We start from the raw sequence: 451,117 nt of genomic DNA, 5'->3' as shown, positions 1-451,117 counted from the left end.
TGGACGAACTGCGCGAGCGCGCCGCCGCCCGCGTCGAGACGCTGCACGAGATCGGCGTGGACGACGCGCGCCTGTACGGGGACGATCCGGACGACGGCGTCGGCGGCGACGGCGCGTTCTTCTTGCTCCTGGACGAGCCCGAGGTCTACGGCCTGCCACCGGACCCCGTCGTCACGACCCGCGACCTGCCCGCGATGTGGCGGCACGCCGGGGTCGCCGCCGCCGCGCTGCTCGGCGGGCTCGCGGCCGTCTTCGCCGCGCACGGCCGGACGGGAGGCCGCCGGTGAGCACGTCCGACGTCACCAAGCAGGGCATCCGGGGCGAACGTCCGGGCCGGGACGCGCGGGTTGGCGCGGGCCTGCGACGCCGCAAGCGCCGGGGCGAGCGGCCGATGGTCCCGGACGCCGAGTTCACCTCGTACTACGGCAAACCGATCATCAACCGTCCCACCTGGGAGGCCCGGGACATCGCGGGCTACTTCTTCCTCGGCGGCCTCGCCGGCGCCGGGTCCGTGCTCGCCGCCGGAGCGCATTTCACCGGACGGCCCGCCGCCGCCCGCGCGCTGAAGATCTCCTCGACCGTCGCCGTCGCCGGATCGGCCGCCGCGCTGATCCACGACCTCGGCCGTCCGGAACGCTTCTACAACATGCTCCGCGTCCTGCGCCCGACCTCACCGATGAGCGTCGGTTCCTGGCTGCTCGGTGCGTACGGGCCTGCGGCGGGCGCGGCGGCCGTCCTGGACGTCACCGGCCTGTTCCCGCGCCTCGGCCGGTCCGCGACCGTCGGGGCGGCGCTGCTCGGCCCGGCCCTCGCGACGTACACGGCCGTCCTCGCTGCCAACACCGCCGTCCCGGCCTGGCACGACGGGTACCGCGAGATGCCGTTCGTGTTCGCCGGATCGGCGCTGGTGGCCGCGTCCGGGCTCGCGCTCGCCGCCGCGCCGCCCGCCGAGACCGCGCCGGTCCGGACGGCCGCGCTGCTCGGCACGGCGGTCGAGACGGCCGCGATGACGCTGATGGAACGCCGTCTCGGCATGGTCGCCGAGCCGTACAAGAAGGGCCGGGCGGGCCGTCTCCTGCGGGCCGCGAAGGTGTTGTCGGTCGCCGGAGCCGTCGGCGGCGCGGCGCTCGGCGGACGGAGCCGGACCGCGGCCGTCGCCAGCGGCGCCGCCCTGCTCGCCGCGTCCGCCTGCACCCGGTTCGGCGTGTTCTACGCGGGCCTGGCGTCGGCGGACGACCCGAAGTACACGGTCGTCCCGCAGCGGGAGCGGATGTTTTCCCGCCGTGCGCCGGGTAGTGGCGAAGAAGGCGACTGAAAGGAGCGCACCGATGCCCATGACGACGCGCGACGGCAAGGTCAAGAAGAGCGAGCTGCCCTCGACCATCCAGCGGTCCGACGACAAGGCGCAGCGGACGTTCGCCAAGGCGCACGACTCGGCCGTTTCCGAGTACGGCGAGGGCCAGCGCGCCAACCGTGTCGCGTACGGGGCGTTGAAGCACACGCACGAGAAGGTCGGCGACCATTGGCAGCCGAAGGCCGGGGGCGCGAAGGGCCCGTCCGATCCCCAGTCGGCGGGCGGCCGGACGACGCGGCGCGATGACGCGCAGGGCGTCGACATGAACGCCTCCAAGGAGCACCTGTACGACATCGCGAAGAAGCTGGACGTGCCCGGACGGTCGTCCATGAGCAAGCAGGAACTGGTCAGGGCGATCGAGAAGGCCAACCGGCGGCAGACCGCCAAGGCCCGCTCGAAGTGATCCGCGGAACGGCCCGGTGCGTTCTTCGCACCGGGCCGTCGCCTTGTTATTTGGCGCGCCCCTGGATGATGTCCCGAATGCGGTCGATCATCGCCGTCGGCGGACCCAGGAGCAGGTTCTTCTTGGCGCTCTCGACCCCGGGGTGCGGGTGCGTCGGCGCGGTCGCCTCGGCCATCGCGACCGCCGACGCCAGCGAGCGGCGCTGCTCGGGGGTGAATTCGGCGCCCAGCCGGTCGAACTCGTAACGCTCCTCGGCGCGGGCGTGGGTCAGGACGGCGATCCGCAGCTCGTCCAGTTTCGGGAGGAAGGACGGGTCGCCGACGTCCATGCCGTCCAGGTCGGCGAGCATTTCCTTGGCCGCGCGCTCCTCGGCCAGCCGGTCGTCCACGATGCCGTCGCCGCCGCGCAGCGACCGCCGGGCCAGCGGATGGACGATCTCCTCCTCGGCCGTCTCATGGACGGCGAGCAGCCGGACCAGCCGCTCGAACGCGGCTTTGCGCTCGTCCCCCTCCCGCTCCGCCACCTGCGTGAAAAGGTCCCGGATCTGCCCGTGCTGCTGCTTCAGCAGGTCGATGACGTCGCCGGTCTCCGGCGCTTCCGTTGCGGTGGATTTCATGCCCGCCGCCTACCCCGCACGAAGGTTCGCATTCGGGCGCCCGGGTAGGCGCGGCCGACGCGACCGAAAGGACGACCATGAGCTTCAATCCGCTCGAACACCGCGGCATCCCGCTCGACCGCCAGGTGCGGAACTGGTCGGAGCTGGACGTCCGGCCCGTCGACCCCGACACGACCGATCCGTACACCAAGTGCCGGATCATCACGATGAACGGGATCGAGGTCGAGGCCGTCCTGTTCAGCCACCAGCTCTCCCGGTTCTGCCCGGACATGGACGTCAAGCGGAAGCTCGCCGAAGTGCGGTACGTCGAGCAACAGCAGCAGAAGGCGGTCAACTGGCTGCTGCCGGGCCAGGCGTCGGTGCTGGAGACGACGATCTCCTATGAGCAGGTCGCGGTGGACCTCACCGCCTGGATCGCGCGGATGGAGCCCGACCCCTATCTCAGGCAGGCGTACGAATTCGGCGTGCTGGAGGACTTCGACCACCTGTACCGGTACTCCAACCTGTACGAAATGATCGAGCACCGGCGGGCGGAGAAGATTCTCGGCGGGCTCACCGAGGTCATGCCCGGACGTCCCGCGCTGGTCGAGCACCGGCACCCCGCCGACAACGTCCGCGACCCGTACGACCGGAACACCGCCGAGTTCGTGTCGAAACTGCACGCGCTGACGCTGGTCGCGTCCGAACAGCAGACGATGAACTTCTACATGAACACCGGCCCCCTCTACATGGAGCCGATCGCGCGGCAGCTCTACCAGGAGATCGCGATGATCGAGGAGGAGCACGTCACGCATTACGGCTCGCTCATCGACCCCGGCGAGACGTGGTGGGAACGGCTCGTCAACCACGAGTACAACGAGTGCTACCTGTACCACTCGTTCATGGAGACCGAGACCGATCCCCGGGTGAAGGCGCTCTGGGAACTGCACCTCGACATGGAACTGGCGCACCTGCACATCGCGTGCGACCTCATGCGGCAGTACGACGGACGCGACCCCGAAAGCGTCGTCGCCCTGGAGATGCCGAAGCCGGTGACGTTCGAGCCGAACAAGGACTACCTCCGGCACCTGCTCGCCACGCAGGTCGACCTCACCACGATCGGTGCGGGCTACGTCCAGGAGGCGCACGAACGGTTCGAGCGGATGCAGGACGCCGTCATGGGCGGACGCAAGCCGCCGAGCGAACGCGTCATCGACGAGCACCGCGAGGAGTTCGGCGGCGAGTACCGCGACCTGACCGAAGGACCGCACCCCGTCGAGGAGCTGCGCGAACCGATCCCGCTCTGACCGATCAGCGGCCCGTCCGGCGGGACTCGATGGCCTGCTCCACCTCGCCGAGCGCGGTCGCGAACCGGGTGGCGGGGGCGGTGCGGGCGACGGCGCGGGCGTCGTCCATGCGGTCCACATCGCGCAGCGCGGGCAGGTCCGCGACCGTCAGGCCGAGCGCGGTGAGGCGGCGGCGCTGCGACAGGAGCGTGGACGCGCGGCTCATCGGCACGCCCGCGCACACGCCGGGGACGTGCCGCCGCAGCCCGATCGCCCAGTAGCCGCCGTCGTCGGCCGGGCCGAGCACCGCGTCGGCCGTCGCGAGCGCGGCGAGGGACGCGCCGAGCAGCGCCGGGGTGACCTGCGGCGTGTCGCAGACGATGAGCAGCGCGGGCGTCCCGGCGTCGGCGAACGCGCCCTCCAGCCGCTCGCCGAGCCCGCCGCCGCGCTGCGGGACGACGTCCATCCCGGCGGGCAGCCACGGGCCGGGCGGACCGTCCAGCACCAGGCACGCCCACGCGGGCCTTGCCGCCCGCGCCGCGCGCAGCGTGTCGACCAGCATCGCCTCGGCGAGCGCGGACGCCTCGGCCGGGGTGCAGGGCGGGCAGAGCAGGGTCTTGACGCGTCCGGGCTGCGGGCTCTTGGCGAGGATCAGCAGGCCCGCCGCGTCGCCGCGCAGCCGGGACGGACGGCGCCGCCCGGCGCGCTCGGCGCGGGCCGCCGACTCGCCGCGCGGGCGCGGGATCCGCCACGTCCGGCGGGAGTGCTCGATCACCAGACCGCCCCCCGCGCGAGCCGGCCGAGGACGGCCGGGTCCGGGCAGGCCAGGGCCAGGGCGTCGCGGACGGCGCGGGACGGGTCGCCGGCCAGCGTCCGGCGCGTCGCGGCGGGCGTGCGCGGATGCCGGGCGACGGCCTCGCGGACGCGGTCGTCGTCGTTCTCGGCGAGGTCGGCGAGCAGCGCGGCGGGGCAGGCCGGGTTCCACGCGACGGCCCGGCGCCGGCCGCGCCGGGCGAGGGCGCGCAGCAGGCCGGCGGGCGCGCCGGGGTTGCGGGCCGCCGCCGCGACGACCGCTTCGTCCGGATCGTCGGCGAGGGCCGTCAGCGCGGGCGCGGGCGTGCGGGGATGGCCCGCGGCGGCGGTGCGGACGGACGCGTCGGCGTCCACGGCGAACAGCGCGAGCAGCCGCGGCTGGCAGGCCGGGTTGCGGGCGATGGCGACGCGCCGGTCGCGGTCGGCGCCCGCCGCGAACCGCGCGCGCCGCGCCGCCGGGAAGGCCGGGTTGCGCAGCGCCGTCGCGGCGGCCTCGGGGTCCCCGGCGAGCAGCGCGAGGACGGGCCCGGCGGTCGCGGGGTTGCGGGCGACGGCCGTGCGGACCTCGGCGGCGGGGTCGTCGGCCAGCGCGGCGCGGACCAGGGACGGCGTCGCCGGATGGGCCGCGACAGCGACCCTTGTCCACAGGTCGTCGTCCGGACTTGCGGTGAGCCGTCCGGGCGGGCAGTCGGGGTGCTGCAACGCGGCGTCGCGGACGGCGCGGTCGTGATCGTCCAGCAGGTCGAGGCAGAGCACGGGGTTGACGGCCGCCGCCGCGCGGACCGCCGCCACGGGATCCTCGGCGAGGCGCGCGTGCCCCGGCGGGATCCGCCGCGCGACGGCGGCGCGGACCTGCGGATCGGTGTCCGCGGCGAGCGCGCGGAGCGTGGCGTGGTCGCAGGCGCGGTTGCCCGCGACGGCCGCCCGGACACCGGGATCGGGATCGAGGGCGAGGCCGCGCAGCCATGGGACGGCCCGGGGATGCGCCGCCGCGGCCGTCCGCGACCGCGGCCCGCCGTGCGCGGCCTTGGCGAGCAGCCCGGCCGGGCAGGCGGGGTTGGCGAGCAGGAGCCCGAGATCGGTGGTCATGGGCTGATCCGTCCCGCGATGCTTACGCGCTCGTGGGGCAGGTCCGCGTCGAGCGTGCGCAGGAAGTCCGCCAGCCGCCGCTCGGCGCGCTCGCGCCCGTAGTGCGCGGCGAGCCAGGCCGCCGGGGCGACGTCCTGCCCGAGCAGCCGCGCCGCCGTGTCACCGACGTCGCCGTCGTCGGTGAAGAACGCGCCGGTGGCCGGGGCGACGTACTTCCAGCCGCCGAGCAGGTCGTCCCGGACGAGGACGGGAACGTCCAGCGCCAGCGCCTCCGGCAGCGCGCGCGGCGACGCGTCGAGCCGGTGCGGGATCAGCACCATCCGCGACCGCGCGACCAGCCCGAGGTAGTCCGCCCACGCGACCGCGTCCTTCACCTCGAGTCCCGGCAGGTCGGGCGCGTCGAAACGCCCCACGACGAGGACGCGCAGCCCCAGCTCGGCGCACAGCCTGCGCAGGCACGCCCTGGCCAGGTCCCAGTCCTTGGCGAGGGCGGCGCGGCGGCCGGGCCGGCAGACGTAGAGGACGTCCCAGCGCTTGCCCGGCGGCCCGTCCGGCAGCCCCGCCGCGCGGACGCGGTCGACATCGGTGAAGTCGGAATTGCTGAACAGCAATCGCGGACGATCCGGCGGAAGAAACCGCCCGGGCTCCCGGAAACAGTGACACCACGCCGCGCAGACCGCGACGAAATCGCTGCGCCACCCGTCCTCCGGAGCACTGCGCGCGCCGCCCCAGATATCCCGAAACCCCTCATGATAAAGCGGAAAGGGACCACAACTACAGAGCCCGATCATACGATGCCGAGCGGCGAGCGCCCGGTACACGGTGCGGTGCTCAGCGCGCACGGGCTCCCGGACGAAGGCGAAGCCCGTGTCGCGTCCGCGCTCGTCCACGATGTGCCGCAGCGAGGCCGGGAGATCCGGAACGTCCGAGGTCAGCGGCCTGTCCCCTCACCTCGGCAGGGCCGGACGACCCCACCCGCCGACCCGCCGAACCGACCCGCACCGCGGACGACGGCCGCCCCCATGACCAACCTCCCCTTCCAGCACACCGCCGGACATCCCCACCCGCCGCGCCCATTCCCCGCGCCGGACGTCCGCCCACGCTAAGCCCGCCCCACGAAACTGTAAAGAGCCAAAAACAACCACCGAAAAAGGGACACGAACGAAAAACCCACCTCCAGCCCGACCGATAACACACCCCCAACAAAACCCATCACCCCAAACCCCCAGAACCCCCGCCCACGACCCCGAACCCCCGCCCCCACCCCCCACGAGCCCCCCGACCCCCACAAGCACCCCGACCCGCCTGGTACCCTGGAACAGCCGACAGGCCGGTCACAGACCCCCTCGGCATGCGCCGTTAGCTCAATTGGCAGAGCAGCGGACTCTTAATCCGCGGGTTCGGGGTTCAAGTCCCTGACGGCGCACCGCATCTGACCTGGGCAAACGCAGCATAGCCGCGCTTGCCCGTCGTCGCATCTGCACCGGTTTGCCCCCCACGTTCGCTCCATGTTCGCTCGCCGCCCCCTGGCCGGGTAGGGCCATGTCTTGCATGTGTCCTTATCCAACCCACCCGCATCCGACCCACCCGCGCGTGTTGTCCGCCCCGTTCTGGCACCGTTCGTCATGGGGCCTCGCACGCCCTAAGGCTCACAGCCATGTTGCGTATCCGCTGCTACCAGCCTGAGCACTATGTGGTCAGTTCGAGCGCGGGGGCACCTGTGCTGCGGCGGCGATGCCGTCGAAGTAATGCTGGAGCGCGGTCATCTTTTCCAAGTAGCGAGCAGCCATCTGTAGGTGGGTGTAAGCGGTGTCTTCGTCCACTTCGCGGCCAGTCGGGTGACCAGCATCGTTGCGGGTCACGCGCAACAGGTCGCCCACCGCGTCCAAAGTGAGGCTGTCGCCGAGGTCGTCGGGGAGTTGGGCGCGCATCGGTTCCAGGCGCTTGCGCAACTCCAGGAACCGGGTGTGCTGAGAGTGCTTGGGATTGTCCAGCGCGGTCTTGAGCTTGTCAGCCGACGAGCCCAGGGCAGCTACCACACTGTTGGCCAAGCCAGTGAACACGCGCTCGGAGGCAACCCCCAGCATGACCGAGCTAGCCAGGTAACAGCGCGCATTGAACGCCCTCAATGCCTCCTTTACATAACGCACCGCCGCCGGGTCCAGATCTGGGATGCGGTGCTTCAAACGCCGCAGGTACCCTTCGGTGTCGCGCGGTTCCCACGACCCGCCCTCAATGGCTTGCATCCCGGCTTCGGTGAGCTTCCATCGCCAGTTGTCGGTACTGGGCTGCTGGGACGGATCGAGATAGGCCAACCCTTCCGCCACCAAGCCCCACAGAGCCTCCCATACCTGATGCGGCCTACACCCGGTCCTGGTACGGATGGTTGACGGCAAGTATGGGTCTGCGAAGCGGGGGTCCACGCCCGGCGTGCCCAACAGATTCAGTGCCTCACTGCGGATATCCACACCAACAGCCTAGGACCCGTGGCCCAAGTTCGCCGACTGATCTATCATCGCTTCCTGTGGCTGACGATCGCATCATCGGCAGCTCGCCTGGCCCCGGACTCCCGCAAGCTTGTGGACACAGAACGCTACGATCCAGAAGCAGTCAGCCAACCAAACTAATCAGTGTGCCAGCTATAAAAATTTTTGATCCGGATAAGGGCAAGGTGACGTGGCGAACGAAAGAGGTGGTCATTGAGCAGGACAGCGCCGAGAGAGCCGGACGGAGATAAGCCGGGTAAGACCCGCGACCACACAGTACCTCAAATGTATCTCCGCCGCTTCGCCGAAAATACAGACCCTAACAAATACGGACTTCAAGTACGTCGAATTAGCAATATCGACAAAGTCATCCCCACCCGACCAAACAAGGTCTTCGTCGAATGCGGGTTCTACTGGGGGACAACCTTGGAGAACGTGCCGCACCATTCGGTCGAAGACCTCTTTTCCCAGATCGAAGGAGACGCGGCCACCGCTTTCCAAGCCATTCTGGATGATCCAGACTACGCATTCCCCGTGTCCTGGCCTCTCGATCCCGCCCACCGGAAGGCTTTGGCATGGTGGATGGCGGCACAGATTCTGCGTACCACCCGCCAGCGGAAGCGACTCGCCCGCCTGGGGCAGGCTGCCAACGCCGTAGAAGTACCTGTTGGCGTCGCCGCGCTCGCGGCAAATAACCCCCACCTAGACTTCATCATCGAAAACTTGATTGGTCTAGCTTCCATCCTCTACACACGACCGTGGGGCTTGGCTTTCAGTGCTGCGTGCCTGCTGACCAGCGACGTCCCAGTTGTTCTCTTCAACGACCACGACGCCGACAACCAGCTCGCGGCAGCTTCTTACTGCGACATAGCCCTATCCCTAGACCCTCACCGGCTACTTTTGCTACCCGGCAGCTATTTGCAAATGGAAGATCCCAACAAACGCATTGATCATCGCATGGTCTTTCAGGGTGCAATGGGGTTGGCGCTGGTCCAGATCGTCTACGATGCAGCCGACGCTTTGATCGCACATCACCCGCTGCACGATCCATGGCGTCATTGGAAACCTACCGGTCCCCGTTTGCCAGCCCCATGGGAGGGCGAGCATCACCCCAGCCCTGAATACGCCATCGAATACAACACTCTGCCACCTAACGAAACCGTCGAGAAACGTTGGACCACCCAGCACCCTGCTTAAATATCCCCTAGGCGCGGCAATCGGATGTGGATGGTGCGTTGAGGATGACGTTGGCGGCGTCTTCGGCGGATTGGCGGGCGAGTTGGGGTAGGAGGCTGGTGTAGGTGTCGGCGGCGATGGTGATCGAGGACAGCCGCAGGGTCTCTTGGACGACTTTCATGTCGTATCCGGCGGCGAGGAGGAAGCTGGCCGCGCCGTGACGTAGGTCGTGCAGGCGGACGGGCGGGAGTCCGGCTTCCATGGACAGCAGCTCGAATTGTTCGGTGACCTGGGCTGGGTGGACTGGCTGCCCGATGCTGGTGGTGAAGACGTGTCCGGTGCCGGTCCAGGCGGTTCCAGCGGCCAGGCGTTCGGTGTTCTGCCGTCGCCGGTGTGCCCGCAGTTCAGCGACGGTGGCGGTGTCGAGGCTGATGGTGGCTTCGCCGGCGTCGGACTTGGGTTTGCCCTCCTGGGTGGCGGAGCCGAGCTGGGTGATCTGCCACCGGATCGTCACCGTCTGGTTCTCCAGGTCCAAGTCGCTCCACCGCAGGCCGCACGCTTCTCCGCGCCGAAGCCCGCGGAAGGCGATGAGGTGGTACAGGGCGTAGAGGCGGTGGCCGCGTGCCCGGTCGAGGAACCGTCGGGTCAGTGCGGGTGTCCACACCATTACCTTCGACGGGCGCGGCGTTCCAATGTAGGCGTCCAGCCTGGTCAGGCGCCCGTGTTTCCCGGTGGGGTCGAGTTCGGCCAGGCGCTTGCGGGCCTGGTCGGCGTTGTGGACGTGGTCGGCGTGGTCGGTGTGCCATTGGGTGATGCGCTCGTCGGTCCACACCAGCGCTTTGGGTGCCTTTCCCGACGGCAACTCGACCAGGGCGGCGACGTTGAGATCGATCCGCCGTTCCTTGATCGCCTTGTTCAACGCCGCCCGCAAGGTCGCGCGGATCCGCTGCTTGGTGGCCGGGCCGACGACCCGGCGGCCCTTCACCAGCGCCCGGAGCGCGGGATCGGCGGAGGCGCGGGCTTCACGGATGATGTCGTTGAGGTCGTCGATCTCCTCGAACACCCGGTCGACATCGGTCACTCGCAGCCGGTCCAGCGGAATCGATCCGAGGTTCGGGGTGAGGTAGAGGCGGATGTGGCCAGCGTAGCTGCGCACGGTGGCCGCCCGCAGGTTCTTGCGTCCGGCAAGCCACTGCTCCAGGTACCCCCCGATGGTCAGCGCCTGGGACAGATCTTGGCCGGTGCGGACCTTGCGCCGCACCTCTTCGGGCACCGGAGGTTTCTTGGTGGCGCGGACGGTGGCGACGATCAGGTCGGCGATCTCGACCCTGGCCGCGTCGTCGTCGGCGATGGCCAGGAGTTCTTTGACGTCGTTCATCTCCGACTCGGCCGCGTCCTGGCTTCCGAACCCGCCGCGCCGCAGCGGCCCCCTGCGCGTCCGGTCGGCGTGGGGCGGGAGTTCGAGCTGGTAATTCCAGGTCCCGTGGGTGTGGCTCCAGCGGCCGTCGCGGCGCCGCAACTTCGGACACCGTTTGCGCAGCAGCTTCCCGTCCTCATCGCGGCATCCGCACGCTTTGAACGTGCTTCCCGTAGCGGTCATGTCAGGTGTCCCCCCGCGAAGGTGAGGGCTGCCCGTGTGGTGTCGGCTGGCAGGGTTCCGTCCCGACAGGGGCGAGGCCGAGGAGCGTGAGCAGGTCGGCGGTCGCGACCCGGTACCCGCCCCCGACCCGTAGCACCTGGCACGGAAACCGTCCGGTGCGAGCCAGCTGGTACGCCGTGGTCCGGCCGACACCCAGCACCCGCCCCGCCGTCACCAGATCGACGCACACAGGCAGCGAACGAACCTCCGCCAACGTCAAACCCCGAGCCACACACCACCCCCGGCACGCACCACAGCGCCCGCCAACCCGCACCCCGGACAGCGGTCCGGGCGGCGATTGACGATGCGGTGCGGATGACGGCCGCAGGGCCGTTCAGCGGCCCGACAGGGACTGTGCGGGTACTGGGTGGCATGGGGTCCGATCGGCGGTTGGATGATGCCCCGCACCCCCGCACGGCCCGTTACCGGGCCGCCCGGGGCGGGGCCGCCATATCGACCCGCGCCTCCGGCACCAGCCTCAAGCAGGCCGGGCGCCGGGCGCGGCGAGTCCGACAGGACATGCACCGACCTCGACCAGGCCATCGCCCAGATCACGGACGCTCCTCCCTTCCACTCGGCACGACACCGCAGAACCTGTTCGTCCCTGAACCGACGACCTCACCCGCCGCATGGGACACCGCGCGCCACGAATCCCACCTTCCAAACGGCGGTCCCGGCTCAGAGGCCCTCATTCAGTAAGAGACCGACACCCCAAATTCCTGGACACCCGCCTGCACAGCCCCACGGACACGGGACGGCCCCGGATGGCGCTTCCGCCGACCCGGGGCCGCGTAATGGTGGTGCTGGTGGTTGGGCCTGCTGCGGGTCCGCCCCGCCGCGCTGTCAGGCGGTGCCGGTGACGCCGGTCGTTGTCGTGGCGACGTCCGCCATGTCGGTGGCGTTGATGTCGGGGGTGGGGTTGGCGGCGCGGTAGCGGCGGGGCTTGTCGCACGTCAGGATGGTGACGCCGTGACCGGTCAGGGTGTCCAGGGCATTGGCGACCGCGCCCGGCGAACGCCCCAACACCCGCGCGACCTCACCCGGGGTGAAGTCCTTGCCCGCATAGGCGCGCAGGTGCGCCTCCACCAACGGCCTCAACGGCGACGGCGCGGCCCGATCACCCGCATCCATCCCACCAGCCGCCGGGCCGATGCGGGCGGTGCCGGTCGAGGCCGTGCGGGACGCGCGCCGCACCACCCCCGCATACTCGGCGATCTTCTCCAACCCGCCGCTCATCGCGTCCTGGTCGTCGGCGGCGACCGCCGACAGCGTGGTCGTCACCACAACCAGGAGATCGGCCAGCATCGCCCGCGCCGCCTCCCGCCGCCGCGCCCTATCCAGCTCAGCGTCCACCCGCGCCCGCCGCGCAACCTCCTCAGCCTGCGCGCGCGCCAGCGCCTCGGCCGCCGCCGCCCGCCGACCCCCCTCATCCGACAGCAACCGCACCGCCGCCGCCAACGCCTCCGACGACACCCCACCCGCCGCGCCGTTGCCCACCGTGCCGTCAAAGCCGTCGATGACGGCGCTGCCAGCGTCACCGGCCGTCCCCGCCGCCTCGTCGGTCGGGTCGTCAGTCGGGTCGTCAGTCGGGTCGTCGATGGTCGGTGCAGCCGGTGCCCACAGGGCCGGGGCGGTCCCGGTGCCGGGGGTCCGGACCGCGCGCCCGGCGTCGGCGAACCCGTTCAGCGCCTTGGACACCGACGCGCGACTCACCCCCGCCACCGACGCCAGCCCGGTCACCGTCGCACCGCCCGGCGCGGCCTTCAGCGCATCCCACACCGCACCCGCCGCCCCTGCCGGACGCGCACCCTCACCCGCCTGGGCGGTCGCCGCCGCGTCCACATCAGCCGCATCGGTGACCGTGTTCGCCGTGATGATGTCCGCCATTGTTCTCGTCCTTCCAAAAGGGCGGACCGGTGCGGGACTTTCCCGCTCGGCGCCATCCGCCATGACGACCATTTCTCGATCCGCGACCCGACACAACACGGAGCGCCGACGAATTCACTGACGGAAACGAATGGAGAGGCTTACCTCACTAAAACCGAATCCACCAACAGCCGTGCGGTGCGACGCCCACCGCATCATCGGCGGGAAAATGAGAAGCGGGGAACACACCGACGAACGAAGCGCGCGCGGCCCTCACCGCGGCCTTCAAAGAGCGAGCAGCACACGCGTTCATCCGACCGCAGACCAACCACACCGAGAGAGAAACCAAGGCTCACGGCCCACCGTGACATGCCGTCCGCCCGGACCCACCCGTGTCCATGCCCCATATCAGGGGCATCCGGGGGCGGCACCACCCCCGGATGCCCTCGCCCCACCTGCACCGAAGACCCGCGCGCAGGGGGCGTTTATAAACGCATCTCTGAAAAGCTCCCTCAACGCACCCCTGAACCTCCCGCGATCACCCAACGCCAAGAACCGCAGTCGACCGTGTCGTGATCGCAGGCCGCGCCGCAACCCGCGCTCACCGTCGGGCGCGGTTCCGGCTTCGCCGCACCGACAGGCACGCGACCCGCCCGCGCCCATCTCGGCAAGGCGCAAGCGGCCGTGTCGCCGCCTGGTCCCGGCGCATCGCCGAAGACGAGCCGCCGCGTCTTCGGACACAGCCTCCTCGCAGCCCATGCTTTGAGAACGTCGGAACAAGGATGGAGGGACTGCGTAACTGGCCATGCCAACAGTCCAAACCTCCGGGCCTCCACCGCCGCCCCCTCCTGCATACCCCTTTTACTGGGGTATCCGGGCGTACCACCGGAACCCCTCACACCCCGTCCCACATGTGCGAAGACATCCACGCAGGGGGACCACTCATAGACGGAGCCCCGATTGGAACCCCGATGGGACCCCCGGCAGGAACCCCGGTTGGCGCGCAGCAAGAAGCCTCGCCCGCGCCTTGGAGAAGGCGCGGGCGAGGCCGCTCGGGTGCCCGTATCGTGGCCCTCGGGGACCAGCCCGTTATGGTCGGGCTGGTCCCCGCCTCACACCGCCCTCATCGATGGAGAGACCGGTCACGGGATCATCGGCGGAGCGCCGTCCAGCTCCGCCCACACTAGATGACCGACCAACGGGTTGCCGTAAACCCCAAGGGTGCCGGCGAGGCGAGACACCGCCAGCAGGCCACGACCACGGCTGAGCCGGGTGTTGAGCGGGTCGTTGCGCACCGCCGGAATACCCCGGCCGCCCAAGTCCCGAACCCCGACCAGGGCCAGACCGTCGCGCACCATCAGATGCAGCGTGAAAACACCTCCTTCCTCACCCGAGGTCGAGTGACGGATTGCGTTGGCCGCCAGTTCCCCGGCCACCAGCTCGACCTCGTCCACCACCGGCGAATCCGCGAACAGCACGGCCGCGAACCTGCGCGCCGCCTTCGCCTGATCCAACCGGCCTGGGAACGTCCGGCTCCACGCCAACGCCCCACCCGTTGCGCCGTCAGCCACCGCGAACGGCGACAGAAAACTACATCCCCACATCGTTGCGTCGTCCCTTTCCAGGCACCAGCCCGCCACCCCGCATAACGCGGGGTTAATGGGTACGGGCGGACCTGGACCCATCTATGAACAACTCGAAATGCAATGTCAAGCCACAGCGGGAATTCGCCATGCCACCGACGCTCGCCACAGGATCACAGGCAGCCGCCCCGTAGAATGGTGATCGCCTGCATGATTGAATACAAAACTCGACTTGATGTCGTTATGAAGAACCGGCATATGCGCTCCAGCACCGCCCAGTGCGGGGCTTCGACCGAAAACAGGCGGGCTCACGGGCCGTTCTCGGCATCGGCTCGAATGATGAGACCGGCGTCTTGAGATCGTGGCCCAGTACTCCGCGGACGGCGGCAGGGATCGGCGTGCCGGGCGGCGGATTCGCCGTGACGGCTGGTGCCGGTTCCGTGCCGCCGTTTCGCATGTCCGGGGCCGATCCGTTCCCGGATGGACTCGACAGGGTGGCCCGGCTGGGAAACGGCGAACGGGGACGCGCGCCGCAAGGCGCGCGTCCCCGCCTTGGCGTATCAGGGAAAGTCCTCACACCCGTCCGTCCGGCTGATCGCCGGGGCGGTTACTTGAGGTCGGTGCGGAGGGTCTTGATGGCGGCGATGGCATCGCCGTTGAAGTAAGTCCGGACGACGCTGTGCAGGACGGCGCGGGCGCGCGGGCTCGGCTCGGGCTCCGGGTCGGGCACGTCGGCGTGGGCGTCGCCGGCCTGGAGGAGCTTGTGGATCTCCTCGGCGTGGTACCGGCGGTGCCCGGACGGCAGCGTGATCGGGTGCAGCGTCCCGGTCCTGGCCCAGCGGGTGACGGTCTTGGGATCGACGCGAAAGAACATCGCGACTTCCGCCGGCGTGTACAGGGTCGGCTGCTGCGGCTCTTCGGGCTGCTTCTTGGTCATGGTCGTCGTTCCGGTTTCTCGGTGTGGATTGATGGGACGGGCCTCCGGGCCGATCGCGGGGCGGCGCGAAGGAGGACGGACCAGCTACTGAACGAGTTGGTTCAGCCGCCGCGATCGGGTGGCTGGCCAAGCCGCCCGTATATGTGAGCTTGTGAGCGTCGTCCGGCGAGCCGTTGGTCGCCGCGTGCGAACTCCCGCCCCGGGAAACGCCCGAGATCACTCGGGCAGGTGCGTGCGCCCCGGACGGGTCGGCGATCGGGCCTAAACCCGCGCTCGCCATCGGCTCCGGCCAAGTACAAGGCGGCCCAGAACGCCCTGTCCAGGTCCGCCGCCTGCGGCGAATCCACCACCGGAATCAGCTCGATCGTGGAGCAACCAGCCGACACGGTCGCTTCGGGGCCGCGCCCGAGCCGAGTGCTAGCCGCACCCCCTAGGCCAGTGCGTTCAGGAGGCGGCGGTTTCGCATCCCAAGTTCCGTCCCGACTCCTGGACGCGTCCCGCGAGAACTGCGGACGGACGAAGGGGCCGGCCATCGCCTCGTTCCGCCGTTCGGCCTGCCGGATCTCGACCGTCAGTTCTTCAACGGTCGGCGCCTCGACCCAAACCGCGTCAGACAGATGCGCCGCCCATGCGGTGAACGTCCGGTGGTACGGGCTCCACAGCACCACCCAGCCGGGAGCATTCGCCTCTGCCCATCGCGCCACGTCTTCGGGACCCGACATCGGATCACACCTCCGGGGACAGGACGCGTGCCACTGCGGACGCCGCCTCGACCGGATCGTCAGCCGGGCTGATCACATCGCCCCACGACCACACGAAGACGAGCTTCGTGTCACCGGGCTCGGCCGGACGGCACCGCACGTCCTCCGCCAACTGGCCGCACACCGGATTCACCACCCGCAGGAACGCCCCGGGAGATCCACCCGGCTCGACCAGACGACATCTCAAGCTGCGGTACCGCTCCACGATCACCGACCGCAAAGCATTCAAACCATCAATTTCGGACGCGCCGGGCTCGACGAGAGGTGCCATCATTTGACACTCGACCTCCAGGAAAACGCTTGCGTTGAAAATCTGCGCCGAACGCTCCGTACCGAGGAGCACCCGCCCGGCTGCCCGCCCTCTCCAGCCCTGCCAGATCGCCGAACTGGTTCAAAGTTCGCGAACCGTACGGGGGCGGACGGAAGGTCGCCGTGCCCCTAGCCAAGCCGCCGCCCGGCGATTGCGGCAGTGTTCACAACGGGTGCATTGGCCGTTAGGCGGGTCCGAAGAGAGCGCGTGTTGAGGCAACTGAGCTGTGAATCGCCGCCAGAAGTCGAGCAGCCAACCGCAAGGGCCGACAACGGAGCGCAGCGACTGGAACACTGGTGTTCGGGGAGACAACAGGTCTCCGAGGGAAGTTGGCGGGTTCGTCAGGTGGGGGGTTGGTTCGTGACGCTGGAGAACTCGCCGGCGCCGTTCACGGCCGAGTCGGCGCAGGCGGTGGCGGTCGCCGTGTGCCGCGCGGCCGGGATGGATCCAGCCGGGGCGACGTTGATGGGACCGGTTGCCGACAACGCCGTCTTCCGGATTCCGGCGGAGCGGATCGTTGTACGGGTCGCCTCCTCCATGCGCGCCATGCCTAGGGTCGCGCGAGAGCTGGCCGTGGCCCGGTGGCTAGCAGAGCAGGACTTCCCGGCTGTCCGTCCGGTGGATGCTGTGACTCAGCCAGTAGCCGAACAGAACCGGCTGGTCACCTTCTGGGAGGAGATTCAGAACCCGCGCCAGGCATCGACAGCAGAAATGGGAACGCTGCTGCGTCGGCTTCACGCTCTGCCCGATCCACCCTCCGGGCTGGTCGGCCCTATGGAGCCTTTCGTCCGGCAACGCGCCCATATAGCAGAAGCCACGGGGATCGACGCCGATGATCGAGACTTTCTGATGAGCTTGCTGACTCAACTGAAAGAAGCCTACGACGAAGTGAAGTTCACACTTCCAGCAGGCGTGATTCACGGCGACCCGCATCGCAAGAATATTCTTGTCGACGATAAAGACCGCCCTATCTTGTTGGATCTGGAAAGGTTCAGCCTTGGGCCGCGCGAGTGGGATTTGACGGTCCCGGCGGTCTATCTACGAGTCGGCTGGTACGACGACGCCACGTACACGGCGTTCTCCAGTGCCTATGGATTCGACGTAACGGCCTGGGACGGATTCGCAACGCTGGCCGCGATCCGGGAGCTGCGCATGACGACGTGGCTGGCCGCTCGGACCGGGCGGGAGCCCCGGCTGATCGGTGAGGCACGACGGCGCATCGCCTCCTTGCGCGACACGTCCGCTCCGCGGCACTGGACGCCCGGCACCTGAGCCGCGCGTTGACACGACCCGTTCAGGACGCGACCAGGACCTCCGCGAGCCGTTCCCGGAAGGCGGACACCGCAGCGGTGTCAGCGTAGGTGTCCAGATGCCGATTGAACGTTCGGATATAGCTGCGGACCCGCACCGACTTGAGTTGGTCCACCAACGGGAGTGCCTCGGTTGCGACGGCGACCGCCTGATCCACATCACGGTCTCGGGAGCGTGAGGCGCTCACGTGGGACGTCGCGAGGGTGAAGCGGCAGAACGTCCGGCTGCGAGGGTAGGAGTCACCCGACGCGGCGAGTGAAAGAGTCGCGTGCCGGACGGCTTGCGAGGTGTGGCCGAGTGCTTGGAAGCAATGCCCGAATTCATCATGGAACTCGGCCGCATCGAAATAGCCGATCCAGTCGGGTTCATCACCGGGGTATCGCTTCGCGAATGCGGCCTCGGCTTCGCTCAGAGCACGCAGGCAGCCGCGGGCATCACCGAGGCTGGCGAGCGCTCGGGCCTCCATCGCGCAGTACATGGCCTGGACGGTCGGCGTAGCGTGCCCGGCCCCGCCGAGCTTCGCCGCCCGGGCAAGGTCCACGGCCTCGGTGAACTCGCCCAGGAAGTTCGCCTGATGACTCATCAACGCGAGGACCTTGCCGCCCAGCGCCCGGTCCCCTGATGTGTGCGCGAGGTTCAGCGCCTGGACGAAGTACCGCCGGGCCAGCCCATGATTGCCGGTGTCGTAGGCCATCGCGCCGGTCTTGTAGGTGAACTGAGCGGCGACGCGGAACAGGTCCCGGCCGACTGCCTCGGTGTAGTTACCGTGAAGCAGCGGCGTCACTTGGCTGTGCAGGTATTGCGCCGCCGCAGTGCGGGCATGGCCGCCGCCGAACTGGTGGTCGAGGTTCTCGAACATATGCACAGTGGTCCGCACCGCCTCGACATCGCCGCGGCCCACCGTGATCGTGCGGCCGGTTCGATGCGGTGGATCAGCCGGCGGAGCGATCAGCCAACGCGCCATCGGCGTCGTGAGCATTGCTGCGGTAACTGTGCCGTGTCTCAGGAACTCCGCTCGATTCAGATCTTCACTCCACAGACGACGAGTCGTTCGCAGGACGGTCGGAGCTTCGGCGGCGAAATCAAGGCCCAAGGTCAACGGCGGACCGCCCGGCGAGGCCATCCCGATATCTGCGAGCGTGAGCGAACGACCCAGACAACGACCGAGCGCCAGGGCGATCAATTCGGGCTTCGCACCTCTCGGGATCATCCCGTTCCGCCAACGGTTGACGTCCACATGGGTGCAGCGGATGTCCTGGCCGCGCAGTCGGCCAAGGTCACGCACCGCCTTGGCCAACGCCTTGTTCGATATCCCGGCCTCTTCGATCACAGCGACCAAGTCGTGATTCGGGTTCATCGTCATCGCGGTTCGGTTCCCATCACCGGCACACCTCGACTGTGGTGCCGAGCGTAACCAGTCGGCCACATAGAACGAAGGGTGTACGGCGACCTGACAGCGGAAAAATGCTCCCCTTCTGCACCCACCCGTCAGGGAGTGCACCCCTTCTGCACACTGCCCGCCGTAGCGGCTGGCGGTTTTGCTATGGGATATGACGACCTCGCTGCCCGGGCGGTGTCCTCCCCACCACGCCGACCGATCCGTCCACCGTGACTCCACCCCTGAACCGACCATCACTCCGTTGAAGGCCGCCCTCATGTACGCGCGGTGGAACTGGCCGGTCATGGCGGGGACCGCCGCGACGCTTGGCGACGGCGGATCTTCCGGGATCGACGAGGTGGTGACTCCGACCGTCGACCCTGACCGCGTCCATCGGTGGTGGGGTTCGCGGCCGGACGCGAACATCGTCGTCCCGACCGGCGCCATGTTCGACGTGATCAGCATGCCGTCCCCGATCGGCCGCGCCGTCCTGGACGTGCTCGCCGACCGCGGAGCGTGGCTCGCACCGGTGATGTCGGACGGCGACGCCCTCAGCTTGCTGGTCCGCCCGCGTCAGGGCAGCCCGTGGACCGAGCTGGCACGAACGGACGGGCTCACTTATCTCGGTCCGGGCCACCTGATCACGCTTCCGTCGGGCGGAACTCCGTTCGACGGCCAGGCCAGATGGGTGATACCTCCGACCGACGCCAACGTTCTCCGCTTGCCCCAGTTCGCCGAGTTGGCACCGGTCCTACGGTCGCTGCCTCGATCGTCTCCACGTCCGGGCCTGCAGCACGCCGACCACCCATCCCGCTCCAACCAGTCAGAGGAACTGCCATGACGATGCTCGGAATGCCCGCCATCCCCGACCGTCCGACGCCCGAACCGACCGGCCCGATTCGCTTCATGCGCGGTCACCATTTCGCCCTGGGCGCGGACCTGGACCCCCGTCAACTCGCCGCCGAGACGACGGCTCCACTGTCGGTGATCATTCAGGTCACCAAGTGCTGCGACTTCGAGTGCAGCTTTTGCAGCAAGACGTTGTGGGATCAGCTCGGGTCGGCGCCAGGGCCAGCGAACCATTCGCCGAAATCCAGGCTGGAGGGACGACGGCCAGTTCAACGGAGCCGGTGGTTGCGCCGTGCGCGTCGAGCCCCGCCGCTGGCCAGTACACCGTCAGAGGGCCGTGAACACCGGGGTCGATGAAGAGCGGCACAGTTTCAAGCGGGATGCGGGTCCTGGCGCGCAGGTCGATAGGGCCGAAGGTGATGCGCAGCCGGCGCCGACCTGGTCGGTGATTACCTGGTGCCGCTGTCGCGCGTCCCCGCGCTGGCCATCCCGTCATAAATTCCCATTGGACGCAATCAGAACCAATCCTCCAAACGTGCGAAGCGGGAGCGCAGCAGCACACCGGTCGACCTCATCGATAGTGCCTACACGCGACGAGGTTTTCGGACCTTAACTCCATCCGAAGGCCACCAATCGGAGCACCGGCGGGCGGGATGCGCTCGCTAGGTAGCAGCGCTACCTCCCGGTTCTTGCAGCCACGCCCCGATAATCATCGCCGCTTCGTGTTCGTCAACCGCAGACTGTTCCGCGTTCTCTTCCCAGACGACAGTGCGGAACAATTCTCTCTCACGCCACTCCTCCAGACGTTCATCCAAATCCTCACTATTGGCTTCTGCGTCAACCATTTCACTGACGCTGTAGCGCAGGCGCAGTTCACCATCGACCAGGTGGTAGCGATCCTTTGTGGGGAAGAGACATTGCATAGGCATGGTCCGGTCGAGTTCCACTGATCCGAGGTAAGCGGCTGCTTCTTTCCGCATCGCTTCGTCGATATCCGCGGCTTGATCTCGGGTGACACCGGCGACAACAGCGACGGCGAGGTTACGCGAACCGATCAGCGTTGCTAGTCCAGGTATCGTAAAGGTTTTCCATAGAGCAGGCTCTCGTGCGAGAAGATGCGCGGCAACGTCACGGGCTCCGACGCCGCTCGGAGGGTAGAAGCTCGCCACAGCCACGCCCAGATCGCGCCGATACTCAGGAACCACCCGCACTACCTGACGCAACACCTCCCAGTCAATGTCGCCAGGCATGACCTGGTCCTCGGCGAAGAACAGTACAACACCCAGGCGTTCCATAGTTTCCTTCCTCTGTGAAACGTCGACGCACAGCGGCATCTGTCCTTCCGAGGACAGTTCGTTACGAAAGTCAGCGACCTTGAGTTCGTGCGGTACCGGAAGCGTCGCAGACGTCGCGTATTCGAACATAGCCTGAACATCGGATTGCGGCTGTCCGAAGACAAGGGCCGAGACTCGAATCCGGCCGTCCCACACGGCGGCCACGTACCCCAGTCCAGCGAAGACCTGTGGGTCCTGGGCGGCATCATGGAGCGTCGTTACTGCAGTCGTCGTGGTGAGCCACTGCGGGTCGAAGCTGACCACCAGCCCATGGTCGCCGACCTGGCAGACGAGGTGGGGGCCGTCGGCGAAGTCACCTGAGGGGGGCTCCGCAGGTACCTTCGGAGGGTTGACGCATTGCATGGAGGCTTCAAATGACACCAACGTACCGCGGCTCACCCGGCCTATGGTGCGGTCGTCGATCACTACCGCCTCTTGGTCCCAGGTCTCGAATAGAGGTCTGGCCATTTCCACAAAGTAGCCAGGTGCCAGTCCTTGCCCGTGGAACGGCTTCGCTGTATCGATCCCTGCTCTTTTCGCCAGCTGCATCAACGGGGTTCCGGCGAGCATCGCAGCCCGAGGAAAGTTGACCAAGTCGACGTTAGCCAACCTCACCCGCCAGGCATGGGCCGACCGTCGCATGTCTTCGGATAGCGCCTGCGGGTTGGGATCCGTCTCCGGGGAGCTGACTATTCCAGGGATGTTCACGTTTCCGTGAATTACTCCTACTTGAAACACCGACCCTGCGACCAGTCCCGAGAGTTCGTTCCGAGAAGTTGACTCTCCCGGAAAATTCGCTTGGCTGCGATCCTCATGCCCCATAGGATATCCACCCGTTCGGTGCCGTTCTCCCAGTTTTAGGTCAGACGCTACACCGCTGGAGCCACACCATGCGGCATGGATCGGGCATCCCCTGATGAAGGTTTGACGCGTCGGCTGGCTTGACACCCCTCCGACGCGACTACACCCGCGGTGTGGCGGTGCTGTCGTCCCTACCCACCGCCAGGCGGCACGGATCGCCCATCAGGGATGCTTGCGGGCATATGCGATAGGTTGCGGTCGTCCTATTGACGTGAACCTATGTGGCATGGTGCCGGGATTGGCGGCGGCCGGGTTCGCTCGTTGTTCGCTCGGCGCCCCCGACCCGTACCGGGACGGGTCAACATCGTTTGGCACGCGGAATGGTATCGACATGGACGGAACGGTCTGTTTCGGCACAGTGCGGGACCGTTCGGGGCGGGTGGAGGCGTCTCTTAATCCGCGGGTTCGGGGTTCAAGTCCCTGACGGCGCACCGCCCCTTGCGAAAACTCATGTGCGAAGCCTTCAGGCCCCACCCGCCGGTGGGGCCTGTGCGCGTTCTCGGCGGGTCCGCTCAGTCGAGCGGGACGGTGACGACGGGCGCTCCGGTCGGCTGGGACGATCCGCGCGCGGGCTCGACGGTGACGCCGAGTCGCCGGGCGTCCCGCAGACCGGCCGCGAGGACGGGTCCGCGACCGGCGGCGGGCAGGAACCCGGCGGGGCGCGGCCGGGCGGAGCCGAGGAACCAGAGCTGGTAGGTCCGCGCGGCGGGCAGCGGCCGTAGGCCCGAGGCGGTGACGAGGACGGTGTCGCCGGAGCGGGACGCCACGAGCGTGAGCGTGCCGCCGCCGGCGTCCGCGGCGGCCCGGACGGTGGCGACGCGCGCGTCGGGCGCGGCCAGGACGGCGGTGATGCGGCGGTTGAGCTCCTGCGCGTCGCGAGCGTCCCCGCGCCAGTGCGCCGCCGCGCCGGCGCTTACCAGGGTGAGCATGACGCATGCGGCGGCGGCGAGCCGCCCGGGAACACGGCGGACGCGGCCGAGCGACCGCCGGGGCGAGCGCAGCGGCGGCGGCGCCTGGCGGATGCCGTCGATCTGTGTCATGACACGTTCGTGCAGGGTGTCCGGTGGCGGAACGGCGGCGGCCAGGGCCAGGCGGGCGGCGGTCTCGCGGAGACCGGCGACCTGCTCGGCGCAGGTCGCGCAGCCCGGCAGATGGCGTTCGAAGCGGTGGCGTTCCCCGGCGCCGAGGGCGTCCAGGGCGTACGGCCCGGCGAGGGTGTGCGCGTCGTGGCTCATGCTTGCACTCCGAGGCAGTCGCGCAGCCGGATGAGCCCGTCGCGCATCCGGGTCTTGACGGCGGCCAGGCCGACGTTCAGGAGTTCGGCCACCTCGCGGTAGGTGTAGCCGCCGTAGTACGCCAGCGTGATCGACTCGCGCTGGGTCTCGGTGAGCCCCCGCAGGCAGCGCCGGACCTGCTGGTGGTCCAGGTGCGTGTGGACCGTCTCGGTGACCTGGTCGTAGTCCCGGTCGGGCACGGCGGCGCGCTGGTCGCGCACGCGGGTCGCCTGGGCCGAGCGGACCCGGTCCACGGCGCGACGGTGCGCGACGGTCAGCGCCCACGCGGTGGCGCTGCCCCGGTCCGGGCGGTAGTGCGACGCCTTCCGCCACACCTCGACCAGGACCTCCTGGGCGATCTCCTCGGCCTGCGCCGGATCGCGGACGACGCGCAGCGCCACTCCGTAGACCGGCGCGGCGAGGCGCCGGTAGACCTGCTCGAACGCGTCCCGGTCACCGCGGGCGACCTGGGCGAGCAGGGCGGCGAGGTCCGCCCGGTCGTCGTGCGGCGCGGGCCGGGCGCGGGCCGCGCGGGATTCGGAATCGGTGCTGTCCACGCCCCTGGTTCGATGCGACGGGGCGCGCGGATGGGTCGCGTCCCCGAGCGAAATCGGCGCCCATCCCCTCGGCGGCGGGTCCCGAACACCGGGTGTGAAGGACATCCGAAAGATCCGGCGCCCGGGGTGGGCGGGCGCGGCGGCGCGGGGGCTGACGGCCGCCGCAGTCGGCATGGGCGCCGCCGAACTCGCGGCCGGGGCGCTCGGACGTCCGGGCTCCGCGCCGGTCCTCGCGGTCGGCGCGGGCTTCGTCGACCTGACTCCGGTGTGGCTCAAGGACGTCGCGATCCGCCGGTTCGGCAGCGACGACAAGACGGTGCTGCTGCTCGGCCTCGCCGCGGGGATCGCGGTCATCGCGGCGGCGATCGGATCGCTCAGCCGGTTCCGCGCACGCCGGGGACTGGCCGGGCTCGCCGTTCTCGGAGCGGTCGGCGTCCTCGCCGCGCTGACCCGTCCCACCGCCGAACCTTGGGACGCGCTGCCGTCCGTCGTCGGGACCGCCGCCGGCATGGCCGCGCTGGTCCTGCTGACGCGGACGGCGAACCCGGCGACCGGTCCGGACGCCGCCGCACGCCGTCGGGTGCTGCTGACCGGCGCGGGCCTCACGGTCGCGGCGGTCGCCGCGGGCGCGGCGGGACGGCTGCTGGCACGCCGCGGCGACGTGGCCGGCGTCCGCGCGGGACTCCGCCTGCCCCCGCCGCGCGGCTCCGCCCGTCCGGTCCCGGACGGGGCGCAGGTGCGAGCGCCCGGGATGCCGTCGTTCACCACGTCCAACGCGGACTTCTACCGGGTGGACACCGCGCTCACCCTCCCGCAGGTCGACCCGCGCGACTGGACGCTGCGGATCCACGGCCTGGTCGCGCGCCCGGTCGAACTGTCCTTCGCCGACCTGCTCGGCCTCCCGCTGGTCGAGCGCGACATCACGCTGGCGTGCGTGTCCAACCAGGTCGGCGGCGACCTGGCGGGGAACGCCCGGTGGCTCGGCGCCCCGCTGGCCGGGCTGCTGCGCCGCGCGGGCGTGCGCGCCGGCGCCGACCAGATCCTGTCGCGCGGCGCCGACGGCATGACGCTGTCCACCCCGCTCGCGGCGGTGCTGGACGGCCGGGACGCCCTGGTGGCCGTCGGGATGAACGGCGAACCGCTGCCCGTCGCGCACGGGTTCCCCGCCCGGCTGGTGGTGCCGGGCCTGTACGGGTACGTGTCGGCGACCAAGTGGGTGGTCGACCTCAAGGTCACCCGGTTCGCGACGGACCGCGCCTACTGGACGCGGCGCGGCTACGCCGAGCGGGCGCCCGTCAAGACCTTCTCCCGGATCGACGTCCCCCGGCCGTTCGCCCGGGTGCGCGCCGGCCGGGTCGTCGTCGCCGGGACGGCGTGGGCGCAGCATCGCGGCGTCGTCGCCGTGGAGTGGCAGGTGGACGACGGTCCCTGGCGCGCGGCCCAGCTCGCTCCGGTCCCGGGTCCGGACACCTGGCGGCAGTGGGCCGCCGAATGGGACGCCGCGCCCGGCTCGCACACGCTGCGCGTCCGGGCCGCCGACGGCACCGGGCGCACGCAGCCCGCGCACCGCGCGCCGCCGTTCCCCGACGGCGCCACCGGCCGGCATTCGGTGGTGGTCACCGTGGTCTGATCCCGCCCTTCCTCGCCCGTCTCACCCTTCGACCAAGGAGAACTTCCATGAACCGCATCCGCGTCACCGCCGGCGTCCTCGCCCTCTCGGCCCTGGTCCTCGGGGCCGCCGCCTGTTCCGGGGACGAGAAGGACGACGCCTCCGGCACGCCCGCGCCGAGCACGGCGGCGCCGGTGTCCGGCAAGCCGTTCGGGCCGGGCTGCTCGGCCGTCCCGGCGTCCGGGAAGGGGAGCTTCGCGGGGATGTCGGCCGATCCGGTCGCCACCGCCGCGTCCAACAACCCGGCGCTGTCCACGCTGGTCGCGGCCGTCAAGAAGGCCGGGCTGGTGGACACCCTCAACTCGGCCGAGAACATCACCGTGTTCGCGCCGACCAACGACGCCTTCGGGAAGATCCCCAAGGCCACGCTGGACAAGGTCCTGGCCGACAAGAAGACCCTCACGAGCATCCTGACCTACCACGTCGTCGGCCGGCGGATCGCCCCCGGCGGCCTGGCGTCCGGGGACTTCACGACGCTCCAGGGCAAGCCGCTCACCACCAGCGGCTCGGGCGGCTCGTACGAGGTCGGCGGCGACGCCAACGTGGTCTGCGGCGACGTCCAGACCGCCAACGCCACCGTCTACATCATCGATTCCGTCCTCATGCCGCCCAAGTAGCCCGGTTCGGCGGACGGCCGCGAACGACCGGCCGTCCGCCCCGCAGGCGCGTCGAGCGAAACCGGTTCGGCGGTGTCAGGCCGGTGGGCCCTCCTGGTTGAGGAACGCGCTGGTGTCGCCGCGGAGCAGGCGGGAGCGCAGGTCGATCAGGTGCAGGTATCGGTTCAGGTCTTCGGCGCTGACCGGGGCGTCCGGTTCCTCCCAGCGCCTTCGGTCCTTCATGTGGATGAGGTGGGTGCTCGTCTGGCCGGCCAGGCGTTCCCAGGAGGCGTGGAGGATGTCGCTCTTCTGCTGGCGGTCGACGGGTGACAGGGAGGTGGCCGCGCCGGTCAGGCCCGCGGCCACGAGCGCGATGAATCCCGCGGGAACTCGGCCCGTTGTCAAGGCCAGTCCCGTTACGCCGGATGCTGCTGCCAGGACCGCGGATGGGACGCCTAGTGAGTAGTACATGCGCTGCCAGCGTTTGCTCGACCGCAGTTGCTCGTCCGCGCTGAGTTTGCACGACTGGTAGAGGCGTTCGAAGGCCTCGAACATGTCATCGGGCACGTGGCCGATCCGCTCGTCCAGAAAGGCCTGGAGGCGGCGTGCGTCGCTATGAGATGAGCGGGATCCGAACAGCCGGAATCTCATGGTGTTCCCCTGCCGGGAGGAAAGGCTCCACCGCCGTGGAGGTCCGCGATTCGGTAGTCGGACGCCCTTGCCGACGGGCCGGTTCCGTCCCCCTGGGCGCGGACGGCCAGGCTGTTGGAGCCCGGCCGTCCGGCTGTCAGGAGCGCTGGTATTCCTCCCAGGTCAGTTTTTGGACGGACGGGCCGTCGTCGGGGGCTCGGTCGGCGAGGCCGTTCAGGCCCAGGTAGTAGTCGCCCGCCTGGTGCTGGGCCTGGGGGGACTGGTCGGTGTCGGAGATCGCCACCGCGTGGATGTGGTAGCCCCAGTCGCCCTGGGACGGGGTGCGGAGCCAGGCTGCGAAGCCGACCTCGCGCAGCGTCCGCACCACTGTGGTGCGTGTTGCCGTGGTCATGCCGGAGACGGAGAGGTCCACGACGCCGCCGCCGTCGTGCGTGCCGGCCGAGGACGGGTCGCCGCCCGGGTTGTAGGAGCCCTGGGTGATGACGAACTCGCGGTTCAGGAGGCGTTCGGCTTCGGCCAGCATCGACTTCGTGCGGGTGTTGACTGTGGCTCCGCGGTACGTGGTCCTGGAGCCCGGGGTCAGTTCGCGGACGACCGTGAACCGGCCCTCGCCCAGCGTCCGCAGCGATGTGCGGCCCGGCAGGCCAGACGCGTCCAGGCCCGTGTAGCCGAGGGAGCGCTGGTAGGCGGCGTAGGCGTCGATGGTCTTCGTGCCGAAGTAGCCGTCCACGTAGGCCGGGTCCAGGAAGTTCCGGGCGTCCAGGGCCTGTTCGACCAGCAGCACGCTGGCCTTCGCGCCGGGTGTCAGGGTGTTGTCGGCGCGGCGGGGGTCGATTTGGGCCGCTTTGACGACCGCCTCCATGTCCACCGACGGCAGGGCCGCTGATGCGGGGGACGCTGCGGCCAGCCCTAGGAAGATGGTCAGTACGACGCCTGCCAGACGTTTCAGCATGGCGTCCTTCTCAGCCGCAGTGCTCGAACGGGCTGGTGTACGACGACGAGCCGACCGATCCGCCCCACTTCACGCACAGGCCTCCGGCCGCACGTGACACCGGGCCTGCGTAGTAGGCGAAGTTGCCCGAATCGGTGACCGTCGTTCCGCCCTCCACCTGGAGGTGCGCCGACACCGCGGACGGGGTGCCGACGTTGGTCGACTTGAGCGTCACCACGCAGTTCCGTGCCGTGGACGACGCGTACAGCAGGTAGACCCGTCCGCCGGTCAGGCCGTAGGAGTCGATGACCGCGTAGCCGGAGCCGCACACTTCGGCGGCGGTGTACGGGTTGCCGCCGCACTTGTTGTGGCTGGTGAAGTCGGTGTGGCCGTAGTAGGGGACGGCCACGCCGTCCAGGACGGCCTTCTGCGTCGTCCCGTTGAGCCGCTGCTCGTAGTGCAGGTGCGGGCCGGTCACGTTGCCGGTCGCGCCCGCCTTGCCGATCTGCTGCCCGAGGGACACCTGTTGCCCCACCGACACCTGCTGCGCGGACAGGTGCGCGTACCGGGTCCGGTAGCCGCCGCCGTGGTCGAGTTCGATCCACTTGCCGTAGCTGGTAGAGCCCTCGTCGGCGACGCGGGTCACGGTGCCGCCGGCCGAGGCCAGCACCGGCATTCCCGTGATGCCGTCCTTCTGGAAGTCGACGGAATAGGGCGGGTTGTGGCCGGAGAACGTCGCCGCCGTGACGACCGTTCCGCAGGCGAACGGGACCTGGAAGTCGGGTGCCGCGACCGCCGGGGCCGCGAGGCCGGCGGACGCCAGGACTCCGGCCGCGAGGACGGCGAAGGCCCGGATGACTCGTCGCATTTCTGTACCTCCGCAAGGGGGGACGCGCGGACAGCCATTGATCGGCCCAACTATCACATGACCGGCCCGCCCAGATCAGCGCCGGACGCATTAATAAACCCGTAACGACAGGTATTAAGGACGGCCGGTCACCGCCGCTGAGCTGGCCGGACGAGAATGTTCCACAAAACGCGCCGCGCAACGCGGGCAAGAGCGCCTATGCCGTGCCGAAGCGCTCGAAAAGGCCGTCGGTGTAGGCGCGCATGACGCCGAGGTAGTCGACGTTCTCCGGGTCCATCAGCCACTGGATCTCCAGGCCCATCATCATGGAGATCACTTCGTGGGCGACCTGCCGGGCGTCGACGTCGTCCCGGATCTTCCCCACCTGCTTGTCCGTCTCGACGGCCGTCACGATCCGCTGCCGCGCCCGTTCGTACCGGCGCACGAAGAAATTGTGCAGGCTGTCGTCCGGGTCGAGGCTCTCGGCGGCGAGCACGACGTACAGCCGCGTGAACAGCGCGTTCTGCATGATGAGTTCGGCGGCTTCGGGGAGTTCGGCGAGGCTGACCATCGCGTGCGCCTCGTAGAACCAGCTTTCGCGCCTTTCCCGTTCCTCCACCGCCTCGCCGAGCAGGCGGTCCTTGCTGCCGAAGTAGTAGATCAGGTTGGAGTGCTTGAGGCCGAGGCCGTCCGCCAGCTCGGTGAGCCGCAGCCCGCGCTGGCCCTTGCGGGCGAGCGCCTCGATGGCGGCGTCGAGGATCTCCTGCCGGCGGGCCTCGCCGCGCGGCTGGCGTTTCGCGCCGTCCGCCGGGGCGGTCTTGCGCTGCGCGGCCGGAACCGTCCGCTCGGTCGCACCGTCGGCCACCGGTCCTCCTCTCGCCGCGATTTCTTGACGGAACCGTACAGGGCCGTCGGGACCCGGGAGTCATCGTGCCAGGCAGCGGCCGTTTTTGACAGCCTTGAAAATTTTTGGGGCGCGTGCCAGGGTGCCAGCATGCGTTGGCCTGAGAACTTCATGTGGGGAACGGCGGCTTCGGCGACCCAGGCGGAGGGCGCCGCGCCCGCCTCGGACTGGTGGGACTGGGAGCGGCAGGGACGCGCCCCCCGCTCCGGCGACGGCAACGGCTTCGCGACCGCGTACGCCGACGATTTCGCCCGCTATGCCGGGCTCGGACTCCGCCACCACCGGATGTCCGTCGACTGGGCGCGGCTCGAACCCGAGCCGGGGCGGCACGACCGCTCCGCCGTCGCGCGCTACCGCGACATCCTCGGCGCCGCCGCCGACGCGGGCCTCACCCCGTGGCTCTGCCTGCACCATTTCACGCTCCCCCGATGGTTCGCCGAGCCCGGCGGATTCACCCGCGACGACCATTGGCGCGAGCACTGGCCGCGGCACGTCGAATTCGTCGCCGAAACGTTCGGCGACCTCGTCGCGGGATGGCAGCCCGTCAACGAGCCCAACTACTACCCGTGGATCACCTACGGCGGCGGTCCCTTTCCTCCGGCCCGTCCGGACGCCGAACTGTTCGGACGCGCGTCCGAGGGAATCCACCTCGCCACCGCCGAGGCCGCCCGGATCCTGCGCGGCACCGGAAAGCCCGTGGCCTCGATCTACGGCCTTTCCGTCCCCGTCGCGCTCGACGATTCGCAGAAGACGGCCGAGCGCGTGAAGAACCATCTCGCCGACCACTGGGACGCGTGGATCGGGCTCGTCCGGGACGGCGTCCTGCGCGTCCGCGACCGTCCCCCGATCGACGCGCCGCATCTGGCGGGCGTCTTCGACCTGATCGGTTTCTCGTACTACCGGATCACGGGAATCCGCGACGGAGAGTCCGTCCCGTACCCGCCCGAGGCGCCGCTGTCGGACATGGGCTACGCGGTCTCCGCCGACGGCCTCCGTCTCGTCCTGGAGAAACTGCACGCCGAGCTGAACGGCACTCCCCTGCTGGTCGCCGAATACGGCGTCGGCACCGACGATGACGATCTGCGCGCGCACTACCTCCGCGACGGCCTCGCCCTCGTCAACGAGGCCATCGTGAACGGCGTGGACGTCCGGGGCTTCTTCCACTGGACGGGCGTCGACAACTACGAATGGCTGCGCGGCTACGACGTGTCCTTCGGCATCATCGGCCGGGACCGCGTGATTCGCCCCAGCGCCCACGTCCTCAAGAAGGAAGCCCTCGGCTGACGCCGGGCGGCGCTCGCCTCGCGTACTAGGCGAGCGCCGCCCGGACGGCCCGCATGAGGTGCAGCGCGCGGGCATCGCAGCGCGGCGGGAGCACGATGCGTTTCACCGTGTAACCGAACGACAGGTCGTAGTACGGGTCGCGGACGCCCACGCAGCCGCCGAGACCGTCGTGGCCGAACGCCTGGAAGCTGCCGTAGGCGAGCCGGGGTTCCACCGGGCGCTGGAAGACGATCCCGTAGCGGAACGGCAGGCCGGACAAAAGGTCGTCGCCCGCCACCTGGAGCTGGGACACCTGCGCGACGACGTCGGGCGACGCGAGCGCCGGGCCGTCCAGCGCGTGACCGAGCGCCGCGTACATCCGGGCGAGGCCGCGCGCCGTCGCGAGGCCGGCGAGCGCGGCCGGGCCCGCGCGACGTGCCGCGACGCCGTTGACCCACGTCCACACCGGCCCGGCGTCCGACGGCGCGACCAGGGCGTCGAGCGAGTCCGGCGCGCTCATCGGGACGGACGCCAGGCCCGCCGTCAGCTCCGCGTCGGTGGGCAGGTCGACCGGCACGACGCGCGCGTCGAGGGACTCCGGGACGCCGAGATGCACGTCGATGCCGCGCGGGGCGGCGATGTCGTCGCGGAAGACCTCGGCGAGCGTGCGTCCCGTCGTGCGGCGGACCAGCTCGTCCGCGAGCACCCCGACCGTCACGCCGTGGTAGGCGAACGCGGCGCCGGGCCGCCAGAACGGCCGCTGCGCGGCGAGGCGTTCCGCCAGCGCGTCGTGGTCGAGCAGTTCGGCCGTGGTGTACCCGCCGTCCACGGTCGGCAGCCCGGCCTGGTGCGAGAGCAGTTGCCGGACGGTGACGGCCTCCTTGCCCGCGGCGGCGAAGACGGGCCAGTAGTCGGCGACACGCGCGTCCAGATCGAGTTTCCCCTGCTCGACGAGGTGAGCCACCGTGACGCCGATGGCCCCCTTGCCGCAGGAGAAGACGGGCAGCAGCGCGTCCTCGGCCCACGGCCCGCACGTCAGATCGACAACCGGAACATTGTTTCGGTAGGCGGTGAACTGGGCGCAGTAGGTCGGGTCCGCGTCGGCCAGGACCGCGAACGCGTCCCGCACCGTCGCGTAGCCGGACGCGACGTGCCCGCGCACCCCGGCGCTCACGCCGCCGCGCCCGGACGGCCGGGCGCGCGCCGGCCCGAAATCTCTCGCATACCGGCACGATCGCATGGCCCGAAAAATTTTTCAAGGCTGACAAGAATCTATTGACACAGCCCCCTGCCTGGGCAGATAGTCGGACACCACCCCCCTCGTGAGCTGCGTCACACGCCGCCGAGCCCGGGGTGACCCACCCGGAGAAGGGGAACCACAGTGCAGCAATCCCTCACCACCCGGCGGCTCCGCGCCCGCTGGACGGCCGGCGTGGCCGCCGCGGCGGCGCTGGCGGCCTGCGCGGCCGGCTGCGGCGCGTCCGACGGCGCCGCGAAGGGCGCGACCGGCCGCAGCCTCAAGATCATCTACGTGCGGGACGTCCCCCAGCCGACCCCGTTCGACGCGCCGATCGTCAAGGGCTACAAGGACGCGGGCAAGCGGCTCGGCGACAACGCGATCTTCCAGGGCGCCCCGGCCAACACCAAGGCGAGCGACCCCGCCCAGGAGAAGCGGATGCTCCAGAACGCGGTCGCGGAGAAGCCCGACTGCCTGATCGTCACGTTCGACACCCCGTCTGCGCAGGGCCCCGAGGTGCAGAAGGCCCAGAAGGCGGGCATCCCGGTCGTGTTCGCCAACGCCGGCTACCAGCAGGCCGAGAAGTACGGCGCGCTGACCTACATCGGCTCGGACGAGACGCTGCAGGGCAAAATGGGCGGCCAGGAACTCGCCAAGCGCGGCATCAAACACCCGCTGGTCGTTACGTTGACGCCCGGTTCGCTACCGCTCACCGACCAGCGCAACGCCGGATTCAAGTCCGGCTACACCGGCAACACAACGTGGCTGTACATGTCGCTCAAGGAGGCGGCGGGGACGGCCGCGTCCATCGCCGGGTCCATCGAGGCGAAACTGGCGCGCGACCCGTCCATCGACGCCGTCTTCACCACCGGCGTCGTCTTCACCCCCGCGCAGCTCGCCGCCCGCACGGCCACCGGAGCCCGCGCGGCGAAGACGACCTGGGCGACCATCGACACCAACGCGCAGATCCTCGGCGCGGTGAAGGACGGCGAGCTGGCGTTCGCGCTCGACCAGCAGCAGTACCTCCAGGGCTACTGGGCCGCGCTCGTCTGCGACCAGTACGTCCGGTACGGGCTGCGGCCGGTCGACCCGGTGATGGCCACGGGACCGATCGTCGTGACCCGGACGAACCTCGCGGACTACCTCAAGGCCGCCGCGGAAGGGATCCACTAGCCATGGCCGTCCGGCACCTGACCGCCGACCATCGGCGCGCACCCGACCGCAACCGCGTCCAGCGCGCGTTCCTGCGCCCCGAGCTGACCGCCGTCGCCAGCACGGTCGTCGTCTTCGCGATCTTCGCGCTGGCGGGCGGCGACGAGGGGTTCCTGTCCTCGCTCGGCATCCGCAACGTGCTGCAGGTCTCGGCGACGATCGGGATCGTCGCGGCCCCGATGACGCTGCTGATGGTGGCCGGCGAGTTCGACCTGTCGGTCGGGTCGATGGTCGGCGCGGCCGAGATCATGTTCGGGTACCCGGTCGTCCACGGCTGGCCGCTGTGGGCAGCGCTGCTGCTGGCGCTCGGCGGATGCGGGCTGATCGGGCTGGTCAATGGGATTCTGTCCGTCCGGACACCCATCCCGTCCTTCCTGGTCACCCTCGCGACCATGTTCATCGTCGCCGGCGGCGCCGCCGCGATCGCGAACGGCGGCCTCGGCGGGACGACCGTCGCGGGCGTCAACGAGGCGCTGTCCGGGGACCCGCTGCTGCGGCTGTTCTCCGGCGACCTCGGCGCGTGGATCCCCGTCTCGGCCGTGTGGTGGATCGCGCTGAGCGTCCTCGCCGCGTGGCTGCTGATCGGCACCCGCTTCGGCAACTGGATCTCGGTGACGGGCGGCGCCCGCGAGTCCGCCCAGCGCGCCGGGATCCCGATCGCGCGGGTGAAGGTGCTGATGTTCGTCCTCACCGCGCTCGGCGCGGCGCTGGCGGGCGTCCTCGCCGCGCTCGGCTCCAACACCGCCAACGCGGCGGACGGGAGCAACCTCCAGTTCGAGGTGATCGTCGCGGCCGTCATCGGTGGAACGTTCCTGTTCGGCGGGCTCGGCACGCCGGTCGGGACGGTCTTCGGCGCCCTGTTCTTCGGGCTCGTCTATCAGGGCTTCTATTTCACGAACATCGACACCAACTGGTTCCAGGCCCTGCTCGGCGCGCTGCTGCTGGTCGCCGTCCTGGCCAACAACACGGCCCGGGAGTTCACGATGCGGCGGTTGCGCGATGACCGGTGAGAACGGCGGTCCCGTCTTCGAGGCGCGGGACGTGAGCAAGTCCTACGGGACGGTCCGGGCGCTGGACGGCGTGAGCCTCCGCGTTTGTCCCGGCCAGGTCACGTGCTTGCTCGGCGACAACGGCGCGGGAAAGTCCTCGCTCATCAAACTGCTGTCGGGCGTCACGCCGCCCGACACCGGGACGCTCGCCGTGGACGGCGTCCCGGTCGCCTTCTCCAGCCCGAAGGACGCCCTCGCGAAAGGCATCGCGACCGTTTTCCAGGACCTCGCGATGGTGCCCGTGCTGCCCGTCTACCGGAATTTCTTCATGGGCCGCGAACGGTGCGCGGCCGGGGTCCGTTCGCCCGGTTCGACAAGCGGACGGCACGGAGCGTGACCCGCGAGCAGCTGGAGTCGATCGGCATCCGGCTGGCCGATCCCGAGCGTCCCATCTCGACGCTCTCCGGCGGTGAGCGGCAGTCCGTGGCGGTCGCGCGGGCCGTGTACTTCGGCGCGCGGGTCCTGCTGCTGGACGAGCCGACGTCCGCGCTCGGCGTCCGCCAGGCCGAAACGGTCCTGCGTTATGCGGTGCGCGCCAAGAAGCAGGGCGTCGGCGTCGTGCTCATCACGCACAACGCGCAGCACGCGTGGGCCGTCGGCGACCGGTTCGTCGTCCTGAAACGCGGCGAGGTCGCCGTGGACGCCGACGCCGGGCGGATCACGCTGGACGAACTCGTCCGGCAGATGGCGGGCGGCGCGGACGTCGCCCGCATGCAACGCGACCTGCGCGATCTGCGCGAAGATCACGGTGGGTGACCGGCCGGGCGGAAAAGCGGCGCACGGCCCGCCATTTCCGTGACGGAACGTGCGGGATTGTTACCGCCAGGTGAAGCGGCTGGGCAAATGACTCAATGAAGCATGATGCCTTCTCGGGACGGGTCGGGGACGATGGCGGACGATTCGCCGCCCTCTCCCAGCAGCGAAGGAGTTTCACCGTGCCCCCCGCCCAGCCCGATTCGCCGTTCCTGCCCGCTCCCGTCGCCCCGCCCGTTGAACCGGTCCAACCCGTCGCGGCACCGAAGATCAGGGCCGTTCCGGATCCGCCGCCGTCCCCCCGCTCGCGGATCCGGACGGCCCCCCACACCAGCGCCCAGGTCCTCGCCGTCGGCCCGCCGGGGCCCCGGCTGGACCGGGTGTGCGAGGCGCTGCTCGAAGGCGGCCACCACGTCCAGCACGCCGTGCCCGGCGACGTCCGCCGCCAGGTCCAGATGGCCGCGCCGGACGCCGTCGTGGCGCTCGCGGGCGACGAGGGCGGCGACGAACTCGTCCGGGAGGTCCGCCGGGTCCCGGCCGGGCGCGCCGCGCCGCTCGTCGTCGTCACGCCGGTGCCCGGCCCCGAGGGCGTCGTCGCCGAGCTGCGCAGCGGCGCCGACGACTGCGTCCACGACACGTCCGACCCGGACGAACTGCTCGCCCGCGTCGAGGCCAAGCTGCGCCGGGTGCCGGTCCCGGTCGAGCACCTGCCGATGGACCTCGGCACCGGCCTGTACTCCCGCCAGCACTTCCTGGACGAGGTCGACCGCGAGCTGCAGCGGCCGGAACCGGGGCCGCGCGGCGGCGTCGTCGCGGTCGTCCGGGTCGCCGAGATGGAGGCGCTGGAGGCGCGGCTCGGGTCGCGGGCGCGCCGCGAGGTCGCCGAGCGGATGGCGGGCGTCGCCGAACGGCTCGGCCGCGCCAGCGACCGGTTCGGCTGGCACGAGGGCGGGCAGCTGCTCATGCTGCTGCCCGGCGTCGACGCGCACACCGCCGAGCACGACCTGCGCGAGTTCGCCGACGCGGTCGCCGGGACGCGGTTCGTCGTCGCGAACGAGAACGTCCTGCTCACGCCGCTGATCGGCTGGGTCCCGCTGGCCGGGAACGGCGACCACGCCACCATCTTGGAGCGGGCGGCGAACGCCGCGACGGAGGCGGCGCGCCACCGCGACCTGCAGCCCGTCCGGTACGAGCCGTGGATGCGCGGCGACCAGGAGCGGCGAAGACCGCTCCAGGCGCTCGCGCGGGCGCTGATGCCCGTGCTGTCGCCGGTGCTGATGCTGCTGCTCGGCGTCGGCGTGCCGCTCGCGGGCTACGTCCTGCTGGAGCAGATCGGATGGGACGCCGGGCCGCTCATGTACTGGGTCGTGTCCGGCGCGCTCGTCCTCTCGGCGGGCCTCGTCGTGCTGGAGTGCCTGTACGCGCTGGACTCGGTGCCGCGTCCGGCCGCGCCCGCCGCGCCGTACCCGCCGGCGAGCGCGATCATCTGCGCGTACCTGCCGAACGAGGCCGCGACGATCGTGGACACGGTCGAGTCGTTCCTGCGGGTGGACTATCCGGGCCAGCTGGACATCGTGCTCGCCTACAACACGCCGCGTCCACTGCCCGTCGAGGACGCGCTGCGCGAGATCGCCCGCCGCGACCCCCGGCTCGTGCTGCTGCCGGTGCAGGGCAGCACGTCCAAGGCGCAGAACCTCAACGCCGCGATCACGCAGGTGCGGGGCGAGTTCGTCGGGATCTTCGACGCCGACCACCACCCGCACCCGGCCGCGTTCCGGCTGGCGTGGAACTGGCTGTCCAACGGCTACGACATCGTCCAGGGGCACTGCGCGCCGCGCAACGGCGCCAGCTCGTGGGTGGCGCGGATGGTCGCCGTCGAGTTCGAGGCGATCTACGCGGTGAGCCACCCGGGCCGCGCGCGGATGTTCCAGTTCGGGCTGTTCGGCGGCTCGAACGGCTTCTGGCGGACGGAGCTGCTCGCGTCCACCCGCATGCACGGCGCGATGCTCACCGAGGACATCGACTCCACGATGCGGGCGCTGCAGGGCGGCGCCAAGATCGCCTCGGACCGCGAGCTGGTCTCCCGCGAACTCGCTCCGACGACGCTGCGCGCGCTGTGGCACCAGCGGTCGCGGTGGGCGCAGGGGTGGTCGCAGGTATCCCGCAAATACCTGCGCTCGCTGCTGTTCTCCCGCTCGTTCACCTCGCGCCAGCGGTTCGGGTTCTTCATGCTGCTCGGCTGGCGCGAGGTGCAGCCGTGGCTGACGCTCCAGATGCTGCCGATCCTGATCTACTCGGTGTGGCGGGTCGGCGGCGTCGACCGTCTCAACTGGGCCGTGCCGCTGTTCCTGCTGGCCACGCTGTTCACCGTCGCGACCGGACCGATCCAGGCGGCGTTCGCGTACCGCCTCGCCGCGCCCGTCGTGAAGAAGCGAAAGTCCTGGTTCTTCCTGTACCTGGTCATGTCGGCGCTGTTCTACGGCCACTTCAAGAACCAGGTCGCGCGCAACGCCCATCTGAAGGAACTGCTGGGCGTCCGGCAGTGGCGGGTGACGCCGCGGACCGCGCGGGGCGACGGCTGATGGCGGCGTTGAACGGCGTCGCGCGTCCGGTGCCCTCGGCGCGCGTGCCCGAACTGCCCAAGCACCCGCCGGAGGGCGCGCCGCGCGGCGGACGGGTCCGGGAGCTGGAGGGCTACCGGGGGCTGGCCGCGATCAGCACGATCCTGTTCCACGTCTGGCAGCACTACACCCGGTACGGGCCGGACGGCGCCCGTCCGCCCGTGGAGAACCGCCTGCTGGCCGCGATGCTGTCGTTCGAGGTGGTCGATCTCTTCTTCGTCCTGTCGGCGTTCCTGCTGACGCTGTCGTACGCCCGCGCCGCGATCGACCGGACGAACGCCCAGCCCGCGAAGTCGTTCCTGTTCCGGCGGGCCGTCCGGATCCTGCCGCTGTACTGGTGCGCGATCCTGTTCGTCTGGGCGACGCGGAACCCGCGCCTGCCCGGCGACTGGCGCGACCTGCTGGAACACCTGACGTTCACCCAGGTCTTCGACCAGAAGCGGATCTTCTACACGATCGGCCCGTCCTGGTCGATGTCGCTGGAGATCATGTTCTATGGCGCGCTCGTCCTGCTCGGCCCGCTGGCCGCGCGGGCGTGCGCGCGGGTCGAGGACCGCTCGCGGCGGATCCTGATCTGCGCCGCCGGCTGCCTGGCGCTGTACGTCGTGCCCGTGCTCTGGCTCGCCGTCGCGCGGTACGGCCTGCACATTCCCGTCACCGAATGGCCCGCGTACTTCGGTCCGCAGGCGCGCTTCCACGCGTTCGGCGCGGGGATGCTCCTGGCCGTCGTGATGGTCGGGCTCGGCGACCGGGGACGGCTCGAACCGGCCGCCGCGCGGCTGGTGCGGCTGGCCGTCCCGGTCGCGCTGGTGCTGCTGACGTTCCTGGCCGACACGCCGGAAGGCCCGTTCGCGATCTTCTACCACCCGATCTGCGCGGTGCTGTGGACGGCGCTGATCTACGCGACCGTCCACGCGTCGGGCGACAACGCGTGGCACCGGCTGCTGCGCTCGCGCGTCCTCACCGCGATCGGGCTCGTCAGCTACAGCGTGTACATGTGGCACGAGCCGATCATGATCACGCTGGACCGGGCCGGGCTGATCCCGACGAGCCAGTCCGCGTTCCCGCTGGCGTTCGTCGTCATGCTCGCCGCCGTGCTGCCCGCCGCGACGCTCAGTTACTGGCTCATCGAATATCCGTCCGCGCTGCTCCGCCGTCTCCGCCATCCCACCCGGGGAAGCCGCGATTTCTACGCGGCCATCAACCAGCCCGCCCGCTACGACCGCTGAACGCCTTTCACGGAATGGCCGCGTCCGGTCATGGTGCCGGATGCGCGCCGCTTCCGGTCTACCGTGAGCCCGACGTCCGCACCGCGCCCGCGCGCCGGACGTTTCCACGGTTCGGCGAAAGGACGGCTCGTGGTCGCGAACCCCTTCCGGATCAAGGTCGTGAGCGGCGGCTGGAACCCGCCGCCGGACGGCGCCGTCGGCAGCTGGCCGTGGCCCGTGAAGATGATCAGAGCCGTCTTCCAGGACCCGAACGGCTGGAGCGTCGGCGATTACTGGCGGCGCGCGAGTTTCGGGATCCTGAATCCCGAATTCGACCTCTCGGAGGTCGGCGCGCTCCCGATGAGCCTCGCCGACCTGGACGCCAACTGGCTCTCCCACCACCGCGGCGACGCCATCGAGGCCGTCCTCGCCCGGGCCAGGAGCGAGGACCTGCACGTGGACGGATACGACGGTTTCATCGCGCTCGTGAATCCGCCGCCGTCGGACGCGGGCGCCTGGGGACGCAACGCGCTGCTCGACCAGAACGGTTACCTGGAGTTCTTCCAGCACGAGATCGGGCACGTTCTCGGACTCGACCACGCCTTCGGCTGGAGCACCGGTTCCGGATCGGCGCCCGTCCCCTATGCCGACGACTACTGCGTCATGGGATACACCGGCCCGCAGAGTTTCACGGTGCCCACTCCCCCGGTGGCTTCGAGCGTCGTCACGCCGCTGCCGGGCAACTTCTGGCAGAGCGGGCGCCGCGTTTCCGCCGCGAATCTCTACCGCTCTTTCCCGAACGAGATGAGCCCGTGGGTCACGCGGTTCACCACCCGCGAGAAGGCGATCGTCGGGGCGGCCAGCGCGGTCGCCGAGATCGGGACGCCGGTGCCCGCGCGTCCGCTCGCGGTGATCTCGCTGAGCGGCACCGGCGTCCCCGGCCCGCCCGATCCGGAGCTGGCGATCGAGTACCGCGTCCCGACGGTGGACGACCGGGGCGTCACGCCCGCCGTCGTCGTCCACTCCATCGGGCTGCGCGGGCTCGGGCCGGGCGTCGGCGAGGTGCGGCCGGTCGTCCTGGAGGGGACGCTGCAGCCCGTCGTCGGCCAGTCGCTCCAGGTGCAGCGGTCGACCGTCACGGTGACGTCGAACGAGTTCCCCGGGACGGGCCTCGGCCGCAAGCCGCCCGTCGTCGTGGTGTCGGTCTCCTCCTACTGACGCGCGGGCTGGGCCGAGCCGAGTTCGGCGTGGACGCCGTCCCAGAACGCCAGGTCGGCGTCGTCGGCGAGGTGCGAGACGCGGTTCCAGAACTCGCGGTCCTCGGCCTCGGCGGCGACCGCGGCCGTCACGGCGGGCATGACCGCCGTCGCGGACTCGGCGAAGTCCAGGTCGGCCGGGGTGACATCGGCCGGGAGCGCCACGCGGTGGTGCCGGCCGCGCCGGCGTCCGACCAGGCCCAGCGGACGCGCCGGACGGTGGTGCTTGCCCCGTTTGCGCCGCTTCGACGGTTCCTCGACCACGGCGGCCAAGACCGCGGTCTCGGCCTCGGCGGCGTCCAGGTCGGCCGGGGTGACGTCCAGCGGCAGCGCCACGCGGTGGTGCTTGCCGCGCCGGCGCACCCGGATCGGCGCCTCGGCCGGGACGCGCGCCGCGAGCGCGCGGCCCGCCGCCAGCGCGACCGTCCCGCACACCGCGACCGCGAGCAGCCCGCCGAGCAGGCCGTCCTGGCCGATCAGCGGCTCGTCGTGCTTCGGAACGGTCCGCTGCACGGTCGCGACCGGCGCGGGCGCGGGCTCCGGACGGGAGTGCCGCGCGACGTACGCGCCGTCCTTCACCTTCGCCGGGTACCCGTACCCGACGACGTCGCTGAAATCGCGGGTCTTGCGCTTGAGGTAGATGCCGTCGGTGTTGCCCTCGACCGTATGGAGCGTGCGTCCCTTCACGCTCTCCACGATCCCCACATGGCTGATCCCGTCGATCTTCTTGGACCCGCTGAAGGAGTAGAACACGATCGCGCCGGGCTCCGGCCGCGTCCCCCACGCGCCCTGCTGCTTGAACCAGGTCGCGTGCTCGATCGTGGACGCGAACTGGCCGACCCGGTCCACGACCCCGGCCTCGTGCGCCGCCCACGCGATGAACATGTCGCACCAGGGCGCGGTGCTGAAGTAGTCGTCCCCACCGCCGACATTGCTTCCGTACCAGTCTCCGTACTTGGTGTAGCCGCCGGACTTCTCGTGGTACCCGAGTTCCTTCGTGGCGACCTTGAGCAGTTTCTCGCCTATGTGATCGGTCATCGGCTCTCCTCGGCGCCGCCTACCGGGTTAGCTGACGGGTTCGGACCAGGAGCAGGCCCTACCGCGCGCGGCGGATTCACCCCGGGAACAGGTGGTTCCCCGGCTCCCGGCGGACGTGGGGGGCGGCGCCCGGCCGGGACTCGGCGGTCGGCCCGCGCTCCCCCGGGAGAGGAGCGTGTCACGGGCCGTAATGGAGCAAGGTAGAGGACGTTCCCGCTGATCGCAATGCCCGCGGCCGTGTTCCCGCAGCTCAGCGCCGCGCTTGCCGCCTTCGCGGGGCTCTAGGTCGGCTTTAGCGGACCCGCCGATGATCGGTGACGAACGGGACCGGCACACCGAAAGGACCGGTATGAGCGTCACCGAACTGCACCGGGCGGGACGGCTCGCCGCCGAGTACCCGGCCGTCCGCGGCCTCCTTGACGGAGCCGACCCCGACACGCTGCGCCGCGCCGGACAGGTGCTGGCGCGGCTCGACCCCGCCGCCGTGCTGGCCGAGCATCCGGACGTCCCGGTGCTGTCGGTCGCCGTCACCGGGCACGGGACGCTCGGGCCGCTCGTCCCGGCCGTCGCCGTCGAACTGGCCCGGCACGGGCTGCTCGGCCGGTTCACCACGGGCGATTTCGATGGGTACGTCTTTGAGCTGTCCGACCCGGAGAGCCCGATCTACGCGGCGGACCCGGACGTCGTCCTGTGCCTGCTGGACCCCGAGGTCGTGTTCGACGAGCTGCCGTCGCCGTGGACGGCCGCCGACGTCGAGGACGCCCTGCGCGCCAAGGTCCGCCTGATCGAGTCGCTGGCGCAGCGGTTCACCGAGACCACGCGCGCGACGCTCGTGCTGAACACGCTGCCGCTGCCGTCGCGGTTCACGTCCCAGCTCGTCGACTACCGGTCGCGCGCCCGGCTCGGCATCGCGTGGCGGACGGCCTGCTCGGAGCTGCTGCGCCTCGCCCAGACGCACGACCGCGTGGTCACCATCGACCTGGACCCGCTGCTCGCCGAGGGGATCGCGGCCGACGACGCGCGGCTCGGCGTCTACACGGGCCTGCACCTGTCGCCCGACCTGCTCGCCCGCTACGCCCGCGAGGTCGGCCACCTCGCCCGCAACCTGACCGGACGCACCAAGAAGGCCCTGGTCGTGGACCTGGACGGGACGCTGTGGGGCGGCGTGCTCGGCGACGACGGCATCGAGGGCATCGAGGTCGCGGGCGGCTACCGGGGCAAGGCGTTCCAGGCGTTCCAGCACGCGGTGAAGCAGATCGCCGGGCAGGGCGTGCTGCTCGCGGCGGTCAGCAAGAACGACGCGGAGACCGTCCGGGAGGTGCTGCGCGACCATCCGGAGATGGCGCTGCGCGAGGACGATTTCGTGCGCGTCGTGGCCAACTGGCGTCCGAAGCATGACAATCTCGCCGAGCTGGCCAAGGATCTGAACCTCAGCACGGACGCGTTCGTGTTCGTGGACGACAGCTCGTTCGAGTGCGGGCTCGTCCGGCACGCGCTGCCGGGCGTCGCGGTCGTCGCGCTGGACACCGAGCCCGCGCTGCACCTCGGACGGCTGCTCGCCGACGGCTGGTTCGACGTGCGGGAGCTGACGGCCGAGGACCGGCAGCGCTCGGACCGCTATCGGGAGGACCTGGCCCGCAAGGACTTCCTCGACACGTTCGACTCTCTTCAGGCTTATCTGGATGAACTGGACGTCCAGGTGCGGCTGGAACCGGCCGACGACGCCGGCGTCCCGCGCCTCTCGCAGATCACGCTGCGCACCAACCAGTTCAACCTGACCACCGAGCGGCTGCAGCCCGCCGACGTCCGGGCCCGGCTGGAGGACCCGGACGCGCGCGTGCTGTCCGTCCGGTCCGAGGATCGCTTCGGCTCCAACGGCGTGGTCGGAGCGATCTTCCTTCGCTGGGACGGGCCGGTGCTGTCGGTCGAGAACTTCCTGCTGAGCTGCCGGGTGTTCTCGCGGGGCATCGAGCAGGCGTGCCTGTCGGCGGTGCTGCGCTACGCCGCCGCCGCGGGGGCGGAACGGGTGCGCGGGACGTACCGGCCGTCGCCGAAGAACACGCGGGTGCGGGACTTCTACCAGCGCAACGGGTTCGCGCCCGCCGGGGAGGAGGACGGCGCCTCGGTGTTCGTCCACGACCTCGCGGAGATCGCCGACACGCCGTCCCACCTGCGGCTGGACGACCTGCTCGCGGCGACCGGCCGCTAACCGCCGGCCGCGCCCCGCCGCACCGCGCGCAGGAACGCGCGCGCGGCGGGGCCGGGCCGGTCGTGCGCCGCCAGGTGCAGCGTGCGGGGGGCCGTCGGCGCGAGCGGGACTTTCGCTATTCCGTCCGGCCTTTCGGGGAGCGCGAGGGAAGGCACCAGGGAAACGCCGATGTCCTCGCGGACGAGGGCCAGCAGCGTCGCCATTTCCCGTACCCGGTGGACGGGCCGGTAAGGCACGTCGCGCTCGCGGTGCAGGCGGCAGATCTGCGCCTCGCATCCGCCGTCGGAAATCAGGAACGGGTCGTCCGCCAGGTCGTCCAGGCTTATTTTCGCCTCTTCCGCCAGCGGATGCGCGGAATGCAGGACGGCGACGAAAACGTCCTCGGCCAGCGGCACGGCGACCGCGCCGGCCGGCGTGGTCACGACGCCGAGGTCGACGACGCCGGCGGCCAGCCAGGCGCCCACCTCGTCGTCGGTGCCCTCCAGCAGGATGGTCTCGACGTCCGGATGCAGGTCGCCGAAGGCGCGGACGAGCGGGGCCAGGACGCGGGCGGCGCTCGGGAGGGTGCCGATGCGGAGCCGTCCGCGCACCGCGCCGGACGCCGCCGCGGTCTCCTCCGCCAGCCGCGCGACGTGCCGCAACGCCGCCGCCGCGTGCGGCAGGGCGCGGCGGCCCGCGTCGGTCAGGCGGCAGCCGGCGCGGTCGCGGACGACGAGGCGGATGCCGAGTTCGGTCTCCAGCGAGGTCAGGGCGTGGCTGACCGCCGACTGCGTGACGCCGAGCAGGTCGGCGGCGCCGGTGACGCTGCCCGCCTCGTCCACGGCGCGCAACGCGCGCAACTGCGCCAGGTTCATGAGCCGGCCTCATGGAATGAATGAAGCGTTTTTGTTTGCCTCATGCTTTCAGAGTGCCTTATCACCGGGTGCATGAGCGGTGTTCTGATGCTTTTCGTGGCGGCGGCTTGGGGTGCGTCGTTCCTTTTCATGCGGCAGGCGGCGCCGGTGCTCGGGCCGGTCGGGATGATCGAGGCGCGTGTTCTGCTCGCGGGTCTCGCGCTGGCGCTCGTGTGCGCGGCGCTGCGGCGGCTGCCGCGTCCTTCGTGGGAATTCCTGCTGCTCGGCGCGCTGACGGCGGCCGTGCCGTTCACGCTGATCGGCGCGGCCGAACTGCGGCTCACCGCCTCGCTCGCGGCCCTGCTCAACGCGACGACGCCGCTGTTCTCGGTGCTCGTGACGGCCGCGCGGGAGCGGCGGGCGCCGTCCGTGCGCGAGGGGGCGGGGATCGCGCTCGGGATCGCGGGCGTCGCCGTGCTGGTCGGGCTCGGGCCGCAGCGGGTGGACGCGGGGTTCCTCCTGGCCGTCGCGGCGAGCCTGCTCGCTTCCCTGGCGTACGCGCTCGGCGGCGCGTACGCGCAGACACGGTTCCGGAACAAGGATCCGCTTAGCACGGCGGCCGGCCAGCAGCTCGGCGCGGCACTCTGCCTGGCCCCGCTGGCAGTCGCCCTCCCGCCCTCGCACCTGCCGGGACCGGACGTCGCGGCCTCGGTGGCCGCGCTCGGGCTCGTCTGCACGGCCCTCGGATTCGTCGCGTTCTTCCGGCTCGTCGAGCGGATCGGCGCGACGGGCGCGCTGAGCGTCACGTTCCTCGTGCCGTTCTTCGGGCTGCTCTGGGGGACGGTTTTCCTGGGCGAACCGATCGGGCGGGGCACGCCGGTCGGTTTGGCGCTCGTGCTCGCCGCCGTCGTCGCCGTGTCCCGCCGCCCGGACGCGCGCGGCGCAATTTCGGACGGACGGGAAACCGCCCGAACAAGCAACTGACTCGTCCGTTTACGGTCACTTTCCCGAATCCGCCGACCCTTCCCCGGATGACCTTGAAAAATCGAGAGGATTCGCCTTCCCCCTGGAGGTTCCCTCGGTGTCAGCGCCCTCCCGCCCCGGCCGGTCCACCGCAGCGTTCGCGTCGATCTGGACGGGCGCGGGACTCGTCACGGCGTTCGGCGTCTTCCTCGCCGTCACCAACTGGCAGCTTTTCCTCACGATCCTCATAGCGGCGGCGATCGCCGGCCTGGGCGGCGGTTCCCTCGTCCTCATCCGCCGCCGGGAAGCACGCCTGCGACGCGAACGGCTCCGCGAAATCGCCCACCTGGACCGGGTGGACGTCATGAGCGGCACCGACTTCGAGTTCCTCACCGCCGACCTGCTGCGCCGCGACGGATTCAAATCCGTGGAGGTCGTCGGCCGCGCGGGCGACCGGGGCGTGGACGTCCTCGCCACCGCCCCGGACGGACGGCGCATCGCCGTCCAGTGCAAACGCCAGCAGAAAAAGGTCGGCTCCGACCGCGTCCGCAATCTGATCGGCGCGATCCACGGCACCTACGCTGGACGCGTCGGCGTCCTCGTGACGAACGCCGGCTTCACCGCGCCCGCCGTCGACGAGGCCGCCGGACGCGTCATCCTGCTGGACCGCGCCGCGCTGGCCCGCTGGATGAACGGCCGCCCGTTCACCCTGTGAGATGCCGAAACCGCAGCGCATTCTCCACAGCCGCACCGCCGGGGTCGTTGTTGAAATACACGAAGACGTCCTGCTCGTCACCCCAGTGCTCACCGATCCGCGCGGCCCAACCCCGGCGTCCGCTCCCGCCACGTCTCGAACGTCTCCCGCCGAGGCAACCGATAGAACGCGCCATTGTTCTCGACCGCGGAGAACACCGCGGCATAGGTCTCCAGCCAAACCCGCTGCGGCACCCCGGCGGGATACAGAACCCCCCGCCAGTCCGCGTACTGCCACCCCGAAGTCCCGACGATCACCGCCACTCCAGTCCCCTACCCACAGCAGACTCCGCACGCCCCGGAAGGGGGAGGCGGGGGTGTGGGGCGCTAGCGTTGGGGCAGAGCGACGAGCGAGCAGGGGTGAACAGTGGAGCTGGTCCACTCGGGCAAGGTCCGGGACGTGTACGCGGACGGCGATGATCTGATTCTGGTCGCGTCCGACCGGGTGAGCGTCTACGACGTGGTGCTGCCCACTGCTATCCCCGAGAAGGGCAAGATCCTCACGCAGCTCTCGCTGTGGTGGTTCGACCAGCTCGCCGACGTGATCCCCAACCATGTGATCTCCGCGACGGACGTTCCGGACGAGTGGGAAGGGCGCGCGATCCGCTGCCGGCGGCTGGAGATGCTGCCCGTCGAGTGGATCGCCCGCGGCTATCTCGCCGGTCTCGGGCTGCAGGAGTACGAGAAGACCGGGACGGTGTCGGGCGTCCGGCTCCCGTCCGGGCTGGTCGAGGCGTCGCGGCTGCCCGAGCCGATCTTCACCCCGACCACCAAGGCGACCGTCGGGCACGACGAGTTCATCACCTACGCCGACGTGGTCGAGGAGATCGGCGCCGAGACCGCCGAACGGCTCCGCGAGGTCACGTTGGACGTCTACCGGCGCGGCGCGGCCATCGCGGCGGAGCGCGGGATCGTCATCGCCGACACCAAGCTGGAGTTCGGCCGCGCCCCCGACGGCACGCTCGTCCTGGCCGACGAGGTGCTGACGCCCGACTCGTCCCGGTTCTGGCCGGCGGACGCCTGGCAGCCCGGACGCGCGCAGCACTCGCTGGACAAGCAGTTCGTCCGCGACTGGTCGTCCACCGTCACCGGCTGGGACCGCACGCCGCCCGGCCCGGAGATCCCCGCGGACGTCGTCGCCGCCACCCGCGCCCGCTACGTCGAGGTGTTCGAGACCCTGACCGGACGGCGCTGGGACTCCTGAGTCAGTCGAACGCCGTCGCCCGCGCCACCGGCTCCCACGCGCGCAGTTCGGCGCGGACGGCGTCGGCGTGGGCGACCAGCGCGTCCACCGCGTCGTCGCCGAGCGGGAGGCGCAGCGGCGTGTCGCCGTCGAGCGCGGTGAGGATCGCGGCGGCGGCCTTGGCGGGGTCGCCCGGCTGCGTCCCGTCGGACGTGGCGGCCATCTCGCGCGTCTTCCCGACCGTGTCCGCGTACTCCGGCATCGGCTCCGACAGGTAGAGGCGTCCGCCGAACAACGCCGTCCGGAACGCACCGGGCTCCACGATCAGCACCTTGATCCCGTGCGGCGCGACCTCTTCCGCGAGTGCCTCCGAGAAGCCTTCCAGAGCGCACTTCGTCGCCGAGTACGCGCCGAACCCGGCGAACGAGAGCTGCCCGCCCATGCTGCTCATCTGCACGATCGCGCCGCTCCCCCGCGCCCGCATGTGCGGCAGGACGGCCCGCACGAGCGCCGCCGGGCCGAAGAAGTGCAGCTCCATGAGGGCGCGCAGCTCCGCGTCGGTGGTCTCCTCGACCGCCCCGATCTGGCTGCGGCCCGCGTTGTTGACGAGCACGTCGATCCGTCCGTGCCGCGCCACGACCTCGGCGACGGCGGCCTCGACGGCGGCCGGATCGGTGACGTCCAGCCGGACGGTCTCCAGGTCGTCCAGCGCCGCCGGGTCCCGGACCGCACCGACGACCGTGTCCCCCGCCGCCTGCGCGGCGCGCGCGATCGCGCGGCCGAACCCCGACGACGCCCCCGTGATGAGCCATACGCGGTTTCCCATGCCGTCCGTTATGCCAGGCCCGCCGGTGCCGCGTCCAAGACCGTTTTCCGGTCGTTCCATCAACGCCGTTTATGATCCACGGGATGGAGCTGCGCCCGCTTCGCTACCTGATCGCCATCGCGGACGAGGGCAACCTCGGCCGCGCCGCCGCGACCCTGTTCGTCAGCCAGCCCGCGCTGTCGTACGCGCTGCGGAAGCTGGAGGACGAACTCGGCGTCCGGCTGTTCGACCGGCACGCGGGCGGCGTCACGCCCACCGCCGCGGGCCGCGACGTCATCGCCGAGGCGCGCCGCACCGTCCGCCAGGCCGAGCGGGTCACGGCCGCCGCCGAACGGCACCGCGCCGGCCGGACGGGCGTCCTGCGGCTGGGCTTCGAGGCGACCGGCGCGGGCGAGCTGACCACCCGCGCCCGCGCCGAGTTCGCGCGGCTGCACCCGGACGTGCGGGTGCGCCCCAAGCGCTTCGACTGGTCCGGCGAGGCGGACGCGCTGCGCGAGGGCCGGGTGGACGTCGCGTTCGTCTGGCTGCCCGCCGACCTCACCGGGCTGCACGCAGAGATCGTCCACACCGAACCCCGCGTCGTCGGCTGCGCCGCGACCCACCGCCTCGCCGGCCGGGAGGGCGTGTCGGTCGCCGAACTCGGCGACGAGCCCCTGATGTGGACCGAGCGCGCCCCGCGCGCCTGGGTGGACTGGTGGGCGATCAACCCCCGTCCCGACGGCCGCGCGCCCCGCTGGGGCCCGACCAACGACAACGTCGAGGAGATGCTCGAACAGGTCGCGGACGGCGCGGCGATCTGCTTCGCCCCGGCGAGCATGGCCCACTACTACACGCGCCCGGACCTGACCTGGATCCCGCTCGTGGACGCTGACCCGCTGCAGGTGGCGCTCGCCTGGCCCGAGGACGCCGCCACTCCCCTCGTCCGGGCGTTCGCCGAGGTCGTCCGCTCCCTGGTCCCCTGACCCGCTCAGAGCGCGGTGGCGGTTCCTTCGTCCAGGACGCGGACGTCCGTGGTGTCCGGGCCGAGGTTGCGAAAGAGCTGGTAGTGCAGCTGCCGGTGGACCTCGGCGAGCCCGCCCTGGTGGATCGGGACGGCGATCTCCGGGGCGACGGCGCGCAGGTAGTCGATGCCCTCGGCGACCTTCATCCACGGGGCGCCGGTCGGCAGCAGCAGCACGCGGGCCGGGGCGGGCGGCGGCGCGAAGGCGTCACCCGGGTGGTACAGGGCGCCGTCGATGAGGTAGCCGTTGTTGTGCGGGCAGGGCAGGTCCGGGTGGATGACGGCGTGGTCCCCGCCGACGACCTGCACGGTGGCGTCCGCGACGGACACCGTGTCGCCGTCGGTCACCGTCTCGTGGTCGACGGCCGCCTCGTCCAGGCGCGCGCTCGTCCCCGGGTCGGCGAGCACGCGGGCGCCGGGGTTGGCCTTGAGCAGCGCCGGCAGGCGGCCGAGGTCCAGGTGGTCGGGGTGCTCGTGCGTGAACAGGACGGCGTCGAGCCCGGTGACGTCCTCGAATCCGCCGGAGTAGGTGCCGGGGTCGAGGAGCAGGCGGCCTCCGCCGTCCAGCTCCACCAGCACACAGGCATGTCCGAAATGGGTGATGTTCACGGGTCCTCCTCAGAGCCAGGCGGGCAGGTCCGGCAGCGGGTCCGGGCCGAGGTCGGCGCCGGTCGTCCGGCCGGTCAGCCAGCCGAGCAGCGCGGCGGTCGTGCCGGCCGCCTCGGCCGCGTCGGCGACGTCCGGCCGGGTGACGAGCGCCGTCCCCGTGCCGGGACGCAGGATCAGCGCCGGGCAGTCGGGATGCGCGGCGAGCCGGGAGACGACGTCGTCCAGCAGCGTCGTCGCGAGGTCGCCGGGGAGGTCGGCGAACGTCGCGCCCGTGTTCAGGTCGATCGCGTGGATCCACACTTCCCGGACGCGCAGCCACGGGATCACCGCGGCGGGCATCGCGTCGCCCTGCGCGGTGCGGACGGTGCGCGCCCACGCCTCGTCCGGCAGCGCGTCCAGCCGGGCGGACAGCCGGACGGCCGAGTCGGCGAAGTCCGCCAGGATCGCGCGCGGCTCGCGGCGCACGCCGCTCTCGATGTCGGCGGCGCGCTGCGCGGGGCCGCCCGGGTACATGGGCGTCTCCACGCCGGTCGTCGCCCATTCGACCAGGTTGCCGAGGGCGTCGGCGTTGCGCGCGAGGTGGGTCAGGAGGTGCGCCGCCGTCCAGCCGGGCAGCGCGATGAGGCCGTCGAACCGGTCTTCGGGGATCTTGGCGACGTGCGCGGACAGATGGTCGGTGCCCGCGCGGAGCCACGCCAGGGACCGGGACGGCGGTACGGGTTCGGGTGCCATGCGTTCTCCTGCGCGGTGGACGAACCGGTCCCGCCAAGGTAGCGGGCACGTCCGACGCCGCACGCCGGGACCCCTCCGGGGAGCGCTCAGGCCGCGAGGGACGCGCGGGCGTGCGGTTCGTCCCAGTCGGCCCGGTGGGGTTCCACCTCGATCCGGGTGACGGCCGGGTCGAGGAACGGCGGGCCGAGATGGGAGAAGGCGGACAGGTCGGTCGTCTCGCGGAAGGCGGGGCGCTGGTAGAGGTCGCGGGCGTAGGCCCACAGGTGCGGGAAGTCCGGCAGGCGGCGTTCGCTGATCTTGGCGAACGGGTTGTAGGTCAGGTCGAAGCGGGCGAGCGTCACCCACAGCCGGACGTCGGACTCGGTGATCGTGGCGCCGTGCAGGAAGCGGCGCGCGGCCAGCCGCTCGTCCAGGCGCTCCAGGGCGGAGATCACGCGCCGGCGCAGGTCCGCGTAGGCCGCGTCCGAGGCGGCGCCCGCGACGCGGTAGGTGCCGTCGTTGACGTTCGCGTAGATGTCGGCGTTGAGCGCGTCGATCTCCGGACGCAGCTCCTCCGGGTAGAGCCGGACCGCCGGGTCGGCCCACCGGCCGAACTGCGTCGCCAGGTCGAGCGTGATGTCGGGGAAGTTGTTGCTCACGATGCGCCGGGTCGTCCGGTCCCAGAGCACGGGGACGGACACGTGGCCGTCGAAGCCGGGCTCGGTCGCCTCGTACGCCTCGCGCAGGTAGCGGAACCCGTTGACGGGGTCGGGGCCGCGGCTTTCGCGGAACGCCCAGCCCAGGCCGTCGCGTTCGTCGTCGACGTAGGAGAGCGACACGACGTCCTGGAGCCCCGTGAGGATCCGGACGATGGCGGTCCGGTGAGCCCACGGGCAGCGGTGGGCGACGTAGAGGTGGTAGCGGCCGGGCTCGGCCGGGTAGCCGCTCGAACCGTCCGCCGTGATGCGGCCTTGGAACGGATAGCGGGGACGGTTCCAGCCCCCGTTCTTCACGCTGAGCGCCGTCGCCCCGTAGACCCCGTGCTTCTCCAGGTCCACCGGGTCGGCGTAACGCGCGTCTGCCGTGGCCATCTGATCGCCTCCAGCCGGACATCGGTCGGCGCGGAGCGCCGCATACTCGATCAAATCTACCGGTTAGCCATGGATTTGGTTCAGGCCAGTTCGGTTCCGCATGTCGGCATCTGCAACATGGCCTCGGCGGCGGCCCTGTCCGCGTCCTGCGCGCGGACGGCGTCGAGCAGGCGCGCGTGGTCCTGGTACGCCTCCGGACGCAGGCCCGTCTCGAAGTGATCGCGCAGCGAGTCGCGGACCACCGCCGCGAGGTCCGCGTACAGCTCCACCAGCACCTCGTTGTGCGAGGCCGCCACCACCGCCCGGTGGAACGCGGCGTCGGCGCCGACGAAGGCGTCGCGGTCGCCGGACGACCAGGCCGCCTCGCGCAGGGCCAGCAGCTCGTCCAGGCGCGCCAGGTCGTCCGCGGTCCGGCGATGGGCGGCGGACCGGGCCGCCGCCGCCTCCAGGGCGCGCCGCACCTCCACGACGTGCCCCTGGTCGGCGGACGCGAACCGGCGCCGCATGACGCCCGCCAGCTCGCTGGTCGCGACGACGTACGTCCCCGAGCCCTGGCGGATGTCCAGCAGCCCGTTGTGGGCGAGCGCCCGCACCGCCTCCCGGACGGTGTTGCGCGCCACCCCGAGCCGCCGGACGAGTTCGGGCTCGGTGGGGATCCGCGACCCGACCGGCCAGGCGCCGGACACGATCTCCCGCCGCAGCCGGGCCGCGACCTCCTCGAACAGCCCGGACGGACGCGGCACCGGACCAAGATTCATCCCATGATTATACGATTGCCGCGTGGCGCACGAGAAAGCCCGGGCCGAGCCCGTCCCCCGGCGCGCGTCCGGGCACGCCCGGCCGCGCCCGGTCGCGGTCGCGGCCCTGCTGCTGACCGCGCTGAACCTCCGTCCCGCGGTGACGAGCCTCGGCCCGGTGCTCCAGGAGGTCCGCCGCGACCTCGGCATGAGCGCCACCGTCGCCGGGCTGCTGACCTCGATGCCGGTGCTGTGCTTCGCGGTCGTCGGCTTCACCGCGTCCCGGCTCGCGGCCCGGCACGGCTCCGACCGCGTCGTCCTGGCCGGGATGGCGGCGGTCGCGGCCGGGCTGCTCCTGCGCCTGTTCGCCGGGGGCGGCGCGCTGTTCCTGGCGGCGAGCGCGCTGGCGCTGGCCGGGATCGCCGTCGCGAACGTCCTGCTCCCGGCCGTCGTCAAGGAGCGCTTCCCGACGCGCGTCGGCGCGATGACCGGGCTCTACTCGATGGCGCTCAACCTCGGCGCCTCGTCCGCCGCCGCCGCGACGGTGCCGCTCGCGCGGACGCTGCACGGCGACTGGCGCGCCGCGCTCGGCTGCTGGGCGCTGCTCGCGGCCGTCGCGGTGCCGCCGTGGCTGGCGCTGCGCGGCGACCGGGCCCGGCCCGTCGCGCCGGGGACGCGCGACGCCCGCCGGCTCGCGCGCGACCCGGTCGCCTGGGCGCTCGCCGGCTACTTCGCGCTGCAGGCCACCGCCGCGTACGTCGTCATCGGCTGGCTGCCGCAGATCTTCCGCGACGCGGGGCTGTCCGCCGAGACCGCCGGGCTGCTGTTCTCGGTGACGTCCGTCCTCGGCGTACCGCTCTCGTTCGCCCTCGCGGCGGCGGCCGGGCGGCTGCGCGGGCAGAGCGCGCTCGCCGCCGTCCTCGGCGCGTTCGGCCTCGCCGGCTACGCGGGCCTCTGGGCGGCCCCGGCCGCCCTCCCATGGCTGTGGGCGATCCTGCTCGGCGTCGCGAACTGCTCGTTCCCGCTCGCCCTCACGATGATCGGCCTGCGCGGGCGGGACGGCCCGACCGTCGCGCGGCTGTCCACCTTCGCCCAGAGCGTCGGCTATCTGCTCGCCGTCCCCGGCCCGATCGCCGTCGGCGCGCTCTACCAGCACACCGGCGGCTGGGGGGCGCCGCTGGCCTTCCTGGCCGTGCTGATGCTCCCGCAGATCGCGACGGGCGTCCTGGCGGGCCGCGACCGCGAGATCGCCTGAACCCTAGGGACGGGTGGCCGGCTGGGGCTCTTTGCGGAGGCGGGACGGGAGGCGTTCGATCGCGCCGGACGGCGAGCAGGTCGGGGACGCCGCGGGTTCTATGCGCAGGCCCTGTTCGACCAGGTGCTCCAGGAAGAGGCGGGTCTGCAGCCGGGCCAGGGGGGCGCCGAGGCAGGCGTGGGTGCCCCAGCCGAAGCCCAGGTGGTCGTTCGGCGTGCGGTCGCCGACGAAGCGGTCGGGGTCGGCGAAGACGGTCTCGTCGCGGTTGCCGGAGCAGAACCACAGGACGACCTGCTGACCTGCGCGGATGCGGCGGCCGTGCAGTTCCACGTCGCACGTCGCCGTGCGGCCCGTCGACAGCACCGGGGACGTCCAGCGGACCATCTCCTCGACCATGGCGGGGATGCGGGACGGGTCCCGGACGACGGCCGTCCACTCGTCCGGATGGCGGTGCAGCGCGACCATGCCGCCCGCGAGCAGGTGGCGCGTCGTCTCGTTTCCGGCGACGAGCAGGCGCGGGTAGTAGCCGTCCAGCTCGTCCCGGGACAACGGGAGGCCGTCGATCTCCGCCCTGGTCAGCGCGGTGACGATGTCCTCGCGCGGTGACCGGCGGCGCTCGTCCTCCAGGTCGCGGAAGTAGTCGCGGAGCGCGGCGCGGGCGCGGGCGGCGGGCTCGGGCGCGGCGTCCTCGGCGGCGAGCGCGTTCGTCCAGGCGAGCAGGTCCTCGCAGTCCTCGGCGGGCGCGCCGACCAGGCGGCCGAGCACCAGCAGCGGCAGCCGGGCGGCGAGGGCGGACACGAAGTCGAACGGCTCACCGTCCGGCAGGACGTCGATCAGGGCGTCGATCATCCCGCGCGTCTCGGCGGCCAGTTCCGCCACCTCGAACGGCCGGAAGTGCGGGAGGACGAGGCGCCGCACCCCCTCGGGCCCGCCGCCCGCGAGCGAGGCGAACGTGGCGCGGTCGGCGGCCACCGCGCGGATGTCGGCGTGGCGGGTGATCGACCAGGCGCCGGTCCCGGGGTTCCAGTGGACGGGATCGGTCCGGCGCAGCCGGCGGAAATGCTCGTGGTCCGTCAGATCGACGTTCGGCTGGTCGGACACCGACGCTCCCTCATGCGGATTGACCGAATGGCTGGGTCTGACTAACACCCAGGATGTCAGTGAAGACGCATGTTGAGTACCCCTCGTCCACATCGTGGACTGTCCAACTGCACGACTGCGCAGAATTCGGCGATCAGAGGCGATCACCGAACGATATTTGGCAGTCGAGCCAAAACAACGGCCGTGGCCGAACGGAATTCATCGTCCGTCGCATTATCGCCGGGCCTTTCCTAGGGTCGCGGACATGAGACGACCCGTCCCCCGGCCGAACGGCGCCGCATTCGTCCTGGCCGCCGCCGTCCTGTGGGGCACCGTGGGTCCCGCGCAGGTCTGGGCGGACACCGGGGACGACCCCGTCGCGCTCGGCGCCGCGCGGATCCTGATCGGCGGCCTGGTCCTCGCCGTCGTCGCCGCCCGGTCGCGCGCCGGACTGAGGCCGCTCGCCCGCCGCGACGTCTGGCCGTGGCTGCTGCTCGCCGCGCTCGCCACCGCCGCCTACCAGGCCGGATTCATGTTCTCGGTGAGCCGGACGGGCGCCGCGCTCGCCACGGCGGTCGCGCTCGGCATGGCTCCGGTGGCGACGGGCGCGTTCGCCCGGCTGCTCGGCGGCGACCGGCCGGGCCCGGGCTGGACGGCGGGCACGCTCGGCGCGGTCGCGGGCTGCGCGCTGCTGCTCGCGCCGGGCGCCGGACGCGTCGACACCGCGGGGATCGTCCTCGGGATCGTCTCCGGCGCCTGCTACGGCCTCTACACGGTGGCGGCCAAGCGCCTCACCGAGCGGCGCGTCCCGATGTCCGCCGCCGTCAGCGCGACGCTGCTGGCGGGCGGGCTGGCGATCAGCCCGGCGCTCGTACGTCGTCCGCCCGCGCCGGACGGCCCGGGCCTGGCGCTGCTGGCCTGGCTCGGCGTGGCCGCGACGGCGGCGGCCTACCTGCTGTTCGTCGCGGGCCTGGAGCGGGTCCTGGCGAGCACGGCGGGGACGCTGAGCCTGGCCGAGCCGCTGGTCGCCGCCGTCCTCGGCCTGGCCGTGCTGGGCGAGCGGGTGACGGCCGCCTCCGGCGCGGGGCTGGCGCTGCTGGTCGGCGGGCTCGCGGTCGTCAGCACCGGCGGGAAGGGCCGACGAGACGGCCCGGTACGCTCACGCGTTGACGTCTCGTTCGACGAGAGGCCCCGAACATGAAAGTGGATGCGACCGATCGCCGACTTCTGCGCGCTCTGCAGCGGGACGCGCGGGCGAAGAACCGGGACCTCGCGGCGGTGGCGGGCGTGTCGCCGTCGACCGCGCTGGAACGCGTCCGCGCGCTGCGCGAGCGGGGCGTCATTCGCGGCTATCGCGCCGAACTCGATCTGGCGGCGATCGGACGGCCCGTCCAGGCGCTGATCGCGGTGCGGATCCGGCCGCCGTCCCGACCGGTCATCGAGGGTTTCCGGGAATGGGCGGCGGCGCTTCCCGAGACGATCGGGCTGTTCGTCACCAGCGGTTCCAGCGATTTCCTCGTCCATGTCGCGGTGCCCGATCCCGACGGCCTGTACGCGTTCGTCATCGACCGGCTCACCGAGCGCCGTGAGGTCGCGGACGTCCAGACCTCGATGGTCTACGAGCACGTCCGCACCCCGCACATCGACCCCGCGCCGGACCGCCCGTGACGGCCTACGTCGCACTCGGCAGTTCGTTCGCCGCCGGGCCGGGGATCCGCCCGCTGGCGCATCGCGGCGCGCTGCGCTCGGCGCGCAACTACCCGCACCTGGTGGCGCAGGCGCTCGCGCTGCCGCTCGTGGACGCCACCGCGTCGGGCGCGACGACCGATCACCTGCTGACCGATCCGCAGCGGACGGTCGCCGGGACGCTCCCCGCCCAGATCGGCGCCGTCACCGCCGCCGCCCGGCTCGTGACGATCACGGCGGGCGGCAACGACGCGGGGTACCTCGGCGCGCTGACCAAGCGCGCCCTGGCGAACGCCGCGCTGCGCCGCTGCCCGGGCCTCCCGAGGCGGCGGCTGCGCGAACGGATCCCGCCGATTCCGACGGCGGAGCGGTGCGGCGCGGTGGCCGGGGCGCTGGCGCGCGTCGTGACCGCCGTGCGGGAACACGCGCCCGAGGCGCGGATCGTGCTGGTCGACTACCTGCCGATCCTCGCCGCGCACGACGTCGGCCTGCCGCTGGACGCCGACGAGACGCGCCGGTTCCGCGCCGCCGCCACGGCCCTGGCGGCGGCGTTCGCCGAGGCCGCGACGGCGACCGGCGCGGACCTCGTCCGGGCGTCGGCGGCGGGCGAGGGCCATGAGGTCGGCACGTCCGAACCGTGGGTCACCGGAATGTCCCTCGGCGTTCCGTTCACCGGCGGACCGATCCCCTTCCATCCCAACGCGGACGGAATGGCGGCCGTGGCCCGTCTCGTCGTGGACCACGTCAGCCGACGCTCTGCCGCTCCGGCTCGATGAGGGCGACGACGCGTTCCTCGTCCCTGGCGTAGGGGCGGCCGATGTACTTCATCGCGATGCGGTCGACGATCTCCCAGCCCGCGTCGCCGTCCAGCCATTCGACGACCCGGCCCCGGACGATCACCGGCCGGAACGGGTCGTCGGGCGGCGTGAGGGACAGCGCGACGCGGGGGTCGCGGCGCAGGTTGCGCGCCTTCTGCGACTGCGGGCCGGTGAGAATGACGATGTGGTCGCCGTGCGTCCCGATCCAGAGCGGGATGCTGTGCGGCGCGCCGTCCGGCAGGACGGTGGCGAGGTGGGCCAGCGCGGTGCCGTCGAGAATGCGGCGGACGTCGGGGTTCAGCATGGTTCCTTCTCCTTAGTTCTCTACGGCGTAGTGCAGGTGGGTGACGCCGGGCGCCGGGACGGCCTCGATCAGCCGCAGGCGGACGTGCGCGGGCAGTTCCCGGAAGAACGGGCGGCCTCCGCCGAGCAGGACGGGCACCTGGTGCAGGACGACCTCGTCCACCAGCCCTTCCGCCAGCGCCTCGGTCGCGACGACGCCGCCCATCAGGCCGACGTCCTTGCCCCCGGCGAGCTTGCGGGCGACGGCGATCGCGTCCCGGATGCCGGTCGTGACGAGCGTCTGACGCTCGGACACGCCGGGCACCGGTTCGTGGCTGAGCACGACCAGCTCCGCGCCCGGATGGGGACTTCCGCCGCCGAACCCGTCGGAGTCCTCGTAGGTGGCGCGGCCCGCGACGACCGCGCCGACGCGTCCGGCGAGGGCGTCGAAGACCCGCGCGCTCGGCGCGCTCAGCCGGAAGCCGTCGAACACGCCGCTGGCGGCGTCGCCGTCGAAGTACCAGTCGAACAGCGTCCCGGCGTCGCCGAGCCCGCGGCCCGGACCGGCGTCGCGGCCGGTGATGTAGCCGTCGACCGAGACCGCGTGCGCGGCCATGACCTTGCTCATCCCGTCCTCCTTTGAGTTCCTTGAAGAGACTCCGTGACCGTAGCAGAGATGAGTTCCCTAAGGGAACCCCAAGGGTTAGGCTGGTTCCATGCAACGCACGAACTTCGGGGCGATGGCCTGCTCCATCGCGCGGACGCTCGACGTGATCGGCGAGCCGTGGTCGCCGCTGATCCTGCGCGACGTCTGGGTCGGGATGAACCGGTTCGACCAGCTCCAGGCCGATCTCGGGATCTCCCGCAAGGTGCTGACCGAACGGCTCGCGCACCTCGTCGGCCAGGGCGTGCTGGAACGCCGTCCGTACGACGCGCGCCCGCGCTACGAGTACCACCTGACGGAGAAGGGCACCGAGCTGGTCGACCTGCTCATGGTGATGACGCGGTGGGGTGACAGATGGCTGGCGGGCGAGGCGGGGCCGCCCGTGCTCTACCGGCACCGCGCGTGCGGCGAGATCACTGCCGTGGACCTGCGCTGCCCGCACTGCGGGGCGCCGATGCACGCGGGCGACGTCGACCTGCTGCCCGGCCCCGGCGCGGCGGGCTAGCCCGCGTAGGTGAAGTCCCCGGCCATCGACCACCGGCCGGAGGGCTGCTTCTCGAACCGGTAGGCCGCGCCCGTCAGGCCGGTCCCGGCGCGCTCGTGCGCGTCGGCCAGCCGGCAGGCGGCCTCCAGCAGCTCGTCGGACGGCAGCATGAGCGGCCGGGTGCCGGACGTCACGGTGACGCACGGCAGCCCGGACCGCCCGATCTCGATCGTCAGGTGCGCGACGCCGTCGTCCTCGCTCAGCTCGCGGAGGACGAGCCCGCCGAGCGCGACGTCCAGGGCCTTCTGCTCATCAAGGTCGACCGACGGCATACGCCCCATCATGCCGTCCCGTCACGGGCGCAGGAGGGACTTGACGGCGCGGCGCTCGTCCATCGCCCGGTACGCCTCGGCGGCGTCCTCCAGCGGCAGGGCGAGGTCGAACACCCTGCCCGGGTCGATCCGCCGGTTCCAGATCAGGTCGATCAGCTCCGGCAGGAAGCGGCGGACGGGCGCGGGGCCGCCGTGCAGGTGGACGGCCGAGAAGAACAGCTCGTTCCCCGGGATCTCCACGTCGTGCGCCACCCCGACATACCCGACATGCCCGCCGGGCCGCGTCGCGCGGATCGCCTGCATCATCGACTCCTGCGTGCCGACCGCCTCGATCACGCCGTGCGCGCCGAGCCCGCCGAGCAGGTCCTTGAGCGCGGCGACGCCGGCGTCGCCGCGGTCGGCGATGACGTCGGTCGCGCCGAACTCGACGGCCAGCCTGCGCCGGTCGGCATGGCGGCTGAACACCACGATCCGTTCCGCGCCCAGCTCCCGCGCGGCGAGGACGCCGAGCAGCCCGACCGCGCCGTCCCCGACGACCGCGACCGTCCGGCCGGGTCCCGCGGCGGCGGCGACGGCGGCGAACCAGCCGGTGCCGAGCACGTCGGACGCGGTCAGCAGCGACGGCACGAGGTCCGCGTCCGGCGGCCCGGGCGTGGCGACCAGCGTCCCGTCGGCCAGCGGGATCCGCGCATATTCCGCCTGCGTACCGATCGCCCCGATCGGCACGGCGTGGACGCAGCGGGACTGGTAGCCGGCCCGGCAGATCTCGCAGGTGTTGTCCGACGCGAAGAACGAGCCGACGACGAAGTCCCCGGGCTTCACGGTCCGCACGTCCGCGCCGGTCTCCTCGACCACGCCGACGTACTCGTGGCCCATCGGCGCCGGGCCCGCGCTCTTGTCGACACCCCGGTACGGCCACAGGTCCGAGCCGCACACGCACGCCGCCGTGACGCGGAGGATCGCGTCGGTCGGCTCGACGATCTCCGGGTCCGGGCGCTCCTCGACGCGGACGTCGCCGGGTCCGGTCAGCACTACTCCACGCATGGGTCTCCTTCCGTACGGGACGCGGTCCATGCAACCCGTGCGGCCCGGCCCCGGGGAGAGTCCGCCGTTCCAGGGGTTGACAGCACCCCCCTCGCCCGGCGCGCCGCCTCGTAGCCTGGACGACATGGATAACCGGGACGACATCCGCGAGTTCCTGACCTCCCGCCGGGCCAGGATCACCCCGCAGCAGGCCGGGCTGCCCGTCTACGGGACGAACCGGCGCGTCCCCGGCCTGCGCCGCGAGGAGGTCGCGCTGCTCGCCGGGGTGTCGATCGACTACTACACGCAGCTGGAGCGGGGCAGGCTGGCGGGCGCGTCCGAGTCCGTCCTGGACGCCGTCGCCCGCGCCCTGCACCTGGACGACGCCGAGCGCTCACACCTGTTCGACCTCGCCCGCACCGCGAACACCCCGGCCCGTCCGCGCCGCAAGCCCGCGCCGAAGGTCCGTCCCGGCCTCCAGCGGCTGATCGACGCGTTGGTCGACGCCCCGGCGATGATCCGCAACGGCCGCATGGACCTCCTGGCCGCCAACCGCCTGGGCCGCGCGATGTACGCGCCCATCTTCCAGAGCGCCGGCACGCCGAACGTCGCCCGCTTCCAGTTCCTGGACCCGGCCGCCGCCGATTTCTACACCGACTGGGAAACCGCGGCCGACATCACCGTCGCGCTCCTGCGCACCGAAGCCGGACGCGACCCCTACGACCGCAACCTCACCGACCTCATCGGCGAACTGTCCACGCGCAGCGACGCGTTCCGCACGCGGTGGGCGCAGCACAACGTCCGCATCCATCACACGGGCACCAAGTCGTTCCACCACCCGGCCGTCGGCGACCTGACCCTCGACTACGAATCCATCGCGCTATCGAACGACCACGGCCTCAACCTCACCGTCTACACCGCGACGCCCGGCTCCTCCAGCGCCGACGCCCTCCACCTCCTGGCGAGCTGGGCCGCTCCGGCTCCCGCCGAGGGCTAGTCCGTCACCGGCGGCGCGAGTTCGGCCGCGACCTGGACGGCGATCTCGACGGCGTGGGCGGCGAGCGGGGATCGGGTGCGGCCGGCGGGCCAGTGCAGGTAGATCTCCCGAGGCGGCGGGGACGGCCGTAGTTCGTGGACGCGCAGCCTGTCGTCGGAGGCCACGTCGGCGCCGCGGATCGCGAGCCAGGGCAGCACGGCCGATCCGAGGCCCGCGCGCACCATCGACAGCAGCGTGTCGTTGATCGCCGAGCGGAACACGACCTGCGGCCGGGCGCCGCCCCGGGCGAGCGCCTGTTCCATCTCGGGCTGGTCGCACGTCAGCGGCCACGCCACCATCGGGACGCCGTCGAGGCGGGACAGCGTTACCGGGCCGTCGGGGAACGTTCCTTTGGCCGCCACCAGGAGGTACGGGTCGTCCAGGAGCTTGCGGGACTCGACGTCGCCGTCGATAGGGCCGTCGTAGAACAGAAGGTCCAGGTCACCGATCTGCGGCTGTTCGGGTTCCTCTTCGGACAGCCTGATGTCGCAGCCGGGGTGCTCGGCGCGCAGGCGGCGCACGATCGACGGGAGGATGACGGTCGACACGCTCTGGAACGTGCCGATGTCGATCCGGCCGTCGCCTGCCCGGAAGCGCTCCACGGCGCGGGCCAGTGCGTCCGCGTCCGCCAGCAGGGTACGGCCCCGGTCGAGGACCACCGAGCCGAGCGGCGTGAGCCGCACCGGGCGCGGACCGCCCGGCCGGTCGAACACCGGGCCGCCGAGGGCGCGTTCCAGTGCGGCGATCTGCTGGCTGACCGTCGACTGGGTGTAGCCGAGGCGGACGGCCGCGCGTCCGAACGAGCCCTCTTCGGCGATCGCGACCATCGCGGCGAGGTGGCGCAGCTCGACGTCCTTCACGCGCCTCAGCCTAGTGATCGTTGTTGGCGATCGAGGTGATCGCAAATCATCGCTGTTCACGATGGACTCGCCGCCCCTAGCGTGAGCCGGGACCACGACCGATGGAGAGTTGTATGCAGATCGCCGTCGACGGCGCCGAACTATGCGTCGAGACGTTCGGGGAGCGGACGGACCCGGCAGTCCTGCTCGTCGCCGGATCGTCCGCCTCGATGCTGTGGTGGGACGCCCGGTTGTGCGAACGCATCGCGGCGGGTGGACGGTACGTCGTCCGCTACGACCACCGCGATACCGGCCGCTCGACCGCCTATCCGCCGAGCGCGCCCAAGTACTCGTTCACCGACCTGGCGCTCGACACGCTCGGCATCCAGGACGCGCTGGGCATCGAACGCGCTCATCTGGTGTGCCAGTCGATGTTCGGCGGGATCGGGCTCATCCTCGGCGTGGACCATCCCGACCGGGTCGCGTCGTTGACGTTCGTGTCGGCCTCGACCGGCGCGGACGACCTTCCACCGCCGTCCGGCGACCTGAAGATGCCGGACGAGCCGGACCTTTCCGACGCGTCCGCCGTGATCGAATACGTCGTCGCAGGCGCCGAGGCGTACGCAGGCGGCTCCCCGCACTTCGACGCGGCGGCGACGCGGGACCTGGCCGAACGCGACGTGGCGCGAGCGCGGAACTACGCGTCCACGCTGGTCAACCACTACGCCATCGACGTCGAAGGCCCGTCGCGCGGCGGCTTCGGCGACATCGCGGCGCCGACGCTCGTCGTCCACGGCGACCGCGACCCGTTCCTGCCGCTGCCGCACGGCGAGGCGCTGCGCGACGCGATCCCCAGCGCGGAGCTGCTGGTGCTGGAAGGCGCGGGACACGACGTCCCCGAACCGGTGTGGGACGCCTTCGTACCGGCCCTGCTGCGCCACACGCGAGAGAACGTGCGCCGTGTTCGACTATGACGCCGAACTCGTCCACTACCACGCGCGCCTCCAGGACGCACTGCACGTCCAACCCGGCGACCATGTCCTCGACATCGGCTGCGGCACCGGCCTGACCACCCGCGACGCGGCCCGCGCGGCGTCACCGGGCACCGCGCTCGGCGTAGACGTCTCCGCGCCGATGCTGGCTCAGGCACGTCACCTTGCCGAAGGTCTCGACAACGTCGCCTTCGTGCAGGCCGACGCGCAGACCCACGCCTTCAAGCCCGGACATTTCACCCTGGCCGTCAGCCGGTTCGGCACGATGTTCTTCCGCGACCCGGTCGCCGCGTTCACCAACATCGGACGCGCATTGCGTCCGAACGCACGTTTCGTACAACTGGTCTGGCAGCCTGGCGACCGCCAAGAATGGCACACGGCCCTGTTCGGCGGACGACCGTCACCCGCCTTCTCTCTAGCCGACCCGAACGTCGCAACAGGCGTCCTCAACGCGGCGGGCTTCGACACACTGGACGTCGCCGACCTGCACGAACCCGTCTGCTACGGCCCCGACGCCGAGCGCGCGCAAGCCGCCGTCCGCCACCTGTGGGCGGCGCAGGACCTGGACGAACGCGCCCACGACCGACTCCGCGCGACCCTCAAGGCACACGACACCGGCGACGGCGTCTGGTTCGATTCCCGCGCCTGGCTGATCACCGCCCGCCGCCGCCCAGACGCCGCTCCCCACTGACCGGACACCGACACGGACGAGCCGCAGGCCGCCGGGCGGCGAAGCCAGACAGCGGACTCCAGCAGGCCAAAGACCCGGTCGGCGTCAACGGCGATGACACAGGTGATCTCGCTCGTCGGGACGCAGGGTCTGCGTTCGTTGTCGGCAGATGCGGGACTTTGTGGCCGGGTGCGGCAAAGGGGCGATGGGTTGCGGAGTGCCGCGGGACGATTGGTGTAAGGCGGGTGCGCCGCCGGTCTTCTGCGTTGCGGGGAGGCGTGATGGGCGGTCGGCGGGGGCAGGCGTGGGCGGCTGCGGCGGGGGTCGGCGTCGGCGCGGTGGTGAATGTGGCCACGGGGATGCTGACGCAGCGGTGGGGGTTGGCGTGGCTGGCGGCGTCGGTGGCGTTCGTGGTGGTGGGTGGTGGTCTGCTGGGCTGGCTGACCTACCGGGCCACACCGGAGCCGGAGCCGGCTCGCCCGGTCGGGCGGGTGGTGGCGTCCGGCGACGGTGCGATCAGTGCGGGCGGCTCGGTGACCGGGTCTTCGACCAGGGTGACACACCCGCCCTCAGACAGCCCGCAAGCGGCCCCGCGACCGGGTCCGGGGGTCTACGCGTCGGGGCCGGGGGCGATCGCGGCCGGTGGTGATGTGGCCGATTCGCGCACCGAAGTCACCCGGGACGACCCGGCGGCGCCGTGATCTGGCGCAGGAACCGCCGTCCCCCCGACCGGGAGGCTGCCAGCGAGGACGCAGGGCTGCCGAGCTGGCGGGTGGAGGCGGCCGGTGCCGGGGCGATCGCCGCCGGAGGAGATGTGATCGGCTCGCCCACGCACGTGGGCGATGTGTATCAGGCGGTTCCGCTGCCCCGCGCCGAAGAGGTCGACCCACCGCCGTGGGCGCCGCCGCAGCTTTCCTCGTATACGGGGCTGTTCGTAAGGCGGGGCGGGAAGCTGGCCGAGCTGGATTCGGCGTTGCGGGGTCCGGGCGGTGCGGTGGTGCAGGCGGTGCACGGGTTGGGCGGGGTGGGCAAGAGCACGCTGGCCGCGCACTGGGCGCACCGCCATGCCGCCGAGCACACCCTTACCTGGTGGATCACCGCCGACACCCCGGCGAACCTCACCGAGGGCCTGGCCGGACTGGCGGGAATGCTGGTCCCGGACATGACCCGCACCACCCCCGTGGCAGTCCCGGTGGAAGACCGGGCGGCGTGGGCGCGGCGCTGGCTGGCCACCCACACGGGCTGGCTGGTGGTGCTGGACAACGTCGCCCACCCCGCCGACGTGGCCGGGCTGGTGACCGGCGCCCCGCGCGGACGGTTCCTGATCACCAGCCGCCTACGCGAAGGCTGGCACGACCTGGGTGCGGCGCTCATCGAACTGGATGTGCTGAGGCCACCCGAAGCACACGAACTCCTGACCGAAATCGTCACCACCGACCGGGCCGACGCCGACCTCACCGGGACCGCCGCGCTGTGCGCCGAACTGGGGTACCTGCCACTGGCGGTCAAACAGGCCGGCGCCTTCATCCGCCAGACGCGGCTGTCCCCAGACGACTACCTGGAACTGCTGCGCGCCGACCCGGCGCTGATCTACGACCAGGCCGCGCGCGGCAGCGACGCCGAACAGACCATCGCCCGGATCTGGCGCCTCACCCTCGACAACCTCACCCCACTGGCGCGAGAACTACTGCGCGTCCTTGCATGGTGGGCACCACAAGACATCCCCCGAACCCTGCTCACCCCGCTCGCCGACCCCGCGACGCTGGCTGCGGCGCTGGGCGACCTGGCCGCCTACAGCATGATCACCCTCAACACCGAAACGATCACCGTCCACCGCCTGGTCCAAGCCATCGCCCGCACCCCCGACCCCCGCACGCCCGAACAAAACGGCGACCCCCACCGCCGACCCGCCGACATCCACACCGCCTGCCACGCGGCCACCGACCTGCTCAGCCGGGCGCGCCCCACCAACCCCTACGACCTGGCCGGATGGCCCACCTGGCGCACACTGCTCCCACACGTAGACGCCCTCACACAGCGCACCACACCCGACAGCGACACGCCCACCACCAGCCGACTTCTCGACCACGCCGCCATTTTCCTGCAAGTCCAAGGCGCGCTGGCACGCGCCATCAGCTACTTCGAACGCGCCTTCATCAGCGATCAGCGCCTGCATGGCCTCGACCACCCGGACACGCTGATCTCCGGCAACAACCTCGCCCTCGCCTACCAGGAGGCGGGAGAGCTGGACCGGGCGATTCCGCTGCACGAAACGACTCTGGCCGACCGTGAACGAGTGCTGGGCAGCGACCACCCCGACACTCTCATCGCCCGCAACAACCTCGCGAACGCGTACCAGGACGCGGGAGACCTGGACCGGGCGATCGCGCTGCACGAAACGACTCTGGCCGACCGTGAACGAGTGCTGGGCGACGACCACCGCCACACCCTGCTCTCCCGCAACAACCTCGCGAACGCGTACCAGGACGCGGGAGATCTGCGCAGGGCGATCGCGCTACACGAGGCCACCCTGGCAGATTATGAGCGGGTGCTGGGAGGTAACTACGCCGAAACTTTGACCTCCCGTAACAACCTCGCCCGCGCCTACCAGGAAGCAGGGGACCTGCGCCGGGCGACCACGCTGCACGAGGCGAACTTGGCCGACTGCGAGCGGGTACTGGGCGGCGACCACCCTTGCACCCTGCTCTCCCGCAACAACCTCGCCGCCGCCTACCGGATGGCGGGGGACTCGGGACGGGCGATCTCGCTGTGCGAGGCCGCCCTGAACGACTGCGAGCGGGCGCTGGGCAGCGACCATCCGCTCACCAAACTCGTGCGGGCGAATCTAGAAGGGGTCCGCCGGTAGGAGCCCGGTCTTGGAGGAGCGGATGCGGTTCACCGGGCAGACGGCGGGGCGGCCTTGCTTCCGCGAATTGCGTCGGTCAGGAGCTCTCTTCGGCGGCGGTCTCGGCTTGGGCGCGGGCTTCGATCATGGCCTGTTCGGCCTTGGCGTGGGCGTCTACGACGATCTGGACGGCTTCCTCGGGGGTGTCGGTGAGGTGCAGGAGTTTAGGGTCGTCCACCGAGACCAGGCCGCGGGTCAGGAGGGTTCCGTTGATCCAGTCGACCAGGGGCTGCCAGAACTCGCGGCCGACCAGGACGATCGGGAAGCGCGTGATCTTGCCCGTCTGGACGAGCGTGACGGCCTCGAAGAGTTCGTCCAGGGTGCCGAAGCCGCCGGGCAGCACGATGAACGCCTGCGAGTACTTGACGAACATCGTCTTCCGCACGAAGAAGTAGCGGAACTCCAGGCCCACGTCGATGTGGTCGTTGAGCTTCTGCTCGAACGGCAGCTCGATCCCGAGCCCGACCGACAGCCCGCCGTCCTCGTCGCAGCCCTTGTTCGCGGCCTCCATGATCCCCGGGCCGCCGCCGGTGATCACGGCGTAGCCCGCGCGGTGCAGCCGCGCGCCGATCTCGACGGCGAGGTCGTACTCCGGCGAACCGGGACGGATCCGGGCGCTGCCGAACACGCTGACCGCCTTCGGCAGCTCGGCGAGGAGCCCGAAGCCCTCCACGAACTCGGCCTGGATGCGCAGCACGCGCCACGGGTCGGCGTGCAGCCAGTCCGAGGGGCCGCGGCTGTCCAGGAGCCGCTGGTCGGTGGTGGTCTGCGGGACGGCGCGGCCCCGCAGCGTCGCGGGTCCCTGCCGGCGCGTCCCGGGCTCGGTCTCAGATGCCATGAGATCACCGTAGCCGGACCGGACGGGGCGTAACGGTGAATCCGCCGTCACGCCAGCCAGGCGAGCAGGCGACGTTCGCATTCCCCGATCAGCGGGATCTCGACGGATTCCTCGCGCGTGTGGGCGAGCGTCGGTTCGCCGGGCCCGTAGTTCACGGCGGGGACGCCCAGGGACGCGAAGCGCGCGACGTCCGTCCAGCCGAGCTTGGCGCGGACCTCCGCGCCGCTGGCGGCGACGAACGCGGCGGCGGCCGGGTGGGTGAGGCCGGGACGGGCGGCGGGCGCGGCGTCCACGACCGTCACGGCGTACCCGGCGAAGACGGACCGCAGATGCGCCTCGGCGTCCGCCACGGACTTGTCGGGCGCGAACCGGTAGTTCACGGTGACGACGCATTCGTCCGGAATGACGTTGCCCGCGACGCCGCCGCGCACGAACACCGCGTTCAGGCCCTCGCGGTACTCCAGCCCGTCCACCACGGGACGCGACGGCGAGTACGCGCGCAGCACGTCCAGGATCCCGCCCGCCGCGTGGATCGCGTTGGACCCCATCCAGGCGCGGGCGCTGTGCGCGCGGGCGCCGGTCGCGGCGACCTCGACGCGCATCGTCCCCTGGCAGCCGCCCTCGATGAGCCCGCCGGTCGGCTCCAGCAGGACGGCGAAGTCCCCGGCGAGCAGGTCGGGACGCCGCGCGGCGAGCCGCAGCAGCCCGTTGCGCTCCGCCTCGACCTCTTCGCACTCGTAGAACACGTACGTGAGGTCGCGCGACGGCGCGGTCAGCTCCGCCGCCAGCCGGAGCTGGACGGCGACGCCGCTCTTCATGTCCGACGTCCCGCACCCGTACAGCCGGGTGCCCTCGACGCGGGACGGCAGGTTCGCGTTCACCGGCACGGTGTCCAGGTGCCCGGCGAGGACGATCCGCTCCGCGCGGCCGAGGGACGTCCGGGCGACGATCGTGTCGCCGTCCCGGTCCACGGTGAGGTGCGGCAGCGCGCGCAGCGCCGTCTCCACCAGGTCGGCGAGGTGCCCTTCGGCGCCGCTGACGGATTCGACGTCCACGAGCGCGGCCGTCAGGGCGGCGGCGTCCGAGCTGAGATCGAGGCCCATGGACGGCAAGGGTAACGGGACGGGGCCGCGCCGCCCCGTCCCGCCAGGTCAGGTGTCGAGACCGTGGTCGCGCAGGATCCCGTTCAGCGCGGCCTTGTCGTGCCGCTGCCCCGGGTCGAGGCGCTTGAGGACGAGCACGGCGGGCAGCCCGAACGACCCGCCCGCGAACTCCTTGATGCGGGTGCCGCCGACGGCGACGCACCAGTCCGGGACGCGGCCCCGGCTGATCTCCTCGCCCGTCTCGACGTCGATGACGGGCATGGACGCCGACAGGTTCGTCCCCGAGCCGATCACCGCGCCGACCCCGACCCGCGCGCCCTCGACGATCATCGAGCGGCTGCCGATCATGGCCTCGTCCCCGATGACGACGGGCTTGGCGTTCGGGGGCTCCAGCACGCCGCCGATCCCCACACCACCGGAAAGGTGGACGTTCTTCCCAATCTGCGCGCACGACCCGACCGTGGCCCAGGTGTCCACCATCGTCCCGGAGTCGACATAGGCCCCGATGTTGGTGAACGACGGCATCAGCACGACGCCGGGCGCGAGGTAGGAGCCCCAGCGGGCGATGGCGCCGGGCACCACGCGGACGCCGTCCAGCCGCGTCTTCAGCGGGATGCGGTCGTGGTAGCGGAAGTCGCCGACCTGCGCCTGCACCATCCCGAGCACCTTGAAGCTCAGCAGGATCGCGCGCTTGGCCCGCTCGTCCACGACGACCTCGTCGGACGCGTCGACGTGGGCGACCCGCGCCTCCCCGCTGTCGATCTGGTCGACGGCGACGACCACGGCGGCGCGCGCGTCGGCGTCGTCGGGCGTGAGGCCGGCGCGCTTCTCCCACAGCTCGTCGATGACGGACGCGATCGGGCTGGTGAACGTTTCGGTCATGACCCCTGAGCTTAGTGGTGGCCCGATCCCGGTACGGTCGTCGCGTGGCTGCATCGGAGGGGCGGTTCCGGCGCTGGCGGTGGCCCGCCGTGGGTCTCGCCGTCGTGCTCGTGCTCGGCGTCGGCGCGTACGTGGGTTTCCAGCGGTTGCGGCCGTACCTGCACGGGACGAGCTGCGAGGTCCACACGTCCCTCGGCAACCAGACGCTGGACGTCGACCAGGCCGCGAACGCCGCGACGATCGCGGGCGTCGCGTTCCGCAAGCAGCTCCCCGAGCGCGCCGCGGTGATCGCGTACGCGACGGCGTACCAGGAGTCGCGGCTGACGAACCTCGCGGGCGGCGACCGCGACTCGGTGGGCATGTTCCAGCAGCGTCCGTCGCAGGGGTGGGGCAGCCCGGAGAAGCTGCGCGACCCCGTCCAGTCCACGAGCAAGTTCTTCGACGCGCTCGTGAAGGTGAAGGACTACCTCGACCTGGACCTGCACGACGCGGCGCAGGAGGTGCAGCGCAGCGCGGACGGCACCGCCTACGCCCAGCACGAGGACCTGGGCAAACTGCTCGCGGCGGGCTTCACCGGACGCGAGCTGGCCGCCGTCCGGTGCTGGTACCCGCCGAACCGGGAGGTCCCCGAGCGGCGCGCGGACGCGATCCGCGAGCTGCGCCGCACGTTCGGCAGCCGGCTGCGGGTGCTGACGGCCGCGCAGGGCTCGCCCGCCCCGGCGGCGGACGCGGTGAAGGTCGGGACGCGCCGCTCCGGCTGGGCGGTCGCGGCGTGGGCGGTGACGCACGCCAAGGCGTTCGGGCTGCGCGAGGTGCGGTTCGACGGACGGCGCTGGACGTCGCACGCGGGCCACGACGGCTGGACGCAGGACGACGGCGCCAAGGCCGACCGGGTGGTCATCCGCTGATCAGGGGTGGACGATCAGCCAGGTCGCGACGGCGGTCGCCGTGGCGGACCGGTTCCCGATCAGGTGCGGACGGTCGCACGGGAACGTGATCGAGTCGCCGGGGCCGAGCGCGACGAACTCCGTCTCGAACTCGATGGTCAGTTCGCCCGCGGTGACCGTCCCGACCTCGTAGCCCTCGTGCCGCAGCAGCTCGCCGTGGACGTTCGCCCGCGCGCCCGGCGGATAGGTCGACTCGAAGAACTCGACGCCCGGCGTCGGGACGGGCGACAGCCGCCGGAACGTCACGCCGCCCGCGAGGCGCAGCGGGGCGACCTCGAAGGAGCGGCGGACCGCGAACCGGTGCGGCGGCGCGGCGGCGGGCGGGGCCACCGGGTCGAAGACCTCCGCGAGCGGGACGCCGAGCACCGTGACGTAGCTGATGAGGCGGCCGACGGACGGGCGCATCGTGCCGCGCTCGATCTGCGACACCGCGCTCGGCGAGATCCCGAGGTCGCGCGCCACCGAGCGCAGTGAGCGGCCGGAACGCTCGCGCAGTTCGCGCAGGCGCGCGCCGAGCGCCGCCGCGTCCAGCGCGGTCAGATCCGGTTCAGCGGTCATGCGGGGGTTCCGGGCTCCGTCACACGGGTTTTACATCGCCGAAATTTCGGGCCGCCTGTGCAGGCATAGGTTCACCCTATCCGTTAAGCGATCACTTAACGGCACCGGCTCGCACGCAAGGAATCGCCATGCCCGACAGCGCATCGGCCACCGAGGCCGTCCGGCCGCCGGAACCCGTCTACGACCCGCGGCTGACCAACGAGGATCTCGCTCCACTGCGCGAGCAGAACTGGTCCGCCTACAACATCTTCGCCTTCTGGATGTCCGACGTGCACAGCGTCGGCGGCTACGTCACCGCGGGCAGCCTGTTCGCGCTCGGTCTCGCGAGCTGGCAGGTGCTCGTCGCGCTGCTCGCGGGCATCGTCATCGTGCAGTTCTTCTGCAATCTGGTCGCGAAGCCGAGCCAGGTCGCCGGGGTGCCGTTCCCCGTCATCAACCGGGCCGTTTTCGGGGTGCGCGGCGCGAACGTCCCGGCGGTGATCCGGGGGCTCATCGCGATCGCGTGGTACGGCGTCCAGACCTATCTGGCGTCGCAGTCGCTCATCATCATCTTCCTGAAGTTCTGGCCGTCCACGGCGAGCTGGAACGAGCACACGTTCCTCGGGCTTCCCGCGCTCGGCTATATCGCCTACGCCGTTCTGTGGGTGGCGCAGGCGGCGGTCTTCTGGAAGGGCATGGAGGCCATCAAACGGTTCATCGACTGGGCCGGGCCCGCCGTCTACCTGGTGATGATCGTGCTCGCCGTCTACCTCGTGTCCAAGGCGGGCTGGGGGAACATCAGCTTCAACCTGTCGCAGGGCAAGCACCTGGACGTCACGCACTCGATCACGACGATGCTCAGCGCGGTCGCGCTGGTCGTCTCCTATTTCTCGGGGCCGATGCTCAATTTCGGCGACTTCTCGCGGTACGGGAAGTCGTTCGACGCGGTGAAGCGCGGGAACCTGCTCGGCCTGCCGGTGAACTTCCTGTTCTTCTCGATTCTGACGGTCGTCACGGCGTCCGCGACCGTGCCGGTGTTCGGGGAGCTGATCACCGACCCGATCCAGACGGTCGAGAAGATCGACACGACGTTCGCGATCCTGCTCGGCGGGCTCACGTTCGTCATCGCGACCGTCGGCATCAACATCGTCGCGAACTTCATCTCGCCGGCGTTCGACTTCTCCAACGTCAGCCCGCAGAAGATCTCCTGGCGGACCGGCGGAATGATCGCGGCGGTCGGCTCGGTGCTGCTCACGCCGTGGAACTGGTATTCCAACCCGACCGCGATCCATTACACGCTGGATCTGCTCGGCGCGCTCATCGGCCCGCTGTTCGGCGCACTTATCGCGGGCTATTACGTCGCGGGACGGCAGCAGGTCGTCGTGGACGACATGTTCACGCTGGAACCGTCCGGGCGGTACTGGTTCCGCAACGGCTACAACCCGAACGCGGTATGGGCGCTGATCGCGGGCGGAGTTCCGGCGATCGTCGCGGTGCTCGTCCCGAAGGCGCTGCTCGACCTGGACGTCACGACGTTCGACGTCACCTGGATCTCCGACTACTCCTGGTTCATCGGCTGCGGCCTCGGGTTCGTCGCGCTGGCCGTGCTGGAGCGGCGGCGGCCGATGATCGGCGCATGATCCGGATCACGCTGGTCAACCCGAACACCACGCGGGCGATGACCGAGGCCGCCGGGCGCGCGGCGCGGGCGGTCGCGGCGCCCGGGACGGTGGTCACGGCCGTCGAACCCGCGACGGGACCGGCGGCGGTGGAGAGCCACCACGACGCGGCGCTCGCCGTCCCGGGTGTGCTGGCGGAGGTCGCGGCGGCGCCGGACGCGGACGGGTTCGTTCTCGCGTGCTTCGGCGACCCCGGGCTGGACGCGGCGCGCGAGGTCGCGTCCGGCCCGGTCGTCGGGATCGCCGAGGCCGCGCTGCACACCGCGACGCTGCTCGGCCGCGGGTTCAGCGTGGTGACGACGCTCCCCCGCATGATCGGCCGGACGGAGGAATTGGTGCGGCGGTACGGGTGCGCGGACGCGTGCCGAGGCGTCCGCGCGTGCGACGTGCCGGTGCTGGACGTGTCCGGCTCGTACGACGCCGTCCTGGACGCGTGCGCGGCGGCGCTGGCGGCGGACGGCTCGGACGTCCTCGTCCTCGGCTGCGCGGGCATGGCGGAACTCGCGGCGGCGGTGTCGGCCGAACTCGGCGTCCCGGTGGTGGACGGGGTCGCCGCCGCGACCAAGCTCGTGGAGGGGCTGGTCGCGCAGGGCCTGCGGACGAGCCGCCGGAGCGAGTACGCGCCGGTGCCGGGCCTCGTACGGGCGCTTTCGAAGGAACATTGATGTCTGTTAATCTCGCGGCGCTGACTTCCAGGGAGCCGCGACATGCGCAGCAGACTCGCCGTCCTCATCGCCGCCGTCCTCCTGCTCGCCACCGCCGGCCCGGCGCCCGCCCGCGCCGCCGCGCCGGGCGAGTACGGGATCAGCGTGCGGCGCAACCTGACGATCAGGCTGCACGACGGGACGACCCTGCGCGCCGACGTCCACTCCCCCGCCGACCCGGCCACCGGCAAGCCCGTCGCCGGACGGTTCCCGGTGATCATCGGGTTCACGCCGTACGGGAAGACGCCGTCCGCGCTGGCGGGCGGCGCGGGCACGGGCGGGTTCAACCCGGACCTCGTCAAGCACGGCTACATCGCGGCGGTCGTGGACGTCCCCGGCACCGGCGGGTCCGAGGGCAAGTTCGATTTGTTCAGCCCGGCGGAGGCCAGGGCGGGCGCGCAGGTCGTCCGGTGGGCGGCGCGGCTGCCCGGCAGCGACGGCAAGGTGGGGATGCTCGGGCTGTCCTACGTGGCGATCGACCAGCTTTTCACCGCCGCCGAGGTCGGGCCGAACTCGCCGCTCAAGGCGATCTTCCCGATGGCCGCGACCGCCGACCCGTACCGCGACCTGTTCACGAGCGGCGGCGCGCTGAACGTCTTGTCGCCGCTCGGCCTGGTGTTCGGGTACGGGGTGACGCGCACGCTGACGCCGTTCCTGGAGCTGCCGCTCGACCCCGCGACCGCGCTGACGCTCGCCTACCAGCACCTCGTGCAGGCCGGGCCGTTCGAGCTGACGATGGCGCGGGACATGCTCACCAACGGGTCCCGGCGCTACTTCGACGCGTGGTGGAAGGAACGCGCGCCCGATCGTCTGCTGTCGCGGATCGTGGCGAACGGCGTCGCGGTCTACCTCGTGGGCGGTCTGTACGACGTGTTCCAGCGCGGGGAGCCGCAGCTGTACAGCGGGCTGCAGAACGCGGCGGCGGGACGTCCGGTGACGGCGCCGATGAAGCCCGGCCAGCCGGTGTCGTCCAAGTACCAGCTCCTCACCGGGCCGTGGACGCACGGCGGGATGGGCGGCGGTTACGACCTGTCCGCGCTGCAGCTCCAGTGGTTCGACCACTGGCTCAAGGGACGCGACAACGGCATCACCGACACCCGCACGCCCCTGCACGTCGTCGAGCCGGACGGCACCAAGTACTCCACCGCCGCCTACCCGCTCTCCAACGCCCGCCTCCAGCGCCTGTCCCTCCAGCCCGGCGGACGCCTGACGTCGAACGCCCCCGGCTCCGGCCCACGCGACACGATCAAGTACACCCCGCTGTCGGACCCCTGCACGCGCTCCACCGACCAGTTCGCGGCGGGCCTGCTCTCCCAGCTCCTCGAAGGAATCGGGATGCCCGGCGTCTGCACCGGCCCGCAACGCAAACCCACCGCGGGCGACGGCGAACGCACCTACAGCACCGACCCGCTAACCCGTCCCCTGAAGCTGGCCGGCCCGATCGGCGTGACGCTGCGGGCGTCGTCCACCCGTCCCGAAGCCTTGTTCGCCCTGACCCTGGAAGACGTGGCCCCCGACGGCCGCTCCACCGACCTCTCCGGCGGCGCGCAACTGGGCTCTCTGCGCGCCCTGGACCGCACGCGCTCCTGGCCGTCCGGCGATGGCGACTGGCTCAGCCCCTACCACGTGCTGACCAAGGCCTCCCGCCGTCCCGTGAACCCCGGCGAGATGACCCGCTACGACATCGAGGTGCGCCCGACGTTCGCGACCGTCCCCGCAGGCCACCGCCTGCGCCTCCGCGTCGCGACCGCCGACTTCCCGCACCTGGTCCCGCTGGCCGACCTCCCGAACCTCCTCGGCGGCACGTACACCCTCGGCCCGTCCACCCTGACCCTCTCCACCCGCCCCTGAACCCTCAGCCCACGCGTCCCGGACGGAGGCGAGCCTCGGGGCGCATCGTCGGGTGGGTTCAGCGGCGGCGGGTGGGGGCGGGGGGTGAGGTGAACCAGTCGGGGTCGGTGTCGGGGGTGGCGGCGTCGAGCCAGGCGCGCAGGACGATCAGGAACTCCAGGTGCAGGTCGGGGTCGTGGTAGGAGCCCTGGAAGAGTTCGTCCAGGCGGCGCAGGCGGGTGCGGATCGTCTGCGGGTGGACGTGCAGGCGTTCGGCGGCGGCCTGGGCGTTGAAGCTGTGCTCCATCATCGCCTGGAGCGTCTCGGCGTAGGCGTGGCGCTTGCCGGGGCGCAGTTCGTGCAGCGGGGCCAGGCGGCGGGCCGCGATGTGCGTGACCAGCTCGGGGTCCTGGAGGATCACCAGGGCGGGCATGTGGTCGGTCGCGCGGACCAGGCCGGCGCCGGGGAGCCGGCCCTCGCCCGCGAGCGCGAGGGTGCGGCGCGCCCAGGCCAGCGAGCGGGCCGCCCGGGTGACCGTCACGGTCGGGCCGACGGCGGCGGCGCGGCCCGCCAGGGCGGAGGCGAGCTGCGCGGCGCGGCCGGGGCCGTCGGGGTCCGGGACGATCAGGCACGGCTCGGTCAGGTACAGGCCCTCCAGCACGTCGGGCGCGAGGCCCCACGGACGGCGCTGGTCCTCGTCGTCGCCGGACAGCACCACGACCGCGACCGTGCGGGGCAGGTGCCACTGCGCCTGCCGGGCGAGCCGGGCCAGGTCGTCGGCGGCGGGCTCGGTGTCGCCGAGCAGGACGCCGACCAGCGCGCGGCGCGCGCGGTCCAGGTCGTCGGCCTCGTCGCCGCCGCGCGCCTCCGCACGGCCCTGCGCCGCCGCGGCCATGATGCGGTTGACGAACGGGAAGACCTCCTCGATCACCCGTCCGTACGACGCGGTGGAGATCAGGTCCCAGGGCGCGAGGACGCGGGTCAGGTGCCGGACGAGCACCCGCGCGGCGATGTTCACGGCGCTCTGGAGCGTCAGCAGGCTCCGTCCGGCGCGGGTCTCGTCGGCGCCGACGCGGGTGAAGAACCCGAGGACGGCTTCGTCGTCCAGGCCGGGACGGGTGAGGGAGTCGACGAAGTGGCCGATGCCGATGGCGATCGCCAGTTCGAGCCCGTGCTCGAGGTCCTCGGACGCGTACACCGACAGCTCACGGCGGATCGCCTCGGCGGCCTCCCGGCTGATCACCGGCGCCACCTCGGCGAGCAGCGTCGCCGGGCCGTCGCCGGGCGCGCCGGCCCCGGAGACGGCATGGTCGGCGGACCGGACGCCCTCCAGCTCCTGAGTTCCGATCACCACGCAGCACCGCCAATCTATGTTCCATAGATTTATGGACCATACAGTGAAACCACGGACGGGGGCTTGTCAAGAGCCCCCATGAGTGAACCACTCACTCAGTGAGTGCTTCCGTCTCACAGTCTCCGATAGTAAGCCGACGAAACGCCATATTCTCACTGAACGAAGTTCAACTGAGACGCAGCGTTCACATCGCGTGCCGCAGGGCCACGTCCCGCGGAGCCCACGGCACGGCCACCACGTGGGCCGTCGGAACATGAACCGGATTCTCATGTGCCACAGATCGACGGCACGGTCCAAAAACGAGGGTGTAACGCTCCCCGGCGACATGCCGATGAGGGCGTGAAGGGTCCACCGACGCACCGACCGCCAAGGGAGCTCCCGTGACCGGCACCGCCACCGCCGCCCCGCGAACGAAGGGCGGCTCCCCCGGCACCTGCTGACGCGCGGCGCCCCCGGGTCGGGACGACTGCGTCAGGACGACCCGGGATCCTTCGGAGTCAACGGGACCTCCTTGGGCAGAAGGTCGAGGAACATCTCGATCCGGTCGCTGAACGCCGCCTGGATCCGCGCGTGCAGCTCCTGGGCGAGCATCCCCTGGATGGCCTCCATCCCGAGCGGCCGGAGCCGGGCGATGAGCCTGGCGATCTCCGGCAGGTCCTCGCGGGCGGCGAGCTGCGACGGGTCCTCCAGGTCGGCCTGTTTGACGGCGAGGGCGACGAACCGGTCCGCGATCGTGGCGCAGTCCGCGCGCAGGTCCTCGGCGATGTCGTAGATGCTCGTCAGCGAGACGCCGGCGGCGTGCAGTTCCACCCCGACGCGGAACAGCCGCGGGCTCGGCACCTCGAAGCGGTCGCCCGCCCAGCGGATGAAGCCGAGTTCCTCGGCGCGGGCGAGCATCGGGAAGAACTCGGGCGACTTGCCCGCGAAGTCCTCCTCCACGAGGCCGGGCATGAAGATCTCGACGACCTCGGAGATGCTCAGGTACTCCGGCTCCTCCCCCGACCAGGGCTCGGTCAGCACGCGCTCGACGCCCAGCACGTCCGCGAGGTTGTGGCCGCTCTCCCAGGCCGACAGCATCTCCCCGATGCTCGCGAGCGTGAAGCCCCGCTCCTGGAGGTTCCCGATGACGCGGATGCGCGCGAGGTGCGAGTCGTCGTAGTAGCCCGTGCGGCCCTTCATGCGCGGCGGGGGGAGCAGGCCGCGCTCCTGGAACGCGCGCACGTTCCGGACGGTCGTGTCGGCCATGCGCGCGAGATCGTCGATTCGGTAGCTGTCCATACCCGCTTCTGATCTAGGTCGGCGTCGCCGTTGACGACACTCATCCTAGGCACATCGGCGGCCATACCCCACCTGTGCGTGGGCCATGGATGCATGGAAGATACGGGGTGTCCGCCCTGTTCGGCGGGTCCGACGGGCCCGTCCGCACCCGGCGGCGGACGGACCCGGGCACCCGGCCGATCAGATGTTGAACCAGCCGGGGAGCTTGGCGCCCCACATCATGTCGCCGGCCAGCTTGATCTTGCCGCTCATCACGGCCTGGACGCCGGAGAGCTTGCCCGCGCACAGTCGCAGCAGGTCGGCGGCGGTGAGGGTGAGCGTGACGCGCGGCTTGTCGGCCGGGCCGCTGTGCCGCGTGGCCGTGCCGTTCTCCACGACCACGTGGTAGACGTGCTCGGTCCCGTCGACGCGCACGTTCCACTGCACGACGCCGCTCTCGTTGCCCGCGCGCGCCGCGACGAAGTGCCCGGCCATGAGGTCGAACACGCGGTCCAGGAGCCGCTCGGCGCCGATGACGCCGACGAACCCGTTGATCGTGCCCTCATCCGCGCCGGGAGCGTCCAGGATGCCGCGCAGCTCGGCGGGCGACGCGATCTCGTCGAAGAGGGCGTTGACGGCGGCGGTGTCGTTGAGGTCGATCGCGATCTCGGTCATGGGGCTCCTCGTGCAGGCCGGACGGTCGTCCGGGGCCGGGACCGGCGGGACGGCCCCGGTTTCGGGTTCACGGGCGGGCCGGCCGGGCTCCACCCGCGACATGTATATCCCTCCGTTTGACGGCACAAAATGCGATGGCACATAAATTCGCGTCCTGAAACGCTCACCCAACACAAGGCAGCACGTCCGAGCTTCCCCACCGGAAGCGCACGGTGTGCGGCCGGTGTCACATCCGTCGTCGTGGACCGGTGCGGCCGGATCGTGTCACCGGGCGGATCGCCCCTTCCGCCGACGGCGGTCCGCGTGCCTACGCTGAGGCCTCCTGCGCGCCCGTCACTCGGTGCGCACTCCCCCCAGGAGTCGTCGATGCCGCTCGCGACCGCCACCGCGCCTCCGATCGAGGCCCACCACCTACTGGTCTTCCTCCTTCAGGTCGGCGTCCTGCTGACCCTGGCGATCGCCCTCGGGCGCCTCGCCGTACGCTTCCGCCTCCCCCCGGTCGTCGGGGAACTGACCGCCGGGATCCTCGTCGGCCCGACCCTGTTCGGCCGCGTCGCCCCGGACGCCGCGCACTGGCTCTTCCCGGCCGACCCGAGCCAGGCCCATCTGCTGGACGCCGTCGGGCAGATCGGCGTCCTCCTGCTGGTCGGCCTCACCGGGATCGAGATGGACCTCGGGCTCATCCGGCGCCGCGGCGTCACGGCCGTGCGGATCAGCGTCGCCGGGCTCGTGATCCCGTTCGTCGCCGGGGTCGGGCTCGGGTACGTCCTGCCGGACCTGCTCGGCGGCATCCGCGCCGGGGCCGACACCGACGTGTTCGCGCTGTTCCTCGGCGTGGCGATGTGCGTCAGCGCGCTGCCGGTCATCGCCAAGACGCTGATGGACATGAACCTGCTGCACCGCAACATCGGGCAGCTCACCCTCACCGCCGGCACCGTGGACGACGCGTTCGGCTGGGTCATGCTGTCGGTGGTGTCCGCGATGGCGGCGGGCAGCTCGGCCGGGCACGACGCGGTGCTCGCGGTGAGCCGGCTCCTGCTCGTGCTCCTCATCGCCGTGCTCGTCGGGCGTCCGCTGGCCCGGCTCGTCCTGCGGACCGCCGGCGACTCCCCCGAGCGCACGATCGCGGTCGCCGCCGCCATGATCCTGCTCGCCGGCGCCGCGACGCAGGCGCTCAAGCTGGAGGCCGTGTTCGGCGCGTTCCTGTGCGGCCTGCTCATCGCGGGCACCGGCCGGTTCGCGCGGGCGCGCACCGCGTCCCTGCGGACGGTCGTCCTCGGCTGCCTCGCGCCGATCTTCTTCGCGACGGCCGGGCTCCGCATCGACCTCGGCGCGCTGCGCCACCCGAAGATCGCGCTGGCCGGGGCGCTGATCCTCGTCGTCGCGATCGTCGGCAAGTTCGCCGGGGCCTACCTCGGCGCCCGGCTCAGCCGCCTCAACCGCTGGGAGGCCCTGGCGCTCGGCGCGGGCATGAACGCGCGCGGCGTGATCGAGGTGATCGTCGCGAGCGTCGGCCTGCGCCTCGGCGTCCTCGACACCGCGACCTACACCATCATCGTCCTCGTCGCCGTGGTCACCTCGGTGATGGCCCCGCCGCTCCTGCGGACGGCGATGAACCGGGTGGAGCAGACCGCGGAAGAACAGCTCCGCCTGGAGAACCGGGTGGCCGAACCCGCGACCGAGTAGCACGCCGTGGCCCACCCATCCCCGTGGGTGGGCCACACCCGGTCACGCCGTCGTGAGGGCGACGGTCGGGGAGAGCCGCGCCGCCCGGACCGCCGGGTAGAGGCCCGCGATCGTCCCGATGACGAGCGTCGCGCCCACCGCGCCCGCGAAGGACCACACCGGGACGACCGGCGGCCAGCCCCGGTAGGACGCGAACGCCACCGTCGCCACGCCGCCGAGCACCGCGCCCGCCATGCCGCCGAGCGCCGACAGCAGCAGCGATTCGGTGAGGAACTGCGTGCGCACCTGGCCGCGCGTCGCGCCGAGGGAGCGGCGCAGGCCGATCTCGCGGCGCCGTTCCAGCACCGAGATCACCATCGTGTTCGCCACGCCCACTCCCCCCACCAGCAGCGCGACCGCGCCGAGGCCGAGCAGCAGGTTCGTGAACGCGCTGCCCGCCGCCGCCTTTGCCGCCAGCGCGTCGGACGGGCGGCTCACGTTCACCTCCTCGGGGTTGCGCGGGTTCACCGTGCGCGCGAGGACGTCCCGGACGGCCTCCACCGACGCGTCGGTGGACCGCTCGTAGAGCTTGGTGGGGTGGGCGTCGAAGTCGAGGTAGTGGCGCGCCGCGTCCCAGCCGACCAGGACGGACCGGTCGATCTCGGGCGCGAGCGGCAGCGGGTTCAGCACTCCGACGACCGTGAACCACCGGCCGCCGATCCACACCTGCGCGCCGACGCTGTCGACGCCGAGCCGCTTGACCGCCTCGGAACCGAGGACGACCGCCGGGTACCGCGCGGTGGCGGCGTTGAGCCACGTCCCGGACTTGACGGACCCGTCCAACGTCCCGAGCAGCTCCGGCGACGTCGCCTGGACGGCGAGCCCCCCGGTCGACTCGGCGTCGATGAGCGGGCTGCGGCGGACGGTCGCGTCCACGCTCCCGGTCGCCGACACCGTCAGCACCGGCCCGATCCGGCGGGTCATCTCCACCGACTTCAGCGGCAGCTTCGCCGAGTCGCCGAACATCGTCTGGCCCGGCTCGACCGTTAGCATGTTCGTGCCGAGCCGGTCGAGCTGGTCCAGCAGCTGCTCCCGGCTGGACGAGGAGATGCCGATGACCGCGACCATCGTCGCGATGCCGATCGCGATGCCGAGCGCCGACAGCACGACCCGCGTCGGCCGCGACCGCAGGCCCGACATCCCGGTCCGCACGACGTCGCGCGGCGCGAGCCGGGCCGGGGACAGTTTCGCCAGGGCCGTCACTGCGGCACCCCCGCGCCGGTGAACGCGCCGACCGTGCGGCCCGTGCCGGGGCCGCCGTCCCCGACGATCCGGCCGTCGCGGACGCGGACCTGGCGCGGCGCCCACTGCGCGATCTCCAGATCGTGCGTGATGATCGCGATGGTCGTCCCGGACGCGTGCAGCTCGCGCAGGACGCCGAGCACCTCCGCCCCCGCCGCGCTGTCGAGGTTGCCGGTCGGCTCGTCGGCGAGCAGCAGCGACGGGGAGCCCGCGACGGCCCGCGCCACCGCGACCCGCTGCCGCTCGCCGCCCGACAGCTCGTTCGGACGGTGCTCGACGCGGTGCCCGAGCCCGACCCGTTCCAGCGCCGCCCGGGCCAGCTCCCGCCGACGGCGCAGGGTGACGCCGCCGTACAGCAGGCCGTCGGCGACGTTGTCCAGCGCGGACACGCCGTCGGCGAGATGGAACGACTGGAACACGAACCCGATGTGCCGAGCGCGCAGCGCCGACAACTCCCGGTCCGACAGTGCGGCGACGTCATAGCCTGCGATCTTGACCGTCCCGCCGGACGGGCGGTCCAGCGTCCCGACGAGGTGCAGCAGCGTCGACTTCCCCGACCCCGACGGCCCGACGATCGCCGTCAGCTCGCCCTCCTCCACCACGAGGTCCACGCCGCGCAGCGCCTCGACCCCGCCCGGGTACACCTTCGTCACCCCGGACAGCTCCACGATGTTCACGAGCGCGGCACCTCGACCTTCATGCCCTCGCGCAGGCCCTCGCCCGTGATCTCCACGCGTCCGCCGCCGTACGTGCCGGTCTCGACCGGGACGATCCGCTTGGCCGCGCCGTCGACCACCTCGACGCCGAAGCCGCCCTCGCGGAGCCCGAGCAGCGCCTCGACCGGCACCGACAGGACGCCGGACGCGCGGTCGCTCTCCAGCTCGACGCTGACGGGCGCCTGGTCGAGCCCGCCCGTCGCCGCGCCGGTCAGCGTCACGTAGACGTCGATGGTCGGGTTGCTGTCCCGCTCGCTCCCCGCCTTCGCGACCTTCCCGACGGACGAGATCCGGCCCGGGACCCGCTTGCCGCCGGGCATCTCGACCGTCACCCGCGCGCCCTTGCGCGCCAGATCCTGCTTGGACGTGTCCAGCGGGATGTGGACGATCGGCCGCGTCCCGGTGATCGTCATGGCCTTCCCGCCGGGCGCCACCCGTTCGCCCTTCTCGGCCTGGACGTCGCCGACCCGGACGGCGCCGGGCTGGAACACGATCTGCCCGGCCTCCACCTCGCCGGTCTCGGGCAGGCCGAGGTCGTCCTGCCACTCCTTGACCGCCTCGGCCGTGGCCGACGTGAACTCCTTGTCCACGGTCATGCCGGAGCCGTAGCCGAGCGCCTGGAGGTTGCTCTCGAGCTGGTAGACGTCCTTGCCGTCGTCCACGCCCTCGCGCAGCGTCCGGTAGGACGGCATCGACCCGTACAGCAGGATCAGCGGCTTGTTGTCCACCCGCAGCAGCGTGTGCCCCCGCGTGACGACCGAGCCCTCGCTCGGCGCCCAGGTGACGGTGCCCTGGCCGGGCGCGGGGATGTCGCGCGATCCGCTGTAGGTCAGGTTCCCGTCCACCGACTCGGTGTCGATCACGTCGCCGCGCGTGATCGGCGCGGTCGTGACCGGGCTCGTGTTCGCCGTGGCCGGGGTGCCGCCGTCCCGCGTCGCGAGCACGACGGCCGCGCCGCCCGCGACGAGCGCGATCACGGCCGCCGACGCGACGTAGGGGCCGCGTCCGCGCCGCCGCCGCTGCGCCCGGCCCGGCGGCGGCGCCCCGCTGCCCGTCGGCGGCGCGTCGCTCACCGACGCGCTCACTGGCGGATTTCCGGGTACTTCTGCTGGCACTCCTTCTGCGCCTGCTCGACCTTCTTCGGGTCCATGCCCTCCTTGACGCTCATGCGCATGCCGCCGTCCGGACCGGGGTCCTTCGCGTCGAGGCCGTGCTCGCGCAGGCACTGCGCCATCTTGACCATCTGGTCGAGTTCCTTGGCGGTGGGCTTGCGCTTGCCCATTCCGCCGGCCTGGAGGTACTGCTGGCAATTCTTCTGCGCCTCGTCCATCTTGGCGCCGCTGCCCTTGTCGCCCTTGACGGTGATCTTCCCGGGGTTGTTCGGGTCGGGGTCGCTCACCTGGACGCCGTACTTGCGCATGCACTGCGCGAATTTGAGCTGCGCCTCCTCCTGGCTCAGGGTCGCCTTGGCGGAGGCCGTGCCGGACGCCTTGCCGCCGTTCACGCTGGCGACGCCGTCGTTCTTCGCGTCGTTCCCGCACGCGGCGAGAGTGAGCACGGCCGGAAGCAACGCGGCTGCGAAAAGCGTTCTCGTTCTCATGGGGTCCTCGTTTTCTGGCCGCGGCGCCGTGCCGTGGCGAGGACCATGCAATCGCCCGGGGGATTAAAACAAGATTAGGCCGTCCAACCGCTCTGCCGGAGCGGTTGGACGGCCCGAAAACCGTTACAAACCGCGCCAGACCGGTTCGCGTTTCTCGGCGAACGCGCGCGGGCCCTCGTCGGCGTCCAGGCTGCGGCGGCGCCGTTCCTCCCACACGTAGGACGCGGTGAACGCGTCCTCCAGCGGCAGGTCCAGCGACGTCAGGACGGCCTCCTTGATCGCCCGCACCGACAGCGGCGCCGCGCGGATGAGGTCGCCCGTCCACTCGGCGACGGCGTCGTCCAGCCGCTCGGCCGGGACGACCTCGTTGACCAGACCGAACCGGAGCGCGGTCGCGGCCGACAGCCGGCGGCCGGTCAGCAGGTGGCCCATCGCGAGCTTCAGCGGCAGTTGCCGGGGCAGCCGGAACGCGCCGCCCGCGCCCGGCACCAGGCCCAGCCGGACCTCCGGCAGCCCGAACACCGCCCGGTCCGACGCGACGATCAGGTCGCACGCCAGCGCCAGCTCGAAGCCGCCGCCGAGCGCGTACCCGTCCACCCGGGCGAGGACCGGCTTGGACAGGGTGAACCGCTCGGTGAGCCGGGGCCAGCCGGGCTGGCCGCGGCTGCCGAACGTCGTCGGCGGGGCGCCGTCGCCGCTCAGCCGCGCCCGCTCCTTGAGGTCCTGCCCGACCGAGAACGCCCGGTCCCCGGCGCCGGTGAGGACGGCGACGCGGACCTCGTCGTCGGCCTCGACGTCGTCCCAGACCGCCGCCAGCTCCTCGTGCGTGCGCAGGTCCATCGCGTTGAGGACCTCGGGACGGTCGAGGGTCACGTACGCGACATGGTCCTTCTTCTCGTACCGGACGCGGGGGCCGCCGTTCACGACGCCCCCTTCCCGGCGAAACGTCCCGCCTTGGTGATGACGTCCTCCTCGTACAGGCGCAGCGCCTGCTGCAGGGCGAACTCGGCCATGTAGGCGCGGAACGCGTCCGGCGGCTCCTCGGCGAGGTTGATCATCCGCCGGTTGGCGAGCACCGCCGGGGCGGACAGGTCGGCGACGGCTCGTTCTGCCGCCCCGTCCAGGGCGTCCGGCTCGCACACCTCGTCGATGACGCAGCGCGCGTCCGGCTCGGTCGCGTGCAGGCGCCGGCCGTGCAGGATGACCTGGCGCGCCAGCCGCGGGCCGCCGCACCGGCCGAGCCGGAGGTTGCCCGCGCCCGGGATGATGCCCTCCTTCGCCGCCGGGAGGCTGACGTAGGAGTCGGACGCGGCGATCACGCGGTCGAACACGGAGAGGAGCTGCGCGCCGCCGCCGATCGCGAACCCGTCCACGACCGCGACCCATGGCTTCTCGACCGTCGGCGTGTGCCAGGCGCCCGGACGGTCGGTCAGCACCCCGCGGACGATCTTGCTGATGTAGCCGAGTTCGCGCCGCAGCAGGAACCCGACCAGCGGGATGTCGCCCGAGCGCAGCATCTTCAGGTTGATGCCCGCGCTGAACACGCGCCGCCCCCGGTAGCGAGGATGGGACATTTCGCCGCCGCGCAGCACGCCGACCCGGACGCCGGTGTCGAGCAGCGCCAGGTCCACGGCCGTCTCCATGTCCTCGACCTGCCGCTCGTCCTCGGCGTTGAGACGGTCGTCGCGGCACATCGTCAGGTGCGCCGCGCCCGCCCGACGCTCCAGCACGACCGCCTCCATCGCGACACGGCCCGTCCGGCGGAACTCCGGCAGCAGGTCCAGCGCGCGCGGGGTCGGACGCAGCATCGCGTCCAGCAGATGCGGACCCGCCGCCGGAGACCGCAGCACCGCGCGCAGGAAGATGCCCTGGTCGATCTCGTGGCCCTCCTTGGCGGCCTGCTCCCGCCCGCGCTCCTCCTTGAGCCGGGCGGCGTCGGGGACGAGGCCCGGAAAGGCCGCCGCAGCACCCTCCACCAGCTCCTCGATCCGCAAATACCGCGCACGGTCCGCCGTCAACTCGGCATAAACGTCGTCGACGTGCGCGGCGAGGAACCGCGCCCGCAACGCCCGCGCCTCCTCATGCGCGGCGGCGACAGCGGCGCGCTGCTCGGCCGAACGACGACCGGGCTCGGGCAGCCCCGCGAGCAACTCGTCCACCCGCCGCCCCACCGCCGCGACCGCCCCCCGCCCCACCGCGAACGCCCCACGCTGTGTTTCCCGCTCGCCTGCGGCGCGCTCTGAGCCGCGCGCTTCCGGCTCGCTCATGACGCCCCCCGCTCGCCTGCGGCGCGCCCGATGCCGGCCGCTTCCCGTTCGGTGGTGCGGCGGAGGGTGCGTTCGCAGGCGGCCAGGTGCTGGCCGAGCGCGTCGTCGAAGGTCATGGACGCGGCGTCGGCGAGCAGGCGGCGGCGGATCGCCAGTTCCGTCCCGGCCAGGCCGGACGCGGCGGACGCGAGGGCCGCCACCGCCTCGACCGTGTTCTCGGCGATCTCGTCCAGCAGGCCGAGCGCGCGGGCGTCGGCCGTCTCGATCGGCACGCCGAGCAGGGCCGCGCGGCGGACGGCGCCGAGGTCGCGGCGGGCCAGCCGGAACAGGGTCATGCCGGGCCAGGTCGCGTCGCCGTCCACCGGGACGAGCAGCCGGGTGCCCGGGGCGGCCACCCGGAAGTCGGCGGTGAGCAGGGCGTCCAGCGCGATCCCGCCGACGTCGCCGCGCGCGACCGCGACGACCGGGGCGGGCAGCCGCTCCAGCCGCCGCAGCGCGCGCTCCCACTTGCTGACCTGCGCGACGCCGAGCCCCGCGACGCGGCCCGCGCCGGGCGCGCCCGACACGTGGACGATCACGACGCCCGTGCCGCCCGCGTCCTCGACCCGGTCGCAGAGCGCGCCGACCTCCTTGACGGGCGCGGTCGCGAGCGGCGCGGCGCCGTCCACCTCGAGGACGAAGTCGTCGTCGCTCACCACTGGACCAGCGCCGTCTCGATCGTGGAGCCCGGGCCCATCGTCATCAGCACGCCGTACTCGCCCGGCGCGGTCACGCCCTCGCGGAGCAGCCGCTCGTAGGAGAAGAGGAACGAGGCGCTCGACACGTTGCCGTGGTCGCGCAGGACGCCCGTCGTGTGCCGGACGTCGTGCCGGCTCAGCCCGAGGTTCACCACGACCGCGTCGATGACCTTCTTGCCGCCGGAGTGGACGAGCCAGTGCCGGACGTCGCTGCGCCGCAGGCCCGTCCCGGCGAGCAGCCGGTCGACGACCAGTTCGGCGTGCGCACCGACGACGTAAGGAATGTGGGGGTCGAGATAGAAGCTGAAGCGGCCCTGGTCGCGGTCCCAGTCGTAGCGCATCGCGTCGATGGCGTCCGGAATGAGGCAGCTCGCGAACTTCAGGACGCGCGGGCCCGCGGAGCCGCCCGTCTCGCCGGGGGCCGGGGCGCGGACGGCGAGCGCGGCGGCGCCGTCGCCGAACAGGCTGTTCACGACGGCGGTGCGCATCGTGCCGTCCATCGTGTACGCGGCCGAGCACGCCTCGGCGCAGACCACGACGGCCAGTTCGCCCGGGTGCGCGGCGGCCCAGCCCGCGACGACGTTCAGCGCGTTCAGCCCGGCGTTGCAGCCCATCCCGACGATGTCGGAGCGGCTCGTGTGCCGGTCCAGGCCGAACGCGCGGATGATCAGCGCGGAGAGGCCGGGGGTGAGGAAGCCGGTGGAGGTGACGCAGCACAGGTGACGGACGTCGGACACGTCCGCGCCGATGCTCGCGAGGCAGTCCAGCAGCGCGGCGCCGCCCATCTCGACGGCCATCGCCCGGTGCTTGTCGAGGAGGTCGCCCTGCGGCTCGGACGCGCGGACGCCGTCCGGTCCGGGCGCGGGCAGGACCAGGTTGCGGCGCTCGATCGCGCTGTTGAGGAACACCGACCGGACCTTCGGGTCGGTGACGGCGAAGGCGTCCAGCACTTCGCGCTGCGTGAACGACGTGGCGGACGCGGCGGTCGCGACGCCGAGCAGGCGCGGCTCGGGGGCGGGCCGCGGGACGTCCGGGACGGGCAGGACGTCCAACGCGAGAAGATCGGCGGTCAACGGTTCCGCGGATAAGACGCGGTCGGCGACGGTTTCGATTTCGACGGTCATCGGAACGTCCATCCCCACATTCTCGGCTTGCTGCGCAACCGCTGCGCCCTGCTGCTCCGGGACAACGCGCTCACCCTTTCCGGGAAAGGTCGGGAACTGCTCGGAATGAGAACGCCGTCATCATGCGCGACGCCGCGCCGGGCGGGCCAGCGTCCAGTGGCGGGCCACGGACGGCGCGCTGAACCCGCTGGTCGCGCCGGGACGCCGCGACCGGCGGCCCGCCACGGCACGTCGCCGGTAATCGACCGTTCCACCGGGTGCCCGGTGCTAGAGTGACGGCGATTCGGCCCGGAAACGACCACCAGGCGGCGACGACGCGAGGCCGGCCGGGCGCACACTGCGTTGATGTGGATGGTCCCTGTGGTGCTGTCGGGAAGAGTTCTGCGTTTTGACGAGGTCCGCGGTTACGGGTTCATCGCGCCCGACGAGGGCGGCCCGGACGTCTTCGTCCACGCCAACGAACTCGCCGACGACGACAAGTCCGAGCTGATGCCCGGCACGATCGTCGAGTTCGAGGTCATGGAGGGCGAGCGGGGGCCGAAGGCGTTCGCGGTGCGCGTGGTCGGGCCCCCGCCGGGCCGCCGGGACGCGTTCCCCGAGGTCACACCCCGTGCGACGGGTCCGACGGCGGGGCCGAACGGCGACGACGTCCTGTGCGACGTCCTCGCGCCGTCGGAGTTCCGCGAGGAGGTCACCGAGCTGTTCCTGCGCGGCGTCCCCGACCTCACCGGCGCTCAGATCGTCCGGCTGCGCGACACGCTGCTGCCGCTCGCGCAGAAGCACGGCTGGGTGGACGAGTAGCCGTCAGCGCACGCTCTCGGCTTCCACGAACCGCGCGAGCCGCGCGGTGCCCTCGGCGATCTCCGCGTCGCTGAGGTAGCTGGTGGACAGCCGGAGCTGGTCGTGGCCGCCGCCCTCGGGACGGAAGTAGGACATCGGCGTCCAGATCACGCCGAACTCCCGGGCCGAGCGGGTGAGCGCCGCCTCGTCCGCGCGGAACGGCACCCGCATCGCCAGGAAGAACCCGCCCTCGGGCCGGTTCCAGGAGACGCCGAGCGCGTCGCGGCGCGCGGCGGGCAGGGCGCGGTCGAGGTGGTCCAGGACGGTGCGCATCGCGTCGCCGTAGTAGGCGGCGGGCCCGGCGTTCAGCTCGGAGATCTTGCCGCCCGCCGCGAGCAGCGCGCCCGCGACGGCCGCCTGGCTGAGCGACGACGTGTTCACCGTGACCATGCTCTTGATCTTGGCGAGTTCGTCGGCGAGCAGGACGGTGCCGCCCGTTCCGTCCGCGACGCGCTGGTCGGCGACGACGTACCCGACGCGCGCGCCCGGGAAGACGGTCTTGGAGAACGACCCGAGCTGCACGACCGTGCGGTTCCGGTCGAGGGACTTCAGCGACGGCAGCCGCTCGCCGGGGCTGACCATCCGGTATGGGCTGTCCTCCAGGATCAGCACGCCGTGCCGGTGCGCGACGTCCAGCAGCGCCTCGCGGGCGGCGCGCGCGACCGTGTTCCCGGACGGGTTGGAGTGGTCCGGGACGACGTAGAACGCGCGCGGCCTGCGGCCCCTGGCCTTCTCGGCGACGATCGCGGCCTCGACGTCGGCGGCGTCCAGGCCGTCCGCGCGTTCGGGCACCGCCGTGACCGGGACGTCCAGGATGCACGCCGCGCCGGTGATCCCGACGTAGCAGGGGCTCGCGGTGAGCAGGACGTCGTCCGGGCCGGCCGTCAGCGCGCGCAGCGCCAGCAGCATCCCCTCCTGCGCGCCGACCGTCACCACGATCGACGCCGGGTCCACGTCGGTGCCCTCGTCCACGCGCAGCGACTCGGCGATCAGCTCGCGGATCTGCCCGGCGGTCGGGCCGTACTGGTAGATCGCGGTGCGGACCTGCTGCGGCGTGCGGCCCTGCTCCTCCAGGTGGGCGAGGAAGCGGCGCAGGTGGGCGATGACGTCCTCGGTGTCGAAGAACCCGTCGTAGGGACGGCCCGGCGCGAACGACACCGCGTCCGGGTAGCGCGTCGTGATCTCGTTGAGGAAGTTCATCGTGTCGAGCACGGGCGCGGAGAGGCTGGCGTGCAGCTCGTCGCGGCGCAGGTCGGCGCCGTCCGCCGGAGTGCGGTCCACGGGAACCCCCAGGTGATCGTGGCCTGTCGTCGGCCCAGAATCACACGCGCCCGCCACCCGGACAACGCCGTCCGCTGGACGGTGCTCACCCCGACCAACCGACCCCGACCGACCTCCCGGGCTCACCCCGACCAACCGACCCCGACCGACCTCCCGGGCCGCTCAGTTGACGCGTTCGCGCGGGGGCGGCGGCTCGGTGAAGACGGACGCCAGGTCCGGACGGCCGCGGACCTTGAGCTTGCGGTAGATCTTCGTCAGGTGCTGCTCGACCGTGCTGACCGTGATGTAGAGCTTCGCGGCGATCTGCCGGTTGGTCCAGCCGTCGGCCGCGAGCGCCGCGACGCGCTGCTCGGCGGCCGTCAGCTCCGCCTCGGGACCGTCCGGGCCGGACGACGCGGCGTCGGACAGCGCGGGCGTCCAGAGCGGCCCCATCCGCGCGCGGCCGTGCTCGTCCAGCGCCGACCGCGCGGTGCGCAGATCCGCCTCGGCGCGGCCCAGCTCGCGCCGGTCACCGCTGGCGCGCAGCGCGTCCACCGCCTCCTCCAGCAGCGTGACGCGCTCCTTCAGCCCGCCGGTCGCCGCGAGCAGCCGCAGCGCGACCCCGCGCGGCCGGGACGGGACGCCCGCCGACAGCGCGATCTGCTCCTCGGCGAGCACCCGCGCCTCCTCCGCCCGGCCGAGCGCGAGCAGCGCCTCGGCGGCGTCGTTGCGCCAGTCGATGAGCCCGGCCGCGTCCAGGCCCCAGTCCGTCAGCATGACCCCGCACGCACGGAAGTTCTCCAGCGCGGCCTGCGGCCGTCCCATCACGAGCTGGTGGCGGCCGAAGGCGGCCAGATACGGCAGGGAGAACGGGGTGTCGAACATCGCCTCCGGCACCTGGAGGTTGAGGTAGGAGCCGACGGCGCCCGCGTCGCCGAGGTCGGTCGCCGCCCGGACGGCCACCGCGAGCGGCACCCCGACCACCACGCCCCACGCCGCCGGGGAGATCGCGGTCAGCGCGGCGCGGGCGTGCTCGGCGGCCTCGGCGGCGTCGCCGCGGCGCAGCGCCGCCGACGCGCGCAGCGTCGCGAACAGCGCCCGGCGCAGCGGGACGTTGCGGATCCACGGCTCGGCGAGCAGCCGGTCGGCCCACCAGACGGCCTCGTCCACCTGGTCGGTGTGGATCAGCGACATGAGCGCGACGAGGGTGAGCGCGAGGGGGCCGTCCGCGCGGGTGCTGCGCAGGATCTGCTCGGTGGCGCGGAAGGTGCCGTCCTCGCCGTCGCGGCCGGTCATCTGGGAGAGGAACGTCAGCGCGGCGGTCGGGCCGCCCCACACGGTCGGGACGCCGGCGCCGTCGGGGGACGCGCCGTCGGGCAGCCCGGCGAGCCCGGGAAAGCAGAAGTGCAGCCACAGCCGCGTCAGCGACAGGTCCGAGGAGATCGGCAGGTTCGGCGGGAGGCCGGGGTGGTCGTCCTCGCGGGACTCCACGAGGCTCAGCAGGTCGCGGGCCTGCGGGTAGTCGCCGCGCCACAGCAGGTGGTTGACCGGGATCATCGCCTCGCGGCCGGTGAGCGTCCCGGCGCGGATCGCGTCGGCGAGGCCGGGCAGGTGCCGGGACGCGGTGGCCGGGTCGAGGTGCCAGGCGGCGTCGGCGAGCGCGGCGGTGATGCGGGCCTGCAAGGCGGGGTCGGCGCACAGCCCGGACGCGTGCCGCAGGTAGCCGACCGCCTCGGCCGCGTCGCCGAGCGCCAGCGCCTCCCCCGCCGCCTCGCGCAGGATCTCGATCTGCCACGGCGCGCCGCCCACGTCGTCGGCGGCGACCAGACGGCGCGCGACCCGGACCGCGCCCGCGCCGGTCTCGTGCAGCAGCCCGGCGGCGCGGCCGTGCATGGCGCGCAGGTCGTCCGGGGGGACGTCGCCGAGGACGGCCTGCCGCGCCTCCTCGTGCCGGAACCGCAGGTCGGCGAGCACCCCGGCGGCGGTCAGGTCGGCCAGGCCGCGCCGGACGGTCGTGGCGTCCGCGCCGAGGTGGTCGGCGACCAGGCCCGGCACGACGGGGTCGCCGAGGACCGCGACGGCGCGCGCGACGGCCAGCGCGGACGGATCGGATCGGTACAGGCAGCGCAGCACCGCGTTCCGGTAGGACTCGCCGGGGACGAGCGCGGCGGGCGCGCAGGCGGCCTGGTGGTCGTCCACGAGCGACTGCGTGAGCAGCGGGTTCCCGCCGCCAGCCGCCGCGCACGCCGCCGCGACGTGCCGCGCGGCGTCCGGGCCGAGGCGCTGCTCGACATGCGCGGCGACGGCGTCGTCCGACAGCCGGCCGAGGCGGATGCGGTGGGCGTACGGCAGGTTCAGCGTCTCGGCGTGCAGGGTAGCGAGGCGGCGTTCGTACGAGGAGCACTCGTTGAACACGATCATGATCGCGGACGACTCGATGCGGCGGGTGATGTAGCGCAGGCACTGCAGCGACGGCTCGTCGGCGAAGTGGACGTCGTCCACGCCGATGACCAGCGGCCGGTCGGTCCAGCGTTCGGCGACGGCGGCGTGGACGCCCTGCAGCACGTCGATCGGCGTCTGCCGGCCGCTGAGGATCGCGCGGCCGAGGTCGCCGGACTCGTCGGCGCGCGCCCGCGCGTCGCCGTCCCGTCCCCCGATCGTGTTGAGCAGGTGGTCGATGAGGCCGAAGGGATCCATCCGTTCGCTGCCCGACGCCGTCACCGCGAAGAAGCGCCCGCCCCGCCGGGCGACGCGGTCGGCGAAGGCGTGCAGCAGGGCGGTCTTCCCCGAGCCCGCCGGTCCCCCGGCGAGCACGACCGCTCCCCTGCCGCCGACGCATCCGGTGTAGAGACGGTCGAGCAGGCGGAACTCGTCATCCCTTTCAATGAGCTTCACAAAGTTCCCCGTCGCTGGTCACAGCCCGCGGTGCCGCCGGGCGGAGGACCGCTCACCGGCGCCGCGTCCTTCGTGATCGTTTGTGCGCGTGCCGCCGGTGCACGGGGAGGTACGAAGGGAGCCGCTCTCCGTGACCGTTCCATTACCAGAAGAGTCTTACACGCTGCAAGAACGGCCGCAATGACCGTTTCGCGATCACGCGCTGCCGACGTCTGGGGATCGTACGTTGACCTGCGTGATCCGGACGGGCCGCGCCTCTTCCGGCCACTATCCGCTTCACTTCGCGCACCGGGGCGTGTGAGCCGAACGACCGGGCGAACAGGCATGAATTGCGCATTTTCGGAGCGAAAAAAGCCCCACGGGGGCGATGGACGCATGTGACGATAGGGAGATAACCACCTATGTGACCCTTCGGTCACCGGTGAGCCGATCCTGGCGCCGAGGACACCGGTTCCTTCCGCAAGAGTTCCGTCGCGCCCGCCATTCGCCGCACCGGCACCGCCTCCCAGACCTGGGTCGACTTTACCTTCATTTTGCCATCGAGTCGGAGGGTCACGCCAGGACGGCACCGGCGGGCGGACGTTCCCGATCCGTGATCTGACCGTCCACCGCACCCCGGCGACCGCCGCCGCCCCGCGTTTCGCCTACGGCCGCACCGGATCGGGTGCCCGGCGCGCGTCCGGCACGGCCTTTTTCGCGTGGATCGCCGTACTGGACGCCACCTCCACCGCCGCGTCCCACCCCGCGTCCCGCAACCCCGCCACCAACCCGGCCGCCACCGGCGCAGACACAACGAACCGCACATCCAACCCCGTCACCCCACCCCCACCCGCCACACCCCCGCCGCGCTGACACGCGACGTCCCCGCCCAGCTCACGCGCGACGTCCCCGCCGAGCCCGCGCACCGCGTCCCCGCCCAGATCATGCGCGGCGTCCGCGCTGAGATCACGCGCGGCATTTCCGTTCAGACCACGCGGAGTTCTCGTGTTGCCGTTGCGCGCCGCGTCTGCGGCCCTGGCGGGGCTCAGCTCGGTGCCGAGGTCGCCCGGTGTGCGGGCGGGGAGGTCGGCGGCCGTGACGGCGGCGTTGTCGGTGGTGCCGCCGAAGGGCGCCGCCGCCGCGAGCAGTCGCGCCAGCTCGCCGGGACGGCCCGCGCAGCGCACCCGCACCGGGACGGTGTCCGCCGGGCCGTCCACGCGCGGCGCGGCGACTTCGCCGAGGCCGGCCACGCCGCGTTCCAGCAGGTCAGTAAGGGCGGTGAGGCCCGCGGCGGCGGCCGGGCCGTCGGGGTCGGCGAGCGCGTCGAACGCCGCGACCAGCGCGGTGACGTCGGCGCTCAGCGCGCGCAGCACGGCCGCGACGGCGGCGGCGTTCCCGCGCAGGATGTCGGCCCACAGCCGCGCGCTGCCGCCCGCGATGCGCGTCGTGTCGCGCAGGCCCTGCCCGGCGAGCAGCGGCGTCCCGGCGGGCCCGTCCAGCAGCCGCGCGGCCGTCAGGCTCGCCGCCAGGTGCGGGACGTGCGAGGTCAGCGCCACCGTCTCGTCGTGCTCGCGCGCCGACAGCACCACCGGCGCCGCCCCGCACAGCGCGACGAGGTCCAGCGCGAGGTCGAACGCGTCCGGCGCGGTGCCGGCGTGCGGGACCAGCGCCCACGGACGGCCGTGGAACAACTCCGCCGTGGCCGCGAGTGGCCCTGACCGCTCCCGGCCGCCGAGCGGGTGCCCGCCGACGAACTGGGACGGATCGGGCGCCGTCGCGAGCACCGCGCACTCCGGCGCGGACTTCACGCTGGCCACGTCCGTGTACGCCCGCGCGAGGCCGTCCGCCTGCCGCTCGGCGAGCACCGCCGCGACCCGGCTCGGCGGGACGGCCAGCACCGCTAAATCCACCGGCCCGGGCGGCGGTTCCGCACGGCCCGCGCCGAGCGCCGCCGCCGTCCGCGCGGCCACCGGATCGCGGTCGGACAGGTAAACCGCGACGCCCCGGCGCCGCGCCGCGAGCGCGACCGACGTGCCGATCAGGCCGGTTCCGACGACGCACATGCTGCGAATCACGAGACATCACCCGTTCATGGGCCGCGGTGCGGCCGGAATACGGCGCGACCGGCGCCCGATTCGTCGTCGCGGCGGCCTCGGCCGCGAAACCATAAAGGCGCGACCCAGCGTAGGCGCGGCGCCGCGCGACGGCCAGGCGCGCGGCTCTGGACGGTAACCCGCAATTGCACACCGAAGGTGAACCGCATATGACCGAGGGGGACAGGTAAACGGATCCGGGTGGCTGCGCGTCCACCGTTCGTACGGACTGGAGACGCCCACCGGGCCACCGTAGGATCGTCCCGTCCCCGTGGCCCAAAGGCAGAGGCGGACCCCTTAAAAGGGTCTAGTTGTCGGTTCGAGTCCGACCGGGGATACCAGTTTCGACCCGCGCAGCTTCCCACCACCGCTTTCCGTGGCCAGATCGGCGATCCCGCTTCTACAGTTTCAGCAAAACTGTTCCTGTTCGAGCGGAGAACTCCATGAACGTTTCGCGTGCCGCCGGCCGCGGTCCCGATCTGTCGATCGACCATGTCGAGATCTACGTCGCCGACCTGGAGGCGGCGGCGTTCGGATGGGTGGACCGGTACGCCTTCACCGTCGTCGGCTCGGGCGGGTCCCGCGACCACCGGTCCGTGGCGCTGCGGCACGGGGACGTCACCCTCGTCCTCACGCAGGCCACGTCCGACGACCATCCCGCGTCCGCGTACGTCTCCGCGCACGGCGACGGCGTCGCCGACATCGCGTTACGCACGACCGACGCGACCGCCGTGTTCGACGCGGCGGTGGCGGCGGGCGCGACCCCGCTGCGGCGGCCGTCCCGGCACGCGGGCGACGGCCCGGCCGTCACCGCCGTGCTCGCCGGGTTCGGGGACGTCGTGCACACGCTCGTGGAACGTCCCGCCGGCGACGGTCCCGGGCTGCCGGTCGGGCTCGTCCCGTCGCTGCCGAGACGCCCCGAGCGGCCCCGCGACGTCGGCATCACCGGGCTCGACCACGTCGCGGTGTGCGTGGACGGCGGCGCGCTCGAAGCGACCGCCGACTTCTACGTCCGCGCGCTCGGCTTCACCGAGATCTTCCAGGAGCGGATCGTCGTCGGCGCGCAGGCGATGGAGTCGACCGTCGTGCAGAGCCCGTCCGGCGCGGTGACGCTCACGCTCCTCGAACCCGACCTCGACGCCGCGCCCGGCCAGGTGGACGAGTTCCTCAAGAGCCACCAGGGCCCCGGCGTGCAGCACCTGGCGTTCTCGACCGGCGACGCGGTGCGCGCCGTCCGGGCGCTGTCGGCGCGCGGCGTCGGGTTCCTGCGCACCCCGGACGCCTACTACGACCTGCTCGGCGAGCGCATCGCCCTGGACGCGGACCGGATCGCCGCGCTGCGCGCCACCCACGTCGTCGCCGACGAGGACCACGCGGGGCGGCTGTTCCAGATCTTCACCGCGTCCGACCACCCCCGGCACACGCTCTACTTCGAGATCATCGAGCGGCAGGACGCCGCCGAGTTCGGCAGCGCGAACATCAAGGCGCTGTACGAGGCCGTCGAGCTGGAGAGGACGGGCCAGCGTGCGTTCCAGCGGTGACCTCGGCCTGCACAGCCTCGACGACGCCGAGCGGGCCGCCGCCGCGGCGCTGCCGCCCGAGGTCCGCGACTTCGTGGCGGGCGGCAGCGGCCGGGAGACGACCCTCGACGCCAACCGCGCCGCGTTCGACGCGCTGTTCGTCGTCCCGCGCGTCCTGCGGGACGTGTCGGGCTGCACGACGGCGACGACGCTGCTCGGCCGTCCGGCGGCGCTGCCGGTGGCCGCCGCGCCCGTCGCCTACCAGCGGCTCGTGCATCCCGACGGCGAGCTGGCGGCGGCGCGCGCGGCGGCGGCGGCCGGGGTGCCGTTCACGGCGAGCACGCTGAGCAGCGTCCCGCTCGACGCGCTCACGGCGGTGGGCGGGACGGTCTGGTTCCAGCTCTACTGGCTGCGCGACGAGCGCCGGACGGTCGAGCTGGTGCGGCGCGCCGAGGACACCGGGTGCACCGCGCTGATGCTGACCGTGGACGTGCCGTGGATGGCGCGGCGGCTGCGCGACGTCCGCAACGGGTTCGCGCTGCCCGACGGTGTCCGCGCCGCCGAGGTCGACACCGGCGGCGCGGCGCACCACCGCGCGGCGGGCGCGTCGTCGGTCGCAATCCACACCGGGCAGGCGTTCTCGTCCGGGCTGACGTGGGCGTCGGTGGAGCGGCTGCGGTCGCTGACAGGGCTGCCGCTCGTCCTGAAGGGCGTGCTGGCACCGGAGGACGCGCGCCGCGCCGCCGAGTTCGGCGTGGACGCGCTGGTCGTCTCCAACCACGGCGGACGGCAGCTCGACGGCGCGGTGCCGAGCATCGAGGCGCTCCCCGCGGTGGCGGACGCGGCGGGCGGGGGTTGCGAGGTACTGCTCGACAGCGGCGTCCGAAGCGGAACGGACGTGCTGCGGGCGCTGGCGCTCGGCGCGTCCGGGGTCCTGGTCGGACGGCCGCTGGTCTGGGGCCTCGCGGCGGGCGGCGCCGACGGCGTGCGCCGCGTCCTGGACCTGCTCGCCGCAGAACTGCGCGACGCCCTGGGCCTGGCGGGCTGCCGCGACCCCCGCGACGCGCGCGGCCTGCGGACCGTCCAACGCCAGCAACCGCACCGCCCCGCCCACGAACGCGGCCTGAGCAACGCGACCGCCTGACCCGAACGCCCGGGGGAAACACATCCCCCGGGCGTCTTTCCCTGCGCGCTCCCGAACGCCCTCGCGGATGTTGTCGCGTGCGTCCTGATAGGTGTTCTCGCGGACGTGCTGGTGGGCGTTAGCGCAGACGAGCGATGCGGGCATCCTCGCGGGCGTTAACGGGGGCAACCTCGCGAGCGTTAGCGGGAGCGTGCTCGCGGACGTGCGTGCGGGCACGCCCGCAGGTGCTCGTGCGGACACGCCCGCGGACGCTCGTGAGGGCGAGCGGGCTCGCGGGGGTTCTTGCGGGCGCACTCCTGGGCGTTCGTGCGAGCGTCCTCGCCGGCGCTCGTACGGGCACGCCCGCAGACGTGCGTGCTTGCGAACGCTTGTGCGGGCACGCTCGCGGGCATTGACGCGAGCGTCCTCGCGAACGCCCGTGCAGGCGTTCTCGCAAACGCTCGTGTGGGCGTCCTCACAAGCGCTCATATGGGCGTTCTTGCAAGCGCTCGTGCAGGCACGCTCGCGGGCGCTCGTGCAGGCGTCCTTGTGGACGTTCGCGCGGGCATCCCCGCAGGCGTTCGCGCGGCACGCTCGCGGACGTTCGCGCGGGAATCCTCGCGGACGCTCGCACGGGCGTCCTCGCGGACGCTCGTGCGGAGTGCTCTCGGCGTTCGTGCGGGCAGGCTCGCGGACGTTCGTGCGGGCGTCCTCGCAAACGCTCGTGCGGGCAGGTTCGCGGAGGCTCTTGCGGACACGCTCGCGGACGCTTGTGCGGGCACGCCCGCAGTTGTTCGTGCAGCCATGCTCGCGGACGCTCGTACGGGCACGCTCGCGGACGCTCGTACGGGCACGCTCGCGGACGCTCGTACGGGCACGCTCGCGGACGCTCGTGCGGGGCACGGTCGCGGGTGTTCGTGCGGGCATGCTTGCGGGCGCTCGTGCGGGCGGGCGTGCTCGCGGGGGTCTTGCGGGTGGAGCGCGGCCCGCCGCCGGCGGGGAGGGCGGCGGGTCGCGTCCGGGTGTCCAACCGTTCGGATGCGGCGCTTGGACAGTTAGCTGATCTTCGCGATGTCGGCTTCGACGCGGACGGCGAAGTCGTTCCAGATCCCGGCGAACTGCCGGGCCAGGTCCGCGACGATCGCGCTGCAGTGCGGGGGAACGTTGCCGCTGAGCGCCTCCCACTCCTCGGCCGGGAGGGCGTGGACGGTCAGCAGCCGCAGCAGGTTGCGGCCGGTCTCGGTGAACCGCAGCGCCGGGTCGGCCTTGAGCCGGGCGACCAGCGCGGCGCGGTCCGGCGCGGGGCCGCGCCGCCCGCGCCCGGCGGCCCGGTTGAGCCCGATCGCCGGGACGGCCTGCGCGCCCTCGGCGTCGGCCGTCCGGTTCTGCGCGGCCCGGTCGCGACGCCGCTGCGGGACGGGGTCGAGCCCGAGCGCCAGCCGGTTGCGGACGTCCCGCACGGTCTCCGGGGAGATCCCGGCGACGCGCGCGACCTGCCGCAGCGACAGGGCGGGGTTCTCGGTCAGCAGGTCGCCGGCGACCCGGCGGCCCGCGGACCCGTCGATCGGACGGACCCGGCCGTCCTGCCCGATCCTGATGCCCTCCGGTCCGGCGCCACCCGCGAGCCTGCGCCGGATCTCCGCGACGGTGCGCGGTGCGATGCCGGTGACGGACGCGACCCTGCGGTCCGACCACTCGGCGTGCCAGACGATGATGCGCTCGGCCGCCCGCTTGCGGTCGGCGAGCGAGAGCGGGAGCCCGTGGGTGACGTTCGAGCGGACGGCGAGGACGAAGGCGTCGGCCTCCCCGCCGTCGAAGAACCGGACCGCGATCGTCTCCTGCCCCCGCAGGCGCGCCGCCCGCAGCCGGTGGAAGCCGTCCACCACCCGCATCGTCCCGCGGTGGACGATGATCGGCGGCAGTTCCTCCTCCGACGCCGCCAGCGTCTCGACGTGTTCCGGATCCTCCCCCGCAAGCCGCGGCGATCCCGCCACGGTCAGCGCGTCGACCGGCACCCGCACGACGGGTCCGCGGTCGATCTCGGCCTGATCAAGCTGCATTGCCAGCTCCTTGTGATCTGATCCGGCCGTGCGCGAGCGGCCTCGCGACGACCGGTCCCCACCTGGCGCGCGATGCCCCGGCCGCCCGCCGGTGACCGCACGCGAGACACGGTCGGGCCGCCTCCGGTCGGAGGACGGACAGACCGATCGGTCAGGCGTCGATCCAGCGCGGGCCCGTTCCGACGGCACCAGTAGCAAAGGCTCCAAATCGCGGCATTTCACCAAAATTGGTGTCGCCCACCCTTGCGACGGCCTCACCCTCCTCGGCCTTGGCGGTCGGGGCGGGTCAACGGCTGGAATTGCGGCGTCCTCCGATGCTTTGACGGTAATAGGGCCTGTTCAGGGCATGAACCCCTAGGCAACCCCTATCGGCACCCCTAGGCCGCGACCCCTAGGGGTGCCGCGTCCAGCACCGCCTTGCCAATCAACACCGACTATTCATCCCATAGTTGTTATTTCAACATTTGGAACGAATGTCCCGATTCAAACGATCGTGGCGGCGGCCGGCGACGGCATCGTCAGCGTCCGGCCCATGAGCGGCGCGAGCACCGCGGCCGTGTCGGCGATCTCCGCGATGTCGGTGCCCGACAGCGCCTGCGGGCCGTCGCACAGCGCCTCCTCCGGACGCGGATGGACGTCCACGATCACCCCGTCCGCGCCCACGGCGATCGCCGCCCGCGTCAGCGGCAGCACCAGCTCGCGGCGCCCGCCCGAGTGCGACGGGTCCACGATGATCGGCAGGTGCGACAGCCGCTGCGCGACCGGGACGGCGGAGATGTCGAGGGTGTTGCGGGTCGCCTTCTCGAACGTCCGGATGCCGCGCTCGCACAGCACGATGTCCAGGTTGCCGCGCTGGGCGATGTACTCGGCCGCCATCAGCCATTCCTCGATCGTCGAGCTGAACCCGCGCTTGAGCAGCACCGGCAGGCCCGCGTCCCCGGCCGCCTGGAGCAGCGCGAAGTTCTGCGCGTTGCGCGTCCCGATCTGGAGCATGTCGACGTAGGACGCGACCAGCTCGACCGCGCCCGGCTCGATGACCTCGGTGACGATCGGCAGGCCCGTCTCGGCGCGCACGTCGGCGAGGATGCGCAGGCCCTCGACCCCGAGGCCCTGGAAGGCGTACGGCGAGGTGCGGGGCTTGTACGCGCCGCCGCGCAGCAGCGACGCGCCCGCCGCGCGCGCCATCAGCGCCGCGTCCAGCGTCTGCTCGGGCGTCTCCACCGCGCACGGCCCGGCGATCACCGTCAGCGTGTCCGGGCCGATCGGCACGCCGCCGACGCGGATCACCGACCGCTGCGGATGGTGCTCGCGGCTGACCAGCTTGTACGGGGCGGAGATCCGGACGACCTCCAGCACGCCGCGCCGCCCGCCGAGGTTCAGCCGCTCGAAGTCGGGGACGTCGCCGATCAGGCCGATGATCGTCCGCGACACCCCCCGGCTCACGAACGCGTCGCCGCCCGCCCCGCGGACGAGCGCGACGACCGCGTCGACGTCCTCCTGCGTGGCCCCGGGGGCCATCACCACCACCATGATCTTCTCCTCCTCGGTCGCGCGCCCGAGGGTGAGGGGTGTCCGGACGCGGGGGAAACGCTGAAAAGAGTCGTACGAGAACGGTCAGGCGAGCGCCACGGCCGCCGCCCGACCGGCCGCGGGCCCACCGAGCGCGGGCCCACCGGCCGCAGGCCGGGTCGCCGGGCCACGCGGGTCACCGGGCCACGCGGGTCACCGGGCCGCTTGGCCGCCTGGCCGCCTGGCCGCCTGGCCGCCTGGCCGCCTGGGGCATCGGGCCACCAGGGCGCCGGATCGCCGGACGACTAGGGGCCTGGTCACCAGGTCACCCCGGGCCAACGGGCCACCTGGCCACCGGGTGGCCAGGGCGCTGGGTGGCCAGGGCGCCGGACCACCAGGTCACCCCAGGCCACCAGGCCACCGGGACGCCGGGACGCCGGGACGCCGGGACGCCGGGCCACCATGTCACCGGGACGCCGGGTCGGCGGGTCGGCGGGTCGGCGGGTCGGCGGGTCGGCGGGTCGGCGGGTCGGCGGGTCGGCGGGTCGGCGGGCCGGCGGGCCGGCGGGCCGGCGGGCCGGCGGGCCGGCGGGTCGGCGGGTCGGCGGGTCGGCGGCGTAGCCGAGCACGCGGTAGGGGTGCCGGGTCCCCGCGCGAGCCGCAGGGACGTCCGGAAGCCGGACGTCGCCGTCGCGCAGCTCGATCGGCCGCGGCGACCTCCGCCGCGAGCGCGCCGGAACCAGACGCGCGGCGCCGTCGGCTCCGCCCGGCCGCGCGGCGGCCGGGCGCCCGGAGCGGACGGGTCAGCCGGCGGCCTCGTACTGCTTCATCTCCTCGACGAGGCTCTTGGGCCGCATGTCGGTCCAGTTCTCCTCGATGTAGGCCAGGCACGCGGCGCGCCCGTCCTCGCCGTGCGCGACCGTCCAGCCCGCCGGGACGTCCGCGAAGGCCGGCCAGAGCGAATACTGGCCTTCGTCGTTGATCAGCACGTAATAGGAGGCGTTCTCGTCCTCAAAGGGGTTCGTCATGATCGGCCTCTCTGGTCATCCCGAAACGAGCAGGGAGAACTTCGGTGGTCCTGCCGAAAAACGTAACCGACCCGTCGAGAAATGGGCAAGAGCTGCATCGCGCCGTCCAAATCAGCGCAGCAATTCCGAGAAATCGGGCGAATCGGAACAGTCGGGGCCGCCGTCACGCGGCCGGAACCGCCCCAGCCGGTCTGATACCGGAACGAAACCGTGCGTCTCGTACGGTCGAGCCGACACGATCCGCCGACGGACGGAGACGGTCGACGACGAGCGGCGGACGCCGCGTCGGGTCACGGCGGCATTCACGGCGGCATGGCGCCCCCGCGACCGGCGGCCCGCCCGACGGAGCGCCCGGAGCGGCCCGGCCTGTCCCGCAGGCCGGCGGGCGCGCCCGTCCTCGACCGTCCCGGACCGGTGCGCCGGCTCTCCGCCCCTCCACGGCGAGCCGGTGCGTCGGCTCCCCGACCCTCCCCGGGGAGCCGACGCACCGCACAACGGCGGATCGTGGTCGGCCCGCCCGCTCCACCCGGCCGTACGGGGTGGAGCGGGCGCGGTCCCGCGCTCAGCTCCGGGCGAGGTCGGGACGCAGCAGCCGCGCCCCGCCCAGGTACACGTGCCGGACGGACGAGCGCGGCCGATCCGCCTCGGCGTGCGCCAGCAGCCGCACGATCCGGGGCGCGGCGCCGGGCACGTCGATCTCGGCCGCGCACATCAGCGGCACCCCGGTCAGGCCGCCGAGCCGCGCGGCCAGCGCCGGGAACTCGGCGGTCAGATCGGGGGTCGCGGTGAACAGCACGCTGACCAGGTCGGCGGCGCCGAGCGCGTTGCGCTCCAGCACGGCCCCGACCAGCTCACCGGTCGCCGCGAGGATGGCGTCCCGTGTGTCGCGCTCGACCTGGACGGCGCCGCGGATCGCGAGCAGGGTCATCGGACGGCTCCCGTCAGCTCTGGGCGGGCTCCTGCCAGAGCATTCCGTCGTCGGACGTCACGAGCCCGCCCGGGAACATCGGCGTGTCCGGCCCCAGCTCGGCGCCGAGCAGCGCGCGGCCCTGCACCTGCCCGCTCTCCTGCATCGCCTGCCGGACGACCGTCGACTTGAACAACGGGACCATGTTCTCGCCCTCGGCGGCGATCGCGTCCACCGCCCCGGCGAACTCCGCCGACGCCTCCTTGAACCGCAGCGCGGCGGACTCGGCGTCGTGCAGCCCGAACTCGTCCGAGGACACGCCCGCGACCAGGTCCACGAACGACTCCAGCTCGCCGTACTGGTTCTGGGTGACCTTCTTGGCCGACCAGAAGTAGGAGTCCTCGTCGACGTGCATGTCGTAGAACGACATCAGGAACTCGTAGAAGACGCTGTACTCGCGCACGTAGCGGGCCTCGAACTCCGCGAACGCCCGGTCCTGGCCGACCGTCCCGGCCAGGACGCCGTTGATGGAGCGGGCCGCAAGCAGCGCGCCGTAGGTGGCGAGGTGGACGCCGGAGGAGAACACCGGGTCCACGAAGCACGCCGCGTCGCCGACGAGCACCAGGCCCGGCCGCCAGAACTTCGTCTGCCGGTAGGAGTAGTCCTTGCGGACGCGGATCTCGCCGTATTGGCCGGTCGTCACGCGCGTCGCGTCGGACAGGAAGTCCTTGATCATCGGGCATTCGGCGATGAGCGCGTTCAGCGCCTTCTCCGGGTCGCCCTGGACCTTCTCCGCCATGTCGTGCCGGACGACGGCGCCGACGCTGGTCAGCGTGTCGCTGAGCGGGATGTACCAGAACCAGCCGCTGTCGAACGCGACGCACAGGATGTTCCCGGCGGTCGGCGGGGCCATCCGCCTGCCGTTCTCGAAGTACCCGAACAGCGCGAGGCTGCGGAAGAAGTCGGAGTACTCGCGCTTGCCGCCGACCGCCTTGTGGATCCCGCTGCGGTTCCCGGACGCGTCCACGACCCACTTCGCGCGGACCTCGTGCCGCTCGCCGGACGCGTCGGCGTAGACGACGCCGACGACCCGTCCGTCCTCCTCCACGACGTTCTGCACCGACGCCCGTTGCCGGACCTCGACGCCCTTCTCGGCGGCGTTGTCGAGCAGGATCTTGTCGAACCTGGACCGCTCGACCTGGAACGCCGTGGACGTCGGGCCGGCGGTGCGCGGCGACACCGAGAACGAGAACGTCCACGGCTCGGGGTTGGCGCCCCAGCGGAACGTGCCGCCGTGCTTGAGGGTGAAGCCCGCGTCGACGATCTTGTCGGTGACGCCCGTCATCCGGCACACGCCGTGGACGGTGGACGGTAGCAGCGACTCCCCGATCTGGTACCGGGGAAAGGTCTCCTTCTCTAATAACAGGACGCGGTGGCCCTGCATCGCCACCAGCGTCCCCAGTGTCGATCCGCCGGGGCCGCCGCCGACCACCACGACGTCGAACTCCTCTTGACCCTCGGTTCCCATGTGCCGTCGCCCTTCCTCGTGGCTGTTGCGAAGACGTCGAAGCCCGACGTCACGGCTGCGCTCCGGTCATGGTGCGCGGCGCACGGCACCGTCCACCAGCCGGGCCGCGCGGTCAGCGGCCCGTCGCCGACTGCCGCTCGACGGCCTCGTAGAGCGCCTTGATGTTGTTGCTGCCGAAGGTGCGGGCGCCGCGCCGGTCGATGACCTCGTCGAAGTAGGTGCGGCGGGGGTGGGCCGATTCGGTGAAGATCTGGAGCATGACGCCGCCGTGGTCGCGGTCGGCGAGGATGTTCAGCTCGCGCAGCGTCTCGGTCGGGACGCCGACCTGGCCGAGCCGTGCGGGCAGCTCGTCGTAGTAGGCGTCCGGGGTGGTGAGGAAGCGGACGCCGCGCGACGCGATCGTCGCGACGGCGCGCGCGATGTCGTCCGTCAGGTACGCGACGTGCTGGATCCCGGGGCCGCGGTGCCCGGCGACGAACGCGTCGATCTGGCCCGGCGAGCGGGACGTGTCGGGCTCCAGGATCGTGAACGTCAGCCCGCGCGACCTGCTCTGGATCACCTTGGAGCGCATCGCCTGGTTGCCCACGACGATCTGCTCCTCGAACGTGACCTCCATGCCGAAGACCTCGCCGTAGCGGCGGATCATCGGGTCCAGGTCGCCCGCCGGGACGCACACCGCGAAGTGGTCGATGTCGGTCAGCAGGCCCTCGCCCGCCGGGTCGCCGGTCTCGGCGAACGCGCCCGGGGCGAACGGGCCGCCGGGCCGCTCGCGGGAGACGAAGCGGTGCTCGACGTCGCCGAAACCGGCCACGGACGCGAACGTGACGCGTCCGCCGTCCGGGCCGAGCGTCTCGGGCGGCGCGACGGGCTCGGCGCCGCGCTCCACGGCCGCGGCGAACGCGGCGTGCGCGTCGTCCACCACCAGGCCGATGACGGCCACGCCGTCGCCGTGCCGTTCGACGTACTCGGCGGCGCGGTGGCGGGCGCCGGTCGCGGCGGTCAGCAGCACGGTGATGTCGCGCTGGCGCAGCAGGACGGACGTGTAGCCCGCGTCCCCCGCGCCCCACGGCGTGCTGCGCCCGGTGATCGCGAACCCGTAGGCGTCCGCGAGCCGGGCCGCCGCCTGGTCCGCGTCCGCGACGAATAACTCGATGTGGTCGACCGATCGGATGTCCACGGAAACTCCTCCGTCGGGGCGCGCCGGACAGGCGTGCCCGGTCGTCCGGCCCGTTCGCCGGCCGGGAGTCCCGACGTCCAACCGCGCGTTCGGCGGCACTTGGACGGTCTCCCGCCGGCGGACGGAACGCCGGGATCACCGGCGCCGCGCCCTCGTGCGGCACCGCGCGTTTCGTCACCGAAACACGCGGCCGATCCCCGCGTCAATGCTGGACGACACCGTCCGCAGGACACCGCGGACCGTCATTGCGGCACTGAATCGCGGGCCGCTTTCGCGGCCTGGTACGGGTGCCCTTCCGGGTAGATTCCCGAGCCCGATCCGATGACGAGTCCGCCGTCTACCGTGGGGTCCGGGAAATTATGCACGCCGTGCTCGCGCATGCAGTTCGCATATTTCCGCGCGGTCGTCCGTGCGGCTTTCGACGCCGGCGGCCCGGACCCGGCCTGAAGGAGCGGCGCGCACGCCCTCCGCGCCGCGCGGAACGCCGCCGAGCGGACGTCGCTCCGGTCGGTCGCGCACACAGCGATGGGCGCGTCGCCCGTCGGTTCAGGGCAGGTCGGCACGCCGTTGCGCGGCCTGCACCAGGCGAACGCCGCCCGCTGCCGCGCATCGCGGCCGGTCCCGCGCACCGCCGCCCGCTGCCGCCCGTCGCGACCGCTGCCGCCCGCTGCCACGCGTCGCCGGCCGGTGTCTCTCGCTGCCGCGCGTCGCCAGCCGGTCCGGCGCCGCTGGGGCGCCCGGGGCGCCGGGCGTCGCGGTGGCGTCCCGGCGCGGCGGATCGCCGCTGCAGGTCGCCGCCGCGACGGCGACGCAGAAAAGGACGATCAGTCCGAGGGCGCGCCCGTTGCGGGCGGTTCCCCGGCGCGTTGCCGAGCATTCCGCAGATCCCGTTTTCTTCGTCCGGGACTTTTTAGGGGAGGAACGTCTCAGCGTGTTCTGCCGCAGGGTTCAGGCGACGTCCCCTATTCTGCGCTCCACGCGTTCCGCGAAGGCGTTCCAGACCCGTCCGCATTCCAGTGCGAGATCGGCGACGATGTCGCCGCAGTGCGGCGGGAGCGTCTGTTTCATCCGCTCCCACTCGCCCGCGTCGACGGCGTGGGAGTTCAGCAGCCGCAGCAGCGCGCGCCCGGCCTCGCTCTGGAGCAGGTCGCCGCGCAGCCGGTCGGCCGTGCCGTCGTCGTCGGGGCCGTCCGGGACCGGACGGGCGCGGCGCTCGGGCACCGGGTCCTCGCCCCGGCTCGTGCGGCGCCGCACGTCCCGGACGGTCTCCGGCGAGATCCCGGCCTCCCGCGCGATGCGGCGCAGCGACCAGTCGGGGTGCGCGGCGGCCAGCGCGGCGGCGCGGCGGCGTCCGGCGGCGCCGCTCGCGGGCCGGACCCGCCCGTCCCGGCCGACGCGGGCGGCGGCGGTCACCTCCCGGGCGGCGCGCAGCCGCGCCACCGTCCGCGCCGACATCCCGACGATCCCGGCGACCATCCGGTCGGACGCCGCGGGATGCGACGCGAAGATCCGCAGCGCCGCCGCCCGCCGGTCCGCCGCCGTCAGCGGCAGCCCGTGCACGGCGTTGGCCCGCACGGCGAGGACGAACGCGTCCCGTTCGGCTCCGGTGAACAGCCGGACGGCGATCCGCTCGTCCCCGCGTAACCGCGCGGCGGCGAGCCTGTGCAGCCCGTCGATGACGCGCAGCGTCCGCGCGTGCGCGAGGACGGGCGGGAACGGCGCGCCGGACGCGGCCAGCCGGCGCACGTGCTCGGGGTCGACGGGCGTGCGGCGCGGCGAGTCGCCCGTCGTGAGGGAGGCCACCGGCAGCAGCACCGGCGGGTCCTGCGGGAGCGCCGGCGCGGCGGGCTCCTCGTACGGTTCGGCGGTCAGGTCGGCGGTCATGGCGCTACCCCAAACGGATCCGTTCTCCGCGTCGGCCGGACGGGGGCAGCACGGAACGCCCCGCCCTCCGACGGGGTACGCGCGCGGCCCCACTCCGCGCCCTTTCCGAAGGTTCCCGCCCGGCGCCCGCCGCGGCGACGGACGGCAGGCCGGACGTCCTCCGCGCCCCCATTCTGCGCCAGACCGGCGGCCCGCACGACGCCCCGAACTGGCCGCATCGGGCCGCCCACCCACGTCACCCCCCACCACGCCGCCCACCTCCACCACCAGCACCGAACCCCCACCCGACCCACCCCACGTCAACCCTCAGACCCACCCCGAGGTCCCAGACAACGTCCACCCGCACCCGAACCGCGCGCCCGCAACAGCCCTCTCGCGCCGGGCACCGTCGCGGGCAACCCGAACAGGCGCCGGAACCGCGCGGGCGCGTCAACCTCTGGCGTTGCGAGCAAGGCCGTCCACGACACCGCAGCCACGCCTGTACCGCTCATCCGCGTCAACCTCAGCGCCGCGCCCGCGGTGGCGAGTGAGACACCGCAGCCGCGCGCGAACCGCACGTGCGCGTCACCTCGCGAGTCGCGCGGTCGCGGGCGACACCGAACCCGCGCCCGAGCCGACCTCCCGCGTCAACCCTCAGCACCGCGCCCGGCGCCCCGGGCGACGCCACAACCGCGCCGGATCCGCGCGGGCGCGCGACCTCCGGCGCTGCGAGCGAGACTGTCCGCGACACCGCAATCGCGCGTGAACCGCCCTCCCTTGTCGCCCTCAGCACCGCGCCCGGGATCGCAGGGCGACGCCGAACCCGCGCATGCGCGCCAGCCTCCGGCGTTGGGAGCGAGGCCGTCGCGACGCCGCAGGTGCGCCCGAGTTGCCCTCCCGCGTCAGCTCTCAGCGCTGCGCCTGGGGTCGCGGCGGGCGCCGCAGGCGCGCTGGATCCGCGTGTGCGCGTCGGTCTTCGGTGTGTGAGCTAGGCCGGCCGCGATGCCGCAGGGGCGACCGGGGTGCTCGTCTGCGTTGCTCTCGGGGGCGCGCCTCATGCTGCGCTGGGGTTGGGAACGGTGTGGGGTCAGTCTTCGGGGGTGTTTCCGGGGTCGTGGGGGGCGCCGAAGCCGCGTTGGATCTGTGCGGCGAACTCGACCCACATGCGGGCGCGTTCGCGGGCGAGTTGGGCGATCAGGCCGCTGGAGTGCGCGGGGATCTCCTCGATGATCCGGTCCCATTCCTCTTCGCGGATCATCTGGATGTGGAGCAGGCGGAGGAGTTCTCGGCCCGTCTCGCTGAAACGTAGTGCGGGGTCGGCTGCTAGGCGGCGCAGTACCGCTACGGGGTCGCGGCCTGCCAGGCGTGCTAGTGGGACGTCCATGCGTGGTTCGGGTGACGCGTCAGGTGACGGGTCGGGGGCGGGGTCTCGGCGGGACGGCTCGTGGCGCGTATCTGGGCGTGTGGGGGGTTCGTCTGGGCCGAACATCCGGTTGCGCACTGCGCGGACCGTCTCTGGTGAGACGCCCGCCGCCAGGGCGATCCGCCGCAGGGACAGGTCGGGGTTCTCGCGCAGGAGGTCGGCTACGGCGCGGCGGCGTTCCGCGCCGTCCAGCGGGCGGACCCGGCCGTCGCGGCCTACTCGTGAGCTTTCGCCTGTGACGGCCGGGGGCATCCGGCGGCGCACGGCGGCTACCGTGCTCGGCGACAGGCCCGCCGTGGCCGCGACCCGCCGGTTCGACCAGCGCGGATGCCAGGCGATGATGCGTTCGGCGGCGTGTTTGCGCTCGCTCAGTGACAGCGGCAGCCCGTGTTCGGCGTTCGCCCGGACGGCCAGCACGAACGCCTCGGCCTCGGTTCCCTCGAAGAACACCGCGGCGATCGTTTCGGCGCCCCGGCGGCGGGCGGCGGCGAGCCGGTGCGCGCCGTCGATCACCCGCATGGTCGCGCGGTGGACGATGATCGGCGGCAGGTCGTCCGGCGTCTCCGCCAGCACCTCCACGTGCGCGGGGTCGGTGCCGGACAGTCGCGGCGAGCCGCCGGGGGCGAGCACGGCGACCGCGACCCGCACGACGGGCGACAGGGGCATCCCCTCAGCTTCCACGTCCGGTTCCTCCGGTGCGGCGATCCTGGACACGTCAGACCGTCCGCAGCGCTTCGGTCGGCTGCATGCGCGCCGCGCGCAGCGCCGGGAGCAGGCCCGCGACGGCGCCGATCGCGACCGACGCCCCGAACCCGCCGCCCCACGCCAGCACCGGCACGACCGTGGACCAGCCCTTGAGCTGCGCGTAGACGAACGTCGCGACCGAGCCCAGCGCGACCCCGATGACGCCGCCGAGCGCGGCCAGCAGGATCGCCTCCGACAGGAACTGGACGCGGATGTTCCCCTTCGTCGCGCCGAGCGAGCGCCGCAAACCGATCTCCGACCTTCGTTCCAGCACCGAGATCACCATCGTGTTCGCGACGCCGATCCCGCCGACGAGCAGCGCGACCGCGCCGAGCCCGAGGAACAGCCCGTTCAGCGCCGACTGCGCGGCGGCGCGGGCCTCCAGCGCGGCCGACGGCTGGCTGACCGTCACCTCGCTGGCATCAGCGGGGTTCGCGGTGGCAGCGAGGACGTTGTGGACGTCCTCGACCTGCTCGGTCTCGGTCCGGACGTAGATCGTGGACGGGTGCCCGTCGAACCCGAGGTACTTCTGCGCCGCCGGATAGCCGACCAGCACCGAGGTGTCGATCTCCGGCGTGAGAACGACCGGGTTGAGGATCCCCGCGACGTAGAACCACTGCCCGCCCACCCAGATCCGCAGGTTCGGCGTGATGCGGTCGATGCCGAGCCGCTTGGCGGCCGTCGCGCCGAGCACGGCGACGGGCTGCTGCGCGGTCGCGGCGTTCAGGTACCGTCCGCGCGCCACGGTCGCGCGCAGCGCCTTCGGCAGGTCCAGGCTGGACGCGTCGACCGACAGCGCGTTGGTGTTGATCGCCGGGATGAGCGGGCTGCGGTACGCGCTCGCCTTGGTCGTCCCCGTGCTCTGCACCTGCTGCACCGGCCCGATGCGCCCGATCATGCCGGGCGCCTCCGTGGGCAGTTCGGCATCGTCGCCGGTCAGCGTCTTGCCCGCGGTGACGGTCAGCAGGTTGGTGCCGAGCCTGTCGATCTGCGCGAGCAGGCCCGCCTGCGACGACGCCGACAGCCCGAGCACCGCGACCATCGCCGCCACGCCGATCGCGATGCCGAGCGCGGACAGCGCCGCGCGCGTCCGCCGGGTGCGCAGCCCCTCGCCCGCGACCCGGGCGAGGTCGGACGGCGCCAGCCGCCCGGGGGTCGTGGTCATCATGGCAGCTGCCTCCCGTTCGCGTCCGTGTCGGCGACGATGCGGCCGTCCAGGACCTCGATGCGGCGCGGCAGCCGGGCCGCCATGTCGCGGTCGTGGGTGATGACGACGAGCGTCGTCCCCTCGGCGTTCAGCTCGGTGAGCAGCGAGAACACCGTGTTCCCCGAGACGCTGTCGAGGTTGCCGGTCGGCTCGTCGGCGAGCACGATCGCGGGGTTGCCGACCAGCGCGCGGGCGATCGCGACGCGCTGGCGCTCACCGCCGGAGAGCTGCGACGGTCGATGCCCGGCGCGCTGGGCGAGCCCGACCCGGCCGAGCGCCTCGCGCGCCGCCGCCAGCCGGTCCCGGTACCGGACGCCCGCGTACAGCAGCCCGGTCGCGACGTTCTCCACGGCCGTCGCGTAGTCGGACAGGAAGAACTGCTGGAAGACGAAGCCGATGCGGGTGGCGCGCAGCCGGGCGAGGTCGCGGTCGCTCATCCGGGCGACGTCCGCGCCGACGATGCGGACGGTCCCGGACGTCGGCCGGTCCAGCGTGCCCATGACCTGCAGCAGCGTGGACTTGCCCGACCCGGACGGCCCCACGATGCCGACCAGCTCGCCCCGGCCGATCGTGAACGTCGCGTCGTCCAGGGCCGTGACCGGGGCGTCCCCGCCGTAGATCTTGGTGACGCCGTCGAGCCGCAGGACGGGTTCGCCCGGCGTAAGTGTCCGCGGTGGCCCCGGCAGGGCGTGGATCCCGGTCATGACGCCGGCACCACGACGTTCTGCCCGGCGGCAAGGCCGTCGCCGCCGACCTCGACGCGTCCGGCGCTGTCGTCGAACAGTCCCGTCTCGACCGGGACGAGCTTGCGAACGCCGTCAGCCCCGGCGACCTCGACGGCGTACCCGCCGCTGACCAGCGCGAGCAGCGCGTTCACCGGCACCGAAAGCACATTCTTGGCCGTATCGGTCACGATCGAAACCTGGACGGGCGCCTGGTCGAGCCGTCCGGTGGCCTTCTGGTCCGTCGGCCGGATGTTCACCGTGATCTTCGCGGACCCGCCGCCCGAGTCCTTCTTCGCGACCTTGCCGACCGACCGCACCACGCCGTTCGTCGTCCGTCCGGTGGGCAGCGTGATCGTGACCTTGTCGCCCTCCTTCACCTGCGTCTGCCGACTGGCGTTCAGCGACACCGTGACCTGCCGGTCGGTGGACGACGCTGTGATCACCGTGCTCTTGGGCGCGATCGGCCCGCCGCGCACACCGGTGACGGTCAGGACGCGGATCTGCCTGGCGGGCATGAACACCGCTTGGCCGAGCGGCAGTTCGCCGGTCTCGTCCAGTCCCAGGTCGTCCTGCAGCCGCTCCAGCGCGTACGCGGTCGAGGAACCGAAGTAAGGCGACGTGGAGCTGAGCCCGGTCCCCGAGGCGTAGCCGAGGTCGACGAGCGCGGCGTTGAGCTGCCGGACGTCGACGCCCTTCATGCCCTCTTTCAGCGCCCGGTAGACCGGCACGGACGCGCCGTACAGCAGGACGACCGGCTTGCCGTTCACCCGGTACAGCGCCTGCCCCTGCCGGTAGATCCCGCCGACCGCGGGCAGCCTGGTGATCGTGCCGCCGGCCTGGTTGATGACGTCGTAGTCGCCGGCGTAGCCGAGCGTGCCGTTCTCCTGCGTCCGGGCTTCCAGCGTGCCCCGGGCGACCTTCGCGAGGGCGGTCGGGGCGTCGCTGTCCACCGCGGGCGCCGTGCCCGGGCCGCCGAACGGGTCGGCGACGACGACCGCCGCGCCCGCGCCGGCGAGGACGATGACGGCGACCGCGACGATCCGTCCGCGCCGTCCGCGCCGTCCGCGCCGGGGACGCCGCCGCCCCGGGCCGTCCGCAGGGCCGGTGCCGGGGTCGGCCGAGACCTGCGTCGCGCTCATGATCCGTTCTCCTGGTGCCGCCGGTCCCGGGCCGCGCTCGGGCCGGGGATTCGGCTGGTGCTGCCCTTCACGGCGTGCCTCCGCTACCTGTCTGATTACTGGTGCGGCCTCTTTCTACGGGAGGGCTGGTTTCTGCAAGGTTTCAGCCGGGACGGGCCGGGTGAGCCTTTTTCGGAAAGCGCCGGAGGGGAAATGCGTCCGCAAGGCCCGCGGGGTCGCGGGCCTTGCGGATCGCTCAGAACGGGCCGGGACCGCCGCCCGGCGGCGGGCCCATGAGCCGCGGACCGCCCGGGCCGGGCATGCCGGGCATCGGACCGCCCGGGCCGGGCATCGGGCCGGGCATCGGGCCGGGACGGCCGACGGGCTCGGGCACCGGACGCGAGCCGTTGCCGCGTCCCTGCGTCGCGAACTGCGTCCGGTACAGCTCGGCGTACAGGCCGTCCAGTTCGATCAGCTCGTCGTGGGTGCCGCGCTCGCGGATCTGTCCCCGGTCCAGGACGAGGATCTGGTCGGCGTCGCGGACGGTGGACAGCCGGTGCGCGATGACCAGCGACGTCCGCCCGGCCAGCGCCGTCTTCAGTGCCCGCTGGATCGCCGCCTCGGACTCGGAGTCCAGGTGCGCGGTGGCCTCGTCCAGCACCACGACCGGCGGCGCCTTCAGCAGCAGCCGCGCCATCGCCAGCCGCTGCTTCTCACCGCCGGAGAAGCGGTAGCCGCGCTCGCCCACGACCGTGTCCAGGCCCTCGGGCAGGGCCTTGATGAGGTCCCAGATCTGGGCGGCCCTGCACGCCTCGATGATGTCGTCCTCGGTGGCGTCGGGCCGTGCGTACAGCAGGTTGGAGCGCAGCGTCTCGTGGAAGAGGTGCGCGTCCTGGGTGACCATGCCGACGGTGTCGCGCAGGGACGCGGTGGTGAGGTCGCGGACGTCGCGTCCGCCGATCCGGACCGTCCCCTCCCCCGGGTCGTACAGGCGCGGGACGAGGTGGGTGATCGTCGTCTTGCCCGCGCCGGACGGCCCGACGAGCGCGGTGAGCTTGCCCGCCGGGGCGGTGAAGCTGATCTCGCGCAGCGTCCAGGCGTTCTCGGCGCGCTCGGGCATCGGCAGCGCGATCGACTCCAGCGACGCCAGCGACACGTCCGCCGCCGCCGGGTACCGGAACGAGACGTGGTCGAACTCGATCTCCGGCGCGGTGCCGTCGTCGGCGCGGGGCAGCGCGACGGCGTCGGACCGCTCGGCGACCAGCGGCTTCAGGTCCAGGATCTCGAACAGCCGGTCGAAGCTGACGAGCGCGCTCAGGATGTTCGCCTGCGCGTTGGACAGCATGTTGATCGGGCCGAACAGCCGGGTGAGCAGCGTCGCGAGCGCGACCAGCGTCCCGATCTCGAACGACCCGTGGATGACGAGGCCGCCGCCGACGCCGTACACGACGGCCGTCGCGAGCGAGCTGAGCAGCGCGACCGACAGGAACAGCACGCGGCCCTGGACGAACGTCACGACGCCGATGTCGCGGACGCGTCCGGCGAGCCGCGAGAACAGGCCCGCCTCCTGGTCCGGACGGCCGTACAGCTTGGCCAGCATCGCGCCCGTCACGTTGAAACGCTCGTTCATGAGCGAGCCCATCTCCGCGTTGAGCTGCATCGACTCGCGCATGAGGCGCTGGAGGCGCTTGCCGACGAGCTTGCCAGGGAGAACGAACAGCGGCAGAACGACCAGCGAGATCAGGGTGATGGACCACGACAGCCAGAACATGGTGGCGAGCACCAGCGCGAGCGTCAGGACGCTGGACACCACGGTGGACAGGAGTTGGCTGAGCGCCTGCTGCGCGGACACCACATCGGTGTTCAGTCGGCTCACCAGCGACCCGGTCTGCGCGCGGGTGAAGAACGCGAGCGGCTGCCGCTGGACGTGGTCGAACACCTTCGTCCGGAGTTCGTAGACGAGGCCCTCGCTGATCCGCGCGGAGAAGAAGCTCTCCGCGTATCCGACGAGCGCGGCCAGCACCGCGAGGGCGGCCGTCGCGACCGAGATCCAGACCACCATCGACGTGTCGCGCTTCGCGATGCCGTCGTCGATCAGGTATTTGAACAGCAGCGGCGTGACGACGGTGATCGTCGCGCTCGTCGCCGTCATCAATAACAGAAAGGCGATGCTCGTCCGGTAGGGCCTCGCGTACGGGAGGACCCGCCGTGTCGTCCCCGGCTTGATCTGCTGCCGGGTCGCGGGGTCGCCTGGACCCATCCCGCGTATCATCACCGGCCCCGGGCCACCGATCATGCAGGGTCACCTCCTGAATTCGGGTCTCGAAAGCACAGCGTTCCGTTTTTGCGACGGTCTGGCCACCGTCCAACCGGATAGGCCCTGCACTTGGACGGACCCGGTCGCCGAAACCGCGGTGAAACCGCTGGTGGCGCATCATCAGAAGCCGATCTTGCAATTCTGTCGGCGGCCTACGGTCGGCGGACGCGGAGGGGGTGGGGCGCGGTGCGGGTCCTGGTGATCGAGGACGACGAGGAGATGGCCGGCGCGGTGGCGGTCGGCCTGCGGCGGGCGCAGATGGCGGTGGACGTCGCGGTCGACGGCCCGGGCGGATACGAGCGCGCCCGCGCCAACGACTACGACGTCATCGTGCTCGACCGCGACCTGCCCGGGATGCACGGCGACCGGGTGTGCGCGGAGCTGATCGCGGGCGGCTGCCGGGCGCGGATCCTCATGCTCACGGCGGCGGGCACCAGCGCGGACCTGGTGGACGGCCTCGGTCTCGGCGCGGACGACTACCTTGCCAAACCGTTCGACTTCCCTGTCCTGGTCGCCCGGATCGGGGCGCTCGCGCGGCGCGCCCACCCGGCCGTCCCGCCGGTGGTCCGCCGCCACGACCTCGTGGTGGACACCGCGCGGCGGAGCGCGTGGCGCGCCGACCGTCCGCTCGGGCTGACCCCGAAGGAGTTCGGCGTGCTGGAGCTGCTGGTGACGTCCGGCGGCCGGACCGTGTCGGCGGAGGAACTGCTGGAACGCGTGTGGGACGAGGCCGCCGACCCGTTCACCAACGCCGTGAAGATCACGGTGAGCCGGCTGCGCGCCAAGCTCGGCGATCCGCCGATCATCGAGACCGTGTCCAAGAGCGGTTACCGGATCTGAGGCCCGTGATGTCGTTGAACGATCGTCTCGTCCGGCGCGCCGGGGGGTTGGGGCTGCCCCGCCGGACCGTCCGGCTGCGCCTCACCCTGGTCTACGGGGCGCTGTTCCTGCTGTCCAGTCTGGCGCTGCTCGCGGTGACGTACGTGCTCGTCGCGCAGGCCACGAAGAACGGGGTGGCGTCCGGGCACGTCGGGCAGCCCGCGCCGCCCACGATGGCGCACCCGCCCCTGCCGTCTCCGCCGCCGCCGCTGCCGAAGCCGTCCGCGGGCGACCGGGGCGGCGGCGACTTCGTGCTGATGGGCGAGGTGGCGAAGGCGCAGCGGAAGGCGATCCTGCACCAGTTGCTCGTCCAGTCGGGCGTCGCGCTGGCGCTGATGACGGTGCTCTCGATCCTGCTCGGCTGGATCATCGCGGGCCGCATCCTGCACCGGCTGCGGACGATCACCACGACCGTCCGGCACATCTCGGCGAACAACCTGCACGAACGCCTGGGCTTCACCGGCCCGGCGGACGAGCTGAAGACGCTCGGCGACACCTTCGACGGCCTGCTGGCCCGCCTGGAGAGCGCCTTCCACGCCCAGCGGCAGTTCGTGGCGAACGCGTCCCACGAACTGCGCACGCCGCTGGCGCGCCAACGCACCCTGGGCCAGCTCGCCCTGTCCGACCCGAACCCGTCGCTGGAGAGCCTGCGCGAGGCCCACGAACGGATCCTCGCCGCCGGCGCCCACCAGGAACGCCTGATCGAAGCGCTGCTGACGCTCGCCCGGGGCCAGACCGGCATTGACGCCCGCCGCCCCCTCGACCTTTCCGCGATCGCCGCGCACGTCCTGTCCACCCGGGCGGACGAGGCCCGCCGCCGCCACGTCACCGTCCACGCCGACCTGAACCACGCCCCCACCTCGGGCAACGCGGGCCTGACCGAACGCCTGATCACGAACCTCGTGGACAACGCGCTGCGCCACAACATCCCCGACGGCCGCCTGCAGATGACAACGGGCACCGACCCATCGGGCAACGCGCACGTCACCGTGACCAACACCGGCCCCGACGTCCCGCCGGACGAGGTGGAACGCCTCTTCCAGCCCTTCCAGCGCCTCGACGACACCCGCACGGCCCGCCGCGACGGCCTGGGCCTGGGCCTCTCGATCGTCCAGGCGATCGCCGAGGCCCACGACGCGACCATCACGGCCGCCCCCGCCCCGGCCGGCGGCCTGACGATCACGGTGACCTTCCCGCGCGTCCCCCACCGAACCCCGACCCCCGCCGCCACCTGACCCGTCGGCTCGGGCGCTGATCACCGACTCGCGGTGTCCTCGTGAACACGCGGGGCGGGACTCGCCGGACGTGCCGGTTCCGTGCTCCTGATCAGCCACAGGCCGGTGAACACGGCCGTGGCCAGGGTGACGAGGCCGGCCACGACGAAGGCGCTGTCGAGTCCCTCCTCGAAGGAGGCGCCACCGGACTGCCGGGTGCGGACGACGGCGCCGAGCACCGCCACACCGAGGACCGCGCCGATCTGCCGGGTGGTGCTGCTGACGCCCGAGGCCAGGCCGCCCTCCTGCGGGCTGACCGACTGGATGGCGGCGCCGGTCAGCGGGGACATGGCCAGGGCGAAACCGATGCCGACCACGGCCAGCCGCCACCACACGTCGGCGTAGCCGGTGTCGGCGTGCACGAAGCCCAGGGCCAGCAGGCCCAGCCCGGCCAGTGCCAGGCCGATGGTGACCATGATCCGGAGGCCGTACCGGGCGGCGGACCGGCCCGCGAACGGGCTGACGACGACCATCGCGAGCGTGGCGGGCAGGGTCTGGATCCCGGCGCGCAGGATCGAGCTGCCCTGGACGTAGACGAAGAACTGGGAGAAGAAGAACGACGAGCCCATGAGCGCGAAACCGACCACGATCATCGCCGTGTTGGACACCGCGAACAGCCGTTGCCGGAAGAGGCGCAAGGGCAGCATCGGTGCCGCGACTCGCCCTTCGACGACGACGAAGACGGCGAGGGCCACGGCTCCGGCGGCGAAACCGCCGAGGATCAGCGGTGAGGTCCAGCCGCGGGAGCCGCCCTCGATCAGCGCGTAGGTGAGCGCCCCCACGGCCAGGACGGACAGGACCGTTCCCGGCACGTCGATCGCCGGCGCGCCCGGGTTGCGGGACTCGCCCAGCACGCGCAGGCCGACGACCAGCAGGACCGCGCCGACGGGCAGGTTGACGAGGAAGATGGCGGGCCAGCCGAAGGCCTCCGCCAGGACGCCGCCGGCCACGGGCCCGGCGGCCAGCCCGATCCCGCTGAGTCCGGCCCACAGCCCGATCGCCCTGACCCGCTCCTGCGGAACCGGGTACGCGGCGGCGAGCAGGGCCAGCGAGGCGGGGCTCAGCGCCGCGGCCCCGACGCCCTGCAGCACCCGGCCCGCGATCAGCCAGCCGATCGAGGGCGCGGCGGAGCACACGACGGACGCCGCGGTGAACACGACGACGCCGGCCAGGAACATCCGCTTGCGCCCGAAGCGGTCGGCGAAGACGCCGCCGGACAGCAACAGCATGGCGACCAGCAGCACGTACGCGTCGACGATCCATTGCAGTCCGGTCAGCCGGGTGTGCAGCCGCTCCTGCATGTCGGGCAGCGCCGCGCCGACGATCGTGTTGTCGAGCAGCACCATGAACTGCCCCAGGCAGGTCACCGTGAGCAACGCCGCCCGGTTCGGCAGGGCCACCGGCGATGCAGGCTTCATCGTTCCCCCTAAAGCAGCTCGTTACTGCTTTAGGGAAGCTAGCCGATCGGGCGTCTTAACGCAACTGTCGACTGCGATAATGTGGCGCCATGGGAGAGCGAGAACCGGTCCGGCGGCCCGGCGGACGGAGCGCACGCGTCCGCGCGGCGGTGCACCGGGCCGTCACGGACCTGGTCGGCGAGCGCGGCTACGGCGAGTTCACGGTCGGCGACGTCGCGGCCCGCGCGGGCGTGGCCGACACCAGCGTCTACCGCCGGTGGGGCACGCTGGAGGCCCTGCTCACCGACGTGGCGCTGACGCGACTGCAAGCCCAGTCGCCGATGCCCGACACCGGGACCCTGGCCGGCGACCTGCACGCCTACGCGGCCCAGGTGGCGCGCGAGATCACGGGACCCGACGGCCTGGCGGTGCTGCGCCTGGTCGTCGCCCTGTCCAACCGGGGCGAACGGGGTCTGCGGGCGCGTGACGACTTTCTCGCCGAACGCGCCCGGCTCGTCCAGGGCATGCTCGACCGCGCGCGTGAGCGCGGCGAGCAGCCGCCCGACGCGCTGGGCGTCCTCGACCACGTCATGGCCCCGATGTACATCCGCGTCCTGTTCGGCGCGGGCCCGCTCACTCCGGACTACATCGCCGGGCTCGTCGACCGGCTGCTGGCGCGGCCCTGACCTCCGGGCGAAGGCGGGCGCGGGTGAGACGTTCCCGAAACCGCTCCTCCCCTAGCTTCGCCGATGAGGAAGTCGGACTGCGGAGGAAGAACATGGAAGAGAGCCGTGGCTCCACCGGCGAGAAGAAAGCGCCGCGGTGGCGCGGGCCCGCTTTCCTGGCCATCGGATGCGTGGCCGTCGCCCTGTTCGCGAGCGCGTGCGGCGGGGACGAGTCAGGCAAGGGGGTGGCCGGATCCACAACGTCGACCAACCCCGCCGAGAAGGCCGACCCGATCGCCTTCTCGAAATGCATGCGCGAGCACGGCGTCACCGGATTCCCCGACCTGGACGCCGACGGCAACTCGGTCGGCACGCCCGGCCCCGACGCGGTCGACGGAAAGTCGCCCGTTTTCCAGGCCGCCGAAAAAGCGTGCGCGCCGCTGAAACCCGTCCGGAAGTCGCATCCGAACATGAGCAAGTACCGCGACGACCAGATCAAGTACTCCAAGTGCATGCGCGACAAGGGCATTGCGAACTTCCCGGACCCGAACGCGAAGGGCGACCTCGAACTGGACCCGGCGAAGTCCGGCATCGATCCCGAGTCCGAGCAGTTCACGACCGCCGAGAAGGCGTGCCGTCCGCTCCTGGTCGTGCCGCCCGGCGCCCGGGCCCCCAGCGCCCGATCCTGAGATCAGGCGAGCGCCCGGACCGCGAGCCCGAACACCGCGGGCAGCGCGTGCGCGGCGGGCACGATGAGGCGGCCCGACACCGGACGGCGCCGCGCCCGCAGCAGCGCGCCGGTCAGCAGCCGGTGCCGTCGCGACAGCGCCCGCCACTCCCCCTCGTACGCCTCGGGGCGCCCCGCCGCCAGGCACGCGGCGAGTGCGGCGGCCGACCGCAGCGCCAGCGACACGCCCTCGCCGGTGAGCGCGTCGGTGTACCCGGCCGCGTCGCCGACGAGCAGGACCCGTCCGGCGACCCGGCGCCGCGCCCGCCGCCGCAGCGGCCCCGCGCCCCGCACGTCCGTCGCGGCCGGGCCGGTGAGCCGTTCCCGCAGCGCCGGGAAGTCCGTGAGCCGGTCGTCGTAGGGCCGCCCCGACGGGCCGAGCACCGCCACGCCGACCAGGTCGTCCGCGACGGGCGTCACGTACGCCTCGCCGTCCCCGGCCCAGTGGACCTCGACGACGTCCGTCCACGGCGCGACGCGGAAGTGGCGGCGCAGGCCGTAGCGGCGCGGGGCGCGGACGGGCGCGTCCAGCCCGAGCGCGGCGCGCAGCGGGGAGTGCAGGCCGTCGGCGGCGACGAGCCAGCGGGCGCGGCGGCCGGCGGCGGTGACCGCGGCGTCGTCCTGCCGGACGTCGAGGACGCGTCCCGGCTCGACCACGACGCCCGCGTCCAACGCGCACCGCAGCAGCGCGGCGTGCAGTTCGGTCCGCCGGACGCCGCGTCCGACGCCGTCGTGGAAGCGGGCCTCGGCGGCGCGGCGGCCGTCCAGGTACCGGATGCCGTGCAGCGGACGGCCGCCGGGCGCGGCGCCGAGGTCGCGCAGCGCGGCGACGCCGCCCGGCATCAGCCCCTCGCCGCACGCCTTGTCCACCGGCCCCGGCCGGGGCTCGACCACGACCGTCTCCAGCCCCGCCCGCGCCGCGCAGATCGCGGTGGCGAGCCCGGCGGGGCCGCCGCCCGCCACGAGGACGTCGATCACGGGCCGAGGGCGGTCAGCGCGGCGTCCTCGCAGCGGATCCGGACGGCGAGCACGACCGCGTTCGCCGCCGTGAACGTCAGCGCGGTGATCCACGCGCTGTGGACGAGGGGCAGCGCCGCACCTTCCACCACGACCGCCACATAGTTGGGATGGCTGAACAAGCGGTAGGGGCCGCGCGTCACGCGTCCGAGCCCCGGAACGACGACGACGCGGGTGTTCCACTGCCGTCCGAGCACCGCGATGCACCACCACCGCAGCGCCTGCGCCGCGACGACCAGCGCGACCATCGTCCAGCCGAGCGCGGGGACGAACGGGCGCGCCGCGAGGTCGGTCTCCAGCAGGCAGCCCGCCAGCAGCCCGGTGTGCAGGACGACCATCGCCGGAAGCTGCCCCGAGTCCCGGACGGACCCGCCGCGCGCGAGGCTCCACCGCAGGTTGGCGCGGGCGACGGCCGTCTCGGCGAGCCGTTCGGCGGCGACGGCGAGGACGAGCGCCACGTACCAGGGCGACATGTCCCGGCCTACCAGCGCAGCAGGACGAGTTCGGAGCAGAACCCCGGGCCGAGCGCCAGCAGCAGGCCGGGCGCGCCGGGTTCGGGCCGCCGCTCGACGGTGTCGCGCAGCACGTGCAGCACCGAGGACGACGACAGGTTGCCCTGCGCGGCCAGCGACTCCCAGGTGACGTCCAGCGCCCCGTCCGGCAGGTCGAGCGATTCGGCGACCGCCTCCAGCACTTTCGGCCCGCCCGGATGGCACACCCACGCGGCGACGTCCTTGCGGGTCAGACCGTGGTCGGCGAGGAACCCGTCCACGTCGGCGGCGAGGTAGGTGCGGACGACGTCCGGGACGCCCGCGTCGAGCACGATCCGGAACCCGTCGCCGGACACCTGCCAGCCCATGACGTGCTGCGAGTCGGGATACAGGTGGCTGCGGCTCGCGACGACGGTCGGGCCGCCGTGCTCGGCCCCGCGCCGAGCGCCGCACGCGACGACGGCGGCGGCGCCGTCCCCGAACAGCGCGGCGGCGACGAGGTTGGCGATCGAGTCGTCGTCGCGCTGGACGGTCAGCGAGCACAGCTCGACCGACAGCAGCAGCCCCACCGCGTCCGGCCAGCCGCGCAGGTGGTCGTGCAGCCGCGCGAGGCCCGCCGCGCCGCCGACGCAGCCGAGCCCGAAGATCGGGACGCGCTTGACGTCGGGCCGCAGCCCGAGCCGCGCCGCCAGCCGCGCGTCCAGCGAGGGCGCGGCGATGCCGGTGACGGACACGAGCATGACGACGTCCACGTCGGCCGGGGTGAGGCCCGCCGCGTCGAGCGCCCGGCCGGCCGCCTCGACCGCGAGGTCGGCGGCGTGCTCGATGTAGAGGTCGTTGGCCGCGCCGAAGCCGTCGATGCGCGCGTACTCGTCCAGCGGGACGGCCAGATGGCGGTACTGGACGCCCGCCGACGTCCGCACGCGCTCCAGCAGGCCGCGCCGGGTGCCGCCGAGCGCGCAGACGTCGGCGAACGTGTCGGTGATCTTCGTCTGCGGGTAGCGGTGGACGGGCAGCGCGCCGCGGACGGACGCAATCGTGGTCATGGGCACCTCGGATGGCCGGGTGGACGGGCGGAGCCGCCCGCACACCGGGGTCCATCCCCGGACGTTTCACCGCACCCGCCTATGCCTCGGACAAAATCCATGAAAGAAAAGCCCGCCGGATGAACCGGACGCCTAGGGTCGCGACCATGGCCACTCCACGGGCGTCGCGGCGGCTCGTCCGCGCGCTGGCGCGGTCCTGCCACCCGGTTCCGTCCCTGGCGGTCACCGCGCTGACCACGGCGTACGCCGCCGCGTCCGGCCACTCCCACAGGCAGCGCTGCCTGGTGGCGGGCGCGGTGCTGGCGGGCCAGGCGTCGGTGGGCTGGTGCAACGACGCGCTGGACGCGAAGCGCGACCGGGCGTCCGGACGCGGCGGCAAGCCCGTCGCGGACGGCGCGGTGCCCCCGGGCGCGGTGTGGGGCGCGGCGGCCGGGGCGCTCGCGGCGTGCGTCCCGCTGTCGCTGGCGGCCGGACGGCGGGCCGGGGCCGCCCACCTCACCGGTGTCGCCGCCGCATGGGCCTACGACCTCGGCCTCAAGGGAACGGCGCTGTCCTGGCTGCCCTACGCGGCGGGCTTCGCCTCCCTCCCCGCCTTCGTGGGCCTCGCGCGCCCGCGAGACGGCGCGGACTGGACGGTGGTGGCGGCGTCGGCCGTCCTCGGCTGCGGAGCGCATCTGGCCGACGCGCTGCCCGACCTGGACATGGATCGCTCCAACGGCGTCCACGGCTGGCCGCACCGCCTCGGCGCGTCCCGCGCCCGCGCCCTGACGCCCGTCCCCCCGATCGCCGCGACCGCGCTGCTCGCCGCCGCCCGTCCGGCCCGCGCGACCCTCGCCGCCCTGGCGGCGGCCTGCGCCCTGACGCTCACCGCCCGCGCCCTCGCCGACCGCTCCCCGCACGCCCCCTTCGCCGCCGCCGTCGCCGTGACGGCCCTCGACCTCGCCCTCCTCGCCCGGGACCGCGACGTGCCGGATTAAATTCGCTTAGCGAAGTCCTAGGGCTGCTCTCCTTGTTCCGGATAAATGCCGGAACTACTGTCCCGAACATCGGCCAGGCCGCCGCAAAGGGGACAGCAATGGACGGAAATTCGGTTGCGCACGTCCGGCGGGGAGCGCTCTGCTCCGCGAAGAAATGCAGGTCCGGCGACACGCCGGGCCCGGTGGCCGGGGGCGCGCGCCTGTGCCGCCCGTGCCGGGACGGCGTCGCGACGGCGCTGCGCGGGCTGCCCGCGCTGTACGCCGAGACCGGCCGCCGCCTGGACGGGACGGGCCGGCGCGGCGACCGGACGACCGGCGGGGGCCTGCCCGGACTGCCGTTCAACGCGGGCGCGGCCGAGATCCGGTCCGCGATCGTCGCGCTGCTCGCGTCCTGGAGCGACCTGGTCGCCGACCAGCGCCGGGTCGGGCTGCCGAGGCGCGAGGTGACCGCGATGGCCGCGTTCCTGGAACGCCATCTGGACTGGCTGGCCGGGCACGAGGCCGCCGCCGACTTCGGCGCCGAGATCGGGCGGCTGACGCGCGCCGCCCGCAGGATCGCCTACCCCGACCGGGCCCGCCGGGTGCCGGTCGGGCCGTGCGTGGAGGACGACTGCCCGGGCAGCCTCGTCGCCGAGACCCGCGACCGCGCGGTGATCGTCTGCGACACCGACCCCGCGCACCGCTGGACCGACGACCAGTGGGTCGCGCTCAGCGGGCGGATCGGCCGGACCGGGGAACTGTGGCTGAGCACCGGCGACATCGCGCGGCTGTGGAACGCCGCCCCGGGCAGCATCTACCGGATGGCGAGCGAGCAGCGGTGGCGGCGGCGCTCGGAGAACGGACGCACGCGTTATCACGCCGAGGACGTCGACCGCGCATTCGCCGGACGCGCCGCGCACCGCTGAAACGGCTTGACTTGAACCTTGGTTCAACGTGCAGCCTTCGGTTGACACGCCGCATTTCCCATGAGGACGGTCAACGTGCTGATCCGGCTCGTGCGCAGATATGCGCACCGCTACCGCAAACCCCTGTACATGGTCGTCCTCCTGCAATCGGTGCAGGCGCTGGCCACGCTTTACCTGCCGACGCTGAACGGCCAGATCATCGACAACGGTGTGCTGCGCGGCGACACGTCCTACATTCTCCGCTCCGGCGGGATCATGATCGCCGCCTCGCTGGTGCAGGTGGCCGCGAGCCTCGGCGCGCTGTACTTCGGCACGCGGATCGCGCTCGGCCTCGGCCGTGACCTGCGCGAGGCGGTGTTCACGCAGGTCCACCGGTTCTCGGCCGAGGAGATGGGACGGCTCGGCACCCCGTCGCTGATCACGCGGACCACCAACGACGTCCTCCAGGTGCAGTCGCTGGCCGTGATGACGCTGATCACCGTCGTGGCGGCGCCCCTCACCGCCGTCGGCGGCGTGCTGCTGGCCCTGAACCAGGACGTCGGGCTGTCGGCCCTGCTGCTGGTCATCGTGCCGGTCCTGGGCGTGACGATCGGGGCGATCATCGTCCGGCTGCGTCCGCTGTTCCGCGTGATGCAGGACCGGGTGGACGGGCTCAACCGCATCATCCGCGAGCAGATCGGCGGCGTCCGGGTGGTCCGCGCCTTCGTCCGGGAGGACGACGAGCGGGACCGCTTTGCGGCGGCCAACGCCCGGGTGCGGGACGTGTCGCTCGGCGTCGGCTACCTCACGGCGCTGATGTTCCCCGCCGTGATGCTCGTCTTCAACCTGTCCAGCGTCACCGTCCTGTGGTTCGGCGGGCACCGCGTGGACGGGGGCGACCTGCGGATCGGCGCGCTGACCGCGTTCCTCAGCTACCTGATGCAGATCCTGATGTCGGTGATGACGGCGACCTTCATGTTCATGATGGCGCCGCGCGCCGAGGTCTCCGCCGAGCGGATCGAGGAGGTGCTCGGCACCGAGCCGTCCGGCCGGCCGCCGGCGGACGCGGTGACCGCGCTGCCCGAGCCGGGGGTGCTGGAGTTCCGCGACGTCGGGTTCAGCTATCCGGGCGCGGCGCAGCCGGTGCTGCACGGGATCGACCTCGTCGCGCGCCCCGGCGAGGTGACCGCCGTGATCGGCAGCACCGGCAGCGGCAAGTCCACGCTGCTCGCGCTCGTCCCCCGGCTGCTCGACGCGAGCGCCGGGACGGTGCTGGTCGGCGGCGTGGACGTCCGCAAGATCGACCCGGCCCTGCTGGCGCGGGAGGTCGGCTACGTCCCGCAGCGCCCGTTCCTGTTCTCCGGCACGGTGGCGTCCAACCTGCGCTACGGCCGTCCGGACGCGAGCGACGACGAGCTGTGGCACGCGCTGCGCGTCGCCCAGGCCGAGGACTTCGTCGCGGCCCTCCCGGACGGCCTGGAGGCGCGGATCGAGCAGAACGGCGGCAACCTGTCCGGGGGCCAGCGGCAGCGCCTCGCCATCGCCCGCGCGCTCGTCCCGCGCCCGAAGATCTACCTGTTCGACGACTCGTTCTCCGCGCTCGACTACGCCACCGACGCCGCGCTGCGCGCCGCGCTGGCCGACGAGACGGCCGAGGCGACCGTCGTGATCGTCGCGCAGCGGGTCAACACCGTCCGCGACGCCGACCGGATCGTCGTGCTCGACCACGGCGAGATCACCGGCACCGGCACCCACCGGCGGCTCATGGCCGATTCCCCGACCTACCGGGAGATCGTTCTCTCCCAGCTCACGGAGCAGGAGGCCGCCTGATGGGCGTTCCCGTCCCCCCGCCGCGTCCCGTCGACGAGAAGTCGCTCGCGTTCGGCCCGACGACGCGCAGGCTGCGCGCCCTGCTGCGGCCCGAACGGCCGCTCATCGCCGTCGGCGTCGTGCTCGGGATCGCCTCGGTCGCGCTCACCGTCATCGGACCGAAGATCCTCGCCAAGGCCACCAACCTCGTCCTCGCCGGGGTGCTCGGCCGCGGCCTCCCGGCGGGCGTCAGCACGTCCGAGGCGGCCGAGCGGCTGCGCCAGGAGGGCCACGGCGACCGGGCCGACCTGCTCGGATCGGTGCCGGTGCGCCCCGGGCACGGCGTGGACTTCACCGCGCTCGGCCACGTCCTGCTGGCGGTGCTCGCGATCTACGCCGTGGCCGCCGGGCTCGGCATCCTCCAGGGACGCATCACCGCCGCCGCCGTCCAGCGGGCCATGTTCCGGCTCCGCGCGCAGGCCGAGGACAAGCTGAACCGGCTGCCGCTCGCCTACTTCGACACGCAGCCGCGCGGCGAGGTGCTCAGCCGGATCACCAACGACGTCGACAACGTCGCGCAGGTCCTCCAGCAGACGCTCAGCCAGCTGCTCACCTCGATCCTGACCGTGGTCGGCGTGCTGGCGATCATGCTGGTGATCTCGCCGCTGCTGGCGCTGATCGCGCTGGTCACCGTGCCGCTGTCGATGTACGTCACGGCGCGGCTCGGCAAGCGGTCGCAGCCCCAGTTCCTCGAACAGTGGGCCGCGACCGGACGGCTCAACGCGCAGGTGGACGAGACCTACACCGGCCACTCCGTCGTCAAGGCGTTCGGCCGCCGGGACGCGGCGGTCGCCGAGTTCCGCGAGCGCAACGACGAGCTGTACCGGTCGAGCCTGCGCGCGCAGTTCCTGTCCGGGATCATCCAGCCCGCGACGATGTTCGTCGGCAACCTCAGCTTCGTCCTCATCGCGGTCGTCGGCGGGCTCAAGGTCGCGTCCGGGTCGCTGAGCCTCGGCGACGTCCAGGCGTTCATCCAGTACTCCCGGCAGTTCTCGCAGCCGATCACGCAGGTCGCGAGCGTGTCCAACCTGATCCAGTCCGGCTACGCCTCGGCGGCCCGGATCTTCGACCTGCTGGACGCCCCGGACCAGTCGCCCGACCCGTTCCGGCCGAAGACCCCCGCGGCGAACGAGGGACGGGTCGAGTTCCACGACGTCTCGTTCCGCTACACGCCGGACAAGCCGCTGATCGAGAACCTGTCGCTGTCGGTGCGGCCGGGCGAGACCGTCGCCATCGTCGGCCCGACCGGCGCGGGCAAGACGACGCTCGTGAACCTGCTCATGCGGTTCTACGAGGTGACGGGCGGGCGCATCACCCTCGACGGCGTGGACGTCACCGAGATGACCCGGCGCGACCTGCGCTCCCGGACCGGCATGGTCCTCCAGGACACCTGGCTGTTCCACGGGACGATCGCCGAGAACATCGCGTTCGGCGCGGCCGGCGCGAGCCGCGACGCCGTGGAGGAGGCCGCGCGCGCCACCTACGTCGACCCGTTCGTGCGGACGCTGCCCGACGGCTACGACACCGTCCTCGACGACGAGGGCACGACCGTCAGCGCGGGCGAGCGGCAGCTCATCACCATCGCCCGCGCGCTGCTGGCCGACCCGTCCGTGCTCATCCTGGACGAGGCCACGAGCGCGGTCGACACGCGCACCGAGCTGCTGATCCAGCGGGCCATGACCGCGCTGCGCAGCAACCGGACGAGCTTCGTCATCGCGCACCGCCTGTCCACGATCCGCGACGCCGACCTGATCCTCGTCATGGAGGACGGCCGGATCGTCGAACGCGGCCGGCACGACGAACTGCTGGCCGCCGACGGCCCCTACACCCGGCTCCACAACGCGCAGTTCGCGGCGGGCGCGGCCGACCGGGCGGCCACTTAGTCAAAACCTAGCGGTGCCGGGATTGACCCCCTTCCGGCAATTCCCGGAAAATTGGCGGAAGAAATGTCCCCGGCCCGAGGAGCCCGGAAAATAATGACACCACCACTGCGGATAGGCGTCATTGGCTGCGCGGACATCGCCGTGCGGCGGCTCCTCCCGGCGATGGCCGCGGCACCGGGCGTCGTCCCGGTCGCCGTGGCCAGCAGGAGCGCCGAGCGTGCGGCCGAGACGGCGCGCGCGTTCGGCTGCCGCCCGGTCCACGGCTATGCGGGCCTGCTGGCGGCGGACGACGTCGACGCCGTCTACGTCCCGCTGCCCGCAGCCCTGCACGCGGAATGGGTCGAACGGGCCCTTCTCGCGGGAAAGCACGTGCTCGCGGAGAAACCGCTCACGCTTTCGTCCGAGCGCACGGCGGAACTTTTCGCGCTGGCCCGGTCGCGGGGGCTCGTGCTGATGGAGAACGTCATGTTCGTCCATCACGGCCAGCACGCCGCGGTGCGCGCGCTCGTCTCCGGCGGCGCGATCGGCGAACTCCGGGCCTTCCACGCCGCGTTCACCATCCCGCGCCTGGCCCCCGGCGACATCCGCTACGACGCCGACCTCGGCGGCGGCGCGCTGTGGGACGTCGGCGTCTACCCGGTGCGCGCGGCCCTGCACTTCCTCGGCCCGGACCTGACGGTCGTCGGCTCGATGCTGTCCAGCGGGCGGGTGACCGGCGTGGACACGCTCGGCGCGGCCCTGCTGCGGACGCCGGACGGAGTCGCCGCGCACCTGACGTTCGGCCTCGAACACGCCTACGTCTCGACCTACACCCTGCACGGCGGCGAGGGACGGATCACCGTCGACCGCGCCTTCACCCCGCCCGCCGACCACCGGCCGCGGGTGCGCGTCGAACGGCGGTCCGGGGTGGAGGAGCCGCCGCTCGACGCCGAGGACCAGGTGGTCGCCACGGTCACCGCCTTCGCCCGCGCCGTGGCCGCCGGAACCTGCGACGGCGCGGCGAGCCTGCGGCAGGCCGAACTCCTGGACGAGCTGCGCGACGCCGCCGCCCTCACGACGCGAAGGAGCTGACAGTGGCCCCGAGCCATGACACGACGACCCACGAGCCGGACCAGAGGTCGGCCGACGAGCTGGCCGCGCTGCACCGCGAGGTCCGCGCCCTCACCGACCGCGCCGCGATCTCCGCGCTGGTCGACCAGTACATGATCGCCCTCGACACCGCCGACGAGCGCGGCCTGGACGACGCCTGGTACGGGTCGATCTTCACCGACGACGTCCTGCTCGACTTCCCCATCGGCGGGTACGCCGGGCTGTCCGGCCTCGCCGAGCACCAGGTGAAGGCCAAGCGGAAGTGGGCGCGCACGCACCACCTCAGCGGCAACCACATCATCGCGCTGGACGGCGACCGCGCCACCGTCCGCGCGCAGATCGTGGCGACGCACGTCAACCACGGCGCCGCCCGGCCCGAGTCGCTGTTCGACATCGGCGGCCACTACGAGGCCGACGCCGTCCGGACGGACGCGGGCTGGCGACTGTGCCGGCTCGCGTTCCACCTCGGCTGGAGCGCCGGCGAGCTGCCCGCGACGATCGAGGACCGGCGGTGACCGCGCTCGCGCGGCACGCGGGCCGCCAGTGCAGCGTCATGCTCAACTCGCTGCACTCCACGATCTACTTCTCCCCCGACTTCGACAAGGCGCTGGCCGACCACGGGTTCGACGACCCGATGGCCTGCTACGTCGCCGGACGCGCCGCCGCGCTCGGCCCGGTCGGGCCCGGACCCGTCAGCGCGGCGTTCTACAGCTTCAGCCACGCCATGCTCGCGTCCCACCTGCCCCGGATCTGGACGCTCGCCGACCCCGGCCGCGTCCAGGAGCTGCGCCGCGCCGCCGCCGACGCGATCCTGCGCCGGTGCCTCGGCGCGGAGGTCGTCGGCGCGCCGGAGATGGCCGAGGCCGCCGAGCTGGCGCTGCGCGCGGCCGAGGCCGGGCTGCGCCCCGGACGGGCGCTCTACGCCGCCCACGCCGACCTGCCCGTGCCCGACGAGCCGCACCTCGCGCTGTGGCACGCGGCCACCCTGCTGCGCGAGCACCGCGGCGACGGCCACCTCGCGCTGCTGGCGGAGGCCGAGCTGTACGGGCTGGACGCGCTCGTCCTCGACTGCTCCCGCGAGGGCGGCCTGACGAAGGACATGGTGATGCTCAAGCGCGGCTGGACCGAGGACGACTGGGCCGCCGCGCAGGCGCGACTGCGGGACCGGGACCTGCTGGACGAGGACGGACGGCTCACCGAAGAGGGCGCGCAGTTCCGCGACGACCTCGAAGAGGAGACCGACCGGCTCGACCTCGCGCCCTACGAGCACCTCGGACCGGCGGGCACGGCCCGGCTGACCGACCTCGCCACCCGGTTCACCGGCGCGGCGGCGGCCGGCGGCGCGTTCCCGCCCCCGCTGCTCGCGATGTTCGCCGCCGGGTCGGACGGATAGCGTACGCGGATGCCGGACGAACGGCCGGAACTCAGCTGGACCGCCAAGGAGATGACGATCAGCGAGCTGGGCGCGCGCAGCGGCGTGCCCACCTCCACGTTGCGCTACTACGAGCGCGCGGGCCTGATCTCCAGCCGGCGGACCAGCGGCAACCAGCGCAGGTACGCCCGTGACACGCTGCGCCGCGTGGCGTTCGTCCGCGTGTCGCAGCGCGTCGGGATCCCGCTCGCGACGATCCGGGAGGCGCTGTCCCTGCTGCCCGACGAGCGCACGCCCACCCGGGAGGACTGGGAGGTCCTGTCCCGCCGCTGGCACGACCAGCTCGACGCGCGGATCGAGCGGCTGACGCGGCTCCGCGACAACCTGACCGGGTGCATCGGCTGCGGCTGCCTGTCCATCGACCTCTGCTCGCTGGCCAACCCGCACGACAGCCTGGGCCGCGAGGGCCCCGGGCCGCGGCTGCTGGACCCGCCGGAGGACAAGGACGGCGCGGACTGATCCACAGGCCCGAAGCGCTGGAGAAACGACGAAACCGCCCTCCGGCCGGAGCCGGAGGGCGGTTTCGCGGGTGCGGGCGCCGCGGGGTTCAGGCCGCGAGGGCGGCCGACAGATCGCCCTCCCCGACGGCGCCCGTGAGGGTGGGGCCGCCGGCGAACGCGAACATCGGGACGCCGCGCACGCCTTCGTCCCGCACCTTGTCCAGGGCCGCCCGCAGCTCGCCGGTCCCGGCGGCGCCGTCCCAGACGACGCCGACCTCGGCGGCCAGGCGGGCGAGCGTGTCCGGGTCGCCCACGTGCAGCCCGTCGGTGAAGTGCGCCCGGAACAGGCGCTCGACCATGTCCTCGCCGAGGCCCTGCGCGTCGGCCTGGGCGATCAGCCGGTGCGCGTCGAAGGTGCCGGTGGCGATCCCCTTCTCGTAGTTCAGCACGAGTCCCTCGGCGGCGGCGATCGGGATGACCCGTGCCGTCGCCTCGACGCCGTGGTCGCCGAACGCGAACCGGATGGCGTCCAGGAGCGGCACCCCGTCGGTCGGCGCGCCGGGCGCGAGCTCGAAGGGGCGGAACCGCGTGGTGACGTCCCGTCCCTCCGCCCGCGCCCGGTCCGCCGCCCGCCGGAACCGCGTGAAACCCACGTACGACCAGGAACAGATGACGTCCAGTGTGATCTCTACGTCCATGGCTTCAGGCTCCGGGTTGAACCGAGGTTCATGTCAAGCGGCTCCGGTGTCCGAAAGCGCCAGCCACCAAGGGTTCTCGCGCGCCCACGCGACCGTCCGGCGCAGGCCCTCCTCCAGCGGCACTTGGCAGCTCCAGCCGAGCACGTCCCGCGCCTTCGTGCTGTCGGGGACGCGGCGCGACAGGTCCTCGTAGGACGGCCCGAGCGCCTCGCGCGTGTCGGTGTCGCGCGCCGGCCCGCCGAAGCCGGCCAGCTCGTTCACCACCTCGATGACCTCCTTGACGGTGGTCTCGGTCATGCTGCCGATGTTGAACGTCTCGCCCGCGCCGGCCGCCGCGCGGGCGGCGCGCACGGTGCCCTCGACGGCGTCCTCGATGAAGGTGAAGCACCGGGTCTGGATGCCGTTGTCGTAGACGACGGGCGGCAGGCCGTTCAGCGCGCGGTGGACGCTGCGGCTGACGACGTACGCGGGCCGCTGCCCGGGCCCGTAGACGTTGAAGTAGCGGATCACCGTCGCGGCGGTGCCGTGCTGCCGGGCGAACGCGTACGTCAGGTGCTCGGTGAGGGCCTTGCTGGACGAGTAGGTCCAGCGGTCGGCGGACGTCGGGCCGAGCACCCGGTCGCCGTCCTCCCGCCACGGCACGGCGGGGTTCTTGCCGAAGACCTCGCTGGTGCTGGCCATGAGGACCCGGGCGCCGGCCCGCGTCGCCGCGTCCAGCACCGTGCGCGAGCCGGAGAAGTTGATGTCGATGACGTCCAGCGGCCGGGCCAGGTACTGGTCCACGCCGACGACCGCCGCCAGGTGGTACACGGTGTCGGTCCGGTCGTCGATCGCCGCGCCGACGGCCTCGGGGTCGCGGATGTCGCCCGCGACGTACCGGACGCCGTCGGGCACCGGCCGCCGGTCCCCGGGCGGGGCCGCGTCGAAGACGGTCACCTCGTCGCCGTCGGCGACCAGCCGCTCCACCAGATGGCCGCCGATGAAGCCGCAGCCGCCCGTCACTACGACACGAGACATGTCGTCACCGTCCGATTCCGCGATAGACGAACCCCTGCGCGCGGAGTTCGGCGATTTTGGCCTTGGGGTAGTACGCCCGGCCGTCCACGACCAGGCAGGAGTCCGCGACCGGCAGCGCGCCGAAGTCCACGTCCTCGAACTCGCGGTGGAGGGCGAGCACCGCGATGGCGTCGGCGCCCTCGCACGCCTCTTGCACCGAGCCCGTCGGACGGACGCCGGTCAGCCGCTCGGCGTGGTCGGCGTCCACCAGCGGGTCGTGGGTGCGGACGCGCACGCCCGCCGCCCGCAGCGCCTCGACCGCGCCCTGGACGGGCGTCGCGCGCAGGTCGCCGGTGTTGTTCTTGAACGCGAGCCCGAGCACCGCGACGGTCGCGTCCGCCGGGTCCTTGCCGGCCGCCGCGAGCCCGTCCAGGATCACCTGCGCGGTGTAGCCGGGCATCGCGGCGTTGACCTCGCGGCCGACCGGCGCGGTGCGGATGTCCAGCCCGCGCCGCAGCGCCGACTGCCACACCATCAGCGGGTCCTTGGTCAGGCAGGAGCCGCCGACCCCGACGCTCGGGAGCAGGATGTTGACGTTCCCGCGCCCTTTCGGGATGGTGTTGGCGGCGGCGATGACGTCCAGGACGTCCACGTCGTAGAGCGCGCAGAACTTCGCCAGCTCGTTGGCGAGCGCGATGTTGAGGTCGATCCACCAGTTGTCGGCGAGCTTGACGATCTCCGCCGCCTCCAGCGACTCCATCGGGATCGTCGGGACGCCGAGCGCCCGCTGCCAGAAGTCCGTCGCGCCCGCGAGGCTCGGCGCGTCCAGCCCGCCGATCGCGATCGGGAACGTGCGCAGCTCCTTGAGCGCGGTGCCCTCGGCCAGCCGCTCGGGCGTGAACGCGAGCCCGAAGTCCTCGCCCGCGCGCAGCCCGCTCCGCTCCAGGATCGGCAGCACGAGGTCGCGGGTCGTGCCGGGCGGGACGGTGCTCTTGAGCACGAGGAGCTGGCCCGGCCGGATGACGCCCGCGATGCCCTCGCAGGCGCTGCGCAGCTGCTCCTCGGCGAGCGAGCCGTCCGCGCGGACGGGGGTGCCGACCGCAATCAGCACCACGTCGGCCGCCGACACCGCCGACAGCTCGGTGGTGACCTTCAGCGCGCCGACCTCCATCCCCTTGGCGAGCAGGCCCGCCAGTTCCTCTTCCTGGAAGCGGCAGTGGCCGCGGTTGAGTTCGTCGATCAGCGTGACGTCGGTGTCGACGCCGATGGTGTCGAGTCCCTGGCTGCCGAGCACGGCCGCGACGCAGGACCCGACGTAGCCGAGTCCGATGACCGCGACGGTCGGGTCGCCGGTGACGACCGGGAAGGCGGATGGTCCCATCTCAGGTCTCCTCCATCGAGTTCAGGGCGGTGAGGAGCGTGCGCGCCTGGACGTTGAGGTAATGACCGTGCTGGACGAACGCGCGGAGCTGGTCGCGCGTCACCCAGCAGTAGTCGTCGGGCGGGTCGTACGGCAGGTCGTCGATCTCGATGACCTGGTAGCGCAGGACGGCGTCGAGGAACCGTCCGCCCTCCTCCGACTGGCGGGCGTCGAAACGGATCCGCGCCGGGTCGGCGGAGAGCACGAGGTCGAGGTAGGGCGGCCGGTCGGCGGCGGGCAGGTGGGCGTAGTCCTCGGGCTGGCACAGCACGGTCGGGCCGAGTTCGACCGTGTCCACGAACCCGCCCTCGACGCGCGCCCGCGCGAGGTAGTGCGGCACCCCGTCGAAGGTCCGGGTGAGGAAGCAGGCGACGCCCTCGGAGCACGGGCGCAGCAGCGGCTGGGTCCACGCGGTGATCTCGCGGGTGTCCGCCTCGACCTCGACGGCGACGATGCTGAAGTGCCGGCCGTCCTCGTGGTCGATGGAGTCCGGCCCGCGCTTCCAGTGCGGCACCTCGGCCAGCGGGATCCGCTCGGCGCGCAGGTCGTAGAACGTGCGCATCCCGGTGAACCAGGACAGCACGTCGGTGTCGGCGTGCAGGGCCGCGTCCGCGCCCGAGGTGAACGGGACGATCGACAGCGCGGACCGCGCGTCCATGTTGATGACGTTGTCCTGCCGCAGCAGGCTGCCGATCTGGCCGAGGGTCAGCCAGCAGAAGTCGGGGTGCTCGGGGACGTCCCCGTCCACCTCGACGACGATGTTGCGGTTCGTCTTGCGGTCGAACCAGGTGCCCTGCTCGGACTGGAGCGAGTCGGCCAGCACCCGGCCGCGGCGGGGGCCGAGGAAGTACTCCAGGTAGCGGACGTCCCCGCCCTTGTGGACCTTGGTGTAGTTGCTCCAGGTGGCCTGCACCGTCGGCGAGAGCTGGACGAGGTTGCAGTTCCCCGGCTCCATCTTCGCCTGCATGAGGACGTGCAGGACGCCGTCGAACGTCTTGGTCAGCAGCCCGAGGATGGCGTGCTCGGGCTGGTTCAGGATCGGCTGGCGCCACTCGCGCTCGACGCCCCGCCCGATCGTGACGTGGTAGCCCTCGACGGTGTAGAAGCGTCCGCTGTCGTGGCCGAGGTTCCCGGTGGACGGGTCGAAGGACCAGCCCCGCATCGCCTCGAAGGGGATCCGCTCCACGCGGAACCGGTTCGCCCGCCGCCGTTCGTCGATCCAGCCGAGGACCTCCTCCGTCCGGATCAGCGTGCCCCGCCGTTCGGCCGCGGACCGGGCCAGCCGTTCGGGCAGCGCGTCGTCCCGGCGCGGGACGAGCAGTGGTGGCATCAGGTCGCTCCCGTGATGTCCGCCTCGACGTAGCCGTCGAGGACCTTCCGGTAGTAGTCCGGGCCGAAGCCCATCGCCGCGACGTCCGGGACGAGCGCCTTGAGCCGCTCGATCGACACGACGTAGTGGCTGCCCGCCGCGACGTCCTCGCGCTCGGGCGCGAGGCCCAGGCGGTCCGCGAGGTGGTCGACCAGCCGGGGGACGGGGATCGCCGTTCCGGACGCGACGTTGACGGTGGCGCCGGTGAGGCCGAGGCCGAGCAGGCGGTCCACGATCGTCACGGTGTCGGCGACGTCGATGAGGTCCCGGGAGGCGTTGCCGAAGACCCGCACCCGGCCCTCCCGGATCTGCCGGACGAGCGTCGGCAGGAGCTGGTGCGGGGGCTGGCCGCCGCCGACGACGTGCCCGAGCCGCAGCACGAGATGGTCGGCGCCCGACGCGCGGACCCGCTCCTCCAGGGCGATCTTGTGCGCGCCGTAGGGCGAGCCGGGGGTGACGGCGTCGTCCTCCCGTCCGGGGCCGTCCGGGCCGTAGATCCCGGACGTCGCCGTCGAGAAGAACACCACCCGGTGGCCGCGCTCCTTGCAGGTGCGGGCCACCTCGTCCACCAGCGCCGTCTCGCGCGCGAAGTCCCGTTCGGACGTGCACGCCGCCCACGAGACGCCGGCCGCGATGACCACCGTCCGCGGGTGGCTTTCGGCGATCCGGCCGAGGTGCCCGGCGAGGAAGCCGCGTCCCACGATCTCCATCGCGGGCGCCCCTACGCCGCGGTCTCGACGCGGCTGTGGTCGCCGAGCACGAGCCGCCGCGTGCCGCCCTCGGACGGGCCGCCGACCGAGGCGTGCCGTCCGATGAGCGAGGCGCGCAGCCCGCCGGTCCGGGTCAGCGTGGCGCCGTCCAGCACGATGGAGTAGTCGATGGCGACCTCGTCGAGCACGCAGCCGTCCCCGATCGACGTGTGCGGGCCGACCCGGCAGTCCACCACGGTGCTGCCCGCCCCGACGATCGCCGGGCCCTCGATGCGCGACCGCACGACGCGCGCGCCGGCCTCGACCACGACCGAGCCGATCAGCTCGCTGTCCTCCACGGCCCCGGAGATCTTCGGCCGCAGGTTCTCCAGCACCTTGCGGTTGCACTCCAGGACGTCCTCGACGCGCCCGGTGTCGCGGTAGTAGCCGCCGAACTGGCTGGCGCGCACCCGCGCGCCCGCCGACACGAGCCACTGGATCGCGTCGGTGATCTCCAGTTCGCCGCGCGCGCTCGGCTCGATCGCGTCGATGGCCGCGTGGACGGCCGCAGTGAAGAAGTAGACGCCGGTGAGCGCGAGGTCGCTGCGCGGCCGTTCGGGCTTCTCCTCCAGCCGGACGACCGCGCCGTCGCGGTCCAGCTCGACGACCCCGAAGGCGCGCGGGTCGGCGACCTTGCCGACGACGACGTGCGCGTCCGGCCGCGTCCGCTGGAACTCGGCGGAGATCTCGGCCAGGTCGCCGTCGCCGAGCATCGAGTCGCCGAGGTACATGACGAAGTCGTCGTCGCCGAGGAACTCCCGGGCGACGATCACGGTGTGCGCGAGGCCCCGGGGGCCGTCCTGGGGCAGGTAGGTGACGTCGATCCCGAGCGCCGAACCGTCGCCGATCCGGCTCCTGATCTCCGGCGCCCACCGGTTGACGATGATGCCGACCTCGGTCGCGCCCATCGCCCGGACGTTGTCCAGGACGTGTTCGAGCACGGGTTTGTTACCGACGGGCATGAGCTGTTTGGGCATGGAGTGGCTGAAGGGACGCAGGCGGGTGCCGGTCCCCCCGGACAACACGAGGGCTTTCACAGGGCTGTCTCCTTGAGCGTTGCGGCGGGCTCACGCGGCCAGCGCCTCGATGCGGCCGGCCACCTCCGCGGGGAGCGGAAGGGCGTGGAGTTCCTCGGCCAGCGCCCCGGCCCGGTCCCGGAAGGACGGGGTGGACAGGACGCGGTCGCACGCGTCCGCGACCGCCTCGGGGCCGGTGTCGCCGAGCGTCACCGCCGCGCCGTAGGCGGCGAGCCGTTCGGCGGCGGGCACCAGCACCGTCCCCTGCGGCATCACGACCTGCGGGACGCCGGCGTTCATCGCGGTGAGGCTGGTGACGCCGCCGCCGTGGTGGACGATGAGGTCGCAGGTCGGGGCGACGACGTCGAGCGGGATCCAGCCGGCGCGCACGCCGTCCAGTTCGGCGCGCACCTCGGCGGCGACCGGCTCGGGCGCGGCGACGAGCATCTCGGCGTCGAGCGCGTCCACGGTGGCGACGAGGTCCCGCAGGAACGCGTACGCGCCGCTGAGGTAGGAGTGGTCGGGGTCGGGCGCGACCCGGCTGCCCGCCGTGACGAGCACGCGGCGGCGCTCGCCCCGGGCGTACATCCAGGGCTCCAGCAGGCGCTGCCCGCCGCCGGGGACGAGCCGCATCCGCTGGCCGCCGGGCGCCGCTCCGGGCGGGAGCAGGCTCGGCGGGCACAGGTCGACGAACAGGTCGGGCGCGGGGACCGCCGTCAGCCCGAGGGCCGCCAGCTCCGGCTTCAGCTCCTCGTCGGCGCCCGGGTCGATGGCGGTGGCCTCGATGGCGTCCCACGCGTGCCGGACGTGCGGGATGCCGAGTTCCGCGCCGAGCAGCGGGACGGCGTAGCACATCGTGCCGCCCACGAGGACGTCCGGACGCCAGTCCGCGGCCAGCGCGCGCAGGGCGGGCAGGCTCGCGGCGGCCATCCGGCCGAACCACCGCCCGGTGAACAGCGCCTGCCCGGCCGGGTCGGTGGGGATCTCGACCGGCGCGCCGGAGCGGTCGGTGGAGATGAAGTGGCTGATCGGCAGCGGGGTCAGCGAGACGGCGGGCAGGCCCGCCGCCGCGATGACCGGGACCATGGGCTCGTTCGCCGCCATGAAGACCTCGTGGCCCTCCAGGCGGAGCGCGTGGGCCAGCGGCGCGAGGGCGAACACGGTGGCCGCGCTGCCGCCCGTCACGAACAGGAACCTCACGATTCCTCCGGGGCGAGCAGCTCGACGAGGTGCTCGGCGATCGCGGTGACGGTCGGCCGCTCCCAGAAGACGGTCGCCGCGAGCCTTGTGCCGAACCGCTTCTCCAGCCGGCGCCGGATCGCCACGGTCATGACCGAGTCGAGGCCCTGGTCCAGCAGCGGGCGCCGGTGGTTCAGGTCGGCGAGGGCGAGGCCCATCTCGGTCGCGATCTGCCCGGCGACCTCCTCCAGGACGAGGGCGCGCAGTTCCTCCGGCGGGATCCCGGCGAAGGAGCGCTGCTGCTCCTCGCCGGACTCGACGGCGGTCTCCTCCGGCGGGTCGATGACCGGGTAGCGGAGCCCGGACAGCCGCGCGACGACGACGCCGTCCGCGTCGGCGACGAGCGCGTTGACGGTGTCCTCGGCCGTGTCGTCCAGCGCCACTTCGACCGTGAACGTCTCCGGCGGCTCGCCCGTGACGACGATGTCGTCGATGTGGACGACCATGCGCAGTTCCGGGGCGCCGGAGAACGCGGCGGGCGCGATGGACATGACGGCGTCCATCGCCGCCGCCCACGTCCCGGTCTGCGTCGAGTGGACGGTCGCCTGCGCCATGCCGACGCCGTAGAGCAGGTCGGTGGCCGTCCAGTCGAACCCGGTCGAGGGGACGCCGACCTCGGCCAGCCGCCGGTGGATCAGCGCGGGGTCGGCCGGCAGGAGGCGGTGCTCGCCCGGGTCGGCGAGTCGGTCGGCGAGTTCGGCCGGGCCGGCGTCCGCCGTCGCCGTGGCGTGGATCAGCCACGGGGGCTCGTCCTCGCCGGGGCCGGTGACGGGCCGGGACGCGAGCCGCAGCTCGGTCCCGTCCAGCACCACCTGGACCTCGCGCGGGCTGGCCGTCAGCAGCGGCTGGCGCATCTCGACGTCCACGAGGACGCCGCCGCCCGTGACCTCCCGGAACGTCTCGGTAAGCACGGCCGCCGGGACGATCTCCACCCCGTTGAGCGCGTGGCTGCCCGGGTAGGGACGGTTGTCGTCGTTGAGGACCGTCCGCCACACCTGGACCGCGCTGCCCGCGATGCTCTCGCGCGCGCCGAGCACGGTGTGCCGGTCGACGTCGTGCCCGCCGCCGACGCCGCGCGCGGGCACCGACCGCTGGTACCAGTGGACGGTCTCCTGCCACGGGTAGCCGGGCAGGCCGACGAGTCCGCCGTCCGATTGCAGGACGGTCCAGTCCACCTCGATCCCCCGGCAGTGCAGGGCGGCCAGGGCGTTCTGGAGGGTGGCCTGCTCGGGGCGGTTGCGGCGCAGCGTCGTCCCGACGAACGCGTCGTCGAGGTCCAGCTCGCCGAGCGTCTCGTTGATCGAGTGGGCCACGACCGGGTGCGGCGACACCTCCAGGAACTCGAGGTGGCCGTCCTCGGCGGCGGCCGTGACGGCGTCCACGAGCCGGACGGGGTTGCGCAGGTTCCCGGCCCAGTACGCGCCGCCGGTCGCGGGCGTGGCGCGCGGGTCGGGCAGCGACGTGCTGTACATCGGCACCGTCGTCGGCCGGTGCTCCAGCCCCGCGGCGGCGGACGTGAGGCGGTCCAGCAGCGGGTCCATGTGCGGGCTGTGGAACGCCACGTCCGAGGCGACCTCCAGGACGCGCAGCCCCTCGGCCGTCCACTCCTCGCGCAGCGCCCGGACCGCGTCGGCGTCGCCCGCGACGACCGTCGAGGCGGGCGAGGCCGCGATCGCCGCCGCGACGTCGGTGCGTCCGGCGAGCCGTTCCTCGGTCGCGGCGAAGGACAGCGGCACCATGACCATGCCGCCCTTGCCCGCGACCTCGCGCAGCAGCCGGGACCGGCGGCAGATCAGCCGGCCGCCGTCGGCCAGGGACAGCGCCCCGGCGGCCACCGCCGCGCCGATCTCGCCGACCGAGTGCCCGATCACCGCGTCCGGGACCACGCCGACCGTGCGCCAGAGCGCGGCGAGGCCCGTCTGCATCGCGAAGATCATCGTCTGGACGCGGTCCACCTCGCCGAGGTCGCCGTCCAGCAGGACCTGGCGGGGCGAGAAGCCGATCTCCTCCCGGTAGATCGGGTCCAGCTCGTCGATGACCTGTGCGAACGCGGGTTCGTCCAGCATTTCGCGGCCCATCCCGACCCACTGCGAGCCGTGGCCGGAGAAGACCCAGACGAGGCCCCGGCCCCGGTGCGGCGCGCGGCGGCCGGTGACCACGCCGCCCTCGGGCGTGCCGTCGGCGAGCGCGCGCAGCCGCGCGACCAGTTCCGTCCGGCCGTCGGCGGCGACGACCGCGCGCTCGGCGAGGTGCTCGCGGCGCAGCGCGAGCGTGTGGCCGAGCGAGGCGAGCGGCGGCGGGTCCGCGGCGTCCAGCCGGTCGGCGAGCGCCGCCGCCGCCGTGCGCAGCGACTCCGCCGAGGCCGCCGACAGCGGGTAGAGCCGGCGGCCCGCCGGGTCCGCCGGGACGGTCGCGGCCGGACGCGGCGGCGCCTGCTCCAGGACGATGTGGGCGACCGTCCCGCCGTAGCCGAAGCCCGAGACCCCGGCGCGGCGCGGGTGGTCGCGCTCGGGCCACGGCGTCGTCTCGGTGACGAGGTCGAGGCCCGACCCGTCCCACGCGATCGCGGGGTTCGGCGGCCCTTCGAGGCGGGTGCCGGGCACCTCGGCGCGGTCCAGGGCGAGGACGGCCTTGATCACCCCGGCGATCCCGGCCGCGCCCTCCAGGTGCCCGATGTTGGCCTTCACCGACCCGACCAGGCACGGTTCGTCGGCCGGACGGTCCGCGCCGTAGACGGCGGCCAGCGCCGCGGCCTCCATCGGGTCGCCGACCGGCGTGCCGGTGCCGTGCGCCTCGACGTAGTCCACCGTCGCCGGGTCCAGCCCGGCGCTCGCGCAGGCGCGGACCATGACGTGCTCCTGCGCGGTCCCGCAGGGCGCCATGATCCCGTTGGTGCGGCCGTCCTGGTTGACGGCGCTGCCCCGGACGACGGCGAGGATCGGGTCGCCGTCCCGCTCGGCGTCGGCCAGCAGCTTGAGCAGCACGACGCCGCAGCCCTCGCCCCGACCGTAGCCGTCGGCGGCGGCGGAGAAGGACTTGCTGCGCCCGTCGGGGGAGAGCGCGCCCGCCGCGCCGAGCGTGAGGGTCTGGCCGGGCGACACGAGCACGTTGACGCCGCCCGCGAACGCGATGCTGCTCTCCCCGAGGCGCAGGCTCTGGCACGCGAGGTGAACGGCCACGAGCGACGCCGAGCACGCCGTGTCGATCGCGATGCTCGGGCCGCGCAGGTCGAGCACGTGGGAGAGCCGGTTGGCGACCGCGCAGGTCGCCGCGCCGATCCCGGTCAGCGCCTCGATGCTCGGCAGGTCCTCCAGGATCTGGCCGCCGTAGTCGGCGGTGCAGACGCCGACGAAGACGCCGGCGTCGGTGCCGGCGAGCGAGCCCGCCGGGACGCCCGCGTGCTCCAGCGCCTCCCACGCGACCTCCAGCACCAGGCGGTGCTGCGGGTCCATCGTCGCGGCCTCGCGGGGCGGGATCCCGAAGAACGCGGCGTCGAACCGGTCGATGTGCGGCAGGAAGTTGCCCTTCGTGACCGCCTGGCGCAGGGCCGTCCGGTACTCGGGGCCGAGGTCGGCGTAGTCGCTCCACCGCTCGCCGGGGACCTCGCCGGAGGCGTCCGCGCCGCCGGTCATGAGCGTCCAGTAGTCGGCGGGCGAGGTCACGTCGCCCGGCAGGCGGCAGCCGATCCCGATCACCGCGACCGGCGCCGCGCCGGTTGTTCCGACCGTCATGGGGCTTTCCCTTCGTTCAGCCACGCGGGGATCTCCAGCACCTTGATCACGGCGGCGGAGAGGACGACGCCGGGGGCCATGCCGACGAGCAGCATGTGGTCCCCGGGCAGCAGCTCGCCCGTGGCGAGCAGGTGGTGGAAGGCGAGGAACTGGTCGCTGGCGCCGCAGTGCCCGATCGTCCGGCCGTACTCCCAGACGGACTTGGACAGCGGCAGCCCGAGCAGGGCCATGCAGCGCTGCTCGACGATCTCCCGGGAGTGGTTCACGTAGCCGACCCGCGTGACCTGGTCGATGCCGACGCCGGCCTCGTCCAGGACCTGGAAGGCCAGCTTGGTGATCCGGTCGGGCAGCTCCTTCAGCGCCGCGCTCCCCGCCGGGCGCTTGGCGTTGTAGTGCTCGGCCCGCGCCCCGAAGTCCTGCGTGCGGCCCACGGTCGCGCCCGGCGGGAACACCGGCTCGCCGCTGCGGTGCATCTCCTCGCCCTCGGGGATCGTCGTGGACCCGACGGACAGGACCTGCGCGAAGCCCGGCCGCTTGGTGAGGACGACCGCCGTGGCGGCGTCCCCGAGCGCGAGGCCGAGGCCGGGCCGCCACCGGTCGAGCAGCGGGGTCCCGTAGTTGTCGGCGGCGACGAGCAGCGCGCTCCCCCGCTCCGGGACGGCGTGCAGGTAGGACGCGGCGACGTCCAGCCCGGCGAACATGCCGTTGCAGCCCTGCCGGATCTCCAGCCCGGGGACGTCGCCGCCGACCAGGTAGCGCTGGAGGTAGGAGTGCGGCAGCCAGCCGTCCGGTCCCTGGTGCCAGGTGCACGCGTAGAGCAGCAGGTCGAACTCGGTCGGGGCGAGGCCGGAGCGCTCGACCGCCTCCTGCGCTCCCCGCAGGCCCATCTCCGGCGCGGGCACCGGGCCCGCCACCGCGCAGCCCGCGTACTCGTGCAGGTCGACGTTCTCGGCCGGGTAGAGACCCTGCCGGACGGCGGTCTCCACGGTCACCGTCTCGGGAAGGAAGCTCCCGAGGCCGGCGATGTAGGTGTCGGGCAGTCGCATATCGCTACCAGCTCCTGTTCGGCTCGGTGGACGCGCGCCAGCTCGTCGGCGGGCAGAAGACGCCCCGGTCCGGCCGCCGCCGGCGCGGGACGGCGGCGACCGGGGGGACCCGGCGGGCGCGGCTCAGCAGCACGGCGACGAGCGCCGCGAGTTCGTCGGCGTCGGGCGCGCCCCGCACGACGCGCAGGACCGGGGCGCTCACTGCGGCGGGTTGCCGTGCTTGCGCGCCGGCTGGTCGGAGTGCTTGGCGGCGAGCATCCGCAGCGCCCGGACGAGGACGCGGCGGGTGTCGGCCGGGTCGATCACGTCGTCGACCAGCCCGCGCTCGGCGGCGTGGTACGGGTGCGTCAGCGTGCTGCGGTACTCCTCGATCGCCGCCGCCCGCACCGCCTCGGGGTCGGCGGCGGCGGCGATCTCCCGGCGGAAGATGACGTTCGCCGCGCCCTCGGCGCCCATGACGGCGATCTCGTTGGTGGGCCAGGCGTAGGCGAGGTCCGCGCCGACGGAACGGGAGTCCATGACGATGTACGCCCCGCCGTAGGCCTTGCGGAGGATCACCGAGACGCGCGGGACGGTCGCGTTGCAGTAGGCGTAGAGGAGCTTGGCCCCGCGCCGGATGATCCCGCCGTGCTCCTGGTCCACGCCGGGCAGGAAGCCCGGCACGTCCAGCAGCGTGACCAGCGGGATGTTGAACGCATCGCACATCTGGACGAACCGGGCGCCCTTCTCGGACGCCTCGATGTCCAGCACCCCGGCGAGCGCGAGCGGCTGGCTGGCCACGACGCCGACGACCCGCCCGTCGAGCCGGGCGAGCGCGCAGACGAGGTTCGTCGCCCAGCGCTCGTGGACCTCCAGGAACTCGCCGTCGTCGACCAGCTCCCCGATGACGGCGCGCACGTCGTACGGACGGGTCGTGTCGGTCGGGACGAGGTCGAGCAGCGCCTCCGCCGTCCGGTCCGGGTCGTCGGCCGTGGGCGCCTCGGGCGGCAGCTCGCGGTTGTTCTGCGGCAGCAGCGACAGCAGGTAGCGGACCTCGGCGAGGCACGTCTCCTCGTCGTCGTAGGCGAAGTGGCAGACACCGGACGTCTCGGCGTGGACGTCCGCGCCGCCGAGCCCGTTCTGCGTGATCTCCTCGCCGGTCACCGCGCGGATCACGTCCGGCCCGGTGATGAACATCTGCGACGTCTCGCGGACCATGAACACGAAGTCGGTCAGCGCGGGCGAGTAGGCCGCGCCCCCGGCGCAGGGGCCGAGCATCACGCTGATCTGCGGGATCACCCCGGAGGCCCGGGTGTTGCGCTGGAAGATGCCCCCGTAGCCGGCCAGCGCGGTGACGCCCTCCTGGATCCGCGCCCCGGCGCCGTCGTTCAGCGAGACCAGCGGCGCGCCCGCCGCCAGCGCCAGGTCCATGATCTTGTGGATCTTCTGGGCGTGGGCCTCGCCGAGCGCCCCGCCGAAGACGCGGAAGTCGTGCGCGTACACGAACACGGGACGGCCGTGGACCGTCCCCCAGCCGGTGACCACGCCGTCGGAGTACGGGCGCCGGTCCTCCAGGCCGAACCCGACCGCGCGGTGCCGGCGGAACGTCTCGACCTCGGTGAACGAACCCTCGTCCAGCAGCAGCGCGATGCGCTCGTGCGCGGTCAGCTTGCCCTTGGCGTGCTGCGCGCGCGTCGCCGCCTCGCCCGGTCCCGCGAACGCCACGTCCCGGCGCGCGGCCAGTTCGGCGACGAGGTCGCGCAGCGGCGCCGGCCCGGCGGGCTCGGTCTCCGGAAGCGCGAGGGTCTCCTCGGTGACGGACATGAACTCCTCCCCGTTCTCACCCGGAAATGCGAAAGAGGCACGAGTGGTCTCGTGCCTCTTTCGCCGGTCGGTCTGGTCGGGTCAGCCGGGATAGGGCTGACTCTGCTTCGCGTCCTTCAGCGCCCGCGCCCACCAGGCGAGCTGGACGAGCATCACCTTCGCGGCGGCGTTCGCGCGCTCGGGGTCCTTCGGCCAGTTGCCCTGCGTGTCCCAGTGGGACCACGCGTCGTGGAAGCTGACGGTCTCCCGGATCGTCGTCGCGTGGACCTCGGCGAACACCTGGCGCAGGTGCTCGACGGCGCGCAGGCCGCCCGAGATCCCGCCGTAGGAGACGAACGCGACCGGCTTGGCCTGCCACTCCTTGAGGAACCAGTCGATCGCGCTCTTCAGCCCGGCCGGGGCGCCGTGGTTGTACTCGGGCGTGACGACGACGAAGGCGTCGGCCGCGTCCAGCCGCTCCCCGAGCGCGTCCCGCCGGGCCGCGACCGCGGGCTCGGGGTCGGCCCCGAAGTCCGGGGTCACCACGGGCAGGTCCGCCTCCCGGAGGTCGATGACGTCCAGGTCGAACTCGCCGTCCCGCTCGGCCTCCGCGGCGATCCACCGGGCGACGGTCGGCCCGAGCCGCCCGTCGCGCATGCTGCCGACGATGATGCCCAGGCGCAGTCGATCCGCTGACATTGCACTCCGCTCTTTCCGTGGGAATTACGGTTGCTCAGGAGCGTAAAAGTTGAACCGGACTTCAAGTCAAGGCGTCTTCGCGGGAGAACGAGGAAACCGTGTTCCGGCCGTCGCGGCGAGAAAACCGGCGACCGCGACCGCGACGACGAACAGGGCCGCCGCGTCCCGTCCGCCCGCCGCGAGGACGGCCGTCCCGGTGAGGACGAGACAGCCGCCGACCTGGACGGCCGTCTGGTACAGCCCGGACGCCGCCCGCTGGTCGCCGGGCGCCACGCCGCCGGTCGCCTGGACGTGCAGGGCCGCGAAGGCGAGCACGAAACTCAGGCCCACGAGGACCAGCGCGGGCAACATTCCGAAAACATAGGAATGCTCCGTTCCCCAGCGCCAATAAATGACGTATCCGAGCGGGGCGACGGCAGTTCCGCAGGCGATCGCGTTCGCCGTCCCGAGGCGTTCCAGCAGCCGCGCCGAGAACGGCGCGGCGAGCATCGGCGGAACGCTCGCGGGCAGCAGCGCGGCGGCCGTCGCGAAGGGCGGCCACGGCGACGCGAGGACGCACAGCAGGAGGAACCCCCAGTACGCCCCGTTCAGCGCCGCCGCCGCCAGCGCCGAGCGCACGAGCGGCCCGTGCGCGAGCAGCCCCGCCCGGACGAGCGGGTCGACGGCCGACCGCTCGCGCCGCCAGAACACCCCGGCGAGCACTGCGGCCGACGCCAACCCGGCGAGCGGCAGCGGATCCGACCAGCCGGCCGCGGGCGCGGCCGACAGCGCGCCCACGGCCAGCAGCAGCGCGGTGAACAGCGTCGCCGCGCCCGCCGCGTCGAGCCGTCCGCGCGGGGCGTCGTCCGGCGGGACGTAGCGGCGCGCCAGCGCCCAGAGCACGAGCGCCGCCGGAGCCGGGGCCGCGAACATCCACCGCCAGTCCAGTTCGGTCAGCGCGCCCGACAGCAGCAGGCCGACGGTGAAGCCGCTCGCGCCGAACAACGCGTAGACCGACAGCGCCCGGGTGCGCTCGCCGCCCTCCGGGAACTCCGCGGCGATGATGGCGAGGCCCGTGGGCGCGGTCAGCGCGGCGCAGAAGCCCTTCACCACGCGGGTCGCGACGAGCACCGCGAGCGTCCCCGCGAACCCCGCCGCCAGCGACGCCCCGGCGAAGACCACGAGCGCGGCCAGGTAGACCGGACGGCGCCCGAGCCGGTTCACGATCTGCCCGGCGAACAGCAGCAGCCCGCCGAAGCCGAGCGCGAACCCGGTCATCACCAGGTGCAGCGCGGTGACCGGGACGCCGAACTCGCGGCCGATCGCGGGCAGCGCGACGACGGCCGAGGAGACCTCCAGCGCGTCGAGCAGCATGTTGCCCGACAGGACCGCGAGCAGGCCCGTCCGGTCAGCCCGCGCCGAGCGTCCCGATCTCGGCGGCCACCGCCGCCGGGCCGGGGAGGGCGGCGATCTCCGCGGCGATCGCGGCGGCGTTCCGCCCGAAGGCGGGGTCGGAGAGGATCTCCTTGCAGGCCGTGGTGATGACATCGGAGGTGTCCTCGCCGAGTCGGACGGTCAGGCCCGCGCCGAGGTCCGCGATCCGCCGCGCGGGCACGGCGGAGTACGCGGAGTCGGGCAGGATGAGCTGCGGCACCCCGGCGTGCATCGCGGTCATGCTGGTGACGCCGCCGCCGTGGTGGACGATCAGGTCGCAGGTCCGCGCGACGACGTCCAGCGGCACCCAGCCCGCGCGCACGCCGGTCACGTCGCGCAGCCGCTCGGCCGCCTGGTCGGGCGCGGCCACCACGACCTCCACGTCGAGCGCGCCGACCGCGGCGGCCAGTTCCGCGAGGAAGTCGACGTTGTGCGTCAGCAGGACGCGGCTGCCCATCGTCACGCAGACGCGCTTGCGCTCGCCCCGCGTGTACATCCAGGGCTCCAGCAGGCTCTGCCGGTTGCCGGGCGTCCAGCGCATCGGCCGGGCGGCCGGGGCGCCGGGCGGACGCAGGCTCGGCGGGCAGATGTCCACGAGCAGGTCCGGATCGGGCAGCCCGGACAGGCCGAGGTCGGCCAGCTCGGGCGCCAGCTCCGCCGCCGCGCCCGGGTCGATCCCGGTCGTCTCGGTCGTGTCGATCGTCTGCCGCACGTACGGGACGCCGAGCGACGCGGCGAGCAGGCCCGCGACGTACGACATCGACCCGCCGACCACGACGTCCGGGCGCCAGTGCCGGGACAGCTCGCGCAGCGGCTCCAGGCTCTCGGCCGCCAGCCGCCCGAACCAGCGGCCGACGAACTGCAGTTCCTCGGTCGGGTCCTGCGGCCGGGGCACGGGGTCGCCCGCCCGGTCCTTGGTGACGAAGTCCTTGAGCGGACGCGACGTCACCGAGATCGCGGGCAGTCCGACGCCGGTGATGGCCGGGACCATGTCCGCGTTGGCCGACACGAAGACCTCGTGGCCTGCGTTGCGGACGGCCGTCGCGAGGGGCGCGATGGCGAAGACCGTCGCCGGGCTGCCCGCCGAGCTGAACAGGATCTTCATGACCGCAGCGCCTCGGCGTACCGCTTGGCGTGGCCGAGCGTGGCGAGGCTGTTGCCGCCGAGCGCGGCCCGGACGAAGTCCTTGGCGTCCGCGACCGTCGCGTCCGGGCCGAGGATCCGCTCGATGTTGTCCGGGTTGATCACGACGGTGTGCCGGGACGTGGCGAGCGTGCCGTCGCCGTCCTCGGTGAACGTCCACCGCCCGGTGTGCAGCGTCATCAGCGCCGGGGTCTCGATCTGCTTGTAGACGATCGAGCTGTCGGGGAAGCAGACCCGGACCGACTTCGTGGTGTGGCTGCCGCCGTCCTTGGTGATGGTCTCCATCGCCAGGATCTGCAGGCCCGGGCTGACCTCTTCGAGGTCGACGCTCTTGACGTGGGGCAGCCGGTCCCGCCACTCCCCCGCCTGGTCGATGAAGTCGTACACGTCCTTGGCGCGGCCGTCGATCCGCAGCTCGTCCGTGAAGTCGAGCAGCAGCTCGGCCGCGCCGGTCGCCAGCTCGACGTTCGCCTTCAGCGCGCCGAGTTCGGACTTGGAGTTGCGGTCCACCGCCGCGTCGATCCAGGCCAGGTTGTCGGGGTCGTCGTCGACCGCCCGGTAGTCGTGCAGCAGGCGGACGCGACACGCGCCGTCGCCCGCCGGCTCCAGCAGCCACGTCCCGCCCATCGCGGCGACCGGCGGCGCCGGGACCTCCGCGCGGAAGCGGATGCGCAGCGCGCCCGGGTCCAGCTCGCGGCGCGACGTCCAGTTCCGCGCCGACCCGTTGACGGTCGCCCAGATCTGGATGCGTTCGGTGCGCTCGCCGCGCTCGGCGTACTCGACGTGGACGGTGGGCGGGAAGATGAGCGGCCAGTTCTCCACCTCGGCGATGAAGCGGTACACCTCGGCGGGCGGCGCGAGCACGGTGATCTCGTGCTCGACCTCGCGAACGGTCATGTCTGCTCCTTGGCTGTCGGAGGCCCGGGGGTCAGAAGTTGCCGAGACCGCCGCAGACGTTGATGGCCTGCGCGGTGATGGGGGCGGCGGCGTCGGAGGCGAGGTAGCCGACGAGCCCGGCCACCTCCTCGGGGGTCGAGTAGCGGCCGAGCGGGATCTTGGCCGTGAACTTCTCCAGGATCGCCTGGTCGGTGGTCTTGTGGAACGCGGCGTACCGGCCCCGGATGGCCTGCGCCATCGGCGTCTCGACGTACCCCGGGCAGACCGCGTTGACGGTGATGCCGGTGGGCCCGAGCTCGTTGCCGAGCGCCTTGGTGAACCCGACGACGCCGTGCTTGGATGCCGAGTACGGCGCCCCGTACACCACGCCCTGCTTGCCCGCGGTCGAGGCGATGTTGATGACCCGCCCCCACGCGCGGTCGCGCATCCCGCCCGCGTTGAGCACCTCGCGGGTCAGCAGGAACACGCTGTGCAGGTTGGTGGCGATGACGTCGAACCAGAGGTCGTCGTCGATGTCGGCGGTGATCCCGCCGCCGCTGCGCCCCGCGTTGTTGACGAGCACGTCGACGGGCCCGAAGTGCTCGACGGCGGCGGCGACGAGCGCGGTGATCTCCTCGTGCGACCGGACGTCGCAGGTGGTGCCCGCCACGTCCAGGTTCTCGTCCCGCAGCTCCTTGACGGTCAGCTCCACCGCGTCGGCGCCGCGCGCGCAGAAGAACACCCGGTGCCCCTGCTCGGCGAGCGTCTGGACGACGGCCCGGCCGATCCCGCTCGTCCCGCCGGTGACCAGCGCCGTCCGCGCGTGTCCTTGCGACATGTCCCCTCCTTGATGTTCGTTCGGTGGGTGTTCGGTGGGTGTTCGGTCGGTCAGGCCGCGCGGGCCGCGAGGTGGGCGTTGACGACCTCGATGACGGCGCGCGGGGTGCGGGCGTCGACGAGGACGCCGTCGTCCAGCGTGATGCCGTACTCCCGCTCGATCCGGCTGCCGGTTTCGAGGATCGCCAGCGAGTCGTAGCCGAGCTGCTCCAGCTCGGCGTCGACGATCCCCTCGTCGAAGGCGGCGCCCTCGACCGCCCCGGCCGCGTCCAGCAGGATCCGGGCCAGGTCGGCGAGGGTGAACTCCTGTTGCTCCATGGGGTGCTCCTGATTGCTACGCGACGGCACGGACGACCATCGCGGAGTTGAACCCGCGGTGACCCCGGGCCAGGACCAGGGCCGCGCCGACGCGGGCGGGCCGGGCCTGCGCCACGACCAGGTCGAGTTCGTAGCGGGACTCGGGCGAGACGTTGGTGGTGGGCGGGATCAGCCCGTCCCGGATGGCGAGCAGCGCCGCCGCGACGTCGAGCGGCGCGGCCCCGCACTGGAGCCGGCCGGTCATCGTCTTCGGGGCCGTCACCGGGACGCCCCGGGGGCCGAAGACCGCGTTGATCGCCGCGGCCTCCCGGCCGTCCAGCTCCAGGTCGGCGGCGGCGTCGGCGAAGACGACGTCGACGTCGCCGGGGGTCAGCGCCGCGTCGGCGAGGGCCAGCTCGATCGCCCGCCGCAGCCCCGGCTCGCGGCCGGTGCCCGGCTTCGGGTCGAAGGTCGCGGCGTACCCGGCGAGTTCGCCGTACACCCGCGCGCCGCGCGCCCGGGCGGCGTCCGCCGGCTCCACGACGAGCAGCGCCCCGCCCTCGCCCGGCACGTACCCGCCGGCCCGGGCGTCGAAGGGCAGGTAGGCGCGGTCGACGTCGTCGGCGCCGCTCGTCAGCCCGTGCGCGGACTGCGAGACGAGGCCCCACGGCCACACCGAGGCGTCCACGCCTCCGGTGACCATGACGGCGCCGCCCCGGCGGATGTTGCGGCGCGCCTGGGCGAGCGCGTCCAGGCCGCCCGCCTCGTCGGCGACGATGACGCCGCTCGGCCCGCGCAGGCCGTGCCGGATGGAGATCTGGCCGGTGTTCGCCGCGTAGAACCAGGCGAACGAGTGGTAGGCGCTGACGTGGTTCCCGCCCCGCACCATCAGCTTGGTCAGCTCGTTCTGGCCGAACTCGGTGCCGCCGGACGAGCTGGCCGTGACGGCGCCGACCGCGAACTCCGGCTGCGCGGCCGGGTCCACGCCGGAGTCGGCGAGGGCCTGCTCGGCGGCGACCAGGGCGAGCTGGGTCATCCGGTCGGTCTGCGGGATCAGCCGGCTCGGCAGGTGCTCGGTCGCCGCGAAGCCGGGGATCTCCCCCGCGACGCGGATCGGGTACGCGGACGCGTCGAACCGGGTGATCGCGCGCAGGCCGCCGCGTCCGCGGGTCGTGGCGTCCCAGTAGTCGTCGGCGCCGAGCCCGTTCGGGGCGACCACCCCGATGCCCGTGACGACCGCCGCCGCCGTCATCGCGTCCGGCCGGGGTCGGCGAGCACCATCGCGCTCTGGAAGCCGCCGAACCCGCTGCCGACGGTGAGGACGGCGTCGGTGCGCCAGTCCCGCGCCGTCAGCGGCACGTAGTCCAGGTCGCAGCGCGGGTCGGGGGTGCGCAGGTTCGCGGTCGGCGGGACGACGTCGTTCTCCATCGCCAGCACCGACGCCGCGATCTCGATCGAGCCGATCGCCCCGAGCGAGTGGCCGACCATCGACTTGATCGAGCTGACCGGCACCCGGTAGGCGTGCGCGCCGAGCGTGCTCTTGAACGCGGTGGTCTCGTGCAGGTCGTTCTGCTTGGTGCCCGAGCCGTGCGCGTTGACGTAGTCGATGTCGGACGGGTCGACGCGGGCCTGGTCCATCGCGGCCCGGATCGCCGCGGCCATCTCCCGGCCGTCGGGGCGCAGCCCGGTCATGTGGTAGGCGTTGCACCGCGAGGCGTAGCCCGCGATCTCCGCGTAGATGTGGGCGCCGCGCAGCCGCGCCGCCTCCAGCTCCTCCAGCACAAAGATCGCCGCGCCCTCGCCGAGGACGAAGCCGTCCCGGGTCCCGTCGAACGGGCGGGACGCGTGCTCGGGGTCGTCGTTGCGCGGCGACGTCGCCTTGATCGCGTCGAAGCACGCGACCGTGATCGGCGAGATCGGGGCGTCCGCCGCGCCGGCGATCATCACGTCGGCCGAGCCCTCGCGGATCAGCTCGCAGGCGTGGCCGACGGCGTCCAGCCCCGACGTGCAGCCGGTGGAGACGACCGCCGCCGGCCCCTCCGCCCCGGCCAGCCACGCCACCTCGGCCGCGAACGCGCTCGGCACGAAGTAGTCGTAGATGTGCGGGACGGCGTAGGCGTGGTCGAGCACGCCGAGCCGTCCGCCGTCGCTCACCACGCGGAACTCGCGCTCCATCGACGTGGTCGCGCCGACCGCGCTGCCGACGGTCACGCCGGTGCGCAGCGGGTCGAACTCGTCCGCCTCCAGGCCGGAGTCGGCCAGCGCCTCCCGCGCGCTCACGACGGCGAGCTGCGCCGCCCGGTCCATCCGGCGGATCTCCTGCGGGGTGAGGCCGTGCGCCTCGGGCTCGAAGTCGATCTCGGCGGCGATCCGGGAGCGGAACTGCGCGGCGTCGAAGAAGCTGATCGCCCGCGTCGCGGTCCGGCCCTCGCTGAGCAGGTTCCAGAACTGCTTGGCCCCGACGCCGCCCGGCGCGACCACGCCGACCCCGGTGATCACCACCCGGCGTCCGCCGGACTCGTGACCGCTCATGAGGACGGCGTCCAGTGGTAGAACCGCGTGGCCATCGCGTCGGCCGGCGTCTTCCAGTTGGGGTCGTAGGGGTCGATGAACGGCCGGAGGTCGGTGCTGATCCGCTGGAACCTCGGGTCCGTCTTCGCCTCTTCGATCGCGTCGCCGCCGTCCGGGGCGTCGAAGTCCTGAAGGTGGAAGTAGAGCCCCCGGTAGAAGAACAGCTCGCGCCGCCGCGTGCCCATCAGGTGCGGCATTTCGGTGGCGTCGAAGTCACCGAATATCTTGGCGACGTCCGCGTTCGACGCGTCCGCCATCCGGGCCACGATCAAAGTGCTGTACACGAATCCTCCAGACACTGCGGGGGACGATGACATAATTCTTCTTCGGCCCCTGCGGAATGGTCAACACCGGGGCCGCTAGGCACGGGTGAAGTTTCACTAGGAAAGCGTTAACCGGTGCTCAGCCGAGCAGCGTCCCGCCGGTCGCGTCGATGAACGCGCCGGTGACCCAGCGCGCGCCGTCCGAGGCCAGGAAGGCGACGACGTCCGCGATGTCCTGCGGCTCGCCGACCCGGCCGAACGCCGAGAGCTGCGCCATCTGCTCGACGGCCTCCGGCACGTCGAACACCGGATTCCCGTTGCGCGTGATTCCGGGCGCCACGCTGTTGATCGTGATCCCGCGCGGCGCGAGATACTTGGCGAAATGCAGCGTGAGCTGCTCCACGGCGCCCTTGGTCATCGCGTACGCGATTTCGTCGGGATTGGCGAACCTGGTGAGCCCGGACGAGATGTTGACGATCCGGCCGCCCGCGACGAGATTGGTCAGGGCGCGCTGGACGATGAAGTACGGCGCCCGCGCGTTGACCGCGAACAGCTCGTCGAACCGCTCGGTCGTCATGTCCTCGGGGGCCACGCCGCCCATGACCCCGGCGTTGTTCACGAGAATGTTCAGCTCGGTCGATCCGGTCCGTTCCTTGAGCCCGCGTTCGAGGTCGAGGAACAGCCGGTGGACGTCCCCGGGCTCGCCGAGCCTGGCCGCCACCGTGAAGGCCCGTCCGCCCTCGCCCTCGATCGCCGCCACGGTCTCCTCGGCGTCGTCGCGTCCGGTCGCGTAGTGGACCGCGACGAGCGCGCCGTCGCGCGCGAGCCGCTGCGCGATGCCGCGGCCGATGCCCCGGCTCGCGCCGGTGACCAGCGCCGTCTTGTTCTCCAGCGCGTCCATGCCGTGTCTCCTCCTCGTTGTGGCCTTGCGGGCGGCGCCCGGGGCGGGCGCGTCCGTCACGGCGGTGCCCGGAACGGGCGCGCCGGTGTGCGAAGGGGTTCCGAACCAGTCGCCGAGCGCGGCGGCCAACGCCTGCTCGCCCAGCGCCTCCGTCCAGACGACGTGGCCGTCCGGCCGCGCGAGGACGGCCGGGCCCGCCGCGTCCGGGACGGCGTCCACCCGGTCGGCGTAGGACGCCGGGACGGCGCGGCCGAGCAGCAGGCCCCGGCCCGCGCGGACGGCGCCCCGCTCGGGGGCGAGCCGGGCGCCGAGTTCGGCCGGCCCGCCGGCGGGCCCGACGTCGTAGCGGACGTCGAGCCCGCAGATCGTCGCCGCCAGCCGCCGCCGCACCGGCTCGTGGACGACCAGCTCGCGGAACACCGTCCGCAGGGCCTCCACGCCCGGGCCGTCGCCGAGCAGCAGCGTCGCCTGCGCCCGGATGCCGCCGAGCACGGCCGCGCCGACCGCGTGCCGCTCGGCGTGGTAGGTGTCGAGCAGCGTCTCGTCCGCGCCGCCGGTGACGTGCAGCGCCAGCTTCCAGCCGAGGTTCACCGCGTCCTGGAGGCCGAGGTTCAGCGCCTGGCCGCCGACCGGGAGCTGCTGGTGCGCGGCGTCCCCGGCGAACAGCACCCGTCCGGCGCGGTAGCACGGCACCTGCCGCGCGGCGTCGTCGAACGCGTTGACCCACAGCGGCTCGCCGTGGCCGATGTCCTCGCCGGTGACGCGCCGCCAGACCTCCACGAGGTCGGCGAACCCGGCGGACCCGGACGGGCCGCGACCGTACTCGTGGACCATCACCCGCGTGATCTTCGCGCCGATGCGGCCCGCGATGGCGAGGCCCCGGGGCAGCCGCTGGAAGCGCCGGGCCGGGATGTCGATGCCGTCGACGTCCGCGCGGATCAGCTCCCGGCCCGCCGCCGCGCCCTCCGGCTCGACGCCGGTGAGCCGCCGCACCGTGCTGTCCCCGCCGTCGCAGGCGACGACGTACCGGCCGGTGACCCGGGTCTTCCCTTCGGGGCCGCGCACGTCGGCCACCACACGGTCCGGGTGCAGCGCGAGCCCGGTCAGCTCGTGGCCCCGGCGCAGGTCGGCGCCGAGCGCGCCGGCCCAGTCCGCGAGGACGGCCTCCGTCCGCGTCTGCGGCGCCTTCCACTGGCCGGGGTAGGGGCCGGGCAGCGTGAGATCCAGTGGGATGCCGCCGAAGTGCCCCATCGGCTCGTTCGGCAGCGGCCCGAAGGCGTCGAGCAGCCCCCGGCTCGCGAAGATCTCCATCGTGCGGGCGTGCAGCGTCGACGCGCGGGACTCGGCGGCGGGCTCGGCGCGCCTCTCCAGCACGACGACGTCCGCGCCGCCGAGGCGCAGCTCGCCCGCGAGCATGAGGCCGACCGGTCCCGCCCCCACGACGACGACCTGCGTCTCGTCGTGTCCGGCGGGCACTACCGCGCCTCTCCGAACCAGCGGCGCAGCGCCGTCGGGAGGTCGTCGTGGCTGCCGGGCGCGGCCCACGCGACGTGCCCGTCCGGCCGCACCAGCACCGCGCGGTTGCCGCCGAGCCCCGCCGCGGTCGCGGTCACGATGTCCACCCGGTCCGACCAGCCCGCCGCCCGGCGGCGCAGGACGGCGTTGTCGGCGAGGTCGAACAGCACGCCCCGGCCGCCGCGCAGCGCCTGGGTCGTGTCGGCGACGAGCCGGTCGCCCGTCAGCTCCCGTTTCGGCATCCGCGCGCCGAGCAGCGCGTTGGTGCCGCCGCCGACGTCGTACCGGATCTGGAGGCCGCTGACCATCCCGGCGAGATGCCGCGCCACGACGTCGTACCCGACCAGGTCGGCCATCACCGCGCGCAGCGGCTGCATCTCCGGGCCGCTGAGGAACAGCAGGCCCTGCGCCCGCGTGTTGATCATCAGCTGCTCGCCGACCGCGTGCCGCTCGACGTGGTAGGTGTCCAGCAGCGCCTCGGGCATCCGGCCGCCCGCGACGGCGGCGAGCTTCCAGCCGAGGTTCACCGCGTCCTGGATGCCGGTGTTCATGCCCTGGCCGCCGGCGGGCAGATGGACGTGCGCGGCGTCCCCGGCGAGCAGCACGCGGCCCCGCCGGTACTCGGTGACGAGCCGGGTCGCGTCGCCGAACGAGCTGAGCCAGACCGGCTCGCCGTGCGAGATGTCGTCGCCGGTGAGCCGCTTCCACGCGGCGACGATCTCGTCGTACTCCGGGGGCGCGGTGCGGCGCTGCGGCGGGGCGCCGCGCTCGCAGACGATGAGCCGGGTGATGCCGTCCGGCAGGTTCCCCGACATCACCATGCCGCCCGGGACGGTCTCCCCGATCATCCGGGGCCGCAGGTCGAGTCCCCGGACGTCGGCGAGGAACATCTCCATCGTCGCCGGGGTGCCGGGGAAGTCGAACCCGGCCGCCTTGCGGACCCGGCTGCGTCCGCCGTCGGAGCCGACGAGGTAGGCGGCGGTCAGCGTGTACGGGCCGTCGGGGCCCACCGCCTCGACGGTCACGCCGTCGGCGGTCTCGGTGTAGGACGCGAACTCGTGGCCGCGGCGGATGTCGGCGCCGAGGTCGACGGCCCACTCCTCCAGCACCGCCTCGGTGTGGGACTGCGGGACGGTCTTGGCCGCCTGGTGCGCCCCGTCGAGCAGCCCGAAGTCGACCGGGATGCCGCCGAAATGGCCGAGGTCGCTGAATTCGATTTCGCCGAACCGCGGCAGCAGGCCGCGCTGGTCGAACACTTCCATCGTGCGGGCCGTGAAGCCGAGACCGCGCGACTCCCCGGTCCGCTGCGGCAACTTCTCGAGAACGATCACTTCGGCTCCGGCGAGCCGCAGTTCCCCGGCGAGCATCATTCCGGTCGGCCCGGCGCCGACGATGGCGACTTCCGCGTCCACGTTTCCTCCTCGCTGGCGAAACGTCCCGGCGGAGACAATTCATGGGACGGTACTCAAATGATTCTTCGGCGCCCGCTGAAGGACAAGACAAGAATCACTAAGTTGCTGCGAAGAGGATTAGAAGTTCCTAGTCCGGCGCGGCGGGCGCGGACGGGAACCGGCAGCGGGCGTCCACGCCCCGGCCGCCCGGCCCGGCGTCCAGCGTCAGGGTGCCGCCGTTGGAGACCATGAGCATGTTGGCGATGGCGAGGCCGAGTCCCCGGCCCTCACCGGACTCCCCGTGGCCGCGCCAGCGGCGGATCGTCGCCTGCTCCCGCTCCTCCGGCGTCATGCTCGGGCCCTCGTCCAGGACCCGGACGACCGTGTGGCCGCCGGACGGGAGGATTTCCACGCGCACCACGCCGGCCCGCGGCGAGTGCTTCAGCGAGTTGTCGAGCAGGATGTCCAGGATCTGTTCGAGCACGCCGTTGCGCGTGAAGATCCGGCATTCTCCGCTCGTCCGGGAGCTGATCGTCAGCCCGCGCATCTCGGCCGCATCGTTCCACGCCCGCACGCGGCCCCGGACGATTTCCGCCGCGTCCAGCTCCATCGGCGGGCGCCCCTCCACGAGTTGCGCGAATTCGAGCTGCTCGGTGAGCGTCCTGTGCAGCCGGTCGATGTCCGCGAGCGCGCGTTCGTAGCATTCCACGCCGTATTCGGAGACGTGCACGCCCAGCCGGTCCAGCCGGATCCGCAGGAGCTGGAGATCGGTCCGGAGCTGGTGGGCGACGTCGGCGAGGAAGAACGCGTTCGCCTGCCGCGCGCCGGCCAGCTCCACCAGGCAGTCGATGAGCCGGCGCAGCCCGGCCGGCCCGCGGTGCGCGGCGAGGCGCTCCACCTCGGCCGGGTCGAGGTGCATGATCGCTTCGAGCAGCCGCTGCCCGGGCCGCAGCCCCCACAGCGTGAGCGGGACCGCCAGGACGGCCACGGCCGCCACCCCGGCGAGCCCGTCGAGCCACGGCCACCGTCCGCTCGGCTCGAACAGGCAGAGGGCCACCGCGAGGGCGGCGAGGACGAGGTGCGTCAGATAGGCACGGAACCACATGACGACTCCAGGAGACGGAAACCGACTCCGCGTACAGTCTCGATCTTGTCCGGGACGCCCAGCTTCCGGCGCAGGCCCACCATGTGGACGCCGAGCGTCCGGGTGTCGCCGATGCTGTCGTAGCCCCAGACCTCCCGCATGATCTGGTCCCGGGTGAACGTCCGGCCGGGCTCGGAGGCGAGCAGCGCCAGCAGGTCGAACTCCTTGCGGGTGAGCGTCACCTCGGCCCCGTTGACCGTGACCCGCCGGCGCCGGAAGTCGAGCTGGAGCTCGCCGAGGTCCTTGACCATGGCGTTGCGGCCGAGCGGGTTCCAGGAGTTCTTCGCCCGCCGGACGACCGCGTCGATCCGGGCCGCCAGCTCGCGCAGGTAGCACGGCTTCACCACGTAGTCGTCGGCGCCCATCCGCAGGCTCAGCACGCGGTCGAACTCGTCGGTGCGCCCGCTCACGATGATGACGGGGACGCTGGAGTTCGTACGGATCAGCCGGCACACCTCGAAGCCGTCCACGTCCGGCAGGTTCAGGTCGAGGAGGACCACGTCCACCGCGTCGCAATGGTCCAGGGCCTCCCGCCCCCGGTCGACGGCCATGCTCTCCATCCCCTGGTCGGCCAGCCCCCGGATCAGTTCGTCGCGGTAGTCAGAGTCGTCGTCTACGAGCAGTACACGCATGTTTCTCCCCGTACGAAACCCACGGTGCGCCGGCGTCCGCCAAAGGGGGCGCCGCCGCATCGAATACTCAAGGCAAACCCATGGCGCGGCCCCGAAGCGGCCTGCCGGATGCCGGAAACCGCCCTTCACCCGCCGACTTTAATTGGACTTTAGATCGCCATAAGGTCGACGTCTTCCGCACTTTTTACACTAGTCCAGCGCGTTGTCCGCGTCCATGTTCCGACCTCAATCGGACACAATTCAACCCAGTGACTCATGTCACATTCGGGCCGGATGCGAAGCCGGATCAATTGATCGCGCAGATCGAACATGAAACATCATCTACGAAAATCGTCGGATACCGTCGTGGGCGGCGGCACCGGCTGCGCTGGAGTCCCACGACCGACGTTAGCCGCAGCAGGACGGTCGACGGCAAATTATTCGTCTTAGGCAAGAATGCGGCCACGAACGTCCTGACCAGGGACTTTGCGCGAGGCAGAGAGTGCTGTGACCGAATCGGCGCACCCATGTCCGCGACGCTCCGAGAAAGCCGGATTCCAGGCTGTCACCCGGACGCGCCCGGTTGTCTGCACGATGCATACGGAACTCATCGGTAGGGATTTCCCACCGTGCCGCGCCGCCCGCCGCCCCGGGACGGCACGGCCCGGACCCCGAAAAATGGAGGTGTGACGGAAGTCCGGGTCCGTGCGCTATTCATGGGCGTCGTTCGCCCCGTGGGCCGGGACGATTCCGGCGGCGCCGTCCGCCTTTCTCAGGCCGCGCGCGCAGCGGGATCGGACGGCGCGCCGAGGGCGCAGATGACCGTCCCGCTGGACACCGTCTGCCCGAGTTCGACGGACAGGCCCGCCACAGTACCGTCCTTGTGGGCGACGAGCGGCTGCTCCATCTTCATCGCCTCCAGGACCACGACCGTGTCGCCCTGCCGGACGGTCGTGCCGTTCGGCGCCGCGATCTTCACGATCGTCCCCTGCATCGGGCTGACCAGCGCGTCGCCCGCCGCGGCCCCCGCGTCGCGGCGGGCGGCCGACGGACGCCGCGCACCGGCCCGGGCCCGGGCCTGCGCCGCGCCCGCGCCGATCTCGGCGGGCAGGACGACCTCCACGCGCCGGCCCGCCACCTCCACGGTGATCCGCTCGCGCGCGGGCTCGTCCGCCGCCGCCGCGCCCTCGTGGACGGGCAGGACCCCGGTGAACTCCTCCTCGATCCACCGGGTGTGGACGGCGAACGGCTCGTCCGGGTCGTCCGGGACGAAGGCGGGATCGGTGAGCACGGCCGTGAAGAACGGCAGCGGCGTCGGCAGGCCCTCGACGACGAACTCGGCGAGCGCGCGGCGCGCCCGCAGCACCGCCCGCCGCCGGTCCGGCCCGGTGACGATCAGCTTGGCGACCAGCGAGTCGAACGCCTGCGGCACCGTCTGCCCCTGCTCGTACCCCGCGTCGAGCCGGACGCCCGGCCCGGTCGGCGGCGACCACGTCCGCAGCGTCCCGGCGGCGGGCAGGAAGCCCCGGCCGGGGTCCTCGGCGTTGATCCGGAACTCGATCGAGTGCCCCCGGGCCGGCGGGTCGTCGTAGCCGATCGGCTCGCCCTCGGCGATCCGGAACATCTCCTGGACGAGGTCGATCCCGGTGATCTCCTCGGTCACCGGATGCTCCACCTGGAGGCGGGTGTTCACTTCCAGAAAGGAGATCGCGCCGTCCTGCCCGACCAGGAACTCGCAGGTTCCGGCCCCGACATAGCCCGCCGCCCGGAGAATCTTCTTCGAGGCGTCCGAAAGCCGCCGCCGCTGGTCGGGCGTCAGAAAGGGCGCGGGCGCCTCCTCGACGAGTTTCTGGTGCCGCCGCTGCAACGAGCAGTCGCGGGTCGACACGACGACGACGGCGCCGTGCGCGTCGGCGAGGCACTGCGTCTCGACGTGCCGGGGCCGGTCCAGGTAGCGCTCCACGAAGCAGTCCCCGGAGCCGAAGGCGGCGGTCGCCTCGCGCGTCGCCGACTCCAGCAGCTCGGGGATCTCCGCGAGCGTGCGGATGACCTTCAGGCCCCGGCCCCCGCCGCCCGCCGCCGCCTTCACGACCACGGGCAGCCCGTGCTCGACGGCGAACGCGCGCACCTCGTCCGGCCCGGCGACCGGCTCGGCGGTGCCCGCGACGAGCGGCGCGCCCACGCTCCGCGCGATGCGCCGGGCCGCGACCTTGTCGCCGAGCGCCCGGATGGCCTCGGGCGGCGGACCGATCCAGGTCAGGCCCGCCGCCCGGACGGCCGCCGCGAACTCGGCGTTCTCGGCGAGGAAGCCGCAGCCGGGGTGGACGGCGTCCGCGCCGGCGCGGGCCGCGATCGCGAGCAGCTTGGCCATGTCGAGGTAGGTTTCCGCCGCCGTGGCGCCGTCCAGGGCGTACGCCTGGTCGGCGAGCCTGACGTGCGGGGCGTCGCGGTCCGGATCGGCGTACACCGCGACGCTGGCGAGCCCCGCGTCCCGGCAGGCGCGGACGATCCGGACGGCGATCTCACCACGGTTGGCGACCAGAACGGTGCGCACGAGACCCTCCTGATTGAGTTAGTCCCAGAGGCCGAAGAATGACGGTCAATGCCGATCTTCTTGTCATTTTGAGGCTAATTCAAGGAGAGATTCTCTAAGCTTCCGCTAAGCCGGTGGCGCGGCAGATCCGAAACTAACTCAGTTTGCGTCGACGGATTCGGGAAGCGCCGTGCGGCCGGGCTCGTGCGCGACCTTGGGCAGTATTCTCCCCAGCGCTTCGGGCAGCCACCAGTTCCGGTCGCCGAGCAGTTCCATGAGCGCCGGGACGAGAACGAGCCGAATGACGGTCGCGTCGATGAGCACGGCGACCGCGAGCCCGAGGCCGAACTGCTTGACGGCGGCGTCCGCGCCCAGCAGGACGGTCAGGAACACCACGACCATGATGGCCGCCGCCGCCGTGATCACCCGCGCCGTCCGGGCCAGGCCCCGCCGGACGGCCTCGCGCGTGTCGCCCGACGCCTCGTACTCCTCCCGCATCCGCCCGACGAGGAACACCTCGTAGTCGGTCGAGAGCCCGAACAGGATCGGGAACATGAGCAGCGGCACCCAGGCGGTGATGGGCATCGACGACTGGAAGCCGAGCGGCGCCGACAGCCAGCCCCACTGCGCGACGGCCGTCAGCACGCCGTAGGCCGCGCCGGCCGACAGCAGCGTCATCACGGCCGCCGACACCGAGATCACGAGGGACCGGACGAGCACGACGAGCAGGATCAGCGACAGCACGATGACCACGGCGATGAGCCACGGCATCCGCACGCCGACCTGGTGGGCGAAGTCGATCGTCCAGGCGTTCGGGCCGCCGAGGTGGGCGACGACGCCCGTGCCCTTCAGCTCGCGCGGGAAGACGTCGTGCCGGAGCTTGTTCACGAGCTTCGGCGTCGCGGCGTCCTCGTGCGCGGTCGTCGGGTACGCGACGAACTGGGCGCCGCGCCGGTCGCCGCTGTAGGTCACCGGCGTCACCGACGCGATGCCCGGGGTGCCCCGGACGGCCGTCACGAGCGGCTGGAGGTCCGCGCCCCCGGGCGGAAGTTCGGCGAACACGAACAGCGGCGCGTCGTATCCGGGCCCGAAGCCCCGGGCGAGGATCTGGTGGGCGGTGTGCCCGCTCGTGCCCTTCGGCAGGTTGCTGGAGTCCTCGAAGCTGAGCCGCATCGACAGCGCGGGGACCGACAGGACGAGCAGCACGACGCTCGCGGCCACGACGGCGAGCCCCGCGCGCTTCTGGACGACCCCCGCCCACCGCTCGGCGAGCGGGCTCGCGGTCCGGGTGCGCCCGAGCAACGGCAGCCGCAGCCGGTTGATCCGCTCCCGGGTGAAGCCGAACAGGGCGGGCAGCAGGGTGACGGCCGCGGCCATCGTCATGAACACCGTCACCGACGCGGCGACGGCGGTGGAGCTGAGCAGCCGCTGGTTCATGACGAGGAGCCCGAGCAGCGCGACGACGACGGTCGTCCCGGCGAACAGCACCGAGCGGCCCGCCGTCGCGATCGCCGTCACCGTCGCGTCGTGCGGCGAGTCCCCGTGCTCCAGACCCTCCCGGTACCGGGTGACGATGAACAGCGCGTAGTCGATGCCGACGCCGAGCCCGATCAGCCCGGCGACGAGCGGGCTGAACGTCGGGGCCGGGAAGACGTACCCGACGATGCCGATCAGCGCGAGCCCCGGGATGATCCCGAACAGCGCCGTCAGGATCGGCAGCCCCATCGCCACCAGCGAGCCGAACGAGATCAGCAGGATGACGACGGCGGCGAGCAGCCCGATGCCCTCGGAGGAGCCGCCGCTCGGCGTCTCGGCGGTGAGGACGGCCTGGCCGTCGAGCGCGAACTCGACCCCGCCGCCCGAGGCGTTCCGCACGGTGTCGACCAGGCGCAGGACGTCGGCCTTGGCGACGTCGGACCCCGACTCCTTCAGCGTGACGCGGGCGAACGCGGTGCGGCCGTCGGCGGAGACCTGCTGCGGCGCGCGCGTCGGCGGCAGCACCGACCGGACCTGCGGGTCTGCCGCGACCTTGGCCGCCAGGCCGTCGATCTTGGCGCGGGTCCCGGCGTCGGTCACGCCCCGGTCGGCGCGGATCGCCAGCGTGAGCGAGTCGCCGTCCTGCGGGAAGTACTTCTTCGCCAGGTCGCCGGCGAGCGCGGAGTCGGTGTGCCCGCCGCTGAAGTCGTCGTCGGACGCCGCCCCGAACCCGAAGCCGAGCACGGCGATGGCCAGCGCGCCGACGATCCACGCCAGCAGGACCGTCCGCCTGCGCCGGTAGCAGAACGACCCGACGGTGGCGAGGACACCACCGGGCAGGGGCGTGGTCATGGGTCTCCTCGCATCGCGCCGACGTCTTCGTACGATCCTGCGCGGATCCCGCCGCCGCGTCAGTCCCCCACGGAGGACACTTGCCGGCCCGGACCACAACCCGGGGGGACATCCCGCCGGTAGACGGTCAACCGCGGCCGGGAACGACCACGCCGCTCTCGTACGCCACGACGACGAGCTGCGCCCGTCCGGGCACGGCGAGCTTCGTCATGATCCTGCTGACGTACGTCTTCACCGTCGCCGGGCTGAGCACCAGCCGGTCGGCGATCTCCTCGTTGGACAGCCCGATCCCGACGAGCCGCACCACCTCGCGCTCGCGCGCGGTCAGCGTCGCGATCAGCACGTGCCGCGGCTCCGGCGCGGGCGGCGGCGCGGCGGGCGCGCCGGGTCCGGCGTGGGCGGCCACGAACGCGTCGATCACCGTCCGCGTGACGGACGGCGCCAGCAGCGCCTCCCCGCCGTGGACGGCGCGGATCGAGCGGAGCAGTTCGGCCGGGTCGACGTCCTTCAGCAGGAATCCGCTCGCCCCGGCCCGCAGCGCCCGCAGGACGCTCGCGTCGTCGGCGTACGCGGTCAGCATGACGACCTTCGTCCCGCCGAGCAGCGGGTCGGCGAGGATCCGCCCGGTGGCGGTGAGGCCGTCCACGTCGGGCATCTGGACGTCCATGAGGACGACGTCCGGCGTCGTCCTGCGGGCCAGCGCGACCGCCTCCCCGCCGTTGCCCGCCTCGCCGACGACCTCGATGTCGGGCGCCGAGTCCAGCGGGATCCGGAAGCCCGCGCGGACGAGCGGGTGGTCGTCGGCGATCGCCACGCGGATCGGGCCGGTCACCGGGCCGCTCCCGTCGGCAGCAGGGCGCGCACCTCGAAGCCCCCGCCCGGCCGGGGGCCCGCCGTGCAGGCGCCGCCGACCGCCTCCGCCCGCTCCCGCATCCCGGCGAGCCCGAGGCCCTTGCCCTCGCCGAGCCCGGCCGGGACCTCGGCCCCGTCGTCGGTCACCTCGATCGCGAGGCGCGCCAGGTCGTAGCAGATCCGGATGCGCGCGCTGGCCTGCGGTCCCGCGTGCCGCAGGACGTTGGTCAGCGACTCCTGGAGGATCCGGTACGCGCAGTGGTCGACGGTCGGATCGAGCCGCAACGGCGGGCCCGACACCTCCACCTCGACGGGGAGCCCGGCGGCCCGCACGGCGTCCAACAGGGCCGGCAGCCGCGCGAGGCCGGCCCGGTCGCGGTCCTCGCCGCCGTCCCCCTCGCGCAGCCCGCTCAGCGTCGTCCGCAGTTCCTGCATCGTGTCCTTGCTCGTCTCGCGGATCGCGGTCAGCGCGGAGTGGACGACCTCGGACCGGCGCTCGCCGAGCGCGTACAGGGCGCTGCCCGCCTGCACGCTGATCGTCGCGATGCTGTGGGACAGCGCGTCGTGCAGTTCCCGCGCGATCCGCAGCCGTTCCGCGACGACGTCCTCGGCCTCGTCCCGGTCGTGTCCGGCCGCCGCCCGGTTCGGCCGCTCCTGGACGCGGTACCTGCGCACCATCTCCGCCACGAGGATCGTCGCGCCGACGAGCGCGAGTTCGGGCAGCGTGCCGCGGATCCGGGCGAGCAGGGACAGGTCGTCCTGCCGTCCACCGGGGTCGACGATGGCCAGCAGGTAGAAGCAGCCGACCACCGCGCTCGCCCAGGCCCGCCGTCCCGTCAGGACGACGCCGTAGAGCGGGACGGCGAAGACCAGGCTCGGCGGGATGCCCGCGGCGTTCACCGTGTAGTAGGCGACGATCAGCGCGAACGCGCTGATCAGGCACGCGCGCGGCCAGCGCCGCCAGCCGAGCGTCGGCAGGGCGAGGGCGGCGCCCATGACGTAGGCGGAGGCGCCGGCGGGGTGCACGGAGGACGCCACTTCCAGCGCGACGACGGCGACCACGAGGGCGGCCATCCCCAGATCTGCGACCGACTTCCGGTCCACGGCGTCCCCACCCTCTCCCCGGGCGCGCGTACGCTGTTCATCCTCAGATACACAGTATCCCTGTGTGTACACCGTATCCGTCAATGTGAAATGAGGGCAGCTCGGTGAACACGGACGAACGGCGCGCCTCGATCTGGGAGCGGATGGAACAGCCCGCCCCCGAGCCCCGGGTCGTGCTGACCCACGCGTCGATCGCCGCGGCGGCGATCGAGATCGCCGACACCGAGGGCCTGGAGAGCATGTCGATCCGCCGGCTCGCGCGGCGGATGAACCTGGCCCCGATGGGCCTGTACCGCTACGTGGCCAGCAAGGAGGAGATCCTCGAGCTGATGTTCAACGCCGCCCTGGAGGGCGGGCCCGCGACGCCGGACGCCGACGCGGACTGGCGGGACGTCCTGCGCGCGACCGCCTACCACACCCGGGAGGTCATGCTCGCCCATCCCTGGCTGGGGAAGGTCGTGACGATGATCCTCACCGGGCTCGCGCCGAACCGGCTGGCGTGCTTCGAGCAGGCCCTGACCGCGCTCGACGGCCTCGGCCTCGACGCCGACACCTCGATGGCCGTCGTCGACTCGGTCATGGACTACACGATGGGCGCAACGTCGCGGGACCTCACCGTCCTCGACATGATGCGGCGCGAGGGGTGGGAGTCGATGGACGAGATGCGCGACGCGTACGCCGACGAGATGTCCTGGCACATGAGCACCGGCCGTTATCCCGCGTTCGAGCGCTGGGTGCGGGAGGGGCGGCGCAAGGACGACATGGCCTGGCGCTTCGACTACGGCCTGGACTGCATCCTCGACGGCATCGAGACCCGCCTCGGCCCGCACGCCCGCCGGTGCCGGTGAGACGGTCGTGGACCGGCCGCGGGCGGCGTCACGTCGCCGCGGCCTCCGGACGGGACGCGACGAGGTCCAGCGCGCGGCGGACGTGCAGGGCCGTCGAGTCGAACAGCGGCAGCGGCGACGCGTCCTCGTGCCCGGCGAACAGCAGGGTGATCTCGGTGCAGCCGAGCACGACCCCTTCGGCGCCCCGCGCGGCCAGTTCCCCGACGACCTCGACGTACCGATCCCGCGACGCGTCCTCGACGCGCCCCTGCGTCAGTTCGTCGTAGATGACGTCGTGGACGTCGCGGCGGCCCTTCTCGTCCGGGACGACGACCTCGATCCCGAAGTCGCGCGCCAGCTTCTCCCGGTAGAACGCGGCGTTCATCGTGTACTTCGTGCCGAGCAGCCCGACCCGCCGCACCCCCGCCGCCCGCACCCCCGCCCCGACCGCGTCGAGAATGTGCAGGAACGGCACCGACACAGCCGCCTGAATCTGCTCGGCGACGATGTGCATGGTGTTGGTGCAGAGCAGGATCACATCGGCGCCGCCCGCTTCGAGCCGCCGCGCCGCGTCCGCGAGCAGCCGCCCGGCGGCGTCCCAGTCGTCCGCCCGCTGCATGGCCTCGATCTCGGCGAAATCCACGGTCAGCATCAGACTGCGCGCACAGTGATACCCGCCGAACCGCCGCCGCGTCTCCACATTGAGCAACCGGTAATACTCCGCCGACGACTCCCAGCTCATCCCGCCGATGAGCCCGATCGTCCCCGCCCCAGAACTCCCCATGCCCCGCAGCGTAGCCGTCACGTCTTCCTCAGGAAGCGGGCGATGGCTTCCGCGAGAAGGACGGGCCGGTCTTCGGGAATGCCCGCGTAGCTGTCGGGGACCCTGATGTGGCGGGCGCCGGGGAGAAGGCGGCGGCGCGGCGCGGGGAGCAGCGGGTCGTCGGCGGCCCAGACGACGAGGGCGGGGCCGGTGAATTCGGGAAGGCGCCGGACGGTCCGCTGCGTCCAGCCGGGATCCAGGGACAGCAGCCATTTCCGGATGTCGCGGCGGATCGCCCGGGATCGTCGCGCGGGGGCCAGATACGAGCGCATCGCCGCGGGCTCGATCGGTCGCTTGGTGTAGTTGCCGAAGGTGATCGGTAGACGCGTCGCGCCGGGGATCCGGAGGGCCTGCATTCCCAGCCAAACTGCTCCGGGCAGCTTCACCGCGGTTCTGAGCAGGCGGAAGGGCGGTGGCGGATAGGAGTCGAGCGCTTCGTACGGCGTCAGAACGATCCGTTCGATCCGCTCCGGGTGCAGGACGGCGGCGCACTGCACGAGCGCGATGGCCGAGTCGTTGCCGATCAGCGTCACGCGTTCGAGGCTCAGTGCGTCCAGGAAATCGGCGAGCAGGCGCACCAGCCCGGACGGCGACAGATCGGCGGACGGATCCAACGGCACGGAATGGGCGCCCATCGGCCAGTCCGGGGTGATGCATCGGTACGTCCGCGCCAATTCCGGCACGACGTTCCGCCATGTGTCGCCGTTGAGCAGGAACGCGTGAGTGAACACGAGCACCTGCCCTTCGGCGGGGCCGTGCTCGCGATACCGGACGATCCCCTGCGGCAGCCGCACTTCTGCCATTTCTGACCTCCGTACACCATGCATGTCACATACGGCCTGAATGTCGTAGGCGTGCCGCATGCCTCGCGTCAAGGTGCGAGGGCCGGCTAGCCGGGCGGGCGGACGGCGATTCCTTCGAGCATGGCGCGCACGAGCCGTCCGGCCCGGGCGCGCGCGGCGGCGGGGTCGGCGGCGTCCGCGATGCGCAGCGAGATCTCGGTCAGGCTGCCGTAGACGGCGGCGGCGAGCAGGTCGGCCGGATGGTCCTGGAGGAGCCCGGCGTCGATGAGCGCCTGGAGCCCGACGGTCAGCGGTTCGCCCAGATGCCGCTGGTCGATCTCGCGCCACCGCTCCCACCCGAGCGCGATCGGTCCCTGGAGCAGGACGATCTCCCGGTATTCGCGCTCTGCGCACACGTCCAGGAACGCCTCGACGCCGGCGACGGCCTGCTCCCACGGGTCGTCCGCGCCCGCCATCGCGGCGGCGACGCGGCGCGCGGCCCGTTCTTCCTGCTCCTCGAAGACCTCGCGGAACAGGCCTTCCTTGCCGTCGAAGTGGTGGTAGAGCGCGCCCCGGCTCAGGCCCGTGCCGCGCACGAGGTCTTCGGCGGAGACGGCGAGATAGCCGCGCTCCAGGAATCTCTGGCGGCCGGTTTCGACCAGCGTGCGCCGGGTGGCCTCGGCGTACAGCTCGCGGCGGGGCTTGACGGCGTCCATACGACAGGGATATCACATTCAACGTGTATGTGAGATTCGACCTGTAGGAGGTGGCCGGTGGACGTCGTGATCGTGGGCGCGGGGGTCGCGGGCCTCGTGGCCGCGCGCGTCCTCGCGCGGGCGGGGCGGGACGTCGTCGTCCTCGAAGCCCGCCCCCGGGTCGGCGGCCGTCTCTTCAACGCCGAACTCCCGGACGGCCAACCGATCGAGGTCGGCGGCCAGTGGGTCGGGCCTACGCAACGACAGGTCCACGCCCTGCTCCGGGAACTCGGCCTGACGACCCACCCGACGCATATGGACGGCAGTCACATCGTCGAGTTCGCAGGCCGCCGCGCCACCTACACGGGCCGCGTACCGAGGCTGAGCCCACCGGCCCTGGCCGACATCGCGCAGGCGCAGTTCCGCCTCGACCGGCTCGCCGCGACCGTCCCGACCGGCGCGCCCTGGGCCGCCCGCCGCGCGCGGCGCCTGGACGAGCAGACGTTCGCCACCTGGATGCGCCGCAACACCGCGACCCGCTCCGCGCGGGCGTTCCTGACGCTGGTCGTCCAGTCCGTGTTCGCCGCCGAGCCGGCGGACCTGTCCGCGCTCTGGGCCTGCCACTACCTCGCCGCCGCCGGCGGGCTGGACGCCCTGATCGAGACGCGCGGCGGCGCCCAGCAGGACCGGATCGTCGGCGGGTCGCAGCGCATCGCCGACGCGCTGGCCGCCGAGCTGGGCGACCGCGTCCGGCTCGGCCGCCCGGTCACCGAGATCGCCTGGACGGACGACGCCGTGCGCGTGGACGGCGTCGCGGCCCGCCGGGCGGTCATCGCCGTCCCGCCTCCGCTCGCCGGGCGCATCCGCTACGCGCCCGGCCTGCCCGGCGACCGCGACCAGCTCACGCAGCGGATGCCGATGGGCCGCGTCGTCAAGGTCAACGTGGTCTACGCCGAGCCGTTCTGGCGCGGCGACGGGCTCAGCGGCCAGGCGAACGGCGACCGCCGCGCCGTCGGGACGGTCTTCGACAACTCGCCGCCCGGCGGGACGCCCGGCGTGCTCGTGGCCTTCCTGGAGGGACGGCACGCCGACACCGCGTCCCGGCTGTCCCCGCGGGACCGACGCCGGCTCGTCCTCGCCGACCTCGCCGCCTACTTCGGCCCCCGCGCGGCCGATCCCGTCGCGTTCATCGAGCACGACTGGGCGGACGAGGAATACTCGCGGGGCTGCTACGGCGCGTTCACCGCCCCGTCCACGCTGACGCGCTTCGGCCCGGCCCTGCGCGCCCCGATCGGCCCGCTGCACTGGGCGGGCACCGAGACCGCGACCCGCTGGACCGGCTACATCGACGGCGCCGTCGAGTCCGGACGGCGCGCCGCGCACGAGATCCTGCGGGAAGAGAGCGCATGAACGACGACGGCGCCCTGAACCTCGCCGCGAGCGCCCGGTTCTCGGCGGGCACCCTGCGCGTCCAGGCCGGTGACCTGCTCACCCGGTTCCGCCGCCCGCCGCGCGCGGACCTCGCCGCGCCGGCCGAGCCGCCCGACAGCAGGCTCGCCCGCGACATCCTCGCCCTGGCCACGGAGGCGTACTCCCCCGCCCTGCTCGGCCACTGCCAACGGTGCTGGTACTGGGCGGACACGTTCGCGCGTATCGACGGCGTCCGCTACGACCCCGAACTGCTGTACGCCGCGTGCCTGCTCCACGACATCGCCCTCGGCGGACCGGACGTCCCCGCTTCCTGCTTCGCCGTCCACGGCGCCCACCTCGCGCAACAACGCCTGCACGACTGGGGTCTGCCGGACGACTTCGCAGCAACCGTCGCCGAAGCGATCACCCTGCACATGAATCCACGAGTGTCATTGCGCGAGGGTCCCGAAGCGCACCTGCTGCACGCCGCCGCGCACCTGGACGTCGCGGGCACCCGCGCCGTCCAGATCCCGCGGACGCGCCTGCGCGAGGTCATCGCCCGCCATCCGCGCGACGGCTTCGCGGACGACTTCGGACGCCGCTTCCGCCACGAGGCCGCCGTCCGTCCGCGCTCGCGCGCGGCGGTGGCGTGGCGACTCGGGATGCGCGTGCCGTTGCGGCTCAACCCGCTGAACCGCCGGACCGGCCCGGCCGACCAGATCATCCCCTGGCTCGAAAAGCTCCGATGAACGTCCAGACCAGCCACCCGATCATCGAGACCGTCCTGGACGCGCACCGCGCCGTCCTCGGCCCGAACTATCCGACGCTGCGCAACCATGTCTACCGAAGCATGAACTACCAGCGGCGCCTGCTCGGCGCCGAGACGCTGCCGGGCGCGGCGGCGCGAGCTGACCTCGCTGATGTTCGACTGACCCCCGTACGCGCCGGCTAGATGCCGAGGCCGCGGCCGATGATCTCCTTCATGATCTCGGTCGTGCCGCCGAAGATGGTCTGGATGCGGACGTCCTGGTAGGCGCGGGCGATCGGGTACTCGGTCATGTAGCCGTAGCCGCCGTGGAGCTGGAGGCAGCGGTCCACGACGTTCTTGACGAGTTCGGTGCTCCAGTACTTCAGCATCGCGGCCTCTTCGATGGAGAGTTCGCCGCGCCCTTCCTTGGTGACGCACTGGTCGGTGAAGGCGCGGGTGACCGTGATCTCGGTCTTCATCTCCGCGAGCGTGAAACGGTTGTGCTGGAACTTGCCGATCGGACGGCCGAACGCCTCGCGCGTCCTGCAGTATTCGAGGGTCTGCTCGAAGGCGGCCTCGGCGGCGGCCTGGGCGGTCACGCCGATGGACAGGCGCTCGCGGGCCAGGTTCTGCATGAGGTAGACGAAGCCCTGGCCCTCTTCGCCGAGCAGGTTGTTCGCCGGGACGCGGACGTTGTCGAAGAACAGTTCGGCGGTGTCCTGGGCGTGCATGCCGATCTTGTCGAGGTTGCGTCCGCGCGTGAAGCCGTCCATTCCGCGCTCGACCACGAGAAGGCTCACGCCGTGCGCGCCGGCGGACGGGTCGGTCTTCGCGACGACGATGACGAGGTCGGCCAGAATGCCGTTGGAGATGAACGTCTTGGAGCCGTTCAGAACATAGTGGTCGCCGTCCCGGATCGCCGTCGACTTGATGCCCTGGAGGTCCGAACCGGCGGACGGCTCGGTCATCGCAATGCCGGTGATGATTTCGCCGGAGCAGTAGCCGGGCAGCCAGCGCGCCTTCTGCTCGTCCGTCGCGAGCGAGCGCAGGTAACCGCCGTTGATGTCGTTGTGGACGGAGAATCCCGGCCCGTGGATCCCGGCCTTGGCCAGTTCCTCGTTCAGCACCACGTAATACCGGTAGTCGGTGTTCCCGCCGCCCCCGTACTCCTCGGGCATGTCGATGCCGAGAAGCCCCTGCCGGCCGGCCGCGCGCCACACGTCGCGGGAAACGATCCCGTCCTTCTCCCACTGCCCGTGGTAAGGGGCGATCTCCTTCTCGATGAAGGACCGCACCACGTCGCGGAAGGCCTCGTGCTCGGCGGTGAAGATCTCGCGTGCCATCGCGGCGCCCCTCCCAGGGTGTAAGCATGCGCTGATACAGAATGAATGTAACACTAGGACTGTCACATAGACGAGCCCCGGGGAGCGACATGGCCGATCTCACGATCGACGAGCTGGCGTCCCGCGCCGGGGTCAGCGTCCGGACCGTCCGGTTCTACGCGGGCCGGGGCCTGCTGCCGCCGCCGAAGCTGCGCGGACGCACCGGGCTCTACGGCCCCGAGCACCTCGCGCGGCTCGAACTCGTCCGGGAACTGCAGGCGCTCGGGCTGACGCTCGCGGCGATCGAGAAGCACGTCGCGCGGATCCCCGCCGACGCGCCGCCCGAGGACGTCGCGCTGCAGCGCGCGCTGCTGTCCCCCTGGGCGCCCGAGCGGCCCGAGGAGATGGACCGCCACGAGCTGGACCGCCGCGCCGGGCGCCATCTGGACGACGACGCGCTGCGCAGGCTCGCCGCGCTCGGCGTCGTCGACGCGCCGGACGGCGACCGGGTCCGCGTCGCGAACCCCGCCCTGCTCGGCGTCGGCGCGGAGCTGGCGGACCTGCCGATGCCGCTGGACACGCTCGTCGCGGCCCACCGCGTCCTGGAGCGCTACACGGCCGCGCTGGCGGACGAACTGCAGGGCGTCTTTCAGGAGACCGTCGTTCGCCCGTACCGGGAGCGGGGTCGTCCCCCTGAGGAACGGGAGCGGCTGCTGGAACTGTCGGCGCGGCTCAAACCGCTGTTGATCCAGTCACTGGTGACGTCGTTCCAGCGGGCGGTGGACGACGCGATCCGGCGCACCGTCCCGAACGACTAGGCGTTCTTCCACTCCTGGTCCTCGTAGCCGACGAGGCGGGGGTGGTCGAGCGTGTTGATCTCGACGTCGCGGCGCCGGACGTCCTTGCCGAACACCGTCGCCGCCGCGAGCACCGAGCCGTCCAGGTAGCGCAGGCCGGACGCGACGCGCGGGTCCAGCCGCAGCGCCGGCGGCTCCGTCCCGGGCGCGGCGAGGACGTAGCCCCAGTCGCCGAACGACGGGACGTCCACGTGGTACGGCGTCGTCGCGAACCCCGCCGCCGCGATCGTCTTCTGGATGCTCCAGAACGACTTCGGCGCGAAGTACGGGCTGCCCGACTGGACGACCATCCGCGCGCCCGGCGCGAGCGTCCGCCGGACGAGGCCGTAGAACTCCAGCGAGTAGAGCTTGGCGGTCGCCACCTCGTCCGGGTCCGGCATGTCCACGATGACGGTGTCGAACTGCTGCCGGAGGCCGCGCAGCCACGAGAACGCGTCGGCCGTCACCAGATGCACACGCGGATCGGCGAATGCATGGTGGTTCAATGCGACCAGATCCGGATACGTGCGGGCCAGGCGCAGCATCTCCGGGTCCAGTTCGACGAGCGTCGCCGACCGGACGTCCGGGTACTTCAGCACCTCGCGCATCGCCAGCCCGTCCCCGCCGCCGAGGATGAGCACGCGCCCGCGCGGCCCGGCGAGCGCTGGATGGACGAGCGCCTCGTGGTACCGGTACTCGTCCACCGAGGAGAACTGCAGGTCGCCGTTCAGGAACAGCCGGACGTCCGGACGTCCCGCCAGCGACAGCGCCCGCGTGATGGTGATCTCCTGGTACGGCGTCTGCCGGTCGAACGCGATCGGCGCGTCGTAGAGGGCCTGCCGGGACGACTCCTCGAACCGTCCGGCCAGCGCGTACGTCGCGCCGAGGACGGCGAGGACGAGCGCCATCCCCGCCCACAGCCCGGCGCGCGCCGCCCGTGCGACCTGGCCCCGGAACAGCCACAGCACGACCGCGATCCCGGCGACCGCGTTCACCCCGCCGACGAGCAGCGCGCCCTTGATGTGCCCGAAGTGCGGAAGCAACAGGAACGGGAAGGCGAGCCCGCCGACGAGCGCGCCCACATAGTCGGCGGCGAACAGGTCCGCGACGGCGCTGCCCGCGTCCTGCCGCCGGATGCGCTGCAGCAGCGTCATGAGCAGCGGGATCTCCGCGCCGATCAGCGCCCCGACCGCGAACGCGATGAGGACAAGCACCGGCACGTACACGTCCAGCCACGAGAACGCGGCGTAGAGCATGAGCACCGACAGCCCACCGACGAGTGCGAGCGCGCCTTCGACGACTGCAAATGCAACGACCGGGTGCTTCTGGAGCGGCTTGGCGGTCAGCGACCCGATCCCCATCGCGAACACCATCACCGACAGGACGATCGACGCCTGCGTGACCGAGTTCCCGACCAGATAGCTCCCGAGCGCGACGAGCGCCAGCTCATAGACGAGCCCGCACGCCGCGCACGCGAAAACGGCCGCGAGGACGAGCGTCCGCGCGACGCGAGCAGGCACCCGCAACCCCGCACGGTCGCCGCTCACGTCGCGCACCGCACCACCCGAGGCGTCGCCTCCCGCACGGTCCACCGCACCGCCCGAAGCGTCGCCTCCCGCACCGCCCGAGGCGTCGCCTCCGGCTCGGTCCGCCGGGCCGGCACCCGCACCGCCCGCCGGGCCTGCGCCCGCACCGCTCGCCGGGCCGCGCTCTGCGCCGTCCGTCGCAGCCGTCGCGGGGGTCTCCACTAGGAGATCGCGGCGGCGACGATTCCCGCCGTGGCGAGGTCGGCCGCCGCCACGACCCAGCAGGCCGGGTGCAGGACGTCCGACGCGACGATCGTCGCGCCGAGCTTGCCGGGCGTCAGCAGGTCGAGCAGGTAGAACGCGACGACCGTCAGGACGATGCCGAGGACGCCGAACACGCTCGTGTCGAGCAGCCCCTGCGCGAGCCCGTCGTCGCTGGTGACGATGGCGGTCGCGACGATCGTCCCGACGCCGAGGAGCTTGGCCGCGAGGATCAGCGCGGCGCCCCGGTTGCGCTCCAGCCAGATCTGGTCGCCCAGTCTGCCCGGCGTGGTGACCTCCACGACGAGATAACCGAGCGCCATCAGCGCGATGCCGACGGCTCCGTAGGCGAGGGCCGCCCCGCTCTCGTGGACGACGCTGTTCATGTGGCGTTCCTCCTGCTCCGGAAGGCTGCGACGACGATCCAGGTGAGACCGGCGACGGCGAGGATGACCCCGAGGACGACGGGGACGTACCGTCCGGCGTCGCTCGCGTCGGAGATGTGGTCCCCGGTGGGCGTGCCGCCCGTGCCGGAGGCCGGCGGGACGGCGGGCGCGAGGCCGGCCTGCGCCGTCAGCAGCGGCGCCGAGGTGACGACGTCGGCGAGCCGCGCGATGCCGTCCGGCGCGACCAGGTCCTTGCCGGTGAGGCCGAGGTCGGCGAGGACGCCGTTCGGGAGCGTCTGCGCCAGCCCGATGTTGTCGACGGCGCGCACCGACACCGACGTCCACTCCTCGTCGTAGGACGTGTAGTCGTACTCGGCGACGATGACCACCCAGCGCGGGCACTGCTCGGGCACGGTCCGCGGGTCGGTGCGGTCGCCGAGGCCGGACGCGTACTGGACGTCCTGGTTCGCCATGTCCTCCTGGCTCAGCCCGCGCGGGTCGGTGAGGCCGGTGCCCCAGCTGCCGTGCAGGTCGGAGTCGACGACGTAGCCGTAGCAGACGCCCTGCGCCTGCTGCGCGGCGGACAGGCGGCCGATCAGGCGCGTCGTGTCGGCGGGCTGGAAGACCTGCGCGGTCGGTTCCAGGCCGTCGTCCCCGCCGAACGCGCCGGGCAGGACGGAGAACCCGATGATCACGGCGATGACCGCGACGATCCAGAAGCCGGGACTGCGGAACAGTTTCACTTGCCGCTCCCCGGGCCGCCGCCGCGGAAGGTCGAGATGTGGCCGTGGTAGCCGCCCCACCGTCCGCCGACGTACGAGTGGTAGTGCCGGTATCCGCGATCGGGGTCCTCGACGGTGATGCGGCTGCCGCGTCCGTCCGGCAGGATCCCGACGATCTCCGACCGGTACCGCAGGAAGATCCCGCTCGGGTCGTACGCGCGGTCGTACGGCCTCTTCTTCTTGACGATCTGCCGCGCGACCACGGCCGGCGGGTACGGCGATCGGTACGTGCCGACACCGATCCGGCTGTAGTGGCTCTTGATGTACGACTGCGCCGACGATCCGCCGGCGAGCAGCGCGATGAGCGTGACGGCCACGCCGAGTCCGGCGATGAGCGAACCGCCGATGAGCGCGCGTCTCATGGGGTCACCGCCAGGCGGCTGCGGGTCATGACGATCTCCCTGGTCTGGGGGTAGGCGTGCCAGGTGCGCCAGCCGAGCCCGGACGGCTCGGCCAGCAGGGCGGTCACGGCGTGCGGGGAGCCGGGGAAGGCGCCGGTCAGCGCGTCGCGGCGGCCGTCGAGGTCCGCGCGGACGGCGGCGACGGCCCGCGCGAACGCCGCGTCGTCGGCGTGCCGTTCGGTACGGGCGGTGAACGCGTAGGACGCGGTGTCGTACCGTCCGGGAAGCGGTGCGCCGGTGTCCGGCAGGCAGGCGACGGTCTCGCTGATGTCCCCGCAGATCACTTGGTGGGACGCACCGAGCAGCCGCAGTTCGACCGTCCGCGCCCCGAACGGCACGGCGAGGACGGCCAGCGCGTCCAGCGGCGGGAGCCCGAGCGCGAACCGCAGCGCGTCGGCGCGCGTGTCGGCGTAGGGGGTGTCGAGGGGGGCGAGCATCTCAGCCGCCGGGGTAGATCGTGAGCGAACCGTTGGGGACGCGCTCGCCGAGCCCCGCCTCCCATGACCCGTCGCCGTATCTTTCGAACGACAGATAGCGTCCGCCGGGGCCTTCGTAGTCGACGTACTCGACCCGTCCCCGCGCCGGAACGCCGGTCGTGCCCTCGGTGGTGTAGTCGGCGGTGCCGTGCTCGTCGCGCCGGTACTCGACGCCGTCGACGGTCAGCGTCCGCTCGCTGGGCGTGAGCCCTTCGGCGTCGTGCTCGGTCCACCAGACGACCTCAAGATCCGGGTCCTCCTCGACGGAGAGCCAGACCTTGCCGCCGGCGGCGGTGTCGGCGTCCAGCAGGTGCTCGGACCAGGTGAAGCCGCCCTCTTTCAGCCGCAGCGACCCGCGCACGAAGTACCGGACGCCGAGGTACTCCACCATGTCCCCGGCCTTCAGCGCCCGCGGATCCCCGCCCGCCTGGTCCTCGGCCGCGAACGGGTCACGCGGCGGCGCGATCGACGCCGGTGCCGAAGGAGCGCGGCGGCGCAACACCACGATCAGCACGACGAGCGCCGCGAGAACGAGCACGAGCAACACCGCGACGACCGCACCGAGCACCTGGAACCTCCGGAAAGCAACGACCCGTCACCCGAGAACCCGCGAATCGTATCGAAACAGCGGTATCCCGAGCTGATGGGACGCAGCACCCATCCGTCCGGTTCCGGACGTGACCAGCACGAATTCCCGTCCGCCCAAACCGTCAGAGGCGGGCGACGCCGGCTTCCACGCGCTCGTCGGTCGCCGTGAAGGCGATGCGGACGTGCTCGGCGCCCGCCGGACCGTAGAAGTCCCCCGGGCCGACGACGATGCCGAGGTCGGCCAGGTGCGCGACCGTGTCCCAGCAGGACTCCCCGCGCGTCGCCCACAGGTACAGCGACGCCTCGGAGTGGTCCACGCGGAACCCGTGCCGCTCGAACGCCCCGCGCAGGAGCGCCCGGCGGCGAGCGTAGCGTTCGCGCTGCTCGGCGACGTGCGTCTCGTCGGAGAAGGCGGCGACCATCGCGGCCTGCACCGGCGCGGGGACGATCATCCCGGCGTGCTTGCGGACCTCCAGCAGCCGCTTGACCAGCGCCGGGTCGCCGGTGACGAATCCGGCGCGGTACCCGGCGAGGTTGGAGCGCTTGGACAGGGAGTTGACGGCGAGCAGCCCCTCGTGCGTCCCGCCGCACACGTCCGGGTGCAGGATCGAGACGGGCGGGCGCTCCGGGTCCCACCCGAAGTCGAGGTAGCACTCGTCGCTGACGACGATCGTCCCCCGCTCGCGCGCCCACGACACGACCTTCCGCAGGTGCGAGGCGGGCAGCACCTTCCCGGTCGGGTTGGACGGCGAGTTCACCCACACGAGCGCGGGACGCGTCGGCCCGAGGGACAGCAGCCCGTCCGTCGCGAGCGGCGTCGCCCCGGCGAGGCGCGCCCCCACGTCGTACGTCGGGTACGCCAGCTCGGGGAACACGACCGTGTCGTCCGCGCCGAAGCCGAGGATCGTCGGCAGCCAGGCGACGAGTTCCTTGGTGCCGATCACCGGCAGGACGGCGTCCGGATCGGCCCCGCTCACCCCGTGCGTCCCGCGCAGCCACGCCGCGACCGCCTCGCGCAGCCGGGGCGTCCCGTAGGTCTGCGGGTAGCCGGGCGCGTCGGCCGCCGCGGCGAGCGCGGCGCGCACCGGTTCGGGCGTGGGGTCCACGGGCGTGCCGACCGACAGGTCCACGACGCCGCTGGGATGCGCGGCGGCCCGTTCCCGGTAGGGCAGCAGGCGGTCCCAGGGGAAGTCCGGCAGCGCGAGCACTTACCTCACCTCGATAAAAGAGTGGCCCCCCGGCGAGCGGGGGGCCACTGGAACAGACGGCGTCAGTCTTCCTGGCTCTGCGGAGGGAGCGCGGCGACGAGCGGGTGGTCCTTGTCGATCTTGCCCACCTTGGACGCGCCGCCGGGCGACCCGAGGTCGTCGAAGAACTCCACGTTGACCTTGTAGAAGTCCTTCCACTGCTCCGGGACGTCGTCCTCGTAGTAGATGGCCTCCACCGGGCACACCGGCTCGCACGCACCGCAGTCGACGCACTCGTCGGGGTGGATGTAGAGCTGTCGGTTGCCCTCGTAGATGCAGTCGACCGGGCACTCCTCGATACATGCCTTGTCGAGCAGGTCAACGCAGGGCTGCGCAATGACGTAGGTCACCTCAGTGACTCCTCTCCCGGTTCACCGCATGGCACGCGTGGCCTCCGCTCCCGCAGGGGCCGGAGCGGCGTCCGCGGGCTGGCTGGAGCGCTCCCCGCGACGCCACCGCACCCTGCGGCGGTTGTTCAGGTGCATAGTATGGCCGTCGCCGCGCAGTCGATCGGACCTGGGGGTCACATGTCCGGCCATCTCGCCGCACGGCTGGTGGTCTCCATCAGTGAGGCCGACGTGGGCCAGCGGATCTCGCTGCGCCGCCGTCTGCCTACGGGAGAGTACAGCGACGTGGTCGGCGTCCTCGAATCCTGGTCCGGCGGTACGCTGCGCGTCCGCCGGCGCACCGGCGAACTGGCCGAGGTGGACGCGTCGACGATGGTGGCGGCGAAGGTCGTCCCGCCCGCGCCGCCGCGCCGCCGGACGTCCTGACCGTCAGCGGCGCGGTTCGGCCGCGCGCTCGGGCGCGGACGGCGTCGGGACGGGCGGAACCCGCTCCCCGTAGGCCACCCCCGCCTGCATGGGCTTGTCGGTGGAGAACAGCTCCGACACGGTGACGGGCGTCAGCCCCTTCTTCTTGAGCCCCGCGAGGACGGTCGGGACGGCCGCCACCGTCGTCTTGTGGATGTCGTGCATCAGCACGATGCTCCCCCGGTGCGCCTGCCCGAGCGCCGCCCGCTCGACGCGCCGCGTGTCGCGGATCTTCCAGTCCAGCGTGTCGACGCTCCACAGCACCTCGGGCATCGCGATGTCCCCGCTGACCCGCTTGTCGACGGCCCCGTACGGCGGACGCATCAGCTTCGGCGTCACCCCGCCCGACGCCTGCTCGATCGCGCGCTGCGTCCGCTGCACCTGCGCCCGGACGGACGCGCTCGGCAGCCCCGTGAGCTGCGGATGCGACCAGCTGTGGTTGCCGATCTCGTGGCCCGCCAGCGCCGCGCGCCGCACCGCGTGCGGGAACGACGCGACGTTCTCGCCGAGCATGAAGAACGTCGCGCGGGCGCCCGCCGCCTGCAGATCGTTCAGCAGCGTCTCGGTGTACGGTCCCGGGCCGTCGTCGAAGGTCAGCGCGACGCACGCCGTCCTGGCGCAGTCGATCGCGCGGGGCGGCGGCGGCGCCTGCGGCGCGGACCGGGCGCGCGGCGCCCCGGCGAGCGCGTGTCCGTGGGTGGCGGCCTGCCGCCCCCCGGCGCCGCCGCACCCGGCCGCGACCGTCACCGTCAGCAGCGCCGCCGCCGCGCTCGCCCTCGTCCTCACCGCGAACCTCCGCACTCCGTCGAACCTCTCGGTGTTCGCATCCCCGCCCGCCGGGCCGGTTGAGATCGCGAAGGAGTACGGAAAGCGCAAAACCCCCGAAAATCGCCCGCTCGGGACTAGCGGACGGGCCAGTCCGGGACGTCCGCGGGCAGATCGGCGCTGACCCGCAGCGGGAACGACGGCGGGCGCTTCTCCAGGAAGGACGTCACGCCCTCGGCGGCGTCGGCGGCCGAGCCGAGCGCGGCCATGAGGCGCGAGTCGGCGGCGTGCGCGTCCCACGGCGACGGCGCCGACAGGCCCGACCACATCAGCCGCCGGATCGCCGCGACGGACACCGCCGAGGTGTTGTCGGCGATCTCCCGGGCGAGTTCGTAGGCGGCGGGCAGCAGCTCGTCCGGCGGCAGGACGCGCGAGACGAGCCCGCCGCGCAGCGCCTCGTCCGCGCCGAACACGCGGCCCGTCGCGGCCCACTCCATCGCCTGGGAGATCCCGACGAGCCGGGGCAGGAACCACGACGACGCCGCCTCGGTGACGATCCCGCGCCGCGCGAACACGAACCCGAACTTGGCCTTCTCGGCGGCGAACCGGACGTCCATCGGCAGCGTCATCGTCACCCCGACCCCGACCGCCGCGCCGTTGAACGCGCCGATGACGGGCTTGAGGCAGCGGGCGATGCGCAGCGCGACCGTGCCGCCGCCGTCGCGGGGCGTGCCGTCGTCCAAGACGTCGTCGCCCGCGAACATGTCCCGCGAGCGCTCCTGGTTGAACGTGTCGCCGCCGGCCTCCAGGTCGGCGCCCGCGCAGAACGCCCGGCCCGCGCCGGTCACGACGACGGCCCGGACGGCGTCGTCGGCGTCGATCCGGTCGAACGCGTCCAGCAGCTCGGCCCGCATCGTGCTGGTGTAGGCGTTCATCCGGTCCGGACGGTTCAGCGTGACCGTCGCGATCCCGTCCCGCACCTCGTGGACGATCTCGGTGTACGACACCCGGCGACCCCTCTCTCGAATACTGGAACCAGATTCTAGGAGGCGGCCTCCGGGAACAGCCGGGCGACGACGTCCCGGCGCCACTGCGCCACGTCCGGCGGCTGCGGGGGCGGCGGGACGACCGCGAGCGTGCCGTCCTTCTCCGGGACGAGCCGCAGCTCGACCCCGTCCGCCATCTCCACCAGCACCGGCAGCACCGGACCGGCGGCGGCGACCCGCGCCGCGACCGCCCCGAGCACCCGCGCCCAGCCCTGCCCGAGATAGGGCGGCAGGCCCGTGACCCGCACCTCCGGCAGCCCGCGCGCGGCGAGCCCGGCCGTGCGCAGCTCCAGTCCACCGGGCCGTTCGGCCCCGACGACGCGTACCTCGCCCCGCACCGTTCTCCTCCCCCGACCGGCGTCAGAACACGCGGTCGTGCGCGTCGCCGCATCGGCACGGCGTCCCGCCAGATAAATTACGACAGTGCATTGGGCCGTGACGACGTACGATTCCGCCTTCGGATACGTCTCCGCGCACGGCGCGCCCCTGGTCGACCTGCTCGACCCCCAGCCCGGCGAGAAGATCATCGACCTGGGCTGCGGCACCGGCGCGTTCAGCGCGGAGATCGCCGAGCGCGGCGCGGAGGTCCTCGGCCTGGACGGGTCCGCCGAGATGATCGCCCAGGCCGCCGCGCGCCATCCCGGGCTGTCGTTCTCCGTCGCGGACGCCCACGACTTCACCACCAGCGAGTCGTTCGACGCCGTCGCGTCCAACGCCGCCCTCCACTGGATGACCCGCGACCCGGACGCCGTGATCGCCCGCGTCCACGAGGCGCTGCGGCCCGGCGGACGGTTCGTCGCCGAGCTGGGCGGCGCGGGCAACTGCGCGGAGCTGATCGTCGCGATGCAGACGGCGTGGCGCGTCTTCGGCCTGCCCGAGCCCGACCTGCCGTGGTACTTCCCGAGCCCCGCCGAGTACGCGACCAAGCTGGAGGACGGCGGGTTCACGCTGCGCCTGCTCGAACACGCCGACCGTCCGAGCCGGATGGTCGAGGGCCCCGACGGCGCCGCCGACTGGGTCCGCGCCTACGCGCCGGGCGCGCTCGCCGAGGTGCCGCCCGAGCTGGTCGAACCGCTGCTGGCCCGCGTCAACGAACTGGCCGCGCCCGCGCTGCGCCGCGAGTCGGGCTGGGTGGCCGACTACGTGCGGCTGCGGTTCGCGGCGATCCGCAAGCCGGACGGCGCCACGCCCATGCCGGACGGACCGCTCTGATGCTCCTTCTGCGCGACGCCGCCGGGGAACTCACCGGCCTGCCCGGCGGGGCGGTCCTGCGGATCCGCGCGGACGCCGGGGCGCGCGGCGCCGTCGTCGCGGACGTGCTGCGCCGGGCGGCCGAGCGCGGCGGACGGCGCGTCCTGCTCGCCTTCTCCGGGGACTTCACCGCGCTCGGCGTCGCGCCGTCCCAGGATTTCGACGGCGCGCCCGATCTCGTGGCCGGGCCGGGCGGCCGGCCGGACGTGCCGCCCGCGTCCGGGCCGTTCGACGGGCCGGGCGCGCGGCTCGCCGTCCTGGAGACGCCCTACCGCGCGCCGCTCGACCTCACTCCGGCGCGTCTTTCGGCCGCCGCCGCCCGGCTGGACGCGTGGCGGACCTCGGTGGCGGCGTGGGCGCGCGAACCGGGCCGTCCGCCGGACCGCGCGTCGGTGCGCGCCGCCGAGACCGCCCTGGCCGACGACCTCGACGTCCCGGCGGCGCTCGCCGTGCTGGACCGGGTGGCCGCGAGCGACCTGGCGCCCGGCGCGAAGCTGGAGACGTTCATCGCTCTGGACCTGCTGCTCGGCCTGAACCTCGTGGCCCTGATCGGCCGCTAGGACTCGCGGGCGAGCGCGCCCTCGGCGACCAGGGCGTCCAGGGACGCGGCGAAGACGTACGCGGTGCCGCCGCCGGGCTGGTCGAACCACGGGACGGCCGTGCCCGACAGCGTCCACAGCGGGCGCAGCAGCCGGTACGCGCGGTACGGCCGCCGCTCCCACTCGGCGGGCAGCGAACGCTCGGGGAACGGGGTGTCCCGGGCGTAGACGACGTTGCCGTCCGGTTCGCCGTAGCGGTCCACGATCGTCCCGGCGGGCAGGCGCAGCGGCTTCGGGTCGCGGAACAGCGTCAGCGGCGGCTCGCCGGGCAGCGGCGCGATCGCCGGGACAGGCCCGGCGTCGTCGCGCGGCGGGATCAGCAGCAGTCGGCCGAGCAGGTGCGCCGCCGCGTCGTCGGCCGCGTCGAACCGGACCTCCTTCAGCCGGTCCCCGCCGACCTGCTTGAACACCGACCAGCCGTCGCCCTCGGGGATCAGGCACCACGCGTCGTCCTCGGCCGTCCCGATCCGGTACGCGGACGGGACGACGCCGAGATCGTCCAGCCGCCGTGCCACCCGTTCCAGCCACTTCGCCGGGTTCGGCCGCGGTGGCTCGGCCACGACGCGCTCCGGTGGCTTCTCGCCGGTGACGGCCGCGGTCGCCGCGTCCATCGCCTCGTCCGCGACCTGCGGCACCCGGAACCCGCGCGCGCGGACGTGCGCGACGAGGTCCGGCTCCGGCGGCACGCCGTGCTCGGCCAGGTAGTAGCCGACCGCGCCGGACCAGACCCACGTCCCGTCGGTGTGGAACGTCAGCGGGACGCGCTCGGGCCGCGCCGGGTCCAGCAGGTCGGGCGCGAACGACCGCGCCGCGAGCACGACCGGGCAGCGCCGCAGGTAGTCGGCCAGCGGGCCGCGCTCGGCGGGGTCGACGGGCGGACGCGACACGCTCGGGTTCTCGCCGTCCGGGCCGATGCCGTCGAACACCCGCGCCCGCCGCACCCCCGCGACGGGCTCGTCCGGCGGCGGCTCGGCGTCCGCCGCCGCGTCGCCCGCCAGCCGCAGCATCCACTCGGGGATCTGGTCGGTCGGGAAGCGCTCCAGCTCGCGCCGGATCTCCCGCGCGGGCGGCAGCGTGTTCCACGCGGGCTCGCGGTCGGACGTGAACGACGCCCGGCACCGGACGCTCGTCTCGTCGTACAGCACCTCGAAGTCGATGCGGAACCACGTCGAGCCCCGGAACGCGTGCGTCCCGGCGCGGAGCCGGTCCAGCAGGACGGCGGCGGCGGGCGGCGGCGTCCAGTCCGCGCGGGTGCCGTCGGCGCGCATGACCATGAGCGGCGGAAACTCCTCGTGCCCGCCCGTCGCCTGGTAGTACCCGAACACCTTGTGCCACAGCGGCGGGGCCTGGTCGGCGATCAGCGTCGTGAACCGGTTGGACAGCAGGTCCATCTGCTCCGCCTGGTTCAGCGGCGGGACGGCCGTGTCCCGGTCGTGCCCCGGCTCGCGCCCCTCGATGCGGTCGCGCAGCCAGCCGGGCATCTTCGCGCCGTCGCGCGGCAGGACGACCTGGTCGCGGCGCCACGCGTCGGCCGGGAGCGGCGGGTCCCAGCCCGGGTCCTCGTCGTAGTTGTAGAGGGGGCTCGCGGCGTCCGGCTCGACGAAGAACGTCATCGAGAACCAGGTGCCCTGCTCGGACAGGTAGTGGACGCGACGCAGCTCGGCCAGGGCGTCGCGCAGCGCGTCGGTCGGCTCGACGGTCTCCGGGCGTCCGTCGGCCGTGAGCACGGTCAGCGTGATCTGCTGCTCGGCGATCGTCGCGCGGCAGCCGAGGTCCAGGCGCCGCCAGCCGATCGGAGCCGTCTCCCGCGCCAGGTCCGCCGCGCGGCGTTCGAGTTCCGTGATCTGCTCGCTCCGCCCCACCGCGCCAGGTTATCGGCATGGACCCGGCGGGCGGGGACGGCGTACCGTCGCCTGCTGTGCGCAAGACGGTCGTGATCGTTCCCCTCGTCGTTCTGCTGGTCGCGTGCGTCTCGGTGGTCGCGATCGGGTGGTATTTCTCGTCTTTGGCGACCGCGGTGGAGCATGGGCGCTCTTATCGGTTCACCATTCGTGGGGTTTCCGGTGACACGGTGACGTTGCCGCGTGACTCCACGACGTCCCGTCCAGGGGTGTGGGGGCTGATCTGGCCCGGTGGACGCGCGGTGCTCGGGCCGATCGTCGGCGGGGACGCGCGGACGGTGCAGCGCCGTTTCTCGGTGGTCTTCGGCCGTCCGGCGCCGGGGGTGCGGGCCGTCATCGACCACTGGGTTTATGGGCGTGATCCGCGTCAGGATCTCGGGCTGGAATTCCGGGACGTGACCTATCCGTCGTCGCTCGGGCCCATGCCCGCGTGGTTCATGCCCGGGCGGTCGTCGGTGTGGGCGATCGCGGTGCACGGCCGGAACGCGTCGCGGTTCGAGACCTTTCGCGCGCTGAAGGCCGTCCATGCCGCGGGACTGCCGGTTCTCTCGATCTCCTATCGCAATGACGAGGGCGCGCCCCGGTCTCCCGACCATCGGAATCTGATGGGGTACACCGAGTGGCGGGACGTCGCCTCGGCCATCGCCTATGCGCGGGGGCAGGGGGCTTCGGGGGTCGTCCTGTACGGGTATTCGATGGGCGGCGGGATGGTGGTGAACGCCGTGCGGCACGACGCCTCGTTCGTCCGGGGGCTGGTGCTGGACTCGCCCGTCCTCGACTGGAACGCGACACTCGACAAGCAGGCGGGCCAACGATCCCTGCCGTCGTTCGTGACGGCCGTCGCGAAACGGATTCTGTCGTGGCGGACGGGGATCGACCTTTCGTCCCTGGACGCCCGGACCTATGCGCCGCATCTTCGGACGCCGACGCTTCTGTTCACCACCGACGAGGACGCGCTCGTGGACAACGGGCCGTCCTACTCGTTCGCCCGTCTCGCACCGCGCGGGATGGTGACGCACATTTCCGCGCACGCCGATCACACGGATGCGTGGAACGTCGATCCCGCCCGATACGAGAAGGCGTTGTCCGGGTTCCTCACGCCCCTGCTCAGCGCACGTCCAGAAGAGTCTTTCCCGTAGTCGCGCGGGCCTCGATGGCGCGGTGCGCGTCAGCGGCCCTTTCCAACGGGAACCGCTGTCCGATGACGGGCCGCAGGACGCCGGCCGCGCCCGCCGTCAACGCGCTGAGCGTGGCCTGCCGGAGCATCGCCGGGTCGGGCCTGGTGCTGACGAGCACGACGTGCCTCTCGTCGGCCTGCTCCTGCGTGATGCCCGCCCATTCGCCGCCGGCGAGGCCGTAACTGGCCATCCGGCCTTCGCTTCTGAGCGTGGTGAAGGCTTTCCTTCCGATGTCGCCGCCGACGCCGTCGAAGACGATGTCGACGTCCCCCACCGCCTTCTCCCAACCCTCTTCGCGATAGAGGACGACCTCGTCCGCGCCGAGTTCCCGCGCGAGCCGCGCCTTTCCCGCATCGCCCACGGCCGCGACGACGGTGAGCCCGGCGTTCTTGGCGAGCTGGACGAGCAACGACCCGACACCACCCGCCGCCGCCTCAACGAGCACCCGTTCGCCCTCTTGAGGCTCGGCGGCCTGGAACTGGAGCGTGGCCGTACGTCCGTCGGCGAGAAGGGCGACGGCGTGGTCGAGCGGAAGCCCGTCCGGCACCGCGTGAACGGCCAGGCGATCGGCGACCGCCACCTCCGCGTACCCGCCCGCGCCGCCGGTGGACGCGACGACGCGCCGTCCTTTGTCGTCCACCCCGCCGACACCGTTCCCGGGAATGAGCGGCGGCACGACCCGAAACGGCCCCCTCATTCCTCCGCGCATCTGCGTCTCGACGAACGTGACATTCGCGTACTCGACCTCAATGCGCACCTGCCCGTCGCCGGGAACCGGCTCCTCGGCCTCGCCCGGTACAAGCACTTCGGGTCCGCCGAACGCGGTGAGCCACACGGCACGCATGCTGGTTCCTCCTGAGGGGTCGGATCTCATGCGTCCACGCTGCAACCTCAACCGAACTGGAGGTCAAGCGCGGCCTAGGCTCGGCACCATGACCACCGTGCGCTCCCTGCTCCTCTTCGCCCTGGCCGCCGTAGCCGAGATCGGCGGCGCATGGCTGGTGTGGCAGGGCGTCCGCGAACACCGCGGCGCGGCATGGATCACCGCAGGCGTGGCAGCACTGGGCATCTACGGCTTCGTGGCGACCTTGCAGCCCTCAACGACGTTCGGCCGCATCCTCGCGGCCTACGGCGGAGTGTTCGTGGCGGGCTCCCTGGCATGGGCGATGGCCCTGGACGGCTACCGCCCCGACCGCTTCGACGTCCTAGGCGCCACGCTCTGCCTCTTGGGCGTAGCCGTGATCATGTACAGCCCTCGCACCTGACGTGCCCGTTTTCCACGATCTTGACCTTCGGCAACGAACGGCCTTTCTCACCGGCCCCGCCCTCTGTAAGCTTTCGCGCACGACGCCTCTGCTGTTGGACTGAGCGACTCGGGATGGCGATGCACGTCCGGCCGGTACGTTCCACCCCCGACGGCGGCCCCCGGCCACACCGCCGCGCGAGGACCGCCGCCGCACTCCTGCTCCCCCTGACCCTGACGGCGTCCGCCTGCGGCTCCACCACCCCCCGAGCCGGCACCTTCGCCCCCACCGGCGAAACAGCCACCCCCACCCCCCTCAACACCCCCACAGCAACCTCCGAGGACCCCGCCACCCTCCCCCCGGCCGAGATCGACAAAATCGTCCTGGCCCGCTACCGCGCCTACCAGTCCGCCTACCAACACGCCTACGAAACCAACGACCCCACAGCCCTCCCCACCGTCGCCATGGACCCCGTCCTCTCCCGCGTGACAACCGACATAGAACGAACCAAAGCCAAAAACGAAATCTGGCGCTTCACCAACATCTCCAACCCCCGCATCTACGCCCGCAGCAAAGACGGCCAGACTGTCTATGTGGCCGACTGTCTCCGCACCGTGGTCAGCTACAAGTACTCGGCCGTTACCGGGAAGCGGCTCGGCGGAGGAAAAGGGGGAGGTCTGGTGCACAGAACGGCCGTGCATTTCTCCGCCGGACTGTGGAAGGTCGCCGACGCCATCGACGACGAGCGAAAATGTTGAATCCAAGCCGAAGCGAAACCACCCGCGCACGGCGATCGACGGAAGAAGTCACTCTCGTGTCCAATCGCATTGCCTCGCATTCCGGGAGACGAGCGTTCTGGACGCTGTCAACCGTCGTCGCGTGCGCGTCCTCGGTCCTGGTGCCCGCGGTCCAGGCCCGAGCGAACGGCTGCGTACTCGGGCCCGACAACGTGCTTCATTGCAGTGACGGCAACTCCGGTGGCGGAGGAGGGGGCGGCGGCGGAGGGGGCGGCGGCTCGAACGGAGGCGGCGGTCCCTACCAGATTCCGGAGCTCGGGACGGACCACAACGACTTCGGATTGCACGGCGGGACCGGTGGCGGAGGAGGGGGCGCGCAAACGATGCCCACGGCCGACTGGGCACGGGTCCTTCGAGCCGAGACCCCACTTCCGGTGCCGGTCGTTCATACGGCACCGAAAAACCGGAGTTTCGTAGAGCTGCGTACCGCACTTTGGGTCGACGGCTTCCGAACCGTGCACACAAGGCCGCTCAACCTGCCCAATCGGCGCATTCAGGCGACGGGAACGCCGGTCTCCGTCCGATGGCAGCTGGGAGAAACAGAGATCACGTGCACGGGGCCGGGGACGCGAGACGGGAAATCGTGCGGCTATACCTACCGCAGAGCGTCGACCGGCCAGCCGGGCGGACATTACAAGATCACGGCGACCATCATCTGGGACTTCCACTGGACCTGTGTCGGCTCCGCGTGCGGAACGACCTACGGCGACCTTGACCAGGGCCAGATGACGTCCCAGCCCGTCGGCCTCGTGGTCGACGAGATCCAGAGCAAAGACAAGCAGTGAGCGGTAGCCGAATGTTCACCCGAACCCTCGTCCGCTGCCTTTCTCTTACCGCTGTATCCGTCGTCACACTTTCGGGATGCGGCGGTGATCCTTCGCCGAAGAAATCGGGAGCGCGCTCACCGAGCGCGTCGCCATCGCCCACGACGGCACCGCCGACGTTCAGCGCCGCCGCACTGCGCACCAAACTCGTGACGCCGGCCGAGATCGGCTCCGGCGTGAAAGCCACGTCTACCGTCGCCGATTTCTACCGCAACGGCCAGATCCCTGTCTGCTCCCTCGAGAGCATGAGCCCCGGCGGGACCTTCGACGCGCTGATCAAACAGTACGAGAACGGCAAGAAAGGGAAGCGGGAGGTCAGATACGCGCAGCTCGTGGCGACCTTTCCTTCTGTGCCGGACGCAACGGCGGCCTTCGGCCGTATAGAGAAGAAGCTCAAGTCCTGTCGGCCCAAGAATTTTGTGCCCACCAAGAAGATCAGTCAGCACGAGATTCGATTCTCGCACAATGACGTTTGGCAGCTGACCGAGCCGGCGTCCACTGGCTGGCGCCATCTGCGCGGTATCGAAACCCAGAAGTACGCACGCTCGATCAGCAAGGGCAACTGGCTTCGGATCACCTACGACTACGCCATCCGCGGCAACGTGCTTCTCGCCACCGTCTACTTGGGCAGAACCGACCCGGACGAGCAGGCCACGTCGATCGAGCAGCACGCCGCCCAGCTCTTCGACACACAAATCCGCAAGATCGGATGACGGCGCCAGGATGGCGGCTCACGGATTACGAGGAACTGGCTCAACTGGGGTCCGGGAGCCAGGGACAGGTCGTACTCGCCCGCCATAAGACGTCGTACCAGGTCGTCGCGATCAAGTATCTCGCCGCAGACCTGCTGAACGACGTACGCGCCCGCACCATCTTCCGCGACGAAGCGCGTCTCATCGCGCGGATATCCGATCCCCACGTCGCCCGTCTCTACGGGTATGTCGAAACGGGCCGTGGCGCTGCGATCGTCATGGAAGCGATCAGGGGCGCACCGCTGCGTCAGGTCATCGACGCTCGCGGAGCCCCCCTTACGCCGGAGGCTGCACTCGCCATCCTCAAGGGTTCGCTCATGGGGCTGCACGCGGCCCACAGTGTTGGAGTCGTTCACCGTGACTACAAGCCCGGCAACGTCCTCGTTCAAGAAGACGGACAGAGCAAACTCATCGACTTCGGCGTCGCCGTCTTAGCCGGGCAGGGCGGCGGAAGCGGCACTCCCGCCTACATGGCGCCTGAGCAGTGGCTGGGGCAGCCCGCCTCTGCGGCCACGGACATCTACGCGGCGACCTGCGTTCTCGTCGAGTGCGTGACCGGGGCAAAGCCGTATCAGGCGGCGACCCTCGACGATCTCCGCATGCTGCATCTGCGGGCCCAGGTCCCCGTCCTGCAACTTCCCGAGCCGCTTCAGCCGATCGCGGCCTGGGGACTGGCCAAAGATCCGGCTCAACGGCTGGCGAACGCCGCTGAGTTCATCGTCCATCTGGAGACCGCCGCAAGCCGCGCGTACGGCACCGACTGGGAGAAGCGCGGCCTCGCGGTCCTCGGTTCCATCACCGCGGGGCTGGGGCTCGCGGTACCGCTCGTCGCGGTCGGCGGCGCCCTGCTGGGTTCGGGCAGCGGCGCCACGTCCTCCGGAGCCGCGTGGGCCGGTGGCCAGGGAGCCGGGCACGCCGCGGCGGCGGGACACAGCGTCGGCGGCACGGCCGGAAAGGGCGTGCTCGCCAAGGTCGGCGGCGCCAAGGGAGCTGCGGCGATCGGGTTCACAGCCGCTGCGGCCGGCACTGCCGCCGTCATCATGTGGCCGTCCGGCCCCTCCATCGGAGGGACGTCGCGGGGGGACGTGCGTGCTTTCTTCACCCGGCCGGACATCTTCCTTCGGCAGCCGTATATGCCGGCGTCCGAGACGCCGTACATCGACTACCAGATGACCGTCCATCCATCTACCGTGCGTGCAGGCACCAAGGTCCGGATGACCGCAAAGTTCCATGCCCGCCTCCCCATCGGGGCGAAGTACGGGCCGGGCGGCACACGAACCTGCTTCGGCGAGAAGTCGAAGCGCACCGATGTGACGAACAACTATGGCTTCGGAATGGGAACGGGAAAGGATGACTCAAGCCCCCACGGCATGCATTTCTATCCCATGCCGCCGGTACGGGCGAACGAGTTTCCGGACAACCCCTGGTTCCTTGTTAAGGCTACCGAGAAAAATATCGACAACCATCAACCCTACGTCCCATCACTGTGCGCCTACGACAGTAAGTGGACGGACATCTTCGACTTCACGGTACCGCCGAAACGGGACCTGCCACCGGGCCGGTACCTCGTCGCTCCGCAGCACCCGATGAAGCTCGAGAACATTCGGCGCAGTGATGGCGACACCCCGACCCCCGTCCCGGCAGCCGAGGTAGGCGGAACGACAAGCGGACACCTACCGATCGTCCGGGTTGTCGACTAGAGCGGCCAGGAATTAGGGGATCCGGGCTAGGGCGCCTAGGAGGCCGGCTTTTTGTAGGGCTGGGGTGAAGGGTGGCGTGGTGGGGGTCCAGGATTCTACGGGGACCAGGCCGGGTGGGTGGAGGTTCGTGTTCTCGAAGAAGGTTGCTATTTCTTCGGGGGTGCGGGGGACGATGTCGCCGGCGGAGGTTTTTTCGTAGGCGTGGCGGGCTTCTTGTTCTGTTTCTCGGGAGACTTCGCCTGCGTGGACGTGGGAGATCGCCAGGTAGCTGCCGGGGGTCAGGCGGGCTTTGAGGGTTCGCACGATCGTGTAGGGGTCCGCCTCGTCGGGGAGGAAGTGGAGGACCGCCAGGAGGAGGATCGCCGTTGGCTGGTCGAAGTCGATCTTCGTTGTCAGTTCTGGGTGGGTGAGGATTGCCTTGGGGTCGCGGAGGTCTGCTTGGATCACTGTGGTGTGGGGCGAGTTCGTCAGGAGTGCGCGGGCGTGGCTCAGGACGACCGGGTCGTGGTCGATGTAGACCACTCGGGCGTCGGGGGCCGTTCGCTGGGCCACCTCATGGGTGTTCTCCTGGCTTGGTAGGCCGGAGCCTATGTCGATGAACTGGCGGATTCCCTGTTCTGCCAGGTGGGTCACCACCCGGGTCAGGAAGCGGCGGTTGGATCGTGCGAAGTCCGACGCGTAGGGGATCGCCTGGAGGACGCGTTCGGCTGCGGCGCGGTCTGCGGCGAAATTGTCCTTTCCCCCGAGGTAGTAGTCGTACATTCGCGCGATGTTCGGCGTGTCCGGGTCGACGACCCAATCAGGACGGCTCTCTTCGCTGGCCACTCGGCGTCCTCCCCGTTTCGGATGCCTGCTGCCCCGTCGATCTTAAACCTTCATGTCCCGTTCGGGGGGTTCGGGTTTCTGTTTTTCGGTTTGGTTTGCCGATCGCTGTTCCGGGCGGTGCTGGGCGAGCTATACGGGCGCTGTTGGCTGGATTGGCGTTCGGATCAGTGGTCCGGGCTGCTGCGGACAGGCCGACACTGCGCGGGTGGGAGTCGAATTTGTGTTCGGCTCATCTACTGGATCGCTTCGGTAGTAAAAGTGCGGTCGGTCCCGGCCGGGCGGTGGCCGGTGAGGCGGTGGAAATCTTTCGGGCTCGTGCCGGTCACGGCCGGGAAACGGCGTTGCAACTGGCGGAGGCCCGGGGACTGGGTTGAGCGGACGCTGGGCGGGTGCGCATATCAGGGGCGTTTTGGACCGTTTCGGGTGAGCGCGTGTCCGTCCGGGTTTTGGATGTCGGCGGCTGCGATGGGGACGTCCGCGAGTTCTGTCAGCGGGCGGTCGGTGAACGCGGCGAGGTGCCCGCGCGGAGCCGGGCCGCTGCGAGCGGCTGGCCGTTGGCGGTCAGGGGTGTTTCGGGGCGCCGCACATCGGGTGATCTTGTTAGATTGTGGCGCACACTGGACGGGGTACTTCGCATGGATGCGTGAGGAGACCGTGCGCGGTCCGGTCCTGGCGGCGTTTGGCTGCGGCTCGGTGTCCGGGCAGGCGGCGGCTCCTGGTGCGGGATCGGCTGGGCGTTGCGGTCGAGGGCGGCCGGGGCGCCGTGCTGGGGGTGTTGGCCGGCGGGAGGCTTGGGACGGGCGTTTGGGCGTCGGTGTGCAGTTCGGCGCCGGGGCGGTCGTCGTGGGAACGTCAGCGAACCGCCGGAAGGTGACCTGGGGGAACCTGGACGGGGAGGAGTGGCGCACCGGACATGGTCGACTGGGGATGGCGCGTCCGCGTCGGCGACGCCGCGGGTTCGGGGTTCCTCGTCACGTCGGACCGGGTCCTGACGGCGGCGCATGTCGTCGCGGGGCTGGACGAGACGTCCGTCGACTTTCCGGACGGTCCGGGCAAGCTGCTCGCGCGCGTCCTGCGGCCTACCGGTTGGGAACGGCCTGGGGAGCCGGGGGATGTCGTGGTGCTTGCGCTGGACGAGCCGGTGGACGTCGCTCCTGCGCGGTTCGCCGATCCCGGTGCCCCGCCCGGGCGGCGGTTCGGCACGTACGGGTTTCCCCGGCGGCGGGATGAGACGATCCGGTTCGCTTCGGTGTTGAGCGAACCCGACTGGGGTGTGGCGGGCGGCGAGCGGTGGGCGCTCAAGACTTTCGACGGTGACCGGATCGAGCCCGGGTTCAGTGGTGCCGCCGTCTACGACACCGCGACCGGTGAGGTCCACGGCATGATCACCGACGCGGTGGGCGACGGTGCCCGCGCGCTGATGATGCCGCTCACCGCGTTGCGTCGCCATGTCGAAGAACTGGACGACGTGCTCCCGCTGGACTGGCTCGATGCCGCGGCGCGCCGGGAGTTGCGGACGCTGCTCGCCGGACATGCGATGACCGAGGCCTTGCACGCCGAGTTCGCCGCGATCGTCGGACGTCGCCTGACCGGGGACCTCCCGTCGGTGTGGGCGGCGGTTCGGGAGGTCGCGGAGGGCTGGCCGGGCGAGGACCGTCTCGGCCGCTGGGTCGCGGCGCTCGGCCGGCGGCTGGACGGGTCGGCGCGGCAGGGGGTGGCCGCGTGGCGGCGGCGGCATCTGGGCGCCGCGCCGGCCGAGCGGGAGGCCGGTACCGCGTCGGTGATCGTTCGGCTGGAGCGTGTGACGCATGGGAACTCCTATGAGCTGACGGTGCACACCTGGCTCGACGGACGCGAGGAGCTGCCCGCGGAGACCGTCCAGGTGAGTGAGCACGAGGTGCGGCGGGCCATCGAGGAGCGGGTGCAGCGGGCGGCGGGCGCGCTCGTCGGGCATGACTGGATGATCGAGTTCGCGGTGCCGGAGAGCTGGCTGCACAAGCCGTTCGAGGAGTGGCACATCGACCGCGTCCACAAGATCAAGATGCGGAAGTATCCGGTGGTGGTGCGGGACGTGGAGCGGCTGCGTCCCGGCTCGATACGTCGTGACCTGGCCTTTCGTCGGTGGCGGCGGCTGGGTGAGCGCGGGCGCAGCGACCCCCAGCCCGTCGGCTGCGCGGCGCGGGCGCGCGGGGAGTTCGAGCGCTGGCTGGAGGTGAACGACGACCACTGCGTCCTCGTGTACGGGAGCCGTCCGGCCAAGGGGGCGCTGACGGCCGCGCTGAACACCGGCGTGCCGGTGATGCTGTGGCCGCGCGTTCCGTGCGGCGGTCCGGCGCACGAGAGCTGCGCGGGCCGGGAGCGGCTGGCAGCGCTGCTGCCGCGCGTCGAGGCCGAGCATCCGAACGACCTCCCGTCGCTCGCGCAGCGGCTGCGGCTGGAGGAGCTGCCCGCGCGCGGGCACGAGCTGACCCTGCTGTGGGACGATCCGTCCCGCCTGCCCGACCCCCCGCTCGGCATGGAGGCGTGACATGCCCGATGAGATGGCCGACTGGCTGCTGTACACCGGCCGCCGCGAACCGCACGACGGCATCGACCGGCTGCCCGAGCCGCCGCGCTGGCGGCGTTTCGACGGCGGGCCGCCGCTGCCGCCGGTGACCGGGGATTCGGGGAGCGAGCACCGGGCGACGACGTATCTGCCGTCCGAGGACGCGGTCCAGCAGGTGAACGCGGCGCTCTACCTGCGGCGTCCGCTGCTGGTGACCGGGCCGCCGGGGACGGGCAAGTCGACGCTGGCGTACGCGGTGGCGCACGAGCTGAAGCTCGGGCCGGTGCTGCACTGGCCGATCACGAGCCGGGTGACGCTGCGGGACGGGCTCTACCAGTACGACCCGCTGACCCGCCTGTACGCGGCGGGCCGGGAGCCGGAGCAGGACGACGACATCGGGCGCTATGTCCGGCTCGGTCCGCTCGGGACCGCGCTGCTCCCCTACGCGCGGCCCCGCGTCCTGCTCATCGACGAGATCGACAAGAGCGACATCGACCTGCCCAACGACCTCCTCACGATCTTCGAGAAGGGCGAGTACGAGATCCCCGAGCTGGCGCGGCGCGCGGATCCCATCGCGTCGGTGCTCAGCGCGGACGGTCCGCGCGTGACCGTGAACGGCGCGGCGGTGCGGTGCGCGGCGTTCCCGTTCGTCGTCATGACCAGCAACGGCGAACGCGAGTTCCCGCCCGCGTTCCTGCGCCGCTGCATCACGCTGGAGCTGCGGCAGCCGACCGGCGTGGACGAGCTTTCCGCGATCGTCCGCGAACATCTCGGCGACCTGGCGGACGAGAGCGAGGACCTGGTCCGCCGGTTCCTGGACCGGTCGGCGACGCACACGCTCGCGACCGACCAGCTCCTCAACGCCGTCTACCTGTGCCGCCACGCGGACGTGCCGGACCGGGCCGCGCTCGCCGACCGGATCATGCCGCATCTGGGCGGCGGCGCCGATGACGATTGACCGGTTCCGCGCCGTCCTCGGGGAGGCCGGAGTGGAGCCGGACGCGGTCGAGCTGAGCGAGATGCTCTGGCTGGCCGCCCATCTTCCCGTGTCGCCCGCGTCGCCGGCGCGGCGCGAGCGCGCACCGGACGCGGCGGCGGAACCGGCGCCGCCGCCCACCGCGCCGCCGCGCCCGCCCCCGGAGCCGCCGACGGCGCTGCATCCGCGCGGCGCGCCGACGGAGACCGCCGGGGACGCGCTGTCGGTGCTGGTGCCGACCGCGCCGATGCTGCCCGATCCGCTGGCGGTGCAGCGGGCGCTGCGGCCGTTGAAGCGGCGGATCCCGTCGCGGACGGCCCGGGAACTGGACGAGGAGGCCACGGCCGCCCGCATCGCCGACACCGGCCGGTGGTCGCCGGTGATGGTCCCCGCGCCCGAACGCTGGCTGACCCTCACCCTCGTGGTGGACACCGGGCCGACGATGGGGCTGTGGCGTCCGCTCGCGCGGGAGCTGGCCGAGACGCTGGTGCGGCAGGGCGCGTTCCGCGATGTTCGGGTCGTGTTCCTGGCGCGGTCGGGGCGCGTCCTGTCCGGTGGTCGCGCGCTGGACCCGTCCACGCTGCTCGACCCGACGGGACGGCACGCGATCCTCGTCCTCAGCGACTGCTCCGGGCCGCACTGGTGGGACGGCCGCGCGCGGCGGACCGTCCGGCGCCTCGCCTCCACCGGGCCGGTCGCGATCCTCCAGCCGCTGCCCGAACGCCTCTGGCGGCGGACGGCGGCGCCGACGCTGCCGGGGCTCGCGGCGCTGCCCCGGCCGGCCGCGCCGAACCGGGACCTGCGGTTCGCCCCGTACGACGGGGAGGCGCCGGACGGCCTGCCCGTCCCGGTGCTGCACGCCGCGCCGCGCTGGTTCGCGGGCTGGGCGCGGCTGCTGGCCGGGGGCGGGCCGGAGGCAACGGCCGTGGCCGTGTTCCCGGCGAACCCGCCGGCCGCCTCGCCCGTGCGGCGCGAGCGGGAGCTGCCGATCGGGGACCGGGTGCGGCGGTTCCTGACATCGGCGTCGCCGGAGGCGGCGGAGCTGGCGGCGCATGTGGCGGTGTCGGAGCCGTCCCTGCCGGTGATGCGGCTGATCCAGCGGCGGATCCTCGGCGCGTCCGGGCCGGCGCAGCTCGCGGAGGTGCTGCTGAGCGGGCTGCTACGGCCCGTCGCCGGGGAGGACGGACGGTACACCTTCGTGCCCGGCGCCCGCGACGCCCTGCTCGCGACGCTGCCGCGTCCGGCGGAACAGCACACGCGGTACGTGCTGCGGGCGATCTCGGACGAGATCAAGCGCCGCGCCGGGACGGCCGTCGAGCGCTTCCCCGCCCTGCTCCACTCCCCCGGCGGCACCCACACGATCACGACGGACGACCACGAGTTCGCCCACGTCGGCCCGGGGACGCGCGCCCACCTCCAGCCCGGCGCGCCCCGCGCCGAGACCCCGGCACCGTTCCGCTGCGCCGTGGCGGTCGAGCTCCTCCCGCCCGCCGCCCGCACCGGCACGGCGCCGTTCAGGAGGCTCGTCGCCGAAAGCATCCTCCTGGTAGCCAGCACCATGGTCGGGCTGCCGAGACCGGCCCTCCTCCACGACGACGAGAACAAAGTCGTGGCCGCGTACTCGGCGGACGTTCGGCCTCGCCAGATCATGGACGATCTCCTTCCTGCTCTGCGTGCGTCCGTGGACGCGCACAACGAGCACGCCACGGAACCGGTCCGGCTGCGCGTCGCGCTTCACGCCGACGCACTGCCCCTCTCCTCGGTAAACGTTCGAGCCCCCGCTTTCGTGAGATTGGATCTTCTGCTCCGGACGCTCGCTCATCGCGAGAGCCTGATCCGAGAGGGCGCAGACGTCGCGGTACTCGCCTCGGACGAGCTGGTCAGCGCGATCCGCGCCGAGGCCCCGGACGCCGATCCCGCCGCGCCGTTCACGCGAGTGTCCGTCGCCGACGGTGTCACCGCGTGGTTCGGGTCGTGGGGCGGCGGGGAAAACACCGCGCGGACGGTCATCTTCACCGATGTGGCCGGTTTTTCATCCCCGCACCGCACCGAGGATGACCGCTACCGAATCCTCCAGGTGATGTCCAACCTGCTGCGCGACGCCTTCAACGCGGCGAACGTCCCCTGGAACGACTGCCACATCGAAAATCGTGGCGACGGCTTCCTTATCGTCGCGCCACCCGGCGTGCTGGCCGACGTCCTGCTGGCCCCCATGTTGCCGTCCCTTGCCGAGTCGTTGCGGCGTCACAACGAGCGGTCGGCCGCACCGGAGAGCTTCCAAATGCGTGTGGCACTGAGCACCGGCGTTGTCGTGCCCGACGAAATCTCTCTGGTCGGTAGGGCCATCATCGAGGCGGCCCGGATGCTGGACGCGCCGGCGTTCAAACGACGAATGGCCGATTCCCGAGCCGACCTTGCCTTCATCACGACCGAAGCCGTGTTCGAGGTGCTCATCGAAGGTAGCGGGCGTCCACTCATCCCGTCGCGTTTCACCCAGGTGCCCGTTGACGTGAAAGACGAGCATTTCGCCGCTTGGATGCGGCTCTGGGGCGGCACTGATGATGAGCGCCCCGCGCCCGTCGCAGCTCCCGTGACGCTCGGCCGGGACGACGCCGGGGAACCGGTCGTCCTTGACCCGCTCGCGGACCGGCCGCACGGCCTGGTCCTCGGCGGGATGGACGAGCGCGGCCCCGTACTGCGCGCGATCGTGGCGGCCCTGCCGCCCGAGGTGGACGTGGTCGGGCTCGCGCTCGGCGAGAGTCCGTTCGCCGAGCGGGAGAACGGGCTGCTGCGATCGGCGTCCGAATTGCTCGGTGACGAAGTTCGCAGGAACACTTTGATCGCGCTGATGGCCGGTGAGCTGGACGGGCGGCAGGGAGACGTCCGTTCCACTCCGCGCCTGGTCATCATCGTCGACCTTTCATTGACGCTCCCGCCGCATCTTCCCGAGTTGATCCGCCTGCTGCGCCAGGTCGCGTCCGGCGGCGCGGCGGTCGGCGTTCACCTGATCCTCGCCGCGACGGAACTGGAGAACTCGTCGCAGTGGAACTCGCTGCTGCCCCTGCTGAGCTGGCGTCTCGCCGTCGGGCCCATCACTCCCCGCGATTCCACGAAACTCTTTTCCCGGGCCGTCCGCCTCACCCCCGGCACGGCCTATTTCTTTCGCGCCAACGAACCCAGCCGCACCCTGCGCCTGGCCGTGTCGGATACCGACGAAACGACTCCGCCTTCCGAGCCTGCGCAGGCCGAACAGGACACGCTGCGGGCCCACGTCGATTCCATACGCGTCCTCATGGACGAAGGCGACCGCGAGCAGGCGCGCCGCGAGACGCTTGCGGCTCTCGACATCTCGCAGCGGCTGAGGAACGGACCTCCTGACGTCCTGGACCTGCGGGAGCAGCTCGCCGCCTTGGTCGTCTGGCTCACACCGGACCACGCGTTCGCCACCCATCAGGAGTTGGTGGCGGACTCCGAACGGGTCCTCGGTGAAGGGCACGAGGACACCCGGCGGCGACGAAGCGCACTCCGGTTCGTCCTCATCCAGAAAGGGAAATGGGCCGAAGCCCGTACGGTCAACGAGAAGCAGATCGAGACGCTCCGCCGTGGCGCGCAGGAGGATGAAGAACTCATCCCGGCGCTCGCCCTTGAACTCGACCAGCACTCGCCGCTGCTTCTCGCGCTCGGCGAGGCGGACGGTTCGCTGGCCGCGATCGACGAAGCCGTGGAACTCTGGCGACGGTTTCTCGATGGACGGCCGGATCACGATCCGTCCGGCCTCGCCCAGTCGCTGGGAAACCTGTCGTTGGCGCTGGCGCGAGATGATCGTCACGCGGAGGCACTGGCCGCTGTCGACGAGGCGGTCACCATCCTCCGGGCGCGCGCCGACGCCGACCCGGAATCGGTGCCTTCCCTCGTGTGGCATCTTCAGAATTTGTCCGACCGTCATGAGGAGTCCGGGCATCTGGACGAGGCCGTCGCGGTGATGGCGGAGGCCGTCGACTATCAGCGGCGGCTGGGTGAGGACGATGCGGAGAACCGGGCGATGCTCGCGTCCCTGCTCGTCACCTACGCCCAACGCCTCGATGCGGCGGGCAACGCACGCCAGGCCCTGGACACGCTGACCGAAGCGCTCACGAGCCAGAAGGGCGTCGCACCGCTTCTGATCAGCGGCCGGTTGAGCGGTACGGCGCTGAGCATCGCGAGTCGGCTTTCGGCGGACGGCGATGACGCGCCGATCGAGGCGCTTCGCGCGTTGGTCCGGCCCTTGCGGGAACTGTTCGCGGAACGTCCGGACGACTTCGGCAGGCCGCTCGCCGACCTGCTGGAGGACCTCGGGGGACGCCTGGTCGATGCCCGCCGATGGGCGGAGACGCTGCCCGTGGTCGAAGAGGCCGTGCGCATTCGTCGTGAGCAGCATGGGGAGTCCCCGGAAGATGCCTCCGCCCGGCTCGCTTCGGATCTCGTTCTGCTCGGACGCGTCCTGATTCATGTCGGCCGGGTGGAGGATGCCGTCGATGTCTCCAGGGAGGCCGTCCGGCTTTTCCGGGACCTGGACGACGGGTCGGGGCAGGCGCGGGCGGTGAGCGGACTCGGTGTCGCCTTGCGTGCTCTCGGACGATTGGAAGAGGCCCGCGAGCACTTCCGGACGGCCGCTTCCATCGCGCGGGACGCCGACGACCTCGACGCCCGGATCGCCGCGCTCACCGACGAAGCCCGCACGTTCGCGATGGAGCAGCGCGAGGACGATGCCGTGAGCGTCCTCCGTGAGGCCGCCGACGTGTGCCGGGAGGCCGAGGAGCCCGGCCGGGAGAGCGCTCTTCTCAATGAACTCGGACGCATGGAACGCGTGCTGCACAACCCCGAACGGGCCGTCACCGCGCACCGCGAGGCGTTCTATCTCGCCCAGCGCATCGGCGACCGGGAACGGGAGGCGGAGTTCGCGTCCGAACTCGTCCGGAGCCTGATCGAGAACGAAGGCCTCACGGAGGCGGCGGACGTTCAGCGGCACGCCATTGATGTGCATCGAACGCTCGGGAACCTTGCCGGTGAGGCGGACGGCTGGCGGCAGCTCGGCAGGATCGAGAGCGACGCCGGGCACCTCGTGGCGGCCGTCTCCGCCTATGCCAAAGCCGCCGCCTGTTTCCGGACGGCGGGGAACCACGAGGCCGCCGGGGAAGCGCTCAACCGGCTCGCCGAGGTGCGATTCGCGCGGGGCGACGTCGAAGGCTCGCTCGATGCCGCGAAGGACGCGGTCAACGTCTTCCGTGAGCTTTCCGCAGTGGATCCGGTCCGCCACGGCAATGGCCTGGCGCGTTCCCTGTTGTGGCTAGCGCGGGTCCTGCGCGAATTGGGACGGACGAGCGAAGCCACCGCGGCCACCGCCGAGGCGAGGGCGATCGGCGCGCGTCTCGGCGGAGAAGCGGGCTCCGCAGGCCCATGAGAACCCGCCGCCGGACGCGGGCTAGGGAAGGGTGCCGAGTTCTTCTTTGGCGGCGGTGCGGAGGCGGCGGAGGGCGGTGGCCAGGGACGCGCGTTCTTCGGAGGTCAGCGGGCCGGCGAAATGGCGGCGCAACGTCTCGGCGTGGACGAACAGGGCTTCGGCCAGTTTGGTCTCGCCGGCCTCGGTGATCGCGACGTTCTGGCGGCGGCGATCGCCTTCGGCCGTCGTCCGGACGACCAGGCCCTGCGCCTCCATCCGGTCGATCAGGCGGGTCATGCCGCCGCTGGTGAAGGTGAGCTGGCCGGCGAGCGTGCCCATCGTCGCGCGGCACGCGTCACCGGTCGGGGAAAGCCGCAGCAGCACCTCGAACATCGCGTACTTGATGCCGCAGCGGCGTTCCAGTTCGCGGTTCGCGATGCGTTCCAGCAGCGTCGCCGCGCCGAGCAGCGATCCGAACTCCCGGACCACGTCCGGGATCACGGCGTCGTCCGCGATCTCCATCCCAAGCCTCCCCGTTGCCCCCGACACGTACAGTCCCCGACGTTCCCGGCTTATTCCTGCCCCGACGGCGAGCGCCCCGCGCGGCGTAGGGCCGGGCGGGGCGCTGCGGCGCCGGACGCCGGTCAGTTCTTCTTCGTCGGGGACGTGCTGGGGTTCGCCGTGGGGAGCGTCGAGCCGTTCTGGTTCTGGGCCTGCGTCTGGTCGTTCTCGCCGGACGCGTACTGCTTCGTCACCTTCCACCCGCCGTCGATCTTCGCGAGCGCGAGGCGGATGAGGTTCGCGGGGGCCTCGGTGGCGCCCTGCGGCGTGCGGCCCTCGATGTCGACCTGGACGACGGCCGTCGCGAACTTGTCGTTGACGTCCCCGACGAACACGGCCACCGACCGGGACGTCAGCGACGCCGTCGTCTCCCCGGCCTTGAACGTGTTGATGATCCCCGGCGCCGTCTGGTTCTTGTACCGGTCGAGCAGGTCGCCGCCCATGAGCTTCTCGGCGGCGGCGATCTGCTCCCGGTAGTTGGACGCGTTGTAGTTCGCCGCGACGTCCCCGTACTGGCGGGCGATCTTCGCGACGGCGGCGCGCTCGGACGCCTCGGACGCCTTGCCGCTCGCCGACCGCCACTGCCAGAGCGCGAGCGACGCGAGCACGGCCACGACGACGATCAGCGCGACGGCCTGCGCCAGCGGGAGCCCGAGCAGCACCGGACGGGCGGGAGCGGGAGCCTCCGGCTCGTCCTTCTCCGCGGCCTTCTCAAGCTTGGGCGCGGCCTTGGGAGCGGCCTTCGGAGCGGCCTTGGCCTCGGGCTCGCCGTCCTCCGCGTCGATGCGGGCGAGGACGTCGTCCAGCTCCTCGTCGTCCTCGATCACCTCGATGACGCGGACGCGGCGCTTGCGCCGACCCGACCCGGACGCCTCGGACGCCTCGGACGATTCGGGCGAGGACGCGGCGGGGGACTCCTCCTCGGCCGCGACCTCGGCGGTCTCGGCGACGTCGTCGGCGTCGCCGGTGTCCCGGTTGGTCTTGGCTGTCACTGCGCGCACTCCTCGGTTTCGGGGGTCAGTTCTTCCGGCGTCGCGGGCGCCGAAGCGGCACGCGGAGGCGGGTCAGGCGCGCCACGGCGGGCACATGACCCGCGACGACCCGGATCAGCACCAGCAGGGCGAGGACCGGAGGAACGTACATTAGCCAACCCGGCACTCCGGTAGAAGGGCCGTCACTGTCGGTGTTCGCGACGTTGGCGGCGTTCACCGGACGATCCAGCGCCGGGTCGTGGGTGGGGATGGTCGCGCCGGGGTCCTTGGCCTTGTAGGGGGCCTGGGCGCCGACGTGCGGAGTGCTGCCGTCCGGGCACGTGATCGGGGCGTTCACGCCGGGCTGCGGCAGCGGGTACTTGTACTCCAGCGTCGCCGTCGTCCGCAGAGTGATCATGAAGACGACGTTCAGAACAGGCTTCCCGCCCGCCGTCCCGATCACGTTATGCAGAACGGTGTTCAGAGTGGGCGCCGCAGCAAGAACCGACGACAGGTCATGCAGATAATCACGGTTGTACCGAGTGATCCCCAACGTCCCGAGCGAGTCCACCGAGCACTCGAAGTTCTTCCCGGTCCGGTCCAGCAGCCCGTTCACGGTGGAGAGCAGGCCGGGCCCGCGATCGCGCAGCTCGGCGAGCTGCCCCCGGACCTGCGCGAGCGCGGCCGTCACGGCGGCGAGGTTGTCGATCCCCGCCCCGAGGCTCCCCCGGTTGGCGTTGAGGACGTCCCCGATCCGCCCGAACTCGCGCGTGAGCCGGTCCAGCAGCTCGCTGTTGGCGGCGAACGTCGCCGAGAGCTGGTCGCCGCCGTCGATGATCTGCCGCAACGAGTCCTCGCGTCCCGCGAACCCGGCCGACAGCTCGTGCGTGAGGATCTTCGCGTCCGAAGGGTTGATCGCCTTCAGAGAATCGATGACGGCGGCGAACAGGTCCCCGTACTTGGGCGGAACGGACGTCCGGCTCACCGGAATCACGGATCCGGGCTTCAGAGCGGGCGCGTTCGCCCCGGACGGACCGGGCGTCAGCTCCACGACCGGCTCCCCCACCGCCGACTTGCGCGCGGCGGCGGCCCGGACGCCCTCGGGCACCTTCACGCCCCGGTCGATGTCCAGCTTGACCACGACCCGGTCCTTCTCCAGCCGCACCGAGTCGATCTTCCCGATGCGCAGCCCGAGGTAGTCGACCTCGAAGTCGGGATGCAGCCCGGGCGACGACTCGAACTCCACGACCAGCCGGTACGGACGGTCGATGAAGTCGAAATGCACCACGTTCCGGAACGCCCACACCACCATGACGGCGGCGAGCGTCGCGAACACCGCGAGGTTGATCGTCAGCCGCCGCGTCATCGCTGCCCCTCCAGCCACTTGGCGAGGTCCGGGAACGCCTTGCGCAGCTCCGGCGGCAACTGGAATCCGGGATCCTTCTTCGGCGCGGGCGACTTCGTGGGCGAAGGCGTCGCCTTGGGCGCGGCCTTGGGCGCCGCGTTGGGCTGGTCCGGAATCAGCGGGTCGCCGTTCGGCCAGGTGATCCGCAGGATCGGGTACAGCAGGATCTGCCCGTCCCAGGTGGCCTTCGGCAGCTTCTCGTCGAACTCGACCAGCCCGTTCACCAGCGCGGTCAACCGCCGCCGGTTGTTCCCGAGCTGCGCCAGGACGGGGTCGAGATCCGACAGCAGCGTCCGGAACCGCGCGACGCGCCCTTCGAGCACCTTGTCGTTCAGCTCGCGGGCCATCATCGTCAGCTTCTCGACCGCGTTGATGATCTTGCCCTTGTCGTCGTTGAGCACCTGCGACGCCCTGGCCAGCTCGCCCGGCGCCCGACCCAGAGCGTCCTTGCCCTGGGCCAGCGACCGCCCGAGCCGCGCGAAGTTGTCCACGGCCTCGCCGAGCGCGCGACGCTGGTCGGCGAACATCTGCAACAGTTCGGCGGACTTGCGGATCGTGCTGTTGAGCCGCGGCCCGTTGCCGTCCAGCGCCGTCGCGCCCGCGTTGACGACCGTCGCGACGTCGTTCCCGGCGAGCGCCTGCAACAACGGCCCGGCCTGCCCGACGACCTGCTCGAACGACGGCTGGACGCTCGTGTCGGTGATCGCGGCGTGGTTCGCCAGGAACGGCCCGGTGTCGAGTCGGCCGCCGGGCGGCAGCACGAGGTCGACATAGTTCTCACCGAGCAGCGAGGTCACCTTCACCTCGGCGCGGGTCCCGACCGGCAGCCGGACCCCGTCCTTGATCGACATCGTGACCCGCGCGCGGTAGCCGGAGACGAGCCGGACGCCGGTGACGCTGCCGACCGTCACGTCCGACAGCTTGACGCTGTGCCCGGCGACGAGCCCCTGCGCGTCGGTGAACGTCGCGGTCAGCGAGAGCCGCCCGTGCGGGGCTCCGGCCGTCCGCAGCGAGCAGCCCGACAGCGCGGCGAGGACGAGCACGAGCGCGAGGACGCGTCTCATCGCCCACCTCCGTTCATCGTGAACGGGCAGTTGGAGTTGGGCTTGGGCAGCGGGCACCCGACCTCGTCGGTGTTCAGCAGCCCCTTCAGCCAGGTGCGCAGGAACGCGTCGGTGGCGAAACGAAGCTGCAGCGACTTGTTCTTGGGGTTGTAGCCGCCGATGAACGCCGAGCTGATGCCCGGCAGCACGTCGATGAGCTGCGCGAGCTGCTTGGCGTTCCCCTTGAGGACGAGCGCGACCTTCGTGAGCACCATGAGGTCGTAGGGCAGCTGCCCCTTGTACTTGTCGACGAGCTTCCCGCCGCTCTTGGCGAGGTCGAGCACGCCGGAGATGAGCTGCTGGAGTTCGCCGCGCTCGGCGCTGAGCACCTGGCTGGCCTGCCCGAAGTCGCGGATGACGGTGCCGAGGACCTGCTCGCGTCCGCGCACGACCCCGGCCATCCGGTCGAGGTTGCGCGCGACCTCGATGAGCTGCCGGTCCTGTCCGGCGACGTTCTCGACCAGCCGCGCGCTCTGCTCCAGCGTCGCGTTGAAGTCGCCGCCGTTGCCGTTGACGGACGTCGCCGCGCCGTGCAGGGCCGTGTTGACCTTCGTCGGGTCCAGGGCCTTGGCGAGGTCGGTGAACGAGCTGAGCGCGTCGTCCACCTCGACCGGGACGTGGGTGCGCTCGATCGGGATCCGGTCCCCGGTCTCCTTCGGCTCGCCGGGCCGCCACGCCGGGTGCAGGACGAGGTTGCGCTCCCCCACCAGGTTCAGCGGGACGATCGACGCCTGCACCCCGCGCGGCAGCGGCACCTTCTTGTCGATGTGGAAGACGACCTCGATGTGGTCGCCCCGGTTCTCGACCTTGTCGACCAGCCCGACGTCCGCGCCCATCACCTTGACCTTGGACTGCGGGTAGAACGACCGGGCCTTCGGGAGGTCGACGGTCATCGTCCGGGTGTCGCCGGACGGGCCGATCGCGCAGCCGCCCGCCGAGGCGGCGAGCACGAGCGCGGCCAGCGCGCCGAGGAACCGTCGCATCAGTTGCCTCCCCGCCGGGTGGACACGGGGCCCTGCGGCTGCAGCGGGCCGAGGCCGGTGAGCAGGCCCTCGATCCACGCGCCGTTGCCCTTAAGGTTCGCGATCTGCTGGAACGTCGGCCCGAGCAGCGAGAAGTCGGTGTTCAGGGCGTCCATGTTCGGCGCGAGCCGGGTCGTCAGCAGGTGCAGGTTGTCGAGGAGCTGGTCGAGCTGCCTGCGGTTGCGGTCGATGACGGCCGACAGCGTCCGGACGGTCCGGCTGCCGGACCCGATCGCGGCGGCCAGCTCGTCCCGCCGCTGGACGAGCGTGTCCAACAGCGTTTGGCTCGCGTCCAGGATCTGCCGGAGCTCGGCGTCCTTGGCGGCGAGCGTGCCCGTGATCTGCCGACTGTTCTCGATGAGCTTCTCGACCTGCGGCGTCGCGTCGTTGAGCGTCCGCGACACGTCCTGGACGTTCAGGAGCACGCGCCGGAGCTGCTCGGCGCTCGGCGTCCGGATCTTCCCGACGGACGTGAGGAGCCGGTCGATGCTGCGCTCGTCCAGCTTCCCGACGATGTTCTGGGCGCTCTCCAGCGCGTCCGGGACGGTGAACGGCACCGACGTCCGCTCCAGCGGGATCCGCCGCCGCCCCTCCGGCAGGTCCGCGAGATACGGTTCGCTGACCGGCCCGGACAGGCGAAGGTAACGCCCACCGAGCAGCGTCGTCGTCTCGATCGCGGCGCGGGTGCCGGTGCCGAGGTCGATGCCGCGGTCGACGTGCCAGCTGATGATGACCCGGCCGTGCTTGAAGTCGGGCCGGACGGACGTGATCCGTCCCGCCTTCACCCCCGCGACCCGGACGTCCTGGCCCTTCTTCATCCCGGCCGTGTCGGCGAACTCGCCGCTCATCGTGTAGCCGCGGTCGAGCAGGTGGAACTGCCCGAGCGCGAACGCGAACGCGCAGACCGCGCCGAGGACGCCGAGCGTGAGGACGGCGATGACCTTCTGGTTCGCGTCCCGCAGGGACTTCAGCGGGCTCATTTCCCGGCCCCTCCCGTCAGCATCGCCTTGAGCTTGGCGAGGTCGGCCGGGGCCGGCGCGCCGCCCGGCTGCTGCCCGGGACGGGGCGGCAGGCTCATCGGGAACGGGCACGGACCGGGGACGATGTTCAGGCAGAGCGCGTCCGTGCGCAGGTAGTGGCCGCCGTTCGCGGCGGAGAACAGCTGCCGGAGCGTCAGCGGCAGCCCCCGGACCATCCGTTCGAGCTGGTCGACGTTGATGCGGAAGGTGCCGCTGAACTTGGCGAGGTTGTCCACGATGCGGGCCAGCTCGGCGTCGTTGCCGCCGAGGATCCGGTCCAGGTTCGTCGTGACGCCGCCGACCTGGACGATCGCGCTCTCCAGCAGTTTGCGGTTGTCGGCGAACACCTTCGCCAGCTCGGCGAGGTTGTCGACGCTCGCGGCGATCTGCCGGTCGCGGGCGGCGACGGCGGCGCTGACGGTCTCGTAGTCGTCGATCATCCCGCTGATCGTGGCGCGGCGGGCGGCGAAGGTCTGGAGCAGGCCGTCCAGGCTGTCGGTGAGCAGCGAGACGTTCTGCTCGTTGCCGTCCAGCGCCTGCGCGAACGCGAAGAGGATCTTGTTGAGCTGGTTCGGGTCGAGGTTGCGGGTCAGCGGGCCGAGGCTGTTGACGACGTCGCCGAGGTCCACGACCGACCGCGTGTGCGGGACGCGGGAGCCGTCGTGCAGCATCGTCGCGCTGCGTCCCGGTTCGAGGTAGACGACGCGCTGGCCCATCACGTTGCGCCAGCGGATCGCGGCGGTGGAGTCGTCCGGCAGCCGGACCTCCTTGTCCACGGCCAGCGCCACGACGGCCTTGCCGCGCACCACCTTGATCGACTTCACCTGGCCCGCCGGGGTGCCCGCGACCTTGACCGTGTCGCCGGCCACCAGGCCGGTGACGTCGTCGAACACGGCCGTGACGCGGTAGCGGTCGCGGAAGCTCGTGCCGAGGATCTGCTGGCCGATGAAGAACGTCAGCAGGCCGGTGGCGACGACGAAGACGGCGAACTTCGCCAGCACGGAGTACGCGGGGCCGCGCCTCATCGGCTCGCCTCCTTCGGGCAGACGTCCACGAGCACCTGGCACAGGTCGAGCGGGAGCGTGTTGCTGACCTGGCCGACCAGCGTCCCGTTCGGGCCCGGCAGCCGGATGATCTTGCCGAGCAGGTCGAAGAAGCCGTTCAGGCCCGAGATGAGCGTCGGGATGTTGTTCCGGCGCGCGTTGAGCGTCCCGGCGACCCCGGCGGTCCCGTCGAGGACGCGGGCGAGGTTGGCGCCGTGCCCGTCGAGCGTGGTGCCGACCGTCCCGGCGACGCGTCCGGCCTCGTCCAGCAGCCGCGCGACGTTGTCCGGACGGTCGTAGACGACGGGCGCGAGCCGGTTCGCGCTGTTCACGGCGGCGACGAGCGACGGGCCGTGGTCGGCGAGCGTGCCCGACAGGCCGGTGAGGTCGGCGATCAGGGAGCGCAGGACGTCCTTGTTGGCGTACGTGCCGTCCACGACCGTCGACACGTTGCCGAGCGCGCGGTTCAGCGTCGGGCCGCGTCCGTCCAGGCCCGCCGCGAACGTGTGCAGCAGCGTCGCGACCTCGTCCGGGTCGATCGCGCGGGTGAGCCGGTAGGCGGGCCAGGCGGTGTCGGAGATCTCCTGCGGGTCGCGGGTGCGGGCGATCCGGTCGCCGTCGGCGAGGTACGGGCCGGTCAGCTCGCCCGCGCCGAGGTCCAGGTCGACGTCCTTCGGCCCGAACACCGACACCGGCTCGATCGCGGCGGTCGCGGTGCGCGCGACGCGGACGCCCTTGTCGATCCGCAGCCGCACGGCGACGCGCCCGTCGCCCTGGAGCCGGACGGACGCGACCGTCCCGACCGTGATGCCGCGCACCTTCACGTCCGACTTGCCGGGGTCGAGGCCCTGCCCGGCGCGCGTGAACGACGCGATAACCGTCGTGGACCCGGCGTGCGACGGCGTGGCCTTGACGACGACCCCGGCCGCAGCGGCGGCGATCGTCCCGGCCCCGAGGAGCGCGAACAGCGTCCGGGAGCGGGCGGAGAGGTTGGTGTCGTTCATCCGGTCAGCCTCACCGTTCCGCCGTGGCCCCAGAAGATGTACGACAGGACGAGGTTGACGAGGATCATGAGGATCGTGGACTCGCGGATCGCCCGTCCGGCGGCGACGCCCACGCCCACGGGCCCGCCCGCCGCGTTGTAGCCGCGGTAGCAGTGGATGAACATGATGATGAACGCGAACACCGCGACCTTCACCGCGCTGTAGAACACGTCGATCGGCGGCAGGTAGAGGTGGAAGTAGTAGTCGTAGATCCCGGGCGACAGGCCGTAGTACTGGATCGAGATGAACCGCGTCGCGAAGAACGCCATGAACAGCGACACCAGGTACAGCGGGACGAGCGCGATCACGCCCGCCGCGACGCGCGTCGCGACGAGGTAGGCGAGCGAGTTGACGCCCATGACCTCCAGCGCGTCGATCTCCTCGGAGATCCGCATCGCGCCGATCTCGGCGGTGAAGGCCGTCCCGACCTGCGCGACGAGCGCGACCCCGGCGATGATCGGGGTGACCTCGCGGACGTTGGAGTAGCTCGCGACGAGCCCGGTGAACGCCTCGGCGCCGATCCGCTCCAGCCCGGGGAACGCCTGGAGCCCGACCATCGCGCCGGTCGCGAGCGCCATCGTGGCGATCACGAAGATCATGCCGCCGCCGATGACGAGCGCGCCGACGCCGATCGTGATGTCGCTGACCTGCTTCGCCAGCGTCTTTCCGTACTTGCGCCGGATGATGATGTCGACGACCAGGTGGTACAGCACCCGGCCGAGGAAGACCGGCAGGCTCGCCGAGTCGGCCAGGCCCGCGGACCGGCCGCGGACGGCCCGGCCCAGCCGGCGCACGGAGGGGAGGGCGACCATCAGAACCTCGGGGGGAAGAGGACCTGGTAGATCATCGTGAGCACGTAGTTGAACGCGAACACGACGATCGACGTCACCACCACCGCCCGGTTCACCGCGCGTCCGACGCCGACCGGACCGTAGTCGCAGTTCATGCCCATGTGGCAGGCGACCGCGGCGGCGACGAAGCCGAAGATCCACGCCTTGAACAGGGTGATGACGAGGTCCGGGAACTGGAGCAGGGTCGTCGCGCCGTCGAAGAACGCGCCCGGGCTGACGCCCTGCTCGATGACGTTGAAGTAGTAGCCGCCGAGCACGCCCGCGAGGATCACCACCGAGCACAGCAGCGCCGAGACGGTGCTGGCCGCCCACAACCGCGGCGTGACGAGCCGGTGGACGGGGTTGATGCCCATGACCTCCATCGCGGCCAGTTCGTCGCGGATGTTGCGCGCGCCCATGTCGGACGTGATGGCCGAGCCGCCGACGCCCGACACCAGCAGCGCGGCGGCGAGCGGCGCGACCTGCTGGATCATCGCGGCGACGAGCAGCGCGCCGGTCTGCGACTGCGCGCCGAGCTGCCGGGCGATGTCGCCGACCTGCAGCGAGATCGTCGCGCCGAGCGGGACGGCGATCAGCATGACCGGGACGCTCGTGACGCGGGCGAGGAACCAGCACTGCTCGATGAACTCGCCCCACCACTGCCGGACGTCCCACGTGCGCCGGAGTCCTTCCAGGAACGTGACGCACAGCGATCCGGTGTCGTCGAGGACGCGTTCGACGCGCCGCAGGGCTAGGTCGGGAGCTCTCCCCAGGCCCACGGCCATCAGACGGCGACCTCCCGCGCTATCGCGGGATTTGAGGACATTTCTGCCTCCTTGTCGGACGTCGGCGCTCATCCGTGACCACACGACGGGCCGGTCCGCCCAGGTGACACACCGGTGACGTGTGTGATCTGGAGCACTCTATTGGAAACTCGTCTAAGAAGCGATAGCCACGTCACCTTTTCCGGTGCCACGGCCGACCTGCCGGACACCTATCTTTGACGTCCGCGCCGGGTTCGGAGTACCCGATCGGCGCGGGATACGGCACTCTTGCTTCCATGCCACAGAGCCACGGCACGCGCGGCCGGTCGTCCTCGCGCGTTCGCGGCGGGACCCGGCGGCGCGGGACGGACCGGCCGCCCCGGGGACCCGCGCCCCACGAGCCGGCGGACGCGCCCCCGCCGCCCGGACCGCACGACGGCGAACCGCCGTCCGGACCCTACGACGGCTACGACGGGGAGCCGCGCCGGCCGCTGGCCGTCCGGATCCTGACGCACAACGCGACGATCGCGGGCGGCTGCCTCGCCCTCGTCGCGACCGTCACGCTCGTGTTCGATCCGAGCACGTTCACCGGCCACCGGGCGCAGCCGCCCGCGAGCGTGCGCGGGCTGTCGGCGAACGAGATGCTGGACCGCTGGAAGGCGTCCGACATGGACCCGCTCGCGGCGAACATCGTCGCGAACGCCAAGGAGCGCGCCTACAAGGAGCAGCAGGCCGAGCTGGCGCGGCTGCGGGCCAAGGCCAAGCGGGACGCGGCGGCGCGCGCGAAGCTGGAGGCGATCCGCAAGCGCGAGGAGGAGCGCAAACGGCTCGCGCGGATGAACCCGTCGGCGGCGCAGAACAAGGCGTTCGGGCAGAAGATGAACGCCGCGCGCGGCTGGGGACGGTGCTGGCCGTCGCTGCTGACGCTGTGGAACCACGAGAGCGGCTGGAACGAGCGCGCGATGAACCCGGGCAGCGGCGCGTACGGGATCCCGCAGGCGCTGCCGGGGTCGAAGCTGGCGAGCGCCGGGCCGGACTGGCGGACCAGCTCGCCCACGCAGATCGCGTGGGGCCTCGGCTACATCAAGGCGCGCTACCACGACCCGTGCGGGGCGTGGGCGTGGTGGTCGTCGCACCACTGGTACTGATGCGCCGGGCCGTCCGGGTACTGGTGCTGGTGCTGGTCCTGGCGCTGGCCGGGTGCGGGACGCAGCACGCCGGGGCGCCGCCGCCACCGTCGTCGTCGCCGCCGGGCGGTGCGAGCCCGTACGTCGAGCCGGGCGTCGTGGACGGCGCCCCGCACGAGGGCGAGAACGGCGCGCCGCGCCGGGCGCGGGCGATGTCCGACGCGGACGCGCGGGCGGCGCGGCGGGCCGTCGCGCGGGTGCGGCCCGTCCTGGACCGGCTGCGGCGGGACGGGCGGATCGCGCCGGACGACGTCCGCGCCGCGCTGCTCGGCCTCTTCCCGGCCGCCGCCGTGACGGTCGGACCGGCGCAGCGGCGGTCCGCGCCGACGCCGCCGCCGGGCGCGGAGTACGGCGTCCGGATCGGGACGACCGGGTGCGTGACCGGCGCCGTCGCCGCGTCACGCGTGTGGGCCGACGCGAACGGGCTCTATCCGGAGACGGGCTGCCTGCCGCCCGCGTTCGCGCACTGACCGGTCCGCCGCACGGCACGATGGGGGGCATGGCGACGTCCAGCGACAAGGCGACCGGGCGCCGGTGGTCCCGCGCCGACGCGACCCGGCGGGCGCTGCTCGACGCGGCCCTGCACGTCTTCGCCGACCGCGGGTACGCCGACGCGGGCATCGCGGAGATCGTCGAGCGGTCCGGCGTGAGCGTCGGCAGCCTCTACCACCACTACGGCGGCAAGGCGGGCCTGTACCTCGCGCTCGCCGAGGACCTGTGGCGCGAGCAGGAGGACGCGGCGGCGCACGCCGTCGCGGCGGCCCGGACCGACGGCGCCGACGACCCGATCGCGCTGTTCCTCGCGGGCGCCCGCGCCTACCTCGGCGCGTGCTGGGAGCGGCGCGACGCGGCGCGGCTGTTCCAGGGCGGCGAGGGCCCGTCGGGGTTCGCGCTGCTGCGCCGCAAACGCGCGCAGCACTGGGTCGGGCAGAACACCAAACTGCTCGCCGGCCACGGCGACGGCCGCGCGCCCCAGGTGCTCAGCCTCGTCCTGACGACCGTGATCGGCGAGGCGGGCCGGGAGATCGCGCTCGCCGAGAACGCCGCCGCGGCCGAGGAGGTCCGCGAAGAAGTCCTGCACATCCTCGCCCGCCTCGCCGACTGACCGCTCAGCGGGCCGGGAAGTAGCCGGTGTCGGACGGGCGGCGCCGCCGCGCGGCCAGCGCGCCGAGCGCGGCGGCGGCGACGGCCTCGGCCGCCGCGACGAGCCCGCCCGCGAGCGCGTCCGACCCCGCGCCCGCGAGGACGCTCACGACCGCCACGACGGCCGGGACGCCGAACACCGCCAGCGCGTGCGCCGGGCCCGTCCCGCGATGGACGGCGCTCGCCACGACGACCGCGAGACCGAGCGTCACCGCCCACGGGACGTGGACGAGCGCGACGGTCGCGACCGACGACGGCCACTGCGTGACGCGCGCGCCGGCGAGCAGGACCAGGACGGCGTCCAGGACGAGCCCGGCGACCACCACGCCCGCCGCGGCGGCGAGCGCCAGCAGGAGCCGCATCAGTCCCCCTTCAGCGCGACGGACTTCACGATCGCCTCGACGTCGGCGGCGGACACCTTCCCCGGGACGGCGGTGACGCGCACGACGTAGACGTTCCGGTCGCGCACCGCGACGACGTCCGTGCCCTCGGTCGGGTGGCGCGGCTCGTCGTCGGAGACGTAGGAGTACGACAGGCGGCTGCCGCTGTCGGCGTTCTCGATCCGCACCGGACGCACCGCGCCGCGCTTGTAGTCGTGCCCGATGAGGCGGCCCGCCTGCAGCGCCGCGACGGCGAGCGTCGCCGTCGTCGCCCGGACGGGACGTTCGAGCACGGTGAGCTGCGCGACGGGACGTCCGCCCTCGATCCGCGCGACCGTGAACGCGCCGCCCTTCGCCTGTCGCTGCCAGCCCTTCGGGTAGCCGAACCTCACGTGCGCGGTCTGCGCGTCCACCAACCCGTCATCTTCGCCGCCGCAGCCCGCCGCCGCGCACGCCACGGCCAGGAGCGCGGCGATCCGTCCGGCCCGCATCTCAGCCCACGCAGCTGGTGTAGGGGACGAAACCGCGTTCGCCGTTGCGGGGGGCGCCGAGGTACTGCGCGTCGGTCGTCGTGTTCGTCGCGCTCGACTGCGCGTACTCGACGCCGAGGACCAGCCCGAGCTTGGCCTCCGCGCCGACCTCGAAGCCGTCGCTGCTGTTCGCGCTGGTCTGCTTCAGGACCGTCCCCTTCTGGTAGAGCAGCCGGTCGAAGACGTTCGCGTTCGGCCCGGGGTCCCTGCGGATCACGTTGTCGTCACCGCCCATGTAGCTGAGGAGGCTGAGTGGCATGTGGTACGGGTTCTGCTGCAACCACCGCGCCATCGCGGCACGGTCGGCGTCGTTGTCCAGCGGGACGGTCTGGGTGACGGTCTCGACGGTCTTGTCACCGCCCTTGCCCTTCCCACTGCCCTTGGCGTCCTGGTAGTTCCCGCCGATCTTCCCGTTGGCCTTGCCGCCCTTCTCGAACGTCGTCTGGAACGTCACGGCGACCAGCTTGCCGTCCTTGTCGAACACCAGCCGTTCGCCGCCCGTCCATTTCAGCTCGCCCTCGCCGCCCGCGCCCAGCACTTCGCCCGACCCGGTGAGCGTGCCGGACGTGCTGATGAAGTAGGACGTCTTGGGGTCCTTCGGGTCGGTGTCGTCCTGTGTCACGGCCACGTCCGCGCCGTACTCGACCTTGCCCTTCACACCTGTGTTGATATTGAAGTTCCAGTCGTCGGAGCCGTCGCCCTTCGGGCCGATCTGCGGGAGGTACAGGCCCAGCGAGCCCTCGACGGACTCCTTGTAGCTGACCGTCGTCGTGGTGATCTCGGGGTCCTTGATGTCGGGACGGCCGGTGAGATCGTCCACCTTGTCCACCACCCAGCCCGTGAGCGGGTTGTTCATGCCCGGAACGACGTTCTTCACAACGCTCTTGGCGGTGTCGCGGGTGGCCAGTTCCTTGACGTCGCCCTGGAACTTGTCGGCCTCCTCGTCGTCCTTGAAGATGTAGGTGTCGCCGACGCCGACCTTGATGCTGCCGCCGACGGTGATGTCCGCGCCGAGCTTGAGGTTCTTCCCCAGGTTGAGCTTGCCGCCCGCGCCGACCTCCAGGCCGACGGTGTCGCCGTTCGGGACGACGGTGAGGCGCACCGACCCGTCCGCCATCTCCTGGCGCAGGAACGACCACTCCTTGCCGATCTTCACGATCGCGATCTTGACCGTGCCGCCGTACTTCTGCTCCGACGACGACTTCTCGCACACCTTCGGCTTGAAGTCGGTGTCCGTGACCTTCGGCGGCGTCTCGCAGCTCCCGCCGAAGATCCGGCACAGCGCGGGCGGGAGGACGCGGCTGATCTCGTCGGGGATCGCGAGCGTGAGCAGCACCCCGAACACGGTCGCGCAGATCATCAGGAGCGTGGCCCACTCCAGCGCGCTCGCGCCGAGGTCGGACCGCCCCCGCCGCTTCGGCCCCATCGCGATCGCTCCTCAGCGCCGAGCATCCGTCGTGCGCTCGACCGTAGGACGCCCGATCCACTCCCACGAGGGCCCTGAGACCCAACCCCAGACCCAACGAGGTCAGCCCCGCGGCCCGGCCACCAGGTCGCTATCCGGTAGCCGACCGTCCATTCGCCACGACCCCCCGCCCCGGAAGGGACTTCGCGCTCGCGGCGGGACCGCACCTGGCAGGCATTGTGGATCGACCTTCGATGAGGAAAGTGCGCCCGTCAGTCGTCGCCCTCGGGGGCATAACAACTGGGATCCTGGTCGAATCCGTCCCAGAAAACCCAGAGACGACCGCAGACCGGACACTTGAACTGCGATCTGGCGGCCAGGTAAATTTCCTCGGCGTCGACCACTCCGGCGAACCCATCGAACTGCACGTCCGAAATAATCTTCCATTCCAGCGGATTCGGTATTTCACCGCTGACCGTGATCTTCCACCCGCATCTACAGCGAATGGCCGCCATCAGGGGATCACCTTGATCGATCCGATCCGGGCGCCGGTCCCGGCGATCCTGGCCTCGATGTTCGCCAACTGTTCCGGCGTCACGCTCGTACGGGACAGGTCGATGATGACGCCTCCTCCCTGAACTTGGCTCCCCTTGGAGGCCACGGCGCTGATGATCCTGTTCACGTTTCCGGTCGTCGGCGTGTAAACGTCCCACGGCACACCGTCGACGAGCAGATCGCTCGTGAGGCCCCCGGCCCGCGTTCCCACCGGGTCTCTGAGTTCCACCCGCTTCCCGAGGCCCGCCATGAAGGCCGCCGCTTTGATCTCCGAAGGCGATGGATTCGCGGCGGTAATGGTCAGGAACCCCGGACCCGGCACGTCCACGGTGCAGTTGTGCACCAGGACCGGAGTACTTCCCGCCATTACATGGTAGGTGTGGAGGCCCTCGACCGTGAAGTTGTAGGCGGCGACGGCGCGGCGGGACGTGCGCACCGACAGGACACGGGGGCTCGGGCCGCGGACCGTCGTGAGAAGATCACCGGCCGCGAGGCCTCCGGCATCGGTCCAGGTTCCCTTTTCCGGCGACCAGTACGGGTGACTCACCCAGAACGGATGACGCGCGGTCACGGTGAGCGTGGCCGTCCGGCCGCCGGGCAGGCCGTTCTCGTCCACCGTCAGGGAGACGAGTCGTTCGGGGCCGCGATGCCGGATCAGGGCGGTGACGGCTCGCGGTTCGGTCGCGCCCGTCCGCACGTCGGCGGCCAGGACCCGGTCGCCGACGCGGACGTCCTCGATCGGCTTGCGGCGGCCGTCCGCCATCAGGACGCCCGTGCCCGCCGTGAAGCTGTTCGGTTTCCGGAGGCAGGCTTCGGCCGCCTTTTTTGCGGCTTCCTGGGCCGCCTTCTTCTTGGCCAGGGCGCGTTCGGCTTCTTTCAGGGCCGCGTCGGCGGCGGCCTTCTCCTTGCGGGCGGCGGCGACCGCGTTCCAGAGTTCTTTCAGGCGCTTGCCGAGTTTGACGGCCGCCGGGATCTTTTTGAGGATCTTGAACGCCTTGCCCCACGGCACCACGCCCACCAGCGTCCACAGGCACGCCTTGATGTCGCCGTGAATGCACTTGAGCGCGTCGTCGATGCCGACCAGTTCGCTGAGGAACTTCAGCAGTTCGTCGCCGACCTCTTTGACCTTCGCGCCGAGGTCGTCGTTGTTCTTGTTCGCCAGGTCGGCGCGTTGCTTGGCGTTGTTGTAGGCCGTCTGCTCCGGGGATCCGGGGACGGCGTTCGTGTTCGGGTCGGTGCCGGGCGAGCCGCCCGGGCTCGGCGGTCCGGCCGAGGGCGGGGGTTTGTCGCCGTCGCAGTTCTTTCCCGTGAAGATCTGGCACAGCGCGGCGCGCGTCGCCGTCTGCGCCCGGTCCGGAATCGCGATGATCGTCACCGCCGCGACAAGGGCGCCGACCAGCACGAGCGCCGCCGCGTACTCCAACGCGGACGCGCCCCGGTCCCCTTTCCCTCCGAAGCGACGCACAGATCTTCCCCCGTGTCACGTCAGCCCGTAAGGAGTCGAGAGAACCACGGAGACGCCGCCGGAAACAGGGCCCGGGGACCTCATCGTCTGGGCCCGTTCCCGGGTTAGTGTGGACGGTCATGAAACGCCGCGCAGCAACGCTTCTCGCCGTGGCGCTGGTGACCGTCGCGGGATGCTCGGACGGGAAGAAAGAGGCCTCAACCTCTCCGCGGGCGACGCCGTCCGCACCGGCGAGCGTCAGTGTCGCGAACGTGCCGCTTCCGGGCGACGCCGCCGGGCTCGTCGCGACCGTCGGCCGTCAGGTCAGGGCCGCGCGCACCTTCCACGTCGAGCTGGTGTCCGTCGGCGAGGACGGCAGCCGACTGACGGCGGGCGGCGACGCGCGGACCGACACCCCGGCGCCCGCCGCCCAGCTCACGATCACCGACGAGGGCACCACCTACGCGGTCCTGCTGGACGGCGCGGCGTACGTGCGCGACCAGAACGCGGAGGTCGAGCCTGGCCGGCCGTGGGCGCGGCTCGCGCGCTCGGACCTGACGGCCGTCGCCCCGAGCGGGACGCCCGACCCGCGGGCCGGCGCGCAGGCCGCCGACCTGCGCCGGATGCTGAGCACCCTGCTGGACGGCGTCGACCGCGCCTTCCGTCAGATCACCGCCGACACCGGCCTCGCGATCGTGCGCGCCGGATCGGTCTCCGGCAAGCCCGCCGACGAGCGGGTCGACGGCCGGACGGCGCACCGTTTCACCGGCGAGACCGCGACGAACGCCGTCCCCGGCGACGACGAGATCGCCGCGCTCGGCAGGGCGGGCGTCGCAAAACTGCCGTGGAAGCTGTGGGTGGACGACCGGGGTCTGCCGCTGCGGTTCACCGTTTCACTCGGCCGGCGCGGATCCCTGACGACGACGTACACCCGGTGGGGCGCTCCGGTGACCATTCAAGCCCCGCCCGCCAACCAGGTGGCCTCGATCGGCTGACCCGCTACGACGCGCCGAAGGCGGACGGCGGACCGTCGTTCGGCCGCGGGTCCTCGGCGGGCGGCGCGGGCATCGGGAGCGGCGCGCCCGGCGGACGAGGCCAGACCGGCTCGTCGCGCAGCGGCTCGGCCAGCGGATCCGGCGCGTTGGGCGTCTGCAGCCAGGGCGCCTGCTCGGGCGGGACGGTCTGCCCGTAGAAACCCTCCCAGCCCTTCTCCAGCTCGCCCGGCGGAAGGTCCTCGGACGCGTCCCGCGCGAGCCCGCGCGCCATCGCGAGCCCCACCGCGACGCCGAACAGCGCCTCGATGACGTGCAGCACCACGCCGAACGCCGAGAACGTCCGCGGCACGCCCGCCGCCACGCCCGCGACCGTCGCGGCGGCGGGCACCGCGAGGACGAGCAGGATCCGCGCCGCGACCCCGACCTGGCGACGCAGGTACGCGCCCGACGCCCAGGCGGCGAGGAAGTTCGCCGCGATCCACGGCACGTGCACGCGGAGGATCTGGTCCAGGTCGTCGCCGGTGTCGGCCGGGCCGAGGACGAGCAGCGCGCCGAACCCCAGGGCGAACACCAGGGCCGCCGCCGTCCATCCGCTCAGCACCGCTCGCATGGACGTCAACGTACGCGTCCGTCCCGGTTCGCCCAAGGGCCCGGGGACCCAGCGCCGTCAGCCGTCGAAGCGCATGGCGAACTGGGCCTGACGGTAGGTCGACACCATCACGAGCGTCCCGGTCTGCTGCGCCTCGACCATCTTCCCGCCGCCCGCGTAGATGGCGACGTGATGGGTCGGCAGTCCGCCGTAGAAGACGAGGTCGCCGGCCCGGAGCGCGGACACCGACGGAGTGATCCGCCGGCCGCGCGGATCCTGGACCTGGCTGCCGGTGAAGTGCCCCAGCGCGATCCGCCCGTGCGACGCCTGGTAGACCGCGTACATCGACAGGCCGCTGCAGTCGAACCCGACGGTGTTCGCGCCGCTGTAGCCGCCCGGCGAGCAGCAGATGCCGCGCGACGGCCCGCTGTAGGTGCCGCCACCCCACGAGTACCAGACCTTGCCGACCCAGCACTGCGCCCACGCCACCACGCGCTCGCCGAACGGAAGGTCGTCCGCAGGCTTCTTGCCGGACGTGGCGCACTCGGAGACCACCTGGTCGCCGGGGACGCCGCCGAGCCCGTCGGGCATCCCGGTGTAGAGCGTCGGGTCCTGGTGGTCCACCAGCCGGAGCTTGAAGAGTCGTTCGACCTGGCTGCGGTTCCCGAACGGATAGGTCTGCACGCCCGCGCAGATCAGCTTGGCGCTGGCCGGACCGCCCGTGCCGGGGTTGTCCGGCATCGGGTCGTATTCGTAGTGGCAGATCGGCGAGTACAGCTTCGCGATGGCCCGGGCCGTCCCAAAACGTCCGATTCCCTGTTTGCCGGACGTGTCGGTACAGAGGTTCCTTCGGTTTCTGAGGTCGTCCTTCTCCTTGTCGGTCATTTCCGACTTTTTCTTGAGCTGGCAGTCGGCCGTCCGGACGTCGACCATCGCCGTGTCGCCCGCCATCCCGCTGAGCGTCACCGACCCGTCGAGCCGGACGCCGTTGCGCTCCGCGTACGCCGCGGCGTGCTCCTCCTTCGAGCCGAGCACCATCCAGTAGCCCGCGCCCGCGGGGTCGATCCCCTGGAGCGCCATCCCGACCGCCTGGTCGCGCAGCGGCGCGAGCGCGGCCAGCGCGGCGGCGTCCGCGCCCGTCTGCGCGCGGGTGCGCAGGTCGTCGGCGTGGGCGATGCGGCTGAACAGCAGCAGCCCCGCGACGAGCAGCAGCGCGACGCCCACGACGGAGATCGTCGTGGCCGCGCCGAGATCGTCCGGCCCCCGACGGGACCTGAGCCGCTGCAGCATCACGTCTTCCCCATGGCGTCGATCATGACCGTCCCCGCTGGACGATAAACCGCACGGACAAGCGCGCGACAGGGCCCAGGGGCCTACCACGGCGCCTTTTCCCGATCCTTGCGGCGGTGCCGCGCGGTGGCTACGGTCGGCGCCATGTCCTCGGTGAACATGGACGAACCGCGCCCGCTCGGCGAACGGCTCGGCCGGTACCGGCTGAAACGCCTCCTCGGGTCGGGCGGAATGGGCGCGGTGTATCTCGCCGAGGACGGGAACGGCCACCGCGTCGCCATAAAGGTCATTCACTCGCGCCTTTCCGGGCAGGACGAATTCCGGGAGCGTTTTCGGCGGGAGGTGACGGCCGCGCGACGCGTCCGTCCGTTCTGCACCGCGCCCGTCCTGGACGCCGACACCGGCGGCGACCCGCTGTACCTCGTCACCGAGTTCGTCCCCGGCCCGACGCTGGAGGACGTCGTCGTCCGGAACGGCCCCCTGCGCGGCGCGGACCTGGACGGGCTCGCGGTCGGCGTCGCGACGGCGCTGTCGGCGATCCACGCGGCGGGCGTCGTCCACCGCGACCTGAAACCGGCGAACATCCTTCTCTCGCCGTACGGCCCGCGTGTCATCGACTTCGGCATCGCGCGGACGCTCGCCACCGACGGCGCGATGACGAAGACCGGCCAGTCGATGGGGACGCCGAGCTTCATGGCCCCCGAAGGCCTCACCGGCCGGCCGATCACCGAGGCCGCCGACGTGTTCACGTGGGGGTGCGTCGTCGCGTGGGCGGGGACGGGCGCGCTGCCGTTCCCCGGCCGCAACGTCGGCGAGATCCTGTACCGGACGGTGCACGGCGAGCCGCGGCTGGACGGTCTGGCCGAGCCGATGCGCGGCCTCGTCGCGCGCGCCCTCGCCAAGGAGCCGCACCTACGGCCCACCGCGCCCGACCTGCTCCGGGAGCTGACCGGCGACCCGAACCCGGCGCGGTCGGCGCGGACCACCGCCCCGTCGGGGCCGCAGCGCCCGAGCTTCGCCTCCGACGGCCGCACCCGCCTGCTCACCCGGGGACGCCGCCGCCTCGTCCCGCCCCTCGTCGTCCTCGCCGCGACCGCCGTCGTCGCCGGAACCGCGTACTCCCTCTGGCCGGACGGCGACGGCTCGGCGCCCGGACTGTCCACGACCCTTTTCCGCGATGATTTCAGCGACCGCACGTCCGGCTGGAAAGAGGGCGGGTTCGACGACTACTACCACCGGTACGAGAAGTCCGGCTATGTCGTCTCGGTCGATTCGACGCTCCCGTTCGACACGGCGGAAGCGCCCGTCCCCACCAGCACGGGAAACCTCGCCATCGAGGCCGCGGTACGGGTCGACTCGACGAATCCGGACGACGAAGGCGGGTTGTACTGCGAAGGTGCCGGCCACCAGCGCGTCGACGTGATGCTCGCCAGAAACGGGTTCATCACCATCCGTCGTGCCTCGCTCACGGACATGCGGGATCTCATTCGTTCGTCCACCCCGGCCGCCCGTCCCGCAACCACCGTGAGACTCCGCGTGGACTGCCGGAAGGACGGCGGCGGCACGAGTGTCCGGGCCTGGGTCAACGGACGTTCCACCGTCTCCACCGTGGTGACGGACATCGGGGAGACGGAGGAGACCGGTCTCGTGGCGGGACGCCCCGGACGCCCGTACGCCCCGCCCGCGACCGTCGCCTTCTTCGACGACGTCGTCGTCGGCCGGCCGTGACCACCGTCCGAACGAGCCGGCCGGTGGCCACCGGCTCGGTCAGGAGATCGTGAGGTTCTTCAGCGTCACGGCGCTGGAGTACCACGGCAGTTCGACGTTCACCGTCCTCACCTCGGGGGGCGCGAAGAAGACGTCGCTCAAGGTGACGCCCTGATGGGGCTCCAGGTCGCTGTGGAAGCCGCTGACCGTCTGGGTGCAGAGGCAGACGTCCGCGCTGTCCTGCATGGGCCAGTACCGCAACTGCCCGGCCGAGTCGAACAAGCGGGCTCCCGTCGCCCCGGGCGCGGAATAACTCAAGGTTCCTTCCTTCGCCAAACCGGCTTCGGCCTTCTTCGTCGCGTCCGTCTCGTTGGTGATCGTCCAGGTCAGGACGACCAGCCCGCCCGCTTCGCGGCGCAGCGCGTTGACCGCGAAGGAGAAGTTGTTGCCGTCCGCCGTCACCCCGGTGAAGTGCGGACGCGTCGAGGCGATGACCGGGAGCTTGCCGTCGGTCGCGGTCGGAGCGGGCGACGAGGCCGGGGGCGCCGCCAGCGGCGGCCGGGGGAAGGAGACCGTTACGCGACGGTTCTTGCGCCGTCCCTCGTCCGTGCCGTTGTCGGCGATCGGGTCCGCCGAGCCGTGCCCGGCCGACTGGAACGTCACACCCTGCCGGTTGACCAGGCTCTTGAGCCGGTTCTGCACGGCATCGGCCCGGCGTCGCGACAGCGGATTGTTGATCGCGTCGTTGCCGGAGTTGTCGGTGTACCCGTCGATCTTGACGACGGCGCCGCGCGACGCGTCGATCTTCGCGGCGACCTTCCGCAGAGCGTCGTCCGCCTTGGCCGTCAGGTCCGCCTTGTTCAGGGCGAACAGCACGTCGGTGGACAGGCGGACCCGCGTGTCGCCGCCGTCCTCGTCGACCGACTCGGTCACTCCCTCCGAGGTCCCCTTCAGCGACCGGATCACCGGGGCCGCGAGGGAGGCCGACTGCGGCGAGAGCGTCTGGCCGGGCGCGGGCGGGGCCGACCCGCTCGGGATCGCCACCTCGGTGAACGGCGGCGCCAAGGGCACCCAGACCGTCACCTTTCGCGACTGGGGCGCCGGATACACCGCGTACACCTCGCGGCTCTGCCCACTCGGGAGCCTGTCCGTCTCGCTGCACAGGCAGTGGCCGTCCTGTGTGCTCAGCGGGTAGTACATCTTCATGTTCGCGCCGTCGACGAGCGCGATCCCGCCCATCCCGAGCACTCCCCCGACCTGCTTGTCCCGGGACAGGTCGGCCAGCGGTCCACGGAGGTCGAGGTCGTCCCCGCCCTCGTTGACGATGCGAAGGCGGGCGGTGACGGTGTTCTTCGCGGACGGTGTCAGCGACAGCAGTTCGGCGCGCGCGGGCCCGCCCTCGGCGGCGAGCGGCCGTGACGCGAGCGCCGGGGCCGGCCTCCCCGCCGCCGGGGAGGACGGCGCGGACGACGTGCCGCCCTTCCCGCCCTTTCCGTCACCGCCGCCGCATCCGGCCAGGACGAGGGCGAGAGCCGTACCTCCGATCCAGAGTCGGCCGACGCCTTTCCACCGGCTGCTGATGCCCATCATCGCTCGTGGACGCTCCTTCCGGATTTGCGACTTGTTCCCTCGTTGACCCGCGTGACGACACGCGAAAACGGCGAGAGAACACCGCTGTGAAGCGGGAGTTCTCTCGCCTTTCCGCAAAGCTCCCAGAGGCCGGGGACCCCCCGCGAAGGGGGAGCCGTCACGTCGGCTTGCCCTTGAAGATGTCGTCGAGCGCCTTGCTGACCGCGTCGCTGAGCCGCTTGATGATGCCCGCCTTGTAGAGGGCGCCGACGATCGCGGCCACCAGGACGAGAAGGGCCGCGTACTCGATCAGGCTGGCGCCCCGGTCGCCGTTCCTGCGCGCACGCCCGGCGTTCTCCGCGAGGCGCTCGACCCGGTCGAGAACGAAAGTATGGAGCGTCACGTAGAGAGGGATGAGGTTCATTTCCTGGCTCCCTGTTTTCTGGTCCCGCCGCGTTGTCGGAGCCAACGTTAGGGATTCGGGAGCCTTTCCCCCAGGGTCCGGCGGCCCAATGACGCGCCCGCCGAGGACCCAAAGTTCTCTGGGTCCGCGAACCCACCGCCGCCGTCGTCACCACCGCTCCTGTTCCTCCGCCGTGCCGAGCCAGCGCGCGATGGCCGACGCCCGGGACGTGACGCCGAGCTTGGCGTAGATCCGGTTCACATGGTTCTTGACCGTCTTCTCCGCGACGAACAACCGGCTCGCGATCTCGCCGTTGGAGTGCCCCTGGACGATCAGCCGCATCACCTCGGCCTCCCGGGCCGAGAGTCCGAAGGCGTCCGGGTCGGGGGGCGCGGGGCCGGACGCGGACGGCACGGCCGCCGGCTCGTCGGCCGGCGGCCGGGACGGCAGGCCGACCAGCCGCGACAGCGCGGCGGGCGACAGCGCGTGCACGCCGCTGATCGCGCCCCGCACGGCGGCGGTCAGCTCCTCGGCGGAGAACGTCCCGTGGACGAGATAGCCCATCGCCCCGCCCTCCAGCGCCCGTCGGATCACCTGCCGGTCGTCGGTGTACGTCAGCATGATCACACGGGTGAGCGCGCTGAGGGCCCGGACCGCCTGAACGCCGTCCATCAGCGGCATCTGCACGTCGAGCAGCACCAGGTCGGGACGCAGCCGTTCGGCCAGCTCCAGCGCGGTGCGGCCGTCGCCCGCCTCGCCGGCGATCTCGAATCCCGACGACTCCAGCAGCGAGACCAGGCCCGAGCGCACGACGAGATTGTCGTCGACGACGAGGATCCTCGGAACGTCCATTCAGTTCACCTCGGCCGGGTGTTGTTCGATGGGTTCTTCCAGGGGCAGCCGGACGGTCACGGTCGTCCCCGCGCCGGGCACGGACCGCACCGTGGCCGCGCCGCCGACCCGCGCGGCGCGTTCGTGCAGGCCGACGACGCCGTAGTGGCCCGCGCGGGCCAGCGTGGGGAGGTCGGGCAGCGCGCAGCCCCGGCCGTCGTCGTGGACCTCCAGGACGACGCCGTCGTCCTCGTCCACGAAGGACCGGACGTGGACGGCGTGCGCGCCGGCGTGCCGCGCGACGTTGGCCAGGGCCTCGGACAGGATGGCGACCGCCTCGTACCGGGAGCGGGACGGCAGGTCGCCGTCCGCGGACAGGTCCAGGACGACGGGCACGCCGCTCTCGCGCGACCATGTCCCCGCGACCTCGGCGACGGCCTCGGGCAGCGACCGCTGCACGGCCTGTTCGCGCAGGTCGGTGAGCAGATGCCGGGCCTCGCGGGACGCGATCTCGGTGGCGGCGGCGATCCGCGCGGCCTCCTCGATCCCCCGCCGCGGGTCCCGCTCGACCCAGCCGGGCAGCGCCGCCGCCGCCAGCGCGATGCCGCGCAGCGTCTTGGCGAGCGAGTCGTGCATCTCGCGGGCGAGCCTGGCCCGTTCTTCGGCCGCCGCGGCGGCGACCTCGGCGCGGCGGCGCGCGACCGCCATGCGCTCCTGGTCGTCGAACATCCGGCGCAGCGCCGTGCCCGCGAACCCGGCCAGCGGATAGAAGCACGGCTGCCCGACGAGCGTCTGGAAGGTGTCGGACACCGGCTCCGCCGAGACGAACAGCGTGGTGTAGTACAGGGCGATCTGGATGGCGCTCGCGCCCACCGCTCCCGGCCAGCGGTAGAGCAGCCCGGCGACCGCGCCGGTGATCACGGTGGAGAGGAAGAACGGCCCGGACGCGCCGCCGATCCCGAGCACCGCGAACGACACGCAGATCTCCAGCGCCAGCAGGATCGGATAGCGCAGGAGCCACGGCACGAGCAGGTCGCCGCGATAGGCGGCGAGCCAGGACAGCGCCACCACGCAGGCGACGAGGACGAACGTCTGCGGGACGAGCTCGTCGCCCGGGATCAGCAGGAGGGTGATCGCGGCGATGAGCATCCGGCCCTGCATGAACAACTGGAACGCCGCGCCGACCCGCTCCGGCAGGCCCTCCCGCGCGCGCCCGCGCCGTTCAGTTCCCGAAGAATCCACCGAGGTCCGCCCCCGATCCGAAGAACATCCCGCCGAGAACGAGCAGCATGACCGCGGGCAGGGTCAGGGCGGTCGTGACCGCCGTGATCTGCGGCGTGGTGCGCTGCGCCTTCCGTTTCGCCCACTGCGCCGACTCGCGGCGCATGTCGGCGCTGATGTCCATCAACGCGGTCTGCAGCGGAGCGCCCAGCTCCTCGGCCTGGAGCAGCGCCGTGACGAACGAGGCGAGCGCCTCGGAGCTGTTGCGGTTGCGCAGGTCCTCGAACGCCTCCCGCCGCGGCGTCCCGAGTTCCATCTGCCGGAGCGCGATCAGGAACTCGTCCGCCAGCGCGCCCGGCATGCTGTCGGACACGCGCGTCAGCGCGACGCGGAAGCTGAGACCGGCCGAGACGGTCACCGCGAGCACGTCCAGGAAGTCGGGGAGGCTGCGCTGGATGTCGTTCTGCCGGGCGTTCATCCGGCCGCGCAGGAGGCCTTCGTTCTGGAGGGCGCCGAGCAGGCACAGCAGTCCGAGCGTGTACTGGCTCATCGCGGCCATCAGCAGCGCGACCGTCGCGAAGATGACGACGTACCCGGCGGTGGTGCGGGCGTAGCTCTCCACCGTCATGCCGCCGGGCCGCCCGGCGGCGTCGATGCGCTTGCGGATCCCCGCCCGCCACGGGGCGAGCAGTTCCATGGCGAGGCCGGTGAACGGTCGTCCGACGACGTCGGCGATGGCGTTGAGGATGAAGACGTCGTTCTTCTTGGCGGTCTTTGGCGTCGCCACCACGGCCGACTCGGCGACGCGCTCGCCCGAGACGATCATCGAGTAGCCCCACACCAGCAGCGCGAGGCAGCCCGCCGCCGCCAGCCCGAATCCGAGAACGATCATGGGTGTCCTACACGTCGATCCGCGTGATGCGGCGGATGATGAAGAGGCTGAGAACGAAGAACAGCGCCGAGATGCCGAGAATGATCTGGCCGACGATGCTGGAGCTCATCGCGCGCAGCGCGTCCGGCTGGATGAGCTTGACCATGACGACCGCGCCGATCCCCATCACGCCGATGGCCCAGTTGCTGACGACCGCCTCGCCCATGATCGTCTTGACCTCGCGGCGGATCTCCTTGCGCTCCTCCAGCGTCGCGGCGATCGTGCGGAGCGCGGTGACGAGCGAGCCGCCCGCGCGCGACGACACCACCAGCGTGCTGACGAGCACGCCGAGTTCGCGCGACGGCAGCCGCTGCCCGAGGTCGCGCAGCGCCTCCTCCAGCGACTGCCCGAGCCGGAGGGCCTCGGCCGTGCGTCCGAGCTCGGTGCGCGCCGGGTCGTCCAGCTCGTCGGCCGCCATCTCGATCGCGGTGCGCAGCGCCAGACCCGCGTTGGTCGCGTTGGACAGCACCCGCGCGAGGTCGGGAAGCTGCGCGATGAACGCCTCTTTGCGCCGGTCCTCGCGACGGCGCAGGAACGCGAAGAAGACCCAGGCGACGCCGACGGCCGCCGCGACGCCGAACGGCGCGGCCATCCACTCGCCGATCAGGATGATCGCCAGGACGGAGCTGCCGACGAGCAGGAACAGGAACGTCGACACGCGCAGCTTCAGCCCGGACGCGGCGATGCGCAGCGCCAGCGCCCGGCCGAGGTCGGTCCGGCGCAACCGGGCGTCCATCCGGTCGAACAGGCCACTGATCTGGTCCTGTTCGCCGATGATCGCGCGGGCGGCGAGACGGCGGCGCTGTTCCAGCCCGGCCGCGAGGTCCCCCAGCGACCACACGGCGACGGCGAGCGTCGCGGCGAGGACCAGCAGGATGACCGACAGCGGGACGCTCATCGGACCTCCCGGACCTGGTCGGGGTCGTCGCCGACGCCGAAGGCCGGCGGGACGGACTCGCCCGCGTGGAACAACCGGGTCGCGATCCGCTCGGGCAGGCGGTGGCACACGAACGCGCCGCGCACCGTCCGGTCCGGCCCGATCGGTTCGGACGCGAAGTGCATGACGCGGCGCAGCGCGACCGACTCCCGGTTGCGCGACACCACCACCGCGACCTCGGTGACGCGACGGCTGCCGTCCGGGCCCCTGCTGAGCTGCACGACGGCGTCGACCGCACTGTTGATCTGGTCCTTCACCGCCTCGAACGGCAGCTTCACGTCGCTCATGCTCGCCAGCGTCTGCAACCGGTAGATCGTGTCCTCGGTGGAGTTGGCGTGGACGGTGACCAGCGACCCGTCGTGGCCGGTGTTCATCGCCTGGAGCATGTCCAGCGTCTCGCCGCCGCGGACCTCGCCGACGATGATGCGGTCGGGCCGCATCCGCAGCGCGTTGCGGACCAGGTCGCGGATCGTGATCTGGCCCTTGCCCTCGATGTTGGGCGGACGCGACTCCAGCGGGATCACGTGCTCCTGCTTGAGCTGGAGTTCCGCCGAGTCCTCGATGGTGACGATGCGCTCCCAGTCGGGGACGAACGCCGACAGCGCGTTCAGCATCGTCGTCTTCCCCGTGCCGGTGCCCCCGGAGATCACCAGGTTCAGCCGGGCCCGGACGAACGACGCCAGCAGCATCCCCGTCGCCTGGTCCATCGAGCCGAGCGCGGTCAGCTCCTCGATCGTGTAGGCGCGGGGGAAGCGCCGGATCGTCAGCACCGGGCCGACCAGCGACAGCGGCGGGATGATGACGTTGACGCGCTCACCGGTCGGGAGCCGGGCGTCCACCATCGGGCTGGACTCGTCCACGCGCCGGTTCACCTGCGCGACGATCCGGTCGATCGTCTGGTAGAGCTGGTCCTCGCTGGCGAAGCCGTTCTCCAGCCGCTGCACGCGGCCGGCGCGCTCGATGAACACCGCGTCCGGTCCGTTCACCATGATCTCGGTGACGGTCGGGTCGGCGAGCAGCGGTTCCAGCACGCCGAGCCCGAGCGCCTCGTCCACCACCCGGCGGATCAGGTTCGCGCGTTCGCCCGCCCCGAGGACGGGCCCCTCCCGGGCGATGAGCACGCCCGTGACCTTCTCCAGCCGGGCGCGGCGCTGCGCCGGGCTCAGCGCCGCCAGCTCCTCGAGGTTGATCTCCTCCAGCAGCCGCGCGCGCCACTGCCCGACGGTGTTCGGGCTGGTCCGGTCGGCGGCCGACCGGTCGTCGTCGAGTCGATCTCTCAGTGCCATCGGTCATCCCAGGGGCATCGTGACGGTGCGGGTGACCCCGAAGTCCAGGGGGACCCCCTTCCACAGCAGCGGGATCTTCGCGCGGACCGTGCAGGACACGGCGTCGGTCCCGTCGTGCGTCGTCGCCGCTCCGCTGACGGCGTAGTCGTTGAGCCAGTGCGGCATCGAGCTCGTCGCCGATCCTTCGCACCGTCCCGGGTCCATGGCCTTGCTCGCCTCCCGGGCCCCGGTCCGCGCGGCGTTCTCGACCCGTTCGACGGTCGTCGACGCCAGGTACGCCTGGAACGCGATCAGGATGACGACCAGCGCCAGCGGGAACACGGCGGCGAACTCGACGGCGGCGGCCCCTCGGTCCCGTGTGTCCATGCGTTCACCTCACGCGCTCGTCGACGACCTTGGCGGAGGTCGTGATGCCGAACGGCGTCCGCAGACCCGGCAGGACGGCCGGAGTGTCGATGGTGACCCGGACGTACCCGTCGACGACCTCGATGTGCAGGTGCTTCTCGTCCTTCCAGGGGCCCGAGATGCGGGCCGCCGCCCGGTCGCGGACCTGCGCGCGGCTCCCCGGTTCGTCGTAGCCGAGGACCGCGACGGCGCGCGCCGCCTCGTTCGCGGCGTGGCTGGAGTACATCGAGGTGAGGCCGACGAGAACCGTCTGCCACACCAGCAGGATGATCGCGCCGATCAGCGGGATGATCGCGCTGAACTCCACCAGCGCCGCCCCCTGGTCGCCGCGCCGCGGCGCGGTGCCCGCGGCGGGCGCGTCGAGCAGCCCCGCCTCCGCGGCGACCCGCCCGATCGCCCTGCGGAAGTCGTTGTTCTTCACCAGCGTCGGCGAGCCGGTGTTCGCGGCCTCCTCCAGCGCGCGGAAGCTCGCCGGGATCGTCGCCTTCATCAGCGGCGCGCCGACCATCTTGCGCGCCAGGTCCGGCTGGATCTCGTTCCGCCGGTCCTGGCGGGTCAGCAGGACGAGGACGTCCTCCTCGCGGCGGATCTGGAGGCGGGTCCACAGTTGCGTCATCCGCTTGGCGCCGCGCATCGACGGCACGTCCGGCGTCGCGGTGATGATCACCTGGTCGGCCAGTTCCACGGCCATCGCGTTCGCGTCCGTGACCTGGCTGCCCGAGTCGACGATGACCAGGTCGTACCGGGTCCGCAGGGCGGTGAGGATCTGCCGGATCGCCCGCGCCGAAATTTCCTCGGAGTCCTCGCCGTGCGGCGGGGCGAGCAGCAGGTGCGGACCGGCCGGATGCACGAACAACGCCTCGGCGACCACGGCGCCGTCGAGGCCGTCGACGGCCGCCGCGAGGTCGGCGACGTTGTGCCGGTGCTGGACGTCGAGATAACCGGGGATGTCGCCGGTCTGCAGGTCGAGGTCCACCAGGCACACCGTCCGGCCGGACGCCGCGAGCGCGATCGCCAGATGGATCGCGAGCGTCGTGGTCCCGGTGCCGCCCTTCGCCCCGCACAGCGTCAGCAGCGTGCCGAGCCGTCCGGACGCGGGCGCGTCCTGCGAGCCCTGGAAGTGCCGCCGCATCGTCGCCGACCACTCCGCGGCCTGCTCGACCCGGCTCTGCAGCTCCGACAGGGTCGGTTCGTCGGTGATGACGCCGCGCGCCCCCGACCCCATCGCCGCCGCGAAGATGTCCGCGGTCGCCTCCCGCGCGACCAGGATCACGGCGAGCTGCGGATGCCGCACGACCAGTTCGCGGATCAGGTCCAGCGCGGGCAGCGGGCCGATGTCCTCGTCGACGAGGACGACGTCCACGTCGGGAGCCGCGCCGACCGCGCCGATGACCTCGCCGGACGTGGCCTCCACCGAGACGATCTCGATGTCGGGCAGCTCCTGGAACTGCCCGCCCAGTCCGCTCGCGACCGTCCGGTCCCCGATGCCGAGAATGATGCGCCGCGTCATCGCCGTCACCGCGCCGGAACCGTCTGGCAGACCGGGGCGAGCCGGACGTCGTCCGGGGCGAGACCCGAACCGCCGATCAGCGCGAGCCGGATCTTGTCGGCGAAGCTCTCCTCGCGGGTCAGCTTGAGGCTGTCGGACGCGCTCAGCGCGAACGTGATCGGCACGACGCTGTCGGTCTGCTGCGCGTTCTTGTCGTCCCGCTGGGTCGTGACGCCGCCGATGTGGATGACCTTGGCCGACTTCACGATCCGCGCGGCGCAGGACGTCTGCTTCGCTCCGTCGGTGGTCTGGTAGGTCGCGTAGATGTCCACGAGCATGCCCTCCTGGACCTTGCCCGCCACCCCGGTCTCCGCGTCGATCATGATGGCGATCTCGCGCTGGCCGGGCTGCAGGTCGGGGGCGGGGACGAGCATCCCCTGCTGGAGATAGGAGCCCGCCGGGAGGTCGGCCGCAGCGACCTTCCCCTTGAGCTGGGCGGGGTCGCCGACCATCGTCCGCGGCGTCCACTTGCGCGGCACCCGCACCCGTTGCAGCATCTCGGGCCGCACCTCGGTGTAGGCGGGCACCGCCTGCCTGAGCTGCAGCACCTCGGTCTTCACGCCGACCTCGGCGCGGACGTCGCCGACGTATCCCACGACGCTCACGAAGACCACGATCGAGCCGATCCCGGCGAGGATCATCAGCAGCACACCGCGTCGCTGGCGGGGGTTCATGGGACTCCGTTTCTCATCCGGCGGAAGGCTTCATCGCTTCGGCGGGGAGCGGAACACGACGGTGCCGGCGCGTCCGGGGCCGCCGTCGAACTCGTCCTCGTCCGGGTCGTGCGCCGGCGCGGGGTTCGTCGTGGTGGCCGTGGGCGGCGGCGGGGCGTCCGGGACCGGCGCCGGGACGGGGACCGGCTCGTCCCGCCGCTCGGGCTCCCGGACGGGCGGGGGCCCGTGCCGCGCCGCGGCCGGCAGGTCCGGACGGGTCGGCGGGTCGAGGTCCAGGTCGAGGTTCGCGCGGGAGTCGTCCGGGCCGGCGCGGCGGACGTGCCCGTTGACCGGGCCGGGCGGCGGCGCCGGATCGGGCGGCGTCGGCGCGGGCGGCGTCGGCTGGGGTGGCGGCCGGACGTCGACGGCGCCGGGTTGCGCCATGTGGCAGAACGGGCACTCCGCAAGCGCCGTGGGCTCGCCGCACCAGCCGCACGGCCGGCAGACGGTGGCGCGGAGGATGCTCTGCAACGCCTGGGGATGTCCGCTGAGCGCGACGTACTCGACGCACTTGCGCGTCCCCCAGAACTCGGTCGCCAGCGGCTGCGCCGCCACCGGGGTCGTGCGGATGGCTCCGAGGGCGGGCCGCAGGTGGCGGTGGACCCACTCGGTGTCGCCCTCCCCGCCGCCGACGAGCAGCAGCACGGGATCGAACGGACGGCCGGTGATCTCCTGCACGGGACGTCCCGAGGTGATCCGGTGGACGTGCTCGTGCGGCCACGCCGCGACCGAGAACCCGCCGCGCGGCAGGTAGGACGCCACGTGCTTGCCGAATCCGGTCCTGATGTGGGCCAGGTTGGCGACGCTGTTGACCCAGGCCCCCGTGTAGACGGCGCGGGCGAGCCCGTCCGCCATGCTCGCGAGCTGCCCGGGCCGGACGTAGGGGGACACGAAGGCGAGCTGGTCGGCGACCACCGACAGGGCGAGCGGGGGAAGGTTCAGGCTGACGCCGGCGATGCGGTCGGTGTCGAGCGCGCCGCGTGCCAGCCGGACCAGGCGCGCGGTCTCGGCGGCGCGCCAGGCGGGGAGCAGGACGACCGCGGCGCCCGCGCGGCCGACCTCGGCGGCCATGAGGTCGATGAACGCCGTCGGGGCGTCGACGCCGGGCGGCGGGTCGAACCGCAGCGCCGTGTTCGCTTCCAGGATGCCGGAACTCGGCACATCGCCGACCAGCACCACCCCGGTCACGGGTGCTCCGGATCGCTCGCGAACCTCACCGGGACATCCTTCCTTCTCGTCAGGCGACGCCCCCGCCATCCTCTGATCTCCTCGACAGGAGCAATGACCGTAACCATCCCGCCCATGTGCGATCAAGTAACCATTTTTTCATCGGCGATCTGCCTGAGGAAGGCGAATCGGCGACACCCCGGTGTGATGCCGACATGTGCCGACGAGTTCGTCACGGACCCGCATCCGTTGCGTGAAGTTCCGAGAAACGTCCACGATCCGGTGATCGCCGATCGGCCGGTGGGCCGGGCGCATCGCGCCCCGGACCGAACACCCGCAGGACCGATCGTGACACGGCGATGTACGCGACCGACTGCTTTCAGGCATTTAGTTCGGGCGAAACGTGTAAACGGAGGAAATGCCACGCGGCGGGAGCCGTCAAGATCGTTGATCATGGCCGCGTCCGGTCTTGTCAATAGGTCCACGGGCCCTTGACGAAACGCCTTTGGCGTGCTCGTCGACGGGCTTCGGAAATCGGGGGTCAGGCGAGGGCGAACGACGCCGCAATGCCGTCGGTCGCGGCGGTCAGGCCGCCCTTCGCCGCCTCGATCTCGACGAAGCAGAACCGCTCGTCCGAGACCGACGCCCGCACCATCAGGCCGTCGACGGCCACGCCCTGCCGGGTCGAGGAGTAGGACGCCCGGAAGGCGGGCTTCCCGCCCACCGTGGTCTCCGTGATGCGCGACGTGGGTTCGAGGGCCCGCTGCTTGCGTTCGAGCTGCTCCCGCGACGCGCCGGTCAGTCCGCCGCTGTCGCAGCCCATCGTCAGGTGCGGGGCCATGCCGCCGGTCACCGAGCCGTCCAGCGCGTAGACGGTCCCGTGGCCGCGCTGGACGGTCATGAGCTGCCGGACGAGGTCGGCGTTCTCGCCGGTCAGCCCGAAGGACGTGCGCACGACGGCGGAGGCGTCCGTGAGCGGATCGACCTTCCGCCACCCGCCCGGGACGTCCGCCGTGACACCGGTGGACGCCCCGCCCAGCCGCGTCGCCGACGACCGCGCCGTCGTCGCGTCCGACCGCGCCGGTCGCTCGTCACCGCCGCCGCAGCCCGTCGCGAATAACGCCACCGCGCCCAGCACGGCCAACCCGATCCGAACCATGGGAACCCCCGGTCAGTGCTCCGCTCGCTGCGGGCGGGAGCGGACGCCCGCCCCGGACGTGCGCAGTCAACCAACCCGCGCGGCCCGTCGTCCGGGCCCCAGGACCCATCTTCGGGCCCATCCCCCAGGCCCGGGTCCGACCCGGGTCCGCCGGGCCGGGAACCCCTCGCCGCACGGGGGTTCGGGGGGCCGGGACGTTCTAGAGTCGGGGCATCGGCCAGGAACGAGCGCAGGAGTCGGCGATGACGCAACACCCGGAGCCCGGTCAGCACCCGTCCGCCCAGGGGCCGGGTGCGAGCTACGGCCCGCCGCCGCCCCGGCATCCGCAGCAGCCGCCGCGTCCGCAGCAGCCCGGGCCCGCGGGCCCGCCGCCCCCGCCGCCGCCCGGCCGGGGCTCGGGGGCCTTCCCGGTGCCCGACCGCTTCCAGCCCGCCCCCCGGCCCGCCGAGAAGGGCCTGATCGGCGCGCTGTTCGACGCGAACTTCGACTACCTGGTCACCCCGAAGCTCGTGAAGCTCTGGTACCTCGTCGCGCTGCTGCTGGTCACGCTGCAGTGCGCGGTGCTGTTCGGGTTCGGCGTCTGGATCTCCACCTGGGACGACTTCTGGGCCTGGGGCGTCATCCTGCTGGTCGCCTCGCCGCTGGTGTGGCTGTTCGAGCTGCTGCTCGTGCGGATCTTCATGGAGGCGGTCGTGGTGCGGTTCAAGAGCGCCGAGCATCTGCGCGTCATCAAGGACAAGATCTAGCGGTGGCCGATTTCGACGACGCTCCCCCGCACGCCACGCGCCGCGAGCCGGGCTCGACGCGACGGGACGTCCCCGGTCCGCGCGACCCGGCCGGCACGCGGCGCGACGGCCCGGCGGCGGCGGAGGGTCCGCTGCTGCGGCTGCCCGGCCCGCTCGCGGACCGGTTCCGGCTGGTGGCCGAGCTGCCGGTGCAGGGCGCGGAGTCCGACCTCGTTCTCGTCCGGGACGGGACGGGCGCCGAGTACGTGGTCAAGCTGTTCCGCCGCGGCTACCACGCCGACCGGGAGGTGTGGGAGAAGCTGCCGCTGCTGGCGTCCCCGCACGTCCTGAGCGTGCTGGAGACGGGCACCGCCGAGGGACGCGACTACGAGATCGCCGAGTACGCCGAGGCCGGCAACCTCCGCGCGCTGATGGACGCCCCGCTGCGGCCCGACACGGTCGCCGCGATCGTGGAGCAGCTCGCGGCGGGCCTGGACGCCCTGCACGGCGCGGGCGTGGTCCACCGCGACCTGAAGCCCGAGAACGTGCTGGTCCGCAGCCCCGACCCGGTGGACGTGGTGATCGCCGACTTCGGCCTGAGCCGGGTGCTGGAGCAGAGCGTGATGTTCGCGTCGTCGTCGCGGACGCTCGTCTACGCCGCCCCCGAGTCGCTGTCGGGCCAGGTGTCCCCCGCCCGGGACTGGTGGTCGCTCGGCGTGATCGTCCGCGAGCTGGCCACCGGACGGCCCCCGTTCGCGGGCCTGAGCGAGACCGCCGTGGTCGACCATCTCGCGACGCGCGCCGTCCCGGCCGACGACGTCGCCGACCCGCGCCTGCGGCTGCTGTGCCAGGGCCTGCTGACCCGCGATCCGCGCGGCCGGTGGGGATCGGAGCAGGTCAGGGCGTGGCTGGACGGCGCGTCCCCGCCCGTCGCGGCCCCGGCGCGCGCGACCGTCCCGCCCGGAAGGGGCGTCCCGTTCGCGGGCCGCCGCCACGACGACCGGCGTGAGTTCGCGCGCGTCCTCGTCGAGCGCTGGGACGAGGCCGCGCCGCACTTCTTCGGCCGGGGCGCGGCGGGCGAGGCGTGGCGGACGCTGCGCGACTGGCTCGCCGAGGTCCCCGACGACGGCACGATCGCGCTCGTCGACCGGTACCTCGCGGCGGACCTGCCGCCGGACGAGAAGCTGCTGCACCTCGTCCGCTGGCTCGACCCGGACCTGCCGCCGTTCTTCCTCGGCCGCCGCGTGACGGCCGCGGACCTGCCGGGCCTGGCCGCGCTGGCGGGCGATCCCGCGCACCCCGACCACCGGACGGCCTGCCTGATCGGCCGCGCGCTCTGGGACAGGGACCTGCTGCCCGTCCTCGCGGCCTCACCCGAAGGCCATGACTTGGTGGCCGTGCATGAGCAATGGCATCACCACGTCGCGGCATGGAACGACCTCGCGCGCTGGCTGCGCGGCCAGGAGTCGACCCCGCCGGGCCTGCCCGGACGGCTCCCGGAGGCGGGCGCCCCGGCCGACGACCCCCCGGTCGTGCTGCTGACCCTGCTGGCCCTCGCCGCCCGTCCGGCCGAGGCGCGCCAGAACATCGCGCAGGCGGCGGGACGGGCGCGCGCGGCGGTCCGCGCGGACGTCCCGTGGTTCCGCTGGATCGCCGACGGCGCGGGCGACGACCCGCTGCGCCAGTTCGCGGTCGTGCGCGCGGCGCCGGAGGCCGTGCTGGAGGTCGAGGCGCGGGCGCGCGAGCGGGCCGCCGCCGAACGCCACCAGGCGACGTTGGCCGAGCGCCGCGCCGAGCTGGAGCGCAAGCGCCTCGCAGGACGCGCCAACGCCACGCTCCGCGCCGTCGCCTGGTCGGTCCCCCTGCTGCTGATCTGGCTGGCCGTCAGCGCGCTGATCTCGGTGGTCGCGGGAGGCGGCGGCGACGGCGGCACCACGTCCGTCGGCCTGCACCGCAGCGGCAGCTCGGTCGGCTTCGGCGTGCTCGCGTTCGCGTCCGTCCTCGCCGCGCTCGCGCAGTGCGGGATCGAGGTCGCCGTCGCGCGGCGGCAGGCGGGCGACTACCTGCCGCTCGGTCCGTGGGCGGTGCTGTCGCGGGTGCTCGGCGTGGGCGGCCGGGGCCTGTCGCGGGCGTCGGCGACGATGTCGGGCGCGGCGCGGCGGAACGGACCGCGCGGCTGCGGCGTCCTTCTCCTGGCGGCGATCGTCCCGGTGCTGCTGCTCGTCCTGCTGGCGGCGGCGATCACCCCGGTGGCGGGACTGCTGTGGATCTTGATCATGGTGCTGGCGGTCGTGGCGCACGGCGTCGCGGCGGGCGTGCGGGTGGACCGGTGGCGGCGCGGACGCGCCGGCGAGGGAGGGAACCGATGAGCAGCGGCGTCGAGGCCGACATCGTGCTGGACGCGGCGGTCGTCCTCACCCTGGGCATGAACCGCGTGCTCGGGCGGGGCGGGGAGGCCGCAGGACGGGGCGCGCAGCTCCTGGCCGCCCTCGCCGCCGGACGGGCCGAGGCGCGCGCCGAGGCCCTGGCCGAGGCGGAGACCTACGAGCGGGCCGTCCGCGAGGTGCTGGCCCGCAACGCCCGCGCCGAGGAGCTGGCGCGGACCCGCGCGGAGCTGGACGCCGACGTCCCGCTCCCCGAGCCGCTGACGCCCGGCGACGAGACCGCCGCCGAGCTGACGGCCTGGTGCGCCGCGACGGACCGGGCGCTGGACGCGGCCGAAGCGCACCTCGCCGGAGCCCTGGCCGCCCGCGTCGGCCAGCAGGTGTTCGCGCTGCCCGACCGCGTCGCGGTTCCGGAGCGTCCCGCCGCGCCCGACGCCCGCGACGCCCTCGAACGCGTCCTGACGCGACTGCTGCCCGACGCGTCCGACCATGACCGGGACGCGGTCGCCGCCGCCGCGCGCCTGCTCGCCGCCGCCACGACCGCCGAGGACGCGGACACGGCCCTCACCGAGGTAAGGCTGCGCGTCCGGGACGCGAACGCGCGCACCCGCGACCGCCGGGCCGACGAGAAGCGCCGGGCGCAAGAGGCCGAGGCCGCCGAGCAGGCCGCCGCCGAGCGCGGCTACGTCCTGGACGCGATCACGACGGCGTTCGAGGAGCTGGGCTACGAGGTCCACGACGGGTTCGAGACGCTGACGGCGAACGACGGCGCCCTGCTGCTCACGCGCGGCGACTGGCCCGACCACAGCGTGAAGATGCGGATCGAGGACGCGGGCCGGGTGCGCGCCGCGATGGTCCGGGGACGGGCGGCGCGCAGCGCGGACGACCGCCGTCTGGACGCCGAGCGCGAGGAGGAGTGGTGCGCCGCGTTCGAGCGGGCGAGGACGCGGCTCGCGGCGTCCGGCGTGACGTCGGAGGTGACCTGGCGGCTGGATCCGGGGGTCCACGAGCTGCCGGTGAGCGACCCGGCACGGCAGACTGGGACGCGGAGCGGGCGGCGGGCACGGGGCCGCGAGCGCCGCGGACTGTGAGGGGCAGGCGATGAGCGCAGAATCACCGACGTTGGGCGGCAGGCTGCCCGGCTGGCCGCCGTTCGTGCGCGAGCTGGACGCCACGCTCTCGGTGCACTCCCAGTACGTCCTGTCCGGCAACCTCTACGACAGCTTCCTCGCGCCCCCCGCCGACCCGACGGAACCGGCCCGGCTGCTGCCGCTGCGCGAGCTGCTGTGGGAGTCGCTGCGCTCCAGCGGGTTCAGCTGCCTGATCGTCTACGACCCGGTGGACGGCGTGCAGGTCCTCCCGGAGGCGGGCGACGAGATCGGCGACGAGGCCCAGCGCGCTGCCGAGCAGCTGCTCGGCAAGCTGAAGACGAACGAGAAGCCGTCCCTGGAAGGGCTCCAGAAGTACCTGGCGGCGGTGGCGCGGCCCACCGAGAAGGTGCGGGCGGCGTTCCTGCTGGACTCGGCGTCGCGGATCGCACGGACGCCGACCGAGATGGAGCCCGCCGAGCGCGACTTCTTCCGGTTCTGCGCGAAGCTGTCGCGGTCGGCGATGCCGGTGCGGGTCGCGGGGCCGCGTCCGAAGCCGCTCTACAACCCGGTGCTGTGGCTGGTGGAGCGGCCGGGCGACCTGCCGCCGTGGCTGACGGCCGGCAACGAGACGATCCGCGAGATCACCATCCCGCGCCCCCACCTCGGCGACCGGCAGGAGACGGCAAGGCTGCTGGCCCGCGCGTTCGGCGTGACGGACGTCGACACCGACCCGTCCGCCGCCGCGACCTGCGACGCGTTCGCCGAGCAGGCCGACGGCCTGACGCTCCAGTCGATGATCGAGGTCACCCGGCTGGCGAAGGAGCGCAACGTCGACCTCGTCGACCTGCCCGACGCCGTCCGGACCTACAAGCTCGGCGTGCTCGACAACCCGTGGAGCCGGGGGCATCTGCGGCGGCGCGTGCTGGAGGGCGAGAAGCGCGTCCCGGAACGGGTCATCGGGCAGCCGCAGGCCGTCACGAAGACGCTGGACATCCTCAAGCGGGCCGTCCTCGGCCTGTCGGGCGCGCAGGCGACGCGGTCGGGCAGCCGTCCGCGCGGCGTGCTGTTCTTCGCCGGGCCGACGGGCGTCGGCAAGACCGAGCTGGCCAAGGCGATCACCGAGCTGGTCTTCGGGGACGAGTCGGCCTACCTGCGGTTCGATATGAGCGAGTTCTCCGGGGAGGGCTCGGGCGACCGGCTGATCGGGGCGCCGCCGGGCTATGTCGGGCACGAGGCGGGCGGCGAGCTGACCAACGCCGTCCGCGAGGACCCGTTCCGCGTGATCCTCTTCGACGAGATCGAGAAGGGCCACCCCCGGATCCTCGACAAGTTCCTCCAGATCCTGGAGGACGGACGGCTCACCGACGGCCGCGGCAACACCGTCCACTTCTCCGAGTCGATCCTGATCTTCACCTCGAACCTCGGGATGTACGTGCCGTCCGGGCCGGGCGGGCAGCGCGAGCAGAACATCCACCCGGGGATGCCGTACGAGGACATCGAGCAGCGGATCAAGGCGGCCGTGGCGGACCACTTCACGACCGTCCTCAACCGGCCGGAGCTGCTCAACCGGTTCGGCGACAACGTCGTGGTGTTCGACTTCATCGGCCCGGACGCCGCCGACAAGATCTTCGACCTGCAGTTCGGGAACATCTGCCGCCGCGTCGCCGAGGAGCACCGCCTCATGCTGACCGTCCGCGGGGACGCGATGACCACGCTGCGCTCCTGGTGCACGGCCGAGCTGGAGAAGGGCGGCCGGGGCATCGGGATGGCGCTGGAGTCGTCGTTCGTGAACCCGCTCGCCCGCGCGCTGTTCGACCGGGAGCTGGGCGACGACGAGCGGATCACCGTGGCGGGCCTGCGGCGCGAGGGCGGCATCGTCCACGTGGACCTCGCGTGACCGGGACGCTCCAGCTCGCCAAGGCCCACTACCCCGTCACGACGCTCGGCCCCGGCACCCGCGCGGGCATCTGGACGCAGGGCTGCACGCTGCACTGCCACGGCTGCCTGTCGCGGGACACCTGGGAGTCCGACCCGTCCCGCGCGGTGCCGGTCGAGGCGATCGTGGGGTGGCTCGCGTCACTCCCCGGCCCGCTGGACGGCGTGACGATCTCCGGCGGCGAACCGTTCCAGCAGCCGGCCGGGCTCGCGGCGCTGCTCCGGGGAATCCGTGCGTGGCGGGACGCGCGCCCGCATGAGACCATGCCGTTGGACATATTGGTCTACAGCGGATATGTCTACAGTCGTCTTTCACGTTCGGCCGAGACGCGGGAGATCCTGGACCTGTGCGACGCCGTGGTCGCGGGGCCGTACGTCGATCGGCTCAATCCGCCGGGCGGAGGCACCGGCCGGCGGTCCCTACTCTGGAGGGGGTCGGCCAACCAGCGGATCGTTCCGCTGTCCCCGCTCGGACGGCGGCGCTACGCGGTGCCGGACGGACTGCCGGACGTGCAGGACGAGACCGGCGACGCGCGGCAGGAGGCCGGGCCGCCCCGGATGCAGGTTTCTATGGAAGAGGGGCCGGAGGGAAGGCGGGTGTACTACATCGGGATCCCGCGCAGGGGTGACCTCGAACACCTCTCGACGACACTGGAGCGCGCCGGGGTGCGCGCGGGGGTGGTGTCATGGCGACCTTGAACTGTCCCGTCTGCGACGAACCGTTCCAGCCGGGCGATCTGCTCTGCCTGAGCTGCGGGGCGAACCTGGCGCGCGCCGGGGGCGGCGGGGGCCGTCGTCCGGGCGGCTACGAGGACCAGGGCCCGCCGCGCGGCGCCCCTCCTCAGCACGGCGCACCGCAACACGGCGCCCCCCAGCATGGAGCGCCGCAGCACGGCGCCCCTCCTCAGCACGGCGCCCCTCAGCACGGGCAGCCGCCCTACCAGCAGCAGTACGGCGACCAGCAGTACGGTGACCAGCGGTACGGCGGCCCCCCGCAGCCCGGCCCGCCGCAACAGGACCCGTGGAGCCAGCCGCCGCAGCAGCAGGCCCCGCCCCAGCAGCAGCCACAGCAGCAGCCGCAGGACCCGTGGGGCGCGCCGCCGCCGCAGCAGCAGCCGCACCAGCAGCAGGACCCGTGGTCCGCGCCGCCCCCGCAGCAGGATCCCCGGCAGCAGGCGCCGCAGCCCGCGGACGGCTGGGGCGCGCCGCCGAGCCAGAGCCCCGGCCCGCAGAGCCCGTACGAGCAGCAGGGACGTCCGGGCTACGACCCGTACGACCAGCAGGGCCAGCAGCAGGGCGGCCAGCAGTACGGCGGCCAGGGCGGTGGCCCGGTCGGCGGGCAGGGCGGCGGCTACCAGCAGCAGGGCTATCCCCCGCAGCAGGGCGGCGGCCAGCAGCAGTACGGCCGTCCCGACCAGGGCTACGGCCCCGGTCCCGGGCCCGGCCCGCAGCGCGGCGGACGCGCCCCCGCGCCCGACAGCACCGCCGCCATGTGCCCGTACTGCGAGGCGGTGCTGACCAACCCGGCCGCCGCGCAGTGCGAGTCGTGCCTGCGTCCGCTGACGTCCAAGCCGCACGGGGCGCCGCAGGCCGCGCCGACGCTGCGCGTCCAGTTCCCCGGCGGTGACGTGAAGGTGGCGGCCGGGCAGCACCTCGTGCTCGGACGCGACGCGGGCCAGTCCCCGGTGGCGAGCACGTTCACCCAGTACGACAACGTGTCCCGGCGGCACTCGACCGTCTGGCTGGACCCGTCCGGCACGGCGTGGGTGCGCGACGAGGGCTCGACCAACGGCACGTTCGTCAACGGCGAGCGGTTGCCGCGCGGCGTGGAGGCGCCGCTGCGCGACGGCGACCAGCTCCGGCTGGCCGCCGACGTGACCGGCACCGTCCAGCTCACCTGAGACGCGGGCGACGGACGGCCCGCCACCGGGCCGTCCGTCGTTGCGTTTTCGTGATCACGACGCGCTACCGTCGGGTCACAACGGCGCGTCCTGTCCATCGGGGGGCACGGCGGGCCGTTCTCTGACGGAGAACCACGCATGCGCCGCACCCTCGTCGTGTCCGTCGCGACGGTCACGCTGCTCGCCCCCGCCGGTGTCGCCCGCGCCGGGGCCGTCGCCGCACCGAGCGTCATCACCGGCTTCACCGTCGCCACGACGGCCCTCGGAACGCTCCGGATCTCCGGCTGGCTGGCCGCGCCGGGCGCCCAGGTCGCCGGGAAGCACCTCGTCCTGGAGGCGGCGGACGCGTCCCGGCGCTCCTGGTACGTCGTGTCGCTGCCGAAGGCGCCCGTGACGAAGCCCGACGGCTCGTTCACCGCGTCCTACGGCTTCATCGCCTACCCGCACGGCTACTACCGCGTCCGGTTCGACGGGGACGACACCGTGGCCGCCGCGCGCAGCGGCGAGGTCCGCGACACGCGCGCCGACACGCGCGTCCGGGGCTGGAAGGCGTCCCGGCACAAGATCCGCAAGGGTTCGCGGGTGACGTTCCACGGCATGCTGCTCCAGAAGTCCGGGACGTCCTGGACGCCGCTCAAGCACCAGCGCGTCTACATCATCGGCCGGATGCGCGGCAGCAAGACCTGGTACTGGTACGCGCGCCCGAAGACGAACGGCAAGGGCGTCTTCAAGGCCCGGTTCCGCGTCTCGCGCGACACCTACTTCACGTTCCAGTACTACGGCGACCGGACGCACTACACCGAGGTGCCGACCGTCGAGACGTTCGTCAACGTCCGCTGAGACGCGAACGGCCCCCGGGCGACGCGCCGGGGGCCGTATCAAGCCGGGACGTCAGCCCGCGCGCTTGGTGCGGGCGCGGGTCCGCTCGCGGTCCTTGGCCGACAGCACGACCTTCCGGATGCGGACGGCGGTCGGCGTGACCTCGACGCACTCGTCCTCGCGGCAGAACTCCAGCGCCTCCTCCAGGCTGAGGATCGTCGGCGGGGTGAGGCGCTCCAGCTCGTCCCCGGTGGACGAGCGCATGTTCGTGAGCTTCTTCTCCTTGGTGATGTTGACGTCCATGTCGTCGGCGCGGGAGTTCACGCCGACGATCATGCCCTCGTACACCTCGGTGGTCGGCCCGACGAAGAACGTGCCGCGCTCCTGGAGGTTCGTGATCGCGTACGCGGTGGCCGCGCCGGACCGGTCGGCGACCAGCGACCCCGCCGGACGGGTGCGCAGCTCGCCGAACCACGGCTCGTAGCTCTCGAAGACGTGGTGCGCCATGCCGGTGCCGCGCGTCTCGGTCAGGAACTCGGTGCGGAACCCGATGAGGCCGCGCGCCGGGACGAGGAACTCCATCCGGATCCAGCCGGTGCCGTGGTTGGTCATCTGCTCCATGCGGCCCTTGCGGACCGCCATGAGCTGGGTGACCGCGCCGAGGTGCTCCTCGGGGATGTCCACCGTGAGGCGCTCGACGGGCTCGTGCTTCTTGCCGTCGATGGTCCGCGCGACGACCTGCGGCTTGCCGACCGTCAGCTCGTAGCCCTCGCGGCGCATGTTCTCGACCAGGATCGCCAGCGCCAGTTCGCCGCGGCCCTGCACCTCCCAGGAGTCGGGACGCTCGGTCGGCAGCACCTTGATCGACACGTTGCCGACCAGCTCGCGGTCCAGCCGGTCCTTCACCATGCGGGCGGTGACCTTGGTGCCCTTCTCGCGGCCGGCCATCGGGCTCGTGTTCGTGCCGATGGTCATGGAGATCGCGGGCTCGTCCACCGTGATGAGCGGCAGCGGGCGCGGGTCGTCGGGGTCGGCGATGGTGTCGCCGATCATGATCTCCGGGATGCCGGCGATCGCGATGATGTCGCCCGGACCGGCCTCGTCGGCGGGCTTGCGGGTCAGCGCCTCGGTCATCAGCAGCTCGGTGATGCGGACCTTCTCGACGCTGCCGTCGTGGCGGCACCAGGCGACCTGCTGGCCCTTCTTGATCACGCCGGCGTGGACGCGGCACAGCGCGATCCGGCCGAGGTAGCTGGACGCGTCCAGGTTCGTCACGTGCGCCTGCAGCGGCGCGTCCGGGTCGTAGGACGGCGCCGGGATCGTGTCCTTGATCACCTGGAACAGCGGCTCCAGGTCCTCGGCGGCGGGCATCTCGCCGTCGCCGGGCTTGTCCAGCGACGCGCGGCCCGCGCGGCCCGACGCGTAGACGATCGGGAAGTCGATCTGGTCCTCGCCGGCGTCGAGGTCCATGAACAGCTCGTAGGTCTCGTCCACGACCTCGTCGATGCGGGCGTCCGGCCGGTCGGTCTTGTTGACGACCAGGATCACCGGGAGCTTGGCCTCCAGCGCCTTGCGCAGCACGAAGCGGGTCTGCGGCAGCGGGCCCTCGCTGGCGTCCACCAGCAGGACGACGCCGTCCACCATCGACAGGCCGCGCTCGACCTCGCCGCCGAAGTCGGCGTGGCCCGGGGTGTCGATGATGTTGATCGTCATCCCGTTGTGCAGGACGGCCGTGTTCTTGGCGAGAATCGTGATGCCCTTCTCGCGCTCCAGGTCGTCGGAGTCCATGACGCGGTCGTTCACGTCCTGGTTCTCCCGGAACGCTCCGGACTGCCAGAGCATGGCGTCGACCAGCGTCGTCTTGCCGTGGTCGACATGGGCGACGATGGCGACGTTGCGGAGGTCGTCGCGCGTGGAGAAGGGCATGCGGGCTCGCCTTGGGTGAGGGTTGGGCGTGGGGATTTCGTGACGCCGCGGACGGGCGCGCACTACCAGTCTACTCGGCCCGGCGCGCCGCCCTTTCCGGCGCCGCGTCGCGACCCGGCCCGGCGGCCAATTGGTCATCTATGCGCATTCTTTGTAAGGTCTTTCGTCATCCGGGCGTTCCCTCGCCCCTGCTCACGGGGCCGCGTCCGGATCCGCCGAGTCCCCCGGAGGGGGAGCCGGGGACCCAACCGGGCTTCTCGGGGTGAATCGACGCACACGGCGTCGTAGGGCTTCTCCGGCCCGAACCCGTCAGCTAACCCGGCAGGCGGCGAGGAGAGGAGAGACCGGTTTTGGCACCGGATTCCCGGCGGCGCCGCTGGACGGCGCCCGCAGTCGCGGTGGCCGCGCTCGTCGGCCTCGGGCTCACCGGACCGGCCGTCGCGCACGCCGCGTCGCCGCTGACCGTTCTCGCGGCCCCCAAGCCCACCGAGAAGGAGCTGCGCAAGCAGCTCGACGACCTCAACACCCAGGCCGAGATTCTCACCGAGAAGTTCAACAAGGCCCGGGTCGACCTCCAGCGCGCGCAGCGGGCCGAGGCCGCCGCCGCCCGCATCTCGGCGGACCTGGAGAAGAAGGTCGCGCCCGCCCGCGAGCAGCTCGCCGCGCTCGCCGCCGCGAACTACATGAGCGGCGGGCCGGACGTCCTGTTCGGCTCCGGCGGCGCGGACGGCCTCTCCGACACCGCCTACCTGGCCCAGAACCAGGCGACGGTCGTCGCGTCCGTCCAGGCGGAGATCGACAAGGCCAACAAGGCCAAGCTGGCCGCCGAGCAGCGCACCGCGCAGGTCGCGCAGGCCAAGAAGCAGGTCGAGAACGCCCGCACCACCGCCCGCAACAAGATCGCGGAAGTGCAGAAGCAGCTCGACAAGCTCACGACCACGCACGTCAAGGACCCGCACACCGGGCTGTCGGCGACCGTCACCGGCTCGGGCCTGCCCGCGCGGATGGCGCGCAAGGCGCTGACCAAGATCGGCCGCCCGTACGTGTGGGGCGCGGCCGGGCCGAGCACCTTCGACTGCTCCGGGCTCGTCGTGTGGGCGTACGCGCAGGTCGGCAAGCCGGGGCTGCCGCACTACACCGGCGACCTCTACGACCTCGGGACGAAGGTGAGCCGGGGCTCGCTCCAGTCCGGCGACCTCGTCTACTTCGGGTCCAACCTGCACCACATGGGGATCTACCTCGGCGGCGGGAAGTTCCTGCACGCGCCGTCGACCGGCGACGTCGTCAAGATCTCGGACCTTTCGGACCGGTCCGACTTCGCGGGGGCCAACCGCATCAGCTAGTCCTCTTTGTCGGGATCTATTCCGTAACGCCCGGGGTGGGAGTACGCTCCGGCGCAGTCCGTGAACGCCGTCCCGGCGCACCGGTGTTCGTCCCTCCGCCCGAAGGAGTTCCGGTGAGGTTCCGCAAGCCCGTTCTCGTCGCGGCCACGGCCGCCGCCGCCCTGCTGCCGGTCGCGGCCGTCGCCGCCCCGGCGGGCGCCGTGCCGCCGCCCGCCGGACGGATCGCCGTCCAGGCCGCGCCGCTGCCGTCCGCGGACCAGCTGCTCGCGCTCGTGCTCGCCGCGTTCCCCGCGAACATCCAGGCGGACGCGCGGCTGATCCTCGGCGGGGACTACCTGAACGGGCTGCAGCGGCTCGTCGCGGACGTCCAGAAGCTCACGGCCGCGCAGCTCCAGGACATCGCGAACAAGCTGCTCGCCCTGCTCAAGCTGCTGCCGACCGACCTCGGGAGCCTGTTCGGGAACCAGCTCGCCCAGGGCCTCTCCCACGACGAGGCGCTGACCGCCGCGATCACCGCCGCCCTCGCCCCCCGCCTTCAGTCCAGGTAGGGGGCGAGCAGGTCGACGATCGGCCGGTCCCCCGGCAGCCACGGGACGTCGTGCAGCTCGCCGGCGGCGAGCCAGCGCAGCTCCCGGTGCTCCAGGGCGCGCGGCTCGCCGTCGTCCAGCCGCGCCGTCCAGACGCGCAGGACGCCGCCGAGCACCAGCGGCCAGTCCCCGCCGACCCGGTCGCCGAGCACGACCCCGACGCCCAGCTCCTCCCGGCACTCCCGCACGAGCGCCTGCTCGTCGGTCTCCCCCGGATCCACCTTCCCGCCGGGAAACTCCCAGCCGCCCGCCAGCGCGGGCGGCTCCGCCCGCTGCGCCGCCAGCAACCGCCCGTCCGCGATGATCGCCGCACCCACCACTATCACCCCGCGTCACCCACCTTCCTCGCCGCCATCATGCCGGTACCCTCCGACACCCACGAACCCCCCGTCATGGGGTGCGGGTGGCGACGATGTGTTGGGCGCGGGCGACGATCGCGCCGAGGTGTTCGCCGTGGGCGCCGCGCCAGTAGACGCGTCCGCAGGTCGCGCAGCGGCCGTAGGCGGTCTGGGTGCGGCGGGTGCCCTCCTCGACGGCGTCGGCGACGTCCGCCGCGGCCACCGGGACGAGCGGGCCGTTGCAGGCCGTGCAGCGCGTCCAGGGGTGCAGGACGGGCGCGAACCGGTCCAGGACGTCGTCGAGCTGGTCGTCGGGACGTGAGCCGCGCACGTACGCGCCGAACCACAGCGCCCGGCGGTGCAGCAGGCCCCGGTCCTGCGTCAGCAGCACGCGGCGCTCGGCGTTCGCCCAGGCGACGAGCGACGGGTCGTCGCAGTCGTTGTCGTAGGCGGTGTCCAGCCCGAGCAGGCGCATCCGGCGGGCGAGCGTGCCGAGGTGGACGTCCAGCAGGAAGCGCGGCGCGTCCTCGCCCTCGTCCAGCGGCACGCGCTGCGGGCGCGCCACCGGGCGCACCTCGACGCGCGCGCCCGGCGCGGGACGGTCCTTCGGACGCGCCGGGACGCCGTCCACGACCAGCTCCCCGACCTCCGGCAGCGGCACGCCCAGAGCCTCCACCACATGCCCCAGCGACGCGGTCCCGTCGTGCGGCAGGCGCGTCTGCGCGGCCCGCCGTGACGACGGCAGGAACATCAGCAGCGCGCCCGCCACCGACACCGTGATCTCTTCGGCCACGGCGCCCAGGATGCCATGCGGCGCCGCGCGATCCGTCCTGGTTTTCCGGCGCTCAGCCGCCCTGCGCGGCGAGCTGGGTGATCTTCTGCTGGAAGTCCTTGCGGGCCAGCGGACGCGTCGTCCCGACCCAGTCCGGGCGGCGGTAGGTCTTGACGCCGATGTTCGGGCTGCACGTCGAGCAGCTCGCCACGACCATCATGCCCTTGCGCAGCACCATCCCGACGTGCCCGGGATTGTTCGACGACGTGCCCGGACCGGAGTTGAAGAACACCAGGTCGCCGGGCTGCTCCTCGCCCTTCTTGACCTTCACGCCGAACGGCCACTGCTCGAACGTCGTCCGGGGGATGCTCAGCCCGACGCTGCGGTAGGCGGCCTGGATGAGGCTGGAGCAGTCCCACGCGTCCGGGCCGGTCGCGCCGAAGATGTAGCGCTTGCCGCGCTGCGCGAGCGCGAACGCCAGGATGCGCTGGACGAGCGCGGTGGCCTCGGGCGGCAGGTCGTCGTCCTTGCAGTCCACGCCGTCGGACTGGATGGGCGTGTAGTTCCCGTTCGCGTACTTCTTCGCCCAGGACAGGACGAGGTTCACGTAGTCCCACGAGTGGTTGTACATGAACACGGCCGTGCGGGTCCGGGTCGGGGCGCCGTTGTGCTTGAGGTACTTGGCGGCCGTGGGGATGGCGTCGGCGGGGTCGTAGCGGTCCTTCTTGCCGTCCTTGTTGCCGTCCACCGCGAACTCGTCGAACGTCGGCTTCAAAAACTGCATCGGCCCGCCCGCGCCCGCGTAGTTCTCCCCGGACGAGACGCCCGGCGACCGCGACTGCCCGTGGTCGGTCTCGACCTTCCCGATCCCGGCGAGCAGGTTCCACGGCAGCCCGTACTCCTGGCCCGCCTTCTTGTACAGGTCGAGGTAGGTGCTCGGGATCGCGCGGGCCTCCGTCGCGGCGGCGGGCTGCACCCCGGCGGACGAGGTGTCGGTGCAGTCGCCGCTGCCCGCGCCGCTCCCGCCGAACAGGAACTGGCTCGCGCCGAACAGCGTCGGGACGACCAGCAGCGCCGAGAACAGGCCGACGACCGCGACGAGCGCCGCCGTCACCGCGAGCCGCCGCCGACTCATCCGGTGTCCCCCTGCTGCCCGGTGCCCGCGGGCTCGAACGCGTAGACCCTGAGCGCGTCGCCGTCGCGGGAGACCGTCACGGCGTACTGCTGGCTGGGCCGCGCGGTGTGCCCGTCGCGGGTGACCTCCTGCTTCGCCGTCACCAGGAAGATCAGCGAGTTGTCGCCGATGTCGCTGATGCGGTCCAGGGTGGCGCCGCTCGTCGCGACGACCTTGTGGGCCGTCCGCTCCTGCTGGAGGCCGGGGGACGCGGCGCCCTGCCGGAGCTGGTTCCCGAGGTCGTCGGTGACGAGCCCGGACAGGCGCCGCAGGTACGCGTCGGCGGGCTCGTCATAGCGGTACGTGCCGTACGCGGCGACGAACCGCTGCGCGACGTCGGCGGCCGTGCCGAACTCCTGCTGGGAGAACGGCAGCAGCCGGTAGATGTCGAACGGGCCGGAGCCGACCGTCCCGGAGATCCCGGGGGGCGGCGACGCGGGGCCGGTCGGGGTCGGCGACACCGTCGGCCGGGGCTTCGCGTCATCGTCGTGGCCGGACGGCGCGACCGTCAGGTACACGCCGATCGCCGCCAGGACGACGACCAGCCCGCCGAACAGCATCCTGCGCTGCCGGTCGTCCAGGTTCATGGCTCGTCGCCGTCGACCGGACGCAGCCAGAACGGCATCGGCGGGGCGCCGTCACCGCCGCCGCCCGCACGCCGCGACGCCCACAGCGGCGGAGGCGCGGCACCGCCGCCGTTGCCGCCACCGTTGTTGCCTCCGCCGGAGCCGCCGCTGTTGCCGCCGCCCGAACCGCCGCCGTTACGGCCGCCGCCCTTGCCGCCGCCCGAGCCGCCGGACCCGCCGCGCTGCCGGGGCACGTTGGACGCCGGGTCCTTGCCGCCGCCGCGCGCCGGGGACGAACCGCTCCGTCCGCCGCGTCCGCGTCCGCCGTCGCCGTTCGAGCCGCCGCCCGAGCCGCCGGACCTGCCGCCGGAGCCGCCGCCGTTGCGGCCGGCGCCGGACTTCCCGTCACCGCCGCCGCGTCCCCAGGAGGGCGGGCGCGGCGTGCTCCCGCCGGAGCCGCCCGAGCCGCCGTCGCCGGAGCCGCCGCCCGCGCCGGACGACCGTCCGCCGGTCACGATCCCGCCGAGCCCGCCTCCGCCGCCGCTGCCGTTCGTCCCGCCGCCGGTGGTGCGCGGCGCGGTCCCGCCCCCGTCCGGCGCGCTCGCCGCGCGGGACGGCAGGTTGAGCGGCGGCGCCGACTTGCGCGGACGCCCCTGCCCGGCCGCGCCGCCCTTCGGCTTGGCGGCGAGCACCGGCGCGGCGTCCGGCGACTGCGGGTCGCCCGCGCCGGCCGCCGCGACGCCCGCCCGCCGGTCCGCCGCGTCCGTCGTCGCGGGCTCGACGGCGCCGTCGCGCTTCCCGGCCCGGCCGAGCCGGTACCCGGCCGCGCCCGGCACCACCGCCGTCACCACGCCGGCCGTGTTCTTGCGCGCCTCGGACGCCGACCGGTCGAGCAGCGCCTCGCTCTTCTCCCGCGCGCCGACCGCCGAGTACCCGACCGCCGAGAACAGGTGCTGGAACGGCTTGCGGTACACGAACGCCGCGAACGTCACCAGCGCGATGAGCAGGATCTGCAGGCCCCACGGCAGCGTCTCGCCGAGGATCAGCCCGTACGCCCACAGCAGCAGCGCGAGCACGCCGATCAGCGCGGCCTGCTTGAGCAGCATCGACAGCAGCAGCTCCAGCCAGCGCATGGCGATCACGCGGCCGATGCCCGGTTGGATGCCGATGCCGAGGAAGATCGGCCCGGCCACGAGCAGCAGCAGGAACGAGATCTTCACGACGATCAGCGCGATCGCGATGACGAGGATCAGCAGCCCCGCGACCAGCGCGGCGAACAGCGCGCCGAACGCCACCGCGAGCCGGCTCGTCCAGTTCTTGCCCTGGAACAGCGGATAGGCGCCGGCGTGCTGGTCCTTGATGTTCTTGGTGACGTCCTTGTAGGCGTCCGCCTTCTTCGCCAGGTCGACCTTCTGGCCGCCGTAGGTCTCGGGGAGGTCCACGGCCTGCGACCAGAGCAGTTTGTCGGCGTTGTCCTTGACGATCGCGGCGTTGGGGTCGGTCGTCCCGAACTCGCCCATCAGCCACGGCTTGCAGACCAGCGCCACCCACAGGCCGTTGGCGTTGCGGGTCGTCGGGTCGGTGTTCGCGGACGTGGACGGGTCCGGTTTCCCGTCGGGTGTCGGGACGCACGTCCCGCCCTTGGTGCTGCTCTGCGGGAGCGCCGCGTTGAACGCCGCGCTCGTCGCCTCCGACACCTTCGTCCCGAGCGTCGTGAAGTCCGCCGGGCGGGCCACCAGCCAGATCAGCGCGACCATCGCCGCGACCATCCAGACGACGCCCTCCACGACCTTGCTCGCGCGCCGCCGGACGAGCCCCCACCAGGCCAGCGTGATCGCGCCGACGATCACGACCCAGGACCAGTAGCGGGTGTTGAACGTCTTGCCGATGCTGCTGATGACGTCGTCGATCGTGCCCTTGAGCCAGCCGAGCAGCGACTCCGACGCCGCCGCCTGGTAGACGCTGATCGTCGTCCGGTCGATGGCGCGGACGAGCGTGAACGTCGTGTTGGCGAGGGCGTTGCCCATCATCGCCATCGCGTCCGAGCAGCCCATGTCGACCGCGTACCAGCTCTGCCCGGCCGTCCCGTACCGGTCGTAGTACGTGAGGTCCTTGACGGGCGTCTTCTGCAGCTTCGCGTTCGGGTAGTCGGGCGGCTTGATCAGCCCGTCCGTGCCCGACCCGTACTGCTCCGGCGACGGATTGTCCGCCGGCCGGCACGGGTCCCCGCCGAACGGTCCCGCGCCCGCGGCCGGGACGAACCCGCCGACGAACAGCGCCACCAGCATCGCGAACAGGACCGCAAGGCTCGTCCGGCGACCCGGCCTGCGGCGCCGGGTCGCGCCCCGGCGGGCGCGGGCGATGCGGCGCGGGTCCAGGCCCTCGCCGGGCGAGGTCTGGAAGCCGGCCGCGCGGCGCGCGAAGATCGCCGCGCCGGCACGCGCGGCATGGGGCCGGTTCATCAGTGGACCTCCTCGACGTCGGCCCCCGCGGTCGTCAGATCGGCCGGTCCGGGATGGGACCGGGTCGGGTTGGTGTCCAGCCAGCGCCGCAGCTCCGCCGAGATCAGGTCGACGCCGATCCGCCCGGCCCGTCCGTCCAGGTCGCGGAACACGCACTCGCCGTTCCCAAGGTTGCGCAGCACGGTCTTGTGCTCGTCGGACGCCTCCACCCCCAGCAGAGACATCACGTTCCCCACCTCCACCCGTTCGGAGGACCGGAAGGAGAACACCGAGGACAGACAGTTCGTCACCTGCTCGTTCAACAGGTCGCCCGCGTTCTGCGAGACGAGGATCAGCGCGGTGTTGCGCGACCGCCCCATCCGGGACACCTCGGGGACGAGCTTGGCCCCCTCGGGCGTCGAGGTGATCGCCCACGCCTCGTCCAGGAAGATCGCCTTGGGCAGCCGCCGGTCCAGCCCGTGCATGAGCCGCCGGGCGAACTGCGACACCAGGTACATGAGCGCGACCGACAGCCGTTGCTCGTAGGAGTAGTCCTCGCGGCCGATCGCGACGTCCGGGAGGGTGAGGCCGCCGAGCGTGAACACGGTCGTCCAGCCCGCGGTGTCGATGCGCTCCCCGCCGGACGGGTCGAAGCACAGCCGCGCGAGCCGCATCTCCGACATCGACCGCAGCACCGCGCCGAGGTTCTTGGACGCCGGGTCCGCCGCGGCCTCCAGGTAGTCCACGACGCGGCCGAGCGAGGGCCGTTCGGCGTTGGCGACGGCGCCGACGGCCTGGATCATCGCCGACTCGCGTTCCTCCGACATCCGCGGCAGCAGCAGCCGCAGCGTCTCGGTCGCCATCGTCTTGCGCGCCGCGAGGTCGTCGCCGAACGAGAACGGGTCGAGCAGGCCGGGCGCGGCCGAGCCGAGCGGCAGGACGCGCGCCCGCCGCCCGCGCGCCTGCAGCAGCCGGACGAGCGATTCGGCGTCCCCCTTGGGGTCGATCGCCGCGACCGTCACGCCGCGCAGCGCCATCTGGTAGAGCAGCAGCAGCGCGAGCGTGGTCTTGCCGCCGCCGGGCTCGCCGGTGATCGCGACCGCCGTCGGACGGTTGCGCGCCGCCGCGACCAGCGGGTCGAAGTGGACGATCGACCGCGCCCGTCCCAGCGTCTCCCCCACGTACGGGCCGATCCAGCCCTCGCCCGCGTCGTCGGGACGGTCCCCGAGGTCGACGGTCGCGACCGGCATTCCGCCCGCGATCGTCCGCAGGTGCTGGCGCTGGACGTAGGCGTTCAGCCGGATCCGGTCGCCGGGCAGCGACTCGCAGAACAGCGAGAACTGGTCGCCGGTGGAGTTGACGACGTCGATGCCGATGTCGCGGTAGTGCTCGACGACCGCGTCCACGCGCTGGGCGAGCAGGTCCTCGGTGGGCGCGGACACGATCAGCCGGTGCCACCCGTACACGAACGGCAGGCGTTCCTTGGTGATGCCGTGCTCCAGCATCCGCGCGGCCTCGATCTGCTCGGCGAGCGCGATCGGCGCCTCCTGCCCGGCCTCCCGGATGTGCTGGTCCATGTCGCGGGCGTGCGCGAGCTTGCGCGACACGTCCTTGGACGCCTTGGCGGGCGGGACGAGCTTCATCCGCGAGCTGATCTCCACCGGGAACGGCAGCGCGTCGGCGTAGTGCATCCACGGCTCGCCGTCCGGGAACGGCATCAGCTCGGGGAACCGGGCGAACGACAGGTACGCGACATAGGACGTGGCGGTCGCGCCGCCGCCCGCGCCCGTGAAGTTGGGCTGCTCGACGCGCAAGTAGGAGCGGCCGTTGTGGATGGCGCCCTCGACCAGCGCCTCGATCTCGCCCTTGCCCCACGTCCGGCGCGGCACGGCCGACGGCGGCGGGTCGGCGAGCGACGCCGTCACCGCGTGCTGGAACAGCCACGCGACCTCGGTGGACGTCGCGTGCCTGGCGTACAGCGCGGACCCGCCGAGCGCCCGGCCGACGCGTTCGGCCTGGTCGCGCCAGCGGGCGATCTCCTTGGCGTCGATCGCGTCGTCCTCGATGCCGAGGACGTTCTCGCTCCGCTTGTACAGGCCGAGGAGCTGGGGGATCACGCCGCCGCCGAGCTGGGCGCCCATCCCGCGCGGCCCGAGCCGGACGCCGAGGTAGACCTCCTTGGTCCAGAAGTCCTTCGCCCACACGTGCGCGTAGGACTCCTCCAGGTACTCGCGCCAGCCCGGCCCGCCGTCGGACGTGCGGTCCAGCGCGAGCGCCCATTCGGCCGCCGGGTAGGTGCGGTGCGCGATGCGCAGGTGGATCTCGGCGTCCTGCATCCGGATCCCGGCGAGCGCGATCGTGATGTTCGTCGCGAGCGCCTCGCGCTCCTCGCCCGTCGTGAACTCGTAGGACACGGTCGGCAGCCGGAAGTAGACCCACGCGGCGGTGTCGGTGAGCAGGACGCGGTCGTCGAAGTAGCGTACGGCGAGTCGGCTCGACCGGGCCTTGGCCGCCCGGCTCACCGGGCCGCCCCGCTGCGCTCGGACGCCACATTCCCATATCGGACGCGCAACGTATCTCTACCGCTCCGTCCCGGCTCGTACCATCCGGGACGAGGCGGGCGTGGGGGGGCGGTCATCGCGTGGCCTCCTGCTCCTGCTGCAGCTCCTGGTAACGCTCGGGCACGACGCTGAACCCGCCGGCGACCACGCCGGCGAGGGCAAGATAGGCGCGGCGCGTCGGGGCGCGCAACGACTTCAGCTCGTTCCGCGGCGCGCGGTCCATGCTGAGGTGATCGTCCCACGGGATCCGGACGAGCGCCCGGCAGCGTCCGCGCGCCACCGACTCGGCGTGCTCGACGTCGCCCATGCTGCGCCGGCTGACCCCGTTGATGACGGTGACGGCCCGGGAGCGCAGTTCGGCGTACCCGTGCCCGTCCAGCCACTCGAACGTCATCGCGACGGCGCGGGGCGCGTCGGCGCTGGCGGGCGCGACCAGCACGATCTGGTCGGCGTGCGGGAGGACGCGCGCGACGACGGCCGCCGCCGCGTCCAGCAGCGTCACCGAGTAGAAGCGGTCGATGGTGCGGATCGCGGTGGCGTAGTCGCGGTCGTCCAGCGCCTGCAGCGGGTTCTTGCCCGCCGCGATGACGTCGAGCCCGGACTTGGCCTGGGACGTGTACCGCCGCATCGCGGTGAGGCTGCCCACCTGGTCGGCGTGCGCGATGAGGCCGGTCAGCGTCTCGTTGGTCTCGCTGCGGGTGCGGCGGGCGAGCGCGCCGGGGCCGGGGTTGACGTCGACCGCGACGATCGGCTCGCCGTTGTGGTGCGCGAACGTGTGCCCGAGCATCAGCGACGTGACGGTCTGCCCCGCGCCGCCGGTGCAGCCGAGCACGACGATGTGCCGGGTCCCGTGGAACGGCTGCTGGATGCGCTGCTGGTACTCGGCGTCGGCCTCGCCGTGCCCGCCGCCGACGGCCTGGACGAGCCGCCGCAGCCCGCCCGGCGTGACCTCGTGCTCCGGCCCGGGCGGCGTGATCGCGGGCTCGGACGCGGGCGGCTCGGGCGGCGGCGGCAACGGCCGGTTCCGCACCGGCGACACGGGCCCGGACCGCCCCTCTCGCGGCGGCGCCTGCGCACCGTCCGCGGGCTCCCCGCCCGCGTCCCGCCGCCCCGACGGCACCGGCGGCTGCGGCTGCTGCTGCGGCATCGGCAGCGAAGGCAACGGCGGCGGAACCTCCAACGGCTCCCCGCCCTGCCCGGACACGTCCTGCGGCGCCCCACCCTGCGGCGCACCCGCCTGCGGCACGCCGCCCTGCGCGGGCGTCGTCCCGCCCTGCTGCGGCCCGGCCGACACAGGCTGCTGCGTACCACCCTGCGGCACTCCGCCCTGCTGGGTCCCACCGTGAGACGTCCCACTTGGCGTCCCCGCGTGCGGCGCCCCGGCCTGCGGCGCACCGCCCTGCTGCGTCCCGGCCTGCGCGGGCTGCTGCCCGCCCGGCTGCGGCGTCCCGCCCTGCGGGGACGCGCCGCGCTGCGGCTGGCCCGGCTGCGGCAAGCCGTGCTGCGGCCCGGAGCGCCCTTCCTCGTCCTGCGGAGGCCGCGGCCCACCGGCCTGCGGCGCACCGCTCGACGCGGGCGCGGGCTCGTGCCCAGGACGCGGCGCCGAGGGGTGCGACGGCTCGGGCCGCCGCTGCCCGCCGCGCTGCTGCGCGGGCTCCTGCGGCGTCGGCACTGGACCGCCCTGCCCGGGCTGCCCCGCCGCAGGCCGCTGCGGCGCGCCGGGACGCCCGGGAGCCTGCGGGCCGCGCTGCCCGGGCGGCCAGACGCGCGGGTCGTCGTCCTCGGACGGCTGCGGCGGCCCGGCGGGCGTGGGACGAGGCCGCGAGAGCCCGTCGGACCACGGCCGCGGCGGCTCACGCCGGGCAGGCACCGGACCGGTGGACGGCTCCGGCGGCACCGGAGGCTCGGCGGGCGTGCGGGCGCCGCCGAACGCTCCGGGCACCTGCGGGATGTCCGGACGCGTGACCGGCGGCTCGGCCCGCCGCACCTGTGGAATATCCGGACGCGTGACCGGCGGCTTCCGCCGCCCCGACCCGGGCTTGCGCTGACCCGCGACGACGACGTCGCCGGGCTCGCCGTTGAACGCCAGCTCCTCCGCGGGAGCGGGCGCGGGCGGCGGCAACGGCTGCTGCGGGATGTCCGGACGCGTGGGCGCGGGAATCCGCACCCGCCCGGCCCAAGCACTGGACGGCTCGTCGCCGTCGCCCGGAGCCGCGACCTCCGGATCGTCCACCCGACCACCGGCACTTTCCAGAGATCCAGACGAAGCGACAGGTTCTTCCGCACGCGCGACCGGCACAGGCTCACCACCCGCACCAGCCTCTGCCTCAAGCGCACCCTCAAGCTCGTCCGCCTCAGACGACCCGGACGCACGCCGCTCCCCGCGCGACCCCGCCGACTCATCCCTCGCGGACCGCCACTCGTCCCCCGCCCCAGCCGCCCCCAACTGCCGCTCACCCGAAACGGGCAACCCAGCCTCGTCCGACCGCTGCTCGCCCGAAACGATTGGCTCAGACGCGTCCGGACGCTGCCCGCCCGACACGGACTCAACCGGACGCCGCTCGCCTGGCACGGACGTCTCCGACGCGGCCGGGCGCTGCTCACCCGGCACCGGCGGCTCGGACGCAGCCGGGCGCAGCTCGCCCGGCGCGGGCGCGGTTGAGCGCTGGTCGCCTGGCTCCGGCGGCTCGGACGCGGGTGGGCGCCGTCCATCGTGCGCGGGCGATCCGGACGCGGCAGGGCGCCACTCGCCGCCCGGCACGGATGGCTCGGACGCAGCCCGTCGCTGCTCGCCTGGAGCGGGCGGCTCTGGCACGGCTGGGCGCCGTCCATCGTGCGCGGGCGACCCGGACGCGGCAGGGCGCCACTCGCCGGGCTCGGACGGCTCGGACGGAGCCGGGCGCTGTCCATCGTTCGCCGACGGCTTGGACGCGGCCGGGTGCCGCTCGCGCGGCGCGGGCGGCTCTGGCACGGGTGGGCGCCGTCCGCCCTGTGCGGGCGGCTCGGGTGCGGTCGGGCGCTGGTCGTGTGAGAGGGGCTGCTCGGCGGCGGTTGGGCGCTGGTCGGCTGGTGTGGGGGGTTCGGGGACGGGTGGGCGTTGCGCGGTCGGGGTCGCGGGGTGGCGGGACAGGCCGGGGCGCGGGCGTTCGGCGGGACGGTGGGCGTCGTGCGTCGCGGGGTCCTCGTCCTCGCCCGGGTCGGCCGCCTTCCAGAACTCCGGGTGGCCGCCTGGGCGGCGTACCCCGGACGCGAACGCGCGCTTGCCCGTCGGGCCGGACGTGCGGGCGGGCGTTCCGCTTTCGGTTTCCGTCTCGGTCTCCCGGACGGGCTGCGGTTCCGGAACCGGCGGCGCCGGGCGCTCGGCGCGCGGCGCCGGCACGTCGTCCTCGTGGGAGATGTCGCGGTCGGTCCGCCGCCACGGCTTCGGCGCGGGCGGCTGCTGCGCGACGGCCGCGGGACGCTGGGCGGGTGCGGGACGCTGGGCGGGTGCCGGACGCTGGGCGGGTGCGGGGTCTTCGGCGGGCTGGAGCGTCGGCGGCTCGGGTTCGGTGAAGACGACCGGGCGCGGCTCGCTGCGCGGCAGCGGCGGCGGGCCGGACGTGCCGGCGGCGGCGGGCGCGAGCACCGGGGTCTCGGGCGTCTCCTCGACCGTCGCGCGGCGCCGCGACCGGCGCCGTTCCTTGAGGGCCGCGCGTTCGGGGGCGACGGCCTGCGCGGGCAGGTCGGGGCGGCTCCACACGCGCGCGACGATGACGACCTCGCGCGGCTCCCGGATCGGCGTCAGGCGGCACCAGGTGCGCGGCTCGGCGAGGAACCGCGTCTGCGACAGCAGCAGTTCGGTGAGCCGCTTGCCCTCGATGACCGGACGCGTCGCGAGCCAGGTCAGGACGCCGGGCGGGACGATGTACAGAACGTGCCACGGCTGGTGGAACGGGATCCCGATGACGGTGAGCAGCACGATCCACGGGACGAACACACCGATGAAGACGCCGATCTGGACCAGCGGCAACGGCATCGGGAGCCGCAGGTCGTACAGCTTGTAGATCCGCCGCTCGATGCGCCAGATGCTCGTGTACGTGGGCAGGTCCACGCGTCTTCTCCCCTCACTGTGCCCGCCGGGTCCGGCCGTCCGGCCGCGTCCCGCCCGCCGGGACCCCGCCGGTCAGCTCGGGTCAGTCGACACCGAGGGCCTTGGCGATCGCCTTGGCCGTCGTCTCGATGATGTTGGGCACATAGAAGACCACTCCGATGCCGATCGCGAGGACGATGAACTGGACGAACCGCGTGATCTCCCGGGTGAAGAGGAAGAAGATCGCGACGATCGAGACGATGACGAGGAACAGCGGTCCGAAGATGCCCCGCAGCCAGTCGGCGAGCTGGTCGGTCTTCAGTTCGTCGTTCGGCGCCGCCAGAACCTCATGGGGAATCGACGCCATGATGTGGTGCAGCATCGACTGCCTACCTTCCTGGGTCGCCGGTGGTCGGGAGGACGGTGCCCCGCAGGGGACGAGGACCATGGTGCCGGACCGGCGCCCGGTGACGGGAATCGCGCCGGTCAGCACGGCGCCGACCGGCCGGGGGGCCGGTCATGGCGCGCTCGGTTCGGTCACGCCCCGGACGTCCCGGACGTACCAGTTGCCGGACTTCTTGATCATGTCGAGCCGGTAGTCCTGCTCCAGCTCGCCGCCGCCCGCGCCGCCGCCGGTCGCCGGGACCTGCCAGGCCACGGTGGCGGTGACGACGCGCTCCCCCGGCTGCCCCTTGGGCGCGATGACGCCCCGGACCTGCACGAACGTGACCGAGCCGTTGAGCCCGGTGAGCGCGGGACCGGCCGCGAACCGCGACAGCGACGCCTGGTCGCTCTGGGCGTAGGCGGGGAAGAACTTGGCGAGGACGGGCGTCAGCTCGTCCTCCAAAGCGGTGTCGCGGTCCCGAACCCCGGTCGTCGGCAGGGTCGCGCGGCCCGGCGGCGGCAGCAGCGCGGGCCGGCCGGACACGACCATCGCGTCGGCGCTCGCGGCGTAGACCGGCACGGCGAGCCGGAACCACTTGTCCTGGCTGCGCGCCAGCAGCGTGACGGTCCCGTTGTGGTCGTCGCGCGCGTCCACCCCGGCCACCTGGACGGACTGGACCTGCAGCTTCCCGATCCCGTTCCAGCCGAACTGCCCGTCGCTGCCGTCCGGCAGGAAGCCGCGCAACTGCGCCTCGCGTGCGGGCCCGGCCTTCTGGTCGTAGTTGAGGTAGACGCCGGCGAACTGCAGCGCGAACGCGCCCGCCGCGCTCGCCGGGAAGTCGGTGCCCTTGCCGGGCGCGGCGGCGCGTCCGGCCGACGGCTTGTCGGACGAGGTGAACCGCTCGAACGGCGCCCGCACCCCGTTCACCAGGATCACGATGATCAGCGCCCAGAGCACGGCGCGGCCGAGCCAGACCCACCACCGGCCGCCCGAGCCGCCCCACCGGCCGCCCCGGTTCCGGCCCCGGCGCGGTTCGGGCGGGTCGAAGGCGCCGTCGGACGGGTCGAACCCGTCCGTCCGGGGCTCGTCCGCCTCGGCGGTCCTGCGGCCGTCCCGTACGGCCGACCTGCGCGCCATCATGCCTCCGCTCGCACCTCGCCCCGGGCCGGCGCGTCCCCGATGCCCGCTTCCGTTGGAACGGTTCGTCCGACCCCATCTCGGGCCAGACTAACCACGAACGTCAATTCTTCCAGCGCATCGCGGCAAAGCACAGCCCCGCCGCGCGGTTGTGGATAACGCATTCGATTCCGCTCTGAACAGGGACGAGTGCCAAACGGTGACGAACCCCTTCCCCGGACTCCGAACGACGTGCCGGAGCGGTCCGGAGACGAACGGCGCGGAGCGCCCCCGTCCCCGGCGGGACGGCGCGCCACGACAACCGAACACGAAGTTAGAAATAAGACATTTCGGACAAGCAACACACGACTCCGAAATGACATCGACGCAGGTCAGCGCCATTTCCGGACGTCACGAAAACCGATAACCGAAACCGGCGTCCCGGCACGGCCGCAACGACGGCTACACGTTGAACCGGAACTCGACCACGTCGCCGTCGCGCATCACGTAGTCCTTGCCCTCGATGCGGACCTTGCCCGCCGTCCGCGCCGCCGCCATCGACCCGGCCGCGATCAGGTCGTCGTACGACACGATTTCGGCCTTGATGAAGCCGCGCTGGAAGTCGGTGTGGATCACGCCCGCCGCCTCGGGAGCCGTGGCGCCCGCGCGGATCGTCCACGCCCGCGCCTCCTTCGGCCCGGCCGTGAGGTAGGTCTGCAGGCCGAGCGTCGCGAACCCGACCCGGACGAGCTGCGACAGCCCCGACTCCTCCTGCCCGAGGCTCTGCAGCAGCTCCAGCGCCTCGGCGTCGGGCAGCTCGATCAGCTCCGCCTCGATCTTGGCGTCCAGGAAGATCGCCTCGGCGGGGTGGACGAGGTCGCGCAGCCGGGCGCGCACGGCGTCGTCGGTCAGCTCGTCCTCGTCCAGGTTGAAGACGTAGAGGAACGGCTTGGCGGTGAGCAGGTGCAGCTCGCGCAGCAGCGCGAGGTCGATCCCGGCGTCGGCGGCGCCCGCGAACAGCGTCGTCCCGCCGTCGAGCAGCTCGCGCGCGGCGACGACCGCGTCCACGACGGCGAGCTGGTCCTTGTCCTTCTTGGTGCGCGCCTCCTTCTCCAGGCGCGGCAGCGCGCGCTCGATGGTCTGGAGGTCGGCGAGGATCAGCTCGGTGTTGATCGTCTCGATGTCGCGCGAGGGCGCCACGTCGCCGTCGACATGGGTGACGTCGGGGTCGTCGAACACGCGGATGACCTGGCAGATCGCGGCCGTCTCGCGGATGTTGGCGAGGAACTTGTTGCCGAGCCCCTGCCCCTCGGAGGCGCCCTTGACGATGCCCGCGATGTCCACGAACTCCATCGTCGCCGGCAGGATCTTCTGCGAGTCGAACAGCTTCGCCAGGCCGTCCAGCCGGGGGTCGGGCACGCCGACGACGCCGACGTTGGGCTCGATGGTCGCGAACGGGTAGTTCGCGGCGAGCGCGTCGTTCTTGGTCAGCGCGTTGAACAGCGTGGACTTGCCGACGTTGGGCAGTCCGACGATTCCGATGGAGAGGCTCACGGCGGACCAGTTTAGGGTCCGCCGGGCGAGGCTCAGGCCCCCGCGCCCCGCAGGAACTCGGCGATGTGGCGGAAGGCGGCCCGGCCCTCGGGGATGTAGTCGGCGAACACCGGGAAGACGTGGACCAGCCCGTCCCACTCCTGGTGGACGACGTCGACCCCGGCGGCCCGGGCGCGCGCGACGGCGGTGCGGGCGTCGTCGCGCAGGATCTCGGTCGTGCTGGCCATGAACAGCGACGGCGGCAGGCCCGTCAGGTCGGCGCGGCCGGGCGCGAGCAGCGGGCTGTCGGCGACGCCGCCGTGCGCCTCGCAGTAGGACCGTCCGGCCGACGCCAGCCGCGCGGCCGGGATCAGCGCGTCGGTGCGGGCGTTGTCGCGGTGGGAGTCCGCCTCGCACAGCAGGTCCGCCCACGGCGAGATGAAGAACGCGGCGCCGGGCAGCGGACGGTCCCGGTCGCGGAGCGCGAGCAGCAGCGCGAGCGCGAGGTGCCCGCCCGCCGAGTCGCCGCCGACGACGATGTCGGACGCCGCGTACCCCCGGTCGAGCAGGAACTCGTAGGCGCCGACGGCGTCGTCGAGCGCGTCGGCGGGCGTGTGCCGGGGCGCGAGCCGGTAGTCGAGCATGAGGACGGGCCGCGCCGTCGCCGCCGCGAGCCGCCACGCGAACGGCCGGTACAGGCGCGGTCCGCCGAAGAAGTAGCCGCCGCCGTGCAGGTAGAGCAGGACCTTGCGCTCGTCCGGCGCCCCGGCCCGCACCCACTCGCTCGCGCCGCGCCCGAAGTCCTGCGGGGTGATCGTCACGCCGCGCGGGACGAGCTGGAACCGCGCGAGGAGCGCGGTGGCGCGCTGGACGAGCAGCATCCCGGCGTCGCCGTCCGGCCCGTGCTCCCAGACCGAGCGCAGCCCGAGCCGGATGACGCGGGACGCGGCGCGCGCCCGGGCCGTGGGCGGCAGGCCGGGCTCCAGCGCGAGCGCCCGCGCGACGCGCCGCTGCGCGGGCGTGGAAGCGACGGGACGGATACGGGACGACGTGACGGCCATGGACGCCTCCAACCGGAAAACTGAACGGCATTCTGCACTCTATGCGAGCCAATTGGACACCCGGTCTCATGAACCGCCTCCGTCACATCCCGGCGCGTCGCGTCCGTCCCGTCCCGCACCCGCTGTCACGATGAACGGATGGATGTCGGGCTGTTCGTCGCGCTGCTCGTCGGGGCCGCCTTCGGCACGGCGCTCGGCTTCGCCGTCGCGACCGGGCGTCAGGGGGCCCTGATCGCCCGGGCCCGCAGCGCCGAGGAGAAGCTCGCCTACGCCGAGGAGCGGATGGCCGAGCGCTTCGAGGCGCTGTCGGCCAAGGCCCTGGACGCGAGCAACCAGCGGTTCCTGGACCTCGCCGACACCCGGCTGAAGGCGGCCGGGGCGGAGGCGGCGGGCGACCTGGACCGGCGCCGCACGGCCGTCGAGCACCTGGTGGCGCCGCTGCGCGACACGCTCGCCCGCGTCGAGGAGCAGCTGCGCGAGGTCGAGACGGGCCGCCGCGAGTCCCACGCGATGCTGGCCAAGCAGGTCGAGTTCGTCCGGCGCAGCTCCGAGGAACTGCGCGGGGAGACGCGGACGCTCGTCCGGGCCCTGCAACGCCCCGAGGCGCGCGGCCGGTGGGGCGAACTCCAGCTCCGCCGCGTGGTCGAGCTGGCCGGGATGGCCCACCACTGCGACTTCGACGAGCAGGCGAGCGCCCAGGCCGCCGACGGCGTCGTCCGCCCCGACCTGGTCGTCCGGCTGGCGGGCGGCAAGAACATCGTGGTCGACTCCAAGGTGTCGCTGGCCGCCTACCTGGACGCCGCCGCGTCCGACGACCCCGCCCGCGAGCGCGACCGCCTCGACGCGCACGCCCGCCACATCCGCGACCACGTCGACCGCCTCGCCGCCAAGGCGTACTGGCGCGCGTTCAGCCCGACGCCGGAGTTCGTCGTGCTGTTCGTCCCCGGCGAGGCGTTCCTGGCGCCCGCGCTGGACCGCGACCCCGGGCTGCTGGAGTACGCGCTGCGCCGCCGCGTCCACCTCGCGACCCCGACGACGCTCGTCACGATGCTGCGGACGGCGTCCTATGCGTGGCAGCAGGCCGCGCTGTCCCGCAACGCCCGCGCGGTGTTCGAGCTGGGACGCGAACTGTACGACCGGCTGGGCGCGATGGGCCGCAGCATGGACGAGCTGGGACGCGGCCTCACCACCGCGATCAAGTCCTACAACCGGACGGTCGGCTCCCTGGAGACGCGGGTGCTCGTCACCGCGCGGCGGCTCAACGACCTCGGCGTGGTGGACGCCCCCCTGGACGCCCCCGCGCCGGTCGAGGACGCCCCGCGCGCCCTGTCGGCCGCCGAGCTGACCGGCGACCCGGCGGTCTCCACCGGACGGACCATTCCCGAGCAAGGCGATCGGCGGGAGAATCGAGGATGACGGCACCGACGGCGGACCGCGCCTCCGGCGACTCCGGGGCGACCGGAGGAGGACGCGTGCGGGCGAGCGACGGCACGGGCCCCGCGCGGGGGGCGGTGACGCTCACCGGGCGCGGCGGCATCGTGGCGATCTACGCGGCGGCGCTGGCCGGCGCGCTGCTCGCCGACGGGACGGGCCTGCTCGCGGGCCTCGGCTTCCTGCTCGGCTGCGCGCTGGCCGCGCTGCTGACCCGGCCGGTGGACCTGCTGACGCTGGCGGTGAGCCCGCCGCTGGTGTTCCTCGCGGCGACGGCGACGGCGGCGGTCGTGCTGAACGCGGGCGAGGACGCGCCGCTGCGCGCGATCGCGGTGGCGCTGCTCACCGCGCTGGCGGCGACGGCACCGTGGCTGTTCGCCGGGACGGTGCTCGTCCTCGTCGTCGGGGTGCCGCGCGGGCTGCTGCGCCAGTTCCGCGAGCTGCGCAAGCGCCTCGCCGGGCTGCGCCTGTTCCACGAGGAGGAGAACGCCGACCCGGTGCGCTGGGACGACACCCGCCGCCGCGAGCCGCCGTCCCACCACGCCGAGGTGGACTGAGCGGTCAGCCCGTCGAGACGATCGGGAGCGGGGCGCGCAGGTCGCGGCGCAGCTCCTTGGGCAGCGAGAACCGCATCCGCTCCTGGACGGACTCGACCTCCTCGACCGTCCCGAAGCCGCGGTCGCGCAGCCAGGCCAGGACGTCCTGGACCAGCTCGTCCGGCACCGACGCGCCACTGGTCACGCCGACCGTGGTGACGCCCTCCAGCCAGGCCGGGTCGATCTGGTCGGCGTAGTCCACGAGGCGGGCGTCGTCGGCGCCGTGCTCCTTGGCGACCTCGACCAGCCGCACCGAGTTGGACGAGTTCCGCGAGCCCACCACGATCACGAACTGGGCCTGCGCCGCCATCTCCTTCACCGCGACCTGCCGGTTCTGGGTGGCGTAGCAGATGTCGTCGGACGGCGGGTCGAGCAGGTTCGGGAACCGCTCGCGCAGCTTCTCGACGGTCGCGATGGTCTCGCTGACCGACAGCGTGGTCTGCGACAGCCACGCCACCTTGTCGGGGTCGCGGACCTCGACGTTCGCGACGTCGTCCGGGCCGTCCACCAGGTGGATGTGGTCGGGCGCCTCGCCGGTCGTCCCGATGACCTCCTCGTGGCCCTCGTGCCCGATGAGCAGGATGTCGTAGTCCTGCGCGGCGAACCGGACGGCCTCCTTGTGGACCTTGGTGACGAGCGGGCACGTCGCGTCGATCGTGCGCAGGCTCAGCCCGGCGGCCTCCTCGTGGACGACCGGCGCGACCCCGTGCGCGGAGAACACCACGATGGCGCCCTCGGGGACCTCCTCGGTCTCGTCCACGAAGATCGCGCCCTTGTCCTCCAGCGTCCGGACGACGTGGACGTTGTGGACGATCTGCTTGCGGACGTAGATCGGCGCGCCGTACTTCTCCAGCGCGATCTCGACCGTCTGGACGGCCCGGTCGACGCCGGCGCAGTAGCCGCGCGGCTTGGCGAGAAGGACGCGGCGCTCGGTCGTGGAGGTCATGCCCCCATCGTACGGAACGCCCTGCGGCGCCGGTGCGGCCGACGTCGTCCCTGACCCGCCGCGCGGCCCGGGCAAAGCACAGGTGAAGCCCGCAAATGTGACCCAGCGCACGTACAGTTCGGCCAGAAACCCGTTGACCCGGGGTGACCGTCCTCCCACTGATGGGGCAGAGTTGTGGGCGGAGAGACGACGTCGTCCGTACGGTCCGGTATCGACGGGCGAGGAGGGAAGACGATGACGAGATCGCCGCGTCGCATCAAGCAGCAGGTGCGCGACACCGTGGGCGAGCAGATCCGGGACCTGCCCCTGCACGCGGTCCGGCTGGCGATGTTCGGCGTCGGCCGCGCCCTGCTCCTCAGCGACCGTGTCACGCAGGACTACAAGGAGATCACCGAGGGCGGCGGCGTCCGCCCGGTGCTCGGCCGGCTGCGCGGGGACGTGCAGCACACGGCCGGGAAGGTCGTCGAGCAGGTGACGCAGCGGGTGCGCGGAGCCGACAGCGAACCCGAGCCCGCTCCGGCCCGCCGGCCGGCGCCGCGCCCGGACGAGCGCGAGATCTCCGTCGGCAAGCCCGGCGCCGCGCCCGCCGCCAAGCCCGCGCCCGAGCCGGGCAACGAGCCCGCGCCGCGTCCGGCCCCCAAGCCGACGCCGTCGCCGAGCCCGGTGCCCGAGCCGGGGACGGCGGTGGAGCCCGCCCCGTCCGCCGAGGTGGAGCCCGTCCCGCCGGCCGCCGTCGAGGAGTCGGGCCGCGGCATCGCGTCCGCCGACCTGCCGGTGCCGGACTACGACGCGGCGACGATCCCCCAGCTCCGCGCCCGGCTGCGCGGCCTGTCGGTGGAGCAGGTGAAGCTGCTGCGCGAGTACGAGCGCACGCACGCGGCCCGGCCGGACGTCGTTCGCATGTACGAGAACCGGATCATCAAGCTCAACGGCCAGGGCTGACGGCCGGGACGTCCTGGAACGTGTGGTCGATGTCCACGCGTTCCAGGGCTGTCAGGTGGCGGCGGCGGACTCCCAGGACGCCGATCGCCGCCGCGCAGCACGCCGCGCCCACCACGTAGGGCACCGACGCGTTCAGGTGCTCGGCGAGCTTGGTCGCGGCGTAGGGCGCGACCGCGCCGCCGAGCCAGCGGACGAAGTTGTACCCGGCCGACGCGACGGGCCGGGGGCTGTCGGACACCTCCATCGCGGCCTCGGTGAACGCGGTGTTGTTCATGCCGATCGGGATCCCCGACAGGATCGTGCAGGCGACGATCCCGCCGTGCCCGAACACGGCGAGCCCGAGCTGGAACACGGCGAGCAGGACGAGCGCCGCGTACATGACGTGGATCGTTCCAAGCCGCCGCTGGAGCCGGGGCGCGACGAACACCGACGACAGCGCCACCAGCACGCCCCAGCCGAAGAAGACCAGGCCGATGCCGTGCGCGTCCATGTCCAGCACGAACGGCGTGAACGCGAGCACCGTGAAGAACGCGTAGTTGTAAAACAGGGCGCTGAAGGCCGTCGTGGACAGCCCGCCGTGCCGCAGCGCGCGGATCGGCGCCGTCAGCGAGGTCTTCGCGGCGGGCTTCGGCGTCCGGCGCAGCAGCGTCGTGATCAGCAGGAAGCCGATCGCCATGAGCGCGGCGGTGCCGAAGAACGGGTACCGCCAGTTCATGTCGCCGAGCAGCGCGCCGACGAGCGGGCCGAGCGAGATCCCGAGCCCGAGCGCGGCCTCGTAGAGGATGATCGCCGACTCCGCGCCGCCGCTGGCCGCGCCGACGATGACGGCGAGCGCGGTCGCGACGAACAGCGCGTTGCCGAGGCCCCAGCCCGCGCGGAAGCCGACGAGCTGCCCGACGGTGTCGGACGTCCCGGCCAGCCCGGCGAACACGACGACGAGCGCGAGCCCGATCAGCAGCGTCCGCTTGCCGCCGATGCGGCTGGACACCCAGCCGGTGACGAGCATCGCGACGGCCGTGATCAGGAAGTAGCTGGTGAACAGCAGCGACACCTGGTTGGGCGACGCCGCCAGGTTCTTGGCGATCGCCGGGAGGATGGGATCGACCAGGCCGATGCCCATGAACGCGACGACGGCCGCGAACGCGGTGGCCCACACCGACAGCGGCTGCCGCAGCAGCGGCGACTGGACGTGCATGGAAACCGTCCTTTCAGGGGGTGAACAGGCGGCCGAGCGCGGGCAGGGCCGCCGCGAGGGCGTCCCGGTCGGCGGCCGGGAGGGCCGCGACGCGCTCGGCGAGGAGGGCGACCCGCCGCTCCCGGGCGGCGCGCAGGCCGTCCCGGCCGTGCGGGGTCAACTCGACGGTGACGACGCGGGCGTCGGCGGCGTCGCGGCCCCGGACGACCCGGCCGTCGCGTTCGAGCCGGTTGACCTGCGCGGTCATGGTGGGGAGCCGGACGCCGTGCTCGGCGGCCAGGTCGGTCATCCGGCGCGGCCCGTCCTCCAGGGAGCCGAGCACCGACGTCTGCTGGCTGGTGATCTCCTGGTCGGCGGTGATGCGCCGGAGCGTGAGCACCATGTCGCGCAGGCGCCGGTTGAGGGTCTCGGCGATCTCGCGGTCGGTCACGGGCCTCTCCTCGTAGTTACTTAGCCATACTAAGTTAGCTCAACTAAGTTTTCAAACGCCCTAGGGTGGGGCGCATGGCGATGGAGACGACGGCGGAGTCGCCGGTGCCCGTCCGGACGGTCCTCCAGGCGGTCGGCGGCTGGATCGGACGACTCGGCCGCATCTGGGTCGAGGGCCAGATCACCGACCTCAACGCCCGGGGCGGGACGGTCTACGTGACGCTGCGGGACCCGGTCGCGAACATGTCCGTCCGGCTCGTCGGGCCGCGCGCGGTGTTCGAGGCGGCGGGTCCGGCGGTCGTGGACGGGGCGCGCATCGTCGTCCACGCCAAGCCGGACTTCTGGATCAACCGGGGCACGTTCTCGCTCAGCGCCATCGAGGTGCGCCCGGTCGGCGTCGGCGAGCTGCTGGCCCGGCTGGAGCGGCTCAAGCAGGTGCTCGCGGCCGAGGGCCTGTTCCGTCCGGAGCGCAAACGGCCGCTGCCGTTCCTGCCCGGCAAGATCGGGCTCATCTGCGGGCGCGACTCCGACGCCGAGCACGACGTCCTGCGCAACGCGCGGCGACGCTGGCCCGCGGTGGCGTTCGCGGTGCGGAACACGGCCGTCCAGGGGACGCACGCCGTCCGGGAGGTCCTGGAGGCGCTGCGCGAGCTGGACGCCGACCCCGAGATCGAGGTGATCGTCATCGCCCGGGGCGGCGGCTCGATGGAGGACCTGCTGCCGTTCTCCGACGAGGCGCTGGTCCGCGCGGTCGCGGCGGCGCGGACGCCGGTGGTCAGCGCGATCGGGCACGAGCAGGACAGCCCGCTGCTGGACCTCGTGGCGGACGTCCGCGCGTCCACCCCGACCGACGCGGCCAAGCGGACGGTCCCGGACGTGCGCGAGCAGATCCAGCTCGTCCGCCAGCTCCGCGACCGGGGCCGCCGGGTCATCGCGGGCGGGCTGGAGCGCGAGACGGCGTGGCTGCGCGGGATGCGGTCGCGGCCCGCGCTGGCCGACCCGGTGCGGGAGATCGAGCGGCAGTCCGAGCAGGTCGCGGCGCTGCGCGACCGGGCGCGGCGGTGCCTGGACGGGGCGCTGTACCGCGCGTCCGACGAGCTGGCCCACACCCGCGCGCGCCTGCTGGCCCTCTCCCCCGCCGCGACGCTGCGCCGGGGCTACGCGATCGTGCAGCGCGACGACGACGGGATCGTCCGGGAGGCGTCGGAGGTGGCGGCGGGCGACCGGCTGCTGGTCCGGCTCGCGGACGGGCGCATCGCGGTCACCGTCGCGCCGGACACGCCCTAGGGTGGGGTGCGTGGCCGACGAGAAACTCACCTACGAGCAGGCGCGCGACCAGCTGACCGACGTCGTGCGGAGGCTGGAGGCGGGCGGGTTGACCCTGGAGGACTCCCTCGGCCTCTGGGAGCGCGGCGAGCGCCTGGCGGCGATCTGCGAGGAGTGGCTGGAGGGCGCCCGCGCCCGGCTGGCCGCCGCGACGGCGTCGCCCGAGCCGGAGAACGACGGCGCGCCGTTCTAGGTGCGGGGCTGAGGCTTCAGCGCTGCGGCGAGGACGGCCAGCTCGTCATAGCTCGCGGTGCCGGTGACGACGATGCTGACGCCGCCGGGGAGCGTCCGGGCGAGCGAGTTCGCCTTCTTGTCCTTGCGGTGGTACGTCTGCCACGTCGCGCCCGCGACCGTGCGCGAGCCCGTCGGGGTCTTGCTGTTGGTCATGCGCGGGACGTACGCGCCGGCGTTCTCGTTGCTCTGCTCGACCGCCGCGTACTGGTCGGACGGCGTCACGAACCCGAGGTGCCACGCGACCGGCCTGCCCTTCAGGCCGAGCCCGTCGACGCGCGAACTCGTCGGCCGCCACGTCGACGGCAGCCCCTGCGGCGCGTACGGGGTGAACGGCGCGCCGCTGCGCATCGCGAGGAGCTGGCCGGAGTAGTCGACGGTCGGCAGCACCTCCTTGTCGCTGCGCGGCGTGATCAGGTAGATCGCGCCGACGAGCACGAGGCAGCAGGCCATCGCCAGCGTGAAGCCGCCGAGCCCGGTGGTCAGCCGCTTGTAGACGCCGGGGTTGACCTCGACGACGGGCCGTTCGGGGGCGGGCTTCTCGGTCGTGTCGCTCACGCCTCAAGCATCGCGCACGGTCAGCGCTGCTCGGTACGCGGGTTCCGGATCGTCGCGACGATCGCCAGCATCTCGTCGGCGAGCCGCCGGGACGCGTCCTCGTCGTCGCCCTGCACGACCTCCGACACCGCGCCCGCCATCGCGCCGGTCAGGACGATGACGAGCGCCTCGTCCACGCCGCCGTCGTCGGTGTGGAACAGCGCGGCGTTGCGGCGCGCCCACCGCTTGAGGCGCTTGCGCATGACGCGGTCGAAGCCGGGCGGGCCGTCGCCGGAGATGAACAGCCGCGCGACCTCGCGTTCGCCGAGCGACCCGTCGAGGTAGGCGTTCGCGCCGGCGAGGAACTGGCGCATGGGGTCGGTCTCGCCCGCGTCGCGGACGGTCGTGATCGCCTCGCGGGTGCGCTCCTGCTGGCGCGCCTGGAACTCGTCGAACAGCGTGAGGTACAGGTCGGCCTTGCCGTTGAAGTGGTGGTAGAGGCTGCCGACGCTGGCGCCCGCGCGCGCCACGATGTCGGTGACGGCGGCCTGCGCGAAGCCCGCCTCGCAGAACACGTCCCGCGCCGCGTTCAGCAGGGCGGTGCGGGTGGCGGCGCCCCGGTCGGAGGTGCGCTGCGCGGGCTCGTCCACTCCGGCGGGCGGCACGTCGATGTCGCTGCTCATGAGTGCTGAGATTACGCCCTCGCCCGCGGGGAAACGATCCCTGTACCCGTCGCCGGAGTTCTGCGCCCGCCCGGCGGCGGTCACGCCGTGTCCCTGGTCTGGTCCAATTTGTGACCCGGGCCGGACATTGCGGAGAATTCTGGATACAACGACCGAAAGGGCTGCGACGTCATGTCCGACGAAACGACCGTCTCCTCCCCCCTCACCACCGAGCCGTCCGCGCCGGACCGCAACCTGGCGCTCGAACTCGTCCGGGTGACGGAGGCGGCGGCCATGGCCGCCGCCCGCTGGGTGGGGCGCGGTGACAAGAACGGCGCCGACGGCGCGGCCGTGAACGCGATGCGGCAACTGATCAACACGGTGTCGATGCAGGGCGTGGTCGTGATCGGCGAGGGCGAGAAGGACAACGCCCCGATGCTGTTCAACGGCGAGCACGTCGGCGACGGCACCGGCGCCGAGTGCGACGTCGCGGTCGACCCGGTGGACGGCACCCGGCTCACCGCGCTCGGGATGAACAACGCGATCGCCGTGCTCGCGGTGGCGCCGCGCGGGTCGATGTACGACCCGTCGGCCGTGTTCTACATGGAGAAGCTGGTCACGGGCGCCGAGGCGCGCGACGCGGTGGACATCGAGCGTCCGATCGGCGACAACATCCGCGCCGTCGCGCGGGCCAAGGGGTCGTCGGTCGAGGACGTGACCGTCGTCATCCTGGACCGGCCCCGGCACGAGGGCATCGTCAAGGAGGTCCGCGAGGCGGGCGCCCGGATCAAGTTCATCCTGGACGGCGACGTCGCCGGCGCGATCATGGCGGCCCGCGCCGGGACCGGCGTGGACCTGCTGCTCGGCATCGGCGGCACGCCCGAGGGCATCATCGCGGCGTGCGCGATCAAGGCGCTCGGCGGCGTGATCCAGGGCCGGTTGTGGCCGCAGGACGACACCGAGCGCCGCAAGGCCGTCGAGGCCGGACACGACCTCGGCCGGGTGCTGACCACCGACGACCTCGTGACGTCCGAGGACGCGTTCTTCGCGGCCACCGGGATCACCGACGGCGAGCTGGTGGACGGCGTCCGGTACGGCAAGGGCGTCGCGACGACGCACTCGCTGGTCATGCGGTCGCGCAGCGGGACGATCCGCCAGGTGACGAGCGAGCACCAGCTGGAGAAGCTGCGCGCCTACAGCGCGATCAACTTCGACGCGGCGGTCTAGCGAGCGCCGCCGCCGCGCGGGGGAACACCGCGCGGCGGCGGTGCGGGTGGGCGCTCCTCAGCGCTTGCGGTTGAGCCGCCCGCGCACGCGGTCGCGCAGGGAGCGCTTCGGCGCGTGGGCGCGGACGGACGTCAGCAGCAGCGTCCCGGCGATCTCCACGGTCGGGCCGCCGTCGGCCGGGCGGTGCCGCAGCTCGCGCGTCCCGACGACGGTGCGTCCGGTGACCTGGACGCGGACGCCGTCGGGGACGAGCAGCCGGATCCGCCCGCCGAGGACGAGGGCGTCCACCACGGTGTGGCGGCGCTGGAGGACGGCGTCGCGCAGGTCGAGGTCGACCGTGCCGAACAGGGCGAACAGCGGGAGCTTCACCGGCACGATCCAGCGGCCCTCGCGCCGGACGCGGCCGAACAGCACCGAGACGGGCCGGTCGTCGGCGATGATCGGCTGGGTCTCGCGGGGCGCGAGGTCGCCGGTCAGCCCGGTCAGCTCGCCGAGCGTGCGGGCGGCGTAGGCGCGCGTCGTGCGGTCGGAGTGCTCGTCGAGGGTGAGGCGGCCGTCGGCGAGGGCCTCGCCGAGCAGCGCGACGACCCGCTCCCGGTCGGCGTCGGAGGCGCGCAGCTCGGTGACGCGCCGCACCGGTTCCCCGGGCCTGCGCGGACTGGACGAATCCACCCGTCCACACTAAAGCGCGCCGCTCTCCGCGACGAACGTCCGCCGGAAAATCAGTAGGCGCGCTCCCGCATGGGACATAACGTGACAAGCGTGACACAACAGACGAACGCGCTGGCGCTGCGCGGCGTCGTGAAGCGGTTCGGGGACCGCGCGGCGGTGGACGGCCTCGACCTGACCGTGGAACGCGGCGTCTGCCTCGGCCTGCTCGGACCGAACGGCGCCGGGAAATCCACGACGATGCGGCTGCTGACCGGGCAGGCCGTCGCGGACGAGGGCGCGATCGAGGTCCTGGGCTTCCCGGTGCCGCGCGAGTCCAAGCGGGCGCGGGCGGCGATGGGCGTGGTCCCGCAGCAGGACAACCTGGACGAGGAGCTGACCGTCCGGGAGAACCTGGAGGTCTTCGCGCACCTGTACCGGGTGCCGCGCGGCGGCCGGGCGGCGGCGGTCGCGCGGGCCGTGGCGCGGGCGCGGCTGACCGGCCGCGAGCGCACCCGCGTCGGGGACCTGTCCGGCGGGATGCGGCGGCGGCTGCTGATCGCGCGCGGGCTCGTCCACGACCCGGCGCTGGTGCTGCTGGACGAGCCGACCGTCGGCCTGGACCCGCAGGTGCGGGCCGAGCTGTGGGGCCTGATCGACGGGCTGCGCGCGGCCGGGACGACCGTCCTGATGTCCACGCACTACATCGAGGAGGCCGAGCGGCTGGCCGACGACTGCGCGGTGATGGCGCGCGGCCGGGTGATCGCGCGCGGCGCCCCGTCCGACCTGGTCGCCCGGCACGCGGGCAAGCAGGCGATCGAGCACCACGGCCCGCCGGCGCGCCTGGCGGAGGTGGAGCGCATCGCGCACGCCGCGGGCCTCCCCACCCGCCGCACGGGCCCCTCGGTGACGGTCCTGCGCGCCGAGGAACTGCCGCCGTCCGCACTCGAAGCGCTCGGCGCGGACGGCTTCGTCCGCCGCCCCACCTTGGAGGACGTCTTCGTGATCCTGACCGGGGAGCGCGTCGAGTGAGTGACACTGGGCGATTGCGGCGGTTTGAGGGGGCCGCTTTGCGTGGGGTGTGGCGGTATGAGGCCGCGCAGTTCACGCGGTACTGGAAGCCGCAGACGTTCGGGGCGTTGTTCGAGCCCGCGTTCATGCTGCTGGCGTTCGGCTACGGGGTCGGGTCGCTGGTCGCGGCGGTCGCGGGGATCTCGTATCGGGACTTCGTGGCCACGGGGGTCGTCGGGACGGCCGCGCTGTTCCTGTCGGTGTTCCCGGCGATGTTCAACGGGTACACGCGGCGCGTCTTCCAGCACACCTACGACGCGGTGCTCGCGGCGCCGGTGGACCTGCACGAGCTGCTGGCGGGCGAGACGGTCTGGACGGCGGCGCGCGCGGGCGTGTTCGGTTCGGCGCCGCTGCTGGTCGGCATGGTGTTCGGGCTGGATCCGGCGCCGGGGATGCTGCTGGTCCCGTTCATCGTGTTCGCGACGGCGTTCGGGCTGTCGCTGTTCGGGGCGTGGACGGCGGCGCGCGTCGCGTCCATCAACTCGCTGGACTACGTGATCACCGGCGTGGTGACGCCGCTGATGCTCGTCGCCGGGACATACTTCCCGATGTCGTCGCTGCCCGGCTGGGCGCAGGTGGCGGCGCACGCGAACCCGGTGTTCCACTGCGTCGAGCTGGTGCGGCACGCGGTGTTCGGGTTCCGGCCGCTCGCCGACCTCGGGCACCTGGCGGGCATCGCGGCGTTCGCGGCCGTCGCGTGGACGCTGGCGCTGCGGACGCTGCGCCGCAAGCTGATCGCCTGATTGACCGGCCCGGGCGCGGGACCCTACCCTCACCTGAACATTCTTCACGTTGACCGAGGGAGCGGGCCCATGACGGGCAGCGTCACCACCGGCGTCACTGCGCGCGTCCGGCGCGCGCGGGCGGCCGGGTACGCCGTCTTCGCCGTCCAGGGCCTGTGCTTCGCGGCGCTGGTCAGCCGGGTCAACCAGGTGCGGGACGCGCACCACATGACCGACGACCAGATCAACCTGGTCGTCCTGTGCGTGCCGATCGTCGCGGGGGTGGGCAGCGCGGTCGCCGCGCCGCTGATGGGACGGTTCGGCAGCCGCATCGTGCTCCGCCTCTCCCAGCCGTTCGTGTGCCTGACCGTCCTCGCGATCGGCCTGTCCGGCAGCGCCGACATCCCGGTCTACATCGCGGTCGCGCTGTTCGGCTTCGCCGTCGGGGCCGTGGACGCGTCGATGAACGCGCAGGCCGTCACGTCCGAGCGGGCGTACGGGATCAGCATCCTCACCGGCTTCCACGCCGTCTGGGCGGCGGCGGCCGGGGCGGGCGCGCTGTGGGCGTGGGTCGCCAACACCTACGTCTACCCCGACCACGTGACGACCTCGCTCGCGGTGGGCTTCGCGATCCCGGCCGTCCTCGGGCTGGCCGTGACGCTCGTCGCGGGCCCCCGGCTCGCCTCCAAGGAGGACGAGGTCGCCGTGCCCGCCGGGGCGGAGCTGAAGGCGGCGGCCAAGCTCGTCCCGTGGCGGCCGGTGCTGATCATCGGGATCGCGATGGGCTGCTTCTACGTCGCCGACTCGATGCTGTCCAACTTCGGCGCCCTCTACTTCGACAACGACCTGCACAGCAAGGACGTCGCCCCGCTCGGCCTGGCCGCCTACCAGGTCGCGATGGTCGCGAGCCGGGCCGTCGCGGACTTCGGCGTCCGCCGGTTCGGCGCGGCGCGCGTCGTCCGCGCCGGGACGGTCGCGGGCCTGGCGGGCCTGCTGCTGGTCGTCGCCGCGCAGAACGCGCCGATGGCGATCGCCGGGTTCGCCGTGACGGGCCTCGGCCTCTGCGTCATCCCGCCGCTGTCGTTCTCGGCGGCGGGCCGCGTCGACCCGTCCGGGCTGGGCGTCGCGGTGGCGCGGGTGAACATCTTCAACTACGTGGGGTTCGTGGCGGGGGCGGTGGTCGTGCTGATTTTGCAGCCGCTGTCCAGCTACCAGACGTCCTACGTCGTCCCGGCGGTCCTCACGCTGGCGATCATCGCGCTGGCCCGCGGGTTCGAGCCCGCCCCCGCGTCCGAAACCCCCGTGCCGGTGCGCTGACGCCCGGTCAGGCGTCCTCGGCCAGGGCGGCCACGGCGTCCTCCCCCGCCGAGCGCGCCTGCTGGGGGGAGAGATCCTCCAGGGCGCGGGCCAGGGCGGTCAGCGCGGCGTCGGCCGCCGCCCGCAGGGTCACCGCGTGCTCCTGGGCGCGGGCGAGATCCCCGAGCCCGACGCAGTCGAACGACACCTGGGCGTCGTGCGCCGCCATCTTGAGCTGCCTCGCGGCCTCGTCCAGACTCATCCGTCCTCCTTCGCTCAGACCGGGGCTCTACCCGTGGGCACGCGGCGTAACCGCGCGGGCGAGAACTTCGACGGACCGCTCCAGGCGCGCCGTTCCGGTTCGTCCGTAACCGAGGACGAGCGCGGGCGGCGCCGCGTCGGCGCGCTCGCGCGACCACGAGGAGCGCGCCCCGGTGACGAGGACGCCGCCGTCCGCCGCCGCCGCGACCACGGCGTCCTCGTCGCAGCCCGGCGGCAGTTCGACGTACAGGTGCAGGCCCGCCGACACGCCCCGCACGGTCGCGTCCGGCAGGCGGGCGCGCAGGGCGGCGGCGAGCGCGTCGCGGCGCGCCCGGTAGCGGCGGCGCATGACGCGCAGGTGCCGGTCGTGGCCGCCGTCGGCGAGGAAGCGGGCCAGGGCGCGCTGCTCCAGCGACGGGTTGCCGAGATCGGTCAGCGCCCGGTGCTCGCGCAGCCCGTCGGTCAGCGCGGGCGGCGCTACGGCCCAGCCGAGCCGCAGCGCGGGCGCGAGCGCCTTGGTCACCGAGCCGAGCAGCACGACGCGTTCGGGCGCGACGCCCTGGAGGCAGCCGACGGGGTCGCGGTCGTAGCGGAACTCGGCGTCGTAGTCGTCCTCCACGACGATGCCGCCGGTGGCGCGCGCCCAGGCGATCAGCGCGGCCCGGCGCGCGGGCGACAGGACGACGCCGGTCGGGTACTGGTGCGCGGGGGTGACGAGCACGGCCCGCGCGGACGACGCGGCGAGCGCGGCGACGTCCAGGCCCTCGGCGTCCACCGGCACCCGGACGATGCGCGCTCCGGTCGCGTGCAGCAGCGGGAGCTGGCGGTCGCTCGTCGGGTCCTCGACGGCGAGGACGCGCCCGTCCCGCGCCAGCAGCCCCGCCAGCGCCGACAGCCCGTGCGCGACGCCGCTGACGATCGTGATCCGGTCGGCGGACGCGTCGGCGGCCCGGACGCGCCCGAGGTACCCGGCCAGCTCCGTCCGCAGCGCGCGGTCCCCGGCCGGGTCGGGGTAGCCGAGCAGCGCGTCGTGCGGGCTGTCGCGCAGGGCGGCGCGCAGCGCGGCCAGCCACCGGGCGCGCGGGAACGCCGCCAGGTCCGGCTGGCCGGGCCGCAGGTCGGCGACGGCGGCGCGCGGCTCGTCCGGCCGGGCCGCGCCCGCGTCGCCCGCGGACGGACGGGCCAGCGGCGCGACCCGCGTCCCGTCCCCCGGCCGCGCCACCAGGAAGCCCTCGGCGAGCAACTGCTCGTAGGCGGTGACGACGACGCCGCGCGACACCCCGAGGTCCTGCGCGAGCGCGCGGCTGGACGGCAGCCGCGTCCCGGCCGTCAGCCGTCCGGCGCGGATCCCGGCGCGCAGCCCGGCCGCGATCTGCACGGCCAGCCCGGACGTCCGGTCCAGCGGAAGGTGCAAGTCCATGATTGGTCCAGAGAACGGGGGACGAATTGGCCCTGTCCGGTGGACCAGGGCGCTTCTAGCGTCCCACGTATGCCTCTCACCAGCACCGCGCGCGGCATGGTCGGCGCCGCGTCCGGGATGGCGCTCGTCGGCGCGCTGCCCGCCGTGTCCGCGCTGCTCGCGCAGTTCCCCGCGCTCGGCGGGCAGGCCGTCCGCTACGGGATCGCGGCGGCGATCCTCGGCGCGCTCGTCCGCGTGGCGGGCGGGCCGCCCCCGAAGCTTCGCGCAAGGGACGTGGCGCTGCTCGCCGCGCTCGCGCTCACCGGGCTGGCGGGCTTCAACCTGTGCGTGCTCGCCGCCGTCCGCGACACCAGCCCCGCCACCACCGGGACGGTCATCGCGGTCTCCCCCGTCGTGCTCGCCGTCGCCGGACCGTACCTGGCCCGCCGCGCCCGTCCCGCCGCCACGGTCGTCGCGGGCGCGGCCGTCGTGACGGCGGGCACGGCGGTCGCCACGGGCCTCGGGGGCGCGTCCCCGCGCGGGCTGGCGTTCGCGTTCGGCGCGCTCGCGGGCGAGGTCTGCTTCTCGCTGCTCGCGCTCCCGCTGCTGCCGCGCCTCGGCCCGCTGCGCGTCTCGGCGTACACGGCCGGGCTCGCCGCGCCGATGCTGCTGGCCGCCGGGCTCGTCGTGGACGGAACGCGCGTCGTCCGCGTCCCCACGGCGAAGGAGGCGGCGGCCCTGGCGTTCCTCGCGGTCGTGATCACGACGGTCGCGTTCCTGCTCTGGTACGACGCGCTCGGCCGCCTCGGACCCGACCGCGCGGGCCTGTTCACCGGCATGATCCCGGTCAGCGCGGTCGCGACGACGGCGGCGCTCGGCCTCGGCGCCCCGAGCCCCGCCGAACTGGCCGGCTCGGCGCTCGTCAGCGCGGGCGTCCTGCTCGGCATGCGGCGGACGGCCCCGCCACCGGCAAGTCGTAACCTAAGGGCGGCCCCACCCGAACGCGCGAGGATCCCGAATGCCTGAGTTCTCCTACACCGACCTGCTCCCCCTCGGCCCCGACGACACCGAGTACCGGCTGCTCACCAGCGACGGCGTGTCCACCTTCGAGGCGAACGGCCGGACGTTTCTGCAGGTCGAGCCGGAGGCCCTGCGGCTGCTCACCGAGACCGCGATGCGCGACATCGCCCACCTGCTGCGCCCCGCGCACCTGAAGCAGCTCCGCAAGATCCTCGACGACCCGGAGGCCAGCCCGAACGACCGGTTCGTCGCGCTGGACCTGCTGAAGAACGCGGGCATCGCGTCCGGCGGCGTCCTGCCGATGTGCCAGGACACCGGGACGGCGATCGTCATGGGCAAGCGCGGCCAGCACGTCCTCACCGACGGTCGCGACGAGGAGCACATCGCGCGCGGCGTGTACGACGCCTACACCCGGCTGAACCTGCGGTACTCGCAGATGGCGCCGCTGACGATGTGGGACGAGAAGAACACCGGGACCAACCTCCCCGCGCAGATCGAGCTGTACGCCGCCCCGGGCGGCGCCTACAAGTTCCTGTTCATGGCCAAGGGCGGCGGCAGCGCGAACAAGTCGTTCCTGTACCAGGAGACGAAGGCCGTCCTGAACCCGACGCGGATGCTGAGCTTCCTGGAGGAGAAGATCCGCTCGCTCGGCACGGCCGCGTGCCCGCCGTACCACCTGGCGATCGTGGTGGGCGGGACGTCCGCCGAGTACGCGCTGAAGACGGCCAAGTACGCGTCCGCGCACTACCTCGACACGATGCCGGACGCGGGCTCGCCGCTCGGCCACGGGTTCCGGGACGTCGAGCTGGAGCAGCAGGTGTTCGAGCTGACGCAGCGGCTCGGCATCGGCGCGCAGTTCGGCGGCAAGTACTTCTGCCACGACGTCCGGGTGATCCGGCTGCCCCGGCACGGCGCGTCCTGCCCGGTCGCGATCGCGGTGTCGTGCAGCGCCGACCGGCAGGCCGTCGCGAAGATCACCGCCGAGGGCGTGTTCCTGGAGAAGCTGGAGACCGACCCCGCCCGCTTCCTGCCCGACACGACCGACGAGCACCTGGACGGCGACGTCGTCCGCATCGACCTCAACCGGCCGATGGACGAGATCCGCGCCGAGCTGACCCGCTACCCGGTGAAGACGCGGCTGTCGCTGACCGGCCCGCTCGTCGTGGCCCGCGACATCGCGCACGCCAAGATCAAGGAGCGGCTGGACGCTGGCGAGCCGATGCCGTCCTACCTGCGCGACCACGCCGTCTACTACGCGGGCCCGGCCAAGACGCCCGAGGGCTACGCGTCCGGGTCGTTCGGCCCGACGACGGCCGGGCGCATGGACTCCTACGTCGAGCAGTTCCAGGCGGCGGGCGGCTCGCTCGTCATGCTGGCCAAGGGCAACCGGTCGCAGCAGGTCACCGACGCGTGCAAGGCGCACGGCGGGTTCTACCTCGGCTCGATCGGCGGGCCGGCCGCGCGGCTGGCGCAGGACTGCATCAAGAAGGTGGACGTCCTCGAATACGCCGAACTCGGCATGGAGGCCGTCTGGAAGATCGAGGTGGAGGACTTCCCGGCGTTCGTCGTCGTGGACGACAAGGGCAACGACTTCTTCGCCGACACGACCGGTCCGCTCCTGTCCATCGGCCGCCGCTGACGCCCCCAAGATCATCTTGGGAAAATCGTTCCAAGGCCCCGGGAGATCATCTTTTACCCTTGTTCCGGGCGGGACGGGCCGCATCTCCGGCGACCCCGTGCGCTCCGGCCCGTCCCCCGGCACACTGGATCCGGACAACCCGTCCGAATCCGGCCTGAAGCGCTGCGGCCTTGCGGCCGGATGACAAACGCCGCCGCGTCAGGAAGGCGCCCGATGAACGGAACCGGAACGCGGGCGCACGAGGCGGCCCGGCGAGACGTCACGGTATCGTCCCGAAAATCATGTTGGTCGTGCCGACTCCTCAATGACCGCGCGGCCACTCCGGTATCTTTCCCCCATGTCTCAGTCTGAGCGCCTCGTGCTCGCGACGCGCTACCGGCTGGTCTCGGAAATCGGCCAGGGTGCCAACGGCACCGTCTGGCGCGGGCATGACGACCTCCTCGATCGCGCGGTGGCGATCAAGGAGCTGCGGCTGCCCGCCGACCTCACCGAGAACGACCGGGTCGTCTTCTACCGCCGCACGCTCCGTGAGGCACGGGCGCCGGCACAGCTCCGCTCCACCTCGATCATCGAGGTCTACGACGTCGTCATCGAGCAGGGCCGCCCGTGGATCATCATGGAGCTGATCGAGGCGCCCAGCCTGGAACAGCTCATCGAGCGCTCCGGCCCGCTCCCGCCCGACCAGGTCGGCTACATCGGCCGCCGGCTGCTGGACGCGCTGGCCGTCGCGCACCGGTCCGGGATCGTCCACCGGGACCTCAAGCCCAGCAACGTCCTGCTGGACGGCGACCGCGTCGTCCTCACCGACTTCGGGCTCGCGTTCTCCTCCGGCTCGGCCAGCCTCACCAAGACCGGCCACTTCATGGGCTCCCCCGCCTACGTCGCGCCCGAGGTCGCGGCCGGGGAGAAGGCCACCCCCCGCTCGGACCTGTGGTCCCTCGGCGCGACGCTCTACGCGGCGCTGGAGGGCAAGCCTCCGTTCGAACGCGACAACGTCATGGCGACGCTCAGCGCCCTCGCCAACGAGCCGCCGCCGACCCCGCGCAACGCCGGGCCGCTCGCGTCCGTCGTCACCGGGCTGCTGGAGAAGCACCCGACCCGCCGCCTCACCCACGCCCGCGCCGTGGACCGGCTGGAGCGCGCCCTCACCGGCCCCCGCTCGGCCCGCCGCTCCGGCGCGCCCCGGCTGCGCGTGATGGCGGTGATCGCGCTCGCGGGCGGCGTCGTCGCGTCCTGCGCGATCGGCGCGACCGCCCTCACCGTCGGGATGATGCGCGAGCAGCCCGACGGCAGGCCGAGCACCGCGCCGCCGCCGACCGTCGCGCCCGGCCCGACGGGGTCGGGGTCGCTGCTGGTCAAGGCGCGGACGGCCGGCTGCCGCATCTTCGTCGCGATCCCCGGGGACACCCTGACCGTCCTCGCCAACAACGAGACCGTGCCGGTGGGCAGCGCCCGCCGGTTCGACCAGCCGCGGTTGAACGCCGTCGTGTACGACTCGGCGGCCTGCGAAGTGTGGGTCAACGGCCGGAAGAAGCCGCTCGGCGGCCCCGGCGAGCGCCGCAACTACACCGTCCGGGCGCCCGCCGGGCAGTGAACCGATCCATGAAGCGTCCCGGCCGGGGAATGGCTGGGGACGCGACCTCGCTGCACTGAGAACGAGGACTCTGGATCAGGGGGCGGAATCATGACCGAGTACCGGGTCGAGCACGATTCGATGGGCGACGTCCGCGTCCCGGCCGCCGCGAAGTGGCGGGCGCAGACGCAGCGCGCGGTGGAGAACTTCCCGATCTCCGGACGCGGCCTGGAGCCCGCCCACATCGCCGCACTCGCCCGCATCAAGGCCGCCGCCGCGACCGTGAACGCCGAGCTGGGCGTGCTGGACGCCGACGTCGCCGCCGCGATCCGCGCGGCGGCCCTGGAGGTCGCCGACGGGCGCTGGAACGACCAGTTCCCCGTCGACGTGTTCCAGACGGGCTCGGGCACGTCGTCCAACATGAACGCCAACGAGGTCGTCGCCACGCTCGCGCAGGAGCGGCTGGGACGGCCCGTGCACCCGAACGACGACGTGAACGCGTCCCAGTCGTCCAACGACGTGTTCCCGTCCTCGATCCACGTCGCCGCGACCGACGCCGTCGTCAACGACCTGATCCCCGCGCTGCGGCACCTGGCGACGGCGTTCGACCGCAAGTCCGTGGACTTCGCGCGGGTCGTCAAGGCGGGCCGGACGCACCTCATGGACGCGACGCCCGTCACGCTCGGCCAGGAGTTCGGCGGCTACGCGGCGCAGCTGCGGCACGGCGTGGAGCGGCTGGAGGCCGTCCTGCCCCGCCTCGCGGAGCTGCCGCTCGGCGGGACGGCCGTCGGCACCGGCATCAACACCCCGCACGGCTTCGGCGCGCGCGTCATCGCCGAGCTGGTCGCGCTGACCGACCTGCCGTTCACCGAGGCGCGCGACCACTTCGAGGCGCAGGGCGCGCGGGACGGGCTGGTCGAGACGTCCGGCGCCCTGAAGACGATCGCGGTGAGCCTCACCAAGATCGCCAACGACCTGCGCTGGATGGGCTCGGGACCGCGCGCCGGGCTCGGCGAGATCCGCCTGCCCGACCTGCAGCCCGGCTCGTCGATCATGCCGGGCAAGGTGAACCCGGTGCTGCCGGAGGCGGCCGTCCAGGTCGCGGCGCAGGTGATCGGCAACGACGCGGCCGTGACGGCGGGCGGCGCGGCGGGCAACTTCGAGCTGAACGTGATGCTGCCGATGATGGCCCGCAACGTCCTGGAGTCGATCGCGCTGCTGGCCGCCGTCACGCGCCTGCTCGCCGACCGCTGCGTGGACGGCATCGAGGCCGACGAGCCCCGCCTGCGCGAGTACGCCGAGTCCTCACCGTCGATCGTGACGCCGCTGAACCGCTACGTCGGCTACGAGGAGGCCGCCAAGATCGCCAAGCAGGCCCTCGCCGAGCGCAAGACGATCCGCCAGGTCGTGGTGGAACGCGGCCACGTCACGAGCGGCGCGATCAGCGAGGAGGAACTCGACGCGGTCCTCGACGTGCTGTCGATGACCGCGCCGTCCTAGTACCAGCCGTTCTGCTCGGAGTGGTTCCAGGCGCCGCAGGGCGTGCCGTGGCGGCTCTTGATGTAGCCGAGGCCCCACTTGATCTGGGTGCGAGCGCTCGTCCGCCAGTCCGAGCCCGCGCTGGCCATCTTGGAGCCGGGCAGCGCCTGCGGGATGCCGTAGGCGCCGGACGGGTTGGCCGCCGTCGTGCGCCAGCCGCTCTCCTTGTTCCACAGCTTCACCAGGCACGCGAACTGGCCGTCGCCGCCGAAGCCGTAGCTCGGGAGCATCGCCTTGGCGATCTGCTGCGCCTCGCCCGCCGGGACCGGGTCGGCGCCCGCGCCGCCACCGCCGCCGTTGCCGCCCGACGGCGTCGGGGTCTTGGACGGGATCGGGCTGCCCTTCACGCGCAGCGTCGGTGCGCGCAGGTCGCCCGCCTCGCGGCCGGCGCGCGCCAGGGCCTTCTTGCGCCGCTCGGCGGCGAGGGCCGTGGTGTCGATCTCCGGGACGGCGGCGTCGGCGACGGGCGCGGACTTCACCGTGCCGTGGTCGGGCGCGTCGTCGCCGGTGAACGCGAGCGCGGCGACCGAGCCGCCGCCGACCGCGAGGGCCGCGCCGCCGACGACGGCGGCCACGGCCAGGCCCGTCCGGCGGCCGGAGCGGGGCGCGCGGCGGCCCGCGCGGCGCGGGGCCGGGGCGCCCAGCTCGTCGCGGGGCTGCTCGGGACGCGGCAGCGTCGCCACGGGGGCCAGGGCCGCCGTGTCGCCCGCGCGGGCGGCGTCGCCGCCGAAGCCGGGCGGCGGGCCCGCGACGCGGACGTCGTCGGCGTCCGGTGCCGGGGGGAAGTGGGGGGAGCGCTGGTGATCGTCTCGCCAGGGTGACCCGTTCGAGTCTCCGGACAAGGCGGTCCTTCCGACGGTCGCACCGCATGGACGCGCGTGCGAGCTGCGTCACCCCCGTCCCGGGCGGACGTGCGGGGTGCCGGGCGGCGGACGGGCCCGGCCTGCGCGCGCTTCCGGGGGGAGACGCGGCCGGGGCACCGTTCCAGGGGTGCTTACGGGGACACACAATGCCCGACCCGCCGACCCGCTTCGCAACCGAATCGAGATGGAAAGGACGGCCCGGCACTTTGTCAACCTGCCGAGGAACCCCCGGGATCGCCGCGCAGAGCTGGGGTTCTTTGTCACTCGCCCGCACACTGTGACCTTCTTCACACCGATACAGGCCGAGACCGTCCCACCCCGGGACGTAACCGAAAATTGCACGGCCCGCCCGCGCGCCCGGACCGGCGCGCGGGCGGGCGGCGCGTGCTACGAGCCGACGTCCTCCAGCAGATCGGTGACGAGCGCGGCGATCGGCGACCGCTCCGAGCGCGTCAGCGTGACGTGCGCGAACAGCGGATGCCCCTTCAACCGTTCCACGACCGCCGCGACGCCGTCGTGCCGGCCGACGCGGAGATTGTCGCGCTGCGCCACGTCATGGGTCAGGACGACCCGCGACCCCGCCCCGACCCGGGACAGGACGGTCAGCAGCACGCCGCGCTCCAGCGACTGCGCCTCGTCCACGATCACGAACGCGTCGTGCAGGGACCGGCCGCGGATGTGGGTGAGCGGCAGGACCTCCAGCATCCCCCGGTCCAGGACCTCGTCGATGACCTCGGGCGTCGTGACGGCCGAGAGCGTGTCGTAGACGGCCTGCGCCCACGGCGACATCTTCTCGTTCTCCGACCCCGGCAGGTAGCCGAGGTCCTGCCCGCCGACCGCGTACAGCGGCCGGAACACGACGACCTTGCGGTGCCGCCGCCGCTCCATGACCGCGTCCAGGCCCGCGCACAGCGCCAGCGCCGACTTGCCGGTGCCCGCGCGCCCGCCGAGCGAGACGATGCCGACGTCCTCGTCGGTGAGCAGGTCCAGCGCGACGCGCTGCTCGGCGGACCGGCCGCGCAGCCCGAACACCTCGCGGTCGCCCCGGACGAGCCGCACCGACTTGTCCGGCAGGACGCGGCCGAGCGCCGACCCGCGCTCGGACAGGATCCGCAGCCCGGTGTGGCACGGCAGGTCGCGGGCCTGCTCCAGGTCGGCGGTGCCGTGCTCGTACAGCTCCTCCAGCGCGCCGGACGACAGTTCGATCTCGCGCATCCCGGTCCAGCCGGACTCCACGACCGCCAGCTCCGCCCGGTACTCCTCGGCCGTGAGGCCGACGGCGGACGCCTTGACGCGCATCGGGAGGTCCTTGGAGACGAGGACGACGTCCTTGCCCTCCTTGGCGAGCCAGGCGGCCACCGAGAGGATGCGGGTGTCGTTGTCGCCGAGCCGGAACCCGTCGGGGAGCACGGTCGGGTCCGCGTGGTTCAGCTCGACGCGCAGCGTGCCGCCCATGTCGCCGACGGGGAGCGCCTCGTCCAGCCGACCGTGCGCGAGCCGGAGGTCGTCCAGCGTGCGCAGGGCCTGGCGGGCGAAGTAGCCGAGTTCGGGATGGTGGCGCTTGGCCTCCAGCTCGGAGATGACGACGATCGGTAGTACGACCTCGTGCTCGGCGAACCGGGTCATCGCCCCCGGGTCGGCGAGCAGGACGCTCGTGTCGAGGACGTACGTGCGCCGGACCGGGGCGCCTGCTCCGGTGGGGATCCCGGAACCGGGACGGCGCGGGAGGGTTGTGGCCACTCGATCTCCCTGGCTGGTGGGGGATTACCGGTGGCGCGGCGGTCCGCTCGGCGGCATCGGCGGTCCCGAAGGCGGGGGCGTTCGGTGCCGGTGGTGCGAGCGGTGGTCGGGACGCGTCCCGAAGGGGCGTCCTCAGGAACCGTAGCGCCGGTGGCGCGCGGCATACGACCGGAGGGCGCGCAGGAAGTCCACCTTGCGGAAGTCCGGCCAGTGGACCTCGCAGAAGTAGAACTCCGAATGCGCGCTCTGCCAGAGCATGAAGCCGGACAGTCGCTGCTCACCCGACGTGCGGATGACCAGGTCGGGGTCCGGCTGGCCGCGCGTGTAGAGATGCTCGGCGATGTGCTCCACTTCGAGGACCTCGGCCAGCTCCTCGATGCTGGTGCCCCGGGACGCCTGCTCCACGAGGAGAGAGCGCACCGCATCAGCGATCTCACGTCTACCCCCATACCCAACGGCGACGTTCACAATCAGGCCGGGGGCATCGGATGTCGCCTCGCGCGCGGTTTTCAGCACGCGCGCGGTCTTGTCGGGCAGCAGGTCGAGGGCGCCGACGGGCTTGACGTGCCGTCCGTCGGCGGCCAGGCGCTCGACGGTGTTCTCGATGATCTCCAGCAGCGGGTCCAGCTCGGCGGCCGGCCGGTTGAGGTTGTCGGTGGACAGCAGCCAGAGCGTGACGACCTCGACCTCGGCCTCGTCGCACCAGCTCAGCAGCTCGGAGATCTTGTCGGCGCCGCGCTGGTGGCCGTGGTTGACGTCGGTGTGGCCCATCGAGCGCGCCCAGCGGCGGTTGCCGTCCAGGATGACGCCGACGTGGCGCGGCGTGACGTCGGTGGGCAGGGACGACTCCACGCGGCGCTCGTACATGCGGTACGCGGCGTCGCGGACGGCCCCGTACGGGCGGCTGCGGCGGACGGCGGCGCCGAGGCGCGCGGCGCGTCGTTGGGCCATGGATCGTCCCCTCTCACCACCCCGGGCGAGCGCGGGGGCGTTTGTCGGGCTTCAGGGTAGCGAACGGATTTCTTTGGTGAGATCGGTTAGGAACAGGAGAAGTTCGGACGAAGTGAGAACCGCCCGCACGCCGTGCCCGCCCGTCCCCCAGGCTTCGAGCACCGCGCGGCGCGTCAGCCGCCACCGGCCGCGCACGGCGCCCGTCCCGCCGGGCATGGGGATCCAGTGCGCCGACGTGCGCAACGTGCAGCGCAGCTCCCCCGGCAGGGCGCCGGTGTGCCCGACGTCGGCGCGCTCCCGGCAGCGCAGCGCGAACAGCTCGGCGTCGCGGCCGGGGACGCCGTCGGGACCGGGGAAGCGGTCGTCCGGGTCCGGCCACCGCCTGGCCTGCGGCGATCCGTCGGCGCGGGCGGCGGCGACGCGCGCGGCGGCCCCGGCCAGCAGGTGCCCGCAGCGCTCCCCCACCGCGCCGAACGCGGCGCCGTCGCGCCGGAGTTCGAGCGTGACCTCGTAGCGGACGCCGCCCCGGTCGCGCGCCGGGACGGGCACGACCGCGAGCGACGACCCGTCCAGGCACCGCAGCCCACCGCGCATCCCGGCCCTCCGATCTGGCTCCTGTTTCGCACATTAGGCGAGGTCAGGGCCATGATCACACCCGACACGGACCGCGATCGGGTAAGGAACGGTCAGGCCGTCGGCCCGGCCGAGCGGGCGCGCTCCACGTGCTCCAGCGCGGCGCGCAGCTCGGTGAGCCAGGCGTCGGTGTTCTTGCCGACGAGCCGGACGCACCAGGCGAGCGCGTCGCTGCGGCTGCGGGCGACCCCGGCGTCCACGAGCGTGTCGAGGACGCGCCGCTCGGGCTGGCGCAGCCGCGTCATCACCGGCACCGACAGGCTCGTGAACATCTCCTCGTGGCCGCCGCACGACACGCCCCAGGACACCTTGTGCCCGAACCGGTGCTCGGCCTCGCGCGCGATGGCGATGCGGTGGTCGCGGGTGGACTCCCGGAACCGTCCGACATGGCCTTCTACGGCGGCGGCGTGCTCGGCGTCCGAGACGCCCTCCGCGCGGGCCGGTTCGGGCAGCCGCCCGACCACCGTGACCTCCTCGCGGTCGAGGACGATCTCGGGCGCGCCCGCGAACCAGCCCTCGGGCAGCCGTCCGGAGAACCATCCCCGCAGCTGCTCCACCGCCGTGTGCGTCGTCATGTAATCATGATTACACCCGCACGGCCGGGTCGGCGGTCAGCCGGCGATGGAGTTCGCGACGCGGGGGTTGACCCGGACGGCGCCCTTGAAGTTGTTCATGTAGACGTTCTGGATCTGCACGACCGTCCCGGTGTGCGGCGCCGCGACCATCTTGCCGCCGCCGATGTAGAGCGCGATGTGCGAGATGTAGCCGGGCGCGGTCGGGTCGTTGGCCCAGATGAGCATGTCGCCGGGCTGGGCCTTGTCGAACGGCACGATCCAGCCGGCCCGGGCCTGGTCGGCGGCCACGCGCGGCAGCCGGATGCCCGCCGCCGCGAACGCGTACTGCATGAGGCCCGAGCAGTCGTAGCCGCCCTCGGCCTCGGACTCGCCGCCCCACACGTAGGGCCAGCCGAGCCGCGAGTACGCCGCCTTGATGACCGTCCGGACCTGGGCGGAGTTCATGACCTCGCCGTTGGACTTCGGGACGTTCGCCGACGGGTAGTCGACCGGCGGGTTCACCTCGACGGCCTTGGTGCCCTTCGGGAGGGTCTTCTTCAGGCTCTTGATGAACGCGCGGGTGTCGGTCTTCGGGGCGCTGACGAGCAGCGCGTTCGCCGTCGGCATGCCGAGGGCCTGCGCGGTGGCGTGGGAGATGACGACGTCCACGTCGCCGATGCCCATCGTCGCGTAGGCGCCGACGCGGACGTTGGACGTCTGCCCGTCCTTGCCCGCGATCGGGACCTGCGTGCCGAGCTTGACGCCGCCGTCGCTGCCCATCGTGAACGAGATCGCCGCGTCGCCGCCGGCGATGTTGCGCCACAGGGCGTCGGACTTGGCGGTCGGCTTCGGGGTGTAGTTGCGGAAGGTGGACGGGTCCACGCCGAGCAGGCCGACCTGCTTGCCGCCGACCTTGGCCTGGACGGCGTCCACGACCTCGACGCCCTTGACCTTCTTGTTCTTGCGGATCTTCTCGATCGTCGCGGCGGGCAGCGACGACGGCGCCGCGACCAGGACGTGCGGCGTCATCCGCTTACCGAGCGGCGCCACCGCCCCGGACGTGACCCGGGTCGTTCCGGACGCGGCGACGAACTGCGCCTGCTTGTCGGTCTGCGGGATCGCGGGCTCGGCGGCGGGCGGCCGGACCGTGATCACGGCCGTCCCGGTCCCGAGGGTGGCCAGCACCGCCACGCCGATGATCGTCGGTAGCACCCGGCGGCCCGGCTTGCGCACGGCAACACTCCCTCGTCGCGTCGGCGGGACGCGGCTCCCGCCCTTAGTGCACCCGATACCCGGCGCACTGCTCGGATCCCCCGAAAGCGTCGGCCCTGTTACGCCGACCCGCGTCCGATACCCAGAAGTAACACCCATGAGGATACGAGATCAAGGTCACGTTGCCACAAAGTGGATCGAGGATCCAATTAACGGCGAAGTTCGCGGGCCAGGTCGTCGGGGGTGGTGACGGGCATCCGGCAGGCGAAGTCGCGGCACACGTAGGCGGCGGGAGCGCCGTCCACCAGGGACCTTCCGGCCAGCAGCGGGACGCCGCCGGTCCCGGGCGGGCCGACCGTCGTCACCGCGCCGGGGGACGTCGCGAGCAGCGCCGCCCGGTGGAGGGCCCGCGTCCGCTCGTCCGCCGGGTCGCCGACGACGGCGATCTCCAGCGGGCCGGACAGCAGCGCCTCGGCGACCGCGAGGCCCCAGCCCGCGAACCGCGCGTGCTTCGCCGCCAGCGGCCGGGCCGGGGCGAGCGCCGCCGCGGCGGCCTCCCGGTGCTCGGCCGAACCGGTCAGCGCCGCGTGGGACAGCAGCGCGCCCGCCGCCGCGAACCGTCCGGACGGCGTCGCGTTGTCGGTCGGGTCCTGCGGGCGGCGGAACAGGCGCTCGGCGTCGTCGGCGGTGTCGTAGAAGCCGCCCGCGCCGTCGCCGAAGCGGGTGCGGACGGTGTCCAGCAGCGCGCCCGCCGCCGTCGCGTGCGCCGGTTCGCCGGTGACGGCGTGCAGCGCGAGCAGGCCCTCGGCGACGTCGGCGTAGTCCTCCAGGACGCCCGCGTGGGCGCCCGCGACGCCGTCCCGCGACGTCCGGACGAGCCGTCCGCCGGACCCGTGGACGTGCAGCAGCAGCCCCGCGATCTCCGTCGCGGCGGCGACCAGGTCGGGCCGGTCGAACAGCGCGCCGCACTCGGCGAGCGCCGCGACCGCGAGGCCGTTCCACGCGGCGACCACCTTGTCGTCGCGGGCGGGCGGCACGCGGCGGTCCCGGGCGGCCAGCAGCGCGGCGCGGATCCGTTCGTAGCGGTCCTGGTCGTCGGGATCGCGCGGCAGTTGCAGGACGGACGTGCCGTGCTCGAACGTGCCCGTGACGGCGAACAGGCGCGTCGCGTGGGCGCCGTCGTCCGGGCCGAGGACGTCGGCGAGCTGCTCGGGCGTCCAGACGTAGAAGCGGCCCTCCTCGCCCTCGCTGTCGGCGTCCAGCGCGGACGCCAGCCCGCCCTGCGGCGTGCGCAGGTCGCGGAGCATCCAGTCGCAGGTCTCCAGCGCGATCCGCTTCCCCAGCGGCGCGCCGGTCAGCCGCCACCAGTGGGCGTAGACGCGGGCCAGCAGCGCGTTGTCGTACAGCATCTTCTCGAAGTGCGGGACGACCCACTCCGCGTCCACCGAGTACCGCGCGAACCCGCCGCCGAGCTGGTCGTACATGCCGCCGCGCGCCATCGCCTCCAGCGTGTGCGCGGCCATCGCGAGCGCGTCGCCGTCGCCGGTGCGGGCGTGGTGGCGCAGCAGGAACTCCAGCGCCATCGACGGCGGGAACTTGGGCGCGCCGCCGAACCCGCCGCGCGCCGCGTCGTACCCCTCCGCCAGGGACCGGACGGCCAGCGCGAGCGCGTCCTCGTCCGGCGCCGGGACGCCGCCCAGCGCGGGCGCGGGCCCGGTGAGCGCGTCCACGATCTTGCGGCCCTGGTCGGTCACCTCGGCGCGCTGGTCCGTCCACGCGGTGTGGACGGCCTCCAGCAGCGCCTGGAACCGGGGACGCGGGAAGTACGTGCCGCAGTAGAACGGATGGCCGTCCGGCGTGGCGAACACCGTCATCGGCCACCCGCCCTGCCCGGTCATCGCCTGCGTGGCCTCCATGTAGACCGCGTCGATGTCCGGCCGTTCCTCCCGGTCCACCTTGACGTTCACGAAGTACCGGTTCATGAGCCCGGCGGTGGCGGCGTCCTCGAACGACTCGTGCGCCATCACATGGCACCAGTGACACGCCGCGTACCCCACCGACAGCAGGATCGGGACGTCCCGCCGCCGCGCCTCCGCCATCGCCTCCGGCCCCCACTCGAACCACTCCACCGGGTTCCCGGCGTGCTGGAGGAGGTAGGGGCTGGTGGCGTCCTTCAACCGGTTCACGTGCTCTCCAGGTCGGCGAGGGCGGACTCGATGGCGCGGTGGAGCGTCGGGTAGGCGTAGATCATCGTGCGGAGGGTGTCCACCGGCACCTCCGCGTGGACGGCCACGGCCAGCGCCCCCAGCACCTCGCCGCCCATCGGGCCCATGACGGTCGCGCCGACGAGCGTGCCCCACTCGGCGTGCTGGACGAGCTTGATGAACCCGTCCCCGCCCGGCCCGTGGATCCAGCCGCGCGTGGACTCGGCGAGGTCGGTCTTTCCGATCCGCACCGGAAGCTCCTGGTCGCGGGCCTCGCGCTCGGTCAGCCCGACGACGCCGATCTCCGGGTCGGTGAACGTGACGCGCGGGACGGCCCGGTAGGACGCCAGCGGCCCCTTCTCGCCCAGGATGTCGCGCACCGCGATCGTGGACTGGTACATCGAGACGTGCGTGAACGCGCCCTTGCCGGTGATGTCGCCGATCGCCCAGAGGCCGTCGCCGGCGCGCATGGCGCCGTCGACCTCCAGCGCGCGGGCACCCTCGTCCAGGCCGACGGCCGGGAGCCCGATGCCCTTGAGGTTCGGGCGGCGTCCGGTCGCGACGAGCAGCCGGTCCCCGCGGACTTCGCCGTGCGTCGTGCGCAGCGTGAACGCGCCGTCGTGCTCGACGCCCTCGACGCGCGTGCCGGTGCGGACGTCGATGCCCTCGCGCTCGAACACCTTCCCGAGCAGGTCGCCCGCCTCAGGCTCCTCGCGCGCGACGAGCCGGGGACCGCCCTCGATGATCGTCACGCGGGTGCCGAACCGGGCGAACACCTGCGCCGTCTCGACGCCCACGACACCGCCGCCGAGCACGAGCAAGGTCTCGGGGACGGTCGCGGCCCGGACGACGTCCCGGTTCGTCCAGAACGGCGTCCCCGCCAGGCCCTCGATCGGCGGGACGAGCGGCGCCGTGCCCGTGTTGATCAGGATCCCGCGCGCGGCCCGGAACACCTGGTCCCCGACCCGCACCTCCCGCTCCCCGGTGATCACGCCCTCGCCGCGCACCAGCCGCACCCCGCGTCCGGTCAGCCGGTCCACGGCGGCCTGGTCGTTCCAGTCATGCGTGGCGTCGTCCCTGATCCGCGCCGCGACGCGCGTCCAGTCCGGCCGGACCTCGGCGTCTCCGGCCAGGTCCCGCGCCCGCCCGACGTCCGCGACCAGGTCCGCCGCCCGCGCCATCATCTTGGTCGGCACGCACGCGAAGTACGGGCACTCGCCCCCGACCAGCCGCGCCTCGACGGCGACGACGCGCAGCCCCGCGTCCGCCAGCAGCCCCGCCGCGTTCTCGCCGCCCGGCCCGAGCCCCAGCACGACGACGTCCACTTCTTCAGCCATGCCCTCACCCTGCCCGTCGCGCGGTCATTTATCGCGCCTTTTCGGAAGGGGGATGCGGTCGAGGTCGTGAACGACGGTGATCTCGCCGTCGAACGCGGCGGCGGCCTCGTCGTGGAAGCGGTGTTCTTCGTCGGCGGGGTAGCGCTCGGAGAAGTGGGTGAGGACGAGGTGGCGGACGCCGCCGTCGGACGCGACGCGGCCCGCCTGGCCGGCGGTCAGGTGGCCGTACTCGGCGGCCAGGGCGGCGTCGCGGTTCAGGAAGGTGGACTCGATCACGAGCATGTCCGCGCCGGCCGCCAGGGCGGTCACGCCTGCGCAGAGGCGGGTGTCCATGACGAAGGCGAAGACCTGGCCGGGGCGGCGGGCGCTGACCTCGTCCAGGCGGACGGTGCGTCCGCTCGGCGCGACGACGGCGCCGGTGTCCAGGAGCGTCCGGACGAGCGGGCCGGTCACGCCGAAGCGGGCCAGCTCGTCGGGGAGCATCCGGCGGCCGTCGGGTTCGGCGAGGCGGTAGCCGTAGGCGTCCACGGGGTGGGAGAGGCGCCGCGCGGTGAGGGTGAAGGGCGCGTCACCGGTGTCCAGGTCGACGCCGTCCCCGGTGAGCGGGTGCTCGGTGATGACGTCGGTGTCGCGGAAGAGGCTCGCGTGGCGTAGGCGGGCCCAGTACTCGGCGCCGCTGCCCGGGAAGACGGCCCGGACGGGGTGCGGGACCTGGTCGCGCGCGATCCGCTGGACGATCCCGGGCACGCCGAGGCAGTGGTCGCCGTGGAAGTGGGTCAGGCACAGCCAGTTCAGCTCGGTCGCGGACGCCCCGGCGCGGGTCATCTGCCGCTGCGTCCCCTCCCCCGGGTCGAACAGCAGGCCGTGCCCGTCCCACCGCAGGAGGTAGCCGTTGTGGTTGCGCCGTTTCGTCGGGACGGCGCTGGCCGACCCGAGCACCAAAAGATCACGCACGGTTCCATCATTCTGGGCCGCGCGTCCCGCCCGGACCGCCGGGGCGGCCCGGCCGCGCGGATGAGACGATGGGACGGACCGTTTGCGACGAAGGAGCCGCCTTTCATGCCCGCCGAACCCTCCGCGGTGAAGACGCCGCTGTACGACGTCCACCTGGGTCTTTCGGCCCAGCTCGTGGACTTCGCCGGTCATCTGATGCCGCTGCGGTACGCGTCGGAGACGGCCGAGCACCGCGCGGTGCGGACGGCGGCGGGCCTGTTCGACCTGTCCCACATGGGCGAGATCTTCGTCACCGGCCCGGGCGCCGCCGCCGCGCTGGACTACGCCCTGGTCGGGAACCTGTCGGCGCTGGCCGTCGGACGGGCGCGGTACACGATGCTGTGCGCGCACGACGGCGGCGTGCTGGACGACCTGATCGTCTACCGGCTGGCGGACGCGACGTTCCTCGTCGTCGCCAACGCCGCGAACCGGGCCGTCGTCGGGGCCGCGCTGACCGAGCGCGCCGCCGGGTTCGACGCGGCCGTCGAGGACCGCTCGGACGCCTACGCGCTGGTCGCGCTCCAGGGCCCGGACGCCGCCGGGCTCCTGGCCGCCGTCACCGACGCCCCGCTGGACGGCCTGCGCTACTACGCGATCATGGCCGGGCGCGTCGGCGGCGTGGACGCACTGATCGCCCGGACGGGCTACACCGGCGAGGACGGCTTCGAGCTGTTCGTCTCCGCCGAGGACGCCGTCGCCGTCTGGAAGACGTTTGAGGACAAGGCGACGCCGACCGGATTGGCGGCGCGCGACTCGCTCCGCCTCGAAGCGGGCATGCCGCTCTACGGCCACGAACTCACCGCCGAGACCAGCCCGTTCGAGGCGAACCTCGGCCGCGTCGTCAAGCTCGACAAGCCCGGCGACTTCGTCGGGAAGGCGGCGCTGGCGGCGCAGGCCGCGACGCCGCCAGGCCGTAGGCTCGTGGGACTGGTCGCCCGCGGGCGCCGCGCGCCCCGCCAGGGGTACGCGGTCGTCACCGCAGACGGCACGCCGTGCGGCGTCGTGACCAGCGGCGCCCCGTCGCCCACCCTCGGCCGTCCGATCGCGATGGCCTACCTTGACGGGGGCGTCGCCGACGAGGGTCTCGCGGTGGACGTCCGGGGCCGTCCCGAGGCGGTCGACGTGGTCGCCCTGCCCTTCTACAAGCGTTCCTGACACGGGAGAGAGACAACGATCGTGAGCGTTCCGGAAGAGCTTCGCTACAGCGAAGAACACGAGTGGGTCGCGGGGCTCGACGGTGAGAGCGGCATCGTGACCGTCGGCATCACCGCCCACGCCGCCGACGCCCTCGGCGAGATCGTCTTCCTCGAACTGCAGCCCGCCGAGGGCGACACGGTGGAGGCCGGGGAGAGCTGCGGCGAGGTCGAGTCCACCAAGTCCGTCAGCGAGCTGTACTCGCCCGTCACCGGCGAGGTCACGGCGGTGAACGCGGCGGTGATCGACGAGCCGAAGGTCATCAACGACGACCCGTACGGCGAGGGCTGGATCTTCAAGGTGCGGATCGCCGACGAGCCGGGCGACCTCCTCGACGCCACGGCGTACAGCAAGCTCATCGAGGAGGATTGATGCACCTGTACGACTCGCTGGCCGACGCCGATCCGGAGATCGCGGCGGCCGTCGCGGCGGAGCTGAACCGGCAGCAGAGCACGCTGGAGATGATCGCGTCGGAGAACTTCGCGCCGTCGGCCGTGCTGGAGGCGCAGGGTTCGGTCCTGACGAACAAGTACGCCGAGGGGTACCCGGGCAGGCGGTACTACGGCGGCTGCGAGTTCGTGGACGTCGCCGAGCAGCTCGCGATCGACCGGGCGAAGGCGCTGTTCGGGGCCGAGCACGCGAACGTCCAGCCGCACTCGGGCGCGCAGGCGAACACGGCGGTGTACTTCGCGCTGCTGTCGCCGGGCGACACGATCCTCGGGCTGGACCTCGCGCACGGCGGGCACCTCACGCACGGGATGCGGCTGAACTACTCGGGCAAGATCCTGAACGTGGTGCCGTACCACGTCCGGGCCGAGGACGGCCTGGTCGACATGGACGAGGTCGCCGCGCTCGCCGCCGAGCACCGGCCGAAGATGATCGTCGCGGGCTGGTCGGCCTACCCGCGGCAGCTCGACTTCGCGCGGTTCCGGGAGATCGCCGACTCGGTGGGCGCGCTGCTCATGGTCGACATGGCGCACTTCGCGGGGCTGGTCGCGGCGGGGCTGCACCCCTCGCCCGTCCCGTACGCCGACATCGTCACGACGACGACGCACAAGACGCTGGGCGGCCCGCGCGGCGGCCTGATCCTCGCGAAGGAGGAGCACGGCAAGAAGATCAACTCGGCCGTGTTCCCGGGGATGCAGGGCGGCCCGCTGGAACACGTCATCGCGGCGAAGGCGGTCGCGCTGAAGTTCGCGGCGTCGGAGGAGTTCAGGGAGCGGCAGCGCCGGACGGTCGAGGGCGCGCGGCTGCTGGCCGAGCGGCTGTCGGCCGCCGACACGGCCAAGGCGGGCGTGAAGGTGCTGACCGGCGGGACGGACGTCCACCTGGTCCTGGTCGACCTCGTGGACTCCGACCTCACCGGCCGCGACGCCGAGGACCTGCTGCACGGCATCGGCATCACGGTGAACCGGAACGCCGTTCCGAACGACCCCCGGCCGCCGATGGTGACGTCCGGGCTGCGCATCGGGACCCCCGCCCTCGCCACGCGCGGGTTCACCGCCGACGACTTCGCCGAGGTCGCCGACGTGATCGCGCTGGCGCTGCAGCCGTCCCCCGACACGGACGCGCTGGCGGCGCGGGTACGGGCGCTGGCGGACGAGCACCCCCTGTATCCGGACCTGTAGGAACGGGGCGCCCCCCGCGCGCCGCGGGGGGCGCCGCCACAAAGGAGTGGCGGCATGGCGATCAGTGTTTTCGACCTCTTCAAGATCGGTATCGGGCCGTCGTCGTCCCATACCGGGGGCCCGATGGCGGCGGCGTGCCGGTTCGCGACCGGGCTGCGCGACGACGGGCTGCTGGACCGGACGGCGAGCGTCCGGGCCGTCCTCTACGGCTCGCTCGGCCTGACCGGCAAGGGCCACGGCAGCGACAAGGCCGTCGCGCTGGGCCTGTGCGGCGAGCTGCCCGCGACGGTCGACGTCGACCGCGTGGACGACCGGATGGCCGAGATCCGCGAGAGCGGCCGACTGGCGCTGCTCGGCTTGGTGGACGTCCCGTTCGTCGTCGGCGACCACCTGGTGTTCGAGCGGAACGAGTCCCTGCCGGGCCATCCGAACGGGATGCGGTTCACGGCGTACGGGACGTCCGGCGAGGAGCTGCGGTCGCGCGTCTACTACTCGGTCGGCGGCGGGTTCGTCGTGGACGAGGACGCGGCGGGCGCGGCCCGGATCCGCCCGGACGAGACCCCGCTGCCCTACCCCTTCACGACGGCCGCCGAGATGCTCGCGCACTGCGCGGACACCGGCCTGTCGATCTCCGGCCTGATGCTGGCGAACGAACGCGCGTTCGGCCGGACGGACGACGAGATCCGCGCGGGCCTGCTGGAGCTGTGGGGCGTGATGCGGGCTTCCGTCGAGCGCGGCTGCGCCCGCGAGGGCCTGCTGCCCGGCGGCCTGAAGGTGCAGCGCCGCGCGCCGCGCCTGCACCGGACTCTGCTCGCCGAGGACGGCGCGGACCCGCTGCGCGCGATGGACTGGGTGACGCTGTTCGCGCTCGCGGTGAACGAGGAGAACGCGGGCGGCGGCCGGATCGTGACGGCGCCGACGAACGGCGCGGCGGGGATCGTCCCGGCCGTCCTGCACTACCACGAGCGCTTCGTGCCGGGCGCGAGCGACGACGCGGTGGTCCGGTTCCTGCTGACGGCGGGCGCGATCGGCTCCCTGTTCAAGCAGAACGCCAGCATCTCGGGCGCGGAGGTCGGCTGCCAGGGCGAGGTCGGCTCGGCGTGCTCGATGGCGGCGGCGGGCCTGACCGAAGCCCTCGGCGGCACCCCCGCCCAGGTGGAGAACGCGGCCGAGATCGCGATCGAGCACAACCTGGGCCTCACCTGCGACCCGGTCGGCGGCCTCGTCCAGGTCCCGTGCATCGAGCGCAACGCGATCGGCGCGATCAAGTCGATCAGCGCGACCCGCCTCGCCCTGCGCGGCGACGGCCACCACTTCGTCTCCCTCGACCGCGCCATCAAGACGCTCCGCGACACCGGCCGCGACATGCTCGACAAGTACAAGGAGACGTCCCGAGGCGGCCTCGCCGTCAACGTCATCGAATGCTGACGCCGGGGGCGTTCCCCAAAGAAGCAAATCGCCTGCGTTCTAACACCATTTTGGTAGCATCGCGGGCATGGCCACTCTGAGCGTCCGCCTGCCCGATGAACTGAGCGAACGGCTGACCGCCTACTCGCGCAGCAAGCACAGTTCGGCGAACAGCACGATCATCCACGCGCTGGACCGCTTCCTCACCGAGGAGGCGCAGGCGGACGTCGTCGCGACGGCGGCGGACGAGGTGTTCGCGCGGCGGGCGGAGCTGTTCGACCGGCTGGCCGACACGTGATCTACCTGAGCGTCGAGCAGATCATCGCCCTCAACGCCCGGCACCTCGGCGGTCAGCCGGCGGTCCGCGACGTCGGGCTCGTCCAGAGCGCGGCGGCCCGGCCGCAGACGGTCGCCTTCGGGCAGCCCGCGTACGCGACGATCGAGGAGAAGACGGCGGCTCTGCTGCACTCGATCATCTGCAACCATCCGTTCGTGGACGGCAACAAGCGCACCGGCTGGGCCGCCGCGGAGATCACGCTGGTCGCGAACGGCCACCGTTCGGACCTGAGCGACGACGAGGCGTTCGACTTGGTGCTGCGGATCGCGACGTCGTGTTCGGAGATCGAGGTCAAGGAGATCGGGGCGGCGCTGCGGGTCGTCGCGCGGTAGGCGACGACCCGCGGCGCCGGGCGGGTCACTTGTGCATGAGGCCCTGGAGGCAGGTGCGGGTGAAGACGCGGTCGTTGACGATCTTGCCGCCGGACCGGGTGAACGCCGCCTTGATGGCCTTGCAGGCGCGGGTCGCGTTGGGCTTGGAGCGCGCGCGGTTGTCCTTGCTCGCGGCGCGCAGGAACTCCGACCGGGTGATCTTGTGGCCGTCCTTGCGGACCGCGATCACGGTGTCGGCGGCCTGCGCCGCCGGGGCCTGCGCGGCCACGCGGTGGGCGGTGGCGTCCTTCGCCGATGCGTCGGAGGAGCATCCGGACGCCATCAGCAGGCATCCGGGCAGGACGGCGGCGGCGATGAGGCGCTTCATGGTTCTCCCAGGTCGAGGCGGGGTTCGGACGGCAAAACCGTAGGGGCGTCCGCCGCCGCCCGACCCCGGCCCGCGCCGAGCTTTACCTTTTCCAGGGCTGGGATCTCCCTCAGTTGGTGTTGAGCACCTCCGCCACGAGTTCCTGTGCCTGTTCCTGGACGACCTTGAGATGGTCCGCACCCCGGAACGACTCGGCGTAGATCTTGTAGACGTCCTCCGTCCCGGACGGACGCGCCGCGAACCACGCCTGCTCCGTCGCGACCTTGAGCCCCCCGATCGGCGCGTCGTTGCCGGGCGCGCGGGTGAGGACGGCGGTGATCGGGTCGCCCGCGAGCGTGTCCAGCGTGACCTGCTCCGGCGACAGCCGCTTGAGCAGCGCCTTCTCGTCCGGCGTGGCAGGGGCGTCGAGCCGGGCGTAGGCGGGCTCGCCGTGCCGGGCGGTGAGGTCGCCGTACAGCTCGCTCGGGGAGCGGCCGGTGACGGCGGTGATCTCGGCGGCGAGCAGGGCGAGCAGCAGGCCGTCCTTGTCGGTCGTCCAGGCCGAGCCGTCGCGGCGCAGGAAGGACGCCCCGGCGCTCTCCTCGCCGCCGAAGCCGAGCGAGCCGTCCAGCAGCCCGGGGACGAACCACTTGAACCCGACCGGCACCTCGGTCAGCGGCCGGCCGAGCGCGGCGGCGACGCGGTCGATCATGCCGCTGCTGACGAGCGTCTTGCCGACCCCGGCGGACGCGGGCCAGTCCGGACGGTGCGCGAAGAGGTAGGAGATCGCGGCGGCGAGGAAGTGGTTGGGGTTCATGAGCCCGGCGTCGGGCGTGACGATGCCGTGCCGGTCGGCGTCGGCGTCGTTGCCGGTCGCGACCGTGTAGTCGGTCCGCTTGCCGATCAGCGACGCCATCGCGTGCGGGGACGAGCAGTCCATGCGGATCTTGCCGTCCCAGTCCAGCGTCATGAACCGCCAGGTCGGGTCCACCTCGGGGTTCACGACCGTCAGGTCCAGCCCGTGCCGGTCGGCGATCTCCCCCCAGTAGGCGACGCTGGCACCGCCGAGCGGGTCCGCGCCGATGCGCACGCCCGCGTCCCGGATCGCCGCGAGGCCCAGCACGGACGGGAGGTCGCCGACGTAGGCGTCGAGGAAGTCGTACCGTCCGGCGCGGCGCAGGGCCTCGGCGTACGGGACGCGCCGGACGCCGGTGAGCCCGCCCTCGATGATCGCGTTGGCCCGGTCCTGGATCCAGGTCGTGGCGTCGGTCCCGGCGGGGCCGCCGTTCGGCGGGTTGTACTTGAAGCCGCCGTCGCGGGGCGGGTTGTGCGACGGGGTGACGACGACGCCGTCCGCGAGCCCGGACCGCCGCCCCCGGTTGAACGTGAGAATGGCGTGCGAGACGGCCGGGGTGGGCGTGTAGCCGTCGCGCGCGTCGACGAGGACGGTCACGTCGTTGGCCGCGAACACCTCCAGCGCCGACGCCTGCGCGGGCGCGGACAGGGCGTGGGTGTCGGCGCCGAGGAACAGCGGCCCGTCGGTGCCCTGCGCGGCGCGGTACTCGCAGATCGCCTGGCTGGTGGCGAGGATGTGCGTCTCGTTGAACGCGGCGTCCAGGGCCGAGCCGCGGTGCCCGGACGTCCCGAACGCGACGCGCTGCGCCGGCTCGGACGGGTCGGGACGCAGCGTGTAGTAGGCCGTGACGAGGCGCGGCACGTCCACCAGGTCGGCCGGGGCCGCGGGCCGCCCGGCGCGCGTGTCCACCATGTTCTCCTCCGTGCGGTTCGTCGGTCCAGGCGGTCTACCCGCCGGTCCGGGCGGTCGCACCTGGCGGCGGCCGTTCGTGAGCGATCTCGCGCCCGGGAACGGCGGAAGGCCGTGGCGGTGCGAGCCACGGCCTTCGCTCTCCGGGCCGTCCCCCGGCCCCCTGGTGGAACTCCCTTCGACCGGACGGAGCGTTCTCTTCGGACTCTAGATCGGTCGCTCGACCGGGGCCATCAAACCCACCCCAAATACCGACAAAGCAGTCACAGCACCGTCCGGGCCTCCTCGCCGCCCACCAGCCGCAGCCGCACCACGGCGGGCAGTTTCTCCCGCTCCAGCGCGGTCCGCAGCCGCGCGATCGCCTCGTCCGTCACCCGGCGGCGCAGCGCGGCGAGGTCGGCGTCGCGCGCGTAGGCGACGGTCAGGAACAGCCGGGGCCGCCGCGACGAGCCGCCGATCCGCGCGCCGACGCCCCGCACGCCCGGATAGGCGGCGATCTCGTCCGACAGCGCGTCGGTGACGGCCTGGGCGGTGATCCGCGTCGTCCCCTGCTCGGGCTCGGGCTCCATCGACAGCTCCGGCACGCGGTCCCGGCGGCCCTGGACGAGCAGCCACCACAGTCCGAGCAGCCCGACGACCACCGCCGCGGCGGACACCGCCCACCAGAACCAGCCGTGCCCGGACGCGAACGTCCGCGTCCCCTGCGACAGCACCGGAGCGCGCGAGCGCCCCGAACCGAACACGCCGGAACCGAGCGCCAGCCCGAGACCGCCCAGCACGAGCAGGACGATCCCGAGCAGCGCCAGCGCGAACCGGTTGAGCCGCGCACCCTGCCGGTCCATGATCACTCCCTCACGTCGACGCGGACCTTGACCTTGCGGCGCGGCACCGGCGCCAGCTCGTCCAGCCGGGTCTGGACGGCGTCGCGCACCCGCGCGTCGAGGTCGTGCTCCTGGCGCAGCGGCGTCCGCGCCGTCAGGACGAGCTTCCGCCGCCGCACCCGCACCTTCTTCACGCCGCTGACGCCGTCCACCGACCGCGCCGCCGACGCCGCCGCGCCGCGCAGCCCGCCGCGCGTCACGCCGACGAGCAGGTCGGGGTCGCCGCCGTGCAGCGGGACGAGCCGGCACCGTCCGGGCACCAGCGCGGCCAGCAGCGCGCCGAGGCCGACCAGGGCCACGCCGGCGCTGATCGCGAGGACGGCCGCCGACGACCACGACGTCCGCCGCAGCCACGACGCGACGCTCTCATACGGGACGATCTTCGCCGGGCCGCCCGCGAGCGCCGTCAGCGTCTCGATCGCGGTGAGCGCGCCGACGGCCGTCAGCAGCGTCGCGGCGATCAGCGCCGACCACGCGCGCCGCGTCCGGAACATGTGCCGGGCGCGCCGGTCCGCGCGGCCGAGGACGCGGGGCAGCCGCCCCGCCTGCCGGCTGCCAGTCGTTGCCGCCATCTACGCCACCCCCGCCGGTTCGCGCCGCCGCGTCCGGTCCAGCGCGGACACGACGACGTCCACCTGCTTCACGCGGTGCCCGGTCGTGTCCTCGATCTCCCGCCGGACGCGCTCGCGGACGTCCCGCGCGATCAGCCGGACCGGCTCGGGGTACACGACGGCGATCTCCACGCGCACCTCGGCGACGTGCCCCTGGACCTCCACCGACGCCTTCGCGGCGCGCCGACCGCGCGGCACGCCGAGCAGCCGGACGTCCCGCTCCCCGGTCGCCTCGGCGCACCGCGCGGCGTGCTCGGCGAGCCGCACGAGGACGCGGTCGGCGATCACCGTCACGCCCCGCGCGCTCATTGCCTGCGTCCGAGCGACGACACCATCTCGCCGACGTCCAGCTCACCGGCGGCGATCCGGCCGCCGAGGAACCCGAGGACGCCGAGCAGCAGCACGATGAGGAACGCGCCGAACCCGCCGAACGCTCCGGCGAAGCCGACGGCCGTCCCCCACGCCAGGCCCGCGACGGGCCAGAACTTGCGGTTCATGTTCCCTCCTCCGCGAGGTCGCCGACCAGCACGTGGACGGCCCGGTCCCCGGCGAGCGGGAGCGCGGCGGCGCGCACGTCGGCGGCGATGTCGGGCAGCCGGCGGACGGGCCGGGCGACGATGCCGATCTCCACCGCGTCCGGCCGGACGGCGACGCCCCCGAGCGGCGGTCCCGCCTGGAACGTCACGATCCGTCCGCGCGGTCCGGCGGTGAGGTCGGCGACGCCCGCGACGGTCCGGGCCCGCTCGGCGATGCGCCGGGCCATGTCCAGGTCGGTCACCGCGCCTTGTCCTCGCCGGACCGGTCGTTCGGGCCGGCGTCGTCGTCCTCGCCGGGCAGGTGGATGTCGTCGACGGTGACGTTCACCTCGACCACCTCCAGCCCGGTCATGTGCTGGACCTGGTCCATGACGTTGTCGCGGACGGCCGACGCCAGGTCCGGGATCGCCGCGCCGTACTCCACGACGAGGTCGATGTCGATGGCGGCCTGCTTCTCCCCGACCTGCACCGACACGCCCTGGGACGCGTCGGAGCCGCCGCCGGGCAGCCGCTCGCGCACCGACCCGAACGTCCGGGCCATGCCCGCGCCCATCGCGTGGACGCCGCCGATCTCGCGGGCGGCCATCCCGGCGACCTTGGCGACGACGCCGTCCGCGATGGCCGTGCGGCCGTGCTCGCTGACGAGCGCGTCATCGGCTTTCTTGTCCGCCGCCCCGTCGAGCGAGGCGCGATCGGGCCGGGACGGCAGTGTGCCCGTCCCTGTCCCGCGTCCCGCCTGTCCGTTGTCCTGGTTCACGACTCATCCCCCCTGACGATGTCCCGTTCGTGCCTGCTCGCCCCCGTCGCCCGACAATCGCCCGGCACGGCAAAATTCGCCTTCAACGCCGAAAAGGCGGCGGGCCGGTGACGTCATGCGTCACCGGCCCGCCGCCCGGGCGTCCCGGGATCACTTCCGGGAGCCGAACATGCCCTTCATCTTCTCCGCCGCGTCGCCGGCCTTCTTCTTGGCGTCGTGCACCGCGCCCTGGGCCTTGGCGCTCATCTGGTCGCCCTTGCCCTCGCCCTCCAGCTCGCGGTCGCCGGTCGCCTTGCCGGCGCCCTCCTTGATCTTGCCCTGCGCCTGGTCCGCCTTGTTGCCGAGGTCACCCATCGTGATCCTCCCGATGCCGGGTGTCGATGTCCGAACGATCACCTACCCGCCGCGCCCCGTCGAAACCTCGTCGCACCAGGCCGGAACCGCACGACGGCGACGAGATCGGGCAGCCCGGCGGCCTCCCGGCACCGCGCGACGGGCCCGTCCCCGAGCGCCGCGAGCAGCCCTTCGAGCGGCGTCCCATCCGCGCACGCGACGCTCACCACCAGCCGGGGCGCCTTCCGCGTCCCGGTCACCCGAACCTTCACGTCCCGCACCCCCGGCAGCCTCAGCACCTCATCCCGCACCCCGGCGACGCCGGGAACGTCCCGCCGCGCCAGCGCGCCCCGGCCCGCCCGCCACAGCCCGGCGGTCGCGGCCAGCGCGACGCCCTCGACGCCGAGCGACACGGCGGGCCAGAACCACCCGTGCCGCGCCGCGTACCGGACGACCGACGGATCCAGCACCGGCCGTCCCGTCTCCCCCGCCGCGCCCACTCCCGCCTGCGCGGTCCCGTGCAGCCCGGCCAGGCTCGTCTCGACGGCGTCCGCGCCCAGCACGACCGCCCCGCACGCGAGCAGGATCCCGGCGGCGACGGCGACCCCCGTCCGCATTCACGCGCCTCCGCGCCGGACGTCCACGCGCACCTCGTGCGACAGCCCGAACCCCGCGAGCCGCCCCCGCACCACGTCCCCCACATCCGCCGCAAGCGAACGCGCCCTCCCTCGCACACGCGTCCGCTCAGCACCCGGCACGGCGCGGTCCTTGACCACCACGCGAGGACGCGTCCAGCCCCGCACGCGCGTCCGCCCGGCAGCCGGGACGGCGCGGGACCCGCGAATCTTCACGACCACGCGGGGGCGCGTCCGGCCGCGGACGCGGACGCGGGCGCGTTCGGCGCCGGGGACGGTGCGGGCCGCGCGGGTCAGGGCGCGCTGGACGTCGCGGCGGGGGACGCCGCCCGCCAAGCGTCCGTCCTCGGTGCGGACGGGCAGCAGGCGCCAGCGGCCCGGCACGGCCGCGAGCAGGAGCAGGGCGCCGGACGCCAGCAGCGCGTAGCCGACGACGCCCACCGCGCGGTCGCCCCAGGACGTGCGGCGTAGCAGCGCAACGACGGCGTGGACCGGCAGCAGGCCGGCGGGGTGCCCGGCGAGCCGCGCGACGATCTCGGCCGTCACGACCCAGGACGCGACCGCCAGCAGCGCGAGCAGGGCGAGCACGAGAGGCGTGCGGTGGGCGCGGAACTCGCGGCGGGCGAGGCGCCGGGCGCGCTGCCGTCCGTCCAGGTCCGCGATCCAGGCGGTGATCGGCGCGTCGTCCATCGGCGCCCATCCTGCCGCACCCGGCACGGTGCGTCAGCGGAAGACGACCGTCCGCGCTCCGTTGAGCAGCACGCGGTGCTCGGCGTGCCAGCGGACGGCGCGGGCGAGCGCGAGCCGTTCCACGTCCCGGCCGACGGCGACGAGCGCGTCCGGGCCGTGCGAGTGGTCCACCCGCGCGACCTCCTGCTCGATGATCGGCCCCTCGTCCAGGTCGGCGGTGACGTAGTGGGCGGTCGCGCCGATGAGCTTCACGCCGCGCGTGTGCGCCTGGTGGTACGGGCGGGCGCCCTTGAAGCTCGGCAGGAACGAGTGGTGGATGTTGATGATGCGCCCGGGGAGCTTGGAGCAGAAGTCGTCGGACAGGATCTGCATGTACCGAGCGAGGACGACCAGGTCCGCCCCGTAATGTTCGACCAGCGTCAGTACCTCGGCCTCCTGCGCAGCCTTGGCGCCCTTCGTCACGGGCAGGTGGTGGTAGTCGACGCCGTATGACTGGGTGAGCGGACGCAGGTCGGGGTGGTTGGACACGACCGCAACGATGTCCACGTCCAGCAGCCCGGACCGCTGCCGGTAGAGCAGGTCGTTGAGGCAGTGGTCGTCCCGCGACACCATGATCAGGACGCGCTCGCGGGCGGCGGCCGGGTACAGCCGGCACTCGCCGCCGAACTCCGCGCCCACGCCGGCGAACGCGGCGCGCAGCTCGTCCTCCCCGGCCGACCCGGACGAGAACTGGACGCGCAGGAAGAAGGTCCCGGTGTCCCGGTCGCCGAACTGCTGGCTCTCCAGGATGTTGCAGTCCCGTCCGGCCAGCAGCCCGGACACGGCCGCCACGATCCCGGGACGGTCCGGACACGACAAGGTCACCACGTACTCGCTCACCCCGGCAGCGTACCGACTGCCTGACGGGTGGTTTGACCTGGTCTTGACGGGCTAGATTCGCCACCATGCGTCGACTCCTCCTGATCCCGCTGGCGCTGGTCGCGGTGCTCGCCCTCGCGTTGGCGGCCTGCGAGACCGAGAAGGGGGGCGGCGGCGGGACGCGCGCGACGGGCACCCCGCCCGCGAGCGTGGACGGCATCTCCACCCGCGCCGGAACCCACAAGGAGAAGATCGACGTGGGGACGATCGCCCCCCGCGAGTACCTGATCCACATCCCGCCGAAGGTCGCCAAGAGCAAGTGGCGGAACGGCCGCCTGGCCAAGCGCCTCCCGGTCGTTCTCGCCCTACACGGCGGCTTCTCGACGATGGGCCAGATGCAGCGGCTGACGAACTTCGACTCCCTCGCCGACGAGCACGGGTTCATCGCCGTCTACCCCAACGGCTTCGCGACGACCTGGAACGCGGGCGACTGCTGCGGCGCCGCCAAGATCGGCCACGTGAACGACGTCGACTTCCTCAGCCGCCTGATCGACAAGCTGAACCGAACCGGCCTGGTGGATCCGAAGCGCGTGTTCGTCACCGGCTTCTCCAACGGCGCGGGCATGGCGTACCGGATGGCCTGCGAGGAGGCGGACAAGGTCGCCGCGATCGGCGTGGTGGAGGGCGCGCTGGTGACCAAGTGCGACCCGTCCCGTCCGGTCTCGGCGATGATCTTCCACGGGACGGCGGACGGCAACGTCCCCTTCAACGGCGGCGGACGCCGCGACATCAACGACTCGCGCGGCTTCCCGCCCGTCAAGGACGCCGTGGACTTCTGGCGCCGCGTGGCCAACCTGGGCGCGACCAGCAAGAAGATCACCGCGCAGACGTCCAGCACCGACTGCGAGGCCACCGACAAGGGCGCGGGCGGCGTCCAGGTCACGTTCTGCAAGATCGACGGCGGCCGGCACCAGTGGCCGTCCGGCGCGAGCACCACGCTCTGGAACTTCTTCGCGACGCACGGACGTGACTGACGTCGCGATGTGAAGACTTCTCACATTAGGGGGTTCTGTGGCACTGTGGCCGCATGAACCTCCGCGAGCGGTACGACGCCGCCACGGGCTCCCTCGAAGCTCCCTTCGCCGTCGTGGACCTGCCCGCCCTGCGCGCGAACGCGGCCGACCTCGTCCGCCGCGCGGCGGGCAAGCCGATCCGCGTGGCGAGCAAGTCCGTCCGCTGCCGCGCGCTGCTGGACGAGGTCCTCGCGCTTGACGGCTTCGCGGGCGTCATGGCGTTCACGCTCCCCGAGGCGCTGTGGCTCGCCCGCGAGGGCACGAGCGACGACATCCTCGTCGCCTACCCCACCGCCGACCGGACGGCCCTCGCCGAACTCGCCGCCGACGAGCGCGCCGCCGCCGCGATCACGGTCATGGCCGACGGCCCCGACCACCTCGACCTCATCGAGAAGGCGGCCAAGGGCGCGCCCATCCGGGTCTGCCTGGACATCGACGCGTCCTACCGCGCGCTCGCCGGACGGCTGCGCGTCGGCGCCCTCCGCTCCCCGCTGCACACCCCCGAACAGGTCCGCGCCCTCGCCGCCGAGATCGACCGCCGCGACGGCCTGCGCCTCGTCGGCCTCATGGCCTACGAATCGCAGATCGCGGGCGTCGGCGACCGCCCGCCCGGCCGGGCCGCGCGCGGCCGGATGATCGGCGCGATGCAGCGCCGGTCCCGGCTGGAGCTGGCCCGGCGCCGCGCCGCGATCGTCGCCGCCGTCCGCGAGGTCGCCGACCTGGAGTTCGTCAACGGCGGCGGCACCGGCAGCGTGGAGAGCACCGCCGCCGAGCGCGCCGTCACCGAGGTCGCCGCCGGGTCCGGGCTGTACCACCCGCACCTGTTCGACTACTACTCCAACTTCCGGGGACGGCCCGCCGCGCTGTTCGCGCTCCCGGTCGTCCGGCGGCCGGGGCCCGGCGTCGTGACGTGCCTCGGCGGCGGCTACCTCGCGTCCGGTCCCGCCGACGCGCTGCGCCTCCCCCAGCCGTACCTGCCGACCGGCCTGTCCTACGACCGGCACGAGGGCGCGGGCGAGGTCCAGACGCCGCTGCTCGGCCGCCCGGCCGACCTGCTGGCCGTCGGCGACCGCGTCTGGTTCCGGCACACCAAGGCCGGTGAGCTGTGCGAACGGTTCGCCGAACTGCACCTGCTGGACGGCGACCGGGTCGTCCGGACCGTGCCCACCTACCGGGGCGAGGGCCGGACGTTCCTCTGACGGGCATTCCGTCGGACCGAGCGGCTAGGTTGGCCGGTATGAGCGACGCCCCTGTCATCAGCGTCCGCGGTGAGGCCGTCCTGGAGGCCGAGCCGGAGATCGCGCGGGTGACCGTCCACGTCCAGGCCCGCGAGCGCGAGCGGCGGGACGCGCTCGCCCGGCTCGCCGAGCGCAACGAGCTGACCCTCGCCCTCGTCCGGTCCTACGGCGCCGCCGTGGAGCGGGTGGAGACCGGCGGGCTGTCGGTCACGCCGGAGATCCGCTACGGCAAGCGCAACGACGTCGCGGCCTACCGGGGCACGGCGGTGCACAAGCTGACCGTGGCGGACTTCACCGTCCTCGCCGAGCTGCTGCCGAGGCTGGCCGACCTGGAGCGCACGTCCGTCCACGGCCCCGAGTGGGCGCTCCGGGAGGACAGCGCGGTCCACGCCCGCGCCGCGCGCGAGGCCGCCCTGCGGGCCGTGGAACGCGCCCGCGGGTACGCCGGCGCGCTCGGGACGCGGCTCACCGGCCTGGTCTCGCTGTCGGACGAGACCGCGCAGGACCCCGGCTACGGGTTCGCGCCGATGGCCGCCGCGGCGCGCGGCGGCGCGGAGGACGAGCCGGCGCCGATCGTGGTCGAGCCGCAGGTCCAGACCGTCCGGGCCGCCGTGCTGGCCCGGTTCACCGCGACCCCGCCCGAGCTGTGACGACCCCCGAGCCGTGCGCGGGCCCGCGGCCGGACGGCCCGGCGGGCGACACCGGCGCGCTGGACGTGTTCCTCACCGGCCGCGTCTTCATGGACATGATCTTCACCGGGCTGCCCCGCCTCCCGCTGCCCGGCACCGAGCTGATCACCGACGGGCTCGGCTCGGCGCCCGGCGGCGTCGCGAACATCGCCGTCGCGATGAGCCGGCTCGGCCTGCGCACCGGCCTCGCCGCCCCGTTCGGCGACGACCTGTTCGGCTCCTACCTGTGGCGGACGCTCGCCGAGCAGGAGCAGGTCGACCTCGCCTGGTCGCGGCGCGTCCCCGGCTGGCCGACTCCGGTCACGGTGTCGCTCGCGCACGCCGCCGACCGCAGCATGATCACCTACCAGCGCCCGCTGCCCGCTGGCGGCGAGCTGTTCGCGGACGCGCCCGTCGCCGCGACGTGCTTCGTCGACATCGACCGTCCGCTCCCGGCCTGGGCGCTGGCGCTGCGCGCGGCGGGCACCCGGGTGTTCGCCGACGTCGGCTGGGACCCGACCGAGACGTGGTCCACCGACGTCCTGGACCGCCTGGCCGACGTGGACGTGTTCCTCCCCAACGCCGTCGAGGCCATGGCCTACACGCGCACCCCGACGCCGGAGAAGGCCCTGGACGCCCTCGCCGAGCGCGTCCCGGTCGTCGTCGTGAAGCTCGGCGAGCGCGGCGCGATCGCGGTCGACCGGACGACCGGGGAGCGCGCCGCCGCGCCCGCGCTGCCCGTCCGCGCCCTGGACCCGACCGGCGCGGGCGACGTGTTCGCCGCCGGGTTCGTCTACGGGACGCTCGCCGGGTTCCCGCTGGAGCGGCGGCTGCGCTTCGCGAACCTGTGCGCGGGCCTGTCGGTGCGGCACCACAGCGGCTCGCTCGGCGCGCCCTGCTGGAGCGAGATCGCCGCGTTCGGGGAGTCCGCCGACGTCCCGGCCGAGGAGCTGGCCGAGTACGCGTTCGTCGTCCCGCACATCCCGGCGGCGGGCCGTCCGGCCCACCGCGCCGAACCGACGCTGCGCTGAGAGGAGCCCGGTTGAAGATCGCCGTCATCGGGGCGGGCAGCGGCTACATGCCCGGCATCGTCCGGGGCCTGCTGCACCGCGCCGCCGACCTGGCCGGCACCGAGATCGCCTGCCACGACGTCGACGCCGCGCACCTGGACGTCATGACGCGGCTCGCGGCCCGCATGTTCGCCGCGCGCGGCGCCGACCTGGCCGTCACCGCGCACACCGACCTCAAGCCCGCGCTGGACGGCGCGTCCTACGTGTTCACCACGTTCCGCCCCGGCGGGCTGGAGGCGCGGCACCTGGACGAGTCGATCCCGCTGCGGCACGGCGTCGTCGGGCAGGAGACGGCCGGGCCCGGCGGGCTGCTGATGGCGCTGCGGTCGGTCCCGGTGCTGCTGGAGATCGCCGCGCTCGCCCCGCCGGACGCGTGGATCGTCAACTACACCAACCCGACGAACATCGTCGCCGACGCCGTCGCCCGGCACACCGGCGCGAAGATCATCGGCCTGTGCGACCAGAGCGTCGGCGACACCGAGATGTGGGCGGACCTGCTCGGCCTGCCCGCCGCCCGGCTGGAGGCCGACTGGACGGGCCTGAACCACGCCACCTGGGCGACGCGCGTCCGGTTCGACGGCGTCCCGCTGGACCTGCCCGCCCTGCTGGACGACCTGGCGGTCCCCGGCGGCGGCGCGACGCCGTGGCGCGACCCGTCCCGGATGGCGGAGCTGGCGAAGGCGCTCGGCTTCCTGCCGAACTCCTACGCCAAGTACTACTTCTTCCACGACGAGGTGGTCGCCGAGCTGCGGGAGAAGGGCACGACGCGGGCGCAGGACGTCCTCGCGATGCTCCCCGGCTACTACGCGGGCGTCGCCGCCGAGGCCGAGCGCGACGACCCCGACCCGAGCCGCGAGCGCGGCGGCGGCGAGCACGGGGAGTTCGCGGTCGACGTGATCTGCGCGCTGCACCGCGACGAGGGCCGCCGCGTGATCGTCAACACCCGCAACGGCGGCGCGGTGGCGTCCCTGCCGGATGACGCGGTCGTGGAGGTCCCCGCGATCGTCGGCCGCGCCGGGCCGGTGCCGCTGACGATGGGCGAACTCCCGGCGCCCGTCCGGGGCCTGACGCAGGCGATCCACGCCTACGAGCGGCTGGCCGCCGACGCCGCCGTCACCGGATCCCGGCGGCTGGCGCTGCAAGCCCTGCTCGCGCACCCGTTCGTCCGCAGCAAGCACACGGCCGAGGCCATCCTCGACGAGGGACTCGCCGCCCACCGCCGCCACCTGCCGCAGTTCTTCCCCGCCGGGAAATGAGAAAGCCCCCGGCCGCGACCGGGGGCTTTCACCAGGGAATTCAGCGGCGCGACCGTCGCCACGCGAAAAGGACGGTGACCGTCACGGCGAGCCCGACCGCGCCGACCAGCACCCGCCGGTCGACGGCGGGCACGCCGCCCTCGCCCGGGGTGACCAGCGTCTTCACCGTGCGCGTGACGAGCCCGGCCTCCTCCTTCAGGCGCTCGGCGCCGCGCTGCGCGACGTGGCGCGGGTTGACCCGGTCCGCCAGGACGTCGATCGTCCGCGCCAGTTCCGCCCGGGCGCGTTCGATCTCCTTTTCCAGCGCCTCCGGGTCGCGGGACCTGTCAGCCATTCGGTGTTCCTCACTCGTTCCAGCCTGCGCGACGCATGATCGGTCCAGTGTTGCAGGTCCACGGCGGCGGCGCCCGCTCCGCCCCAGCCGGTACGGTGGACTCCCGAAGCACGACGTGAAAGGCGGACCAGGTGACCGACCGACTTCAGCCCGGCGATCCCGCCCCCGAATTCGAGCTGCCGGACGCCGACGGCGTCCCGGTCTCGCTCGCCTCGCTGCGCGGGAAGCGGGTCGTGCTGTACTTCTACCCGGCGGCGATGACGCCGGGCTGCACCAAGGAGTCGGTGGACTTCCAGAGCGCCCTCGGGGACCTGGAGGCGGCGGGCGTGACGGTCGTCGGCGTCTCCCCCGACGCGCCCGCCAAGCTGGCGAAGTTCCGCGCCAAGGAGGGCCTGACGTTCCCGCTGCTGTCCGACCCGGACGCGAAGGTGCTCCAGGCGTACGGCGCGTACGGCGAGAAGAAGCTCTACGGCCGGGCCGTCGTCGGCGTGATCCGCTCGACGTTCCTCATCGACGCCGACGGCGTGATCGAGAAGCCGTACTACAACGTGAAGGCGACGGGTCACGTCGAGCGCCTGCGCCGCGACCTGGAGATCTGAGGCGGGCGACCGCGCGGGCGTGGCGAAATGGCATACGCGGCAGGTTTAGGTCCTGTTGATGGAGACATCGTGGGGGTTCGAGTCCCCCCGCCCGCACTTTCCGGCGGCGGCCCGCCGCCGTTCGCCGAACTGACCAGTATCTGAAAAACCGGGGGTCGCGACGCGACGCGGACCCGCCTAGGGTGAGCGGATCCGAGCCGCCGACCGACCGCCTGGCAGGCCATTGGTGACCGACGCCCCGAGACCCTTCGCCCACCGGCTGCTGCCCTACGAGGGCGCGGACGGGCTGCTCGCCGGCGCCGTCCCGTTCCTGCGCGCGGGCCTGGCCGACGGCGACCGCGTCCTCGCCGTGACCTCGCTCGCGACGCGTGTCCTGCTGGGCGACGAGCTGGACACCGGCGCCGTCGAGTTCCTGGACCCGGCCGAGTGGTACGCGCACCCCGCGCGCACCCTCGCCGCCGCGCTCGCCGACGCCGACGTCGCGGCCCAGCGCGGCGGACGGCTCCGGCTGCTCACCGAGCCCACGTGGACGCGCCGGAGCGCCGCCGAGGTCCGCGAGTGGCAGCGCACCGAGGCGATCGTCAACGCGGCGTTCCACCGGACGGGCGCGGCGATCATGTGCCCGTACCCGGTGCGCAGCACGCCCGCCGGGGTCATCGCCGACGCGCGCCGGACGCACCCCGAGACCGTCAGGGGCGACCGGGTCGTCGCCAACCCGGGCTACGTCGAGCCGCACGTCTACAACGCGGCGTGCGACCGCGATCCGCTCCCCCCGCCGCCCGCGTCCGCGGAGACCCTGCGGATCGCGCGGCCCGACCTGTACTGGATCCGCGCGTACGTCGCCGACTGGGCGCGGCAGACGGCGCGGCTCCCCGAGGAGCCGTTGCAGCGGCTCCTCGTCGCGATCACCGAGATCATGACCAACGCGCAGGCGCACGGCGCCCCGCCGATCACCCTTCGCATGTGGACGGCGCCGGACGCGTTCGTCTGCGAGGTCGCCGACGGCGGCCGGTGGCCCGAACGGTCCTGGTACGGGTTCGTCCCGCCGCCCCCGGGCGTGCCCGGACGGCTCGGCCTGTGGGCCGTCCGGCTGCTGTGCTCGCGGGTGGACATCCGCACGGGTGAGGGCGGGACGACGGTGCGCCTGGCGGTCGACACTCCCGGCGTCCGCGCGGACGCTCTGTGAGGGGTTCCATGCATTGGGCTTCCGGAAACGGCTCGGCGGCGTACGCTGAACCCACCCGCACACACCGCGATGGGCAGGGCATGGGGACCTGGTACGACACCAGATACGTGGACGACGTCCGGCCGGGCGACCACGCCTGGCTGCCGTATTCGGGCGCCGAGGAGCGCGACCATGTGGTCGCGCCGTTCGTCGCCGGTGCCCTCGCCACCAACGAGAAGATCGTCTACGTCACCGACGCGCCCGCGGCGCGGCTGCCCGGGATGTCCGCGTTCGACCCGGCGGCGTTCGCCGCGACGGGCCAGCTCCGCGTCCTGACCCGCGCCGAGTCCTGCCTGGACGCGGCGGGCGGCTTCGACCCCGACCGGCTCGGCCGCACGATCGACCGCGAGGTGGCGCGCGGCTTCGAGGCGGGGTTCCGGGCCGTCCGGTTCACGACGGACTTCACCTGGCTCCTCGCCGCCGGCGCCGACCTGACGGGCCTGCTCGGCTGCGAGGACCGGCTCGCGCACGCGGTGTCGCCGAGCACGGTCGCGATGGCGGTGTGCCAGATCGACCGGCGCCGCTGCCCGCCCGACCGGCTCGTCGAACTGGGCGCCACGCACGAGGTGCGGGTGGAGGGCAATCCGCTGTTCGACGACGGCACGCTCCGCATCGCGCGCAGTTTCGCGCCGCGCGGCCTGCGGATCGAGGGCGAGCTGGACCGCGCCCGGCACGCGGTGTTCGCCGAGCACCTCGGCCGTCTGCTGGCCGGCCGGCGCGGCGTCCATCTGGACTGCGGCGGCCTCGGCTTCCTGGACCTCGGCGGCCTGAACCTCCTCGTGCGGCACGCGCTGGCGCTGCCGCGCGGCGAGGCACTGATCCTGGACGACCTCCCGGCGAACGTGGAGAACGTGATCGACATGGTGGGCTGGAACCGGTTGCCCGGCCTCGTCCCCGGACGGGCGCGCGGCGCACGGGACGGGGGCGCGACCGCATGGGCCTGACGCACCGGGCGCTGCTGTACGACGGGCGGAGCGACTTCCTCGCCGCGACCGGGGCGTTCCTGCGCCAGGCGGTCGAGGTGGGCGGCGCGGCGGTCGCCGTCGTCCGGCCCGACAACCTCGGCCCGCTCCGCGAGGAGCTGGCGGACCACCGCGACGAGATCGAGTTCTACGACTCGGCCGAGTTCTACCGCCACCCGGTGCGGACGCTGAAGGCGTACCTGGAGCTGGTCGACCGGGTGTCGCCGCTGCGCGTCCACGCGGTGGCCGAGCCGGTGTGGGACGGCCACGACGCGCGGCAGCGCCTGGAGTGGCAGCGCTACGAGTCGCTGATCAACGTGGTGTTCGCGGGGTCGGGCGCGTCGTCGCTGTGCCCCTACGACCGGTCGACGCTGCCCGGCGACGTCCTGGACCAGGTGCGGCTGACGCATCCGGTGGTGGTGGACGGCGCGGACGAGCGCCCGAGCGACGCCTACCTCGACCCGGCGTCCTACAGCGCCGCGCAGGACCTCGGGCGCCGCCACGACCGTCCGGCGGACGCGGAGTACCTGCCGATCGAGGCCGACGACCTCCAGCCGCTGCGGTTGTTCGTCGCGACGCGCGCGAACGCGCACGAGCTGACGCCGGCGGCGGCGCAGAACCTCGTGACGGCCGCCAACGAGGTCGCGGCCAACGCGCTCGCGCACGGGACGCCGCCGATGGGAGCGTGGGTGTGGACGAGCGGCGACGAGATCGTCTGCGAGATCGGCGACCACGGGCACTGGCGGCCCCCGCCGCTGACCGGGTTCGTCCCGCCGAGGTCGGCGCTGGACACGGGGTTCGGGTTGTGGTCGGTGCGGTTGCTCGTCGATCTGGTCGAGCTGCGCGGCGGGTGGGGCGGGACGTTCGTCCGGCTCCGGGTCCGCCGCTGAGCGTGGCGCGAGGCGGCGGGCCGGTGCGGCGGTGGTGACGATGGAAGCCTTCTGGTCGGTACGGCGTCCGGTCAGTGCGCTGCACGCGGGCGACCACGCGTGGCTGGCGTGCTCGGGCGCCGAGGAGCACGAGCACGTGGTCGGCGCGTTCGTCCGGGACGGGCTGCTGGCGCGCGAGAAGGTCGTCTATGTCGCGGCCGAGCCCGAGCCGCGGATCCCGGGCGTGGTGGGGACGCCGTCGCCGGAGCTGCTGACCGTCCTGCACGCGGGGCACACCGGGCCGCGCAAGGCGCTGGACGCGGTGACCGCCGAGGTGGAGGCGGCCGAGTGCGCCGGGTTCGCCGGGGTGCGGGTCACGCTGGACCTGACGTGCGCGGCCCGCGATCCGGAGCTGACGCGGGAGCTGATGGCGTGCGACGCCGCGCTGGACCACCTGGTGCGGCCGAGCGCGGCGCTCAGCGTGCTGTGCCGGGTGGACCGGCGGCGCGTCCCGCCCGACGCGGTGGACCTGCTGCGGGCGGCGCACTCGGTCCACGCCGCGCCCGACCCGGACTTCGAGGACACGGTGCTGCGGATCGTCCGGACGTTCGATCCGCGCGGGCTGGAGCTGAGCGGCGAGCTGGACGCGTCGCGGCACACGGTGCTGGACCAGGCGCTCGCGACGGTGCTGGCGCACGGCGACGACGGGCCGGTCCACCTGGATCTGGCGGAGCTGCGGTTCATCGACCTCGGCGCGCTGAACATGCTGGCCGAGGTGGCGTCGCGGCGCGCGGGCCGGGCGCCGCTCGTGCTGGACCGGATGCCGTCGCAGCTCCACGAGGTGATCGCGACGGTCGGCTGGAACATGCTGCCGGGCCTGGAGGTCGGCCGCGCCGCCGTCCTCGACCCCGTCCCGCGTCCCTAACTGATCGCGGCGGGGATGATCTCGGCGAGCTTGCGGAAGGCGACGCCGCGGTGGCTGATGGCGTCCTTCTCGTCGGGGGACAGCTCGGACGTGGTGCGGTCGTCGCCGTCCGGGACGAACACCGGGTCGTACCCGAACCCGCCGGTGCCGCGCGGCGCGTCGATGATCCGCCCGTACATGCGGCCCTCCACCACGTGCTCGGCGCCGCCGGGGACGACGAGCGCCGCCGCGCAGACGAAGTAGGCGCCCCGGCGGGGCTCCGCGACGTCGGCGAGCTGGTCGAGCAGCAAGTTGAGGTTGGCGCGGTCCTTGTCGGGGGCCGCGTCGCCGAACCGTCCGGACCAGCGCGCCGACAGGATGCCCGGCATGCCGTTGAGGGCGTCCACGCAGAGGCCGGAGTCGTCGGCGACGGAGGGGAGCCCGGTGTGCGCGGCGATGGCGCGGGCCTTGAGCAGCGCGTTCCCCTCGAACGTCGGCTCGGTCTCGGGGACCTCGGGCGCGTCCGGGCCGAGCCCGGCGACCTCGATGCCGGACAGGATGCGCCGCAGCTCGGTGACCTTGCCCTGGTTGCGGGTCGCGAGGACGAGCGCGGTCATCGGGCCAGCGCCTCCTTCTGGAGCTGGGTCAGCTCGGCGCAGCCGGCGGCGGCGAGGTCGAGCAGCGCGTCCAGCTCGGCGCGGTCGAAGGGGGCGCCCTCGGCCGTCCCCTGGACCTCCACGAAGCGGCCGTCGCCGGTGCAGACGACGTTCATGTCCGTCTCGGCGTGCGAGTCCTCCAGGTAGCAGAGGTCCAGGCGCGGTTCGCCGTCCACGATGCCGACGCTGACCGCCGACACCGACGTGCGGAACGGGTCGGCCCGGACGACTCCGCGGTCGCGCAGCCACGTCACCGCGTCGGCCAGCGCGATGTACGCGCCGGTGATCGCGGCGGTGCGGGTGCCGCCGTCGGCCTGGAGCACGTCGCAGTCGATCTGGACGGTGTTCTCGCCGAGCTTCTTCGGGTCGACGCACGCCCGCAGGGACCGGCCGATGAGCCGGGAGATCTCGTGCGTCCGGCCGCCGATCTTCCCGCGCACCGACTCGCGGTCGTTGCGGGTGTTGGTGGCGCGCGGCAGCATCGCGTACTCGGCGGTGACCCAGCCGAGCCCGCTGTCGCGCCGCCAGCGCGGCACCGACTCCTGCACGGACGCGGCGCACAGCACCCGCGTGCCGCCGAACTCGATGAGCACCGATCCCTCGGCGTGGTCGAGCCAGCCGCGCTGGATGGCGACGGGCCGGAGCTGGTCGGACGCGCGGTCGTCAGGACGTGGCATGGCGACCACCCTAACGGCCCGCGCGCCCCGCGCCGTCACCCGGCTACAGCTCGTAGACGGCCCCGACCGACGCCAGTTCGATCTCCCCGGCGTAGTCGCTCTCCTTGGCCTCGGCGAGCGTGCAGTTGTCGTCGTTCCACGGGACGAGGTGCGTCAGGACGAGCTTGCCCACCCCTGCACGGGCGGCGTAGTCGCCGGCCTCGCGCGCGGTGAGGTGCAGGTCCTCGGGGAGGTTCTCCTGTTCCAGGAACGACGCCTCGCACAGGAACAGGTCGGCGTCGCGGGCGTGCTCCACGAGCATTTCCGTCCGGCCGGTGTCGCCCGAGTAGGCGAGCACCTTTCCGGCGTGCTCGATGCGGAACGCGTACGCCTCCACCGGATGCGGCGTGAGCCGGGTCGTGATGGCGAACGGCCCGACCTCGAAACGGCGTTCCAGCGTGTGGAAATCGAAGGTCTCCGTCATTCCCGGATCGGGATCCAGGTCGTAGGCCTTCGCCATCCGCAGCGCCGTGCCCGCCGGACCCCACACCGGGATCTTCGGGACCGGGCCGTCGGGACAGTACGTCCGCGCCACCCAGTAGCCGCACAGATCCAGACAATGGTCGGCGTGCAGATGGGAAATGCACACCGCGTCGATGTCGTACAGCGGCTGGAACCGCTGGAGCGTCCCGAGCGCGCCGTTGCCCATGTCCAGGACGAGGCTGAAGCCCTCGGCCTGGACGAGATAACTCGACGCGGGGCTCTCCGGCCCCGGAAAGCTGCCCGAGCAGCCGATCACAGTGACCCGCACGCTCACGTCCTCCTGTCGCTGTCCCCGTGGAATCAGGTCGTCAAGGCCTTGCTCACGGTGGACTCCACCGCGCCGATCTCCGGGCCGAGGAACCGGCGGCCGAGCGCGGCGAAAATGGCGGGATCACCGGTGGTACGGAACCGGTGGACAGGCGGAACCGGCGACTCCCCGCGGTCCAGTCCCCTGTCGTGCAGCACCCGGTAAACGTCCTTGGCGGTCTCATCGGCACTTGAGACCAGTGTGACCCCGTCCCCGACGACATACGAGATGACGCCGGTGAGCAAGGGGTAATGCGTGCAGCCGAGAATCAGGGTGTCGCATTCGGCGTCCAGGATCGGACGCAGATACGCGCGGGCCGCGTCGAGCAGTTCGTCGCCCGCCGCGATCCCCCTCTCCACGAACTCCACGAAGCGCGGGCAGGCCGCACTGGTCAGCGTGATCTGGGGTGCGGCGGCGAACGCGTCCTCGTAGGCGCGGCTGTTCACGGTCGCCCGGGTGGCGATCAGCCCGACCCGGCCGTTGGCGGTGGCGCGGGCCGCGCGCCGGGCCGCCGGATGGATCACTTCGACGACCGGGACGGAGTAGCGTTCCCGGGCGTCGCGCAGCATCGCCGCGCTCGCGCTGTTGCAGGCGATCACCAGCATTTTGACGCCCTCGGCGACGAGCCGGTCGAGCATCTCCAGAGCGAACGCGCGGACCTCCGCGATCGGGCGGGGTCCGTACGGCTGACGCGCCGTGTCACCGAGATAATGGATCGGCTCGTTCGGAAGCTGGTCCAATATCGCGCGGGCGACGGTGAGCCCGCCGAATCCGCTGTCGAAGATCCCGATCGGCGCGTCTGACATGGTGCCCAAGGCTAAGCGACGCGACGGCCGGGGGGCGCGTCATGCGTCCGACATCACACGGTCACATGGGAGAAACCGTTCTGACGGGTGACCCGTCGGCGACGCTGCGTCCGTATCGCGCGCGTGGACCGGTTCAACGGCCGAGACGCGCGATCTGCCTGCTCTGCGCGACGAGGCGTCCGGCGGAGTCCCAGATCTCGGTCTCCTCGTCGAACCAGCCGTCGGCGACGAGCCGTCCGCCGCTGTGGACCTGGAGCGTTCCGGGCGCGGGCAGCGCGCGCAGGTACCAGGTCAGCTCGACGGTCGGGCACCAGCCGTTGGCGCCCGCGTTGAACGCGACGGGCGGCAGCGCGTCCACGGCGAACGCGAGGACGAACGGGTCGGGCTCGTGCGGGTCGCGCAGCCGGAACCAGGCGCGCATCTCGGGCCGTCCGCTCGGGGCGCCGCTGAGCCAGCCCATCGCGGCGGGGTCGAACCGCAGGTCGACGCAGGACGCGAAGCCCTTCAGCTCGTCGCCGGGGCCGTCGGCGAAGTCCAGGCACGCGTCCGGCGGCGGCAGCTCCGGGACGGGCCGCGCCCCGCTGAACGTCGGCTCGGCGGCGGCGTCGAGCGTCGCGGTGGTGATCAGCGCCTCGGTGACGGGCCGGTCCTCCTGCACGAGCGTGACCCGAGCGGTGGTCGTGGTCGCCCCCGTCTTGCGAACATCGACATCCACCTCAGCAGGCCCCGCCTGCACCGTCCGCAAAAAAGTGGCCGCAGTCGACACGGGATGCGCGTGCTCCGACGCGTCCACGGCCGCCCGCCCGAGCACGGCCATGACGTACCCGCCGTTGAGCGCCTTGGCGAACCCGAAGTCCCCGTCGAGGTCGACCGCGTAGCGCCCGTCGCCGACGCGCCGCAGCTCCGTCGCGTCCCCGAACCTGCTCATGCCCGATCCACCCCGTACCGCTTCTAGAACGACGTTCTGGTCGAACTCTACCGGCCCGCCCCCGCCCACACCCCCCATGTGACACAACCCACCCCGGACCACGACCACCCAAAAGCGACAGCCCACCCCAGCGCGGGCACACACCCGCCCGCCGCGCGACACCCGCCCCAGCGCACGCGCGCCCCGCCCACCGCGCGGCGCCCGCCGCAGCGCGGGCGCGCGCCACGCGAAGGCGGGCGGAGAGCGAGAAAGCGACGGCCGCGCCGGGCGTCCGCGTTGGCGGGCGACCGGCGCGGCCGTCGCGTCGAACTAAGCCCAGAGCTGGCCCTCCAGGCGCGCCTCCGCCTCTTCCAGCGTTCCGCCGTAGGCGCCCGTGGACAGGTACTTCCAGCCCCCGTCCGCCACGACGAACACGATGTCGGCGCGCTCCCCGGCGGCCACGGCCTTGCGCGCCATCCCGAGCGCGGCGTGCAGCGCCCCGCCCGTGGAGATGCCCGCGAAGATCCCCTCCTGTTCGAGGAGTTCGCGGGTGCGGCGCAGCGCGTCCTTGGACCCGACGGAGAAGCGGGTCGTCAGCACCGAGTCGTCGTACAGCTCGGGGATGAACCCCTCGTCGATGTTGCGCAGCCCGTAGACGAGTTCCCCGTACCGGGGCTCCGCCGCGACGATCTTCACGTCGGGCACCTGCTCGCGCAGGTAGCGTCCGACGCCCATGAGCGTCCCGGTGGTGCCGAGCCCGGCGACGAAGTGCGTCACCGTCGGGAGGTCGGCGAGGATCTCCGGCCCGGTCGTCTCGTAGTGGGCGAGCGCGTTGGCCTCGTTGCCGTACTGGTACAGCATCACCCACGACGGGTTCTCGGCGGCGAGGCGCTTCGCCACCCGGACGGCCTCATTGGACCCGCCCGCCGCGGGCGAGGAGATGATCTCCGCCCCCCACATCTCCAGGAGCTGGCGGCGTTCGGCCGAGGTGTTCTCCGGCATGACGCACACCATCCGGTAGCCGCGCAGCTTCGCGACCATCGCCAGCGAGATGCCGGTGTTGCCGGACGTGGGTTCGAGGATGGTGCATCCGGGGGTCAGCAGCCCGTCCTTCTCCGCCTTCTCGATCATGTAGAAGGCGGGACGGTCCTTCACCGACCCGGTGGGGTTGCGGTCCTCCAGCTTGGCCCAGAGCCGCACGTCGCCGCCCGGCGACAGGCGGGGCAGCCCGACGAGCGGGGTGCGGCCGAGGGAGTCGAGCAGTGAGTCGAAGCGCATGGCACGGAATCGCTTGGCTCAGCCGCCGGCGACGGCCGGGAGGATGGTGACGCTGTCGCCGTCGGAGACCTCGGCGGTCAGCCCGCCGAGGAACCGGACGTCCTCGTCGTTCAGGTAGACGTTGACGAACTTGCGCAGGCCCTTGTCGTCCACCAGCCGGTCGCGCAGGCCCGGGTGCCGGGCGTCCAGGTCGCCGAACAGCTCGTCCAGGGTGCCGCCCTTGCCTTCGACGGCCTTCTGGCCGTCGGTGAGGTTGCGCAGGATCGTCGGGATCCGAACCTCGATCGCCATCGCGAAGCTCTCCTTCAAGTCGCAGGTGTACCCCGCCCAGTGGACAACGGGGCGGGGCGCGCGGGAAATTCCGGGGTCGAAAGCTCAGCCGAGGCGGCGCGCGGCGTCGACTCGGCGCGACCGGCGACAGTCGTAGACGAGCTGGCCGCGCGAGTGCGCGAACAGGAAGCTCTGCACGGGCGCGGCCATGCCCGCCGCGTGCCCGCTCATCACCATGTCGGCCATTTTACCGATTCGCCGGAGCGCTTCCCGGCTCCACGATGACGACCTCTTCCTCCACGACCTCGGCGCCGACGCGGCCGTTCCCGTCGTAGTCCCCGCCGACGATGCGGTACGACCGGAACTCCACCTCGTTCTCGTCCCGCGTGGAGACGAGGACGTAGTGGGCGTCGGGCGCGTAGGACGAGTACGACACGTCGGTGCGCGACGGGTACGCCTCGGTGGCGGTGTGCGAGTGGTAGACGATGACGATCTCCTCGTCCCGGTCGTCCACCTCGCGGTCCAGCTTCAGCAGCTCCGTCGCGTCGAACTTGTAGAAGGTCGGCGACCGCTCGGCGTTCGTCATCGGGACGAACCGGACGGGCCGGTCCTCCCCGGCCGGTCCGGTGACCACCCCGCACGCCTCGTCGGGGTGGTCAGCGCGCGCATGCGCGACGATCTGGTCTACCAGGGCGCGTTCGATCGTCAGCATGGTCCGAAGCGTACCTGTGGCGTGTCGCGGTCAGCCGAGCGCGTCGACCAGTTCCTCCAGCATCATCGTGAGCAGCTCGTACGCGGCGAACAGCGGGGTGCGGGGGTCGTCGGGGGTGAGCTTGCCGGCCTGCCGGTACCAGTCCTCGTCGATGTCGAGCCGGGTGCCGAGGACGAGCCGGACGTCGTTCAGCGCCCGCAGCCACGCCTCGGCGCGGTCGCCGTCCAGGGCGAGGGCGAGCAGGGGGCCGTCGGCGTGCTCCTGCGCCTCGTCCAGGGTTTCGAGGATCGTGCGCGCGGCCTCCCGCTTGCCTTCGCGCAGCCCGAGCTCGGTGTAGCGGCGGAACTCCCCGGACGCCTCGTCGTCGCCGGAATAACCGTCGGGGAACAACCGCAGCAGCACCGGATCGGACGGCGTCTTCGCGGACGACGCGATGCCGAACGCGGTGAGGTCGTCCTCGGCCGGGGCGTCGCCGAGCAGTTCGAGCATCTGCTCCATGAGCAGCCGCAACAGATGCGCCTCCTGCGGTTCCAGCCGCAGGACCACGCCCTCAGTCATCACGTTTCACCGTCGCCCACAGCCCGTAGGAGTGCAGCACCTCGACGTGGCGCTCCATCTCCTCGCGGCTCCCGTTGGCGACGACCGCGCGTCCCTTGTGGTGGACGTCCAGCATCAGCTTCTCGGCCTTGGGCTTGCTGTAACCGAACACCTTCTGGAACACGTACGTGACGTACGTCATCGTGTTGATGGGGTCGTTCCAGACGATGGTGATCCAGGGACGGTCCGAACGCAGGTCCTCCCCGATGTCCGGACGTTCCAGTTCGACCGGTGCGGGTGCGCTGGTCATGACCGCTGTGTCGCCTTCCTCGTTGCCGTGCGGGTGGGCGCCGTCCTTCCCGATGCTATGCGTCCTATCCCCGCCGCTGCGGGCGACCTGGACGCCTCCGCGAAAGTCGCTGCCCGTAATGTTCGTTGCGTGGAGACGAGCACCGCCCTGCTGACCGACCAGTACGAGCTGACGATGCTGCAGGCCGCGCTGCGCGCCGGGACGGCCGAACGCCGCGCCGTGTTCGAGGTGTTCGCGCGCAGCCTTCCGGCGGGCCGTCGGTACGGGGTGGTGGCGGGCACGGGACGGCTCCTGGACGCCATCGCGGACTTCCGTTTCGGCACCGACGAGCTGGATTTCCTGACCGGTAACGGCATCGTGGACGAGCCCACTGCGAAGTGGCTGTCGTCGTACCGCTTCACGGGGGACGTCTACGGATACCCCGAGGGTGAGTGCTACTTCCCCAACTCCCCCATCCTGTCGGTGGAGGGCACGTTCGCCGAAGCGGTCCTACTGGAGACCGTCGTTCTGTCGATCCTGAACTACGACAGCGCGATCGCGTCCGCCGCGTCGCGCATGGCCGTGGCGGCGGGGGACCGTCCGCTCATCGAGATGGGTTCGCGGCGCACGCACGAGCGCGCGGCCGTGTCCGCCGCCCGTGCCGCGCACATCGCGGGGTTCGCGACGACGTCCAATCTCGCGGCGGGCCGGGCGTACGGCGTCCCGACGGGCGGGACGGCCGCGCACGCGTTCACGATGCTGCACGACAGCGAGCGCCACGCGTTCGAGGCGCAGTTGGCCTCGCTGGGCGACGGGACGACGCTGCTGGTCGACACCTACGACGTGGAGCGCGCGGTGAAGACGGCCGTGGAGCTGGCGGGTCCCGCGCTCGGGGCCGTCCGCATCGACAGCGGCGACCTGGCCGACCTGGCGCGCCGCGTCCGCGCGCAGCTCGACGCGCTCGGCGCCCGCGCGACGCGCATCATCGTCACCGGCGACCTGGACGAGCACGGCATCGCCGCCCTCGCCGCCGCGCCCGTCGACGGCTACGGCGTCGGGACGTCCCTGGTCACGGGCTCGGGGGCGCCGACGGCGTCGCTCGTCTACAAGCTGGTGGCCCGCGCGGACCGGCCGGGAGAGGACGCGCCGCTGCGCCCGGTCGCCAAGCGCTCCACGGGCAAGCCGACGATCGGCGGGCGCAAGCGGGCGCTGCGGCGGCTGGACGTCCACGGCGTCGCGTGCGCGGAGGTCGTGACGGTCGGCGAGCCGGCGCCGGGCGTCCGGGACCGGCTGCTCCAGGTGCCGCTGGTCCGGGGCGGCGAGATCGTCGGCCGGGAGCCGCTGACCGCCGCCCGCGACCGGCACCGCGCGGTGGTGGCGGAGCTGCCGCCGCAGGCCCGGCAGTTGTCGCGCGGAGAGCCCGCGCTGCCGACGGAGATCGTCGCGGACGGTCCGCAGGGCGGATGACCGACAGCCCGCAGGGGGCGCGGCCGACGGCCGCAGGGCGCGTAGCGGCCCGCCCGCCGGGGGACATACTTCGCGAACCAGGAAGGGGCGTCATGGCCAAGGCTCTGATCATCGTGGACGTGCAGAACGACTTCTGCGAGGGCGGCTCGCTGGCGGTCGCGGGCGGCGCGGACACGGCCGCCGCCGTGACCCGCCACGTCGCGGAACAACGTTCCGTTTACGACCACGTCGTCGCCACCCGCGACTTCCACCTGGACCCCGGCCCCCACTTCTCCGACCATCCGGACTTCGTGGACTCCTGGCCGCCGCACTGCGTCATCGGCACGCCCGGCGCGGAGTTCCACCCCGCGCTCGACCTGGACCCGGTCGAGGCGGTGTTCAGCAAGGGCCGGACCGCCCCCGCCTACAGCGGCTTCGAGGGCGCCGACGCCGCCGGGACGCCGCTCGCCGACTGGCTGCGCGACCACGACGTCACGGCCGTGGACGTCGTCGGCATCGCGACCGACCACTGCGTCCGCGCGACCGCCGCCGACGCGGCCCGCGAGGGCTTCCGCACCCGCGTGCTCCTGGACCTGACGGCCGGGGTCGCCGCCGACACCACCGAACGGGCGCTCACCGAACTGCGCGACGCGGGCGTGGAGCTGTCCGGCGCCCCCGTCGTGCGCTCCTGACCGTGGGCGGCGACCCGCCGGTCCGCGTGATCGTCGTGATGGGCGTGGCGGGCTGCGGCAAGACGACGGTCGGGCGGCTGCTGGCGTCCCGGCTCGGCGTCGACTACGCCGAGGGCGACGATTTCCACTCGCCCGCGAATGTGCGGAAAATGGCGGACGGAACGCCGCTGACCGACGCCGACCGCCGCCCCTGGCTGGCGGCCATCGAATCCTGGATCACCGGCCGCCTGGAATCGGGACGCCCGGCGGTGGTGGCGTGCTCGGCCCTGAAGCGCTCGTACCGCGAAAGGCTCGGCCTGGACCGCCCCGGCATCGCCCTCGTCTATCTGAACGCCGATCGCGAGACGCTGGAAACACGCCTCCACCACCGTCCGGGCCATTTCTTCCGCGCGAACATGCTGGCCGGGCAGTTCGCCGACCTGGAGCCCCCGACCAGGGAGGAAGCCCTCTGGGTCGACGCCGAGCGCCCGCTCCCGGAGATCGTCACCGAGATCGCCGAAGGCTTGGCACGGAGGTACCCGCCCGCCGGTTGAGCGTCAGCCGAGAACGGCGGGCTTGAGCACGTCCTCGCACCACGCGCGGAACGTGGTCGGCGTGGTCGACGCGGCCGTGCGCGGCTCGGCGTTGTCGAGCCCCCGGTTCTTGGCGTCGAACATGGCGGCCATTCCCCGCGCCGCTTCGTCCGGCATTCCGAATCCGGTGAGCCGCGCGATGAGTTCCTCCGCGGACGACCGCCGGTAGGCGATCTCGGTGCCGAGGACGTCCGACATGATCCGCGCCATGTCCAGCGGCGACAGGTCCTCCGGCCCGAGCACGGCGACCTGGCCCGTCCCGTCCCAGGCGTCGTCCAGCAGCAGCCGCGCGGACGCGGCGGCGATGTCGCGCGCGGCGACGAGCGGCGCCGCGCGATCGGGGTCGATCATCATGGAGAACTCGCCGCGCTCCCGGATCGACGTGACCTGGCTGAGCAGGTTGTGCATGAAGGACGGGCACGCCACCGCCCGGAACGCGACCCCCGACTCGGCGATCAGGTCGCACATCGCCAGCGAGGCCGCCACCGGCCCGGCCTGCGCGGCGAGCGGCGTCCCCTTCCCGAGCGCGGTGATCGCGACGACCCTCTGGACGCCGTGCCGGACGAACGCCGCGACCCCCGGCCGAGTGAAGTCCGCATACGGGACGTCGATGTCCGGCGCGAGCCAGAACACGGCCTCGGCGCCCGCGCACGCCCGGTCGATGACGTCGGGATCCCCGTGCGAGCCCGCCACGACCTCCACACGGTCGCGGACCTCCGGCGCGAGCCGGGACGGATCGCGCGCGACGAGCCGCAGCTTCGCCCCCTGATCGAGCAGGACGTCCACGAGGACACGGCCGATGGTGCTGGTGGGCGCGGTGACAACGATCATCAGAAGGCTCCTTCGAGGGTGAACAAGACCCTCCGACCCTCGCCGCCCGCACCCGTCCACAGCAATGCAACAATAGGCACGCAATAGTTACCCCAGACGCAAATCGGCAGCTCAGGAGCGGCGATGGACCTCAACCTGCTCCGCGTCCTGGACGCCCTGCTCCAGGACAACAGCGTGACGCTCGCGGCCGAGCGCCTGGGCACGTCCCCGGCGGCGGTCAGCCGGACGCTGGCGCGCCTGCGCCGCGCCGTCGGGGACCCGCTGCTCGTCCGCGCGGGCCAGGGCATGGTCCCGACGCCGCGCGCGGTGGAGCTGCGGGACGAGGTGAGCACGCTCCTGCGGGCCTGCGACGACGTCCTGCGCCCCGGCGCCGGCTTCGACGCCGCGCACCTCCACCGCACGTTCACCGTGCAGACGACCGGCCTGCTGCTCGTCAAGGTCGCCGTGGCCCTGACCGAACGCCTCCGCGCCGAGGCCCCGCGCGTGGACGTGGTGTTCGTCCCCGAGGCGATGGAAGGCGGCCCGGCCCTGCGCCAAGGCTTGGTGGACGTGGAACTGGGCGTCCTGGGCAACCTGGACCCAGAAATCCAGACCGAGCAACTGACCAAGGTCACCCTGGTCGGGGTGGCCCGCAAAGACCACCCCCTGTTCAACCGCAGGATCGACGCGCGCAGCTTCGCCGCCGCCGACCACATCGGCATCTCCCGGACCGGCAAACGACGCGGCCCCATCGACGCCGCGCTGGCGGACCTGGGCCTGCGCCGCCGGGTCGCGGTGGTCGTCCCGAGCCACACCAGCGCGATGCTCCTGGCGCGCGAGACGGACCTCATCGCCCTCACGGCGGCGGAGTGGCTGGAGGACACGGTGACCGCGCTGGGCCTGCGCACCTTCCGAATCCCGCTGGACCTGCCCCCGTTCGACCTGGGCATGGCCTGGCACCCGCGCAACGCCGCCGACCCGGCCCACCGCTGGTTCCGCGCCCGCCTGGCCGAAACCGTCCGCACAACGTGAAAGGCATGGCCGGACGCCCGGCCATGCCTTCCGATGCTCACGCCTGCCCGAGCGCTTTCGCGACGGCGGACGGGTCGCCGTCGAAGTAGTCGCGGACGACGGCCTGGAGCACGGCCAGGGCGCGCAGGCCGGGGACGAGGTCGTCGTCGGGGCGGGGGTCGGCGGGCTCTTTGGCGGTGCCGAGCTTGAGCAGTTCGTGGATCTCGGTGGCGGGGTACCGCCGGTGCCCCGACGGCAGCGTGATCGGGTGCAGCGTTCCCATGCGCGCCCACCGCGTGACGGTCTTCGGATCGACGCGGAAGAACTGCGCCACCTCCGACGGCGTGTAGAGAGTCGGCTGGTCGGGTTCCTTCTTCGGTTCGCTCATGGTTCTCCCAGTGCTGGACGGCCCGGCGGCCGTACGTCGGTCGTACGACGGTCAGTGGTCGGGGTGCCCGCCGAGGCCCAGCGCGTCCGCGACCGCCCGCGCGGACGCGGAAAGGCTTCCCGCAGGGCCGATGACGCGGCTCGGATCGAGGCCGTGGACGAAATTCCAGCCGTCGCCGGAAAGGTCGCAGCCGATCTCGCTCTCCTCGTTCCCCCAGGTCACACGCATGACCGGGGGCAGTCCGGCACGAAAGCGCCGGATTTCGCACAGGACGCCGGGGTAGTGCTCGCGCAGCGTCAGGCCGAGCGCTTCGAGGAAGACGACGCGCTGATTGGCCGGCATTCCCGGGTCGGCCGGACCGGGTGGTGCGGACAGCATCACCGGCCCTCCTTTCGCGATCGGTATAACGATCGTCTGTTGTTTTCCCTCTGTACCGTCTGGTGGTCTCGTGGCATCTGACGGGCGCGACGCGAGCATGATCCAGAATTCTTTCCCAAACTTCCGAAAGACTTCTTGCGCTTCCGCCGTGAACCATGCATCGTCTTAACCCGAGACGCGAACCGACGTAACGTTCAAGGTCATCGTGCCCCCACGACGGACCTTCCCGATTCTCTCGGTTCGGTGCTCCAAGAGTGCCGCCCTGGCCATCCCCTGGCTAGGCGAGGCAGCGAAATTCAACACCGGAGGAGAGGACATGCGCATGCGCGCGGGGTTCGACCCCGACAGTTCGCTGTGGGATCTCACGGCCGTCTGCCTGCGACAACTGCGACTCACTCACGGTTGGTCACTCGCCGCAGTCGGCGACGTGATCGATCGGGACCGTTCGCTCGTGTCCTATGTTGAATCAGGAGACACGAGGCTCCGGATCGAGCACGCACAGAAGCTCGACGAAGCATGGAACACCGATGGCCTGCTTTCGGCAATGGTCCGTTTCGCGAAGTCTGGGCACAATGCCCAGTGGTTCAAAGCCCACCAGCAGTTCGAGGCGAAGTCCAATGAGCTGCGGATCTGGGAAACGTCCTGGATCCCCGGCCTGTTCCAGACGCCCGAATACGCCCGCGCCGTCTTCGAGTGCTACGGCCTGGAGGACATCGACAAGCCGCTCGCCGCCCGTCTCAAGCGGCAGACCCTGCTCGACCGCCTGCCGCGCCCGCTGATCTGGGCGTACCTCTACCAGGACGTGATCGAGTCCCCCGTCGGCGGCCCGGAGGTCATGTGCGCGCAGCTCGCCCGCCTTCTGGAGCTGGCCGAGCGCCCGAACATCACCGTCCGCGTCATGACCCGTTCGGCGGGCGCGACCGTTGGCCGTGATGGCGCCTTCAAAATCATGACGCGAGGCACGGACGAACAGGCATACACCCAGGCCAGTGAAGGAGGCAGGCTTACCGAGGACACCGAGGATGTAAGCTCGTTCCGAGTGAAGTTCGCGCGCATCGGGGACCACGCTCTTCCCGTGGACGCCTCCCTGCGGCTCATCCGAGAAACGATGGAGAAGTTCCAGTGACCCCACAGTGGCGCAAAAGCACCCGAAGCGGCGGCTCCGACGGCGGGATGGCCGACTGCGTCGAGGTGGCGAAGCTCCCCCACACGGTGGGCCTGCGCGACAGCAAGGCCCCGTCCGCCGGTCACCTGACGCTCACCCCCGCCACGTTCGCCGCCCTGCTCACCGAGGCGAAGCGCAACGACCTCAACCTCTGACCACCCCGAGCAACACCCCCCGAACCCCGGCCAACCGCCGGGGTTCGTCGTTTACCCGGCCCGCCGGGAAAAACCGTTGGCGCCCTCCGGGGGGCCGTTGCTACCGTGCCGGAGGCCGTGCAAGAGACCGAGGAGGTGGTACCCGTGAACCAAGCAACGACATGGGTGCTCCCCTCTGGGGTCACGGTCGGGCGATAGGTCGTCCGGGAGCGCCGCAAAAGGGCACTCCCGAAAGGCACGACCATGCACTTCACCGCAGAACAGCGCCACGAAGGCGTACGCGAACGCGACTTCACCCTGAACGACGTCCCAGGCATCCTCTGGACCCCGGACTCCCCGTCCGAGCCCACCCCGCTGATCCTCCTGGGCCACCCCGGCGACCTGACAAGAATGCGCCCCCGCCTGACGGCCCGCGCCAAGGCCACAGTCGCCCAAGGCTTCGCAGCAGCCACGATCGAACTCCCCGGCAACGGCACCCGCCCCCGCATCCCAGAGACCGACCAGGCAAGAACAGACCTCCGCACCGCCCTGAAAACAGGCGCCAAGGTCACCGAGGACATCATCAACCGCCTGGTCCTCCCCCTGATCGACAAGGCGGCCCCCGAGTCCAGGGAAACCCTGGACGCCCTACAGTCCCTCCCAGAGATCGCCCCCCGAGCGGCCTACGCAGGCGGCATAACCGCCCTGGCAATCCGCCTGGCGACAACCGACCCCCGCATCAAGGCCGCCGTACTCTTCGCCGGCAGCTACCTCCCAACCACAACCTTCAAAGAGGCCCGCGCCCTCACAATCCCCGTACACGTCCTCCTCCAGTGGGACGACGAGGGCAACGACCGCCAAGCCGCCCTGAACCTCTTCGACGCCCTGGCCACGAAGGACAAGTCCCTCCAAGCCAACATGGGCGGCCACACAGGCGTCCCCGCCCACGCAAACCAAGCCGCGAACGCCTTCCTCACCCGCCACCTGAAGTAACCCACCGGGCCGCGCCCACCCACCCCCGGGCGCGGCCCACGGCCGCTCAGGGCCAGAAGGCCCGGTGGTCCGATCCGATCGGCGCATTCTGACCGCGCTATCGGCGCGACTTTTCCGATTGGCCGCTGTCGCCACGTGGGGCGCGTCCGGTGTACGGCGGAGCAATTCTGAATTGACGATGCGCAGCTCAGCTCAGGGTCGTTCAAGCCTTTGAGGTGGGCGGATATCGACGTCCGCTCCCGCTCGATTTCTCAGCCGGGGCGACCGGCGGTGGCTCGACCTGACGGACGCCACGGCTCGGGTTGACAGAGTGCTTCCGCCGTGCGCGGCCGATGAAAAGACATTGTTGTTCATTTATTGGACCCGCGAGAAAACAGCAGGTAGTCGACCCGGGCGACCCGCGTCCCGCGCTCGGCGGCCCGCCCGGCGGGGCGCCCCGGCCGACCGCCGCCGGGTGGGGGCCGTCCGCGCGGCTCCGGCGCCGAGGCGGCGGCCCGCGAGCCGCGGTTTCGCGTGTCGGCGTTCATCGTGCATTTCATCTGCGCATACGCGGCGACTCGCGCGGATGGTGCGAAATGTTTTACTTCGGTCGGCGGGCGGCGACATAATGCGGCAATGCCCCTCTTCCGGCGCAATAAGCCAGCCAGCCCCCCGCCCCCACAGCAGCAGCCCGGCACCGTGCAGGCCCCGGCTGCCTCGTCCTCGGCTGTCTCGGCCGAGGACTGCACGACGCACAGTCCGTGCCGTGAGCTTCTGGCCGTTCCCGCCGCGCAGCGCGACTCCCTGCTGCGGCTCATCCTCGGCAGGACGCGGGACCTCGGGCCGGACGCGATCAGCGTCTACCTCAACGACGAGCTGTCCGCGCGACTCGTCATGATGGGGCCCGGCGAGTCCGGCGCCGTCCAGCGCGCCTACGCCGTCCCCGGCCACCTCGCGGAACGGTGGGGCACCACGCCGCCCGACCTGCTCCGGCGCGCGCTGGAGACCATGCGCGGGGACGACGTCGAGGTCGCCGCGCACGAGCAGGGCGAGACGTCGCCGCTCTACACCGTCATCGACCAGGGCGTCTCGGGCGCCGCGCACCTCGTCCGGCTGGAGCAGGCGCTCGGCGTCGACCTGCCGAACGGGGCGATCGTCGGGATTCCGCGCGAGCACCAGATCCTCGCCGTCCCGATCCGGACGGCCCGTGACATCTCGACCATCGAGGCCATGCTGAACCTCGTCCACGACGTCGGCTCCCGCGCGCAGGACCGCGTCAGCCTGGACGTGTTCTGGCTCCACCAGGGCCGCCTGCACCCGTTCAACGCCGAGACCAAGAACGGCCGGCTCGAACGGATCTTCCCGCCGGACGAGTTCCGCACGCTCCTCGACGCCCTCCCCCGCGCCTGACCCCCAAAGGCGCGCCGCGCGGCGGCAAGGGCCGCGCGGCGCGCCTTGGCGGCGCACTTGTCAGTGGCACGTGGCAGGCTGCCCGCAACGAGACGGAGGAGCAGCGACGTGTCCGACAGCTTCATGGTGGCCGCCCGCATCCCGATGACGCGGGACGGGTTCGACCGATGGCTCGACACCGAGATCCCGGCCGCCGCCGACGCGATCGAGAACCCCGACGCGATGTACACCGGCTGGTTCTGGGACGGCAAGAGCCCCGAGAACGACTGGAATCTCGATCGCGACGGCTGCACCCCGCGCTCCCTGTTCGCCGAGCAGATCGTCAAGGGCCACGGCGCGGTGGTCCTGAGACACCGGGACGACGCGCTGGAGGCGTACCTGTTCCACTTCGGCTTCGACCGCTGGTCCGTCCACATGGCGCTGCTCGCCCTCGCCGCCGCCGGACGCAACGCCACGGGCGACGCCGAGGCGCTGTTCTGGGCCGAGACGTCCGGCTCCCTCTGCCCGCCCGACTGGAACGGCCGCCTCGCCTGCCTCGCCGTCGGCCCGGACGCCGCGCGCTTCCGCGCACGCCACGACCTGACCGAGGTGATCGAAGCCCTGCGCCCCGCCGAAAGCGCCTTCTTCGAACTGATGCAACGCCTGCACGGAGACGAACCCGAAGCCGCGCGCGACCCCGAGTTCGTCGACCCGGCCGTCCTCGAAGGACGCTAGGACCGGCGGCGGGACGCCCATTCGCGGATCTTCTCGATCCGCCGCCGCACCTCGGGCCCGGACGCCTGCGCCAGCGCCGGGCCGCCGCAGGTGCGGCGCAGCTCGGTGTGGATGACGCCGTGCGGCTGGCCCGTCCGGTGGCTCCACGCCCCGACGAGCCCGTTCAGCTCCTTGCGCAGGGCGTGCAGGTCCTCGGCGGCCGTCCGGTCCTGGCGCGGGTCACCCGTCTTGGTCCTGCGCTCCCGGGCGATCTGGTCGGCCTGCCGCTTGCGCAGCAGCTGCCCCACCTGCTCGGGCTCCAGCAGCCCCGGAATCCCCAGGAACTCCTCTTCCTCGGCCGATCCGGGCGCGGCCTGCATCCCGAACTCGCCGCCGTCGTACAGGACGCGGTCGAACGTCGCCGACGCCTCGACCGTCTCGAACGACAGTTCCTCCCCGACCGCGTCGGGGGTGTCGCGCTGCCGGTTGGCCTCGGCGAGCAGGTCGTCGTCCAGGCCGTCCTCGCGGACCGGACGGTCCAGGACGTGGTCGCGCTCGGTCTCCATCTCGGCCGCGTGCCCCATCAACGTGGGCACCGACGGCAGGAACACCGACGCCGTCTCGCCCCGCCGCCGCGCCCGCACGAAACGCCCGATGGCCTGCGCGAAGAACAGCGGCGTGCTCGTGGACGTCGCGTACACCCCGACCGCGAGCCGGGGAATGTCCACACCCTCCGACACCATCCGCACCGCGACCATCCACCGGCCGTCGGACTCGGCGAACTGCTTGATCTTCTTGGACGCGCCCGGATCGTCCGACAGCACGATCGTCGCGCCCTGCCCGCACACGGCCCGCAGCATCTTCGCGTACGCGCGCGCGGTCTCGTGGTCGGTGGCGATGACGAGCCCGCCCGCGTCCGGGATGGCGCGGCGCAGCTCGGTCAGCCGCCGGTCGGCGGCGGCGAGCACCTGCCCGATCCAGTCGCCCTTGGGGTCGAGCGCGGCCCGCCACGCCTGCGCGGTCTGGTCCTGGGTGAGCGGTTCGCCGAGCGTCGCGGTGATCTCGTCGCCCGCGCGCGTCCGCCAGCGCATCTCCCCCGCGTACGCCAGGAAGATCACCGGCCGGACGACGCCGTCCGCCAGAGCGGGCCCGTAGCCGTAGGTGTAGTCGGCGCGGCTGCGGCGGATGCCGTCCGGGCCCTCTTCGTACTGGACGAACGGGATCGGGTTCACGTCCGTCCGGAACGGCGTTCCGGACAGGGCCAGGCGCCGCGCGGCGGGCTCGAACGCCTCGCGCACCGCGTCGCCCCAGGACAGCCCGTCGCCCGCGTGGTGGACCTCGTCGAAGATCACCAGCGTCTTGCGCGCCTCGGTGCGGTTGCGGTGCAGCGGCGGACGGGCCGCGACCGTCGCGTACGTCACCGCGATCCCGTGGAACTCCTTGCCGACCGCGCCCTGCCCGTTCTGGTACTCCGGGTCGATCTTGATGCCGACGCGCGCGGCGGCCTCGGCCCACTGCCGCTTCAGGTGCTCGGTCGGGCAGACGATCGTGATCGCCACGACGATGCGCCGCTCCAGCAGCTCACGGGCCAGCCGGAGCGCGAACGTCGTCTTGCCCGCGCCCGGCGTCGCGACGGTCAGGAAGTCGCGCGGGCCCGGCGCGGACCCGTCCGGGCCGAAGTACGCCTCCAGCGCCTGCTGCTGCCAGGCGCGCAGGGACGACGCGGTCCCCCAGGCGGCGCGTTCGGGGAACGCCGGGGGCATGTCGGGTGCGGCGAAGGTGCTCACGGTCCCTGAAGGCTACCGAGGACGACCGACAGAACGCGCGCCCCGCCGCCCGAATGTGGCGAGTCTCCCCCGTGACAGGGCGCGGCCCCGGCCCGGCGAAAACCGGACCGGGGCCGCGAAACCGCAGGTCAGCCGTCGCCTTCGCCGCCGCCGGACTGCATCGACTCGTAGATCTCCTTGCACTCCGGGCACACCGGGAACTTCTTCGGGTCGCGGTTCGGCACCCAGACCTTGCCGCAGAGGGCGATCACGGGCGTCCCGCTCACCGCGCTCTCGGTGATCTTGGCCTTCTTCACATAGTGGGCGAACCGCTCATGGTCGCCGTCACCGTGCGAGAGGTCGGGCCGGGTGTCGCTCTCGGGAAGGATCTTCGTGCTCACGTTCGCCACCTTAGTTCAGCGTGGGGTCGTCCGGAAAAGTCGAGACGAAGGCGAGGTCGCCGCCCTGCCGGCGCAGGACCTCCTGCCAGAGCCGGGACGGGTCGCCCGCGAAGACGTCCCCGGACTCGGCGGGCACCAGGTACCAGGCGCCCTCCTCCACCTCCTTGCGCAACTGCCCCGCCGACCACCCCGCGTAGCCGGCGAAGACGCGGAGCTGGAGCAGTTCGGCGGCCAGCAGCGACGGCGGGGCGTCCAGGTCCACCAGCCCGACCCGCGCCACCTCCGCGCAGTCCAGCCCGCGCCACCCGAGCGGCTCCCCGTCGCCGGGCAGCCGGGCCAGGGCGAGCGCGTTGTCCAGCGCGACCGGTCCGCCCTGGAAGACGAACGGCGGCCCGGTCACCAGCTCGGCCCAGGGCGGGAGGATGCGGTCCACCGGGACCTCCGTCGGCCGGTTGAGGACGACCCCGAGCGTACCTCCGTCGGCGTCGTGCTCCACGACCAAGACGACCGTCCGCTTGAAGTTCGGGTCTTCGAGCTGCGGCGTGGCAACCAGCAGCAGTCCCACCCTGATGCCGTCATCCATGACGTCCATGATGCGGGAGCGCGGGGCGGCGCGGTACGGCACCCCGGACGTTGCGCTGTAAGGGCTTCCTATCGCCACGGATATCGGCAGACTGAGAGGGTCCGGGAAGAATCATTACGATGATCAGACGCCCGCCGGACGGTGCGGTGGCGGGCCGGGGAGGACGCGAGATGCAGTTGCCCAGGGTCGTGATCGCCGCGGTGTTCTTCGTGATCGGGTTGCTGATCGCGGTTCCACCGCTGGTGAAGTGGGCGACCCGGTCCGACGCCGCGTCGCCGTCCGCCTCCCCGTCGGGGTCGCCGTCGCCGTCGCCGTCCGGTTCCCCGACCGGGACGAAGTCCCCGAAGGCGAAGAAGACGCCCGTCCCGGTGCCGACGACGCCGCTCGCCGTGACGATCGGCGGGGTGTCCTGCCCGTCGCGCGAGGTGAAGATCGAGATCCACAACAACGCCGCCGCCAAGGCCGACTACGTCATCAAGCGCGACGACGGCCCCGGCACCCTGGACGGCAGCCTCCAGCCGGGCGCGACCCGCTCCACGACGCTGACCCTGCGCGAGGACAAGACGACCAACCTGCGGGTGACGTCGCACGACCTGCTCGTCAAGGGCCGGACGCTCAAGGCCAACTGCAAGCACGCCCACGTCGCCGCCCCGCCCGCGAAGAGGCCCGACCGGCTCCCGCACACCGGCCCCGACGACGGCGTCCTGTGGGCGCGCGGCGCGACCGGCGCCGCCGCCCTGATCACCGGCGCGATCATCCTCTGGTACGGCGGGGTGTGGCCGCGCCGCCGCGAGAAGATGTTCGCCAAGGACTAGCGGCGCGGCCCCGGCGTCAGACCTCGGTGCGGGGACGGCCGCCCGCCGCCTCGCGCACCGCGCCCGCGACGCGCGCGCTCACGTCCGGGTGGAACACGCTCGGGACGATGTAGTTCGGGCCCAGCTCGTCCGGCGCGACGACCTCGGCGAGCGCCTTGGCGGCGGCGGCCAGCATCTCCAGCGTGACGCCGTCGGCCTGCGCGTCCAGCAGGCCCCGGAACACGCCGGGGAACGCCAGCACGTTGTTGATCTGGTTCGGGTAGTCGCTGCGGCCCGTCGCGACGACGGCGGCGTGCTCGCGGGCCTCGTCCGGCGCGACCTCCGGCTCGGGGTTGGCGAGCGCGAACACGATCGCGTCGTCGCGCATGGTCGCGATGTCCGCGCCGGACAGGATGCCGGGCGCCGAGACGCCGACGAACACGTCCGCGTCCCGGACGGCGCCGCGCAGGTCCCCCGCGTAGCCGCTCGTGTTGGTGTGCTCGGCGATCCAGCGCAGCGAGTCGTCCAGGTCGTCGCGGCCGAGGTGGACGGCGCCCTTGAAGTCGCAGACGACGACGTCCTTGGCGCCCGCGTGCAGCAGCAGCTTCAGGATCGCGCTGCCCGCCGCGCCCGCGCCCGCCATCGCGATGCGCACCTCGCCGATGCCCTTGCCGACGACCCGCAGCGCGTTCGTCAGCGCCGCCAGCACGCAGATCGCGGTGCCGTGCTGGTCGTCGTGGAAGACCGGGATGTCGAGCAGGTCCCGCAGGCGCTCCTCGACCTCGAAGCAGCGCGGCGCCGAGATGTCCTCCAGGTTGATGCCGCCGAACGCGGGGGCCAGGATCTGGACGGTCCGGACGATCTCGTCGGTGTCCTGGGTGTCCAGGCAGATCGGCCACGCGTCGATCCCGGCGAACCGCTTGAACAGCGCCGCCTTGCCCTCCATGACCGGCAGCGCCGCCTCCGGACCGATGTTGCCGAGCCCGAGCACCGCCGACCCGTCGGTGACGACCGCGACGCTGTTGCGCTTGATCGTCAGGCGGCGGACGTCCTCGGGGTTGCGCGCGATGGCCAGCGAGACCCGCGCGACGCCCGGCGTGTAGGCCATCGACAGCTCGTCGCGGGTGCGCAGCGGGACCTTGGACTGCATCTCGATCTTGCCGCCGAGGTGCATGAGGAACGTCCGGTCGCTGACCTTGTGGATCTTGATGTCGGCGATGCGCTCCAGCGCCGCCGCGATCTGCTCGGCGTGCGCGGTGTCGCGGGTGGCGATCGTCACGTCGATGCGGAGCGTCTCGTGGCCCGCGGTGTTCACGTCGAGGGCGGTCACGATCCCGCCCGCGTTCTCGACCACGTGCGTGATCTGGCTGACGGCCTTGCCGCCCGCCGGGACCTCCAGCCGGACGGTGATGGAGTACGAAACGCTGGGCACGCTGGCCACGACACTGCTCCCGTCGATCCTCGGACACGACCGCCCCCGGCGTCGGCCGCCTGCGTGCGCCGGGGCTCGCCCCGGCCGGTCACACGGGGACGTCAGAGCCGCGGATCGGGCGCTGCCGGCCGATCCGGACGACGTCCGGGACGGCCGGCGCGGGCGCGGTCCTTGCTCCCGAGCATACGCCCGCCCGGTCCGACCGGATCCCAAAACCCCAGGCCCCGCCCATAAACGGGGGACGGGTCAGAACAGGGCGGACTGCAGGGCGCGGCGGGCCTTGGTCACGCGCGGGTCGTCGCCCGGCATAATGTCGAACAGCGACAGCAGGCGCTTGCGGGCCTCGTCCCGGTCGTCGCCCGCCGTGCGCCGGACGGTCGCGACGAGCCGGTCGAACGCGGCCTCCACCTGTCCGCCGACCATCTCGACGTCCGCGGCGGCGAGCTGGAGGGCGACGTTCGCGGGCTCGGCGTCGGCGTCGGCGACGGCGCGCGTCGCGTCCACGCCCTGGATCCGCTCGCTGAGGTCGACCAGGCCGAGGCCGCTGCGGGCCTGCTCGTCGCGCGGGTTGGCGGCCAGCAGCGCGCCGAACCGCTCGCGGGCCGTGGCGAGGTCGCCGGTCTGCAGCGCCTCTTCCGCCTCGATGAGCGCCGGGTCCAGCGCGGGGGCGCCGGGGACGGCCTCGTCCTGCGGCTCGTCCGCGAGCAGGCCCTCCTTGCGCAGCGCCTCGAAGAGCTGGTCGATCGCCTGCCGGACCTGCGGCTCGGGCGCCGCGCCGTTCAGGAACGGCAGGAGCTGCCCGCCGACGACCGCGGCGACGAACGGGATGCCCCGCACGCCCATCTGCTGCATGTACGCGCCGAGCTGCGGGTTCGCGTCGATGTCGACCTTGGCGAGGACCCACCGGCCCGCCGCCTCGGCGGCCAGCTTCTCCAGGATCGGGCCGAGCTGCTTGCACGGACCGCACCACTCGGCCCAGAAGTCGACGAGGACCGGGACGGTCTGCGACCGCTCGACGACCTCGGTGTTGAACGTCTGGTCGGTGACGTCCACGACGTACGCGGTGGAGCCGGGGTCTCCTCCGGCGGGTGCGGCCTGCGGGGAGGCCGGGGCCTGCTGCCGTTCCTGCCGCTTCTTGACGGCGGCCTGCCGGGCGCCGAGATCCACGGCCCCGTACAACGAAAAGTCCCGAGAAGGCATGGGTCCATCCTGCCTCATGACCGCGCCCGCCGGTGCGTCCGTCGCCCGACCCGTGCGCGGCCGTGCCCGGCCGCCGATCAACCGGACCTGCCGTCCATCCCGGAGGAAACACGGACCGGAAAGGGCCGTGCGGACAGAGCGGGACATCATCGCGAAACAATGCCTTTCCGGTTAGGCAAAGAATCCCGTACCCTGCGGCCAACAGCAAAAGCGGGCTGACAGCGATAACCAAGGCTGGTTATAGTCGCAATGTCGATGCCCGGCGTGACCGGCGGCTCGTGCCGCCGGAACCGAGCGGCCTTATACGGCCGCCGGCGGCAGGGGGGAACGGCCGCGGGCACCGCCCGCACACGGCCGTCGCGGCGCCGGGCGATGCAACGGGGGGTAAAAGACACATGGTCGCGGACTTCTCCGCGATCGTGGCCGCAGGGATGGGAGTCCGCCGCGGGGGGCGGTGGCTCCTGCGCCCGGTGGCCTTCGGCGTCGCCGAAGGCGTGGTCGGCCTGGCCGGTCAACCCGGTTCGGGGAAAACCACTCTGCTGGCCACGTTCGCGACGCTGCGCCGACCGAGCACGGGGGCGCTGCGGATTCTCGGGCACGACGCGGGGAATTCCGCCGGACTGCGCGCCATACGCGCACGGGTCGGATATCTGCCCGCGCGCATCTCCTTCGCGGCGAACATGACGGCGGGCGAGTTCGTCGGTTACGCCGCCTATTACAAAGGAATGCGCGCGCCCGCCGCGCGGGCGGCGCTGAAACGCCTCGACCTCGCCGACGCGGCCGGGACCGAACTGGCGCACCTGCCGCCGGACGTCCGGCTGCGCGCCGGGCTCGCGGCGACCTGCGTCCACGAACCGGACCTCGTGCTGCTGGACGAGCCGCTCGCCGGGCTGGCCACCGGGCGTCCCGGGGACGCGGCGGCGGCGCGCGAGCTGATCCCGCTGCTGCGGTCGCTGGCGCCGACGGTCATCGTCACCGCCGAGTCCGAGGACGACCTCGGCGGCTGGTGCGACCGCGTGTTGACGCTCGCGCGGGGGCGGCTGACCGACGGGACGTCCGTCCCGGTCGGCACGCGTCCCGGTGACACCGGCGACGCCGATCCGACCGCGGGCGGCTCATTGGCACGTTCCTTCGGCGGTTCCATGACGCGTGCGCTCCGCGGCGCGGTCCGCCGCACGACGCCCGGCCCGGCCCGGCGCGCGATCCGCCGCACGACGCGCGCCACCGTGCGCGCCACCCTGCGCGGCGACGCGGGTCGTGACACGGGTCGTGACACGGGCCGCGACACGGCGGCGGACGGCCGTCCGGCGCGGGTCCGCGCGGGCCGGACGCCCGCGGGAAGCACGGCCGGTGTCTGAACTCGGACGGGTGCTCCGCCAGGACGCCCGCCGCACGGCGCTGCTCGTCGCGGTCCCCGTGCTGGCCGTCGCGGGCTGCCTGGCCGCCTGGCCGTCGCTGACGCCCGGCGTCGCCTACTGGGACGACTCGATCGTCGCGATGCTGACCGCCGCGCGGCTCGTCGGCCCGGCGGCGGCGGCGCTGGCCGCGTGGGCGGCCGTCCGCGAGCGGAGCCTGGACTTCCTGCGCGACCTCACGACCCGCTCGCCCGCGACGGCCGGGCTGCTGGACCTGCTGCTGCTCGCGTCGGCGGCGGTCGTGGCGTTCACGGCGGTCGCGCTGGTCGTCGCGGCCGAGACGCTGACGCGCCAGGAGGCGGGGCGGGCGAGCCCGCTCGGCCCGCTCGCCGGGGCGTCCGCGCTGGTCCTGCACGTCGTGGCCGGGTACCTGGCCGGACGGGTCCTGCCGCGCCGCGCGACGCCGTTCCTCGTGCTCGCCGCCGCCGCGCCGTGGGCGCTGCTGCGCCAGCCCGGACGGTCCTGGTGGAGCATGCTCCCGCCCGGCGTCTACGACCGCGTCGGGCTGTTCACCGGGCTGCGCTCGGAAGTCCTCGCCGACCAGACGGTGTGGGCGCTCGGGCTGACGGCCGCGCTCGTCCTCGGCTACGCGGCCTGGCTGGACCGGCGGCGCGCGCTCGTCCCGCCGCTGGCGCTCGCGCTGCTGACCGTGGGCGTCGCGACGGTGCGGCTCCACTCGTCGGGCGACCGCGTCGTCGACCCCGCGCCGACCGAGCTGACCTGCCAGGTCTGGCCGCTGGAGGTGTGCGTCCACCCGGCGCTGCGGGCCGCGCTGCCCGCGCTGACGGCCGCGTTCACCCCGCTCGCCAGCCGCCTCAACGGGACGCCCGGCGCGTTCACCCGCGTCGAGCAGCGGCCGGCGCGCGAGCCCGCCGGGGTCGCGGGCGGCGTCGCGGCCGTCCGGCTGGAGGACGCGCTGACCTTCGGGTACGCCGACCGCGCCGTCCGGCAGATCCTGGACGGCCTCGCCACGGCCCCCTGCACGACGCCGGGCGCCGGGCAGTACCGCGCGCTCGTGGACGCCTGGCTGGCCGGGGCCGTCCCGCCGCCCGTCCCGGACGCGGCCACGGCCCGCCGGTTCGCGTCGTGGAGCGAGGAGCGGCGCCGCGACTGGCTGCGCGGCCACTACGCCGACTACCGGACGTGCGCGCTGGACGCGGCGTCGTTCCCGGCGCGCGAGCCCACGCTCGACCACGTCCTCGGAGTGCAGAGGCCGGTGCGGATCATGGTGCCGCGCGTGCCGGTCCCGGCGGTCGTCAGCCGTCCGGCGCCCCGTCCTGCGGCTCCTGCGCCGTCCCGCATCCGCCGGACGGTGCACCCGCGCGGACACGGCGGGACCCCCCGGCCCACCGTGCCCGCGCGGCGTTCTCAGGCGCCCGCGCCGCCGACGCCCGCCGCCTCGGCCTCCTGGGAGGACGAGGTCCAGTAGCGCTCGACGAGGAACGGAGCGACGGGCAGGACGGCGGCGAGCAGCGCCAGCACCGTCCGCGTCGCGTTCCAGCCCAGCACCGGGCGGACGAGGAAGACCATCGCGACGTACCCGAGGAACAGCACCCCGTGGATCGGCCCGACGATCGAGACCGCCGCCGGCGCGTCCGCCGCGTACTTCAGCGGCATCGCGATGAGCAGGAGCACCAGGAAGGAGACGGCCTCGGCGATCGAGACGATCCGGAACGCGCGCACGTTGTCCACGTCCGGCCCAACGCGCGGGCGCGCGCCCGGGTTTCCGGGACGGCTATGCCGCCCGTCACACCGCGCGGTTCGCCCGCATCCGTAGGGGAATGCACCGGTGCATGGACGACCCATCCCCCCGTGGTTCCCTCCGCCGGAGCGGTGCCGTGCTGGCGCTCGTCGTCGCGACGATCGCCGTCGTGCTCGTCGCGCAGCGGACGCTGCACCTGCCCGGCTGGCTGAACCCGTTCGCCGAGACCACCAAGGACCGCAGCGGCCCCGCCCTGCTGGAGTCGATCCGCGACCTCAGCCGGTACGAGGCGGCGGGCGGCGACTTCCAGGTCATCGTGGACCTGGAGAAGGACAGCAAATACCTGCCGAGCGCGATTCGCGGCACGCGCACGCTGTTCGTCGGCTCCGGGTCGGTGAACGCGTACGTGGACTTCTCGAAACTGGGCTCCGGCGCCGTCCGGGTCAGCGAGGACCGCAAGACCGCGACGATCGTGCTGCCGCACGCGCAGCTGGATCGCGCCAATCTCGACCCGAAGGCCAGTTACGCCGTTTCCACCTCGCGCGGACTGACGAACCGCATCGGCGACGCCCTGAGCAGCAATCCGAACAACCAGCAGCAGCTCTACGTGCTGGCCGCGCAGAAGATCCAGGACGCCGCCGCGCGCAGCGGGCTCCAGGCGCGCGCCGACCGGAACACCCGCCAGATGCTCTACAACATGCTGAAGGCGCTCGGGTTCACGAGCGTGACCGTCCAGGTCGGCGCGGCGCAGTGACCGTCAGGGGACGCGGATGATCAGCGCGTCGCCCTGGCCGCCGCCCCCGCACAGCCCGGCCGCGCCGACGCCGCCGCCGCGCCGCTTCAGCTCGTGCGCCAGGTGCAGGACGATCCGCGCCCCCGACATCCCGACCGGGTGCCCGAGCGCGATCGCGCCGCCGTTGACGTTGACCTTCTCCGGGTCGATGCCGAGGTCGCGGGTGGACTGCACGCCGACCGCCGCGAACGCCTCGTTGATCTCCACGAGGTCGAGGTCGGCGACGTCCAGGCCCTCCTTGGCCAGCGCCTGCCGGATCGCGTTGGACGGCTGGGAGTGCAGCGAGTTGTCCGGCCCCGCGACGTTGCCGTGCGCGCCGATCTCCGCGAGCCAGGTCAGCCCCAGCTCCTCCGCCTTGGCCTTGGACATCACGACGACCGCCGCGGCGCCGTCGGAGATCTGCGAGGACGAGCCCGCGGTGATCGTCCCGTCCTTTCTGAACGACGGCCGCAGCTTCGCCAGCGACTCGGCGGTCGTGTCCGGCCGGACGCCCTCGTCGGCGGCGAACACGATCGGCTCGCCGCGCCGCTGCGGGATCTCCACCGGCGCGATCTCGGCGTCGAACAGGCCGTTCTTCTGGGCGGCGGCGGCGCGCTGGTGGGACCGGGCGGAGAACGCGTCCTGGTCCTCGCGGGTGAGGCCGAGCCGTCCGTTGTGGCTCTCGGTGGACTCGCCCATCGAGACGCCGTCGAACGCGTCGGTCAGCGCGTCGTAGGCCATGTGGTCCAGCACCTCGACCGAGCCGTACTTGTACCCGCCGCGCGACTTCGGCAGCAGGTGCGGCGCCTGCGTCATCGACTCCATGCCGCCCGCGACGACGATGTCGAACTCGCCCGCGCGGATGAGCTGGTCGGCGAGCGCGATGGCGTCCAGGCCCGACAGGCACACCTTGTTGATCGTCAGGGACGGGACCGTCATCGGGATGCCCGCCTTGACCGCCGCCTGCCGGGACGGGATCTGCCCCGCGCCCGCCTGGAGCACCTGGCCGAGGATCACGTACTGGACCTGCTCGCCGGTGACGCCCGCCCGCTCCAGCGCGGCCTTGATCGCGTGCGCGCCGAGGTCGGCGGCGGAGAAGTCCTTGAGCGAGCCGAGCAGCCGGCCGATCGGGGTTCGCGCTCCGGCGACGATCACGGAGTTCGCAGACATCAGGGGGCCTCCAGCGAGGTTCGGCGGCGACGTTTGCCACCATACCCACGAGCACCTTTTGCCCTGCCCACCGCCCTGCCGCGGACCGTTCCGCGGCCTTCCGGAGGAGAGCCCCCATGCTCACCCGCATCGACCACATCGGCATCGCGTGCAACGACCTGGAAGCGACCGTCGCCTTCTACCAGGAGACCTACGGGTTCGACGACGTCCACTACGAGGTGAACGAGGAGCAGGGCGTCAAGGAGGCCATGCTCAAGATCAACGAGACCGGGGACGGCGCGGCGAGCTACCTCCAGCTCATCCAGCCGATCCGGGACGACTCGGTCGTCGCCAAGTGGCTGGCGAAGAACGGCGAGGGCGTCCACCACATCGCGTTCGGCACCGACGGGGACGTCCAGGATGAGGCCGACGGGATCGCGGCCAAGGGCGTCCGGGTGCTGTACGACAAGCCGCGCCGGGGCTCGCTCGGGTCGCGGATCACCTTCCTGCACCCGAAGGACGCGCACGGCGTTCTGACCGAGTTGGTGGAGAAGGCCCGGGACTGACGGAGCCGCCGAGAGCGCGTGATCGGAGCGTCCGGACGGACGCGGCGATTTCGTGATGTGTTCGGTATCACATCGTTGATCACGCGCTCACGGCGTGCCGCTCTGTAACTCTTCGGCCACCTCTGGTGCTTTTGGGGGGCCGGGGGTACACGAGCTGTAACGAGCCCCGCCGCCCGGGCAAAGACGACAAAACGCGCAGTGCGTTCAGATGAGCCCCCAACACGGCAGTGCTCGGAGTACGCTTCTTTCGCCGGAAGAGGTCTGGGGCATCCGCCCGTTCAGCCAGGCGATCAACCGGCGGTCCCCGGAACCACCCGTAGCCCCGTCACATCAGGATTGAGCCACATGCAGTCCGACATCGACGCCCAGCTCAGCAACTTCTTCGAAGACACGCCCCCACGCGAGTTCGACGTGGTGCTCCGCGGCTACGACCGGCACCAGGTTGACGAGCACATCAAACAGCTCGACGACGAGGTGCGGAAGAGCCGCGAACAGACGGGGGCACTGCAGCGAGAGCTGTCGGACGCCCACCGTCAGCTCCAGGAGCAGGAGCGGCCGACGTACTCCGGACTCGGAGCGCGCATCGAGCAGCTCCTCCGGCTCGCCGAGGAGCAGGCGACCGAGCTCGTCCAGGCCGCCCGCAGCGAGGCGAACGAGATCAAGGCCGCGGCCAAGGTCGACGCCGCCGAGCTGCGCGCCACCGCCGAGAACGAGGCCGCCGAGCTGCGCGCCACGGCCCAGCGCGAGGGCGACGACCTGCGCAACGCCGCCGAGCGCGAGGCCGAGGAGGTCCGCACCTCCGCGCGGCGCGAGGCCGACGAGCTGACCTCGACCACCGAGCGCGAGGTCGCCAAGCTGCGCGCCACCGCCGACCACGAGGTCGCCGAGAAGCGCGCGTCCGCCGAGCGCGAGATCGCCAAGCTGCGCACCACGACCGAGCGCGAGGTCGCCCAGCTGCGCGCGTCCACCAAGCGCGAGCGCGACGAGGTCCTCACGACCGCCAAGCGCCAGGCCGACGAGATGCGCGCCCAGGCGCAGCGCATCCTGGAGGAGAGCGAGGCGCAGCGGGCGCAGGCCGAGGCCGAGTTCGAGATCCAGCTCGCCGCCCGCCGCGAGGAGGCCGACCGGCAGGACGCCGAGCGGCACGCCAACGCCCAGGCCGCCACGCAGAAGCTCGTCGCCGAGGCCGAGCAGCGGGCCGCGTCCGCCGAGCAGCGGGCCGCCAAGGCCACCCAGCAGGCCGACCAGACCCGCCGCGAGGCCGACGCGCACGCCAAGCAGCTCATGGCGAACGCCCGCAAGAACTCCGACCAGGTCATCGCCGAGGCCAAGTCGCAGGCCGAGCAGCTGCTCGCCGAGACCAAGGCCGAGGCCGACCGCGTCCGGACGGCCGCGCAGCGCCAGGTGGACGAGCTGACCCGCCAGCGGGACAACATCAACAGCCACCTCAGCCAGCTCCGCCAGCTCATCGGCGGCGTCGCCCCCGCGATGCCCGCGCTCGGCGGCGTCGAGGAGGCCCCGCCCGCCCCGGCGGAGAAGCCCGAGCCCAAGCAGGCCCCGGCCAAGCCCGCCCCCAAGCCCGGCCCCGCCAAGGCCCAGGCGAAGAAGGACGAGGACGACGAGGACTGGTGGCAGGAGTAGCCCGCTGACCGCGTGCTGAGCGCGGTCGTCGAGCCCGAGCCGTCGAGTGAAACGGGAAGCCCGGAGGTGGAACGCCTCCGGGCTTTTCGCCATCTCAGCCGGGGAGCGCCTAAGTTGGCGTGGTGGGACCGGCCGCCTCCCGGGCGGCGGGTGGGGAAGAGGAGAGCCCGTGGCCGACGAGCCGCTGCCGAAGCACACGCCGGACGACGAATCCGGCGTGCCCGCGCCGACCCCCCAGGCGGACGACGCCACACCGACACCCGAGGCGGGCGCGAACGGCGTCGCGGCGTCGGGGGGCGGGGTGCGGGCCGGGGACGGGGCGGACGCGTCGGACGCGGGCGAGCCCGCACCGGCGGCCGTGCCGCTCGCGTCACCGAAGGCCGTCGCGGTCGTGGGCGACGACGCCGTGCCCGATCCGGCGCACGACGTCGAGCAGCGCAAGCGCGAGGCGGGCGTGGACCACCGGTTCCCGTTCGGACGGCCGGGGGCGCCGCTCGGCGCGCACCCGTTCCGGTTCGGGTTCACCGCCGCGCTCGGCGTGATCACGGCGTGGATGCTCGTCCGGTCGATCACCAACGCCAAGTCCGTGCTCATCATGATCGTCGTGGCGCTGTTCCTCGCGGTCGGGCTGAACCCGGCGGTGGAGCGGCTGAAGCGGCTCGGGCTGTCGCGGGGCTGGGCCGTCGCGGTCGTGTTCCTCGGCGTGCTGCTGTTCTTCGCGGGGTTCGTGGCGTCGCTGATCCCGCCGCTGACCGAGCAGGTCACCAAGCTCGTCCAGAACATCCCGGACTACATCACCCAGCTCCAGAACAACCGCCGCATCGCGGACTGGGACCGCCGCTACCACCTGCTGGAGCAGGCGCAGAAGAAGATCAGCGAGCCGGGCTTCCAGACGGACCTGCTGAACCGGCTGTACGACGCGGGCAAGGTCGCGCTGAGCGGGACGTTCCAGACGCTCACCGTGCTGATCCTGACGCTGTACTTCCTGTCGTCCCTGCCGCAGATCAAGACGTTCGCCTACCAGCTCGCGCCGCGCTCGCGCCGGGCGCGGGTGGCGCTGCTCGGGGACGAGATCCTGGAGCGCATCGGCGGCTACGTCGCGGGCCAGTTCACGATCGCGTTCATCGCCGGGCTCACGTCGTACGTCTTCCTGGAGATCATGGGCGTCCCGTACGCGCTGGCGCTCGCGCTGATCGTCGCGGTGACGGACCTGATCCCGCTGGTCGGCGCGACGATCGGCGCGGTGATCGTGTGCCTCGTCGTGTTCCTCACCGGGTCGACCTACGAGGGCATCGCGGCGGTGGTCTTCTACGTGATCTACCAGCAGGTCGAGAACTACCTCGTGTACCCGCGCGTCATGAAGCGGACGGTCGACGTCGCGCCCGCCGTGACGATCGTGGCGGCCCTGGTCGGCGGCACGCTGCTCGGCGTGGTCGGCGCGCTGATCGCGATCCCGACGGCGGCGGCCATCGCGCTGCTCATCCGCGAGGTCGTCCTGCCCCGGCAGGAACAGCAGTAGGTCAGGCTTCGGGGTCGTCCCACTCGGTGGGGAGCGGGACGGCCCCGGGCGCGACGTGGCGGACGATCTCGTTCAACACGATCCGGACGTAGTTCTCCCCGACCCACAGGTGCTTGGCGCCGTCCACAGGAACGAGTTCGGCTTGCGGAATCCGCGCGAACCGCTCCTTGGCCTCGGCCGGGCGCAGGTAGTCGTCGAACTCGGGGATCAGCGCGACGACCGGACGGCCGTCCGCGCCCCAGGCGTCCAGGTCGGCGTCGGTGGCGCGGTGCAGCGGCGGTGACAGCAGGATCAGCCCCTCCGTCACCGGGTCCCGTCCCCACTTGAGCGCCAGTTCGGTGCCGAACGACCAGCCGAGCAGCCACGGATGCGGCAGGTCGTGGAACTCGGCGTACTCCAGCGCGGCGGCGACGTCGTACCGCTCGGTCTCGCCGTCGCCGAAGACGCCCTCGCTCGTCCCGCGCGGCGACGACGTGCCGCGCGTGTTGAACCGCAGGACGGCCACGTCCGCCAGCGCGGGCAGCCGGTAGGACGCCTTGCGCAGCAGGTGGCTGTCCATCATGCCCTCGGCCGTCGGCAGGGGGTGCAGGCACAGCAGCGTGGCGACGGGCTCGCGCTCGGGGGGCAGCGCGAGTTCCCCGACGAGCTTCAGCCCGTCGGCCGTCTCCAGGACGATGTCCTCCCGCCGCGCGGGCAGCACCGACCCGGCCCGGATCTCCGCCATGACGTTCCTCTCAGTACCGGCTCAATACCGCGGGGCGCCGCGCGACCGCAGCACGCGCGGCCCGCGCCGCGTCCGCGCCTTCCAGCACGGCGTGTGCCAGTGCCGCCGCTCGTCCGCCCCGCCCGGCCCGTCCGCCGGCCATGCCACGACGTGCGGGACGCCCGCCGCGATCTCCTGGTCGCACCCCGGACACCGGTACGGCTTCACGGCCCGGGCGCCCGGAACCGGAACAACGTTCCAGGTACCGTCCGGCCCGTCCTCGACACCGGCGTTCCACGCCGCGCCGGACGCCCGGCGCCCCGGAACATCGCGACGGTTCTTGCGGGGGCTCATGCCGACCAGGATATTCCGTTGACATCCTCTCGCGCCGGTTCGCCCGAGATGCCCACTGCCCGCATGCGCGGGCCGGGCCGGGTTCCTGCTTCACCGCGCGGCGCCGGGACGGATCCCGGACTTACCCGTGCTCCACAGGCATTTAGCCTGTCCGTCTGTCCGACGGCCAGGATGTTGAGAGCCGCGTTCACGTCCCTGTCGTGAGCGGCACCACAGGCCGGACACGTCCACTCGCGGACGTGCAGAGGCTTTGACTCGCCTTTGAATCCACAGGTTGAGCAGACCTGCGAGGTAGGTTCGAACCTCTCGATCCGACCGAACGTTCGGCCGTACCGGGACGCCTTGTACTCCAGCATCGCGACGAACTGCGCCCATCCGGCGTCATGCACACTCTTGGCCAGCCGTGTCCGTCCGAGCCCGGCGACCGACAGGTTCTCCACGTAGATCGCTTGGTTGTCGCGAATCAAAGCAGTGGAGAGCTTGTGGGCGTGGTCTCTTCTGGCGTCGGCCACCTGAGCAAACAGCTTCGCGACACGACGCTTCGCCTTGCCTCGGTTCGCGCTGCCTTCCGTCTTACGAGCCAGAGCCTTCTGAGCTTTGCGCAGTTGCCGTTGCGCGCGCCGCAAAAAACGAGGGTTGTCGAATTTTCGGCCGTCGGACAGCACTGCGAAATGACACAGACCCAAGTCGATGCCGATTCGGCGCGACGCCTCCGGGAAGGCTGCGTCGACGGCATCGACGACGAACGATGCGAAATATCGGCCTGCGGCGTCTCGGAAGACCGTCACACTCGACGGGTCCGACGGCAGATCCCGTGACCAGCGGACGCGGATCTCACCGATCTTCGCGAGGTACAGGCGCTGGTTGCGGCGGACCGAGAACCCGTTGCGCGTCAGCCTGATCGCTTGCCGGGAATCCTTGCGCGACTTGAAGCGGGGCGCCGCGACCCGTGGACCCTTCCGGCGGCCGGTGACCGAGTCGAAGAAGTTCCGGTAGACGACGTGCAGGTCGGCGAGCGCCTGAACCAGCACCACCGAGGACACCTCGCCGAGCCATTCCCGGTCCGCAGTCCGTTTCGCCGCTGTAATGACCTGCTTCTGCAGCTCGGCGTCCCGGATGTAGGGCAGTCCGGCCGCGCGCGCAATCCGTCGTTGTACACGGTCCGCGCACAGCCGAACGCCCGCGCGAGCGCCTGCCGCTGAGCGGGCGTCGGGTAGACGCGGAACTGATATCGAAGCCGCACCACGCGATTCCATCACCGGACGCCTGATCGTTTCAGGTGGACTCAGCAATGTTCGGACCGCCGATGCGCAACATGCGAGACGCTCGTGTCCGGCCCGGTCAGTGCAGGGGGCGGGCGGCCGTCGCGTGTTCGCGGAGGATCGGGGCGGGGGCGAGGGCGGGTTCGCGGGACTCGTCGTAGAGGGCGTCGAGGACGGTCACGGCGCGGGCGGTGCCGAGGCGGTCCAGGTCGGCGATCGGGCCGGTCGGGTAGCCGCAGCCGAGCGTCATCGCGGCGTCGATGCTGGCGGCGTCGGCGTAGCCCGCGCCGAGCATGTGGGCGGCGTCGTTGAGGTAGGGGAAGCGCAGCGCGTCCACGATGCGGCCGGCGCGGTCGCGGCAGCGGACGGGGGTCAGGCCGAGGGCGGCGAGCGCGGCGGCGGCGCGGTCGGCGGCGGACGGGTCGGTGAGCGCGGTGACGGCGATCTCGGCGAGCGGCGTGCCCGCCTCGGGGAGCCAGAGGCCGACGACGTCGCCGGGGCGGCCGGTGGCGACGGCGCGGTCGGTGACCGGCGCGGACGAGAGGAACGCGACGACCGTGCCGGGCTTGACGGCGTCGGGCACGGCGGCGCCCTCGCCGACGATCACCAGGTCGGCGGCGGACGGGTCGGCGGAGCCCTCGATGCCGGGCACCGCGCCGACGACGGCGACGGCGGGCGCGGCGGCGGAGGTCTCGGCGGTCTCGGGCTCCGCGCCGTCGTAGGCGTAGAAGCCGCGTCCGGTCTTGCGGCCGAGCAGCCCGGCGGCGACGAGTTCGCGCAGCAGCGGCGACGGGGCGTGGCGGCGGTCGCGCGACTCGGCGTACACCGCGTCCAGGACGCCGAGGCAGGTGTCGAGCCCGATCAGGTCCATGAGCGTGAACGGCCCCATCGGCAGCCCGCCGCCGACCTTCATCGCGAGGTCGATGTCGTCGCGGGTCGCGTGCCCGTTCTCCAGCATCGCCGTGGCCTGGTTGAGGTAGCCGAACAGCAGCCGGTTGGCGACGAACCCGGCGCGGTCCCCGACCGTCACCGGCGTCTTGCCGAGCTTGGTGACGAGGTCGGCGACGCCCGCGACGGCGGTCGGCTCGGCGAGCACGGTCGTGATGACCTCGACCAGCTTCATCACCGGCGCCGGGTTGAAGAAGTGGACGCCGACGATCTTGGTGGGCCGGTTCGTGGCGACGGCGATCTCGGTGACCGAGAGGGACGAGGTGTTGGTGGCGAGCACGGCGTCCGCCCGGCACACCTCGTCCAGCCGCGCGAACACCTGGCGCTTGAGGTCGATCCGCTCCGGGACGGCCTCGATCACGAGATCGCAGTCCGCCAGCGCCGCGAAGTCGGTGGACAGCTCGATCCGGTCCAGGATCTCGCGCTGTCCGTCGGGGGTGAGCTTGCCGCGCTTGACGGCCCGTCCGGTGGACTTCTCCAGGTGGCCGCGCCCGCGCTCCAGCGCGTCCGCGTTGATCTCGATCCCGACGACGGGCAGGGCGCCCCGCGCGACGACCTCCGCGATGCCCGCGCCCATCGTCCCGAGTCCGACCACACCGACCTTGCTGAAGGAAACCGTGCTCATGCCCGCAGTCTCCCAGAGGGGTTTCGCGGGGTATGACCCGGAGGTGCGCTTCGGAGTCTTCCTGCTGGCCGCCCGCCTCCCCGGCGAGGACGACGCCGCGTCGCTCGACCGGACCGTCCGCGCCGCCGTCGCCGCCGAGCGGGCCGGGTTCGACGACGTCTGGCTCGCCGAGCACCATTTCATGCCCTACGGAGTGATCCCGTCGGCGCTCACGCTCGCCGGGCACATCCTCGGACGAACCCGGCGGATCACCGTCGGCACCGCCGTCACGGTGCTCCCGACCCGCCACCCGGTCGCGGTCGCCGAGGAGGCGGCGCTGCTCTCGCTGGTCTCGGGCGGACGGCTCACGCTCGGCGTCGGGCGCGGCGGCCCCTGGCAGGACCTGGAGGTCTTCGGGACGGGCCTCGCCCGCTACGAGAAGGGCTTCCCCGAGGCGCTGGACCTGCTGCTGGCGTGGCTGCGGTCCGAGCGCGTCGGCTGGACGGGCGACCACTTCGCGTTCCGTGAGGTCCCGGTCGTCCCGCGCGCCGCCGCGCCGCCGCCCGTCGTGGTGGCGTGCACGTCGCCGGAGACCGAGGCCGTCGCCGCCGCGCGCGGCCTGCCGATGCTGCTCGGGATGCACGTGGACGACGCCGAGAAAGCGCGGGCGGTGACGCGGCACGGCGTCCCGGCGCCGCACGTGTCGGCGCACCTGGCGCAGGTCGGCGCCTCCCGGGAGGCGGCGACGGACCTGCTGCTGCGCGAGATGCCGCGCTGGCTCGGCCCCGGTCTGGACGGTTATGTCCCGGTGGACGACCGTCCGCGCCCGGCCCGCGACCCCGAGGCGTACGTGCGGCGGCTCTGCGCGACGCATCCGGTGGGGAGCCCGGACGAGTGCGCCGCCGCGATCCGCGCCACGATGGCCATCACGGGTATCGACCGGCTGATGTTCCTGGTCGAGGGCGCGGGCTCGGCCGCCGCGACGCTGGAGAACCTCGAACGTCTCGGCACCGAGGTGCTGCCCCGCCTGAGGTCCTAGCCTGGGCGGCATGCGGGTGCGGGCGGCGCGGCCGGACGAGGCGGAGGCGCTGAGCGCGCTCGTCCTGCGGTCCAAGGCGCACTGGGGCTACGACGCGGCGTTCCTCGCGGCGTGCCGGGACGAGCTGCGGCTGCGGCCGGGCGACGTCGCGGCGCGGCGCGCGGTCGTCGCCGAGCAGGACGGCGCGGTCGCCGGCGTCGCCACCCTGGACGGCGACCCGCCGGACGGCGAACTCGGCCTGCTGTTCGTGGAACCGCGCGTCCTGCGGAACGGCGTCGGACAGCTGTTGTACCGGCACGTCCTCCACGAGGCCGGACGCCGGGGGTTCACCCGCGTGACCGTCCGGTCGGACCCGCACGCGGCGGGCTTCTACCGCGCGATGGGCGCCGAGCCCACCGCGCCGGACGCGGACCTGCCCGTCTTCACGGCGTGGCCGATCCGCCCGGAGCCCGCGTGGGCGCGCGCGTGGGCGGCGGGCGGCCCGGACGTCCGGGTCGGGAACGTCGCCGCGTTCAACGGCCAGTTCTCGGACGTTCCGCAGCGCCCCGACCACTACTCCTGCATGGTGACGTTCTGCGGGCCGCAGCCCGCCGGGCTGGTGCTGCCCGAGCGCGTGGACGCGTGGTGGCTCCGCGCGACCGCCGACACGCTCGGCTGGGACGACGTCCCGGCGCTCACCCGCGTCCCGGGCAGACGCGTCGTGCCGTGGGGCGAGACGGCCGCGCCGCCCGCCGTCATGGCCGCCGTCCGCAGGTACGAGTCGAAACGCCACGCCCACGCGCTGTTCACGGCCCTCGCACCCGGGCATCCGGGCATCGTCGTCCCCGCGCGCCGCCCGGTGCGCTCGCGGCGGGCGCTGGTCCGGGAGCTGGCCGCGGGGCCGCTCGTCCTGAAGGCGGAGTACGGCGTCGGCGGCTCCGGGACGCGCGTCGTGACCCCCGGCGGGCGCCTCCCGCGCCGCGTCGCGGGGCTGCTGGTGGAGGAGCACGTCGCGAAGGACGACCGCTTCCCCGACCCGACGTTCGACGCGTTCATCGACGGCGACGGGACCGTCCACCCCGTCGGCACCGGCCTGATGGACGTCGCCGGAACCGCCTACCAGGGCGTCACCGTCGGCCGCGTCCCGGACGCCATCGCGACGACGGCCGAGACGTTCGGCGTCGCGGTCGGCCGCGTGCTCGCCGAGGACGGCTATCGCGGCTGGTACGACGTCGACTTCGTCACCGCCCGGACGGGCCGCCTCGCCCCCACCGAGATCAACCTGCGCCTCACCGGCCCGGCCGTCGCGTTCCATCTCAAGGCGACGTTCGACCGACTGCGCGGCGGCGACCACCTCGTCCGGACGCTGGACCGCGTGCCGCTCGGCGCCCGCCTGCCCCCGGCCGCGCTGCGCCGCCACGTCGACAAGCTCACCCGGGCGTGCGCGGACGCCGTGCTCGTCGTGACGATCCCGACGGCGGCGTTCGACCCCGCCCCCTACCTCGGCGTCGCGCTCGCCGCCCGCACCCCCGAAGCCCTCGACAACGCCACAGAAGCCGTCAAAGACGCGAACCGGGCGCTCGGCGCGATGTTCCGGGACCTGGACGTCAGTCGTCGCGGTGCCGGGCGAACGCGAACGCGACGAGCACGCCCGCGGCGACCATCAGCGTGATGTTGAACCCGTAGACCAGCGCGGCCTGCGACCCCCAGTCCGTCTTGCCGGTGAGCCGGTAGGAGTTGTCCTGCGGCCACCACGACGCGAGCAGCCACACGACCGCCAGATGCGCGAGGCGGGTCAGCCACCGGGGCCGGTCGAACCGGTCGAGCATCGGGTGCCCGAACATGAGGAACGCGACGCCGAGCCCGAACGCCAGCGACTCGGCCAGGTAGAGCCCCCGGAAGAAGCCGGACCACGGCCCGGGCACGGCGGACACGTCGGTCGAACCGGGCCAGAACGCGTTCGTCAGTACGAGCGACAGCAGCGTCACGACGGCGGCCACGCCCAGCAGCGCGCCGATGCGCTCGCCGTCGCCGAACCCGCCGCCGCCCTTGCCGCCGCGCGGCGGGCCGGCCTGGACCGGCAGCGGCAGGGCGTCGCGGTCGACCTCGCCGGACGCCCGGCGCGGCAGCTCGTCCACCAGGACCACCGCGCGCGGGATCCGCGCGGAGCGCACCTTGGGGGCGTTCAGGAACGTCCGGACCTTCTGCGCGTCGAGGGACGGATCCGCGCTGACGACGTACGCCACCAGGACGTCCCGCCCGCTCGTCGCGCGGATCGTCGTGACCGCGCACTCGCGGACGGCCGGATGCCGGTTCAGCTCCGCCTCGACGTCGTCGTGGGCCATCGCACCTCCCGCCCGGGATGATGCCACGAACGCCCCGGACCGGACGATAAGCGGCGAAGCAACAATCACCCCGCCGGACGGCCGCAAACAGGCGTCCGGAACGCGCCGGGCGCCCGGGCGAACTAAGCTCGGGCGCCGTGCGTCTCGTTATCGCCCGGTGCAGCGTCGACTACGCCGGCAAGCTCACGGCCCATCTCCCCCTGGCGCTGCGCCTCGTCCTCATCAAGGCGGACGGCAGCGTGAGCGTCCATGCCGACGATCGCGCCTACAAGCCGCTGAACTGGATGAACCCGCCGTGCTCCCTCAAGGAGGAGCCGTTCGACGAGGGCGGCGCGATCGCCCGCTGGACGGTCACGCACGGCAAGTCCGGCGAACGGCTCATCCTCACGGTCCACGAGGTCCTGCACGACACCAGCCACGAACTGGGCCTGGACCCCGGCCTCCAGAAGGACGGCGTCGAGGCCCACCTCCAGGAACTGCTCGCCGAGCACATCACGACGCTCGGCGACGGCTACTCGCTCATCCGCCGCGAGTACCCGACCGCGATCGGCCCCGTCGACATCCTGTGCCGGGACGCGGCGGGCCGCACCGTCGCCGTCGAGCTGAAGCGCCGGGGCGAGATCGACGGCGTCGAGCAGCTGACGCGCTACCTCGAACTGCTGAACCGCGACCCGCTGATCGCGCCGGTGCGCGGGGTGTTCGCCGCGCAGGAGATCAAGCCGCAGGCGCGCGTCCTCGCCGCCGACCGGGGCATCGACTGCGTCACGCTCGACTACGACGCCCTGCGCGGCATCGAGCACGAGGGCACGCTGTTCTAGCCGGGTTCTAGGCGGACAGCCAGAGGTGGGCGACGGTCCTGGTCTCCTTGTTCGTCACCTCGATCTCCCGGTAGGCGGCCGGGTTGACCATGATGCTGGCGGCCGTCGCCTCGCCGAACAGGGCGCCGGAGACGAGCAGGCCGACGTCGGCGCCCGCGTCCTCGATCGCGTCCTTGAACGCGGCGGCGTCCAGCAGCCGCGCCATGTGGTTGACCGCGTCGCCGTGGACGCCGAACGGGTCCTCGTGGACCCGTCCGCTGTGGACGGCGACGCGCAGCCGGAGCCGGCTGATCGGGTTGGCGAGCCGGTTCGCGTGGCGCAGGAGCGCGGCGAGGTGGTGGGCGAGCGGGTCCATCGCCTCGGCCGGGTCCACGTCGAGCGGTGTGATGATGAGGACGCCGTCGCCCCGGTCCTCGAAGCGGCAGTCCTCCCACGGCAGTCCCGTGATCTTGAAGGCGTCGCTGAGGACGCCGTACATGCGGTCGCGCAGGAACGCCTGGGTGCCCGCGTCGCGCCGGCGGTCGTGGCCGAAGCCGACGATGTCGGTGCCGATGATGGTCCGGTTCATGGTCTCTTCTCGCTGGGGGGTCGTCGGGAGGCGCGCCGGGCGGTCACGGCGGCTCGTCGTCCATGAGCGGGTCGGCCCAGAACGCCTCCAGCTCGGCGGAGGTCAGGTCGCTGATCGGCGCGGCGCGCAGCCGCCGGCCGGTCCGGATCGACCAGACCGTGATCAGCGACAGCGCCAGATGGGCGGTGCGCGCCGGGTCCTCGGCGCGGTGGCGGTCGCCGGGCTGGTCGAACCGCTGGACGGTCGTCAGCGAACGTTCGACTGAGCGCATGGCGGCTCCTCTCGTTCGGACATTGCGACGGGGCACCACTCTGGCCGGAGCCACGACTTCCCGCGGCCAAATACGCTAATCCGGACGACATCGGATGACGCCGGATAAATACGGCTGCCATCCCGCCTATCCGGGTTTCCATCAGCCGAAATATCCGAATAGGCGATGGATCTTACGAGTCTCGTGTGACAAGAATCCGGATGGCGGCGAATGTGGCATCTGACGCAGTCATCGGAAGCAGCGATGGGATCATGACCCCGTCCGAACCGTCCGACCATCGACCAAGGCGGCACCGATGCCGAACGAGGAGCGTCAGATCAAGATCGCTGACGTCATCTCCCTACTTCAGGAGAATCGCCACATTTCGGGCGACCCATCCTTCGCGGCGATCGAAAGCCTCGCCGAAGACCTCGCCGCGCGCCCGCAGCCGGTGCTGGGCGTGGTGGTCAAGGAACTCCCCCACACGACCGTCAACGACCTGCTCAAACCGCGCGCCCCCGGCCGCCGGCGCCGGCGGCCCCGGCAGGACTTCGTGGAGTCGCTGTGGGCGACGCTGGCCGTCTACGGCATCGCGCACGGCAAGAACAAGAACGCGATGCACTCGCTGGCCGAACTGCGCGCCCGGATGGCCGCGATCGACGCGGCCTCGACCCCGTCCGGCGCCGACCTCGCGCGGGCCCACGGCCTCGCGGACGCGACGTCGGCCAAGGCGGCGGCGGAGGAACTGCTCAACGGCACGCACGGCTGCTGCTCCCTGGCCTCGCCGCGGGCCGGCGACGCGGGCGGGGCCGTCCGCGCCGAGGTCGACGCGGACCAGGTCCGGACCGTCCAGCGCTGCGCCAAGTTGCGCGACACGCGGCTGCGCTCCCCGCGCGTGTGGTGGTACGGCTTCCGGGACGTCGTCCCGCCGTGGTTCGAGGTCTACCTCACGCTGGAGCCCGAGCTGGAGTCGATCCGCACCTACGCGCCGCGCCGCGTCCCCGGCCTGCTCCAGACGCCCGCCTACGCGAAGCACGCGATCGCCGGCCTCGGCGCCCTGTCCCCCGTCGAGATCGCCCGCCGCGTCGAATTGCGCCTCGCCCGCCAGCAGATCCTGCACCGCTCCGACCCGCCCGTGCTGTGGCACGTGATCGAGGAAAGGGCGCTGCTCCCCGGCGGTTTCCCCGACGACGTCCGCCGCGACCAGATCCGGCATCTCCTCGATCTCGCGCGGCTCCCCCATGTGTGCATTCAGCTCATGCCGTCCGGCGGCGACGGCGCGAGCGACGGCCCTTTGACGCTCCTGCGCCTTCCCGAACAGGGATTTCCGGACCTGATTTTCCTGGAGCAGGCCAACCACGGGCTTTATCCGCACGGCCCCGGCGACGAGCGCTACTACGCCGGGCTGTTCAACTCCCTCGCGACCCAGGCGTCCACTCCCGACGCGAGCGTGCACCGGCTGCACGACCTTCTTGGCCGACTCCAGCCAGAAGATCATTGACGCGTGCGCCGTCCCGCCGCGTTTGTTTTCATGGAGGGACGTCGCACGCGGGAGGCCGGGAATGAGCACCGACGACGACTTCTTCGCCGCCGCCGAACAGGACCTGCTCGCGGGGATCGACACGACCGTCCCGCACTCGGCGCGCATCTGGAACTACTGGCTCGGCGGCAACGACAACTTTCCCGTCGACCGGCAGGCCGGCGACGAGTACACGCGCGTCTATCCCGGAATCATCGACCTGGCCCGCGCGTCGCGGGAATTCCTCGGCCGCGCCGTCGCGTACCTGGCGGCCGAGCGGGGCGTGCGGCAGTTCCTCGACGTCGGGACGGGCCTGCCCACCGAGGACAACACCCACCAGGTCGCGCAGCGGATCGCGCCGGACGCCGGGATCGTCTACGTCGATAACGACCCGATGGTCCTCGCGCACGCCCGCGCGCTGCTCACCGGCCGGCGCGGCGGGTCCACCCACTACATCGACGCCGACGTCCGCGACCCCGACACGATCATCGACCGGGCGCGCGAGCACCTGGACTTCGAGCGTCCGGTGGCGCTGCTGCTGATGGGCGTCCTCGGTCACATCGCCGACGACGCCGAGGCCGCCGAGATCGTCGCGCGGCTGCTCGACCGGCTGCCGTCCGGCGGGTTCCTCGCGCTCTACGACGGCACCGCGACCGACGAGGCGTTCCTCGCGGCGCAGCAGGGCTACGACGACACCGGCGCCGTCCCGTACCGACTGCGCAGCCCCGCGCAGGTCACCGCGTTCTTCACCGGCCTTGAGCCGGTCGCGCCCGGCATCGTGCCGATCGCCCGCTGGCGGCCCGCGCCCGGCCGGACGGCCGCCGACGTCGACGCCTACGGCGGAGTGGGCCGCAAGCCCTGACCGGCGCTATCGTGCCGGTCGTGCCGGGTCACGCCGCGAGTCCCGGTAGCGTCGGGGGCGGTACGGGGAGCACGGGGGTGGGGATGTTCGCGCACGGACGGACGGCCGGACGGCCGGAGGTGCGGCCGAGCCCGCTGTTCCTCGCCATCGCGGCGGTCACCGCCCTGTGCGGGCTGATCTGCTGGCGCTACGAGCTGATCATCGAGCGGCCCGCGCGGATCGCGGTGTTCGGGTTCGTGGTCGCGGGCTGGGTGCTGACGCTGTGCGTCCACGAGTTCGCGCACGCCTACTTCGCCTACCGGTCCGGCGACCACTCCGTCGCGACGCGCGGCTACCTGACGCTGAACCCGCTGCACTACGCCGACCGCGTGCTCAGCTTCGCGATCCCGGTCGTGTTCATCCTGCTCGGCGGGATCGGCCTGCCCGGCGGCGCGGTCTGGCTGGACCGGCACGCGATCCGCGGCCGGGCGCGGCAGAGCCTCGTGTCGGCGGCGGGTCCGCTGGCGAACGTCCTCTTCGCGATCATGCTGTCGGTCGTGTTCAAGAACTTCGCGACGCGCGAGCACGGCGTGTTCTGGACGGCCATCGCGTTCCTCGGGTTCCTCCAGGTGACGGCCGCGCTGCTCAACATCCTGCCGATCCCCGGCCTGGACGGCTTCGGGATCGCCGAGCCGTACCTGCCCCGTCCGGTCAAGGCGTGGGCCGACCAGTACGGCGGCTTCGTGTTCCTCGGGCTGCTCGCGGTGCTGTGGCTCGTCCCGGCCGCCAACGAGGCGTTCTTCGACGCGACCTACCGGCTGTGCGACGCGATCGGCCTGAACGGCTCCGACATCCAGATCGGCCGCGCCCTGTTCGAGTTCTGGCGCGACTGACTCGCCGTCAGCCGCCGAGGCGGCGCAGCAGCGCGCGGAGCTGCCCGGCGTAGCGCGCGCGGAACTCGGGCCCGGCCGGGTCCAGGCCGGTGACGGTCCGGATCGTCGGCGCGTGCGCGATCGGCGCGGTGACGAGCGCGTGCAGCATGATCATGATGAGGCCGGGATCGAACTCCGGGGCGATCTCGCCCTCGGCCTGGCGGCGGCGCAGGGCCGCCAGGTCCTCGGGCGGGCCGGGCGGGACGGCGTCCGGACGCTCGGTGAGCGCGCGCCAGAGGGCGAGCCGCGCGCCGCGCGGGTCGTCCAGCGCGGCGGTCAGGTACCGCAGGACCAGCTCGTCCAGCGGCAGGGACGGGTCGGCGAACTCCTCCTCGCGCGCCAGCCAGCGGTCGCGCAGCGCGCGGTACAGGCCCTCCTTGCCGCCGAAGTGGTAGCTGATCAGCTGCTTGTTGACCCCGGCGCGGTCGGCGATGTCCTGGACGCGCGCGCCCGCGTAGCCCTTCTCGGAGAAGACGTCGTGCGCGGCGTCCAGGAGCGCGCGGCGGGTCCGTTCGGGGTCCTGCCTGCGGTCTTCCGGCGCGGGGCTGCGGCGCGGGGCCGTCGGTGGGGTCACGGGCGCAGGATACCGAAACCTCATCCATCCGGATGTTTGATAAGTTCAACCAACCAGATGAAAGGGGCTCCCATGTATCTCATCGCCGGTGCGACCGGAAACGTCGGCCGCCATGTGGTGACCGGCCTGGTCGCCGCGAACGAGCCGGTCCGCGCCCTCACCCGCGACCCGGCGGCGGCCGGCCTCCCGGCGGGCGCGGCGGCCGTCGCGACCGCCGACGCCGCCGCCGACGCGACCCTGGACGGCGTCACGGGCGTCTTCGTCCACGCGGCCGTCTTCCACGGCGACCTGCCCGGGTTCCTCGCCGCCGCCAAGGCCCACGGGGTGAAGCGCGTGGTGACGCTGTCGTCCCTGGCGTCCGTCAGCCCCGGCAACCCGATCGGCGACCACCACCTCGCGCTGGAGCGGCAGATCGAGGACTCCGGGCTGGAGTGGGTGCACCTGCGGCCGGGCGCGTTCGCGGTGAACACGCTCGCGTGGGCCGGGCAGATCCGCGGCGACGGCGTCGTCCGCCTGCCCTACCCCGACTCCCACACCAACGCGATCCACGAGCGCGACATCGCCGACGTCGCCGTCCGCGCGTTCCTGACCGACGACCTGGTCGGCGCCCGGCCCGTCCTGACCGGCCCGGAGTCGCTGCGGCAGGACGAGCAGGTCCGGCTCATCGGCGCGGCGATCGGCCGCGAGCTGACCGCCGAGCGGATCGACGCCAAGGTCGCCCGGGACGCGATGGTCGGCGGCTTCGTCACCGAGGCGATGGCCGACTGGATGCTCGAAGCCCAGGCCGAGATGGTCGACAACCCCGCCCCGATCTCCCCCGAGACCGAGCGGATCCTCGGGCGTCCGGGCCGCACGTTCGCGGACTGGGCCGTCGAGCACGCCGCCGACTTCGCCTGACCCCCGCCCGCCTGACGGCCGCGCCCGCGCGCGGCCGTCAGTCCCCGGCGGCCCGCGCCTCGACCTCGCCCCGCGCCCAGCGCGCCCAGTCGCGGCGCATCTCCATGAACCGCTTGCCGTACTCGATGACGAGCCCGCCGTAGAAGGACAGGTCGTCCTCCTTCCACGGGATCCGCTCGTCCAGCGCGACCAGCTCGTCCAGCAGCCCGTCGATCCCGGCGGAGTCGGCGTCCAGCAGCTCGGCGGCCGTGTCCGCGCCGACCTGGCCGAGGAAGAACACGCGCAGCAGCGGCTCGTCCCGCCGCAGGTAGCGCGGCCGGGTCTCGGTGAGCCAGCGGCGCATCTCCGCGCGGCCCGCCTCGGTGATCGCGTACTCCTTGCGTCCGCGCGGCCCCTCGGCCGCGACGCGGATCAGGCCGTCCGCCGCGAGCCGGCCCAGCTCGCCGTAGATCTGGCTCTGCGTGGCCGTCCAGACGTTCGCCAGCGACAGGTCGAACAGCTTCAGCAGGTCGTAGCCGCTGGCGCCCTCCAGTTCGGCGATCAGTCCCAGCACGGCGTGGCGAAGGCTCATGGACCGCGAGCATATCTCAGTGTTGACATGTCAAAAGTGGAATGTCATCGTTTCGACCTGTCGAACGTGGAACGTCGGCCCCGAGGAGCAGCCCGTGAACGCACGTCCCGCCTGGCTCGACGGCCATCTGGCGCCCGTCCCCGACGAGATCGACGCCGTGGGCCTGGCCGTCACCGGCACGCTCCCGCCCGAGCTGACCGGGCGCTTCTTCCGCAACGGCCCGAACCCCGTGGCGGGCCGGGACTCCGGGCACTGGTTCACCGGCCCCGGGATGATCCACGGGATCCGGCTGCGCGACGGCCGCGCCGAGTGGTACCGCAACCGCTGGGTGAAGACGGCCGCGCTCGCCGGCGCGCCGTTCGTCCGCCCCGACTTCTCGGTCGACCTGACGGCCGTCCCGGCGAACACCCACGTCGTCCCGCACGGCGACAAGATCTACGCGCTGGTCGAGGCCGGGCTCCCCTACGAGGTCACGCCCGAGCTGGAGACCGTCGGGCCGTGCGACTTCGGCGGACGGCTCACCACCGCCATGACCGCGCACCCCAAGCAGGACCCGGTCACCGGCGAGCTGCTGTTCTTCGGGTACGGGTTCCTCCCGCCGTACCTCACCTACCACCGGCTGTCGGCGGACGGGGAGCTGGTCGAGAGCCGCGAGATCGCCGTCCCGGGCCCGACGATGATGCACGACTTCGCGATCACCGAGCACCACGTCGTGTGGCTGGACCTGCCGGTCGTGTTCGACCTGGACCTCGCGGTGCACGGGAACGGGATGCCGTTCCGCTGGGACGACGGGTACGGCGCGCGGATCGGCGTCATGCCCCGCGCGGGCGGCGACGTCCAGTGGTTCGACGTCGACCCCTGCTACGTCTTCCACGTCGGCAACGCGCACGAGCGCGACGGGCGGATCGTCCTGGACTGCGCCCGCTACGAGCCCGCCGCGTTCGCCGACATCTGGGCGATGCTCGGCGGCACGTCCGACCCGGCCCGGCACGTCGGCGGCGCGGGCGGCGCGACGCTGCACCGCTGGACGTTCGACCCGGCCACCGGCAAGGCGACCGACGAGGCCCTGGACGACCGCTCGATCGAGTTCCCCACCCACGACGACGCCCGCACCGGCCGCGAGCACCGCTACCTCTACACCGTCGGCGGCGCGGTCGACCGGACGGGCGCGCCCGGCTCGATCGTGAAGTACGACCTGGCCACGGGCGGCGCCATCGCGGTGGCGGCGCAGACGCCGGGCGAGGCGGTGTTCGTCCCGGCGCCCGGCGCCCGCGCCGAGGACGAGGGCTGGCTGCTCGCGCTCGTCGGCGGGACGGAGCTGGCCGTGCTGGACGCCACCGACCTCCGGCAGGTCGCGTCGGTCGCGCTGCCGCGCCGCGTCCCCGCCGGATTCCACGGGAACTGGATCCCCGACGCTTGATTTGCACGGTACGCCCGGGGCTAGGCTGGGCTACCAGCGAGTAAGGCAAGTGACCGCTTATCCCGGGGAGGATCCCCCCATGACCGTCGCCACCGAACGCCCCACCCGTTTCGCGTCGCTCAACCCCGCCACCGGCGAGGTCGTCGCCGAGCACCCCGTCCACGACGCGGAGGCGGTGGCCGCGGCCGTCGCCCGGGCGCGCGAGGCGGCGCGCTGGTGGCGGGGGCTGGGCGCGAAGGAGCGGCGCCTGCGGCTGCTCAACGTCAAGGGCTCGCTCACCCGCAACCTGAACCGGATGGCCGAGACCATCCACCAGGAGACGGGCAAGCCGCTCGCCGACGCCCAGCTCGAAACGATCCTCGCGATCACGCACCTGGACTGGGCGGCCCGCAACGCCGCCAAGGTCCTCGGCCGGCGGTCGGTCTATCCGGGCCTCATGGCGCTCAACCAGAAGTGCGAGCTGGAGTACCAGCCGCTCGGCGTCGTCGGCGTCATCGGCCCGTGGAACTACCCGATCTTCACGCCGATGGGCTCGATCGCCTACGCGCTCGCCGCCGGGAACGCGGTCGTGTTCAAGCCGTCGGAGTTCACGCCGGGCGTCGGGGTGCTGCTCGCCGAGATCATCGACGCGGTCGTCCCCGAGCACCCGGTGTTCCAGGTCGTCACCGGGCTCGGCGAGACGGGCGCGGCGCTGGCGTCCTCGCCGGACGTCGACAAGATCGCCTTCACCGGCTCGGGCCCGACGGCCAAGCGCGTCATGGCCGCCTGCGCGCAGAACCTCACGCCACTCGTCGCCGAGTGCGGCGGCAAGGACGTCGCGATCATCGACTCCGACGCCGACCTGGAGGCCGCCGCCGACGCCGCGCTGTGGGGCGCGATGGCCAACGCCGGGCAGACCTGCATCGGCGTGGAGCGCATCTACGTCGTGGAGGACGTCTACGACGCGTTCCTCGCCACGCTCACCGCCCGCGCCGAGAAGCTGCGCCCCGGCTTCGACCGCGAGGCCGCCTACGGCCCGATCACGATGCCGAAGCAGCTCGACATCATCGAGCGGCACATCGCCGACGCGCTGGAGCACGGCGGACGGGCCGTCGTCGGCGGCCCCGAGTCGGTGCGCAAGCCCTACGTGGAGCCGGTCGTGCTCGTGGACGTCCCGGAGACGTCGGCGGCCGTCTGCGAGGAGACGTTCGGGCCGACGATCACCGTGCACCGCGTCCGCGACATGGACGAGGCCGTCGAGAAGACCAACGCGACCACCTACGGCCTCGCGGGCGCGGTGTTCTCCGGCGACAAGGCCCGCGCGCTGGACGCGGCCCGCCGGATCCGCTCGGGCATGACGTCGATCAACGCGTTCGGCATCTTCGCGTCGGTGGCGGCGCTGCCGTTCGGCGGCGTCGGCGAGTCCGGGTTCGGGCGCATCCACGGCGCGGACGGGCTGCGCGAGTTCGCCCGCGCCAAGGCCGTCACGCGGCAGCGGTTCGCGCTCCCGATGAACCCCAGCTCGTTCGGCCGGACCGAGAAGGAGATGGCCCGGATCGTCCAGCTCGTCAACATGCTGCACGGCCGGCGTTACAAGTAGGCCGCGTCCGCCGCGCCCCGGCTCGCCCGGGGCGCGGCCAGGATTGACGACTCCTTGATCATTCGCGGAGTCTACTCTGTGTGCTTATGTGGTCACTCTAAAGACATGACGATCAAGCACATGCGAGGCCCCGCGACGATCGCGCTGGCCTCGGCGTTGATGGGGACCCTCGTCACCGGCGCCGCGCACGCCGCGCCCCGGGGCGACGACCCCGCCACCGCGTCGGCGCCCGAGGCCAAGCTGGCGGTGCCGCAGAACATCGGCGTCCGCAAGTACGTGGACAAGGACCTCGTGACCGTGGGCGAGCGGCTGCACTACCGGATCCACGTTCACAACCGCAGCCGGTTCATCACCCACGCCGAGGTCACGGACGAGCTGGACAGCATCCGGGAACACGGCCGCATCCTCAGCATCGGCGCCACGACGGGCCATGTCACCCTGGGCCGCACGAAGTTCGTGTGGCACGGGATCCTCCAGCCCTACCGGGACGCGGACATCACGTTCACGGTCCGGACGGGCAAGGTCGGCTGGATCTTCAACACCGTCCGCTGGGGCGGCAAGAACCCGGGGCGGTCGACGGTCAAGACCCGCATCGTCCCGAAGCACACCAAGTAATCACCACGCCGCGCGCCGCCGTCCGCTCGCCGGACGGCGGCCTTCGCACGTCCGGGGGTCAGTCGCCGACGGCGCGCAGCACGCCGGGGCGGCGGCCCGCCAGCCGGTCCAGCGCGCGGGCGGCGTGCTCGTCGCCGGGCAGGTAGAGGACGATCCGCTGCGCGTCGCCGTCCGGGACGTCCAGCGTTTCGTACGCCAGGCGCAGCACCCCCGCCTCGGGATGCGCGACGCGCCGCGCGGCGGCCGGGCGCGGCGGGCCCGGCAGCGCCTCCATGCGCGTCGTGAACGGCGCCCCGGCGAGGACGGTCAGCTCGTCCAGGAACCGGTCGACGTGCGGGTCCCCGTGGACGGCGACCATCCGCAGGTGCGCGACGGCGGCGTCGGCGACCTCGTCCCAGTCGGGGAAGGCCGTCCGGGCGCGCGGGTCGGTGAAGACGTAGCGGTGCAGGTTGGGCCCGTCGCCGTCCAGGAAGCCGAGCGGCCCGGCGAGCGCCGCGAACCCGTCGGTCCAGGCGAGGACGTCGTCGAGCGCGTTGAGGACGACCGCCGGCGCAGGCTCCAGCCGGTCGAGCACCGCGCGCACCCCCGGCCGGACCGCGCGCGGCGGCGGGCTCCCGGCGTTCGGGCAGAGCATCCCGAACCCGCCCGCGGACGCCTTGGCGACGTAGCGGAACTGGATCCGCTCGTCGGGCGTCATCCGCAGCGCGTCCGCCAGCGCGCCCATGACCTGCGCGGACGGGTTGCGGTCGCGGCCCTGCTCCAGCCGGGTCAGGTACTCGACGCTGATCCCGGCGACGGTGGCCAGTTCGGCGCGGCGCAGCCCCGGCGTCCGGCGGCGCGGTCCCTCGGGCAGTCCCACGTCGGCGGGCCGGACGGCCTCGCGCCGCGCCCGCAGGAAATCGCCCAGCTCGTTGTCGCCCACCCTCGGGAGGCTACCCGCCGTCCGGTGTCCGGATCGTGGCCCTCTCACTACTACGCTCCGGAAAGTCCGTACATCGTATAGAGTTCTCGGTCGTCCCCCGAGCCGAGGAGCGCCCATGCCCGTCCATCCCGCCGACGCCCACGCGACGATCCAGGTCCGCGGCGCGCGGCAGAACAACCTCAGGAACGTCTCGCTCGACCTGCCCAAGCGGCGGCTCACCGTGTTCACCGGCGTGTCGGGGTCGGGGAAGTCGTCGCTGGTCTTCGGCACGATCGCGGCCGAGTCGCGGCGGCTGATCGACGAGACCTACACCGCGTTCCTGCAGTCGTTCATGCCGAGCACGGCCCGGCCGGACGTGGACGAGCTGCGCAACCTCAGCGCCGCGATCGTCCTCGACCAGGAGCGGATGGGCGCGAACGCGCGGTCCACGGTCGGCACCGCGACGGACGCGTTCACGATGCTGCGGATCGTCTACAGCCGGCTCGGCGAGCCGCACGTCGGGACGTCCAGCGCGTTCAGCTTCAACACGCCCGACGGCATGTGCCCGCGCTGCGAGGGGCTCGGCGAGGTGTCCGACATCGCCGTCGACCGGCTGCTGGACCGGACCCTGTCGCTGAACGGCGGCGCGATCACCGTGCCGGGGTTCGCGGTCGGGTCCTGGTACTGGCAGGTCATCGCCGGGTCGGGCCTGTTCGACCCGGACAAGCCGCTCGCCGACTACACCGACGAGGAGTGGGACGCGCTGCTGCACCGTCCGGCCGAGAAGCGCAAGGTGGACGGGCACAACCTCACCTACGAGGGGCTGATCCCGAAGGTCCGCCGGACGTACCTCAGCAAGGACCGCGACGCGATGAAGCCGCACCTGCGCGCGTTCGTGGACCACGCCGTCGTGTTCGCGACGTGCTCCGACTGCGGCGGGTCGCGGCTCAACGCGGCGGCGCGGTCGGCCGTGATCGGCGGCGTGAGCATCGCCGACTGCGCCCGGATGCAGATCAGCGACCTCGCGGGGTTCGTCGCGTCGATCTCGGACGCGTCCGTCGCGCCGCTGCTCGCCAACCTGCGCGACCTGCTGGACGCGCTGGTCGAGATCGGGCTCGGTTATCTCAGCCTGGACCGTCCGACGCTCACCCTGTCCGGGGGCGAGTCCCAGCGGGTGAAGATGGTCCGCCACCTCGGGTCGAGCCTCACCGACGTGACGTACGTGTTCGACGAGCCGACCGTCGGCCTGCACCCGCACGACATCCGCCGCATGAACGACCTGCTGCTGCGGCTGCGCGACAAGGGCAACACCGTGCTGGTCGTGGAGCACAAGCCCGAGGTCATCGAGATCGCCGACCACGTCGTGGACCTCGGCCCCGGCGCCGGGACCGACGGCGGCGAGATCTGCTTCACCGGGGACGTCGCGGGGCTGCGCGCGTCCGGGACGCTCACCGGGCGCCACCTCGGCCACCGCGCCGGGCTGCGCGCCGCCGTCCGGGAGCCGCGCGGCTGGATCCCGATCCGGGGCGCGGACCGGCACAACCTCCAGAAGGTGGACGTGGACGTGCCCGAGGGCGTCCTGACGGTCGTGACCGGGGTGGCCGGGTCGGGCAAGAGCAGCCTCGTCCACGGCTACCTGGCCGACCGGGACGGCGTCGTCGTCGCCGACCAGTCCCCCATCCGCGGGTCGCGGCGCAGCAACCCCGCCACCTACACCGGGCTGCTCGGGCCCGTCCGGAACGCGTTCGCCAAGGCCAACGGCGTCAAGCCCGCTCTGTTCAGCGCCAACTCCGAGGGCGCGTGCCCCGAGTGCAACGGGATCGGGCTCATCTACACCGACCTGGCGATGATGGCGGGCGTCGCGACCGTCTGCGAGACGTGCGAGGGACGCCGCTTCACCGCCGAGGTCCTCACCTACACGCTGGACGGCAAGAACATCGGCGAGGTCCTGGACATGCCGGTGCGGGAGGCGCACGCGTTCTTCGGGACCGGGCCGGCGCACGCGATCCTGTCCCGGCTGCTGGACGTCGGGCTCGGGTACGTCCGGCTCGGCCAGCCGCTCACCACGCTGTCGGGCGGCGAGCGGCAGCGGCTCAAGCTCGCCATCCACATGGCCGAGAAGGCGCGGACGTACATCCTGGACGAGCCCACCACCGGCCTCCACCTCGCCGACGTGGACCAGCTCCTCGCCCTGCTCGACCGGCTGGTGGACGACGGCAACACGGTCGTCGTCATCGAGCACCACCTCGCCGTGATCGCGCACGCCGACTGGCTCGTCGACATCGGGCCGGGCGGCGGGCACGACGGCGGACGGGTCGTCTACACCGGCACCCCCGCGCGGCTCGCCGCCGCGCCGTCCACCCTCACCGGGGAGCACCTGGCGGCCTACCTCGCCGGGTGAGTCTTAGGCCGTCCGCGTGGTCCCTAAGCCTCGCCTAGGACGCGGAGATAAGGCGTCGTCCCGATGCCCCGACCCCCGTCTTAGGGCGAATCTTGCTGATGTCAGGCCGAACCGGGCCGGACGCCACAGCAGGAGGAGACCCCAGATGCTGCACCCGGAGTTCACCGAGCAGATCACCAAGGACCGTACCCGGCGGCTCATCGCCGAGGCCAAGGCGGCGCGGCAGGCCGCCAAGGCGGCGAAGGCCCGCAAGCGGTGAGGCGCCGCAGGCCCGTCGCGCGGCCGTGCGGCTGCCGGCGCCCCCGTCCATCCCGGACGGGGGCGCTTCGCTTTCAGGCCCGGCCGCGGATGAGGTCGGCGGCGCGCTCGGCGAGCGCGATGGTCGGGGCGTTGGTGTTGCCGCGCGGGACGGCAGGCATGACGGAGGCGTCCACCACCCGCAGGCCGTCCACGCCCCTGACACGCAGTTCGGTGTCGCAGACGGCGTCGTCCGGGCCCATCGCGCACGTCGACGTCGGGTGGAACAGCGTGCCCAGCTCGCGCCGGACGAACGCGGTGAGCGCCGCGTCGTCGTCGGCCTGCTCGCCCGGCGCCAGCTCGCCGCCGGTCAGCTCGCCGAGCGGGCCGGTCGCCGCGATCTCCCGGGTCTGCCGGACGCCCGCCAGCAGGATCTCCAGGTCGGACTTCTCGGCCAGGTAGGCGGGATCGAGCAGCGGCTTGGCGTGCGGGCTCGCGCTCCGCAGCGTCAGCGCGCCCCGGCTCTCGATCGCGATGGCCGTGACCAGCACCGACACCGCCCGCGTCCCCGGGTCCACGAGGCCCTGCCGGACGAACGGCGTGGGCAGCACGTGGTACTGAAGGTCGGGCGCGGGCAGGTCCGGGGCCGTCCGGACGAACCCGCCCGCCTCCGCCACGTTCGAGGCCATCGGTCCGCGTCCGGCCGCCAGGTACGCGACGAGGTTGCGCGGCGTGGCCTGCTCCCACAGGTTCTTGGTGCGCGGCGTCGCGAACATGACGCTCACGTAGGGGTGGTCCTGGAGGCCCTGGCCCACCGGGGCGTCCACGACGACGTCGATGCCGTGTTCGCGCAGGTGGTCGGCCGGTCCGATGCCGGACAGCATGAGCAGCTGCGGGCTGTTCACCGCGCCGCCGGACAGGATCACCTCGGCGTCGGCGCGCGCCTCGCGGTTCTCGCCGCGCCGCTCGTAGCGGACGCCGACGGCCCGTCCGTCCTCGATGATCACGCCGGTGGCGAGCGCGTCGGTCTCGACCGTCAGGTTCGGCCGTGCCAGCGCCGGACGCAGGTAGCCCGCGGCCGTCGACCAGCGCTTCCCGCGCTTGTGCGTGACCTGGTAGAACCCGACGCCGTCCTGCTCGGCGCCGTTGAAGTCCTCGTTCGCCGCCAGCCCGTGCGCCTTCGCCGACGCCACCCACGCGCGGGTGAGCGCGTGCCGGTGCCTGAGGTCCTCGACGCGGAGCGGCCCGCCCGTCCCGTGGTACTCCGACGCGCCGTGCTGCTGGTCCTCGGCGCGCTTGAAGTAGGGCAGCAGGTCGTCGTAGCCCCAGCCGGCGCAGCCGAAGTCGTCCCGCCAGGAGTCGTAGTCGTGCCGCGCGCCCCGGATGTAGATCATCGCGTTGGTGGACGAGCTGCCGCCGAGCGTCCGCCCGCGCGGCCAGTAGACGCTGCGCCCGTCCGCGTGCTCCTGCGCGACCGTCGAGTAGTCCCAGTCGTAGGGCCCCTTGATCAGCGACGCGACGGCCGCCGGGATGTGGATCTCCTCCGCGTCGTCCGGCGGCCCGGCCTCCAGGAGCAGCACCGAGACGCCCGGGTCCTCGCTGAGCCGCGCGGCGAGCACGCACCCCGCGCTTCCCGCCCCGACGATGATGTAGTCGTACACGGCCGCCTCCGGAGTCGCTCCACAGACCGGGTCAAGTCAGAGAAACCTTACCGAACGCCGTTCGCCCGTCCCACCCCCTGAGCGGGGCGGCTTAGGGTGGTGGTCATGGCGAAGGACAGGGACCAGCCCGTCGTGCTGTCGCGGATCTACACGCGGACCGGGGACGACGGGACGACCGCGCTCGGCGACGCGTCGCGGACGCGCAAGACCGACCCGCGGCTGACCGCGTACGCCGACGTGGAGGAGGCCAACGCCGCCATCGGGGCGGCGCTGGCGCTCGGGAGCCTGGACGAGGCCGTCGCCGCGCTGCTGGTGCGCGTCCAGAACGACCTGTTCGACGTCGGGGCGGACCTGTGCGCTCCGGTCGTCCCGGATCCGCAGTTCCCCCCGCTGCGCGTCGAGGACGCCTACGTCGAGCGGCTGGAGGCGGCCTGCGACGAGTTCAACGCCGACCTGCCCCCGCTGCGCAGCTTCATCCTCCCCGGCGGGACGCCCGGCGCGGCGCTGCTGCACGTCGCGCGGACCGTGACGCGGCGCGCCGAGCGCAGCGCGTGGGCGGCGATCGAGGCGCACGGCGACGACGCTTCGGAGGGCGGGGTCAACCCGCTCACCGCGCGGTATCTCAACCGGCTGTCCGACCTGCTGTTCATCCTCGGCCGCGTGGCGAACGCCGGGCACGGGGACGTCCTGTGGAAGCCGGGCGGCGAGCGCTGAGGTCGGGTAAACCCCACCTTCGGGACGCCGGTCCGCCACCTGGCCCGGCCGCCCCTCCCCCGGCAGGCTGGAGTCGTCCACAGGGAGAGGGAGACGCGGGTGAAGACGGTCACGGGGACGGTGCTGGCGGGGGCCGCCGTGCTGGCGCTGGGCGGCTGCGGCCTGGTCAGCACCGGCGGGACGCGGCACGCCGAGCGCACCTACGACGTCGCGGGGACGTCGCGCGGGCTGGACGTGCGCGCGAACGGCGCGGTCGAGATCGTCGGCGCCGACACCGACAAGGTGACCGTCCGGGAGCGGGAGCGCTGGTCGAACGACCGGAACAAGCCGCGGCCGACGCACGCGGTCCGCGACGGGGTGCTGACGTTGGCGTCGCACTGCAAGCACGCCGTCTTCGGCGGGGCCTGCGGCGTCCGGTACCGGATCACCGTGCCCCGCGCGCTGGCCGTGACGGTGAACGACAACGACGGCGCAATAACCGTCCGCGATGCGACCGGCACGCTGAACCTCACCACCAACACGGGCACGATCAACGCGGAGAACCTGGGCGCGTCGGCGCTGACGGCCCGGTCGGGCGACGGACGGATCCGCGTCTCCGGCAAGGTGGGGAAGGCCAGCCTGCGCACCAGCACCGGCGCGATCGACGCCGAGCAGTTGGAGAGCACGTCGTTCACCGCGTCCACCGGGGACGGGGCGGTGCGCGTCGCCGGCCGCGCGGACCAGGCCGAACTGCGCACCAACACCGGCTCGATCCACTCGACGGGCCTGCGCAGCGACCGGCTGACCGTCCGGACGGGCGACGGGAGCGTCCGCCTGGCGTTCACCGTCCCCCCGACGCGGGTCGACGCCCGGACCAGCACCGGCTCGATCTACCTCACGCTGCCCGCCACCGCCGCGTACGCGATCGACACCGAGACGAACACCGGCGGGCGGCGGATCGACGACGCGCTGCGCCGCGACAGCGCCGCGTCCCGGCACCTGGACCTTCGCACCGGCGACGGCTCGATCACCGTCCGGGCGGCCTGAAACCCCGAGCCCCGCGCGCTCCGATCGGACCATAATGTCTCGATCGTTACGGGGACGGGGGACGCATGACCGAGCGCGGGGCACCGCTGGGGGATCGCTATCTGCTGGGCGAACGGCTGGCCGGTCCGGTCTGGCGCTGCCTGGACCGCACGACCGGCGCGACCCTTGCCGTCCGCTTCCTCCCGCCCGACGAGGCGCCGGAGGACCTCCCCCGCCACCGCCACCTCGTCACCGTCCACGACCGCGTGCCCCACGACGACGGGATCGCCCTCGTCACGGACCTGATCACGGGCGAGAACCTGGCCTCCTACGCGGCCCGCCGCCGCCCGCTGCCACCCGCCGAGGCCGCCTGGCTGACGTCCCAGATCGCCGAAGCACTCGCCGCCCTCCACGCGGCGGGCCGGACGCACGGCGCACTCGGACCCGCCGCCGTCCTGCTCGACCGCACCGACCGCACAGCACCCGTCCGCGTCACCACCCCCTGCACACCACGCACCGACGCCTCAACACCCGCCGACGACATCCGAGCCACCGGCCTCCTCCTCCACACCCTCCTAACGCAGACCACGCCACCTGACGCCACACCCGCCCCGGGCGCTTCCGTGCGGGCGTCGGACGGTCGCGTGCTCGTTCCGGACGGTCCGCTGCGGGCGATCGTCGAGCGGTGTCTCGCCGAGCGGGCCGACGACCGTCCCGAGGCCGCCGAGCTCGCCCGGGAGCTGGCGGAGTACGCCCGCGCGCACCGGACGAAGCCGTTCGCGCTCGCGCCGCGGAGGCCGTCGCCCGCGGCGCTGCTGTCGTCGGTCTTCGCGGGCGGGCCGGGCGCGGGGCTGCCGTGCGGCGGGCCGGACGCCGTGCTCCCCCGCCGCACGCCGCTGCTGCTCTGCGTCGGCGCCGCCGTGGCCGCTGTCGCGCTGGCCGCCGGGGTCACGCTGACGCTCACGACGGCGAGCGCCCGCGACGCCCGCGCCAACCCGCCGCACGACCGGCGCCGGCTCACGGACGCCGCGCGCGCGACGGACTGGCGCTGCGGCCCCCGCTCGTCCGCGGGCGGACGCGAGCTGCGCGCCTGCGTCCGCACCGACGGCCACCGCCTCTACCTGCGCGGGACGGTCACGCCGGTCGCGCCCGGCGACGACGTCCGGGTGACGCTCGTGCTGCGGGCGGACGGCCACGACGTCCAGTCCTTCACCTCGCCGCGCTGCGCGACGAGCGTCTGCACGTTCGAGACGTCGACCGTCCCGGCCCGCCGCGCCTACCGGGCGCTCCCCGCCTACTCGCTCGACGGCGCCCGCCGGGCCACCGGGGCGGAGAGCCCCGCCATCGCGTTCTAGCGGCCTACGGCAGCTCGGCGGCGGCGCCGAAGTGGCGGACGGCGTGCAGGACGCCGTCCGCCATCGTCCCGAGCAGCGTGAAGTCGACGTTCTTCACCGTGTCGCACATGGTGTGGTAGCAGGGGTCGTACGGCTCGCCCGCCTTGCCGCCGTAGGTGCGCACCTCGGCGGTGGTCTTGTTGCCGTCCGCGCCGGACTCCATGCCACCCGCCGGAATGCCCGCCTTCACGAACGGCCCGTAGTCGGAGCGCCCGGTGTACGGACTGTCGGTCACCGGCAGCCCGCGGGACGCGTAGTAGTCGCGGAACACCGCCTCGATCGCCCCCGACCCCGCCGGCGGGTCCTTCTCCGCGCCGAGCGACGCGTCCCCGTCGTAGACGCCCCGGACGCCGTTCACCGAGCCCAGCATGTCGAAGTTGAGCGCCAGCGCGATCTTCGCCCGCTCGGCCTTGGACAGCGTCGTGACGTAGTGCTCCGAGCCGCGCAGCCCGTCCTCCTCGGCCCCCCAGAACGCGAACCGCACGCGGTTGCGCAGCGGCGTCCGCGAAATCTGTCGAGCGACCGAAAGAATCACCGCAACCCCCGTCGCGTTGTCATTGATCCCCGGCCCCTCCGGAACGCTGTCGAGATGCGCGCCAACGACCACAACGCGTCCCGCCGCCCCGCCAGACGTGCGGCCGAGCACGCCGCCGGACGCCTTACCGCGCACGCGGCCTGCTGCTCCGCCGGACGCGGCGCCAGACACGCCGCCGGGCACGCGGCCCGCCGCTCTGGCGGGCGCTCCGGCGGGCGCGCCGGCGGGGGTGTCCGCGAGGACGTTCGCGCCGCGCTTGCGCACCGTCCCGGCCTTCGTCCGGACGTGCAGCCGCAGCGTTCCCTTTCGCGCCGCGCGCACCAGCGCGGACCCGATCGCGTAGGACGTCGACACCACCGGCAGCGCCCGCTGCTTCTTCAGCGTGCCGCCCGCGACGCTCCGCGCGTCCGGACGGTTGTAGATCACCATCGCCGACGCCCCCGCCGCGCGCGCCCGCGCCACCTTCACCGAGAACTCGCACGCCCCGCGCTGCACCAGCGCGATCGCGCCGCGCGGGAACCGGGCGAAGTCGGCGGCCTCGCACGCCGCCGTCCCCGCCTGCCCGGTCGCGGGCACGTCCACCGGCACCGCGCGCGCCGTCACGTTGCCCGACCCGGAGTACTCCATGGTCACGAAGTCCGTCCCGTGGACGTACGGACGGGCTTTGGGAGCCGTCCGCGCGAACTCAGGCGTGATCCGCTCCGCCCAGTCCGGATAGGTGAACCGCTGCACGGCCGGCGCGTACCCCGCCCGCCGCAGCTCCGCCACGACGTAGGCGACCGACCCGTCGAACCCGCGCGTCCCCGCCGCGCGGTTCCCGCCGTGCTCCTTGGCGATCCGCGCGAACGCATCGAGATCCCGCCGCACGTCCTCCATCAGCCCCGGCCCACGCGCCGACGGCGCAGCCTCGTTGCGCACCGAACGGGCCGCGGACGCGGACGAAGACACCAGAGGAACCACCGCGACCGGCACGAGCAGCGCGGCACACAGAATAGTGAGTTTCACGATCACCAAGAGTGCCGTCCCGAACACTGCCAGCCACTTACCGACGCGCCCGAAAACCCTGACCCCAGCGCCCGACCCACCGAACGCCCCGCAAAGGACGCCCGCCCCCACCCGCACCCAACCATCGCGAGCGCGTCAACACCCGCCACCGCCCGCGCCCGATGACCGAGGCCGCGTCAGCGCCCACCGCCATCCGCGCCAGACGGCCGAGGCAGCGTCCACCGCCATCGCCACCCGCGCCGGACGACCCGGCAGCGCCGTAGGCCGCCACCACCGCGCGCGTGACGACCAGGGCAGCGCCGAAGCCCGCTGTTCGCTGCGTGGGACGAGTGGGTGGCGAGGTCGGTCGTTGGTGGGTGGGGGCTATTCGGTTTGGGGGATGTCGACGGGGAAGCCGGGTGGGGCGGCTTCCAGCCAGGACAGGAAGCCGGTCAGGGCGGACGCGCCCATCGCGAGTTCCAGCCGCGTCCCGCCGTCGCGCACCGCGATGACCTCGACGCCCGGGAGCAGGCCCTCGGCCTCGCGGTCGCCCGGGGCGCGGCGGCCGGACACGACGAGGCCCCGGCGGTGGATCACCTGCCGGGGCCTGGCGCGGAAACCGAACACGCGGTGCCAATGCAGCGTGTCGCCCTGGTAGCGGGCGATGCCGAGGCGCCACGGCCCCGGCTCGCCTGTCTCCGGGCACACGCGCAGGCTGCACTCGACGGTCCCGCCCTTGCGGACGAACCACCGCCGCCGCACCGCCATGACCGCGAAAAGCACGGCGGCCACGAGAAAGACGACGGCGAGCACCCCGCCCACGTCCGCAGCCAGGTGCCCGCCCATCGAACCGTCCCGAACCTGTTACGCGTCGGCGCCCGCCGCGAGCAGGCGCGCCCGCGCCCGCCGCTCCGCGGTCGTGTCGGCGTCCCCGGCGGAGAGCGCCTCCTCCAGGGCCCGCCGCGCGTCCGCGACGTCGATCTCGTGCGCCAGCTCGGCCTGCTCGGCGAGCACCGACACCTCGTCGCCCGCGATCGAGAAGAACCCGCTGCCGACCATCGCGCGGATCTTCTCCGAGCCGTCGGCCGGTTCGATCGTCACGACGCTGCCGTCCAGCAGCACGCCGAGCACCGGGGCGTGGCCCGGCAGAATGCCGAGCTGGCCCTCGATGGTCTGCGCGACCACCAGTTTGGCCTCGCCGGCCCAGACCTCGCGCTCGGGCGAGACCAGACCGACCTTCAGGGTTGCCACTACGTCCTCCGAACCTCAAGCGGAGCGGACCGGCGGGCCGCCCGGAACGAACGGCCCGCCGGAACGACTACTTCTCCAGCTCCTTGGCCTTCTTCTCGACGTCCTCGATCCCGCCGCACATGAAGAACGCCTGCTCCGGAATGTGGTCGTACTTGCCCTCGGCGATGGCCTTGAAGGACGCGATCGTCTCGTCCTTCGGCACCGTCACGCCGGGCTGCCCGGTGAACTGCTCGGCCACGTACATCGGGTGCGACAGGAAGCGCTCGATGCGCCGCGCCCGCTGGACGGTGACCTTGTCCTCCTCCGACAGCTCGTCGATGCCGAGGATCGCGATGATGTCCTGCAGCTCCTTGTACTTCTGCAGGATCCGCTTCACCTCCTGCGCCACCGAGTAGTGCTCGTTGCCGAGCACCTGCGGGTCCATGATCCGGGAGGTGGACGTCAGCGGGTCCACCGCCGGGAAGATGCCCTTGGACGAGATGTCGCGCGACAGCTCGGTGGTGGCGTCCAGGTGGGCGAACGTGGTGTGCGGGGCCGGGTCGGTGATGTCGTCCGCGGGCACGTAGATCGCCTGCATCGAGGTGATCGAGTGGCCGCGGGTCGACGTGATCCGCTCCTGCAGCACGCCCATCTCGTCGGCCAGCGTCGGCTGGTACCCCACCGCGGACGGCATGCGCCCGAGCAGCGTGGACACCTCCGAACCGGCCTGGGTGAACCGGAAGATGTTGTCGATGAACAGCATCACGTCCTGGCCCTGGACGTCGCGGAAGTACTCCGCCATCGTCAGGCCCGACAGCGCGACGCGCAGACGCGTGCCCGGGGGCTCGTCCATCTGGCCGAACACCAGGGCGGTGTCGGCGAGGACGCCGGACTCGTCCATCTCGACCCAGAGGTCGTTGCCCTCACGCGTGCGCTCGCCGACGCCGGCGAACACCGAGGTGCCGCCGAAGTTGCGGGCGACGCGCCGGATCATCTCCTGGATGAGGACGGTCTTGCCCACGCCCGCGCCGCCGAACAGGCCGATCTTCCCACCGCGCACGTAGGGCGACAGTAGGTCGATGACCTTGATGCCGGTCTCCAGCATCTCGGTCTTCGACTCGAGCTGGTCGAACTTCGGCGCCTGCCGGTGGATGCCCCAGCGCTCGTTGATCTCCAGCGACGCCGTCGGGACGTCCAGCGCGTCGCCGAGGGCGTTCCACACGTGGCCCTTGGTGATGTCGCCGACCGGCACCGAGATCGGATTGCCGGTGTCGACGACGGACGCGCCGCGCACCATGCCGTCGGTCGGCTGCATCGAGATCGCGCGGATCATGTTGTCGCCGAGGTGCTGCGCGACCTCCAGCGTCAGCGTCTTGACCTCGTCGCCGAGTTCGACGTCGATGTGCAGCGCGTTGTAGATCTCCGGAATGGCGTCGGCGGGGAACTCCACGTCGACGACCGGGCCGATGACCCGGGCGACGCGCCCGGTGGCCGCCGCCGTCTCTACCTGAGCAGTCATTCTCACTCCCCGCCAGAATCGGCGAGCGCGTCAGCGCCACCGACGATCTCGCTGATTTCCTGGGTGATGGCCGCCTGCCGCGCCTGGTTCATCAGCCGCGTGTAGACGTCGATCAGTTCGTTGGCATTGTCGGTCGCCGACTTCATCGCCCGGCGGCGCGCGGCGTGCTCGGACGCGGCCGACTGGAGCAGCATGTGGAAGATGCGGCTCTCGATGTAGTTCGGCAGCATCAGGTCGAGCGCGTCCTTGGCGGACGGCTCGAACTCGTACGCCGGGAGCACCGGCCCGGTGCCGTCGTCCTCGCGTTCGCTGATCTCCAGCGGGATCAGCCGGCGGACCCGGACCTCCTGCGTCAGCATCGAGTGGAACTCGGTGAAGATCACGTGGATCTCCCCGACCCCGCCCTCGGCGTCGGTCTTCAGGAAGTCCTCGGCGACCCGGCGGCCGATCCGCTCGGCGGACTCGAACGTCGGACGGTCGCTGAACCCCGTCCACGCCTCGGCGTAGTCGCGGTCCCGGAACCGGTACCAGGTGAGGCCCTTGTTGCCCACCAGGTACATCACCGGCTCGCGGCCCCGGTCGCGCAGCCGCTGCGCCAGCGCCTCGGCCTCCCGCAGGACGTTGGCGTTGTAGCCGCCGCAGAACCCGCGGTCGCTGGTGATGACCACGACGGCCGACCGCGAGTCCTCCGGCTGCTCGTGCAGCAGGGGGTGGTCGATGCCGACGTTGTGGCTGACCAGCGCGGTGAGGGCCGCGACGATCTGGTCCGCGTACGGCTTGGACGCCGCCACCGCCTGCTGGGCCTTGACGATGCGCGAGGTGGCGATCATCTCCTGCGCGCGCGTGATCTTCGCGGTCGACTTGACCGACCGGATCCGCTGGCGCAGCTCGCGTACCTGTGCGGGCATCGGTCAGCCCTTCTTGACGCGGGTGATCGTCTCCTGGCCGACGGACTCCTCGTCGATGGCCTCGACCGACTCGTCGCCGAGCAGGTCGCCGCCGCTGGTCTCGAAGCCCCGCTTGAACTCGGTGATCGAGTCCTTCAGCGTGGTGAGGTTGTCGTCGGTCAGCTCGCCCGACTCGCGGATGCCCGACAGCAGGCCCGGGTGCGTGCGCTCCAGGTGGTCCAGGAACCCGCGCTCGAAGCGGCGGATGTCCTCGACCGGGACGTCGTCCAGCTCGCCGGACGTGCCCGCCCAGACCGCGACGACCTCCTGCTCCACCGGGAACGGCGAGCCCTGCGGCTGCTTGAGCAGCTCGACCAGGCGGGCGCCGCGGTCGAGCTGGGCGCGCGAGGCGGCGTCCAGGTCGGACGCGAACGCCGCGAACGCCTCCAGGTCGCGGAACTGCGACAGGGCCAGCCGCAGCGTGCCCGACACCTTCCGCATGGCCTTGATCTGCGCCGACCCGCCGACGCGGGACACCGACACACCGACGTTGATCGCCGGCCGGACGCCCTGGTTGAACAGGTCGGTCTCCAGGAAGCACTGGCCGTCGGTGATCGAGATGACGTTGGTCGGGATGAACGCCGAGACGTCGTTGCCCTTGGTCTCGATGATCGGCAGACCGGTCATCGAGCCGCCGCCCATGTCGTCCGACAGCTTCGCGCAGCGCTCCAGCAGACGCGAGTGCAGGTAGAAGACGTCACCGGGGTAGGCCTCGCGGCCCGGCGGACGGCGCAGCAGCAGCGAGACCGCGCGGTACGCGTCGGCCTGCTTCGACAGGTCGTCGAAGACGATCAGGACGTGCTTGCCCTGGTACATCCAGTGCTGGCCGATCGCCGACCCGGTGTAGGGGGCGATGTACTTGTAGCCGGCGGGCTCGGACGCGGGGGCCGCGACGATCGTCGTGTACTCCAGCGCGCCCGACTCCTCGAACTGGCGCCGGACGTTGGCGATCGTGGAGCCCTTCTGGCCGACCGCGACGTAGATGCAGCGGACCTGCTTCTTCGGGTCGCCGGTCTCCCAGTTGGCCTTCTGGTTGATGATCGTGTCGACCGCGACCGTCGTCTTGCCGGTCTGCCGGTCGCCGATGATGAGCTGCCGCTGGCCGCGGCCGATCGGCGTCATCGCGTCGATGGCCTTGATGCCGGTCTGCAGCGGCTCCTTCACCGACTGGCGCTGCACGACCGTGGGGGCCTGCAGCTCCAGGGCGCGGCGCTCGGTGGACTCGATCGCGCCCTTGCCGTCCAGCGGGTTGCCCAGCGCGTCCACGACGCGGCCGAGGAAGCCGTCGCCGACGGGCACCGACAGCACCTCCCCGGTGCGCCGGACCCGCTGGCCCTCTTCGATGTTGCTGAAGTCGCCCAGGATGACGGCGCCGATCTCGCGCACGTCCAGGTTCAGTGCCAGTCCGCGCGTGCCGTCCTCGAACTCCAGGAGTTCGTTCGCCATCGCGGAGGGCAGTCCCTCGACGTGGGCGATACCGTCGCCGGAATCGACGACGGTGCCGACCTCATCGCGCGCGGCGGCCTCGGGCTCGTACGACTGGACGAAGCGCTCCAGCGCGTTCCGGATCTCGTCCGGACGGATCGTCAGCTCCGCCATGATTCCTCTCTTGCTCCCTAAAGGGGTCAGCTCGGCTAGCCCGCGAGCCGCCGCCGGACGTCGTCCAGCCGGCCGGCGATCGTGCCGTCGATGATCTCGTCCCCGATCTGGACGGACAGGCCGCCCAGCGTGCTCGGGTCGATCTCGATGTTCAGGTGGACTTGGTGGCCGTACGCCGCGGCGAGCACGCCGGCGAGCCGGGTGCGCTGGTCGGCGGACAGGTCCACGGGAGTGCGCACGACCGCGACGAGCCGCTGCCGCCGCTGGGCGACAAGCCTGCCGTACTCGGCGAGCCCGCCTTCCAGGCTACGTCCTCGCGGGCGGAGCACCAGCTCCGTGATGAGGGTCAGCGCCGCCGCCGTGACCTTGCCGTCGAGCAGGTCGGTCAGCACGGCGGCCTTGCGGTCGTCCGGCAGGTTCCGGGCGACGAGCGCGGCGCGCAGGTCGTGCTCGCGCTCGATGACCCGGGAGAACCGGAACAGCTCGTCCTCCAGGTCGTCCACGCGGCCCTCGGCCTCGGCGCGGGCGGCCTCGGCGGTGACCGCGAGGTTCTCCAGGGCGTCCGACAGCTCCGACGGCTTGGACCAGCGCAGCCGGACCACGTCGGCGACCAGTCCGAGAGCGGCCGGGGAGATCTGGTTCTCCAGCAGCGCCCGCAAGAGCGCGTCCTTGGCGTCGGCGGCGGCCGACGGGTCGGACACCGCGCGGCGCACGCCGTGCTCCCGGTCGATCAGGTTCAGCACCGCGAACAGGTCCGCGCCCAGCCGGCCGAGGTCGGCGGACGGGACGACCGCGTCCAGCCGCTCCCGCGCCGCGGCCAGGGAGGCCCTGCCCACCGCTCCCGTGATGGTCATGATGTGATCTGCTCCCGGTGTCCCGCGCGGCCTTCGAGTTCCTCGAGGAACCGGTCGACCACGCGGCTCTGGCGGGCGGTGTCCTCCAGGGACTCGCCCACGACACGGCCGGCCAGCTCGACCGACAGCGCGCCGATCTCGGCGCGCAGCGCGGCCAGGGCCTGCTGCTTGTCCGCCTCGATCTGGGCGTGCGCGGCGTCGATGATGCGCCGGGCCTCGGCCTGGGCCTGCTCCTTCATCTGGGCGATGATCTGGTTGCCCTGCTCGCGCGCCTCCTCGGCCTGCCGGGTGGCGTCGCGCTGGGCCTCCTTGAGCTTGGCCTGGTACTGGTCGAGGGTCTGCTGCGCTTCCTTCTGCGCCTCCTCGGCCTTGGCCAGCCCGCCCTCGATCGCCTTGGTCCGCTCGGCGAGCGTCGCCTGGATCTTCGGGACGAACAGCTTGCCCACGAGGATCAGCACGATGGCGAAGGCGATGGAGCCGACGACGAGTTCGGCGGTGTCGGGGAGGACCGGGTTGGTGTCCCCGCCCTCGGCGAGCACCCTTGCGGCGAGCGCACTGCTCATGGCGGTTCCGCCTTCCTCTCAGAAGTGAGGGCCGTCGATCACTTGTGGACGAACGGCACGACGAAACCGATGAGCGCGAGCGCCTCGGTCAGGGCGAAGCCCAGCAGCATGTTCTGGCGGATGACGTTCACCATCTCGGGCTGGCGCGCCATGGCCTGCACGCCCTGGCCGAAGATGATGCCGACGCCGATGCCGGGGCCGATGGCGGCGAGGCCGTACGCGATGGAGCCGAGGTTGCCGCCGATGTGGTCGGTCGCGGCGAGAACAGCGCTCATGTCTGCTTTCCTTCTCATTCGACCGGTGGGGGTTGGGTCCACCGGAGGTTTGCGGTTACGGGATGGTCCGGGTCAGTGCTCGGGGTGCAGGGCGCCGCCGATGTAGGACGCCGCCAGCAGGACGAAGATGAACGCCTGGAGGCTCTGCACGAAGATCTCGAAGCCGGTCATGACGATCGTCATCAGGAAGCCGACGACGCCGACGCCGGCTCCGAGCGGGGTGAGCTTCTCGACCAGGAACCACCACGCGACGGTGGAGAAGAAGGCCAGGAGAAGGTGCCCCGCGAACATGTTCGCGAAAAGTCGGACCGAGTGGGTGAACGGCCGGAGGATGATGTTCGAGAGGAACTCGATCGGCGCGAGGATGACGTACAGCGGCTTGGGCAGACCGGGCGGGAACATCATGTTCTTGAAGTAGCCGACGAAGCCCTGGTTCTTGATGCTCAGGAAGATCATCAGCACGTAGACGAACGCCGCGAGCACGATCGGGAACGCGATGTGGGACGGCACCGGGAGCTGCAGGACCGGTACGACGCCCGCCAGGTTCATGAAGAGGACGAAGAAGAACGTCGTGAACAGGAAGCCCATCCACCGGTCGCCGTCCTTGCCGATCATCGGCCGGGCGACCTGGTCGCGGACGAACAGGTAGGCGACCTCGCCGACGTTCTGCACGCCGCGCGGGACGAGCTGCGCGTTGCCGAACGCCCGCCACGCGAAGACCACGAGGAGCAGGCCGGCGAGGGCGACGATGAGGACGGGCTTGGTCAGCCAGTCCAGCCAGGACGGCCCGCCGGGGAAAAGCGGCCCCCATTCGAAGATGTGGAGGCCGGGGGCCTCGAACTCATCTCCGCTCTGGGCGAGGAGGTGCGGCGCGCTCACGCGGCAGTCCCTTCGTCAGTGACACTGCAGGTCGGTCGGTACTTCGTGTGCGCGCCGCGGGGGCGCGACTTGGGTCCGGAGGCGGCCCGCCGTCCCGCGGGCGCCGTCAGCGGCCGTAGCGGAGGTAGACCAGGTAGAGCGCTAGAGCGAGGCCCACCAGGATTCCGATGGGGAACAGTGCCGAGGTGCCCAGCCAGCGGTCCAGGAGCCAGCCGATCCCGCCATAGACGGCCATGCCGCTCAGCGTGTGGCTGGGCACGGACCAGGCGGCGTTGGCGAAGCTCCGGTGTTCCGAGTCCGGGTCGGACTCCGGACCGGGCGTGCGCTCCTCCTCGCTCATCGCAGGACGGACCATAGCAGCCCAACTCCCTGGTGGTCATATCGGTGTGGTCCGCGGCCGGCGGCGCTTTCCGGCCACCGTGGGGGCGGTGTCCCGCGGGTTTCATCACGGGCCCCGGTCACCGGCGTCCGCGGCCCCTGCGGGTTCCACGTAGAGCGTCTTGGCGCGTCCGGTCGCGCGCAGTTCCGCGCCGATCCAGACGAGCGTGAGCGCGATGACCGACCAGCCGAACGCCTCGGTGTCCCAGACGGTGACGTCCTGGAGCAGGGCGACGACGGCGAACATCGCGAAGATCTTGACGATGTAGCTGAAGACGGCGGCGGCGAAGATCGCCTGCGGGGAGATCTTGGACGCGTAACTCACCGCGACCACGCTGATCGAGAAGAAGACGAGCACGACGACCGCGCCGACGGCGGCACCCAGCGCTCCCTTCGTCCCGCCGAGGAGCAGGCCCGCCGCGACGGCGGCCACTCCGGCGAGCGCGGAGGGAATCGCGGCGCCGCGGAGAATCCGGGCGTCGGAAGATTGCATGAGGGCTCCGGCTGGTCACGGTCAGTGGTCGTCTCTTGTTCGTGAAAGGTATCACAAGCGTCCGGAACGTCCACAATTACCCTAGATGTAACGGGTTAACGACTCGCTAACGTTGCGGTCGTTCACCTGTGCACAAAGGGACTCTAGCCCAGGTCAGAGGCCGAAAGACCGGGAACGGAGCGCAGGGGCGGGCGGACGCTTGACAACCCGAGTTCATGTTACCCGGCGGTAGGAACGGGTGGGATCCGGGGGTGCCCGTGCGGATCAGACGGACTCGCGGGGACGCTCGGCGGGCCCCGCCGCCTCGCGCGCGGCGGCCCGGCGGGCGGCGCGGCGCGGCATCCCGAGCATGAGCACGACCCCGGCGACGGCCACGGCCACGGTGACCGAGATCACGATCACCTGCCGGTTCGTCAGCGCGAGCGCGACCAGTCCGGCGGCGAGCAGGCCGACCCAGAAATACATGATGAGAACGGCGCGCCGATGCGAATGGCCCAGTTCGAGAAGGCGGTGGTGCAGGTGCCGCTTATCGGGCGAGAAGGGCGAGCGCCCGTCATTGGTGCGGCGCCACACGGCGAGCAGCATGTCCAGGAACGGAACGGCCGCCACCGCCGGGACCAGCAGCAAAGGCACCCAGAAGGGGAAAAGGGAGTAGTAGCCGAGGATCGCCGGATCGAACTGCCCGGTGAGCAGGATCGTGGACGCGCTCAGCAGCAGCCCGATCAGCATCGAGCCCGTGTCGCCCATGAAGATGCGCGCCGGGTTGAAGTTGTGCGGCAGGAATCCGGCGCACATTCCGACGAGGACGGCGGCGGTGAGCGTCGCGCCGGTCAGGGTCGTCAGCCCGTTGGTCTTGGTGAGCAGGTAGGCGTAGAAGAACAGGGCCGTCGCGGCGATGCCGACCGTGCCCGCCGCGAGGCCGTCCAGGCCGTCGATGAAGTTCACCGCGTTGATCGTCGCGACGACGATCAGGACCGTCAGCGGGACGCCGTAGGTCGGCGGCAGCGACAGCGCCTCGCCGTTCGGCAGCGGGATCACGTAGAGCTGGATGCCCTGCATGATGAAGATCCCGGCGGCGGCGACCTGCCCGGCGAACTTCGTCAGCGGGTCCACGCCCCAGCGGTCGTCGGCGATGCCCACGAGCACGATCAGCCCGCCCGACAGCAGCAGCGCCTTGCCGACGTTGACGTCCCCGCCCGCGAGCACCTTGCGCATCTCCGGCAGGCCGGTCGCGACGATCAGCGCCGCCGCCATCCCGCCGAACATCGCGAGGCCGCCGAGCCGGGGCGTCGGGATGACGTGGACGTCGCGGTCGCGCGGGGCGGCCTGCGCGCCGAACCAGACCGCGAACCGGCGGACGGCGGGCGTGAGCAGGTAGGCGACGAGCGCGGCCACGAGGATCGTGAGCAGGTACTCGCGCACCGCCCCTCCCTTCCTCAGCCGCGCGGTCCACGGCGCCCGATCGGGCGCACCCGGACAACTCTATGCCTCTCGCCCGACCGGCGTGGCGTCCCGGCGACGGCGGCCCCGGCGGCGAGGGCGAGGAGCGCCGCTCCGGTCGGCGTGGCGTCCCCCGCCGAGACGGCCCAGAGCCCGTCGCGGACGGCGGCCGTCCCGAGGTCCCCGGCGACCAGCGCCAGCCCGAGCCCGGCGAGGACGGGCGCCGCGCTCCGCCGGACGGGCGGGTTGCGCAGCGTCCACGGCAGCGCGGCGAGGGCGAGGACGAGCGCGGCGACGCCGGTCCAGCTTCCGCGCCAGCGCGGCGGGGCGTACCGGGGCGGCGGCGCCGCGACCGCGCCCTTCGGCAGCCGGGCCTTGATCAGCATCCCCTCGTGCGGGGCGAGGTCGCGCTGGCTGAAGATCAGGGCGAACGGGCCGTCGCGGCGGCGCACGCACCGGGTGACGGGCGGGTCCCCGGCGCGGCAGCCCGCCCGGAACCGCGCGGGGGCGGCGATCCGCACCGCCGCCTCGTCCACCGGGACGTCCCAGGAGGCGCCGAGGGCGTCCCAGACGAGTTCGGCGCGGTCGGCGCGGGGCGTGAGCAGGCCCGTCAGGTCGTACTCGATGACGTACGCCTGACGGCCGCGCACGGCCGGTCCGTCGCCGCCGACGGCGATCCGGACGTCGTGCGGCAGCGTCCGCACGCGCGCGCGGGCGGGCGCGCCCGTAGAGGAACTGGTCCGGACGTCCCGGACGCCGTAGACCCGGCGGCCCTCCCGGTACCGGACGCGCCGGACGATGCCGCGCTCGTCCCCGCCGAAGTCGTAGGTGATCGTCTCGTGGACGTGGACGACGCCGTCGTTCCGCACCGTCAGCACCACGTCGTAGGCCGGGATCCGGTCCCCCGGCGTGCCGTCCGGCGCGGCGGGCAGCAGCGCGAGGGCGGTCGCGAGGACCGCCGCGGCGGCGAGGCTCCCGGCGAGCGCGCGCATGTACGCATGGTTCCACCCGGAGCACCGTCCGTGCCGCCGAACCGGTGCGGGCGTCCGCGTAAAGTCGGGGCGTGCTCTCGGGGACCGACGCCGGCGGGGCGGCGCGCTGGCCCGGGCTCGCCGACATCGCGGTGCCCGCCGTCCTCGCGCTCGGCCAGCTCGGCGGGACGCTGCTGTTCAACGGCGTCCTCGGCGACCCGCTCGACCGCCGCCAGTGGATCCTCGTCTGGGCGGGCGTGCTCGCGGGCGCGGCGGCGCTGGTGTGGCGGCGGGTCGCGCCGCTGCGGGTCCTCGCCGCGACGACGGCGGTCGGCGGGGCGTGCGCGCTCGCGATCCACGACGCGGAGGTGCTGGTCGGCGGGGTCGCCGAGGTCGTCGCGCTGTTCTCGGTCGCCGTCCGCCGCTCGGGGCGCGTCGCCGTCGTCAGCACGCTCGCGTCCTGGGCCGTCGTGTTCCTGTCGTTCCTGCCCGTCCGGTCCGGTCTCGGCGACGCGCTCGTCACCGAGTTCTTCAACGGCACCCAGCTCTTCGTCGTCACCGCGCTCGGCCAGCTCCGGCGGCAGCGGCACGCGCACCGCCGCACGCTCGCCGAACGGCTCGCGGCCGGGGACGCCGAGCGGCGCGCGGCGGCCGAGGCCGAGCGGCGGCGGCTCGCGCAGGACCTGCACGACGTCGCCGGGCACCATCTGAGCGCCATCGCCGTCCACAGCGCCGCCGCCGCGCGCGTGCCCGACCCCGGCGTCGCCCGCGCCGCGCTGACCGCCGCCGCCGACACCGGCCGCGACGTCCAGGACGCCCTCGCGCACCTGGTCGACCTCGTCGCCGCCGACACCGCCGAGGGCCGCCTGGACCGGCTGCTGCCGCCGCTGTGCCACGGGCTGACGCGGCTCGGCGTGCCCGTCGCCCTCACGCTGGAGGGACGGGCGCGGCGGGTGCGGCCCGAGGTCGTCACGGCCGCGTACCGGATCGTCCAGGAGGCTCTGACGAACGCGCTGCGGTACGCGCCGGGCGCGTCGGTGACGGTCGAGGTTCGGTACGCGTCCGGCGCGGTGCGGATCGCCGTCGCCAACACCGCGCCCACCGGCTCCGGCACCGGCGGCGGGCTCGGCGGCGGACGCGGCATCGCCGGGATGCGCGAGCGCGCCGAGGGCGTCGACGGGACGCTGACCGCCGGACCCGAGCCCGGCGGCGGCTGGGCCGTCCGCGCCGACCTCCCGCTCGCCGCGCCGCGCCGGGGCCCCGGCTGGCCCGAGGTCGTCGACGGGACGACCGTCTTCTTCTGCGCCGTCCTGCCCCTGCTGCTGTCGTTCGTCCCGCCCGAGCCGATGGCCGGCGGCTGGCCGGTCGCCGCGCGGGCCGCGACGGTCGTCGCGCTCGTCGCGCGGGCGCTGCCGCTGTGGTGGCGGCGGCGCGCGCCGTGGCGGGCCTTCGCGGCGCTCGCCGCCGTGGACCTGCTGTGGACGGCGACGGCCGGGGTCGTCTCGCAGACCGCGTTCGCCGTGCTCGTCGTCGGGTCGCCCGCGTCGCTCGTCGCCGTCTACGCCGTCGCGCGGTACGCCGCCGGACGCACCTGGCCCGCGCCCTTCCTCGGCGCCGTCCCGTGGGCGGCCGGGCTGACGACCGCGATCGCGATCGACCCGCACCACCACGCCGGCGACCTGACGTTCGGCGTCCTCGCGGGCGGCGGCGGCGCGCTGCTGCTCCTGCTGCCGTTCTGGGCGTGGGGACGGACGGTCGCGCTCCGCGTCCACCGCTTCGAATCCCGCGCGCTGGAGCTGATGGCCGCCCGCGCCGGGGAGGCGGCGCTCGCCGAACGGCACCGGGTGGCGATCGGCCTGCGCGGAACGGTCCTGGACCACACGTCGCGCCTGGTCAGCACCGCCGAGTCCGGCCTGACCGACGACGCGGACGTGCCGCGGACCCTCACCGCCGTCGCCGGCCACGCCCGCGCCGCGCTGACCGAGATGCGCCGGTTGCTTGCTTCGCTCGAAAACTGACGAGTGAAACGTCAGTGCCCCCTGCTACGTTAACTGAGCTTATTTCCGAGATCATTGAGCATGGAGGTACGAATGCGGCGTATTGCTGCCGCTGCTCTCGCCGCCGGCGCCGTCCTGGCCGCCTCGGTGGCCGTCGCGGGCCCGGCCGACGCAGCCACCGCCCACAGCTGGCAGACCGCGGACGGCTGGGGCACCCTCCGCGGGTACGGCACCTGGACCCACACGTCCTCCGGCCACAGCGTCAAGCTGTACTTGCAGGACTCGCGCAAGAACGGCTGGTCCCCGGGCGTGCAGTTCCGGACCTACAACTCCGGCTACGCCAAGAAGACCGACTCGGTCGTCTACTTCTTCGTGGACAAGTACAACCGTCCGGCGGACGGCACGTTCAGCCAGTACCGCGGCGCGTACACCAAGGGCTACAACAGCCACCTGTACGTGCGCGAGGTCGGCGTCCGCGTGTCGGACCGGCACCTCACCGCCGGCCCCTGGAAGAAGCTCTACTGAGACCTCCGGCTCCCGGCTCCTGTCGACCCCGTCGCGCCCCCGGCGCGGCGGGGTCTTCCCGTCTCCGGGCTCAGCCCGCCGCCCGTCACCAGGCGACGTCGACGTCGTTCGCGCTCCCGTCGATCCGATGCGCCGGCCCTTCCGCCGCCAGGTCGACCGCGCCGACGGCCGTCAGCAGGAACCGGCCCGACGCGTCGAGTTTCAGCAGCGGCACGTCGAACCCCGCCACGCCCCGCACCGAACGGGCGCCCAGTTCACGGCCCTTGAGGTCGAGGAACCGCACGCTGTTGTCCGCGTCGCGCCTCCTCGATGAGCCCTGGGGCGCGAACGTTTCGGTCCGCTTGGCCAACCGCCCGTCCAGAACGATGATCCGCCGGTCCGGCGTGACCACCGCCAGCAGCGCGAAGGTCTCGTTCCGCACGGTCCGGATCTTCGTGCCCGTCCCGATCGCGCCGGAGGCTCCCACGTCCGCGACCAGCACGGTCGACGAGCGCGAGTTCACCGTGCGCACGTACACGAGCGTCCGGCCGTCCGGCGTCCACGACAGCGAGCTGAGCGAAGCCTGCACCGGACCCGACTCCCGGCGTGCCGCCGTACTGGTCTCGATTACACCGAGAACGCCTCGCGTCGCGTCCCCGGCGCACTGTTGCGCGCTGTAGGCGATTCGCGCGCCGTCAGGAGTGACGGCGAGACCGCCTTCCGTCGCGATCTCACCGTCGATCCGTCCCCTGGAGACCGGCGTGCCGCCGGTGATCTGCCCGGATCGGCCGATCGTGAAGCGCTCGATCTCGAACCCGCAGCCGCGTCCGCCCTCCGTCTGGACCGCGGCGAAGACGACGCGTCCGTTCCCGGCGACCGCGACGCTCCGGAACTTCGTCCCCTCCGGAGCGGCGCGCCGGTCGAGCAGGCGCCCGTCCGCCGTCCGCCGGGCTTCGAGGGCCGACGCGGTGCCGTCGGCGGCCAGCGTGCTCAGGACCACGAACTCCGGCATGCGCGCGAGCGGCAGAACCGGGTCGTCGTCGTTCCGGCGGACCATGAAGATTCCGCCCACCATCAGCAGCACGACCAGCGCGGCGGCGACCGGCGTCCAGCGGCGGACCGGCGCGGCGCGGCGGGCGGGCGTCGGGAACGGGCGTCCGGCGTGCTCGTCGACCGTGGCCGCCGCCGCGCGCAGCGCGTCGCGCAGCCGGTCCTCCAGGTCCGCCATCAGCCCTCCTCCCCGAGTTCCCGGCCCAGCGCGGCCAGCGCCCGCGCCACCGTGGACCGGACGGTCCCGGCCTTGACGCCCATCGCCTCGGCCGACTCCTGGTCCGACAGCTCCAGGTAGTAGCGCAGCACCAGCGCCTCGCGCTGGCGGCGCGGCAGCCTGTGCAGGGCGCGCAGCACCGTCCGGCGGTCCTCGTCGAGGATCACGGCCGACTCGGCCGACCACACCGGCGGACGGTGCGGCTCGCTGAGCCGCCGGATCAGGCGGCGCCGGCGCAGGGCCATCCGGCAGCCGTTGAGGATCGCCGCGCGCGCGTAGGCCAGGAGCTTGGTGTCGTCCGCGAGGTGCGGCGGACGCAGCTGCATCCGCAGGAAGACGTCGTGCAGGACGTCCTCCGCCGTGGCCCGGTCGCCCACCAGCAGCATGCCGATCCGGACGAACTCGACCCGGTGGTCGCGGTAGAGCTCGGTCAGGGCGGACGGCGGCACCGCCGGTCGCGTCAACGCGCCGGCCCCCCGCTCGCCGGAGGAGTTCCGCCACAGGCCCCGTGGCTTGTCATGATCCATGACAATAGGGGTCGGGTCGTACACGTGGGTCACGGTTCGGACGTCATCTCCTTCCGACGCTGTGCTCCCGGAAGAGGTCGCGGAAGGCCGGGCTGGGCTCGACGCTCAGCTCGTGCGTGACGCGCCGGCGGTACCGGTGGTAGAGCCGCCGCGCGCTCGCCCCGTCGTTGCGCGCCAGATGGGCCGCCGCCATGATCCGCTGCGGGGCCTCGGCGAACTCGTCGATCTCGGCCGCGGCCCCGGCGAGATCGAGGGCGCCGAGCGGGTCGCCCCGCTCCAGCCGGTGTTCGGCCAGACGCTCCAGGGCCAGCAGCCGGCGCCGGTCCCAGCGCTCGCGCGCGGTGAGCACCGCCGGGTCGTCCGGGCCGTCTTCGAGGAGCCGGGCCGACAGGACGGCCGCGTCCGCCGGCGCGGGCCACTCGCCCGCGATGACGCGCCGCGCCAGCTCCGTCCCGGCGTGCAGGTCGACCGAGACGCCGGGGGCCAGGGCGACCTTGTCGGCGGTGACGTCGAGCAGGCCGCCGCCGGTCTCCCGCCGGACGCGCCAGAGGAACTGCCGCAGCCGTCGCGCCGCGGCCTCCGGCGGCTGGCCCGGCCACAGGCGGCGCTGGAGCGAACGGCGGCCGACGCCGTCGGCCTCGAGCGCGACGGCGACGAGCAGCGCGGCCGGTCCCGTCGGCAGGCGCAGCTCCGCGGCCCCCCGGCCGACCCGGAACGTGGGCAGGACGTTGAGGTACCACCCGTCGGGCCGTTCAGTTCCCTGTGCCGCCATCGCCATCCCTCCGCGCCGTCGCCGCCCCCGGCATCCGTTGCGGGCGGCGTCCACACGGGAGATGCGCCGGGGGCGGGATCCGCTGCGCCGAGAATCCGTGATCTGGGTCACTTGCACGGCGCCGGGGTGGGAACGCTCAGTCGCCCGCCGGGCGCCAGCGCCGGGCCGCGCGGATCGCCGACAAGCCTCCGGTCAGCCCGACGAGCAGCGCCAGGCAGCCGCCGACCGCCGCCGCCACGCCCATCACCGTCCAGGAGAAGTGCCCGTCGTGGCTCGTCGCGATGAAGTAGAGGCCGTGCCACGAGGCGACCGCCACCCCGACCACGGTCGCGACGGCCATGGGGAACGTGAGGTTCCACAGCGCGACGAAGACGAAGATCCGCTGCTTCCCGCTCTGGACGCCGACCGGCGCCAGCGCGGGGCCGAACCGCAAAAACTCCGCCACGGCGCTCACCGCCGCCGCCAGCATGAGGATGACGAGCCCGGCGGTACCGAGCAGCAGCACCCACTGCCCCATCGCCACGTTGCGCATCAGGCCCGTCAGCCACAGTTCGCCGAGCCGTTCGGTGCGCGGCCAGTCGAACGCCGCGTACGCGGCCTGCCGCACGCGCCAGCTCTCGCCGCGCCGGGCGGGATCGGCGAAGACCACCAGCGCGGACGGCCGTCCCGCCGGACGCGCCCCGGCGCCGTCGGTGCCGACGACGCGCATCGGGTCGCCGGACGACCCCGTCCACCGGCTCAGTTCCCGGACGCGCGGATCGTCCGCGCCGCTCGGCGCCACGGCGGCCGGCCGCGCCGTGCAGGGCAGGCCGAGCCCGCGCAGCGTGCGGCAGTTCGCGGACAGCACGGGCGAGCCGCCGCCCTCCGACTCGTGCAGGCCCAGCACCGTGAAGCCCGGCGGCAGCGCGCGGGCGAACGCGGCCGTCCGGTCCGGGCGCAGATCCGCGGCGTCCACCCGCACGACGGTGTCGCCGATGCGCGCGACGCTCGCCCGCGCCTCCAGCGCGGGCGTGTTGAGGCGGCTCACCCAGGTCTGCGTCTGGGACACCAGACCGGCCCCGATGATCACGGCGGTCGCGAGCCGGACCATGACGCCGGGATGCGCCACCATCCAGCGGCCCGCGACGAGCGGGGACACCCGGCCGCGCCGCCGCCCAACGGCCGCCAAGCGAGCGCCGAGCCCCCGGCCCGCGACGGCGGCGAGGGACGGCACGGTCGCCCACAGCCCGACCGTCCCGACGGCGTACAGCCACGTCCCGGCCATGCCGCGCACGTAACCGCTCGCGCCGAACATCGCCGCCATGGCCGCGCACAGCCACAGCCGCCAGCGGGGCACCGAGTCGGCGAACGAGCGCGGCCGGGTCGAGCGGCCCGTCCGGTCGACGCGGTGCAGCCCCACGACCAGGGCGAGCGCGACGGCGATCGCCGCGACGGTCACGACCGGCGTCCACGCCGCGTACGCGCGCAGGTCCGCCGACGGGACGAGATAGCCGACGAAGGGCAGCCGGACGTCATGGATCATCGCGGCCAGGTACGGCAGCGTCCCCAGCAGCGCGCCCAGCGTCAGCGGAACGATCGCCTCGCCGCAGTTCACCAGCGCGCGGTGCCGCCGGCCGCCGCCGAGCGCCTGGAGCAGCGCCGTCCGCCGGTCCCGGCCGGCCGAGCCGCACCGGGCGGCGATCACGACGAGCGCGGCGGCCGGGAGCACGACCAGCCCGCCCAGCGCGAGCAGGAACTGCGCCATCGGCCGGACGTCGGCGGACTCGCCGAGACGCGCCGGATCGGCCCGGCCGAAGCCGGGCGTCCGGAACCACTCGTCGGAGCGGACGTCCACCCGCGCGGGCCGGACGTAGGCCAGCCGCTCCGTGGGCGAGGCCAGCCCGGCGGGCGCGATCGTCCCGGCCGGGCGTCCGTACCGGGTGGCGATGTGCTCGGCCGCCCCGGCCCGGGCCAGCTCGGGCGACAGGAACGCCTCGCCGGGGGCGGGCCAGCGCGGCAGGCCCGGCGGCGGCGCGGCCGTCGGGCTCAGCGGCGCGATGAAGATCACTTGGTGCTGCCGGTCGCCCACCGCGTCGTACTTCGGGCGCCACAGCACGGTGGCCCGCTGTCCCGCGGTCACCTCGTCGGTGGCGCGGGCGCGGTCCCGGGCGTCCCGGCCGGCGTAGGAGGCCGCGACCCCCAGCCCGGCCAGCGCGCTCAGCGCGAGGACGAAGGCCGCCGTCAGGAGCGCGACGTACCGGACGCGGTCGCCGCGCGACCCCTTCCCGGCGGCCCGGCCGATGTGGAGCAGCTGCCGGCTCAGGCCCGCCCGGCTCATGCGGCGGCCCCCGCGAGCCGGCCCTGGTCCAGCCGGAGCCGCCGGTCCGCGCGGGCCGCGACGGCCTCGTCGTGGGTGACGACCAGCAGCGCGCAGCCGTGCCGTTCGGGCAGGGCGAACAGCAGGTCGGCGACGACGTCGCGCGCGTCGCCGTCCAGCGCGCCGGTGGGCTCGTCGGCCAGCAGGAGCCCGGGCCGCGTGATGAGCGCCCGGGCGACGGCGGTCCGCTGCCGTTCGCCTCCCGACAGCGCCCCGGTCGGGGTCTCGGCGGCGGGCACGCCGAGGTCGGCCAGCAGCCGGGCCGCCTCGCGGTAGGCCCGGCCCGCCCGCGTCCCGCCGAGGAGCGCGGGCAGCGCCACGTTCTCGACCGGCGACAGCTCGGGCAGCAGCTCGCCGAACTGGAACACCACGCCGAGGTGCGCGCGGCGGTGCGCCGCGAGGTCCCGCGCCGACAGCCGGGTGATGTCCGTGCCCGCGATCGTCACCGTGCCGGAGTCCGGCGTGACGAGACCGAGCAGCGCCATGAGCAGGGTCGTCTTCCCGCAGCCGCTCGGCCCCGTGACGGCGATGGACTCCCCCGCCGCCAGGCCGAGCCCGAGGTCGCGGAGGATCGGCCGGCCGCCGACGCCGTAGCACAGGCCCGCCACCTCCAGGAGCGGCCGTCGAACGATGTCATCCATCACGTCCTCGTCTCGAAGCTCGTCGTCACGGGCCGTCCCGTCCGGGCCCCTGTCCGGACGGGACGGTCACGGGATCAGCCCACCCAGCCCGAGCACTTGTCGGGGCTGTGGTTGTACTCCTCGCACACCTGGAGGGTGAAGATCTTCGAGCCGGGGCCCGACTCGACCGTCCGGCCCTTGCCGGACTTGTTCCAGAGCGTCCGCTTGGTGTTGGCCGAGGACCGGCGTTTGTACTCGCCCTTCACCCACTGCCTCTCGGCCCAGTCCTTGACCTTGATCGTGTCGTGCGACCCGCCGGTCGTGTTCCAGCCGCTGACCTTGCCCCTCACCTGGGCGTACAGCGCCGTCGCCTCCGCCGCCGGGAACGTGAGGGACAGCGCGAGCAGCGCGCCGCCGACGAACTTCACGCGTCGTGACATGCGTTTCCTCTCCGGGAGAACCGGGACCGGGACGCCGTCCCGGCCGCCGCCCGTTTCGAGCGACACGCACACGTCATCAGGGCGATGTATCCGGATCGTCTTCGCTTCGTCCCGTTCGCGTCCTCCGAAGATCTCCGCGGCGTCTCCCCTACAGTTCGGCGGCCACGTGAAATTCGCCGGGCTCGGTCTCCGCCCCGGGCGGTTTGCGGCGCCTTCGCGTCACGCCGAGCCGGGTCCCCGCCACCGCGGCGGCGACGATCACGACGGGCGCGATCATCTCGGCGAGGACGTAGCGGGTGCCGTAGGGGTAGTGCAGGACGCGGGCCGCACCGCCGACGACCACGGCCGCGACGACCCCGGCGGCCGGGAGGACCCAGGCCAGCGCCCGCACGGTGGGGCGCCGCAGCGCGTCCGCGTGGAAGCGCAGCACCGCCGACGTCGCGCCGAGGATCCCCGCCCACGCGAAGAAGGCGGCGGCGAGCTGCGCGGCGACCAGCAGGTTCGACGGAAGCTCGACCGCGCGGTCGCCGCGTCCGAGGACCTGGGCGAACGTCTCGCTCTGGAGCCCGAAGACCGCGAACAGCCCGGCCAGCGCCCCCGGCAGGCCGCCGAGCACGCCCGCCGCCATGAGCCGTCCGACGCGCGACCGGACCGGGACGACGCCGCGTTCCGACGCCCAGGCGCGGGCGAACCCGGCGGGATCGCCGCCGACATAGGAATCGGGGTCCCGGCCGTCGGCCTCGGCCGCCGCCAGATCCGCCGCGAGTTCCGCCGTCATGTCCGCCACGTCCCCGGCCGGCACGCCGATCCGCAGCCAGGTGCGTCGGCAGCGCCGGACGATCCGGCTCGTCACCGCGCGTCCCCGGTGACCGCGTCGCGGTTCAGGACGGCGGCGACGCCGGCGACCAGCCGCTCCCATTCGCCGGACCAGGCGGCGAGCGCCGCGCGGCCCCCGGCGGTCGGCCGGTAGTACTTGCGCGCCGGGCCCTCCGCGCTCTCCACGAGGAACGATTCCAGCAGTCCTTCGCGCTGGAGCCGTCCGAGCGCCGGATAGATCGAGCCCTCGGCGACGGCGTCCAGCCCGGCCGCCGACAGGCGTTGCACCATCTCGTAGCCGTAGGCGGGTTCGTCCGCGACGACAGCCAGCAGGCAGAGGTCGAGCACTCCCCGCAGCCACTGGCTGCGGCGTTTCCCGACGTCCGAAGCTCCCATGCATTGCATGGTACCTATGGCTATCTTTCTTTACAAGGTAGCTGCCATGACAGGACAGCACTCAGGAGAGCTGATCGTCGCGCACCCGCCCGGCGGGGCGTCCCGCAGGGCTCAGCCCGCGTCGCCGGGCCGGTCCGGGCGCGGCTCGTCCGCCGTCTTGCCGGACGCCGGGTCGGTGTCGGGCTCGGTCGCGTCGGCCGGGGCGGCGGACTTGTCCAGGTCCACGGGTGCGGCGGGCTTGTCCAGGTCCACGGGCTCGGCGGGCTTGTCGAGGTCGACGGGGGCGGACGGCTTGTCCAGGTCGACCGGGGTGTCGGGCTTGGCGAGGTCGACGGGCTCGTCGGGCTCGTCGTCGGTGTCCAGGAGGACGCCGACGACCGCGCGGATCTTGTGCTCGGGGATCGCGCCCCGGCGCAGCAGGCGCGGCACCACGCCCGTCAGGTCCACGATGGTGGACGCCTCGCCCGCGCCGGACGGGCCGCCGTCCAGGTACACCGCGACCGTCTCGCCGAGCATGTCCTCGGCCTCGGCGGCGGTCCGCGCGGCGGGGCTGCCGCTCAGGTTCGCGCTGCTCACCGCGAGCGGCCCGGTCTCCTTCAGCAGCTCGATCGCCAGCTCGTGCATCGGCATCCGCACCGCGACGGTGCCCTTGGTCTCGCCGAGGTCCCACAGGAGGTTCTGGTTGGCGCGGCACACGATCGTCAGCGCGCCCGGCCAGAACTCGTCGATGAGGTCCTGGCCGTAGGTGCCGAGGTCCTCGACCAGCGCGGACGCCGCCCGCACCGAGCCGACCAGCACCGGCGGCGGCATGTCGCGGCCCCGGCCCTTGGCGTCCAGGAGGGCCTGGACGGCGCTCGGCGTGAACGCGTCCGCGCCGACCCCGTACACCGTGTCGGTCGGCAGGACGATCAGCTCGCCCCGCCGCACCGCCGAGGCCGCCTCGCCGATCCCCCGGCTGCGCTCCACGGCGTCGGAGCAGTCATAACGTCGGCTCACGATCGTCTTCCTCCCTGGTCCGCGCGGGCCGTCAGTCGGCGACCAGGCGCGCGGTCACGAAACGGTCCCGCTCGGTGAGGTCGCGGCGGTTGCGGACGTCCCGCCAGCCGTTCTCCTCGGCGAAGACCCAGTAGACGGGGTTGCCCTGCCGGTCGCTGTGCTCGACCGCGACATGGCCGCCGGGCCGCAGCAGCCGCCGCGCCGTGCGCTCCACGACGCGGATCGCGTCCAGGCCGTCGTCGCCGCCGCCCCACAGCGCGTCCGCCGGGTCGTGGTCGCGGACGTCGCGCGGGACGTACTCCCACTCGCTCATCGGGATGTAGGGCGGGTTGCTGACGACGAGGTCCACCGTGCCGTCCAGCTCCGGGAGCGCGGTCGCGAAGTCGCCGTGGTGCAGCCGCACCTGGTCGCGCTCGTCCAGCTCCTCGACGTTGCGGGACGCGTGGGCGAACGCCGCCGGGTCCTTCTCGACGGCGTGGACGCGCGCGGTCGGGGCCTCCAGCGCGATCGACAGCGCGATGGCCGCCGAGCCCGTCCCGAGGTCGACGACGAGCGGGTCCCGGACGTCCATGTCCCGCAGGGTCTCCAGCGCCCAGCCGACCATCACCTCGGTCTCCGGACGCGGCACGAACACCCCCGGACCGACCTTCAGCTCCAGGTACCGGAAGAACGCGCGGCCCGTGATGTGCTGCAGCGGCTCGCCCGCCTCGCGCCGCGCGACGTACTCCCAGAACCGCGCGTCGAACGCGCTGTCCGGCACCTTGTGCAGTTCGCCCCGGTTCACCCCGTGGACGGCGGCGGCCAGCTCCTCGGCGTCCGCGCGCGGCGACGCGGCGCCCGCGTCGGCCAGCCGGGCGGTCGCCCGGGCGATCTCGTCCAGCAGCAGGTTCATGATCCCTGGGCTTCGTCCAGGCGGCGCTGGAGGTCGGCGTCCACCAGCGCCTGCGTCACGTTGTGGAGGTCGCCGTCGAGGACCTGGTCGAGGTTGTACGCCTTGTAGCCCACGCGGTGGTCGGAGATGCGGTTCTCCGGATAGTTGTAGGTGCGGACGCGCTCCGACCGGTCCACCGTGCGGACCTGGCTCTTGCGCTCCGCCGACGCCGCCGCGTCCGCCTCCTCCTGCGCGATCGCGAGCAGCCGCGACCGCAGGATGCGCAGGGCCTGCTCCTTGTTCTGGAGCTGACTCTTCTCGTTCTGGCAGGACACGACCGTGCCCGTCGGCAGGTGCGTGATCCGGACGGCCGAGTCGGTCGTGTTGACGCTCTGCCCGCCGGGCCCCGACGAGCGGTACACGTCGATGCGCAGCTCGTTCGGGTCGATCTGGACGTCCACGTCCTCGGCCTCGGGCGTCACCAGCACGCCGACCGCGCTGGTGTGGATGCGGCCCTGCGACTCGGTCGCCGGGACGCGCTGCACCCGGTGGACGCCGCCCTCGAACTTCAGCCGCGTCCAGACGCCCTCTTCCTGGGCGCCCGCGGCCTTGATCCCGACCGTCACGTCCTTGTACCCGCCGAGGTCGGACGGGTGGGAGTCGATGATCTCGGTCTTCCACCCGACGCGCTCGGCGTAGCGCAGGTACATCCGCAGCAGGTCGCCCGCGAACAGCGCGGACTCCTCGCCGCCCTCGCCCGCCTTGATCTCGAGGATCGTGTCCTTGTCGTCGTTGGGGTCGCGCGGGATCAGCAGGTGCCGGAGCCGTTCCTCCAGCTCGACGGTCCGCTTCTCCAGGTCGGCGGCCTCGGCGGCGAACGTCTCGTCCTCGGCGGCCAGCTCGCGGGCGGCGGTCAGGTCGTCCTCGGTGCCGCGCAGCTCCCGGTACGTCTCGACGATCGGCCGCAGCCGCGCGTAGCGCTTGCCGAGCCGTCGCGCCTCCGCCTGGTCGGCGTGGACGGCCGGGTCGGCGAGGCGGGCCTCGATGTCGGCGTGTTCGCTGAGCAGATCGTCGAGATTCACGGTGCGCGTCCTGGGCTTGGCCTGGGGGGCCGGCGGTGAGCCGTCCGGGGGCCGGCCGGCCCCCGGACGCTCCTGGTCCTCGCGGTGCGGGAGGAACCTACTTGCGCTTGCCGAACCGCTGCTCGAAGCGCGCCACCCGGCCGCCCGTGTCCAGGATCTTCTGCTTGCCCGTGTAGAACGGGTGGCAGGCCGAGCACACGTCGGCGCGGATCTGGCCGTTCTCGGCGGTGCTGCGGGTCTCGAAGGTGTTCCCGCACGTGCACGTCACGGTCGTGACGACATAGTTCGGGTGGATCTCGGGCTTCATGGGTTCTCCTCGCCTAGAGCGGTCGCCGGGCGGCCCCGCTCGCACGACGTCGGCCGTGTCGGGAGGGGAGGCGCGAACCGGTACCGCAGCGGTTGCACTCCAAGTGTGCCAGATACCGGAACGTGCCGAGGTCACCGGGCATTCCGTTCACCCGTCGCGGTGCCCCAGGTACGTGAGGACGGCCATGACCCGCCGGTGGCCGCCCTGCGCGGGCTGCAGTCCGAGTTTGGCGAAGATGTTCGAGATGTGCTTCTCCACCGCGCCCTCGGTGACGACGAGGTGCTCGGCGATGGCCCCGTTGGAGCGTCCCTCCGCCATCAGCGCCAGCACCTCGCGCTCGCGCGGCGTCAGCGCCTCCAGCGGGTCGCCGGTCCGTCTTCGGCCGAGCAACTGCCCGATCACCTCCGGGTCGATGACGGTGCCGCCCGCCGCGATCCGGCGCACCGCGTCGATGAACTCCCCGACCTCCGACACCCGCTCCTTCAGCAGGTAGCCGACGCCCTCCGCGCCGCCGCCGATCAGGTCGGTCGCGTACCGCTCCTCGACGTACTGGGACAGGACGAGGATCGGCGTCCCCGGCACCCGCTCCCGGGCCGCCAGCGCCGCGCGCAGGCCCTCGTCGGTGAAGGACGGCGGCATCCGGACGTCCACGATCGCGAGGTCGGGCCGGTGCTCCTCGACGGCGGGGGGCAGGCCGGGGCCGTCCCCGACGGTGGCGACCGTCTCGATGCCCGCGTCGTCCAGCAGCCGGACGAGCCCTTCCCGCAACAGCACCGAGTCCTCGGCGATCACAACCCGCATGCCCCCCATTCTGCCTACCAGGAACAGGGCAGGTCGGCGCGGACGATCGTCGGGCCACCGGGCGGGCTGTCCACGATGACCATGCCGTCGATCGTGGCGGCCCGGTCGGCGAGGCCCGCCAGCCCGCCGTCGGGACGGACGACCGCGCCGCCCACCCCGTCGTCGATGATCTCCACGACGACCCAGGAGTCCTCTTGCGCGACGCGGACGGTCGCCCGGGTGGCCTCGGCGTACTTGGCGATGTTCGCCAGCGACTCGGCGACGATGAAGTACGCGATGCTCTCCACGGCCGCCGGAGGACGCTCGGCGAGGTCCACGGTGACCTCGACCGGCACCGGGGCGCGTCCGGCCAGGCCCGACAGCGCCGGGTCCAGGCCCCGGTCGGTGAGGATCGCCGGGTAGATGCCGCGCGCGAGGTCGCGCAGCTCCTGGATCGCCTCGCGGGTGCCCGCGTGCGCCTGCTCGATGAGGTCGCGGGCGCCCTCGGGGTCGGTGTCGAGCTTGGCGCGGGCGCGGCCGATGTCCATCGCGACGGCGAGCAGCCGCTGCTGGGCGCCGTCGTGCAGGTCGCGCTCGATGCGACGGCGCTCGAACTCGACGGCGTCCACGCCGCGCGCCCGGCTCGCCCGCAGGTGCTCGGTCTTCGCGCGCAGCTCGCGGTTCTCGGCCTGCGCCGCGTTCGGCCCGAGCAGGTACGTGGCGTAGAGGGCGTGCGCGATGGCCATCGTCCGCGTGACGTACACGGCGCCGACGAGCAGCCCCGCGCCGATGACGCTCATCGGCAGCGCCTGCACCGGGTTTCCCGCCCAGTACGACACGACGCCGACGTTCACCTCGGCGCCGCCGCTCACCGCGACGATGAGCGGGAGGAACAGCAGCGTCCCGGTCAGCGCCCACATGACGACCGACGCCAGGAACTCGACCAGCCCGATCGGGAACCGCAGCGCCAGGTAGATGAGGTCCTTCCAGGTCGCCGGGTCGAAGACCATCGCCTTGAGCTTGGGGAACGGGTTCGCGCCCTTCGGCAGCGGACGGTACGGGTCCCGGATCCGCACACCGAACGCCAGCCGCACGAGCCGCCGTTCCAGCATCGCCGCCGCGCGCCACGCGAGCATCATCAGCACGAGCATCGGAAAGCCGATCCAGATGATCGTCAGCGCGCCCGACACCGCGATCCCGACGACGAGCGCGACGAAGTAGGCGAGCCCGAAGAAGAAGCTGAGGCCGAGGTAGACGGCGGACGTCCAGGTCAGCGAGGACGCCAGCATCCGCGCCGGCTTCCACGCCCCGGACGCGACCGTGCCCCGCCGGGTGATGCTGAGTGCGCTCACAATGTTCCTCCGTGCCGTCCCGCCCTGACCTGCTCCAGCCTCGCCGACCGCGCCGGATCCGGCCATGGAGCGTCCCGCCGGGCCGCCGGTGGGGTTAACCCCACCCGTCCCGGTACCCGGCGGCGCCCGAAAGCGAGCGCCCCCGCCCGGAGAACCCGGACGGGGGCGGCCACGAGCCGAGGGTCAGCGGTCGTCGCTGATCGTCGTCTTCTGCACCTGCAGCAGGAACTCGGCGTTGGACTTGGTCTCCTTCATCTTCTCGATGAGGAGCTCCAGCGCCTGCTGGGTGTCCAGCGCGTGCAGGACGCGGCGGAGCTGCCACACGATGCGCAGCTCCTCGGGCGCCATGAGGATCTCCTCCTTGCGGGTGCTGGACTGGTCGACGTCCACCGCCGGGAAGATCCGCTTGTCGGCCAGGGACCGGTTGAGCTTCAGCTCCATGTTGCCGGTGCCCTTGAACTCCTCGAAGATGACCTCGTCCATCCGCGAGCCGGTCTCGACCAGCGCGGTGGCGAGGATCGTCAGCGAGCCGCCGTTCTCGATGTTGCGCGCCGCGCCGAAGAACCGCTTGGGCGGGTACAGCGCCGTCGAGTCGACACCGCCGGACAGGATGCGGCCGGACGCGGGCGCCGCCAGGTTGTAGGCCCGGCCGAGGCGCGTGATCGAGTCCAGCAGCACGACGACGTCGTGGCCCAGCTCGACCAGCCGCTTGGCCCGCTCGATCGCCAGCTCGGCGACCGTGGTGTGGTCCTCGGCGGGACGGTCGAAGGTCGAGTGGATGACCTCGCCCTTCACCGTCCGCTGCATGTCGGTGACCTCTTCGGGCCGCTCGTCCACCAGCACGACCATCAGGTGGCACTCGGGGTTGTTCTTGGTGATCGCGTTGGCGATCGACTGGAGCACCATCGTCTTGCCGGCCTTCGGCGGCGACACGATCAGCCCGCGCTGGCCCTTGCCGATCGGCGACACGAGGTCGATGATCCGCGTGGTCAGCACGCCCGGGTCCGACTCCAGCCGCAGCCGCTCCTGCGGGTACAGCGGGGTCAGCTTGCTGAACTCGACCCGGCCCTTGGCCTGGTCGGGCTCCATCCCGTTGACGGTGTCGAGCCGCACCAGCGCGTTGAACTTCTCGCGCCGCTCGCCCTCGCGGGCCTGCCGGACGGCGCCGGTGATGACGTCGCCCTTGCGCAGCCCGTTCTTGCGGACCTGCGCCAGCGAGACGTACACGTCGTTCGGGCCGGGCAGGTAGCCGGTCGTCCGGACGAACGCGTAGTTGTCCAGGATGTCCAGGATTCCGGCGACCGGGATGAGGACGTCGTCCTCGGTGACCACCGGCTCCTCGAAGCGCTCGCGCCCGCCCCGGCCCCGGTTGCGCTCGCGGAACCGGCGCCCGCGCCGGCCGCGGTTGCCGCCCTCGTCGTCGTCGGGCCCGCTCTGGCCGCCGCCCCCGGCGTTCTGGCCGCCGCGCTGGCGGTTCTGCTGGTCGCCGCCGCGCTCGCCGCGGTCGCCGCGCTCGCCACGGTCCCGGCCGCCGCGGGTGCGCTGCCGGCCCCCGTCGCGTCCGCCGCCCTGGCCCTGCTGGCCGTTCTGGCCGTCGCCGTCCTCGCCCTGGCTCTGGGGCTGGCCCCGGCGCTGCTCCCGCTCGCCCTGCGGCTGACGGTCGCCGCGCGCGGTCTTCTCGGCCGTCCGCTCGGCGCGCTCGCTCTTGGCGGGCTGCTCGGCCTCGATGCTCGTCTGGACGGCGGCCTGGCCGTTCACGGCGACGGGCTCGGCGTCGCGCTTGGCGGCGGCGCGGGTGCGGCGCGGACGCTCGGCCGGAGCGTTCTCAGCGGCTCCCTGCTCGCCCCCGCCGGAACCCTGCGCGCCGCCGCCCTGCTTGTCCTGGATGGCGGCGATGAGCTGGCTCTTGCGCATCCCGGTCGTCCCGGTGATGCCGAGGTCGGACGCGAGCTTCCGCAGCTCGGGCAACACCATGCCCGACAGGCCGGTGCCGGTCCGGCGACGCCGGGGGGCGGCGGGCTCGGCGCCGTCCTCGGCGCCCGGAGCCGTCGCGGTGGCGTCCGTCAGGAGTTCGCTGGATTCGCTCACTAAGGGTCCTTCCCAGGGAGCGGGCGTTGGCCGGCGATCGGCCAGTCAACCCGGTTATGCGGCCCGGCGGGGGCGCCGAGTCGGGCTTCGCCGGTCGCGGTGGGACCGCGACCCGCGGATTCTGGGCACAGCCAGATGATGGACGGGACGGTTTGCTCGCGGGTGTCCCCAGTACCGCCACGTCCGCAGATTCGGTGGGATGCCGGACAACGGATTGTCACGGTCTCGGGAAGCCTAGTACGCGGGACCCACCGATCCCGGAGATCGGACGGGTGACGCACGGCTGACGAGCACACGGCCCCGAACGGGGCATCTGGTGCGGCATTCAGCCTAACATCACCAGGGCGCACTGCTATTCCCCAGAGGTCGTTGTGTTCGCATTTTACCTGCCGGATCTCCACGCCCCGCCGGACCGGTGCGGCACGGGACCCGTGCGGTCGCGGGTCAGGCTCCCGCGCCGGTCGTGCCCGGTCGGACGCTTGCGCCTCGGGGGGCGACGTCCAACGGGCGTACGTGCCAGCCTTTACCCGTCCGCGCATCTATCGAATCAAGTCGTGATGCGGTTGTGAAGGCCAGGACAGTAGGTCCTGCCCCGGAAATGACGGCCGGGACCCCTTCTTCCCGCAACGCCGCGACGAGGTCCGCCGATTCCGGCATCGCGGGCGCCCGGTAATCCTGGTGCAGCCGGTCCTCGGTGGCGTCGAGGAGGACGGCGTCGTCCAGCCCGCCGGTGAGCGCCGCGACGAGCAGCGCCGCGCGGCCCGCGTTGGCGGCGGCGTCGGCGTGCGGGACGGTCGCGGGCAGCAGCCCGCGCGCCCGCTCGGTCGCCAGCCGGGTGTCCGGGACGAACACCACGACCTGCGCGTCCTTCGGTTCGAGCCGGACGAGCCGGGGCCCGCCGGAGGTCGTCCACGCGATCGTGAGGCCGCCCGCCAGGCACGGCGCGACGTTGTCGGGATGCCCCTCGATCTCGGTCGCGAGGCGCAGCGCGAACGCGTCGTCCAGCAGCGCGCCGTGCGGGTGCAGCGCCCGCGCGGCGAGGATCCCGGCGACGATCGCGGCCGACGACGAGCCGAGCCCGCGGCTGTGCGGAATGCGGTTCACGCAGGTCAGGCGGATCCCGGGGACGTCGCCGAGCGGCTGCGGCGCGACCGCGTCCAGCTCCGCGAGCGCCTGCCGCAGCACCTTGACGATCAGGTGCTGCTCGCCCCGGTCGGCGACCTCGGCGCCCTCGCCCGTCACGTCCAGCGCGACCCCGGTGAACGTCGGGTCGAGCGCGACGGTCACGTCGTCGTACAACGCGAGCGCGAGACCGAGGGAGTCGAAGCCGGGGCCGAGGTTCGCGCTCGTCGCCGGAACCCGTACGGTGACCGGCTCCGGCCGCGCCGTCACGTGAGGCCCAGCGCCGACGCCGCCGAGTGCGCGTCGACCTTGACGGTCATCGGCGCGGGCGCGCCGGAGATCGCCCAGTCCGGGTCCTTGAGGCCGTTACCGGTCACCGTGCAGACGACCTTGGAGCCGCGCTCGACGACCCCGGCGGCGTGCGCCTGGAGCAGCCCCGCGACGCTCGCCGCGGACGCCGGCTCCACGAACACGCCCTCCTCGGCGGCCAGCAGCCGGTACGCGGCGAGGATCTGCCGGTCGGTGACGGAGTCGATCGCGCCGCCGGACTCGTCCCGCGCGGCGATCGCGAGGTCCCATGAGGCGGGGTTGCCGATGCGGATCGCGGTGGCGATCGTCTGCGGCTTCAGCACCGGCTCGCCCTTGACGAACGGGGCCGCGCCGGACGCCTGGAAACCGAGCATCCGGGGCGTCCGGGATGCGACGGAGTCCGCCGCGTACTCCTTGTACCCCATCCAGTACGCCGAGATGTTGCCGGCGTTGCCGACGGGCAGGCAGTGGACGTCCGGGGCGTCGCCGAGCGCGTCCACGATCTCGAACGCGGCGGTCTTCTGCCCCTGGAGCCGGTACTTGTTCACCGAGTTCACGAGCGCGACCGGGTAGTCCACCGACAGCTTGCGGGCCAGTTCCAGGCAGTCGTCGAAGTTGCCGTCCACCTGGAGCAGCCGCGCGCCGTGCACGAGCGCCTGCGCCAGCTTGCCCATCGCGATCTTGCCCTGCGGGACGAGCACCGCGCACGTCATGCCCGCGCGCACCGCGTACGCGGCGGCCGACGCCGACGTGTTCCCGGTGGACGCGCAGATCACGGCCTTCGCGCCGGTCTCGGCGGCCTTGCTGATGGCCATCGTCATCCCGCGGTCCTTGAAGGAGCCCGTCGGGTTGGCGCCCTCGACCTTCAGGTAGACCTCGCAGCCGGTGAGCTGCGACACCCGGTGCGCCGGGACGAGCGGCGTGCCGCCCTCCAGCAGCGTGATGACCGGCGTCTTGGCCGTCACCGGCAGCCGGTCGCGGTACTCCTCGATGAGGCCGCGCCAGGCGCGGGCGGTCGCGTTCACGTCGATCTCCTCGGACGACCTGCGGTTTCTCCGGCAAGTGTAAAGCCGCGGCGACGCGCTACTCGTCACCTTCAACGCGCATCACGCTCGCCACCTCGCGAACGCTGTCGAACTCCCGCAGTTTCTCCACGGTCGCCGACAGCGCGGCGTCGGGCGCGCGGTGGGTCACGATGACGAGCTGCGCGTCGTCCCCGAGCCCCTCCTGCCGGACGGCCTGGATGGACACGCCGTGCTTCGCGAACTCCGTCGCGACCGTCGCGAGCACGCCGGACCGGTCGTCCACGTCGAGCTGCACGTAGTACCGCGTCACGGTCTCGCCCATCGGCAGGACGGGCAGCGACGCGTACGTCACCTCGACCGGGCCGGGGCTGCCGCCGACGAGGTTGCGCGCGACCGCGACGAGATCCCCGAGGATCGCCGACGCGGTCGGGGCGCCGCCCGCGCCCGCGCCGTAGAACATGAGCGAGCCCGCCGACTGCGCCTCCACGAACACCGCGTTGTACGCCTCGCGGACGCTGGCCAGCGGATGGCTGCGCGGGATCATCGCCGGGTAGACGCGGACGGACACGCCCCGGTCGGCGCCGTCCGGGCCGGGGACGCGCTCGCAGATGGCCAGCAGCTTGACGACGCTGTCCATCTCCTTGGCGCCCGCGACGTCCGCCGCCGACACCTCGGTGATGCCCTCGCGGTGGACGTCCGCCGCCGTGACGGGGGTGTGGAACGCGAGCTGGGCGAGGATCGCGGCCTTGGCGGCGGCGTCGAAGCCCTCGACGTCCGCCGTGGGGTCGGCCTCGGCGTACCCGAGTTCCTGCGCCTCCTCCAGGGCCTCCTGGAAGCCGGCGCCGTGGGTGTCCATCTGGTCGAGGATGTAGTTCGTCGTGCCGTTGACGATGCCGAGCACGCGCTGCACCCGGTCCCCGACGAGGGACTCGCGCAGCGGGCGCAGCAGCGGGATCGCGCCCGCCACCGACGCCTCGTAGTACAGGTCGGCGCCGTACTCGCGGGCGGCGGCGAACAGCGTCGCGCCGTCCTCGGCCAGCAGCGCCTTGTTCGCCGTGATGACCGACTTGCCGGACTTCATCGCGGCGAGCATGAGGGACCGCGCGGGCTCGATGCCGCCGATCACCTCGATGACGATGTCCACGTCGTCGCGGGTGACGAGGTTCTCGGCGTCGGTCGTCAGCAGCGCCGGGTCCACGCCCTCCCGGGCCCGGTCGCGGCGCCGCACCGCGACGCCCGCCAGCTCCAGCGGGACGCCGACCCGCGCCGCGAGATCGTCCGCCTGCTCCTCCAGCAGCCGCACGACCTGGGTGCCGACCACGCCGCACCCGAGCAGCGCCACCCGCAACGGTTTCACCCTTCGACCTCCGCATCGAGCCGCAGCAGGTCGTCCGGGGTCTCCCGGCGGACGATGACCCGCGACCTGCCGTTCCGCACCGCCACCACGGCGGGCTTCGGGACGTGGTTGTAGTTACTGGCCATCGAGCGACAGTACGCACCGGTGGCCGCGACCGCGACCAGGTCGCCCGCCGTAAGATCTTCGGGCAACCACAGGTCACGCACGACGATATCCCCGCTCTCGCAGTGCTTGCCGACAAGCCTGGCCAGCATCGGCCCCTCGTCGGAGGTGCGGCTCGCGAGGACGCAGGAGTACTCCGCGCCGTACAGGGCGGTGCGCAGGTTGTCGCTCATGCCGCCGTCGACCGAGACGTACGTGCGGATGCCCTCGACGTCCTTGACCGTCCCGACCTCGTAGACCGTGACGCCGCCGGGGCCGATCACCGCGCGTCCGGGCTCGACGGTGAGCGTCGGCATCGCGAGGCCGTAGGCGCGGCACTCGCGGGCGACGATGTCGCGGAGGCTGTCGGCCATCGTCTTCGGGTCGATCGGTTCGTCGCCGGTCGTGTAGGCGATGCCGTAACCGCCGCCGAGGTCGAGTTCGGGCAGCTCGACGCCGTGCTCGTCGCGGATCGCGACCAGCAGCTCGGCGAGGCGGTGCGCGGCGACCTCGAACCCGTCCGGGTCGAAGATCTGCGACCCGATGTGCGAGTGCAGGCCGACGAGTTCCAGCTCCTTCAGGGCCAGGACGCGCCGTACGGCCTCCAGCGCCGCTCCCGAGCCGCGCGAGAACCCGAACTTCTGGTCGTCGTGGGCGGTCGCGATGAACTCGTGGGTGTGGGCCTCGACGCCCGTCGTGACGCGGACCATGACCTTGGGCCTGGTTCCGTGCCTCCTGGCGAGGTGGCCGAGCCTGGCGATCTCCTCGAACGAGTCGACCACGATGTGCCCGACGCCCGCGGTCAGCGCCGCGTCCAGTTCCTCGACGGACTTGTTGTTGCCGTGCAGCGTGATCTTCTCGGGCGGGAACCCGGCGCGCAGCGCGACGGCCAGTTCGCCGCCGCTGCACACGTCCAGGCCGAGGCCCTCCTCGTGGATCCACCGGGCGACGGCCGTGCACAGGAACGCCTTGCCCGCGTAGTGGACGTGGCCGTCGTGGAACGCCTGGGCGTACTCGCGCGCCCTCGTCCTGACGTCGTCCTCGTCGTACACGTACAGCGGCGTGCCGTACTGCTGCGCCAGATCCCTGACGTCGACGCCCGCGATCGTGAGGACGCCTTCGGTGCGCCGCGCGTTCTTGGGCCAGACGTCCTCGGCCAGGACGTTGAGGTCGTCCGGCGGCGGCAGCGGGTGGTCCTCCGGAAGCACGTCCGCGTGCCGGCCGCCCGCAGGATGGACCCTGCTCATTCGTTCGTTCCCCCGCTCGTCATATCCGCTCCCGCGGTGTCTCGCCCACCATCGTCAGTCCGTTCCCGAGGGCGACGCGCGCCGCCCGCGCCAGTGTGACGCGGCTCGCGTGCGCCGCCCCGGGTTTCTCGTCGCCCTTCGGCAGCGCGGGACAATGTTCGTGGACGTCGTGGTACGCGGCGGCGAGCCGCTCCAAACAGAAGGCGAACGGCCGGGGATCCTGTTCCCGCTCGGCCTGCGCGGCCCGTCCCGGAAGGTCGGCGAGCCGCTCGGCGAAACACCGTTCCGCTTCCGCCTCGATGTGCGGCTCCCCCGCCGGCACGCCCATCTCGCCGGCCCAGCGCTCCGTCCATGCCGCACGCGCGTACGCGTACCGCACGACGAACCCGGGGTTCCGCCAGGTGCGAGGCCGGTCGTCCCAGTCCATGTGGGGAACGTCGGCGCGTCCGAACGCGGTCCCCTCGTTGATCACTCCGGTGACGACACGCGCGGGATCGACGGTGATGACGAGCATCCCGTCTCCGTGGACGTCCAGAATCCCGTCGACCCGACGAAGCCGCCGCGCGAGGTCCCGCGGATCCAGCCCGAGCCTGAGCGCGACAGCGGTGGCATACCGACCGGGACCGCGGACGCTCAACAGCAAGTCACCGGGCGCGAGAGGGCGTCCGGCTGCACAGGCGAGGGCGGCGCCCAACTCCGCGGGGGTCACCCTGGTGAGACTATCCGACCACTATCTGGACACCACAGCGAGTTTCCGGACGGTCTGGATGAGCTGATTCGGATCGAACGGCTTGGTCACGTAGGCGTCGACCCCGATCTCGCGCCCCCGCCGAACGTCATGCTCCTGCGCCCGCGCAGTGATCATGACGACCCGGATGTGCCGCGTCCCCTCGTCCTCCTTGAGCCGCAGCGCCGTGACCCACCCGTCCAGCCGAGGCATCATGACATCGAGCGTGATCACGTCCGGCCGAACCTCAACGACCCGCTCCAGGCAGTCCTGCCCGTCCACGGCGGTCTCGACCGCGAACCCCTCCAACTGCAGGTTCACCGCGATGAGCTGCCGGATGACCTCGTCGTCATCGACGACCAGCACGCGTCCCAGTGGCTCGCTCACGCCAACGAAAGTAGCCGACTCCCCGCTCCCCCGCACGGCGAACCCACCACGCCCCCAGCAGCGCAACACCACCCCCCGAACAAACGAGGTGCACGACCACCGACCAACCCTGGTAACCTTTCCTCGCGCCGCAAACCAGCGGCCACGCCCCCTTAGCTCAGGGGATAGAGCAACGGCCTCCGGAGCCGTGTGCGCAGGTTCGAATCCTGCAGGGGGCACCTTAAAACGATCGGCGAAAGCTAGCCGCTGATCAGCACTGACATCAAAGAACCGGGCGGGTGCTCAGTCCAACTGAGCACCCGCCCGTTGTCATTGCCTAGCACCGTCTGCGAGAGAGATGCGAGAGCCTCTCGCTCCCGCCCTCTCACTCGACACAGCGCTTCGCCCTTGCGCGGCAGGGCCGTTGCATGACCCTTCACCGCGAGTCCACATGACCAGCGAAGTCCCCCCACTTACCCGAAGCGACTTGTGGTGATTTACCGCCTTTGTCGTAGGTCTTGGTTACGCTGCCGAGCGTGGATGATCTCTTCGCAGAGACCTTTGACCTTCAGCGCGTATGGTCGGCCAAGAACACGCTTGAGATGCACCGTCGAGGCGTGATCATCCGAACGGAGATTCCCGAGAGGATCCGCAACCACGTCGAGACGATCGCGGCGGAGACGGGCACGACGGTCTCCGACCTCGGCGTTGAAGGCAGGGACGGCACGGGCCTCAAGACGGAGATCCCGTGGGTGCGCGTCTTCTCGCGCAGTGCCGCACCCCGTGCCACGACAGGTTGGTACGTCGTCTACCTCTTCAGTGCCAGCGGTGACCGGGTCTACCTGTCTCTCAACCAGGGCACGACCACGTGGACGGGAAAGGATTTCGCTCCCAGGAAGCTCACCGAGATCAAGGCACGGGTCGCTTGGGCGCGCCCACTCGTGGCAGCTCTCCTAGCCGAACGCGACGACCTCCATGAATCCATCGAGCTCGGGGCCCTCAGATCCCAGCTAGGGCCGGGGTACGAAGCCGGCAACGTTACGGCGATTGAGTACCGCCGTGGCTCGCTGCCGAGCGAAGCCACCCTCATCGAAGACCTTCTCTACATGTCCAGGCTCCTTGGAGAGATCTACAGGGGCGAGCAGAGGGCTTCTTACGTTCCTGGAGACACTCCGCCTGAGGTCATCGAGGCCGAAGAGGCTTCAGCCAAAGCAGCCCGCCGCAGGAAAGTTCGTTCCAAAGGGCAGGGGATCCGCCTCAATGCCGAGGAGCGCCGCATCTTGGAGCAGCACAGCGTCAACATGGCGACGAAGTACTTCCGAGATCAAGGTTGGTCGGTGAAAGACGTCGGAGCGAAAGAGTCCTACGACCTTTTCCTGAAGAGAGACGGCCAACGGCTTCACGTTGAGGTGAAGGGCACCACGTCAACGGGAGCGCAGGTCGTTCTCACTCGCCCTGAAGTCGAGACCCAGCGCAAACTGGGGCCGGCCAACGCCCTTGTCGTTGTCCATTCGATCCACCTGGACCGGGCGTCAACGCCTCCAGTAGCCAGCGGAGGAATTCTTTGCTGCACAAGCCCGTGGTACATCGAGGAAGAAGATCTAACCGTCGTCTCCTATGTCTACAAAACAGGGCTATGACGGACCCGCCGCCCTCGTGGGACCGGGGCCTTAAAAGGAGCGGAAGGATTGCGATGCTCGCCCCACTCCTGATCTCAATCGTCGTCCTCAAGCCCCCGTTCGATGCGCCGGTTGATGTTGTCCTCCCGACCGCCCAGGCAGCCGGCGTAGCGCTTGAGTAGCACCTCTACCGAGTGCCTGCACGCTTGGCCACGTCCGCCGGTGAGACGCCGACGTTGAGCAACGTGCTCAGGGGCGGCGTGACGGAGGTCGTACGGACGCCGGCAAACGGCGACTCGTCCTGAGCCGGCGTGAACGCGAGTTGGCGGGCTTCGTCCTACGCGCAAGTAGGTAGAGGCGCCAAGAATGCCGCCGCGCTCGATCTCTTCGAGGCGGCAGCGAGCGTCTGGACGAGCGTCAGGCGGCCTCATCCGGCGTCCGGCAGGTAGCAGTCGTTCACTCGCAGCGCCACGCCCTCCGCCTACCGCGGACCGGCGTAGTAAGCGTCGCGAAGACCATAAGCCGTTTCGCCACCCTGGCGGATTACGTGCGGCGTGTACGGCGGTTGCCGTACACGGATTCTCGCCATTAGCGTATTTCCGCTGCTGTGTGTTGTACGGGCGCTCGCAGGCGTGAAAAGTGCGGCGGGTGAAGTAGACGCGGATGACGCTGCACGGCGCGGGCGCGGCCGGTCACCACGTATCTAGGCTCCTCGGCCGGATCAGCGGGGGTGTCTTGGTGGTAGCTCTTGCGGCGTGTCGCCGTGCGTCGGCGGTGCTCCCCGCCGCGCGTGCGGGGAGCACCGATGGGAGCGGTTAGCGGGTTGTCGGGGCTGGTGCCGGGTGCGCGGGTCGCGTCACGCGATCAGGTGTTGATCGAGGCCCAGAAGGTGCACTGGTGTTCCTGGGCTAGATCTGCCGGTCCGATCGCGTTCGGCGCCAGTGATTGGACGTGCTCGGCTGCTTGGAATGGCGACCAATTCGGCACGTTGCTGCCATTCGGGTTTCCCGTGTGGGCGAATTGGCTCCAGTAGCGGATCATCTGATCCGCGAGCTGGCGTTGCGCGCTCGTTGCCGGGCCGGGGAGCTGATCGTCGTCGAAGAGGTACTGAAGTTCGCCGCCGTGGAATGCGCCGGTGGGGAAATTCGGCTTCGGCAGGGTGGTGAACCAGGGGGCGTTCTCGTCGCTGAACTCGTACGCGTAGACGGGTACGTGTGCGGACAGTGCGCGGTTTCGGTCGAGGACGGGGCAGGCCCATGCCCAGTCCGTCACCACGGTGGAGAGTGCCTCACCGGCGGAGCGGAAACGATTGGTGGGGTAACGCGCCAGGACCCGTGCGGCGTCGGTCGGCCCGAAGAGTGTGTGGATTTCCTCCGGGTAGCTGGCATCCGTTGTCTGCTTGCCTGTCGCGGCCTCGATGGCGGCGGTGAAGAGGTGGTGTTCATCGCGCGTGGTGCCTTCGATGACCGGCACGCGGTTGAAGTGGCCTGTGGCGAACGCTTCTTGCGGGCTGAGGGGAAGGACGCCGCCGCCCGTTGTCGGGCCGGATCCGATGCCGTCGTCGGACCACTTGGCGAGCTTCCTCGCCGGTTTGGCGCGCAGGCAGGCCGCGGCCGTACGGACGTTGCGGCAGCCGAGTTTCGCGGCGACGTCGAGTCCGTGCTGCTCGCGCTCCGCGCGCGGTAGCGGGAACCAGGTCGGCGGGCCCGGGGACCATCTTCTTCCGGTGCACTCCGCGCTCTGCACGATCGCCTTCTGGAAGAGGCCTGCCGAGCCGGGGGCCGCCAGATGGGAGCAGACGCTCGTGCCTCCGGCCGACTCGCCGAAAATGGTGACGTTCGCCCCATCGCCACCGAATGCCGAGGCGTTGCGCTGGACCCATTGCAGCGCAGCCTGCTGGTCCTCAAGTCCGAAGTTGCCCGAGAGGTGCCGGGCCGCACCGTGGTCCAGGGCGGGATGTGCGAGGAATCCGAAGATGCCCAGGCGGTAGTTGGGCGACACCACGATCACGTTGCCCGTGCTCGCCAGGCGCTGTGCGTCATAGAGGCTTCCGGCGCCGTTGATGAAGCCGTTGCCGTGGATCCACACCATCACCGGTAGTTTGCGACCGCTGCTGTGGCGGGGCGTCGTGACGTTGAGGTAGAGGCAGTCCTCGGTGTTGCTGGCCTTGTCGATCAATCCCTCCGCCTGCGCGCACCGGTTGCCGGGCTTGGTCGCGTTCCTGATTCCCGACCACGATGCGGCGCGCTGGGGAGAGGCCCAGCGACGTGGCCCGGTCGGTGGGGCCGCGTACGGGATCCCCTGGAACAGCCGCGCGCTCGCGGTGAGCGTGCCGCGCACCGCGCCGGCGTCGGTTGAGACCACCGCGGAGTGGTCTCGGCTCGTCCCGGCCTGGGTCGTGGACGCGGCACCGGCCGTCCCGGCGCATGCCGAGGCGCTGAAGATCACTGCTGCCGCCAGTAGTGTCCGTAGGCGACCTGGCACGGCGGTCCGCGAACGGTCGCGGCCTGTCGCTGGGCCCTGCATGAGCTGTCTCAACTGTTCACATCCCGGCTCTTTGTGTAAGGTTCACACGAATGAAAGTGTAAGGGCCACACAAAGTCAAGAGTTCGGGCGGGATCCGTGAGGGCGATCACTGATGTCAACTGGCGTTGATCCGCAGGAGCTGCCACCGGGGCTGGCCCTCGCGTGGGGTCTGCCCACCAAGACGAGCGGGCTCGGACGGCCCCCGTCCCACAGCGTCGAGCAGGTCGTCGAGGCGGCCATCGACCTGGCCGACGCGGACGGCTTCGCGGCGCTGTCAATGCCGAAGCTCGCCAAGAAACTCGGGCTCACGGCCAACGCGATCTACCGCTACGTCCGGTCCAGGGACGAGCTGCTGGTGCTCGTCGCCGAGACCGGATGGGGCCCCGCACCGGACCTGCCGTCGGGCGCCGCCCACTGGCGAACCGCGGCGACGACGTGGACTCAGGCGATGATCGACCGGTGCGAGGTCCATCCCTGGCTGGTGGACCTGCCCGTCCGGGGCGCGCCGATGACGCCGAACCTGCTGCGCTGGACCGAGGTCATCCTGGAATGCTTCATCGGCGCCGGACTCAGCCCCAAGGAGGCGATTCAGTGCGCGCTGCTGCTCGACGTATACGCGCGCCGGATCGCCGACATGCGCCGCGACCTCAGGCAGAGCAGCGCGGACTCCGTGAATCCGACCGCCGTGCAGAATTTCCTGCTGCCCTTGCTGCGCGAGCACGGGTACCCCATCGTGGCGGCCTTGATGGTCGGCGACGACTATTCAGACGACATCGACGACAGCGATGTGACGTTCGGCCTGACGCGAATCCTGGACGGCATCGAGGGCCTCCTGCCAGGGAGTCGCCACACCACCGACCCCGCCGGCTAATTCGCCGAGTGGCGGCGACGTTCCGGATGGGCGATTTCCCTTTCATACTCAAGGATCTCGCCGCACGAGCGGCGATGGTGTGCCACTGCTGGACGATCTCGACTCGATTCCGGCCCGCTCCGGATCAACTCGGCGCAGCTTCGAGCCGGGGGCACCAGGAAGCCTGCCGACGAGTCCCGACCCGGCCGCAAAATCCCAATTGCCTGGGGGTTCCTTGATCGTCGATGCGTTCGACGGAGATGAGTTTGTCCAAGGGGACCTGCCGCTCCACGTCGCCGCCGAAACTAATGATTCCGCTTTCGCCGTCCAGGACGTGGTCGCCGTGCACACCGCTGATCGCGTGCCAGACAGCAGGCGGGGTCAACGGCATCGTCGGCGCGTCCTCGCGAAGCTGCTTTATGGCGTTCACGTAGAGCTTGACGGCATCGAATGCGAGGGCGGCGTGCCCGTCCAGAGACGAGCTCGCGACGTTTGCACACTCCTGCGGAAATAGCCTTCTCAGCTCCGAGTAGAGTTCACTCACATTCGCACATTTGGTAGAGCCGAGAGTGAAGTCCAGAAAATCGTAGGAGAGTCCAGGGTAGTTCGCCCGCCGTTCTGGATCGGCCGCCAGCCGCACCACGTCATCGCCGCCCAAGAGCACCGGTGGCGACGAGTGACAGACCTGGTTCACCCCGCCGAGCAAGGATTCGAAGTCTTCCGAACGTCCTGCGAAGAAGACGACTCCGTCATAGGAGCACGACTGCTGGCCGACCTCTCCGGGCCCCGGGGCGTCCAGCGGATCCACGCCCGCCGCCTGGGGCGGGGAGTACTCCACGTTCTCCACGCGGAATCCGTGCGCCGCGAAGCTGCCAGCGAGATCGTCTTTCAGGTTCCTGCTGTAGATGTCGGTGGTATCGGCCGAATAGATCACGCGCACCTCACGCTTCGGCGCGTCCCCGCCGGCCTCGACAAGATGGTCCGCGTACGCCGCCGCCACTTCGGCCTCTCGCCGGTTCTGCGGCGACACCTGGAAGTACAGCGGCGACTTCTGCACGAGCGCATCCGCCGAAAGCGTCGTGGCGACCATCGGGAGGCCGATCCCGGTCAACCGGCGGATCGTATCGGTGGTCGCCTCCCGGCTCTGGTCGAGCCCTGCCACACCGACGATCGACGGGTCGCGCCGCCGCATCCGGCCCACGATTTCCGCGACGCGCGTACCGAAGCGCATTCCCGAACCGGCGTTGGCGGGAAAAATACGCAGGATGGGCTCGTTTCGTCCGGGATTCTTCAGTTGCCGGGACTGCGCGCTCGCCGCGCCTTGCAACGCCTCACGTACGTAGGAGAACTGGGCGGTCGACTTGCCTGCGCTGCTGAGCAGTGCGGACAGGTGAACGAGAGTGATCATCGGCCGGTCCGGGTCCCTGCGGTGCGCCTGCTCGGCCCTGCGGTTCAGGGTGGTGATCACTTCGAGAGTCCTGTTGAGCGCGCGGTCGGGGGCACGGAAAGTGGACCCGTGCGTGGCCACTCCGATGCATTCGCCGGTGCTCGCCGTCTCCATCGTCTCGGCATCTGGCGCGGAGCGGCTCAGGCCGCAATGCGCGGCCCGGTAGTCCTCGCCGCTGTTCCAGGCGAAAGCGGTCGCCCCTCCGGTTGTCATGGCGACGACGAGCGCGATGACCGCAGAGAGCAGCAGCAACGTTCCTCGGCGCGCCCAGCGCGGTGGGTCGTCGATGCGCAGTTGAGAATCCTGGGAAATCTCGCTACGCCGGGTGTAGTCGTAGTCATCGTGCTCGGGGGACAGGAGCGGCGGCGTCCGGACGGGCAAGTACCAGGGACTGCGGCTGCGGCTCCGTCCCTTCTGCTCGAACTTGTGCCGCCAACCGCTGTGGAGGTTCTCGTCCGGCTCCCACATCCGGGGATCTCCCCAGTCGTCATGGGCGGGCGACCCGATGCCAGGTGCGTGGGCTCCCGCGGCTATCACGAGGAGCGGATCGAAGGCGCCGGTCTCGATGCGAACATCGATGATCGTTTCGATGATCGTGGTGCCGCAGTTGCCCTCCCCCAGCCCGTCGAGAATCGCCACGCAGTACGCGGTGCGCCGGACTGCGCGCGGTCGCCATATCCGACGCCGATAGGCGGCACGCAGGTCTTCCAGGAAGGCGTTGACCATCAGCTTCCGAAGCTGTTCGGCGTCCTCGCCGCCGATGTGCGGCTTGGTCAGCCGCTCGGCGAATCCTTCGAAGGTGCCCGGGTCGGCGGGCGAGAGATAGGGCTGGTTGAGCAGCCATTTGTACTCGCGCCCGAGCCCACGACGTGCCCGGAACCAAGCGAGCGGGATGACGTGCGTGGCGAGCAGCCACAGCCACCACGGCACCCTGCTCTGGACGGCTAGTTCGGATTCCGGCGAGCGCAGGAATCCGAACGCGCGCCGACGGCTCAGCTCACGCGCACGCAACTCATGGAGCAGCGGACGATCAGGCCCGTCCACCTCCGGGCCCGCCCTGCCGCCCTGCCGCATCAACCAGTTGACGAGCCCGAACCGGCGGAACCGCACCCGTCCGTCCCGGCCGTTCACATCGCGGGCGAGTTCACCCGCGATGCCTTCGAGCACGCCGCGCACCGCTTCGACCGATTCCCTGTTCGAAGGCGGGGCGTCTCCCGAAGGAAGCCTGTGCAGGCAGTGCGGCACACGCCGGGGATCCGCCTCACGCAGGAACGCTCGGACCCCCTCCGCGAGCTGGGTATGCCCGTCCCCGCTCACCAGGCAGATCACCGGCAGACCTTCGCGACCTTGCCGTGCATTCCGGTGCTTCTCGGGTTTGGGACATTCACCCCGGCTCGGCCTGCGCACAAGATCGGCCACGAGCTTCAGCATGTTCCCAGCTCCAGGGAACATCGGCAGATCCGTCATGGTTCCGGTCGGTTCCATAAAGGGCTTCCGGTGAGACGATCGGGAGGCATGGATGCCACGGGCGCCCAGTATCCACCGGATCGACGCCAAGCAGTATGGAGTTCGCACTAATGGCCGGAATCTCCCCGCCCCCGACACTGAATGTGATTCCAACACCGTGAGTGACATCATCGACCCCCAGTTCCCGGCCGCGTCCGGCGACGCGGCGAACTGCCGCGGGATGAACGCCTGCTGCACCGACGCCGAGCAGGCCGCCGACCCGGCCGCACGGTGCCGGAGGCCGAGGCCGACAGCTGATGCGGCTGCAGAATTCCCGGTCGACCAGGCACGACGCCGGTCCCCGGATTCCTCTCACAGGGCACCTACCGCCGGTCACCAACCCCCGGCGGAATGGCTGTGCCATTAGTCGCGCAAGACTGCGCGACTAATTGCTTTCCAGCCCAGCGGCGTGTACCGCGCGAAGGCGTGCTCGCGGCGGCCCTTTCGGGCGCCCTGGACGCGATCTACGACGCGCTCCCACGGCCAGCCGCACCGGGACCTGATGTGTATGCGTCGAATGGGGTGAGCGCAGGCCGGGCCGGGCGGAGACGTTCGTGCGCAGGTCGGAGACTCAGCGGCCGGCGAGTCGGGCGGCGATGCGGAGTCGCGGTCGGTGATGGAGTGTCGCGGCGGACGTCCCGGGCGAAGGTCGTTAGAGGGGGGTTTCTTCGTCCGGGTCGGTGGGGCTTTCGGGGCTTGTCGTGGCGAGGGTCTTCATCCAGGCGTCCAGGTCGGTGCGGAGGACGCGGGCGGTTCCGTCGAGGACGGTGTGAGGCGGGGTGTTGCCCTCGGCTCGCCACTGCTGCCATTCCTCGGGGGTGATGTCGAGTTCTATGCAGATCTGGGGGACGGTGAGCCAGCGGCTCGGCTGGGTCTTGTCGGCGGCCGGTTTGGGGAGGACGCCTGTTTTGAGGGCGTCGCGGGCTTCGGCGGGGTTGAGCCACGGGGAGTCGCTGAGGGAGCGCATGCGGTCTTGCCAGGCGGCCAGGTCGGCTCGGTGGACGCGGGTGACGCCGTCCGGGCCCGTGGTGGAGGTGGGGGCCGTGCCCTCGGCCTGCCAGGTGTCCCAGACCTGCGGGCTGATGCTCAGCAGGGTGCAGAGTTCGGGGAGGGTCAGCCACCACAGGGCGGAGAAGTCCTGTGGGGCGGATGGACGATCGGTGGTCATCGTGTGATCCATTTCGTGGCGTCCATGAGCTGGGCCGAGCCGGGGCCTTCGTCGGCCGGGTGACGCTTCGCGGCCGGTGCCGGTGCGGCGGTCCCGCCGCCGGGCCGGGGCGCCTCGTGGTCGTCGCCGACCGGAAGTTCGGTCACATCGCCATCGTAGATGAGGCAAGTGTCCCGCAGGCTCGATCGTTGGCCTTCTGTGCCATACGCGCCCGCTCTCCTGGCCTTCTCGGGACGTTTGCGCACGTCGGAGTGCTGCTGGGCGATGGCGAGGGTGTGGGATGTGGGGGGCGGCGGGCGGTTTGTCCGGGCGGCGCGGCACGGCCCGCGCGGAGCCGTCGGGCGGGTGCGGCGGCGGCCGGCGGGTGAATTGCCGTTGTCATCTCGTGCGCAAATTAACCGGGATACGGCGGGGGCGGCGCGCGCGGCGCAAGGAGTGCTCTATTCCAGTGAGCCGTATGGCGTATCTCACCGTTCGCGGCGATCATTTCGGGTGCGTTGCGACGTCTTTATTGTGATGGCGCGGGGCTCTTGGGGGAGGACGTCGTGGAGTTGCGGCATGTCGAGGCGTTCCTGGTCGTGGCGGAGGAGCTGCACTTCGGGCGGGCCGCCGGACGGGTCGGGGTCACGCAGGCCCGGGTCAGTCAGCTCGTCCGGGAGCTGGAGCGGGAGGTGGGGGCGCCGCTGTTCGAGCGGACCACGCGGCGCGTCCGGCTCACCGCGCTCGGGACGAGGTTCCGGGAGTCCGTCGCGGTCGGGTACGAGCAGATGTCCGCGGCGTTGCTGGACGCGCAGAGCGCCGCCCGGGAGGTCTCCGGGGTCTTGCGGGTCGGGTATCTGCCGGGGCTCGGCGACTGCGCCGTGAGGCTCGCCGCCGAGATGGAGGCCCGGCATCCGGAGTGTCAGGTCGTTGTCGGCGCGCTCGGGTTTCCGTGGGCTCTGCTGCCGCACGACCTGCTCATCGACGGGGTCTGGGACGTCGTCCTGTCGTGGGCGCCCTGCGGAGACGGGCGGGCTCTGGCGGCGGCCGGGCTGTCCGTTGGGCCGGCGCTCGGTCGTTATGAGCGCGCCGTGCTCGTCCCCGAGGGCCATCCGCTCGCGCGGTGCGAAACGGTCCACGTGGACGTGCTCAGCCGCTACGAATTCCTCAACCCGAGCAACGGCGTTCCACCGGCCCTGCGGGATCTGTGGACGGCCCGGGAAACGCCCTCGGGACTGCCGCTCCGCTACACGAAGGACGACCTGGCGACCATGGCCGGCAAGGACGACCTCACCGCCGAGGACGTTCTGCTGCTCGTCGCGCGCGGACGCGGCCTCTACCTCACGGTCAACGCCGTCCAGAAACGGTTCAACTTTCCCGATCTCGCGTTGATCGCCGTCCACGGCGTTCCACCCCGGGATATCGTGCCCATCTGGTCCAGCGCCACGGAGAACGCTACGATCCGTTCTTTCGGCGCACTCGTCGGCGAGTACGGACGACGAGTCGCGAAAAATCCTCATGAATCATTCATAAGCCGCGCTTCCTAATGCGTAAGCGAATGGACGTTGATGACCGACGGCCGATCTTGAAAGGATGATCGACGGCGCTTTTGTCGCCGAATTCGAAAAACCTTCATGAGGCGGTCATGTCCATCTTCAGTCAGCGCAGCATCCCCCGGCGGACGCGTGCCACCGTCCTCGCGGTGGTCCTGGCCGCGTCGAGCGCGGTCGCGGGCGGCGGGCCGGCGCTCGCCGAGCCGTCCCCGTCGTCCCAGGTGTACGACCACAGCAAGGAGAAGGGCATCGCGCCCGGCGCGCACGGCGCCCTGACCAAGGGATTCTCCACCACCGAACTCTCGGTGAAGTTCAGGACCGCCAGCGGGCTCCGGATCCGCGGCCACCGGTTCGAGGCGGCCGACGGCGAGGACGCCGACAAGCTCGCCGCCGTTCTCGCCAAGTACCCCGGCGCCTGGATCAAGCCCCTGTCGAACCGTCCCGAGCAGGACATCACGGCCGAGCGGGTCAGGCTGGAGAAGCGCTCCGGTCGGAAACTCCCGGACCTGAACTCCTGGTTCACCGTTTTCGTTCCGAAGGGCATCGAGTCCCTGCGCGACGAACTCAACAAGCTCCCGTTCGTCGAGATCGCCGTGGCCAAGCCGGCGGTCAGCTCCCCCACCGAGCCGTTGCGCTCGTACCAGACCTACCGCAACCCGGTCGGCTCGTCCGCCGGCACCGGAATCGAAGCCGAGTTCGCCAACGCCCAGGCCGGCGGAAAAGGCGACGGAATCACCGTCACCGACATCGAGGTCAGCGACCGCCTCGGCAACGGAATCAACGCCACGTCCGGATCGGCCGCGGCCGGCGGGAAGCATTCGCTGATGGTCGACAACACGTCCGCGCACGAAGTGTGGGCGTGGGGCGACAACAGCCTGGGCCAGCTCGGGGACGGGACGACCACCAACCGTCCGGCCTCGCTGACGAAGGTGTCCGGGCTGACGTCCGTGAAGGCCGTCGCCGCCGCCGGGTCCTTCTCCGTCGCGCTGAAGACCGACGGCACCGTCTGGACGTGGGGCGCCAACGACAAGGGGCAGCTCGGCACCGGCAGCACCGCCGCCAAGAGCACCGTGCCGGTGCAGGTCGGCGGGATCACCAACGCCGTCAGCATCAGCGCGGGCTCCACCGGGAACGTGCTGGTCGCCCTGGCGGACGGCACCGTCAAGTCCTGGGGCAGCAACGCCTACGGGCAGCTCGGCAACAGCAGTGTCACCGGAAATTCGAACGTCCCGGTCACGGTCACCGGGCTGACCGGCGTTTCCACGGCCTTCGGCGCCGTCGCGTCCGGCTGGGGGCACTCGGTCGCCGTGCTCGCCAACGGCACCGCCAAGGCGTGGGGGCTCAACGCCAACGGACAGCTCGGCGACAACACCACGACCAACAACCCGACGCCGACCGCCGTCCCGAGCCTGACCGGGGTGAGCGCGGTCAGTGCGGGCGCGTTCCATACGCTGGCCCTGCTGTCCAGCGGCGTCGTCAAGGCGTGGGGCTACAACGCCCAGGGCCAGCTCGGCGACAACTCCATCACCGACCGGCACTCCCCCGTCGCGGTGTCCGGGCTGACGAACGCCACCGCGATCACCGCGGGCGACCTGTTCAGCGCCGCGATCCGCAACGACTACTCCGTCGTCGGCTGGGGCGACAACGACAAGGGACAGCTCGGCACCGGCAACAACACCGACAGCAAGGTCCCCGCGCAGATCTCCGGCACCGGATCGGCCGGGGCGATCGCCGCCGGCAGCCGCCACGTCGTCGCCAACTTCCTCGTCGCGGACCTCAACGTCTGGGGCGACAACGCGAACGGGCAGCTCGGGACGCTCTCGACCGCGAACAGCAACGTCCCCGTCCACCCGAACGACCTCGCCAACACGCAGTGGAACAGCTGCCACGAAGACCTGGCGAACCGTCCGGCGCCCGCCGGCGCGCCCGTCCAGGTGCCGCAGCTCGGCGGCAGCCCCTGCTACCCCGGCTCGCACGGGACGCCGGTCATCGGCATCATCGGCGCGCAGGACGACAACAACCTCGGCATGGCGGGCATCGCGCCGCACGCCAAGCTCCAGCTCACGCACAACTCCACGCCCGGCGGACCTATCGCCTACGCCACGTCCCACTCCCAGTCCGGTGACGTGATGCTTCTGGAGCTGCAGCTCAACGGCTACCCGGTCGAGGTGGACCCGCTGGCGTACGACCAGATCAAGCTGGCCGTCGCCGCGGGCGTCACGGTGATCGAACCGGCGGGCAACGGCAACCACAACCTGGACGACCCGAACGATCCGGACGCCGTGACGATCATGGGACGGCCCGACTCCGGCGCCGTCATGGTCGGCGGGGGCGAGCCGCCGAGCCTCGGCGGCGTCAACTGCGAGGGCTCCGGCCGCCCCGCCGCGCGCACCGCCATGCCGTACACCACCTACGGCTCGCGCGTGGACGTCCAGGGGTACGGCGCGTGCGTCGCGTCCCTCGGCACGCCCGGCTTCCAGGACCTGTCGGCGTCCGAGACCGATCCCAACAAGATGTACCGCAGCACGTTCAACGGGACGTCGAGCGCCAGCCCCATCGTCGCCGGGGCCGTCGCCGCGCTCCAGGGCGTCGCCAAGCAGCGCGGCGCCGTCCTGACGCCGGCGCAGGTCCGCCAGATCCTCAAGCAGACCGGCACCGCGCAGCCCACGGGCGACACCCGGCACATCGGGCCGCTGCCCAACCTCCAGGCCGCCATCAACTCCCTCTGACCGCGAACGCCGCCGCACCGGACGACCCGGTGCGGCGGCGCCGTTTCACGGGTTCAGGTGGACGGGCAGCGTCACGTGCCCGTTGGAGATGAAACTCGGGCTCGGCTTCAGTTCCTCGGCCGGGACGGCCAGGGACACGTCGGGGAACCGCTCGAAGAGGGCCGGAAGGGCGATCCCGGCCTCCGCCCGGGCCAACGGCGCGCCCAGGCAGAAGTGGACGCCGTGACCGAACGCCAGATGGTCCTTCGTGGGGCGCAGGACGTCGAATGCGTCCGCGTCCCCGCCGTTCAGATCCGGGTGCCGTCCGGCCGCCGCATAGGACGCGAGAATCGCCTCGCCCTTGCGGATCGTCGGGCCGCCGGGAATTTCGACGTCCTCGACGGCATAACGCAGCGGCAGATTCGCGACCGGCGCTTCGTAGCGAAGGGCTTCCTCAATGGCGTCGGTCCACGTCGCGCGGCCTTCGCGGATGTGCGCCAACTGGTCGGGGTGCGTCAGCAGCGCCGCGATCGCCTGGTCCAGAAGGTTGACCGTCGTTTCGTGGCCCGCGGAGATCACCAGCAGAAGCGTGTCCAGCAGTTCCTGCTCGGCGAGGACGGACCCTTCTTCGTCGCGCGCGTCGATGAGCAGGGACGTCATGTCGTCGCCGGGCGCGGCGCGTTTGGCGGCGACCAGATCGGCCAGCAGCGCGTACAGGGCGTGCGTGTTCGCCGTCTGCTGCTCGGCGGTGAGCGTCGTGTCGAAGACGCCGTCGACCATGCGCCGGAAGTCCGGCCCGGAACTGGCGGGCAGGCCCATCAGTTCGCTGATGACGCGGATCGGCAGCGGATAGGCGAAGCGTTCGCGCAGGTCGACCGGCCCGGACGAGGCGGCGAGGTCGTCCAGCAGCTCGGCGGTGATCTGCTCGATGCGCGGGACGAGCGCGGCCGTGCGGCGGGCCGTGAACGCGGGCGCGACCAGGCGGCGCAGCCGACGGTGGTCGTCGCCGTACGCGGTGAACATGTTCTGGACGGCCACCCACAGGTCCAGCGGCCAGATCCCGACGATCTCGTCGGGGAACCTCGGCCAGTGCAGATGGGCGCTCTTGGAGACGCGGGGATCGGTCAGCAGCCGTTTGAGGACGTCCGGGTCGCTGACCGCCCACGCCTCGACGCCGAGGACGTCCACGCGCGCCGCCGGGCCGCGGGCGCGGAGTTCGGCGTCCTCCAGACGGCGGTCGGCACCGAGGACGAGGATCTGGTCCTGGCTCATGCGGGCCTCCTTGACGGGGGACGCCCGGCAATACCGGGAAGCCGTCCCGACTTGCTCGGGGCGCGCCGAAAACGGCGCTCTCGAATAGGGAAGTGTAGGTGCCCCATCCCGGCAATGCATCAGGAACCGGCGAGTAAATACCGAGACGGCACGAATTGGCCGCCGACCACCATGGTTAACGGCGGAATCCCGCGATTGGGCGGTCCAGAATAACCGACCCGGCCACACCATGGAAGGCCCTTGCGTAATCGGGCGAGTGCCGTATGCTGCCGTCCTGCTCTCGGGACCCCGTGGAGTTCCCGCCCCCGCATTGGCCACCACCCACCGGCCAAACACTCCCAACCCGATACAAAACGGACAGCTTGATGACCACCCCACCCGTCGACGCGAAAAGGCCGCGCCGCGCACGGCGCTCCCCGGCCGGCACCGCGGACGTCCCGCGTCCGGGCGCCCCGCGGCCCCGCGCGTAGTCCCCGGCGCGGATCCGCCTTCGCTCACGAGGAACCGATGGACCACACCCTGTTGACGGCGGCGCTCGCGTGCCTGGCCGCCGGCCTCGCCGCCGTCGCGGTCCTGCTTCTGCGCCAGCGGCAGATCACCGCGCGCCTGCGGCGGCGCAACGACGCGCTCGCCTACGAGATGCGCCTGCGCGAGGACGAACTGCGCCACCTGGTCACGACGCGCCTGCCCGCGCTGGCCGAGGTCCCGCGCGACCAGCCCGTGACCGTCCCCGGCCCGCTCCACCGGCGGCCGGGCCGCGCCGACGAGCTGCAACCCGTCCTGGACCTGGCGGCCGACCTCGTGGCGCGGGCGCGGACGCAGGCGGAGCAGTCGGCGACGGCGACGCTGCGGGCGATGATGCGCGCCGTCCAGAGCCTGGCCAACGAGCAGCAGGTCGCGATCTCGGCCATGCAGGAGCGGCACGACGACCCGGCCGTCCTGGAGGACCTGCTCCGCATCGACCACATGAACGCCCAGCTCGGCCGCCGCGCGCAGGCCACGGCGGTGCTGAGCGGGTCCTGGCCGGGGCAGCAGCGGTCGGCGTCGTCGCTCACCGACGTGGTGCGCGGCGCGACGTCCCGGATCCGCGACTACCTGCGCGTCCGCGTGACGTCCGAGGTGGGCGTCGCGGTGGTGAGCCGCGCGGTCGAGCCCGTCGTGCTGGCCCTCGCGGAGCTGCTGGACAACGCCGCCCGGCACTCGCAGCCGAGCACGCCGGTCGAGGTCAACTTCCAGCAGGCGCACAACGGCGTCGCCATCATGATCGACGACGCCGGGGTCGCCATGGACGGCGAGGACCTGGAGCGCGCGACCCGCACCCTGACCGGACGGCGCCGCGCCGACGTCCACGCCCTCGGCGACCCGCCGCAGGTCGGCTTCGCCGTGACGGGCCTGCTCGCCGCGCGCTACGGGTTCTCGGTGTCGGTCGACACGCGGTCGCCCTACGGCGGCGTCCGCGCCGTGGTGTTCCTGCCGACGGCCCTGCTCACGCGTCTCCCGGCCGAGACCGCGCCCGTCCCCGCGGCGCCCGAGCCCCCCGACCGGACCCGGACGACCCCGGGCGGCCTGGTGAAGCGCCGCCGCGTCAGCGCAGCGCCCGCCGAGCAGGGCGGCCCGGCGCCGGCCCGGCCGGGACGTCCGGCGCGGGACGTCGCGGCGGGCATGGGCGCCTGGCAGCGCGGCACCCGGTCCGGCCGCGCCACGGCACCGCCCGACAGCGACCCGCCCGCAAGCGAAGGGGAGAACTCCCGGCCATGAACGACGTCTTCGACAACAAGCTGGGCTGGATGCTCGACGACGCCCTCCGGATGCCGGAGACGCGGTACGCGATCCTGCTCTCCGCCGACGGGCTGCTCGTCGCGCACTCCGCGCGGATCGACCGGGACGAGGCCGAACGCCAGGCCGCCGGGATGGCCGGGCTCCAGTCGCTCGCCCGCGCCACCGCCGAGTTCTGCGGCACGCCCGACACCGTGTGGCGGCAGACCGTCAGCGAGTTCGACGACGGGTACGTCTTCCTCGTCGCCGCAGGTCCGGGCGCCTACCTGGCCGTGTCGGCGAGCCTGCACGTGGACATGGAGGCGGTCTCGTTCCGGCTCCAGGAACTCGTCCAGCGGCTCGGCGGGGAGCTGACGAGCCCGCCCCGGCACGGCGTCGGCGGTGCGGCGTGAAGGCGCGCCGGCGGGCGCTCGTCCGGCCGCACGTGGTGACGGGCGGACGCGCCCATCCGAGCCGCAACATCTTCGACCTCGTCACGCTCGTGGCCGGAACCGGACGCGCCGCCGCCGGGCTCAGCCCCGAGAAGCGCCGGATCGCCGCGCTGTGCCGGGACGGCGCGCTGTCGGTCGCCGAGATCGCCGGGCATCTGGCGCTGCCGATCAGCGTCACCAAGGTCCTCGTGTCCGACCTGGTCGACAGCGGGCACCTGTCGCCGCGCGTCCCCACCCCGGCCGACGAGCCTTCCAAGATCGAGATTCTGCAGGAGGTGCTCGATGGACTCCGCGCTCGCCTCTGAGATCCACCTCCCCGACACCGTTCGGACGGCGGTGAAACTGCTGATCGCGGGGCCGTTCGCCGTCGGCAAGACCACGTTCGTCGGGACGCTGTCGGAGATCCGCCCGCTGCGCACCGAGGAGACGATGACGCAGGCCGGCGCGCCCGTCGACGACCTCACCGGCGCCCGCGACAAGACGACCACGACCGTCGCGATGGACTTCGGCCGCATCACGATCGGGGAGCGGATCGTCCTCTACCTGTTCGGCGTCCCCGGCCAGCAGCGCTTCACCCCGCTGTGGAAGGACCTGGCGCGCGGCGCGTACGGCGCGCTGATCCTCGTCGACACGAGCCGGCTGGAGGCGTCGTTCGACGTCATCGACCTCGTCGAGCGGCAGGGCCTGCCGTACGCCGTCGCGGTCAACCGGTTCGACGGCGCGCCGGTCTTCCCGGAGTCCGAGGTCCGCGAGGCGCTCGACCTGCTGCCGTCCACTCCCCTGGTCACCTGCGACGCGCGCGACCACGCGTCGTCGGTCCGGGCGCTGATCACCCTCGTCCACCACCTGCTCGCCGCCGACGCCCCCCAGGAGCACGCGTGACTTCCGAGCCGTCCGGCTGCCCCGTCGACCACCGCGCCGCCCTGTACGGGCCGGAGTTCGCCGCCGATCCGGGCGCCGTCTACGCCGGGCTGCGCCGGCACGGCCCCGCCGCGCCCGTCGAGCTGGCGCCCGGCGTCCCGGCGACGCTCGTCATCGGCTACCAGGCCGCGCTGGACGTGCTGCGCGACCCCGCGACGTTCCCGAAGGACGCGCGCGCGTGGCAGCAGACCGTGCCCGACGACTGCCCGGTCCTGCCGATGATGATGTACCGGCCGAACTGCCTGTTCACCGACGGCGAGGTCCACGCGCGGCTGCGGCGCGCGGTGACCGACAGCCTCGACCGGATCGACACCGGCGCGCTGCGCGGCTACGTGGAGCGCAGCGCGGACCGTCTCATCGACCGGTTCTGCGCGGACGGCTCGGCGGACCTGCTCGGCCAGTACGCCAAGATGCTGCCGCTGCTGGTGTTCAACGAGATGTTCGGCTGCCCGCCCGACATCGGCGACCGGCTCGTCTACGGCATGAGCGGCATCTTCGACGGCATCGACGCCGAGAAGGCCAACGCCGAACTGACCCGCGCCGTCGCCGACCTCGTCGCGCACAAGAAGGAGCACCCGGGCGCGGACGTGACGTCCTGGCTCATCCACCACCCCGCGCGGCTCGCCGACGAGGAGCTGATGCACCAGCTCATCCTGCTCCAGGGCGCCGGGACGGAGCCGGAACAGAACCTCATCGCCAACGGCCTGCGGCTGCTGCTGTCGGACGACCGGTTCGCGGGCGACCTGTCCGGCGGGAGCCTGCCCGTCGAGGACGCGCTGGACGAGATCCTCTGGACCGACCCGCCGATGGCCAACTACGGCGTCACGTACCCCGTCCAGGACGTCGAGATCGGCGGAGTCCACCTGCCTGCGGGCCAGCCCGTCGTGATCAGCTTCGCCGCCGCCAACACCGACCCCGCCAAGGAGTCGGGCCCGCGCACCGGCAACCGCGCCCACCTGGCCTGGAGCGCCGGCCCCCACACCTGCCCGGCACGCGGCCACGCCCGGCTCATCGCGTCCGTGGCCCTCGAACGCCTGCTGGACCGCCTGCCCGACATGGAACTCGCCGTCCCCGTGGACGAACTGACCTGGCGCCCGGGCCCCTTCCACCGCGCCCTGGCATCCCTGCCCGTCCACTTCCCCCCGGTCCAGCCCCCCGCACCGCCGCAGTACACGCCCCCCGCACCCGCTCCGGCACCCGCGCCGACGTGGACCCCCGAACCCCACCGCTCCTGGTGGCACTCCCTCACCCGCTGGTGGCGCGGCGAGTCACGGCGGTAGCTCGTCCGTTCCGCGGAACATGCGGTGGCCGCGCAGCCCGGTGACCGTGGGCCGACGCGGGGTCACGCCGACCTCCAGACGCAGGCGCATCGCGGTGAAGAACGCGGTCACGCCTCCGGCGCACGCGAGGAGGACCAGGGCCGGCACGGCGTCCGCGCCGGTGACGGCGAGGAGCGCGGCGCAGACCACGGCGACAGCCACGCCGGCCCCTTGCAGCACCCGCAGGATCCGGCGGCGTCGCAGGGTGCGGTCCAGGGAGAGGACGCGGACGGTGAACGTCCCGCCGCAGGTCGCGCAGGTCACCGTCTCGTCACGCCGGCCCTGTTCCGGTCGCTCGAAGGCGAGCGGATGCAGCTCCCATCGAGCCCGGGTGACGGCGACGCCGGCGCTCATCGAGGCGAGATGCCCGTAACGGACGCCGACGTGCGGGCCTAACGGTCGGCCGGCCATGCCTCCTCCTGGAGGTGAGGTGTCCCGAACGCTAGTCGCGTCCGGGGCCTCGCGGTCGGCCGGATGCGGTCAGAGTTTCTCGACCGGGGCGAAGCGGAGGACCAGGCGTTTCACGCCGTACTCGCCGCCGAAGTCGACGCTGGCGGCGGCCTTGTCGCCGGCGCCGTCGACCGCGACGACCGTGCCGAGGCCGAAGGCGTCGTGGGTGACCTTGTCGCCCGGGGCCAGGGACGGGACGGCGCGGTTGCCCGGGCCGGAGGCCAGGCCGCGCGCGGCGGCGGCCGTCAGGGCCGACGGGCGGGACGGCCCCTTGCGCGCCCAGTCCACCAGGGTCGAGGGGATCTCGGCGAGGAACCGGGACGGCGGGTTCACCTGCGGCGAGCCCCACGCGCTGCGCATCGACGCGAGGCTCACGTACAGGCGCTGGCGCGCGCGCGTGATGCCGACGTAGGCCAGGCGGCGTTCCTCTTCCAGTTCCTTCGGGTTGCTCATCGCGCGCAGGTGCGGGAAGACGCCGTCCTCCATGCCGGTGAGGAACACGACGGGGAACTCCAGGCCCTTCGCGGTGTGCAGCGTCATCAGCGTGACGACGCCCTGCTCGCTCTCGGCGGGCCGCTCCCCCGGCGGGACGGGCGCGGACTTGGCGCCGCCCGGGATCGAGTCGGCGTCGGCGACCAGCGCGACCTGCTCCAGGAACTCGACCAGCCGTCCGGCGGGCTCGCCGTCCTCGACGCGCTCCTCGTACTCGCGCGCCACCGATTCGAGTTCGCGCAGGTTCTCGATGCGGGTCTCGTCCTGCGGGTCCTTGGAGTTGGACAGTTCTTCCAGGTAGCCGGACCGGGTGAGCACCGCGTCCACGATCTCGGCGGGCGTCCGGACGGGCACCAGCTCGCGCAGCCCGTCGATCAGCGCCACGAACTCGCGCACCGCGTTGATCGACCGCGTCGCCATGCCGGGGACGTCCTCGGGCAGCCGCAGCGCCTGCCAGAACGAGATCCGCTCGCGCGACGCGTGCGCCTCCACGCACGCCTCGGCGCGGTCGCCGATGCCGCGCTTGGGGACGTTGAGGATGCGCCGCAGGCTGACGGTGTCCTCGGGGTTGGCGAGGACGCGCAGGTAGGCCAGCAGGTCGCGGACCTCCTTGCGCTCGTAGAACCGGACGCCGCCGACGACCTTGTACGGCATCCCGACCCGGATGAAGATCTCCTCGAACACGCGCGACTGCGCGTTCGTCCGGTAGAACACCGCGACGTCGCCCGGACGCGCCGCGCCCGAGTCGGTCAGCCGGTCGACCTCCTGCGCGACGTGCGCGGCCTCGTCGTGCTCGTTGTCGGCGACATAGCCGACGATCCGGGCGCCCTCCCCCTGGTCGGACCAGAGCCGCTTGGGCTTGCGGTCGGCGTTGCGCTCGATGACCGCGTTCGCCGCCGACAGGATCGTCTGGGTGGAGCGGTAGTTCTGCTCCAGCAGGATCGTCCGCGCGTCGGTGTAGTCGCGCTCGAACTCCAGGATGTTGCGGATCGTCGCGCCCCGGAACGCGTAGATCGACTGGTCCGCGTCGCCGACGACGCACAGTTCGGCCGCGCCGAGGCCCTCCACCGGCGCGGTCAGCTCGCGGACCAGCTCGTACTGTGCGTGGTTGGTGTCCTGGTACTCGTCCACCATGACGTGCCGGAACCGGCGCCGGTAGTGCTCGGCGGCCTCGGGGAACACCTGGAGCAGGTTGACCGTCATCATGATCAGGTCGTCGAAGTCCATCGCGCCCGCCTGCTGGAGGCGCGCCTGGTACATCTCGTACGCCTCGGCGAGCGTCTGCTCCATGTGGGTGGACGCGCGGGCCTTGAACGTCTCGTAGTCGATCAGCTCGTTCTTCAGGTTCGAGACCTGGGCGCTGAACGACTTCGGCGGGTACCGCTTGGGGTCGAGGTCCAGCTCGCGGCAGACCAGGGCCATGAGCCGGGACGCGTCCGCCTGGTCGTAGATCGAGAAGCTCGTCGGGAACCCGAGCCGCTTGGCCTCGCGGCGCAGGATCCGCACGCACGCCGAGTGGAACGTCATGACCCACATCGCCCGCGAGCGGGGGCCGACCAGCGCGTCCACCCGCTCCTTCATCTCGGCCGCGGCCTTGTTGGTGAAGGTGATCGCGAGGATCTGGCCGGGGTGGACGTCGCGCTCGGCGAGCAGGTACGCGATGCGGTGGGTGAGCACGCGCGTCTTGCCCGACCCCGCGCCCGCGACGATGAGCAGCGGCGATCCGGCGTGCTCGACGGCCGCGCGCTGCTGCGGGTTGAGGCCGTCCAGCAGGGGATGAACTTCGGTCTTCGACATCGCCGTCGAGTCTACGGGCCGCCACCGACGGTTTCCGTCGCTCCGCGGTTCTGTCGGCGGCGCCTTCTAGGCTTACCGGGTGGCGAACGCACTGGACGACTCCGAGATCAGCCGGGCCCTCGTGGTGATGGCCCACCCCGACGACGTGGACTTCGGCGCCGCCGGCACGGTCGCGCGGTGGACGGCGCGCGGCATCGAGGTCGTGTACCTGCTCGTGACCGACGGCGACGCGGGCGGCTTCGACGACGACGTGCCGCGCGAGCGGATGGCCCCGCTCCGGCGGGCCGAGCAGGAGGCCGCGGCGGCGGTGGCGGGCGTGCGCGACGTCCGCTGGCTCGGCTACCCCGACGGACGGGTGGAGGCCACGCTCGCGCTGCGCCGCGACATCGCCCGCGTCATCCGCCAGGTCCGGCCCGACCGGGTGCTGACGTCCAGCCCCGACCGGGACTACACGCGCATTTCGCCCAGCCATCCCGACCACCGGGCCGTGGGCTCGGCGACGCTCGACGCCGTCTACCCCGACGCGCGCAACCCGTACGCGTTCCCCGAGCTGCTGGCCGAGGAGAACCTGGACGCGTGGACGGTCCGCGAGGTGTGGCTGAGCGCCGGCCCGTCCGCCGACCACCACGTGGACGTGACCGACGAGTTCGACACCAAGATCAAGGCGCTGCGGGCGCACGCCAGCCAGACCGAGCACATGGGCGACCGGCTCCCGGAGATGGTGCGCCAGTGGCTCACGGCGAACGCCCAACGCGCCGGGATGCCCGCCGGACGGCTCGCCGAAGCGTTCCTGGTGGTGCCGACGGCCTGACTCCGGCGCTGTATCGGGGCCCACAAACCGCTGACTCGCTTGTGGGCCGCCCCCGGACGTGGTTACGTCGGCTTCGTCCGCACCCCGGGAGCCGCCATGACGCTGACGTTCGAGACCTCCGCCGTGTCCACCGCGCCCGCCGCAGAGATCTTCAAGCACCTGGCCGTCGCGGCGGCGTGGAACTCCTGGGGACGGTTCCCGGCGAAGGTCCACCGGACGCGCGCGGGCGACGGGACCGGCAACGGCGTCGGCGCGGTGCGCAAGGTGCTGCTGGTGCGCGAACGGGTGGTGACGTTCGACCCGCCGTCCCACTACGGATATGTGGCGCTGGCGGGGCTTCCGCTACGCAACTACCGGTCGGACGTGTACCTGGAGCCGCGCGCGGGCAACACGCGGATCCGCTGGACGGCGGAGTTCGAGCCCAAGCTGCCGGGGACGGGCCCGGTCGCCCAGCTCGTGGTGGACCGGATGCTGACGTCGTTCGTCCGGCGGCTCGCGCGACACGTCGAGCACTGCCCGGCGAACTGCCCGGCGCGCGATCCCGAAGCAATCTGATCGGAATAGCCGACTAGGCGCGGGCGTTGGCGCGGCCATGAGCATTGGTGTCGTGCTGTATCCGCCCGAGTCCGGCAACGCCGTGGACGGCGTCGTCGCACATGCCCGCGAGGCCCGGGACGCCGGGCTGCGCTCCGTCTGGTGGGGCCAGCGGTTCGACTACGACGGGATCGGACTGGCCACCGTCGTCGGCCGCGAGGTCCCGGACGTGCGCGTCGGAACGTCCGCCGTCCCCATCTTCGGGCGCCATCCGCTCCTGGTGAACGCCCAGGCCCAGACCGCGCAGGCCGCGACCGGCGGACGGTTCCAGCTGGGGCTCGCGCTCGGCGCGCCCGGGATCGTGGAGCCCGCGTTCGGCCTGAAGCACGAGCGGCCGGCGCTGCGGCTGCGCGAGTTCCTGACCGTCCTGCGGACGCTGGCCGACACCGGGACGGTCGACTTCGCGGGCGAGACGATCACCGCGCGGGCCGTCCGGCCGGTCCCGCTGCCGGGCGCGGACCCGGCGCCGCTGCTGGTCGCGGCGCTCGGCCCGCACGCGCTGCGCGCCACCGGAGAGCTGGCGGACGGGACGCTCCCGTTCCTCGCCGGGCCGCGCGCGCTCGGCGAGCACATCGTCCCGGCGATCACAGCAGCGGCCGAGGCCGCCGGACGGCCCGCGCCCCGGATCGTCGCGTTCCTGCCGGGCGCGGTCGTCCCGGCGGCCGAGCTGGACGCCGCCCGTGCCAGGGCCGAGGAGCACTTCGCGTTCTACGACACGGTCCCGTCCTACCGGCGGGTCATCGCGCTCGAAGGCAAGGAGCGGGCGGCCGAGCTGGTCGCGCTCGGCGACGAGAAGACGCTGGCGGACGAGATCCGCCGCTACTTCGACGCGGGCGCCACCGAGGTCGTCGTGTCGCAGAGCGACCTGGCGGGCGACGCGGCCCGCCGCCGGACGTTCGCGCTGCTCGGCGAGCTGGCGGACCGGGTCTGAAGGCCGCGCCGGCATTCTCAGCGGCGGCGGGTGGCGCGGACGAGCAGCGCGCCCGTCGCCGCGACGGCCAGCGCCGTCAGGCCGTGGATGCCGAGGGCGGCGGCCGTCGACCCGTGGTTGCCGAGGACGGTGAGCATGTCGCCGAACGGGATCGCGGACATCGCCAGGAACGTCCAGCCGAGCGCGCGGTGCTCGCGGCGGGCCAGCAGCGTGAACGTGACGAGCCCGGACGCGAGGTCCCGGACGCCCTTCACCGTCAGGAACGCCGCCGCGTCGCCGTGCGGCCACGCGGGGAGCCCGAACGACGACGCGTTCGCCTCGGGCGCGATCAGGTAGGCGAGACCGATGTAGGTGATGAACCCGCCGAGGACGACGGCGAGCGCGGTGCCGAGGCGCGGCGGCGCGTCGTCGTGGCGGACGCGCCGGACGACGTTCGCGTACCGGCGGCGTCCGACCGTCTTCCACAGGAACCGCGCCGGGGCGGGCATGCCGCCGAGCATGAGGGCGCGTTCGTCGTCGTCGGCGTCCTCCAGCACCAGGCCGAGGAAGATCAGCGCCTGCAGCTTCGGCGTGTGCTCGATGAAGTGCTCGCCGGTCGACGCCCATTCCGCGTCCGTGAGGTGGCGTTCGGCGAGCGGGAGCAGGTGGCGTTCCTCGTCGTCCAGGTGCTCGACGAGGGCGGCGCGGTGGCGGGCGAGGGCGGCGACCAGCGCGTCGCGAGCCGGAGCGGACGCGCCGTCGCGCCAGGCCGCGGTGCGCGCGGCGACCTCGTCCAACGTCGCGGCGACATGCCGGTGCTGCTCCTCCATGCGCAGGACGATGTCGGCGTCCAGATCGACGCGGGCGAGCAGCGGCGGCCAGAACAGCTCGTCCTCGCCGGTGTGGTGGACGTGCAGACCCACCCGGTACTGGTCGAGGAAGTCGGCGAGCACACGGGCGCGGCGGACGTCGCCCGGCGCGACGGCGGCGATCAGCTCGCCGAGGATCCGCGTCTCGCGGCGGAACGCCCGGTGGACGATGATCATGGCGCGGCTGCCGGGGTGCCGGGTCGGGGCGGTGACGGTCATCGGGTTCTCCTTCGTGAGCGGCTTGGTGAGAAGGCTCGTCCGGACCGCTTGGAACCGGCTTGGGGCGCCACTTGGAACGCACTTGGCGCCGCCTACGATGACCCGCGATGGTCGTGCTCAGAGTGCTCGGGACGTTCGAGGCGGCGGTAGGCGGCGTGCCGGTGCCGCTCGGCGGCCCGCGCCAGCGCGCCGTGCTCGCGCTGCTCGTCGCGGCGCGCGGCGCGGTCGTCCCGGTGGACCGGCTGGTGGACGACCTGTGGCACGGCGAGCCCCCGGCCAAGGCCCTGGCGTCCCTCCAGGCGTACGTGTCGAACCTGCGGCGGCTGCTGGAACCGGACCGTCCGCCCCGCGCCCCGGCCCGCGTCCTGGTCAGCGCGCCCCCCGGCTACGCGCTGCGCCTGCCGGACGACGCCGTGGACGCCTGGCGCTTCGCGTCCCTGATCCGCGCCGCCCCGAACGCCGAGGACCCCCGCCCCCTGCTGGACGAGGCCCTGTCCCTCTGGCGCGGCCCCGCCTTCGCCGAAGCGGCCGACGAGCCCTGGGCCGCCCCGGAGGCCGCGCGCCTGGCGGACCTGCGCGCGACGGCGCGCGAACTGCGCGTCGCCGCCGCTCTGCGCGCCGGCGACACGACGGACGCCGTCGCCGAGGCCGCCCGCCTCACCGCCGACGAACCCCTGCGCGAGGAAGGCTGGCGCCTGCGCGCGCTGGCCCTGGACGCGTCCGGCCGCCGTGCCGACGCCCTCGCCGTCCTGCGCGAGTCCCGCCGCGTCCTCGCCGACGAACTGGGCCTGGACCCCGGCCCGGCCCTCGCCCGCCTGGAACGGGCCATCCTCACCGGCGCCACCGAGCCGCCCACCCCCACCGACACCGCGCGCAGCGTCGGCTTTGGCGGGATTGTCGGGCGGGACGTCGAGCTGGGCGCATTGCGGAACGCCGCTGGGGAGGCGCGCGGCGGGGCGTTGCGGGTCGCGCTCGTCTCGGGCGAGGCGGGGATCGGGAAGTCGGCGCTGCTCGGTGAACTGGCGCGGGAGCTGGCGGGGGCGGGGTGGCGCGTCGCGCTCGGCCGCTGCCCGGAGGACGCCGGGGCGCCGCCCGCGTGGGCGTGGGCGGAGGCGCTGCGGCAGGTCGCGGCGGACGTCCCGGCGCCGGGCGACGCGCTGGACCCGCTGCTGTCGGACGCGCCGCGTCCCGGACGGCCCGACCCGACGGCGCGCTTCCGGCTGCACCGGGCCGTGTGGGCGTGGCTGGGCGCGGCGGCGCGGGACCGTCCGCTCGCGCTGCTGCTGGACGACCTGCACTGGGCCGACCCCGCCACGCTCGCCCTGCTGGACGGCGCCGCGACCGCCCCCGACGCGCCGTTGCTGCTGGTCGGGGCGTTCCGGGCCGACGAGTCCGAACGCCTCACCGGGACGCTCGCCGCGCTGGCCCGCCGGTCCCCGCTGCGACTGCCGCTGCCCGGATTGTCCGTCGAGGCGGTCGCCGCGCTCGTCGCGGGCGAAGGCGGCGCGGACGACGCCACCGTCGCCGCCCTCGCCGAGCGCACCGGCGGCAACCCGTTCTACGTGCGCGAGAGCGTCCGGCTGCGCAACTCCGAGGGCGCGCTCGTCGCGCTGTCGGAGGTGCCCGAGGGCGTCCGGGACGTCCTGCGGCGGCGGCTGGCGCGGCTGCCGGAGGCGGCGGTCGCGGTGCTGCGGCTCGCGGCGGTGGCGGGCGGCGACGTCCGCGCCGACGTGCTGATCGAGGCGGCCGACGCCGGGGAGGACGCCGTCCTGGACGCCCTGGACGCCGGCATCCTCGCGGGCCTGCTCACCGAGCCCGCGCCGGGCCGGGTCGCCTTCGCGCACGCGCTCGTCCGCGACACGATGACCGCCGACCTCAGCGCGCTGCGGCGCGGCCGGATGCACGCGCGGCTCGGCGCGGCGCTGGAGCGGATCGAGCCGACCGACATCTCGTCGCTGGCGCGGCACTTCCGCGCGGCGGGGACGGCCGCGACCGCCGACCGCGCCGTCCGGTACGCGGTGCGGGCGGCGGAGCTGGCCGAGGACCGGTACGCGCACGAGACGGCCGTGGACCTGCTCAACGGCGCCCTGGACTCCCTCCCGGACGACGACCCGGCCGAGCGCGTCGCGCTGCTGTGCCGCCTGCTGCGCGCCCAGACCCGCGCGGGCGACCTGACGGCGGCGCGCGCGACGCGGGACCGGGCCGTCGCGCTCGCCGGGGACCGCGACGACCTGCTCGTCGCCGCCTTCACCGCGTGGACCGAGCCCACCCCGTGGCAGCGCCGCCCGTACGGGACGGTGGACGAGCAGTCGGTCACGACCCTGCGGCGCCTGCTCACCCGTCCGGCCGACGACGCGACGCGCGCCCGCCTGCTCACGGCCTACGCGGCGGAACTGATCGGCACCGGCGACGCGTCCGCGCGAACCGCCGCCGAGGAGGCCGTGACACTGGCCCGCCGCCTCGGCGATCCCGCACTGCGGGCGCTGACGCTGACGACGCTCGCGAGCGAGATCGTCCGCCCGCACTCCGGCCTCAACGCGATAGCCCGCGAACTGACCGATCTCGGCGCGGAACACGACCTCCCGGCCGTCCGCTGGTTCGGGACGTTCAGCCTCGCCCGCGCCGCCGCCCTGGCCGGCGACCCGGACACGACGGCCCGGCACACCGAAGAGGCCGCCGACCTGGCCGCCCGGTACGCCATGCCGGAGGCGACGACCGCGACCGGCACCGCGCTGGCCGCCCTGGACACCGCGGCGGGCCGGTTCGACGCCGCCGAACGCCGCTACGAACGCGTCGCCGACGAGATGCGCCGCCAGGGCTCCCTGCACGCGGGCTTCGAGTTCCTGGCCCGCGCGTCCCTGGCCGTCGCACGCGGCACGCTCCACGAACTGGCCGACGAGGCGGACGAAATATTCGCCGCGATAGGCCCCCTGTCAGCGAACATGCTGGCCGCGGCGCTGGCCGCCGCCGACCGCCCCGCCGAGGCCCGGACGATGCTCGCCGCCGCCCCGCCCATCGCCCCCGACTACCTCTTCACCTTCTTCGCGACCTTCCGCGCCCTGGCCGTGACCGCCCTGAACGACCGAGACGAAGCAGAACCCCTCTACGAAGCCCTGCTCCCCTTCCACGACTCGGCCCCCGCCGGCCTGGAGAGCATGTCGGTGGCACTCAGACCCGTCCCGCAGACCCTGGCCGAACTGGCCCGCCTCCTAGGCCGCCCCGACGAAGCCCACGTCCGCGCAGCCCGCGCCGTGGCGGACCGCTGGAACGCCCCGCACTGGCGCTAGACGAGGCGGCGGGCGGGCCGTCCGCCACGCGATGTCCGCGGCGTCCGCCGACGGCAGGACTTATGCTGGCCCGTGGCGTCACGTGGAAGGAGCCGACGGTGACGATGCCGCAGCCCGACCCGGAAGAACCGCGCATCGCCATGCCCGAACTCACCCTTCCCGCGTTGCGGCAGGCGGTCGCGACCGTGGTTCCGTCCCGGCTGCCCGAGTTCTTCGAGGACATGCAGACGGCTTTCGTGCGCGCGGGCGAAGAGGGGACCGTCCTCCCGATCCGCATGTTCTACCGGCAGTGGGGCGTCGTGGTGGAGATCGAGCGCCACCCCGCGACCGCTCGGCGCCTGCACCTCGCCGAGCGCGCGATGGACGACCCGGACGAGGAGATCCGCGCCCGCGCCGTCCGGGAGATCGGCGACATCGTGCGGAACGCCCATCGCGCCGTCGCCGATGGCTGACTGGCACTGGGAGGTCGATCCGGACGACCTGCTCGGCGATCTCCCCGCCGAGGCGATCCGCGAGGTCGAGAAGCTCGCCGGGGAACTGGCCGTGCGGGACTCCATGGTCTTCCTCGACGGCGCCGCGACGGCCGGTGCCACCCCGGGGCTCCGGACGGAAAGCCGCGGGAGCGTCATGCTCACCTATCTGACGGACGTGCGCGGTGAGCGGATCGTCGTCGTCCAGGTCGCCTGGTTCGGCTAGACGAGGCGGCGGGCGGCGGCCCAGCGGGACAGTTCGTGGCGGTTGGAGAGCTGGAGCTTGCGCAGGACGCTCGACACGTGCGTCTCGACCGTCTTCACCGAGATGAACAGCTCGCGCGCGATCTCCTTGTAGGCGTAGCCGCGCGCGATCAGCCGCAGGACCTCGCGCTCGCGCTGGGTGATCTGGTCGAGTTCGGGGTCGGCGGGCGGGGCGGCGGTGGCGGCGAACGCGTCCAGGACGAACCCGGCGAGCCGGGGCGAGAAGACCGCGTCGCCGTCGGCCACGCGGGCGATCGCGTCGGTCAGCTCGGGGCCGGAGATCGTCTTGGTGACGTAGCCGCGCGCGCCGCCGCGCACGACGCCGATGACGTCCTCGGCGGCGTCCGACACCGACAGCGCGAGGAACCGCGACGGCACCGCGCCGTGCAGCCGCCGCAGCACCTCGATGCCCCCGCCGCCGGGCAGGTGGACGTCCAGCAGCACGACGTCCGGCGTCGCCGCCCTGATGACGGCGACGGCCTCGTCCACGTCGCCCGCCTCGCCGACGATCTCGACGGACGGCCCCAGCTCGGCCTTCACGCCCGTCCGGAACATCTGGTGGTCATCGACCAGCACGACGCGGTTCATGATCTCCTGATCTCCAGCCTGACCTCGGTGCCCTCGCCCGGCGCGGTGCGGACGGCGGCCGTCCCGCCGTTCCGTTCCATACGTCCGATGATGGACCCTCGCACGCCCATCCGGTCGCCGGGGATCGCGTCCAGGTCGAAGCCCTTGCCCCGGTCCCGGACGAAGATGCTGACCGCGTCCCCCTCGACCTCGGCGAACACCGACACCGGCGCCGCGCCCGAGTACTTGGCCGCGTTCACCATCGCCTCCCGCGCCGCCTGGAGCATCGCGCCGAGCCGTTCGTCCAGGGCCGCGTCCCCGACGACGACGATCTCGATCGGGACGCCGTGCAGGTCCTCGACCTCCCCGGCCGTCTCGCGGATCGCGGCGGCGAACATGCGGCCCGCGTCCGAGCGCGGCTGGTAGAGCCAGGTCCGCAGCGTCCGCTCCTGGGAGCGCGCGAGGCGCTGCACCTCGCGCGGGTCGGACGCGTTGCGCTGGATCAGCGTCAGCGTGTGCAGCACCGAGTCGTGGATGTGCGCGGCCAGTTCGGCGCGCTCCTGGGACCGGACGCGCTCCTGCCGTTCGGCGTCCAGGTCCTGCCAGAGCCGCACGACCCACGGCGTCGCGATCACCGACACCCCGGCCAGGATGATCAGCGTGGCGATGACGACGTACCGGGCCTGGCCCGCGTCCACCTGCCGCGCGACGAACCCGGCGACGCCGCCGACGACGAGCAGCAGCCCGACGATGCTGCGCAGCCACATCCGCCGCAGCGGCAGCACCCAGCGTTTGCGCTGGTCCCGGTCGGCCTGCTGCCACAGGATCGCCGCGCCGACGCCGCCCGCGAGGAACGGCCACAGCGCGGCCTGCGCGAGGTTCGTCCCGAACGTCAGCGTGGACAGCCCGACCGTGACGGCCGCGTAGGCGAGGAGCTGGCCCCAGTCGCGTCCGCCGATCCGCGCGGGCTCGGCCGTGTCGCGCGGGACGAGCAGCCAGAACGCCCCGTACGCCGCGACGCCGAGCCCGCCGCCGACGGTGAGCAGCACGAAGGCGACCCGGACGATCGCCACGTCCACGCCGAGATGATCGGCGAGGCCGCGCGCCGCCCCGGCCAGCAGGCGGCCGTCGGACCGCCGCTTCAGCTCCCCCATGCCGTCGATCGTCACACGCGCGCACGTGCGGGCGCATCAGGGGGCGTCCCTGATGCTGTCCCCAGGGTCCGCTCAGGGGTGTACCCGATACCGCGCGGGCGGGCCGCCCGTCACGATGGATGCATGGACGAAGCGATCCCCCGGCTGGTGCGGACCGACCAGGGCCGCGTGCTCGCCGGCGTGTGCTCCGGGCTCGGCGCCCGGACGGGCCTGGACCCCGTCGTGTACCGGGTCGGGTTCGGGCTGCTGACCGTCGCGCACGGCGAGGGCGTGCTGCTGTACATCGCGGCGGCGCTGCTCATGCCGTCCGCGCCGGACGTGACCGCGCCCGCCGAGCGGCTGCTGCGGCGCCGGTTCGACGCGACGACCGTCCTCGCGATCCTCGGCGCGCTGTGGGGCGCGATCGTCGTGACCGGCGTGTTCGGGACGCGGTTCTCCACGAGCGCGATCTCGGTGGTGACGCTGTTCGGTCTGGCGCTGCTCGTCGCGCACGCCCGGGGCGTGGACCTGGCGGAACTGGCGCGGACGATGCCCGAGCGGCTGCGCGGCCACCCGATCGTCCCGGCCGCCGCCGCGCCCGTCGACCTCGGGAAGCGGCCCCCGGCGGACGGCGGGCTGCCGCCGGGGATGATCGACCTCGCGACGTACTCGTCCGGGCGGGAGCCGCTGCCGGACGAGCCGAAGCCCCCCGCCAAGCCCCGCTCGCCGCTCACCGCGACGACCGTGTGGACGGCGCTCGCCGCGGGCGCCGCGAGCCTCCTGTTCACCGGGGACCTCGCCGCGACGCGGGTCGTCCTCGTCGCGGGCGGCGTCGCGCTGGCCGTCGTCGCCGGGGGCCTGCTGCTCGGCGGCTGGTTCCGCGCGCGGGGCCTCGTCCTCGTGGGCGCGCTCCTCACCCTCACCCTTCTGACGGACGCGGTGATCATGCAGGCACCCAAGGGGATGCGGTTCGGCGACGTCGATTGGAGGCCCGCCACCGTGGCGAGCACGCAGCAGGGTTATCGCATGGCCGTCGGTTCGGGACGGCTGGACCTCACGTCGCTGCCCGTCCGCGCGGGCGAGCACGTGCAGATCAAGGCCGAGGTGCTGATGGGCGAGCTGAAGCTGACCGTCCCGCGCGGCGCGCGGGTGAACCTGTCGGCGTATCTGCTGGTCGGGGACCTGACGGTGGAGAGCCGCACGGTCAACGGGCCGCGCGTGGACGTCCGGCAGGTGCTCGAACCGGACGCGGCCGTGCGGAACCCGCCGGTGATCGACCTGCGCGTCCGGACGGGCCTCGGCGACGTGGAGGTGCACCGTGGCTGACCGGCGCTTCGACGCGGGCGCGGTCGTCGCCGGGCTGCTGTTCGGGGGCGCCGCCGCGTGCTTCCTCGTCCAGGGGATCACCGGGGACGCCGTGCTCGGGATCCGGACGCTCGTCGCGGCCGTGTTCTGCGGGCTCGGCGTGATCGGCGTGGTGCGGGCGGTGGGACGCGTCCGGCGCGTCAGACGGCCGCCGCGTGCAGGGTGACCGCGTAGGCCCGGGCCGGGTTGACGACGGCGCGGGTGCCCGGGCCGCCGTGGACGCGGACGCGGCTCGGCCGCAGCGGGCGCTCGGTGACGCCGTCGTCGGCGATGAACACCTCGGTCAGCTCGCCCGCGACGAGCACGCAGACCTGCTGGCCCTGCGCGGCGTGCGGGCCGGAGCGGTGGCCGGGCGGGCGGACGGTGATCCACGTCCGGACGCCGTCCCGCTCGTCCAGCGGGATGCGGACGGGCGCGGCGGCGTCGAACCGGACCCGGCCCCACCAGTCGGCGGGCCGGGACGCGAGGTCGAGCACGCGCGCGGCGAGCTGCCCGGCGGTGGCGGGCCTGGGGGCGAGCAGGCGGCCGTGGGGGTCGTCCTGGCCGCGCATGGTCAGATCGGGAACCATCGGTGGGTCCTTCGTGGGGTGCGCCGGAAGTGGGGCGGTGGCTGACTCTCGGGTCAGCGACAACACGAAGGACACAGCGCGCTGGCCGCGCGGCGGAGGGCCACGGGGCTGCGGAACGGCAGGCGCGCTGTCACGGGCACTAGGAGACACGGCGGCGCGGGGTGCTGTCAAACCGGAGCGTCCGTATCGTCCCAGTTCACGCCGTAAGTCATTGATCGTGGTCTGGCGGCGGGCCGGGGGACGGTCGTAGGGTCGCGAGGCAGGACCCCCGACGATAAGGACCGAAAGATGAAGCTCGACCACGAATTCACCGTGCCGGTACCGGTGGATCGGGCGTGGTCGGTGCTGCGGGACGTCACGGGCGTCGTGCCGTTCGTCCCCGGCGCGATCCTCGACGCGGTCGACGGCGACGTTCTCACCGGGCGGCTCCGCGTCAAGGCCGGGAGCATCACCGTCACCTATCGCGGCACGGCCCGGGTGACGGCGGCCGACGCCGTCGAGCGCACCGTCACCGTCGAGGCGGCCGGCCGCGAGGCGCGCGGCCCCGGGACGGTCGCCGCGACCCTCACCGCGCGCCTGCGCGGCACCGAGGGCGGGACGCTCGTCGCGCTGCACACCACGCTGACCGTCACGGGCCGGATCACCGAGGCGGGCTTCGAGACGCTGACGGGGGTGGGCGAGCGGCTCGTCGCCCGGTTCGCGCGCGCCCTCGCCGACGATCTGGCCGCGCGTCCCGGGCCGGAGCCCGTCCGGGTGCCGGTGGAGGAGATCACGCCGAAGACGATCAGCGAGACGCTGCCCGAGCCCGGCGTGCTGCCCCGTCCGCTGGTCCCCCGGCAGCGGTCGGCGGGCCTGGACGACGCGCCGCCGCGTCCGCTGCCCATGCTGCCCGAGCCCGTCCCGGCCGCCGTGGCGGCGCCGTCGATCGCCCGCCGCGCCGCCCCGGCCGCCGTCGCCGCGCTGCTCGCCGCGCTCGTGACGATCCACCTCGTCCGGCGCCGCCGCGCCTGACCCGCCCCGCGACCTCGCGCCGCCACGCCGGTGGCGTCACTTCGTCCGCCCGTCGCGCCCGCACCGGACGCGGCGCCGCCGTGGCCGCGCCGGTGACGATCCGCCTCGTCCGGCCGCGCCTATCCGGCGGGCTCGGGTCGGCGCGGCCGGGTGAGGAGCGCCGCCGTCACGACGAGCAGGACCGCGAGGACGCACCGGTACGCCACGTCGCCCGTGCTCTGCGGCGGGTAGACGAGCGCGTTGATCTCGCCCGGGACGACGTAGAACGCCCCGGCGACGGCGAAGCGCGGGCTGCGCGTCACCAGCGTCGCCCAGAGCCCGGCGAGCAGCAGGCCGCCCTCCAGGCCGACGCGCAGGAACGGGAACGTCACGTCCCAGCGGTCGGCGACCAGGCTCGCCGCCAGCTCGACGGCCGGGACCGCCGCCCACCACCACGACCGCGCGGGCAGGTTCTTGCGGTACAGCGCGGCGAGGACGACCGCGCCCGCCGCCAGCAGCCCGTACGGGATCAGCGACACCCAGTTCCAGTACTCGGGGCCGAGGTATCCGGCGAGGTCGGCCATCTTGTGGAAGCGCCCGTCGCCGGTGCCGTCCACGCCGACCATGCCGCGCGCCGTGGAGAACGCGACGGCGAGCGCGAGCGGGAGGGCGGCGAGCGTCCAGCCGCGCAGCAGGACGAGCAGGAGCGCCGCCGAGACGGCCGTCCACCAGGCGTTCTCCCGGTCGACGAGCGCGTACGCGAGGTTGACGGCGGCGAGGACGGTGAGGGCGAGGTGCAGGCCGTCCGCCCACCACGGCGCGGTGCGGCGGCGGACGCGCTCGGCCGCGCCCTCCCGCACCAGCGCGACGGACTCGCGCACCGAGGGCCGTCCGGACGGCGCGGCCTCGCCGAGGGCGTCCAGGATCTCCGCGCCGTACGCGGCCCGGTGCTCGCGCGGGTAGACGCGCAGCAGGAGCCGGTACCAGGTCTGCGCGGCGCTCATGCCTGCGCCGTCCGGAGGTTCGCGCGCCGGGTGACGATCCTGGCGGCCTGCTCCATCCGCGCGGCCTCGGCCGTCACGGCGCGGCGTCCGTCGTCGGTGAGCCGGTAGTAGCGGCGGGGACGGCCCTGGACCGTCTCCTCCCGGTCCACCGCGACCAGCCCGCCGCGCGCCATGCGGTCAAGCGCGCCGTAGAGGGTGCCGACGGCGAGCCTGACCCGTCCGCCGGACTGTTCACCGGCCCGTTTGATGATCCCGTATCCGTGCAGGGGTCCGTCGAGCAGCGCCGCCAGCACGAAGTAGGCGGGCTCGCTCATCGCAGCGTCAACCATACGTCGCACGATATATCAGCCCGCGAAGTATCGGGGTGGCCAAGACCGGTCAACGATCCCGCCAGCACCGGCGCCGCCGGACCGATCCCCGCCCCGACCTCGCGGTCCGCTGTCTCCCGTGCAGACGATCGAGAGCCGCCGCGTCGCACCCACGGCGGACGAGCACTGGTGGGCGCGGGCGCGGCGCAGTGTCCTGCTACGCGAGGTCGGTCGCCTGGGATCGCCCGGTGTGGCCCTGGACGTCGGCGCGGGCGACGGCGCCGCCTCCCGCGGCCTGATGTCCTTGGGCTGGGACGTGACGGCGATCGACGCGGACCCGTCCGCCGTGGCCCGCTGCCGCGCGACCGGGGTGGACGCCTACGAGGCCGACGCGCGCTGGCTGCCCCTGCCGTCCGACGCGTTCGACCTGGTCACCTGCTTCGAGACCCTGGCGCGCATCGACGAGGACGACCAGGCCGCGCATGAGCTGACCCGCGTCCTGCGCCCCGGCGGCACGGCTCTGATCACCGTCCCGCACGACATGACGCTCTGGTCCGCCCACGACCTGACGCTGGGCCGCGTCCGCCGCTACTCCCGCGACGCGGTGACGCTCCTGCTCACCGAGGCGGGCCTGACCGTGGACGCCCTGATCAACCTGAACACGCTGCTGCGTCCTTTGATCCGCCTGACCCGCCACCGCTCCGCGGGCTTCGAGCACACCCCGCGCCACCGCACGACGAACCGCGCGCTCGCCCTGACCCAGTACGCGGACCGCCACCTGCGGACGCTCCCCGGCACAGCGCTGTTAGTCCGGGCCCACCGCCCCGCCTGAGGTCAGGACCGGTGCAGACGTCCGACGATCTCCGCCGCGACGTCGTCGCTCAGCTCCTCGGCGACCCCGTCCGCCGCGGGCACGACGATCAGCATGTCCGCGATCCGTGCCCTGATCGCGGCGACATCACCGGGCGCGACGAGCCGGGCGTAGGCGCGGAGGTTGCGCGGAGACAGCGCGGCCGGGATGAGATCGGGCAGGAAACGACGGAGCATTGCGGCACCGCCGGCCGGAAAGCCGAACTCCGCGGCCAGCGGCACCATCGCGTCGTGCAGCGCCGCGAGGTCGACCGCGTCCTTGCGGAGAGCGTCGTTGAGCACCCGCCCGATCTCGTCGTGACCGAAGCGGTCGCGGACGAGATCGACGACGGTCCGGTGCGGCGTGGTCACCGGAATGCCCGCGACGACCGTGACGTCGTCCGCCGCGAGCCGCCCGACCCGAACGTCGACGCCGCGCGGCGCGGCCATGGCCTCCGGCGCGGTGAACGTCGTCCGCAGCACCGGCAGCGCGCCCAGCCCGTGGACGCGCGCGGCAGAGTGGTGCGACAGCACGGCGTCCTGAACCGGTTCCTGCGGACGCTCCCAGGAGAAGCGCTCGGGATCCAGCCTCAGCCACGCCGCATACGGATAGGCGTACATCAAGCTGGTACGACTGCTAGGAAGCTCAAAGACGTCGTCGTCAAGCTCCCGCAGAAGCTTCGCCGCACGAAGGCGCTCGACCACCGCGCCGTCGGCCCCCAGCCGGGCCGCCTGCCCCCGGGTGACCAGTCCCGACTGCCGCGCCGAAGCGATCAACAGTTCGTAGTAGAGCTTCTCCACCATCAACACTCCCGTTGGCCGCCGCCCAGGCTATCCAACGGCGGCTTATCCGCCTCCGCACCAAGTCCGCACCCAACACGGCACGGTGGCGCTCAGACCGCACTGCCGTGCTCGGCGACGGATGCGCGGAACCCCCGGCTCGCCGGGGCGTGCCGAGGGTTCTCGGGTGGACGTGCCTTACGCGCGGACGTCCTTGACGTGCGCAACGAGCGCGGCGAACGTCTCGGGGGCGAGGGTCAGGTGACCGGCGTCGGGCTGCTTTGAATCGCGGACGCCGATGTCGCGCGCGAGAGACGCGACTTCGACGCAGTCCGACTGGGCGCCCGTCCCACTGAAGCTGGACTTGCGCCACGTGAGGAATGTCATCCGAGTCCTTTCACTGCCTGCCGAGACCTGCGGGTTGCGGGTGGTGGATCCAGCGCTCAGTGGGCTCAGTCGGTGAGGTCGGTGCCGTCGTGGTGACGGACGGGGACGGGCTGTCGGGGGTTCAGGGCGTCGGTGACGCGGACGGCGAAGGCTTCGTCGGCGATCTTGGCGGCTTCGTGCTCGGTGACCCACCGGAAGGCTTGCGTCTCGTCGGATTCAGTGAGCGTCCCACCGATCTTCGTGCAGCGGAAGACGAGCGCGACGACGCCGAGCGTCATGTTCTTGTAGACGCCCGTCAACGCGACCGGCGCGACGTCCAGGCCGGTCTCTTCACGCACCTCGCGCAGCAGACCCGAAACGATGTCCTCGCCCGGTTCCAGGACACCGCCGGGCGCTTCCCACCGCCCGTTGTCACGCCGCTGGACCACCAACGCGCGGTCGCGGTCGTCCACCACGACCCCGGCGACACTGACGGAGTGCTTGCCGCCCTCGGACACCCGGCCTCCGACCCATCGCCTGCCCAGACGTGCGGGACTATCTCGCGGCACGTGCTGAGGTTCAAGGGGCCAGGGGTGGGCCGTCGGGGCTGGTGCCGGTCGGGGGCCAGGCGGCGGTGTCGTCGCGGCGCAGGCGGGAGACCTCTTCTACGCGGTCGCCGGGGATGACGACCTGGGTGACGTCGACGGCCTTCTCGTCCAGCGCGCTGTAGCTGGTGCGGACGATCTCCCAGACGGGTAGGTCGGCGGGAATCAGCAGGAGCTTGGTCTCTTGTGTGGTGGGCATGCGGACGCGGCGGCGTTCCAGCCATTCCAGCGGGCCGTGCCCGGCGGCCTCCACGGCGTCGATCCAAGCACCCGGGCCCGTGCCGTGGGGGTCAAGAACTTCGGGGACTTGTGCGGACACGCGTGGGTGGATCCACGTCGTTGAGATCTGGAAGGCCGGTTCACCCTCGGGGCCGGTGACGCGCAGGCGACGGACGGTCGGCTGACCCACCGGGACATTGAGCATGTGCGCCAGGCGAGGGTCCTCGATGGGTTCCTCGCCTGCCTGCGGCTCGATGTGGTGAGTCCAGCGCTCGTTGCCCATCGCCGCCGGAAAGGAGTAGCCGGCGGCGAACTCCTCGCCGTCGCGGACATGCCGGGTGTTGCGGCGCACCACATTCGTGCGCATCACGATGCGGCGATGCTTGGGGCGCACCACCGTGCCCCGGCGCGGTACCGACACGACGCGTCCGTCCTGGGCGAGCTTCCCGATCGCGCGGGCGACGACGTTCCGGCTGACGCCGTACGCGGCGGCGAGCTTCTCCATCGGCGGCAGAGTCTCGCCCTGTCCCCACTCACCGGCGTCGATGCGCTGGGAGAGATCGTCCGCGATCGCTTGATACCGCGATGACCCCACGTACCCAACCTCTCACAGATTGATTTGTTGAAGCATATTGACACGGCAGGAGCCTACCGGCAGCATGGGCCCCAGGATTTGTTGAAGCAAATCCTGGGCGTCGGTGCAGCCCGCCGGTGATCTACCCGCCACGAGCCAACCACACGATGAGGTCGGTTGCTCGCCGGTGACTGCACTACGCACGCAGCCGACGGAGCAGGAAGCGCGCCCGGACCGTCCGGGCACGACTTCCGGAAAGAGGCCAACGTGGTCCAATCGAAAGGTGTCGTCACGGCGGTTGAGATCGCCATTGTGATGTCCGTGGCGGGCATTGGTGTGATCACAGGTCTCATGACCTATCTGTCCATGCCGCTCGTCCGCCGCGTGGCGCGTGGTCGCCATCGGAGGACGCGATGAACAACCCCGAGAAACGTCCGCAGTTCGTGCGGATCGACCATCGCGAGCCGCTTCCCGGGTACCGCGAGCCCGAAGGGCGGTGGCTTCAGCCCTACATCACGCTCGACAGGACGTGGAAGTGCTGCCTGCGGCGTCCTTTGACGCACGAGCAGGAGCGGGCCGGGCTGCTCTACGTCGTCGTCGCGCTGGACCTTCCGCGACTCAAAGCGCTGATGGAGCACGAGGACGACAAGGCCGCGCGGTTGGCCGGGCGACCGGGTGACGACGGACCGGTCGGGGAGGGCGGTCCGCCGGAAGCGACCGCCCCGTAAGTCCCAACCGAACAGAAACCGAGACCGAGACCCGAGAACCGGAACCCAACACCATGACCAACAAGCCCGAAGAGCCCCAGCAGCAGCCGACCCTCTACACCCCGGCCGAAGTCGCGAACTTCTTCCGCGTCGACCCCAAGACCGTCACGCGGTGGGCGCGGACGGGGACGCTCAACCCCGTCACCCTGCCGTCCGGGCACCGGCGCTACCACGCCTCGGAAATCCACCGCCTCCTCCAGGTCGGCAACGCCCCCGACGCCGACGGCCTCCCGGCCGACGACGGCGCCGACGTCGCGGCGGCCTCCAACCCGCGCGCCAACGCCATCCTCAACGCGGTCATCCGCGACTACTTCGACGGCGACGCCACCGCTCTCATCAGGGCCGTCCGCGACGGGCTCGGCTGACCAGCACACGCGCAAGTGCCCGGCATCCTGAGGGGGATGCCGGGCTTCGCGCGTGAGGCGGTTTCCGTCGTGCGGTGAGCCTTCGCGCGTGGAGGACACCGCCTTTCCGTGGAAGCGCGTGGCGGCGGCCGGGGGCGGGGGTGCGGTGGGGGCATGGTTATCCGCCCTGGTCAGGGCGTCTGACCGGATAGTCATCCCGTGGCCGTCAACGCCAAATCACGATCAAGCTGGTGTTCTTTGTCGGACTGTGCTGCGCCGAGGGCGTTGGTTCGTTCCAGCGCTTTCACTTGGGTAGGGGCGCATGAGCACTGTCGAGATTCAGCGCGTCGCCGCCGCCGACGACGACCACTGGTGGTACCGGGAGCGCCGCGCGCTCCTCTCCCGTGAGGCGGGACGGCTCGTCGCCGGGCGCGCCCTGCACATCGGCGCGGCCCGCGACGCCCGCGTCCTCATCGACCAAGGCTGGGAGACCGTGGTCATCGGCACGTCCGGCGCGGACGTCGACGCCGCCCGGTGCGACGGCGTCGACGCCCGGCTCGGTGACCCCGAAGCCCTCCCGCTGGAGGACGGCGAGTTCGGCTTCGCGTCCGCGCTGGACGTCCTGCCGACCGCCGTCGACGACCGCGCCGTCGTCGCCGAGCTGGCCCGCGTCCTGCGGCCGGGCGGCGTCGCGTTCGTCACCGTCCCCAACGACGTCGGCCCGCGCCGGCCGGGACCGCGCGTGGCGACGCGCGCGGACGGCCGCTGGGCGCCGCTGGACCCGGCCAACCCGCTGCCGCGCCGCTACCGCCGCGCGTCCCTCGCCGAGCTGGCCGAGGGCGCGGGCCTCACGATCGACCGCGTCCGGTGCTGGAACGTCCTGCTCCGGCCCGCGCTGCGCCGCCACCGGGCACGCCTGCTGGACGGCACCACGCCCGACCTCTCGCCGCGCACCAACCGCGCGCTGCGCACCGTGTCGCTGGTCGAGCGCCGCCTGCCGCTCGGCGCCCTGCGCGGCGACTCCTTCCTGGTCCGCCTCCGCAAGCCGATGTAGCCCGCCGGTTCGCGGCGGCGAACCGGCGGCGT

The 451,117-nt window shown here is 72.6% G+C and carries 434 protein-coding genes, 4 tRNA genes, 5 pseudogenes and 2 riboswitches (2 of these 445 running past the window's edge); of the genes and pseudogenes, 171 read left to right on the top strand and 272 right to left on the bottom strand.

Annotation, left to right across the window (positions count from 1 at the left end):
- The 3 genes in view from GQ466_RS03815 to GQ466_RS03805 are tightly spaced (at most 13 nt apart) and all read left to right on the top strand, a layout consistent with a single transcriptional unit that may run on beyond the window.
- Window positions 1-287 carry the final stretch of a 4Fe-4S dicluster domain-containing protein gene (locus tag GQ466_RS03815; RefSeq protein ID WP_161102382.1) on the top strand. It extends 505 nt beyond the left edge of the window, so only the last 287 of its 792 coding nucleotides appear in the window; the start codon falls outside the window, past its left edge; its stop codon occupies window positions 285-287.
- On the top strand, window positions 284-1,315 hold the full coding sequence (nrfD, locus tag GQ466_RS03810) for an NrfD/PsrC family molybdoenzyme membrane anchor subunit (RefSeq protein ID WP_161101351.1): 1,032 nt from the start codon (window positions 284-286) through the stop codon (window positions 1,313-1,315). The genes GQ466_RS03815 and nrfD overlap by 4 nt, the downstream gene beginning before the upstream one ends.
- A gap of 13 nt (window positions 1,316-1,328) precedes the next feature.
- Window positions 1,329-1,757 carry a ChaB family protein gene (locus GQ466_RS03805; RefSeq protein ID WP_161101350.1) on the top strand — a complete coding sequence of 143 codons (429 nt, stop codon included), beginning with the start codon at window positions 1,329-1,331 and terminating at the stop codon, window positions 1,755-1,757.
- Between the two features lie 46 nt (window positions 1,758-1,803).
- Here the strand turns inward: GQ466_RS03805 and GQ466_RS03800 are convergent, their stop codons facing one another.
- Window positions 1,804-2,373, bottom strand: a complete 570-nt coding sequence (locus tag GQ466_RS03800) for a hemerythrin domain-containing protein (protein WP_161101349.1) — start codon at window positions 2,371-2,373, stop codon at window positions 1,804-1,806.
- A 77-nt stretch (window positions 2,374-2,450) separates the two neighbouring features.
- On the opposite strand from GQ466_RS03800, the gene GQ466_RS03795 reads away from it, so the two are divergent.
- Window positions 2,451-3,659, top strand: a complete 1,209-nt coding sequence (locus GQ466_RS03795) for a hypothetical protein (RefSeq protein WP_161101348.1) — start codon at window positions 2,451-2,453, stop codon at window positions 3,657-3,659.
- Between the two features lie 4 nt (window positions 3,660-3,663).
- Here GQ466_RS03795 and GQ466_RS03790 read toward each other — a convergent pair whose 3' ends face one another.
- The 3 genes from GQ466_RS03790 to GQ466_RS03780 are packed head-to-tail and all read right to left on the bottom strand — an operon-like array spanning window position 3,664 to window position 6,151.
- The gene (locus GQ466_RS03790; protein WP_337193306.1) at window positions 3,664-4,413 is read right to left on the bottom strand and encodes a TIGR04282 family arsenosugar biosynthesis glycosyltransferase; all 750 of its coding nucleotides are present in this window, start codon (window positions 4,411-4,413) and stop codon (window positions 3,664-3,666) included.
- The gene (locus tag GQ466_RS03785) at window positions 4,410-5,540 is read right to left on the bottom strand and encodes a hypothetical protein (RefSeq protein ID WP_161101347.1); all 1,131 of its coding nucleotides are present in this window, start codon (window positions 5,538-5,540) and stop codon (window positions 4,410-4,412) included. Before GQ466_RS03785 ends, GQ466_RS03790 begins: the two co-directional genes overlap by 4 nt.
- The gene (locus GQ466_RS03780; RefSeq protein WP_161101346.1) at window positions 5,537-6,151 is read right to left on the bottom strand and encodes a glycosyltransferase; all 615 of its coding nucleotides are present in this window, start codon (window positions 6,149-6,151) and stop codon (window positions 5,537-5,539) included. Before GQ466_RS03780 ends, GQ466_RS03785 begins: the two co-directional genes overlap by 4 nt.
- A gap of 742 nt (window positions 6,152-6,893) precedes the next feature.
- Here GQ466_RS03780 and GQ466_RS03775 point away from each other — a divergent pair.
- A tRNA-Lys gene (locus GQ466_RS03775) sits at window positions 6,894-6,966 on the top strand.
- 271 nt (window positions 6,967-7,237) lie between these two features.
- On the opposite strand, the gene GQ466_RS03770 is transcribed toward GQ466_RS03775, so the two are convergent.
- Entirely contained in the window at window positions 7,238-8,008 is a 771-nt protein-coding gene (locus GQ466_RS03770; protein WP_161101345.1) for a hypothetical protein, read from the bottom strand.
- Between the two features lie 231 nt (window positions 8,009-8,239).
- Here GQ466_RS03770 and GQ466_RS03765 point away from each other — a divergent pair, with 231 nt between their 5' ends.
- The gene (locus GQ466_RS03765; protein ID WP_272917922.1) at window positions 8,240-9,223 is read left to right on the top strand and encodes a DUF4238 domain-containing protein; all 984 of its coding nucleotides are present in this window, start codon (window positions 8,240-8,242) and stop codon (window positions 9,221-9,223) included.
- Between the two features lie 7 nt (window positions 9,224-9,230).
- Here the strand turns inward: GQ466_RS03765 and GQ466_RS03760 are convergent, their stop codons facing one another.
- From GQ466_RS03760 to GQ466_RS03735, 6 genes and pseudogenes are all read right to left on the bottom strand, one after another.
- Window positions 9,231-10,802, bottom strand: a complete 1,572-nt coding sequence (locus tag GQ466_RS03760; protein WP_161101343.1) for a tyrosine-type recombinase/integrase — start codon at window positions 10,800-10,802, stop codon at window positions 9,231-9,233.
- Window position 10,803: 1 nt separating this feature from the next.
- A complete protein-coding gene (locus GQ466_RS03755) occupies window positions 10,804-11,001 on the bottom strand; it encodes a helix-turn-helix domain-containing protein (RefSeq protein WP_337193390.1) in 198 nt (65 codons plus the stop codon).
- Between the two features lie 683 nt (window positions 11,002-11,684).
- The gene (locus GQ466_RS03750) at window positions 11,685-12,728 is read right to left on the bottom strand and encodes a TrmB family transcriptional regulator (protein ID WP_161101341.1); all 1,044 of its coding nucleotides are present in this window, start codon (window positions 12,726-12,728) and stop codon (window positions 11,685-11,687) included.
- Window positions 12,729-13,849: 1,121 nt separating this feature from the next.
- Window positions 13,850-14,311, bottom strand: a complete 462-nt coding sequence (locus tag GQ466_RS03745) for an ATP-binding protein (protein ID WP_272917951.1) — start codon at window positions 14,309-14,311, stop codon at window positions 13,850-13,852.
- 733 nt (window positions 14,312-15,044) lie between these two features.
- Window positions 15,045-15,227 (bottom strand): annotated as a pseudogene (locus tag GQ466_RS31270) (helix-turn-helix domain-containing protein); the annotation flags it as partial.
- A gap of 726 nt (window positions 15,228-15,953) precedes the next feature.
- A complete protein-coding gene (locus tag GQ466_RS03735; RefSeq protein WP_161101338.1) occupies window positions 15,954-16,259 on the bottom strand; it encodes a hypothetical protein in 306 nt (101 codons plus the stop codon).
- A gap of 399 nt (window positions 16,260-16,658) precedes the next feature.
- Between GQ466_RS03735 and GQ466_RS03730 the strand changes: the two genes are divergently transcribed.
- Complete coding sequence (locus GQ466_RS03730; RefSeq protein WP_161101337.1) at window positions 16,659-17,570, top strand: phosphotransferase; 912 nt, start codon at window positions 16,659-16,661, stop codon at window positions 17,568-17,570.
- A 22-nt stretch (window positions 17,571-17,592) separates the two neighbouring features.
- Here GQ466_RS03730 and GQ466_RS03725 read toward each other — a convergent pair whose 3' ends face one another.
- Window positions 17,593-18,972 (bottom strand): NsdA family TPR-like regulatory protein, encoded by a 1,380-nt coding sequence (locus GQ466_RS03725; protein ID WP_161101336.1) that lies wholly within the window; start codon window positions 18,970-18,972, stop codon window positions 17,593-17,595.
- 277 nt (window positions 18,973-19,249) lie between these two features.
- Between GQ466_RS03725 and GQ466_RS03720 the strand changes: the two genes are divergently transcribed.
- A complete protein-coding gene (locus GQ466_RS03720; protein ID WP_161101335.1) occupies window positions 19,250-19,828 on the top strand; it encodes a bifunctional DNA primase/polymerase in 579 nt (192 codons plus the stop codon).
- Window positions 19,829-20,498: 670 nt separating this feature from the next.
- Here GQ466_RS03720 and GQ466_RS03715 read toward each other — a convergent pair.
- The 3 genes from GQ466_RS03715 to sigK form a co-directional block, all read right to left on the bottom strand.
- Window positions 20,499-21,878, bottom strand: a complete 1,380-nt coding sequence (locus GQ466_RS03715) for a hypothetical protein (RefSeq protein WP_161101334.1) — start codon at window positions 21,876-21,878, stop codon at window positions 20,499-20,501.
- Window positions 21,879-22,543: 665 nt separating this feature from the next.
- Window positions 22,544-23,266 carry an anti-sigma factor gene (locus GQ466_RS03710; RefSeq protein WP_161101333.1) on the bottom strand — a complete coding sequence of 241 codons (723 nt, stop codon included), beginning with the start codon at window positions 23,264-23,266 and terminating at the stop codon, window positions 22,544-22,546.
- Window positions 23,263-23,862, bottom strand: coding sequence for an ECF RNA polymerase sigma factor SigK (sigK, locus tag GQ466_RS03705; RefSeq protein ID WP_337193305.1), 600 nt, complete (start codon window positions 23,860-23,862; stop codon window positions 23,263-23,265). The genes GQ466_RS03710 and sigK overlap by 4 nt, the downstream gene beginning before the upstream one ends.
- A gap of 94 nt (window positions 23,863-23,956) precedes the next feature.
- On the opposite strand from sigK, the gene GQ466_RS03700 reads away from it, so the two are divergent.
- Both GQ466_RS03700 and GQ466_RS03695 read left to right on the top strand, forming a co-directional pair.
- Window positions 23,957-25,492, top strand: coding sequence for a molybdopterin-dependent oxidoreductase (locus tag GQ466_RS03700; RefSeq protein WP_337193304.1), 1,536 nt, complete (start codon window positions 23,957-23,959; stop codon window positions 25,490-25,492).
- A gap of 47 nt (window positions 25,493-25,539) precedes the next feature.
- On the top strand, window positions 25,540-26,148 hold the full coding sequence (locus tag GQ466_RS03695) for a fasciclin domain-containing protein (protein ID WP_161101331.1): 609 nt from the start codon (window positions 25,540-25,542) through the stop codon (window positions 26,146-26,148).
- Window positions 26,149-26,223: 75 nt separating this feature from the next.
- Here the strand turns inward: GQ466_RS03695 and GQ466_RS03690 are convergent, their stop codons facing one another.
- From GQ466_RS03690 to GQ466_RS32625, 4 genes are all read right to left on the bottom strand, one after another.
- On the bottom strand, window positions 26,224-26,778 hold the full coding sequence (locus GQ466_RS03690; protein ID WP_161101330.1) for a hypothetical protein: 555 nt from the start codon (window positions 26,776-26,778) through the stop codon (window positions 26,224-26,226).
- Window positions 26,779-26,914: 136 nt separating this feature from the next.
- Complete coding sequence (locus tag GQ466_RS03685; RefSeq protein ID WP_161101329.1) at window positions 26,915-27,730, bottom strand: peptidoglycan-binding domain-containing protein; 816 nt, start codon at window positions 27,728-27,730, stop codon at window positions 26,915-26,917.
- Window positions 27,731-27,740: 10 nt separating this feature from the next.
- Window positions 27,741-28,577 carry a M23 family metallopeptidase gene (locus GQ466_RS03680; RefSeq protein WP_161101328.1) on the bottom strand — a complete coding sequence of 279 codons (837 nt, stop codon included), beginning with the start codon at window positions 28,575-28,577 and terminating at the stop codon, window positions 27,741-27,743.
- A 196-nt stretch (window positions 28,578-28,773) separates the two neighbouring features.
- Window positions 28,774-29,421 (bottom strand): TetR family transcriptional regulator, encoded by a 648-nt coding sequence (locus tag GQ466_RS32625; RefSeq protein WP_161101327.1) that lies wholly within the window; start codon window positions 29,419-29,421, stop codon window positions 28,774-28,776.
- A gap of 129 nt (window positions 29,422-29,550) precedes the next feature.
- Between GQ466_RS32625 and GQ466_RS03670 the strand changes: the two genes are divergently transcribed.
- Window positions 29,551-30,744, top strand: coding sequence for a family 1 glycosylhydrolase (locus tag GQ466_RS03670; protein WP_161101326.1), 1,194 nt, complete (start codon window positions 29,551-29,553; stop codon window positions 30,742-30,744).
- 25 nt (window positions 30,745-30,769) lie between these two features.
- Here the strand turns inward: GQ466_RS03670 and GQ466_RS03665 are convergent, their stop codons facing one another.
- Window positions 30,770-31,897, bottom strand: a complete 1,128-nt coding sequence (locus tag GQ466_RS03665) for a serine hydrolase (RefSeq protein ID WP_161101325.1) — start codon at window positions 31,895-31,897, stop codon at window positions 30,770-30,772.
- 207 nt (window positions 31,898-32,104) lie between these two features.
- Between GQ466_RS03665 and GQ466_RS03660 the strand changes: the two genes are divergently transcribed.
- From GQ466_RS03660 to GQ466_RS03635, 7 genes are all read left to right on the top strand, one after another.
- Window positions 32,105-33,133, top strand: coding sequence for a substrate-binding domain-containing protein (locus tag GQ466_RS03660; RefSeq protein WP_161101324.1), 1,029 nt, complete (start codon window positions 32,105-32,107; stop codon window positions 33,131-33,133).
- A gap of 2 nt (window positions 33,134-33,135) precedes the next feature.
- Window positions 33,136-34,182 (top strand): ABC transporter permease, encoded by a 1,047-nt coding sequence (locus GQ466_RS03655; protein ID WP_161101323.1) that lies wholly within the window; start codon window positions 33,136-33,138, stop codon window positions 34,180-34,182.
- Window positions 34,172-34,558 (top strand): ATP-binding cassette domain-containing protein, encoded by a 387-nt coding sequence (locus GQ466_RS32195; protein WP_272917921.1) that lies wholly within the window; start codon window positions 34,172-34,174, stop codon window positions 34,556-34,558. The genes GQ466_RS03655 and GQ466_RS32195 overlap by 11 nt, the downstream gene beginning before the upstream one ends.
- Window positions 34,555-34,977, top strand: a complete 423-nt coding sequence (locus GQ466_RS32190) for an ATP-binding cassette domain-containing protein (protein WP_337193303.1) — start codon at window positions 34,555-34,557, stop codon at window positions 34,975-34,977. The genes GQ466_RS32195 and GQ466_RS32190 overlap by 4 nt, the downstream gene beginning before the upstream one ends.
- A gap of 179 nt (window positions 34,978-35,156) precedes the next feature.
- Window positions 35,157-37,556 (top strand): glycosyltransferase, encoded by a 2,400-nt coding sequence (locus GQ466_RS32620; RefSeq protein WP_202419955.1) that lies wholly within the window; start codon window positions 35,157-35,159, stop codon window positions 37,554-37,556.
- Complete coding sequence (locus GQ466_RS03640) at window positions 37,556-38,824, top strand: acyltransferase family protein (protein WP_161101321.1); 1,269 nt, start codon at window positions 37,556-37,558, stop codon at window positions 38,822-38,824. The genes GQ466_RS32620 and GQ466_RS03640 overlap by 1 nt, the downstream gene beginning before the upstream one ends.
- Before the next feature lie 129 nt (window positions 38,825-38,953).
- Complete coding sequence (locus GQ466_RS03635; protein ID WP_161101320.1) at window positions 38,954-40,021, top strand: zinc metalloprotease; 1,068 nt, start codon at window positions 38,954-38,956, stop codon at window positions 40,019-40,021.
- Here the strand turns inward: GQ466_RS03635 and GQ466_RS03630 are convergent.
- Entirely contained in the window at window positions 40,015-41,097 is a 1,083-nt protein-coding gene (locus tag GQ466_RS03630) for a CHAP domain-containing protein (RefSeq protein WP_202419954.1), read from the bottom strand. The genes GQ466_RS03635 and GQ466_RS03630 overlap by 7 nt on opposite strands.
- Window positions 41,098-41,115: 18 nt before the next feature.
- Window positions 41,116-41,216, bottom strand: a riboswitch (cyclic di-AMP (ydaO/yuaA leader).
- A gap of 230 nt (window positions 41,217-41,446) precedes the next feature.
- On the opposite strand from GQ466_RS03630, the gene GQ466_RS03625 reads away from it, so the two are divergent.
- Window positions 41,447-43,306: an HAD-IIIC family phosphatase gene (locus GQ466_RS03625; RefSeq protein WP_161101319.1), complete on the top strand. Its 1,860-nt coding sequence runs from the start codon at window positions 41,447-41,449 to the stop codon at window positions 43,304-43,306.
- Here the strand turns inward: GQ466_RS03625 and GQ466_RS03620 are convergent.
- Window positions 43,303-44,160, bottom strand: a complete 858-nt coding sequence (locus tag GQ466_RS03620; RefSeq protein WP_161101318.1) for a LysR family transcriptional regulator — start codon at window positions 44,158-44,160, stop codon at window positions 43,303-43,305. The genes GQ466_RS03625 and GQ466_RS03620 overlap by 4 nt on opposite strands.
- A 42-nt stretch (window positions 44,161-44,202) precedes the next feature.
- On the opposite strand from GQ466_RS03620, the pseudogene GQ466_RS33055 reads away from it, so the two are divergent.
- The 3 genes and pseudogenes from GQ466_RS33055 to GQ466_RS32615 all read left to right on the top strand — a co-directional run.
- A pseudogene (locus GQ466_RS33055) lies at window positions 44,203-44,610 on the top strand (EamA family transporter); the annotation flags it as partial.
- A 3-nt stretch (window positions 44,611-44,613) separates the two neighbouring features.
- Window positions 44,614-45,123 carry a DMT family transporter gene (locus GQ466_RS33050; RefSeq protein WP_419866912.1) on the top strand — a complete coding sequence of 170 codons (510 nt, stop codon included), beginning with the start codon at window positions 44,614-44,616 and terminating at the stop codon, window positions 45,121-45,123.
- 97 nt (window positions 45,124-45,220) lie between these two features.
- Window positions 45,221-45,817, top strand: coding sequence for a restriction endonuclease (locus tag GQ466_RS32615; protein ID WP_161101316.1), 597 nt, complete (start codon window positions 45,221-45,223; stop codon window positions 45,815-45,817).
- Here GQ466_RS32615 and GQ466_RS33045 read toward each other — a convergent pair.
- Both GQ466_RS33045 and GQ466_RS32610 read right to left on the bottom strand, forming a co-directional pair.
- Window positions 45,807-45,992, bottom strand: coding sequence for a DUF72 domain-containing protein (locus GQ466_RS33045; protein ID WP_161101315.1), 186 nt, complete (start codon window positions 45,990-45,992; stop codon window positions 45,807-45,809). The two genes, GQ466_RS32615 and GQ466_RS33045, sit on opposite strands and share 11 nt — an antisense overlap.
- Window positions 45,907-46,119, bottom strand: a complete 213-nt coding sequence (locus GQ466_RS32610) for a DUF72 domain-containing protein (protein WP_161101314.1) — start codon at window positions 46,117-46,119, stop codon at window positions 45,907-45,909. The genes GQ466_RS33045 and GQ466_RS32610 overlap by 86 nt, the downstream gene beginning before the upstream one ends.
- A gap of 103 nt (window positions 46,120-46,222) precedes the next feature.
- On the opposite strand from GQ466_RS32610, the gene GQ466_RS03595 reads away from it, so the two are divergent.
- Window positions 46,223-47,059, top strand: a complete 837-nt coding sequence (locus tag GQ466_RS03595; protein WP_161101313.1) for a phosphoribosylaminoimidazolesuccinocarboxamide synthase — start codon at window positions 46,223-46,225, stop codon at window positions 47,057-47,059.
- Window position 47,060: 1 nt separating this feature from the next.
- On the opposite strand, the gene GQ466_RS03590 is transcribed toward GQ466_RS03595, so the two are convergent.
- Window positions 47,061-47,864, bottom strand: a complete 804-nt coding sequence (locus GQ466_RS03590; protein ID WP_161101312.1) for an SDR family NAD(P)-dependent oxidoreductase — start codon at window positions 47,862-47,864, stop codon at window positions 47,061-47,063.
- An 83-nt stretch (window positions 47,865-47,947) separates the two neighbouring features.
- On the opposite strand from GQ466_RS03590, the gene GQ466_RS03585 reads away from it, so the two are divergent.
- Window positions 47,948-48,826 (top strand): LysR family transcriptional regulator, encoded by an 879-nt coding sequence (locus GQ466_RS03585; protein WP_161101311.1) that lies wholly within the window; start codon window positions 47,948-47,950, stop codon window positions 48,824-48,826.
- Window positions 48,827-48,831: 5 nt separating this feature from the next.
- On the opposite strand, the gene GQ466_RS03580 is transcribed toward GQ466_RS03585, so the two are convergent.
- The 4 genes from GQ466_RS03580 to GQ466_RS03565 all read right to left on the bottom strand — a co-directional run bounded on the left by GQ466_RS03580 (window position 48,832) and on the right by GQ466_RS03565 (window position 52,033).
- Window positions 48,832-49,473 (bottom strand): MBL fold metallo-hydrolase, encoded by a 642-nt coding sequence (locus tag GQ466_RS03580; protein WP_161101310.1) that lies wholly within the window; start codon window positions 49,471-49,473, stop codon window positions 48,832-48,834.
- Window positions 49,474-49,482: 9 nt separating this feature from the next.
- Window positions 49,483-50,205 (bottom strand): maleylpyruvate isomerase N-terminal domain-containing protein, encoded by a 723-nt coding sequence (locus GQ466_RS03575; protein ID WP_161101309.1) that lies wholly within the window; start codon window positions 50,203-50,205, stop codon window positions 49,483-49,485.
- Window positions 50,206-50,291: 86 nt separating this feature from the next.
- A complete protein-coding gene (locus GQ466_RS03570) occupies window positions 50,292-51,275 on the bottom strand; it encodes a glutathione S-transferase C-terminal domain-containing protein (RefSeq protein ID WP_161101308.1) in 984 nt (327 codons plus the stop codon).
- Window positions 51,276-51,355: 80 nt separating this feature from the next.
- Window positions 51,356-52,033: a FadR/GntR family transcriptional regulator gene (locus tag GQ466_RS03565; RefSeq protein ID WP_161101307.1), complete on the bottom strand. Its 678-nt coding sequence runs from the start codon at window positions 52,031-52,033 to the stop codon at window positions 51,356-51,358.
- Between the two features lie 22 nt (window positions 52,034-52,055).
- On the opposite strand from GQ466_RS03565, the gene GQ466_RS03560 reads away from it, so the two are divergent.
- Window positions 52,056-53,267, top strand: coding sequence for an MFS transporter (locus GQ466_RS03560; protein ID WP_161101306.1), 1,212 nt, complete (start codon window positions 52,056-52,058; stop codon window positions 53,265-53,267).
- Between the two features lie 3 nt (window positions 53,268-53,270).
- Here the strand turns inward: GQ466_RS03560 and GQ466_RS32605 are convergent, their stop codons facing one another.
- On the bottom strand, window positions 53,271-54,368 hold the full coding sequence (locus tag GQ466_RS32605) for a cytochrome P450 (protein WP_161101305.1): 1,098 nt from the start codon (window positions 54,366-54,368) through the stop codon (window positions 53,271-53,273).
- Window positions 54,369-54,612: 244 nt separating this feature from the next.
- On the opposite strand from GQ466_RS32605, the gene GQ466_RS03550 reads away from it, so the two are divergent.
- The 3 genes from GQ466_RS03550 to GQ466_RS03540 are packed head-to-tail and all read left to right on the top strand — an operon-like array spanning window position 54,613 to window position 56,809.
- Window positions 54,613-55,548, top strand: a complete 936-nt coding sequence (locus GQ466_RS03550) for a DMT family transporter (RefSeq protein ID WP_161101304.1) — start codon at window positions 54,613-54,615, stop codon at window positions 55,546-55,548.
- Complete coding sequence (locus tag GQ466_RS03545) at window positions 55,545-56,015, top strand: Lrp/AsnC family transcriptional regulator (RefSeq protein ID WP_202419952.1); 471 nt, start codon at window positions 55,545-55,547, stop codon at window positions 56,013-56,015. Before GQ466_RS03550 ends, GQ466_RS03545 begins: the two co-directional genes overlap by 4 nt.
- Entirely contained in the window at window positions 56,012-56,809 is a 798-nt protein-coding gene (locus tag GQ466_RS03540; RefSeq protein ID WP_161101303.1) for a GDSL-type esterase/lipase family protein, read from the top strand. Before GQ466_RS03545 ends, GQ466_RS03540 begins: the two co-directional genes overlap by 4 nt.
- Here GQ466_RS03540 and GQ466_RS03535 read toward each other — a convergent pair.
- Together GQ466_RS03535 and GQ466_RS03530 are read right to left on the bottom strand one after the other, a co-directional pair.
- Window positions 56,778-57,155, bottom strand: a complete 378-nt coding sequence (locus tag GQ466_RS03535) for a PPOX class F420-dependent oxidoreductase (protein WP_161101302.1) — start codon at window positions 57,153-57,155, stop codon at window positions 56,778-56,780. The two genes, GQ466_RS03540 and GQ466_RS03535, sit on opposite strands and share 32 nt — an antisense overlap.
- A 12-nt stretch (window positions 57,156-57,167) precedes the next feature.
- The gene (locus GQ466_RS03530; protein WP_161101301.1) at window positions 57,168-57,761 is read right to left on the bottom strand and encodes a dihydrofolate reductase family protein; all 594 of its coding nucleotides are present in this window, start codon (window positions 57,759-57,761) and stop codon (window positions 57,168-57,170) included.
- Between the two features lie 88 nt (window positions 57,762-57,849).
- Between GQ466_RS03530 and GQ466_RS03525 the strand changes: the two genes are divergently transcribed.
- Entirely contained in the window at window positions 57,850-58,302 is a 453-nt protein-coding gene (locus GQ466_RS03525) for a winged helix-turn-helix transcriptional regulator (protein WP_161101300.1), read from the top strand.
- Here the strand turns inward: GQ466_RS03525 and GQ466_RS03520 are convergent.
- Window positions 58,299-58,613, bottom strand: coding sequence for a hypothetical protein (locus GQ466_RS03520; RefSeq protein WP_161101299.1), 315 nt, complete (start codon window positions 58,611-58,613; stop codon window positions 58,299-58,301). The two genes, GQ466_RS03525 and GQ466_RS03520, sit on opposite strands and share 4 nt — an antisense overlap.
- Window positions 58,614-58,634: 21 nt before the next feature.
- On the bottom strand, window positions 58,635-59,657 hold the full coding sequence (locus GQ466_RS03515) for a zinc-dependent alcohol dehydrogenase family protein (protein ID WP_161101298.1): 1,023 nt from the start codon (window positions 59,655-59,657) through the stop codon (window positions 58,635-58,637).
- Between the two features lie 124 nt (window positions 59,658-59,781).
- On the opposite strand from GQ466_RS03515, the gene GQ466_RS03510 reads away from it, so the two are divergent.
- On the top strand, window positions 59,782-60,633 hold the full coding sequence (locus GQ466_RS03510; RefSeq protein WP_161101297.1) for a helix-turn-helix transcriptional regulator: 852 nt from the start codon (window positions 59,782-59,784) through the stop codon (window positions 60,631-60,633).
- Here GQ466_RS03510 and GQ466_RS03505 read toward each other — a convergent pair.
- Entirely contained in the window at window positions 60,630-61,532 is a 903-nt protein-coding gene (locus GQ466_RS03505; RefSeq protein ID WP_161101296.1) for a LysR substrate-binding domain-containing protein, read from the bottom strand. The two genes, GQ466_RS03510 and GQ466_RS03505, sit on opposite strands and share 4 nt — an antisense overlap.
- Window positions 61,533-61,645: 113 nt before the next feature.
- Between GQ466_RS03505 and GQ466_RS03500 the strand changes: the two genes are divergently transcribed.
- The 4 genes from GQ466_RS03500 (at window position 61,646) to GQ466_RS03485 (ending at window position 66,039) form a co-directional block, all read left to right on the top strand.
- Window positions 61,646-62,485, top strand: a complete 840-nt coding sequence (locus GQ466_RS03500) for an alpha/beta fold hydrolase (protein WP_237417585.1) — start codon at window positions 61,646-61,648, stop codon at window positions 62,483-62,485.
- Window positions 62,472-63,194 carry a methyltransferase domain-containing protein gene (locus GQ466_RS03495; protein WP_161101294.1) on the top strand — a complete coding sequence of 241 codons (723 nt, stop codon included), beginning with the start codon at window positions 62,472-62,474 and terminating at the stop codon, window positions 63,192-63,194. Before GQ466_RS03500 ends, GQ466_RS03495 begins: the two co-directional genes overlap by 14 nt.
- Before the next feature lie 260 nt (window positions 63,195-63,454).
- The gene (locus GQ466_RS03490) at window positions 63,455-63,874 is read left to right on the top strand and encodes a hypothetical protein (RefSeq protein ID WP_161101293.1); all 420 of its coding nucleotides are present in this window, start codon (window positions 63,455-63,457) and stop codon (window positions 63,872-63,874) included.
- A complete protein-coding gene (locus GQ466_RS03485) occupies window positions 63,871-66,039 on the top strand; it encodes a tetratricopeptide repeat protein (protein WP_161101292.1) in 2,169 nt (722 codons plus the stop codon). The genes GQ466_RS03490 and GQ466_RS03485 overlap by 4 nt, the downstream gene beginning before the upstream one ends.
- A 76-nt stretch (window positions 66,040-66,115) precedes the next feature.
- On the opposite strand, the gene GQ466_RS03480 is transcribed toward GQ466_RS03485, so the two are convergent.
- From GQ466_RS03480 to GQ466_RS03470, 3 genes are read right to left on the bottom strand one after another with little or no spacing between them, the layout of a single operon-like run.
- The gene (locus tag GQ466_RS03480) at window positions 66,116-66,916 is read right to left on the bottom strand and encodes an LOG family protein (protein WP_161101291.1); all 801 of its coding nucleotides are present in this window, start codon (window positions 66,914-66,916) and stop codon (window positions 66,116-66,118) included.
- Window positions 66,917-66,963: 47 nt separating this feature from the next.
- Entirely contained in the window at window positions 66,964-68,019 is a 1,056-nt protein-coding gene (gene dapE, locus GQ466_RS03475; protein WP_161101290.1) for a succinyl-diaminopimelate desuccinylase, read from the bottom strand.
- A 48-nt stretch (window positions 68,020-68,067) separates the two neighbouring features.
- On the bottom strand, window positions 68,068-68,901 hold the full coding sequence (locus GQ466_RS03470; RefSeq protein ID WP_161101289.1) for a 2,3,4,5-tetrahydropyridine-2,6-dicarboxylate N-succinyltransferase: 834 nt from the start codon (window positions 68,899-68,901) through the stop codon (window positions 68,068-68,070).
- Window positions 68,902-68,945: 44 nt separating this feature from the next.
- Between GQ466_RS03470 and GQ466_RS03465 the strand changes: the two genes are divergently transcribed.
- Window positions 68,946-69,809, top strand: coding sequence for a hypothetical protein (locus tag GQ466_RS03465; RefSeq protein WP_337193302.1), 864 nt, complete (start codon window positions 68,946-68,948; stop codon window positions 69,807-69,809).
- On the opposite strand, the gene GQ466_RS03460 is transcribed toward GQ466_RS03465, so the two are convergent.
- The gene (locus tag GQ466_RS03460; RefSeq protein WP_161101288.1) at window positions 69,810-70,406 is read right to left on the bottom strand and encodes a helix-turn-helix domain-containing protein; all 597 of its coding nucleotides are present in this window, start codon (window positions 70,404-70,406) and stop codon (window positions 69,810-69,812) included.
- A gap of 128 nt (window positions 70,407-70,534) precedes the next feature.
- On the opposite strand from GQ466_RS03460, the gene GQ466_RS03455 reads away from it, so the two are divergent.
- The 3 genes from GQ466_RS03455 to GQ466_RS03445 are packed head-to-tail and all read left to right on the top strand — an operon-like array spanning window position 70,535 to window position 74,619.
- A complete protein-coding gene (locus GQ466_RS03455; RefSeq protein ID WP_161101287.1) occupies window positions 70,535-72,025 on the top strand; it encodes an NCS1 family nucleobase:cation symporter-1 in 1,491 nt (496 codons plus the stop codon).
- A complete protein-coding gene (locus GQ466_RS03450; protein ID WP_161101286.1) occupies window positions 72,022-72,729 on the top strand; it encodes an aspartate/glutamate racemase family protein in 708 nt (235 codons plus the stop codon). Before GQ466_RS03455 ends, GQ466_RS03450 begins: the two co-directional genes overlap by 4 nt.
- Before the next feature lie 42 nt (window positions 72,730-72,771).
- On the top strand, window positions 72,772-74,619 hold the full coding sequence (locus GQ466_RS03445) for a CocE/NonD family hydrolase (protein ID WP_161101285.1): 1,848 nt from the start codon (window positions 72,772-72,774) through the stop codon (window positions 74,617-74,619).
- 58 nt (window positions 74,620-74,677) lie between these two features.
- Here GQ466_RS03445 and GQ466_RS03440 read toward each other — a convergent pair whose 3' ends face one another.
- The 3 genes from GQ466_RS03440 to GQ466_RS03430 form a co-directional block, all read right to left on the bottom strand.
- Entirely contained in the window at window positions 74,678-75,949 is a 1,272-nt protein-coding gene (locus GQ466_RS03440; RefSeq protein WP_337193301.1) for a PucR family transcriptional regulator, read from the bottom strand.
- 474 nt (window positions 75,950-76,423) lie between these two features.
- A complete protein-coding gene (locus GQ466_RS03435) occupies window positions 76,424-77,230 on the bottom strand; it encodes a MerR family transcriptional regulator (protein WP_161101284.1) in 807 nt (268 codons plus the stop codon).
- A 180-nt stretch (window positions 77,231-77,410) separates the two neighbouring features.
- Window positions 77,411-77,884 (bottom strand): SCP2 sterol-binding domain-containing protein, encoded by a 474-nt coding sequence (locus GQ466_RS03430; RefSeq protein ID WP_161101283.1) that lies wholly within the window; start codon window positions 77,882-77,884, stop codon window positions 77,411-77,413.
- Window positions 77,885-78,250: 366 nt separating this feature from the next.
- Here GQ466_RS03430 and GQ466_RS03425 point away from each other — a divergent pair, with 366 nt between their 5' ends.
- Window positions 78,251-79,570, top strand: a complete 1,320-nt coding sequence (locus GQ466_RS03425; RefSeq protein ID WP_161101282.1) for a cation:proton antiporter — start codon at window positions 78,251-78,253, stop codon at window positions 79,568-79,570.
- Window positions 79,571-79,612: 42 nt separating this feature from the next.
- On the opposite strand, the gene GQ466_RS03420 is transcribed toward GQ466_RS03425, so the two are convergent.
- The 8 genes from GQ466_RS03420 to dpgA all read right to left on the bottom strand — a co-directional run bounded on the left by GQ466_RS03420 (window position 79,613) and on the right by dpgA (window position 87,244).
- Window positions 79,613-80,749: an ABC transporter permease gene (locus GQ466_RS03420; protein ID WP_161102376.1), complete on the bottom strand. Its 1,137-nt coding sequence runs from the start codon at window positions 80,747-80,749 to the stop codon at window positions 79,613-79,615.
- 59 nt (window positions 80,750-80,808) lie between these two features.
- Window positions 80,809-81,528, bottom strand: a complete 720-nt coding sequence (locus GQ466_RS03415; protein ID WP_161101281.1) for an ATP-binding cassette domain-containing protein — start codon at window positions 81,526-81,528, stop codon at window positions 80,809-80,811.
- A complete protein-coding gene (locus tag GQ466_RS31250) occupies window positions 81,525-82,640 on the bottom strand; it encodes a peptidoglycan-binding protein (protein WP_161101280.1) in 1,116 nt (371 codons plus the stop codon). The genes GQ466_RS03415 and GQ466_RS31250 overlap by 4 nt, the downstream gene beginning before the upstream one ends.
- Before the next feature lie 8 nt (window positions 82,641-82,648).
- A complete protein-coding gene (locus tag GQ466_RS31245; protein ID WP_161101279.1) occupies window positions 82,649-83,167 on the bottom strand; it encodes a hypothetical protein in 519 nt (172 codons plus the stop codon).
- A gap of 123 nt (window positions 83,168-83,290) precedes the next feature.
- Window positions 83,291-84,091: an enoyl-CoA-hydratase DpgD gene (gene dpgD, locus GQ466_RS03400; protein WP_161101278.1), complete on the bottom strand. Its 801-nt coding sequence runs from the start codon at window positions 84,089-84,091 to the stop codon at window positions 83,291-83,293.
- Window positions 84,088-85,326 (bottom strand): (3,5-dihydroxyphenyl)acetyl-CoA 1,2-dioxygenase DpgC, encoded by a 1,239-nt coding sequence (gene dpgC, locus GQ466_RS03395; RefSeq protein WP_337193300.1) that lies wholly within the window; start codon window positions 85,324-85,326, stop codon window positions 84,088-84,090. The genes dpgD and dpgC overlap by 4 nt, the downstream gene beginning before the upstream one ends.
- Window positions 85,327-85,430: 104 nt before the next feature.
- The gene (gene dpgB, locus GQ466_RS03390; RefSeq protein WP_161101276.1) at window positions 85,431-86,129 is read right to left on the bottom strand and encodes an enoyl-CoA-hydratase DpgB; all 699 of its coding nucleotides are present in this window, start codon (window positions 86,127-86,129) and stop codon (window positions 85,431-85,433) included.
- Window positions 86,126-87,244: a 3,5-dihydroxyphenylacetyl-CoA synthase DpgA gene (gene dpgA / locus GQ466_RS03385; protein ID WP_237417584.1), complete on the bottom strand. Its 1,119-nt coding sequence runs from the start codon at window positions 87,242-87,244 to the stop codon at window positions 86,126-86,128. Before dpgA ends, dpgB begins: the two co-directional genes overlap by 4 nt.
- A gap of 396 nt (window positions 87,245-87,640) precedes the next feature.
- On the opposite strand from dpgA, the gene GQ466_RS03380 reads away from it, so the two are divergent.
- The gene (locus tag GQ466_RS03380; protein ID WP_237417583.1) at window positions 87,641-88,096 is read left to right on the top strand and encodes a cold-shock protein; all 456 of its coding nucleotides are present in this window, start codon (window positions 87,641-87,643) and stop codon (window positions 88,094-88,096) included.
- Between the two features lie 3 nt (window positions 88,097-88,099).
- On the opposite strand, the gene GQ466_RS03375 is transcribed toward GQ466_RS03380, so the two are convergent.
- The 3 genes from GQ466_RS03375 to GQ466_RS03365 all read right to left on the bottom strand — a co-directional run bounded on the left by GQ466_RS03375 (window position 88,100) and on the right by GQ466_RS03365 (window position 94,332).
- Window positions 88,100-89,416: an aminotransferase class I/II-fold pyridoxal phosphate-dependent enzyme gene (locus GQ466_RS03375; RefSeq protein ID WP_202419950.1), complete on the bottom strand. Its 1,317-nt coding sequence runs from the start codon at window positions 89,414-89,416 to the stop codon at window positions 88,100-88,102.
- Between the two features lie 162 nt (window positions 89,417-89,578).
- Complete coding sequence (locus GQ466_RS32600) at window positions 89,579-92,290, bottom strand: AAA family ATPase (protein WP_161101274.1); 2,712 nt, start codon at window positions 92,288-92,290, stop codon at window positions 89,579-89,581.
- 644 nt (window positions 92,291-92,934) lie between these two features.
- Window positions 92,935-94,332: a prephenate dehydrogenase gene (locus tag GQ466_RS03365; RefSeq protein ID WP_202419949.1), complete on the bottom strand. Its 1,398-nt coding sequence runs from the start codon at window positions 94,330-94,332 to the stop codon at window positions 92,935-92,937.
- 295 nt (window positions 94,333-94,627) lie between these two features.
- Between GQ466_RS03365 and GQ466_RS03360 the strand changes: the two genes are divergently transcribed.
- From GQ466_RS03360 to GQ466_RS03350, 3 genes are all read left to right on the top strand, one after another.
- Window positions 94,628-94,703: transfer RNA gene (locus GQ466_RS03360), tRNA-Leu, on the top strand.
- 102 nt (window positions 94,704-94,805) lie between these two features.
- Window positions 94,806-95,903: a 4-hydroxyphenylpyruvate dioxygenase gene (gene hppD / locus GQ466_RS03355; RefSeq protein WP_161101273.1), complete on the top strand. Its 1,098-nt coding sequence runs from the start codon at window positions 94,806-94,808 to the stop codon at window positions 95,901-95,903.
- On the top strand, window positions 95,887-97,026 hold the full coding sequence (locus GQ466_RS03350) for an alpha-hydroxy-acid oxidizing protein (RefSeq protein ID WP_161101272.1): 1,140 nt from the start codon (window positions 95,887-95,889) through the stop codon (window positions 97,024-97,026). Before hppD (GQ466_RS03355) ends, GQ466_RS03350 begins: the two co-directional genes overlap by 17 nt.
- Window positions 97,027-98,060: 1,034 nt before the next feature.
- Here the strand turns inward: GQ466_RS03350 and GQ466_RS03345 are convergent.
- The 12 genes from GQ466_RS03345 to GQ466_RS03290 all read right to left on the bottom strand — a co-directional run bounded on the left by GQ466_RS03345 (window position 98,061) and on the right by GQ466_RS03290 (window position 114,554).
- Window positions 98,061-99,065: a ParB/RepB/Spo0J family partition protein gene (locus tag GQ466_RS03345; protein ID WP_161101271.1), complete on the bottom strand. Its 1,005-nt coding sequence runs from the start codon at window positions 99,063-99,065 to the stop codon at window positions 98,061-98,063.
- Window positions 99,066-99,548: 483 nt separating this feature from the next.
- Window positions 99,549-100,595 carry a 3-deoxy-7-phosphoheptulonate synthase gene (aroF, locus tag GQ466_RS03340; protein ID WP_161101270.1) on the bottom strand — a complete coding sequence of 349 codons (1,047 nt, stop codon included), beginning with the start codon at window positions 100,593-100,595 and terminating at the stop codon, window positions 99,549-99,551.
- A 782-nt stretch (window positions 100,596-101,377) separates the two neighbouring features.
- Window positions 101,378-101,602: an MbtH family protein gene (locus tag GQ466_RS03335; RefSeq protein ID WP_161101269.1), complete on the bottom strand. Its 225-nt coding sequence runs from the start codon at window positions 101,600-101,602 to the stop codon at window positions 101,378-101,380.
- Window positions 101,603-102,164: 562 nt separating this feature from the next.
- A complete protein-coding gene (gene aroH, locus GQ466_RS03330) occupies window positions 102,165-102,530 on the bottom strand; it encodes a chorismate mutase (RefSeq protein WP_161101268.1) in 366 nt (121 codons plus the stop codon).
- A gap of 13 nt (window positions 102,531-102,543) precedes the next feature.
- Window positions 102,544-104,037, bottom strand: a complete 1,494-nt coding sequence (locus tag GQ466_RS03325; RefSeq protein ID WP_161101267.1) for a tryptophan 7-halogenase — start codon at window positions 104,035-104,037, stop codon at window positions 102,544-102,546.
- A gap of 112 nt (window positions 104,038-104,149) precedes the next feature.
- A complete protein-coding gene (hppD, locus tag GQ466_RS03320; protein WP_161101266.1) occupies window positions 104,150-105,214 on the bottom strand; it encodes a 4-hydroxyphenylpyruvate dioxygenase in 1,065 nt (354 codons plus the stop codon).
- 948 nt (window positions 105,215-106,162) lie between these two features.
- Window positions 106,163-107,098, bottom strand: a complete 936-nt coding sequence (locus tag GQ466_RS03315; RefSeq protein ID WP_161101265.1) for a ParB N-terminal domain-containing protein — start codon at window positions 107,096-107,098, stop codon at window positions 106,163-106,165.
- Window positions 107,099-108,164: 1,066 nt separating this feature from the next.
- On the bottom strand, window positions 108,165-109,181 hold the full coding sequence (locus GQ466_RS03310; RefSeq protein WP_337193299.1) for a ParB N-terminal domain-containing protein: 1,017 nt from the start codon (window positions 109,179-109,181) through the stop codon (window positions 108,165-108,167).
- 34 nt (window positions 109,182-109,215) lie between these two features.
- Complete coding sequence (locus tag GQ466_RS03305) at window positions 109,216-110,412, bottom strand: ABC transporter permease (protein WP_202419948.1); 1,197 nt, start codon at window positions 110,410-110,412, stop codon at window positions 109,216-109,218.
- Window positions 110,409-111,155: an ABC transporter ATP-binding protein gene (locus tag GQ466_RS03300; RefSeq protein ID WP_161101264.1), complete on the bottom strand. Its 747-nt coding sequence runs from the start codon at window positions 111,153-111,155 to the stop codon at window positions 110,409-110,411. Before GQ466_RS03300 ends, GQ466_RS03305 begins: the two co-directional genes overlap by 4 nt.
- The gene (locus tag GQ466_RS03295; RefSeq protein ID WP_161101263.1) at window positions 111,152-112,315 is read right to left on the bottom strand and encodes a peptidoglycan-binding protein; all 1,164 of its coding nucleotides are present in this window, start codon (window positions 112,313-112,315) and stop codon (window positions 111,152-111,154) included. The genes GQ466_RS03300 and GQ466_RS03295 overlap by 4 nt, the downstream gene beginning before the upstream one ends.
- Window positions 112,316-112,550: 235 nt before the next feature.
- Window positions 112,551-114,554 (bottom strand): ABC transporter ATP-binding protein, encoded by a 2,004-nt coding sequence (locus GQ466_RS03290; RefSeq protein ID WP_237417582.1) that lies wholly within the window; start codon window positions 114,552-114,554, stop codon window positions 112,551-112,553.
- Between the two features lie 243 nt (window positions 114,555-114,797).
- Here GQ466_RS03290 and GQ466_RS03285 point away from each other — a divergent pair, with 243 nt between their 5' ends.
- Window positions 114,798-115,451, top strand: coding sequence for a response regulator (locus GQ466_RS03285; RefSeq protein WP_161101261.1), 654 nt, complete (start codon window positions 114,798-114,800; stop codon window positions 115,449-115,451).
- 8 nt (window positions 115,452-115,459) lie between these two features.
- Entirely contained in the window at window positions 115,460-116,725 is a 1,266-nt protein-coding gene (locus tag GQ466_RS03280) for a sensor histidine kinase (RefSeq protein ID WP_161101260.1), read from the top strand.
- A 20-nt stretch (window positions 116,726-116,745) separates the two neighbouring features.
- Here the strand turns inward: GQ466_RS03280 and GQ466_RS03275 are convergent, their stop codons facing one another.
- Window positions 116,746-118,182 carry an MFS transporter gene (locus GQ466_RS03275; RefSeq protein WP_161101259.1) on the bottom strand — a complete coding sequence of 479 codons (1,437 nt, stop codon included), beginning with the start codon at window positions 118,180-118,182 and terminating at the stop codon, window positions 116,746-116,748.
- Between the two features lie 89 nt (window positions 118,183-118,271).
- Between GQ466_RS03275 and GQ466_RS03270 the strand changes: the two genes are divergently transcribed.
- Together GQ466_RS03270 and GQ466_RS03265 are read left to right on the top strand one after the other, a co-directional pair.
- The gene (locus tag GQ466_RS03270; protein WP_161101258.1) at window positions 118,272-118,847 is read left to right on the top strand and encodes a TetR/AcrR family transcriptional regulator; all 576 of its coding nucleotides are present in this window, start codon (window positions 118,272-118,274) and stop codon (window positions 118,845-118,847) included.
- A 92-nt stretch (window positions 118,848-118,939) separates the two neighbouring features.
- Entirely contained in the window at window positions 118,940-119,515 is a 576-nt protein-coding gene (locus GQ466_RS03265) for a hypothetical protein (protein ID WP_161101257.1), read from the top strand.
- A gap of 2 nt (window positions 119,516-119,517) precedes the next feature.
- On the opposite strand, the gene GQ466_RS03260 is transcribed toward GQ466_RS03265, so the two are convergent.
- Genes GQ466_RS03260 through GQ466_RS03250 form a run of 3 tightly spaced genes read right to left on the bottom strand, consistent with a single transcriptional unit; the run spans window position 119,518 to window position 122,107 of the window.
- Window positions 119,518-120,531 carry an FAD-dependent monooxygenase gene (locus GQ466_RS03260; protein ID WP_161101256.1) on the bottom strand — a complete coding sequence of 338 codons (1,014 nt, stop codon included), beginning with the start codon at window positions 120,529-120,531 and terminating at the stop codon, window positions 119,518-119,520.
- Window positions 120,528-121,043: an isoprenylcysteine carboxyl methyltransferase family protein gene (locus GQ466_RS03255; protein ID WP_161101255.1), complete on the bottom strand. Its 516-nt coding sequence runs from the start codon at window positions 121,041-121,043 to the stop codon at window positions 120,528-120,530. Before GQ466_RS03255 ends, GQ466_RS03260 begins: the two co-directional genes overlap by 4 nt.
- A gap of 8 nt (window positions 121,044-121,051) precedes the next feature.
- Window positions 121,052-122,107, bottom strand: coding sequence for a type III polyketide synthase (locus GQ466_RS03250; RefSeq protein WP_161101254.1), 1,056 nt, complete (start codon window positions 122,105-122,107; stop codon window positions 121,052-121,054).
- Window positions 122,108-122,253: 146 nt separating this feature from the next.
- On the opposite strand from GQ466_RS03250, the gene GQ466_RS03245 reads away from it, so the two are divergent.
- From GQ466_RS03245 to soxR, 8 genes are all read left to right on the top strand, one after another.
- Window positions 122,254-123,084, top strand: a complete 831-nt coding sequence (locus GQ466_RS03245) for a UbiA family prenyltransferase (RefSeq protein ID WP_202419947.1) — start codon at window positions 122,254-122,256, stop codon at window positions 123,082-123,084.
- 182 nt (window positions 123,085-123,266) lie between these two features.
- The gene (locus GQ466_RS03240) at window positions 123,267-123,989 is read left to right on the top strand and encodes a hypothetical protein (protein ID WP_161101252.1); all 723 of its coding nucleotides are present in this window, start codon (window positions 123,267-123,269) and stop codon (window positions 123,987-123,989) included.
- A 75-nt stretch (window positions 123,990-124,064) separates the two neighbouring features.
- Window positions 124,065-125,798, top strand: a complete 1,734-nt coding sequence (locus GQ466_RS03235; protein WP_161101251.1) for an ABC transporter transmembrane domain-containing protein — start codon at window positions 124,065-124,067, stop codon at window positions 125,796-125,798.
- Window positions 125,798-127,720 (top strand): ABC transporter ATP-binding protein, encoded by a 1,923-nt coding sequence (locus GQ466_RS03230; protein ID WP_161101250.1) that lies wholly within the window; start codon window positions 125,798-125,800, stop codon window positions 127,718-127,720. Before GQ466_RS03235 ends, GQ466_RS03230 begins: the two co-directional genes overlap by 1 nt.
- A 63-nt stretch (window positions 127,721-127,783) precedes the next feature.
- Window positions 127,784-128,791 carry a Gfo/Idh/MocA family protein gene (locus tag GQ466_RS03225; protein ID WP_337193298.1) on the top strand — a complete coding sequence of 336 codons (1,008 nt, stop codon included), beginning with the start codon at window positions 127,784-127,786 and terminating at the stop codon, window positions 128,789-128,791.
- Between the two features lie 2 nt (window positions 128,792-128,793).
- Window positions 128,794-129,324, top strand: a complete 531-nt coding sequence (locus GQ466_RS03220) for a nuclear transport factor 2 family protein (RefSeq protein ID WP_202419945.1) — start codon at window positions 128,794-128,796, stop codon at window positions 129,322-129,324.
- Complete coding sequence (locus GQ466_RS03215) at window positions 129,321-130,202, top strand: SCO6745 family protein (RefSeq protein WP_202419944.1); 882 nt, start codon at window positions 129,321-129,323, stop codon at window positions 130,200-130,202. The genes GQ466_RS03220 and GQ466_RS03215 overlap by 4 nt, the downstream gene beginning before the upstream one ends.
- A 9-nt stretch (window positions 130,203-130,211) precedes the next feature.
- Window positions 130,212-130,700: a redox-sensitive transcriptional activator SoxR gene (gene soxR, locus GQ466_RS03210; RefSeq protein ID WP_161101248.1), complete on the top strand. Its 489-nt coding sequence runs from the start codon at window positions 130,212-130,214 to the stop codon at window positions 130,698-130,700.
- A gap of 88 nt (window positions 130,701-130,788) precedes the next feature.
- Here the strand turns inward: soxR and GQ466_RS03205 are convergent, their stop codons facing one another.
- From GQ466_RS03205 to GQ466_RS32595, 28 genes are all read right to left on the bottom strand, one after another.
- The gene (locus GQ466_RS03205) at window positions 130,789-131,379 is read right to left on the bottom strand and encodes a DsbA family oxidoreductase (RefSeq protein WP_202419943.1); all 591 of its coding nucleotides are present in this window, start codon (window positions 131,377-131,379) and stop codon (window positions 130,789-130,791) included.
- 33 nt (window positions 131,380-131,412) lie between these two features.
- Window positions 131,413-132,396 carry an NAD-dependent epimerase/dehydratase family protein gene (locus tag GQ466_RS03200; protein ID WP_161101247.1) on the bottom strand — a complete coding sequence of 328 codons (984 nt, stop codon included), beginning with the start codon at window positions 132,394-132,396 and terminating at the stop codon, window positions 131,413-131,415.
- Between the two features lie 4 nt (window positions 132,397-132,400).
- Window positions 132,401-133,756, bottom strand: coding sequence for a nucleotide sugar dehydrogenase (locus GQ466_RS03195; RefSeq protein WP_161101246.1), 1,356 nt, complete (start codon window positions 133,754-133,756; stop codon window positions 132,401-132,403).
- 1 nt (window position 133,757) lies between these two features.
- Window positions 133,758-135,125 carry an NDP-hexose 2,3-dehydratase family protein gene (locus GQ466_RS03190; protein WP_161101245.1) on the bottom strand — a complete coding sequence of 456 codons (1,368 nt, stop codon included), beginning with the start codon at window positions 135,123-135,125 and terminating at the stop codon, window positions 133,758-133,760.
- The gene (locus GQ466_RS03185) at window positions 135,125-135,874 is read right to left on the bottom strand and encodes an NAD-dependent epimerase/dehydratase family protein (RefSeq protein ID WP_161101244.1); all 750 of its coding nucleotides are present in this window, start codon (window positions 135,872-135,874) and stop codon (window positions 135,125-135,127) included. The genes GQ466_RS03190 and GQ466_RS03185 overlap by 1 nt, the downstream gene beginning before the upstream one ends.
- A gap of 11 nt (window positions 135,875-135,885) precedes the next feature.
- Window positions 135,886-136,950: a glucose-1-phosphate thymidylyltransferase gene (locus GQ466_RS03180; protein WP_161101243.1), complete on the bottom strand. Its 1,065-nt coding sequence runs from the start codon at window positions 136,948-136,950 to the stop codon at window positions 135,886-135,888.
- A gap of 30 nt (window positions 136,951-136,980) precedes the next feature.
- Window positions 136,981-138,129 (bottom strand): nucleotide disphospho-sugar-binding domain-containing protein, encoded by a 1,149-nt coding sequence (locus tag GQ466_RS03175; RefSeq protein ID WP_161101242.1) that lies wholly within the window; start codon window positions 138,127-138,129, stop codon window positions 136,981-136,983.
- Entirely contained in the window at window positions 138,126-141,899 is a 3,774-nt protein-coding gene (locus GQ466_RS03170) for a type I polyketide synthase (RefSeq protein ID WP_161101241.1), read from the bottom strand. The genes GQ466_RS03175 and GQ466_RS03170 overlap by 4 nt, the downstream gene beginning before the upstream one ends.
- Window positions 141,896-142,945, bottom strand: a complete 1,050-nt coding sequence (locus GQ466_RS03165) for a ketoacyl-ACP synthase III family protein (protein WP_161101240.1) — start codon at window positions 142,943-142,945, stop codon at window positions 141,896-141,898. The genes GQ466_RS03170 and GQ466_RS03165 overlap by 4 nt, the downstream gene beginning before the upstream one ends.
- A gap of 4 nt (window positions 142,946-142,949) precedes the next feature.
- Window positions 142,950-143,147 carry an acyl-CoA carboxylase epsilon subunit gene (locus GQ466_RS03160; protein ID WP_161101239.1) on the bottom strand — a complete coding sequence of 66 codons (198 nt, stop codon included), beginning with the start codon at window positions 143,145-143,147 and terminating at the stop codon, window positions 142,950-142,952.
- Window positions 143,144-144,748 carry an acyl-CoA carboxylase subunit beta gene (locus GQ466_RS03155; protein ID WP_161101238.1) on the bottom strand — a complete coding sequence of 535 codons (1,605 nt, stop codon included), beginning with the start codon at window positions 144,746-144,748 and terminating at the stop codon, window positions 143,144-143,146. The genes GQ466_RS03160 and GQ466_RS03155 overlap by 4 nt, the downstream gene beginning before the upstream one ends.
- Window positions 144,749-144,829: 81 nt before the next feature.
- On the bottom strand, window positions 144,830-145,426 hold the full coding sequence (locus tag GQ466_RS03150; RefSeq protein ID WP_161101237.1) for an NADPH-dependent FMN reductase: 597 nt from the start codon (window positions 145,424-145,426) through the stop codon (window positions 144,830-144,832).
- 66 nt (window positions 145,427-145,492) lie between these two features.
- Window positions 145,493-146,779 carry an MFS transporter gene (locus tag GQ466_RS03145; protein WP_161101236.1) on the bottom strand — a complete coding sequence of 429 codons (1,287 nt, stop codon included), beginning with the start codon at window positions 146,777-146,779 and terminating at the stop codon, window positions 145,493-145,495.
- 34 nt (window positions 146,780-146,813) lie between these two features.
- Window positions 146,814-147,944 (bottom strand): nucleotide disphospho-sugar-binding domain-containing protein, encoded by a 1,131-nt coding sequence (locus tag GQ466_RS03140; RefSeq protein WP_161101235.1) that lies wholly within the window; start codon window positions 147,942-147,944, stop codon window positions 146,814-146,816.
- Window positions 147,941-148,879, bottom strand: coding sequence for an aromatase/cyclase (locus GQ466_RS03135; RefSeq protein ID WP_161101234.1), 939 nt, complete (start codon window positions 148,877-148,879; stop codon window positions 147,941-147,943). The genes GQ466_RS03140 and GQ466_RS03135 overlap by 4 nt, the downstream gene beginning before the upstream one ends.
- Window positions 148,880-148,910: 31 nt before the next feature.
- Window positions 148,911-149,696, bottom strand: a complete 786-nt coding sequence (fabG, locus tag GQ466_RS03130) for a 3-oxoacyl-ACP reductase FabG (RefSeq protein WP_161101233.1) — start codon at window positions 149,694-149,696, stop codon at window positions 148,911-148,913.
- Between the two features lie 50 nt (window positions 149,697-149,746).
- Window positions 149,747-150,013 carry an acyl carrier protein gene (locus tag GQ466_RS03125; RefSeq protein WP_161101232.1) on the bottom strand — a complete coding sequence of 89 codons (267 nt, stop codon included), beginning with the start codon at window positions 150,011-150,013 and terminating at the stop codon, window positions 149,747-149,749.
- A 16-nt stretch (window positions 150,014-150,029) separates the two neighbouring features.
- On the bottom strand, window positions 150,030-151,244 hold the full coding sequence (locus tag GQ466_RS03120; RefSeq protein ID WP_161101231.1) for a ketosynthase chain-length factor: 1,215 nt from the start codon (window positions 151,242-151,244) through the stop codon (window positions 150,030-150,032).
- Entirely contained in the window at window positions 151,241-152,524 is a 1,284-nt protein-coding gene (locus GQ466_RS03115) for a beta-ketoacyl-[acyl-carrier-protein] synthase family protein (RefSeq protein ID WP_161101230.1), read from the bottom strand. Before GQ466_RS03115 ends, GQ466_RS03120 begins: the two co-directional genes overlap by 4 nt.
- A complete protein-coding gene (locus GQ466_RS03110) occupies window positions 152,521-152,847 on the bottom strand; it encodes a TcmI family type II polyketide cyclase (RefSeq protein ID WP_161101229.1) in 327 nt (108 codons plus the stop codon). Before GQ466_RS03110 ends, GQ466_RS03115 begins: the two co-directional genes overlap by 4 nt.
- Window positions 152,848-152,965: 118 nt before the next feature.
- Entirely contained in the window at window positions 152,966-155,203 is a 2,238-nt protein-coding gene (locus tag GQ466_RS31240; protein ID WP_337193297.1) for an SDR family oxidoreductase, read from the bottom strand.
- A complete protein-coding gene (locus GQ466_RS03100) occupies window positions 155,203-156,654 on the bottom strand; it encodes an FAD-dependent monooxygenase (RefSeq protein ID WP_161101228.1) in 1,452 nt (483 codons plus the stop codon). The genes GQ466_RS31240 and GQ466_RS03100 overlap by 1 nt, the downstream gene beginning before the upstream one ends.
- Window positions 156,655-156,781: 127 nt before the next feature.
- Entirely contained in the window at window positions 156,782-157,738 is a 957-nt protein-coding gene (locus GQ466_RS03095) for a sensor histidine kinase (protein WP_161101227.1), read from the bottom strand.
- Window positions 157,717-158,409, bottom strand: a complete 693-nt coding sequence (locus GQ466_RS03090; protein WP_161101226.1) for a response regulator transcription factor — start codon at window positions 158,407-158,409, stop codon at window positions 157,717-157,719. Before GQ466_RS03090 ends, GQ466_RS03095 begins: the two co-directional genes overlap by 22 nt.
- A gap of 751 nt (window positions 158,410-159,160) precedes the next feature.
- The gene (locus GQ466_RS03085; RefSeq protein ID WP_161101225.1) at window positions 159,161-160,942 is read right to left on the bottom strand and encodes an ATP-binding protein; all 1,782 of its coding nucleotides are present in this window, start codon (window positions 160,940-160,942) and stop codon (window positions 159,161-159,163) included.
- A gap of 138 nt (window positions 160,943-161,080) precedes the next feature.
- Window positions 161,081-163,249, bottom strand: a complete 2,169-nt coding sequence (locus tag GQ466_RS03080) for an MMPL family transporter (protein WP_161101224.1) — start codon at window positions 163,247-163,249, stop codon at window positions 161,081-161,083.
- Window positions 163,250-163,376: 127 nt separating this feature from the next.
- Window positions 163,377-164,081 carry a response regulator transcription factor gene (locus GQ466_RS03075; RefSeq protein ID WP_337193296.1) on the bottom strand — a complete coding sequence of 235 codons (705 nt, stop codon included), beginning with the start codon at window positions 164,079-164,081 and terminating at the stop codon, window positions 163,377-163,379.
- Entirely contained in the window at window positions 164,078-165,205 is a 1,128-nt protein-coding gene (locus tag GQ466_RS32595; protein ID WP_161101223.1) for a histidine kinase, read from the bottom strand. The genes GQ466_RS03075 and GQ466_RS32595 overlap by 4 nt, the downstream gene beginning before the upstream one ends.
- A gap of 104 nt (window positions 165,206-165,309) precedes the next feature.
- Here GQ466_RS32595 and GQ466_RS03065 point away from each other — a divergent pair, with 104 nt between their 5' ends.
- Window positions 165,310-166,053, top strand: coding sequence for a TetR/AcrR family transcriptional regulator C-terminal domain-containing protein (locus GQ466_RS03065; protein WP_202419941.1), 744 nt, complete (start codon window positions 165,310-165,312; stop codon window positions 166,051-166,053).
- Window positions 166,054-166,081: 28 nt separating this feature from the next.
- On the opposite strand, the gene GQ466_RS03060 is transcribed toward GQ466_RS03065, so the two are convergent.
- The 3 genes from GQ466_RS03060 to GQ466_RS03050 form a co-directional block, all read right to left on the bottom strand.
- Window positions 166,082-166,816 (bottom strand): aspartate/glutamate racemase family protein, encoded by a 735-nt coding sequence (locus GQ466_RS03060; protein WP_161101222.1) that lies wholly within the window; start codon window positions 166,814-166,816, stop codon window positions 166,082-166,084.
- Window positions 166,817-166,833: 17 nt separating this feature from the next.
- Window positions 166,834-167,658 (bottom strand): alpha/beta fold hydrolase, encoded by an 825-nt coding sequence (locus tag GQ466_RS03055; protein ID WP_161101221.1) that lies wholly within the window; start codon window positions 167,656-167,658, stop codon window positions 166,834-166,836.
- A gap of 86 nt (window positions 167,659-167,744) precedes the next feature.
- Window positions 167,745-168,353 (bottom strand): TetR/AcrR family transcriptional regulator, encoded by a 609-nt coding sequence (locus GQ466_RS03050; RefSeq protein ID WP_161101220.1) that lies wholly within the window; start codon window positions 168,351-168,353, stop codon window positions 167,745-167,747.
- A 57-nt stretch (window positions 168,354-168,410) separates the two neighbouring features.
- Between GQ466_RS03050 and GQ466_RS03045 the strand changes: the two genes are divergently transcribed.
- From GQ466_RS03045 to GQ466_RS03035, 3 genes are read left to right on the top strand one after another with little or no spacing between them, the layout of a single operon-like run.
- On the top strand, window positions 168,411-169,742 hold the full coding sequence (locus GQ466_RS03045; protein WP_337193295.1) for a flavin monoamine oxidase family protein: 1,332 nt from the start codon (window positions 168,411-168,413) through the stop codon (window positions 169,740-169,742).
- Window positions 169,739-170,491: an HD domain-containing protein gene (locus tag GQ466_RS03040; RefSeq protein ID WP_161101219.1), complete on the top strand. Its 753-nt coding sequence runs from the start codon at window positions 169,739-169,741 to the stop codon at window positions 170,489-170,491. Before GQ466_RS03045 ends, GQ466_RS03040 begins: the two co-directional genes overlap by 4 nt.
- A complete protein-coding gene (locus tag GQ466_RS03035; RefSeq protein ID WP_161101218.1) occupies window positions 170,488-170,694 on the top strand; it encodes a hypothetical protein in 207 nt (68 codons plus the stop codon). The genes GQ466_RS03040 and GQ466_RS03035 overlap by 4 nt, the downstream gene beginning before the upstream one ends.
- Here GQ466_RS03035 and GQ466_RS03030 read toward each other — a convergent pair.
- On the bottom strand, window positions 170,691-171,833 hold the full coding sequence (locus GQ466_RS03030; RefSeq protein WP_161101217.1) for an acyl-CoA dehydrogenase family protein: 1,143 nt from the start codon (window positions 171,831-171,833) through the stop codon (window positions 170,691-170,693). The genes GQ466_RS03035 and GQ466_RS03030 overlap by 4 nt on opposite strands.
- A gap of 89 nt (window positions 171,834-171,922) precedes the next feature.
- Here GQ466_RS03030 and GQ466_RS03025 point away from each other — a divergent pair, with 89 nt between their 5' ends.
- Window positions 171,923-172,630 carry a MerR family transcriptional regulator gene (locus tag GQ466_RS03025; RefSeq protein ID WP_161101216.1) on the top strand — a complete coding sequence of 236 codons (708 nt, stop codon included), beginning with the start codon at window positions 171,923-171,925 and terminating at the stop codon, window positions 172,628-172,630.
- On the opposite strand, the gene GQ466_RS03020 is transcribed toward GQ466_RS03025, so the two are convergent.
- The 8 genes from GQ466_RS03020 to fdxA form a co-directional block, all read right to left on the bottom strand.
- The gene (locus GQ466_RS03020) at window positions 172,627-174,195 is read right to left on the bottom strand and encodes a polyamine aminopropyltransferase (RefSeq protein ID WP_337193294.1); all 1,569 of its coding nucleotides are present in this window, start codon (window positions 174,193-174,195) and stop codon (window positions 172,627-172,629) included. The two genes, GQ466_RS03025 and GQ466_RS03020, sit on opposite strands and share 4 nt — an antisense overlap.
- 200 nt (window positions 174,196-174,395) lie before the next feature.
- Window positions 174,396-174,821: a DUF350 domain-containing protein gene (locus tag GQ466_RS03015; RefSeq protein WP_161101214.1), complete on the bottom strand. Its 426-nt coding sequence runs from the start codon at window positions 174,819-174,821 to the stop codon at window positions 174,396-174,398.
- On the bottom strand, window positions 174,818-175,564 hold the full coding sequence (locus GQ466_RS03010; RefSeq protein ID WP_161101213.1) for a hypothetical protein: 747 nt from the start codon (window positions 175,562-175,564) through the stop codon (window positions 174,818-174,820). Before GQ466_RS03010 ends, GQ466_RS03015 begins: the two co-directional genes overlap by 4 nt.
- Complete coding sequence (locus GQ466_RS03005) at window positions 175,561-175,965, bottom strand: DUF4247 domain-containing protein (RefSeq protein ID WP_161101212.1); 405 nt, start codon at window positions 175,963-175,965, stop codon at window positions 175,561-175,563. The genes GQ466_RS03010 and GQ466_RS03005 overlap by 4 nt, the downstream gene beginning before the upstream one ends.
- Window positions 175,962-176,441: a DUF2617 family protein gene (locus tag GQ466_RS03000; protein WP_161101211.1), complete on the bottom strand. Its 480-nt coding sequence runs from the start codon at window positions 176,439-176,441 to the stop codon at window positions 175,962-175,964. The genes GQ466_RS03005 and GQ466_RS03000 overlap by 4 nt, the downstream gene beginning before the upstream one ends.
- Before the next feature lies 1 nt (window position 176,442).
- A complete protein-coding gene (locus GQ466_RS02995) occupies window positions 176,443-177,048 on the bottom strand; it encodes a DUF4178 domain-containing protein (protein ID WP_161101210.1) in 606 nt (201 codons plus the stop codon).
- A gap of 142 nt (window positions 177,049-177,190) precedes the next feature.
- Window positions 177,191-178,276: a succinyldiaminopimelate transaminase gene (dapC, locus tag GQ466_RS02990; protein WP_161101209.1), complete on the bottom strand. Its 1,086-nt coding sequence runs from the start codon at window positions 178,274-178,276 to the stop codon at window positions 177,191-177,193.
- A 62-nt stretch (window positions 178,277-178,338) separates the two neighbouring features.
- Window positions 178,339-178,665 carry a ferredoxin gene (gene fdxA, locus GQ466_RS02985; RefSeq protein ID WP_161101208.1) on the bottom strand — a complete coding sequence of 109 codons (327 nt, stop codon included), beginning with the start codon at window positions 178,663-178,665 and terminating at the stop codon, window positions 178,339-178,341.
- 177 nt (window positions 178,666-178,842) lie between these two features.
- On the opposite strand from fdxA, the gene GQ466_RS02980 reads away from it, so the two are divergent.
- On the top strand, window positions 178,843-179,088 hold the full coding sequence (locus tag GQ466_RS02980) for a putative acetyltransferase (protein WP_161101207.1): 246 nt from the start codon (window positions 178,843-178,845) through the stop codon (window positions 179,086-179,088).
- 3 nt (window positions 179,089-179,091) lie between these two features.
- Here GQ466_RS02980 and GQ466_RS02975 read toward each other — a convergent pair whose 3' ends face one another.
- From GQ466_RS02975 to GQ466_RS02965, 3 genes are all read right to left on the bottom strand, one after another.
- Window positions 179,092-179,913 carry a polysaccharide deacetylase family protein gene (locus GQ466_RS02975; RefSeq protein WP_161101206.1) on the bottom strand — a complete coding sequence of 274 codons (822 nt, stop codon included), beginning with the start codon at window positions 179,911-179,913 and terminating at the stop codon, window positions 179,092-179,094.
- Between the two features lie 116 nt (window positions 179,914-180,029).
- A complete protein-coding gene (locus GQ466_RS02970; RefSeq protein WP_103564075.1) occupies window positions 180,030-180,899 on the bottom strand; it encodes a crotonase/enoyl-CoA hydratase family protein in 870 nt (289 codons plus the stop codon).
- A 35-nt stretch (window positions 180,900-180,934) separates the two neighbouring features.
- On the bottom strand, window positions 180,935-181,276 hold the full coding sequence (locus tag GQ466_RS02965) for a hypothetical protein (protein ID WP_161101205.1): 342 nt from the start codon (window positions 181,274-181,276) through the stop codon (window positions 180,935-180,937).
- A 97-nt stretch (window positions 181,277-181,373) separates the two neighbouring features.
- Between GQ466_RS02965 and GQ466_RS02960 the strand changes: the two genes are divergently transcribed.
- Window positions 181,374-182,150, top strand: coding sequence for a class I SAM-dependent methyltransferase (locus GQ466_RS02960; RefSeq protein ID WP_337193293.1), 777 nt, complete (start codon window positions 181,374-181,376; stop codon window positions 182,148-182,150).
- A complete protein-coding gene (locus GQ466_RS02955; protein WP_161101203.1) occupies window positions 182,150-182,749 on the top strand; it encodes a hypothetical protein in 600 nt (199 codons plus the stop codon). Before GQ466_RS02960 ends, GQ466_RS02955 begins: the two co-directional genes overlap by 1 nt.
- Here GQ466_RS02955 and GQ466_RS02950 read toward each other — a convergent pair.
- A complete protein-coding gene (locus tag GQ466_RS02950) occupies window positions 182,746-184,650 on the bottom strand; it encodes a glycohydrolase toxin TNT-related protein (protein WP_161101202.1) in 1,905 nt (634 codons plus the stop codon). The two genes, GQ466_RS02955 and GQ466_RS02950, sit on opposite strands and share 4 nt — an antisense overlap.
- 209 nt (window positions 184,651-184,859) lie before the next feature.
- Here GQ466_RS02950 and GQ466_RS02945 point away from each other — a divergent pair, with 209 nt between their 5' ends.
- Window positions 184,860-185,828 carry an alpha/beta fold hydrolase gene (locus tag GQ466_RS02945; RefSeq protein ID WP_161101201.1) on the top strand — a complete coding sequence of 323 codons (969 nt, stop codon included), beginning with the start codon at window positions 184,860-184,862 and terminating at the stop codon, window positions 185,826-185,828.
- Here the strand turns inward: GQ466_RS02945 and GQ466_RS02940 are convergent.
- Window positions 185,797-186,711 carry a zinc-binding dehydrogenase gene (locus GQ466_RS02940; RefSeq protein ID WP_161101200.1) on the bottom strand — a complete coding sequence of 305 codons (915 nt, stop codon included), beginning with the start codon at window positions 186,709-186,711 and terminating at the stop codon, window positions 185,797-185,799. The genes GQ466_RS02945 and GQ466_RS02940 overlap by 32 nt on opposite strands.
- 88 nt (window positions 186,712-186,799) lie before the next feature.
- On the opposite strand from GQ466_RS02940, the gene GQ466_RS02935 reads away from it, so the two are divergent.
- From GQ466_RS02935 to GQ466_RS02915, 5 genes are all read left to right on the top strand, one after another.
- Window positions 186,800-187,132 carry a YnfA family protein gene (locus tag GQ466_RS02935; RefSeq protein ID WP_161101199.1) on the top strand — a complete coding sequence of 111 codons (333 nt, stop codon included), beginning with the start codon at window positions 186,800-186,802 and terminating at the stop codon, window positions 187,130-187,132.
- A gap of 113 nt (window positions 187,133-187,245) precedes the next feature.
- Window positions 187,246-187,869: a hypothetical protein gene (locus GQ466_RS02930; protein WP_161101198.1), complete on the top strand. Its 624-nt coding sequence runs from the start codon at window positions 187,246-187,248 to the stop codon at window positions 187,867-187,869.
- 362 nt (window positions 187,870-188,231) lie between these two features.
- Window positions 188,232-188,693: a hypothetical protein gene (locus GQ466_RS02925; protein WP_161101197.1), complete on the top strand. Its 462-nt coding sequence runs from the start codon at window positions 188,232-188,234 to the stop codon at window positions 188,691-188,693.
- A gap of 11 nt (window positions 188,694-188,704) precedes the next feature.
- On the top strand, window positions 188,705-189,445 hold the full coding sequence (locus GQ466_RS02920) for a sensor domain-containing protein (RefSeq protein WP_161101196.1): 741 nt from the start codon (window positions 188,705-188,707) through the stop codon (window positions 189,443-189,445).
- Window positions 189,442-191,184 carry a serine/threonine-protein kinase gene (locus tag GQ466_RS02915; RefSeq protein WP_161101195.1) on the top strand — a complete coding sequence of 581 codons (1,743 nt, stop codon included), beginning with the start codon at window positions 189,442-189,444 and terminating at the stop codon, window positions 191,182-191,184. Before GQ466_RS02920 ends, GQ466_RS02915 begins: the two co-directional genes overlap by 4 nt.
- 12 nt (window positions 191,185-191,196) lie before the next feature.
- On the opposite strand, the gene GQ466_RS02910 is transcribed toward GQ466_RS02915, so the two are convergent.
- Entirely contained in the window at window positions 191,197-192,009 is an 813-nt protein-coding gene (locus GQ466_RS02910) for an SAM-dependent methyltransferase (RefSeq protein WP_161101194.1), read from the bottom strand.
- 913 nt (window positions 192,010-192,922) lie between these two features.
- Here GQ466_RS02910 and GQ466_RS02905 point away from each other — a divergent pair.
- From GQ466_RS02905 to GQ466_RS02895, 3 genes are read left to right on the top strand one after another with little or no spacing between them, the layout of a single operon-like run.
- A complete protein-coding gene (locus GQ466_RS02905) occupies window positions 192,923-194,536 on the top strand; it encodes a VMAP-C domain-containing protein (RefSeq protein ID WP_161101193.1) in 1,614 nt (537 codons plus the stop codon).
- A 1-nt stretch (window position 194,537) separates the two neighbouring features.
- Window positions 194,538-195,512: an AAA family ATPase gene (locus GQ466_RS02900; protein ID WP_237417578.1), complete on the top strand. Its 975-nt coding sequence runs from the start codon at window positions 194,538-194,540 to the stop codon at window positions 195,510-195,512.
- On the top strand, window positions 195,502-200,970 hold the full coding sequence (locus GQ466_RS02895) for an SAV_2336 N-terminal domain-related protein (RefSeq protein WP_272917920.1): 5,469 nt from the start codon (window positions 195,502-195,504) through the stop codon (window positions 200,968-200,970). The genes GQ466_RS02900 and GQ466_RS02895 overlap by 11 nt, the downstream gene beginning before the upstream one ends.
- Window positions 200,971-200,991: 21 nt before the next feature.
- Here GQ466_RS02895 and GQ466_RS02890 read toward each other — a convergent pair whose 3' ends face one another.
- The 10 genes from GQ466_RS02890 to GQ466_RS02845 all read right to left on the bottom strand — a co-directional run bounded on the left by GQ466_RS02890 (window position 200,992) and on the right by GQ466_RS02845 (window position 210,731).
- Window positions 200,992-201,471, bottom strand: coding sequence for a MarR family winged helix-turn-helix transcriptional regulator (locus tag GQ466_RS02890; protein WP_161101191.1), 480 nt, complete (start codon window positions 201,469-201,471; stop codon window positions 200,992-200,994).
- Between the two features lie 122 nt (window positions 201,472-201,593).
- Window positions 201,594-202,502: a hypothetical protein gene (locus GQ466_RS02885; protein WP_161101190.1), complete on the bottom strand. Its 909-nt coding sequence runs from the start codon at window positions 202,500-202,502 to the stop codon at window positions 201,594-201,596.
- Window positions 202,503-202,527: 25 nt separating this feature from the next.
- Window positions 202,528-203,847, bottom strand: coding sequence for an MCE family protein (locus tag GQ466_RS02880; protein ID WP_161101189.1), 1,320 nt, complete (start codon window positions 203,845-203,847; stop codon window positions 202,528-202,530).
- A complete protein-coding gene (locus GQ466_RS02875; protein ID WP_161101188.1) occupies window positions 203,844-204,950 on the bottom strand; it encodes an MCE family protein in 1,107 nt (368 codons plus the stop codon). The genes GQ466_RS02880 and GQ466_RS02875 overlap by 4 nt, the downstream gene beginning before the upstream one ends.
- Window positions 204,947-205,972 (bottom strand): MCE family protein, encoded by a 1,026-nt coding sequence (locus tag GQ466_RS02870; RefSeq protein WP_161101187.1) that lies wholly within the window; start codon window positions 205,970-205,972, stop codon window positions 204,947-204,949. Before GQ466_RS02870 ends, GQ466_RS02875 begins: the two co-directional genes overlap by 4 nt.
- Window positions 205,972-206,991, bottom strand: coding sequence for an MCE family protein (locus tag GQ466_RS02865; RefSeq protein WP_161101186.1), 1,020 nt, complete (start codon window positions 206,989-206,991; stop codon window positions 205,972-205,974). Before GQ466_RS02865 ends, GQ466_RS02870 begins: the two co-directional genes overlap by 1 nt.
- On the bottom strand, window positions 206,988-208,055 hold the full coding sequence (locus GQ466_RS02860) for an MCE family protein (protein ID WP_161101185.1): 1,068 nt from the start codon (window positions 208,053-208,055) through the stop codon (window positions 206,988-206,990). Before GQ466_RS02860 ends, GQ466_RS02865 begins: the two co-directional genes overlap by 4 nt.
- Window positions 208,052-209,077: an MCE family protein gene (locus GQ466_RS02855; protein WP_161101184.1), complete on the bottom strand. Its 1,026-nt coding sequence runs from the start codon at window positions 209,075-209,077 to the stop codon at window positions 208,052-208,054. Before GQ466_RS02855 ends, GQ466_RS02860 begins: the two co-directional genes overlap by 4 nt.
- Complete coding sequence (locus GQ466_RS02850) at window positions 209,074-209,928, bottom strand: ABC transporter permease (protein ID WP_161101183.1); 855 nt, start codon at window positions 209,926-209,928, stop codon at window positions 209,074-209,076. The genes GQ466_RS02855 and GQ466_RS02850 overlap by 4 nt, the downstream gene beginning before the upstream one ends.
- Window positions 209,928-210,731, bottom strand: a complete 804-nt coding sequence (locus tag GQ466_RS02845) for an MlaE family ABC transporter permease (RefSeq protein WP_161101182.1) — start codon at window positions 210,729-210,731, stop codon at window positions 209,928-209,930. The genes GQ466_RS02850 and GQ466_RS02845 overlap by 1 nt, the downstream gene beginning before the upstream one ends.
- A 275-nt stretch (window positions 210,732-211,006) precedes the next feature.
- Here GQ466_RS02845 and GQ466_RS02840 point away from each other — a divergent pair, with 275 nt between their 5' ends.
- Genes GQ466_RS02840 through GQ466_RS02830 form a run of 3 tightly spaced genes read left to right on the top strand, consistent with a single transcriptional unit; the run spans window position 211,007 to window position 213,002 of the window.
- Window positions 211,007-211,858 (top strand): aggregation-promoting factor C-terminal-like domain-containing protein, encoded by an 852-nt coding sequence (locus tag GQ466_RS02840; protein WP_161101181.1) that lies wholly within the window; start codon window positions 211,007-211,009, stop codon window positions 211,856-211,858.
- On the top strand, window positions 211,858-212,367 hold the full coding sequence (locus GQ466_RS02835; RefSeq protein ID WP_161101180.1) for a hypothetical protein: 510 nt from the start codon (window positions 211,858-211,860) through the stop codon (window positions 212,365-212,367). The genes GQ466_RS02840 and GQ466_RS02835 overlap by 1 nt, the downstream gene beginning before the upstream one ends.
- A gap of 29 nt (window positions 212,368-212,396) precedes the next feature.
- On the top strand, window positions 212,397-213,002 hold the full coding sequence (locus GQ466_RS02830) for a TetR/AcrR family transcriptional regulator (RefSeq protein ID WP_161101179.1): 606 nt from the start codon (window positions 212,397-212,399) through the stop codon (window positions 213,000-213,002).
- 4 nt (window positions 213,003-213,006) lie between these two features.
- Here the strand turns inward: GQ466_RS02830 and GQ466_RS02825 are convergent, their stop codons facing one another.
- The 5 genes from GQ466_RS02825 to GQ466_RS32175 all read right to left on the bottom strand — a co-directional run bounded on the left by GQ466_RS02825 (window position 213,007) and on the right by GQ466_RS32175 (window position 217,375).
- Window positions 213,007-213,402 carry a hypothetical protein gene (locus GQ466_RS02825; RefSeq protein WP_161101178.1) on the bottom strand — a complete coding sequence of 132 codons (396 nt, stop codon included), beginning with the start codon at window positions 213,400-213,402 and terminating at the stop codon, window positions 213,007-213,009.
- Window positions 213,402-213,911 carry a hypothetical protein gene (locus GQ466_RS02820; RefSeq protein WP_161101177.1) on the bottom strand — a complete coding sequence of 170 codons (510 nt, stop codon included), beginning with the start codon at window positions 213,909-213,911 and terminating at the stop codon, window positions 213,402-213,404. The genes GQ466_RS02825 and GQ466_RS02820 overlap by 1 nt, the downstream gene beginning before the upstream one ends.
- A 1-nt stretch (window position 213,912) precedes the next feature.
- Entirely contained in the window at window positions 213,913-215,376 is a 1,464-nt protein-coding gene (locus GQ466_RS02815) for a hypothetical protein (RefSeq protein WP_161101176.1), read from the bottom strand.
- Window positions 215,377-215,627: 251 nt separating this feature from the next.
- The gene (locus GQ466_RS02810; RefSeq protein ID WP_161101175.1) at window positions 215,628-215,870 is read right to left on the bottom strand and encodes a hypothetical protein; all 243 of its coding nucleotides are present in this window, start codon (window positions 215,868-215,870) and stop codon (window positions 215,628-215,630) included.
- Entirely contained in the window at window positions 215,870-217,375 is a 1,506-nt protein-coding gene (locus GQ466_RS32175) for a polymorphic toxin-type HINT domain-containing protein (RefSeq protein WP_161101174.1), read from the bottom strand. The genes GQ466_RS02810 and GQ466_RS32175 overlap by 1 nt, the downstream gene beginning before the upstream one ends.
- A gap of 251 nt (window positions 217,376-217,626) precedes the next feature.
- Between GQ466_RS32175 and GQ466_RS02800 the strand changes: the two genes are divergently transcribed.
- On the top strand, window positions 217,627-218,349 hold the full coding sequence (locus GQ466_RS02800; protein ID WP_161101173.1) for a LolA-like protein: 723 nt from the start codon (window positions 217,627-217,629) through the stop codon (window positions 218,347-218,349).
- A gap of 4 nt (window positions 218,350-218,353) precedes the next feature.
- Here GQ466_RS02800 and GQ466_RS02795 read toward each other — a convergent pair whose 3' ends face one another.
- Together GQ466_RS02795 and GQ466_RS02790 are read right to left on the bottom strand one after the other, a co-directional pair.
- The gene (locus GQ466_RS02795) at window positions 218,354-218,959 is read right to left on the bottom strand and encodes a hypothetical protein (RefSeq protein WP_161101172.1); all 606 of its coding nucleotides are present in this window, start codon (window positions 218,957-218,959) and stop codon (window positions 218,354-218,356) included.
- Window positions 218,960-219,016: 57 nt separating this feature from the next.
- Window positions 219,017-220,228 (bottom strand): C40 family peptidase, encoded by a 1,212-nt coding sequence (locus GQ466_RS02790; protein ID WP_161101171.1) that lies wholly within the window; start codon window positions 220,226-220,228, stop codon window positions 219,017-219,019.
- A 144-nt stretch (window positions 220,229-220,372) separates the two neighbouring features.
- Between GQ466_RS02790 and GQ466_RS02785 the strand changes: the two genes are divergently transcribed.
- The gene (locus GQ466_RS02785) at window positions 220,373-221,956 is read left to right on the top strand and encodes a serine/threonine-protein kinase (RefSeq protein ID WP_161101170.1); all 1,584 of its coding nucleotides are present in this window, start codon (window positions 220,373-220,375) and stop codon (window positions 221,954-221,956) included.
- A gap of 39 nt (window positions 221,957-221,995) precedes the next feature.
- On the opposite strand, the gene GQ466_RS02780 is transcribed toward GQ466_RS02785, so the two are convergent.
- The 12 genes from GQ466_RS02780 to GQ466_RS02725 all read right to left on the bottom strand — a co-directional run bounded on the left by GQ466_RS02780 (window position 221,996) and on the right by GQ466_RS02725 (window position 234,106).
- Window positions 221,996-223,525 (bottom strand): OmpA family protein, encoded by a 1,530-nt coding sequence (locus GQ466_RS02780; protein WP_272917919.1) that lies wholly within the window; start codon window positions 223,523-223,525, stop codon window positions 221,996-221,998.
- Window positions 223,526-223,682: 157 nt separating this feature from the next.
- The gene (locus GQ466_RS02775) at window positions 223,683-223,928 is read right to left on the bottom strand and encodes a basic helix-loop-helix domain-containing protein (protein ID WP_161101169.1); all 246 of its coding nucleotides are present in this window, start codon (window positions 223,926-223,928) and stop codon (window positions 223,683-223,685) included.
- Between the two features lie 147 nt (window positions 223,929-224,075).
- On the bottom strand, window positions 224,076-224,759 hold the full coding sequence (locus GQ466_RS02770; RefSeq protein WP_161101168.1) for a response regulator: 684 nt from the start codon (window positions 224,757-224,759) through the stop codon (window positions 224,076-224,078).
- Window positions 224,760-225,980, bottom strand: coding sequence for a histidine kinase (locus tag GQ466_RS32590; RefSeq protein ID WP_161101167.1), 1,221 nt, complete (start codon window positions 225,978-225,980; stop codon window positions 224,760-224,762). It lies immediately after the preceding gene.
- Window positions 225,961-226,851, bottom strand: a complete 891-nt coding sequence (locus GQ466_RS02760) for a type II secretion system F family protein (protein ID WP_161101166.1) — start codon at window positions 226,849-226,851, stop codon at window positions 225,961-225,963. Before GQ466_RS02760 ends, GQ466_RS32590 begins: the two co-directional genes overlap by 20 nt.
- 7 nt (window positions 226,852-226,858) lie before the next feature.
- A complete protein-coding gene (locus GQ466_RS02755; protein ID WP_161101165.1) occupies window positions 226,859-227,788 on the bottom strand; it encodes a type II secretion system F family protein in 930 nt (309 codons plus the stop codon).
- On the bottom strand, window positions 227,785-229,113 hold the full coding sequence (locus GQ466_RS02750; RefSeq protein ID WP_161101164.1) for a TadA family conjugal transfer-associated ATPase: 1,329 nt from the start codon (window positions 229,111-229,113) through the stop codon (window positions 227,785-227,787). Before GQ466_RS02750 ends, GQ466_RS02755 begins: the two co-directional genes overlap by 4 nt.
- A gap of 3 nt (window positions 229,114-229,116) precedes the next feature.
- Window positions 229,117-229,479 (bottom strand): TadE/TadG family type IV pilus assembly protein, encoded by a 363-nt coding sequence (locus GQ466_RS02745; protein ID WP_161101163.1) that lies wholly within the window; start codon window positions 229,477-229,479, stop codon window positions 229,117-229,119.
- A gap of 4 nt (window positions 229,480-229,483) precedes the next feature.
- The gene (locus tag GQ466_RS02740; protein ID WP_161101162.1) at window positions 229,484-231,028 is read right to left on the bottom strand and encodes a CpaE/TadZ family protein; all 1,545 of its coding nucleotides are present in this window, start codon (window positions 231,026-231,028) and stop codon (window positions 229,484-229,486) included.
- Between the two features lie 5 nt (window positions 231,029-231,033).
- Window positions 231,034-231,741 (bottom strand): Flp pilus assembly protein CpaB, encoded by a 708-nt coding sequence (gene cpaB / locus GQ466_RS02735; protein WP_161101161.1) that lies wholly within the window; start codon window positions 231,739-231,741, stop codon window positions 231,034-231,036.
- Between the two features lie 30 nt (window positions 231,742-231,771).
- A complete protein-coding gene (locus tag GQ466_RS32170) occupies window positions 231,772-232,968 on the bottom strand; it encodes a hypothetical protein (protein WP_161101160.1) in 1,197 nt (398 codons plus the stop codon).
- A gap of 520 nt (window positions 232,969-233,488) precedes the next feature.
- Window positions 233,489-234,106 (bottom strand): hypothetical protein, encoded by a 618-nt coding sequence (locus GQ466_RS02725; RefSeq protein WP_161101159.1) that lies wholly within the window; start codon window positions 234,104-234,106, stop codon window positions 233,489-233,491.
- Between the two features lie 242 nt (window positions 234,107-234,348).
- Between GQ466_RS02725 and GQ466_RS02720 the strand changes: the two genes are divergently transcribed.
- From GQ466_RS02720 to GQ466_RS02690, 7 genes are all read left to right on the top strand, one after another.
- Window positions 234,349-234,852 (top strand): DUF4282 domain-containing protein, encoded by a 504-nt coding sequence (locus tag GQ466_RS02720; RefSeq protein WP_202419940.1) that lies wholly within the window; start codon window positions 234,349-234,351, stop codon window positions 234,850-234,852.
- Between the two features lie 2 nt (window positions 234,853-234,854).
- A complete protein-coding gene (locus GQ466_RS02715; protein WP_161101158.1) occupies window positions 234,855-237,200 on the top strand; it encodes a protein kinase domain-containing protein in 2,346 nt (781 codons plus the stop codon).
- The gene (locus tag GQ466_RS02710) at window positions 237,197-238,306 is read left to right on the top strand and encodes a response regulator receiver protein (protein ID WP_161101157.1); all 1,110 of its coding nucleotides are present in this window, start codon (window positions 237,197-237,199) and stop codon (window positions 238,304-238,306) included. The genes GQ466_RS02715 and GQ466_RS02710 overlap by 4 nt, the downstream gene beginning before the upstream one ends.
- Before the next feature lie 10 nt (window positions 238,307-238,316).
- A complete protein-coding gene (locus GQ466_RS02705; protein ID WP_161101156.1) occupies window positions 238,317-240,203 on the top strand; it encodes an AAA family ATPase in 1,887 nt (628 codons plus the stop codon).
- Window positions 240,200-240,940: a 4Fe-4S cluster-binding domain-containing protein gene (locus GQ466_RS02700; protein ID WP_161101155.1), complete on the top strand. Its 741-nt coding sequence runs from the start codon at window positions 240,200-240,202 to the stop codon at window positions 240,938-240,940. The genes GQ466_RS02705 and GQ466_RS02700 overlap by 4 nt, the downstream gene beginning before the upstream one ends.
- Entirely contained in the window at window positions 240,928-242,142 is a 1,215-nt protein-coding gene (locus GQ466_RS02695) for an FHA domain-containing protein (protein WP_161101154.1), read from the top strand. Before GQ466_RS02700 ends, GQ466_RS02695 begins: the two co-directional genes overlap by 13 nt.
- Window positions 242,143-242,280: 138 nt before the next feature.
- The gene (locus GQ466_RS02690) at window positions 242,281-242,982 is read left to right on the top strand and encodes a hypothetical protein (protein WP_161101153.1); all 702 of its coding nucleotides are present in this window, start codon (window positions 242,281-242,283) and stop codon (window positions 242,980-242,982) included.
- Between the two features lie 51 nt (window positions 242,983-243,033).
- On the opposite strand, the gene typA is transcribed toward GQ466_RS02690, so the two are convergent.
- Entirely contained in the window at window positions 243,034-244,887 is a 1,854-nt protein-coding gene (typA, locus tag GQ466_RS02685) for a translational GTPase TypA (protein ID WP_161101152.1), read from the bottom strand.
- A 203-nt stretch (window positions 244,888-245,090) separates the two neighbouring features.
- A riboswitch (cyclic di-AMP (ydaO/yuaA leader) is annotated at window positions 245,091-245,230 on the top strand.
- Between the two features lie 7 nt (window positions 245,231-245,237).
- On the opposite strand from typA, the gene GQ466_RS02680 reads away from it, so the two are divergent.
- Together GQ466_RS02680 and GQ466_RS02675 are read left to right on the top strand one after the other, a co-directional pair.
- Window positions 245,238-246,230, top strand: coding sequence for a C40 family peptidase (locus tag GQ466_RS02680; protein WP_161101151.1), 993 nt, complete (start codon window positions 245,238-245,240; stop codon window positions 246,228-246,230).
- Window positions 246,231-246,343: 113 nt separating this feature from the next.
- Window positions 246,344-246,778 carry a hypothetical protein gene (locus tag GQ466_RS02675; protein WP_161101150.1) on the top strand — a complete coding sequence of 145 codons (435 nt, stop codon included), beginning with the start codon at window positions 246,344-246,346 and terminating at the stop codon, window positions 246,776-246,778.
- Here GQ466_RS02675 and GQ466_RS02670 read toward each other — a convergent pair.
- The 11 genes from GQ466_RS02670 to GQ466_RS02620 all read right to left on the bottom strand — a co-directional run bounded on the left by GQ466_RS02670 (window position 246,766) and on the right by GQ466_RS02620 (window position 262,833).
- A complete protein-coding gene (locus tag GQ466_RS02670) occupies window positions 246,766-247,134 on the bottom strand; it encodes an NUDIX domain-containing protein (RefSeq protein ID WP_161102361.1) in 369 nt (122 codons plus the stop codon). The two genes, GQ466_RS02675 and GQ466_RS02670, sit on opposite strands and share 13 nt — an antisense overlap.
- Before the next feature lie 73 nt (window positions 247,135-247,207).
- Window positions 247,208-247,906 (bottom strand): Mut7-C RNAse domain-containing protein, encoded by a 699-nt coding sequence (locus GQ466_RS02665; protein ID WP_161102360.1) that lies wholly within the window; start codon window positions 247,904-247,906, stop codon window positions 247,208-247,210.
- A 94-nt stretch (window positions 247,907-248,000) separates the two neighbouring features.
- On the bottom strand, window positions 248,001-249,062 hold the full coding sequence (locus GQ466_RS02660) for a C40 family peptidase (protein ID WP_161101149.1): 1,062 nt from the start codon (window positions 249,060-249,062) through the stop codon (window positions 248,001-248,003).
- Entirely contained in the window at window positions 249,059-249,688 is a 630-nt protein-coding gene (locus GQ466_RS02655) for a hypothetical protein (protein WP_161101148.1), read from the bottom strand. The genes GQ466_RS02660 and GQ466_RS02655 overlap by 4 nt, the downstream gene beginning before the upstream one ends.
- A complete protein-coding gene (locus GQ466_RS02650) occupies window positions 249,685-252,129 on the bottom strand; it encodes a type IV secretion system protein (protein WP_161101147.1) in 2,445 nt (814 codons plus the stop codon). Before GQ466_RS02650 ends, GQ466_RS02655 begins: the two co-directional genes overlap by 4 nt.
- Complete coding sequence (locus GQ466_RS02645; RefSeq protein WP_161101146.1) at window positions 252,129-254,630, bottom strand: ATP-binding protein; 2,502 nt, start codon at window positions 254,628-254,630, stop codon at window positions 252,129-252,131. The genes GQ466_RS02650 and GQ466_RS02645 overlap by 1 nt, the downstream gene beginning before the upstream one ends.
- 112 nt (window positions 254,631-254,742) lie before the next feature.
- The gene (locus tag GQ466_RS02640) at window positions 254,743-258,759 is read right to left on the bottom strand and encodes a TcpE family conjugal transfer membrane protein (protein WP_161101145.1); all 4,017 of its coding nucleotides are present in this window, start codon (window positions 258,757-258,759) and stop codon (window positions 254,743-254,745) included.
- Window positions 258,760-258,841: 82 nt separating this feature from the next.
- Window positions 258,842-259,105, bottom strand: coding sequence for a hypothetical protein (locus GQ466_RS02635; protein WP_237417671.1), 264 nt, complete (start codon window positions 259,103-259,105; stop codon window positions 258,842-258,844).
- A gap of 150 nt (window positions 259,106-259,255) precedes the next feature.
- A complete protein-coding gene (locus GQ466_RS02630; RefSeq protein ID WP_161101143.1) occupies window positions 259,256-260,263 on the bottom strand; it encodes a conjugal transfer protein in 1,008 nt (335 codons plus the stop codon).
- 438 nt (window positions 260,264-260,701) lie between these two features.
- Window positions 260,702-261,793 carry a redox-regulated ATPase YchF gene (gene ychF / locus GQ466_RS02625; RefSeq protein WP_161101142.1) on the bottom strand — a complete coding sequence of 364 codons (1,092 nt, stop codon included), beginning with the start codon at window positions 261,791-261,793 and terminating at the stop codon, window positions 260,702-260,704.
- 32 nt (window positions 261,794-261,825) lie between these two features.
- Window positions 261,826-262,833 (bottom strand): alpha/beta hydrolase, encoded by a 1,008-nt coding sequence (locus tag GQ466_RS02620; protein ID WP_161101141.1) that lies wholly within the window; start codon window positions 262,831-262,833, stop codon window positions 261,826-261,828.
- A 138-nt stretch (window positions 262,834-262,971) separates the two neighbouring features.
- On the opposite strand from GQ466_RS02620, the gene GQ466_RS02615 reads away from it, so the two are divergent.
- Window positions 262,972-264,249 carry a DNA recombination protein RmuC gene (locus GQ466_RS02615; protein WP_161101140.1) on the top strand — a complete coding sequence of 426 codons (1,278 nt, stop codon included), beginning with the start codon at window positions 262,972-262,974 and terminating at the stop codon, window positions 264,247-264,249.
- 56 nt (window positions 264,250-264,305) lie between these two features.
- On the top strand, window positions 264,306-264,821 hold the full coding sequence (locus tag GQ466_RS02610) for a DUF6542 domain-containing protein (RefSeq protein ID WP_161101139.1): 516 nt from the start codon (window positions 264,306-264,308) through the stop codon (window positions 264,819-264,821).
- Between the two features lie 4 nt (window positions 264,822-264,825).
- Here GQ466_RS02610 and GQ466_RS02605 read toward each other — a convergent pair whose 3' ends face one another.
- On the bottom strand, window positions 264,826-265,806 hold the full coding sequence (locus tag GQ466_RS02605; RefSeq protein WP_161101138.1) for a 4-hydroxy-3-methylbut-2-enyl diphosphate reductase: 981 nt from the start codon (window positions 265,804-265,806) through the stop codon (window positions 264,826-264,828).
- A gap of 234 nt (window positions 265,807-266,040) precedes the next feature.
- Here GQ466_RS02605 and GQ466_RS02600 point away from each other — a divergent pair, with 234 nt between their 5' ends.
- The gene (locus GQ466_RS02600; RefSeq protein WP_161101137.1) at window positions 266,041-266,748 is read left to right on the top strand and encodes a DUF8129 domain-containing protein; all 708 of its coding nucleotides are present in this window, start codon (window positions 266,041-266,043) and stop codon (window positions 266,746-266,748) included.
- Here GQ466_RS02600 and GQ466_RS02595 read toward each other — a convergent pair.
- A complete protein-coding gene (locus GQ466_RS02595) occupies window positions 266,732-267,943 on the bottom strand; it encodes an MFS transporter (protein WP_161101136.1) in 1,212 nt (403 codons plus the stop codon). The genes GQ466_RS02600 and GQ466_RS02595 overlap by 17 nt on opposite strands.
- A gap of 13 nt (window positions 267,944-267,956) precedes the next feature.
- Window positions 267,957-268,373 carry a MarR family winged helix-turn-helix transcriptional regulator gene (locus GQ466_RS02590; RefSeq protein ID WP_337193291.1) on the bottom strand — a complete coding sequence of 139 codons (417 nt, stop codon included), beginning with the start codon at window positions 268,371-268,373 and terminating at the stop codon, window positions 267,957-267,959.
- Between the two features lie 74 nt (window positions 268,374-268,447).
- Between GQ466_RS02590 and xseA the strand changes: the two genes are divergently transcribed.
- Both xseA and GQ466_RS02580 read left to right on the top strand, forming a co-directional pair.
- Window positions 268,448-269,659 carry an exodeoxyribonuclease VII large subunit gene (xseA, locus tag GQ466_RS02585; protein ID WP_161101135.1) on the top strand — a complete coding sequence of 404 codons (1,212 nt, stop codon included), beginning with the start codon at window positions 268,448-268,450 and terminating at the stop codon, window positions 269,657-269,659.
- Window positions 269,660-269,669: 10 nt separating this feature from the next.
- Window positions 269,670-269,891, top strand: coding sequence for an exodeoxyribonuclease VII small subunit (locus GQ466_RS02580; RefSeq protein ID WP_161101134.1), 222 nt, complete (start codon window positions 269,670-269,672; stop codon window positions 269,889-269,891).
- Here the strand turns inward: GQ466_RS02580 and GQ466_RS02575 are convergent.
- Window positions 269,888-270,487: a DUF4245 domain-containing protein gene (locus GQ466_RS02575; protein ID WP_337193290.1), complete on the bottom strand. Its 600-nt coding sequence runs from the start codon at window positions 270,485-270,487 to the stop codon at window positions 269,888-269,890. The genes GQ466_RS02580 and GQ466_RS02575 overlap by 4 nt on opposite strands.
- A gap of 20 nt (window positions 270,488-270,507) precedes the next feature.
- Window positions 270,508-271,149, bottom strand: a complete 642-nt coding sequence (locus GQ466_RS02570) for a TetR/AcrR family transcriptional regulator (protein ID WP_161101133.1) — start codon at window positions 271,147-271,149, stop codon at window positions 270,508-270,510.
- A gap of 171 nt (window positions 271,150-271,320) precedes the next feature.
- Here GQ466_RS02570 and glpX point away from each other — a divergent pair, with 171 nt between their 5' ends.
- Window positions 271,321-272,355, top strand: a complete 1,035-nt coding sequence (glpX, locus tag GQ466_RS02565; RefSeq protein ID WP_161101132.1) for a class II fructose-bisphosphatase — start codon at window positions 271,321-271,323, stop codon at window positions 272,353-272,355.
- A gap of 57 nt (window positions 272,356-272,412) precedes the next feature.
- Here the strand turns inward: glpX and GQ466_RS02560 are convergent, their stop codons facing one another.
- On the bottom strand, window positions 272,413-273,027 hold the full coding sequence (locus tag GQ466_RS02560; protein WP_161101131.1) for a DUF1707 domain-containing protein: 615 nt from the start codon (window positions 273,025-273,027) through the stop codon (window positions 272,413-272,415).
- 90 nt (window positions 273,028-273,117) lie between these two features.
- On the opposite strand from GQ466_RS02560, the gene GQ466_RS02555 reads away from it, so the two are divergent.
- From GQ466_RS02555 to GQ466_RS02545, 3 genes are all read left to right on the top strand, one after another.
- Window positions 273,118-274,035, top strand: a complete 918-nt coding sequence (locus tag GQ466_RS02555) for an ABC transporter ATP-binding protein (protein ID WP_378186421.1) — start codon at window positions 273,118-273,120, stop codon at window positions 274,033-274,035.
- A gap of 47 nt (window positions 274,036-274,082) precedes the next feature.
- Window positions 274,083-274,817 carry an ABC transporter permease gene (locus GQ466_RS02550; RefSeq protein WP_337193289.1) on the top strand — a complete coding sequence of 245 codons (735 nt, stop codon included), beginning with the start codon at window positions 274,083-274,085 and terminating at the stop codon, window positions 274,815-274,817.
- 69 nt (window positions 274,818-274,886) lie between these two features.
- Window positions 274,887-276,113, top strand: a complete 1,227-nt coding sequence (locus GQ466_RS02545) for an MFS transporter (RefSeq protein ID WP_161101128.1) — start codon at window positions 274,887-274,889, stop codon at window positions 276,111-276,113.
- A 7-nt stretch (window positions 276,114-276,120) separates the two neighbouring features.
- On the opposite strand, the gene GQ466_RS02540 is transcribed toward GQ466_RS02545, so the two are convergent.
- Window positions 276,121-276,354 carry a hypothetical protein gene (locus GQ466_RS02540; protein ID WP_161101127.1) on the bottom strand — a complete coding sequence of 78 codons (234 nt, stop codon included), beginning with the start codon at window positions 276,352-276,354 and terminating at the stop codon, window positions 276,121-276,123.
- 27 nt (window positions 276,355-276,381) lie between these two features.
- Window positions 276,382-277,773, bottom strand: a complete 1,392-nt coding sequence (gene pdxR, locus GQ466_RS02535) for a MocR-like pyridoxine biosynthesis transcription factor PdxR (RefSeq protein WP_202419937.1) — start codon at window positions 277,771-277,773, stop codon at window positions 276,382-276,384.
- 69 nt (window positions 277,774-277,842) lie between these two features.
- Here pdxR and GQ466_RS02530 point away from each other — a divergent pair, with 69 nt between their 5' ends.
- From GQ466_RS02530 to GQ466_RS02515, 4 genes are all read left to right on the top strand, one after another.
- Complete coding sequence (locus GQ466_RS02530; RefSeq protein ID WP_161101126.1) at window positions 277,843-278,778, top strand: DMT family transporter; 936 nt, start codon at window positions 277,843-277,845, stop codon at window positions 278,776-278,778.
- Window positions 278,771-280,411 (top strand): fumarate hydratase, encoded by a 1,641-nt coding sequence (locus GQ466_RS02525; RefSeq protein ID WP_161101125.1) that lies wholly within the window; start codon window positions 278,771-278,773, stop codon window positions 280,409-280,411. The genes GQ466_RS02530 and GQ466_RS02525 overlap by 8 nt, the downstream gene beginning before the upstream one ends.
- Before the next feature lie 337 nt (window positions 280,412-280,748).
- Window positions 280,749-282,005 carry a serine/threonine-protein kinase gene (locus tag GQ466_RS02520; RefSeq protein ID WP_161101124.1) on the top strand — a complete coding sequence of 419 codons (1,257 nt, stop codon included), beginning with the start codon at window positions 280,749-280,751 and terminating at the stop codon, window positions 282,003-282,005.
- Window positions 282,006-282,095: 90 nt separating this feature from the next.
- A complete protein-coding gene (locus GQ466_RS02515; protein WP_161101123.1) occupies window positions 282,096-283,484 on the top strand; it encodes a class II fumarate hydratase in 1,389 nt (462 codons plus the stop codon).
- On the opposite strand, the gene GQ466_RS02510 is transcribed toward GQ466_RS02515, so the two are convergent.
- The 9 genes from GQ466_RS02510 to GQ466_RS02470 form a co-directional block, all read right to left on the bottom strand.
- Window positions 283,481-284,365 (bottom strand): aggregation-promoting factor C-terminal-like domain-containing protein, encoded by an 885-nt coding sequence (locus GQ466_RS02510; RefSeq protein ID WP_237417575.1) that lies wholly within the window; start codon window positions 284,363-284,365, stop codon window positions 283,481-283,483. The genes GQ466_RS02515 and GQ466_RS02510 overlap by 4 nt on opposite strands.
- A 408-nt stretch (window positions 284,366-284,773) precedes the next feature.
- Window positions 284,774-286,090, bottom strand: coding sequence for a PhoH family protein (locus GQ466_RS02505; RefSeq protein WP_161102355.1), 1,317 nt, complete (start codon window positions 286,088-286,090; stop codon window positions 284,774-284,776).
- A gap of 168 nt (window positions 286,091-286,258) precedes the next feature.
- Window positions 286,259-287,077, bottom strand: a complete 819-nt coding sequence (locus GQ466_RS02500) for an isoprenyl transferase (RefSeq protein WP_161101122.1) — start codon at window positions 287,075-287,077, stop codon at window positions 286,259-286,261.
- A 51-nt stretch (window positions 287,078-287,128) separates the two neighbouring features.
- Window positions 287,129-287,671, bottom strand: coding sequence for a hypothetical protein (locus GQ466_RS02495; protein ID WP_161101121.1), 543 nt, complete (start codon window positions 287,669-287,671; stop codon window positions 287,129-287,131).
- A 92-nt stretch (window positions 287,672-287,763) separates the two neighbouring features.
- Window positions 287,764-288,285: a hypothetical protein gene (locus GQ466_RS02490; RefSeq protein ID WP_161101120.1), complete on the bottom strand. Its 522-nt coding sequence runs from the start codon at window positions 288,283-288,285 to the stop codon at window positions 287,764-287,766.
- A 36-nt stretch (window positions 288,286-288,321) separates the two neighbouring features.
- The gene (locus GQ466_RS02485; protein WP_161101119.1) at window positions 288,322-289,497 is read right to left on the bottom strand and encodes an NlpC/P60 family protein; all 1,176 of its coding nucleotides are present in this window, start codon (window positions 289,495-289,497) and stop codon (window positions 288,322-288,324) included.
- Between the two features lie 188 nt (window positions 289,498-289,685).
- Complete coding sequence (locus tag GQ466_RS02480; protein WP_161101118.1) at window positions 289,686-291,662, bottom strand: DUF255 domain-containing protein; 1,977 nt, start codon at window positions 291,660-291,662, stop codon at window positions 289,686-289,688.
- Complete coding sequence (locus tag GQ466_RS02475; RefSeq protein ID WP_202419935.1) at window positions 291,659-293,017, bottom strand: dihydrolipoyl dehydrogenase family protein; 1,359 nt, start codon at window positions 293,015-293,017, stop codon at window positions 291,659-291,661. Before GQ466_RS02475 ends, GQ466_RS02480 begins: the two co-directional genes overlap by 4 nt.
- A gap of 24 nt (window positions 293,018-293,041) precedes the next feature.
- Window positions 293,042-293,971 (bottom strand): ribonuclease Z, encoded by a 930-nt coding sequence (locus GQ466_RS02470; RefSeq protein WP_337193288.1) that lies wholly within the window; start codon window positions 293,969-293,971, stop codon window positions 293,042-293,044.
- 105 nt (window positions 293,972-294,076) lie between these two features.
- Between GQ466_RS02470 and gcvT the strand changes: the two genes are divergently transcribed.
- The 6 genes from gcvT (at window position 294,077) to GQ466_RS02440 (ending at window position 298,908) form a co-directional block, all read left to right on the top strand.
- A complete protein-coding gene (gene gcvT / locus GQ466_RS02465; RefSeq protein ID WP_161101117.1) occupies window positions 294,077-295,165 on the top strand; it encodes a glycine cleavage system aminomethyltransferase GcvT in 1,089 nt (362 codons plus the stop codon).
- 21 nt (window positions 295,166-295,186) lie between these two features.
- A complete protein-coding gene (gene gcvH, locus GQ466_RS02460; protein ID WP_161101116.1) occupies window positions 295,187-295,576 on the top strand; it encodes a glycine cleavage system protein GcvH in 390 nt (129 codons plus the stop codon).
- Entirely contained in the window at window positions 295,576-296,832 is a 1,257-nt protein-coding gene (locus GQ466_RS02455; protein ID WP_161101115.1) for a serine hydroxymethyltransferase, read from the top strand. The genes gcvH and GQ466_RS02455 overlap by 1 nt, the downstream gene beginning before the upstream one ends.
- A gap of 54 nt (window positions 296,833-296,886) precedes the next feature.
- A complete protein-coding gene (locus GQ466_RS02450) occupies window positions 296,887-298,260 on the top strand; it encodes an L-serine ammonia-lyase (RefSeq protein WP_161101114.1) in 1,374 nt (457 codons plus the stop codon).
- Between the two features lie 67 nt (window positions 298,261-298,327).
- Complete coding sequence (locus GQ466_RS02445) at window positions 298,328-298,537, top strand: Arc family DNA-binding protein (RefSeq protein WP_161101113.1); 210 nt, start codon at window positions 298,328-298,330, stop codon at window positions 298,535-298,537.
- A complete protein-coding gene (locus GQ466_RS02440; protein ID WP_161101112.1) occupies window positions 298,534-298,908 on the top strand; it encodes a type II toxin-antitoxin system death-on-curing family toxin in 375 nt (124 codons plus the stop codon). The genes GQ466_RS02445 and GQ466_RS02440 overlap by 4 nt, the downstream gene beginning before the upstream one ends.
- A gap of 25 nt (window positions 298,909-298,933) precedes the next feature.
- On the opposite strand, the gene GQ466_RS02435 is transcribed toward GQ466_RS02440, so the two are convergent.
- From GQ466_RS02435 to purU, 12 genes are all read right to left on the bottom strand, one after another.
- Entirely contained in the window at window positions 298,934-299,275 is a 342-nt protein-coding gene (locus GQ466_RS02435) for a hypothetical protein (RefSeq protein ID WP_161101111.1), read from the bottom strand.
- Between the two features lie 109 nt (window positions 299,276-299,384).
- Window positions 299,385-301,022 (bottom strand): phosphoglucomutase (alpha-D-glucose-1,6-bisphosphate-dependent), encoded by a 1,638-nt coding sequence (pgm, locus tag GQ466_RS02430; protein WP_161101110.1) that lies wholly within the window; start codon window positions 301,020-301,022, stop codon window positions 299,385-299,387.
- Window positions 301,023-301,282: 260 nt separating this feature from the next.
- The gene (amaP, locus tag GQ466_RS02425) at window positions 301,283-301,861 is read right to left on the bottom strand and encodes an alkaline shock response membrane anchor protein AmaP (protein WP_161101109.1); all 579 of its coding nucleotides are present in this window, start codon (window positions 301,859-301,861) and stop codon (window positions 301,283-301,285) included.
- Between the two features lie 2 nt (window positions 301,862-301,863).
- Window positions 301,864-302,472 carry a DUF6286 domain-containing protein gene (locus tag GQ466_RS02420; protein WP_161101108.1) on the bottom strand — a complete coding sequence of 203 codons (609 nt, stop codon included), beginning with the start codon at window positions 302,470-302,472 and terminating at the stop codon, window positions 301,864-301,866.
- The gene (locus tag GQ466_RS02415; protein ID WP_161101107.1) at window positions 302,473-302,820 is read right to left on the bottom strand and encodes an Asp23/Gls24 family envelope stress response protein; all 348 of its coding nucleotides are present in this window, start codon (window positions 302,818-302,820) and stop codon (window positions 302,473-302,475) included.
- Window positions 302,817-303,008, bottom strand: coding sequence for a hypothetical protein (locus tag GQ466_RS02410; protein WP_161101106.1), 192 nt, complete (start codon window positions 303,006-303,008; stop codon window positions 302,817-302,819). The genes GQ466_RS02415 and GQ466_RS02410 overlap by 4 nt, the downstream gene beginning before the upstream one ends.
- On the bottom strand, window positions 303,005-303,289 hold the full coding sequence (locus GQ466_RS02405) for a hypothetical protein (RefSeq protein ID WP_337193287.1): 285 nt from the start codon (window positions 303,287-303,289) through the stop codon (window positions 303,005-303,007). Before GQ466_RS02405 ends, GQ466_RS02410 begins: the two co-directional genes overlap by 4 nt.
- Window positions 303,286-303,804, bottom strand: a complete 519-nt coding sequence (locus tag GQ466_RS02400) for an Asp23/Gls24 family envelope stress response protein (RefSeq protein WP_337193286.1) — start codon at window positions 303,802-303,804, stop codon at window positions 303,286-303,288. The genes GQ466_RS02405 and GQ466_RS02400 overlap by 4 nt, the downstream gene beginning before the upstream one ends.
- 150 nt (window positions 303,805-303,954) lie before the next feature.
- Window positions 303,955-304,158 (bottom strand): CsbD family protein, encoded by a 204-nt coding sequence (locus tag GQ466_RS02395; protein WP_161101105.1) that lies wholly within the window; start codon window positions 304,156-304,158, stop codon window positions 303,955-303,957.
- 38 nt (window positions 304,159-304,196) lie between these two features.
- Window positions 304,197-304,754 carry a hypothetical protein gene (locus tag GQ466_RS02390; RefSeq protein ID WP_161101104.1) on the bottom strand — a complete coding sequence of 186 codons (558 nt, stop codon included), beginning with the start codon at window positions 304,752-304,754 and terminating at the stop codon, window positions 304,197-304,199.
- On the bottom strand, window positions 304,755-305,462 hold the full coding sequence (locus GQ466_RS02385; RefSeq protein ID WP_161101103.1) for a DUF6286 domain-containing protein: 708 nt from the start codon (window positions 305,460-305,462) through the stop codon (window positions 304,755-304,757).
- Window positions 305,463-305,495: 33 nt separating this feature from the next.
- A complete protein-coding gene (purU, locus tag GQ466_RS02380) occupies window positions 305,496-306,341 on the bottom strand; it encodes a formyltetrahydrofolate deformylase (protein ID WP_161101102.1) in 846 nt (281 codons plus the stop codon).
- Window positions 306,342-306,406: 65 nt separating this feature from the next.
- Here purU and GQ466_RS02375 point away from each other — a divergent pair, with 65 nt between their 5' ends.
- Genes GQ466_RS02375 through GQ466_RS02355 form a run of 5 tightly spaced genes read left to right on the top strand, consistent with a single transcriptional unit; the run spans window position 306,407 to window position 311,625 of the window.
- On the top strand, window positions 306,407-307,354 hold the full coding sequence (locus GQ466_RS02375) for a CE1 family esterase (RefSeq protein ID WP_161101101.1): 948 nt from the start codon (window positions 306,407-306,409) through the stop codon (window positions 307,352-307,354).
- A gap of 53 nt (window positions 307,355-307,407) precedes the next feature.
- Complete coding sequence (locus tag GQ466_RS02370) at window positions 307,408-308,592, top strand: amino acid deaminase/aldolase (protein ID WP_161101100.1); 1,185 nt, start codon at window positions 307,408-307,410, stop codon at window positions 308,590-308,592.
- A 38-nt stretch (window positions 308,593-308,630) separates the two neighbouring features.
- Window positions 308,631-309,281 carry an SIMPL domain-containing protein gene (locus tag GQ466_RS02365; protein ID WP_161101099.1) on the top strand — a complete coding sequence of 217 codons (651 nt, stop codon included), beginning with the start codon at window positions 308,631-308,633 and terminating at the stop codon, window positions 309,279-309,281.
- A complete protein-coding gene (locus GQ466_RS02360) occupies window positions 309,278-310,330 on the top strand; it encodes a carbohydrate kinase family protein (protein WP_337193285.1) in 1,053 nt (350 codons plus the stop codon). Before GQ466_RS02365 ends, GQ466_RS02360 begins: the two co-directional genes overlap by 4 nt.
- Window positions 310,331-310,341: 11 nt before the next feature.
- On the top strand, window positions 310,342-311,625 hold the full coding sequence (locus GQ466_RS02355) for a family 4 glycosyl hydrolase (protein WP_161101098.1): 1,284 nt from the start codon (window positions 310,342-310,344) through the stop codon (window positions 311,623-311,625).
- Window positions 311,626-311,665: 40 nt separating this feature from the next.
- On the opposite strand, the gene GQ466_RS02350 is transcribed toward GQ466_RS02355, so the two are convergent.
- Window positions 311,666-311,959, bottom strand: a complete 294-nt coding sequence (locus GQ466_RS02350; protein ID WP_161101097.1) for a DUF3618 domain-containing protein — start codon at window positions 311,957-311,959, stop codon at window positions 311,666-311,668.
- Window positions 311,960-312,090: 131 nt separating this feature from the next.
- On the opposite strand from GQ466_RS02350, the gene bcp reads away from it, so the two are divergent.
- From bcp to GQ466_RS02320, 6 genes are all read left to right on the top strand, one after another.
- A complete protein-coding gene (gene bcp / locus GQ466_RS02345) occupies window positions 312,091-312,558 on the top strand; it encodes a thioredoxin-dependent thiol peroxidase (RefSeq protein ID WP_161101096.1) in 468 nt (155 codons plus the stop codon).
- A 13-nt stretch (window positions 312,559-312,571) separates the two neighbouring features.
- Window positions 312,572-312,654 (top strand) — tRNA-Leu (locus tag GQ466_RS02340).
- A 130-nt stretch (window positions 312,655-312,784) separates the two neighbouring features.
- Window positions 312,785-313,744, top strand: coding sequence for an anti-sigma factor RsbA family regulatory protein (locus GQ466_RS02335; RefSeq protein ID WP_161101095.1), 960 nt, complete (start codon window positions 312,785-312,787; stop codon window positions 313,742-313,744).
- An 80-nt stretch (window positions 313,745-313,824) separates the two neighbouring features.
- Window positions 313,825-314,727, top strand: coding sequence for an MEDS domain-containing protein (locus GQ466_RS02330; RefSeq protein ID WP_161101094.1), 903 nt, complete (start codon window positions 313,825-313,827; stop codon window positions 314,725-314,727).
- Entirely contained in the window at window positions 314,718-315,635 is a 918-nt protein-coding gene (locus tag GQ466_RS02325) for a sensor histidine kinase (protein ID WP_161101093.1), read from the top strand. The genes GQ466_RS02330 and GQ466_RS02325 overlap by 10 nt, the downstream gene beginning before the upstream one ends.
- 40 nt (window positions 315,636-315,675) lie before the next feature.
- A complete protein-coding gene (locus GQ466_RS02320) occupies window positions 315,676-316,539 on the top strand; it encodes an STAS domain-containing protein (RefSeq protein WP_202419933.1) in 864 nt (287 codons plus the stop codon).
- On the opposite strand, the gene rdgB is transcribed toward GQ466_RS02320, so the two are convergent.
- The 11 genes from rdgB to clpS all read right to left on the bottom strand — a co-directional run bounded on the left by rdgB (window position 316,536) and on the right by clpS (window position 323,500).
- On the bottom strand, window positions 316,536-317,135 hold the full coding sequence (gene rdgB / locus GQ466_RS02315) for an RdgB/HAM1 family non-canonical purine NTP pyrophosphatase (RefSeq protein WP_161101091.1): 600 nt from the start codon (window positions 317,133-317,135) through the stop codon (window positions 316,536-316,538). The two genes, GQ466_RS02320 and rdgB, sit on opposite strands and share 4 nt — an antisense overlap.
- Window positions 317,132-317,851, bottom strand: a complete 720-nt coding sequence (gene rph, locus GQ466_RS02310) for a ribonuclease PH (RefSeq protein WP_161101090.1) — start codon at window positions 317,849-317,851, stop codon at window positions 317,132-317,134. Before rph ends, rdgB begins: the two co-directional genes overlap by 4 nt.
- Before the next feature lie 43 nt (window positions 317,852-317,894).
- A complete protein-coding gene (locus GQ466_RS02305; protein WP_161101089.1) occupies window positions 317,895-318,641 on the bottom strand; it encodes an MBL fold metallo-hydrolase in 747 nt (248 codons plus the stop codon).
- Between the two features lie 32 nt (window positions 318,642-318,673).
- On the bottom strand, window positions 318,674-319,486 hold the full coding sequence (gene murI, locus GQ466_RS02300) for a glutamate racemase (RefSeq protein ID WP_161101088.1): 813 nt from the start codon (window positions 319,484-319,486) through the stop codon (window positions 318,674-318,676).
- 133 nt (window positions 319,487-319,619) lie between these two features.
- On the bottom strand, window positions 319,620-320,414 hold the full coding sequence (locus tag GQ466_RS02295) for a thioesterase family protein (RefSeq protein WP_161101087.1): 795 nt from the start codon (window positions 320,412-320,414) through the stop codon (window positions 319,620-319,622).
- A 309-nt stretch (window positions 320,415-320,723) separates the two neighbouring features.
- Window positions 320,724-321,671, bottom strand: coding sequence for a PLP-dependent cysteine synthase family protein (locus GQ466_RS02290; protein WP_161101086.1), 948 nt, complete (start codon window positions 321,669-321,671; stop codon window positions 320,724-320,726).
- 18 nt (window positions 321,672-321,689) lie between these two features.
- On the bottom strand, window positions 321,690-321,962 hold the full coding sequence (locus GQ466_RS02285; protein ID WP_161101085.1) for a MoaD/ThiS family protein: 273 nt from the start codon (window positions 321,960-321,962) through the stop codon (window positions 321,690-321,692).
- An 84-nt stretch (window positions 321,963-322,046) separates the two neighbouring features.
- Window positions 322,047-322,178 (bottom strand): hypothetical protein, encoded by a 132-nt coding sequence (locus tag GQ466_RS32165; RefSeq protein ID WP_272917918.1) that lies wholly within the window; start codon window positions 322,176-322,178, stop codon window positions 322,047-322,049.
- A 10-nt stretch (window positions 322,179-322,188) separates the two neighbouring features.
- Complete coding sequence (locus GQ466_RS02280) at window positions 322,189-322,653, bottom strand: M67 family metallopeptidase (RefSeq protein ID WP_161101084.1); 465 nt, start codon at window positions 322,651-322,653, stop codon at window positions 322,189-322,191.
- A gap of 30 nt (window positions 322,654-322,683) precedes the next feature.
- On the bottom strand, window positions 322,684-323,211 hold the full coding sequence (locus GQ466_RS02275) for a DUF2017 domain-containing protein (RefSeq protein WP_161101083.1): 528 nt from the start codon (window positions 323,209-323,211) through the stop codon (window positions 322,684-322,686).
- Entirely contained in the window at window positions 323,204-323,500 is a 297-nt protein-coding gene (gene clpS, locus GQ466_RS02270; RefSeq protein WP_161101082.1) for an ATP-dependent Clp protease adapter ClpS, read from the bottom strand. Before clpS ends, GQ466_RS02275 begins: the two co-directional genes overlap by 8 nt.
- Before the next feature lie 129 nt (window positions 323,501-323,629).
- Here clpS and GQ466_RS02265 point away from each other — a divergent pair, with 129 nt between their 5' ends.
- The 3 genes from GQ466_RS02265 to GQ466_RS02255 all read left to right on the top strand — a co-directional run bounded on the left by GQ466_RS02265 (window position 323,630) and on the right by GQ466_RS02255 (window position 326,150).
- Window positions 323,630-324,946, top strand: a complete 1,317-nt coding sequence (locus tag GQ466_RS02265) for a nicotinate phosphoribosyltransferase (RefSeq protein ID WP_337193284.1) — start codon at window positions 323,630-323,632, stop codon at window positions 324,944-324,946.
- A gap of 92 nt (window positions 324,947-325,038) precedes the next feature.
- The gene (locus GQ466_RS02260) at window positions 325,039-325,617 is read left to right on the top strand and encodes an isochorismatase family protein (protein WP_161101080.1); all 579 of its coding nucleotides are present in this window, start codon (window positions 325,039-325,041) and stop codon (window positions 325,615-325,617) included.
- A gap of 2 nt (window positions 325,618-325,619) precedes the next feature.
- The gene (locus tag GQ466_RS02255; protein ID WP_337193283.1) at window positions 325,620-326,150 is read left to right on the top strand and encodes a gluconokinase; all 531 of its coding nucleotides are present in this window, start codon (window positions 325,620-325,622) and stop codon (window positions 326,148-326,150) included.
- 3 nt (window positions 326,151-326,153) lie between these two features.
- On the opposite strand, the gene GQ466_RS02250 is transcribed toward GQ466_RS02255, so the two are convergent.
- The gene (locus GQ466_RS02250; RefSeq protein WP_161101079.1) at window positions 326,154-327,020 is read right to left on the bottom strand and encodes an NmrA family NAD(P)-binding protein; all 867 of its coding nucleotides are present in this window, start codon (window positions 327,018-327,020) and stop codon (window positions 326,154-326,156) included.
- Window positions 327,021-327,143: 123 nt separating this feature from the next.
- Here GQ466_RS02250 and GQ466_RS02245 point away from each other — a divergent pair, with 123 nt between their 5' ends.
- Window positions 327,144-328,031 (top strand): LysR family transcriptional regulator, encoded by an 888-nt coding sequence (locus tag GQ466_RS02245; RefSeq protein ID WP_161101078.1) that lies wholly within the window; start codon window positions 327,144-327,146, stop codon window positions 328,029-328,031.
- A 187-nt stretch (window positions 328,032-328,218) separates the two neighbouring features.
- Here GQ466_RS02245 and GQ466_RS31215 read toward each other — a convergent pair.
- A pseudogene (locus tag GQ466_RS31215) lies at window positions 328,219-328,398 on the bottom strand (helix-turn-helix domain-containing protein); the annotation flags it as partial.
- Window positions 328,399-328,449: 51 nt separating this feature from the next.
- Window positions 328,450-328,776 (bottom strand): hypothetical protein, encoded by a 327-nt coding sequence (locus GQ466_RS02235; RefSeq protein ID WP_237417574.1) that lies wholly within the window; start codon window positions 328,774-328,776, stop codon window positions 328,450-328,452.
- A 316-nt stretch (window positions 328,777-329,092) separates the two neighbouring features.
- On the opposite strand from GQ466_RS02235, the gene GQ466_RS02230 reads away from it, so the two are divergent.
- The 5 genes from GQ466_RS02230 (at window position 329,093) to GQ466_RS02210 (ending at window position 333,171) form a co-directional block, all read left to right on the top strand.
- Window positions 329,093-329,902 carry a helix-turn-helix domain-containing protein gene (locus GQ466_RS02230; RefSeq protein WP_161101076.1) on the top strand — a complete coding sequence of 270 codons (810 nt, stop codon included), beginning with the start codon at window positions 329,093-329,095 and terminating at the stop codon, window positions 329,900-329,902.
- Window positions 329,899-330,096 carry a DUF397 domain-containing protein gene (locus tag GQ466_RS02225; protein ID WP_161101075.1) on the top strand — a complete coding sequence of 66 codons (198 nt, stop codon included), beginning with the start codon at window positions 329,899-329,901 and terminating at the stop codon, window positions 330,094-330,096. Before GQ466_RS02230 ends, GQ466_RS02225 begins: the two co-directional genes overlap by 4 nt.
- A 243-nt stretch (window positions 330,097-330,339) precedes the next feature.
- Window positions 330,340-331,068, top strand: coding sequence for a dienelactone hydrolase family protein (locus tag GQ466_RS02220; protein ID WP_161101074.1), 729 nt, complete (start codon window positions 330,340-330,342; stop codon window positions 331,066-331,068).
- 615 nt (window positions 331,069-331,683) lie between these two features.
- Window positions 331,684-332,457, top strand: a complete 774-nt coding sequence (locus tag GQ466_RS02215; protein WP_161101073.1) for a hypothetical protein — start codon at window positions 331,684-331,686, stop codon at window positions 332,455-332,457.
- 108 nt (window positions 332,458-332,565) lie between these two features.
- The gene (locus GQ466_RS02210; RefSeq protein ID WP_161101072.1) at window positions 332,566-333,171 is read left to right on the top strand and encodes a hypothetical protein; all 606 of its coding nucleotides are present in this window, start codon (window positions 332,566-332,568) and stop codon (window positions 333,169-333,171) included.
- Here GQ466_RS02210 and GQ466_RS02205 read toward each other — a convergent pair.
- The 3 genes from GQ466_RS02205 to GQ466_RS02195 form a co-directional block, all read right to left on the bottom strand.
- Window positions 333,168-334,913, bottom strand: coding sequence for a DEAD/DEAH box helicase (locus GQ466_RS02205; RefSeq protein ID WP_161102347.1), 1,746 nt, complete (start codon window positions 334,911-334,913; stop codon window positions 333,168-333,170). The genes GQ466_RS02210 and GQ466_RS02205 overlap by 4 nt on opposite strands.
- Before the next feature lie 152 nt (window positions 334,914-335,065).
- Window positions 335,066-335,317: a DUF3039 domain-containing protein gene (locus GQ466_RS02200; RefSeq protein WP_337193282.1), complete on the bottom strand. Its 252-nt coding sequence runs from the start codon at window positions 335,315-335,317 to the stop codon at window positions 335,066-335,068.
- Window positions 335,318-335,327: 10 nt separating this feature from the next.
- Window positions 335,328-335,900: a YqgE/AlgH family protein gene (locus GQ466_RS02195; protein ID WP_161101070.1), complete on the bottom strand. Its 573-nt coding sequence runs from the start codon at window positions 335,898-335,900 to the stop codon at window positions 335,328-335,330.
- Window positions 335,901-336,070: 170 nt separating this feature from the next.
- On the opposite strand from GQ466_RS02195, the gene GQ466_RS02190 reads away from it, so the two are divergent.
- Window positions 336,071-336,715 carry a hypothetical protein gene (locus GQ466_RS02190; RefSeq protein ID WP_161101069.1) on the top strand — a complete coding sequence of 215 codons (645 nt, stop codon included), beginning with the start codon at window positions 336,071-336,073 and terminating at the stop codon, window positions 336,713-336,715.
- Window positions 336,716-336,731: 16 nt separating this feature from the next.
- On the opposite strand, the gene GQ466_RS02185 is transcribed toward GQ466_RS02190, so the two are convergent.
- Together GQ466_RS02185 and GQ466_RS02180 are read right to left on the bottom strand one after the other, a co-directional pair.
- A complete protein-coding gene (locus GQ466_RS02185) occupies window positions 336,732-338,135 on the bottom strand; it encodes a malic enzyme-like NAD(P)-binding protein (RefSeq protein ID WP_161101068.1) in 1,404 nt (467 codons plus the stop codon).
- Between the two features lie 237 nt (window positions 338,136-338,372).
- Window positions 338,373-339,326, bottom strand: coding sequence for a tetratricopeptide repeat protein (locus tag GQ466_RS02180; RefSeq protein ID WP_237417572.1), 954 nt, complete (start codon window positions 339,324-339,326; stop codon window positions 338,373-338,375).
- 470 nt (window positions 339,327-339,796) lie between these two features.
- On the opposite strand from GQ466_RS02180, the gene GQ466_RS02175 reads away from it, so the two are divergent.
- The gene (locus tag GQ466_RS02175; protein WP_337193281.1) at window positions 339,797-340,684 is read left to right on the top strand and encodes an ATP-binding cassette domain-containing protein; all 888 of its coding nucleotides are present in this window, start codon (window positions 339,797-339,799) and stop codon (window positions 340,682-340,684) included.
- The gene (locus tag GQ466_RS02170) at window positions 340,677-342,170 is read left to right on the top strand and encodes a hypothetical protein (protein ID WP_202419932.1); all 1,494 of its coding nucleotides are present in this window, start codon (window positions 340,677-340,679) and stop codon (window positions 342,168-342,170) included. Before GQ466_RS02175 ends, GQ466_RS02170 begins: the two co-directional genes overlap by 8 nt.
- Here the strand turns inward: GQ466_RS02170 and GQ466_RS31210 are convergent.
- A complete protein-coding gene (locus GQ466_RS31210; RefSeq protein WP_337193280.1) occupies window positions 342,110-342,433 on the bottom strand; it encodes a DUF3817 domain-containing protein in 324 nt (107 codons plus the stop codon). The two genes, GQ466_RS02170 and GQ466_RS31210, sit on opposite strands and share 61 nt — an antisense overlap.
- Window positions 342,434-342,579: 146 nt before the next feature.
- Between GQ466_RS31210 and GQ466_RS02160 the strand changes: the two genes are divergently transcribed.
- Window positions 342,580-343,197, top strand: a complete 618-nt coding sequence (locus GQ466_RS02160; protein ID WP_337193279.1) for a DUF4230 domain-containing protein — start codon at window positions 342,580-342,582, stop codon at window positions 343,195-343,197.
- Between the two features lie 3 nt (window positions 343,198-343,200).
- On the opposite strand, the gene GQ466_RS02155 is transcribed toward GQ466_RS02160, so the two are convergent.
- The gene (locus GQ466_RS02155) at window positions 343,201-344,385 is read right to left on the bottom strand and encodes an acetyl-CoA C-acetyltransferase (RefSeq protein WP_161101065.1); all 1,185 of its coding nucleotides are present in this window, start codon (window positions 344,383-344,385) and stop codon (window positions 343,201-343,203) included.
- A gap of 116 nt (window positions 344,386-344,501) precedes the next feature.
- Here GQ466_RS02155 and mce point away from each other — a divergent pair, with 116 nt between their 5' ends.
- The 3 genes from mce to GQ466_RS02140 all read left to right on the top strand — a co-directional run bounded on the left by mce (window position 344,502) and on the right by GQ466_RS02140 (window position 348,090).
- Complete coding sequence (gene mce, locus GQ466_RS02150) at window positions 344,502-344,930, top strand: methylmalonyl-CoA epimerase (RefSeq protein ID WP_161101064.1); 429 nt, start codon at window positions 344,502-344,504, stop codon at window positions 344,928-344,930.
- Window positions 344,931-345,275: 345 nt separating this feature from the next.
- Window positions 345,276-346,571, top strand: a complete 1,296-nt coding sequence (locus tag GQ466_RS02145) for a DivIVA domain-containing protein (protein WP_161101063.1) — start codon at window positions 345,276-345,278, stop codon at window positions 346,569-346,571.
- A gap of 169 nt (window positions 346,572-346,740) precedes the next feature.
- Entirely contained in the window at window positions 346,741-348,090 is a 1,350-nt protein-coding gene (locus tag GQ466_RS02140; protein WP_337193278.1) for an AI-2E family transporter, read from the top strand.
- A gap of 1 nt (window position 348,091) precedes the next feature.
- Here the strand turns inward: GQ466_RS02140 and GQ466_RS02135 are convergent, their stop codons facing one another.
- From GQ466_RS02135 to GQ466_RS02120, 5 genes and pseudogenes are all read right to left on the bottom strand, one after another.
- Window positions 348,092-348,814, bottom strand: a complete 723-nt coding sequence (locus GQ466_RS02135; protein WP_161101062.1) for an alpha/beta hydrolase — start codon at window positions 348,812-348,814, stop codon at window positions 348,092-348,094.
- A 21-nt stretch (window positions 348,815-348,835) separates the two neighbouring features.
- On the bottom strand, window positions 348,836-349,147 hold the full coding sequence (locus GQ466_RS02130; RefSeq protein ID WP_161101061.1) for an ATP/GTP-binding protein: 312 nt from the start codon (window positions 349,145-349,147) through the stop codon (window positions 348,836-348,838).
- Complete coding sequence (locus GQ466_RS02125) at window positions 349,144-350,235, bottom strand: RNA-guided endonuclease InsQ/TnpB family protein (protein ID WP_337193389.1); 1,092 nt, start codon at window positions 350,233-350,235, stop codon at window positions 349,144-349,146. Before GQ466_RS02125 ends, GQ466_RS02130 begins: the two co-directional genes overlap by 4 nt.
- A gap of 95 nt (window positions 350,236-350,330) precedes the next feature.
- Window positions 350,331-350,390, bottom strand: a pseudogene (locus GQ466_RS32585) (helix-turn-helix domain-containing protein); the annotation flags it as partial.
- 98 nt (window positions 350,391-350,488) lie between these two features.
- Complete coding sequence (locus GQ466_RS02120) at window positions 350,489-351,982, bottom strand: 3-hydroxyacyl-CoA dehydrogenase family protein (RefSeq protein WP_161101060.1); 1,494 nt, start codon at window positions 351,980-351,982, stop codon at window positions 350,489-350,491.
- A 43-nt stretch (window positions 351,983-352,025) separates the two neighbouring features.
- Between GQ466_RS02120 and GQ466_RS02115 the strand changes: the two genes are divergently transcribed.
- Window positions 352,026-353,000: an LLM class flavin-dependent oxidoreductase gene (locus GQ466_RS02115; protein ID WP_161101059.1), complete on the top strand. Its 975-nt coding sequence runs from the start codon at window positions 352,026-352,028 to the stop codon at window positions 352,998-353,000.
- A 10-nt stretch (window positions 353,001-353,010) separates the two neighbouring features.
- Window positions 353,011-354,651, top strand: coding sequence for a GNAT family N-acetyltransferase (locus GQ466_RS30575; protein WP_202419930.1), 1,641 nt, complete (start codon window positions 353,011-353,013; stop codon window positions 354,649-354,651).
- On the opposite strand, the gene GQ466_RS02105 is transcribed toward GQ466_RS30575, so the two are convergent.
- Window positions 354,587-355,324 (bottom strand): AMP-binding enzyme, encoded by a 738-nt coding sequence (locus GQ466_RS02105; protein ID WP_161101058.1) that lies wholly within the window; start codon window positions 355,322-355,324, stop codon window positions 354,587-354,589. The two genes, GQ466_RS30575 and GQ466_RS02105, sit on opposite strands and share 65 nt — an antisense overlap.
- 137 nt (window positions 355,325-355,461) lie before the next feature.
- Here GQ466_RS02105 and nucS point away from each other — a divergent pair, with 137 nt between their 5' ends.
- Window positions 355,462-356,142: an endonuclease NucS gene (gene nucS / locus GQ466_RS02100; protein WP_161101057.1), complete on the top strand. Its 681-nt coding sequence runs from the start codon at window positions 355,462-355,464 to the stop codon at window positions 356,140-356,142.
- Between the two features lie 7 nt (window positions 356,143-356,149).
- On the opposite strand, the gene GQ466_RS02095 is transcribed toward nucS, so the two are convergent.
- Window positions 356,150-356,710, bottom strand: coding sequence for an adenylate/guanylate cyclase domain-containing protein (locus GQ466_RS02095; RefSeq protein ID WP_161101056.1), 561 nt, complete (start codon window positions 356,708-356,710; stop codon window positions 356,150-356,152).
- Window positions 356,711-356,753: 43 nt separating this feature from the next.
- Window positions 356,754-356,981, bottom strand: a complete 228-nt coding sequence (locus tag GQ466_RS02090; protein ID WP_161101055.1) for a hypothetical protein — start codon at window positions 356,979-356,981, stop codon at window positions 356,754-356,756.
- Between the two features lie 295 nt (window positions 356,982-357,276).
- Here GQ466_RS02090 and GQ466_RS02085 point away from each other — a divergent pair, with 295 nt between their 5' ends.
- From GQ466_RS02085 to GQ466_RS02075, 3 genes are all read left to right on the top strand, one after another.
- Window positions 357,277-358,461, top strand: a complete 1,185-nt coding sequence (locus tag GQ466_RS02085; RefSeq protein WP_161101054.1) for a DUF5753 domain-containing protein — start codon at window positions 357,277-357,279, stop codon at window positions 358,459-358,461.
- 61 nt (window positions 358,462-358,522) lie between these two features.
- Window positions 358,523-359,341: an SAM-dependent methyltransferase gene (locus tag GQ466_RS02080; RefSeq protein ID WP_161101053.1), complete on the top strand. Its 819-nt coding sequence runs from the start codon at window positions 358,523-358,525 to the stop codon at window positions 359,339-359,341.
- Between the two features lie 83 nt (window positions 359,342-359,424).
- Window positions 359,425-360,213: a site-2 protease family protein gene (locus tag GQ466_RS02075; protein WP_161102344.1), complete on the top strand. Its 789-nt coding sequence runs from the start codon at window positions 359,425-359,427 to the stop codon at window positions 360,211-360,213.
- A gap of 7 nt (window positions 360,214-360,220) precedes the next feature.
- On the opposite strand, the gene GQ466_RS02070 is transcribed toward GQ466_RS02075, so the two are convergent.
- The gene (locus GQ466_RS02070) at window positions 360,221-360,826 is read right to left on the bottom strand and encodes a TetR family transcriptional regulator (protein WP_337193277.1); all 606 of its coding nucleotides are present in this window, start codon (window positions 360,824-360,826) and stop codon (window positions 360,221-360,223) included.
- A gap of 72 nt (window positions 360,827-360,898) precedes the next feature.
- Between GQ466_RS02070 and GQ466_RS02065 the strand changes: the two genes are divergently transcribed.
- Window positions 360,899-361,723: an SDR family oxidoreductase gene (locus tag GQ466_RS02065; protein ID WP_161101051.1), complete on the top strand. Its 825-nt coding sequence runs from the start codon at window positions 360,899-360,901 to the stop codon at window positions 361,721-361,723.
- A gap of 37 nt (window positions 361,724-361,760) precedes the next feature.
- Here GQ466_RS02065 and GQ466_RS02060 read toward each other — a convergent pair whose 3' ends face one another.
- Entirely contained in the window at window positions 361,761-362,294 is a 534-nt protein-coding gene (locus GQ466_RS02060; protein ID WP_161101050.1) for a PadR family transcriptional regulator, read from the bottom strand.
- A gap of 94 nt (window positions 362,295-362,388) precedes the next feature.
- Here GQ466_RS02060 and GQ466_RS02055 point away from each other — a divergent pair, with 94 nt between their 5' ends.
- The 3 genes from GQ466_RS02055 (at window position 362,389) to GQ466_RS02045 (ending at window position 365,908) form a co-directional block, all read left to right on the top strand.
- Window positions 362,389-363,714: a carotenoid oxygenase family protein gene (locus GQ466_RS02055; RefSeq protein WP_337193276.1), complete on the top strand. Its 1,326-nt coding sequence runs from the start codon at window positions 362,389-362,391 to the stop codon at window positions 363,712-363,714.
- Between the two features lie 79 nt (window positions 363,715-363,793).
- Window positions 363,794-365,293, top strand: a complete 1,500-nt coding sequence (locus tag GQ466_RS02050; RefSeq protein WP_161101048.1) for an aldehyde dehydrogenase family protein — start codon at window positions 363,794-363,796, stop codon at window positions 365,291-365,293.
- Window positions 365,294-365,398: 105 nt separating this feature from the next.
- Window positions 365,399-365,908 (top strand): hypothetical protein, encoded by a 510-nt coding sequence (locus tag GQ466_RS02045; RefSeq protein ID WP_161101047.1) that lies wholly within the window; start codon window positions 365,399-365,401, stop codon window positions 365,906-365,908.
- Window positions 365,909-365,966: 58 nt separating this feature from the next.
- Here GQ466_RS02045 and GQ466_RS02040 read toward each other — a convergent pair whose 3' ends face one another.
- Window positions 365,967-366,830: an MmyB family transcriptional regulator gene (locus GQ466_RS02040; protein WP_161101046.1), complete on the bottom strand. Its 864-nt coding sequence runs from the start codon at window positions 366,828-366,830 to the stop codon at window positions 365,967-365,969.
- 115 nt (window positions 366,831-366,945) lie between these two features.
- Here GQ466_RS02040 and GQ466_RS02035 point away from each other — a divergent pair, with 115 nt between their 5' ends.
- Complete coding sequence (locus tag GQ466_RS02035) at window positions 366,946-369,210, top strand: ATP-binding cassette domain-containing protein (protein WP_161101045.1); 2,265 nt, start codon at window positions 366,946-366,948, stop codon at window positions 369,208-369,210.
- Window positions 369,211-369,542: 332 nt separating this feature from the next.
- Here the strand turns inward: GQ466_RS02035 and GQ466_RS32580 are convergent, their stop codons facing one another.
- Window positions 369,543-371,108 (bottom strand): GMC family oxidoreductase N-terminal domain-containing protein, encoded by a 1,566-nt coding sequence (locus tag GQ466_RS32580; protein WP_161101044.1) that lies wholly within the window; start codon window positions 371,106-371,108, stop codon window positions 369,543-369,545.
- Window positions 371,109-371,213: 105 nt separating this feature from the next.
- Between GQ466_RS32580 and GQ466_RS02025 the strand changes: the two genes are divergently transcribed.
- The 3 genes from GQ466_RS02025 (at window position 371,214) to GQ466_RS02015 (ending at window position 374,182) form a co-directional block, all read left to right on the top strand.
- The gene (locus GQ466_RS02025; protein ID WP_161101043.1) at window positions 371,214-371,822 is read left to right on the top strand and encodes a cob(I)yrinic acid a,c-diamide adenosyltransferase; all 609 of its coding nucleotides are present in this window, start codon (window positions 371,214-371,216) and stop codon (window positions 371,820-371,822) included.
- 99 nt (window positions 371,823-371,921) lie between these two features.
- Window positions 371,922-372,848 carry a DUF4097 family beta strand repeat-containing protein gene (locus GQ466_RS02020; protein ID WP_161101042.1) on the top strand — a complete coding sequence of 309 codons (927 nt, stop codon included), beginning with the start codon at window positions 371,922-371,924 and terminating at the stop codon, window positions 372,846-372,848.
- Between the two features lie 65 nt (window positions 372,849-372,913).
- Complete coding sequence (locus GQ466_RS02015) at window positions 372,914-374,182, top strand: protein kinase family protein (RefSeq protein WP_161101041.1); 1,269 nt, start codon at window positions 372,914-372,916, stop codon at window positions 374,180-374,182.
- 4 nt (window positions 374,183-374,186) lie between these two features.
- On the opposite strand, the gene GQ466_RS31195 is transcribed toward GQ466_RS02015, so the two are convergent.
- The 14 genes from GQ466_RS31195 to GQ466_RS01945 form a co-directional block, all read right to left on the bottom strand.
- Window positions 374,187-375,632 carry a M20/M25/M40 family metallo-hydrolase gene (locus GQ466_RS31195; protein ID WP_237417571.1) on the bottom strand — a complete coding sequence of 482 codons (1,446 nt, stop codon included), beginning with the start codon at window positions 375,630-375,632 and terminating at the stop codon, window positions 374,187-374,189.
- A gap of 492 nt (window positions 375,633-376,124) precedes the next feature.
- Window positions 376,125-376,586, bottom strand: a complete 462-nt coding sequence (locus GQ466_RS02005) for a DUF2550 domain-containing protein (RefSeq protein ID WP_161101040.1) — start codon at window positions 376,584-376,586, stop codon at window positions 376,125-376,127.
- An 18-nt stretch (window positions 376,587-376,604) separates the two neighbouring features.
- Window positions 376,605-376,991 carry a F0F1 ATP synthase subunit epsilon gene (locus tag GQ466_RS02000; protein WP_161101039.1) on the bottom strand — a complete coding sequence of 129 codons (387 nt, stop codon included), beginning with the start codon at window positions 376,989-376,991 and terminating at the stop codon, window positions 376,605-376,607.
- 67 nt (window positions 376,992-377,058) lie between these two features.
- Window positions 377,059-378,489 (bottom strand): F0F1 ATP synthase subunit beta, encoded by a 1,431-nt coding sequence (atpD, locus tag GQ466_RS01995; protein ID WP_161101038.1) that lies wholly within the window; start codon window positions 378,487-378,489, stop codon window positions 377,059-377,061.
- Window positions 378,490-378,491: 2 nt separating this feature from the next.
- Window positions 378,492-379,397, bottom strand: coding sequence for a F0F1 ATP synthase subunit gamma (locus GQ466_RS01990; protein WP_161101037.1), 906 nt, complete (start codon window positions 379,395-379,397; stop codon window positions 378,492-378,494).
- 3 nt (window positions 379,398-379,400) lie between these two features.
- Window positions 379,401-381,035 carry a F0F1 ATP synthase subunit alpha gene (gene atpA / locus GQ466_RS01985; protein ID WP_161101036.1) on the bottom strand — a complete coding sequence of 545 codons (1,635 nt, stop codon included), beginning with the start codon at window positions 381,033-381,035 and terminating at the stop codon, window positions 379,401-379,403.
- Window positions 381,036-381,070: 35 nt separating this feature from the next.
- Complete coding sequence (locus GQ466_RS01980; RefSeq protein ID WP_161101035.1) at window positions 381,071-381,889, bottom strand: F0F1 ATP synthase subunit delta; 819 nt, start codon at window positions 381,887-381,889, stop codon at window positions 381,071-381,073.
- Complete coding sequence (locus GQ466_RS01975; RefSeq protein WP_161101034.1) at window positions 381,886-382,452, bottom strand: F0F1 ATP synthase subunit B; 567 nt, start codon at window positions 382,450-382,452, stop codon at window positions 381,886-381,888. The genes GQ466_RS01980 and GQ466_RS01975 overlap by 4 nt, the downstream gene beginning before the upstream one ends.
- Window positions 382,453-382,490: 38 nt before the next feature.
- The gene (gene atpE, locus GQ466_RS01970) at window positions 382,491-382,727 is read right to left on the bottom strand and encodes an ATP synthase F0 subunit C (RefSeq protein ID WP_103564244.1); all 237 of its coding nucleotides are present in this window, start codon (window positions 382,725-382,727) and stop codon (window positions 382,491-382,493) included.
- 72 nt (window positions 382,728-382,799) lie between these two features.
- On the bottom strand, window positions 382,800-383,606 hold the full coding sequence (gene atpB, locus GQ466_RS01965; protein ID WP_161101033.1) for a F0F1 ATP synthase subunit A: 807 nt from the start codon (window positions 383,604-383,606) through the stop codon (window positions 382,800-382,802).
- 106 nt (window positions 383,607-383,712) lie between these two features.
- Window positions 383,713-383,961, bottom strand: a complete 249-nt coding sequence (locus GQ466_RS01960; RefSeq protein ID WP_237417570.1) for an AtpZ/AtpI family protein — start codon at window positions 383,959-383,961, stop codon at window positions 383,713-383,715.
- 90 nt (window positions 383,962-384,051) lie between these two features.
- On the bottom strand, window positions 384,052-384,477 hold the full coding sequence (locus GQ466_RS01955) for a Cg1360 family ATP-synthase-associated protein (protein ID WP_161101032.1): 426 nt from the start codon (window positions 384,475-384,477) through the stop codon (window positions 384,052-384,054).
- Window positions 384,478-384,741: 264 nt separating this feature from the next.
- Entirely contained in the window at window positions 384,742-385,899 is a 1,158-nt protein-coding gene (locus GQ466_RS01950; RefSeq protein WP_161101031.1) for an MraY family glycosyltransferase, read from the bottom strand.
- Between the two features lie 14 nt (window positions 385,900-385,913).
- Window positions 385,914-386,909: a DUF2207 domain-containing protein gene (locus GQ466_RS01945; RefSeq protein ID WP_161101030.1), complete on the bottom strand. Its 996-nt coding sequence runs from the start codon at window positions 386,907-386,909 to the stop codon at window positions 385,914-385,916.
- Window positions 386,910-386,980: 71 nt separating this feature from the next.
- On the opposite strand from GQ466_RS01945, the gene GQ466_RS01940 reads away from it, so the two are divergent.
- Window positions 386,981-388,906, top strand: a complete 1,926-nt coding sequence (locus GQ466_RS01940) for a histidine kinase (protein WP_161101029.1) — start codon at window positions 386,981-386,983, stop codon at window positions 388,904-388,906.
- 72 nt (window positions 388,907-388,978) lie between these two features.
- A complete protein-coding gene (locus GQ466_RS01935; protein ID WP_161101028.1) occupies window positions 388,979-389,410 on the top strand; it encodes a hypothetical protein in 432 nt (143 codons plus the stop codon).
- A gap of 85 nt (window positions 389,411-389,495) precedes the next feature.
- On the opposite strand, the gene GQ466_RS01930 is transcribed toward GQ466_RS01935, so the two are convergent.
- The 21 genes from GQ466_RS01930 to GQ466_RS01830 all read right to left on the bottom strand — a co-directional run bounded on the left by GQ466_RS01930 (window position 389,496) and on the right by GQ466_RS01830 (window position 410,353).
- Window positions 389,496-390,617, bottom strand: a complete 1,122-nt coding sequence (locus GQ466_RS01930; protein ID WP_161101027.1) for a PD40 domain-containing protein — start codon at window positions 390,615-390,617, stop codon at window positions 389,496-389,498.
- The gene (locus GQ466_RS01925) at window positions 390,617-391,120 is read right to left on the bottom strand and encodes an RNA polymerase sigma factor (RefSeq protein WP_237417569.1); all 504 of its coding nucleotides are present in this window, start codon (window positions 391,118-391,120) and stop codon (window positions 390,617-390,619) included. The genes GQ466_RS01930 and GQ466_RS01925 overlap by 1 nt, the downstream gene beginning before the upstream one ends.
- A 106-nt stretch (window positions 391,121-391,226) precedes the next feature.
- On the bottom strand, window positions 391,227-391,955 hold the full coding sequence (locus GQ466_RS01920; RefSeq protein ID WP_161101025.1) for an AfsR/SARP family transcriptional regulator: 729 nt from the start codon (window positions 391,953-391,955) through the stop codon (window positions 391,227-391,229).
- A 136-nt stretch (window positions 391,956-392,091) separates the two neighbouring features.
- A complete protein-coding gene (locus GQ466_RS01915) occupies window positions 392,092-394,272 on the bottom strand; it encodes a permease (RefSeq protein WP_161101024.1) in 2,181 nt (726 codons plus the stop codon).
- On the bottom strand, window positions 394,269-394,952 hold the full coding sequence (locus tag GQ466_RS01910) for an ABC transporter ATP-binding protein (RefSeq protein WP_161101023.1): 684 nt from the start codon (window positions 394,950-394,952) through the stop codon (window positions 394,269-394,271). The genes GQ466_RS01915 and GQ466_RS01910 overlap by 4 nt, the downstream gene beginning before the upstream one ends.
- A 74-nt stretch (window positions 394,953-395,026) precedes the next feature.
- Window positions 395,027-395,371 (bottom strand): hypothetical protein, encoded by a 345-nt coding sequence (locus tag GQ466_RS01905; protein ID WP_161101022.1) that lies wholly within the window; start codon window positions 395,369-395,371, stop codon window positions 395,027-395,029.
- 148 nt (window positions 395,372-395,519) lie between these two features.
- Window positions 395,520-396,224 (bottom strand): hypothetical protein, encoded by a 705-nt coding sequence (locus GQ466_RS01900; RefSeq protein WP_161101021.1) that lies wholly within the window; start codon window positions 396,222-396,224, stop codon window positions 395,520-395,522.
- Entirely contained in the window at window positions 396,221-396,583 is a 363-nt protein-coding gene (locus GQ466_RS01895; protein WP_161101020.1) for a PadR family transcriptional regulator, read from the bottom strand. The genes GQ466_RS01900 and GQ466_RS01895 overlap by 4 nt, the downstream gene beginning before the upstream one ends.
- 111 nt (window positions 396,584-396,694) lie before the next feature.
- The gene (locus tag GQ466_RS01890; RefSeq protein WP_161101019.1) at window positions 396,695-397,579 is read right to left on the bottom strand and encodes an L-threonylcarbamoyladenylate synthase; all 885 of its coding nucleotides are present in this window, start codon (window positions 397,577-397,579) and stop codon (window positions 396,695-396,697) included.
- Window positions 397,580-397,610: 31 nt separating this feature from the next.
- Window positions 397,611-398,471, bottom strand: coding sequence for a peptide chain release factor N(5)-glutamine methyltransferase (gene prmC / locus GQ466_RS01885; RefSeq protein WP_161101018.1), 861 nt, complete (start codon window positions 398,469-398,471; stop codon window positions 397,611-397,613).
- Window positions 398,468-399,532, bottom strand: a complete 1,065-nt coding sequence (gene prfA, locus GQ466_RS01880; protein WP_161101017.1) for a peptide chain release factor 1 — start codon at window positions 399,530-399,532, stop codon at window positions 398,468-398,470. Before prfA ends, prmC begins: the two co-directional genes overlap by 4 nt.
- A 97-nt stretch (window positions 399,533-399,629) precedes the next feature.
- Window positions 399,630-399,839: a 50S ribosomal protein L31 gene (gene rpmE, locus GQ466_RS01875; RefSeq protein WP_161101016.1), complete on the bottom strand. Its 210-nt coding sequence runs from the start codon at window positions 399,837-399,839 to the stop codon at window positions 399,630-399,632.
- A 147-nt stretch (window positions 399,840-399,986) separates the two neighbouring features.
- Window positions 399,987-400,640, bottom strand: coding sequence for a response regulator transcription factor (locus tag GQ466_RS01870; RefSeq protein WP_161101015.1), 654 nt, complete (start codon window positions 400,638-400,640; stop codon window positions 399,987-399,989).
- Between the two features lie 14 nt (window positions 400,641-400,654).
- A complete protein-coding gene (locus GQ466_RS01865; RefSeq protein ID WP_337193275.1) occupies window positions 400,655-401,971 on the bottom strand; it encodes a sensor histidine kinase in 1,317 nt (438 codons plus the stop codon).
- Between the two features lie 183 nt (window positions 401,972-402,154).
- A complete protein-coding gene (gene rho, locus GQ466_RS01860) occupies window positions 402,155-404,059 on the bottom strand; it encodes a transcription termination factor Rho (protein WP_161101014.1) in 1,905 nt (634 codons plus the stop codon).
- A 444-nt stretch (window positions 404,060-404,503) separates the two neighbouring features.
- The gene (gene thrB / locus GQ466_RS01855; RefSeq protein WP_161101013.1) at window positions 404,504-405,451 is read right to left on the bottom strand and encodes a homoserine kinase; all 948 of its coding nucleotides are present in this window, start codon (window positions 405,449-405,451) and stop codon (window positions 404,504-404,506) included.
- A complete protein-coding gene (gene thrC / locus GQ466_RS01850) occupies window positions 405,448-406,515 on the bottom strand; it encodes a threonine synthase (RefSeq protein WP_161101012.1) in 1,068 nt (355 codons plus the stop codon). Before thrC ends, thrB begins: the two co-directional genes overlap by 4 nt.
- A 58-nt stretch (window positions 406,516-406,573) precedes the next feature.
- Entirely contained in the window at window positions 406,574-407,872 is a 1,299-nt protein-coding gene (locus GQ466_RS01845) for a homoserine dehydrogenase (protein ID WP_337193274.1), read from the bottom strand.
- A complete protein-coding gene (gene lysA, locus GQ466_RS01840) occupies window positions 407,869-409,260 on the bottom strand; it encodes a diaminopimelate decarboxylase (RefSeq protein ID WP_161101011.1) in 1,392 nt (463 codons plus the stop codon). The genes GQ466_RS01845 and lysA overlap by 4 nt, the downstream gene beginning before the upstream one ends.
- 19 nt (window positions 409,261-409,279) lie before the next feature.
- A complete protein-coding gene (locus GQ466_RS01835; RefSeq protein WP_161101010.1) occupies window positions 409,280-409,774 on the bottom strand; it encodes a DALR anticodon-binding domain-containing protein in 495 nt (164 codons plus the stop codon).
- A 216-nt stretch (window positions 409,775-409,990) separates the two neighbouring features.
- Entirely contained in the window at window positions 409,991-410,353 is a 363-nt protein-coding gene (locus tag GQ466_RS01830; RefSeq protein WP_161102339.1) for a response regulator, read from the bottom strand.
- Window positions 410,354-410,520: 167 nt separating this feature from the next.
- Between GQ466_RS01830 and GQ466_RS01825 the strand changes: the two genes are divergently transcribed.
- Window positions 410,521-410,592, top strand: a tRNA-Arg gene (locus tag GQ466_RS01825).
- A gap of 297 nt (window positions 410,593-410,889) precedes the next feature.
- A complete protein-coding gene (locus GQ466_RS01820) occupies window positions 410,890-411,993 on the top strand; it encodes an MrcB family domain-containing protein (RefSeq protein WP_202419927.1) in 1,104 nt (367 codons plus the stop codon).
- An 843-nt stretch (window positions 411,994-412,836) separates the two neighbouring features.
- Here GQ466_RS01820 and GQ466_RS01815 read toward each other — a convergent pair.
- On the bottom strand, window positions 412,837-414,420 hold the full coding sequence (locus tag GQ466_RS01815; RefSeq protein WP_202419926.1) for a carboxylesterase family protein: 1,584 nt from the start codon (window positions 414,418-414,420) through the stop codon (window positions 412,837-412,839).
- A gap of 190 nt (window positions 414,421-414,610) precedes the next feature.
- Between GQ466_RS01815 and GQ466_RS01810 the strand changes: the two genes are divergently transcribed.
- Entirely contained in the window at window positions 414,611-415,369 is a 759-nt protein-coding gene (locus GQ466_RS01810; RefSeq protein WP_161101009.1) for a TetR/AcrR family transcriptional regulator, read from the top strand.
- Window positions 415,370-415,493: 124 nt separating this feature from the next.
- Here GQ466_RS01810 and GQ466_RS01805 read toward each other — a convergent pair whose 3' ends face one another.
- The 3 genes from GQ466_RS01805 to GQ466_RS01795 all read right to left on the bottom strand — a co-directional run bounded on the left by GQ466_RS01805 (window position 415,494) and on the right by GQ466_RS01795 (window position 419,615).
- Window positions 415,494-418,226 (bottom strand): ABC transporter substrate-binding protein, encoded by a 2,733-nt coding sequence (locus tag GQ466_RS01805; RefSeq protein ID WP_202419925.1) that lies wholly within the window; start codon window positions 418,224-418,226, stop codon window positions 415,494-415,496.
- 727 nt (window positions 418,227-418,953) lie between these two features.
- A complete protein-coding gene (locus GQ466_RS01800) occupies window positions 418,954-419,469 on the bottom strand; it encodes a MerR family transcriptional regulator (protein ID WP_161101007.1) in 516 nt (171 codons plus the stop codon).
- Complete coding sequence (locus GQ466_RS01795) at window positions 419,466-419,615, bottom strand: hypothetical protein (RefSeq protein ID WP_161101006.1); 150 nt, start codon at window positions 419,613-419,615, stop codon at window positions 419,466-419,468. Before GQ466_RS01795 ends, GQ466_RS01800 begins: the two co-directional genes overlap by 4 nt.
- Window positions 419,616-420,014: 399 nt before the next feature.
- On the opposite strand from GQ466_RS01795, the gene GQ466_RS01790 reads away from it, so the two are divergent.
- Window positions 420,015-420,995 (top strand): LysR family transcriptional regulator, encoded by a 981-nt coding sequence (locus tag GQ466_RS01790; protein WP_161101005.1) that lies wholly within the window; start codon window positions 420,015-420,017, stop codon window positions 420,993-420,995.
- Window positions 420,996-421,093: 98 nt separating this feature from the next.
- Window positions 421,094-423,730: an RCC1 domain-containing protein gene (locus GQ466_RS01785; RefSeq protein ID WP_161101004.1), complete on the top strand. Its 2,637-nt coding sequence runs from the start codon at window positions 421,094-421,096 to the stop codon at window positions 423,728-423,730.
- A gap of 45 nt (window positions 423,731-423,775) precedes the next feature.
- Here the strand turns inward: GQ466_RS01785 and GQ466_RS01780 are convergent, their stop codons facing one another.
- Window positions 423,776-424,981, bottom strand: a complete 1,206-nt coding sequence (locus GQ466_RS01780; RefSeq protein WP_161101003.1) for a cytochrome P450 family protein — start codon at window positions 424,979-424,981, stop codon at window positions 423,776-423,778.
- 507 nt (window positions 424,982-425,488) lie between these two features.
- Here GQ466_RS01780 and GQ466_RS01775 point away from each other — a divergent pair.
- The 5 genes from GQ466_RS01775 to GQ466_RS01755 are packed head-to-tail and all read left to right on the top strand — an operon-like array spanning window position 425,489 to window position 429,389.
- Window positions 425,489-426,739: an ATP-binding protein gene (locus GQ466_RS01775; protein WP_161101002.1), complete on the top strand. Its 1,251-nt coding sequence runs from the start codon at window positions 425,489-425,491 to the stop codon at window positions 426,737-426,739.
- Window positions 426,736-427,149 carry a roadblock/LC7 domain-containing protein gene (locus GQ466_RS01770; protein WP_161101001.1) on the top strand — a complete coding sequence of 138 codons (414 nt, stop codon included), beginning with the start codon at window positions 426,736-426,738 and terminating at the stop codon, window positions 427,147-427,149. Before GQ466_RS01775 ends, GQ466_RS01770 begins: the two co-directional genes overlap by 4 nt.
- A complete protein-coding gene (locus GQ466_RS01765) occupies window positions 427,146-427,493 on the top strand; it encodes a DUF742 domain-containing protein (protein ID WP_161101000.1) in 348 nt (115 codons plus the stop codon). The genes GQ466_RS01770 and GQ466_RS01765 overlap by 4 nt, the downstream gene beginning before the upstream one ends.
- Window positions 427,471-428,070: a GTP-binding protein gene (locus GQ466_RS01760; RefSeq protein ID WP_161100999.1), complete on the top strand. Its 600-nt coding sequence runs from the start codon at window positions 427,471-427,473 to the stop codon at window positions 428,068-428,070. Before GQ466_RS01765 ends, GQ466_RS01760 begins: the two co-directional genes overlap by 23 nt.
- Window positions 428,067-429,389, top strand: a complete 1,323-nt coding sequence (locus GQ466_RS01755) for a cytochrome P450 (protein WP_337193273.1) — start codon at window positions 428,067-428,069, stop codon at window positions 429,387-429,389. The genes GQ466_RS01760 and GQ466_RS01755 overlap by 4 nt, the downstream gene beginning before the upstream one ends.
- On the opposite strand, the gene GQ466_RS01750 is transcribed toward GQ466_RS01755, so the two are convergent.
- Together GQ466_RS01750 and pcrA are read right to left on the bottom strand one after the other, a co-directional pair.
- Window positions 429,378-429,839 (bottom strand): hypothetical protein, encoded by a 462-nt coding sequence (locus tag GQ466_RS01750; RefSeq protein ID WP_161100998.1) that lies wholly within the window; start codon window positions 429,837-429,839, stop codon window positions 429,378-429,380. The two genes, GQ466_RS01755 and GQ466_RS01750, sit on opposite strands and share 12 nt — an antisense overlap.
- A gap of 69 nt (window positions 429,840-429,908) precedes the next feature.
- Window positions 429,909-432,167 carry a DNA helicase PcrA gene (gene pcrA / locus GQ466_RS01745; RefSeq protein ID WP_202419924.1) on the bottom strand — a complete coding sequence of 753 codons (2,259 nt, stop codon included), beginning with the start codon at window positions 432,165-432,167 and terminating at the stop codon, window positions 429,909-429,911.
- Window positions 432,168-432,246: 79 nt separating this feature from the next.
- On the opposite strand from pcrA, the gene GQ466_RS01740 reads away from it, so the two are divergent.
- The 3 genes from GQ466_RS01740 to GQ466_RS01730 all read left to right on the top strand — a co-directional run bounded on the left by GQ466_RS01740 (window position 432,247) and on the right by GQ466_RS01730 (window position 434,503).
- The gene (locus GQ466_RS01740; protein WP_337193272.1) at window positions 432,247-432,978 is read left to right on the top strand and encodes a PIG-L deacetylase family protein; all 732 of its coding nucleotides are present in this window, start codon (window positions 432,247-432,249) and stop codon (window positions 432,976-432,978) included.
- A 96-nt stretch (window positions 432,979-433,074) separates the two neighbouring features.
- Window positions 433,075-433,533: an SRPBCC family protein gene (locus tag GQ466_RS01735; RefSeq protein WP_161100997.1), complete on the top strand. Its 459-nt coding sequence runs from the start codon at window positions 433,075-433,077 to the stop codon at window positions 433,531-433,533.
- 37 nt (window positions 433,534-433,570) lie between these two features.
- Window positions 433,571-434,503 carry a TIGR03564 family F420-dependent LLM class oxidoreductase gene (locus GQ466_RS01730; protein WP_161100996.1) on the top strand — a complete coding sequence of 311 codons (933 nt, stop codon included), beginning with the start codon at window positions 433,571-433,573 and terminating at the stop codon, window positions 434,501-434,503.
- Window positions 434,504-434,520: 17 nt separating this feature from the next.
- On the opposite strand, the gene GQ466_RS01725 is transcribed toward GQ466_RS01730, so the two are convergent.
- Window positions 434,521-435,570, bottom strand: coding sequence for a DUF4267 domain-containing protein (locus tag GQ466_RS01725; protein WP_237417568.1), 1,050 nt, complete (start codon window positions 435,568-435,570; stop codon window positions 434,521-434,523).
- Between the two features lie 107 nt (window positions 435,571-435,677).
- Between GQ466_RS01725 and GQ466_RS01720 the strand changes: the two genes are divergently transcribed.
- The 3 genes from GQ466_RS01720 (at window position 435,678) to GQ466_RS01710 (ending at window position 439,553) form a co-directional block, all read left to right on the top strand.
- Window positions 435,678-438,857: an ATP-binding protein gene (locus tag GQ466_RS01720; protein WP_161100995.1), complete on the top strand. Its 3,180-nt coding sequence runs from the start codon at window positions 435,678-435,680 to the stop codon at window positions 438,855-438,857.
- 98 nt (window positions 438,858-438,955) lie between these two features.
- Entirely contained in the window at window positions 438,956-439,309 is a 354-nt protein-coding gene (locus GQ466_RS01715; RefSeq protein ID WP_161100994.1) for a hypothetical protein, read from the top strand.
- Window positions 439,302-439,553 (top strand): hypothetical protein, encoded by a 252-nt coding sequence (locus GQ466_RS01710; protein ID WP_161100993.1) that lies wholly within the window; start codon window positions 439,302-439,304, stop codon window positions 439,551-439,553. Before GQ466_RS01715 ends, GQ466_RS01710 begins: the two co-directional genes overlap by 8 nt.
- Here GQ466_RS01710 and GQ466_RS01705 read toward each other — a convergent pair.
- Together GQ466_RS01705 and GQ466_RS01700 are read right to left on the bottom strand one after the other, a co-directional pair.
- Window positions 439,550-440,179: a LuxR C-terminal-related transcriptional regulator gene (locus GQ466_RS01705; protein ID WP_161100992.1), complete on the bottom strand. Its 630-nt coding sequence runs from the start codon at window positions 440,177-440,179 to the stop codon at window positions 439,550-439,552. The two genes, GQ466_RS01710 and GQ466_RS01705, sit on opposite strands and share 4 nt — an antisense overlap.
- Window positions 440,176-441,312 carry an ATP-binding protein gene (locus tag GQ466_RS01700; protein WP_202419923.1) on the bottom strand — a complete coding sequence of 379 codons (1,137 nt, stop codon included), beginning with the start codon at window positions 441,310-441,312 and terminating at the stop codon, window positions 440,176-440,178. The genes GQ466_RS01705 and GQ466_RS01700 overlap by 4 nt, the downstream gene beginning before the upstream one ends.
- A 123-nt stretch (window positions 441,313-441,435) precedes the next feature.
- Between GQ466_RS01700 and GQ466_RS01695 the strand changes: the two genes are divergently transcribed.
- Together GQ466_RS01695 and GQ466_RS01690 are read left to right on the top strand one after the other, a co-directional pair.
- On the top strand, window positions 441,436-442,617 hold the full coding sequence (locus GQ466_RS01695; RefSeq protein ID WP_161100991.1) for a PspC domain-containing protein: 1,182 nt from the start codon (window positions 441,436-441,438) through the stop codon (window positions 442,615-442,617).
- On the top strand, window positions 442,610-442,822 hold the full coding sequence (locus GQ466_RS01690; RefSeq protein WP_161100990.1) for a hypothetical protein: 213 nt from the start codon (window positions 442,610-442,612) through the stop codon (window positions 442,820-442,822). Before GQ466_RS01695 ends, GQ466_RS01690 begins: the two co-directional genes overlap by 8 nt.
- Here the strand turns inward: GQ466_RS01690 and GQ466_RS01685 are convergent.
- On the bottom strand, window positions 442,797-443,225 hold the full coding sequence (locus GQ466_RS01685) for a cupin domain-containing protein (protein WP_161100989.1): 429 nt from the start codon (window positions 443,223-443,225) through the stop codon (window positions 442,797-442,799). The two genes, GQ466_RS01690 and GQ466_RS01685, sit on opposite strands and share 26 nt — an antisense overlap.
- 288 nt (window positions 443,226-443,513) lie before the next feature.
- On the opposite strand from GQ466_RS01685, the gene GQ466_RS01680 reads away from it, so the two are divergent.
- Window positions 443,514-444,236 carry an SRPBCC family protein gene (locus tag GQ466_RS01680; protein ID WP_161100988.1) on the top strand — a complete coding sequence of 241 codons (723 nt, stop codon included), beginning with the start codon at window positions 443,514-443,516 and terminating at the stop codon, window positions 444,234-444,236.
- Window positions 444,237-444,355: 119 nt separating this feature from the next.
- Here GQ466_RS01680 and GQ466_RS01675 read toward each other — a convergent pair whose 3' ends face one another.
- Window positions 444,356-445,219 carry a hypothetical protein gene (locus tag GQ466_RS01675; RefSeq protein ID WP_161100987.1) on the bottom strand — a complete coding sequence of 288 codons (864 nt, stop codon included), beginning with the start codon at window positions 445,217-445,219 and terminating at the stop codon, window positions 444,356-444,358.
- A complete protein-coding gene (locus tag GQ466_RS01670) occupies window positions 445,216-445,548 on the bottom strand; it encodes a PadR family transcriptional regulator (RefSeq protein ID WP_202419922.1) in 333 nt (110 codons plus the stop codon). The genes GQ466_RS01675 and GQ466_RS01670 overlap by 4 nt, the downstream gene beginning before the upstream one ends.
- A 118-nt stretch (window positions 445,549-445,666) precedes the next feature.
- Between GQ466_RS01670 and GQ466_RS01665 the strand changes: the two genes are divergently transcribed.
- Window positions 445,667-446,359 (top strand): methyltransferase domain-containing protein, encoded by a 693-nt coding sequence (locus GQ466_RS01665; RefSeq protein ID WP_161100986.1) that lies wholly within the window; start codon window positions 445,667-445,669, stop codon window positions 446,357-446,359.
- A 2-nt stretch (window positions 446,360-446,361) separates the two neighbouring features.
- Here the strand turns inward: GQ466_RS01665 and GQ466_RS01660 are convergent, their stop codons facing one another.
- The 4 genes from GQ466_RS01660 to GQ466_RS32575 all read right to left on the bottom strand — a co-directional run bounded on the left by GQ466_RS01660 (window position 446,362) and on the right by GQ466_RS32575 (window position 448,941).
- Window positions 446,362-447,180, bottom strand: coding sequence for a hypothetical protein (locus tag GQ466_RS01660; protein WP_161100985.1), 819 nt, complete (start codon window positions 447,178-447,180; stop codon window positions 446,362-446,364).
- Window positions 447,181-447,354: 174 nt separating this feature from the next.
- Entirely contained in the window at window positions 447,355-447,543 is a 189-nt protein-coding gene (locus GQ466_RS01655; protein ID WP_161100984.1) for a DUF397 domain-containing protein, read from the bottom strand.
- Window positions 447,544-447,608: 65 nt separating this feature from the next.
- Window positions 447,609-448,040, bottom strand: coding sequence for an NUDIX domain-containing protein (locus tag GQ466_RS01650; protein ID WP_161100983.1), 432 nt, complete (start codon window positions 448,038-448,040; stop codon window positions 447,609-447,611).
- Between the two features lie 61 nt (window positions 448,041-448,101).
- Window positions 448,102-448,941: a GntR family transcriptional regulator gene (locus GQ466_RS32575; RefSeq protein ID WP_161100982.1), complete on the bottom strand. Its 840-nt coding sequence runs from the start codon at window positions 448,939-448,941 to the stop codon at window positions 448,102-448,104.
- Window positions 448,942-449,333: 392 nt separating this feature from the next.
- Between GQ466_RS32575 and GQ466_RS01640 the strand changes: the two genes are divergently transcribed.
- The 3 genes and pseudogenes from GQ466_RS01640 (at window position 449,334) to GQ466_RS01630 (ending at window position 451,085) form a co-directional block, all read left to right on the top strand.
- On the top strand, window positions 449,334-449,648 hold the full coding sequence (locus tag GQ466_RS01640; protein WP_202419921.1) for a hypothetical protein: 315 nt from the start codon (window positions 449,334-449,336) through the stop codon (window positions 449,646-449,648).
- Window positions 449,649-449,701: 53 nt separating this feature from the next.
- Window positions 449,702-449,884 (top strand): annotated as a pseudogene (locus GQ466_RS31180) (helix-turn-helix domain-containing protein); the annotation flags it as partial.
- A gap of 469 nt (window positions 449,885-450,353) precedes the next feature.
- Window positions 450,354-451,085, top strand: a complete 732-nt coding sequence (locus tag GQ466_RS01630; RefSeq protein WP_161100980.1) for a class I SAM-dependent methyltransferase — start codon at window positions 450,354-450,356, stop codon at window positions 451,083-451,085.
- A 31-nt stretch (window positions 451,086-451,116) separates the two neighbouring features.
- On the opposite strand, the gene GQ466_RS32570 is transcribed toward GQ466_RS01630, so the two are convergent.
- Window position 451,117: a 1-nt sliver of a CDP-glycerol glycerophosphotransferase family protein gene (locus GQ466_RS32570; RefSeq protein ID WP_161100979.1), read on the bottom strand. The gene runs 3,494 nt beyond the window's last position; only 1 of the gene's 3,495 nt is visible here; its start codon lies beyond the right edge, outside the window; its stop codon straddles the right edge of the window (only 1 of its three bases is visible, at window position 451,117).

Source organism: Actinomadura rayongensis (assembly GCF_009831215.1).
GTDB lineage: Bacteria > Actinomycetota > Actinomycetes > Streptosporangiales > Streptosporangiaceae > Spirillospora > Spirillospora rayongensis.
The sequence above is the reverse complement of the archived record's forward strand: the minus strand, read 5'-3'. Positions and strand labels throughout refer to the sequence as shown.

Bases quoted from the DNA above. Each gene is read 5' to 3' on its own strand.
- GQ466_RS03685 (WP_161101329.1), bottom strand. From the start codon at position 27,730: ATGCTGAAACGTCTGGCAGGCGTCGTACTGACCATCTTCCTAGGGCTG.
- GQ466_RS02385 (WP_161101103.1), bottom strand. From the start codon at position 305,462: ATGGACGACGCGCCGATCACCGCCTGGATCGCGGACCTGGACGGACGG.
- GQ466_RS02810 (WP_161101175.1), bottom strand. From the start codon at position 215,870: ATGGCGGCCATTCGCTGTAGATGCGGGTGGAAGATCACGGTCAGCGGT.
- GQ466_RS02865 (WP_161101186.1), bottom strand. From the start codon at position 206,991: ATGAGCCCGCTGAAGTCCCTGCGGGACGCGAACCAGAAGGTCATCGCC.
- GQ466_RS02370 (WP_161101100.1), top strand. From the start codon at position 307,408: ATGAACCTCCGCGAGCGGTACGACGCCGCCACGGGCTCCCTCGAAGCT.
- GQ466_RS03090 (WP_161101226.1), bottom strand. From the start codon at position 158,409: ATGCGTGTACTGCTCGTAGACGACGACTCTGACTACCGCGACGAACTG.
- GQ466_RS02525 (WP_161101125.1), top strand. From the start codon at position 278,771: ATGCCTGAGTTCTCCTACACCGACCTGCTCCCCCTCGGCCCCGACGAC.
- atpE (WP_103564244.1), bottom strand. From the start codon at position 382,727: ATGAGCGCTGTTCTCGCCGCGACCGACCACATCGGCGGCAACCTCGGC.
- GQ466_RS03525 (WP_161101300.1), top strand. From the start codon at position 57,850: ATGCAACGCACGAACTTCGGGGCGATGGCCTGCTCCATCGCGCGGACG.
- GQ466_RS02085 (WP_161101054.1), top strand. From the start codon at position 357,277: ATGCCGAACGAGGAGCGTCAGATCAAGATCGCTGACGTCATCTCCCTA.
- typA (WP_161101152.1), bottom strand. From the start codon at position 244,887: ATGCCCTTCTCCACGCGCGACGACCTCCGCAACGTCGCCATCGTCGCC.
- GQ466_RS02615 (WP_161101140.1), top strand. From the start codon at position 262,972: ATGGATGTCGGGCTGTTCGTCGCGCTGCTCGTCGGGGCCGCCTTCGGC.
- GQ466_RS03095 (WP_161101227.1), bottom strand. From the start codon at position 157,738: ATGTGGTTCCGTGCCTATCTGACGCACCTCGTCCTCGCCGCCCTCGCG.
- GQ466_RS02280 (WP_161101084.1), bottom strand. From the start codon at position 322,653: ATGCTGACGATCGAACGCGCCCTGGTAGACCAGATCGTCGCGCATGCG.
- GQ466_RS02290 (WP_161101086.1), bottom strand. From the start codon at position 321,671: ATGCGCTTCGACTCACTGCTCGACTCCCTCGGCCGCACCCCGCTCGTC.
- GQ466_RS02695 (WP_161101154.1), top strand. From the start codon at position 240,928: ATGGCGACCTTGAACTGTCCCGTCTGCGACGAACCGTTCCAGCCGGGC.
- GQ466_RS02770 (WP_161101168.1), bottom strand. From the start codon at position 224,759: ATGGACGTTCCGAGGATCCTCGTCGTCGACGACAATCTCGTCGTGCGC.
- GQ466_RS02600 (WP_161101137.1), top strand. From the start codon at position 266,041: ATGACGAGATCGCCGCGTCGCATCAAGCAGCAGGTGCGCGACACCGTG.
- GQ466_RS01920 (WP_161101025.1), bottom strand. From the start codon at position 391,955: ATGGCGGCACAGGGAACTGAACGGCCCGACGGGTGGTACCTCAACGTC.
- GQ466_RS01955 (WP_161101032.1), bottom strand. From the start codon at position 384,477: ATGCAATCTTCCGACGCCCGGATTCTCCGCGGCGCCGCGATTCCCTCC.
- GQ466_RS03035 (WP_161101218.1), top strand. From the start codon at position 170,488: ATGAACGTCCAGACCAGCCACCCGATCATCGAGACCGTCCTGGACGCG.
- GQ466_RS03050 (WP_161101220.1), bottom strand. From the start codon at position 168,353: ATGGACGCCGTCAAGCCCCGCCGCGAGCTGTACGCCGAGGCCACCCGG.
- GQ466_RS01705 (WP_161100992.1), bottom strand. From the start codon at position 440,179: ATGAACCGCGTCGTGCTGGTCGATGACCACCAGATGTTCCGGACGGGC.
- GQ466_RS02605 (WP_161101138.1), bottom strand. From the start codon at position 265,806: ATGACCTCCACGACCGAGCGCCGCGTCCTTCTCGCCAAGCCGCGCGGC.
- GQ466_RS02230 (WP_161101076.1), top strand. From the start codon at position 329,093: ATGCGCATGCGCGCGGGGTTCGACCCCGACAGTTCGCTGTGGGATCTC.
- GQ466_RS02350 (WP_161101097.1), bottom strand. From the start codon at position 311,959: ATGGCTGACAGGTCCCGCGACCCGGAGGCGCTGGAAAAGGAGATCGAA.
- GQ466_RS32165 (WP_272917918.1), bottom strand. From the start codon at position 322,178: ATGGTGATGAGCGGGCACGCGGCGGGCATGGCCGCGCCCGTGCAGAGC.
- GQ466_RS03425 (WP_161101282.1), top strand. From the start codon at position 78,251: ATGCCGCTCGCGACCGCCACCGCGCCTCCGATCGAGGCCCACCACCTA.
- GQ466_RS03185 (WP_161101244.1), bottom strand. From the start codon at position 135,874: ATGGAGATCGTGGGACGCGGCTTCCTCGCCGGGCACCTCGGCCGGATC.
- atpA (WP_161101036.1), bottom strand. From the start codon at position 381,035: ATGGCGGAGCTGACGATCCGTCCGGACGAGATCCGGAACGCGCTGGAG.
- GQ466_RS03325 (WP_161101267.1), bottom strand. From the start codon at position 104,037: ATGGGAACCGAGGGTCAAGAGGAGTTCGACGTCGTGGTGGTCGGCGGC.
- aroF (WP_161101270.1), bottom strand. From the start codon at position 100,595: ATGGTGGTGGTGATGGCCCCCGGGGCCACGCAGGAGGACGTCGACGCG.
- GQ466_RS03545 (WP_202419952.1), top strand. From the start codon at position 55,545: ATGAAAGTGGATGCGACCGATCGCCGACTTCTGCGCGCTCTGCAGCGG.
- GQ466_RS02545 (WP_161101128.1), top strand. From the start codon at position 274,887: ATGACGGGCAGCGTCACCACCGGCGTCACTGCGCGCGTCCGGCGCGCG.
- GQ466_RS02450 (WP_161101114.1), top strand. From the start codon at position 296,887: ATGGCGATCAGTGTTTTCGACCTCTTCAAGATCGGTATCGGGCCGTCG.
- GQ466_RS03745 (WP_272917951.1), bottom strand. From the start codon at position 14,311: ATGTGGGGATGTAGTTTTCTGTCGCCGTTCGCGGTGGCTGACGGCGCA.
- GQ466_RS03760 (WP_161101343.1), bottom strand. From the start codon at position 10,802: ATGACCGCTACGGGAAGCACGTTCAAAGCGTGCGGATGCCGCGATGAG.
- GQ466_RS03710 (WP_161101333.1), bottom strand. From the start codon at position 23,266: ATGAGCCACGACGCGCACACCCTCGCCGGGCCGTACGCCCTGGACGCC.
- GQ466_RS03250 (WP_161101254.1), bottom strand. From the start codon at position 122,107: ATGACCACGATTGCGTCCGTCCGCGGCGCGCTGCCCGTCCACCGCTAC.
- GQ466_RS03510 (WP_161101297.1), top strand. From the start codon at position 59,782: ATGGATAACCGGGACGACATCCGCGAGTTCCTGACCTCCCGCCGGGCC.
- GQ466_RS02690 (WP_161101153.1), top strand. From the start codon at position 242,281: ATGCGCCGCACCCTCGTCGTGTCCGTCGCGACGGTCACGCTGCTCGCC.
- GQ466_RS01730 (WP_161100996.1), top strand. From the start codon at position 433,571: ATGAGCATTGGTGTCGTGCTGTATCCGCCCGAGTCCGGCAACGCCGTG.
- GQ466_RS02330 (WP_161101094.1), top strand. From the start codon at position 313,825: ATGGGGACCTGGTACGACACCAGATACGTGGACGACGTCCGGCCGGGC.
- GQ466_RS02095 (WP_161101056.1), bottom strand. From the start codon at position 356,710: ATGAACCGGACCATCATCGGCACCGACATCGTCGGCTTCGGCCACGAC.
- GQ466_RS03025 (WP_161101216.1), top strand. From the start codon at position 171,923: ATGGCCGATCTCACGATCGACGAGCTGGCGTCCCGCGCCGGGGTCAGC.
- GQ466_RS02815 (WP_161101176.1), bottom strand. From the start codon at position 215,376: ATGGGGCCGAAGCGGCGGGGGCGGTCCGACCTCGGCGCGAGCGCGCTG.
- GQ466_RS03480 (WP_161101291.1), bottom strand. From the start codon at position 66,916: ATGGCATCTGAGACCGAGCCCGGGACGCGCCGGCAGGGACCCGCGACG.
- GQ466_RS02750 (WP_161101164.1), bottom strand. From the start codon at position 229,113: ATGGCACTGAGAGATCGACTCGACGACGACCGGTCGGCCGCCGACCGG.
- GQ466_RS02875 (WP_161101188.1), bottom strand. From the start codon at position 204,950: ATGAGACGCGTCCTCGCGCTCGTGCTCGTCCTCGCCGCGCTGTCGGGC.
- GQ466_RS03335 (WP_161101269.1), bottom strand. From the start codon at position 101,602: ATGACGAACCCCTTTGAGGACGAGAACGCCTCCTATTACGTGCTGATC.
- GQ466_RS02775 (WP_161101169.1), bottom strand. From the start codon at position 223,928: ATGAACCTCATCCCTCTCTACGTGACGCTCCATACTTTCGTTCTCGAC.
- GQ466_RS01785 (WP_161101004.1), top strand. From the start codon at position 421,094: ATGTCCATCTTCAGTCAGCGCAGCATCCCCCGGCGGACGCGTGCCACC.
- GQ466_RS02490 (WP_161101120.1), bottom strand. From the start codon at position 288,285: ATGACGACGCACACGGCGGTGGAGCAGCTGCGGGGATGGTTCTCCGGA.
- GQ466_RS02285 (WP_161101085.1), bottom strand. From the start codon at position 321,962: ATGGCGATCGAGGTTCGGATCCCGACGATCCTGCGCAACCTCACCGAC.
- GQ466_RS02940 (WP_161101200.1), bottom strand. From the start codon at position 186,711: ATGCGTGCCGTGTGGCTCACCGCGTTCGGCGGACCCGAAGTGCTTGTA.
- GQ466_RS03805 (WP_161101350.1), top strand. From the start codon at position 1,329: ATGCCCATGACGACGCGCGACGGCAAGGTCAAGAAGAGCGAGCTGCCC.
- rdgB (WP_161101091.1), bottom strand. From the start codon at position 317,135: ATGACCGCGCTCGTCCTCGCGACCCGCAACCAGGGCAAGGTCACCGAG.
- GQ466_RS01895 (WP_161101020.1), bottom strand. From the start codon at position 396,583: ATGGGAGCTTCGGACGTCGGGAAACGCCGCAGCCAGTGGCTGCGGGGA.
- GQ466_RS02205 (WP_161102347.1), bottom strand. From the start codon at position 334,913: ATGCCCCCGGCGTTCCCCGAACGCGCCGCCTGGGGGACCGCGTCGTCC.
- amaP (WP_161101109.1), bottom strand. From the start codon at position 301,861: ATGGACCGGCAGGGTGCGCGGCTCAACCGGTTCGCGCTGGCGCTGCTC.
- GQ466_RS03125 (WP_161101232.1), bottom strand. From the start codon at position 150,013: ATGGAGCAACAGGAGTTCACCCTCGCCGACCTGGCCCGGATCCTGCTG.
- GQ466_RS02595 (WP_161101136.1), bottom strand. From the start codon at position 267,943: ATGCACGTCCAGTCGCCGCTGCTGCGGCAGCCGCTGTCGGTGTGGGCC.
- GQ466_RS03290 (WP_237417582.1), bottom strand. From the start codon at position 114,554: ATGGGTCCAGGCGACCCCGCGACCCGGCAGCAGATCAAGCCGGGGACG.
- GQ466_RS03005 (WP_161101212.1), bottom strand. From the start codon at position 175,965: ATGAGACGCGCGCTCATCGGCGGTTCGCTCATCGCCGGACTCGGCGTG.
- GQ466_RS03200 (WP_161101247.1), bottom strand. From the start codon at position 132,396: ATGTCTCGTGTCGTAGTGACGGGCGGCTGCGGCTTCATCGGCGGCCAT.
- GQ466_RS01810 (WP_161101009.1), top strand. From the start codon at position 414,611: ATGTCAACTGGCGTTGATCCGCAGGAGCTGCCACCGGGGCTGGCCCTC.
- GQ466_RS02080 (WP_161101053.1), top strand. From the start codon at position 358,523: ATGAGCACCGACGACGACTTCTTCGCCGCCGCCGAACAGGACCTGCTC.
- GQ466_RS02705 (WP_161101156.1), top strand. From the start codon at position 238,317: ATGAGCGCAGAATCACCGACGTTGGGCGGCAGGCTGCCCGGCTGGCCG.
- GQ466_RS02035 (WP_161101045.1), top strand. From the start codon at position 366,946: ATGCCCGTCCATCCCGCCGACGCCCACGCGACGATCCAGGTCCGCGGC.
- GQ466_RS02120 (WP_161101060.1), bottom strand. From the start codon at position 351,982: ATGAGCACGGTTTCCTTCAGCAAGGTCGGTGTGGTCGGACTCGGGACG.
- GQ466_RS02075 (WP_161102344.1), top strand. From the start codon at position 359,425: ATGTTCGCGCACGGACGGACGGCCGGACGGCCGGAGGTGCGGCCGAGC.
- GQ466_RS03750 (WP_161101341.1), bottom strand. From the start codon at position 12,728: ATGGCGGACATCATCACGGCGAACACGGTCACCGATGCGGCTGATGTG.
- GQ466_RS30575 (WP_202419930.1), top strand. From the start codon at position 353,011: ATGCGGGTGCGGGCGGCGCGGCCGGACGAGGCGGAGGCGCTGAGCGCG.
- GQ466_RS03500 (WP_237417585.1), top strand. From the start codon at position 61,646: ATGCAGATCGCCGTCGACGGCGCCGAACTATGCGTCGAGACGTTCGGG.
- GQ466_RS01835 (WP_161101010.1), bottom strand. From the start codon at position 409,774: ATGCTCGTCATCACCGTCGATCCCGCGCGTGTCGTCACCGGAGTGATC.
- GQ466_RS02060 (WP_161101050.1), bottom strand. From the start codon at position 362,294: ATGAGCCTTCGCCACGCCGTGCTGGGACTGATCGCCGAACTGGAGGGC.
- GQ466_RS03305 (WP_202419948.1), bottom strand. From the start codon at position 110,412: ATGATGACCACGACCCCCGGGCGGCTGGCGCCGTCCGACCTCGCCCGG.
- GQ466_RS02725 (WP_161101159.1), bottom strand. From the start codon at position 234,106: ATGGTTCGGATCGGGTTGGCCGTGCTGGGCGCGGTGGCGTTATTCGCG.
- GQ466_RS01735 (WP_161100997.1), top strand. From the start codon at position 433,075: ATGACGCTGACGTTCGAGACCTCCGCCGTGTCCACCGCGCCCGCCGCA.
- GQ466_RS03145 (WP_161101236.1), bottom strand. From the start codon at position 146,779: ATGCTGCTCGACGCGCTGGAGGTCTCCTCGGCCGTCGTCGCGCTGCCC.
- GQ466_RS03170 (WP_161101241.1), bottom strand. From the start codon at position 141,899: ATGACGGTCGGAACAACCGGCGCGGCGCCGGTCGCGGTGATCGGGATC.
- GQ466_RS02760 (WP_161101166.1), bottom strand. From the start codon at position 226,851: ATGATCGTTCTCGGATTCGGGCTGGCGGCGGCGGGCTGCCTCGCGCTG.
- GQ466_RS02500 (WP_161101122.1), bottom strand. From the start codon at position 287,077: ATGGCCCAACGACGCGCCGCGCGCCTCGGCGCCGCCGTCCGCCGCAGC.
- GQ466_RS02785 (WP_161101170.1), top strand. From the start codon at position 220,373: ATGTCCTCGGTGAACATGGACGAACCGCGCCCGCTCGGCGAACGGCTC.
- GQ466_RS02190 (WP_161101069.1), top strand. From the start codon at position 336,071: ATGCAGTTGCCCAGGGTCGTGATCGCCGCGGTGTTCTTCGTGATCGGG.
- GQ466_RS01750 (WP_161100998.1), bottom strand. From the start codon at position 429,839: ATGGCCGGCCGACCGTTAGGCCCGCACGTCGGCGTCCGTTACGGGCAT.
- GQ466_RS03265 (WP_161101257.1), top strand. From the start codon at position 118,940: ATGGAAGAGAGCCGTGGCTCCACCGGCGAGAAGAAAGCGCCGCGGTGG.
- GQ466_RS02325 (WP_161101093.1), top strand. From the start codon at position 314,718: ATGGGCCTGACGCACCGGGCGCTGCTGTACGACGGGCGGAGCGACTTC.
- GQ466_RS03135 (WP_161101234.1), bottom strand. From the start codon at position 148,879: ATGACCGTTCGCGAGGTCGAGCACGAGATCACCGTGCTCGCGCCGCCC.
- GQ466_RS02745 (WP_161101163.1), bottom strand. From the start codon at position 229,479: ATGGACACACGGGACCGAGGGGCCGCCGCCGTCGAGTTCGCCGCCGTG.
- GQ466_RS03450 (WP_161101286.1), top strand. From the start codon at position 72,022: ATGATCCGGATCACGCTGGTCAACCCGAACACCACGCGGGCGATGACC.
- GQ466_RS03205 (WP_202419943.1), bottom strand. From the start codon at position 131,379: ATGGACGTAGAGATCACACTGGACGTCATCTGTTCCTGGTCGTACGTG.
- GQ466_RS01695 (WP_161100991.1), top strand. From the start codon at position 441,436: ATGGACGAAGCGATCCCCCGGCTGGTGCGGACCGACCAGGGCCGCGTG.
- GQ466_RS01905 (WP_161101022.1), bottom strand. From the start codon at position 395,371: ATGTCACGACGCGTGAAGTTCGTCGGCGGCGCGCTGCTCGCGCTGTCC.
- GQ466_RS02235 (WP_237417574.1), bottom strand. From the start codon at position 328,776: ATGCTGTCCGCACCACCCGGTCCGGCCGACCCGGGAATGCCGGCCAAT.
- GQ466_RS02850 (WP_161101183.1), bottom strand. From the start codon at position 209,928: ATGGTCGCCCTCCCCTCCGTGCGCCGGCTGGGCCGGGCCGTCCGCGGC.
- GQ466_RS03445 (WP_161101285.1), top strand. From the start codon at position 72,772: ATGCGCAGCAGACTCGCCGTCCTCATCGCCGCCGTCCTCCTGCTCGCC.
- GQ466_RS02395 (WP_161101105.1), bottom strand. From the start codon at position 304,158: ATGGGTGACCTCGGCAACAAGGCGGACCAGGCGCAGGGCAAGATCAAG.
- aroH (WP_161101268.1), bottom strand. From the start codon at position 102,530: ATGACCCTGCTCGCGATCCGCGGCGCCGTCCAGGTCGAGCGCGACACA.
- GQ466_RS01960 (WP_237417570.1), bottom strand. From the start codon at position 383,961: ATGGTCCGTCCTGCGATGAGCGAGGAGGAGCGCACGCCCGGTCCGGAG.
- GQ466_RS02045 (WP_161101047.1), top strand. From the start codon at position 365,399: ATGACGATCAAGCACATGCGAGGCCCCGCGACGATCGCGCTGGCCTCG.
- GQ466_RS02900 (WP_237417578.1), top strand. From the start codon at position 194,538: ATGCCCGATGAGATGGCCGACTGGCTGCTGTACACCGGCCGCCGCGAA.
- atpD (WP_161101038.1), bottom strand. From the start codon at position 378,489: ATGACTGCTCAGGTAGAGACGGCGGCGGCCACCGGGCGCGTCGCCCGG.
- GQ466_RS02435 (WP_161101111.1), bottom strand. From the start codon at position 299,275: ATGAAGCGCCTCATCGCCGCCGCCGTCCTGCCCGGATGCCTGCTGATG.
- GQ466_RS02825 (WP_161101178.1), bottom strand. From the start codon at position 213,402: ATGCGGCTCCTGCTGGCGCTCGCCGCCGCGGCGGGCGTGGTGGTCGCC.
- GQ466_RS02780 (WP_272917919.1), bottom strand. From the start codon at position 223,525: ATGATGGGCATCAGCAGCCGGTGGAAAGGCGTCGGCCGACTCTGGATC.
- GQ466_RS31195 (WP_237417571.1), bottom strand. From the start codon at position 375,632: ATGGAGGACGTGCGGCGGGATCTCGATGCGTTCGCGCGGATCGCCAAG.
- GQ466_RS02620 (WP_161101141.1), bottom strand. From the start codon at position 262,833: ATGGCCGTCACGTCGTCCCGTATCCGTCCCGTCGCTTCCACGCCCGCG.
- GQ466_RS03060 (WP_161101222.1), bottom strand. From the start codon at position 166,816: ATGGGGAGTTCTGGGGCGGGGACGATCGGGCTCATCGGCGGGATGAGC.
- GQ466_RS01780 (WP_161101003.1), bottom strand. From the start codon at position 424,981: ATGAGCCAGGACCAGATCCTCGTCCTCGGTGCCGACCGCCGTCTGGAG.
- rpmE (WP_161101016.1), bottom strand. From the start codon at position 399,839: ATGAAGCCCGAGATCCACCCGAACTATGTCGTCACGACCGTGACGTGC.
- GQ466_RS02295 (WP_161101087.1), bottom strand. From the start codon at position 320,414: ATGAGCAGGTTCGGGGACGCGACGGAGCTGCGGCGCGTCGGCGACGGG.
- GQ466_RS02635 (WP_237417671.1), bottom strand. From the start codon at position 259,105: ATGGCGTCGATTCCCCATGAGGTTCTGGCGGCGCCGAACGACGAACTG.
- GQ466_RS02180 (WP_237417572.1), bottom strand. From the start codon at position 339,326: ATGCCTTCTCGGGACTTTTCGTTGTACGGGGCCGTGGATCTCGGCGCC.
- GQ466_RS02570 (WP_161101133.1), bottom strand. From the start codon at position 271,149: ATGAGCAGCGACATCGACGTGCCGCCCGCCGGAGTGGACGAGCCCGCG.
- GQ466_RS03800 (WP_161101349.1), bottom strand. From the start codon at position 2,373: ATGAAATCCACCGCAACGGAAGCGCCGGAGACCGGCGACGTCATCGAC.
- GQ466_RS01640 (WP_202419921.1), top strand. From the start codon at position 449,334: ATGAACAACCCCGAGAAACGTCCGCAGTTCGTGCGGATCGACCATCGC.
- GQ466_RS02980 (WP_161101207.1), top strand. From the start codon at position 178,843: ATGTCCGGCCATCTCGCCGCACGGCTGGTGGTCTCCATCAGTGAGGCC.
- GQ466_RS02795 (WP_161101172.1), bottom strand. From the start codon at position 218,959: ATGCGAGCGGTGCTGAGCGGATGGACGGCGGCGGCCCTGGTGTTCGCC.
- GQ466_RS01910 (WP_161101023.1), bottom strand. From the start codon at position 394,952: ATGGATGACATCGTTCGACGGCCGCTCCTGGAGGTGGCGGGCCTGTGC.
- pgm (WP_161101110.1), bottom strand. From the start codon at position 301,022: ATGGTGGACACGCGCGCCGGGCGGCCCGCGGCCCCGGCCGACCTGGTG.
- GQ466_RS01980 (WP_161101035.1), bottom strand. From the start codon at position 381,889: ATGACCATCACGGGAGCGGTGGGCAGGGCCTCCCTGGCCGCGGCGCGG.
- GQ466_RS03655 (WP_161101323.1), top strand. From the start codon at position 33,136: ATGGCCGTCCGGCACCTGACCGCCGACCATCGGCGCGCACCCGACCGC.
- hppD (WP_161101273.1), top strand. From the start codon at position 94,806: ATGAACGTTTCGCGTGCCGCCGGCCGCGGTCCCGATCTGTCGATCGAC.
- GQ466_RS02820 (WP_161101177.1), bottom strand. From the start codon at position 213,911: ATGCGGGCCGGACGGATCGCCGCGCTCCTGGCCGTGGCGTGCGCGGCG.
- GQ466_RS03380 (WP_237417583.1), top strand. From the start codon at position 87,641: ATGTGGATGGTCCCTGTGGTGCTGTCGGGAAGAGTTCTGCGTTTTGAC.
- GQ466_RS03345 (WP_161101271.1), bottom strand. From the start codon at position 99,065: ATGCAGCTTGATCAGGCCGAGATCGACCGCGGACCCGTCGTGCGGGTG.
- GQ466_RS03725 (WP_161101336.1), bottom strand. From the start codon at position 18,972: ATGACGATGAACCCGAATCACGACTTGGTCGCTGTGATCGAAGAGGCC.
- pdxR (WP_202419937.1), bottom strand. From the start codon at position 277,773: ATGGACTTGCACCTTCCGCTGGACCGGACGTCCGGGCTGGCCGTGCAG.
- GQ466_RS02740 (WP_161101162.1), bottom strand. From the start codon at position 231,028: ATGACGCGGCGCATCATTCTCGGCATCGGGGACCGGACGGTCGCGAGC.
- GQ466_RS03295 (WP_161101263.1), bottom strand. From the start codon at position 112,315: ATGAGCGCGACGCAGGTCTCGGCCGACCCCGGCACCGGCCCTGCGGAC.
- glpX (WP_161101132.1), top strand. From the start codon at position 271,321: ATGTCCGACGAAACGACCGTCTCCTCCCCCCTCACCACCGAGCCGTCC.
- cpaB (WP_161101161.1), bottom strand. From the start codon at position 231,741: ATGAACCCCCGCCAGCGACGCGGTGTGCTGCTGATGATCCTCGCCGGG.
- GQ466_RS02895 (WP_272917920.1), top strand. From the start codon at position 195,502: ATGACGATTGACCGGTTCCGCGCCGTCCTCGGGGAGGCCGGAGTGGAG.
- GQ466_RS02955 (WP_161101203.1), top strand. From the start codon at position 182,150: ATGCTCCTTCTGCGCGACGCCGCCGGGGAACTCACCGGCCTGCCCGGC.
- gcvT (WP_161101117.1), top strand. From the start codon at position 294,077: ATGCCCGCCGAACCCTCCGCGGTGAAGACGCCGCTGTACGACGTCCAC.
- GQ466_RS03015 (WP_161101214.1), bottom strand. From the start codon at position 174,821: ATGAACAGCGTCGTCCACGAGAGCGGGGCGGCCCTCGCCTACGGAGCC.
- GQ466_RS02880 (WP_161101189.1), bottom strand. From the start codon at position 203,847: ATGACGCGGCGGCTGACGATCAACCTCGCGGTGTTCGCGACGCTCGCC.
- GQ466_RS03435 (WP_161101284.1), bottom strand. From the start codon at position 77,230: ATGGACAGCTACCGAATCGACGATCTCGCGCGCATGGCCGACACGACC.
- GQ466_RS01675 (WP_161100987.1), bottom strand. From the start codon at position 445,219: ATGAGCGCCGCGCAGACCTGGTACCGGCTCCTGCTGCGCGTCTACCCG.
- mce (WP_161101064.1), top strand. From the start codon at position 344,502: ATGCTCACCCGCATCGACCACATCGGCATCGCGTGCAACGACCTGGAA.
- GQ466_RS03795 (WP_161101348.1), top strand. From the start codon at position 2,451: ATGAGCTTCAATCCGCTCGAACACCGCGGCATCCCGCTCGACCGCCAG.
- GQ466_RS02260 (WP_161101080.1), top strand. From the start codon at position 325,039: ATGGCCAAGGCTCTGATCATCGTGGACGTGCAGAACGACTTCTGCGAG.
- GQ466_RS32195 (WP_272917921.1), top strand. From the start codon at position 34,172: ATGACCGGTGAGAACGGCGGTCCCGTCTTCGAGGCGCGGGACGTGAGC.
- GQ466_RS02195 (WP_161101070.1), bottom strand. From the start codon at position 335,900: ATGGATGACGGCATCAGGGTGGGACTGCTGCTGGTTGCCACGCCGCAG.
- GQ466_RS02495 (WP_161101121.1), bottom strand. From the start codon at position 287,671: ATGCGCGGTGGGCTGCGGTGCCTGGACGGGTCGTCGCTCGCGGTCGTG.
- GQ466_RS02025 (WP_161101043.1), top strand. From the start codon at position 371,214: ATGGCGAAGGACAGGGACCAGCCCGTCGTGCTGTCGCGGATCTACACG.
- fabG (WP_161101233.1), bottom strand. From the start codon at position 149,696: ATGTCGCAAGGACACGCGCGGACGGCGCTGGTCACCGGCGGGACGAGC.
- GQ466_RS02155 (WP_161101065.1), bottom strand. From the start codon at position 344,385: ATGTCTGCGAACTCCGTGATCGTCGCCGGAGCGCGAACCCCGATCGGC.
- GQ466_RS02520 (WP_161101124.1), top strand. From the start codon at position 280,749: ATGTCTCAGTCTGAGCGCCTCGTGCTCGCGACGCGCTACCGGCTGGTC.
- GQ466_RS03165 (WP_161101240.1), bottom strand. From the start codon at position 142,945: ATGCGACTGCCCGACACCTACATCGCCGGCCTCGGGAGCTTCCTTCCC.
- GQ466_RS02860 (WP_161101185.1), bottom strand. From the start codon at position 208,055: ATGAGGCGCGGCCCCGCGTACTCCGTGCTGGCGAAGTTCGCCGTCTTC.
- GQ466_RS03270 (WP_161101258.1), top strand. From the start codon at position 118,272: ATGGGAGAGCGAGAACCGGTCCGGCGGCCCGGCGGACGGAGCGCACGC.
- dapE (WP_161101290.1), bottom strand. From the start codon at position 68,019: ATGGGCCTCGATCTCAGCTCGGACGCCGCCGCCCTGACGGCCGCGCTC.
- GQ466_RS02015 (WP_161101041.1), top strand. From the start codon at position 372,914: ATGACCGAGCGCGGGGCACCGCTGGGGGATCGCTATCTGCTGGGCGAA.
- GQ466_RS02925 (WP_161101197.1), top strand. From the start codon at position 188,232: ATGCCCACGGCCGACTGGGCACGGGTCCTTCGAGCCGAGACCCCACTT.
- GQ466_RS02250 (WP_161101079.1), bottom strand. From the start codon at position 327,020: ATGATCGTTGTCACCGCGCCCACCAGCACCATCGGCCGTGTCCTCGTG.
- GQ466_RS03670 (WP_161101326.1), top strand. From the start codon at position 29,551: ATGCGTTGGCCTGAGAACTTCATGTGGGGAACGGCGGCTTCGGCGACC.
- GQ466_RS03735 (WP_161101338.1), bottom strand. From the start codon at position 16,259: ATGGCACCTCTCGTCGAGCCCGGCGCGTCCGAAATTGATGGTTTGAAT.
- GQ466_RS02845 (WP_161101182.1), bottom strand. From the start codon at position 210,731: ATGGCCGTGGGCCTGGGGAGAGCTCCCGACCTAGCCCTGCGGCGCGTC.
- GQ466_RS02445 (WP_161101113.1), top strand. From the start codon at position 298,328: ATGGCCACTCTGAGCGTCCGCCTGCCCGATGAACTGAGCGAACGGCTG.
- GQ466_RS02130 (WP_161101061.1), bottom strand. From the start codon at position 349,147: ATGAGCCCCCGCAAGAACCGTCGCGATGTTCCGGGGCGCCGGGCGTCC.
- GQ466_RS02515 (WP_161101123.1), top strand. From the start codon at position 282,096: ATGACCGAGTACCGGGTCGAGCACGATTCGATGGGCGACGTCCGCGTC.
- GQ466_RS03120 (WP_161101231.1), bottom strand. From the start codon at position 151,244: ATGACGGCGGCGGCGGTCGTCACGGGCATCGGGGTGGTCGCCCCGAAC.
- GQ466_RS02835 (WP_161101180.1), top strand. From the start codon at position 211,858: ATGCGCCGGGCCGTCCGGGTACTGGTGCTGGTGCTGGTCCTGGCGCTG.
- GQ466_RS02375 (WP_161101101.1), top strand. From the start codon at position 306,407: ATGCGTCGACTCCTCCTGATCCCGCTGGCGCTGGTCGCGGTGCTCGCC.
- GQ466_RS01930 (WP_161101027.1), bottom strand. From the start codon at position 390,617: ATGGCGGACCTGGAGGACCGGCTGCGCGACGCGCTGCGCGCGGCGGCG.
- GQ466_RS03520 (WP_161101299.1), bottom strand. From the start codon at position 58,613: ATGCCGTCGGTCGACCTTGATGAGCAGAAGGCCCTGGACGTCGCGCTC.
- GQ466_RS03575 (WP_161101309.1), bottom strand. From the start codon at position 50,205: ATGGCACCCGAACCCGTACCGCCGTCCCGGTCCCTGGCGTGGCTCCGC.
- GQ466_RS01915 (WP_161101024.1), bottom strand. From the start codon at position 394,272: ATGAGCCGGGCGGGCCTGAGCCGGCAGCTGCTCCACATCGGCCGGGCC.
- GQ466_RS02540 (WP_161101127.1), bottom strand. From the start codon at position 276,354: ATGAGTCTGGACGAGGCCGCGAGGCAGCTCAAGATGGCGGCGCACGAC.
- GQ466_RS02135 (WP_161101062.1), bottom strand. From the start codon at position 348,814: ATGGCGGAGATCCGGGCCGGGTCGGTGCTGCCCGCGCGGCGGGAGGAC.
- GQ466_RS02455 (WP_161101115.1), top strand. From the start codon at position 295,576: ATGCACCTGTACGACTCGCTGGCCGACGCCGATCCGGAGATCGCGGCG.
- GQ466_RS03515 (WP_161101298.1), bottom strand. From the start codon at position 59,657: ATGCGTGGAGTAGTGCTGACCGGACCCGGCGACGTCCGCGTCGAGGAG.
- GQ466_RS02830 (WP_161101179.1), top strand. From the start codon at position 212,397: ATGGCGACGTCCAGCGACAAGGCGACCGGGCGCCGGTGGTCCCGCGCC.
- GQ466_RS03225 (WP_337193298.1), top strand. From the start codon at position 127,784: ATGTCCCCGGCCCGAGGAGCCCGGAAAATAATGACACCACCACTGCGG.
- GQ466_RS02710 (WP_161101157.1), top strand. From the start codon at position 237,197: ATGAGCAGCGGCGTCGAGGCCGACATCGTGCTGGACGCGGCGGTCGTC.
- GQ466_RS01685 (WP_161100989.1), bottom strand. From the start codon at position 443,225: ATGGTTCCCGATCTGACCATGCGCGGCCAGGACGACCCCCACGGCCGC.
- GQ466_RS02220 (WP_161101074.1), top strand. From the start codon at position 330,340: ATGCACTTCACCGCAGAACAGCGCCACGAAGGCGTACGCGAACGCGAC.
- GQ466_RS02720 (WP_202419940.1), top strand. From the start codon at position 234,349: ATGACGCAACACCCGGAGCCCGGTCAGCACCCGTCCGCCCAGGGGCCG.
- GQ466_RS02320 (WP_202419933.1), top strand. From the start codon at position 315,676: ATGGAAGCCTTCTGGTCGGTACGGCGTCCGGTCAGTGCGCTGCACGCG.
- GQ466_RS02065 (WP_161101051.1), top strand. From the start codon at position 360,899: ATGTATCTCATCGCCGGTGCGACCGGAAACGTCGGCCGCCATGTGGTG.
- GQ466_RS02415 (WP_161101107.1), bottom strand. From the start codon at position 302,820: ATGAGCGCGCGGGGCGTGACGGTGATCGCCGACCGCGTCCTCGTGCGG.
- GQ466_RS03585 (WP_161101311.1), top strand. From the start codon at position 47,948: ATGGAGCTGCGCCCGCTTCGCTACCTGATCGCCATCGCGGACGAGGGC.
- GQ466_RS02475 (WP_202419935.1), bottom strand. From the start codon at position 293,017: ATGGCTGAAGAAGTGGACGTCGTCGTGCTGGGGCTCGGGCCGGGCGGC.
- GQ466_RS01660 (WP_161100985.1), bottom strand. From the start codon at position 447,180: ATGGTGGAGAAGCTCTACTACGAACTGTTGATCGCTTCGGCGCGGCAG.
- GQ466_RS03470 (WP_161101289.1), bottom strand. From the start codon at position 68,901: ATGACCGAAACGTTCACCAGCCCGATCGCGTCCGTCATCGACGAGCTG.
- GQ466_RS03030 (WP_161101217.1), bottom strand. From the start codon at position 171,833: ATGGCACGCGAGATCTTCACCGCCGAGCACGAGGCCTTCCGCGACGTG.
- GQ466_RS03195 (WP_161101246.1), bottom strand. From the start codon at position 133,756: ATGGGACCATCCGCCTTCCCGGTCGTCACCGGCGACCCGACCGTCGCG.
- GQ466_RS03430 (WP_161101283.1), bottom strand. From the start codon at position 77,884: ATGACCGAGATCGCGATCGACCTCAACGACACCGCCGCCGTCAACGCC.
- GQ466_RS03490 (WP_161101293.1), top strand. From the start codon at position 63,455: ATGGGCGGTCGGCGGGGGCAGGCGTGGGCGGCTGCGGCGGGGGTCGGC.
- GQ466_RS02530 (WP_161101126.1), top strand. From the start codon at position 277,843: ATGCCTCTCACCAGCACCGCGCGCGGCATGGTCGGCGCCGCGTCCGGG.
- GQ466_RS02245 (WP_161101078.1), top strand. From the start codon at position 327,144: ATGGACCTCAACCTGCTCCGCGTCCTGGACGCCCTGCTCCAGGACAAC.
- soxR (WP_161101248.1), top strand. From the start codon at position 130,212: ATGCCGGACGAACGGCCGGAACTCAGCTGGACCGCCAAGGAGATGACG.
- GQ466_RS02660 (WP_161101149.1), bottom strand. From the start codon at position 249,062: ATGAGTCGGCGGCGGCTCGCGGTGACGGCGGCGCTCGTCGCGGTCGTC.
- GQ466_RS01990 (WP_161101037.1), bottom strand. From the start codon at position 379,397: ATGCCCGCACAGGTACGCGAGCTGCGCCAGCGGATCCGGTCGGTCAAG.
- rph (WP_161101090.1), bottom strand. From the start codon at position 317,851: ATGCCACGTCCTGACGACCGCGCGTCCGACCAGCTCCGGCCCGTCGCC.
- GQ466_RS03620 (WP_161101318.1), bottom strand. From the start codon at position 44,160: ATGAACCTGGCGCAGTTGCGCGCGTTGCGCGCCGTGGACGAGGCGGGC.
- GQ466_RS01935 (WP_161101028.1), top strand. From the start codon at position 388,979: ATGCGGCGTATTGCTGCCGCTGCTCTCGCCGCCGGCGCCGTCCTGGCC.
- GQ466_RS03550 (WP_161101304.1), top strand. From the start codon at position 54,613: ATGAGACGACCCGTCCCCCGGCCGAACGGCGCCGCATTCGTCCTGGCC.
- GQ466_RS02755 (WP_161101165.1), bottom strand. From the start codon at position 227,788: ATGAGCGTCCCGCTGTCGGTCATCCTGCTGGTCCTCGCCGCGACGCTC.
- GQ466_RS03300 (WP_161101264.1), bottom strand. From the start codon at position 111,155: ATGACCGGGATCCACGCCCTGCCGGGGCCACCGCGGACACTTACGCCG.
- GQ466_RS02410 (WP_161101106.1), bottom strand. From the start codon at position 303,008: ATGAACCGCAAGTTCTGGCCCGTCGCGGGCCTGGCGTGGGGGACGGCC.
- GQ466_RS31245 (WP_161101279.1), bottom strand. From the start codon at position 83,167: ATGAGAACGAGAACGCTTTTCGCAGCCGCGTTGCTTCCGGCCGTGCTC.
- GQ466_RS01630 (WP_161100980.1), top strand. From the start codon at position 450,354: ATGAGCACTGTCGAGATTCAGCGCGTCGCCGCCGCCGACGACGACCAC.
- GQ466_RS01760 (WP_161100999.1), top strand. From the start codon at position 427,471: ATGGACTCCGCGCTCGCCTCTGAGATCCACCTCCCCGACACCGTTCGG.
- GQ466_RS02275 (WP_161101083.1), bottom strand. From the start codon at position 323,211: ATGACTGAGGGCGTGGTCCTGCGGCTGGAACCGCAGGAGGCGCATCTG.
- GQ466_RS03150 (WP_161101237.1), bottom strand. From the start codon at position 145,426: ATGTCAGCGGATCGACTGCGCCTGGGCATCATCGTCGGCAGCATGCGC.
- GQ466_RS03530 (WP_161101301.1), bottom strand. From the start codon at position 57,761: ATGAGCAAGGTCATGGCCGCGCACGCGGTCTCGGTCGACGGCTACATC.
- GQ466_RS03785 (WP_161101347.1), bottom strand. From the start codon at position 5,540: ATGACCACCGATCTCGGGCTCCTGCTCGCCAACCCCGCCTGCCCGGCC.
- GQ466_RS03190 (WP_161101245.1), bottom strand. From the start codon at position 135,125: ATGCCACCACTGCTCGTCCCGCGCCGGGACGACGCGCTGCCCGAACGG.
- clpS (WP_161101082.1), bottom strand. From the start codon at position 323,500: ATGACCAGCGCACCCGCACCGGTCGAACTGGAACGTCCGGACATCGGG.
- GQ466_RS01710 (WP_161100993.1), top strand. From the start codon at position 439,302: ATGGCTGACTGGCACTGGGAGGTCGATCCGGACGACCTGCTCGGCGAT.
- GQ466_RS03140 (WP_161101235.1), bottom strand. From the start codon at position 147,944: ATGAAGATCCTGTTCAGCTCGGCGGGCAGCCCGGCGACGGTCTTCGCC.
- GQ466_RS02365 (WP_161101099.1), top strand. From the start codon at position 308,631: ATGAGCGACGCCCCTGTCATCAGCGTCCGCGGTGAGGCCGTCCTGGAG.
- GQ466_RS02790 (WP_161101171.1), bottom strand. From the start codon at position 220,228: ATGCTGCAGCGGCTCAGGTCCCGTCGGGGGCCGGACGATCTCGGCGCG.
- GQ466_RS01700 (WP_202419923.1), bottom strand. From the start codon at position 441,312: ATGGGGGAGCTGAAGCGGCGGTCCGACGGCCGCCTGCTGGCCGGGGCG.
- murI (WP_161101088.1), bottom strand. From the start codon at position 319,486: ATGTCAGACGCGCCGATCGGGATCTTCGACAGCGGATTCGGCGGGCTC.
- GQ466_RS01680 (WP_161100988.1), top strand. From the start codon at position 443,514: ATGAAGCTCGACCACGAATTCACCGTGCCGGTACCGGTGGATCGGGCG.
- GQ466_RS03275 (WP_161101259.1), bottom strand. From the start codon at position 118,182: ATGAAGCCTGCATCGCCGGTGGCCCTGCCGAACCGGGCGGCGTTGCTC.
- pcrA (WP_202419924.1), bottom strand. From the start codon at position 432,167: ATGTCGAAGACCGAAGTTCATCCCCTGCTGGACGGCCTCAACCCGCAG.
- GQ466_RS03245 (WP_202419947.1), top strand. From the start codon at position 122,254: ATGGCCACTCCACGGGCGTCGCGGCGGCTCGTCCGCGCGCTGGCGCGG.
- GQ466_RS01870 (WP_161101015.1), bottom strand. From the start codon at position 400,640: ATGCGGGTTGTGATCGCCGAGGACTCGGTGCTGTTGCGGGAAGGGCTC.
- GQ466_RS03460 (WP_161101288.1), bottom strand. From the start codon at position 70,406: ATGACCGCTGAACCGGATCTGACCGCGCTGGACGCGGCGGCGCTCGGC.
- GQ466_RS02855 (WP_161101184.1), bottom strand. From the start codon at position 209,077: ATGAACGACACCAACCTCTCCGCCCGCTCCCGGACGCTGTTCGCGCTC.
- GQ466_RS03570 (WP_161101308.1), bottom strand. From the start codon at position 51,275: ATGGCCACGGCAGACGCGCGTTACGCCGACCCGGTGGACCTGGAGAAG.
- GQ466_RS03115 (WP_161101230.1), bottom strand. From the start codon at position 152,524: ATGAGCGGTCACGAGTCCGGCGGACGCCGGGTGGTGATCACCGGGGTC.
- GQ466_RS03155 (WP_161101238.1), bottom strand. From the start codon at position 144,748: ATGTCCGTCACCGAGGAGACCCTCGCGCTTCCGGAGACCGAGCCCGCC.
- GQ466_RS03640 (WP_161101321.1), top strand. From the start codon at position 37,556: ATGGCGGCGTTGAACGGCGTCGCGCGTCCGGTGCCCTCGGCGCGCGTG.
- GQ466_RS03055 (WP_161101221.1), bottom strand. From the start codon at position 167,658: ATGGCAGAAGTGCGGCTGCCGCAGGGGATCGTCCGGTATCGCGAGCAC.
- GQ466_RS03315 (WP_161101265.1), bottom strand. From the start codon at position 107,098: ATGACCGCCGACCTGACCGCCGAACCGTACGAGGAGCCCGCCGCGCCG.
- GQ466_RS02650 (WP_161101147.1), bottom strand. From the start codon at position 252,129: ATGAACCGGCCCCATGCCGCGCGTGCCGGCGCGGCGATCTTCGCGCGC.
- GQ466_RS02920 (WP_161101196.1), top strand. From the start codon at position 188,705: ATGTTCACCCGAACCCTCGTCCGCTGCCTTTCTCTTACCGCTGTATCC.
- GQ466_RS03625 (WP_161101319.1), top strand. From the start codon at position 41,447: ATGAGCGTCACCGAACTGCACCGGGCGGGACGGCTCGCCGCCGAGTAC.
- GQ466_RS01670 (WP_202419922.1), bottom strand. From the start codon at position 445,548: ATGGTTGACGCTGCGATGAGCGAGCCCGCCTACTTCGTGCTGGCGGCG.
- prmC (WP_161101018.1), bottom strand. From the start codon at position 398,471: ATGAACCTGCTGCTGGACGAGATCGCCCGGGCGACCGCCCGGCTGGCC.
- GQ466_RS03695 (WP_161101331.1), top strand. From the start codon at position 25,540: ATGAACCGCATCCGCGTCACCGCCGGCGTCCTCGCCCTCTCGGCCCTG.
- GQ466_RS02655 (WP_161101148.1), bottom strand. From the start codon at position 249,688: ATGAACCTGGACGACCGGCAGCGCAGGATGCTGTTCGGCGGGCTGGTC.
- GQ466_RS03230 (WP_161101250.1), top strand. From the start codon at position 125,798: ATGGGCGTTCCCGTCCCCCCGCCGCGTCCCGTCGACGAGAAGTCGCTC.
- GQ466_RS03690 (WP_161101330.1), bottom strand. From the start codon at position 26,778: ATGAGATTCCGGCTGTTCGGATCCCGCTCATCTCATAGCGACGCACGC.
- GQ466_RS01945 (WP_161101030.1), bottom strand. From the start codon at position 386,909: ATGCGCGCGCTCGCCGGGAGCCTCGCCGCCGCGGCGGTCCTCGCGACC.
- GQ466_RS03680 (WP_161101328.1), bottom strand. From the start codon at position 28,577: ATGCGACGAGTCATCCGGGCCTTCGCCGTCCTCGCGGCCGGAGTCCTG.
- GQ466_RS03565 (WP_161101307.1), bottom strand. From the start codon at position 52,033: ATGAATCTTGGTCCGGTGCCGCGTCCGTCCGGGCTGTTCGAGGAGGTC.
- GQ466_RS02630 (WP_161101143.1), bottom strand. From the start codon at position 260,263: ATGATGGCGCGCAGGTCGGCCGTACGGGACGGCCGCAGGACCGCCGAG.
- GQ466_RS01720 (WP_161100995.1), top strand. From the start codon at position 435,678: ATGGTCGTGCTCAGAGTGCTCGGGACGTTCGAGGCGGCGGTAGGCGGC.
- GQ466_RS02050 (WP_161101048.1), top strand. From the start codon at position 363,794: ATGACCGTCGCCACCGAACGCCCCACCCGTTTCGCGTCGCTCAACCCC.
- GQ466_RS01770 (WP_161101001.1), top strand. From the start codon at position 426,736: ATGAACGACGTCTTCGACAACAAGCTGGGCTGGATGCTCGACGACGCC.
- GQ466_RS03630 (WP_202419954.1), bottom strand. From the start codon at position 41,097: ATGACCGATCACATAGGCGAGAAACTGCTCAAGGTCGCCACGAAGGAA.
- GQ466_RS02905 (WP_161101193.1), top strand. From the start codon at position 192,923: ATGGTCGACTGGGGATGGCGCGTCCGCGTCGGCGACGCCGCGGGTTCG.
- GQ466_RS02105 (WP_161101058.1), bottom strand. From the start codon at position 355,324: ATGGCCCACGACGACGTCGAGGCGGAGCTGAACCGGCATCCGGCCGTC.
- GQ466_RS03000 (WP_161101211.1), bottom strand. From the start codon at position 176,441: ATGCTCGCCCCCCTCGACACCCCCTACGCCGACACGCGCGCCGACGCG.
- GQ466_RS03590 (WP_161101312.1), bottom strand. From the start codon at position 47,864: ATGGGAAACCGCGTATGGCTCATCACGGGGGCGTCGTCGGGGTTCGGC.
- GQ466_RS01805 (WP_202419925.1), bottom strand. From the start codon at position 418,226: ATGCTGAAGCTCGTGGCCGATCTTGTGCGCAGGCCGAGCCGGGGTGAA.
- GQ466_RS02915 (WP_161101195.1), top strand. From the start codon at position 189,442: ATGACGGCGCCAGGATGGCGGCTCACGGATTACGAGGAACTGGCTCAA.
- GQ466_RS02930 (WP_161101198.1), top strand. From the start codon at position 187,246: ATGGCGATGCACGTCCGGCCGGTACGTTCCACCCCCGACGGCGGCCCC.
- GQ466_RS33045 (WP_161101315.1), bottom strand. From the start codon at position 45,992: ATGGCGCGTTCTATCGGTTGCCTCGGCGGGAGACGTTCGAGACGTGGC.
- GQ466_RS03040 (WP_161101219.1), top strand. From the start codon at position 169,739: ATGAACGACGACGGCGCCCTGAACCTCGCCGCGAGCGCCCGGTTCTCG.
- GQ466_RS02890 (WP_161101191.1), bottom strand. From the start codon at position 201,471: ATGGAGATCGCGGACGACGCCGTGATCCCGGACGTGGTCCGGGAGTTC.
- GQ466_RS03365 (WP_202419949.1), bottom strand. From the start codon at position 94,332: ATGTGCGTCGTCGGAACCGGCCTGATCGGCACGTCGGTCGCGCTCGCG.
- GQ466_RS03280 (WP_161101260.1), top strand. From the start codon at position 115,460: ATGTCGTTGAACGATCGTCTCGTCCGGCGCGCCGGGGGGTTGGGGCTG.
- GQ466_RS01800 (WP_161101007.1), bottom strand. From the start codon at position 419,469: ATGACCACCGATCGTCCATCCGCCCCACAGGACTTCTCCGCCCTGTGG.
- xseA (WP_161101135.1), top strand. From the start codon at position 268,448: ATGGCGATGGAGACGACGGCGGAGTCGCCGGTGCCCGTCCGGACGGTC.
- GQ466_RS01775 (WP_161101002.1), top strand. From the start codon at position 425,489: ATGGACCACACCCTGTTGACGGCGGCGCTCGCGTGCCTGGCCGCCGGC.
- GQ466_RS03080 (WP_161101224.1), bottom strand. From the start codon at position 163,249: ATGACCACGCCCCTGCCCGGTGGTGTCCTCGCCACCGTCGGGTCGTTC.
- GQ466_RS02935 (WP_161101199.1), top strand. From the start codon at position 186,800: ATGACCACCGTGCGCTCCCTGCTCCTCTTCGCCCTGGCCGCCGTAGCC.
- GQ466_RS01725 (WP_237417568.1), bottom strand. From the start codon at position 435,570: ATGACCGTCACCGCCCCGACCCGGCACCCCGGCAGCCGCGCCATGATC.
- GQ466_RS03455 (WP_161101287.1), top strand. From the start codon at position 70,535: ATGCCCGACAGCGCATCGGCCACCGAGGCCGTCCGGCCGCCGGAACCC.
- GQ466_RS03255 (WP_161101255.1), bottom strand. From the start codon at position 121,043: ATGTCGCCCTGGTACGTGGCGCTCGTCCTCGCCGTCGCCGCCGAACGG.
- GQ466_RS01655 (WP_161100984.1), bottom strand. From the start codon at position 447,543: ATGACATTCCTCACGTGGCGCAAGTCCAGCTTCAGTGGGACGGGCGCC.
- GQ466_RS02090 (WP_161101055.1), bottom strand. From the start codon at position 356,981: ATGCGCTCAGTCGAACGTTCGCTGACGACCGTCCAGCGGTTCGACCAG.
- GQ466_RS03535 (WP_161101302.1), bottom strand. From the start codon at position 57,155: ATGCTGAACCCCGACGTCCGCCGCATTCTCGACGGCACCGCGCTGGCC.
- GQ466_RS02390 (WP_161101104.1), bottom strand. From the start codon at position 304,754: ATGCGGACGGGGGTCGCCGTCGCCGCCGGGATCCTGCTCGCGTGCGGG.
- GQ466_RS02840 (WP_161101181.1), top strand. From the start codon at position 211,007: ATGCCACAGAGCCACGGCACGCGCGGCCGGTCGTCCTCGCGCGTTCGC.
- GQ466_RS02420 (WP_161101108.1), bottom strand. From the start codon at position 302,472: ATGGCGGCAACGACTGGCAGCCGGCAGGCGGGGCGGCTGCCCCGCGTC.
- lysA (WP_161101011.1), bottom strand. From the start codon at position 409,260: ATGAGCAGGGTCCATCCTGCGGGCGGCCGGCACGCGGACGTGCTTCCG.
- GQ466_RS02665 (WP_161102360.1), bottom strand. From the start codon at position 247,906: ATGTTCCTGCCGTCGTCACGGCGGGCCGCGCAGACGCGCCTGCCGCAC.
- GQ466_RS02870 (WP_161101187.1), bottom strand. From the start codon at position 205,972: ATGCGACGGTTCCTCGGCGCGCTGGCCGCGCTCGTGCTCGCCGCCTCG.
- GQ466_RS02145 (WP_161101063.1), top strand. From the start codon at position 345,276: ATGCAGTCCGACATCGACGCCCAGCTCAGCAACTTCTTCGAAGACACG.
- GQ466_RS02215 (WP_161101073.1), top strand. From the start codon at position 331,684: ATGCCCCTCTTCCGGCGCAATAAGCCAGCCAGCCCCCCGCCCCCACAG.
- GQ466_RS01975 (WP_161101034.1), bottom strand. From the start codon at position 382,452: ATGAGCAGTGCGCTCGCCGCAAGGGTGCTCGCCGAGGGCGGGGACACC.
- GQ466_RS03420 (WP_161102376.1), bottom strand. From the start codon at position 80,749: ATGTCGGGCCTGCGGTCGCGGCCGACGCGGGTCGTGCTGTCGGCGCTC.
- GQ466_RS02005 (WP_161101040.1), bottom strand. From the start codon at position 376,586: ATGGGCGGGCACCTGGCTGCGGACGTGGGCGGGGTGCTCGCCGTCGTC.